The sequence below is a fragment of the Brevibacterium sp. Z349TD_9 genome, from assembly GCF_056173565.1.
Genome location: NZ_CM149680.1, coordinates 340,842 through 802,214, shown reverse-complemented (window position 1 = coordinate 802,214; position 461,373 = coordinate 340,842). Strand labels below are relative to the sequence as shown.

Genomic DNA, 461,373 nt, shown 5'->3' with positions numbered 1-461,373 from the left:
GAGCGATGTCCCTGAGGATGGGGAAGCAGATGATCGCCGCACCGATGAGGCCGATGATCACCGTGAGCTTCGAGATGATGAGGAGCACCATCGTCTCGGGAGCGAGCAGCACCGTCGAAACGGTCACGTCAGCGGGACCGGAGAGAGCAACCGCGCTGCCTCCGACGTCGATGGCTGCCGACGCATCATCGGCGAACTCGAACCGAATACCGATCTCGTTGGCGATCAGTCCCTTGACGAGAATGTAAGCCAAGTACACGCCGTAGACTCCGAGCACTCCGCTGATGACGGATTCCATTCCCGACCTCGACTTGCCTTCGCTCGACTTCGTCATCTCCACCGGCATTCCGTTCGTTTCACCCATCACTGGTCACACCTTCCATCTCGACGACCGGGACACTCCGTCTGGTCGCATTCGGGCTGCTCTTATCGATACTCGATATATCGATAAACAACATGCTTCACGATAATCGATAAGGTGTCAAGGGCGTCGAACCAGAATATTGCGAGGTGAGCCGCCGCTGCGGACGAGTTGCGGTCGAAGAACCGAGGCGAAATCGCGAAAATCGCGGATTCGCCTCGGTTCTTCGACCGCAAACAGGTTGGCAGGCGGGGTGGCGTCGCCTCAGAGTGTGGTGGCCGGGTGAGTGGAGACGCCTCAGGGAGCCGTCACGACCAACGGCCGCTGAGAGGCCTGCTCGGCCGCGGCGGGATCTGCTCAGTCGACTTCGCGGCGACCGGAGAACGCCCGGCCCAGCGTGACCTCGTCGGCGTACTCGAGGTCTCCGCCGACGGGCAGACCCGAAGCCAGCCGTGTCACCGTCACCCCGAGAGTGCTCAGCAGCCGCACGAGGTAGGTGGCGGTGGCCTCGCCTTCGAGGTTGGGGTCGGTGGCGATGACGATCTCGGTGACCTCGCCGTTCTGCAGGCGAGGCATGAGCTCCTTGATCCGCAGGTTGTCCGGGCCGACGCCGGCCATCGGATCGATCGCTCCCCCGAGCACGTGGTAGAGACCGCGGTATTCGCGAGTGCGCTCGATGGCGACGACGTCCTTGGGCTCCTCGACGACGCAGATCATCGTCCGATCACGGCGCGGGTCCTGACACACGGTGCACTCGGCCTCTTCCGAGACGTTGCCGCAGATCTCGCAGAAGCGCACACGCTTCTTGACGTTGCTCAGAGCCTGAGCCAACGCGTTCACATCACCGGAATCGGCTTGGAGGATGTGGAACGCGAGCCGCTGGGCCGACTTCGGCCCGATGCCCGGGAGCTTGCCGAACTCTTCGACGAGGTCCTGGAGGGCACCCTCATACACTGCGCTCATACGTCTCTTTCATCGATGATCTCTCCGCCGAGGACCTTGGCGATCACGGCCACGCCGACCTGCGGGGCGTCGGTGATGTCGAGGTCCGTCTCCGGATCATACTCGTCCTCGTCCCGACCGGAACCGGTGGGCTGAGCATCGACCGGTGCCGCCGCCGACGTGGGTGCAGGCGCATCGAACCCACCGCTGCCAGTGCCGGAGATGCCAGCCGAGTATCCGCCGGTGTCCATGCCGTGACGTTCGGCGATCGCAGCGAACCGGGACTTGAATGGCTTCGCGCCGTTCGCTCGGGCTGCGGGCGCGGTGGGTGAGCCACTCCCACTTCCCTGAGGATGAGCGTTCCCCTGCGCACCGTTCGCGATCCCTGCTCCCCCGGAATCGATGTCGGAATCCCCATAGGCGCCGAGGTAGTCCCCCTCGTCGTCCTCGGGCGGCGGGACGACGACGGCACCGACATCGACGGCACCGCTGCCGGCACTCGTCGAATCGGCGTCGTCACCGGCGGGAGCCGACTGCTGCGGCGCGTCGTGCCACACGGGTTCCTCCCACCGCGGCTGGACATACTCCATCGGCTCGTCGTCGGAGAAGTCACGTGACGACTGTCCGCCATAGGACTCCGATTCCCCACCACGGGCGGTCGAATCGAATGCCGGAGTCGGTTCCTGAGCAGGCGACGGTACGGAGGAGGCGGGGTTCGCACCGCCGCCAGAAGGGCCGAAGAAGTCCTCGTCCGAGAGGTCGGGAACGACGATGTCGTCGACCGGGGACGAAGGCTGCGATACCGATGGCTCTTCGCTGTGGGACGGAGCGTCAGTGCCTCCGAACGGCGACGCGCCCTGCTCGGGACGCGAGGCCGGTTGCGCGCTCGAAACGGGATCGGTCTCTGCATCCGCGGCGTTCACATCACCGGCGCCTGACGTATCGACGGGAAAGTCGGAGGATGCTGTCTCTGCCGGTGCGGCAGCGGCGTTGCTCGATTCGGCTCCGGCACCGCCCTGTCCGGCGCGAACTTCTGAGGGCTCATCACGGGCAGAGTCATCCGTCGATTCGGGGCGGGGGCCTGTTTCGCCCTCCTCGTCGTCGGCAGACCACGGGCCCTGCGGGGCGTCGCCGGTCTCCCAGAACTTTTCGCGATCGACCTGCGGCTTGTCGACCTCCCGGGTGCCGACGACCGCGGCGACCTCTTCGGGGCTGGGGCGACGGAACTCGGTTCCGGGTCCGCGGTTCTGATTCTGCTGCGGCGCAGGCGAGCCTGTTCCTCCCCCGGGCGCTCCGCCCGAGTTCCCACCGATGCGGCCGACGTCGCCGATGTCGATACGCGCGTCGATGCCGAGGACGTCGTTGATCGCCGTGGCGAGCTTCGCGGCATGATCGCGCTGTTGGAAGCCCTGCACGGAACCGGCGTTGTTGAAGCCGAGGTAGACGACGCCGTCGGAGAACGACTGTGGGATGGCATTGGCCGCGATGATCGCACGCGTCAGGCGACTGCGCTTCTCGACGGCTGCGAGGATGCTCGGCCAGGCGCGACGGATCGCTTCGATCTCTCCGCCGATGCCGCCGGCTCCGGCAGGCCCCGACTGCGATGCCGCCGCAGGCGACTCAGGTGCCTCGGAGTCCGCTCCGCCGGAACCACGGTGCGCGGAACCATCGTTCGGCGCAGCGCCTCCGGCTGGCGACGACGGATATCCGCCCGAGGGCGACGACGAACCGCTGCCTGCGGGCGACTGTGCACCACTTGACTCACCGGCGGAGTCGCGAGCGGGCTGCGTCGGCTGGTCGGTCGGGGCCTGCTCTCGGTTCGAGCGCTCGGGCTGCGCCGCCGGCTCGCGTGGCGACCGGTCATTCGGAACGAACCCTTCGCGAGCCGAACCCGGCTGATGAGCAGGCCTCTGCTCCTGCTGCTCGGTGCTACTGGACGCCTGATTTCCAGATTGCGGCGGACCGTCGTGCATCGCTCCCAGACCGGACTGGCTCGGCTGATCGTTCTGTTGCGAGTGAGCCGCTTGACCCGACTGCGATCGGCGGTCGTCAGACTGCGGCGGCTGACCACCAGATCGTTCCTGACCTGCTTGCGGCCTCTGCTGCGAGGGAGCTGCCTGACCAGGCTGCCCAGAAGACTGTCCATCGGCAGACGCTCCGCGACGCTGGCCGTCCTGCGGTGCGCGTGCTGTCTGAGCAGTGTGGTCGCGTTCGGTCTGAGCGGGGCGATTCTGCATCGGTGCAGGCTGCCGGTCAGCACCGTTTGCCGGTGAAGCCGACGCTGGTGCAGCCGGCGCCGGGGTGTCGTTGAGCAGCGACTCGGCGGCCGCCGCGGCTGCGGTGAGTTCGTCGAAGTCGTCGGGCGCAGGAGCAGACGACGGCCCACCGGGGCTCTGCCCCGGCGCACCGGCCCGACCGGTCGGGGCACCCGCCCCGACCGAAGGCGATTCGACCGAACCCGACCCGGCCGAAGTCGATCCGCTCTGAGGTCCGACACCCTGAGGTCCGTTGCCCCGAGGCCCAGCAGCCTCCTGAGGCGCTCCGCCCTGCGCCGCCGCACTCTGCGGAACGCCCTGCGCACCGCCCTGCCCCTCACCACCGGCCTGGGGCGGAACGTTCCCGCCCGAACCGGACGCGGACATGCCGATGCGCCGCTCCATCCGCTCGACGCGACTGAGCACGGCGTCGCGACTGCGAACCGAGGCGGGCAGGAGGATGCGGGCGGCGATGAGTTCGAGCTGCAGCCTCGGCGAGGTCGCCCCCGACATCTCGGTCAGTCCCTGGTTGAGGATGTCGGCGGCACGGGAGAGTTCGGCCTGACCGAAGCCGCGCGCCTGCAGGGTGAGGCGCTCGAGCCGATCCGGCGGCACCTCCGGAAGGAAGGCATGGGCTGCCTCGGGGGCGGCATGGATGACGATGAGGTCGCGCATCCGCTCAAGGAGGTCTTCGACGAACCGGCGCGGATCCTGACCCGACTCGATGACCCGCTCGATCGCCCGGTAGACACCGGCGCCGTCACCGGCGGAGAACGCGTCGACGATGTCGCTGAGCAGAGAATCCGGGGTGTAGCCGAGCAGCGCCACGGCCGTCGCATAGTCGACGCCGTTCGGACCGGAGCCTGCGATGAGCTGGTCGAGCACGGAGAGGGTGTCGCGCACTGACCCGCCGCCGGCACGCACGACGAGCGGGAGCACGCCCTTGTCGACCTGGACGTCCTCGCGTCGGCAGAGCTCCTCGAGGTAGTTCCCGAGCGCCTCGGGCGGCACGAGCCGAAACGGATAGTGGTGGGTGCGTGAGCGGATCGTCCCGATGACCTTCTCGGGTTCCGTCGTCGCGAAGATGAACTTGATGTGCGGCGGCGGCTCCTCGACGATCTTGAGCAGGGCGTTGAAGCCCTGCGAGGTGACCATGTGCGCCTCATCGAGGATGAACACCTTGTACCGGTCACGAGCGGGTGCGTAGATCGCGCGTTCGCGCAGATCACGGGCATCGTCGACGCCGTTGTGGCTGGCCGCGTCGATCTCGACGACGTCGAGCGAGCCGGGTCCGCCGTTGGCGAGGTCGCGGCAGCTCGGGCACTCGCCGCAGGGCACAGGTGTGGGCCCCTTCTCGCAGTTGAGGCACCGCGCGAGGATCCGCGCCGAGGTCGTCTTGCCGCAGCCGCGCGGCCCGGAGAACAGGTAGGCATGGTTGATGCGACCACGGTCGATCGCGGCCTTGAGCGGCTCGGTCACATGCTCCTGACCGATGACCTCGTCGAAGGTCTCTGGGCGGTATCGTCTGTACAGTGCGGTGGACACAGCCCTAGCCTAATGCCACCCCCTGACGCGACACAGAGACACTGCTCAGGCCGTTGAGACCGCGGACTCACTTCGGGCACGATAGTCGGTATGACGGACTCCACCTCCTCCGCCGAACCACCCGATCCGGTCCGCACCTTCCGCATCGGACACAAGGAGCGCGACGAAGCGATCGAACTCCTCCGGGAGGCCGTGGGCGACCGCCGGATCACCGTCGACGAACTCGACGAGCGGATGGAGGCCGTCCAGGCCGCGAAGTACCCCGTCGACCTCGATGCCGTCCTCTCCGACCTCACCCCCGACCTGCCGTCGGACCGCTACCGCCCCCGCGCCGAGGTGGCCCGCCGGCTCCCGCCCGCACGGTCCGCACACGGCTGGGACCCCGTCGACCCGCTCGTCATCAAGGCGACGTGGGACTCTGAGCACCGCCGCGGCCGATGGCAGGTCCCGCCCTACATCCGCTGCGAACCGTCGATGTCGACGATCGAACTCAACTTCCTCGAGGTCGACACCGACCTCACGACGATCGACATCGACGTCGTCGCCGGGGCCGGCACGCTCGTCATCGTCGTCCCCGACGAGTGGGCCGTCAACGTCGACGACCTCGCGAAGTCATGGGGTTCGGTGAAGTCAGCGGCGAACGCGCTCCCCGCCCCCGGCGCCCCGACCGTCGTCGTCAGCGGCTCGGTGGGCATGGGCAGCTTCCGCGCCCGCTTCGCCAACTACTTCGACCGTCGCCGGATGGCCCGCTGATGCCTCCCGGCCTCGATGCGGTCATCTTCCTCACGATCGCCATCATCATCGTCTTCGCGATCGGCTTCCTCCTCGTCCATCGGGTGATGACGAAGCCCGGTTCCCACATCGGCTCACGCCTGCCCAAGCCTGACCCGAATCGCGACGACCCCCGCCGAGGCGGCCCCTCCCCGGAACGGACCGACCCCTCCGCCCCAGGCTGGGACCCCACCGATCCTCGCTGGGACAAGGGCGACGAGGGACCGGACGACCACCTCGGCGACGGCAGGGACCGTTGACCTTATAGGGGCACTGACCTGGGAGAATATTTCCCGCACCCCTTGATTGCCGGGTCAGAGCGTGATGCACTCATCTCATGGCTGAGCTCAGCATCACCCGTCTGGCCCCCGACGATGCCTCACGACTGAGGCAGTGGCTGGCCGTCATGCGCGAGGGCTACACGGCCGGTCGCACCGGGGCATGGTGGGCGAGCGAGCCGGCGATGCTCACGCAGTTCGCCCACCCCCGCCACGACAAGACCGACATCGCCCTCCTCGCCCACCTCGGCGGGGAACCCATCGGCGGGGCCGAGATCAATCTCCTCACCGACTCCCCCGCCATCGTCGAACTCGCCGTCCTCCCGGCGCACCGTCGGTCCGGTCACGGCACAGCCCTCGCCGAGGCGGTCGAGGCGATCCTCCGCGACTCCCCCGCCACGCTCGTCCAGACCGAGACCTATACGCCCGAGGGGATCGCATTCGCCGAGTCCCGGGGACTGCACATCGGCAATGAGGAGCAGCGGATGCTCCTCGACCTGCCCGCCTACCTCGAGGCCGACGCGAACCGGTACAAGCAGCGGCAGCGACCGAAGCCGACCGTCGGCCCCGCCGACCCGACCGAGGTCCATCCGCGACCGGACTGGACGATCGTGTCCTGGATCGGGATGTGTCCCGAGGAGCTCGTCGAGTCATGGGCAAGGCTGCGCCGGCAGATGGACGAGGACGTGCCGCTCGGCGACCTCACGCGTTCGGACCACCACGCCGACGTCGCGGCGATCCGGACGTACGAGGAGAGGATGGCCGAACAGGGGTGGATCCTCGTCAGCTCGATGGCGCAGGTCGACGAACCGGGCACCGATGCCGGCGCAGACGACGTGGATCCCGCGACGCTCGCCGTCGGCTACACGGAGATCATGGTCTCCGCGCACGATCCCGACATCATCATCCAGGAGGACACCCTCGTCGACCGGTCCCATCGCGGCCTCGGCATCGGACGGGCCCTCAAGGTCGCGAACATGCGCCAGCTCCACGACGTCCCCGAGGCCGCCGGTGCCCGCTGGATCCAGACGTACACTTCGACCGACAATGCCGCGATGCTCGCCCTCAACGAGGACCTCGGCTTCCGAGTCGTCGACACGATGACGGCCCTCGAAGGCCCCGTTCTCGACTACACTGACCAGTGACCGCACCCGCATCGAAGCGAAGCAGGCTACCGTGTCCTCCAACGTCATCATCATGATCGTCGTCTTCGTCATCGTCGTGCTCGTGACGATCCTCATCATCCGGGCGCGTTCGGCGAAGGCGAAGCGGGAGCGCGAGACCCAGGCCGCGGCCGCCTCCACCCCACGCGACCCGTTCGCCTCCGACCAGAACACCGGCGGCGACCCGGCGGCGATCAAGGCCGGCGACCTCCTCGAGTTCGGCAACGAGAAGTACTTCGTCCGCGGGACCCTGCGGATCTCGGAGGGCGGCTACGACTGGGCCGAGCACTTCTTCCAGTCCGACGACTCCGCGACCCGCCTCTGGCTCACCGTCGAACACGACCCCGACCTCCAGGTCTCCCGGTGGCGCGACCGCCCCGACCTCGACATCGAACCGACGTCGAAGACGATCACGATCGACGGCACCGAGTACGAGATCGTCGAACACGGCACCGCCTCCTACCGTTCCGAGGGCACGACGGGGCTCAACGAGAAGGGTGGCCTCGACTACGTCGACTACGAAGCCCCCGACGGGAAGATGCTCGCCTTCGAGCGCTTCGACCACGGCCGGTGGGAAGTGAGCACAGGCGAGTCCGTCCCGGTGGGCTCCTTCACCATCTACTCGAGCAGCTGATGAGCCTCGCACCCCCACTTCCCATCACCGTCGACGTCCCCTTCGCCGACACGAGCTCCGAGCAGCTGCGCTTCTCCCTCGACCGCCCGCGCATCGCCGCGCTCGCCACCGAGATCGTCGACCTCGAACCGCTCGGCTGCCCCGGGCTGCGCCTCGAACTCCACGTCATCGGCTCCTCCCACCAGGTCGTCCTCGCCGGGTCAGAGGACCATCCCGCCGGGTCAGAGGACCATCTCATCGAGACCTTCGCCTGCCCTCCGACCGCGGACGGCCCCGCACCGCAGGTCGCGAACGACGGGACGCCCCACTGGGGCACCCGGCAGGTGACCCGCGGAGCGTGGGCGGGATTCACCTGCCATGGGTTCCGCGCCACCCGCACCACCGCTGCGGATGAGTTCCGCACCGCCGTCGCCGAGGCGCTCGACCGTGTCCGCGGCCACGACCGTCACCTCGTCGTCGGGTTCCCCGGCGACCCGGACGCCATCACCGCGCTCGCCCTTTCAGGCGCCGAGGCGGGCCACCTGAGCTGGCAGACGTGGCACGTCTACCCGCAGCAGACCGAGATCGTCCACACGACGACCGTGCTGACGAACGCACCCGACGTCCCGTCCGCCTCGGCGAGGGGCGTGCGATGACGAACAACCCGAACATCTCCACCGGCGGCGGCTCCTTCGACTTCGACGCCGAACACCGCCCCGGTGGCGGTCCGGGTGGTCCGGGAGGCCCGTTCGGCAATGGGCCGGGCGGCGGACCCGGCGGGGGCTCGGGGAGGAAGCCGCGCCGCTTCGGCTGCGGCGCGGTCATCGGGCTCGTCGTCGTCCTTCTCCTCGTCGCGATGCTCTTCCAGAGCTGCGGGGCGAACTCGGGCAGTGCGAACTGCGGGGACTACGACCTCGTCGACGGCCAGTACGTGGAGAACCCGAACCAAGGGGACTACGTGAGGAACGGCGACAGCTACGACTACGTCGGCTGCGATCCCTCACGCTCCAGCGGTGGCGGAGGATTCTTCTTCTTCCCGTTCTTCTTCGGCGGCGGGGGCGGAGGCACCGGCTCGAACTACGGCGACGGCTCCGGCTTCCGCGGCGGCGGCCCGGGATCGGGCAAATGACCAGTCAGAGACAGCGACGACAGCACCAGGAAAGGCAGCCATGATCCTCGACATGCTCCTCTACGAGACCGGGGTCGTCCTCGCGTATGCGGGCAGCGGCATCCTCCTCATGTTCGTCGGCTACTTCGTCGTCGATCTTCTCACCCCGGGCAAGCTCCACGTCATCCTCTGGGAGCAGAAGTCCCCGAATGCCGCAGTCCTCGTCGCCTCCGACCTCCTCGGCGTGGCGATCATCGTCATCGCAGCGATCCGGGCGAGTGCCGACGACCTCGGTGCGGGGATCGTGACGACGCTGCTCTTCGGCATCATCGGCATCATCCTCATGGCCGTGAGCTTCCTCCTCATCGATGCGCTCACCCCGGGCAAGCGCGGGGACATCGTCCACGCCTCCTCGCTCCACCCCGAGGTGTGGGTCAACGCGTCCGCGCACATCGGCATCGCCGGCATCATGGCCGCCGCGCTCCTGTGACCACAGCACCGCCTGCACCACCCGGCGGGACGCGACCGCGGTGAGCTCGCTCGCACCGGCACCCCTGACGCTTCCGCTCCAGCCCGGTCCCGCCCGCTTCTTCGTCCTCCTCGCCGTCTTCATCTGCGCGAGCTGCGGGATGGTCTACGAGCTCGCGCTTGTCGCCCTCGGGTCCTACCTGCTCGGCGACACGATCGTCCAGGCCTCGATCGTGCTCGCCGTCATGGTCTTCGCGATGGGCGTCGGCTCGCTCGCGACGAAGCGGCTCACCCGCTTCGCGGCACTCGCCTTCGCCCTCATCGAGGCGGCGCTGGGCATCATCGGCGGTCTCTCCGTCATCCTCCTCTACTTGGCGTTCGCCTTCGCCGACGTCTACACGGTTGCGATGATCGGCCTCGCCTTCGTCATCGGCGGCCTCATCGGCGCGGAGATCCCGCTGCTCATGGAGCTCGTCCAGCGCATCCGCGCCCAGCGCGCCTCGAGCGCGGTCGCCGACCTCTTTGCGGCCGACTACGTCGGCGGGCTCATCGGCGGACTCGCCTTCCCGTTCGTCCTCCTCCCGCTCTTCGGTCTCCCCCGCGGGGCCCTGGCCGTGGGCATCACGAACACCGTCGTCGGCATCCTCATCGTCCTCTGGCTCTTCCGCGCCGAACTCACCGCCCGGATGCGGGTGCTCCTCGCCGCCCTCCTCGTCCTCATCGTCGCAGGGCTGACCGTCGTGTGGGTCTTCACCGACGACATCGAGGTGACCACCCGCCAGCGCCTCTACCGCGACCCCATCGTCCTCTCCGAGCGCACCGACTATCAGGAGATCGTCCTCACCGAATCCCTCCGCACGGGCGATACGCGCCTCTACCTCAACGGGGACCTCCAGTTCGCCTCGGCCGACGAGTACCGCTACCACGAGTCCCTCGTCCATCCCCTGCTCAACGGGGGCCGGAGGAACGTCCTCGTCCTCGGCGGCGGGGACGGGCTCGCGGTGCGTGAGATCCTCAAGTACCCCGACGTCGAGTCGGTCACCCTCGTCGACCTCGATCCTCGGATCCTCGACCTCGCCCGGAACTCCGAGCGGTTCACCGCGTTCAACGAGGACTCACTCGACGATCCGCGGGTGACGACGATCGCCGCTGATGCCTTCACGTGGCTGCGGGAGGCCGAGCACCCGGCCTACGATGCGATCATCGCCGACCTGCCCGACCCCGACGACGTCGCCACCTCGAAGCTCTACAGCATCGAGTTCTACGGGCTCATCCGCCAGGTCATGGCTCCCGGCGCCCGCCTCGTCGTCCAGGCCGGCTCCCCGTACTTCGCCCCCGAGGCGTACTGGGGCATCGGTGAGGCCGTCGCCGAGGCGGGGCTGACGACGACGCCGTACCACGTCGACGTCCCGAGCTTCGGCGACTGGGGCTACTTCCTCGCCGCCGTTCCCGGGGATCCTGCGATCACCCGGACCGAGTCCGGGGGCCCGGTCGTCACCCTGGCGCCGGATGCGCCCGAGGGGCTGAGGTTCGCCACCGCCGAGGTGCTCGCCGCCTCGACGACGTTCCCACCCGATCGCGACCGCGCCTCCGTCGGTCGGGTCGAACCCTCGACCCTCCTCCACCCGCGCGTGCTCGATCAGGAGCGCGGAGCGTGGGTGGGGTACTGAGCCGAGACGTGCTGGGTGCGGTCAGGCGAGGGCGGCGACCATCGCGCCGATGACGCTGATCGAGAGACCGAGGAAGCCGCCGACGACGGCGATGCCGAGGAAGACGAGACCGAGGATGAAGCCCCACTTGCCCATCTCGTTGTCGGCGAAGCCGGCCTCCTTCGAGTTCCTCCGGGCCATGTAACCGGTGACGATGCCGATGGCCGGACCGACGAAGTTGAAGCCGATGAACGTCGAGAGGGTGGCGATGAGGGAGATGATGCCGAGCACCTTGCCCGGATCCTCGGTCGCCCGCTGCAGCGGGTAGGGCTGCTGCGGATCGGACTCGTACGGCGGGTAGGGCTGACGGTGGGACTGCGGAGCGTAGGGCTGCTGGTCCATGACGGTGCCTCTCTGCGGGTTCGTGCTGGTGACTTCAGCCTAGGAACCGGCAGAGCCGCGGGGAATGGACATAACCGCCCGCCTCGGTGGGGAAAACCCGACCTCACGGTCGCTCGGGGTCGGACTCAGCGGACGTCGACGAGGGCGTGGTCGCTCCGGCCCATGAGCCAGAGCAGGATCTCGACGGGCTCTCCTGTCACCGTCGTCGTCTCCCCGCGGCCGGCGGCGCGCCGACCGAAGCCCGGGCTGACGATCTCGATGCGGCCCTTGGACTTCGCCGCGTACGGCAGGAGGGCCATGCGGGCCTGCGCCCACACGGTCTCGTTGTCCTGCTGCGAGAGCCGCCTCGGGAACCATTCGATCTCGGCGCGGCGGATGTCCTCGTGGTGGACGAGGTATTCGACGGTGTTGAGCACCGAGCCCACGCCCGGCCACGCACCCGGGGTCCACCCCGGCGGGGAGGCGACGAGGCCGAGGAGTTCGACGTAGGGCATCCGGGCGTAGTCGCGTGCGGTGTCCTCGAGTCGTCCGGAGAAGGCGGGCAGCGCGATGCCGAGGGCTGCGACGGGTTCGCGTTCGCGGATGACGAGGTGGGTCGCGAGGTCACGGGTCGTCCACCCTTCGCAGAGGGTGGGGGCGTCCTCGCCGGCGGCGCGGGCGGCGGCGACGAGGCGCAGTCGTTCTGTGCGAGCAAGACTGGTCATAGGGGCAGTCTCTCAGTCTCGGCTTGGATTCCTCTGGACGCCCACGCGGTGACGAAGTCGGTGACCCGGGACGTCGACCGATAGTCGGCGAGTTCATCGCCCCTGGTGGGACCGTCGGTGACGATGACGACGGGCTTGTCCTCCTTCGCCGCCGCTCGGACGAACCGCAGCCCCGAGAGGACGGCAAGCGAGGTTCCGAGGACGACGAGCCCCGATGCGGTGTCGCAGATCTCCGCTGCGACCTCGACCCGGGCGGCGGGCACGGCGTCGCCGAAGTAGACGACGTCGGGTTTGAGCAGTCCCCCGCAGATCGGACAGTTCAGCACGCGGAAGTGCGCGGTCTCCTCGAGGTCGACGTCGCCGTCGGGGGCGGTCTCGACGTCGATCGGGTCGATGCCGGCGAGCGCGGCGAAGTCGGGGTTGAGCGCGGTGAGCTGCTCCTGGACCCAGTCGCGGTCGAAGAGATGGCCGCTCTTCAGGCACACCACCCGGTCGAGGCTGCCGTGAAGGTCGATGACGGGGCTCGAACTGCCGACCTCCTCGGCGGCGGCCTGGTGGAGGCCGTCGACGTTCTGCGTGATGATGCCGCCTACGCCGAGTCGAGCGAGCGCGAGATGTCCGGCGTTCGGCTCGGCCCAGCGCAACCGCGGCCACCCCACCCACGACCTGGCCCAGTAGCGGGCCCGCTGGTCGGGGTGGGAGAGGAAGTTCTGGATCGTCATCGGCCGCCGCGGATCGGCGTCGGGGCCCCGGTAGCCGGGGATGCCTGAGTCCGTGCTCATCCCCGCACCCGTGAGCACCGCCCAGTCGGAGGGTGAGTGCCCGGTGGTGAGCACGTCGATGATCTGCTCATCGGTGTGGCTCGCGATCGGCTTCGTGCGTCCGCGCAGCGGATCGACGATGACGGCCATGGTCTCCTCTGACTCCTCGCTCATGTCCTCCCCCATTCCAGTCAGGCTAGGCTGACCGCTATGGCCAGCGTACTGCTCGTTCATCACTCACCGTCACCGGCGACGGCCAGGATCGCCGAGGCGGCCGAGGCCGGACTCCGCCTGCCCGAACTCGGCGACATCGACGTCGTCGTCCGCCCCGCGCTCGAGGCGAGCGTCGACGACGTCCTCGCCGCCGATGCCTTCGTGCTCGGGACGACCGCGAACTTCGGCTACATCTCCGGAGCCCTCAAGCACTTCTTCGACACGACGTACGACGCCGTGCGCGAACCGACGGCGGGCCGTCCGTTCTCGTACTGGATCCACGGCGGCTACGACACGACCGGGGCGGAGCGGGCGATGAGTCAGATCACGACGGGCCTCGGCTGGTCACTCGTCTTCGACCCTCTCGTCCTCACCGGCGAGGTCACCGACGACGACCTCGAGACGGCGACGGAACTGGCCGCGACGGTGGCCGCATCGGCACTGTAGAGATTTCTTTGCGAAAGTACTTTCCATCATGGAAAGTAGTTGCTACGATGAAATCACTTCCACCCGGGAAGCAGGAGTCATCACCGCACCGAAGGAGTCGCCATGACCACGCCCACCCCGCAGCAGGCCACCGACCTTCTCGCCCAGATCGATTCGACGCAGAAACAGGCGCGCACCAGCGACGCCTGGCCGCTCGTCATCCTTCTCATCGTCCTCAGTGCCGCAGCCTCGATCGGGCTCTTCGCGATCGGCGTCATCGCCGATGAGACGCTGCAGCTGACCCTCCTCGCTGCGTGCGCGGCATGGATGATCCCGGCCTTCGTCGTCTACCTCACCTCAGCGTTGAGCTGGAGCAGGCGCTCGACGATGCTCCTCTTCACATGGCTGCCCGTCGTCGCAATCGCGTTCATCGTCGGCGTCGTCGCCGACACGCTCGCCCAGGGATCGTGGGTGACCTTCGCCGCCGCCGGCCTCATCTGGCTCGCCGCCCCCGTCTTCGCCCTCCTCGGGCTGCGCCGCTGAGGCGCCCGGAGATGAAGGAGCACACGATGAACCCGTACACCGAACCCGAAACCGACGATGCCGACGAGACGATCCCCCACCTCGGCGAGTCCCTGGCTCGGATCGACCCCGACCTCGGCAACCCGACCCGGCTCGGACTCGTCGCGAGCCTGAAGAACCGGGAGCGCGCGGAGTTCAAGCTGCTGCGCGATTCCCTCGGAGTCTCCGACTCCGTCCTCTCCCGGCACATCACCGCACTCGAGAAGGCGGGACTCGTCTCCGTCGCCAAGGGCTACGTCGGCAAACGACCCCGCACGTGGGTCTCGCTCACCGAGGACGGTGCCCGCCGCCTCGACGGACACGTCGAAGCCCTGCGGGAGCTCGCAGGGGGATGAGGACTCAGGCGCTGCGCTTCAGGCGCGCTTCGCGAAACGGCTCGGCCATCGACGGCCGGGCCGTTCGCGCATTCACGCCTCGGCACGGCGACGGACGATCTCGGTGATCCAGATGGGGGCGAACGGTGAGGTGCAGTTCGGCGGGGTCGGGTAGTCCCTGAGGACTCCGAGGCGTTCGCCGATCTCAAGGGCACGGTCGCGGAGGTCCGGGTTCTCGATCCCGATGGCGGCGAGGGTCGCATTCATCGCCCACTGGAGGCGTTCGGGGGCGTCCTTCATCTCCGCGTCGATGACGTCGAGGAGGCCGGGCAGGTCGAGGCCTTCGGGCTTCCGGTTGACCCGGTCCGAGGTGAGCGCCCACCCCGCCGAGGCAACGGTGGGATCGGGATCGTCCATCCACCGCTGTCGCAGGGTCTCGGCGTGCGGGGACTTCTTGACGATGTAGTTGACGAGCCAGTCCTGGACCTTGGGAGTCCGGGACTCGCGCAGCATCGCATCGAGTTGCTCGGCATCGTAGGACTTCGGCCGCATGATGAGCAGCGCGACGAGGCGGGCCGCCGAATCCCCGGTCGCCCACAGCTCGACGGCGAGGTCGTCGTTCTTCTTCAGCTCCTTGGCGATGCCCCGCAGCTTGGTGAGGTTGACACCGTGATCGTCGCCATGACGCTCGTTGATCTCCCGGGCCTTGGGGTCCTCGAGTGCGTCGAGCGAAGCTCGCACGCTCTCGACCGTCGCCTCGACCATGGTGCGCTCCTTCGTCGGCTGTGCGGCTGGTGTTCATGATGATAGTTCAGCCGCGAGCCCGGCCTGTGCGCCGTCAGCCTCCCCCACGGGAACGGCGCGGGCACGCGATGCCGATGACGGTGGGCACGAGCCCCCTCGCCCGTGGAGTCACTGCCGGACTCAGCCGGCACTGCCCTCCCACCCGTCACTGCCGGGCGCGGGCCCGAGGAACGGCCGGAGTTCGAGCCACTCGTTGATCGGCCTCCCCAGGTAGCCGGGGGCGGCGGAGAGTTCGGCGGCGAGCTCGAGCGCCCGGTCGTAGCTGCCGACGTCGATGACCATCCACCCGGCGATGAGGTCCTTCGTCTCAGGGAAGGGCCCGTCGGTGACCGGGGGCCTGCCGGCACCGTCGGCACGGACGAAGACGCCCTCGGGCGAGAGCGCCTGCGCGTCGACGAACTCACCGGTCTCCCGCAGGCGGTCGGCGAAGTCGTTCATGTACTGGACGTGGGCGTCGATCTCCTCAGGCGTCCACTTGTCCATCGGCACGAAGTCGATGTAGTCGGGGTGACCGCGGTAGTGCTTGAGCATGAGGTACTTGGCCATGGTTCTCTCCTTGTTCGGCGTCGCCGGGCACTGAGGTGTGCGGGCTGACATCACTGGGTCGGAGCTGGGATCGGCTTCTCGACATCGGCGGCGAGATTCCTCTCAGAATAGTCCCCGCCCCAGACATCGTCGCCGTGTTCGCGGGCAGGGCACGGAACAACTTCGGGGCCCGAGTCGTTGTCACCAGTGCCGGTCGGTGACCGCCACCGGATCTGCGCGAGAAGCGAGGAGTGCCCCATGACCACACGCGTCCAATTCGATCGCAACGGCGACATCGACGAACTCCGCACCGCCGAGGTCGAGGTTCCCGAGACCGGCCCGGGTCAGGTGAGGGTCCAGGTGCTCTACGCCGGCCTCAACCCCGTCGACCTCACGATCCTCTCCGGCGGCTTCGGCCCCGCCAAGGGCACCCGCGGGGTGGGCATGGACTTCTCCGGCATCGTCACCGAGGTGGGAGACGGGGTCGAGGACTTCTCCCCCGGCCAGCTCGTCTTTGGCGGCTACCCCAACCATTCGCAGGCCGAGACCATCGTCATCAAGGATCCGCAGAACCGTCTCGACCCGATCCCCCAGGGCCTGGGCGCCGACGTCGCCGGCGGCCTCTACATCGCCGGTCGCACCGCGATCGCCGGCATCCGTGCGATCGCGCCCGCCGCCGGGGAGACGGTCTTCGTCTCCGGCGCCTCGGGCGGAGTGGGCATCATCGCAGCCCAGCTCGCGCTCGGCCTCGGCGCCCGCGTCATCGGCACCGCAGGCCCGGACAACCTCGAACTCCTCCGGGCGCTCGGGATCGACGCGATCGACTACCGCGACGGACTTGAGGACCGACTGGCAGAGGCCGCCCCGAACGGCATCCAGGCCGCGTACTCGACGCGCGGTGAGGACGAGATCGAGATGCTGCTGCGCCTCGGCGTGCCGACCGATCGGATCAACTCGATCGCCGCAGGAGGAGAGGTCGCCGAGAGGTTCGGCGTCCACACCTCCGGTGAGGCCGCAGCAGGGCGCGGGGATCTCGCGTGGCTGGGCAAGGCCATCGCCTACGGTCACGTCTATGTGCCCATCGGCGGCGTCTTCGATCTCGCCGAGGTCCAGGCCGCCTACCGCTTCCTCCGTGAGGGCCACCCGGCCGGGAAGGTCCTGCTCAAGACGGAGCCGAAGCCGTTCACCGACTCCCAGCGGGAGTTCCTCGTCGGCTGAGCCGCGCGCCTCAGCACAGGATCGGGGCCCGTCCCTGCCGCACCCTCGTGCGGCCGGGGCGGGTCCCGAGCCGTCTGCGCGCATACCCGATGAGGGCGACGGCGATCGCCACCGGCCAGAGGAAGAACGGGACGTAGCAGGTGAGGAGGAAGGCCCGCTCACCGGCGGTCATCCCGACATCCGGGGTCCAGCCGGGCACCGTCCCCGTCCACGCGAGGACGAACGTGGCGAGCACCGACCCGATGAGGCCGAGCAGGACCGCGCTCCCGATGCCGCCGACGATGATCGGGACCAGGGGTGGGATCGTCCGCCCGCCGAGGCGGGGCACCCATCCGGGGACCACCTCTCCCCAGCGTCGGATGAGTCCGAAGCCGAGGACCGCGACGAGGACGGTGAGCACCTCGAGACCGAGGACATAGCCGATCCCCGCCGCCGACTCCCGCACCTCACCGCTGAGCCCGAACCCGACGTCGACGCCGGCGAGCATGAGGAGTCGCCAGAGCACGCTCGGCAGCGGCAGCAGGAGACTCCCCCACCCTGCGAGGAGTGCCCAGCGCTGGACCGGGACGGTGGATGCGGACGGTTTTAAATTTTTTGTTCTAAAACTCATGCTCTAAACTAGCTATGATGAGGTGTCATGGCAAGACCCTCACGCTTCTCCGACGACGACATCCTCGACGGCGCCGCTCGCGCGCTCGCCGACCACGGACCTCGCGCGACGATCGCCGACGTCGCCCGCGCCATCGGCGGGCCCACCGGCTCGATCTACCACCGCTTCGCCTCACGCGACGACGTCTTCGCGAGACTCTGGCTGCGCTCGATCGCCCACTTCCACGAGGGCCTGCTCGCCGCGTACGCCCTGCCCGATCCGCACGAGGCGGTGACCGCCTCGGCGAGGCACGTCTCCGCCTTCTGCCGCGACCACCCGTTGGAGGCCCGCTCGATGCTCCTTCACCGGGCATCCCGACTCGCCGCCGACGGGCCGGTCGGCGTGCGTGACGACGCCCTCCACATCAACGACGACATCGATGCGGCGATGGAGGAGCTGCTCGTCCGCCGCTTCCCGGACCCGACCCCGCACCGGCGGGAGCTGCTGTCGATGGGCACGCGGCTCGCCCCGTACGGCATCGTCCGCCCCTTCATCGGCACTGAGGTTCCCGCCTGGGTCGATGACGCGGTCGCCGCCTCGGCGGGGGCGATCGTCGCCCTCGGGGACGGGCCGGACGTCAGCTGAACTCCCCGTCGACGACGACACCCGGGAGGACTGGGAAGACTCCTCTCACCCACCGGACTCTTCCCCTGGGAGGGAATACCCGCGCACCCCGATGGCGTTCTATGATGACAACCGGTATTGCCGAAACCCAGCGAAGGAGAACGACCATGGCAGTCTCTGACAAGACGATCGCATTCCTCCTCACCCGCGGAGTCGAGCAGGTCGAACTGACCAGCCCCCGCGCCGCACTCGACGAGGCCGGCGCAAAGACAGTGCTCATCTCCCCGTCCGAGGGCACCCTCCAGGCGATGGAGGGCGACTGGGACCACGCCGAGGTCTTCGACGTCGACGTGCCGCTCGCCGAGGCGAACGCCGCTGACTACGATGCCCTCGTCCTGCCCGGCGGCACGATCAACGCCGACACCCTGCGCACCGATGACGACGCCGTGGCGTTCGTCAAGGCGTTCTTCGACGCCGACAAGCCCGTCGCCGCGATCTGCCACGCCCCGTGGATCCTCGCCGAGGCGGGAGTCGCGAAGGGCCGGAAGCTCACCTCGTTCGAGTCGACGAAGGTCGACCTCGAGAACGCGGGTGCCGACTGGACCGACGCCGAGGTGGTCGTCGACGGCAACCTCATCACCTCGCGCAACCCCGGGGATCTCGACGCCTTCAACCAGGCGATCAGCGAGAAGTTGAGCTGACCCCACACACCTGAGCGGACTCCCCGGACCCTGCCTGATAGCCCCGGTCCGGGGAGTTCGTCTGTTCGTCATCCGGCGTCTGCCCGGAGGAATTGACACCTCGGCATAGGATCATGCCATGCGTGCTTCTTCCCCCGGGCGCAATGCGTCCGGCCTCGTGTCCTGCCTGCTCATCGCCGTGCTCCTCATCTTCTTCGGTGTCGCCTCACCGGCAGAGGCGGCCTACCCGACGAAGGGCGGGATCGGCGCGACGCACCGCTCGCTCGGAGGGGACAAGGGACGGCTGGGACCGGCGACGGGCCCGGAGCGCTGCACGCTCAAGGACCGCGGCTGCTATCAGACCTTCCGGTCGGGCACGATCCACTGGACGAAGGCGACCGGGGCGCATGCCACCTGGGGTGCCATCCGCGCGGCCTGGCAGCGATCGGGCTGGGAGAACGGTCCGCTCGGGTACCCGACGAGCAACGAGTACAGGTCCGGCTCGCAGACCCGCCAGGACTTTCAGAACGGCCGGATCACGTGGACGAGCAGAGGCGGGGCGACAGTCGTCGTCAAGGAGGCGGCGCCGTCGTCGTTCACGCTCAAGGGCTCAGGGTTCGGCCACGGCGTCGGGATGAGCCAGTACGGCGCCCAGGGCATGGCCGCCCAGGGCAAGACCGCCACCCAGATCCTCGAGCACTACTACAACCCGGCGAAGGTCACCTCGACGACGACGAACGCGAACTCGGACATCACCGTCCAGCTGCTCGCCGGTGAGAGGTCCGTGACGCTCACCCCCGCCTCGGGCAGACTGCGGGTGCGGGTCGGGAAGACGACCGCGGAGTCGAGTGGGAAGATCACCGTCGAGCGCACCTCGGCGGGCAAAGTGCGGGCCAAGGTCGGGAAGAAGTCGTACGAGGGTTCATGGCTGACCGTTGAATGGCAGGGCACCCGCTACTGGTCAGGCTCGCAGAAGACGACGGTCGCCGTGTCGAAGGCGCAGAGCGGGTCGACGGGGACGTATCGGCACGGGAAGATCGAGATCCGGCAGCTGAAGAACGCGCTCAACGTCCTCGGCGTCATGCGCACGAACAGCGAGTACCTGCCCGGCGTCGCCGAGGTGCCCGCCTCGTGGAGGGCACCCGCCCTCGAGGCGCAGGCGATCGCCGCGCGCACGTACGCCTATCGGAATCTCGGACCGCTCAAGTCGGCGTGCGCGTGCAACGTCTACGACGAGGTCACCTCCCAGCACTTCAAGGGCTGGGGGCATGAGAACGCGAAGGACAGCGGACCGTGGCGCAATGCCGTCCGCGCCACCCAGTCCGGGTCCGGGTCGACCGTGAGGAACGCGAAGGTCGTCATGTACAAGGGCGCGCTCATCGATGCCGTGTACTCGTCGTCCTCGGGTGGGAAGACGAACTCCGCCGCCGAGGTGTGGGGCAGCGACGTCCCCTACCTCCGTTCGCGCGACGACGCGGCAGCGAAATCGAAGTCCGCGGGCAATCCCAATGCGTCGTGGACGGTGCGACCCTCGCAGGCAGCGATGGCGAAGGCCTTCGGACTCCCCGACATCGCCCGCGTCGACCTCAAGCGCTCCTCCTCCGGTCTCGTCACCTCGGCGAAGGCGACGTCGACGACAGGGAAGACGGCAACGCGCACGGGTGCGGAGCTGCGCAGTGCGCTCAAGCTCAAGTCGGCGTCGTTCACGATGGGGTGACGCGCGCGGCGTCGCTCCGAGCCGCAGCCGGAGCAACCGCTCGGTTTCGATCCGCACGCGCTGGTCCGATCCATAGCGTGCGGATCGAAACCGAGCGGTTGTCGTCTCGCGCGGACATCGCGTCGGCGATATCGTGGCGGCACGAAGAAGCCCCTCACCGAGGCACTACCGGTGAGGGGCTTCTTCGTGTGGCGGAGGATAGGGGATTCGAACCCCTGAGGGCGTTAACCCAACCCGCGTTCCAGGCGAGCGCCATAGGCCACTAGGCGAATCCTCCGCGGATCAGCTTATCGGAGTCGTCACCGCAATGCGAAATCGCGGCGGCGAAGTGTGAACCATCACACGACCCCCAGGTGAACGGCCCGCCCAGTCGCCGACAGCTCCCAGGTGAACGCCCTGCTCAGTCGCCGACCGCGTGCAGATGCCGCCCTCTCGCCGTTCCCCGCTCAGTCGCCGACGGCCCGCAGGTGACGCCCCGGAACTGCCGCCCGTTCAGCCGCCGCCCGTTCAGCCGCCGCCCGTTCAACCGCCTCGCGCGCGGCAGCCTCCCGCGCCGCCACCACCTCGGCGCGCCGCTTCTCGATGCTGCCGTCCTTGATCCACCCGTGCAGGGTCTCGAGCCGCGACCGCGTCACCGAGTCGACGGGCAGGTAGACCGAGAGGGTGAGCCGCTGGTTCTCCTGCGCGATGAGCGTCGTCATCGTGAGGTTGAGGGTGCCGACGTACGGGTTCTCGATGACCTTCGTCCGCCCCGGTCTGCGGCCGACATTGCCGGAGTCCCAGAGCGTGCGGAACTCCTCGAACCGGCCGAGGCGCTCGAGGAGCGGTCCCCACTCCGGGTCCTCGAGCGACTCGGCGTAGGCCGCGCGCATCTTCGCCACGAGGAGGCGCTTGTGCTCGTCGAGGGGCTGGAAGATCTCCGCCCATTCGGGGTTCTCGTACGCCTGGATCGCACAGTTGCGGTCGGCGGGGGCCACCTCGGCGAGGTCGGTGACGAGGTAGCGTTCGACGGGATTGAAGGCCCGGATCGTGTAGGTCGGGTCGGTGACCATCGCCGGCAGCGGCAGGAGCTCCTCGAGCATCGTCCGCAGCTGCTCCCCCACCTCCGAATCCCCAGGGTTCGTCACCCGATCCGGGTACCCGCCGAGGAGGAAGAGGTGCGCGCGCTCCTCGCGGTCGAGGAGCAGCGCCTCGGCGATCGCCTCGAGCACCGACTCGGAGGGATGGACCTCGCGCCCCTGCTCGAGCCACGTGTACCAACTCGTCCCGATGTTCGCGAGCACCGCGACCTCCTCGCGCCGCAGCCCGGGCACCCGCCGCCGCGGTCCCTTCGCCAGTCCGACGTCGCAGGGCCGCACGCGGTCGCGGCGCGACCGCAGGAACCGTCCCAGTTCGCTCGTCCTCTCCTGTGCCATGCTCCCCATTCTCCGCCCACTGCCCCGCCCGCATCCAGGTGGCGCGACCACCACCATGACCACGCCCTCCCACTCTGGTCACGGGCACCGAAGAATGGAAGCATGAGAATCACCCCTGGTGCCGCTGAGGCAGAATCGAGCGCTCCCGTCGACGACCACACCACCCCCGCCGAGGCGACCGACCGCGCGGTCCTCTGGCCGCTCCACGTCGGGGCGTTCCTCGCGACCTACATGTTCTCCGTGTCGAACATCGCGATCCCTGCGGTCAAGGAGGCGCTCGGTGCCGGGGACTCCGCCTCGGCGCTCGTCGTCGGCCTCTTCTCCGCAGCCTTCGCCTCCGGTCTCATCCTCTGCGGACGCATCGGCGACCGGTTCGGACGTCGGCGCCTCTTCACCCTCGGCACCGCCGCCCTCGTCGTCATCTCCCTCGCCGTCGGCCTCGCTCCGGGGACGGCCGAACTCCTCATCGCCCGCACCGTCCAGGGGTTCGCGGCGGCCGTGATGATGCCGCAGATCCTCGCGAGCATCCAGCACGCTCTCTTCGGTGCCGAGCGGCTCAAGGCGATCAGCCTCTTCGGTGCCTTCTCCGGCGTCGGCACCGTCAGCGGGCAGGTCATCGGCGGGGGCCTCATCTCCGCCTTCGGTCCGACGTGGGGCTGGCGTGCGGCGTTCCTCAGCTGCGCGGTCGTTGCTCTGGCCGCTTTCCTCGGCTCACTTCGGCTCACCGAATCCCGCACACCGTCACCGGCGCCGCTCGACCTCGGCGGGGCCGTACTGCTCGGCATCGGGATGGTCGGCCTCGTCATCGGACTCGCCCTCGGTCCCGTCACCGGATGGGTGCCGCTGCCGGCCACCCTCCTCGTCGTCTCCGCCGCAGCGCTGGCGGCGTTCGCCGTCTGGCAGTCCGTCGCCGAGGCGCGCGGCCGCGACCCGCTCATCCCGCCGCAGGTCGTCCGCGCCCCCGCGGCGTGGGTGGGGATGCTCATGTCGTTCGTCTTCTTCGGCGGGTTCGGCACGTTCCTCTTCAACTTCGCCCTGACCAGCCAGACCGGGCACGGCGATCCCGCGTTCGTCTCGGGGATGACGCTCGGCCTCTTCGCCGCGGCGTTCCTCGCCGTCTCCCTCCTCGTCCCCCGCATCGTCAGGCGCCTGAGCGGACCGGGCACGATGCTGCTCGGCACCGGCCTGCAGATCCTCGGCCTCCTCGGCGTCGCCGAGGTCGCCGACGCCGCCGGTCGGGAGTTCAACCTGTGGTTCCAGCTGCCGGCGCTCATCCTCGGCGCCGGTCAGGCCCTCCAGTTCGGGCCCCTCGTCGGGACCGTCGTCAGCGCCGTACCCGACCGGGTGGCGGGACTGAGCGGCGGACTCATCGCGACGATGCAGCAGGCGGGCATCGCCGTCGGCGTCGCCCTCCTCGGCGCACTCTTCCACGTCTTCACCGCCTGGTTCGGCTACGACGACGCCTTCGCACTCGCGAGCCTCACCCAGATCGTCCTCAGCCTCGTCTTCGGCGCCGGTGCCCTCGTGCTCCTGCGCGTCCAGCGGGCGGCGACGCCGGCCTGACCCGGGCCGGGCAGGTGCCTGAACTCGCCGAGGCGGCCCTCCCTGGGGAACGCGCCCGATGACCTCGCCGAGGCGGGACCCGGCGGCACCGCGCCCACCCGGGTCCCGCCTCGGCGAGGGTCAGGTGCCTATGCCCTGATCGCGTCGATGATGCGCACCCGCATCGCCACGAGCGCGGGAACGAGTCCGGCGAGCGCGCCGATGCCGATCGAGACGATCATGCCGACGATGACTGCGGTGAACGGGACCTGCGGGGCGGTCATGCCCTGGAACACGGTCTCCCCGACGATCGGGGCCTTGAGGACGAGGACCGCGATGAGCACCCCGATGCCGCCGGCCAGCGTCGTCGCGACGACGCTCTCCATCATCACGGAGAAGAAGATCCGCCTGCTCGTCGCACCGAAGGAGCGGCGGATGCCGATCTCCCTGATCCTCTGCTGGATCGTCACCATGGAGATGTTGACGAGCCCGAGCATGCCCATGAAGAGGATGAGGACGCTGATGAAGAGGAGGACGTTCTTCACCGGTCCCAGGGCATCCCCGATGTCGGAGGCCATATCCGAGCGCATCGTCTCGACGCCGACTCCCGGCAGCTGTCGTTTGAGATCGGTCTCGACCTGCTTGCTCAGCTGCTTCGCGACGTCGGGCGGCAGCCACATCTCGTAGTCGGTGGGGGCGGTGACGTCGGGCCCGAACTTCTGCTCCTGGCCGTTGAGGACATAGATCTCGCCCGCCTCGGCGTCGGGGTAGCCGCGCACCGAGCCGATGACCGTGGCCGTGCCCGTCTGATGACCGGGCAGCTCGACGGTCGCCGGCAGCGCCTCGGGATCGATCCCGTACTGCTCGAGGAACGTCGTGTCGGCGACGATGGGCGGGGAGAGGTTCTCCGCGTCGCCGGCGATGAACCAGCGGCCGGTCTCGACGGTGACGCGGTGCATCACGGCGAAGTCAGGATCGACGATGTTCGCCGAGGCGGTGACCGCACCCGAGGGGCTCTGCACCCGCGTCTCCGCGTACCCCCTCGCCGAGACGTAGTCGATGCCGAAGCGCTTCTGAGTCTCGGCGAGCGCCGTGGCGATCCTCTCGCTCTCCGCCGGCGTGGCCTGACCCGATGGGGTGAGCGTGTACGTGTACGTCGCCTCCCGACCGCTCTGCTTCTCGAAGTCGTCGGCGAGGCCCTTCTGCATCATGTCGCCGAAGCCGACGACGAGGGTGAGGCCGCAGACGGCGACGCCGACGCCGATGAGGGACATGAGCACCCGGACCTTGTGGACGCGCAGCTCCTGCCACGCCTCGACGATCGAGGCGGCGAATGCTGAGATCATCGTGAACCTCCCACCAGCGACTCCGCGGTCGCCCCCGCGGTGATTGGATGCAGCGCCCCGCGGTGGAGCGAGTACCGCCTGGTGGCCATGTTCGCGATGCTGAGGTCGTGGGTGATCGTCACGAGAGCGGCTCCTGACTCCCGGGTGATCCCGTCGAGGAGGGCCATGACGTGCTGTCCGGTCTCGACGTCGAGAGCGCCGGTGGGTTCGTCGGCGAGGACGATCTTCGGTGAACGCACGAGTGCTCGGGCGATCGCGACCCGCTGCTGTTCGCCGCCGGAGAGGCGGTTGGGCTTCGAGTCGAGACGGTCGCCGAGGCCGAGGCGATCGAGCATCTCCGAGGCGATCCGCCGCCGGTTCCGGAACTCCCTGCCGGTGCCGTACATGAGCGGTGCTTCGACGTTCTCGACCGCCGATCGGCCGGGCAGGAGGTTGAATTGCTGGAAGACGAAGCCGACGTCGCGTCCGCGGATCTTCGCCGCCCGGTTGCGGGGAATCGAGTGGACGGGCACCCCTTCGAACTCCATCTCCCCGCCGGTCGGGGCGTCGAGGAGGCCGAGGATGTTGAGCAGGGTCGACTTTCCGGTGCCGGAGCGGCCGACGATGCCGATGTGCTCTCCGGAGCTCGCGGTGAAGTTGATGTCGGCGAGGATCGTCAGGAGTCTCCCCTCGCCGATGGGCACGGTTCTCGCAACGTGGCGCAGGGCCAGCAGTGGCACCTCAGCCATCAGAAGTCGAACTCCTCGCCGGACATGTCACCCGACATGTCGCCCTCGTCCTGGGGTTCGGTGCCGGGGACGAACTCGGAGATCTCCTCCCCCTCCTCGAGCCCGGACTTCACCTCGACCATCGCCCCGTCGTTGAGGCCGATCTCGATCGCCCGCTCCGTGGGCTGTCCGTCGTCGCCGATGACCCACACGGTGCCTGTATCGGTGAGTCCGCGCACCGCGGTGACGGGGACGACGATGACGTCGGAGGCCTCCCCCGCCTCGACGGTCATCGTGAGATCGAGACCGTTGAAGACGGTCTGCTTCTCCGGGATCGCGCAGATGAGCTTGGGTCCGTCACCGGCCGTCGCCGAGGTGTCGGTGCCCGGGTCCTCGGCCGCCGGGTCGGACTCGCCGCCGCTGCCGTCGGCCTTCGGCGCCGGCTTGACCGCGGCCCCCTGGTCGAGGCGCAGCGCCGTGCAGTCGAAGGGCTCGGGTCCGTCGGTGATCGTGATCGACGCGGTCTCCGGCAGCTTCGGCACGCGGTAGAGGTCGACTGCAGGAATCGACGCCTGCGCGGTGAAGGAGTCCTTGAGCAGCTGCGTCACCTCGGTCTCGGCGGTGACCGTGTCGCCCTTGTCGACGGCGAAGTCGCCGACCGTGCCGTCGGCGGGAGCGACGACCGTGTGGTACTTCGGCTTCGGCGGGGCCGCGGGCGCCGCAGCTCCGTCGCCGGTTCCACCGTCCCCGGTTCCACCGTCCTCGGACGGTGCTGACGGTTCGCCCTCGCTTCTCACCTGGAAGAGCTCTGCACCTTCGAGCACCTCGGCGCCGGGTTCGACGAAGAAGTGGTTGACGGTGCCCTCCCGTCCCGCCTTGACCGCGGTCGGGCTGTCGACGGCGATCGCACCCTTGAGCTCGAGGGTGTTGGCGATCGACCCGCGTTCGGCGACGACCGAGGAACCGACCGGCTGACCGCTCGCCGAGGCGGCATCGAACCCGTCCTCCGGCGCCGGCTTGAACGCGATCCACGCGAGCATCGCCGCGATGACGACGAGGACGAGAAGAAACGCACTGGGCAGGATGACACGGCGGAAGATCTGCATGATTCCTTGGGGGTTTGGGGGAGCGGACACTCCACCCTATGCAGGGGGCCAGCACGATTCGGTCGCGTTCGCGTCACGAGGCCATAACACTGTGGTCTCGATCCGCAGGTGGGCGGCTTTCCCCACCGTCACAGCAGGGAGATCCCCTCGTCGTCGGCGGGGAGAACCCGACCACCTCGGCGGACCCCCGGTCCACACGGACGGAGCAGCCGCCGACCGCCTCGGCGAAAAAGATCCGGGAAGGTGTCGATCCGGCATACGCTTGTTCGACGCAGTGCATGAGAGGGTCCCGCCCGGGATCCTCCGACACCCCTGACACAGGAGTCATCATGAAGTACATGCTCATCATGCGCACCGTCGACCAGGCCGCCGTGGACGCGTTCGAAAAGGCCGACTTCAACGAGATCATCGCCGCCATGGGCGCCTACAACGAGCAGATGGTCAACGCCGGAGTCCTCGCCGATGGGGCCGGACTCACCGACGCCTCCGAGGGCGCGGTCGTCGACTTCGGCGAGGACGATCCCGCCGTCACCGACGGCCCCTACGGCGAGCTGCGGGAGCTGTTCAACGGCTTCTGGATCCTCGAGGTGCCCTCGCAGGAGGAGGCGATCGAATGGGCCAAGCGCGCTCCGCTCGGGGTCGGATCCCAGATCGAGATCCGTCGGGTGACCGGTCCCGAGGACTTCCCGCAGGACAACGAATGGATCCAGAAGGAGCAGGAATGGATCGCCGAGGGGAAGGTCGGCGGGACATCGTGACCTCAGGCGGTCCTGATTCCCCGGACCCCGCCGAGGCGGTGGCCCGGGTGATCGCGGCGACGTGGCGGATCGAGGGGGCGAAGATCGTCGCCTCCCTCACCCGCCACGTCGGCGATTTCGGGTTCGCCGAGGATCTTGCGCAGGAGGCGCTGTCCGAGGCCCTGGCAGCGTGGCCGGAGTCCGGGGTGCCGGCGAATCCCGCCGGATGGCTGATGATCGTGGCGAAGCGACGTGCGATCGACGCGTGGCGGCGGCGTGAGCGCTTCGATGAGCGCATCGCAGCACTCGGGCGCAGCCTCGAGGATGAGCAGGTCTCGGGTTCGGACGCACTGCCCTGGGATCCCGATGCCATCGACGACGACGTCCTCCGGCTCGTCTTCATCTCCTGTCATCCCGTCCTGCGCCGGGAGGCTCAGCTCGCGCTCACTCTCCGCGTCGTCGGGGGCCTGACCAGCGAGGAGATCGCCCGCGCCTTCCTCGTCCCGGTCTCTACGATCCAGCAGCGCATCGTCCGGGCGAAGAAAGCGCTCGCCGCGGCCGATGTCCCCTTCGCACTCCCACCCGCCGACGAGTGGCCGGCCCGACTCTCCGCCGTCCTCTCCGTCCTCTACCTCCTCTTCTCCGAAGGGCATGTCGCGACCGCGAGCCGGGACTGGATGCGACCGGAGCTCTCGATGGACGCGCTGCGGTTGACCCGCATCACCGCGGGCCTCCTCCCCTGCGAACCCGAGGTCCACGGACTCGTCGCCCTCATGGCGTTCACCGCGGCCCGCTTCCCCGCCAGGCTCGGGCCGGCACGCGAGCCGGTGCTCCTGGCCGATCAGGACCGGTCCCGGTGGGACCGGTCGCTCATCCGCCTCGGCGAGGCCTCCCTGTCGACGGCGCTGGGACTGCGCGAGCGGCGCGGATCCTACACGGTGCAAGCTCAGATCGCCGGCGTCCACTCCTCGGCCCGCCGCTTCGCCGACACCGACTGGGTGCGCATCGCCGCTCTCTACGCCGACCTCGAGGCGCTCGCGCCCTCGCCCGCTTCCACCTCGTCCCCAGCGTCCGCGGCGAGCTTCTCGCGAGGCTCGGCCGGGACGCCGAGGCGGTTGCGGAGTTCACACGGGCCGCGGAGCTGGCGACGAACGAGCGGGAGCGCGAGGTGCTGCGTGGGAAGGCCCGGCGGCTCGGTGGGGCAGATGCCGCAGTCGTCGATGCGCAGGGGTGAGCGCCGGCTCACCGCGCAGTCGTGAGCGACCTCGCACCCGCTCATTTTGTCCCCCGGCGTCGCTCTCGCCTAGACTGGTCGGTGGCTCCCCGTGCGGCGTCATCTTGTGAACTCCCCCAGGGCCGGAAGGCAGCAAGGGTAAGCGAGCTCTGGCGGGTGCACGGGGAGTCCTCTTTGCCCAGATCACGATTCGGCAACTCCCTCGCTGACTGATTCCCCAGGTCAGAGCCGATCCGCCGGCCGCATCCATGAGCGCGTGACAACATCCGTCATAGTTTCGAGATGTGGCTTTCCTAGCATTGTGCGTGCTCCCCGCTCCCGTCCTGCGAACGAGGTCCCCGATTTGTCACGTCTGAAAACCACCGGAGCAGTCGCCGCCGTCTCAGCACTGGCGCTGCTGGCCGCCTGCACTCCGACGAATTCCGATCCCGATGCCACCCGGAAGGACTCCGCCACCGCCGAGGCGTCTCCGGCCCCGACCTTCCGTGTCGGTGCCGTCGACGACACCGGAACGACTGAGGGGACCGCCGCCGAGGCGACCGGGAGTCCCAGCGCGACCGCAGACCCCAGCCAGGCACCGACCGGTGAGACCGTCGCGTCGGGATCGTCCGTCGACGTCAAGGCGGGCAAGCGGATCAGTCTGAGCGTCGAGGGCGCCACCCTCAAGGACGTGACGATCACCGACACTGACCACCCGCGCATCAGCGCCGATCCCGGAACGTTCTTCGACGAGGCGGGCACCGTCATCGAGGCCGAGGACCCCGTCGACGACGCGACGGTTTCCGCCCCCGACGGGTCTGCGTCGTGGGTCTCGGACTTCGACCTCGTCGCCTCGAGCACCTACGAGGTCACAGCCACCGCGACGACCCCGGACGGGAAGGACCACGACTTCACCGCCTCGGCGACGGTCGATGACTCCGACGGCGATCCGATGGCGGTGCGCACCGTCCTCTCCGACGACCAGACCGTGGGGGTCGCCGCCCCGATCATACTCAGCTTCGGGTCGACCGTGGAGAAGAAGTACCGCGACGACGTCGAGCACCGCCTCAGCGTCGATGTCACGGACATGGACGGGAAGAAGCGCGAGGTCGAGGGCTCGTGGGCGTGGCTGCCCGACGATCCGCAGTCGCGCCTGCACTTCCGCCCCAAGGAGTACTGGCCGGCGCATTCGAAGGTCTCCGTCGACGCGCCGCTGAAGAACGTGCCCACCGCGAAGGGGCGGGTCGGTGAGAACGACCTCACCCTCGACTTCGAGATCGGGCGGGAGCAGATCACCGAGGCGAGCGCGAAGTCCCACCGCATGGTCGTCACCCGCGACGGCAAGGAGGTCATGGACTTCCCGACCTCGCTCGGATCGGCGAAGGCACCGTCGTACAATGGCGTCCACGTCGTCATGTCGAAGCACTCGGACTACACGATGACCTCGGCCCGGTGGGGGTACACGACCCCGGTGAAGTGGGCCGTGCGCATCCACAACAACGGCGAGTTCGTCCATGCGGCACCGTGGTCGGCGGGTGTGCAGGGCTCGCAGAACGTCTCCCACGGCTGCATCAACCTCACGACGAAGCGCGCGAAGGAGTACTACGACTCCGCGATCTACGGCGACCCTGTCATCGTCAAGGACTCCTCGGTCGACCTCTCGACCGAGGACAGCGACATCTCGGACTGGGTCTACGACTGGGAGGACTGGAAGAAGATGAGCGCGCTGAGCTGATGACGACGCGACCGCACGACGACGGGGACTTCCGCGTCGAGTTCGCCGTCCGCTTCGGCACACTGTGGGCGATGTCGGGTGCCTCGGCGCTCGAAGGTCGCATCGCCGGCTACCTGCTCCTCGACTCCTCCGGCGGGGTGAGCGCCGCCGAGCTCTCAGACACGCTCGGCATCAGCACGGGCACGGTGTCGACGGCGACGAGGCGCCTCATCGACGCAGGCTTCGTCCGCCGGGTCCGACGGCCGGGTTCGCGGGCGGACGGATTCGTCATGGATGCCGACGTGTGGGCGGGTTTCCTCGAACGCGAGTACGCCTACCTCCGGGCTCAGCGCGAACTCGCCGCGGAAGCGCTCACGCACGTCGACCCGGGCACGGATGCCCATGCCCGGGTGACGAACATGCACGACTACATGTCGTGGCTCATCGACGACGTCGACCTCGCCGCCGCGTGGTCACGCCACAGGGAGCGCCTGCGCCGCAACCGGGAGTGAGCTCAGCCCTACCTGTCGAGCTTCTTTACGGCCTCGTCGATCATCGGGACGTAACGCTCGAGCGCCCAGGGCACTGTGAGCGGATTGATGATCGAGGACCCGGTGACGAACGGCTGGTCCTCGGGTGCGACGACGGCGCCGGCCTTGATCGCCGGAATGTTCGCGTAGACGCCCTGCGACTCGATCTCCTTCCGGTTCTTCTCGTCGGAGTAGAAGGTGAAGATGAGGTCGGAGTCGTTCAGCTTGTCGGCGTTCTCGAGGCCGATGAGCGCGGAGTCAGTGCCCGGGGCGTCGTACTCCTTGCGAAGATCCTCGATGACCGGGTCGGGCGTGAGGCCGAGCGCGGAGACCATCGCGACGCGCTGCTCCTGCGGGTAGAAGACGCCGAGCGTACCGGGTCCGGAGTTGTAGATGAAGGAGAAGGTGAGGTCCTTGTACTCCTCGCGCTTGGCGTCGTCGAGCTGCTTCTTCACGTCATCGACGAGCTTCTTCGACTCGTCCTCCTGACCGAGCGCCTTGCCGATCGTCGTGATCTGCTCGTCCCACTTGATCGTCCACGGCTGCTCAGGGTAGGCGACGGTCGGAGCGATCTGATCGAGCTGTTTGTACTGCTCGGGGGTGATGCCCGACCACGGCGCGAGGATGACGTCGGGAGCGAGTTCGGCGATCTTCTCGACGTCGAGTTCGGTATCGCCCTGGAACTGCTCGGGCAGCTCGTCGCCGCGTTCCTGGACCGCCTCGTAGATCCACGGCATGTAGCCCGTGTCGTCGCTGCCCCACGCGTACTCCTCCATCCCGACGGGGGTCTTGCCCAGGGCGATCGCCGTCTCCGTCGACCCCTGGCCGAGGGTGACGACGCGTTCGGGCTCCGATTCGATGACCGCCTTGCCGAGGGCGTGCTCGATCGTCACCGGGGTGAAGTCGCCGGAGCCCGAGGACTCCTCGGTCGGCGTATCCGGGCTGCAGGCGCTCGCGGTGAGTGCGAGCGCGATGATCGTGCCTGCGGCGATGGTGCGACGCACGAAGTTGAGCGACATCCCTGCCCTTTCGTCGGGGTGGCCGGAACTCGGCCGGAACTTTGACAAGGACAGCCTAACTTAACTTTTCAGAGGTTTTGAAATCTCGCCTCTGCTCACAGCGGAAAGGCTCGCTCCCCGTGCCCGCCCGCTCTAGGCTCACAGCATGAGAGCATCCCCGCCCCCGCCGCGGCTGTGGCGTCAGGCCCTGGGCCGCGTCGTCCGTGTGCGTCGGACCGAACTCGGCCTCACCCTCGCCGAGGTGTCCCGCCGTTCCGGAGTCTCGACCCAATACCTCTCGGAGATCGAACGCGGCCTCAAGGACCCGTCGTCGGAGGTCATCGAGGCGATCGCCGACGTCCTCGGTCTCGCCCTGCCCCAGGTCCTCGTCCTCGCCGCCGCCGACGCCGAACAGGGATCCCTGCAACTCGCGAGCCTGGGCGCCCTCGCGTCGGCGCCGGGCCCACACCTCCGCGGCCCCGCGCGGACGGCGGACTTCCGCCCGACCGGCCAGGCGATGCTCGCCCTCGCCGCCTGAGCGTCGCGCACGCCCGTCGTTGAGCGGTCCGGGCGAGCGCCGTCGTCAGACGATCTGATCGACGAGGCCGAACGCCTTCGCCGCCTCGGCGTCGAGGACGAGGTCCCGGTCGAGGTCGGCGTGGATCTGCTCGAGACTGCGCCCGGTGTCAGCAGCGAGCATCGCCTCGACCTCACGGCGCTGCCTGACGATTTCGTCGGCGGCGACGATGAGGTCGGGAATCGTCCCCCGCGCCCCCTCGGCGTGGGGTTGGCGCAGCACGACCCGCGCGTGGGCGAGCATCGACCGCTGTCCGGGCTCTCCCCCGGCAAGCAGCACCGCGGCATCCGCGACGGCCTGCCCCACGCACGTCGTGGCCACAGGCGATCCGACGTGGCGCATCGCATCGTAGACGGCCGTCATCGCGGTGAGCGAACCGCCCGGAGAGTTGATGTACATATGGATCGGCAGCTCGTGGCTCGACGAGTCGAGGTGGAGGAGCTGGGCGATGACCGTGTTCGCGACCCCGTCGTCGATCGGGACGCCGAGGTAGATGATCCGATTGCCGAGCAGATGCGAGTAGACGTCGACGATCCTCTCGCTCCCACCCGAGCGGTCGATGACGTGGGGAATCGTGTACTGGCTCATGACCGGACCCCCACCTTGCTCAGCCCGAACGGTCGCCCGGTCCCCATCGGGGCGAAGAGATCGGACGAGGAGTCCACGATGCGGTCGATGAGACCGTACCTCAGGGCCGCCTCGGCGGAGAACCACCGATCACGGAGGGAATCGGCGAAGATCCGGTCGTAGTCCTGGCCCGTCGCCTCGGCGATCCGCGTGAGGACGGAGTCGCGGACCGCACGGAGGTCGCTGCCCTGGAGCTCGATGTCGGCGGCCGCACCCCCGATCCCCGAGGATCCCTGGTGGAGGAGGATGCGGGCGTGGGGCAGGGCGAGCCGCTTCCCGGGGGTGCCGAGGGTGAGGACGAACTGCCCCGCCGAGGCGGCCCACCCGAACGCGACCGTGACGACATCGTTGGGCAGGGTCGCGATGACGTCGGTGATCGCGTGCATCATCGGCACCGAACCGCCCGGGGAGTTGATCCAGAGGAAGATGTCGGCGTCGGGGTCCTCGGCGGAGAGCAGGGTGAGGCGGGAGACGATCTCCATGCCGTTGTCGTCGCGGAGTTCGCCGTTGAAGACGACGGAGCGGTACGCGTAGAGCATCCGGTGGGATTCGGGGACGGTGGTCGCGGTGGGGCTCTCGTCATCGGTCCAGGCCGGCGGAGCAGTGTGTGTGGACATGTGCCCACCCTGGCACCGGGCGGACCCTGGCGGAATGCGTTTCTGCCGTGAGCGGCGCGGCACTGCTGTGAGCAGACGGCGCTGTTGTGAGGGGACGGCGCTGGAGACTGCGGAGGGCGCTGAGGCCAGCGGAGGGCGCGTGAGGCGAGGATGACGGAGTCTGTGCTGAACGGTGCGGGCAGGTCCCGGTGATAGCATCGAAGCCCAACGATGAGTGAGAGGCGGGTGCGATGCTGAGTCTGTGGATGGCGATCCAGCTCATCGTCGTCGTGCTCAGCGCCGACCTCGACGCGGTCCTCCCGCAGTCGCCGGCCCATCTCCTCGTCCTCGTCCTCCTCGGTGCCGCCCTCCTCTCTCCTGCTGCCGCATGGGTGAGCAGCGCCCTCGTCCGAGTCCTCTCCCTGGCCCCGCACGGGCCGTGGATGCGCCGCGAACCCGGCGAGGTCCGCGACGTCCTCCTCCCGGAGGCCCCGGGCACTCCCGGCACCGCCCTGGCCAGAGCGCCCTCGTCCGTCCTTCGCGCCCACGCCTGAACGACAACCCCCGACCTCTGCTCACGCACGCACTCTGCCGGCCGCTGATCGCGCCGCCAGTCGCTGACTTCGCATCGGAGCCGCTCGCTCGTGTGCGATCAGCCACGGCGAGACCGGCGAACGGGCTGACTGGCTCTCTCGGCTCGGCCCGTGCGGACATGTCGCTCCGTCGCTGACCGACTGCTGGCCGACCGCGTCTCTGCCTCCGGCAACGCCTCGCTGCCTAGGCCGGCTCCGCGGACGCACAGGTCCCGCCCTGCAGAACTCACTCGAGGATCTCCGGTCCACGACCGCAGCCGGGTCGGGGCTCGCCTCTCTCGAGGTCACTGCCCCGTCGTTCAGGTGAACTCCTCCACCCCACCACCTCGCGAAGGACCTCACCATGAACATCTACGACTTCCTGCCCATCCGCCTCCTCCTCGGCGGTGCCTATTGGCTCGTCACCACCCTGAGCGACCTGCTCGCACCGCTCGCCGGCGCAAACGGTGCCGCACTGGCGATCATCGTGCTCACGATCGCCGTCCGCTGCCTCCTCATCCCCGTCGGGCTCTCCCAGGTCAGGGCCGGCATCACCCGCCGGCGTCTGGCCCCGAAGATCGCCGAGCTCCAGACCAAGCACCGGAACAACCAGCAGGTGCTCCAGGAGAAGCTCATGGCGCTCTACCGGGAGGAGAACGCCTCCCCGTTCGCCGGGTGCCTGCCGGTGCTCGCACAGACGCCCGTCCTCATGGCCGTCTACGGCCTCTTCGTCCAGGCGACGATCGGCGGACAGGCCAACGAGCTGCTCGGCCACACGCTCTTCGGGATCCCGCTGAGCTCGAGCCTCGTCGGGCTCATCGGCTCGGGGTCGCTGACGTGGGTCTCGGGAACGCTGTTCGCGGTCCTCATCATCCTCATCGCCGTCATCGCCGGCCTCTCCCGGCACCTGCTCACCCCACCCATCCCCGAGACGGCGGCGACAGCCTCAGGGAGGGCCGCCTCGGCGGGCTCAGGACCCGGTCAGGGAACGATGCCCGATCTCACGCAGATGACGAGGATGCTCAGCTTCATGCCGTTCATCACCGCGGTCATCGCCGCCTTCGTGCCGCTCGCAGCGACCCTCTACCTCCTGACGACGACGGCGTGGACGCTCGGCGAACGATTGGTCATCAACCGCGCCCTCGGGGTCGATCACACCGGCGCGCCACGTGAACTGTAGTTGGTCCTGAGGTGACGGACATGAACTCGAATTGAACTCCCCGGTTCAGGTCCGGTCAACCGAGCGGACACTTCGCCTCTGTGTGGCGCCCCTATCGTGACGCCATGGTCAACAGACGCACACTCATCACCACCGCCGGCGTCGGCGCCCTCGGCGCATCGCTCGGCTTGGCAGCACCCGCCTCGGCGAAACCGGGAGGCAACGACAAGGGAAGGGGCCGCGGCCGGGGCCGCGACAAGGGCCAGGTGACGACCTTCAACGTCATCTCCGACATCCAGGGCGACCTCGGGGACTTCGGCGTCGCACTCGACGACATGGCCAAGATCAACCCGGGCAGCTCCGGCCTCGCGATCGCCGGCGACATCACCCCTCGCGGATACGACTTCGAGTACGCGAACGTGCGCAAGCGCATGGACAAGCACACGTCCCCCGGCACGGTGGCGTGGGCGATCGGCAACCACGAGTTCTACGTTCCCAAGTACAAGGATCCGAACACGCTGTCCCAGGACACGTGGCCCAACGACGTCGTCGAGGACTCGCTGTTCAAGTCGTTCTACAACTTCGCCGGCCGCAACTCGATCTACGAGGAGTTCAGCTTCGGCGGCATCCCTGTGCTCGCGATCGGCACCGAACGCTACATGCGGTACCACGACGAGAAGCTCTGGGACGAGGTCTGGATGAGCGACAAGCAGTTCTCGTGGCTCGAGGATCGCCTCGACTACTGGAACCGGCGGAACAAGCCGATCATGATCATCACCCACCACCCGCTGCCGAACACGGTCTCCGGGACGAGGAACAAGCTCTACCTCTCGAACTACCTGCAGTCCGATCGCCTCCTCGACCTGCTCGGGCCGTACAAGAACGTCTTCCTCTTCTCCGGACACACGCACTGGGACCTCGAGCTCTCCGACTGGTACACGCGACGCGTCGTCCCCTCCTCGGGCAACCTCTCCGGCTTCAATGTCTTCAACACCGGCGCGATCGAGACCGGCTACACCGACAACGGAACCGGCGGCGAGAAGAGCGTGCCCGGCGGGTTCAACCAGGGACTCCAGGTCGAGGTCTCGGATGACTCCGTGACGGTCCGCGCGCGTGACTTCAAGCGCAAGGCGTGGATGAAGGAGATCACGGTTCCGCTCGCCTGAGTCGGCGGGGTGCGGCCTCGGCGGGGTGCGGGCGCACGACATCGACGCGGTGGTCCGACATATACGCGGTCTGCTAACCGCGTATATGTCGGACCACCGCGTCAGTAATCTGCGTCGTGTCGGTTCACCGCGTTCGTGTCGGTTCACCGCGTCGGTGACGTACTCGCCGCGATCGCTCCCAGAGTGCGCTCCGCCGAGACAGCACTCGGTGCCCAGACAGCACAGTGCCCGGGTGGGAATCTGCTTCCCACCCGGGCACTGGCCGTGCAGTCACACACGATGCTCGAGGAACGCCGCTGGTCAGGCGCTCGCATGGCCGACCTCACACGCCTGACCTCGCGCACTCAGTCTCACACGCCTGACCGCACGCGGCCAGCCTCACGCAGCCGGCCTCGCGCACTCAGTCTCACACGCCTGACCGCACGCACTCAGTCTCACACGCCTGACCGCACGCGGCGGACCTCACACGCCTGACCTCGCGCGCTCAGCCTCACGCGCCTGACCGCACGCGGCCAGCCTCACGCAACCGACCTCACGCAGCGAGCGGCGCGCGCTCCTCTCGCGGGGCGACGACGAGCTCACCGTCGGAGACGGAGACCTCGACGGTGCCGCCCTCGGCGACGGCCTCGGTCACGAGGATGTCGGCGATCCGGTCGTCGAGCTCGCGCTGGATCACCCGGCGCAGCGGACGGGCGCCGAATTCGGGCTCGTAGCCCGCCTCGGCGAGGAAGTCCACGGCCTCCTCGGTGATCTCGAGCGCGATCCCCTGACGGGAGAGCCGCTCGATCGAGAGTTCGAGCTGGAGGCGGACGATCTCCCGCAGCTGCGTGCGGTCGAGCCGGGAGAACATCACGGTCTCGTCGATCCGGTTGAGGAACTCGGGACGCATGACCTCCTTGAGCCGGCCCTTGACCTTGGCGCGCAGATCCTTGTCCGTGACCGTCGCATCCGCCGACGTGAAGCCCAGCGGGGTGCTCTGGCCGATGAACTCGGACCCGAGGTTCGAGGTCATGATGATGACCGTGTTGCGGAAATCGACCGTCCGACCCTGACCGTCGGTGAGCCGACCGTCGTCGAGGACCTGGAGGAGCAGGTTGAACGCATCCGGGTGCGCCTTCTCGACCTCGTCGAGGAGGATGACCGAATACGGGCGCCTGCGAACCTGCTCAGTGAGCTGTCCGGCCTCGTCGTAGCCGACGTAGCCGGGAGGAGCACCGACGAGACGCGACACGGTGTGCCGTTCCCCGAACTCGCTCATGTCGAAGCGGATCATCGCCGCCTCGTCATCGAACAGGGTCGCAGCGAGGGCCTTCGCCAGCTCCGTCTTGCCCACGCCCGTCGGGCCGAGGAAGAGGAAGCTGCCGATCGGCCGCTGCGGGTCGCCCATGCCGGTCTGCGACCGGCGGATGGCCTTGGACACCGCGGTCACGGCGTCGTCCTGACCGACGACGCGCTCGTGGAGCATGCCCTCGAGTCCGGCGAGGCGGATCTTCGTCTCCTGCGTCATGGACGACGCGGGGATCCCGGTCGCTCGGGACACGACGGCAGCGATCTGCTCGGCATCGACGACCCGGTCGCCGCCTTCCTTCGCCGAGGCGGCCGCTGAGCCGAGGACGGCTTCGAGCTGATCCGTCAGGGCGGAGATCTCGTCACGGATCTCCCCGGCCCGCTCGTAGTGCTCGGCGGCTATCGCGGAGTTCTTCTCCGCTTCGAGCTCGCCGAGGCGTGCCCGCAGCGCCGAGGTGTCGACGACGGGTCCGCGCTTGAGCGAGAGCCGCGCTCCGGCCTGATCGATGAGGTCGATCGCCTTGTCCGGCAGGTACCGGTCGGTGATGTAGCGGTGCGAGAGTTCGACCGCTGCCCGGATCGCCTCGGCGTCGTAGGTGACGCCGTGGTGGTCGGCGTAGCGACCGGAGAGGCCGTCGAGGATCGTCACGGCGTCCTCGATGCTCGGCTCCCCGACCATGACCGGCTGGAACCGGCGGGCGAGTGCCGAGTCCTTCTCGATGGTCCGGAACTCCCGCAGCGTCGTCGCGCCGAGGAGGTGGAGATCTCCGCGGGCGAGCCTCGGCTTGAGGATGTTGCCGGCGTCCATCGAGTTCGATTCGCCGTTGCCGCCGGCGCCGACGAGCGTGTGGAGCTCGTCGACGAAGACGATCGTGTCGCCGTCGGCGGCGATCTCGTCGAGCGTGTTGGTCAGTCGTTCCTCGAAGTCACCGCGGTAGCGGGTGCCGGCGAGCATGCCGGGCATGTCGAGGGCGATGACGCGCTTGCCCTGCAGCTGCGCGGGAATCTCGCCGGACTCGATCGCCTGGGCGAGGCCTTCGGCGATCGCGGTCTTGCCGACACCGGCTTCGCCGATGAGAACGGGGTTGTTCTTCGTCCGGCGAGCGAGGATCTCGATGGTCTCCTCGATCTCGTCGCCGCGGCCGATGACCGGGTCGAGCCGACCCTCAGCGGCGAGCGCGGTGAGGTCGGTGCCGAACTTCTCGAGCATCGACTCCTCACCACCGGTCTCACCGGAGGCGTTCGCATTCTGCTTCGCCTCGGCGGCCTGAGCACCGGCCTGCAGCGTGGCCTGGGTGACCCCAGCCTGCGCGAGGATCCGCCCAGCGGGCATCTCCTGGTTGAGGACGAAGGCGAAGAACACGTGCTCGGGGTCGATGTAGGTCGATCCGAAAGCACGTGCCACCTGGTAGGCGTCGAGCAGTGCCTTCTGGGCAGCGCCCGTGAGCGTGGGCGCACCGTCGCCGGTGCGTGATTCGGCTGCCTCGGGCAGTCGTTCGTCGATCGCGGTCACGATCGCCTCGGGGTCGGCGCCCATCTGACGCAGCGACGCCGAGCCGTGCTCGGATTCGACCATGACGCGCAGCAGGTGCAGCGCGTCGACCTCTTCCTGGCCGCGACCGCGGGACAGGGCGGCGGCACCGTCGACGACCTCCCGGGTGCGCTTGGACAGCAGCCGGTTGATGTCGACGGAACGGCCTTGACGTGGGGTGTTCTGACCCTGCAGGTAGCGAGCGAGGAACTCGTCGAACGAGCCCTCGCCGCCGCTGGAAGGTCCGAAGAAGTTAGCCAAAGTGACCTCCTCTTGAAAGTTGAGTCAGGGTGACTCAGTTAAGTCCTTTGACCCAATCAACGAGAATCACTTCGGGGTTATTCCCCGCCCGAATCCGAGCGTGAGCGAGGTCTCCGCGGCCGCTGCGGCGCGGGCCCCTCACCGGTCGCGACGCGCCTGCCGGTCACGGGCGCGGGCGCTGCGCGGACCGACCGGACGGGTGCCGACGGCCTTCGCGAGGCCCAACGGCGGCGTGCCGACGTACATCGACTCGGCCCCGGCGACGGGGAACGTCTCATGCCAGACGCCGACGGCGTTCGGCGCCGAGCGGGCCCGCTTGTTGAACGCCGTCCAGGCCGGACGGTGCTCGGATTCGGGGGCGGCGGCGTAGCTGTAGATCTTCTCGAGCGAATCCCAGTACTGGACGAGCCAGGGCCCACGGGGATCGAACACGAGCCGGTAGCCGCGCATTCCCGAGTCCGGGTCCGCGGAGAGCTCGGCGAGCATCCGCGGCATGGCCGCGAAGACCGGTATCCACTGGTCGAAGCGCCACCATCGGCGGATCCGCATGCCGATGATGAAGACGACGAGCTCGCCGTCGTAGTCGCGGGTGAGCTTCTCCGGCCCGGGGACTGCTCGCCGCGAACTCCTCGGCGCGCCTGCGCCGGTCGGTGGATCAGTCGCCTCTGGTGTGTTCGCTGTCGTCGCCATCGCTCGCCCCTGCCATAATGGATATCTGCACTCTCCAATATTGGATACCTTGACTCTCCAATGTCAAGGGTCGGTCGACATTCGTCTCCGATGAACGAAACGAGGTCCGCATGCGCATCTCCGAGCTCTCGCGCCGCAGCGACGTGCCGGTGGCGACGATCAAGTACTACCTGCGTGAAGGTCTGCTGCCCGTCGGCGAGCGGACCTCGGCGACGCAGGCGGTCTACTCCCAGGCGCACGTCGACCGCCTCGAGCTCATCCGCGCGCTTCTCGGCCCGGCACGGCTCTCGATCGAGAAGGCGAAGCGCGTGCTCGGAGTCATCGACGATCCGCCGGAGACGTTCATCGGCGTCCTCGGCGCCGCACAGGAGGCGACCGCGCAGGAGCCCGCCGATGCCCCCGACGACGGCCCTGCCCTTGCGCTCATCGCTGAACTCGGATGGTCGGTGGATCCGGAGAGCGTCGAGGTCCGCCAGCTTGCGAGTGCTCTGCGCGCCGTCGAGGCCGGCGGCGTCGAGGTCCTCGACGGCGGGCTCGCTCGCTACGGTCGTACCATCCATGACCTCGCCGAGGCGGAGGTGGCGACCGTGCCCACCGACGAGATCGACGGGGCCGTCCGTCAGGCCGTGCTCGGCACTCTGCTCCTCGAACCCGTGCTGCTCGCCCTGCGCCGGCTGGCCCAGCAGGATGTTGCGACCCGGAGGTTCAGGGACGCAGATTCGAGCGCTGAGGGCTGAGGGCTGAGGGGAGCCTGTGCCCCTAACCTTCAGACGGCCAGCCATTGGGCTTGCAGCCTTGGAGTCCCTTCGTCTGCTGCTGCATGAGCGGGGCGGTCTTTCCCGTGCCCGGGCACGATGCGTGTCCGTGGCCGAGGGCGTGGCCGACCTCGTGGTTGATGAGGTACTGCCGGTACTGAGTGAGATCGTCGAACTCCTCGGTCGCACTCACCCAGCGCTTCGCATTGAGGATGACATTGGGCCCGTTGCGGCACGAGAGCTTGCCGAGGGTGCGCAGCGGCAGGCACATCTCGTCGACGGTGTTCGGGCTCGCGATGCTGATCATCGCATCCTGTCCCTTGTCGACGAGCTCGATCGAGACATCGTCGATGTCCTGCCACCCCCGCTCGTCCTGGAGCGTATCGATGATGAAGCCGGCCGCCTCGTCGACGTCGATCGGCAGGTTGTCCTCGACCCGCAGCGCGACCTGGAACGTCCGGCCGCCGTCGCGGTTGGGACCGACCTCCTCGGCGGGCCGCTTCCACTCTCCGCTGCCCTCCATCTCGATGTCGTCCTCGCTCACCGCCTCCTGCGTCGACCCGGTGGTCGGACCCGTGGTCGGCTCGGCCGGCTCGGTCACCGAGGGGGCGGCGATCGTCTCGACGGCCTGCGGCGTCCGCCGCGTCTCTGTCGGCTCAGCAGCCGGCGCGCACGCGCCGATACCGGCGAGGAGCGTGAGGACGGCGAGCGCCGAGGCGGCACGGACGGCGCGCGAACGGGGATGAGTCACAGGGCGAGTCTAACCGGGAGAGGGGCGCAGCCCTCAGAACTCGAGCCGACCGCCCGGTCCGCGGAGCACCGCCTGCAGCCCATACGCCTCACCGGCGACCACCGCGGCGTCACCGACTCCGAGGATCTCGAGAGCGCGCCGGGTCGCCTCGGCATCCGGTGAGGAGATCGAGAACGAAAGCAGCTCCACGGTCGGCAGGCCCGCCTCGGCGGGGTGCGCCGACTCTCCCCAGTCGATGAGGAACGGCTGCGTCCCCTCCGCCGGCAGGGGCGCCCGGGAGGTCAGTCGCCACTCGAGCAGCTCGCCGTCCGCGGTCTCACGCGACATGTCCCTCACCTCGCCGATGTCGACGCCCGCGGAGTTCGCCGCCGCAACCCTGTCCGGGAACTCCGGCGGGTGGATCGCCCATGTCTGCAGGGTCGGGGCTGTCGCCAGATGCGCATCGAGCGGCAGGGTCCCGTCGGCAGGGCGCTCCTGCCCAGGATCGGGGCCGAGGATCTCGAGGTACGTGCGCGCTCCCGCCTGCCATCCGGCCGGGGCGAGTCCGACGAGGAAGTTCGCCGTCCCGAACCCCGGATGCCGTCCCCCGGGCACCGGCCTCACTCCGGTCGCCCGCGCGAAGTCGGCGACCCCGGCAGCGAGGTCGGGAACGGTGACGACGAGGTGGTCAAGATGAGCAGGGATCACAGGATCCATTGTCCACCCGGCCCCTCGAGCCGCACATGGAGAGCGTCGACCTCACCCTCCTCGACCTCGATCCTCGCATCGAGGGCCGCGAGGACGGCGCGGACGGCTCCGGGGTCGGGGCTCGTCGCCCAGAACTGGTCGAGCGTGACCCGCGGCAGGTCCTGCTCGGCCGGGTGCGGTGAGCCCTTCCAATCGATAAGGAAGGGCTGGACTCCCCCGAGCGCGAGCGGAGTCCGCCGCGTCAGCCGCCAGTCGAGGACCTCACCTTCTGGGGTCCGCCGGCTCATGTCATAGACCCCGCCGAGGTCGACGGGCGGATCGTTCGAGACCGCAGCAGCCGCGACGAGGCCGTCGAAGTCATCCGGGTGGACCGCCCACCGCTGAACGACGGGTTCGGTGACCCCGGCGAGCCGGGTCTCGGCGAGAGCCGGATCCTGCTCCGGATCCGGGCCGAGGATCTCGAGATACCCCCGAGCCAGGGCGGAACCGCCCGCCTCGAAACCGAGCAGGGCGTTGGCCGTGCCGGCCTCCGGATGGGCACCTCCGAGCACGGGACGCACCCCGAGTACGACTTCGCATTGCTCAACAGATTCAGCGAGATTCGGGACGGCGATGACGACGTGGTCGAAGGCGCGCGGCAGCAGCATGTCTCAATATTAAGGCACGAGTTGACGCCGCGTATCCGGGTGCGGTTGACTCGTCCCATGCAGACGAACCCGCGGAGCGCCACATGTCGGACGATGATGTGCGCCCACATGGAATTGATGCCGACCGCCGATTGTTGAGCTAAACAGCTCCGATCCTTTCCGGCTCAGGCCTGCACCACCGCTCCACCGCTCTCGGGAACCTCTGCGCTCCCACCTGCTCGAAGGACCTCACAACCATGACCTTCACCTCCACGACGGAGCCCCGCTCCCCCGCCTCGGCGAGGGCGATGCGGACCCGCCGCAGCATCCTCGGCGTCGGCCTCGGACTCGGCACCTTCATCACGCTGAGCGCGTGCACACCCACGGACACCGACCCGCTCACCGACGGAGCGCCGGTGACCGGTGGGGTGCTCACGTACTTCGAGCCGCAGACATGGACGCTGCTCTACCCGCCGTCGGTGGGCTTCTACCCCAACGGCGGGATCATGAACAACATCTCCGCCCGCCTGCTCTGGCAGGACCCGACGACCCTCGAGCTCCATCCGTGGCTGGCCACCGAGTTGCCCGAGGTCAACGCCGACGCCACGCAGTACACGTTCACCCTGCGCGACGGCGTCACCTACTCCGACGGGTCGCCGCTGACACCGGCGAACGTCGCGAAGAACTTCGACCTCTTCGGCCGCGGCGACGAAGCCCGGACCCTGCCCGTGTCCGAGCAGATCTCGAACTACGAGCGCAGCGAGGTCCTCGACGACCGCCGCGTCCGCTTCCACTTCAGCGCCCCGTCCCCGGGCTTCGCGCAGGCGACGTCGACGATGAACGCGGGCCTCCTCGCCGATTCCACCCTCGACCTCGACGCCGAGGGCTTCGGACCCGGCGGAGCGACGAAGATCCACACCGCCGGCCCCTTCCGCATCACCGCGGAGACGATCGGCACAAAGCTCTCCGTCCGCGCCCGCGAGGACTACGACTGGGCGCCGCCGCACCTCAAGCACCAGGGCAGGCCCTACCTCGACGGCATCGACTACATGGTCAACAACGAGTACTCGGTGCGCATCGGCGCCGTCCTCTCCGGTCAGGCCGACGGGGTCCGCGACGTCCAGGCCCCGGACGAGACCCGCGTCGAAGAGCAGGGGCTGCGCCTCTATGCGAAGGCGACGAACGGGATCAACAACAGCATCAACTTCCGCTTCCGCACGGACCTCCTCTCCGACATCCGCGTGCGGCAGGCGCTCATCGCGGCGATCGACCGGCAGGAGATCGTCGACAAGCTCTTCACCCCGAACTACCCGCTGGCCACCGGCCTCCTCGCCAAGGGCGCGATGGGCTACAAGGATCAGTCGGGGTCGTGGACCTACGACCCCGCCGAGGCGGCCCGCCTCCTTGATGAGGCCGGATGGGTCCTCGGCGAGAACGGGTACCGGGTCATGGACGGGCAGGTGCTCGCGCTGACCGTGAACACGGCCCTGCCCCAACCGCGGTCGAACGAGGTCCAGACGCTCATCCAGCAGCAGCTGCGCCGCGTCGGTGTGCGCCTGTCGATCAACCCCGGCGACCAGGCGAAGCAGACGCTCGACGCCCTCGAACTCGATCGCATCCAGATCTACCACTCGATGGTCGCCCGCGCCGACTACGACAACCTCCGGTCGAACTACTCCTCGGTCAACCGCGACGTCTTCCTCAACGCCCCCGGCCGAGACGACACGCGCGACGACACCGTCGACCCCGAGATCGACCGCCTCCTCGAGAAGCTCGCCTCCGAACCGGAGACGACGAAGCGCCAGGCCGCCGCCGAGGCGGTTCAGGACTACCTCGTCGACCAGGCCTATGTCCTCCCGTTCTTCGAGGAGCCCCAGGTCTTCGCGTTCCGTCGCCGCGTCCACGGCTTCACCACCGAACCCGTTGGCCGTCCCGACTTCTACAGCACCTGGATTGCGAGCTGATGATGATCGACCTCCGCTATGTCCTCCTCCGACTCGGCCAAGCCGTGCTCGTCCTCCTCCTCGCCTTCACCGCGGCCTTCATCCTCCTCTCGGTCATCCCCGGCGACGGCGTCACGGCACGCTTCGCCGATCCCGCGCTCGGCCTCTCCGCCGACCAGGTCGCGGCGATCCGTGCCGAGACCGGGGCCGACGAGCCGCTGCTCGCCCGGTATCTCATCACGCTCGGAGGATTCCTCACCGGCGACTTCGGCTTCTCCGTCCAGACGGGGGCCGCGGTCTCGACGATCGTCGCCGCGGCCCTGCCGTCGACGATCGCCCTGGCCGTCTCCGGCTTCCTCACCGCGGTCGTCCTCGCCGTTCTCATCGCCGTCTTCGCGACCTACGGTCCGGCGACCGGCCCGCAGGCGTGGGTGCGCAGGGTCCTCGACTCCGTGCCGAGCCTCTTCATCTCCATCCCCGTGTTCTGGCTGGGGATCCTCCTCATCCAGGTCTTCTCCTTCCAGCTCGGCATCGTCTCCGTCGTCTCCCCCACCCCCGCCGAGGCGCTCGTCCTCCCCACGCTCACTGTGGCCGTCCCGCTCTCGGCCCCCATCGCGCAGGTCCTCATCCGCTCGATCACCGAGGTCAAAGCCGCAGGCTTCGTCAAGGTCACCGCCGCCAAGGGCGCGTCCGAGAGGTGGATCCTCATCCACACCGTCGCCCGCAACGCCCTGCTGCCGGGCCTGACGATCGTCGGCCTCGTCTTCGGCGAGCTCGTCGCCGGGGCCGTCGTCACCGAGACCGTGTTCGGCCGCAACGGCATCGGCCAGATCACCGCGCAGGCCGTGACGAACCGGGACAACCCGATCCTGCTCGCCGTCGTCGTTCTCGCCACGCTCGGCTACGTCGTCATCAACCTCGCCGTCGACCTCCTCTACCCCGTCATCGACGTCCGTCTGCGCGGGAAACCGGGAACCGCCTCGGCGAGGGCAGGACGCGGAAGCGGTCGAGGCGGCGCTCGTTCGAGCACCGCACGCAGCGCAGTCACCGCCACCGACCCCACGACGAAGGAGGCGCTGGCGGCGAGCGCGTCCAGCGTCGGCGTCACCCTCAACTGGGGTGAGCCCTCTGCCGTCGGTCCCGCTGACAGTGCCGGCCCCGCAGACAGTTCTGCCGCCGGCGGACCCGCCACCTCTGCCCAGGACGCGGCCGAGCCGGGCCGAGCCCTGAACGGAAAGAGGACCCCATGAGCTTCATCTCCAGCCTCACGCGCACAGCGCAGGGCACCGGACGCGTGCGCCCGAACTCCCGACGGACCCGCCCCGGCTCCGGGCGACTGCGCTCAAGTGCCGGTGCGCTCATCGGTCCGGCCACCGTCATCTCCGGCCTCGTCCTCCTCATCGCGGTCCTCTGGGCTCTGCTGCCCGGCCTGTTCACGCAGTACGACCCCAACGACGGCGGGACGACGCCGGCACTGCTCGCCCCGAGCCTCGAGCACTGGTTCGGCACCGACCAGACGGGACGCGACGTCTTCACCCGCGTCGTCTACGGCGCCTCCCAGTCCCTGCTTGCAGCGCTCATCGCGGTCGGGGTCGGTCTCATCGTCGGCACGACCATCGGACTCATCGCGGGCACCCGCCGCGGCTGGGTCGACGACGTCCTCATGCGCGCCGTCGACGTCCTCCTCTCGATCCCCGCGATCCTGCTCAGCCTCTCGATCGTCATCGTCCTCGGCTTCGGCACGATCAACGCGGCGATCGCGGTCGGCGTCACCGCAATCGCGCAGTTCGCCCGGCTCGCCCGATCCGAGGCCGTGCGGATCGATACGAGCGACTTCGTCGCCGCCGCGTACGGGTCCGGTGGCACGTACTGGTCCGTGCTCGTCCGGCACATCCTCCCGAACTCGATCTCGCCGGTGCTCACTCTCGCCGTCCTCCAGATCGGCTCGGCGATCCTTCAGATCTCCACGCTCGGATTCCTCGGCTACGGCACGCCGCCGCCGACCCCCGAGTGGGGCCTCATCATCGCCGAGGGCCGCAACTTCGTCGCCACCGCGTGGTGGCTGACGGTCCTGCCCGGCCTCGTCGTCATGGCGATCGTGCTCGCCACTCACCAGATCGGCAACACCCTGCGAAAGGCGACATCATGACCGACCTCCTCGCTCCCCCGACCGCGTCTCTGCTGTCCGTGCGCGGACTCACCGTCGACTACTCCCACCGCGGTGGGACCGGTGACCCTGCGGTCGATGGGCTCGACCTTACCGTCCGCCCCGGACACGTGACCGCGGTCGTCGGCGAATCCGGGTCGGGCAAGTCGACGACGGCGAACGCCGTCCTCGGTCTCCTCCCCGAATCCGCGCGGGTCACGGCCGGGAGCATCCACCTCGGCGAGGCGGCACTCGACTCCCTGTCACCCCGTGCCTGGCGCGATGTGCGGGGAGCCCAGATCGGCTACGTCCCCCAGGATCCCGGCAGCTCCCTCAACCCGCTGCAGACCGTGGGCCGGTCCGTCGCCGAGGCGCTGCGCATCCACCGGCGGTCCGATCGCCGCACCGCCCGCGCCGAGGTCCTCGACCTCCTCGAGCGCGTCGGCATCGACCGTCCTGAGCTGCGAGTCGACCAGTACCCGCGCGAACTCTCCGGCGGGATGCGGCAGCGCGTGCTCATCGCCGCAGGCATCGCGCTGCGGCCGCGGCTGCTCATCGCCGACGAACCGACCTCGGCGCTCGACGTCACCGTGCAGAAGCGCATCCTCGACCTCCTCGACGAACTGCGTGCGGAGACCGGCATGGGTGTCCTCCTCATCACCCACGACCTCGCGGTCGCCGGGGAACGGGCCGACGACGTCGTCGTCATGCAGTCGGGCAGGGTCGTCGAAGCAGGACCGGCCGAGGAGATCTTCTCCCGCCCGGCCACCGACTACACCTCGCGGCTGCTCGCCGACGCCCCAGCCCTGCAGGTCAGAGAGACGAAGGTGCGGACAGATGCGAGCGCCGAGGCGGCAGGTCAGGGCGCCGAGGCGGCTGCCGGGTTCGTCTCGGTCGAGGGCCTCACGCAAGTCTACGCGCGTACCGACGACCCTGCCACCGGAACCTCTGCCGCCGAACCCGCCCCGGTCATCGGCGTCGAGGACGTCTCCCTCACCGTCGCCCGCGGGACGACGCACGGCATCGTCGGCGAATCCGGGTCGGGGAAGACGACGACGGGCAAGGCACTCGCCGGCTTCCTCACCCCGCAGGCCGGGTCGGTGCGGATCGGCGAGATCGATGCGGCCCGCCTCGGCGAGGGAGGACAGCGGCGCCGGCGACTGCGCGAACTGCGGCGCACGGTCCAGCTCGTCCACCAGAACCCCTACTCCGCGCTCGATCCGAAGCAGTCGATCGGGGCGATCCTCACCGAGCCGCTGCGGAACTTCCGCATCGGCACCCGCGCCGACCGCGGGCAGCGGGTGGCGTCGATCCTCGAGAAGGTCGCCCTGCCGGGATCGTATGTGCAGCGGCGGCCGCGCGAGCTCTCGGGCGGGCAGCTGCAGCGGGTGGCGATCGCCCGCGCGCTCATCGCCGGACCCGAACTCGTCGTCTTCGACGAAGCGGTCTCCGCGCTCGACGTCACGGTCCAGGCGCAGATCCTTCGCCTCCTCGGCGAGCTCCAGGACGAACTCGGACTCACCTATGTCTTCATCTCCCACGATCTCGCCGTCGTTCGGCAGATCGCGGACACGGTGTCGGTGATGTCCGGGGGCCACCTCGTCGAGTCCGGGCGCACCGAGGACCTCTTCACCCGGCCGCAGACGGCGTACACGCGCACCCTCCTCGACGCGATCCCCCGCCCGCTCGCGCTCCAGGGAAGCCGCACCCCGGGCACCCCGAGTGCCCACGGTGCCTCCGGCCTCCCCGACACCTCCGCCCCTAATTCCGCCACCCCCTCCGACCCCACCGCCGCCGGCACCCTCGCCGCGGCAGAGAGCTGAGATCCACGATGACCGACACGATCACCACCCCCACGCCCACGACCGGCCCTCGGCTCGGGTTCTTCACCCGCCTCCTCGAGGACGCGCCCGCCGAGCAGCGGTACCGGTTCGCGCTCGAGCAGATCGAGACGGCCGAGCGGTTCGGCTTCGCCACGGCCTGGGTCGCCCAGCACCACTTCTCCGCGACCGAGGGCGGTCTGCCCTCGCCGCTCGTCTTCCTCTCCCACGCGGCGGCACGGACCTCGCGGATCCGGCTCGGCACCGCGATCATCACCCTGCCGATGGAGAACGGGGTGCGGGTGGCCGAGGACGCCGCCGTCGTCGATGCGCTCTCCGGCGGTCGCCTCGAGATCGGGCTCGGCTCGGGCGGGAACCCCAAGTCGTTCCCCGCCTTCGGGACGACCTTCGACGATCGGCGCACCGTCTTCGCCGACAATCTTGCGGCGCTGAGGACCCTGTTCGCAGGCGACGCGCTCGCCGCGGGGGATGTCCAGCCGGAGGGCTACCGCCTCTACCCGCAGGCGCCGGGGCTGGCTGATCGCCTGTGGCAGGCGACGTTCTCCGCGGTCGGGGCCGGTGCCGCGGGAACCGCTGGGGACGGGCTCATGCTCTCGCGCACCCAGCCGCGCCCGGCGGAGAACACCTCCGCGACCCTCGACGAGGTGCAGCTGCCGGTCATCGACACCTACCTGTCCGCGCTGCCCGGCGGTATCGAGCCGCGCATCCTCGCATCGCGCACCGCGGTCGTCGCCGACGCCGAGGATCTCCCCCGGCTGCGCGAACTCACCGAACCCGCCCTGCGCGCCGAGGCGAACCGCCTCGTCGGCTACGACACCTCCGGTCTCAGCCTCGACGAGCTGCTCATCGCGACCGACACGCACCTCGGCACGCCCGGGCAGGTCATCGAGCGCCTCGCCGCCGACCGGGTGCTGCCACGCGTGAGCGACGTGAGCTTCCAGGTCCACTCGGTGCCGGCGACGAACGAGCACACGCTGCGCTCGATCGAACTGCTGGCCACCGAGGTCGCTCCGGCGCTCGGGCTGCAGGTCGAGGGTGGTGCAGTCGCGGGTGCAAGGGTTGGCTCTGGCTCTGGCGCCGGCGGCGGCTCTGTCAGTCTCGGGGCTGCGGCGGCCGGATCGGCGCGCTGAGATGCCCGACATCATCAACCTCCTCGCCGGCCTCACCGAGGGCGACTCCCTCGACCGCCTCCGCGACCACCGCCCTCAGGCGAAGGAGAACGCGCAGCTGAGCTTCGAGGCACTCCTCGAACCCGAGGAGCCGGGCGACTTCTCCTACCGCGACCGCTACGTCATCGCCGCGTTCACCGCCGGGCTGCTCGGCTCGACCGCCGGCGAGGAGTTCTACCGGGACCTGCTGCGCGACGAGGACGAAGCTGCGTCGTGGGCGATCGCCGAACTCCTCGACGACACCGTCGTCGACCTCGACGCGACGAACCCCGTCCGCGGCCCGTACGGGAGCTACGGATCTGCGCGGCTGGCCGAGGAGAACGTCGACGGACCCTGGCTGAGCGTCGGTGCGAAGGCACGGGACACGCTCGGGCCGGTCACCTCGGCGGGGATCGAATTCGCCCACCTCCTCGTCCTCCATCCCCGCGATGCCGAGCCCGAGGACCTCGCCAAGCTGCTCGCCGCCGGCTGGGACGAGGACGGAATCGTCACGCTCGCCCAGCTGATCTCCTTTCTCAACTTCCAGATCCGGTTGAGCGTCGGGCTCGCCGCCCTCCTCCACGCCCCCGCCGCGGCCGAGGAGCAGATCCCCTCCCGCCCGCTCACCTCGGCGGATGGACGGGCCGGTGGGTCTTCCGGGGCAGGGTCCTCGGGGGCGGGATCCGGGTCGGGTGCCGATGGATCCGGAACCGGAGCGCGGTCGTCAGCCCTCGCCGAGGTGGGGGCCCGGGTGAACGCGTACCCCGACCTCACGCGGCCGGAGGTCTTCCAGCAGTCCGGGCTCGGCTGGGTGCCGTGGATCGCGCCCGTCGCCGAGGCGGACCTCACCGAGGCGCAGCGCGATGCCCTCATCGAGGCCGGGCGGGCGAAGAACCCGTACTTCCGCCTGCTCGCGCGGGATCCGGCGGCGCTGCGGGCGCGCACGCTCACCGACTTCGACATCTTCTTCAACGTCAGCGACGGCCTCGGCCGGGCGGAGCGCGAGCTCGCGGCAACGGCGGCCTCCAGGCTCAACGGGTGCCTGTTCTGCGCGTCGATCCACTCGGACCGGGCGAGCGAGGAGTCCGGCCGACGGGACCTCGTCCAGCAGATGTTGGATACGGGGACGGATGAGCCGTCCCACCTCGGCGATCCGGTGTGGGATGCCGTCGTCGACGCCTCGGTCGCTCTCAGCCTCACCCCGCCGGCATTCGGACCGGACCGGGTGGCGGCGCTGCGGGAGGCGGGACTGACCGATGCGGACATCATCGATGTCCTCGGTGGGGCGGCGTTCTTCAACTGGGCGAACCGGCTCATGCTCTCCCTGGGAGAGCCCGAGCTCATCGCATCGGGGAAGACGAGGTAGGCGCGGCGGGACTGCCGGATGCGGCGGTCCGGCACACTGTCCGACGCCTCCCCGTCCGACGCTTACCTACCCGACGCCGCTCACTATCCGACGTCCATGAGCGTCGAGCGGATGATGAAGCGGTTTCCCGTCGGGGATTCGACGCTGAAGCCCGCGCCGCGGCCGGGGACGACGTCGACGGTGAGGTGGGTGTGCTTCCAGTACTCGAACTGCTCGGCCGACATCCAGAAGTCGATCCCCGAGGTGGTGGTGCCGTCAGCGTCGGCATCGGGCAGGGGCAGGTCGAAGTGGCCGAGGAGGACATCGGCATCGGAGGTGAGGAAGTCGCCCTCGGGGAAGCACATCGGCGAGGAGCCGTCGCAGCAGCCGCCCGACTGATGGAACATCAGCTGACCGTGTTTGGCGACGAGGTCGCCGAGGAGGTCGACCGTGGCCTGCGTCATCGCCACCCGGGACTTCGTCTCCCCCTCGATCGTCGGTGACGATTCGAGTGCGGTCGGAGCGGTCTGGTCGGCTGGCTCGGCGTGCTCATCGGGTGCGCTGCGGCCAGCGGGCGTCGACTCTGCCGGGCTCCGGTCGGCGGGGATCCGGTCGTCACCGACCTTCGCGGTGTCGATCTGTTCGCTCATGACATGACCTCCATCGGTTGTCGCAGGAGCCGGTTCTCGCGGATCGCTGAGGCGGCGCGATCGCGCCGTTGTCCTCCACCTCCGCAACGACGGGGTCGATGTCGATCCACTCCGGCGTCGGTCGGAGTTCACCGCCGGCGGACGACCGCCGACTCACCTGCAGGCGACAAGCCGTCCGACGACCGACTCTGTCGTTCCAGCCTAGGCCGCGGCAGACAGGAGAACAAGAGTGGTCCACGGCGAGGTCGAACCGCTTCAAAACTCGCTCACCAGAGTGAATTCAGATGAATCTTAGTTCGAACGAGTTTCGAACTTTCTATTGACAGTATTCCCTCTGAGGTCTAGACTGAGAGCAACGATCCACACTGTTGTGGAGAAGGCAGGTGACCGGCAGTGACAGACCTCGCGAACCCCGCAGGACCCGGCTCGAGTGCTGCCGACGAGGAGCCTCCCGATCAGCCGAGCACGCCTCCTCGCCTCGTGGTCGACGCCGATTCCCCTTTCGCCGACGTCCTCGACGTCTACACGAGCAGCGATCATGCTCAGCTCGTCGCCCTCGAGACCACGGCCTCGCTCTTCCTCGCCGAAGTCATCGATCACCTGGGCCTCCTCAACCCCAATCCGGAATCCCCCTACCGGCACGCAACCCTCACCGAGACCGCGTCCCGATTCGCAGATGCCGCTAATAGGGAGAGCGAGTCCAATAGCGGTGACGGGGTTGCCACGACTCCCGCCGAGGCGGATGCGGAAAGCACGTCGGATCCATCCGCTGAGTCGACCGCGGACGGCGATGCCGCGCTCGTGGAAGCCCCCTCAGTCACCCCTGACGCGACGTCCGTACCCGGCTTCCCGAGGTTCCGGGAGACCCAGACCATCGACGGATGGGTCCACATGCACTCCCACACCGAGGAGATCGGCGAGTTCACCGCCATTCTCGGCACCACCACCGCAGGCACCTACGCACACATCAACGACGCGATGACTCTGGTCCACGGCCTGCCGAAGTTCCATGCTCGGTGCCTGGCAGGAGAGTTCACCATCGCCCACGTCCACGCCGCGACTCGGTTGTGCAAGAGCGTCCGGTTCTCCGACCTCCGCCACATCGACGACTACCTCGAGACCCGGCGCGCAGACATCACCATCGAGACGTTCAAGAAGTCGCTCGCGATGAGGGTCAGCGTCCTCGAACCCGCCGACGAGCGCACCCAACAGGCATTCGAGCGTCGCCGGGTCGACATCACCACCTACCCCGACGGCTCATCGTGTCTCACCCTCACCGGGCCATCGGCGGAGCTGCAGGCCTGCTTCCTCCGCATCGAAGCATTCGCGAAGGCGATCCGCAACGGCAACACGGCTGCGTTCGGCGACCAGATCCCCGACGGTGCCGTCATCGAGGACGACCGTGCGATCGCGGCACTGATGTTCGACATCTTCACCCGCACCTGCCCACAGGTCCGCATCCAGGTTCGCACCGAGGAGACCGACACCGGGGTGATCGGCACCAGCGAACTGCCGCTCGACCTCGAAGGCGTCCGCAACGTCGCCGATGTCGCCGAGCGGATCACCGCAGCCGCCGAGGCGGTCGGCATCTCTGCGGACCCCTCGGTGAGCGGCAACCGCAGGTCGCTTGCCGGAACCGGGGCATGCATCGCCGGAGACAGCGCCGACATCACTACCGGAGCCAGCACTGACGCTCTTGCCGGCCGTGGGGCTGACGCGGAGAACGCTTCGGGCTCCGAGGTCACCGATTCGGCCTTCGGTCCCATTGCCCGCACCGATCACGGCATCGGCCGTGACAGCACAGACGACCACCTCATCGGCACCGTCCGCAGGAAGGGCCGGCTGATCGACATCCTCCTCACCATGCCCACTGACGCCTACTGGCTGGCCGCGCAGGGCAAGATGATCACCACGGTGCCGTTCCTCACTCTCCTCGGCTACTCCGACCTGCCCGGCACCTTTCCCGACGGTTCGCCGATCCCTGCCGACACGGCGCGCAGGATCGCCAAGGAGTGCTCCACCTGGACTCGGATCCTCACCGACCCCGCAACAGGAACCCCCGTCGACGCCAACGCCACGACCTACTACATCCCAGCGAGGGTCCGACAGACACTGACCGCGAAATGGCAGGCATGCACGATGCCCGGCTGTCGAAGACGCGCCGAGGCCTCCGAAGTCGACCACATCATCCCCTTCGACCACGACAATCCCGCTCTGGGAGGTCTGACCGTGTTCGGCAACCTCCATCCGCTGTGCAAGAAGGACCATCAGAGCAAGACCGACGGCAACTACTCCGTGGCCATGAACGACAAAGGGATCATCGAGTACCGATTCCCCCACGGAATCCGGGCCTCGGTGGCGGCAGGGGACAACCCTGTCAACTTCGAGCACGCCAGACTCATGGAGAGCGGCGAGCTCACAGAGCGCGGCGAGCTCACGGAGAGCGGCTCATCGGACGAATACTTCGATCCGCGCTTCCCACCACCGCCACCGGAACCCGACCCCCAGCCCGGCGACGTCCGCACCGGTGAGGAGTGCCCAGGACCCGAAGGCAGCATCGGGACACCGGGGTGGGTGAAACGGACCGACTTCTTTCGCAGCTACAACGGAAAGAAGCGGACCGAAACCGAATGGGTCTGGGACAACGGCGATCCTCCGCCCTTCTGAGCCACAGCTCTGATCAGCCCCTTCTGATCTGCCCTACTGCCGGAACTCCGCGCCAATTCACTGACGCTGTCAGTTTCGGCGTCCCCCGACCAACGACTTCGCGCCGAACTTCTGCCGGTACCCGGTCGGGGTGAGACCAGTCTCGCGGAGGATGAGCCTGCGCAGCGTCGTGGGATCGTCGTACCCCACCGAGCGCGCGATCGACTCGAAGGTGTCGTCCGTCGTCGCCAGCGCATGATTCGCTCGCTCGACCCGCAGCTGTTGGACGTACTGCGTCACCGTCTTCCCCGTTGCGGCTTTGAACCGGCGCTGCAGAGTCCTCGGGTGCGTGGCCGTCACAGCGGCCAACCGGCCGAGCGTCATCGCCGACCCCAGCTCCCGATCGATCGTCTCCTCGGCGAGCAGGACGACCTCGTCCTGATGAGTCGTCGACGGAAGCGTCCCCATGTACGGCAGCTGATCCGTCCGCGGCGCATCGGCGAGCATGAACCGCGACGTCCGGATCATCATGCTCGGACCGAACATCGACTCGACGAGCGACAGCCCGAAGTCGAGCCACGCCATGATGCCGGCGGCCGTGATGACTTCTCCCTCGTCGACGACCATCCTCCGGGCATCGAGGCGCACCGCAGGAAACCTCTCGGTGAACTCCTCGGCGAACGCCCAGTGCGTCGTCGCCGACCGATGATCGAGCAGACCCGTCTCAGCCAGCACGAACACGCCCGCGCAAAGTCCGCAGAGCACTGCCCCGTCACCTCGGCGCGCAAGAGCCCAATCGCGGAGGGCATGGGCCGAATCCATCCCCTGCGGTGGCACGAGGCTCGGCGGGAACACGACGTGAGTCGGCGCATTCGGCCTCCCCGGGTGCGAGTCGAACACGCACTGCACCCCGTCCTCCGACCACTCCCAGTGGCTCACTCGCACAGTCTCGTCTCGGCCGAGCAGCGCCAACTGTTCGTTCGCGACGCGGAAGACATCGGTGAGTCCGTAGACCGCGGCGAGCTGGCACTCGCGGTACCGCACGATGGCGATCTCCGAACGAGGCTCCTCGGTGTTTCCCGCACCGTCCCCCGGACCGTCTCTCGGACCGTCCCCGAGGTCGCTCGCCTGCCGCCGATTGTCATCATCGCCCGGGTGCATGTCGTTTGTGACCATGGCGTCAGCTTAGGCGCACTCATAGCCTGGGGGAACAGGTCGGTTGTCAGAATCCTCCGACCTCGGCCCAGCCGCACTCGTTGAGGCGAGACCTCATCCGATGAAAAGGAGCACGTTCCCATGTCCGAGATCCCAGCCCCCATCACCCCGTTCCTCGAGCCCGAAGCCAAAGAGCTCGCCGAGGCGACCGCCCCGCATCCGCGCATCTACGAAGTCCCGCCGGAGGAAGGTCGCAAGATCCTCCTCGACCTCCAGAGCGGCGAGGGCGTCGAGCGTCCTGACGTCGACGAGGAATGGGTCGAGGTCGACGCCGGCGAATGGGGAACCGTGCGCACGCGCATCATCCGACCCAAGGGTGCCACCGGCGACCTGCCCGTCCTCTTCTACATCCACGGTGCCGGCTGGGTCTTCGGCGACGACAAGACCCATGACCGGCTCTTCCGCGAGCTCACGGTCGGGGCGAACGCCGTCGGCGTCTTCCCCGTCTACGACCGTGCTCCTGAGAAGAAGTACCCGACCCAGGTCGAGCAGAACTACGCCGTCGGCCAATGGGTGGCAGCGAACGGCGCCGATCACGGCATGGATACCTCACGCATCGCCGTCACCGGCGAATCCGTCGGCGGGGACATGTCGGCAGTGTTCGCGCTGATGAACAAGGACCGCGGCGGGCTCGACCTCAAGGCGCAGGCCCTGCTCTACCCGGTGACCAACGCCGACTTCGACACCCCCTCGTACATCCAGTTCGAGGACGGCTACTACCTCACCCGCGACGGCATGAAGTGGTTCTGGGACGCCTACACCACCGACGAGGCACAGCGGAAGGAGAAGTACGCCTCACCGCTGCAGGCCAGCCTCGAGGATCTCAAGGGACTGCCCGAAGCCCTCGTCATTACGGACGAGGCCGACGTCCTCCGCGACGAGGGCGAGCAGTACGCCAACAGGCTCCGCGAAGCCGGTGTCCCTGTGACGTCGCTGCGCGTGGCGGGCATGGTCCACGACTTCCTCCTCCTCGACAGTCTCCGCGACACGAAGGCGGCGAACCTCGCCCGCACAGTGGCCATCGACTTCCTCCACAACGCCCTCCACGAGGACAGCGCACCGTTCACGGAGTGAGGCGCGCCGTTCGCTGATTGAAGCGCACCCTTCGCAGAGGGAAGCGCACCGCTGGCTGAGCGGGAAGTCCCCTCGTCGGCCGACCCGCGCGGATCGTGACCAACTCACGGTCCGCGCGGGTCTCCGTGCATCACCTGCCGCGAACTGCCGCTCGACTGTCCTGTATGGGACCGTGTTCATCCCTGTATGGGCCCCGTGTTCATCCGACTCGGATGCTCAAGCACGCGCGCTAGGCTTGAGCGCATGAGCAGCGAGCTGAGCCCGACCCTCCGTGCCCTCCCCTATCTGCTGGGGATCACGGCCATGGTCTTCGTCGGGTTCCCCCTCGGTCGCGATGTCGACGTCATGATGAGAATCGTCATCGGCGCCCTCACCTACGCTGCGACGTTCTTCCTCAGCCGCTTCGTCATCGGACGCCTCGCCGACCGCAGCTCCGCGCGCGACAGCAACTCCGCGCGCAGACACGGCACGGACCACGGCGGTTCCGCCCGCGACAGCGGCACCGACGGCGACGACGAGGCCTGAGCACCACCTCGACGAGGCCTGAGACCCACCTCGGCGCAGCTGATTCCACAGGAGTCCGGCCGCTACTTCTTGTCCTGCGCGGGGATGATGACCTTGCGGATGATGATGAGGAACGAGGCGGCGACCGGCACGGCGACGACGGCGCCGAGGACCCCACCGAGCGTGCCGCCGGCGATCGCAGCGATGATGACGAGCGCACCGGGCACGGCGACGGCCGCGTTCATGATCCGCGGGCTGAGCAGGTACGCCTCGATCTGCATGTAGACGAGGTAGTAGATGCCCGCCGCGATGCCGAGGCCCGGGGAGACCATGAGGCACGATGCGGTGATGACGATCGCGCCGGAGATCGGACCGATGAGCGGGATGAGCGAGGCGAGGAAGGCGACGAACGCGAGCAGTGCCGGCAGCGGCGCCCCGATGATCGTGAGGAAGATCGCCGAGCACACGCCGTTGATGATGCCGAGCGACACCTGCCCGAGCACATAGCGCCCCACCGACCGCGTGATCTCCTCGGACACCGAGTCGACGGTGTCCCGTGAGCTCGCGGCGACGAGCGAGAGCATCGCCGACTTGATCGTCGGCAGCGTGACGGCGAAATAGATCGTGAGGATGACGACGATGATCACCCCGGTGATGAAGCTGAGGATCCCCGCCCCGATCGACACGACGCCGCCGCCGAGGGAGAGCACGTTCTTCGGATCGGAGACCCACGAGCTCACGCTCGCGAAGATCGAATCGAGGTCGACTGCTCCGGTGAAGCGCCGCTCGAGATCGGCGACCCACTCGGTCGTCTGCAGACGGGAGACGATCTGCGGCAGATCGGCGATGAACTGCTGGATCTGCGAGATGACGGCCGGCGCGATGAGCAGCACCACGCCGACGACGACGCCGATGAACGCGACGACGACGAGGATGACCGCCAGAGTCCGCGAGACCTTGCGCGCGACGAGCCACTGAATGATGGGATCGAGGCCGAGCGCGAGGAACAGCGCCAGGCCGATGTAGATGAGCACCGTCCCCACCGACTGCAGCGCCGTGATGAGCGCGATCGCGAGCCCGACCCCGAGGGTTCCGACGAACCCGACGCGGAAGGCATTGGTGACAGGGAAGGATGCGCTGCTCATGCGCCCCAGTCTAGCCAGCAACCATGCACCGGGCGGCCGCCACACGTTAGGATCGGAGGCGTCATGAGAGAAGATCGTGAGGAAAGTGGTACGTCGACGATGAGTTCCGAACCAACAGCCATCGATGTCTGGGAGGCACTCCTCGACCCACAAGGCGACTTCTCCCTCCCGGACTTCTCCGCGGTCACCCCTGACACCCTCAGCACCGCGGCCCGGGCCGCCACCGACTTCGCCCTCGCCGAGGTCGAGCACATCGTCACCGACGACGCCGACCCGACCTTCGTCACCACGACCGTCCGCTTCGAGTCCGCGACCGTGCCGATGGCCCGGCTCGCCGCCCTCGTCCGCACCATCGAATCGAACCACCTCACCCCTGAGCTCACCGATGCCGTCGCCGAGGTGTGGGTCCGGCTGTCCGCGACCCGCACCGAGATGCTGCTGGGCGTCGATCTCTTCCACCGCATCGAACAGGTCCCGGTCACCGACCTCAACCCCGAGGACAAGCGCCACCAGGAGCTCACGGTCGAGAACTTCGTCCGGGCCGGCGCCCGCCTCGGCGAAGAGGACCGTGCGCACATGGCGACGATCGAAGCCGAACTCACCGCGCTCTCGACCTCCTTCTCCCGGGCACTGGGAACGGACACCCGGGAGCTCGCGGTCCACCTCGGCGAGGCGGACGAGCTCAAGGGGCTGAGCGAGGACCAGATTGCGGCCGCAGCCACCCGCGCGGGCGAACGCGACGAATCCGGCTACCTGCTGGGACTGAACAACTTCACTCAGCAGCTCGTCCTCGGACCGCTCGAGAGCGCCGCGACGAGGGAGCACGTGCTGCGGAACTCGATGGCGCGCGGTGCACGCGGCGGGGACGGCGACACCCGGGCGCAGGTCTCGGACATCACTGCCCTGCGGGCCCTGCAGGCGAAGCTGCTCGGCTACCCGTCGTACTCCTCCTACGCGATCGACAACCAGACGGCGGGCGGCCCCGACGCGGCAGCCGACATCGTCTCCTCCCTCATCGCGCCCGCCAATGCGCAGCTGGCGGCCGAGCTCGACACCGTCCGCGACCGCTACGGCCTCGACGAGATCGCCCCGTCCGACGTCATGCACTACCTCGCGAAGTACCGGCAGGACGAGTTCGGCATCAACCCCGACGAGGTCGCGCAGTACTTCGAGTTCGACACTGTGCTCACGGACGGCGTCTTCTTCGCCGCCACGGGGCTCTATGGGATCACCTTCGCTCCCGCGGAGGGCGTCGTCGGCTGGCACGACGACGTCAGAGCCTACGAGGTCACCGACGTCGACGGTCGCACCCTCGGCCTCATCCTCATCGACCCCTATGCGCGGGACACGAAGCGGGGAGGCGCCTGGATGGACCAGCTCGTGCCCGCCTCCCGGCTGACCGGCGACCTCCCGGTCGTCACCCTCTCCCTCAACCTTGCCAAGCCCGGTCCCGGCCGGCCCACCCTGCTCTCCCCGACCGAGCTGACGACGCTCTTCCACGAGTTCGGCCACGTCCTCCACGGCCTCTTCGCGAACTCGACCTACCCCTCGACGGCGGGCACCTCGGTGCCCCGCGACTACGTCGAGTTCCCCTCCCAGTTCAACGAGATGTGGCGCTTCCACCCGCAGGTCCTCCCCCACTATGCGAAGCACGTCGAGACCGGCGAGCCGATGCCCGAGTCCATGGTCTCCTCCCTCATCGCCGGGGAGGACTTCGGGCAGGGCTTCTCGACGATCGAGTACCTCGCAGCCGCCATGCTCGACCTCTCGTGGCACTCGCTCGAGGCCGGAGAGCACATCACAGACGTCCTCTCCTTCGAATCCGAGGTGCTCGACGCCTCCGGCTTCTCCCCGCTCGTGCCCCCGCGCTACCGCACGACGTACTTCGGCCACATCTTCGCCTCCGGCTATGCGGCCGGCTACTACTCGTACCTCTACTCCGAGGTCATCGCCGCGTGGGTGAGCGAATGGTTCGAATCCCAGGGCGGGCTCAACCGTGAGGCCGGCGAGGCGTTCCGCGAGGCGATCCTCGCCCCCGGCTACTCCGTCGACCCGATGACGGCGATCGAGAAGTTCTTCGGCGTCCGTCCCGACGTCGCACCGCTGCTGCGCCGTCGCGGGCTCGCGGAGCCGGTGGAAGAGACCTCCCCCGAGACCGGTGACCCTACCCCCGCCCCGAAGCACCACGCGAACAACACCCGCATCGCCGAGATTCTCACCGACAACGGGATCGAGCCGCAGATCACGGTCTTCTCCGAGGCCACCCCGACGGCCGCCTCGGCGGCGGAGAAGGTCGGGGTCGACGTCGGCGCGATCGCCAACAGTCTCGTCTTCTCCGCCGGCGGGGACCCGGTGCTCATCATGACCTCGGGCGCCCACCGCGTCGACACGGACCACGTGGCCTCCCTCATCGGCGTCGACTCCCTCGACCGCGCGGACAAGGACCTCGTCCGGGCGGCGACCGGCCAGGTCATCGGCGGCGTCGCCCCGATCGGCCACCCCGCGCCGATCCCCACGTTCATCGACACAGCCCTCCGGGACTTCCCCGTCCTCTGGGCCGCAGCGGGCACCCCGCAGTCGATGATGCCGCTCACCTACGACCAGCTCGTCACGCTCACCGGGGGGAAGGAGATCGCCGTTGTCGCCGACGAGTCCTGAGACGCCCGACTCGGCAGACGCTCCCCCCTCTCACCGCTTGGCGGCCTTCGCGTCCTCGCGCGGTCGGTACTACGCGATCTTCCTCGCGGTCTTCTGCGCGGTGCTCATCATCTCGAACATCTCGGCGACGAAGGTCATCGGCTTCGGCCCCATCGTCACCGACGGCGGGGCGTTCCTCTTCCCCATCGCCTACATCCTCGGCGACGTCATCAGCGAGGTCTACGGCTTCAAGGCCGCACGCAAGGCTGTCATCACCGGCTTCGCCCTGCAGGTGCTCGCGACCCTCGTCTTCTGGCTCGTCCTCATCTCACCACCGGGCCCCGGATACGAGAACCAGGAGGCCTTCGCCGCCGTCCTCGGCTTCTACCCGCGCATCGTCCTGGCCTCACTGGCCGGCTACTTCGTCGGCCAGCTCCTCAACTCCTACGTCCTCGTGGCAGTGAAGAAGCGGATGGGCGAGTCGAAGCTGTGGGTGCGCCTGCTCACCTCGACGGGGGTCGGCGAGTTCGTCGACACGCTCCTCTTCTGCACGATCGCCTTCGCCGGCGTCATCCCCGGCTGGGACTTCGTCAACTACGTCGTCGTCGGCTTCGTCTACAAGGTCGGCGTCGAGGTCATCCTCCTGCCCGTCACGTACCGGGTGATCACGCTCGTCAAACGTCACGAACCGAGCTACGCCCAGGACTGAGCCGCACGGCTGGGCCTGACTCACGCGTAGTAGCGTCCGAGCACCTCGGTCTCGAGCTCGGAGAATCGACCGTCCTCCATCGCCTGCCGGATCTCGGCGACGAGGCTGACGACGAAGTGCTCGTTGTGGATCGTGCACAGCGTCGAGAAGAGCATCTCCTTGGCCTTGTAGAGGTGGCGCAGGTAGGCGCGCGAGTAGTTCTCGCACGTGTAGCAGTCGCACTCGGGGTCGAGGGGTCCGAAGTCGCGGCGGTACTTCGCCCCCGTGAGGTTGTACCGGCCGTCGCGGGTGTAGACCGCGGCATTGCGGGCGACACGGGACGGGGAGACGCAGTCGAAGGTGTCCGCGCCGGTCTTGATCGCCTCGAAGAGATCATCGGGTTCGGAGATGCCGAGGAGGTGACGCGGCTTGTCCTCGGGCAGCTCCTCGCACACCCAGCGGATGATCGTCCCGAGGTTCTCCTTCTCCAGGGCCCCACCGATGCCGTACCCATCGAAGTCCATAGCGCCGAGGTCGCGGGCGGCCTTGCGCCGCAGGTCCTCGTACTGCGCACCCTGGAGGACCCCGAAGAGCGCCTGATAGGGCCGGTGCGAACGCGCCTGAGTCAGCCGCTGGTGCTCCTCGATGCAGCGGATCGCCCACAGCCGGGTCCGTTCGAGCGAGGTCTCCTGGTAGCCGCGGGTGTTGACGAGCGTCGTCAGCTCGTCGAACGCGAACATGATGTCGGCCCCGAGCTCATGCTGGACCCGCATCGAGACCTCGGGCGTGAACCGGTGCATCGTCCCGTCGAGGTGCGATTTGAACGTCACCCCGTCGTCGTCGACGTTCGACAGCCGCTCCTTGCCCGCGGCGATGGCGTCGTCGTTCTGCTCGCCCGTGACCTCCATGGAGATGACCTTCTTGAACCCGGCGCCGAGACTCATCACCTGGAATCCGCCCGAATCCGTGAACGTCGGGCCGGGCCAGTTCATGAACCGCCCCAATCCCCCGGCCTCGTCGACGATGTCCGAGCCCGGCTGGAGGTAGAGGTGGTAGGCGTTGGCGAGGACAGCCTGCCCGCCGAGGGCGGCGACGTCCTCGGGCTTGACGGCCTTGACCGTGGCCTTCGTGCCGACCGGAATGAACGCAGGCGTGCGGATCTGCCCGTGCGGGGTGGAGATCACCCCGGTGCGTCCGCCCGTCTCGAGCCTGGTGCCGACCTCGAAGCCGAACTGCGAACGGTCGTTGATGGGCGGTGTCGCTGTCTCAGATGCTGCACGCGTGTCGATGTCGGTCACCCGCCAAGTTTAACTGGGTGGATGCGACCGAGACTCACCGCCGTGCTCGAGACCGCCGTGCGCTCCCGCCGTCCCCTCGTCACCGACGGAGGGCTGGGCACCGCGCTCGAGTCCCGCGGGATCGTCCTCGACCACGACCTGTGGTCGGCCGGTCTCCTCCGTGACGATCCCGACACCCTCGCCGAGGTGCACGCCGCCTTCGCGAGAGCCGGTGCCGACATCGTCACGACCGCGAGCTATCAGATAGGCCCGCGCGCTGGGCTCACGGACACTGGGCTCACGGACACTGCGGTGCGTCGACTGTGCGCCGACAGCGTCACCCTCGCCCGCGAGGCTGCCTCACGCGGCACCGCCGCTCCCGTCCTCATCGCCGGGTCGGTAGGCCCGTTCGGGGCCGTCCTCGGCGACGGGTCCGAGTACACCGGCGACTATGCGCTCACCGATGCCGAGTTCGCCGCCTTCCACCGTCCCCGCATCGAAGCCCTCGCCGAGGCGGGCGCCGACGTCATCGCGCTCGAGACCCAACCGAACCTGCCCGAGATCCGGGTCCTCGCCGACCTCGTCGAGGAGACCCGCGTCCCTGCGTGGCTGTCGGTGACCCTCGCCGACGGAGGACCCACTGGCGTCCCGCGACTTCCCGACGGCACCCCGCTCACGGCCCTCGCCGCGGTAGCAGCCGCCCATCCGACGGTCCGCGCGGTCGGCGTCAACTGCGTGCGGCCCGACCAGGTGTCTCCCGCGCTCGAGGCGCTGGCCGCGGTCACCGAGCTGCCCCTCATCGCCTATCCGAACTCGGGCGAGACCTACGATGCGGAGTCGATGACGTGGCAGGACCCGACCGCGGAGGCGGGCGAGCGCCTCGGCGCGTGGCCGGTCGCGGACTGGATCGCCCGCGGGGCCCGGATCGTCGGCGGCTGCTGCCGGACGACGCCCGCGGACATCGCAGAGCTCGTGCTCAGAGCATCTTCCCGGGGTTGAGGATCCCCAGCGGGTCGAGGGAGTCCTTGATCGCGGCCTGCATGCGCTGGGCACCGGCGTCGAGCTCGCGGCCAAGCCACTCTCGCTTGAGGTAGCCGACCCCGTGCTCGCCGGTGATCGTCCCGCCGAGGTCGAGGCCGAGCTGCATGATCTCCGCGAACGCCTCCTGGGCTTGGGCGACCATCGCCTCGTCGCGGGCGTCGAAGACGACGGAGGGATGCATGTTCCCGTCCCCCGCATGTCCCGCGGTGGCGACGACGACGTCGTGGCGATCGTCGATCTCCCGCAGCCGGGCGAAGAACTCGCCGAGGCGCGAGCGGGGCACGCAGACATCGTCGACGAGCTCTCCCCCACCGATGGTGTTCGCGTACCTCTCCATCGCCGGTGCCACGGCCCGCCGGGCGGCGACGAGCATGTCGCTGTCGTCGGGGTCGTCGGAGACGACGGTCTCGGTCGCCCCGTTGGCCTCAGCGATCGCCTCGAACCCGGCGAGGTCACGGGCCGCCTCGGCGGCGGGCTTGTCGGACTGGACGAGGAGGAGGGCACCGGCGTCGGCGGGCAGGCCGAAGTCGCCGTAGTCATTGATCATCGCCATCGTCGCAGCGTCGATGAATTCGAGCATCGACGGCTGGGCACCGGAGGCCATGAACTCCGCGACCGTGCGGCCCGCCGATTCGGTGTCCGGGAAGATCCCCACCCCGGTCAGCGGCGGCGGCAGGAGCGGGGTGAGTCCCAAGGTGATCGCGACGATGACCCCGAGCGTGCCCTCCGACCCGACGAGGAGAGCGGCGAGGTCGAGGCCGGCCACGCCCTTCGCCGTCGCGCGGCCGAGCTTCGTCACCGTGCCGTCGGCGAGGACGACGGTGAGTCCACGGACGTAGTCCTTCGTCACCCCGTACTTGACGCAGCACATGCCGCCGGCGTTCGTCGCGACGTTCCCGCCGATCGTCGAGATCGCCACCGACCCCGGATCGGGCGGGTAGGCGAGTCCTTCGGCGGCGAGGGCGGCCTTGAGGTCGGCATTGATGACGCCGGGCTCGACCCGGCAGATCTGGTCGACGGGATCGATCTCGACGATCGCGTCCATTCCGGCGAGGTTGAGCAGCAGGGCGCCGTCGACGGCGTTCGCCCCGCCCGAGAGCCCCGTCCGCGCCCCCTGTGTGACGACGGGGATGCGGTGGTCGGTGGCGAAGCGCATGACGGCGACGACATCATCGACGCTCCTGGCCCGGACGAGACCGAGCGCCCGCCCGGCCGGGCAGAAGAGCGCCCGGTCGGAGGCGAAGCCGTCGACGACGTCGCGGTCGGTCACGAGCGCACCGGGGCTGAGCTGCTCGGCGAGCACGCCGAGGCCGGCCGCCGCCTCCTCGACGCTCATCAGCGGGCGGCGAACTCTCTGGCCACCGCGCGCACGCGGTCAAGGGCCTCATCGGCGCCGATGCTCACCCGCACGCCGCCGGAGAGTCGGCGGATCGCCACGGCCTGGGCTGCGCACGCGTCTTCGAACGCGGCTGCGGCCTCGTCGTCGAGGGCGATCCACACATAGTTGCCCTGCGCATCAGGGACGTCGAAGCCGAGGTCGCGCAGGTCAGCGGCGAAGCGGTCACGGGTCGCTGCGACCTCCTTCGCCCGGACGAGCACCTCGCCGACCCGCGCGAGCGACTCCGAGGCGGCGGCCTGAGCGCCGGTCGTCACACTGAACGGGGCGACGACCTGACGCAGAGCGGTGGCGATCTCGGCATCGGCGACGCCGTAGCCGACGCGCAGTCCCGCGAGTCCGTGCGCCTTCGAGAACGTGCGGGCAAGGACGAGGTTGTCGTACTTCCGGAACGCGGCGAGACCGTCGACCGCCTCGGCGTCGGTGGCGAACTCCCAGTACGCCTCGTCGAGGGCGACGATGACCCCGGCGGGCACTTCGGCCATGAATCCGTCGAGCTCGGACGTGCGCACGGACGGACCCGTAGGGTTGTTCGGTGAGCAGAGGAGGACGAGGCGGGTCGTGTCGTCGATCTCGGCGAGCATCCCCGCGAAGTCGTGCCGGCCGTCGGGCAGCAGGGGCACCGCGCGCTTCTCCGCACCGCGGGCCGACGCGAGGATCGGGTACATCTCGAACGACGGCCACGGGTAGACGACGGAGGTCCCAGCCTCGAGGGTGATGTTCGTCAGGGCCGAGAGGATCTCCGAGGCGCCCGCCCCGGGCACGACCTCGCTCGGGTCGACGTCGAGGTAGGCGGCGATCTCGGCGACGAGCTTCGCCGACTTCGGATCAGGATAGGCGGCGGGCACCTGCGTCGCGGCGGCCACGGCTTCGGTGATGCCCGGCAGCGGGGCGAAGTGGTTCTCGTTCGACGACAGTTTGTACGGGGCCAGCCCCGGGGCATCCGACGGCGGTTTGCCGGGCTTATAGGGCGGGAACTGGGTCAGGGCATCGCGAAGGAGGAATCGTTTCGACATGCACATATCGTGACACAGGCAACGAATGCTCGGCACAGCGGCCGGCATTCGAGAGGGGTGCCCGTGCCCGCACATGGGAGGTGGCCCTGAGATCGCGGGATCGATCAGGGCCACCGGGGATGATGAGTCCGGGACTCGAGGGGACGCGTGTCGTGCCGAACGCGGAAGGGGACGTGGGTGGCGACCCCTTCACTCATCTAGACCGGAAACTGCGCCTGTTCGTTCGCGACTCCGGGAAGATTTTTCTCGATTCGGCAAACTCCCAGGTCAGCGGGTTGGCACAGATTGCCGACCACATCAGGAGATTCCGCATTGTGAGAGCACGACGGGTGTATCTAGAATGGGAGGTCAGTGCTTCCCCTGCGCACCCCACCGGCGAACGAGCGCGGCACCCTCCCCTCGCGCGGGTTCGACGGTCGAATTCCCCGCTTCCGACGATGACGAGTCCATGACCGAATCCCCCAGTCCCACCCCTGACGACGAGAGTCCCGTGGACGACGGCGGGACGGCGACCGATGCCGAGCTCGTCGCTCTCATCCGGGAGCACACCCCGGATTCGGCCAGCGGACGGCAGGCCTTCGCAGAGCTCTACGCCCGCCACCACGATCCCGCCCTCCACTACGCGATCCGCCTCACCGGCGACCGCCCGCGCGCCGAGGACGCCGTCGCCGAGGCGTTCGCGAAGATCTGGCGCGCGTGGGGCAATGGCGCGGGCCCCGAAGACGCATTCAAGTCCTACCTCATGACCGCCGTGCGCTCGGAGTCCTACCGCTGCACCGCGACGACGAGCGCGACGACCGCCGTCCTTCCCGAGGTCCTCGACGTCCTCGCCGGCAGCAGCTCGCGGGATCACGCGAACGAGATCGCCGAACGCGAGCACCTCGCCCGTGCGTTCTCCTCACTGCCGGAGACCTGGCAGACCGCGATCACGCTCATCGACATCGACGGCACCCCCACCGCCGAGGCGGCAGGGGCCCTCGGCCTCTCCCCGAACTCCTTCAACTCCCTGCTCCGCCGGGCTCGGGAAGGACTGCGCACCGCCTACCTCCAGGAGCTCGTCGAACCGGCCAGGCCCGCATGCGCGGCGTACTCCTCCGAACTCGCCCGCTACGTCCGCAAGCAGCTCGGCCGCCGACGGGGAGCATCGATCGAGACGCATCTGCGGCACTGCCAGTACTGCCGCCGGCAGACGCTGCTGCTCGGGCGCATCAACACGAAGCTCGGGGCGTGGCTGACCCCCGCCGTCCTCGCCGCCGCGCTCATCGAATCCGAGCAGTTCCCGGCTGTCCCGCCCGTCGCCGCCGCGAACGCCGGCGCAGAGCCGGCCGGAGCAGAGTCGGCCGGAGCAGAGCCGGCCGGCGCGCAGAACTCCGAGACCGTCTTCTTCAGTTCCCAGTCCGGCAGCGGCGCGGCAGGCTCGCCTTCGGGTCTTGCCCTCGGCCTCAAGATCGCCGCGGCCGCCCTCATCGCGACGGCGGCGATCGCCGCGACCGTGTGGGCACTCGACCCGAGCCCGAACGCTCCGGAGGTCGAGGGTCCCACCTCCTCGCCCGTGCAGCCGGAGACCGGCCTGGCCGACGACGACCCCGGCGAGGACCTGCGCTCTCCGGTCGCCCCTCCGGCGGCCGGCTCTCCCGATGCCGCTGTGCCCGCGGTCCCGGCGAACGAGGGACCACGGAACCCGGCCCCTGCTCCTCCGGCTCCCGGCGAGCCCGGCGGTCCGAACGCGGCGCCGCCGGCACCTCGCGATCCCGGCCCGAACAATCCTGGTCCGGGGGATCCCGGACCGGGGGATCCCGGCCCGGGACGGCCCGCGCCTCCGCCGCCGACCGATCCTCCGCCATCGGAACCACCGCCGACAAGTCCGCCACCGACAGAACCTCCACCGACGAGCCCTCCGCCGACAGAACCTCCACCGACGAGCCCTCCGCCGACGAGCCCGCCACCGACGGAGCCTCCTCCGACGGAACCTCCACCGACGAGCCCGCCGCCGACAGAACCTCCTCCGACGAGCCCTCCCACTCCGTCTCCGACGCCGACGGAGCCCGGTGACAACTGCCACGATGTCGGCTGGGGTTGGCACTGCCATTGATCGGGGTCCGTGCGGGCGCCAACGGCCCCGACTTCGGCCCGGACCCCGGCGGGGAGTAATGTGAAGGTCGATACTTCACACCTCTGACGAAGATTGCGAGCGGAAATGCCCTCAACGCAGGAAAAGGTCGACGTTGTCCTCATCGGCAGCGGCATCATGAGCGCCACCCTCGGCGCGATGCTGACCGAACTCCAGCCCGAATGGGATATCCGGGTCTACGAGAAGCTCGACTATGTCGCCAAGGAGAGCTCCGACCCGTGGAACAACGCCGGCACCGGTCACGCAGCTCTGTGCGAGCTCAACTACACCCCCGAGGATGCGAACGGCCACATCGACCTGAAGAAGGCCTCGCAGATCAACGAGCAGTTCCACCACTCGCGCCAGTACTGGTCGCACCTCGTCGACACCGGCGTCCTTCCGGAGCCGAAGAACTTCATCAACCAGGTCCCGCACATCAGCTACGGCCGCGGCGAGAAGGGTCGGGACTACATCAGGAACCGTCGTGAGCAGATGGTCCGCAACCCGCTCTTCGCCGAGATGGAGTACACCGACGATCCGGCCACGCAGGCCGAATGGCTGCCGCTGATGTTCGAGGGCCGCGGACCGGGCCAGGTCAACGGCATCTCCCGGACCCAGATCGGCACCGACGTCGACTTCGGTTCGCTCTCCCGCCAGCTCCTGCGCTACATGGCCGACAAGGGTGCGACGATCCGCACGAGCCACCAGGTCACCGACCTCGACCGCTCCTCCGACGGCTGGACCGTCACGGTCCGTGACCTGCTCTCCCGCGAGACGCACAAGGTGAGTGCGAAGTTCGTCTTCATCGGCGCCGGCGGCGGCGCCCTGCCGCTGCTCCAGAAGTCCGGGATCCCCGAAGGACGCGGCTACGGCGGCTTCCCCGTCTCCGGCATCTTCCTGCGCACCGCGAACCCCGAGCTCGTCTCCCGCCACCAGGCGAAGGTCTACGGCCAGGCCTCCTTCGGCGCACCCGCGATGTCCGTGCCCCACCTCGACACCCGCGTCGTCGACGGCAACGACTACCTCATGTTCGGCCCCTACGCCGGGTTCTCGCCGAAGTTCCTCAAGCGCGGTCGCTTCACCGACCTGCCGTTCTCCGTCCGCGGGAACAACCTGCCGACGATGCTCGGCGTCGCCAAGGACAACACGGACCTCGTCACCTACCTGCTCTCCGAACTCGCAGCCTCGAAGAAGGCCCGATTCGCGGCGATGAACGAATTCATCCCCGAGGTCGACCCTGCCGACTGGGAGTTCATCCAGGCCGGTCAGCGCGTCCAGGTGATGAAGCACGATGCCAAGCGCGGCGGCGTCCTCGGGTTCGGCACCGAACTCGTGTCCTCGGCCGACGGTTCGATCGCCGCCCTCCTCGGCGCCTCACCGGGTGCGTCGACCGCGGTGGCGATCATGCTCGGCCTGCTCAAGACCTGCTTCCCCCGTCAGTACGACGGATGGGAGCCCGCGCTCAAGGACATGGTCCCCTCGCTCGGGCGCAGCCTCGCCGACGACGAGACTCTGCTCACCGAGCTCTCCGAGTACACCGCCAGGACGCTGCAGCTCATCTGAGACCCTTCAGCTCATCTGAGGCGCTCCAGCTCCACACCTCAGCCGTCAGGTCCCGCTCTCAGAGCTCGACCTGGCGGTTGACGTCTTTGTAGAGGAGGTAGCGGAAGCGGCCGGGTCCGCCCGCGTAGCAGGCCTGCGGGCAGAAGGCGCGCATCGAGATGAAGTCGCCCTCCTGCACCTCGACCCAGTCGCCGTTGAGACGATAGACGGCCTTGCCCTCGAGGACGTAGAGGCCGTGCTCCATCTCGTGCGTCTCCGCGAACGGGATGACCGCGCCGGGTTCGAAGGTGACGATGTTGACGTGCATGTCGTAGGCGAGGTTCCCAGGATCCAACGGCCTCGTCGTCCGCCACCGGTTGTCGGTTCCCGGCATCGGGGACGGTCCGACATCGGCCTCGTTGCCGAAGGCCGCCTCGGGGATGAGCCCGGCCGCCGGCTGGAAGCGCTTGCGCACCCAGTGGAAGCGGGCCGCCTCGGCGCCGGTCGACTGCGCAGACCACGTCGATCCGGCCGGCAGGTACGCGAACCCGCCCGGGGTGAGCACATGGTCGGTGCCCTCATGGGTGACGGTGAGCTCACCGGCCATGACGAAGAGGAATCCCTCGACCTCGGGCTGCGGTTCGGGGGCCTGCGAGCCGCCGCCGGGCTGGACCTCGAGGATCGTCTGCGAAAACGTCACCGCTCCCCCTGCCACCGGCTTGCTCAGCACCCACGAGCGCGTGTCCGACCATTCGGGCAGCGCCGAGGTGACGATGTCGCGCAGCACCCCACGCGGGATGACCGTGTAGGCCTCGGTGACGATCGCCCTGTCGGTGAGCAGATCCGACTGCGGCGGGTGCCCACCGGTCGGAGCCCAATAGGTGTACGGGTCGGTGGTGATGCTCATGCGCGGGTCTCCTTCTCTGTGGCGATGCCGCCGGTGCGGGCGATCTGCTCGAGCACCTCGGCGGACATGTCGGTGCGTTCGGCGATGTCCTCGGGCGTGTGCGCCCCGCAGGACAGGCCCCGGCTGAGGTAGCGGGCGAGCGCCTTCGCCGTCGCCGGTTCGTCGAGGACGGCCGAGTCCTCCTGCCTGACGTAGCTGCGCAGCCGCTGCGCTGCGAGCTCGAGCCCCTCCCGGTAGAACCGGAAGGTCGAGAGGAACCGGGTCGGCAGCTGGTGCGGGTGCATGTCCCAGCCCTGGTAGATGCCGCGGCGCAGATGTCTGCGCACGAGGCGGGCGTGGAGGCTCCATGCCTGCTCGATCGCCGCCGGCTCCCCCACCGGGAGGATGTTCGTCGACCCGTCGGAGAGGTGGACGCCGGTGCCGGCGACGGCGACCATCATCTGATTCTTCGCGAAGTCCGCGACGGGATGCTCCATCGACTGGTAGGCGGCGGCCACGCCCATCGACGCCGAGTAGTCGTACGTGCCGTAGTGGAGCGAGGTGATGCGTCCCGCTCCGGCGTCGAGGACCCGGGCCACGGGCACGGTGCCGTCGGCGCCGAGGATGAGCTGCGGGGTCTCGACCTGGACTTCGAAGGTCAGTGCCCCGTCGTCGAGGCCGTGCTCCTCCTCGAGGTCGCGCAGCGCCGCGACCATGGCCGTGACCTGGTCGGCGGTGCTCACCTTCGGCAGGGTGAGGACGAGCCCCTCGGGCAGGGAGCCGTGGGCGGCGATGACGCCTGAGACGAAGAGGTCGAGGGTGCGCAGACCCCGTGCCCGGGTCGCAGCCTCGAGGCACTTGAACCGGATCCCGACGAACGCCGGCGCGGTGTCCTCGGCCATCCCGGCCACGACCGCACGGGCCGCCTCGCGCACCGCGGCGTCCTCGGCCTCGTCGCCCTGGTCGCCGAAGCCGTCCTCGAAGTCGTAGCGGAGATCCTCGATCGGCTCCGTCGTCAGCTTCCGCGTCACCGCCTCGGCGAGCAGCTCCGCCTCCCGGGCGACCTGGTGGAGGCTCGGCGGGGTGAGCCCCAGGGTCTCGTCGGCCTCCCTGCGGGCGGCGACGATGACGCGTTCGGCGAGCTGGACCATGCCACCGTTGTCCTCGGCGGCGGCGAGCGCCTGCTCACCCCACTGCCGGGGGACGGTCGGATCGGCCTGGTGACCTGGGACGTAGACCGTGTGGATGGGTTGGCGCACGTCCCGATCGCCCGGATAACGCGTGCTCAGCAGCTCGTCCGTGTCCGCGAGCAGAGCATCGATGTCATCGAGCGTTGATTGCTTCACTTCATCCTCTTCCGTTGCCGTGTGAGTGAGCTTGCCGGCTCCCCACCATTGTCACCCACATTCACCGCGAGACCGCGGCGACCGCCTCGGCGACCTTCTTCGCGACCTCGGGGTCGAAGACCGAGGGCACGACGTAGCCGGGATGGAGGTCCTCCTCCGGGATGCACGAGGCGATCGCGTCGGCGGCGGCGACCATGATCGACTCGTCGACGTCGGTGGCCTCGGCGTCGAGGAGACCGCGGAAGATCCCGGGGAACGCGAGGACGTTGTTGATCTGGTTCGGGTAGTCGCTGCGCCCGGTGGCGACGACGGCGGCGTGCTTGAGCGCCTCGGCGGGGTCGACCTCGGGATCGGGGTTGGCCATCGCGAAGACGAGCGCCCCGTCGTTCATCGCGGCGATGTCGTCACCGTTCAGCACGTTCGGAGCCGAGACACCGATGAAGACGTCGGCACCGCGGACCGCCTCCTTGAGGCTGCCCTCGAAGCCCTCGGGGTTCGTGTTCTCCTTCAGCCACACCTTGTGCTCGGTGTCGACGGTCGAGTTCGGTCCGATCGCCCCGTCCCGACCGCATGCGATGATCGTCTGCGCCCCGGCGACCTGGAGGAGACGGATGATCGCGTGCCCGGCAGCGCCGACCCCGGAGACGACGATGCGCACCTCGGCGATGTCCTTGCCGACGACCTTGAGGGCGTTCTTCAGCGCCGCGAGCGTGACGATGCCCGTGCCGTGCTGGTCGTCGTGGAAGACGGGGATGTCGAGTTCGGCGCGCAGGCGGCGTTCGATCTCGAAGCAGCGTGGGGCCGAGATGTCCTCGAGGTTGATCCCCCCGTAGGCCGGGGCGATGGCCTTGCAGATCGCGATGATCTCCTTGGCGTCCTTCGTGTCGAGGGCCACCGGCCACGCATCGACCCCCGCGAACTGCTTGAAGAGGACGGCCTTGCCCTCCATCACCGGCATCGCCGCTTCGGGCCCGATGTCGCCGAGGCCGAGGACCGCGGTCCCGTCCGTGACGACGGCGACGGTGTTGCGTTTGATCGTCAGGCGCCTCGCGTCGTCCTTGTTCGCAGCGATCGCCTTGCACACCCGAGCCACGCCGGGGGTGTAGGCACGGGAGAGGTCGTCGCGGTTGCGCAGCGGCACCTTCGGCGTCGATTCGAGCTTCCCGCCGAGGTGGAGGAGGAAGGTCCGATCGGAGACCTTCCGGACGTCGACGCCGGGCAGGGCGCTCAGCTCGGTCGAGACCTCCTCGGCGTGGGCGACGTCGCGGGTGTCGGCACTGACGTCGATGACGACGGTGTCCGGGGTGGATTCGACGACGTCGAGCGCGGTGATGCCGGCCCCGGTCGCCGCGGCCGCGGCCACGAGGTCCGAGGTCGACGACTGCCCGACGGCCGTGGCCACACGCAGGGTGATGGAGTATCCGGGGCTGGGAACAGCCATGATGTCATCCTCTCTGATGGAATCATTTCCGTATTACGGATGTTAGCTTCTGCATCATGGAAAATCTAGCGGGAGCGGGCGGTCAACGGAAACTTTCTTCCATTCCGCAGTAGACTGAGCGGAGGTGTCGCCCACTTCGAGGAAGAGGACTACGGATGACCACGAACGACTCAGCCACCCCCGCGATCCGCCAGACCAAGGGCGGGGTGCAGTCCGTCGAGCGCGCGTTCGGCCTCCTCGAGTGCATCGCGAACTCCTCCGGCTCGGCCACGCTCAGCCACATCGCCGCCGACGTCAACCTCCCCCTGCCGACGATCCACCGGCTGCTCTCGACCCTGCTCGGCCTCGGCGTCGTCCGTCAGCTGCCGGGCCGCGGCTACGCACTCGGGCCGGGACTCGTGCGCCTGGGCAATCTCGCCGGTGCGCAGCTCGGGGCGATCGCCCGACCCTACCTGCGCACGCTGGTCGAGGAGCTCGGCGAGTCCGCGAACGTCGCGACCCTCGACGGGGACATGGTCGTCTACGTCGATCAGGTCGCCTCCGAGCGGCAGATGCGGATGTTCACCGAGGTGGGACGCCGCACCCATATGCACGACACCGGTGTGGGCAAGGCGATCCTCGCCGAGCTCGACCCCGAGCAGGTCCGCCACATCGTCACCACCGCGGGCATGCCCACCCCGACCGAGCACAGCATCGGCACGATCGAGGAGCTCGAAGCCGAACTCGAGCGGATCCGTCAGCGCGGGTACTCGATCGACGAACAGGAGCAGGAGCTCGGGGTGCGCTGCTTCGCGATGTCCGTCCCCGATGCCCCGTCCCCGCTCGCGATCTCCGTCTCCGGGCCGATCAGCCGCGTCGACGAGGACTTCGCCGACCGCGCGATCCCCCTGCTCCGCTCGGCGGCCGAGCAGATCTCCCGCGACATGCGCCGCGGTTCCTGAGCCCCCTCAGGCATCCCCGCCCGCCGTGCCCGAGCTGCCCGAGTTGACGTCGTCGAGTCGGTACCTCCGGGCCGCCTCGGCGGGGGCCGCAGTCGGCACCTCGCCCCGGTCGGCGAGGAGCTGCAGGGCCCGGACGACCATCGAATGGGCGTCGATGCGGAAGTGACGCCGAGCCGCGGCCCGCGTGTCGGAGAAGCCGAACCCGTCGGCGCCGAGCGTCGCGAAGTCCTGGGAGAGGAAGGGCCGGATGAGATCCGGCTGCGTCGAGTCGAAGTCGCTGGTGGCGACGATCGGACCGGGTTCCCCGCCGAGGCGGCGACGGACGTAGGGCACCCGCGGTGCGGCCTCGACATCGGTCAGACGCGCGGCCTCGCACTCGAGACCGTCCCGGCGCAGCTCCGCCCACGAGGTCACCGACCACACGGCGGCATCGACGTCCCAGTCCTGGGCGAGCAGACCGCGGGCCTCGAGCGCCCACGGCACCGCGACCCCTGAGGCGAGGAGCTGCACGCGCGGACGCGACCCCGCCCCCGCCTCGGCGATCCGGTGGATGCCCCTGAGGATCCCCTCGACGTCGACGTCCTCGGGTTCGGCCGGCTGGACCATCGGCTCGTTGTAGACGGTGAGGTAGTACATGACGTTGCGCGCCGCCTCGCCGAGGTCGTGCTCGCCGTACATCCGGTGGAGGCCGTCGCGCATGATGTGGCCGATCTCGTAGCCGAAGGCGGGATCGTAGATCCGCACGGCCGGGTTCGTCGCCGCGAGCACGGGCGAGTGCCCGTCCGCGTGCTGGAGCCCCTCCCCGGTCAGGGTCGTCCGCCCCGCGGTCGCACCGATGATGAACCCTCGGGTCATCTGGTCGGCGGCCGCCCAGAACGCGTCGCCGGTGCGCTGGAAGCCGAACATCGAGTAGAAGACGTAGATGGGGATCATCGGCTGCCCGTGCGTCGAGTACGCGGTGCCGGCGGCGGTGAACCCGGCGGCCGCCCCTGCCTCGTTGATCCCGACGTGGAGGAGCTGACCGGAGCTCGCCTCCTTGTAGGAGAGGAAGAGCTCCCGGTCGACGGCGAGGTAGTTCTGCCCGTTGGGGTTGTAGATCTTCGCCGTCGGGAAGAACGCGTCGATGCCGAAGGTCCTCGCCTCGTCGGGGATGATCGGCACGATCCGCTCCCCCACCCCCTTCTCGCGCATGAGGTCCTTGAGCAGGCGGACGAAGGCCATCGTCGTCGCCGCCTTCTGCTGCCCTGATCCCTTCTTGGTCTGGGCGAAGGCCTTCTCGCTCACCGCGGGCAAGGTGATCGCACTGCGCTCGGTCCTCCGTTCGGGGACGAACCCGCCGAGGCGGCGGCGCCGCTCGATGAGGTATTCGATCGCCTCGTCGTCGGGTCCCGGATGATAGTAGGGCACCTGGTACGGGTCGGCATCGATGACGGCATCGGAGATCGGGATGTCCATCCGGTCACGGAAGGCCTTGATGTCATCGGCGGAGAACTTCTTCATCTGATGGGTCGCATTGCGCGACTCGAAGCTCGTCCCCAAGCCGTAGCCCTTGACGGTCTGGACGAGGACGACGGTGGGCCGATCGGGCTCCCGGACCGCCCGGTCGTAGGCGGCGAAGACCTTCTGGTAGTCGTGGCCGCCGCGCTTGAGGTTCCAGATGTCATCGTCGCTGAGGTGCTCGACGAGGCCCTTCGTCACCGGGGAGCGGCCGAAGAAGTTGTCGCGGATGAACCCACCGGACTCGGCCTTGAACGTCTGGTAGTCCCCGTCGAGGGTCTCGTTCATGATCCGCACGAGCTCACCGGTGCGGTCGGCGGCGAGCAGGGAGTCCCATTCGCGGCCCCAGAGGACCTTGATGACGTTCCAGCCGGCGCCGGTGAAGACCGCCTCGAGCTCCTGGACGATCTTGCCGTTGCCGCGCACGGGCCCGTCGAGGCGCTGGAGGTTGCAGTTGACGACGAACGTGAGGTTGTCGAGTCCCTCGTTCGCCGCGAGCTGGAGTGCGCCGCGCGATTCGGGTTCGTCCATCTCCCCGTCGCCGAGGAACGCCCACACCCGCTGCTCGGAGGTGTCGGCGATCCCGCGGTGGTGGAGGTAGCGGTTCATCTGCGCCTGGTAGATCGCGTTGATCGGCCCGAGCCCCATCGACACGGTCGGGAACTGCCAGAAGCCGGGCATGAGCCGCGGGTGCGGGTAGGAGCTCAGGCCGTTCGGCGCCCGGGAGGCCTCCTGGCGGAAGCCGTCGAGCTGCGCCTCGGTGAGCCTGCCCTCGAGGTAGGCGCGGGAGTACATGCCCGGGGAGGCATGGCCCTGGAAGAACACCTGGTCGCCGCCGCCGGGATGGTCCTGGCCGCGGAAGAAGTTGTTCAGCCCGATCTCGTAGAGTGTCGCCGCCCCGGCATAGGTCGAGATGTGCCCGCCGACGGAGATCTCCGGCCGCTGGGTCCGGTGGACGAGCATCGCGGCGTTCCAGCGCAGCCACTTCCGGTAGCGGCGCTCGAGGCGCTCATCCCCCGGATAGGCGGGCTCCTGGTCGGCCGGGATGGTGTTGACGTAGTCCGTCGTCGTCACCTTGGGCTGGGCGACGGAGTTCGTCGCCGCCCTCCGGCGCAGGGCCTCCATGATCTCACCGGCGCGCAGGGTGCCCTGGGTGCTCACGAGCCCCTCCCAGGACTCGAGCCACTCGTCGACCTCCTCGTCGGCGGTGGTTGCGGTGGTGCTGGTTGCGGTGGTGTGGTCGGGGCGGGAGGACAGTGCAGTCATCGGGGTTTGCCTCTCTGTCAGGGGTCGACGAAAAGTCGGGGTCAACGCGGTGCGGGGTCGACGAACGGACCCGCGGGAGGGTCTCCCGCGGGTCCGAGTCCGCTCTAGCGGGTCAGCAGAAGCCCCGGACGTTCGTCCAGGCGTCCTTCGACTCCTCGACGCCGTCGCGGGTGAAGGTCGCCTCGATGAGACCGTAGGGACGGTCGGCGACGATGAAGACCTCGTTCGGGTTCTCGAGCTCGAAGCGCTCGATGTCGTAGAGGAAGTGGTGCTTGTTCGGGCACGAGAAGCGGATCTCGTCGATCTCGTCGACCTGGTCGATGACCTTCTCGCCCATCTTGTACAGGGTCTGCTGCAGGGCCTTCGAGTAGTGGTCGGTGAAGGCGTCGAGGATGATCGCCTTGACCTTCTCGTACGTCGCCTCGAAGTCGAGGTCGGTCGTGTTGTAGACCCAGCGGGTGGCGATGTCGGTCGCCAGTATCCGGTCCTCGGTCTCCGGCAGCGTCGTGTACTTGTCCCGCGGGTAGCCGACGAATCCGGAGCCGGTGGTCTTGAGCACCGTGAGGTCGCGGAAGCCGGAGATGAGGGTGTCCTTGTCGCCGTCACGGGTGAGCAGCGCCGTGCGCACCTCGGGGGCGGCTCGGTAGAACGAGTGGTCGTGGTCGTTGATCCGGTCCCAGCCGAACTCCTCGGCCTCCCAGCGTCCGCCGCTCACCCAGTCGAAGCTTGAGGTGAAGTGGTCGGCGAGCCCGAGGAGGAACTGCTCCGGGGAGGTCACTCCGAGCTCTTTCGCCTTCGCGAAGATCGTGTTCTTCTGGGTGTCCGTGGCGACGACGTGCTCGTTGTCGCCCTCGGTGTGCGCGGTCTCGAAGTCGCCCCACAGCTGGGAGGTGACGTTGAGATCACGGATCTCGTGGCGGTCGGTGTCGCGGTAGACCCGCATGAGGCGGTTCTCCGCCTTGCCGTACTGGTTCGTCGTGAGTTTCACTGTGCTCATTGCCGTACTCCTCGTTGTGCCGTGATCGGCCCGGATATCGAAAACGAGGCTGCCGGGTCTCCGGCGAGCTTCGGCGGTTTGTTGAGGATGGAGATCCTGCAGGGGGCCTGCTTCCCCTGGTGTCTGTGGTCGCGCAGTGCTGTGGTGCCTCAGCTTCCCCGGTACGTGCTGTACGCGAACGGGCTGAGCAGCAGCGGGATGTGGTAGTGGGCTTCGCCCTCCTTGACGGTGAAGTCGATCGTCACCTGCGGGTGGAAGTGGTCCATGCCCTGGGCCTCGAAGTACTCTCCGGTGCCGAAGACGATTCGGTAGGTTCCCGGCTCGAGGCGCTCGGGTCCGAAGTCGCTGACCCGGCCGCTCGCGTCGGTGCGGGCGCTGACGATCTCGGTGTCCCCGTCGAAGAGGGTGACGGCGAGGTCCACGGCCGGAGTGCCTGCGGTCGAGTCGAGGGCGTGGGCGGTGATGAAGCTCATGCGAGGATCCCTGAGAGTCGGAGGACGGCGATCTCGATGAGCTGGTCGCCCACCTCGGCGAGTTCGTCCTCGGGCGTGTTGGTCATGCGGCGGTCGAGTTCGGCCAGGATCTCCTCCGGCGTGCGGCCGGCGGCGCGGATGAGGAAGACCCGGTCGAAGCGCTCCTCGTAGGCGGCGTTGCCGGCGCGCAGACGCTCCTCGACGGATCCGTCGAGGGCGCCGAGTCCGGCCTGTTCGCGGGAGGAGTGGGCCGCCTCGGCGGAATCGCCTGCGGCCTTCTCCCCGATCCGGGGATGATGGGCGAGCGCGGCGGAGATCTCCTCGGGCCGCAGCGGCGAGGCGACGGTGCGGGCACGCTCGAGCGCCGCCTCGACATCGGCGTAAGGGCGACCGGCGACGACGCCGGAGATCCAGCGCTCGACGTCGAGGCACGGGCGCACGACCTCGCGGGCCTCACCCTCCGGCAGCCGATCGAATTCGATCAGGTCCACATCGACCTCGTTTCGCATCTCGGAAGCACTCTTCCATTCGTTGCCTCGAGTGTGTCCCGGGTCTCACAGCGATGTCAAATCCATCCACCGTGACGATGAGAACCGCGGTAGCACCGGGAAAGTCATCGCTTTCGGAAATATTTTTCCGTATGATGAACGCAAGCGCGCCAGTGGTGTCGAGTGGAACCGTGAGGTTGAATGTGCTCATGAGCGAAGAAGCCCCCGTCATCGTCTGCGCGCCCGATTCCTTCAAGGGCTCAGCCGGTGCCCCCGCCGCGGCCGCGGCACTCGCCCGTGGAGCGGCCCAGGCCTTCCCCAGCGCGCGGATCACGCAGCTGCCCTTCGCCGACGGCGGTGAGGGCACGCTCGAAGCGCTGCTGGCCGTCTGGGGCACCCCGGCGCGGACCGTCGACGTCGTCGACGCGCTGGGGCGCCCAACGACCGCCCGCTACGGGCTCTCCGCCGACGGGAGGACCGCGGTCATCGAGGCGGCCCAGGCCAATGGTCTGCCCCAAGTCTCCGACGTGCCTCTCGAACCCGAGCGGGCGGGAACCTACGGCGTCGGCCTCATCGCCTCCCGCGTCCTCGAGGAGGGGGTCGACGAGATCCTCCTCTGCATCGGCGGCTCGGCGAGCACCGACGGCGGCGCCGGAATCGTCACCGCGCTCGGGGCCAGGTTCACCGATGCGGGGGGCGAACCCATCCCGCCCGGCGGCGGTGGTCTGGCGTCGCTGTCCGCCGTCGACGACTCCGGCCTCGACCCGCGTGCCCGCGCCGTGCGCTGGCGCATCGCCGTCGACGTCGACAACCCGCTCACCGGTCCCCGCGGCGCCGCTGCCGTGTTCGGTCCGCAGAAGGGCGCCGATGCCCCCGCCGTCGAGCGTCTCGATGCCGGTCTCACCCACGTCGCCGAGGTGCTCGCCGGGTCCACAGCCGAGGCCGAGTCGATGGCCGCGACCCCCGGATTCGGAGCCGCCGGCGGGATCCCGCTCGCGCTCACCGCCCTCCTCGGCGCCGAGGTCGTGCCCGGGTCGACGATGGTCGCCGAAGCGGTCGGGCTGTCTCAGTCCCTCGCCGACGCCGATCTCGTCCTCACCGGGGAGGGGTCGTTCGACTCGCAGTCGCTCGGGGGCAAGGTCGTCGCGGCCGTCCGCGATCATGCCCCCGCCTCGGCGAGCATCATCGTCGTCGCCGGACGGGTCGCACTCACTCCCGCCGAGTGCCGGGAGGCCGGCATCACCGCGGCGCTCTCGATCGCCCCGGGGCCGGCGGATCTCTCCGAACTCTCGGCGCAGGCTGAGGACCTCATCGAATCGACCGCCGCGCATGCATGCGCGCTCGTGGCGACCGGGCACCAGCAGGCAGGACACCAACCGAAAGGGCACTGATCATGGCGAACACACTCACCGTCGGGCAGCAGGCACCGGACTTCTCCCTCCAGGACGCCGACGGCCGGACCTATTCGAAGGAGGGTCTCGCAGGACAGCGGTTCATCCTCTACTTCTACCCGAAGGCCGCGACTCCGGGCTGCACGACGGAGGCGTGCGACTTCCGCGACAACCTCGCCTCCCTGACCGCCGGAGGCTTCGCCGTGCTCGGGGTCTCCCCCGACAGCCCCGAGGAGCTCCAGTCGTTCGCCGCGGACGAGTCGCTGACCTTCCCGCTGCTCTCCGACCCAGACAGCGCCGTCGCGAAGGCCTACGGCAGCTTCGGGGAGAAGACGATCGGCGACCGCACCATCGAGGGCACGCTGCGTTCGACCTTCGTCGTCGACGAGTCGGGCGCGCTCCAGCTCGCCGAGTACAACGTCTCCCCCGACGGCCATGTCCGTCGCCTCCGAGAGACCCTCGACGTCTGAGGCTCGACGCCTGAGGCTCGACGTCTGAGCCTGAGGGCACACGACGACGCGGCACCGCAGGATCTCTGCGGTGCCGCGTCGTCGTCGGGGCGCGGTCAGGCCGTGAGCAGGCGGCCGTGCGGGGCGTCGAAGTCGACGGGGGTGCCGGCGAGCAGGGTCTGCCTCACGGCCCCGCGCACGGTGCGCCGGTCGTAGGCGGTGATCTGGTTGCGGTGGTGGAGCTCGGTCGCCGACACCGTCCACTCCTCCTCGGGGGCGAAGAGCGCGAAGTCCGCGGAGTTGCCCACCGCGATCGACCCCTTGCCCTCGACGCGGGCGATCGCCGCGGGGGCGGCCGACATCCAGCGGACCACCTCGGCGAGCTCGATGCCCCGCCGCTGCGCCTCCGTCCACACGAGCGGGAGGCCGAGCTGGAGGGAGGAGATCCCGCCCCATGCCGCTCCGAAGTCACCGGACTCGAGGAGTTTGAGCTCCGCGGTCGAGGGCGAGTGGTCGGAGACGATGCAGTCGATCGTGCCGTCGATGAGCCCCTGCCACAGGGCCTCCCGGTTGGCCTCCTCGCGGATCGGCGGGCAGCACTTGTGCGTCGTCGCCCCGTCGGGGATCTCCTCGGCGGAGAAGACGAGGTAGTGGGGGCAGGTCTCGACGGTGAGCCGGACCCCCTCGGCCTTCGCCTCGGCGATCTGGGGCAGCGCATCGGCGGAGGAGAGGTGGAGGATGTGCGCGCGCCCGCCGGTGGCGCGTGCGGCGTCGATGACGCGTCCGATCGCGACGTTCTCGGCTTCGCGGGGGCGGGAGGCGAGGAAGTCGGCGAACCTCCGCCCCGAAGCGGTCGGGGCCTCGGCCATGACCGCGTGGTCCTCGGCGTGGACGATGAGGAGGCCGTCGAAGCCCGCGATCTCCGCGAGGTCGGTCTCCATCTCCACCGGGGTGAGCGGCGGGAACTCGTCGACCCCGGAGTCCTCGAGGAAGCACTTGAAGCCGAAGACCCCGGCCTCGTGGAGGGGGCGCAGCTCCCCGGTGTTCCCGGGGATCGCCCCGCCCCAGAAGCCGACATCGACGAAGGCCTTGGGTGCGGCGACGGCCCGCTTCGTCTCCAGGGCGTCGACATCGACCGTCGGGGGCAGGGAGTTGAGCGGCATGTCGAGGATCGTCGTCACGCCCCCGGCCGCCGCCGCCTTCGTCGCCGAGGCGAATCCCTCCCATTCGCTGCGTCCGGGATCGTTGACGTGGACGTGGGTGTCGACGAGGCCGGGCAGGAGCACCTGCGTGTCGTCGACGTCGAGGACCTGCGCCGAGGTGGTGCTCACCCGGTCCTCCCCCGTCGCGATCTCGACGATCCGTCCGTCGCGCACGGCCACCTCGGCGGCGACGATGCCCTCGGGCAGGACTGCGCGCTTCGCGCGGATGATGAGATCGACATTCATGCTTCCTCCTCGAATTCCTGAGCCTAGGGTCGGCCCCGCTCACGGGGCCATGGTATACCGGCGGTCGATCACTTCGCCGCTGCGAGTTCGCTCAGCGGGGTGAGCGCGGTGGGGGCGTCGGCCGGGGTCTGGGCGAGGACGTCGAACTCGTTGATGGCATCGAGGGCGAGCCCCATCGAGATGTTCGTGATCCTCTCGAGGATGATCTCGACGACGACGGGCACCTGGTGTTCGTCCATGAGCTCCTTGGCCACGCGCAGCCCTTCCCCGATGAGCTCGGGATCCTCGACGCGCAGCGCCTTGCAGCCGAGCCCCTGGGCGACGGCGACGTGGTCGACGCCGTAGCCGGCGGTCTCGCCCGTGGAGTTGATGTTGTCGAAGGCGAGCGAGACCTGATAGTCCATGTCGAAGCCGCGCTGGGACTGCCGGATGAGGCCGAGGTAGGAGTTGTTGACGACGACGTGGACGTAGGGGATCCGGTGCTGCGCACCGACGGCGAGCTCCTCGATCATGAACTGGAAGTCGTAGTCGCCCGAGAGCGCGACGACCGTCTGCCCGGGCTTGCCCTTCGCGACTCCCAGCGCCGCCGGCCCCGTCCATCCGAGCGGACCGGCCTGACCGGCGTTGATCCAGTGCCGGGGCCGGTAGACGTGGAGCATCTGCGCGCCGGCGATCTGGCTCAGCCCGATCGTCGAGACGTACGTGACGTCCTCGCCGAAGGCGGTGTTCATCTCCTGGTAGACCCGCTGCGGCTTGATCGGCTTCTCCGTGTAGTTCGTCTTCCGGTGCTCGGTCGACTTCCGCTGGGTGCACGAGCGCGCCCACTCCGTGAAGTCGGGCAGGCCACGACCGGCGGCCCGGCCGCGGGCGGCGTCGAGCAGCGCGTCGAGGGCGGCCCCGGCATCGGAGACGACGCCGTAGTCGGGGGCGAAGACGCGCCCGATCTGGGTCGGTTCGATGTCGATGTGGACGAACCTCCGCCCCTTCCGGTAGACGGAGAGGTCACCGGTGTGACGGTTGGCCCAGCGGTTGCCGATGCCGATGACGAGGTCGGACTCGAGGAACGACGCATTGCCGTAGCGCACGTGCGTCTGGATCCCGACCATGCCGGCGGCCAGCGGGTGGCTGTCGGGGATCGTGCCCCACCCCATGAGCGTCGGCGAGACGGGGATCGAGGTGAACTCGGCGAACTCGACGAGCCGCTCACTCGCATCGGCACCCAAGATCCCGCCGCCGGCGATGATGAGCGGGTGCTTCGCCTCGGCGATGAGGTCGAGGATCCGCTCCGCCTGCGCCGGGGTGGCCTGCGGCCGGTCGACGGGCAGCGGCTCGTAGGTGTCGATGTCGAAGTCGATCTCCGTCTGCTGGACGTCGATGGGCAGGTCGATGAGGACGGGCCCCGGACGCGCCGAGCGCATGAGCTGGAACGCCTTCTGGAAGACACCGGGCACCTGCCCCGCTTCGAGGACGGTCTTCGCCATCTTCGTCACGGGGGCGGCGATCGCCGCGATGTCGACGGCCTGGAAGTCCTCCTTGTCGAGGACGGCGACCGGCGCCTGCCCGGTGATGCAGAGGATCGGCTGCGAGTCCGCGGCAGCCGCATAGAGACCGGTGATCATGTCCGTGCCCGCCGGTCCCGAGGTGCCGAGGCAGACCCCGATGTTCCCTGCTGCCGCCCGCGTGAATCCGTCGGCCATGTGCGAGGCGCCCTCGACATGGCGGGCGAGCGTGTGGCGGATCCCGCCGTGGGCCCGCATCGCCGCATACAGCGGGTTGATCGCGGCTCCCGGCAGGCCGAAGGTCTCGGTCGCGCCTTCCTTCTCGAGGATGAGGACGATGGCGTCGACTGCGCGCATTCTCGTCATCACGCCGCTCCTTCCTGTGCGTCCGCGTCCTCGTCCTCCGCCGAGGCGGTCGTTCCCGAGAGCTGTTCGACGACGGTGAGGAGGCCGGAGTGGTCGAGTCCGCCGTTGCCCTGGGCGACGGTGGCGGCGACGAGCTGGGCGACGGCGGCGCCGAGCGGGATCGTCACCCCGGCCTCGCGGGCGGCGGCGGTGACGATGCCCATGTCCTTGTGGTGGAGCGCGAGCCGGAATCCGGGGGCGAATTCGCGGTCGAGCATCTTCTGCCCCTTCTGCTCGAGCACCTTGGAGCCGGCGAGTCCGCCGCCGAGGACTTCGAGCGCCGAGGCGGTGTCGACGCCGTAGGCCTCGAGGAAGACGACCGCCTCGGCGAGGAGTCCGATGTTGCCGGCGACGATGAGCTGATTCGCGGCCTTGACGGTCTGGCCGGCGCCCGAGGGGCCGACGTGGACGATCGTCTTCCCGACCGCCTCGAAGACCTCGGAGGCGGCCGCGAAGTCGGCCTCGTCACCGCCGACCATGATCGAGAGGACGCCGTCGACGGCGCCGGGCTCACCGCCGGAGACCGGGGCGTCGAGGGGCCTCAGTCCTGCCTCCTTCGCCTGCGCGGCGAGCTCCTTGGCGACGTCGGGCCGGATGGTCGAGAAGTCGATCCAGGTGGCTCCCGGCTTCGCGGCGGCGAGGATCCCGTCCAGCACGGCTTCGACGTCGGGCGAGTCGGGGACCATGGTGGCGATGACGTCGGCCCCGTCGACCGCCTCGGCGATCGTGGCTGCGGCCTGCCCGCCGGCGGCGGCGAGGTCCTCGGCCTTGGCGGGGGTGCGGTTGAAGCCGCGGACGGTGAAGCCGGCGTCGACGAGGTTCTTCGCCATGGGAAGTCCCATGATGCCGAGTCCGATGAAGGCGATGGTGGTCATGTTCTCTGTCCTTTGCAATGGGTCGGGGTGGTCAGCCGCCGAGGCGGTCGGTCAGTGGGCGAGCCACGCGAAGGCGGTCTCGCGGTCCTGCTTGTACTCGAGCGCGATCTGCCCGGAGTAGCCGAGGGCGAAGGAGCGGTCGATCCACTCCCTCAGCGGCAGCTGCCCGGTTCCCGGGGCTCCGCGGCCCTCGGCGTCGGCGATCTGGATGTGGCCGAAGTCCGCGGCCCCGGATTCGATCGCGGCGGCGACGTCGTCGCCGTTGACGGCCATGTGGAAGAAGTCGGCGAGGACGGCGATGTTCTCCGCCCCGCCGGCACGAACCGCCTCGACGACTGCGGCCGCATCGGCGGCGGTCTTGAGCGGATAGGCGTCTGCCCCGGAGACGGGTTCGACGAGGACGGTGCCGCCGATGCCGGCCACGGCACGGGCGGCGACGGCAAGGTTCTCCAGCGCCACGGCGTCCTGCTCCTCCGGGGTCGAGTCGTCGACGCGCAGCCCGTAGAGGGCGTTGAAGGCGCGGCACCCGGTGCGTTCGCCGATGCCGGCGACGATCTCCGCGTTCTTCGTGAAGTCGGCCTGCGAGCCGGGGATCGAGACCATGCCGCGGTCACCTGCGGCCATGTCCCCGGCCCAGAAGTTCAGGCCCTTGAGCTCGACGCCGGCGGATTCGAGGGAGGCGATGAACGCGTCGACCTCGGCGGGGCTCGGCGTCGGGTCGCCGTCGAAGGGCCACCAGAACTCGACCTTGGCAAAGCCTGCGTCCTTCGCGGCCTGCGCGCGTTCGAGAACGGGGAGTTCGGTGAGCAGGGTGGAGCAGTTGAGGATGTAGCTGTCTGCCTGAGTGAAGTCGAACGTCGACATCGGGTCTCCTTCGCGACTCTGCGATTTGCGGAAGTTTCCGTATTGTGGAAGTTCATTTCCGTTGGATGAAAACAGCATACGCATCGGCGGAGTGGGGAGTCAAGCCCCGCAGCCCTCCGGAGCTGACCACCCTGCTGGGGGTGGCCGAGCGCCCGGAGGGCTGCTGGCAGGCTAACCTCAGGCCTTGACGAAGCCTCAGCCTTTGACGAGGTCTCCGTCGACCCACACCCTCGTGAGGTCGGCGGGGGTGCCGAGAGCGAAGATCTTCGCGAGCGCATCCTCATCGGATTCGGCGTGGGCGAGGCCGACCTCGAGCGGCTGCCCGGCCGCGGGATCGACGAAGACGGCGTCGAAGCGCTTGCCCACGGACAGGTCGCCGACCGTCTCGTCGAGGCCGAGCGCCCCGGCTCCGGCCGAGGTCGCGAGGTGGAGGAGGTGGGTCGAGGTCAGCGGCACTCCGCCTGCGGGGTCGAGCTGCTGCATGAAGTACGCCTGCACGCCCTCCTTGAGCAGGGAGAACCCGGTGCCGGCCCCGACGTCGGAGCCGAGCGCCACCCGGACACCTGCGTCGAGGTGGCGCCGCAGCGGGAAGAAGCCGCTCGCGAGCGCCGAGTTCGACGTCGGGCAGTGCGCTGCCGCCGCCCCCGCCTCCCCCATGCGCCCCAGCTCCCGGTCGGCGGGGTGGACGTTGTGGGCGAGGATCGTCTGCCTCCCGAGCAGTCCCGCCCGGTCGTACGTGTCGAGGTAGTCGCGCGCTTCCGGGTGGATTGCTGCCACCCCGGCGATCTCGTCGCGGTTCTCGTTGAGGTGGGAGGTCACCCAGATCCCGGGATTGTCCGCGACGAGCTGCCCGCCCGCGGCGAGGAGTTCGGGTCCGGCGGAGAACGAGAACCGCGGGGTCACCGCGAAGCGCAGCCGCCCCTTCCCGTGCCAGCGCTCGATGAGCTCCTGGCTCTCGCGCACGGAGCGGTCGACGTCGGTGAGGAGGATGTCGGGGAGGTTCCGGTCGCTGGTGACCAGTCCCGTCGTGATCCGCAGCCCCACCTCGGCGGCCTGGGCGAAGAGGATGTCGACCGCGGAGGCGAAATGGGATCCGAAGACCATCGCCGAGGTGGTCCCGGCGCTCGTCAGTCCGGTGAGGAACTCCCCTGCCAGCGCCCGGGCGTAGGCGTCGTCGCCGAGCTTCGCCTCCTCGGGCAGGGCGCACTGGTCGAGCCAGTCGAGCAGGGGCCGGCCGAGGTGGCCGATCGCCCGGATCTGGGGGAAGTGGACGTGGGTGTCGACGAAGCCGGGCAGGAGGACGCCGGAGCGGAGGTCGACGACCTCGGCGTAGGGATGGCGCTCCCTGGCGGTGGAGAAGTCGGTGCGGGCGACGATGCGTCCGGAGTCGACGACGAGCGCGGTGTCGGACTCCGATCGCAGAGTGCCCCCGGCGAAGGGATCGGTGGGGGTGTCGAAGACGCGGGCACGGAAGATCTGCATGGTGGTGCTCCTCTCAGGAGGGTGGGAATGGGGTCAGCGCAGCCGGCTGAGGAGGTCCGCGGCGACGCTGAGCGCGATCGTCGCGGGCTGCTTCCCGGTCAGGGCGGGCAGACCGATGGGGCACGAGATCGTGTCGACGACCTCGGGGGCGTGGCCGTCGGCGATGAGGGCCTTGCGGAAGCGCTGCCATTTCGCGCTCGAGCCGATGAGCCCGATCGTGCCGAGGTCACCGCGGCTCAGCGCGGCCTGGCACAGGTGGAGGTCCTCGGCGTGGTCGTGGGTCATGATGAACACGTGCGAGCCCGGCGGCAGGGACGTGAGCACCTCTTCGCCGACGACGGCGAAGTGGCGGCTGAGCTCGGCCACCGGGGGCTCGAGCCGGTCGAGCTCGCCCAAGTGCTCGGGCCGCGAGTCGGTCACGTGGAGGTCGAGCTCGTGGCGGGCGAGGATCCGCGTGAGCTCGAGGCCGATGTTGCCGGCCCCGAAGATCGCGACCGTGGCGGGCACGGGCAACGGCTCGAGGAGGAGGGCGACCTCGCCTCCACAGCACTGCCGACCGTACTTCGCCGGTGCCTTGTCGTTGAGCCGCAGGGTGAGCATCTCCGGTTCGAAGGGGCGGTCGCCCGCATCGCCGGAGTCCCCGGTGAGCATCTCGCGGGCGCGGGTGACGGCGGTCATCTCGAGATTGCCCCCGCCGATGGTCCCATAGAGGTCATCGGCGGTGACGATCATCTTCGCTCCCGCCTCCCGCGGTGCGTGCCCGCGGACGGAGGCGAGGGTGATGAGGACCGCCGGCACCCGAGCGCTGCGGAGCTCGGCTGCTGCGTCCATCCAGGTCATGACGGCACAGGCTGCCGATCGGGGGTCGCATCACGGACGGCTTCGAGCGCCCAGAACACGGCCTCCGGGGTCGCCGGGGAGGCGAGTTCGACCGAGGTGCCTGCCGGTCCGAAGCCGGCGATCGCCTCCCGCAGAGCCTCGCGGACGGAGAAGGCGAGCATGAGCGGAGGTTCGCCGACGGCCTTCGAGCCGTAGACCGCCCCCTCCTCGTGGGCCTTGTCGAGGAGGGCGATGTTGAAGACCTCGGGCATCTCGGAGAAGCTCGGGAGCTTGTACGTGCTCGCCGCCTGAGTGGCGAGCCGACCGCGGCTCGGCTTGTCGCTCGTGTCCCAGCGCAGGTCCTCGAGCGTGAGCCATCCGGCGCCCTGGACGAAGCCGCCCTCGATCTGGCCGATGTCGATGAGCGGGGAGAGCGAGTCGCCGACGTCGTGGACGATGTCGACCCGGCGGAGCACATACGATCCGTCGAAGCGGTTGACCTCGACCTCGGAGGCGGCCGCCCCGTAGGCGAAGTACTTGAACGGCTCACCCCGCATCGTCGAGAGGTCCCAATGGAGTCCCTCCGTGCGGTAGAAGCCGGAGGCCGAGAGCTGGATCCGCTGGAAGTACGCGGTGTTGATGAGCTCTTCCCACGTGATCGTCTTCGGCGAGGACAGCGCGCTGACGATCCCGCGGCTGATCTCGACCTCGTGCGCCGGGGCCCCGAGGAGTCCTGCCGCGACCTGCCGGAGACGGCCGAGGATCTGCTCGCACGCATCCTTGACGGCCCCGCCGTTGAGGTCGGAGCCGGAGCTCGCCGCCGTCGCCGAGGTGTTGGGGACCTTGTCCGTGCGCGTGGGGGCGAGCCGCACGGTTGAGAGGGGAACCCCGAGCGTGGTCGCCGCGACCTGGAGCATCTTCATGTGCAGGCCCTGACCCATCTCGGTGCCGCCGTGGGTGACGAGGACCGAGCCGTCCTTGTAGACGAGGACGAGCGCGCCGCCCTGGTTGAAGGCGGTGAGGTTGAACGAGATCCCGAACTTCACCGGGGTGATCGCAATCCCCCGTTTGACGTGGTCGTGGGTGGCGTTGAACCGGGCGATCTCCGCTTCCCGCTCGGCCACCTCGGCGGAGGTGACGACCTCATCCCAGCAGGCCTCCATCCGGTCGGGATGGCGCACGGGCTGGTAGTAGGGGGTGTCCTGTCCGGCCTGGTAGAAGTTGCGGCGGCGCAGCTCACGGGCGCTCAGCCCCAGCTGCGGGGCGATGCGGCCGAGGATGTCCTCCATGACGAGCATCCCCTGCGGGCCGCCGAAGCCGCGGAACGCCGTCTGCGAGGTCTTGTGGCACTTCGCGACGCGGCCGTGGACGCGGATGTTGGGCACCCAGTACGCGTTGTCGATGTGGCACATCGCGCGGGTGAGCACGGGTTCGGAGAGGTCGAGGCTCCACCCGCCGTCGGCGGTGAGCGTGGCGTCGAGGGCGAGGATCCGCCCGTCCTCGGTCAGGCCGATCCGCCACGTCGAATGGAAGCCGTGGCGCTTTCCGGTCATCGTCATGTCCTGCGTGCGGCTCAGCCGCAGCCGGACGGGCCGACCGGTGAGCTTCGCGCCGAGGGCGGCGAGCGCTGCGTACCCGTGGGGCTGCATCTCCTTGCCGCCGAATCCTCCCCCCATCCGCAGGCACTGGACGGTGACCTCGTTGGCGGGGATCCCGAGGACGTGGGAGACGATGTCCTGGGTCTCCGTGGGGTGCTGGGTCGAGCACTGGATGAAGACCTGGCCGGACTCGTCGACGTGGGCGAGCGAGGCCTGGGTCTCGAGGTAGAAGTGCTCCTGCCCGGCGAATTCGAATTCGCCGGAGAAGACGTGCGCGGCGTCGGCGAAGGCGCCGTCGACGTCGCCCTTGTCGATGACCGGCTGGACCCCGTGGTAGCTGCCGGCGGCGATCGCATCGCGCACGGTGATGAGCGAGGGCAGCGGGGTGGCGTCGACGACGACCGCGGCGGCGCCGGCCTTCGCCGCCTCGAGGTCCTCGCCGAGGACCCAGGCGACCGGCTGGCCGAAGAACATCACCTCGTCGGTGGGCAGCATCGGTTCGTCGTGCTTGACGCCCTGGTCGTTGACCCCGGGAACGTCGGCTGCGGTGATGACGCGCACGACTCCGGGCACCGCGTACGCAGGCGCCGCGTCGACGCGGTCGAGGCTCGCGTGGGCGTGCTCGGACTGGACGGGGTAGGCGTGGAGGACGCCGGTGAGTCGCCCGACGAGGTCGTCGGTGTAGAGCGCGGCGCCGGTGACGTGACCGAAGGCGCTCTCGTGGTGGTGGGATTCGCCGACGACAGGGTCGGCGGGGCGCTGGGAGAGATGGCTCATCGTCCTGCCTCCGTTCGGATCATGCCGGGCCCGCTCGCGCCCAGCTGTTCGGCGAAGAAGCGCTCGAGTGAGGAGCGCAGCATCGCAGTGCGGTACCGGGAGCTCGCCCGGTGGTCGTCCATCGGGGTGCCTTCGGCGGCGAGGGTCTCGGCCGCGTCATGGACGGTCTCGAGCGTCCACGGCCTGCCTTCGATCGCCGCTTCCGTAGCGAGGGCGCGCAGCGGGGTCGCCGCGACGCCGCCGAGGCCGATGCGGGCTTTGTCCACGATGCCGTCGGAGACGTCGACGGCGTAGCCGATGGCGACCGACGAGATGTCGTCGAAGCGGCGCTTGGTGATCTTCTGGAACGAGGTGAGCGGGGAGAGCGGCAGCGGGATCCGGATCGCAGTGATGAGCTCGCCGGGCTCGCGCACGGTCTGCCGGTAGCCGGTGAAGTAGTCGGCCAGCGGCACGACCCGCTCCCCGCCCGCCGAGGTGAGCACGAGCTCGGCCTCGAGGGCGAGGAGGGCCGGCGGGGTGTCGCCGATCGGCGAGCCGGTGCCGAGGTTGCCGCCGATCGTCGCACCGTTGCGGATGAGGCGCGAGGCGAACTGCGGGAAGAGCTTGCCGAGCAGCGGGACGGATCCGGCGAGTTCGCGTTCGATCTCGCTCAGGGTGTTCGCCGCCCCGATCTCGACATGGGTCTCCGTCCAGCGGACGCCGCGGAGCTCGGGCAGCCGGTCGATCGCGAGCAGCGACTTCGCCCGGGCGCCCTTGATGTTGACCTCGACACCCCAGTCGGTGGCGCCGGCGACGACGAGGACGTCGGGTTCGAGGCTGAGGATCTCGACCGCCTCGGCGAGGCGGGTGGGACGACGATACCGTCCCAGCTCACCGGTGGGGGTGTCGGGTCGGTGGAGGTCCGTGGCCGCCGAGGCCGGCGCCGGGTCGCTGCGGCGCGCGGCCAGGGCATCATCGTCGGTGGGGTCGCCGAGGGCGTAGGCTGCGTCCCTGATCGGGCGGTAGCCGGTGCAGCGGCAGAGATTGCCGGAGAGGGCGTGGATGTCGAATCCGTTGGGACCGTGGTCGGAGTCGGTGGGGCGCTCGGGGCGGTAGTACTCCGCGGCCATCGAACAGATGAAGCCCGGGGTGCAGTAGCCGCACTGGGAGCCGCCGCGCACGGCCATCTCCTCCTGGACGGGGTGGACGTCGTCGACCGAGCCGAGGCCTTCGGCGGTGATGACCTCCTGGCCGTCGAGGGCCGCTGCCGGCAGCAGACACGCATTCACCGAGGTCCAGCGGGTGCCGTTCTCGCCATCGGGTCGGGCGATGAGGATGGCACAGGCTCCGCATTCGCCTTCCGCGCAGCCTTCCTTGGCTGCCGTGAGCCCCTGACCGCGGAGGAAGTCAAGGGCGTTGGTATGTGTGGGGCCGTCGAAGTCGTGATCGGTGCCGTTGACCGAGATCCGACAGCTCGAGCGTTCCGTGGTCGACGCGGACATCGCACTCACCTCCTGCGCCTCGTCGGTGAGGCGCACAGTGCATGGTTGGAACAGATGCCTTCGCTCTCCCGGACTTCTGGTTATCCATGCGAACAGCAGCGGAGAGCAGTGAGGGCGTCGGGGCACAGGCCACCGACGGACCGGCGTGCGTCAGTCGCCGTGGGCGATCTGCCCCTTCGTCCAAGCTGTCTGCTCCGTCACAATGCTCACCCTCCCAAGATAGCCGAAATGGGACCGCGAACGAAGTAGAGGACGAATCCGACGGAGACGACCCAGAGCAGCCAGTGGACGTGCTGTCCGCGACGGCTGAACGCGTGGATGAGCGCCCAGGAGATGAATCCGACGCCGATGCCGTTGACGATCGAGTAGGTCAGGGGCATCGTCACCATGGTGAGGAAGACCGGCAGCGAGGTGCGGAAGTCGCTCAAGTCGATCTCCCGGATCTGGGAGACCATCATCGCGCCGACGACGACGAGGGCTGCCGCGCCGGCCTCCATCGGGATGACCCCGATGAGCGGAGCGAAGAACATCGAGAGGAGGAAGAGGACGCCGGTCACGCACGCGGCGAGACCGGTGCGTGCACCCTCGGCGATGCCTGCGGCGGAATCGACGAAGACCGTGTTCGACGACGCCGAGGCGCCGCCGCCGGCGACCGCGCCGAGACCCTCGATGATGAAGGCGCCGCGGATGCGGGGGAACATGCCGTCCTTCGTCTGCAGGCCGGCACTGCGGGCGAGACCCGTCATCGTGCCCATCGCGTCGAAGAAGTTCGTGAACACGAGGGTGAAGACGAGCATCGTCGCGGCGAGGACTCCGATGCGCTCGAACGAGCCGAAGAGGTCGAAGGCGCCGATGAGGGAGAAGTCGGGCAGAGCGACGATCTGGCTCGGCAGCTGCGGAGCGCTGAGGTTCCAGCCCTGCGGGTCCGGGTTGACCGGGTCGCCGACGGTGCCGAGCTTCGCGAACGCCTGGATGATGATCGCGGCGATCGTCGCGACGATCATCCCGATGAGGATGCCGCCGGGGATCTTCCGGGCCACGAGCACACCGATGAGGATGAGCGCGCCGATGAAGACCACGGTCGGCAGGGAGGCGATCGATCCGTCCTGCCCGAGCTGGACGGGCGGACCGGCGGGCGTGCGGGTGACGAAGCCGGAGTTGACGAAGCCGATGAACGCGATGAAGAGGCCGATGCCCACCGTGATCGCGACCTTGAGGGCGTGGGGAACGGCATTGAAGATCGCCGTGCGGATGCCCGTGGCGCCGAGGACGACGATGATGACGCCGTTGATGATGACGAGCCCCATCGCCTCGGCCCAGGTGACCTCCTGGACGACGGAGACGGCGAGGAAGCTGTTCATCCCCAGGCCGGCGGCGAGCGCGAACGGGAGCCGGGCGACGACGCCGAAGAGGATCGTGATGAGACCCGCGACGAGGCCGGTGACGGCCGTGAGCTGCGCGAAGTCGAGCGTGCCGCCGGTGACGTCGGCGGAGCCGCCGAGGATGAGCGGGTTGAGCACGACGATGTAGGCCATCGCCACGAAGGCGACGATGCCGCCGCGGATCTCCTGGCGCACCGAGGATCCGCGCTGGGTTATCTCGAAGAATCTGTCCAGTGCACTGGGACTGCCGTGCTCGACGGGTGCCGTGTCCCGCCCTGAATCGTTGTCAGCCATTTTCATGGACCACCTCAAACTGTTCGATTTGGTCGGCCGCAACATCGTCGTCGCGGCCCTGCGCCTTGAACGTGCGCATTGAAACGAGACAGTCAGCGCACGGGAGGCCCCGCCAGGACTTCCACGATGCGGAAAACTATTTCTATTTCATTTGGACAGTCTCGCGTCACACCCAGGGGTGTGTCAATCGTCACAGGGCCGTGAGGGGAATCGAGACACAACTGACACCAGTGTAGTCTCCGGGTCGCCGTGACGACTCCGGACAGCAGAGAACCCCCTGGATGACCAGGGGGTTCATGTGGCGGTGGCGGTGGGATTTGAACCCACGGTACGGGGTTACCGTACACAACATTTCGAGTGTTGCACCTTCGGCCGCTCGGACACGCCACCGCCGACAACAATACAGTCGGTGCCGCAGGAGGGCCAAATCATCGCACCGTGAGAGCGGTCACCTCTGTCGGCACCTCACCCTCGGAGGGCGGTGAAGAACTCGCGCAGCAGCGCCGCACTCTCCTCCGCGCGCACGCCCGCGTAGACCTCAGGGTGGTGGAGAGCCGCACGGTCGCGCGGGATGTCCCAGATCGAGCCGACGGCTCCGGCCTTCTCGTCGAAGGCGCCGTAGACGAGGCGGGCGATGCGGGAGCCGACGAGTGCGCCCGCGCACATCACGCACGGTTCGAGGGTGACGACGAGGGTGCAGCCGTCGAGGCGCCAGCGTCCGGTCGCCTCGGCGGCGGCACGCAGGGCGATGAGCTCGGCATGGCCGAGCGGATCCTCGTCGACCTCGCGCCGGTTGTGGCCAGCGCCGATGACCCGGCCGTCCTCATCGACGACGACGGCGCCGACGGGGACGTCGTCATGTGCGGTCGCCCGGGCCGCCTCGGCGAGGGCAAGATCCATCCACTCGGGAAAGCGGTTCAGCGTGCGGCCTCGAGCTGATCGGCGAAGCCGACGGTCTCGCCGACGTGGGCGACGACGCGGGCCGGGTCCGACCGGTGCTGCTCGACCTGCTCGATGAGGTCGGCCGCCGGGAGCCCCCGGTCGGCGTAGATGTCGGCGTCCCCGCCCCATTCGGCGTCGCCGTCGAAGTCGAGCATCTCGATCTCGTCGTCGTTGTCGTCCTCGTCCTCGTCCTCGGAGGTCTGCGTCTCCTCGTCGAGGCCGAACTCCTCTTCCGGCTCGGCCTCGTAGGCGTCGGGGCGGGAGTCGAGGTAGTCGGCGAAGATCGCAGCGAAGGGACTGAGCTCGACGGCCCGGAGGTCGGAGAGGAAGACCTTGACCTCGTTGTCCCGGCACAGCCGCACGAGGCCGAACCACTCGTCCTCGTGCTCGATGACGGCGATCGCCTCACCGTCGTCGGAGCCTGCGGTGCGCATCATGTCGACCAGGCCGTCGAGGTCCGCGGCGTCACGGACGTCGACGTCGAGGGCGCGGAAGCCGTCGCTGGACTCGGCAAGGATCTCACTGAAGTAGGACATGTCTCCATTGTGGACTCTTCTCAGTCCTTTCACCACAGGATCCGCTCTTTCTCCGCCTGTGTTTCGACGTACCATTTCCTGTATGCGCCTACACGTAGCCGATCACCCGCTCATCGCCCACAAGCTCAGCGTCCTCCGTGACGAGAGCACCGATTCCGCGCGGTTCCGGCAGCTCACCGAGGAGCTCGTCATGCTTCTCGCCTACGAGGCCACGCGCTCGGTCGCCGTCGAGGACCGCGAGGTGTCCACCCCGGTCTCGACGTTCACCGGCACCCGCCTGGCCGAACCCCGTCCCGTCGTCGTCCCCATCCTCCGCGCGGGCCTCGGCATGCTCGACGGGATGCTGCGCATCCTCCCCACCGCCGAGGTGGGATTCCTCGGCATGGTCCGCGACGAGACGACGTTCGAACCCACCGCCTACGCCGACCGGCTGCCCGATGACCTCAGCGGTCGTCAGATCTTCGTCGTCGATCCGATGCTCGCCACCGGCGGCACCCTGGCCATGGCCATCGACTTCCTCCTGGCCCGCGGTGCCCGCGACGTCACTGCCGTCTGCCTCGTCTCCGCCCCCGAGGGCGTCAAGCGCATCGAACAGTCGTACGGGGAGTCGGCGCACGTCGAGATCTACACCGCGGCCCTCGACGAACGCCTCAACGAGCAGGGGTACATCGTCCCCGGGCTCGGCGACGCCGGGGACCGGATGTACGGCATCGTCGACTGAGAGCCTCGGCGTCATAGTTCGTCACACTCGTCTCAAAAACGGCGAATCCTTTGCAGGCGCGTCAGACTGTGACGAATAATGAAGACATGACCTCTGTGACGTATCAGCCACGAATGTGCGCGGCAGCCATGTGTATGCCCTGCGTTCGTCGTCGGTGATCGTCCTTCCGCTGTCCGACCGCGAACGAGTGTACGTCAGCCACGCAGCGGACCCCCACGACTCACTCAGAGGACAGCCATGCCGAATCCAGAGCCGAACTACGTCCACCCCCGCAGTGCCGTCGCCGTCCGGAGGGCAGGAGCCAGGTTGAGCGCCGTCGATCCGCAGAACCCTCCGCACACGTACGGACCCAGCGGTGTCGTCCCCTCCCCGAAGGCCGCCCGCGGGATCATCGTCTACATCGGCCTCGACGAATCGAAGGCCGCCGCCGACGGCACGAACCTCTCCGCGATCGCCGGTGAACTCCAGGCGTACGCGAAGGAGCTCGCCTCGCAGGCCGAGACGCAGGCCGTCATCGCCCTGGCCCCGGAGGGCCGCGGCAGCGACATCGATGCCGTCCGCGCCGTCGCCAACGGCTCGCCGGCCGCCAGCGGCACCCCCGCAGGCACCCACGGACCCGTGCGCTCCCGCATTCCCAACCGCATCCACCCGCCTGCGCTGCGCGACGACGCCGCTGCTGGCGGCTACGGCGCCCACCCGGGCGAAGCCTTCGGAGAGAAGGCGGCCGAGCGTCTGCGCATCGACATCCCCCGCCGGGAGGTGCGCATCGACGGCGACCTCGTCGACGTCACGACGAAGGAGTTCGACCTGCTCGCCACCCTCGTCTCGCACCCGGATGAGACCCTGCCGCGCGACGCCCTCATCGCCGCCGTGTGGTCGGGCTCGGAGGAACCGGACGAGCGCACCGTCGACGTCCACATCCGCCGGCTCCGGCGCCGCCTCGGCGAGCACTCCTCGGTCATCCGCACGATGAGGGGTGCCGGCTACCGGTACGACACGCACCCCGACGTCACCGTGTGGTCGGCGACCGCGCACCGGTGATCCGGGTCGCACCACCCACCCAGGAGGGGGTCAGACTTCGCGGTTATGCTCGTTGATCGATGAATCAGGCATATCCCCGAACCCGTTCCGCGCGGAGGTCCGCGAAGGGAGTCACCGCACTCGTCTTCGGCATCCTCTATGCCGCGTTCCTTCTCCTCCACCACCTCCTCCCCTCCCGAGCAGGCATCGCCCTGCTCGTCGAGAGCATCCTGCCGTGGACGGGCGTCATCGTCGGCCTCGTCGCCCTCATGGCGCTCTTCCGTTTCTCCGTGCTCTCGGTCATCGGCGTGCTCGTACCCTCCATCGTGTGGCTGACGATGTTCGGCACAGCACTCCTGCCGGGCAAGGACGCGGGCACGGCCGACCTCACGGTCGCCACCCAGAACGTCGGAGCCCGCCTGCCGCAGCCCACCGCCACGGCGAAGAACCTCATCGACGCAGAGCCCGACATCCTCACGATCCAGGAACTCGAGTCGCTCTCAGGCCAGATCATCCGCAAGGAGCTCGACTCGGCGTTCGAGAACTCACAGGTCGTCGGCACTGTCGGGGTGTGGTCGAAGTGGCCGATGTCCGCCCCCGAGGCGGTCGACCTCGGTCTGCCGTGGGAGCGGGCCTTCGCAACGACGGTGTCGACCGACCACGGCGATGTCCGCTTCTACGCCGTGCACATGCCCTCGGTCCGGCCCGGGCATGAGGCGATGCGCAATGCCGCCCTGCGCCGCCTCGCGACAATCGTCTCCGCCGACGAGGCCGAGCGGGTCATCGTCGCCGGCGACTTCAACACCGCGACGACGGACCGCAACTTCTCCGAACTCGTGCCCCCGCTCGAGGACTCCCGGGTCGAGGCCCACGGCGGCTTCGGCTTCACGTGGCCGTCGGTGTTCCCGGTGACCCGTCTCGACCACATCCTCTACCGCGGTTTCGATGCGACCTCGGACCGCGTGCTCGGACGGGGCACGAGCGACCACCGCGCCGTCATCGCCGGACTCGACCTCAGCTGACGAGCACACTCACTTCGTGCACTGGCCCGTCGGCTGCGGGGTGCTGCTGCTCGCTCCCGCCTGCAGCTCGTCGCGGATCTCGGCCCGGGTGAGCGCATAGCCGGTCTCCTCATCGGTGGCGGAGCGGGCGAAGACCATGCCGATGACGTTGCCGTCGGAGTCGAGGAGGGGTCCGCCCGAATTGCCCTCCCGGACGATTCCGCGCACCGAGTAGACCTCGCGGACGACGCTGGACTCGTCGTAGATGTCGAGCCCGCGGGCGTTGATCCTCTCGCGCACTCGCGACGGAGAGATCGTGTACGGACCGTTGGCGGGAAAGCCGACGACGACAGAGTCGTCACCGGGACCGGCCGGTGAGCCGAACTCGAGCGCGGGAGCATCGAGTTCGGGGACCCTGAGGACGGCGACATCGGCTTCGGGATCGAATTCGACCACCTCGGCGGAGTAGGGACGCCCCGTCCCTCCGACCTGGACGGCGAGGCTCGTCGACCCGGCGACGACGTGGGCGTTGGTGGCGACGAGGCCGTCGCTGTAGACGAACCCGGTGCCCTCGGATCCGGCGGCGCATCGGGTGGTCGTCGTCGTCACCTTGACGACGGACTCCTCGACGCTGCGGCCGACCTCGACCATACCGGAGTCGGGTTCGCCGACACCGCGGATCTCCTCGGTCTGGCCGGAGAAGACCTGTGGGAAGCCCGTGGCGCGCAGTGTCGAGGCGAGGTCGCCCAGCGCCACCTGCGAGGAGTACGGGATCGTCCGGTCGATCGCGGCGATGACCGCGGAGTCGGCGACCCACCGGTTGGGTTCGACGAGCGGGGAGGCACGGACGAATCCGGCGGCGAGCCAGAGGACGAGGACGTAGACGATGCCCGCGGTCACCGTCCCGCCGATCGAGTCGATGCCCTGCCCGAGCTCGGAGTCCATGGCCCGCCGGATCGCGATGCCGATGCCGTTGCCGGCGAACGCGAAGAGCACGCTGAGGACGAGCGGCATCGCCGCGAGCAGGGCGATGACCCCGGGGTTCTCCATCGCCTGGGTGCCCGCGGAGATGTTCTCGACCAGCGGGGAGGTCAGCCGCCCGGCGATCCAGCCGACGACGAAGCCGACGACCGTGCACAGGCCGATGATGAAGCCCTGCCGGAAGCCGAGGAAGAGCGCAGCGATACCGAGGAGGACGATGATGACGTCGACGATCACGCCGGCCTCGCCTCACCTCGGGAGGCTGAGAGCAGACGGTCACGGGCTCCGGCGAACTCACGCAGTTCGTAGTTCTCGATGGTGCGCTCCTTGGGTCCGCCGAGACCGGCGAGCAGACGCATCCGTGTCGTCGCCAGCTGCCCGGCGAGGCGGATCATCGTCCGCATCTCCTGCTTGCCCCCGGGGAAGGTCTTCGCCCAGCGTTTGCCCTGCTTGCGGCCCTTCCACGTTCCGAGCATGTCGACCTCGGCGTGGGAGAGCCACCCGGAGTTCGCGTAGTCGCCGAGCATGTTGCGGGTGTGCAAACGCTCGCTGCGGCGGAGGATGAGGCCGGCGACGACCCAGCAGGTGGTGAGGATGAAGCTGAGGACGATGAGGCCGATGATCTGCGCAATGGGGCTGATGAGCTGGAGACCCGTCATCGACCCGTTCCAGATCGCGTGGAGGCACATGCCGACGAAGAGTCCGGGCAACCACATGAGGATGACCGCCCACCACGGCCATTTGCGGGCGGCGAAGCCGATCGTCACCCCGGCCCAGGACGAGAACGCCGTGTGGAGCAGGGGTGAGCAGAGGCAGCGGAGCACGAAGGTCACCCACAGGCCGGAGGTGCTCTCTTCCCACGCGGCGCCGAGGTAGAGGACGTTCTCCGTGAACGCGAAGCCCGCCCCGATGAGCGCGCCGTAGACGAGGCCGTCGAGGGGCCCCTCGAAATGACGCCGGGCGAGGAGGACGATGACGACGAGGAGGGCGGTCTTCGTCGTCTCCTCGACGACGGGGGCTTCGACGACGGTCTTGAACACGTCGGGCACCGCGCCGACGCCGGCGAAGTAGAGGGCGACCTCCCCGACGAGGGAGACGAAGAGGGTGAGGACGACGGAGGCGACCGCTCCCCAAAGGAGGCAGAGGCCGAGGAGGAGCTTCGGTTGGGGCTTCCACCGATCGAGCCACAGCACGTAGGCGATAATCCCGATGAGGGGGATGGCCGAGAGTCCGATGAGCCCGAAGATCCTCGCACCGAAGCTGAAGCCGCCCCAGATCGCCATGACGAGGAGACCGAAGACGAGGGCGCAGACGGCGAGGATCGCGAGGACGAGGCGGACGACGTTGCCCGGCGATCCCGGCTCGGCCGGTTCCGGCGTGCGCCGCACGGCCCCTGTCCACGGAGTCTCGGCGACCCGGTGCTGCGGGGGCTGCATCTGTGCGCGCACCCGCATCTCCTGCGTCACCGTCGGCGCGAACCGCGGCTGCTCGTAGACGCGGGACTGCATCGGCTGGCCGGGATGGGACTGGTGGCCGGGACGGGTCATCTGCCCCGGCGGCGGGATGCGCAGGCCGAGGTCGGGACCCGGTCCGGGGGCCTGCCGCCGCATCGGCGGCGGGGCCGCGGTGCGCTGGGGGTTCTGCGGCCGCGGGCGGAAGCGGTCATCGCTGCGGCGGGGATCGACGACGGGGCCAGGATGCTGACCACCGTGATTCGGGCCCGGGCCGTGCGGAGGGCCTGCATGTTCCGACATACACCGTCCTTCTCGATCGGATGCAGGGCGTTGACTGCTCGTCCAGTCTACGGTTGATCGCTGACACCGGGCCGAGCGGTTCGTGTCTGTTCGGCAACAACCCGCCTGGCCATCCGTCTCCCACCCACTCGTGTCCCAGCGGGTGTGGATCCCCTTCCCGCGTTCGCGTCTCGTCGCCCTGCCGAATCCCCTCGTCCTCGCCGAGGCGGTCGGTCCGTCCCGCGCCGACCCCGGTGGTGTGCCGTCCCCCACTCGTCTCCCCAGCCGCTGCCACTCGTGCTCGTTCGCCTGTGGAGGCTCGATCCGCTGTCCACAGGCGCAGAATCGCCTCTGGCCACCGCGGCCCGTCGGGCGTGCAATCGTGCCATGAGCACTCACAGACCTCTCACATGTCCATCCGTCCTCCTCGTCGTCCTCACTCTCCTCCTCTCCTTGGGATCGTCCCCGGCAGCGGGGAGGTCGAACCTCGGTGAGGTCCCGCTCTCAGCGGCCTCCGGACTCTACGGTCCCGGCCTCTGGCATGAGGCCGCCGAGGGCAGGACCTGGTACGGCGCCTACCGCACGTTCGAGGACAGGTACGCCTACTGCATCGACGCCGGACGGCAGTCCCCGCAGCCGGCGAACTTCGACGGTGCGCAACCGCGCACGGTCACCTCGGCGCAGACCGCGTGGGCGCTGCACACGTACGGGACCTCGGATTCCGCCGACGTCCAGGCGGCACTGAGCACGATGGCGCGACTCGACGAACGGATCGACCACGACCATGCGGTGCCGCCGCAGGAGCCGGGTGAACTCGGCGCGGACTTCGCCGGGGCCGCACAGCAGTATGCGGCGATCACGGAGGAGGCGAAGAGGCTCGCCGGCCCGTACACGCTCGCCGTCTCCCTCGAACGCTCCCTCGACATGCCCGTCCTCGAACCCTACGGCAGCACCGAGGAGGATGCCGCGCCGTCGACGGCCGACGTCCCTCCGACCTCGGGCGCGGTCACCCTCACCGTCTCCCTGACCAGCGCCTCCGGAGCGTTCGTCCCCGACGTCCCCATCGAACTCACCATCAAGGGAGCCGAAGGTCCGACGAGAGTGACGAGCGGGACGGCAGAGATCACCGAGATGCTCAGGGCCACCGAGCCGGGGACAGTGAGCGTCACCGCCACGGCGACCGTGGCCCCGGAGACCGTGCGCCTCTACGAACCGACCTCCGGCACCCGCGTCCAACGCGTCATCACCGCCGACGAACCCGTGACCGTCACCGACGAGGCCTCACTCGACGTCGACTCACAGCCGCGCGTGACCACGGAGATCTCCGAGGAGCGCCCGCAGCCGGGAGACACCGTCACTGATGCGTTCACGGTCTCCGGTCTCATCGGCGATCACAGGGTCGATGTCGTCCACGAGCTGTGGACCACCTCGTCGAAGCCCGCGATCGGCACCCGCAATGACGATGCCGAAGTCATCGGCACCGTGACCTCGAAGGACATCGGCAACGGCACACACACCTCGGCGGGCATCCGGATCCCTGAGGATGTGCGCGGCTGGGTCTACTTCACGGAGACGATCGCCGCCGACGAGAAGACGTCGGAGTGGAAGGGCATCCACGGCCAGCCGAAGGAGACAGGATTCGTCCCATGGACGCCGACGGCTGACACCCGCGCCGAGATCGAGGGATCCCAGGTCACCGACGAAGTCGCCGTCACCGGCCTGCGTCCCGGCGCCGAGGCGAAGCTCACCGTCACCGCGTACCGCACCGACTCCGAACCCCAGCAGTCGACGGAAGCGTCGGGCACGGAGCTCGCCTCCCAGGACATCACCGTCGTCGCCGACCAGGAGGGCACGGCCACGGTGAGCACGGAGCCGATCGACATGCCCGTCGGGTGGGTGACGTTCGTGACGACGATCCACGCCGACGACGTCCATGAGGGGTGGACGAGCGACTGGGGCATCCCGTCGGAGACCGTCAGCCGTCCGCCGGCCGAGAAGCCGAGCACGCCTCCGGCGCCTCCGTCACCCGAACAGCCGTCGACCCCGCCGTCACCCGAGCAGCCGTCGACCCCGCCCGCACCGGAGCAGCCAAGTCCGCCGCCGGCACCCGAGCAACCGAGCACTTCCCCGCCGGTCGAACCCGTCGCCGAGGAGCCCGAGGCTCCGCGCGCCCCGGACGAACTGCCGCGGACGGGAGTCCAGGGGCACACGATGCTCATCGGGGTCGGCATCGTCCTCATCGGCCTCGGCGCCGCGATCCTCTTCGTCACCGGACGCCGGACCCGTGATGAGTGAGCCCGGCGACCACGGGTCATGGGCTCTCGATGATCGCCGCCGCCGCGCGGAAGAAGTCGAGCAGCCGTCGGGATAGAGCCTCGATGCGGGAGTCGAGGGCGGCGCGGGTCTCCCCGACCTCACCGTGGGCGCGCAGCGCGTCGAGGAACTCGCGCACCGCCGGGATCCGGTAGCCGGCCGCCCGCAGCTCCGCGGTGATCCTCGCATCCCGGATCGCAGCGGTCCGGTAGACCCGGGCGCTCGTGCCGCCGAGCGCGACCCGGTCTGGCGAGACGAGGCCCTCGTCCTCCCAGAACCGCAGGGTCGAGGCCGGGACGCCGAGGGCGTGCGTGAGCTGACTCATCGTCATCGACTCGGCGCCGTCGTCGGTCTCCGCATCGAGGCCGACCAGCATCTCCCGCACCGCGACCGCCCGGGTCCGCTCCGCGTCGAGACCGGCGGCGAATCCGCCGAGGACCGCTGCCGTGTCGGCAGGCGAGCGCTTCGGCCGCGAGATGAAGGTATCGAGGGCGGCCACGGGACCGATCGCCGAGGCGAGCCTCCGGTAGGCGACGAGTGCGCGGACATGGTCGTCGGTGAAGACACGGTAGCCGTTGGGTTGGCGCTCGGCGGCCGGTATCGCTCCGAGGGTCTCGAGCCTGCGCACCTGCTGCACCGAGCAGTCGGCCGCCCGTGCCGCCTCGGCCGTCGTCATGCCCACGAGCGCGATCCGACATAAGCACTTGAAGTGCACACTTGAAGCATGAGCATGAACGACATCCTAGACGCCGTCCGCCGCTTCGACGGGGTCCTCGAGCTCGCTCCGACTCCGGGCAGTGAGTATCCCGAGGTCGCGTGGGGCGATCACTTCCTCTACTTCGCCCCCGACGGCGAGGTCCCGCAGCGGGTCCAGCCCTACGCGACGATCATCACGAAGGACTACCCCGACGACACCCTGTCACGACTGAGCGAGACAGGGCGGTGGCGGGTGAACATCCATGTCGGGCGGCATCGCTTCGCCGACCTCCTCGGCGAGGAGCCCACCGCGCCGGGCGCCGAGACGGGCTGGGACTTCGCCGCCGCGGACACGCTCCTCCCCCATCCTCTCTACCGCACGCAGGGGTGGGTCGCGATCGTCGCACCGGGACCGAACACGATGGGGCTCGCGCTCGACCTCCTCGCCGCTGCGCACGCCGATGCCGCACGCCGGTGGCATCGGCGCTGACTCGACCTCAGACTCCCGAGGCCCACTCCTTCGCCCACGCCCGGGAGCCGTTGGCAAGGAGTCCGACGTCGGCGCCGACGAGGACGAAGGAGGCACCGGCGTCGAGGTACCTCCTCGCCTGGACGGGGTCGAAGGCGTTGACGCCGACGGGTTTGCCGGCGGCACGGACGGCGTCGAAGGTCTCGAGCACCGCCGCGGTCACCCGCTCGTGCGTCTGCTGACCGAGCAGTCCCATCGAGGCGGCGAGATCGGAGGGACCGACGAAGACCGCGTCGATGCCCTCGACGGAGGCGATCGCCTCGGCGTTCTCCACCGCCGTCACCGACTCGATCTGGACGGTGAGGGAGACAAGCTCGTCGGACCTCCCCAGGTAGTCGGGCACGGTGTTCCACCTCGATGCCCGGGCGAGGGCGGAGCCGACCCCGCGCACCCCGTGCGGCGGGTAGCGCACGGACCGGGCCGCCTCCTCGGCGTCGGCTGCGGTGTCGACCATGGGCACGAGGATGTTCTGCGCACCGAGGTCGAGGTGCTGCTTGATGAGCACGCGGTCGCACGCGGGCACCCGGACCACGGGGGTCGCCGGGTAGCCGTTCATGGCCTGGAGGAGACGGGTCGTCGTCTCCAGACCCAACGGCGAGTGCTCGGCGTCGAGGAGCACCCAGTCGAGACCGGATCCGGCGGCGATCTCCGCGGACACCGGCGAGCCGGAGCTCACCCACATCCCCGCGAGATGACCGCCGTCCTCGAGCTCGGCGAGGCGGTCGGCGAAGGTCGGGGGCAGGTCTAGGCGAAACGACATGTGATGACTCCCAGGTCTCCGTAGTCGGCGTGGACGGTGTCGCCCGGATGCACCCACATCGGGCGGGTGAACGAGCCGGCGAGCACGGTCTCGCCCGCCCGCAGGGTCTCCCCGTGGTCGGCGAGCTTGTTCGCCAACCACGCGATGCCCCGCCCGGGATGGTCGAGGACAGCGGCGGCGACGCCGGAGTCCTCGATCGTCTCGTTGCGGTAGAGCAGGGCTGCGACCCAGCGGAGGTCGACTGAGTCGACGGTCACGGGACGACCGCCGAGCACCATCGCGCCCAGGGCTGCATTGTCGGAGATCGTATCGACGATCGTCCGTCCCTCCATCTCGATCCGGGAGGAGAGGATCTCGAGGGCGGGCACGACGTACTCGGTGGCCCTGAGCACGTCGACGAGACCGACGCCGGGACCCGCGAGGTCCTCGCCGAGGACGAAGGCGAGCTCGACCTCGACGCGCACCCCCGAGTACTGCGAGTGGTCGATGACCGCCCCGGTCTCATAGACCTGGTCTGAGAAGATCGTCCCGTAGTCGGGTTCGGTGATGCCGGTTGCCTGCTGCATCGGCTTCGACGTCAGCCCGATCTTGTGACCGACGACGCGCCGTCCCTCGGCCTCGCCGCGGCGCCGCCATTCCGCCTGCACCGCGTACGAGTCCTCGACCGTCATGTCCGGGTGGGCGGCGGTGAGCAGCCCGATCTTCTCCCGTGACCTCTCGGCGGCGGCGAGATCGTCGGCGATGCCGGCGATGACCGTCTCATCGAGCATGGTGATCCTCCTTCTGGGCTCTTCCCCGCGGTCGGCTCAGAGCTGGTGGCCGAGCTTGAATTCCTCTTCGCCGTCATCGGCGCCCGAGTGGGCGGCGGTGTCGCTCTCGGCATCCTCGCGGCGGGTGTAGGAGAATCCGTCAGCGCCGATGGTCACCTCCATCTCGGAGTCGTCGGTGCGCTTCGTCAGCGGCACCGGGTTGCCCTCGAGGTCGAGGACGGTCGAGGCATCGGTGTACCACGAGGGCACAACCGGGTTGCCCCACCAGTCGCGGCGCTGGTTGTCGTGGACGTCCCAAGTCACCCGCGGATTGTCCGGGTCGCCGGTGTAGTAGTCCTGCGTGTAGATCTCGATGCGGTGGCCGTCGGGGTCGCGCAGGTAGAGGTAGAAGGCGTTGGAGACGCCGTGGCGGCCGGGTCCGCGCTCGATCATGTCGGAGAGGCGCAGCGCTCCGAGCTTGTCGCAGATCGCCAAGATGTTGTGCTTCTCATGCGTGGCGAACGCGACGTGGTGCATGCGCGGCCCGTCGCCGCCGGTCATCGCGGTGTCGTGGACGGTGGGCTTGCGCCGCATCCACGCTGCGTAGACGGTGCCCTCGTCGTCCTGGATGTCCTCGGTGACGCGGAAGCCGAGGTCCTCCATGTAGCCCACGGCCTTCGGGACGTCCGGGGTGACCTGGTTGAAGTGGTCGAGGCGGACGAGCGCACCGGGCGAGTAGAGGTCGTAGCGCCAGGCGAGGCGCTCGACGTGGTCGACGTCGTAGAAGAACTCGTACGGGAAGCCGAGCGGATCTTGCACGCGCACGGAGTCGCCGATGCCGCGGACGAAGCCCTCGGACCGCCGCTCAACGGGACATCCGAGCTCACGGTAGAACGCCTCGGCGGCATCGACGTCCTCGGGGGTGCGGACCCGGAACGAGAACGCGGCCACGGCGGCCTCCGGGCCCTTCCGGAGGACGAGGTTGTGGTGGATGAACTCCTCCATCGACCGGAGGTAGACGGTGTTCTCGTCCTCCCACGTGACCTGGAGGTCGAGGACGTCGACGTAGAAGTCCCGGGACTTCTGCAGGTCGGTGACGACGAGTTCCATGTACGCGCAGCGCACGACATCGGGCGCGGCGACGGTGGGGGTGGTGATCGATTCGGTCATGATGGTGTTCCTCTCACTGCTTCCCGAAGACGGGGTTGTGGACCTCGCCGAGGTTGATGTGCACGGCCTGCTGGTCCGTGTAGAAGTCGATCGAGCGGTATCCGCCCTCGTGGCCGAGACCCGAGGCCTTGACGCCGCCGAACGGGGTGCGCAGGTCTCGGACGTTGTTCGAGTTCAGCCACACCATTCCGGACTCGACGGCCTGCGAGAAGTTGTGCGCCCGCTTGAGATCTGAAGTCCAGATGTAGGCGGCGAGCCCGTACTTCGTGTCATTGGCCAGCGCGAGCGCCTCCTCGTCGGTGGAGAAGGGGGTGATCGCGACGACGGGTCCGAAGATCTCCTCCTGGAAGATCCGGGCGTCGGGCATGACGTCGGCGAAGACGGTGGGTTCGACGAAGTTGCCGGTCTCGAATCCCTCGGGTCGGCCGCCGCCGGCGACGAGGCGCGCCTCGCCCTTGCCGATCTCGACGTACGACATGACCTTCTCGTAGTGCTCGGGGTGGACGAGGGCTGCGACCTCGGTGGCGGGGTCCGAGGGCAGGCCGACCTTGACGCGCTTGGCCTGCGCGGCGTAGCGCTCGACGAACTCGTCATAGATCGACTCCTCGACGAGGATGCGCGAACCGGCGGTGCAGCGCTCCCCGTTGAGGGAGAAGACACCGAAGATCGTCGCGTTGATCGCTGCGTCGAGGTCGGCATCGGCGAAGACGACGGCCGGGGACTTGCCGCCGAGCTCCATCGAGAGGCCCTTGAGCCAGGGTGCGGCGTTGGCGAAGATCGTCTGTCCCGTCTTCGACTCACCGGTGAAGGAGATGAGCGGGACGTCGGGGTGCTTGACGAGAGAGTCCCCGGCGAAGCCCTCCTCCCCGAAGCCGTTGACCATGTTGAACACGCCGGTGGGCAGGCCCGCCTCTTCGAAGATGCCCGGCCACAGCGACGCCGAGAGCGGGGTGAACTCGGCGGGCTTGAGCACGACGGTGTTGCCGGTCGCGATCGCCGGGGCGAGCTTCCACGACTCGAGCATGAACGGGGTGTTCCACGGGGTGATGAGGCCGGCGACGCCGATCGGCTTGCGGTTGACGTAGTTGGCCTGCCGGCCGGGAACCTTGTAGGCGTCGTCGACCTGGGCGACGATGAGGTCGGCGAAGAAGCGGAAGTTCTCCGCCGCCCGACGCGCCTGGCCCTTGGCCTGGGTGATCGGCAGACCGGAATCGTACGACTCCATCTCGGCGAGCTCGTGCTCGCGGCTCTCGACGATGTCGGCGATCCTGTTGAGCACCCGAGCGCGCTCACGCGGGAGCATCGTCGGCCACGGCCCCTCCTCGAAGGCCTTCTTCGCTGCCGCCACGGCCCGGTCGATGTCGGCCTTCTTGCCGGAGGCGGCCTTGATGTAGGGCTCGTTGGTCACCGGGTTGATGACGTCGAACTCGTCGCCGTCGAGGGAGTCGACGAACTCCCCGCCGATGTAGTGGCGGATCTTCTCCGGCAGGTTCGCAGGTGCAGTGGTGGAATCGGTCATGACTTGTCCCTCTCTGGTGCGGTGGTGGCTTCCTGGTAGCTGTGCAGTGTGGCGGTGCGGTGGGCGCGGACGACCCGTTCGACCTCGTCCGCCGAGGCGGCCGCCCGGATGAGTGCGATGATCCGGGAGTGCTCGTCGACGGAGTCGCGTGCCCGTCCGGGCACGAACGCGAACGTCGAGTTCCGCAGGTGCGCGAGCCGATCCCATTCGAGGCCGACGAGCGTGCGCAACCGGTCGTTGGGGCAGCGGGCGAAGAGCGCGGCGTGGAACTCGTGGTTGAGGCGGGTGAATTCGACGGCGTCGAAGTCGGTGAGCAGTGCCCGCATCTGCTCGTTGAGGTCCTCCGCCGCGGCGAGGTCGGCCGCGGTGATGTGGGTCAGGGCCTGTGCGGTCGCCGCGCCTTCGAGCACGGCGACGGCCTCCATCGACTGGACGTAGGATCCGTGGTCGACCATCGCCACCCGGGCCCCGACGTTGCGTTCGAAGGTGACGAGTCCGTCGGCCTCGAGCCGGCGGATCGCCTCCCTGACGGGGACGACCGAGGTGTCGAGCTCAACGGCGATCTGGGAGAGCACAAGCTTGTCACCGGCGTCAAAGGTGTGATCGCCGATGCGCTCACGGATCCACTGGTACGCGTGCTCGGCCTTGCTCAGAGGCTGGCTCGGCGACACCGGCTGCGCACTCATCGCGCGGACTTCCATTCCTCGAACTTCGCCTTCCATTCGCCCTTGGGCGGGAAGAGCTCTTCGATCGGGTTGCCGGCGGCGACCTGCTCGGCGACCCAGCCGTCCTCGACCTCTTTGGCCAGGGCGGCGTCGACGACCTCCTCGGCGAGGTTCCGGGGGATGACGATGACGCCGTCGTCGTCGCCGACGATGACATCGCCGGGAAGGACGGTCGCGTTCCCGCAGGCCACGGCCACATCGGACTCCCACGGGACGTGCTTGCGGCCGAGCACCGCAGGGTTGCGGGAGGTCGCGAACACCGGGAGGATGCCGGCCACCTCGGCGGAGTCGCGGACTCCTCCGTCGGTGACGACCCCGGCGGCGCCGAGAGCCTTGGCCCGCAGCGCGAGGACGTCGCCGAGGGTGCCCGATCCGGACTCACCGCGGGCCTCGATGACGATGACCTCGCCCTCCCCCAGGCTGTCGAAGGCGCGCTTCTGCGCGTTGTAGCCGCCGCCGTGGGATGTGAAGAGGTCCTCACGGTTGGGCACGAAGCGCAGGGTCTTCGCGACGCCGACGATCCGGCTGCCCGGGGTCAGCGGGGCGACGCCCTCGATGACGACGTTGTTGAGCCCGCGGGCCCGCAGCTGGGCCGAGAGTCCCGCCGTCGGGGCCTCGGCGAGCTTCGCCCGCAGCTCTGCGGGGAGGGCTGCGCCGAGGGCGGCACTGTCCGTGCCGCCCTCGGCCGGCAGGCCGGCGGCCTCCGCCGAGCCCCACGCGTCGATGCGCAGGTCGTCGGTGACGGCAGGAGTGCTGCCGAGGTCGGCGTCGAAGTCGCCGGGGCCCTCGACGACCTCGGTGCGCAGGCGACCGGAGCTCAGCTCCTGCCCCGTCCTCGCCGAGGCGGTGCTCACCTCGACCTCGACGACGTCGCCGGGGACGACGACGCTCGAGCCCGACGGGGTGCCGGTGAGGATGACGTCACCGGGTTCGAGGGTGAAGTGCTGGCTGAGGTCGGCGATGATCCGGATGAGCGGGAAGATCAGCTGCTCGGGACCGGTGCCGTCGTCTTGGACGAGGGAGCCGTTGACCCAGGTGCGGATGCGCAGGGCCTCGGGGTCCACCTCGGCGGCGGGGATGAGTTCGGGGCCGAGGGGGGTGTAGCCGTCACGGCTCTTCGACCTCACGTTCGAGCCCTTGTCGGGGGCCTTGAGGTCATAGAGGCCGAAGTCGTTGGCCGCGGTGACGCCTGAGACGTGGTCCCATGCGGCCTCGGCGGGGATGCGGTGGGCAGGGGTGCCGATGACGACGGCGACCTCGCCTTCGAAGGCGAGCAGTTCGGTGCCGGCGGGACGGGAGATCGTCTCACCGCTGTCCGCGAGCGAGCTCGTCGCCTTGAGGAAGTACGAGGGAGCGGCGGGTCGGCGGCCGCGCTGGGCGGCACGGGACTCGTAGGCCACGTGGACGGCGATGATCTTGCCGGGCCGGGTGGGGACTGCTGCGTTCGTCATCGAAACCTCGTTCTCTCGTCCTTGACTTCTTGGATCGTATACGATGCAGAAGCGGTCGACAAGGGTTCGACCGAATTTTGTCGGAACGCACCCCCGCCTCGGCGTGATCGTATATGAACTGATACGATCTGGATCACAAGGTGCGCGCCGGATCACAGACGATCACCACGGCGCACAAAGGCGTGTGAGGAACCGGAGGCTGAAATGCACTTCCACCAGGACGGGTACGTGTCCGCGGACCCGCGGATCGAGGACGCAGCGGGCTACGGCATCGATCGACCTGAGTCCCTGCCCGACGTCGTCGACGTGCTCATCGTCGGCAGCGGTCCCGCCGGCATGGTCGCCGCCGCGCAGCTCGCGCAGTATCCCGACGTCAACACCCGCATCATCGAGAAGCGCGACGGCCGGCTCGTCATCGGTCAGGCCGACGGCATCCAGGCCCGATCGGTCGAGACGTTCCAGGCCTTCGGGTTCGCCGAGGAGATCATGCGCGAGGGCTACCACATCACCGAGATGGCGTTCTGGAACCCCGACCCGGACAATCCCGAGCACATCATCCGCACCGGCCGACCCAAGGACGACGAGACCGGGGTGAGCGAATTCCCCCACCTCATCGTCAACCAGGCCCGCGTCCTCGACTACTTCGCCCAGTTCGCCCGGCAGTCCCCGGCACGGATCGAACCCGACTACGGCATCGAGTTCGTCGACCTCACCGTCGAGGACCCGGCGACGGCGGCCGACCCGAAGCACCCGGTCTCCGTCATCGTGCGCTACACCGCGGGCGAACGCGCCGGTCAGCAGCGGACGATCCGCGCGGGCTTCGTCATCGGCAGCGACGGCGCCCGCTCGGGCGTGCGCTCGGCGATCGGGCGGACGATGTCCGGCGACCAGGCCAACCATGCGTGGGGCGTCATGGACGTGCTCGCGAACACCGACTTCCCCGACATCCGGACGAAGTGCGCGATCTCGTCGAAGCACGGCAACATCCTCCTCATCCCCCGTGAGGGCGGTCACCTCTTCCGCATGTACGTCGACCTCGGCGAGGTGCCTGCCGACGATGCCAGGAAGGTGCGCCAGACGAGCATCGAGGAGATCATCGCGAAGGCCAATGCGATCCTCACCCCGTACTCGCTCGACGTGAAGAACGTCGCGTGGCACAGCGTCTACGAGGTCGGCCACCGGCTCACCGACGCCTTCGACGACACCGACGACACCACCCCCGGCTCCCCCTGCCCGCGCGTCTTCATCACCGGCGACGCCTGCCACACGCACTCGGCGAAGGCCGGACAGGGCATGAACGTCTCGATGCAGGACGGGTTCAACATCGCGTGGAAGCTCGGGCAGGTCGCTTCGGGCCGCTCCTCGGAGGAGCTGCTGCGGACGTACTCGGCCGAGCGGCAGGTGACGGCGAAGAACCTCATCGACTTCGACAAGGAGTGGTCGACGCTCATGGCCACCCCGCAGGACGAGCTGCCGGACAAGGCGTACCTCGAGGAGTTCTACGTCAAGACCGCGGAGTTCCCCGCCGGCTTCATGACCGAGTACACGGAGTCGATGATCACGGCGACGACGGAGAACCAGGAGCTCGCGACCGGATTCCCCGTGGGCAAGCGGTTCAAGTCGGCCATGGTCAACCGCGTCTGCGACGCCTACCCCCTTCACCTCGGGCATGAGGCCAAGGCCGACGGACGCTGGCGGGTCTACGTCTTCGCCGATCGGGCGGCACCTGCACCGGCCGTGGAAGCCGCGGTCGGCGTCGACGAGGCGGCGGTGACGGGTGTGCCCGCACTGGCGGAGTGGTTCGAATCCGATCCGGCGTCGCCGCTCGTTGCGTACCGCCGCACGGGCGAGGACATCAACGCCCTCGTCGAACTCAACGTCATCTACCAGCAGCCGCACACGGAGTTCGACTTCACCGACGTGCCGCAGGTCTTCCGCCCCTACATCGGGAAGTTCGGTCTCGAGTACCTCGAGAAGATCTACGCCGCCCTGCCCGACGACGACATCTTCGAGACCCGTGGCATCAGCCGGGACGGCGCCGTCGTCATCGTCCGCCCCGACCAGTACGTCTCCGGTGTCTTCCCGCTCGATGCGCGCGAGGAGATCGGGAAGTTCTTCGCCGGGGTCTTCCTCCCCGAGGAGTGAGGCGCGGGTTTCCTGGGAGCGGCTGCACCCGCTTCCCGTGGAGTGCGGGCGAGCTGAGAGCTGACTGACGACCTGCGCCGAGGTATCGGAAAGTCAGCTTGCCTGTGGCAGGGTGAACGTATGGCTACGAATGAGAAGAGCATCACAGTCACACGGACCATCGACCACCCGACGAAGGAGATCTTCGACGTCCTCACCCTGCCCGACAACCACACGCAGTTCGACGGTTCGGGCATGGTGCAGTCGGCGGAGAAGTCCCAGCGCATCCAGGGTGTCGGTGACGTGTTCGTCATGAACATGTACGCCGAGGCGATGGGCGGCGACTACCAGATGCACAACCATGTCACCGCGTACGACGAGAACAAGATGGTCGGCTGGCAGCCGGCGCAGGCCGACGACCCGAAGGAGCCGGGCGGCTGGGAATGGCTGTACGAGCTCAACGCGGCCGGACCCGACTCCACCGAGGTGACGCTCACCTACGACTGGTCAAAGGTCGACGACCCGAAGCTGCTGCCGCTCTTCCCCGTCGTCAGCGAGGAGCAGCTCGACGAGTCGCTCAACAAGCTCGCGGCCGCCGTCTCCGATCGCTGACGTCGCGGCGGCCACCGTTGGTGGCTGACGCGGCCGTTCGACCGCCGCCGCCTCAGAACCGCGAGCCGGAGAAGCGCTCCGCGTGCCTGCGGTGGCGGCAGTGGCGGCTGCCGGCGAGCCCGAAGATGCCCCCGACGATGAGGGCGGCACTGCCGAGCGCCCAGAGTGCGGCGCCGTGAGCCGGGTAGCCGACCTCCATGCCGCCGATCCAGCGCCCCTGCTCGTCCTGGCCGTCCCACATGAAGAACGGCGGGTCCATGATCATCGCCACGAGGGCGACGAGGAGGACGAGGCCGACGATGACGGCGGCCGGGGACCAGAGAGTGAGCGATCGGGAGAGCCACGCGGTGACCGCGCAGACGAGGATCGCCGCCCACGGTAGGACGAAGGCGACGTCGAAGTTCTCGGGGCTGATCGGGTGCTCACCGAGTGAGGTGATGAGCAGGCGTGGACCCCTGTCGTTGCCGCTGTCGAGCACCGGGATCCAGATCATCGCGATCCACGCGGCCACCGTGATCAGCGGCAGCCACCGGGCGATCCAGCGTGCGCGCCTGCCCTGGGGGAGCAGCTGCGTGCCGATCGCGTCGGGACGGTCCACGGTGTTCATGACCATCATTCTTCGGCGCTGCCCGACCGGGCCGGTGACAGCGATGTTGCAGAACTGTCACCGGCTCGCGTCAGGCGCCCTCACCCGGCGGCGAGGATCCGTGTCCGCAGGAGCTCCTCGGCACCGGAAACACTGCCGGTCCGCTTGAGCAAGGCGGGAGCGGGTGCCGGACGAATCAATCCACCGGTCGGGGCGATGACCACTCGGAGACCCGGAGGGATGGGCACGGTCTCGGGGTCGCTCCGCTCGACTGCAGTGCTCAGGCGGTTCTCCGCGCGGGGCGGTGCTGACTCCTCCGCGCCTGGCGAGTTCACCACGGTCCCCCTCGGTCGCTCAACGCCGGACTCCGGATCATCGCCGAGCATCGGATCATCGCCGAGCATCGGATCGCGAGGGGGCGACGAGGCACCCGACGGCGGACTCCCCCGCGGGGGCAGGGTGCTCACCTCGAGCAGGCCTGATAGCTGCCGGCGCCAATCCGGTCCCGGCGGCGGTGCCACCTCATCGCCGGCCTGCACCGCCTCATCTCCGGCCCGAACCGGCGGGCGCGGGTACTTCATCCGCCTGACGAACGGTGGTGTCATCGAGGTGTACGAGCGGCCCGCCGGAGTCGTCACGGTCAGTTCCTCGGCACTCGCCTCATGCGACCACCCGGGATGTTCCTTCGCGAAGTTGCACGACGCACACAGTCCCGACCCGTTCTCCCACGAAGTCGCCCCTCCCTCGGCGAAGGGCCGAGCATGGTCGGCGTGCTTGATCGGCGCATCGCACCACGGGGTCCGGCACCGGTCGTCACGGAAGATCACCATCTCCCGCAGCCGTCCGGTGAAGGCCCGACCCCTCGCCTCGGTGCCGACGAGCTGACCCTCGGACACGGTCGTGAACATGCGCCGGATGAAGACCTCGGCCTCGTTCGCGGCGAGAAAGCTGCGCGCGGTCGCCGCCGGCAGCGGCCCGAAGCCGGGCATCCACGCGGGCACCATGCCGTCGGAGAACAGCGACTCGGCGTCGATGACGACATGGACCTCGGTCGGCACCGCGGCCGCGGACTCCTGGCCCGTGAGCCTTTCGACGAACGTGTCGGCCATGACCTGCGGCTGCCGACGCCCGCCCGCGTCACCGGCAGCGATGAGCGAATCGGCGGTCTCCTTGAGCCCCGTCCAGACGGCGACGGCCTCGGTCAGCGGAAGGATCGCGCTCACCCGTCCCATGCCGTCGGCGAGCGTCGTCAGCGTGACCCTCCGATGCTTCGCGGCCTCCCGCGCCTTCCGATCGGCATCCTCACCGTCGACCTGCATCGCCATCGCCCGCACCTCGGCGCGCAGACTCCGCGGACCCGACTGCCCCAGACTCTCCCGCATCCGCGTATCGACACGGCGGCGATCAGGCGAAGCGAGCGTCGCCGTCTCGTCGACCATGATCCGAGCCTTCTCCGCAGAGATCTCACCGCCGCTCAGCGCCTTGAAGGTCTCGGGCATCTCGGTGACGATCGCGCGGGCACCGGAGAGGAACTTCCGCCCCGACCCGGGTGAGACGCGTTTGGCCAGCCCCACCTCGTCGCCGGCACGCAGCGCCCACTCATGCACGGGCAGGCCGTTGAGCCTGTCCCGCTCGCGGCGCAGCTCTGCGAAGGCGACGGCCTCGGCGGATTGGGCGGCGACGATCGTCCCGGTCAGCTCTTCGAGCGCGGTGATCCGCGCGAGCGCCTCATCCTCGGTCCCAGCCGGCGCGGCACCGCGCAGGACTGCGCTCAGCCGGGCCACCTCGGCGAGGAGATCGGGAGCCTCCATCGGCTCCCGGACGGATTCGACGTCCACGTGATCACACTAGACGTCGCCACTGACACGAGAATCGCGCCGACTCTGACACGAGAACCGACCCCGCCGACGACCCCCTACGCCCCGGCCTGGATCCTCCGCATGATCATGTCCATCGCGACGATGTTGTGACCGCCCTCGGGGATGATGAGGTCGGCGTTGCGCTTCGAGGGCTCGACGTAGAGTTCGTGCATGGGCTTGACCGTGCCGAGGTACTGCTCCTCGACGGATTCGAGGGTGCGCCCCCGGTCGACGACATCGCGTTTGATCCGGCGCAGCAGGCGGACGTCGGCGTCGGTGTCGACGAAGAGCTTGATGTCGAGGAGGCTGCAGATGCGCGGTTCGGCGAAGATGAGGATGCCCTCGACGATGATCACCGGCGCGGGTTCGACGACGGTCGTCTCCGCCGCGCGGTTGTGGTCGGCGAAGTCTTAGATCGGGCTCTCGACGGCGATGCCTGAGCGCAGGGCTTCGAGGTGGTCGACGAAGAGGTCGTTGTCGAAGGCGTCGAGGTCGTCGTAGTTGACCTTCTCCCGCTCCGCGAAGGTGAGCTCGTCCTGCCGCTTGTAGTAGTTGTCGTGGTAGAGCACCGAGGACACGCCTGCGCATTTGGCCAGCAGCGCCTGCGTCAGCGTCGTCTTCCCGCTGCCGGTCCCCCCGGCCACGCCCACTGTCAGAATCTCCACGTTCGCACTTTCCCACTCGCCCACGGGTGCCGCCGCAGCCGCCGACGGCTGCGGACAATGATCTCCCCAAATCTACCCGATTCCCCGCTCGGCCCCGCCCTCGGATAGGGTGGAGGAAACCGCATCCGCACCTCAGTGCGTGATGCCCGCAGCTCGTCGAAGGAGGTGGTCGTCGATGGATTCCGACTCTCGATTGTGCACCGCCTCCCCCATTCACTGACGCCTGCGCTCCGGCACCGCCGCGCCCTGCCCTGCCGACATCGAACGGCCCAGGCGTCCTCCCGACGACTGCCTGGAGAATCATCATGGACGCCACCACCATCCGATCGCTGACCGACGACCGTGACCTCACGCGGCTGGCCGCCGCCGTGCGCGACCTCGGCGAGTCCGCGACGATCGACCTCATCGCCGAGCTCCCCGCCACCGAGGCGGCCGTCGTCTTCCGCCTCCTGCCCAAGCACGAGTCCGTCGACGTCTTCGACCGCCTCGACCGCGGCACCCGCTCCGATCTCATCGCGGCCCTCGGCACCGAGGAGCTCACCGCGATCTTCGCCGACCTCGATCCCGAGGACCAGTCCCGCCTCGTCGACGAACTCCCCGCCGGGGTCGCGACGAAGCTGCTCTCCGCGGTCTCCCGGTCCGACCTCGACGCCGTCATGGCCATCGCCGGCTACGACCGGAACTCGATCGCCCGCCGGATGTCCCCGACCGCCGTCGTCGCGTGGGATGCCGACACCGTCGCCGAGGTGGCCGCCCGCATCCGCGACACCGACGTCGATCTCGCCGACGTCCGCCTCGTCCCCGTCCTCGCCCCCGACCGGACCCTGCTCGGCACGCTCGATCCCCTCGAGCTGCTCCGCTGCCCGCCGGATGCTCCGGTCGCCGAGGTGATGGACCCGATCGAGGAGATCACCCACACGAGCGACGACCAGGAGACCGCGGCCCGCGCGGCCCTGACCGGCGGCATCACGGTCCTGCCCGTGTGCGACAGCGAGGACCGCCTCGTCGGGATCGTGCCCATCGACGACGCCGCCCGCATCATCGCCGAGGCCGACGAGGCCGACTTCGCGCTCTCCGGGGGCACCCAGCCGCTCTACCGCCGGTACCTGCCGACGCCGATCACCCACCTCGCCCGCAGCCGCATCGTCTGGCTGCTCGTCCTCGCGGTCTCCGCCGTCCTCACCGTCCATGTCCTCGAGATCTTCGAGTCGACCCTCGCCGAGGTGGTCGCCCTCGCCCTCTTCATCCCCCTGCTCACCGGGATCGGCGGGAACACGGGATCGCAGGCGGCGACGACGGTGACCCGGGCGCTGGCGATGGACGAGGTGGGGCTGCGCGACTGGTTCCGGGTCGCCGGCAAGGAGTTCTCCACCGGACTCCTCCTCGGTCTCCTCCTCGCGATTCCCGCGTTCGCGATCGCCTCGCCGCTCTACGGTCTCGAGATCGGTGCCATCATCGCACTCACCCTCATCGTCAACTGCCCCGTCGCCGCCTTCGTCGGCGGGTCGATCCCCATCGTCGCGAAGGCGTGCCGGGTCGATCCCGCGGTCGTCTCGACGCCGTTCATCTCGACGTTCTGCGATGCCAGCGGCCTGCTCGTCTACTTCACGATCGCGATCTCGATCATGGGGCTGTGAGGGCAGACTTCACCGCAGGCTGCGGGTGAGCTGGTCCCACAGCTCCTGATCGAAGCGGCGGCGGGCGAGCAGACCGGACATGTGGCGGACGGCGTTGTCGACCTTGCCGCGCCATACGTCGATCGCCGTCTCCGCATCCCCGCGGGACAGCGCCCGGTACATCCCTCGGTCGTCGCCGAGGATGCGGTCGGCCGCCGGTGAATAGTCGAGGCGGAGGACGGAGATGAAGAGGCGCAGGCGAAGGGTGAGCGATTCGAAGGCCCGCGCGCTCTGCCGCAGACCCGAGGCGCGGGCGAGCTCCTGCTGGTAGTGGAGGTCGGCGTCCTCGACGTCGATGCCGCTGCGGGTCGCCGCCGAGGCCTCCACCTGGCGCAGCGCGAGCTGGACGGGGACGAGGAACCGCTGCGGACGCAGAGCGAGCGAGCGCAGCACCACCTCGCCGACGGCCATGCGCGCGGCGTAGAGGTCGAGGACGTCAAGGGTCGTGATGAGCGGGATCCTCGCCCCGCCCCGGGTGCCGTCGAGGAGTCCGTCGTCGACCATCCGGCGCAGCGCCGCATCGACCGACGATCGGGGGACGTCCATGCGGCGGGAGAGCAGGCGCGGATTGATCCGGTCACCGGGCTGGTAGCCGGAGTCGATGATCTCCTCGCGCAGGGCGATCGCGAGATGCTCGGTGATCGACCTGGTCGAGCTCGGCAGCCACGACGAGATCTCCATTGAGTCAGAATTCGTGGAAGTTTTCGGGACGTCCGCCTGCCGCCCCGCCTGCCAGCTCACGCCCTCGAGACCGTGGCGGACGCGACCGGCGACGAGGTCGAGCAGCGACCCGGGGATGTCCTGGCAGTGCGCAAGGCCGGCCTTGAGCGCGGCGATGAAGTCCTCGGGCCCGTGGTGGAGGGAGAGGACATCGAAGGCGGGAAGACCCGCATCGGGGTCGGCGACGAGTTCGGCGGCCTCGCCGAGGGGATCGTAGACGACGAGGCGCAGCCGCACCGGGTCGATCCCCGCGACCCCGTCGAGGAGAATGCCCATCGCCGCCTCATCGGTCTGCCGGTGCTCGCTGCCGAAGCGCTGCGGCCAGCGGGTGACGCCGGCCGAGCGCAGGCCGGCGACGACCCCGGCGATGCGCCGCTGGATGCGCCGGGCCGGCACCGGCGAGGGATCGGCGCCACCGGCCCCGAGGCGGAATCCGACGACGATGAGCGGGAAGCCGCTCGCCGCGACGACGACCTCGTCGCCGCCGGCCCCGTCCTCGCGGATCGTGTGGAGGTCGCTCAGCGGCACCGTCATCTCCCGCACCGCGCGCGAGACGATGCTCTGACTCAGACCCGTCGCCTCGGCGATCGCCCGGGTCGAATAGTCCTTGCCCGAGATCCGCGCCCCGGCGGTCCCGACGAGGGCTTCGACGACCTGGGTCGCCGTGCTCTGGATCTGCGGGCGACCGCTGCGGGGACGGTCGGCCAGGTCCGAGCGACGGGCCCAGCGGCGCAGACTCGACTCGGACACCCCCGCCTCGGCGGCCGCCTCGGCGATCGACGTCGCAGCCGCACGGACGACCACACTGCGACGGAACTCCGGGGTGAACATTCCCTCATTCTACGCTCGCTCTCACGCCTTCTGACTCAAAGGTTTCGGCGGGCGGTCGCCGACCATTCACCCCCGGTTGGGCCCGGCGCATACTGAGGGGACAACGGCGGGGGCAGGCGGTCGACGACGACCACGTGGACTCCCGAACACCGGGGACAACCACTAGAAGTAAGGACGGATAGCAGGTGCTGCACACTGACACCGATCTCGAAGCGCTGACGACCCGCTCGGTCGACACGGTCCGCAAATGGCTGCGGGTCGCGACGAACAAGACGGCGGCGAAGAACCCCGCCGCGGAGCGCCTCTCGGCGGTCCTCTCCGATCCCAACGGGCTCGACTTCACCGTCGGCTTCGTCGACCGCGTCGTGCGCACCGATGACGTCCACGCCGCCGCCGACGCGCTGAACGAGGTCGGCAAGCTCGCGCCGGCGACGATGTCGGCTCTCGACCGTGCGCAGATCAAGGCCGGTGCAGCACTGGCGAAGGTGATGCCGCAGGTCGTGCCCGCCGCCCGCACCCGCCTGCGCCAGATGGTCGGGCACATGGTCGTCGACGCCCGCGACAAGCAGTTCGGCTCGACCGTCGCCAAGCTCACCGGCGAGGGCCACCGACTCAACATCAACCTCCTCGGCGAGGCGGTCCTCGGTGACGCGGAAGCCGACCACCACCTCGAGGAGACGCACCGTCTGCTCGCCCGCGACGACGTCGACTACGTCTCCGTCAAGGTCTCCTCGGTCGCCTCGCAGCTGTCGATGTGGGCCTTCGACGACACCGTCGAGTACGTCGTCAACCGCCTCCGCCCCCTCTACGCGCAGGCCGCGAAGGCCCCGACGGGCGCGAAGTTCGTCAACCTCGACATGGAGGAGTACCGCGACCTCGAGCTCACGCTCGCCGTGTTCACCCGCCTGCTCTCCGAACCGGAGTTCAAGGACCTCGAGGCCGGCATCGTCATCCAGGCCTACCAGCCCGACGCGCTCGGAGCGATCCAGCGCCTGAGCGAGTTCGCCAGCCAGCGGGTGGCCGCCGGGGGTGCGGGGATCAAGGTCCGCCTCGTCAAGGGCGCGAACCTCGCGATGGAGACCGTCCACGCCGAGGTCGCCGGCTGGCCGACGACGACGTGCGACTCGAAGCAGTCGACCGACGCCAACTACAAGCGCGTCCTCCACTGGCTCTTCACCCCCGAGCGGATGGAAGGCCTGCGCATCGGCGTGGCCGGGCACAACCTCTTCGACATCGCCTTCGCCCACCACCTCTCCGTCGAGCGCGACGTCACCTCCCGCGTCGAGTTCGAGATGCTCCAGGGCATGGCGACCGAGCAGGCCGCAGCCGTGACCGAGGACGTCGGCGACCTCCTCCTCTACGTCCCGGCCGTGCACCCGAAGGAGTTCGATGTCGCGATCTCCTACCTCGTGCGCCGCCTCGAGGAGAACTCCGCGACGGAGAACTTCATGTCCGGCATCTTCGAGCTCGCCAACGGCAACGAGATCTTCGACCGCGAAGCCGACCGCTTCCGCGCCTCGGTCGCCCAGCTCGAGGCCGAGCTCGCCGCCGACGGTGAGGCCGCTCCCGCGCCCAATCGCACGCAGGACCGTTCGGCCCCGCACGTTCCCGGTCCCGCCCAGGTCGTCTTCGCCAACGAACCCGACACCGATCCCTCCCTGCCGGCGAACCAGAAGTGGGTCAAGGAGATCATCGCCGAGGCGACCGCTCCCGGCTACCTCGAGACCCGCCCGCAGGCGCCGCGCATCGACACCACCGACGAACTCGATGCGATGATCGCCAAGGGCCGCGCCGCCGCCAAGGACTGGCGTGAGATGGGCGCTGCAGCCCGCGGGGAGATCCTCCACCGCGCCGCCGAGGTCTTCGCCGCCCGCCGCGGCGAGTTCATCGCCGTCGAGGCCGCTGAGGTCGGCAAGATGCCGTCACAGTCGGATCCGGAGATCTCCGAGGCCATCGACTTCATCCGCTACTACGCACTCCACGCACTCGAGCTCGAGAAGCTCGAGGGAGCGACGTTCCACCCGGACGAGATGGTCGTCGTCACCCCGCCGTGGAACTTCCCCATCGCGATCCCGACCGGCGGCACCGTCGCAGCGCTCGCCGCGGGTTCGGCCGTCATCCACAAGCCTTCGAAGCCGACGCCGTACTGCTCGGCGCTCATCGTCGAATGCCTGTGGGAGGCCGGTGTCCCCCGGGACGTCCTCCAGCTGTGCGCCCCGATCGAGCGGGAGCTCGGCCAGCACCTCGTCTCGCACCCGGATGTCGACCGCGTCATCCTCACCGGTGCCTCGGAGACCGCGTCGCTGTTCAAGTCGTTCCGTCCCGAACTCCACGTCAACGCGGAGACCTCGGGCAAGAACGCGCTCGTCGTCACCCCGGCCGCCGACCGCGACCTCGCGGTCGCCGACCTCGTCTACTCGGCGTTCGGCCATGCCGGACAGAAGTGCTCGGCCGCCTCTCTGGGCATCATGGTCGGGTCGACGTACGACTCGGAGCGCTACCGCAAGCAGCTCGTCGACGCCGCGTCCTCGATGGTCGTCGACTGGCCGGTCAACCTCTCGGCGACGATGGGCCCGCTGACCGAGGATCCCTCGGACAAGCTGCGCCGTGCGCTGACGACGCTCGAGCCCGGCGAGTCGTGGCTGCTCGAGCCCAAGCAGCTCGACGACACCGGTCGCCTGTGGAGCCCGGGCATCAAGGAGGGCGTCAAGCCGGGATCGTTCTTCCACCTCACCGAGGTGTTCGGTCCCGTGCTCGGCCTCATGCATGCGAAGGACCTCGACGAGGCGATCGAGTTCCAGAACGCCGTCGACTTCGGTCTCACCGGAGGCATCCACTCCCTCGACCCCGAGGAGGTCCGTGAGTGGATCGACCGCGTCGAGGTCGGCAACGCCTACATCAACCGCGGCATCACCGGAGCGATCGTCCAGCGCCAGTCCTTCGGCGGCTGGAAGCAGTCCTCGGTCGGGCTCGGTTCGAAGGCCGGCGGTCCGAACTACCTCATGCTCTTCGGCCACTACACCGACGATCCGGCGACCCTGCCGGGTTCGGTCGGCGGCGGGCAGAGCCTCGAGCGGGCCCAGGCCGATGACAAGCGCTGGTTCGAGGCCGAGTTCGGTGCGGCCAAGGACCACACGGGTCTGCGCTCGGAGGCGAACATCTTCCGCTACCGTCCGCGTCCCGTCACCCTGCGCGTAACCTCGGCCGCGACCGTCTTCGACTTCAAGCGCTCGCTCTCGGCAGCCGCGACCGTCGGGTCGACGGTGCAGCTGAGCGTCGCCGAGGACGTCTCGGCCGATGTGAAGATCGCCGTCACCGAGGCGGGGGTGCCCTCCCGCACCGAATCGGCCGGGGTCTTCGCGACGATGGTCGCCGACGGCAGGTACGACGACACCGTCGGTGCCCGCATCCGCGTGCTCGGCGACTTTGAGCCGGAGCTGCTCGCCGCTGCGGCGAAGCGTCCCGAGGTCGCCGTCATCGACGAGCCCGTCACCTCCTCGGGTCGGGTCGAGCTGCGCTACTACGTGCAGGAGCAGGCCGTGTCGATGACGCTGCACCGCTTCGGCAACCCGAGCCGTGACTTCCACGAGCTCGCCGCCGAACTCAAGGCGTGATCACCCGAGCCTGATCACCCCAGCGACCCAAAGGGCGCTCAGCCACCTTGCGAGAGGTGGCTGAGCGCCCTTCGGGTTGCCGCTAGAGTTACGCTGTGACTCTTCGACAGACCATTCCTCTCGGCGGTGCGATCTTCGACTGCGACGGCATCCTCGTCGACTCCGAGCAGCCGTGGATCGACCTCATGGCCGCCTACCTCGACCGCCTCGGTGCCGGTGGGGTTCCCGCGGAGTCGTTCCGGGGGTTGACCGGCGCCGAGGCGGCGGAGCAGCTGCGGCGCGTGAGCTCCGAAGTCGAGGCCGGCAGTGGGACTGCGCCGACGGCGGCCGAGGTCGACCGTGACTACACGGCCGCCCTCGCCGAGGTGTTCTCCCCCATGCCGGGGGCACCGGAACTCGACCGGGCGCTCTCGGGCACCGTCCCCATCGCTGTCGCGAGCAACGGCCGCGGCGACGATGTCCGCGGACTCCTCGACCGAGCGGGACTGCTCGGGTTCTTCGATGCGATCGTCACGATCGACGACGTCGAGCAGGGGAAGCCGGCACCCGACGTCTATCTCCGTGCGGCTGAGAAGTTGGGGCTCGCCGCCGCGACGGCGGTCGCCTTCGAGGACTCCCCCGTCGGATCACAGGCAGCCACCGCCGCCGGCTGCACGGTCATCGGCATCAACGCCGACCCGCAGATCCCCCTAGCCGCCGAGGTGCGGCTCTCCGACATGGGGAAGGTGCGATTCGACGCAGCGGAGAAAGCCGTGATCGTCGATCCGCAGGGCTGACAGCGCGGCTCCCCGCCCATGTCCTGACCTCCATGTAGGCTCGGTCACACTTCCAGCATTCAGTGGACTTCCCGAGTGTTCACATCGCGTTCACATGGTTGCCGTCGTCGCCTCCATGGGGCCCGATAGTGTGCAAGGGTTCCTGCCTCTGTGACTCCGTGTGCCATCGTGACCCGAAAGGCCTCCATGAAAGTCTCGACCACCCTCTCCTCCGCAGCTGTCCTCGGCCTCGTCGCCGGTATCGGTCTCGTCGCGCCGACCGGCCCGGCCGCAGCAGCCGTCAGCCCGCACATCAGCGAGATCGGCTACACCCTCGATGCCGACTTCATCGAGATCGCCGCTGATCCGGGCACCGATCTCTCCGGGTGGACGATCGGCTCGGTCACCCGTGGCGGCAGCGTCCAGGCCGCCGAGAACGCCGTCACGGTTCCCGACGGCACAACCGTCGGCGACTCCGGGGCGCTGGCGATCGAGGTGCCGATCACGAACTCCGTGAAGTCCGGTTCCGCCGCTGACGGCGAGTACGGCTCCTCGGCGTTCGCGATCGACGACTCGGGCAGCCTCATCGACTTCGACCAGATCGGCGGAGTCACAGGCGGCAGGGGTGTGACGGGGAAGTCAGGGACGTACACCCCGGATCCCGTCGTCGACCAGGAGGCCGAGCCGACTGGTGCCGTCGCGGCAGGCGGGCAGTCGATCCAATTCGTCGACGGCTCGTGGACCTCGGCTCCCCCGACCCCGAACGTGCTGCCCGACGGTAACGGCGGGGAGAACCCCGAGCCCAGGGAGATCACCCCGATCGCCGACATCCAGGGCACCGGCGCGGAGAGTCCGCTGCAGGGCCAGACGGTGAGGACCCGCGGCGTCGTCACCGCCGCCTACCCGAGCGGTGGGCTCGGCGGCTACTACGTGCAGACGCCCGGCACCGGGGGCGCCGAGGACGCGACCCCGGGGGCCTCCGACGGCATCTTCGTCTACTCCCCCGACACCGTGGGCGACATCAGCATCGGCGACCACCTCGAACTCACCGGCACCGTGTCCGAACGCTACGGCCAGACCCAGATGAGCGTCGCCGCCTCCGGTGCGACGACCCTCGACGAACCCGCCGAGGCGGTCAAGCCCGTCGAGGAGGCGTTCCCCACCGGCGATGCCGAGCGCGAGGCGCTTGAGGGCATGCTCCTCCAGCCGAGCGGTGAGCTCACCGTGACCGACAACTACAACACGAACACCTACGGCGAGGTCACGCTCGCCACCGGCGACGGGGTCCTGCGCCAGCCCACCGATGTCGCCCGTCCCGGCAGCGCCGAGGCGAAGGCCATCGAGGAGGAGAACCTCGCCCGCGAGGTTGTCCTCGACGACGGTGCGACGGTCGACTACCTCAAGAGCGACAAGGACGTCCCGCTGCCCTACCTCACCGAGGATGCTCCCGTCCGCGTCGGGGCGAGCGCGACGTTCACCTCGCCCGTCGTCCTCGGCTTCGACCACAGCAAGTGGCGGTTCCAGCCGTTGACGCGTCTGACCGGGGCCAACGCCGAGGCGGTCCAGCCGGCGACGTTCACGAACACCCGACAGGACACGCCTGAGGCGGTCGGCGGCCAGGTCAGTCTCGCGGCATTCAACGTCCTCAACTACTTCACGACGACCGGTGACCAGGTCCCCGGCTGCACGTTCTACGAGGACCGCGAGGGCAACCCGATCACGGTCCGCGGGGGCTGCGATGCCCGCGGTGCGGCGACCGCTGAGAGCCTCGAGCGCCAGGAGACGAAGATCGTCACCGCGATCAACACCCTCGACGCCTCCGTCGTCTCGCTCATGGAGATCGAGAACTCAGCGAGGTTCGGCGACGACCGCGACGCCGCGCTGAAGACGCTCGTCGACCGCCTCAACGAGGCGGCCGGGTCGGAGAAGTGGGCCTTCGTCCCCTCCCCGGAGAAGGTTCCCGCCGACGAGGACGTCATCCGCACTGCGCAGATCTATCAGCCCGCCGAGGTGGCCCCGCAGGGTGAGTCCGTCATCCTCGACGACCAAGACGCCTTCTCCAATGCGCGCGAACCGCTCGCCCAGGCCTACGCCCCGAAGGATGCCTCCGGCACCCCGGAGGCCGAGAAGACCTTCGTCACCGTGTCGAACCACTTCAAGTCGAAGGGCTCGGGCGAGGGCCCAGGCAACGAGGACACCGGTGACGGGCAGGGCTTCTCGAACGCCGACCGCGTCAAGCAGGCGAAATCGCTCGTCGACTTCGCCGGCGAACAGCAGAAAGCAGCGGACTCCGACTACGTCTACCTCCTCGGCGACTTCAACTCGTACACGCAGGAGGACCCGATGCAGGTCCTCTACGAGTCCGGGTACAAGGACGTCGGTTCGGAGATGACGGACAAGTCGACGTACGTCTTCAAGGGTCGGACGGGCAGCCTCGACCATATCCTCGCCCTCGACACCTCCGGGACCGCAGGCACCGGCAGCCAGGCGGACCTGCCGACGAGCGCGTTCGACGCGGTCACCGGAGCCGACATCTGGAGCATCAACTCCGTCGAACCGCTCGCCTTCGAGTACAGCCGCTTCAACTACAACATCAGCGACCTCTACGAGCCGAATCAGTTCCGCGCCTCTGACCACGATCCCGTTCTCGTCGGTCTCTTCGACGAGGACAGCAGCGGCGGAGGTGATGACGCCGACGGCGCCCAGGCGAACGCCACGGCGGACGACAACGGCGCGGAGAACGATGCCGAGGCCGACGGCTCGCAGGACAATGGGAACGCCGACGGCGGACAGGACGATTCCGACGGCGATCAGGGCAGTGCCGACTCCGACGGTTCGCAGAACGATGCTGACGAGGACGGCGGCAGGCAGGGCTCTTCAGCCGGCGCGAACTCCGGCAGCACCGCGAATGGGACCTCGGCGAATGGGACCTCCGCGAGCGATGCAGGCCGCGGCGGGAACCTCCCGCGGACCGGTTCCGAGCTCACCGCGCCGGTGTCGATCGCGGCGGGCCTCTTGCTCGTCGGAGCCGCAGCCGTGGCAATCGCTCGGCGTCGCAAGGCGAGTGCCGAGCACTGATCTCGCCGACGCGCTGATGCAGCCACAGCACTGACCCAGTCGCAGCCCCGAGCAGACTGTGAGCCCCGGACCGCTCGGTCCGGGGCTCACGCCTGTCTCGGCCCGTGTCATCTCCGAGCCACAGCCCACGACAGCAGCATTCTCAGTCCGGGACGGCGAGTCTCAGTCCGGGACAGCGACCTGTCCGCGCATGAGCACGCGCGCGGTGCGGAAGAGGGACGCCGCGGTGACCGACCCGGTGTTCTCATCGCGCACAGCGGCGGCCGTGACGACACCGGAGGGCGTGCCGATCCTCAGTTCGGGTCCTGCCGGAGGGCGTTCGGAGCGGGTGAGGATGAGATTGACGATCGTGTCGGGCACGAGGGCCGCGGCCGCCAGGCACATCGCTGCGGTGCCGGGAACGGCCCTGTGCGCCTGCCCCATCGAGATCACCCGGACGACGATGTCGGCGTCCTCCGCGGCGAGCGTCGTCTCGTCGAGGAGACGCGTCGGCGTCGGAGGGGTGACGACGGCGACCTTGGGCACGACCTGCGGAGCGGTCTCCCGGGTCTCGCTCAGCCCCATGCGCACGGCCGCGTTCCGCCGGAGGTCGTCGATGACGCGCATCGCAGGTCCGTCGGCGTCGATCCTCTCGGGCAGCTCGTCTCCGTTCAGGCCGACAGCCGCGGCGGGGACGATGACGAGCGGAAGCGTCGCATCGATGAGGGTGGCATCGAACATGATCCCATCGGCATCGATCGATTCGCTCGCCTTCCCGGTCGGCAGGAGCGCACCGGTCCTGCTGCCTGCAGGGTCAGGGTAGATGAGCTCGATCGGCGCGCCTGTGCCGCGTACTCCCGGGAGGGTGAAGTCGCCGTCGACGGCGGCCTGACCGCCCTCGACGGTGAGTCCGACGTCGACGAGCTTGCCCGTGTTCGTGTTGAAGAGGCGGAAGACGTGCCATCCGTCGCCGGCGTCGATGAGCCCGGCGAGCAGGCCGAAAGGGACGACTCCGGAGGAGAGGTTGCCGCAGTTGCCGGAGTAGTCGACGGTCGCCTCAGTGATCTCGACCTGCGCAAACGTGTAGTCGAGGTCGACGCCGGGACGCTCGGAGGCGGAGACGACCATGACCTTCGACAGGGACGAGATCCCGCCGCCCATGCCGTCGAGCTGACGGCCGAAGGCGTCCGGCGAGCCCATCACGGCCGTGAAGATCGCATCCCACGCGGAGCGGTCTCGGCCCGCGGAGGGATCATCTCCACCCGTGTCGTCCGCGAGCGGCGGGAGGTCGTCGGCGCGGAAGAACACGCCCTTGCTCGTCCCGCCGCGGACGAAGGCGGCGTCGATCCATCGCGTCATGAGGCCAGGGTATTCGAACGCCCCTCCCCTGCCGCGGGAGCGACTGACTTCGGCACGATCGCCATCGCGGCGAAGCCGAGGACGGCGACGACGGCGAAGAGGTAGAACCCCCACGGGTAGGCGATGCCCGCTGCCACCAGGGTGCCGGTGATGAAGGGCCCGGTGATCGCGCCGAGTCGACCGATCGCTGACGCCATGCCGAGTGCCGTGCCGCGCACGGTCGCCGGGTAGATCCCGGAGACGAACGCGTAGATGAGGACCTGCGCGGAGAAGACGAAGACTCCGGTGATGAAGACGATGAGGTTGAGCAGCACCTGGCTCGTCATCGGGATGCTCAGCACCGCGAGGAAGACCGCTGCGAGGACGAACCACAGGAGGACGATGCGCTTCGTGCCGTGTCTATCGGCGAGCCAGCCGGCGATGACGAGGCCGACGACGGCGCCGAGGTTGAGGACGAGGAGCATGACGAGGGAATCGGAGACCTCGTAGCCGGCATCGGCCATGATCTTCGGCAGCCACGTGTTGAGCCCGTAGACGAGGAGGAGGCCCATGAAGCTGCCGAGCCACACGCCGATCGTCACGAGGGCGAACCGGCCGGTGAACAGCGAGGCCATGCCCGGCTTCGGGACCGCCTCGGCGGGGGTCGACGCACCGGCACCGACAGCCGCCTTCGCGGCGAGGAACTCGCTCGACTCCGGCAGCTTCCACCACAGCAGCGGCACGAGGAGGAGCCCCGCGAGGCCGCCGGCGATGAAGAGCAGATGCCAGTTGTGGGAGTAGAAGACGGCGAGCAGGGAGATCGCGACGGCACCCGCGTGGTACCCGGTCATCGTCAGGGTCGTCGCCTTCCCCGTCCTGCCGGAGCGGTTGTGCTCGCTGATGTAGGCGAGGCAGCTCGGCATGACCGCGCCCAGAGCGAGCCCGGCGATGAACCGGAAGAGCGTGAAGAGGGCGACGTTCGGGGCGAACGCGACGAGGAGGGTGAACACGGAGAAGACGATCACGCAGACGATGATCGTCCAGCGCCTGCCCACCCGGTCGACGATCGGTCCGACGCCTGCGGCCCCGAGGCCGACGCCGACGAGGCTCATCGTCGCCGCGAGGGTCGCCCCCTCCGGGGTGAATCCGAGCGCGCCGGTGGCGAGCAGCTGGGGAATGACGGCGCCGAGGACGACGAGGTCGAAGCCCTCGAGGGCGACGGCGAGCCAGCACAGAACGGCGGGCCAGCGGGTCTCCCCGGCAGGGCGCAGGGAGGGAGCGGCGGGTGCGGACATCGGTGTCTCCGGTCGTGTGGTCGGGCCAGGCGGTGGCAGGGGTGAGGCGGGGCAGGGATCAGAACGGGTACGCAGCGATCTCCGGGCGCATCGTCACCCACTGGGTCTCGGTGAAGGCCTCGATGTTCGCCTGCGCCCCGCCGAAGCGGGATCCGTTGCCGGAGTCCTTCATCCCGCCGAAGGGGACGTTGGCCTCATCGGAGACGGTCTGCTCGTTGATGTGGACCTTGCCCGTGTCGACGAGGTCGGCGAGTTCGAGGGCCATCCCGACATCGCCGAGGATGCCGAGCGAGAGCCCGTATTCGCTCGCGTTGACGAGTTCGGCCGCCTCCTCGAGCGTCGAGAAGCGTCCGACCGGGGCGACCGGGCCGAAGATCTCCTGCGTCCACGCCGGGTTCGTCGGCGTGAGGTCGGCGAGCACGGTCGGCGGCACGAACGCGCCCTCCCCCGCCCCTCCCGCGGCCAGGCGTGCGCCGTCGGCCTGGGCTTTGTCGATGATGTCCCGAACCCGTCTCCGCTGCCCTTCGTCGATGATCGGCCCGAGCGCCACCTCCTCGGCGGCGGGGTTGCCGACCGGCAGGTTCCGGGCGCGCTCGGACAGGGCGCCGACGTAGTCGTCGTAGAGGCTGTCGTGGACGAGGTGACGGCCCGTCGTCATGCAGATCTGCCCCTGGTGCATCCAGGATCCGAAGGCCCCCGCCGAGGTGGCCGCCGCCAGATCGGCACCGGGCAGGACGATGAGCGCATTGTTCCCGCCGAGTTCGAGGTGGCAGCGCTTGAGGAGGCGACCGGCCGCCTCACCGACCTTCCGCCCCGCCGCGGTCGACCCGGTGAAGGAGATGACCGAGACCTCGGGGGCGTCGACGACGGCTTCGCCGACGTCCCGGCCTCCGGGCAGAACCTGGAGGAGCCCCTCAGGGAGTCCCGCCTCGGCGAAGATCCGGGCCAGGGTCACGCCACCGGAGACCGCGGTGCGCGGATCGGGTTTGAGGAGGACGGCGTTGCCGAGGGCGAGCGCAGGCGCGACCGAGCGGATGGAGAGGATGAGCGGGAAGTTGAACGGTGCGATGACCGAGACGACTCCGGCGGGCAGGCGCCTGGAGAACGACCAGCGCGGTTCGTTCGAGGGCAGCACCTCGCCCTTCGGGTGGCTGGGCAGGCTCGCCGATTCGTAGCAGATCTGCGCGGCCATCGTCGTCTCGAGGTCGGCCTTGGGCTGGATCGCCCCGGATTCGCGGACGATCCACTCGCCGATCTCCGCGGCGTGCTCGGCCCAGAGGTCACCGGCCCGGCGCAGCACCGCCGCCTTCTCCGCCGGGGTCGTCCTCGCCCACTGCTTCTGGGCGGAGGCGGCACGGGCGGCCGCCGCGTAGACGTCGTCGGCGCTCGCCGCACCGATCTCGGCCAGGGTCTGACCTGTCGCGGGTTCGACGACAGGGTAGGTCTCGCCTCCGCCTGGGCTCCACGCCCCGGTGAAGATCGATCCGTGCCAGTCGGTGCCGAGGAACGTGTCCGTGCTCATCGTGGTCTCCTCTTACTTCTTCTCGGGTCGGGTCTTCTCGGTGCTCACCTCGATGAGCGTGGGTCCGGACGCCTCACCCAGGAGTCGGGCGAGGTCAGAGCTGTCGTCGGCGTGGTGGGCGGTCATTCCGTAGCCGCGGGCGATCGAGACGAAGTCGACCTCGCCGAGGTCGAGTCCCGGTGCCTTGTCGACGCCGAGCATGCCTGCGAACCAGTCCAGTGCCGCGTACGAACGGTTGCGCAGCACCACGATGGTCAGCTCGATGCCCTCGTCGACGGCGGTGCGCAGGGCGGCGATCGAGTAGTGGGCCGATCCGTCGCCGATGATCGCGACGACCGGGCGATCGGGGTCGGCGAGCGCGATGCCCATGGAGGCGGGCAGACCCCAGCCGAGGCCTCCCGAGGCGGGGAAGAAGTAGGAGCCGGGCTCGCGCAGGTCCATCTGCGCCCAGAAGGCGGCGTTCGTCGATGTCGATTCGACGACGAACCGGGTGTCCTTCGGCAGCTCCTCCCGCAGGGTCGCGAAGACCTCCTCCGGGTGGAGGGTTCCCTCACTCGCCGAGGTGACCGGCGGGTCGATCTCGGCCGTCCACTCGCTCACGGTTTGGGGTGCGGGGGCGACCGCCTCGGCGAGGGCGCGGACGAGGGCCACGGGATCGGCGAGGACGGCGTCGCCGAACGGGGCGCGGGCCGCCGCGGCCGGGTCATCGCCGATCTGGATGAGCGTCGTCGACTCGGGCAGGTACTCGCCGGGCTGCCACTGGTGATAGCGGAAGACGGGGGCACCGATGACGAGCGCGAGGTCGTGGGCTCCGAGGATCTCCCCGATGCCGGCGATGGATGCTGGCAGGACCCCGCGGAAGAGCGGATGCTGGTTGGGGAAGGGCAGCCGGGGAAGGGAGGGCGCGGCCCAGACAGGAGTATCGAGCGCCTCGGCGAGTGCGATGGAGGACTCCCAGGCGCGGGGGTCGTCGACGTCGGGACCGAGGACGAGGACGGGGTCGTTCGCCTCGAGCAGACGGGAGTGCAGCTCGGCAACGGTCTGCGCATCGACGGTCTCACCTGCGGTGACGGTTCGGGAGAGCTGGTCGATGACGGCAGCGGGCACCTCGGCGTCCCAGTCGTCGTAGGGCACGGAGAGGTAGACGGGTCCGGCCTCAGCGGCGAAGACGGACTGGGAGAACGCGCGGGGCACATCGGCGGCCGAGAGCGGTTCGAGGGACTGGTGGACGAGCGGCGCGGCCAGGGCGGTGGCCCGGACATTGGCGAGCATGACCTCGGGGCCGACCATGTCCCGGACCTGCTGGCCGGCGGTGAGGACGAGCTTCGACCGGGAGATGGTCGCATTCGTCAGCGCACCGAGTCCGTTGCCGGTCCCGGATGCAGCGTGGAGGTTGACGAGGGTGGGTCGGTCGGTGATCTGCGAGTAGCCGTCGGCCATGGCGACGACGGAGCTCTCGCCGAGTCCGAGGACGTAGTGGGCCGGCAGGTCCTTGAGGAACGGCAGCTCGTTCGAACCGGGGTTGCCGAAGATCGTGGACATGCCGTGGAAGGCCATGAGTTCGTGGACTGCGTGTCGGACCGAGACCGTCGTCATCGACGCTGCTCTCCTTTGAGGCGGGACCAGGATGGCTGCGGTGCGCACCGCGGATCCGCGGTGCGCACCGCACTGCTTGCCACGATAGTGACGCGCACCACCGAGAGCGAGAAGTGTTTCATTCATTGGGAAGCGGACCGCTGCGCAGCTACGATGGCTGACATGGCGAACTCACCATCGGGCGATTCGATGATCGATCGGCTCGTCCGCGTCCTCAGCTCCTTCGATCCGGACCACCCGTCGCTGAGCACCGACGAGCTCTCGGCGCGGGCGCAGCTGCCGAAGTCGACGGCCTATCGCCTCATCAACGACATGATGCGCCACGACCTCCTGCAGCGGGATCCGTCGGGGAGGATCCGCATCGGGGTGGGGATGTGGGAGCTGTCGAACCGCGCCTCCGACGCCGTCGAGCTCGCCTCCCTGGCCCGCCCGCACATGACCAACCTCCACGATTTCGTCGGGGAGAACACGCAGCTGGGGATCCTCCGCGAACGCGAGGTCCTCTTCGTCGAACGGATGTCGAAGCCAAGCGCGGTCGTCCACCGCTCGCGCACCGCGGGACGTCTGCCCGCCCATGCCTCGTCGTGCGGTCTCGTCCTCCTCGCCCACGCTCCCCGTCACGTCCGTGAGGCGTACCTGCGCGGTCCGCTCTCGGCCTTCACCGAGCACACGACGACGGATCCGACGATCCTGCGCCGGATGCTCCAGACGATCAGGACCTACCATCGGGCCGAGCTCGTCGGACACATCGACGAGGGCACCACGGGGATCGCGGTGCCCGTCTTCGACGGCAGCGGGCTGACGATCGCCGGCCTCGGCGTCGTCGTCGACTCCGAGCGCAATGTCGGGATGCCTGCGATCATGCAGGCACTGCGGACCGCCTCGGCGGAGATCACGCAGGACCTCATCGCCCAGGGGACCCGGGCGGGCGAGTGAGCTCACGTGCGGGCGGCGTACCTCGCCCGGCGCTTCTCGGCCTCGACCTCACGGTTCTTCGGCGGGGCATTCGTCACGAGCGCATCGAGGAGGTGCTGGGTGGCGTAGGCGATCTCCTCGACGGCCGCATCGAAGGCCTCGGCGTTGGCCTGCGAGGGCTTCGTCGTCCCCGCGATCTTGCGCACGTACTGCAGGGCCGCGGCGTGGACCTCGTCCGAGGTGGCGGCGGGTTCGAAGTTGTGGAGGGTTCGGATGTTCCGGCACATGCCTCAACGGTACGCCGCACGGCCCTTGGGGCGGTAGGTTCTGCCGAAGCTGCGCGGATTCGCCTCGTCGATGTCGACGAGCTCCCAGTCGAGGCGCCGACCGCCGGGGACATCGAAGATCCGGACCCCGTCGCCGAGGAAGACGGGCACGGAGAAGTACTGGAGTTCGTCGATGAGGTCGGCCTCGAGCGCCTGCCGGGCGATGTCGGCGCTGATGATCTGAATGTCCCGCTCACCCGCGATGACCTGGGCACGCTCGACCGCCTCGGCGATGGAGCAGTCGAGGGGGATGACCGACGGGTCATCGGCGAGCTCCTCGGGCCGGTGGGTGAGGACGAACTCGGTGCCCGACCACGCGCCGCCGTAGGCCTCCGCGGTCATCTCGTCGCGGATCTCGGCCTGGGACTTGGCCGCGTCGTAGCCGCGGCGGCCGGAGATGATGACGGCGACCTGCGCGGCCATCGCCTCGGTGGTGCCGTCGACGAGCGGTTCGGCTGCCGAAAGCCACGACATGTCGTGGCCGGGTCCGGCGATGAACCCGTCGAGCGAGCACGAGAAGCCCCATGCCACTTTTCCCATCACTCCTCCTTGAGCTGACTCAATCACATCTGCGTCCCCACGGGAACCCCCGCACCGGCCGTCGTAGACTGACAGCGTCCTCGCACCCGGTGAGGAATGAGAACCCCAGGAGCGTCGATGGCCACCCCCGCAGACCCGTTCACCCCAGGCCAAGCCGAGCGGGTCCGGCGCCTGCGCACCGACTTCTCGCGCATGCTCATGCACCACCAGTTCGCGATCGATGAGATGCTCACGAAGGTCTCGATCCTCCGCGAGGAGTTCCTCCACCTCCACCGCTACAACCCCATCGAGCACATCAGCTCGCGGGTGAAGTCCCCGCGCAGCCTCATCGAGAAGATCACCCGGCGGGGTCTGCCGCTCGAGATCGACGCGATCACGGCGAACATCACCGACATCGCCGGCATCCGCATCACGTGCAGCTTCATCGCCGATACGTACCGCGTGCTCGAGACGCTCACCTCGCAGAACGACGTGCGGATCATCGAGATCAAGGACTACATCGCCCACCCCAAGCCGAACGGGTACAAGAGTCTGCACGCGATCCTCGAGATCCCCGTCTTCCTCTCGGCCGGTCCGGTGCCGATCGTCTGCGAGGTGCAGGTGCGCACGATCGCGATGGACTTCTGGGCGAGCCTCGAGCACAAGATCCACTACAAGTACCAAGGTGACGTGCCCGACCGCCTCGTCGAGGAGCTCACCAGGGCAGCGAACGCCGCCGGGGAACTCGACCGGGAGATGGAGCAGCTCCACGCCGAGGTCCACGACGTCGACAGTCCCGCGGAGGACGACGACTCCGACGGCGAACTCCTCCGCCTCCTCCTCAGACTCACCCGCGACGAGGGGTAAGCCCGCCGAGGCGGCGCTCAGTACCGGGCCGAGAACCCACCGTCGGCGCCGAACAGCTGACCGGAGACCCACCGCCCCTCGGGTGAGAGGAGGAAGGCGACGACGCCGGCGATGTCGCCTGGAGTGCCGAGGCGCCCGAGCGGCTGGTGCGGGCGCAGCGACGACCGCAGCTCCTCGTCCATCCACCCCGTGTCGATGGGACCGGGATTGACGACGTTCGCCGAGATCCCCTTGGGGCCGAGCTCGCGGGCCGCGGAGATGACGATGCGGTCGAGCGCGCCCTTCGACGCCCCGTAGGGGAGGTTGCCCGTGGTGTGGTCACTGGTGAAGGCGACGATCGCCCCGCCGTCATCGGAGACCTGACGGGCGAAGTCGGCGATGAGGAGGAGGCTCGCCCGCGCGTTGACGGCGAGGTGGGCGTCGAAGCTCTCGGCACTCGTGTCGAGGATTCCGGATTCGACGTCGTGGGCGTGGGAGAGGACGAGCGCGTCGATCGTGCCGTGCTCGGCCCTCACCGCCGCGATGAGCTCCTCGGGTCCGGTCGGAGTCGCGAGGTCGCACGCATAGTCGGCATTCTCGAGGTCGCTCGTGACGACGGTCCAGCCGTCGACGCGCAGCCGGGGCACGATGCCGGCGGCGATGCTGTTCTCCCGGGCGGCACCGGTGATGAGGGCAAGGGGCATGTCCTGAGCCTAGCGCCCCCTACTCCCGGTGGGCGACGATGTTGAGGACGTTGCCGTCGGGGGCGCGGACGAAGAAGCGGCGGACTCCCCATTCCTCGTCGGTGAGCGGGTGGACGATCTCATACCCGCGGTCGACCGCCTCGGCGAAGGCGGCGCCGACATCGTCGACCTTGACCGAGACGACGGCATCGACCGGGGACGTCGCATCCTTGGTCACGACCTGGAGGTGCGCGCCGGTCTCCGGGGAGGTGAACCGGGCGACCCAGCCGAGGTTGAACTCCTCCGTCGACAGTCCGAGGTAGTCGGCATAGAACTCCTTGGCACCGTCGATGTCGGGCACCGGCAGATCGGCGATGATGCTGTGGACCTTCATGACTCCCCCTCACCACTGGTCGTGGTCGAAGACCTGGCAGAACACGCTCGTCATCGTGTCGGAGAAGAGGACGAACTGGACTTCGGCGATCGAGTCCCAGCGCCCGCGGGCCCGGCCGTCGACGATGACGGAGGCCGCCGCCTCGGCGACGTCCCGGGGCGACCACCCGTAGACCCCGCCGCCGATCGCGGGGAACGCAATCGTGGTCGCCCCGAGCTCCTCGGCGAGGTTGAGGCTCGACTCGAAGCACGACTCGAGCACCTCGGGGTCGGCCTCCCCGGCATTGCGGTTGGGGCCGACCGTGTGGATGACCCAGCGCGCGGGGAGGTCGCCGGCCCCGGTCGCGACGGCCTGACCGGGAGGCAGTCCCCGCGGATGCGTCGTCCGCCGGATCTCGCGGGCCTCCTCGAGCAGGCTCGGCCCCGCAGCGCGGTGGATCGCCCCGTCGACGCCGCCTCCGCCGAGGAGGCTCGAGTTCGCCGCGTTGACGATCGCGTCGGCGTGGACCGTGGTGATGTCGCCTTCGAGTACCGTGATCCTCATACGGCGAGTCTAGTCAGGGGCTACGCCTTTTGGACGGTGATCGTCCACGAGGCGTCGCCGGTGCGGTCGAAGTGGGTGACCGGGTAGCCGTTCTCGGCTGCCCACTGCGGGATCGCCTCGGTGGCCTGGGTGCAGTCGAAGTTGATGACGAGTTCGTCGCCTGCGCTCAGCTGCCCGATCGCGTCCTTGGCCTCGACGAGAGGGAAGGGGCAGACGAGCCCGTTGGTCTCGAGGATCTGCTTCATGCTGTCCTGCTTTCCGCGGGCACCGGAGCTCCCGCTGTGCTTCGTGGACTGATGGTGGCCTTCGCAGCGATTCCTGCGCCGACGATCATGAAGAACGTCGCCACCCATCCCTGGTATTCGAACTGTGCGGTCGAGACCATCGCGTTGCCGACGGTGCATCCCCCGGCGATCGCCGCGCCGATGCCCATGCCGACTCCGCCGACGATGGCCTTGAGGAGCGTGTCCCGATCGGGCACGCGCACCCGGAACTCCCCGGAGGCCTTCGCCGCGATGAAGGAGCCGACGAGGATGCCGATGACGAGCATGACTCCCCAGTCGACGAGGGTGAGGTCGCCCGTCGCGAAGAACGCGACGAGATTCGCCGATGGAGTCGTGATGCCCAGCCCCGAGTTCTGTCCCGTCGCCGCCGACAGAGGCCACGCGACCGTGGCGATGATGCCGATGACGACCGCTGTCGCGAACGGATTCCAGCGCTTCTCGGTGAGCAGATGCGCCAGCCCCGTCTTCCGCGGAGGCAGAGTCGCCACCGGCGTTCCGAGCTTCCGATTGTGGCGGATCGTCAGCCACACCGCGATACCGGAGAGGACGACGGCGAACACCCACGGACTCAGACCGGTCGTCGCCGGCAGCGACCCGTCGGCGACCGTGATCGACCGCAGCCCGTCGGTCAGCCCGGCCGCAGGACCGGTCTTCATCACGGCGGCGGTGAGGGCGAAGAAGATGAGCGCCATCCAGCTGCCGACGAGGCCCTCACCGACCCGGTAGTAGGTCCCCGTCGCGCAGCCGCCGGCGAGGATCATCGAGAACCCGAAGATCAGCCCGCCGAGGATCGATGCGAGCCACGGGAAGGCCGTCGCCTCCGGGGCGATGATGCCGAGAGAGGTGAGCAGCGCGAGTCCGACCGCATGGACGGCGATGATGACGATGAGGGCGGAGAACCATCGCGTGTTCCCCGTCAAAGTGAGGTCGCGGAACGCGCCGGTGACGCAGAAGCGCCCTCGCTGGAGGACGAAACCGAGGAGCAGACCGACGACGAGTCCGGTGATGATCATGAGTGGTCCTTCTGTGGGAGGCCTCCCGGCACACACCGGGAGGCGGAGACTGTTGAGCATCGCCTCCGCACCGATCGTTCATACAGTCTGGTAACGAGATACGGATTCGATGGACAACGCCCTCCATTGTTGAGCAATCTGCACGACGACGTCAAGGATCTCTTTTCCGTTCAATGGGAACGCCCTCGCGGCAGCGGAGTGGCCCAGAGCACACTGGGATCACCCACACAGGCAAGGAGGCCACGGTGCCAGATCTCCACACCGACGTCGCGATCGTCGGCGCAGGACCCGCGGGGCTCATGCTCGCCCACCTGCTCCACGCCGCGGGCATCGACTCGGTCGTCATCGACAACCGCAGCCGTGACGACATCGCCGCCACCCATCGTGCCGGCATCCTCGAAGCCGCCTCGGTCCGGATGCTCGAGACTCCGGGCATCGACTCCCGTGTCCACTCCGCAGGCCATCGCCACGACGGCATCGACGTCCGCGTCGACGGGATCAGCCACCCTCTCGACTTCCCCTCCCTCGTCGGGGAGTCCGTGTGGCTCTACCCGCAGAACGAGGCCTTCGTCGACCTCGCCGCCGCCCGTGCCCGGACCGGCAGCCCGACCTTCTACTCGGTCACCGACACTCGCCTCGCCGACATCGACTCGACCTCCCCGTCCGTCCGCGCGGTCACCGAGGACGGTGAGCAGCTGAGCATCTCCGCCCGCTATGTCGTCGGCGCCGACGGCTCCCGCAGCCCGTCGCGCGCGTCGATCCCCGAGGCCTCGAGGCAACGCTTCTTCCACGAGTACCCGTTCGCCTGGTTCGGGATCCTCTGCCAGGCCCCGCCGAGCCACGAGGTCCTCATCTACTCCCGCTCGGACCGCGGCTTCGCGCTCATCTCCCAGCGTAGTGCCGACGTCCAGCGCATGTACTTCCAGGCCGACCCGGGAACGGATCCCGACGACTGGTCCGACGACCGCATCTGGACCGAACTCCAGGCCCGAGTCGCAGGCCCCGACGGGTTCGAACTCAAGACAGGACCGATCACGGACAAGGTCGTCCTCCCCTTCCGCTCGGCCGTCACCGAACCGATGCAGCACGGCTCCCTCTTCCTCGCCGGCGACAGCGCCCACACCGTGCCCCCGACCGGGGCGAAGGGACTCAACCTCGCCTTCGCCGACGTCGCCGTCCTCGCCCCCGCGCTGGTCGCGGCGCTGCGCGACTCCGACGCCGAGGCGCTCGCCCGGTACTCGACGACGGCGACGAAGCGGGTGTGGAAGGCGCAGAACTTCTCCTACCAGATGACGCGGATGCTCCACACCGACCCGACCGCGGATGCCTTCGAGACGAAGCGCAGCCTCGGCGAGCTCACCTCCCTGCTCGACTCCGAGCACGGCCGACGCTACCTCGCCGAGTGCTACACCGGATGGCCGCACGGCTGACCAGTTCCCTAAACCACGAGAGACCTGACCACGAGAGAAGAGAGGCCCGATCATGAGTGCGACGAGAGTCCCCGGTCCCGACGATGCCGCGGAGTCGCAGGCGACCCTGAGCGCCGAGATCGATGCGATCGGCACCGAATACCGTGACGCCGTTGCCGGCGGAGCCCCGGCCGAAACGCAGCCGCGACTCGACTACCTGCCCTACCGGTCATCCCTCCTGCGCCACCCGACGAAGGACCTGCGCCACGCCGACCCGGAGACGATCGAACTCCACTCCCCTGCCTTCGGCCACCGCGACATCGGCATCCTCGAATCCGACCTCACCGTCCAGCACGGCGGGGAGCCGATCGGCGAGCGCATCCGCGTAACCGGCAGGGTCCTCGACGGCGACGGCCGCCCCGTGGCCGGTCAGCTCGTCGAGATCTGGCAGGCGAACTCGGCGGGACGCTACATCCACAAGCGCGACCAGCATCCGGCACCGATCGACCCGAACTTCACCGGTGTCGGCCGCACGCTCACCGGCCCCGACGGGTCGTACTCGTTCCTCACGATCAAGCCGGGCCCCTACCCGTGGAAGAACCACCACAATGCGTGGCGGCCGGCCCACATCCACTTCTCGCTCTTCGGCTCGGAGTTCACGCAGCGGATGGTCACGCAGATGTACTTCCCGGGTGACCCGCTCTTCGCCCTCGATCCGATCTATCAGTCGATCACCGACGAGAAGGCCCGGCAGCGCCTCATCGCGACCTACGACCACGACCTCACCGAACACGAGTACCTCATGGGCTACCAGTGGGACATCGTGCTCACCGGGTCGAACCGCACCTGGATGGAAGAGGAAGACCATGACTGAGCAGACGCGCCTCACCCCCACCCCCGGCCAGACCGTCGGGCCCTTCTACGGCTACGCCCTGCCCTACCCCGGCGACCGAGAACTCGTCCCGCCGGGTTCCAGCCGGGCCGTGGAGCTCCACGGCGTCGTCTACGACGGGGCCGGAGACCCCGTGCCCGACGCGATCCTCGAGATCTGGCAGCCTGACGAGACCGGGACCGTCGTGCTCAGGACCGGGTCCCTGCGCCGCGACGAGTTCACCTTCACCGGCTTCGGCCGGTGTGCGGCCGAGCCCGAAGGACGCTTCAGCTTCTCGACCGTCGAACCCGGCCCCACCGAGGCGGGACGGGCCCGGTTCATCAGCGTCGTCGTCTTCGCCCGGGGCCTGCTCAACCGGCTCTTCACCCGCGTCTACCTCCCCGAGGACACCGAGGCGCACGCGACCGATCCGCTCCTCAGCTCACTGGAGTCTGCGGAGCGGCAGCGTCTCATCGCCGTCCGGGAGGCTGACGGATCCCTCCGTTTCGACATACGGTTGCAGGGTGAGGACGAGACCCCGTTCCTCCGCTTCCCCAGCCACGACGACTGAGGCAGCACCGAGCATCGACGAGGGAGACCGCATGAGCGACCCGGTGGCCCACACCCGCCTCCTCTTCGCCCCCGGCGACCTCCGGGGGGCTGAGAGCATCGACGACGCGGCACTCATCACGGCCATCGGCGACGTCGAGGCGGCATGGGTGAACGCGCAGTCGGCCGCCGGCCTCATCTCCGCCGACCAGCGGACCGAGGTGGTCGAGGCCATCGAGGCGAGCGCGTGGTCGCTGGCAGCCGATTCGGGCGCACTGGAAACCCTCGCCGCCGACGCCGAGGCCGGCGGCAACCCCGTCATCCCGTTCCTCACCGCAGTCCGCTCCCGCCTCGTCCCCGCGACCGGTCGCATCGTCCATCGGGGGCTGACGAGCCAGGACGTCATCGACTCCGCCCTCGGTGTCCTCGTCTCCCGAGCCGTCCGGCAGACGCAGGCCGCGCTCGAGGGGATCACCGCCCGCCTCGTCGCGCTCTCCGACACCTACGCCGAGACCCTCTGCCTCGCCCGGACGCTCACCCAGCCGGCCCTGCCGACGACCTTCGGGCTGCGGGTCGCGACATGGGCGGCCGAGATCGACGAAGTCAGGCGGCTGACGCCTGTCATCGACTACGTCCAGGTTGGAGGCGCGGCGGGGACCCGGGCGGCGATCCGGGAGTTCGCCGGGGAGCGCACCGAGGTCCTCCTCCGGGAGTTCCAGGTCCAGCTGCGCGGACCCGATGCTGCCCTGGCCGCGGTGCCGGTGCCGTGGCACACCGACCGGGTCCGCGTGCTGACGTGGGGGACCCACTTCACGCAGTGCGTGACCGTCGGCGCCTCGATCGCCCGCGACGTCCTCATCGGCACCCGCCCCGAGGTCGGGGAGCTGCGCCTGGCGGCGACCGGCGGATCCTCGGCGATGCCGCAGAAGACCAACCCCACCTCGGCGGTCCTCCTCCACCGCAACGGGATGCGCGTGCCCGGCGCGATGGCGACCCTGGTGACGACGGCCGCCGAGGCGGTCGAGGAGCGCTCCGACGGAGCCTGGCACGCCGAATGGCCGACACTGGCCGAGCTCATGACGCTCGCCCTGTCCTCGCTCACCCTCCTCGAGGAGACGGTGGCCGGGCTGAGCGCGGACGCGGCGCGGATGCGGACCAACCTCGACGCCGCAAGTCCCGGCATCTTCGCGGAGAAGGTGACGACCGTCTTCGGCGACCGCCTGTCGAAGGCCCAGGTCGCGGAGATCACCACCCCGGGTGGTGACCCGGAGCAGCGACTGCGAGACGCTCTCGCGCAGTCGTCCGGGTCGTCGGACGACCCGACCCCACCGGATGTCGAGGGATTCTTCGCCCCGGAGAACTGCCTCGGCGAGGCCGAGGACATCCGGCGGACGATCATCGCGGCGATCGCCGAGCGCGACCCCCGACCTGATCAGCACTGACCCGACCAGCTCTCACCCGACCAGCACTGACCTGACGAAAGCGACCACCGTGGAACTCACCGCCTCTGTCCTCACCGCCCCGACGACCCCCGCCGCCTCGGTGCTCGTCGTCCTCCCCTCCCTCGGCACCTCCGTGGGCGCGCTGTGGCAGACGGCGGCCGAGGAGTTCGCACGGCTCACCCCGGACACCGCCGTCGTCGGCATCGACCTGCCCGGCCACGGCCGCTCCCCCGCTCCCGACGTCCCCGCGGGGACCGTCCGCGCGGAGGTGCCGACGGTGACGATGACCGACCTCGCCGAGGCGGTGCTCGCAACCCTCGACCGCGTCCTGCCCGACGTCGCCGCCCCCGAGGCTCGCGTCTCGCTCGCCGGGGATTCGATCGGCGGGGCCCTCTCCCTCCAGCTCGCCCTCGACCACCCGACGCGCTTCGAGCGTGTCGCGGCGTTCTGCACCGGGGCGAAGATCGGCGAACGCGAGGGCTGGGAGGAGCGAGCGGAGACCGTCGCGATCTCGGGCACCCCGACCCAGGTCATCGGCTCGGCCGAGCGCTGGTTCGCTCCCGGGTTCATGGAGCGTGAGCCGGAGGCCTCGGCCGCACTCCTCCACTCCCTCCAGGACGCCGACCGGTTCTCCTACGCCGCCCTGTGCTTCACCCTCGCCGACTTCGACATCCGCGATTGGCTGGCGGAGATCGCTCTCCCCGTCCTCGCCGTCGCCGGATCCGAGGACAAGCCGACGCCGCCGCCGAAGCTCGCCGAGATCGCCTCGGGCGTGCGCGAGTCCCATCTCGAGGTCATCGAAGGCGCAGCCCACCTCGTGCCCATCGAGGCGCCCGCGCTCACCGCGACGCTGCTCGCCGACTTCCTCTCAGGCCGGTTCTCCGATGCGGCGTCGGTCGGCGGCGAGGCGGACGATGCGGCGGGACTGCCGACCGAGTCGGGCCCCCGCGATGCCGACCGAGACGAGGTGTGGGCCGCGGGCATGCGGGTGCGCCGCGAGGTCCTCTCCGACACCCGCGTCGACCGTGCGAACGCGGCGGTCACCGACTTCACCGCCGACTTCCAGGACCTCATCACCCGCTTCGCGTGGGGAGAGATCTGGACCCGGCCGGGACTCGACCGCCGGATGCGCTCGGCGATCACGCTCACCGCGATGGTCGCCGGCGGCCACGAGGCCGAGCTGAAGATGCACGTCAAAGCCGCCCTGCGCAACGGGCTCAGCCGTGACGAGATCAAGGAGGTCCTCCTCCAGTCGGCAATCTACTGCTCCGTGCCCGCTGCCAACACCGCCTTCGCCGTCGCCTCCGAGGCGCTGGCCGAAGTCGACGCCGAGGGACTCGACTGAGGACTCAGGCGGTCCGGTCGCCGGTGGCTGGGTCGCTGTCCTCGGCGACGTCCTTCTCATCGTTCGCCGCGACCTCCCGGTACTGGGTCGAGAGCATCCGGTAGGCGCGGGTGCCGAAGGCCGCGAGAGCGAGGAGGATCGAGATCACTCCCGACCACACGAAGACGAGCGCGATCCCGCGGACCTCTCCGGTTCCGAGCAGCCAGCCCCAGCGGTCCTCACCTGCGGGTGAGTCCATGTAGGGGATGATCCAGAACTCCGCGAGCGGGGCGATGAGGAATGCGGTGATCGGGGCTGCCGCGGCCTCGAAGGTCATTGCGAAGCCGAACACCCTCCCCTGCTGGCGGTAGGGCACGACCCGCTGGATGACGGTCTGTTCGGCGGCTTCGACGGCGGGCAGGACGATGAAGAACCCGAGCATGCCCAGCCCGTAGAGCAGCCACGCCTCCCGGATCGCGAAGACCGCTCCGAGGGCGCCGATGAGGCAGCAGAGCAGAAGCATGGTGCGGATCGGGTTGCGCCCGAGCCCGAACTTCGCGACCAGGGCGCCGCCGACCATGAAGCCCGTCGAGACGACCGCGAGCGCGATGCCCCAGGTCTGGACGGTGCCGAAGACCTCGATGCCGTAGGGGTCCATGAGCGCCATGTAGACGCCACCGACGAGGTTGTTCAGCGTCGTGAAGAGGACGAGAGCGAAGAGCCCAGGAGCGGCGAGAACCGCAGTCAGTCCGCCGCGGATGTCGATCCAGCCGGGCTGTCCCTCGGCGGGGACGATGACCGGTTCGGGGATCCGGAGGGTGAGCAGGTGGGCAAGCGAGAGCCCGATGCACACGACGGCGATGAGGATCGACCAGCCCATCCCGAGGTACCCGATCGCCAGCCCGCTGAACACCGAGGTGACGAGGAAGCCGAGACCCTGGACGGTGCCGACGAGGCCGTTCGCGTTGGCCCGCCTCGGCCCGGGCACGAGCAGGGACACGGTCGTCGACAGGGCGATGCCGCGCAGCTGTTCGACGACGGCGCCGGCGAGCATGACGAGGCTGAAGACCCAGAACCACGGCCCGGCCACGTCGAGGAGGACGGCGTCGGGCACGGAGAGGTAGATGAGCCCGGTGAGCGCGAAGAGGACGAGGGTGCCCGCGGTCGCGGTGACCATGACCCGGCGTTTGCGGAATCGGTCGACGACGGTGCCGAAGAACATCGAGAAGACGGCGACGAGGAGCATGTACGCCCCTCCGATGACGCCGGTGGCGAGCACCGAGCGGGTCTCGACATAGACCCAGAAGGTGAGCGCGAACCAGAGGAAGCTCGTCGTCACGTTCGCGATCGCCGTGTTGACGAGGACATGGAGGAACGTCCGCTGCCCGCCCGGCGGCGGTTCGGGGTCCGCGGCGTGCGGATCCGCGGCAACGCTCTCGCCCATGGCACACTCCTCTCGAGACTGCCTCGACTGCTGCGACCACCCTCAGCGTAGACCCGACCGCTGACACGGCAGCCCGGTGCACTGACACAGCGGCGCCTGTTCGACCGCTCACATTGTGACGACCGGGACTTCCCGCGCCGAGCCCTGGCCACTAGGCTGGTCCGGTTGCGGCGAGCGCCCCTGCCGCCCACGACCTCACCCGCACCCCAGTCCAGAGGACAGCCATGAGCGATGCCCCTGTGCCCCGCAGCACGTACAAGTTCGCCGTCTTCGCGCTCGCGATCGGCGCCTTCGGCATCGGCGTCACCGAGTTCGCGACGATGGGTCTGCTGCCGCACATCGCCGCGGAACTCGACATCACCGTCCCCGAGGCGGGACACGCCGTCTCGCTCTACGCCCTCGGCGTCGTCGTCGGGGCACCGCTCATCACGACGATCGCCGCCCACATGGACCGCAAGGTGCTCCTGCTCTGCCTCATGGGTCTCTTCGCTCTCGGCAACATCGCCTCGATGCTCGCGCCGAACCCAGCGACGTTCAACATCGCGCGTTTCGTCAGCGGCCTGCCCCACGGCGCCTATCTCGGCATCGGTGCGATCGTCGCCGCCTCTCTCGTGCCACTCAATCGACGTGGACGGGCGATGGCCCGCGTCATGCTCGGCCTGACGATCGCGAACATCGTCGGCGTCCCCGTCGCCGCGGCGCTCGGCAACGCCTTCGGCTGGCGCAGCGCCTACGCCCTCGTCGCCGCCCTCGGCGTGCTCACCGTCATCATGGTCGCCATCGCCGTGCCGAAGGTGAGGCTGAGCCAGGCGCCGTCTGCCCGCGGGGAGATGAAGGCCCTGGCGAGGCCGCAGATCATCCTCACCCTCGTCGCCGGATCTGTCGGCTTCGGCGGCATGTTCGCCGTCTACACCTACATCACCCCGACGATGACCGAGGTCGCCCACGTCCCCGGCACCGCGATCCCCTGGGTGCTCGCCGTCTACGGCCTCGGGATGACCGCGGGCTCCCTCATCGCCGGGCCACTCGTCGACAAGTCGATCGAGCGCTCCGGGGTCGCCGGCATGGTCCTCTCGGCGATCGTGCTCTCGATCTTCGGTGCGTTCACGCAGATCGCGGCGATCGCGATCGTCGCCCTCTTCTTCATCGGCATCGCCGGTTCGATGATCACCACTGCCCTGCAGATGCGACTGCTCCGCGACTCGACCGATGCCCCGAGCCTGGCGGCGGCGATGAACCATGCCGCGTTCAACCTCGCCAACGCCCTCGGCGCGTGGCTCGGCGGCATCGTCATCACCGCGGGCCTCGGCTACCGGGCGCCGGCCTGGGTGGGGGTCGGGCTCTGCCTCGCCGGACTCATCGTCCTCGGAATCGCGATCGCCCTCCGCCGAGGCGGCCCGCACACCTCCCACCGGACGAAGCTCGACGTCTGAGGCGGACCCGGACCCCCGCCTCGGCGAGGGAAGGACGAGCATCTCGGCGAGGGAAGGATTCTGACCCGAAATACTCGGACATCAGAACAATCTCACAGTCCGGGACATCTCATGTGCACTCCCTGAGACAGGCGTACTGTCAGTCCGTCCGACACGAGCACCACCGCCCGTGCCTTCCTCTCATCACCACCGCGGAGCACACGAGAACATGTCCACTGAAACACAGCCCGGCGCGGAGTCGGCAGCGGAGTCCGACCGGATCGCTGCGACCCGGAAGAACAACACCCGAGGCAAGGTCCTCTCGGCCTCGATGGTCGGCACGACGATCGAGTTCTTCGACTTCTACGCGTACGCGACCGCGTCGTCGCTCGTCTTCCCCGCCCTCTTCTTCCCCAATCAGACGTCGACGACGCAGATGCTCAGCTCGTTCGCGATCTTCGGCGTCGCCTTCGTCGCCCGCCCCGTCGGGTCGATCATCTTCGGCCACTTCGGCGACCGGGTGGGGCGGAAGAAGACGCTCATCGCATCCCTGCTCATCATGGGCATCGGCACGTTCCTCATCGGCCTCCTGCCCACGGCCTCGACGCCGGGCTGGGTCGTCCTCGCCCCGCTCTTCCTCGTCCTTCTGCGCTTCAGCCAGGGTGTCGGCCTCGGCGGCGAATGGTCGGGTGCAGCACTCCTCGCCACGGAGAACGCCCCTCCGGGCAAGCGCGCGATCTGGGGGACATTCCCGCAGCTCGGAGCCCCCGTCGGCTTCATCCTCGCGAACCTCCTCTTCGTCGGGCTGAGCACGTGGATCTCACCCGAGGCGTTCCTGTCGTGGGGTTGGCGCATCCCGTTCCTGCTCTCCGCCCTCCTCGTCGCCGTCGGCCTCTATGTCCGCCTCACCCTCATGGAGACCCCGGCGTTCCAGCTCGTCGAGGCGCGCCAGCAGATCTCGCGCGCCCCGATCGGCCGCGTCTTCACCGGCAGCTGGCTGCCGCTGCTGCTCGGCACGTTCATCATGCTCGCGACCTACGTCATCTTCTACTTCATGACCGCGTTCACGCTCACGTACGGCACCTCGCCCGCGACCGTGGGTCAGGCAGAGGCAGCCGCCGAGGCGGCCGGGAAGCCCTTCGATCCCGCGGGCTTCGTCGCGGGGCTGGGGTATGCGAAGAACGAGTTCCTCACCTATCTCATCATCGGCGTCGTGTTCTTCGGCATCTTCACCGTCGTCTCCGGTCCGCTCGCCGAGCGGCTCGGACGCCGGAAGATGCTCATGGGGGTCACCGTCCTCATCGCCGCCTACGGGTTGAGCGTGAATGCGCTCTTCAACGCCGGCACCGTCGGCGTCGTCGCCGCCCTCATCATCGGCTTCACCCTCATGGGCCTGACCTTCGGACCGATGGCCGCATACCTGCCCGAACTCTTCCCCGCCAACGTCCGCTACACGGGCTCGGCGGTGAGCTACAACATGGCCGGTGTCATCGGTGCCGGGCCCGCGCCGTTCGCGATGGTCGCCCTCTGGCAGGCCGAGGGCGGAACGATCCTCTGGTGCGGCCTCTACATCGTCGGTGCCGCGATCCTCACCCTCGTCGCGCTCTATTTTGCGAAGGAGACCGCGGACCTCGACATCGAGGCCGAACTGAGCTGAGCCGGGCTGGGACCCGGCAAGGATACGATTCGGCAACGACCACCTCGGCGAGGGCCGGGGAAACATGGGTGTGACACAGGACACGGTACGATTCTTCACAGATGCCGCCCAGGTTTGAGAGTCTGGGCGGCGCACACCCGCGTGACGCCGACGTCACGGATGATCTGGGAGGATCCATGAAACGACGCTTGACCATGGCCGCCGTGGCCGCCGGTGCCCTCTTCGCGCTCTCCGCCTGCGGCGGGGGCGGCTCGGGGTCGGATGCGGGGCCGACGGCTGAGGGCGGAGTCCCCGTCGTCAGCGAAGGACAGCTCACCGTCTGCTCCGACATCCCCTACGAACCGTTCGAGTTCGTCGAGAACGGGGAGAACGTCGGCTTCGACATCGACCTCGCGCAGGGCCTCGCCGACGACCTCGGTGTCGAGCTCAACGTCATCACCACGGCCTTCGAGGCCATCCAGTCCGGCTCCGCACTCGACACCTCACAGTGCGACATCGCGATCTCCGGCATGTCGATCACGGAGGACCGGAAGACGAAGATGGACTTCTCGGCCCCCTATCTCAAGGACAACCTCGGGCTCATGGCGACGAAGGAGTCCGGCATCAAGGGCATCGCCGACGTCAAGGGCAAGGAGGTCGGCGTCCAGCAGGCGACGACGGGTGAGACGTACGCGAAGGACAACGGCGCGACCCCCGTCCAGTTCGAGGACTCGGGACTGATGACCCAGGCGATCCAGACCGGGCAGGTCGACTCGGTCATCGGCAACATCTCGATCATCTCGACGGCGGTCGCCGCCGATGACAAGCTCGTCTTCGTCGAGGAGTTCGACACGGGAGAGGTCCTCGGGGCCGCCGTGAAGAAGGGCAACAAGCCGATGCTCGACGCGTTCGAGAACACGATGCAGCGCCTGTACGAGGACGGGTCCTACGATCAGTCGGTCGACAAGTGGTTCGGCGATGTCGCCGACGCGGCCCGGATTCCGGAAGCCGACCGCGGAGCCTCACAGGGCTGATGCACCCACCTGGGGTCCGACCGGCGATCGTTCGCCGCTCGGACCCCAGCCGTGTGCGGACCACCAGCGTCGCCCGACGCACCCGACCCGCCTTCGGCTCGAGCCCTGACCGATCTCAGGCCGAGCCCTGATCCTTGGAGACACCTTGGCTCTCAGCGTGCGCCAGCGCGAACGGACATCGCGCGGCATCCAATACGCCATCCTCATCATCGCCGTCCTCGCCGCGGCGTTCTTCGCCGACTGGCAGACGATCTACCTCAAATTCTTCAACCCCGAGGTCATCGCCGCGCAGTTCCCCGCGGTCATCACCACGGCACTGGTCAACACCCTCATCTACACCGCGCTCGGGTTCGTCCTCGCGCTCTCGCTCGGCATCCTGCTCGCGCTCATGAAGATCTCCTCGGTCGCCCCGTACCGGTGGATCGCGACAGCCTACATCGAGCTCTTCCGCGGCGTTCCCGCCCTCCTCGTCTTCCTCGCCTTCGGCTACGCGGTGCCCTACGCGTTCGGCATCCGCATGGACACGTACGTCACGGTCATGCTCGCGCTCGGCATCGTCGAGTCCGCCTACATCGCCGAGACGATCCGCGCCGGACTCCAGGCGGTGCCGAAAGGTCAGTACGAGGCCGCCCGATCACTGGGCATGTCGCATACGAGGGCGATGGTCACGATCGTCATCCCGCAGGCGTTCCGGATCATCCTGCCGCCGCTGACGAACGAGATCATCCTCATGACGAAGGACTCCTCGCTCATCTACATCCTCGGGCTCACCGCGTCGCAGTACGAACTGACGAAGTTCGGCCGGGAGGCGATCTCGAATCCCGAGGCGGGCCTCACCCCGCTCGTCGTCGCCGGCGTCTGCTACCTCGTCATCACCGTTCCGCTCGGGCTGCTGGCCAGACGGTTCGAATCCCGCACCGCGAAGATCAAGAAGTAGGTGGACATGTCGACCACATCGAATCCGGCAGAGAACATCCATGCCGAGGGCTGCACGATCACCGGCCTCCACAAGTCCTACGGCGACGTCGAGGTGCTCAAGGGCATCGACCTCGAGGTCGAGCCCGGACAGGTGGTCTGCCTCATCGGCCCCTCAGGGTCGGGCAAGTCGACGCTGCTGCGCTGCGTCAACCTCCTCGAACAGCCCAATGCGGGCACGATCACCGTCGCCGGCTACGACGCGACGGACCCCGACGTCGAGATCAACAGCCTCCGCCGCCACGTCGGCATGGTCTTCCAGGCGTTCAACCTCTTCCCCCACCTCACCGTTGTGGACAACTGCACGATCTCGCAGCGCCGAGTGCTGCGGCGCGGCAAGGCGGAGGCGGAGAAGGTGGCGCGTGAGAAGCTCACGCAGGTCGGTCTCGCCGAACTCGCCGACCGCTACCCCGACCAGCTCTCCGGCGGTCAGCAGCAGCGCGTCGCGATCGCCCGAGCGCTCGCAATGGACCCGAACCTCATGCTCTTCGACGAGCCCACCTCAGCGCTTGATCCGGAGACCGTGGGCGATGTCCTCCTCGTCATGCGCAGTCTCGCCGAGGCGGGGATGACGATGGTCGTCGTCACCCACGAGATGGAGTTCGCCCGGCAGGTCGCCGACCGCGTCGTCTTCATGGACGGCGGCGTCGTCGTCGAGGAGGGTCCCGCGCGCGAGGTCATCGGCAACCCCCAGCACGAGCGCACGAAGCACTTCCTCTCCCGGGTCCTCCACCCGGGGCAGCTCGAGTGAGACGTCGGAGTCGCCGAGCGGACCTGTTGCGGGCGAGGGGACCAGCCCGGAGCGGTCCCCTCGCCCCGACGCAGTCCGCTCAAGGGACGCTGTGACCACGTGGGAGGCCACGGAGCCGGGCGTCCTCGAGCTGCCGTCAGGTCGCCTGGTGCGCGGGCGCTCGCTCGCACACTCTGGTGACGTCGGAGGCTCAGGCGGCTCAGGGCCGGCGGACTTCGAGCTCATCCTGCTCGGCTCGCGCCGGGAGTTCGAGGCGAGGGCGAGTGGAGTGGTCGGCGGTACGGTGGCCGGAGGTCGAGCGTTGACGGAGCACCGCTGGGTGAGGTGGCCTGACTTCCGCCTGCCGCACGATTCTGGAAACGCCGCTGCCGCTTTCACCGAGGCGTGGACCCGGTCGCAGTCCGAGCGCGTCGGCGTCGCGTGCCTCGGCGGCCGCGGTCGGACAGGCACTGCGCTGGCATGCATCGCCATCCTCGACGGGGTCCCGCCTGCCGAGGCGGTCGCCTTCGTCCGTGAGCACTACGACCCCCGCGCGGTCGAGACGCCGTGGCAGCGCCGCTACATCGAGCGCTTCAGCCCCGAGAGCAGCGGCTGAGCATCGAGACCGCCAGTTAACGCCGAGACCGACGCTTAGAAGTGTCGGTCTCGGCGCTAAGTGGCGGTCTCGATGAGGCGAGCGCGTCGAGCTCGGCCTTGATCTGCCGGAACGGCTGGGCGCGGAAGAGGTCCCCCCACACGAGGTTGAACACGCGCAGCCCGGAGTTGAGCAGCTTCATGTGCCGTTCATGGTTCTTCGCACTCGCCTGATCAGGGCCGCCCTCGTTGAGGAAGTACTTGCCGAGTCCGTGGAACTCGACGGCGAGCGGCAAAGACTCGTGTCGGAAGTCGTTGCGGGCGATCCAGGAGCCGTTGGCATCGTACGAGCCGACCTGCGGAACCATGCCGGTGATCCCGAAGCGGTGGAACTTCACGGCGCACAATGCCTCACCTGCAGACTCGTACAAGGGACTCGCGAGCTCGACTGCCCTCCGTGCAACCGCGCAGCCACGCGTGCGCGGCCGGATCCCGTTCTGAAGGGAGCTCTTGTCGATTCTCCCTTCGCGCAGAGCCTGAGAGATCAGAGGCACCGATGTCTCCAGCGGATAGTCGTGAGCGATGTCGAGCAGCGTGCGTCGCATAGCCGTCACCGGCAGATCCCCGACACGGTCCTTCTCGTCATCCCGCAGTGTCCGCTGGTGGCAGATGCACCTGGTCGTGACCCGGTGGAAGTTGGGTCGAATGATCTCCATTGCGCTCGCTGCCGGGAAGGCGGGATCGAGCCCGTGGATGATGGCAGCGGAGATGTGCGAGAAGACGGCATCGGGAAGGAGCTCCCCTGCGTATGAGCGCACGAGGATCTTCAGCTGCTCAGTGTTGTCGCGGATGTCATCGAACTGCTGGGGATAGGGCCGGCCGGTCTCCACGTGGAGGTCATGGAGCACAGCGTGCTCATCATTCGCGCACTCCTCCCACAGCACGAAGTGGCCTCGTCTCACCTGTTTCGCACAGCAGTCCAGGAGTTCGCGCAGACGGGAGTCGGAGAACCCGAGATCCCGCAGTTCTTTCGAACTGAAGACCGTGACCATAAGTCATTAATGTACAGCAAACAACATCAAATGGTCCAGAGAGTGGCGGCACTTCATTTCTGTTGTCCGCCGAGCGGACTGCTCCGCGGCGAGGGGACGAGCTCTGGGCAGTCCCTTCGCCGCGCAGTGGTCCCCTCGGCACCAGCGGCACTCAGCGGTCGCGATACTCCGCGATGATCTGGTCCGAGGCCTTCTCGCTGACCATGTAGACGGCGCTGGCGATGAAGAAGCCCGGGGTGTCGGGGAACACGCTCGCATCGACGACGCGCAGACCCTCGACCCCGCGCACGCGCAGGTCTCCGTCGAGGACGGCCATCGGGTCATCGTCAGTGCCGATCTTCGCCGTTCCGCAGGCATGGTGGCCCCACGCCTCGCGCTTGACGAACTCGCGCAGCTCCTCGCGACTGGCGACTTCGGCACCGGGCACGAGTTCGCGCACAACCTTCGTGTTCTCGATGCTGCCGACGATCGTCCGCGCCATCTCGAGTCCGTCGACGACCCCGTCGAGGTCGCGCTCCCACCCGGGAGACCCCTCGTCGAAGTACCGCATGCGGATGTCGGGCACATCGCGCGGATCCGCCGAGCGCAGTCGCACAGAGCCCGCTCGGTCCCGCGTCCACCCCTTGAGGACGAGCATGCTCATCCGATCGTGGTGCGGCTTCGCATCGTAGGAGTGGTGCGGGTAGTACCCGTGGAAGTCCGCCGCGAGCGAGAAGATGATGACGTCGGCGTTGTCCCCGTCCCCGGCGCTCGTGTGCGCGACCATCGCCGCGAGCGACCCGTTCGTCGAGTACGGCCCGCCGCGATCGTCCTTCCACTCGCGCAGCAGATGGTCATCGGGCTCACCCGGCGCCGGCAGGTCGAGCGTCGAGTCGTCGAAGATCGGGAAGTCGGCATCGAGTTCGTTGACGACGGAGACCTCATACCGGTCGTGGAGATTCTCCCCCACCCCAGGCGCGTCGACGACGACGGGGATCCCGAACTCCTCAAGCTCCGCCGCCGGTCCGATGCCCGAGAGCTTGAGCAGCTGCGGGGTGTTGAAGGCCCCTGCCGCGACGATGACTTCGTTGCGGGCACGGACGGCCGACCGCCTCGGCGAGGGATCATCGGAGCGTCGCTCCGGCGGGGTCGCAGCGTAGAGTCCGGCCCCGGCCAGGTATTCGACGCCGATCGCACGGGTGCCGTCGAAGAGCACCCGGGTGGCGAGCGCATCCTCGATGATCGTCAGCCGATCCGGATGTGCGGCGCGTGCGGCGAGCAGGCGCTCCCGGCTGCCGTTGCGCCGGCCGCCGCCGGCGGCGACGGGGACGAAGGACATGCCCTGATAGCTCGGCGGGGTGTCGGCGGCGTTGATGTCGCGCGGCAGGGAGATGTCCTCGGGGATGCCGAAGAGCTGCCGACTCGTCGTCTCGGTGGCGTTGATGATGTCGAGGAAGCGGGGTTCCCGGCCGGCGATCGCGGGGTCCGCCCGTGTCGTCTGCAACCACCCGTCGCGCCCGTGGCGGGCCTTCGCGTCCCGGTCGGCCTCGCTGTCACCGGGCAGCGGCAGGGCGTCGACGCCCTGCCAGTCCTCGATGCGCTCGAAGATCTCCCGCATCGGGCCGTGCCCCCAGCTCTCATCGCCGGTGAGCTCCGCGAGTCCGTCCCAGTCCCGGGGCTGCGGGGCGATGTGGACCATCGCGCTCACCGCGGTGCTGCCGCCGAGCGTCGATCCGCGGGGATAGAGGATCCCGCCGAGGTCGTCGTCCCATTTCGAGTCCTCCCGCCCCCGGGTGGGATCGTCGTAGTGGGAGACGGCGAAGTTCCACACCATGTCGGGGTCTTCGCTCGCATAGGCCTGCATGACGGGGGTGTCGTAGTACCCGCACTCGTGGTTCCCGCCGGCCTCGAGGACGGCGACGGTGAACCCCTCCTCGGCGAGGTTGGCCGCGAGCGGACCGCCACCGGCCCCGAGCCGACGATGACGAAGTCGTACTCGGGTGCGTCCTCGACGGAGTCCCCTGAGCCTTGGACGGCCTCGGTCACTGGAGGTAGCCCTCGACTTCGCTCACGGGACGCTCCTTGGCGAGGTTGGGATCGCGTCCGGCGTCGCGCTCTCCCTGGCGCTGGCGCAGCAGGTCCCAGAGCTGGTCGAGCTCGCCCTCGAGCTGTGCGATGCGCTGGTGCTCGTGCTCCTCGGTGATCTCTCCCTGCCCGAGGCGGCGGCGCAGCTCGCGCTCCTCCTCGACGGCGGCGTTGATCTGCTCGTGGATCGATTTGTCGGTGGTCATGGGGAGTCCTCTCTCAGGGGTGGGCCTCAGCGGTGGATCTTGTCCATCCAGTCTGCCGGCACGCGGTCGGCGGGCCCGGGCACGGACTGGGATTCGGGGTGGGCCAGGGGCGGCGCGAGCTCCGGGCCCTCGAAGGCCTGCTCGGTGCGGAAGTCAAAGAACCACTCCTCCCCGGGCTCGTAGCTGCGGGTGACCGGGTGGCCGGTCTCCTTGACGTGCCTGCTCGCGTGCTGTGAGGGCGAGGTGTCACAGCAGCCGATGTGCCCACATGCCGCGCACCGGCGCAGGTGGACCCACCACCCGCCGGTCTCCTCGCACTCGACGCAGCCGGGCCCTGAGGGCGGGACTGAGGGATCGATGTCTCCGGGTTCGAGTCGGATGTCCATGCACCGAGTATGGCACAGGTCACACTGTCCGTAACCTATACGTCGGTGACCTCTGCCTCTCCGGCCACCTCGGCGAGGATGACGCGGTAGCCCAGGCGGGCGTCGTAGCCGTGGATCTCCCGGGTGTCGAGGGCGGACATGAAGTCGAGCACCTCGGCGGTGATGACCTGACCGGGCACGAGCACGGGGAACCCTGGCGGGTACGGGGTGACGAACCCGGCCGAGACCGGGGCCTCCCCGTTCTCGACGCGCCGCCGCAGTTCGTGCGGGAGGACGTACTCGACGGACTTCTGCCGCAGGCCCGCGTAGTAGGCCGACCGGAGATCCCCGTCGGGCAGCTGCGCCGCGGGGTCGTCGGCGGGCACCTCGGCGGCGTACTCGGGGGCGAAGGCGCTGAAGTCCGGCAGGGGCGGCATCACCGCGCTCGGCTCGGTCGAGGCGTCGGAGGGGCCGACCTTGTACGGGTCAGTGAACCGCTCGGCGAGCTTGACGAGGACCTCGATGAGGTAGGCGACGGCGGATCGGGAGGTGCCGATGTTCGTCATAAAGAGCACGGTGTTCCGGCTCGTCTTGTTCACCTGGATGCCGTAGCGGTCCATGAGGTACTCGTGCTTGAACGTGTCCCCGTCGACGCCGGTGCCGGTGATCTCGACGGTGATCCGGCTGGGGTCGACGACGAACTCGTCCGTCGTCCACGCGTTCCAGAACGTCGCGAGTCCATCCCGCAGCGGCATCGACCGGGTCGTCTCCCGGTACTCGGCGGGGATGAGGTCCTTGGCGGTGAGCACGCGGAACGTCTTCTTCAGCAGCGGGTGCCTGGCCACCGCCGAGGCGAGGCTGACAGCGAGGTCGAGCTGCTTCTGGACGAGCGCGAAGCCCTCCATCTCCACCTGCCGGCGGCCGAGGTCGAGGGAGGCGAGGATCTGGTAGTTCGGCGACGTCGAGGTGTGCGTCATGTACGCCTCGTGGAAGGCCTCCTCGGCGCCGGAGCCGAACTCCTGGTCGTAGACGTGGATCATCGAGCCCTGCCGCAGCGCGGTGAGCGTCTTGTGCGTCGACTGGGTCGCGTAGACGCGGATCGTCGCGTCCGGCGGAGCGAGCAGGGTCTCGTTCAGCCACACCTCGTCGGGGGCCGGCTCCCCGGTGACGGGATCGAACAGGCGCTTGCGCTGCTCCCGGTAGGCCGCATCGTGGGAGTTCGTCCGCAGGGTCTCGTCGAGGCGTTCGGCCGCGACCATCGCGGTGCGCTTGCGGGTGACGGGGTGGAAGCGGGCGAAGGCGAACCACGCTTCGTCCCAGAGGAAGACGAGGTCGGGCTTGATCGCGAGGCACTCGGCCATGACGCGCTCGGGGTCGTAGACGATGCCGTCGAACGTGCAGTTCGTCAGCGTGATCATCCGCACCTCGTCGAGGCGGCCGGCGGCCCGATAGTCGAGGAGGAGCTGCTTGATCCGGTGCAGGGGCACCGCGCCGTAGAACGCGAAGTCGTTGAGCGGGTACGCCTCGAGGTAGGCAGGGCGGGCGCCGGTGAGCATGAGCGCATGGTGGTGGGACTTGTGGCAGTTGCGGTCGACCATGACGATCTCGCCCGGGGCGACGACGGCCTGGTGGACGATCTTGTTCGCCGTCGACGTGCCGTTGGTGACGAAGTACGTCCGCTTCGCCCCGAACGCGCGGGCCGCCAGCGACTGTGCCTTCTTCAGGGTGCGCACGGGGGCGAGGAGCGAGTCGAGCTCACCGGAGGTCGCGCTCGTCTCGGCGAGCAGGAGGTTGAGGCCGTAGAAGTCGACGAAGTCGGAGATCCATTTCGACCCGACGACCGAACCGCCACGGGAGACGGGCAGAGCGTGGAAGACGCCGGCCGGCCGCCTCGCGTGCTCCTGGATGGCGGCGAAGAACGGGGTGTCGTAGAGGTGCTGGACACGGCGGAGCAGGGAGAGGTGGAGTTCGAACTGGTCCTCGCGCCGGAACACCCGGCGGAAGCGGTGGGTGAGCGCCCCGGCGAGGCTCTCGATGTGGGCTCCGGCCATGAGGTAGAGGTCGAGTTCGGGGCGCAGGCCCGCGAGCGTGTCGGCCAGCCGCAGCACCCGGCGAACCGAGTTGAGCGGGCTCATCGGACCCGTCGGCGACGAGGTCGTGCCCTCGTGGGCGAGCGCCACGGCGTTGCGGAGATCGCGGCTGAGCACTTCGCGGGTGCGGTCTGTGAAACCGGGGCGGATGACGCACGCGAGGAGGTTGGGGTTCGTCAGCGCGGCGACGACGGCGTCATCGGCGGTGGGGACGATGACGTAGTCGTAGATGAACTGGTCGGAGGCGCTGCGGAGCTTGAGCAGGTCGGCGTGGAGTTCGTCGCGCCCACCCTCGGTCGTCTCGTCGACGATGAGGACCTCGAAGCGGGGCCGCGGGTCCTGCCGGTCGCGGATCTCCGCACGCTCCTCCTCGGTGAGCTCCTCGTCGATCGTGTCCGGCACCGTCGTTCCCCGCAGCCGGTTGACCGCGCGGGTGATCATGTCATGGGCCTTGTCGAATTCGCCGTCGGAGAGGAGTTGGGCGATCTCCTCGACGTAGCGCTGACCGAACCCGCCCCAGTAGAGCTCGATCGTCTTCAGCGACCGCAGGGACCGCCAGACCTCACCGTCGGCGGCGATCATCGAGAAGTCTCCGCCGCTCATCACGAGGCGCTTGATCGCGTACTTGAGGTACTCCCATGCGTCCGAGCGCAGCCGCCACGTGCTCGCAGGCATCCCCGGGTCACGTTCGAGCCTGGCCTTCTCCGGCCGAGTGAGGAAGCCCTGGCGGGTCGACACCGGCTTGCCGCCCCTGTCCGAGGACAGGCCGGAGGCGAAGGGGGCGCCTCCCGGGAAATCGTCGGAATCGATGCCGGTCATGCTGGAGCCTCCTGGCTGGTGGTGCGCTGGTGCGGAATCCGTTGTGCTGACGATCATACGGCCTCCCCTCGAACGCGTGGACACCGCGGTGCCCACTTGAGACGAAAGAGTGATAAGCATGAATCATGGATGTCACCGAGTCACAGACCGCCGGCCATCTCATCGTCGAGGAGCTCGAGGCCCACGGAGTGAGGCGGGCGTATCTCGTGCCCGGGGAGTCGTACCTCGACGTCCTCGACGGCCTCCACGACTCCCCGATCGAGACCATCGTGTGCCGGCAGGAGAGCGGTGCCGGCTATATGGCAGTGGCCGAGGGGCGGATGACCGGGATCCCCGGCATCGCCATGGTCACCCGCGGGCCGGGGGCGGCGAACGTCATGGCCGCCGTCCACACCGCCTACCAGGATGCGACCCCGCTCGTCGTCTTCGTCGGCCTCATCCCCACCGCCGCGCGCGGGCGTGAGGCGTTCCAGGAGTTCGACCTTTCCGCGTGGTTCGGAACGACGGCGAAGAAGGTCCTCGTCCTCGACGATCCTGACAAGGCCGCCGAGGTGGTCGTCGATGCCCTCCACACCGCCGTGTCCGGCCGGCCGGGACCCGTGATCATCGGCCTGCCCGAGGAGGTGCTCACCGAGCGGACATCCGCGCCGGTGCTGGCCCCGCGGGCGCTCGGAGTCCCAGCCCCGGCCGACGGGGACCTCACCGAGCTGCGCGCCCGCATCGACCAGGCCGAACGTCCCGTGCTCGTCATCGGCGGCGAGGACTGGGACCCGGCCACCGCCGAGCGCATCGCCCAGTGGTCGCGCGACCGCGGGCTCGGCGTCATCGCCACGTTCCGCGCCTACGACGGCATCGACCACGATGCGCCGAACTTCCTCGGGATCCTCGGCTACGGTGCCGCTCCCGTGGCGAAGCGGGTGTTCGCCGAGGCCGACCTCCACATCTTCCTCGGCTGCGTGCGCACCGATGTCGCCACCGACGGGTTCACGATCGGCACGGATCAGCGCACGATCATCATCGGTCCCGATCCGGACGCGCACGGGCACTTCGGGCGTCTCGACGAGCACATCGTCACCTCGGTGAACCGGTTCGCCGAACGACTCTTCACCGAGGACGGGACCCCCGCGTACACGGTCTCCGCTGACGGCAGCATCGCCGAGGTGGCAGACGGTGGGACGAGAGGCGGGGCGGCCGACGACGCCGGCTCCGACGACACGACCCTGCCCTCCTGGATCCAGGAGGCCCGCGCTGAGCTGTTGGACTGGCGGGAGCCGAAGCCGGTCCCGGTCCCGGCAGGGGCGATCTCGGCGGGAGCCGCCTCGGCGAAGGAGCCGGGAGGGGCAAACGAGGTGGCCACGGCCGCCTCGGCGAAGGATTATGACCGCACCTTCGTCGACATGGACGAGGCGTTCACCCACGTCAGGGAGCTGCTGCCGGCGGACGCGATCATCACGTACGGGGCGGGGAACTTCTCCGGGTGGGCGACGCGGTTCCTGCCCACGCACGGATTCCCCTCGGCGCTGGGGCCGCGGAACGGGTCGATGGGCTTCGGTCTGCCGGCCGCGGTCGCCGCGGGACTTGTCGCCCCCGACCGGACGGTGTTCTGCATCGCCGGCGACGGGGACTTCCTCATGACCGGGCAGGAGCTCGCGACGGCCGTCCAGTACGGGGTCGATGTCACGATCGTCATCAACGACAACTCGGTCTACGGCACGATCCGCGGTCATCAGGACCGCGACTACCCGGGTCGGGCGACGGGAACGACGCTTGAGAACCCGGACTTCGCGGCGATGGCCACGGCGTTCGGGGGACTCGGGATCCGGGTCGAACGGACCGAGGACTTCCGGGAGGCCTTCGCCGCGGCACTGGCCCACCGGGGACCGGCCATCGTCCACTGCATCACCGACTCTGCGATCCGCGGGCCGAGACTCTGAACGCACACGCGAAAGGCACTCCGTGAGAATCGACGCGATCTTCACCGATCTCGACGCGCACACCCTCGACCCCGCCCGCCCCCGGGCGACGAAGATCGGCGTGAGCTCCGGGCGGATCATCGGCTTCGACGAGGAGCTCGACGGGATCAGCGCCGACCGCGTCGAGTCGCTCGGCGGGGCGATCGTGCTGCCCGGCTTCAACGACGTTCACTGCCACACGACGTGGTACGGCCTCACGCTCGCTTCGGTCGACGTCACGGCGATGCCGGGCGGGCTGCCCGACGTCTACGCGGCCCTTGAGAAGGCGGCCGCAGTCACCCCTGCCGGGGAGTGGATCGAGGCGACCGGCTTCGCCCACCGCGACTACGACGGACAGTACCCGGAACTGAGCCGCCTCGACGAGATCACCGGCGACCGACCCCTGTTCATGCGCCAGACCTCCGGGCACGCGGCGATCGTCAACACCGCGGCGATGAAGCTCGCCGGCATCCTCGATGCCGACTTCGCCGACCCCATCGGCGGGAAGGTCGTCCGCGACGCCGCCGGGCACCCGACGGGCCTTGTCGAGGAGACCGCGCAGGGACTCGTCCAGGACCTCATCCGCCCGTACTCGCTCGAGACGATCGTCGACGCCCTCGACCTCGCCACCGCGCAGTATGCGAGAGAGGGCATCACCTCGTTCGGGGAGTGCGGCATCGCCTACGGGTGGATCGGCCACTCCCCCATCGAGATCTCTGCGTACCTGCGCGCCCGCGAGGAGGGCAAACTGCGCGCCCGAGCCCAGCTCATGCCCCAGGCCGACGGCCTCCACCCGATCGCCGCGAACTCCGCCGACGGCTTCGGCATCGGCCTCGACGCGGGACTGCGCACCGGCCTCGGCGACGACATGATCAGCATCGGACCGGTGAAGTTCTTCATGGACGGGGCGATGTCCGGGGAGACCGCGGCGCTGCGGGAGAACTACGAGGGCCGTGACCATCCCGGCTACCTCCAGGCCGATGCCGAGGAGCTGCGGCAGCGCATCCTCGACACCTACGCCTCCGGATGGTCACTCGCCGTCCACGCGATCGGCGACGCCGCCGTCGATGCGGCGATCGCGTACATCGTCGAAGCCCAGACCCGCTTCGGCAGACGGGCCGTGCCCAACCGGATCGAGCATGCGGGCCTCGTCCACGACGAGCACCTTGAGACCCTGGCCTCCCACGGCATCGCCGTGACCCCGCAGGCCGCGTTCGCCGAAGCGATCGGGGATGGGATGAACCGCTCGCTCGGGCCCGAGCGTCGGAGGCTGCTCTACCGCGCGAAGTCCTTCGTCGACGCCGGGGTCCTGCTGCCGGGCAGCTCGGATCGACCGTGTGCCGACGGCACCGCCCTGCGCGGCATCGGCGCCTTCGTCACCCGCGCCACCCGGGAGGGCGACGTCATGGGCGCGGCCTCCGAGAGGCTCTCTCCCGCCGAGGCGATCGCCGCCTACACCTCGGTCGCCGCGATCGCCTCGGGGCAGGGAGCCGAGAAGGGGACCCTTTCACGTGGGAAGCTCGCCGACTTCGTCGCCCTCGATGCCCATCCCGCCGAGGTGGCGCCTGCCGACATCGCCGACATCCCCGTGCGCGCCACCGTCCTCGGCGGCGCATTCACCCACGACGCGAGGTAGCTGCCTCAGCGGGCGAAATCGAGGTCGGTGAGGACCTTGTCGAGGATCCCGAGGCCCTTCTCGAGGTCGTCCTCGCTGATGTTGATCGGCGGGACGACGTGGATGCGGTGGTAGTTGGTGAACGCGACGAGACCGTACTCCTTGAGAGACGCGAGCACCGAGGCGACCTCGGGCGAGCCTGCGCCGTAGGGGGCGAGCGGTTCCTTCGTCTCCTTGTCCCAGACGAGTTCGATCGCCCAGAACGCACCCGTGCCGCGGACCTCGCCGACGTGCTTCGAGGACTCGGCGATCTGGCGCAGGCGGGGTCCGATGATCTCCTCGCCGATGCGGGCCGCGTGCTCGACCATCCCCTCGTTCTCCATCGCATCGATCGTCGCGACCGCGGCGGCGCACGCGAGCGGATGACCGGAGTACGTCAGCCCTCCGGGGTAGGCCACCTCGGCGAAGGAGTCGTAGATGTCGTTGCTCATGATCACCCCACCCAGCGGCACATACCCGGAATTGACGCCCTTGGCGAAGGTGATGATGTCGGGGACGATGTCGAAGTGCTCGAAGGCGAACCACTTCCCGGTGCGGCCGAACCCGGCCATGACCTCGTCGGCGATGAGGACGATGCCGTGCTCGTCGGCGAGTGCGCGCACACCCTGCATGTATTCGGGGGTCGGGATCATGATGCCGGCGGTGCCGGGGATGGACTCGAGGACGATCGCCGCGATCGTCGAGGGGCCTTCGAGTTCGATCGTGCGCCGCAGGTGGCGCAGGGCGCGCTCGGTCTCCTCGGCCTCGGTGGTCGAGTCGAACTCGCTGCGGTAGAGGAAGGGACCGAAGAAGTGGACGACGCCGGAGTCGCCGAGGTCGTTCCTCCACCGCCGCGGATCCCCGGTGACGTTGATCGCCGTCTGGGTGCCGCCGTGGTAGGACCGGTAGCGGGAAAGGACCTTGTGCTTGCCGGTGTGGAGGCGGGCCATGCGGATCGCGTGCTCGTTCGCGTCGGCGCCGCCGTTGGTGAAGAAGACGTGGTCGAGGCCTGCCGGGGTGCGTTCGGTGATGAGGCGGGCGGCCTCGGAGCGGGCGGCGTTGACGTGGGCGGGGCTGATCGTGCAGATGAGGTCGGCCTGCTCCTTGATCGCGGCGACGACCTTCGGGTGCTGGTGACCGATGTTCGTGTTGACGAGCTGGGAGGAGAAGTCGAGCAGCGGCCGGCCCTCGCCGTCATAGATGTAGGAGCCCTCGGTCCGGGAGACGGTCATCGGGTCGAGCGTCCTCTGCGCTGACCACGAGTGGAAGACGTGGGCCCGGTCGAGATCGTAGGCACGGGCCGACTCGGCTCGGATCGCCTCGAGCTCCGCGTCGCTGAACTTCTCCATGTCGATGGCCTTTCGCCGTGGGGTTCGGTGCGGCGGCGCCGCCTACGGCCATGGTAGAGGAGGTCGGGACTGCGCAGGGCAGGTCAGGGCGTGCCGGTGGCATTTCGCTAGAGTGGGCCGCATGCCCTACCGGACGATCACCGACCGCGCCGAGGCCGAGATCGAGATCAAGCGCTCGAAGTTCTTAGGCCTCGTCGCCCCGGTCGCCGATGAGGCCGAGGCCCGCGAGGTCATCGCCGAGCAGCGCGCCCTCCACCCCAAGGCCCGTCACCACTGCACCGCGTTCGTCCTCGATCCCGACTCCCGCACCCAGCGGTTCAGCGACGACGGCGAACCGGCCGGGACCGCGGGCGCTCCGATCCTCGACGTCGTCCTCGGCCACGAGCTCACCTTTGTCGTCGCGGTCGTCACCAGGTACTTCGGCGGGACCCTGCTCGGTGCGGGGGACTCGTGCGCGCGTACGGTCAGGCCGCCTCGGCGGCGGTCGATCGCGCCCCCGTCGTGGTCAGACGGGAACTCGTCCCGGTGCGTGCCAGCGTCGACTATGCCCGGGCGAACGCCCTCGAACGAGCCGCCGAGGTGCGGGGATGGTCGGTGCGGGCCAGCTACGGCGCCGAGGTGGGGCTGACCGTCCTCGTCCCCGTCGCCGAGGTGGACCCGGCACTGGCGATGTTCGCCGACCTCACAGCAGGTCAGGCCCATCCGAACGTCGGTGACGTCGAATGGGCCTGAGGGTGCGCGTGCGCTGAGCCTGCCGGCGGATCGCTCAGTCGAGAGCGGCGATCTTCGCGACCTGCGCGTTCGTGAGCATGACGAGGTCCTCGGGTCGGATCTCGATCTCGAGTCCGCGGCGGCCGGCGGAGACGAAGACGGAGGCGTGCTCGAGGGCGGTGCGGTCGATGACGACGGGCACGGCGTGGCGCTGCCCGAACGGGGAGACCCCGCCGACGGGGTAGCCGGTGCGGCGCTCGGTCTCGGCGACGCCGGCGAGCTGGGCCTTCTTCGCTCCCCGCGCCGAGGCCAGCGCCTTGAGGTCGAGCTGTCCGGAGACGGGGACGAGGGCGGTGACGGGCGAGCCGTCGACCTGGATCATCAGGGTCTTGAACACCTGGTCGGATCCGACGCCGAGCTTGTCGGCGGCCTCCGAGCCGTAGCGTCGGGTGGCGGGATCGTGGTCGAAGCTGTGCAGGCTGTAGTCGATTCCTGCGAGATTGAGGACTCGGACGGCCGGGGTCGCCGCGCTTGCCGGTTTGGATGCAACTGTCATAGGGGGGATCGTGCCTCCTGCCCGTGGACCGAACGGGACACCCTCCAAGGCCCGGCGGCCCCGAGATGTCCCGCGTCGATACGGACGGAATGTTGTTCTCGATTGCTGTTTCCGTACCCGCCCACAATAGGCGAAGCGTCAAGTCCAATGCCAATCAATGGCGCGTCCGCGAACTCGCCGGTAGCCTGTTTCCCTCCTGTTCACGCGGGGAGATTGAGGTCAGGTGCCTTGTCACCCCCAACCGATTTCGTGGAGGCGGTCGTCGTCGATGCCGTAGAAGTGGGCGATCTCGTGGACGATCGTCACGACGATCTCCTCGCGGAGGTGGTCACGGTCCTCGGCGTAGGCGATGAGGTTGTTGCGGTAGAGGAAGATCGTGTCGGGCATCTCGAGGCCACGCTGCCCGCGCTCGCCGATCGGAGTGCCGTCGTAGAGGCCGAGCAGCGTCGGGCTCCCGTCCTCGGGCGCGTCCTCGACGAAGAGGGCGACGTTGTCGAGCTCGTCGGTGACCCCGGCAGGCAGGTCCTCGATCGCCTTGTCGAGGATCGCCTCGAATTCCTCCTCGCTCAGGTACTCCATGGCCCGATCCTATCGGGCACCCGTGACACGGGATCCTTCCCCGTTCACCTCGTCGTCATCCCCTCGCCGAGGTGGGGTGGGGCGGTCACGGATGCGCACGGCCGCCTCGGCGGGGTGGGCACCGCACGACCGCCTCGGCGGGGTCGGACGGGGCGGTGCGAGCGCCTCGGCGATGGGGTGAGAAGGAGGGGTCGAGGGCTCCTGCGGAAGCCGATTTCGGGGCCCGGAAATCTGTGACGGAGGACACCGGGATCTGTTTTGCATTCTCGGAAATGGTTGGGATAAGCTTAACGTCGTTGCCCACGGGGAATCCGAGAGCAAACTAGGCCCCCATCGTCTAGAGGCCTAGGACACCGCCCTTTCACGGCGGCGACACGGGTTCGAATCCCGTTGGGGGTACGGTGTAAGATCGAAAGGTCGCACACCACAACAGCAAGGCCCTGTGGCGCAGTTGGTTAGCGCGCCGCCCTGTCACGGCGGAGGTCGCGGGTTCGAGTCCCGTCAGGGTCGCGGAGCATAAGGCTCTTCTTCGGAAGAGCCTTTGTTTCTCTCGGCATGCATCACGTATGTCGGCGACCAGGCTCTGTAGCTCAGTTGGTAGAGCGTTCGACTGAAAATCGAAAGGTCACCGGATCGACGCCGGTCGGAGCCACCACAGAACGAGAACCCCGCGGATTCCGCGGGGTTCTTCGCATTCGCCGGCAGAACGTTCACGGGCATAATCAGGGCACTCCCCCGGTGGATCGATCACGCCCCCAGTGGAACGGTCACGCGCTGATCTGAGAGCCCGCACTCGCGATGAGCACGTCGGCGGACCGCTGGATATGGCATTCGAGCGCCTCCACAGCGCCGGCGACATCACGGGCGACCGAGAGCTCGGCGATCCGCCGATGCTCCTCGGGCACGTCGCGGGTCTCATCGGCGACGAGCTCGCGGGACCAATGGACGAAGAGTTCGGAGCGGGCACGCAGATCCGTCGCGACCTTCGCCAGGGTCTCACTCCGTCCACCGGCGAGGATGGCGGCATGAAACGCCCTGTGAGCGCGATCCCACTCCCCGGTGATGTGCCCGCCCTCGTCGGTGAAGCGCGTCTTCTCAAGCGTGTGATGGGCCGCCAGCACCAGGGACTCCCACGCCAGATCGCCGTCGGCGATCGACTCCCGCAGCGCGGCGGCTTCGATGATCCGGCGCGCACGCGTGAGATCTTCGAGCAGACCCGCAGTGAGCTCGGGAACCGAGAACCCTCGCTGGGGGCTGGCGCTGAGCAGTCCGTCCTGAGCCAGTCTCGTCATCGCCTCACGAAGCACGGACGGGCTGACGGAGAACCGGTCGGCGATCTCGCCGATGCGCAGCTTGGAGCCGGGCGTGAAGCATCCCCGCAGAAGCTCCGCCCGCAGACGGTCATACGCTTCGGCGGACAGAGTGCTTCCGACCCGAGATGCAGCCATGTCGCCAGTATAGACATATGCGTATTTCGACGAGACCCTGCCAAAATATCTTTTTTCTATTGCAATATAGTGATTCAGCTCATACCGTGGAGGTCACGCGGCGGTCCACTTCGTCGCTCCCGTCGGACCACCGTCGGTGCCACAGAAGCACCGGCGCCAGGATGCAAGGAGGCACCATGGCTGACATCGAAGTACCCGTGCTCATCATCGGAGGCGGAGGCGCAGGACTGTCCGCGTCGATGAACCTGTCGAAACTCGGAGTCGATCACCTCCTGGTGAGTTCACTCCCCTACACGTCGAAGCTGCCGAAGGCCCACGTGCTCAATCAGCGCACGATGGAGATCTTCGAGGAGCTCGGGGTGGCGCCGGCGATCGAGGAGCGCAGCACCCCAGCGGAGAACATGAAGAGCACTGGGTGGTACGCCGGTCTCGTCGGCGATCACGAATACTCCGGTCGTCGCCTCGGCCACCTCGAGGTCTGGGGAGGCGGCTACACCGACCCCGACTACATCGCGGCGAGTGCGAAGCGCACATGCAACCTTCCGCAGATCCGACTCGAGCCTCTGCTCCTCGACCACGCGCGCAGACTGCACCGACGTCCCGACGGCGTTCGGTTCAATCACGAGGTCACCGCTGTCGAGCTCCTCGACGAGGGAGTCCTCGCGACAGTGCTCGACAAGGACTCCGGCTCCGAATACACGGTGCGCGCCCGGTATGCGATCGCCGCGGACCGGGGCCGCACGGTGGGTCCGGCCCTCGGAGTCGGGATGACCGGACCGACGGACCTGATGATGATGGTCTCGGTCCACTTCTCCGCCGACCTCTCGGAATGGGCCCTCGACGACGATGTGCTCATCCGCTGGCTCGTCAACCCTGAGTTCGGGGGATCATGGTCCTCAGGAGTCCTCGTGGCCATGGGCCCGGAGCACTGGGGCACGAAGTCCGAGGAGTGGGTCGTCCACCTCGACTATGCGACCCATGATGCCGAGGCGCTCACGGACGACCAGGTCATCGCCCGCCTCTGCACGGTGCTCGGCGTCGATCGCTCGGCGCTCGAGATCCACAAGGTGTCACCGTGGATCATGGAAGGCGTCGTCGCGGAGAGGTTCCGCGCCGGGGACGTCTTCATCATCGGGGACGCAGCCCACCGGCACCCGCCGACCGGAGGCCTCGGACTCAACTCTGCGATCCACGACGGCTATAACCTCGCATGGAAGCTCGCTCTCGTGCTCGAGGGCAGAGCCGGCGATGCACTGCTCGACTCCTACGAAGCCGAACGCAAGCCGGTCGATCAGGACAACGTCAACGCTGCGGTCGCCTCGGCGATGAATCACTTCACGATCGACCGAGCCCTCAACCTCTCTCCGGAGGCCTCCGCGGCTGAGAACTGGGCGGAGCTCGAACCCATCTGGGACGACTCGAAGCCCAACGCCGCAGAGAAGCGCCACGCGCTCAACCGCGCGATCGGCACGCAGACCATGGAGTTCCGCCACCACAACGTCGAGTTCGGGTACCGCTACGATTCCACCGCAGTCGTATCGGACGGCTCTCCCGACTATGTGCCCATCGACGCGGTCCGACTCTACGAACCGTCGACGAAACCGGGTCATCCGCTCCCCCATGCCTTCGTCGAGAAGTCGAACGAGCGCTTCGCCCTCAGCAGTCTCGTCGACGGCGGACACTTCCTCGTCCTTGCCGGCGAAGACGGTCACGACTGGGTCGCCGCCGCCGAGCAGATCGCCGCTGACCGCGGCCTGCGGATCAGGGCTCATACCGTCGGGCTCGAAGGCAGCGACTACGTCGATGTGCGGATGGCATGGATGAAGAACCGCGGGATCAACTCGGAGGGCGTCGTCATCGTGCGCCCGGACCGCTACGTCGCCTACCGGTCGATCGATTCCGTGGCCGACGCCGCCGACGAGCTCAACCGCGTCTTCGATGCGATCCTCGCCTCACCGCAGTCGGCCGCGCAGAGCGGGTCGGCCGCGCAGAACACGTCGGCCGCGCGGAGCGGCGCTGCCGCTGCACCGAACCAGGCAGCCGCCGCATCGGAGCGGGCGACCGACGCGCCGGAGCGGGCGACGATCGAATCAGACCGGGCGGTGGTGTGAGTGGGCTGAGCGCCTGAACCAGCCTCACTGCCACCGACGGCGAGCCCCGCGGATCCTCGCGGGGCTCGCCGCATGCCGCGGGAATCATGCCGATGCTGACTCGCCGGGGTTCGCGGACGTGTGCTGCGCAGTGCCGCGATCTGCGCTGCACAATCCCGGACTTCGCTCAACGCTGTCCCGGACTTCGCGCAGTGGCGCTAGCATGCGCTCATGAACGCACCGATCGAGAAGGGCCCATGCAATGACCACTCCTGACGGCTCTGCCCCTGTCACAGATCGGTCTCTCGCCTTCGAGTGGCGCGGCGAGGTGACCAACGACGAGATCAACATCCTCCACGCCGAGGCGTTCGAGCACCGGGTCCTCGACGACGACTGGCTCACCCACCTCGAGGCGCTCAGCCTCGGCTGGGTGACGGCCCGCGACGCCGTCGGGCTCGTCGGCTTCGTCAATATCATCTGGGACGGCGGCGTCCACGCGTTCATCGAGGACACAGCGGTCGCCGTGCGCGCCCGTCGCCGAGGCATCGGACGCCGACTCATCGAGATCGCGCGCGAGCACTCGACCGCGGCCGGCTGCGAGTGGCTCCACGTCGACTTCGACGATCACCTCCGCGAGTTCTATTTCGACGCGTGCGGCTTCGCACCGACGAACGCGGGACTCATGCGGCTGCGCTGTTCGACGAGCCGGGCTCACACGGACGACAGCCCAGGCCGCGCGGACGACGGCCCGGGCAATCGCGGACGGCAGCCCAGCCAGCGCGGACGACGGCCCAGGCCGCAGCGGACAGTGGGAGTCAGCCCAGACAATCGCGGACGGGGGAAAGTCAGCCGAGCGACCGCGAACGGCAGCCCGGGCCGCTGCGAACGGCAACCCACACTGCCGATGGTTTGCCATCGCGCCGACCGCTGCGACCGGCGAGAGCACCCATGTGCACGTGCGGGGAACAGTGCGACAATGAGGTGAAACCGACCCGATTCAAGGAGCGATCATGAGCGAGAATCCCACCGACGACGCCGACTTCCTCACGCAGGACGACGAATTCGATGCGGAGGAGACGGAAGAGGACAACGCCGAGCCCACCGGCGTCGACCTCGACGGACTCGAAGAGACCGCGGACGCGGCCGAGGCCGACGCCGAGGATCCCGACTTCGAAGCCGACTCCGAAGAAGAGGACGAGCCCTACATCGAACCCGGCGCCGAAGGTCCCGAGGGCACCGGCATCGAAGGTGCCGACGATGCGCTCATCGACGATGCGGGTTGGGACGACGAACAGGACGCCCCCGCGCTCGACGGCGACCTCGACACCGACCCGATCACCGCCGCAGAGCAGGGCAATCGCGACGGCGACGAGATGGTCTCCTACGGCGACGACGACTCCGAGGTCGCCGAACTCAGCGGCGACGACCTCGACGTCGACGCCCTCGCTGACGACGGCGTCGAAGAGGTCGACGTCATCGACGGCATGCCCGAGACCATCGACAACGCCTACCAGGAGGACTGACCGCCTCCCCTGCGGCCGGTTCCACCGCCCTCTCCCCTCGCTCGCCGAGGTGGGAGGGCGTTCTCGTGCGCGCGTGCCGAGCGTACTCGTGCGCCCGTGCCGAGCGGTTCTGGCGTGGCCGAACGTCCGGCGTGCCCGATCGCAGCCCCCGATCGAGGCCCCGAACGCAGCCCTCGATCGCGGTCCCAAACGCAGCCCGATCTCACGAGAGTCAGCCTGCGATTTTCGATGAGCATAATGAGTTCAACCAAATTTTCGTTCGGATCAGTTTCGAAATATGTATTGACACGATTTGTGATGCGGTCTACACTAAGGGTAACGATCCACACTGACGTGGAAAGGCAGGTGAACGGCGATGAAGGATCCTTCGGACCCCCTAGGGGCCGGTTGCGGTGCCGCCGATGACGAGCCTCCCGATCCTCGCCGCCTCCGCATAGATCCTGACTCCCCTTATGCTGATGCGCTCTCCGTCTACAGCGCCTGCGATCGCGCGCAGCTGGCCGCGTGGGAGACGACCGCATCCCTCTTCCTCCACGATGTCATCGCTCACCTCGATCTCCTCAACCCCTCTCCGGAATCCCCGTACCGGCACGCATCGCTGACCGAGACCGCCCGCCGTCACGCCCGGGCACACGGCTCCGAGGCCGACTGGGTCTCCGAGGTCGATCCCGACCCGGCTCCTTCACCCGCTGCCGGGGATCCCGAAGCCGCCCCCACCTCGGCGTCTGATTTCACTGTCCCGGCACCCCTCCCTGGGTTTCCGAAGTTCCGGGAGACCCAGACCATCTACGGGTGGGTCCATTCCCTCTCCCATGCCGAGGACATCGCCGAGCTCTCGGCGATCCGCGGCTCGACGATCCCCGCGACCTACGCTCACGTCACTGCGGCGATGACCCTCGTTCACGGGCTGCCCAAGTTCTACGCTCGCTGCCTCGCCGGCGAGTTCACCATCGAGCATGCGATCGCCGCGACCCGCATGTGCCAGGACCTCCAGCTCCAGCGCCTCCCCGTCATCGACTGCTACCTCGAGGAGCGGCGAGCCGACATCACAGTCGAGACCTTCAGGAAGTCGCTGTCTCTCAAGGTCTCGATCGTCCAGCCCGAGGAAGAGCGCACCGAGGCGGCCCATGAGCGTCGTCGAGTCGGCATCACCACCTTCCCCGACGGCACCGCGTGCCTGACGCTCACCGGACCGTCAGCCGAACTTCAAGCGTGCTACCTGCGCATCGAGGCCTTCGCGAGAGCCATCCGCAACGGCAACACTGCGGCGTTCACCGACCAGATGCCCGCAGGAGCGATCATCGACGACGACCGCAGCATCGACGCCCTGATGTTCGACATCATCACCCGCACCATCCCGCAGGCTCGCATCCACATCCGCGCACACGACACCGACACCGGGCAGAACTCGAGCCGCGACATCCCTCTCGACCTGGAGAATGCCCGCACCGTCCATGACATCGCCGAGGCGATCGGCACTGCCGTCGGATCCGTCGGAATCGACCCCAGCAGCCTCGGCGGCGTCCATGTCGACGAAGGTGATCCCGTCGCCCCGACGGCCGGCAGTCTCAACGACGCACCGACAGCTGCTCCTGCCCAGGCAGCAGCCACCGATTCGTTCGGCAATGTCATTCCTGTCGACGACGCAGTACCCGTCGGCGGTGCGCCCGTAGTCGACTGCACTGGTCCCGACACGGAGAACCGGACGGTCGGAGGTGCTCGATCGACGGATGACGATGGACCGGATGGTTCCGTTCGCTCTCCGGACGCAAGGCAGGGGGAAATGACCCGGATCGAGGATTCCGATCCAGACGAACAGGGCCGATACGCGTTCTACCTGGGTCTGACGATGCCGACGACGCCGTTCTGGCTCGGCGGCCAGTCGAAGATGATCACCACGGTGCCCTTCATCTCGCTCGCCGGCCTCGCTGATCTGCCCGGCACGTTTTCCGACGGTTCGCCCATCCCGCCGGAGATGGCTCGGGCGATCGCCGGCCAATGTTCGACGTGGACGCGGATCCTCACCGATCCTGCGACCGGCACCCCGATCGATGCGAAGGCGATGTCCTATTACATTCCCGCTCAGGTGAGGCAGACGCTCGTCGCCCAATGGCAATGGTGCAGTGTGCCCGGATGCCGGCGTCGAGCAGAGACGTCGGAAGTCGACCACATCATCCCGTTCGACCACGATAATCCGGCCTCGGGAGGACTGACCGTCTTCGGCAACCTCCACCCGCTGTGCAAACTCCACCACCAGGCGAAGACCGACTGCAGATACGCGGTGCGCATGGACTGTCCCGGTGTGCTCGAATACCGGTTCGCCCACGGTGTGGAAGCGATCTTCTCTCCAGGGGACAACCCTGTCGACGTCGAGCAGGCCCGCCTCATGCAGGCCATCGTCACAGATCCGATCGACTCGGATGATGGGCAGGAACCGCCGCCGTCACCGGGCGACGAACGATTCGCCGATGAATGCCCGGAGCCCGCAGGCGGAGACGGAGCGGCCGGATGGGTCCCCGCGGAGGGCAACATCATCTACAAGAAGCCGCGGAAGAAGCGCTGGGTCTGGGATCCCGGCGGACCACCGCCGTTCTGATTCCCTTCCTCATGCGATCTGCGAAGTGATCTGCACACGTCCACGTGATCTGCACACGTCCATGTGATCCGCACGAGCAACCTAACCCGACCACGCCTCCCACAGACGGGCGTACCGACCACCCGACGCCACCAGGTCGGCATGCGTGCCCTCTTCGACGATGTGGCCATGTTCCATGACGAGAACCCGATCGGCCGTTTCGGCCTGGCTGAGACGATGAGCGACGACGAGGGCACCGCGGCCTTCAAGTGCAGCACTGGCCGACTGTTCGAGGACATGGGCTCCGGCGGACCCGGCCTCGGCAGTCGCTTCATCGAGGATCGCGAAATCAGGATCGGCGAGCACCAGCCTCGCCAGCGCCAACGACTGCTCCTGGACCGGGCTCAGCCGTGTCCCTCCGTCGCCGACCTCGGTCTCGAGCCCGTCGGGCAGCTCGAACGCCCACGTCGCACCGACTGCCCGCAGAGCCGAGGCGATCTCGTCCTCCCCGGCGCCGGGCACCGGCAGGGCGACATTGTCACGCACGGTTCCGGCGAAGGTGTGGACTTCCTGCGCGACCATCGCGATGTGCGAGCGCAGCACCGGTTCGGGAAGCGTGTCGAAGGAGACGCGGAATTCGGATGTCTCACCTGCGCCGGGATCGCCGCCCGACACGACGAGTTCGGCTCGGCCCCGCGTCGGCACCGACAAGCCGGCGGCGGTCCGCGCCAGCGTCGACTTCCCGGCTCCGGTCGTGCCGACGACGGCGACGACCTCACCGGGTTCGATGCGCAGGCTCACTCCTCTGACCACCTGATGGGCCGAGGCGGGATCCTTGTCATAGGTGAACCAGAGGTCCTCGAGCACGAGTGTCGGGCCGGGTCGGACCGAAGAGCCCGAGGAGACACTGAGGCCGTCCGCGCCACCGGCAGCACGATCGACCCCGGCCTCCCGCCTCGGCGAGGATTCGGCTTCGATGATGACACCGACCATCCGGGTCAGGGACGCACCGGCGGACTGCACCTGGTCGAAGAGGCCGACGAGCGCCCCGATCGGGTTGAACAGACGGTGGAAGACGAGCGCCGCCGTCGTCACCGCACCCGCGGTCGACTCCCCGAACCACACGAGCGCGAAACCGGCGATGAGGATGAGGGAAAGCACGACCGCCTCGGCGCGGTTGTTCCGACTGAACGCCCGGGTGAGGAAGCGGAACACGCCGATCGACAGGTCCCGCGCCTCACCGGAGGCCGCATCGATGCGGCGCAGCTCCCCCGCCTCGGCGCGAAAGGCACGCAGCGTCCCCGCTCCGGTCAACCCGCCGAGGAGGCGCCCGGCTCGCCTGCCGAACGCGGCCCTCTGCTCCCGGTAGATGGGCTCCGACCTGGGCAGATACCAGCGCAGCGTGAGCCAGTACATCGGCAGCGCGATGAGCCCGACGATCCCCAGCCGCCAGTCGATGGCGGCCATGCCGACGGCCGAGACGATGACGACGAGAAGCGATTCGACGATGATCGGCAGCACCAGCGCGGCGGCCTCGCTGATCATCCGGGAGTCGTCGGCGACTCGGGAGACGAGGTCGCCGGTGCCCGTCCGTTCGACCTTCTGCGCCTCGAGGGACAGCGCCGAATCGACGACCTCGGTGCGCAGCTCGGCGACGACGGGCATCGCGATCCGGGCGAGCGCCCATGCCCCGATCCACGTCCCCAACGCCATGACCACACCGGCGATCGCCACCGCGATCGCACTCTGCCACACCACCTCGGCGCCGGCACCGCGGGGAAGCTCGTCGACGAGGCGACCGATCGCCCACGGTCCGACGAGTCCGGCCGCCGCATTCGCGGTCCCGGCGACGACGAGGAGGACGATCAACCAGCCGCGGGCACGCAGCAGCGGACCCAGGCGGGCAAAGGCCTCGCGTCTCGTCGCGATCGGCAGGGTGGTCGGGGTCGCGGTCGCGCTCATCGGGTCACCGCCGTCCGGTAGGCGTCAACGTCGAGCAGATCCGCGTGCGCGCCCACGCGGACACGGCCGGAGGCCGGGACGAAGACGACGGTGTCGGCGGCGGCGAGGAAGGCCGGGGAGCTCGTGAACAGGAGTGTCGCGGTCGTCTCGGACGAGCGGCGCAGGCGGGTCAGTCCCGCACAGATGCGCGCCTCGGTGACGGCATCGACCGCGGTCGTCGGTTCGTCGAGGACGAGCAGCTGCGGCCCCGCGTGGAGCGCGCGGGCCAGAGCGATGCGCTGGCGCTGACCGCCCGAGAGGTTGCCGCCGAGCTCGAGGATCCGATGGTCGAGCCCGTCCTCGACGAGGTCGAGGAGTTCGTCGGTGCCCGAGGCGGTGAGCACCTCGACATCGACCTCAGCGGCGCGCTCACCGGGGAGCATGGTGATGTTCGAGCGGATCGTCCCCTCGAACAGGTCGACCGCGTGCGGGGCGACGACGATGTCCTCGGTCGTGCGCCCCCGCGCGTGGGTCACCAGCGCGGTCACCAACGCGGACGCGTGCGCGTGGTCCTCGACGACGAGGCACGTGAACGTAGCGACCGGCGCGTTGAACGCACACGTCCCCTTCTCTCCCACCGTCCAGTTCCGCACCGTCAGACCGGCCTCGCCGAGGTGGACCTCGGGTTCCGCGGGACGCTGTAGTCCTGCAGGGCGCTGTGGGTGTCGGGGACTCTGTGGGCCTGCAGGACGCTGGGGGTCCGCAGGACGCTGTACGTCTGCGGGACCCAGTTGGCCTGTGGGATGGGCCGGATCGTCGGTCGGTGTGGGGCCGGTCGCCTTGGTGGAGGTAACGGCGTTGGGGTCGCGGTCGGCCGGGTCGACGTGGGCGGGGTCGCGGTCGGCGGCAGCATCGCCGGCGCGGTCGACCTGGGCGGCACCGGCGTGGTCGATGTGGGCGGCACCGGCGCGATTCGGTGGGGTGCCGTTCTGGTCGACGTGTTCGATGTCGGTGAGGAAGCGGGAGATCCGGGCTGCGGCGCCGTGAGACTGGGCGAAAAGGCCGACGATGTCGGCGAGCGCGCGCATGGGCTCGGTGAGGAAGGCCGTCATGCCGAGGATGCCGATGAGCGCCCCTATGCTCAGCTGGCCGTCGATGAGGCGCAGCCCGGCGACGACGAGGACGATCGCGAGGACGACGGACATGACAAGCGCGCCGAGGCCGGCCAGGCGTCCGGTGCGCTCACCGGTGGCGACACCCGCCTCGGCGGCGGCATCCGAGGTGGCGCGGTAGCGTTCGGCGGCCCACCGTTCGCCGCCGAGGGCCTTGATGACGCGCAGCCCGCTCATGAGGTCGGCGGCCGAGCGGCCGGCCTGCGCGACGGCCTCGAGCTGGGCACTCGCCTTCGCCGAGACTGACCGGCCGGGCAGCGAGACGATGGCCAAGCCGATCGGGACGGCGATGAGGACGACGAGGCCGGTGACGGGATCGGCGACGAGGAGGAAGACGGCTGCCGTGATCATCCCGAGGACCGCGGCGATGCCGCGACCGAGTTGCGAGAACGACTGCGCGGCGGTGTCGGCGTCGGCCGACGCGATCGAGAGGACCTCCCCCGAGGCGCGGTCGGCGGGCAGGTTCGCCGAGGTGAGCGCCGCGTGGGTGATCTCGACCCGCAGCGCATGCGCCTCATGCTCGCGGGCGGCGTTGCACCACCGCGCGCCGAAGCGGTAGCCGTAGCTGAGGACGGTGAAGAGGAGCAGGAGACCGGCGATGGAGACGCTGAGCATCGGGATCGAGCGCGGGATGATCGCGACGTCGACGACGATGCCGATGGCCACCGGTACGAGCGCCTCGCACACCTGCCACAGCGACATCGCGATGACCCCGGGAACGAGGAGGCGGAGACGGCGGCGGGCCGCGCGTCGCAGGAGCGCCGCGCCGGAGGAGGGAGTCAGCGGCACATAGGTTACCCTAACATCTTCTGTTACACCGCCTCGGCGGGCGGCTCACCGGCGGCAGGCTCATCTGCAGACCGCAGCCATCGCGCGCTCCTACCAGCTGATGACGTGGGGGACGCTCACCTGCTTGAGGCCCTCGAGGCCGAACTCGAGGCCGTAGCCGGACTTCTTCACGCCGCCGAAGGGGACGCGGGGGTCGACCGCGCCGTGTTTGTTGATCCACGTCGAGCCCGCTTCGAGGCGTGACGCGACCTTCTTGCACTCCTCAAGGTCGGTCCCCCACACCGAGGAGCCGAGGCCGACTTCGAGCTCGTTCGCCCAGACGATCGCCTGGTTGAGATCGGAGTACCTCACGATCGGGAGCACCGGACCGAACTGCTCCTCGGCGACGAGCGCATTGTCGTTGTCGATGTCAGCCACGAGCGTCGTCGGGTAGAAGTACCCGGGCTGATCCTCATCCGGATCCCCGCCGAGGAGGATCGTCGCCCCGCCGTCCTTCGCCGCCTGGACGAGGCCAGCGACGATGTCGTACTGCTGCCGGTTCTGCAGAGGCCCGAGGACGTTCTCCTCCTCCAGCCCCACACCCATCGGCATCTGCCCGGCGACCTCGACGAGCGCCTCGCAGACCTGGTCGTAGAGCGAATCGGGGACATAGAGGCGCTTCATCGCCGCACACGTCTGACCGGTGTTGATGAAGGCACCCCAGAACAGGTCGGCGGCGATCGCCTTGGGGTCGGCGTCCTCGAGGACAATGCCCGCATCGTTGCCGCCGAGCTCGAGGGTGAGCCTGGCCAGATTGTCGGCCGCCGCACGCATGATCGACTGGCCCGTCGCCGTCGAGCCGGTGAACATCACCTTGTCGACGCCGTCGTGGTCGGTCAGCGCCGCACCCACCTTCCCGTCACCGGGGACGACGGTGAGCACATCGGCAGGGAGCACCTCGTTGACGACGGCGACGAGGGCCTGGACCGACAGCGGCGTGTACTCGGAGGGCTTGAGGACGACGGTGTTGCCCATCTTCAGCGACGGTGCGAACTGCCAGACGGAGATCATCATCGGCCAGTTCCACGGCCCCACCGCCCCGACGACGCCGACCGGTGCGTAGTGGAGCTCCGCATGGGTGCCGTCCTCGTCGACGAGGACCTCGGGCTCGAGGGCGAAGGCGGCGTTCGCGCGCAGCCACGCCGCGCACGCACCGACCTCGAAGCGGGCGTTCGGTCCGTTGAGCGGTTTGCCCTGCTCACGGGAGAGCAGCTCGGCCAGCGCCTCGGCAGACGCCTCGATGGCATCGGCCGCCTTGTTGAGGAGGTCGTTGCGCTCCTCGACGGGACGCGAGGCCCACGCCGGCTGCGCGGCGGCAGCGGCGAGAACAGCGGCGTCGATGTCGGCAGGACTGCCTTCACGGGTGCGGCCGACGACCGCGCCGGTCGCCGGATCGAAGATCTCCCGACCGGTCGGGTCGGTGACCGCGGCGAGCAGTCCGTCAAAGGTGGTGAGGTCAGCGGCCGCGCCGGAGGACTGGGAAGCGTCGGCCGGAGCAGTGGTCTCGTGGGTGGTCATGATTCTCCTTGATGTGGTGGCGGGTTGCCGCGGGTGACAGGTGGCGGGCTGCAGTGGCAGGCAGGTTGCGGTGGGAGGCGGGTTGTGGCGGCCGGCGGATTGCTGTGGGCGGCAAGTTGGGGTCAGGGGGTATGTCCTTCTCATCCCAGACTTCCACCGGAACCGATTCCTGCATAGAGGTGCGGGTCTCGGCGGCGCAGGGTGAGCGCCCACAGGGTGCCGGCGAGGCCGGGGACGAGGACGATCGCCGGCAGCAGCCACGAGAGCACGGTCGGCTCGCGCGCCCCGATGAGGACGTCGAAGTTGGCAACGATGGCGACGAAGAGGGCGAAGAGTCCGAGCGCGGCGATGCCGGGCGCGATGATCCGCGTCCACGTCGAGTACTCGTCCCTGCGGGTGCGGAGGAAGCCGATGACCGCGAGCGCCGTCAGTCCCATGAGGAGGACGAGTCCGAACGCCCCCATGTTCGTCAGCCACGTGAAGAGCGTGACGACGGGGAAGAGCGGATCCGTGCTCCCGATTCCGGCGATCGCGAAGACGAGGAGGACGACGAGGGCGAGTCCCGACTGCGTGAGCGAGCCGGCGACCGGCGCACCCGAGCGCCGCGAGGTACGGGCGAGGAAGGTCGGGAGCACCCGGTCCCGGCCGAGTGCGAAGAAGTACCGGGCGACGATGTTGTGGAAGGCGACGAGGGCCGCGAGCAGCGAGGTGAGGAAGAGGAGGTTCGCGAGGTCGACGAACCAGACCGGCGCATGGTCGGCGAGGAAGGCGAACATGAGGTCGGGACCGAGCTCCTGCGACTGCCCGATGACCTGAGAAGGCCCGACGCCGACGACCATCGCCCACGCCGAGAGCGCATAGAACCCGGCGATGAGGCTGACGGCGATGATCGTCGCCCGCCCCGCCGTCCGCGTCGGATCCTTGACCTCCTCGTTGTAGATCGCCCCCGATTCGAAGCCCATGAACGCCGCGATCGAGAAGGCGAGCGCCGCCCCGATCCCGGGAGCGAAGAGCTGATCGGGCAGCAGTCCGTCGGCGGTGACGCCCTCGGGGCTCTGGACGAGTCCGATGAGGTCGAAGACGATGACGACGAGGAACTCTGCGGTGACGATGGCCCCGAGGACCTTCGCGGAGAAGTCGACCCGGGCGATGCCCATGAGCCCGACGACCGCCCACGCGATGAGCGCGCACACCGCCCACGGCACCGTGAGCCCGAAGAGCGCATCGAGGATCGAGGAGAGGACGAAGCCGAACATCCCGACGATCCCGATCTGCATCGCGTTGTAGGCCACGAGCGCGGTGAGCGCGGCCCCGACGCCCGCCGGCTTCCCGAGCCCCTTCGCGATGTAGGCGAAGAACGCCCCCGCGTTGTGGACGTGCCTGCTCATCGCGGCATCCCCGATCGCGAAGAGGATGAGGACGACGCCGAGGACGAGGAACGACAGCGGGATCCCGAGCAGCCCCGTGACCGCGAAGTTGCTCGGCACTCCCCCGGCGACGACGGTCAGCGGCGCCGAGGCGGCGATGATCATGAAGACGAGGGAGGCGGTCCCGATCCGTCGCCCTTCCAGGCTCGCCGAGGTGGGGGTCGTTTCCGTACGCTGCCCCATATCTGCGCTCATGTGATCCCCCTGACAGACGACGATGTCCCAGCCAGGATGCCCCAGGCCCGTCCCCGGCGTCTTGGCTTTGGGAGCAGATCCCTTGACCGTGAGCGCAGGGCTCAGCCGACGACTCAGTGCGCCGCAGCCCCGCCGAGCGCGGTCCGCCGGTAGAGCGCGGGTGGTTCGCCGACGACCCGGCGGAAGAGGCGGGAGAAGTGCGCGGGATCGCTCAGGCCCCACCTGGCCCCGATCGCGGCGACCGGCACATGCGCGAGCAGGGGGTCGGCGAGGTCGGTGCGGCACCGTTCGATCCGGCGTCGGCGGATCTCGCCGGCCACACTCTGACCGCCCTCGAAGAGCTGGTGGAGAGCGCGGACCGACATGAAGTGCGCGGCCGCGATCGACCCCGGACTCAGCTGCGGATCGGCCAGGTGCGCGTCGATGTGGGCGATGACCTCAGCCCACAGTCGCGATCGCTCATCCGCTGCCTCGGCGCCGGTGTCGAGCTCATCGGCCATGACCGTCGTGAGCAGGTCGACGACATTGCCGGCCAACCGCACCCCGACCGACCGGGTCAGCGTCGGCAGCATCGCCCCGGCCCGGGCGATGACCCCGGTGACGACCTCGCCGAGGTCGTGGTCGGCTCCGATCGGGGTCGCCGTGAGCTGGGCGACGGTGTCGGCGGGGAGGGTGACCCGGGCCTGCGGGAACATCATGACGTAGGAGGAGAAGTCCGCGTCGAAGCTGAGCGTGTACGGCCGGGAGGTGTCGTAGATCGCGAGCGTGCCCGGCGCGAGCGCGACCTCGCGACCGTCCTGGATGAGGAGCCCGTGCCCGCTGAGCTGGAGGGACACCTTGTAGTAGTCACGGTCTCCGCGCCCGATGAGCTCCGGGGTGCGGAGCACCGCGTGCGGGTCGGCGGCGATGTGGGACATGACGACGGCATCGTAGTCGCGGGCGCTGATCCTGCCCGTGAAGCCGCCTCGACGCTGGGGTTCGGTCTCGAGCGGGACGAAGGAGTCCGAGACGAGGCTGCGCCACTCGTCGAAGTCCGCGGCCGTGCCGTCCAGAAGCATCATCGCTCTCCTCAGCTCATTCGCCGACGTCGGTGTCGGCGCTCATCCCAGTCTGCATCCGGGAGATGAGGTAGTCGAGCTGGGCCCGCATCCCGGTGAAGTCGAAGCCCTCCCCGCCGACGATCGCCGTCGTCTGCGCCCCGAGGAGGTAGGTGAGGAACGTGTCGGCTTCGGTCTCGACGATGACCGCGGCGCTGATCTGCCCGTCCGCCGCCGCCTCGGCCAGCCACCCGCGGATCCATCCGCGCCACCTCGCCATCGTCGCGCTCACCGCGCGGGCATGGTCGGGGTCCTGGGCCACCTCGGCGAGGAAGGAGAGGACGACGCGGGCCTCGTCATGGAGAGCCGGCGTCGTGGGCACGACCTCGGCGGCGAATCCGCGCAGGGCGGCCATCCCCCTCAGCCCCTCGGTCGCCAGCGCCACCCGGGCGTTCGTCGCCTCGTAGACGTCGACATAGGTCGCGGCGAGGAGATCGGCCTTCGACCCGAAGTAGGACTTGACGACGCCGTTGGCGAAGCCGGCCTCGGCGGCGATGTCGCGCATCGTCGTGCCCGAAAGCCCCTGCCGGACGATGATCCGCGTCGTCGCCTCGACGAGGTCGCGACGGCGCTGGGCATAGTCGACGATCTTGGGCATCTGTCCTCCGCGGTCTTGACTTTATTCTCTACGCATGTAGATTTTAGCGTGATCCGGCTCACGCCGACAACAGAAGCGAAGGTGCCTCATGTCCGCTCACACCCCATCCCCGACGACGGACGTCCGCGCGACCGCGGATGTCCGCACGACCCCGTTCTCCCTGGCCACCGAGGCTGAGATCACGACCGTCACCGAGGTGCTCCGCGACGCCGGCCTCTTCCCCGCCTCGGCGCGCATGGCCTACCTCGGCCTCCTCGATCCCGTCCGTGGCGAGCCCCGGACGACGACGAACGTCGACCGCCGCTTCCGCACCTTCGTCCTCGACAAGACCGCCGGCACCGCCCGGGACATCGTCGTCTCCGCCACCCATGGCACCGTCGAATCCGTCACCGAGGTGGACTCTTCGCTCGCCGGCGAGTTCCCCGTCATGGAGGAGGAGTTCGCCGTCGTCGAGGAGGTCCTCGCCGCCGATCCCGCCTGGCAGGAGGCGATCGCGAAGCGGGAGATCCCGCTCGACGAGGTCCGTGTCGCCCCGCTCTCGGCCGGGGTCTTCGAGTACCCAGAGGAGCAGGGCCGGCGGATCCTCCGCGGCCTCGCCTTCCACCAGCAGCACGCGAGCGACAGTGCGTGGGCACACCCGCTCGACGGCCTCGTCGCCTACGTCGACGTCACCCACCGCACCGTCGACCAAGTCATCGACCTAGGCGTCATGCCGGTGCCCGCCGAGCACGGCAACTACACCGACCCTGCGCTCACGGGCCCGCTGCGCACGAGCCAGAAGCCGATCGAGATCACCCAGCCCGAGGGCCCGAGCTTCACCGTCACCGACGGCAACCACATCGAGTGGGAGAAATGGTCCTTCGACGTCGGCTTCGACATGCGCGAGGGCCTCATCCTCCACAACATCGCCTTCGCCGACGGTGACGAGACGAGGATGATCCTCGACCGGGCGGCGATCGCGGAGATGGTCGTCCCCTACGGCGACCCCTCCCCCGTGCGGTCGTGGCAGAACTACTTCGACACCGGCGAGTACCTCGTCGGACAGTGGGCGAACTCGCTCGAACTCGGATGCGACTGCCTCGGCGACATCACCTACCTCTCCCCGTGGGTCGTCAACAACCTCGGCGAGCCCCGGCAGATCCGCAACGGCATCTGCATGCACGAGGAGGACGCGGGCGTCCTCACCAAGCACACCGACCTGTGGTCGGGGGTCGCCTACACCCGGCGCAACCGCCGCTTCGTCGTTTCGTTCTTCACGACGGTGGGCAACTACGACTACGGGTTCTACTGGTACCTCTACCTCGACGGGACGATCGAGTTCGAGGCGAAGGCGACAGGCATCGTTTTCACCTCGGCACTGCCTGAGGGGTCGAGCGACTTCGCCTCGGAGATCGCGCCCGGCCTCGGTGCCCCCTTCCACCAGCACCTCTTCGGCGCCCGGCTCGACTTCGCCCTCGACGGCGGCGGCTGCCGCGTCGAGGAGGAGGACGTCGTCAGACTTCCCTTCTCGGAGACGAACCCGCGCGGCAACGCTTTCACCCGCAGACGCACCCTGCTGCCCACCGAGCTCGCGGCCCAGCGCGACGCCGACCAGTCGGTCGCCCGGACCTGGGTGGTGTCGAACCCGGAGTCGATCAACCGCCTCGGCGAACCGGTGGCGTACAAACTCCACCCGACCGGACTGCCGACGATGCTCGCCGCGGAGGACTCCTCGGTGAACCGGCGGGCGACGTTCGCGTCGAAGGCGCTGTGGGTGAGCCAGTACGCCGTCGACGAGCGGTACCCGACCGGGGACTTCCCCAACCAGCACGCCGGCCACGGCGGTCTGCCGACGTGGACGCAGGCGGACCGCGACATCGACGGTGAGGACATCGTCGTCTGGCATACCTTCGGCCTCACGCACTTCCCGCGCATCGAGGACTGGCCGATCATGCCCGTCGACACCGTCGGATTCACGCTGCGGCCCGAGGGATTCTTCGACCGCTCGCCCGTCCTCGACGTTCCCGCGCCTGAGTCCGGAGGACACTGCTGTCAGGGGTGAGCGCTGTCTGGGGTGAGCACTCGCTAGGATGAGGCTCGACCGACCCGTTGCCTCACCGCGGAGGAGAAGCGTTGACCGACACGGACGGACGCCGCGGTTCGTCTGCGCGCATCATCGTCATCGCCCAGTGCTTCGGCACGTCGCTGTGGTTCAGCCCGAGCGGGGCGGCCGCGGGCCTTGCCGACTGGCTCGACGCCACCGCGGCGCAGTTCGGGTGGATCGTCGCCGCGACCCAGATCGGCTTCATCGTCGGCACCCTCGTGAGCGCGACGACCGGGCTCGCCGACCGCTTCCCGCCCGAGCGGATCTTCATCGTCTCGAGCCTGCTTGGGGCCGCGCTCAACCTCGCGTGGACGCTCTTCGCGCCGAACCTCGTGCTCGTGTGGCTCGCCCGGTTCGCCGTCGGAGTGTGTCTGGCCGGCGTCTACCCCATGGGCATGACAATGATCGTCAAGCGATCGCCTCAGCGCTCGGCGCAGGCGCTGAGCTGGCTCGTCGGGATGCTCGTGCTCGGCACGGCGATGCCGCAGCTGCTCGCGACCGTGGGCGCTGCGCTGCCGTGGCAGTCGATCATGTGGGGGTCGACGGGCCTCGCCGTCGTCGGGGCGGTGCTCATCGCGGCGATCGCCGGAACCGGAACCCCCGCCGAGGCGACGGCTGCGTCCCCATCATCGAGCCGGCCCGCACGGGGCGCGGGGGCGGGCTCGGCACTGCGCCGGCTCTTCGCCGACCGGAAGTACCGGGCGGCGGTGTTCGGCTACGTCGGGCACATGTGGGAGCTCTACGCCTTCTGGGCCGTCGTGCCCGTGCTGGCGCTGGGTGTTCTCGCGCGCAGCGCCGATGTCACCGGCATCGCGGCGGCGAGCTTCGCGGTCATCGCCGTCGGCACGCTCGGGTGCGTCCTCGGCGGAATGGCGAGCCGGCGCCTCGGCAGCGCCCGCGTCGCGGCCACCGCTCTCGCGGGGTCGGGCCTCATGTGCCTGCTCTTCCCTCTTCTGCCCGACGCACCGGTTCTCCTGCTCGTCGCCCTCGTCCTCTGGGGATTCTTCGTCGTCGCCGATTCCCCGCAGTTCTCCGAGCTCGCCTCACGGTTCGCCCCCGACGATCTCACCGGCACCGGGCTCACGGCGATGAATGCGATCGGCTTCGCCGTCAGCGTCGGAAGCATCGTCCTCCTCCAGAGCGTGCTCACAGCCCTCGGCCCGATGGCCCTGTGGCTCCTCCTGCCCGGGCCTGTGCTCGGTCTCCTCGCGATGCGTCCGCTGCTGGTGCGGCAGAGGTGAGCAGTCGAGCGGTCAGAGGGATACCCCGAAGACCAGGGGCACCAGGGTGTACATGACGACCATGATGAGCGCCAGTGAGATGAGGTTCAGCCACAGTCCGGCCCGCATCATCTGCTTGATCGTGATCTCGCCCGACCCGAATGCCACGGCGTTCGATGGCGTCGCAACAGGGAGCATGTAGGCAGAGCAGACTGCCAGGGTGACGGCGACCGTCATGAACAGCGGATCGATGCCCACACCAACAGCGACCGCACCGAAGATCGGGAGGAAGGCGGCTGCTGTGGCGGTGTTCGACGTGAGCTCCGTCAGCCCGAGACCCACGACGATGACGGCGACGATGATCAGCCACGGAGGAAGATCCGTGAGTCCGGAGACCTGCTCACCGACCCATTCGGAGAATCCTGTGGCAGTGAACATCGCCGACAGTGAGAGCCCACCACCGAAGAGAAGGAGAAGACCCCACGGCACCTCCTTCGAGTCCGACCAGTGCAGGAGTGCACCCCGGCGGGAAGATTCGCCGCGACGGCCGGCCGGAACAACGAAACAGGCGATCGCAGCTGCGACGGCGATCTGTGAGTCGTCGACAGAACCGAGGACGGCTGCATTCTCGGCGACCCACGGAATCTGCGCGATGAACGGCACGACGACCCAGAAGAAGATCGCGACGAGGAAGATCACAGCGACACGGCGTTCCGAGGTCGACATTCGGCCGAGCTTCGCCAACTCATTGCGAATGAGATCGTCCCCTCCGGGCAGCCGATCGACTTCCGGACGATAGACGATCTTGGTGAGCACCACCCACGCGATCACGAGCATGACCACAGCCCACGGAACATCGATGAGCATCCATGTGCCGAAGCCGATGTCGAATCCGTAGGCCTCGTTGAGGTACCCCTTCATCAGTGCCATCGGCGGCTGACCGATGAGCGTCGCCGTCGAGCCGATGGTCACGCCATAGGCGACGCCGAGCAGCAGCGAGGCGGCGAACCTGCGACCGGCCGCCTTCTCGTCGATCGATCGCACGAGGTTGAGGATCGAGACGGCGATCGGCACCATGATGACGGCAGTCGCCGTATTCGACACCCATGCGGAGACGAAGGCCGAGGCGATCATCAGGCCCAGTACGATCTGCGACGGTTTGGTTCCGACGACCCGGATGGTCAGCAGTGCGACGCGGAGGTGCAGACCCGACTTCTCTGTCGCCAAACCGAGAATCACGCCGCCGAGCACCAGGAAGATCACCGGGTCCGCGTACGGGGCAGCGACCTCCTTCATCTCCGCCATACCGAAGAGCGGGAACAGGACAAGGGGCAGCAGCGAGGTCACGGGAATGGGAGCAGCCTCCGTCATCCACCACAGCGCCATCCACAGCGCGCAGGCGGCAACCGCCCGTCCTTCGAACGACAGCGACTCGGGAAGCACAAGTGCGAGCAACAACCCGGCTGCCGGTCCCAGAGCGAGGAGCCACCATCGATGTGTCGGCGCGGCATCCGGTGAGTCAGGACTGTCGCCCGACACCGCCGTGCCGACCTCTGCCGATTCATGCGCCTTTGCGTCGGTCATGGTCTCTCCCTGGTCATTCTCTGCATCGATCCACCTCGCGCATGCGGGGTGATCCCAATCACTGTAGAGTCGGCTATCCAGATACAGAAGTACTCATTCTCGGGCTTTTCATACTTCAGACATATGAGTGAAGGTGACGATGCCACAGTGATCGAGGATCGACCCGAAAGCAGGTGTGACCGTGGAGCTCCGGCACCTTCGCTACTTCCTCGCTGTTGCCGAGGAGAAGCACTTCGGGCGAGCGGCAGAGCGCCTCCACATGGCTCAGCCTCCGCTCTCGAGCCAGATCAGACAGCTCGAGGCCGAGCTCGGCACCACCCTCTTCAATCGGACAACGCGCAGAGTGGAGCTCACCGAAGCGGGACTGCTTCTCGTCGACCGCGCACGCCAGATCCTCACCGACCTCGAGTCAGCTGAGTTCGACGTCGCTGAGGTCGGTCGCGGTGCGGCCGGAGTCCTTCGCATCGGCTTCTCCGGAACGGCCACCTACCGCCTCATGCCCGAGATCGTCAGGCGGGCAGAGATCGAGATGCCCAATGTCAGGTTGCAGATCTTCGGAGAGATGCTCACTCCGCAGATGGAGACTGCGCTCCTGGAGAATCGGATCGACATCGCCGTGCTGCGACCGCCTGTGCGGTCGGGAGAGATCGGACTCGACGAGTTCGAACAGACGCCGATCGTCGCGGTGCTGCCGTCGTGGCATCCGCTGGCAGTCGGAGCGAAATCGGGAGAACCGCTATTGGTCTCCGATCTGGCCGACTCCGGCCTCGTCAGCTACCCGCATGCCTCATCCGTGGCGTCGGTGGTGTGGGAACTGTGCCGCCAGGCCGGCTTCAGGCCGCGGATCCAGCAGACGGCCACTGAGACCTCGACGCTGATCGCCATGGTGAGCGCAGGCCTCGGTGTCGCTCTGATGCCCGGGCCGTCCGGACAGCCGCTGCACGGTCCGATCGTCATCAGGCCGCTTGCCGAAGAGATCACGATCGGGCTAGCCGTTGCATGGCGGACGCACACTGACAGCGACGACCGGGCGCCCAGTGCGCTGCAATCCGCTTTCATCCGGCTGACGAAAGCTGCTGCGCACGATCTGCGGCGAGAGCGGTGAGCGACTCCACCGCTGACGCGGACCGCTCAGCCAGAGAGGCTCCTACTTGAGCAGCCGGTCCATCCGGCGATCGCTCAGCCGCTTGCCGCCCGTCTGGCAGCCGGGGCAGTACTGGAGGGACTTGTCGGCGAAGGACACCTCGGCGATCGTCGTCCCGCACACCGGGCACGTCTCCCCCGTCCTCCCGTGGACGCGCAGGAGCTTCTTCTTCGCGGCCTTGACCTTCGCCGGCGGCAGGCCGACGAGCGCCTCCCGCGCTGAGGTGAGCACCGCGACCATCGCATCGTGGACGGCCGCAGCATCGACCTTCTCGGCGGTGGCGAAGGGTGAGACCTTCGCGGTGTGGAGGATCTCGTCGGAGAACGCATTGCCGATCCCGGAGATGATCGACTGGTCCTCGAGCACCGTCTTGATCCGCGACCGACTTCCCGCGAGCACCTCGGCGAACTCGTCGGCCGTCAGCTCGAGCGCATCGGGTCCGGCCTGCGCAATCGCCTCGACCTCGCTGAGGTCGCGGACGAGGGAGACCGACGCGTTCTTCTTCGTCCCCGCCTCGGTGAGGTCGAAACCGGCACCGGAGGCAAGGCCGACCCGCATCCCCAGCGGGCCCTTGCCCATCCGCACCGGCCCGGTCGGCACAGCATCGTGCCAGACCAGCCAGCCTGCACGGGCGAAGCGGCAGACGAGGAAAAGTCCCTCGAACTCGAGGATGAGGGCCTTGCCGACCCGCGTGACGCCGGTGATCTCGAGCCCGATGACCGCATCGAGCGGCGGGTCCGCGGTGCGCAGGAGCGCGAGCTCGGCGATGTCGACGTGCGCGATGAAGTCGCCGACCACACGGGGCCGGAGGAACTCGACGAGCGCTGAGACTTCGGGCAGTTCCGGCATACCCCCAGTATGGCCCGTGCTCAGCTGGGCGCAAGGAGTCCTGCCCGACGGATGAGCACCCAGATCCCAACGGCAGATCCTACGCAGACCGCTGCGACCGCGAAGGGTCCGACCTCGCCGAGGCGGCTGAGCGCAAGTCCCGCGACGACCGGCCCGAGTGCGGCACCGAGGTTGAGGGCGGCCGTCGCGAACGCTCCCCCGAGGTTCGGCGCGTGCCTCGCCTCGGAGACGATCCGGGCGATGAGAGTGCTGCCGAGAGCGAAGGAGAGGGCCCCGGCTACGGGGGTGAGCACCCAGAAGATCCCCACGCCGAGGTGGTCGCCCCCACCGCATGCCCCTAGGCCGGCCACTGCGACCCCCACCGTGAGCGACGCCCAGACGAGCACGAGACAGGGACCGAGCAGACCGACGATCCGAGCCCAGTGCCGATCGGCGTACCGGCCGGCGACGGTGACGCCGACGAAGGCACCGACGCCGAAGAGAGCGAGCAGGACGGGCACGGCGAGGGGCCGAAGACCGAGCCCCGCCTCGGCGATGACCGCGAGATACGTGAACGCACCGAATGTCGCCGCGTTGACGAGCACCGTCACCGCAATGACGCCGAGGACAGTGCGGGAGCGGAGGACGGCGAGTTCGGTGCGCAGCGGCGGCCGCTGTGCTCCACCGGTGCCGCCGCCTGCGCCCGTCGGCGCAGTGAGGCCGGCAAGGAGGGCCGGCACGCAGAGGACTGCGATGGCCCACAGCGCCGCTCGCCACCCGAAGTATGCACCGAGGACCGCTCCCGCCGGCACTCCGGCGATGAGGGCCAGGGTCGTCCCGGCGAGGACGACGCCGACGGCTCTCGCCTGGCGGTGCGGTTCGACGATGCGGACGATGAGGGCGAGCGCGACGGCGAGGAAGCCGGCGTTGGCGACGGCCGCGACGACGCGGGTGAGGAGCAGGAGCGGGAAGGAGTCGGTGAGCGCTCCGACGATGTGGGCTGCGACGAAGACGATGAGGAACGAGGTCAGTGCCGTCCGCGCGGAGAACCGGCGGGCGAGGATCGCCATGGCCGGGGCACCGAGGACCATGCCGAGCGCGAACGCCGTGGTGAGCAGTCCCGCCTCGGTGAGCGTGATGCCGAGGTCGGCGGCGATATCGGTGAGCAGCCCGGCGAGGACGAATTCGGAGGTGCCCTGCGCGAAGACGGCAAGGGCAAGGAAATAGAGCAGAGCAGGCATGAGCCGGCCTTTCGGATGAGCAGTGAATGGATTCTTCCGAAGGGCACTGCCGATGCCGGGCCTGTGTGCGGCTGAGACGTGCGCGCTGAGGTCTATCGGGCTATCGGCGTGCCGACAGCCCGGTCCTGGATGCTTCTGGTGTGCTCACGCTCTCAGGCTAACGATCCCGGCCGCGGACAGCAAAGCGTCGGGCGGTCACGGTGACCGCCCGACGCAGAGGTGAATGGTGCCGGGGTGGCTCAGCTGCGCGCCGGCTCAGCCCTGAGAGGTGGCGGCACTGCCGCCGGAGCCCGAGCTTCCCGAACCGGAGCCGCTGCCCGCACCACCGGAACCGGAGCCGGAGCCTGAACCGCCGGAGCCGCTCGATCAGCTTCCGCTCCCACCGGAACCGCTGCCGCTCGACCCCGAGCCGTCGGAGCTGCTGCCGGAGCCGGACGTGCCCGAATCGCTGCCGGAGGTGCTGCCCGACCCGTCCGAGGTGGTCGAGGAGTCCGAGCCCGAACCGCTCGATCCCGAGGTGTCCGAGGACGTCCCGCTCGTGTCGCTGCTCGAGTCCGTTCCCTGCTCGGTGCCCGTCTGGTCGCCCTGGGTGGTCGACGTCGAGCTCTGGTCGCTCTCACCGGTCGTCGACGAGCTGCTGTTGCTGCTGGTGTTGGCCTGCTCACCGTTCGCGCTGGAGTTCGACGAACCCGAACCGCCGTCGCTGCCGCCCTCGCGCGAAGTGTCGGATTCCTCGCCACCGGAGCCGCCCGTCACCGACTTCGAGATCTCTGAGGTGCCCGGAGAGATGTCGGCGTCGGTGAGGTTCTCGGCGATGACGACTCCGCCGAGGCCGATGCCGAAGGCCGCGACGCCGATTGCCACAGGGTAGAGGACGCGCTTGCGCTTGAGCTTCTGCCACCACGACTTCGGTTCGTCGTCGGTGTCTGTACCGGCCGCGGCCTCGGCGTCCGCTTCGGCCTCGTCGAGGTTGCCGAACGCGGTGTCGCTGCGATCGCCGTCGCCCACGGCTCCGTGGACGGCCGTCTCATCAGGGGAAGCGGCGTCTGCCGAAGTGTCCTTCGCCGTCGGCGAAGAGTTCGTGTGCGGGGTCGTTCCGTAGACGGCAGTGGCGTCGGGACCGGCGGCCGTGGCCGCACCGCCGAGGGCGGCTCCGCCTCCGGCGACGGGCAGGCCTGCGCCCTTCTTCACCGCGGGGGCGAGCTTTGCGCCGACCTCCTTGACCGCTTCTTTGCCCTTCTCAAGGCTCTTGCTGTAGAGGCTCACGGCGACCGCAGTGACGATGCTCGCGATGCCTGCGCCGATGACGGTGCCGGCGACGCCGAGCTGTCCACCGATGACCGATGACGTCGCTGCCGCACCGGCGCCGGCCAGCAGCTGGGTGGCCGACATCCCGTTCCCGGACTTCTCCTTCTTCTCGCCGTCCTGGTCCTCGCCGGTCTGAGCATCCTGTGCCACGGTGGGCGCGACAGCCGTGGACTCGGTATGCCCCGCAGCGGGCTGCGCTGCCGTCGGCTGGGCTGCCGCCGGCTGCGCTGCCGTGGGCTGGGCATCGTGACGAATGGGGTTGGGCGGCATGACCGGGGTCGTCGCCGGATGCGCCGCTGTCATCTCCTCGGTGATGAGCGGCAGCGTCTGTGACGGCTGGGTGCCGTGGGTCGGCTGGGCACCAGGGGTCGGCTGCGGCATCGATCCCGCGGCGCCGTTCGCGCCTGCGGGATCGGACGAGTTGTGCGGGTCTCTCTGTTGCGACGCCAAAGTACCTCCCAGAACGTGTGTCAGCTCCCAGTATTCTCCGTGGAAGTCCAGAGACCCTGACCGGGCCCACCCGAGCCTGGGAGCCTCCTGGACGCCCGGCCGACGACTACGCTGATGACCAGCAACGACGCCTCGATCTGTGACCGCCGGTACACCCGACTCGCACGTTTTCCTCAGGATTCGCTTCCGTGTGGGCGCGACCGGAGCCTCCCCCGCCTCAGCTCATCCCGATGACGCCGAGGCGGCCCGGCAGCTCCTCGGAACCGTCGAGTTCGAGGAGGGTGAACCGTCCCCATCCCTCGACCGGTTCGAGTGTGAGGACGAATCGTGGCCGCTCGGCGGGTGCGGGCAGCATCGTCAGGGCAGGGTGGTCGCCTTCGCGCTCGGTCATGAGGTTGATCGCGAAGCAGGACTCTCGCAGTTCGGTGAGAGCGACGTCGGCATCGCCGCTGAACCGCAGGGGACGCCCGGGGCCCGCCCGGTGGAGGGTGCCGTCGATCGACAGGACCACCTCGGCGGTGGGACAGAAGATCCGATCGAGTCCGGGCAGGGACGAGAACGGACCCGGACGATCGAGGCGGGCGATGCTCAGCCGCCACCGGCGACGATCCGGGGTGAGGCGCGCGGATTCGTCGAGTGAAACGAGTTCGGTCGTCTCACCTGCGCCATTGGCCCACGGTCTCGGTGCGATGTCGTCGAACGACGCGATGAGGTCCATGCTCGCCATCGTAGACGCGGGCGCCGTCACGGCTGGCCCGCGCCGCCTCAGTCGGCCGGCACCGCCTCAGCTGACGCAGAGGCAGAACGGATGGCCGGCGGGGTCGAGGAAGACGCGGAAGGTCTCCCCCGGCTGCACGGCGGCCTTGCCGGCACCGAGTTCGATGACCTGCGCCTCGGCGGCATCGAGGTCGTCGACCATGACGTCGATGCGCATCTGCTGCGGATGCTCCTGACTGGGCCAGCTCGGGGCGTGGTAGTCCTCGACCTGCTGGAAGCAGATGGGCGGCCAGGAGTCGGATGTGATCTCAGCCCACGTGCCGTCGTCGTCGACGCGGACCTGCCAGTCGAGGAGGTCGCCGTAGAAGCGGGCGAGCTCACCAGCATCCGGAGCGTCGAGAACGATCACGGGCTGCTTTGCGATAGCCATAGCCTGAGTCTACGCCGGTGGACGGACGCGGTGAACGGCTTCGGCCGGGAATCCCCGGACCCGTAGGATTGTTGAGCAATACGTCCAGCGTTCCGACACGACATCGAGAGGCCTTCCATGAGCACCCAGCAGCTGCCCGTCGCCGACAGGCCCGCGGTCTACATCATCCACGACAACCCGGAGTGGATCACCCCCTTCGCCGAGGCGCTCGAGTCCCAGGGCGTCGACTACGTCGAATGGCTGCTGCCCGGAGCGACGATCGACCTCGCCGCCGAGCCGCCCGAGGCCCTCTTCTGGTCCCGCCTCTCCGCGTCCTCGCACACGCGCACCGACCCGCATGTCAAGGACTTCGGCCGGGCGGTGCTCGCGTGGCTCGAGGCCGCCGGTCGGACGGTCATCAACGGTTCCGACGTCTACGAGCTCGAGGTCAGCAAGATCCGCCAGCACCGCGAACTCGCAGCCCACGGCTTCGACGTCCCCAGGACCGCCGCCGCGTTCGGGAGCACCGCGATCACCGAGGCGGCTGCGGACTTCGCTCCCCCGTTCATCACCAAGCACAACCAGGGCGGCAAGGGCCTGGGCGTGCGCCGGTTCGACTCTCACGCAGACCTCGAGCAGGCGATCGCCGACTTCGGACCCGGCGGCGCGGACGAGCCGATCGACGGCATCACCCTCATCCAGGAGTACCTGCAGCCGGCCGCACCGTTCATCACCCGCGCCGAGTTCATCGGCGGCCGGTTCCACTACGCCGTCAGGGTCGATGTCTCTGCCGGCTCGTTCGAACTCTGCCCCGCCGACGCGTGCGAGATCCCGACCGCTGGGACCGCCGGGGACCAGCACACCGCCTCGGCGCCGTTCAGCCAGTTCACCCGGCGCGAGGAGATCACCGCCGAGACCCCGCTCATCGGCCGACTCGAGGAACTGCTCCGCGAACTCGCCATCGACTTCGCCGGCGTCGAGTTCATCGAGACCAACGACGGCCGGCAGGTCGTCTACGACATCAACACGAACACGAACTACAACTCGGCCGTCGAGGAGGCCGAGCGTGCGGCCGGCCGGCAGCCGGCGACCGCACGGATCGCTGAGGAGCTGAGCCTCCGCCTCGGCGCGGTCGCGGGCATTCCCGTGCCCTGACCGGGCCTGATAGTCTCAGACCACCACAGGGGAGCGCCGGACACGGCGCTGAGAGTGCGTACGCAGACCCTTACACCTGATCCGGATCATGCCGGCGGAGGAAGTTGGAGGAGACGAATGATCACTGTGTCCCAGAACGGCGCCGTCGAGGCACTGCGTCGGTCAGCGGACGAGGACTGGAGTGCCGCGGTCGGCCACCGGTTCGTCGAGGAGCTCTTCGCGGGCACCGTGCCCGACGACGTCATGGCGACCTATCTCGTCCAGGACTATCAGTTCTTCGAGGACTTCCTCGCGATGCTCGGCACGTGCGTCGCCCACGCCGACCGGATCGAGGCGAAGCTCCGGTTCGCGCGTCAGCTGGGGTTCCTCGAAGCCGATGAGGACTCGTACTTCCTCCGTGCCTTCGCCGAGGTGGGGGTGACCGAGGACGACTACGCCGACCCCGTCCTCCTCGCTCCGACAGAAGGCTTCCGCGAGGTGATGCGGACGGCCGTCGCCTCGGCGTCGTACCCGGACCTCCTCGTCGTCCTCGTCATCGCCGAATGGCTCTACCTCGACTGGGGTGAGCAGGTGCGCGACATGCCCACCCGCGACGTCCACGTCGGCTGGATCGACCTCCACCGCGGCGAGGACTTCTCCGCGTGGGTGCAGTTCCTCGTCGACGAACTCGAACGCGTCTTTCCCCGGGGTGATGACGCCGAGTCGGTCACGACCCGAAAGCGGCTGACCGCGCTGTGGGGGCGGGCCGTCGGGCTCGAGCGCGCGTTCTTCGATGAGGCGTACCGGGCTCAGCGTTCGTAGACCTCGGCGGCCGCGGTGAAGAGCAGCGAGATCCCGACCGCGCCCGCGTCGGGGGTGCCGTGGCCGCGCCCGTCGACATAGCTCGCACGACCGCGCCTGGCCTGGAGTTCGGCCGTGGCCTGGGCGGCGTCGGCGGCCGTCTCGGCGGCCGAGGCGAATCCTCCGCTCAGCGCTGAGGCGGTCGGTTCGAGGACGTCGATGACCGTCCGGTCGCCGGGCTCGGCTCCGCCGACGCGGCGGATCGCCGCCGAGCCGGCCGCGGTCGCCTGCTCCCAGACGGTCCTCGGGTGCTCGTCGTCCCCAAGCTTCGCGTATCCGGCGTTGAGCTCCTGGAAGAGCAGGCCGAGCAGAGGCCCGCTCGTGCCGCCGACGCCGTTGAGGAAGGCACGTTCGGCGGCGGCGAATCCCGCCGCGTCGGCCTCCTCCATGAGTCGGGTCGCATGGCGGAGACCGCCGCGGAGGTTGTCGCCGAAGTCGCCGTCACCGGTGACCTGGTCGAGTCGCGTGAGGTGGCCGTGATGCTCTTCGGCGAGTTCGGCGAAGCGGATGACGACGGCGGTCTCGAGGTCGGTGCTGCGATCCTGTGCGCGGGTGCGCAGTGTGCCCGCGTCGGTCTCGTCTGCGCCACCCTGGTCGGTCCCGCGTTCGGCGATAGATGCGGTCGGTGTGCCGTCGGCGACGGGCGCGGGGAAGGCCGCAGTGCAGGTGGCGGTTTCCCACCAGTCCAACCACTGCGGCTGCATTCGGGTGAGCGTGATCGAGAAGCCGGTCATGTCGAGGGCGGTGACGTAGTCGCCGACGAGGGACGCCGCGACCTTCTCGCCCTTGGCTTCGAGGGCGCGGGTGACGCCGTCGAAGACGTTGAAGAGCTCGATCTGCGTGCTGGCGCCGAGTCCGTTGACGAAGACGAGGAGGTCGCCGTCGGCGGGGTCGCCGGCGACGGCGGCGTGGACCTCGTCGACCATCCTCGCCACGAGCGCGTCGAAGCTCTCGCGTTCGATCGAGGTCGCGGCACGTTCACCGTGGATGCCGACCCCGTACTCGAGCGTTCCCTCAGCCAAATCGAAGGCGGGCCTCCCTGTGTGGGAGTCGGTCTGGGCGCGGGCGGCGACGGCGAGGCTGCGGGAACGGTCGGCCACCTCGGCGCCGAGGTCGGCGAGCTCATCGAGGCCGAGTCCGGAGTCGGCAGCGGCACCGAGGATCTTCTCGACGACGACAGTCGCGCCGGTGCCGCGGCGGCCGGTCTCGGTCTCATCACTGTCGGTGGCAATGTCGTCGTCGACGATGACGGTGCGCGTCGAGATGCCCGCTGCCTGGAGGCGTTCGGCGGCGATCGCGAAGTTGATGACGTCGCCGGTGTAGTTCTTGACGATGTGGAGGACCCCATCGTCTCCGGCAACGGCGCGTGAGGCGGCGAAGATCTGCGCATTGTGCGGGGAGGCGAAGACCTCGCCCGGAACTGCCGCATCGAGCATCCCCTGCCCGACGAAGCCGACGTGCATGGGTTCGTGGCCCGATCCGCCGCCGGAGACGAGGCCGACTCGGCGTTCAGGGGTCCGGGTGCGGGAGCGGACGAAGAGCGGGTCCTCGGTGAGAGCCACGCGGTCCGAGTGGGCGCGGGCGAAGCCGCGCAGGGCACTGATGATCGGGGTGGGCGAGACGAAGAACGCGCTCATGGAGATCCTTTCGCAGGTCAGCGTCGTGTGCCGGTCCGGTGGGCAGTCGACGGCCACCGGCTGTGCGGACGGTGCCATGCTATACCTGCCCGGCGGAGTGGTAGGGTGGCTGTTCACCTGCCGACCGTCGGCGGATCCGCCCGGCTCGTGGCACTATTGACCGATGAACGATTCCCCCGTCGACCACGATTCCGAATGGATCCCGTTCGGGCTGTTCCGCCCCGACATCATCGAATCCGTGCCGCCGAAGTTCTTCCCCACCATGGTGTGGGGATACTTCGAGACGGAGGATGAGGACGGCGAGACAGGGTGGATCGAACGGACCACCGAGGGCGCGTCGTATGCGACGATCCTCTCGCAGATCGCCGGCTTCCTCGTCGAGACCGAGTCGGCGAACGCATGGGTCGACGACGACGTCGACGAGGAGACCGACGGCACGAGCGCCGGTGCCCCGGTCAACAGCACCCTGTCCGATCTCAGCGGCGACGTCCTCGTCGAGGAGGCCTCGGCGGCCTTGTCCCGGCTGAAGATCTACCCTCTGCCCGAGGGCCACGAACCCACCGGCCGCTACGTCGCCATCATCTGCGACGACGACCCGTTCGAATCCGGCAACGTCGAACTCCTCAACGAGGACGTCAGCAGCGAACTCATCGAGGGCCTGCTGCGTGTCGCGCAGATGCGCTTCGCCGAGACGCTCTCCTTCAGTCCCTTCGACGACGAGGTCGACGACGCCAGGGCGTCGGCAGGCGATGATCGCACCACCACGGCCGCGGCAGAGCCGACCGGCCCGGCGACCGAAGCGCCGCCGCCTCCCGTCACGACGTTCGGGGACCTCTTCGCCGGCTGGGCGTTCCTCCCCCTGCCCGCCGACGTCGATGTCAGCGCGGTCTGGTCGCTCATCCTCACCAGCGACGCCGACGACGTCATCCGGTGGTACACCCGACGCACACCGCTCCTCGACGAGAACCTGCTCACCGGCGTCCTCGCGAGAACGGCGTTCGAACTCGAACTCGGACTCATCGACAGCTTCGACGAAGACGACGAGGCCTCGCGGCTGACCCGCGAGACGCTTCCCGAGCTCAGCACCCTCGTCCCCGCCGACTCACCGACCGGCCCCCTCGACCCGCGGGTGGGAGCACTTGCCACTCGCGCCCTGCCCGAGGGGGAGACCCCGATCGTCGCGAACCTCTTCCTCTTCGGCACCGACCAACTGGGAACGAGCAGCGTCGTGAGCGTCAGGGAGCTGACGACGGACACGGTCGTCCTCGGCGACGCCGAGCTCGACGGCTTCGAAGAGCTCGGCCTCATCCGCTCGGCCCTGCGCGACATCCTCCACAACGGGATCGGCGAGTTCTGATCGCGATTCGCACCGCAGCGCGCAGCCCGCGGCACGCACTCTCAGCCCGCCTCGGGCGTCTGACCTAGACTGAAGCCATGAGCACCCAGCCTGATGTCGTCGTCGTCGGATCCGGCCCCAACGGTCTGGCGGCCGCCGTCACCATGGCTCGGGCGGGGCTTTCGGTCGAGGTCCTCGAAGCCCAGCCGACGATCGGCGGCGGTTCCCGCACCCTCGACCTCGGGCTGGCCCCGGGGATCGTCAACGACATCTGCTCGGCCGTCCACCCGCTCGCGATCGCCAGCCCCTTCTTCGTCGACTTCGACCTCCGGGCCCGCGGACTCGAGTTCACGACCCCGGAGATCTCCTACGCCCAGCCGCTCGACGGTCGGCCCGCCGCGCTGGCCTTCCACGATCTCGCGAAGACGGTCGAGCACCTCGGCGAGGCGGGACCGGAATGGGACCGGTTCTTCCGTCCCCTCCTCGAGCGCGTCGACGACACGATCTGGCTCTCCCTCGGCGATAAGCGGTCGCTGCCTCCAACCCTCCGCGATGCCTCCGGCATCGCCAACGTCGTGAAGTTCGGGATGCGGCTGCTCTCCCAGGCGAGCCCCGCGTGGAACATCCCGCTCTCCCACGAGACCACCCAGGCGCTGTTCACCGGCGTCGGCTCGCACGCGATCGGCCCCCTGCCGGGGATGGGCACGGCGGCGACGGCGACGATGCTCGCCACCATCGCCCACGCCGGCGGGTGGCCCTCCCCCGTCGGCGGTTCGCAGGCGATCACCGACGCCCTCGTCGCCGATCTCGAAGCCCACGGCGGTCGGGCGACGGCCGGGGTCCGCGTCGACCACGTCGCCGACATGCCCGCGGCCCGCGCCTACATCCTCGACACCTCGGCGGGCAATGCCGCGGACATCTTCTCCGGCCTCCTCCCCGCTCACGTCGAGCGCGCCCTGCGGACCTTCAAGCACGGCAACGCCGCGGCGAAGGTCGACTTCGTCCTCAACGGGCCCGTCCCGTGGGCGGATCCGGACGTCGCGCGCGCCGGCACCGTCCACCTCGGCGGGACCCGGGAGCAGATGGCCGCGGCCGAAGGCGACGTCGTCGCCGGACGGATGCCCGAGCACCCGGTCTGCCTCGTCTCCGACCCGACGGTCTTCGACCCCTCCCGCGAGGTCAACGGCCTGCGGCCGCTGTGGACGTACTGCCACGTCCCCTTCGACTGCCCGATCGACCCGACCGAGTACATCACCCGGCAACTCGAACGCTTCGCCCCCGGCTTCCGCGACACGATCGTCGACTACCGGTCGGTGCCGGCCTCGCAGATGTCCGAGCACAACCAGAACTACACAGGCGGCGACATCGCCACCGGCATCATCACCTTCTACCGGATGCTCGCCCGCCCGCGGACGAACTGGGACAACTACAGCCTCGGCGTGCCCGGCGCCTACCTCTGCTCGTCGGCGACCCCGCCCGCCCCCGGCGTCCACGGCATGAACGGCTGGTTCGCCGCCCAACGGGCGCTCAAGCACCGATTCGGCATCACCGAGGTCCCCAGCCTCGCCCCGCAGGACTGAAACCGGATCCTCGCCGAGGCGGTCGCCGTTCACCCGTCCGACACCGTCCAACCGTCCTCGACCCGAAACATCACATGACGCACCCAGACTTCCCGCACCAGCCGGCTCCGATGATGCACAGCAGTCGCGCGCCCGGCCCTCCCACTCCCGCGCCTCGGCGGGCCTTCGCCCCGGACCTCGCCCGCGGGCTCATGCTCTGCCTCATCGCGATCGCCAACGTCTCGGCGTACCTGTGGGGCACGAAGGCCGCGACGATGATGAGCGGGCACCCGCCGAGCGACTCCCCGCTCGATACGACGCTGTCCGTGCTCACGATCCTCTTCGTCGACGGCAGCATCTACCCGATGTTCGCGTTCCTCTTCGGTTACGGCATCGTCCAGTTCACCCGCAGCCGCACCGCCACCGGCGACGACCCGCGGACGATCACCTCGATGCTCGTGCGCCGCAGCCTCTGGCTCGTCATCTTCGGTTTCATCCACGCCGCGCTGCTCTTCGGCGGGGACATCCTCGGCGCCTACGGTCTGTGCGGACTCATCCTCGGCTATCTCATCCAGGCCGCCGGGGACCGAGCACTGAGGATCACCGTCTGGATCCTCGCCGGCATCCTTGCGCTCTTCGTCCTCGTCCAGGTCTTCTTCATCGTCGTCTCCCTCGTCCTCGCAGGCGACTCGGGCACCGGCACGGACATGACGCCCGAGGAGTCCGCGGCGTTCGGGGCGATCACCGACACCCTCCTCACCCAGGGCACAGGAGAGACGAACTACCTCACGTCGATCGGCGTCCGCCTCCTCGTGTGGGTGATGGCGACCGTGCTCGGCACCTTCTCCCTCATCGTGCCCCTGTGCATCATCCTCGGCGGCCTCGCCGCCCGGCACCGGTGGATCGAGTCCCGCAACCCGCTGGCACCCCGTCGTCCCCGCCTCGGCCTCGTCGCCGGCATCGGCATCCATCTCGGTGTGCTCGGCAGCGTCCCGCAGGCGCTGGCCTACCTCGGCTGGGTCGCCGAGGACTCCGGCCCCGTCCAGCTGCTCATGGTGCTCTCGACGGCCACCGGGGCGTGCGCGGGCATCGGGTACGCCGCCCTCTTCGGCCTCATCGGCCTGCGCCTCCAGGACCGCCCGCCGAGGCTGCTCCTCCCCATCGCCTACCTCGGCAAGCGTTCGCTGAGCTTCTACCTCTTCCAGTCCCTCGTCTTCGCACCGCTGCTCGCCGCGTGGGGCCTCGGGCTGGGTCGGACGTGGAACACGACCCCGGCGTCCTTCCTCGCCATCGGGGTGTGGGTCATCTCCGTCGCCCTGGCGACGTGGATGGAGTCGAGGAACTCCAAAGGCCCCGCCGAGGTGGTCCTCCGTCGCCTCACCTACGGCCGTTCGTGGCCGGGGTGAGCTGCCCACGCGCAGGTCTCGTCGTCCATGGCCCAGTCGACGACCTCGACGATGCCGGCGACAGCATCGGTGAGCCAGTACGTGGTGTCGGGGTTCCACCCGGCCATGAGGCTCGCGGTGCGGTCATCGGTGTCCCCGTAGCTCGGCCTGTCGCCGGCCTCGGGGAGCAGGCTGCCGTCGCCGACATCGACGACGGCACCCGCTGTGCGCACGTACCCGGCGAGGCTGACATAGACACCGTCGTAGTCCTCGGCCACCCGCGACCAATCCGGGATCACCCAGCGACCGCGACGTCCCGTCGCCTCGAACCAGACCTCCCGCCGTTGCGCAGTGACGTCGAGCGGATACTTCCGGCAGAGAACCGCCCACTGTTCCGGCCCGTTGACGATGAACACACCGAATGTGTCCCGCAGGCGCAGCCGACAGGCCCGCGCCCTTCTGAGCCCGAAATCGTCCTCGACGAGGCTGAGTCCGATCGGCTCTCCGCTCGGCCAGGTGCCGGTGGTCGTCACCAGCTCATGCGCGGGAGTCGACCACCATTCGCCGCTGGCCGCCATGCGTGGATCCTTCGCGAACTCCTGCCGGTACTCGCTCTCACTGGAGGCGACCTCTGCGGACCACGCCCGCAGCGCCGCCGCACCAGCACCTGACGGCGGTGCGCCTTCAGCTCCCGAAATCAATGCAGCAGGCTCCGCACTGAGGCGAGTCGGAATATCGCCGGTGTGATCTGAATCGTCCCAGGTCAGTTCCCAGAGGTCATCGAAATCGGGACCAGCCGACCATGAGTCGAGCAGGCCGCTGTCGATGATGACCTCGGCCCACGGGCGCAGGGCCTCGACCATCGCGGGGTCGGCCGCGATGACGTCTTCGGGATGAGGCGGTTGCCAATACATCGCACCCGCGATGACCTCGGCCATCGCACGCTCAAGTTCGGCCTGACTGGGAACGCGGGGACTCCGACGGCCCAACCCGATGGCTTCCGCAGCCGCATCGGCCACATATACCTCGGTGAGGTCGGCCCCGGATTCAGAGAGGAGAATTCCGGTCGCCCATTCCCTGTCGATCGTCTCGGCGGCGGTGAGGGCAACCCAGCCGAGAACGTCCGCCGGGTCGACCTCACTGTCGTCCACCGGCTCGACGTCACTGTCGTCCACCGGGTCGACCTCACTGTCGTCCACCGGCACCTCATCAGTCCCCGGGCCCACCTGCGAGGCAGCGACGACCGAGTGAAGCAGCGAGCGTCCCCGCGGGGAGGCGAGCAGATCGTCGACGGTGAGGCGAGCTGTGGACGCGGAGGCGGGGCGGGCGCCGGTTGGGGAGTCAGGCCCATCGCGATCGGCAGAGTTCTCGGACATGCTCACACCCTAGACGGTCCTCATCGGGCGTTTCCTCGGACTCGGCCATCGTCGAGGTGGGACCCCGTCGCCGTCCCCGCGGGGACGTCCTCCTCCCGCGTCAGCGCGGGGACGTCGGACACGGGGTTCGGTTCCCCGGCTGGCTCGGGCACATCCGGCACCGGCTCGGGCACCGCCTCGGCGAGGGCACCGGCGATCCGCGCCCCCTTCGCGGCCTTGAGTCCGGCACCGAGGACGCCGACGATGACGAGGCCGGCACCGCAGAGTTCGCCGAGGCTCACCGTCTCCCCGAAGACGAGCCACGCCGCGCTCATCCCGACGATCGGCACGAGCATGGAGAACGGGGCGACGACTCCGGCGGGGTTGCGCGCCATCAGCCATGACCACACGCCCGAGCCGATGACGGTGGCGATGACGACGGTGTAGATGAGCCCCGCGAGGCCGAGCAGACCCGTCGGGGTGGTCACGGTCGTCAGCGACTGCCCGATCCTGTCGGGTCCTTCGACGAGGAGGGCGACGATGAGCATCGGCACCGGCGGGACGACGGACATCCACATCGTCAGCTTCACCGGCTCGGTCGAATGCGCCTGCCGGTTGCAGATGTTGCCGATCGCCCAGCCGAAGGCGCCGGCAAGCGTGAGGAGGAAGGGGAGGAGGCTCGCCGAGGAGTCAAAGCGCTGCCAGCCGACGACTCCGAGCCCGGCCATCGCGACGAGGAGGAACGCCATCTGGGACGGACGGACCCGCTCGCGCAGGACCGTCATCCCGAGGAAGACCGTGAACGGCCCGGAAGCCTGGAGGACGAGTGAGGCGAGTCCCGCCGGCATGCCTGCGGCCATGCCCCAGTAGAGGAACGCGAACTGGAGGATCCCGAAGCCGAGCCCGTAGCCGAGGATCCAGCGGAACCTCACCTTCGGCATCGGCACGAAAAGGAGGGTGGGGATCGCGAGCAGGGCGAAGCGGAGTGCGACGAGGAAGAACGGCGGGAACTGCTCGAGCGAGAGGTCGATCGCGAGGAAGTTCAACCCCCACATCACGGCGACCGAGGCGGCGAGGAGACAGTGCTTGACGGACATACCTCCATCCTCGACGCCGCCACTGTTGAGCACAATCGCAAAGTTCTTCATCGACTGTGTAGCATGACTTCATGGTCCCCGAGCAGCGTGCCCTCGATCCGCGGCACCTCGAACTGCTCCGCGCCCTCGATGAGCACGGCAGCGTCACCGAGGTCGCCCGTCTCAGCCACCGCACGCCCTCGGCGGTCTCCCAGCAGCTCAGGCAGGCTGCCCGCGAACTCGGCCACGCTCTTGTCGAACCCGCCGGCCGCGGACTCAGGCTCACTGCCGCGGGCCGACTGCTCGCCGCGGGCGGGCGGGACGTGGCCCGCGCGATCGCCCGCGTGCAGGCGGACTGGGAGGGCCACCTCGGCGAACCGGTCGGGGAGATCACCCTGTCCGGACTGCCGAGCGCGCTCACCCACCTCCTGCCCGATGCGCTGCGTGAGCTCGCCGACACGCACCCGGGAATCGTCCTGCGCACCCACGACGTCGACCTCGCCGAACACGAGTTCGCAGGGCTGACGAGTGAGGTCGACATCGTCATCGCCCACAGCCTCGTCTCGGCCCGGCCGGCGGGCACCGAGGGACTCACCGTCGTCCCCCTGGCGAGGGAGCCGATCGACGTCGCCGTCGCCGACGCCCACCCGCTCGCCGGGCGCACGTCACTGCACCCGACCGATGTCGTCGACTGGCAGTGGGTGGGGGTTCCGATCGGCTACCCGTTCAACTCCGTTCTCACCTCGATCGAGCACGTCACCGGTCGCGACCTCGACGTCGTCCAACGGATCCGGGACAACCGCCTCATCGAGGCGATCGTCGCCTCCTCGGACCAGCTCGCGCTCCTCCCCCGATACACGACCCCGCGGAATGCCGGCATCACCCTCATCCCGCTCACCGGGGTCGCGACGAGGCGGTGGGTCGTCGCGGTCATGCGCCCGGACACCGCCGAGCGCGTCGCCGTCAGGCGCGTGCTCGACGCCCTGAAGCGAACCGACGAGGGACGAGCTTCTCCAGAGGCAGGAACGCCGCCCAGCAGATGACGGTGGGCAGGAAGTGGATGCCGAGAGCGAAGTACGTCATGAGGTGGAAGAGGCAGAAGAACGCGACGACGAAGTAGAGCCACTTGCCCTTGAGGAAGAGCGCGATCGGAGAGAGGAACTCGAAGGCGAGCGTCGCCCACTGCGCGGCGATGAGGAGGCCGGGCATCTCGAGGAACGGCTTCGACCACTCCGCGCCGCGGCGCATGAGCGCCCAGATGATCACCGCGCCGTTGGCCCAGTGCGTGATGTTGCCCGAGGCGATCCACTTCATGAGCACGGAGTAGAAGTACGTGAGGACGACGGCGATCTGGACGACCCGCAGCGCCCATCCCGCCTTCGCCGAGGTGGCTCCCCCGTCCCGGAACCGCGCGACGCCGACCGTGGGGAGGACGACGGAGGCGATGACGAGCGCCATGTGATCGTGGGCGACGTACCCGTAGCCCTGCGTGTAGAACATCCACAGCCCGAAGGTGACCGCGACCGCCCAGCCGCTGATGCGCTGAAGGATGCCGGCGGCGGCGAGGAGGGAGAAGACGATGATCGCGGCGAGCAGGAGCTGCGCGCCGAGCACGCTCACCGGAGGGATGCCGAGCACCCGGGCCAGCCACAGCGGCTGGTAGAGCTCGGGCGTCCAGCCGTGCGGGATGACGTCGGCGGAGATCGTGAGGACGTCGATGATGATGAAGAGGTAGATGACAACGCGGAAGACCGCGACCCGGGCGAGCGGGAGCTGCGGCATGAACCAGCGGAGGAACGCATTGCGGGTGTCCGGCGCTGTGCCGGGCGCTGCGGCGGGGGCCGGGCTCATCGCACCTCCCATTCCGCGAGGACCTTCGTCACCGGTTCGCCGACGCTGCGCCCGTTCTCGAGCTGCGTGGTCGTACGGCAGAGGATCATCCGCTCGGGTTCGGGCTGGCCGGGGTGGAGGCGGATGTAGGAGTCCGCGAGCGTCTGGAGCAGCTCGGGGTTCGCGATGACCCGCGGCAGCTGGGACTCGACGTCGCCGCGTTCGATGCCGACCGTGTCGATGTTGAACGCGAGCTTGGTCGGCTCGTCCTCGCCGGGGAACTGCGCGGCGATGCACGTCGAATTCACCTCACCGTTGAGATCCTTCGCCGTCGCGTACTGCGTGAGCGAGCCGAGCGGGAAGAAGTCGTTGGTATTGAGGAACTGCCCCGCCGTGAGGATGACGAGGGCGATCGCCGTCGCCCCGATGCGCCAGCCCATGCCGATCCTCGACATCGGCTTCGGGGACTTCCCAGTGCGGGCCTTCGCGGCCCCTGCCTTCGCCGAGGCGGCTGACGCGCCGGAGGCATCCGCGGTTCCGGGGGCGTCCGTCACTCCGGAGGCGTCCGTCGGGGGCTCGCCGGGCGGGGTGCTCGTGAGGAGTCGGCGCTTCTTCTCATCCATGTGCTGCGGGGTTCACCTTCTCATGCCGCGGTCGGTCCCTCAGTCCGGCACCTGGGCTGCGCGGACGGTGTTCTCAGACGATGCAGGGGCCCCACCTCGTCGATCTCGGAGACAATCGTAGCGTCCCGGGTCACGACCGACGCTCAGCGAGCGAGGCACCTGTGGCCGGAATCTCGCACTCTCGGCAGCCCTCCGGGCGCTGGGCAACCCGGCACCGGGTTGCTCAGCGCTCGCAGGGCTGCCGGGGACGGTCGGTCACGAACCGCGGGCGTAGAGGTTGAGCTGCTCCCACGCCGCCGCGTACTTCTGGAACGCGGCGGTCGCGGATTCGAGGTCGTCATTGCTCAGCGCCGTCACCCACGCGTCGACGAGCTCGGGACCCTCGTTGGGCCAGAGCACCTCGCTCATCCCGCCGAGGTCGAGTTCGAGGATCGAGTTCATGTCGAAGCTGTCGATCCACTGCGCGAGCACGCTCGTCTGCTCGACCATGTCGACGACCTTCGACTTCTCCGCAATGGTCTCCGACGCCCATTCCATACGCGCCGAGGCGGCGAGGATGTCGGTGCGGATGAGCACCCGCAGCCCCTCGTCGGTCTCCTCGGTGATCACCTGGTCCTCCCCGAGGGAAAAGAACAGCCACCACGCCGGGGGCACATCCCACGCCGAGACCCGAGCGAAGATCCGCGTGTCCTTGGTGTCCTGGAGCCACTCCGCACGCAGGCTCGCCGCGCGCCTGCGCGCGGACTTCGGAGCGATGATGTCAAGGGTCGCCTTCGACGTGTGCTCGGTGAGCGATTCGAGGGCCTCCCACCCGCGGATGTCCTCCTGCGCGGGCGAGAACCGATCCACTCCGTCCGGGGTCTGAGACGCGGGAAGGAAGATCGGTGTGTTCCGGAACGACTCGGCGACCGGGCTAGGAGGAAGCGAGATCAGGCGCTGATCCGCGTCATCGGCCACCTGCGCCTCGATGCGCGCACGGTTGTCCTCGACCTGCCTGTCTTGCAATTCGGAATGAACCACGATGGGTTCGAAGATCCGCAGGGAGACGAGATATTCGCGACTGTAGGACATGGGATCACCCTATCCAAGGTCGGTTCGCGAAATGGAACTTCCCACCGCGAACAGGTAGGATTTAAGCGCATAGCAGAGATCTAGTCCGGGGTTGCACACCCCACATGACGACGGAGGGGGTCACGCCAGTGGGTCGCGGCCGCGCAAAGGCAAAGCAGATCAAGGTAGCCCGGAAGCTCAAGTACTACAGCCCGGACACCGACCTGAATCGTCTCCAAGAAGAGCTTGGCTCCGACTCGCAGAAGTCCGGCGCCTCCGATCCCTACGACGATGAGCCTGACTACTCCGAGTACGCGGACAAGTACAACGTCGACGACGAAGACGACGACGACTACTCCGAGCGCCGGTCCTGATCGCAGACGCTGATCACACACGCTGAACTCAGACACTGAGAGAGGGGCGGAGACTTCGGTCTCCGCCCCTCTTCCGTGTGCGCAGCTCGCCGCGCGTGCGGCTGTGGCCCGCCGGCGGACGCCCGCCGGCTGCGGCCCGTCAGCGGAGGATCGCCGCTCCCCCGTCGACGCCCTTCGCGCCCTGGACGTAGTCGAGCTCTGTGGCCAGTGCCCCGTCGTCGGTGCGGACCTCGCCGAGGACCCACGACCCGGGGCTGGCGGCGAGCACCTCGTCGGCGGCCTCGGCGGCCGTGACGAGGACCATGCCGACACCGAGGTTCCAGGTCCTCTCGCGGTCGGCGCGCGGCACCCCGCCCAGGTCGCCGAGGACGGAGAAGACCGCGGGGATCTCCCACGAGTCGCGCGACATCGCGGCGACGAGTCCGGGCGGCAGCACCCGGGCGACGTTGGCCGAGAGTCCCCCGCCGGTGACGTGCGAGACGGCGTGGACGGCACCGGGCAGCGCGGTGAAGAGCGCGTTGAGCTCGCCCGTGTAGACATGGGTGGGAACGAGCAGCTCCTCGCCGAGGGTGCGCCCGAACTCGGGGACCTCACGGTCGAGCGTCCATCCCGCCTCGGCGATGATGTGCCGGACGAGCGAGTACCCGTTGGAGTGGATCCCTGAGGACGGCAGGGCGATGAGGACGTCTCCGGCGGTGACCTTGTCGGGCCCGAGGAGGTTCTCGGCATCGACGACACCGGTCGCAGCGCCCGCGACGTCGTACTCGTCGACGCCGAGGAGACCCGGGTGCTCCGCGGTCTCACCGCCGACGAGCGCGACATCGGCCTGCGCGCAGGCCTCGGCGATGCCGCGGACGATCGCGGCGATGCGTTCGGCGTGGACCTTCCCGCACGCGATGTAGTCGGTCATGAACAGCGGCTTCGCGCCGCACACGATGATGTCGTCGACGACCATGCCGACGAGGTCGAAGCCGATCGTGTCGTGGATGTCGAGCGCCTGGGCGATCGCGACCTTCGTGCCCACCCCATCGGTCGACGTCGCGAGCAGCGGACGCGTGTAGTCCTTGAGGACGGAGACGTCGAAGAGTCCCGCGAACCCGCCGACGCCGCCAACGACGCTGGCGTTGTGGGTGGCGGCGACCGCTGACTTCATCAGTTCGACGGCCCGGTCGCCGGCTTCGACGTCGACGCCGGCCGCGGCATAGGTCGTGGACTGCGGGGCAGCCTCCACAGCATTGTCGTCGTGGCTCAACTCAGCATCCTTTGTCGACGGGGGTGGTGTTGACGGGAATCGGGTACTCGCCGGAGAAGCAGGCGGTGCACAGCTGGTCGCGCTTCTGCCGTGTCGCCTCGATCATCCCGTCGAGGGAGATGTAGCCGAGCGAATCGGCGCCGAGCGAGGTGCAGATCTCCTCGACGCCCAGACCGTTGGCGATGAGCTCGGCACGGGTGGCGAAGTCGATGCCGTAGTAGCAGGGCCATTTGACCGGCGGGGAGGAGATGCGGATGTGGATCTCCTTGGCCCCGGCCTCCCGGAGCATGCGCACAAGCGCCCGCTGCGTGTTGCCGCGCACGATCGAGTCGTCGACGACAACGAGGCGCTTGCCCTCGATGTTCTCGCGGATCGGGTTGAGTTTGAGGCGGATGCCGAGTTCGCGCAGCGTCTGCGAAGGCTGGATGAACGTCCGTCCGACGTACGCGTTCTTCATCAGCCCCTGTCCGAACGGGATCCCGGACTCCTCGGCGTAGCCGACGGCGGCGGGAGTGCCCGACTCGGGGGTGGCGATGACGAGGTCGGCGTCGACCGGGTACTCCCGGGCGAGCCTGCGTCCCATCTCCGTGCGCGCGCCGTGGACGATCTGCCCGTCGAGGACGCTGTCGGGACGAGCGAGGTAGACGTACTCGAAGACGCAGCGGGCCTGCTTCTCCTCGGCGAAGCGGAACGAGCGCAGTCCGTCCTCGTCTATGGCGATGAGTTCACCGGGTTCGACGTCGCGCACGTGCGAGGCGCCGACGATGTCGAGGGCCGCGGTCTCCGAGGCGACGACCCACCCAGTGGAGAGGCGGCCGAGCGAGAGCGGTCGCACGCCCTGCGGGTCGCGGGCGGCGTAGAGCGTGTTCTCGTCCATGAAGACGAGCGAGAACGCGCCTTCGACCTGCGGCAGGAGTTTGAGCGCGGCGTCGGTGAGGTCCTCGCCCTGCTCGGTCGCGAAGAGCTCGGTGACGAGTGAGGTGTCGTTGGACGAGTCGCGGAAGGCCCGGGTGCGGGTGCGCTTCTTCGTCGCCTCGGCGACGACACGGTGCGCGTGGTCGCTGCGGGAGTCGGCGAGGGCCTCGAGCTCGTCGAAGTTCGTGAGGTTGCCGTTGTGGGCGAGCGCCACCGTGCCGAACGGGGTCGGTCCGAGCGTCGGCTGGGCGTTCTCGAACGACGGCGATCCCGTCGTCGAGTACCGGGTGTGCCCGACGGCGATGTGTCCCTGGAGGAGTTCGAGATCGCGCTCCTGGAACACCTGGGAGACGAGTCCCATGTCCCGGTAGATGAGGATCTGGCTGCCGTTCGAGGCGGCGATGCCCGCGGACTCCTGCCCGCGGTGCTGGAGGGCGTAGAGCCCGAAGTACGAAAGTTTGGCGACTTCCTCGCCCGGAGCCCAGACTCCGAACACTCCACAGGCGTCCTGTGGGCCGCGGTCCAGGGGGTCGATTTCGTGGGTCAGCTGCCCGTCTCCTCTTGCCACGTGAAGAATTGTCTCACACTGCCGGAGGGCCGCCGACCGCCGCCTCAGGCGCCGGAACCCGGCCGTTCGGAGCGTCCCAGGTCACCCCGGTCGCCGGTGTCGTCGGCAGGAGTCCCGGGGGCCGCCTCGGCGGGGGAATCCGGGGACTCACCGCCCGCCTCGGGGCCGGGTTCGGTCCCGGGATCGGGGACCGGCTCACCGCGCATCTCCGCGAGACGCCGGGCGGCGACGGCCTTGGGATCGTCGACCATGTCGATCTGCGCCTCAACCCGGAATTCGCGGGCCCTGCGCCGGCCGCGCCAGTCGAGGAGGAGCGCGACGAGGCCGCCGAGGAAGAGGCCGATGATGCCGAGGAAGACGACGAGGAGGCCCGCGCCCTTGGCCACGGTCGTCTCCGCGGGGATCTCACTGGGATCGACGACGAGCGTGAGCAGTCCGGCGACGAGGACGCCGAGGATCGCGCCCACGGCCATGAACGCGGCGTACTTGGGGCTGCGACGCACCGAGACGTCGATCTGGTCCTTCATGATCTCCTTGCGCGGGGGATGGCGTCGGCCGGGCCGACGAAGTCGCACACAGTCTAGTCCAGCGGCCCTGCCCCGATTCCCAGGCAATCCCATAGACTGAGGAGACGATACGCGAAGGCTCTCACAAGGGGTGGACATGTCAGAAACGATCATCGTCGGAATCGACGGCTCCGCCAACAGCCGCTGTGCGCTCAACTGGGCCATCGACCACGCCCAGCTCACCGGCGCGCAGATCCGCCTCATCGCCGCGTACACGGTCCCCGGAGTGAACATGAGCCGGGCCGACATCGTCTACCCGGCCGACTTCGACACCACCGTCAAGGACTCGACGAAGCAGCTCGCCGAGGCGGCCGCCGCCGTCGTCACCGAAGCCGGAGTCCCCGTGTCGACCCTCGTCTCCTCCGGAGACGCCTCCGGCGTCCTCATCGACGCATCGACGAACGCCGACCTCGCCGTCGTCGGCGCCCGCGGCCACGGCGGGTTCTCCGGTCGCCTGCTCGGCTCGGTGGCGCTCGCGATGCCCGCGCACGCGCACTGCCCGACCGTCGTCATCCCGACCACATGGCCCGAGCGCCCGCCGCACGATGAGCACAACCCCATCGAACCGCCCGTGCGCACCTCGCAGGAGGGTCCGACGGTCGACGCCTCGAAGGGCCCGGGCGCTCATCCCGAGTTCACGGGGCAGATCGTCGCCGGCCTCGACCCCTTCGACACCGACAGCCCGGTGCTGCGCGCCGGCGCCGAGCAGGCCCGCATCTACGGCAAGCCCCTCCACCTCGTCGGCGTCACCGCCGCCCACATCCTCTCCCCCGAGTGGCTGCCGAGCGAAGAGCACCTGACGAAGCTCTACGACGAGGCCGCAGCCGGGTTCGAACTCGCCTCCGCGACCCTGCGCGACGAGTTCCCCGACCTCGACGTCCGCTGGACGATCTGCGACGCCCCGGCCACGGAGGTCCTCGTCGCGGCGACCCAGACGGCCGACCAGATGGTCATCGGCTCGCGCGGGCGCAGCGGCTTCGCCGCGACACTCCTCGGGTCGACCTCGCAGGGTGTCCTCGCGCATGCGCTCTGCCCCGTCCGCGTCGTCCGCGTCCCCCGTCGGAAGAAGGCCGCCAAGAGCTGAGGCACAGCCGAAGGCTGACCCGCTCGTCGTCCGCTCATCGTCCGCTCAGCCGAGAGCGATGAGGCCGATGCCGGCGACGACGACGATCGCACCGATGAGCTTCGCGGCCACACCCCGCTCACCGAAGAACCACCACGCGAGCAGGGTGCCGACGATGATCGACGTCTCGCGCACCGGTGCGACGAGGGAGACCGGGGCGCGCTGCATCGCATAGAGGACGAGCAGGTAGGCGACCGGGGAGAGGACCGCGACCGTGATGAGCGCCCACCTGTGCTCGGTGACGATCGACCGGAGGTCCGCCCGCCTGCTCGCCCCACCGGGAAGCGTGACGATGCCCGCGCCCATGACCAGCGCCACGCATACCTCGGAGACGGCGAAGTAGAGCAGCGGGGAGCCGGTGATGTGGTTGACGGCGAAGTCGTCCCAGAGAGTGTAGGCGGCGATGAACGCCCCGATGAGACCGCCCCACGCGAGGCCCCGGACGACGCCGGCGGACCCCGCCCGCCCGGTGATCCCGCGCGGCTGACCGGTGGTCCGGCGCGGCTGGAGCGTGACGACGGCGATGCCGGCGAGGACGATGAGGGCCCCGGTGATCTCGAACCCGCTCGGCCTCTCCCCGAGGAAGGCGACGGCGACGATGATCGTGAGCACCGGCCCGAACCCCCGGGCGCTGGGGTAGACGACCCCGAGCGGTGCGTGGTCGTAGCCGGACTGCAGGGAGATCGAGTACCCGATGTGGAGAACAGCGGAGACGAGCGCTGCGATGATGAGCGCCCAGTCCAGCGGCTGCGCACCGGTGGCGACGAGCCAGATCGCGATCGGGGCGAGCAGGATCGCGGAGAGCCCGTGGTAGGCGAGGACGAACGCATAGCCCTTGCCGGCGACGGTCTTCGCCGCGAGGTTCCACACGGCGTGGGCGACCGCGGCGACGAGCACCAGGGTGAGGACCGCCGGAGTCACAGTCTGATGACGACCGTCTTCGTCTGCGTGTACTCGTCGAGGGCCTCGATCGACTTCTCGCGGCCGTACCCTGACTTCTTGAACCCGCCGAAGGGCAGTTCGACTCCCCCGCCGGCCCCGTAGGTGTTGACGAAGACCTGCCCGGCCTCCACCTCGGCGGCGATCCGGTGGGCACGGGAGAGCTCCCGGGTCCACAGGGCGGAGACGAGACCGTACTCGGTGCCGTTGGCCAGGTCCACGGCCTCCTCGTCGTCGGCGAAGGTCATCGCGACGACGACGGGGCCGAACACCTCCTGCTGGGCGATCGTCGACCCCGGGGTGACGCCGTCGACGAGGGTCGGGGCGATGAAGGCACCCCCGCCGAGGTCGTCGGCCAGTCCCTGCGGACGGGACCCACCGGTGACGATGCGGGCGTCGCCGATGTCGGTGAGGAAGCCCTCGACCCGGGCCTGCTGCCCCACCGAGATGAGCGGGCCGAGCATCGGGTCGTCGAGTCCGTGGCCGATCGTCACCTGCTCCATGGCCGCAGCGAGCTTCTCGATGACCTCGGCATGGACCTCGCGGGCGACGATGAGGCGGGCTCCGGCCGAACACGTCTGTCCGGCGTTCTGGATGATCGAGCGCACGAGCGAGGGGATCGCCGCATCGATATCGGCGTCGGCGAAGACGATGTTCGCCGACTTCCCGCCGAGTTCGAGGATCGTCGGCACGACCCTCTCGGCCGCGGCGTGGGCGATCTGCGCACCGACCTCCGTGGAGCCGACGAAGCCGAGGTGGGCGACGCCGTGATGCGCGGCCAGAGCCGCCCCCGCCTCGGCGCCGAGACCGGTGACGACGTTGAAGGCCCCTGCGGGGAACCCGACGGAGTGGAGGAGCTCGGCGAGGCGAACGGTCGACCGGGGCGTCTCATCGGCGGGTTTGGCGACCGCGCAGTTGCCAGTGGCCAGCGAAGTGGCCGCAGCCCGGCCGATGAGCTGGAGCGGGTAGTTCCACGCGACGATGTGCCCGGTCACCCCGTAGGGTTCGCGGCGCGTGTAGACGTGCATGTCCTCGGCCAGCGGGATCGTCGTGCCGTAGTACGCCTCGATGGTGTGCCCGTAGAACTCGAAGTAGCGGGCGCACACATCGACGTCGGCGTAGGCCTGGGTGAGCGGTTTGCCCGTGTCCTCGGATTCGATGCGCGCGAGTTCGTCGCGGTGGGTGCGGATCGCCTCGGCGGTGGTGACGAGGAGACGGGAGCGCTGCTCGGGGCTCGAGCGCTTCCACTCCCGCTGTGCCTTCGCCGCCGCCTTGACCGCCCGGTCGACCTCGTCCGCACCGCCCCGGGAGACGTCGCCGAGGTGGTCGCCGGTGGCAGGGTCGATGTTCGCGTATGTCGTCAGCGAGGGCACGTGTCGGCCGCCGATGAACGAGGTCGTCTTGGTGATCTGGGCGCTCATCGCGGTCCTTCGAGCTCGGCTGAGGTGAAGAGCGGAACGAAGTCGGAGAGGTCGGCGCGGGTGCCCGAGGCGTCGACGGTGCCGGCGGCGAGCGCCTCGGCGAAGTCAGTGCGTCCGGTGACGAGGTCGAGCCACACCTCGGCGGAGGTCTCGACGACATTGGGCGGGGTGCCGCGGGTGTGCCGGGGGCCGGGGATGCACTGGGTGACGCCGAAGGGCGGGACCCGGACCTCGACGCTGTTGCCCTCGGCGCGGGAGGCGAGCTCCTCGAGGGTGTAGCGCACCGCGGTCGCCAGTGTCGCCCGATCGCCCGGGGCTGCGTCGGCGTCTGCGTGGGCCACCCACATCTCGAGTGCGCGCCTGCCCTCGTCGGGGTCTATCCGTCGTCGAATCGCCATCTCAGCTCCCTCCTCCTGCTGCATCTTCGCTCACGCGCACGGTGCCGACGACCGCTGTCCGCCCCTCGGAATCCGTGCCTCCCGTGACGGGCTCGGTGATGAGACGGGCGACCTCGGCGAGTTCGTCGTCGCCGACCTCCGGCAGGGCACCCGCCCGCCGAAGCAGGGTGAGGGCGACGAGGCCGGTGGCTCGCGACGAGCCGTCGAGGCATTTGAGCGCAACGGCGTGACCGTCCCGGGTGGCCATGACGATGACGCCTTCGGCACCGCCCTTCGCGAAGACGCCGAGGCGCTCGATGACCGTCGTGTTCGGTCGCCCGTGCCCTTCGATCGCCCACGGCTGCGCGAACACCGCCTCGATGAGGGTGCGGGCGTGGTCGGCGAAGTCGGCGAGCCCGGGTGCCACGGATCCGGGTGTCGCAGATCCGGGCACAGCTGAACCGAGGCCGACGACGCGGCCGATCGCCCGGGCGAGACCGGTGAGACTGAGCGCGAACACGGGAGCCCCGCACCCGTCGGTGCCGACCGCGGGCGGCGTTTCCTCGGCGAAGGCGGCGACCACCTCGGCGACCCGGACCTGGACGGGATGGGCGGGATCGAGGTAGCTCGCGGTGTCCGCACCGACGGCGTGGGCGGCACGGAGGAAGGCTGCGTGTTTGCCGGAGCAGTTGAAGTGCACGGGCGAGATCGGGTCTCCCGCCTCGGCGAGGCTGCGCCGGTAGGCCCCGTCGGCGGGGTGGACGGAGGGGCACCGGAGGTCGTCGGCGCTCAGTCCCGCGGACTCAAGCATCGCGGTCACGGTCTCGACGTGCCCGGCCTCTGAGCGGTGGGAGGCGGTGGCGAGCGCCGCCGCGGTCCCGGTGAGGTCGGCGCCGAGCGACATCGCGGCGAGCGCCTGAAGCGGTTTGAGGCTCGAGCGGGTGAAGATCGGGGCAGTGGGCGACCCGAGGCTGAGCGCCGGGGACCCGTCAGGGTCGAGGACGACGGCGGAACCGAGGTGACGGGACTCGACGAATCCGCTGCGCTCGACGACGGCGAGCTCGACCGCCTCGGCGGGGGTGAAGGTGGAGAGGCTCACGCACTCAAGCGTACGACCTTATAGGCTGGTCGTGTGAAGGTTCTCGTCATCGGGTCGGGCTCCCGCGAACATGCCCTCGTCCTTGCTCTCAGCCGCGACCCCCAGGTCGACGCCGTCATCGCCGCCCCCGGGAATCCGGGGATCGCGGCGATCGCCCACACCGAGGCGCTCGACGCCTCCGACGCGCAGGCGGTGACCGCGCTCGCCGAACGCCTCGACGTCGACCTCGTCGTCGTCGGACCCGAGGCCCCGCTCGTCGCCGGGGTCGCCGACGCCCTGCGTGAGGCCTCGTTCCCGGTCTTCGGTCCGAGCGCCGAGGCCGCACACCTCGAAGGCTCGAAGGCGTTTGCCAAGGAGATCATGGAGGCGGCGGGGGTGCCGACCGCGCGCACCGTCGTCGCCTACACCACAGACGAGGCGGCCGCTGCGATCGACGACTTCGGCGCCCCGTACGTCGTCAAGGCCGACGGGCTCGCCGCGGGCAAGGGCGTCGTCGTCACCACCGACCGGCAGGCAGCCCTCGACCACGCGCACTCGTGCCTCGAGGTCTCCGACCGGGTCGTCATCGAGGACTACCTCGACGGACCCGAGGTCTCCCTCTTCGTCCTCTGCGACGGGTCCCGGACCGTGCCGCTCGCCCCCGCCCAGGACTTCAAGCGCATCGGCGACGGCGACTCGGGACCGAACACCGGCGGCATGGGCGCCTACTCGCCGCTGCCGTGGGCACCTGCGGGCATGGTCGAGGGCATCGTCAGCACCGTCGCCCAGCCCGTCGTCGACGAGATGGCCCGCCGCGGCACCCCGTTCACCGGTCTCCTCTACTGCGGGCTGGCCCTGACCTCGAAGGGCCTGCGCGTCGTCGAATTCAACGTCCGCTTCGGCGACCCCGAGACCCAGTCCGTCCTCGCCCGCCTGCGCACCCCGCTCGGGCAGCCGCTGCTCGCCGCCGCCGAGGGCCGCCTCGACGAGGTCGGCGAGCTCGACTGGGATCCGCGCACCGCGGTCACCGTCGTCATGGCCGCCGAAGGCTACCCGGAGAGCCCTCGCACGGGCGATGTCATCGCCGGACTCGAGGCCGCCGACGCCCGCGAGGACGTCTCCGTCCTCCACGCCGGCACCCGCACGTCCGAGGACGGCGCCGGCGACGTCCTCACCGCCGGGGGACGCGTCCTCTCGGTCGTCGCCCTCGGCGCCGACCTCGACGAGGCACGGGCCCGAGCGTACGCCGCCGTCGACGAGATCTCCTGGGACGGCGAGCAGCACCGCACGGACATCGCCGAGGCGGCCGCGGCCGGGACGATCGAAGTCGCCGACATCTATGCCGCCCCCGAGGCAGGAGCGGAGGCAGGCCCTGCCGGTTCGAGTGACACCGCTCCCACCGCAGCGCCCGGCTCTGATGCCCCGGTGCTCCCGGGCTGGACTCACGTGTACTCGGGCAAGGTCCGTGACCTCTACATCCCCGAGGACGCAGCAGACATCGCCTCGGCCGAGCGCCTGCTCATGGTCGCCTCGGACCGGATCTCCGCCTACGACTGGGTCCTCGACACCGAGATCCCCGACAAGGGCCGGGTGCTCACCGGGCTGAGCCTGTGGTGGTTCGATCAGCTGTCCGACATCATCGGCAACCACGTCATCAGCACCGACGTCCCCGCGGCCGTGCGCGGGCGCGGGCTCATCGTCCAGAACCTCACGATGATCCCCGTCGAGTGCGTCGCCCGCGGCTACCTCACCGGCTCCGGCCTGAGCGACTACCGGGAGACGGGTGCCGTGTGCGGCGTCGAGCTGCCCGCGGGTCTCACCGAGGCCGACAGGCTCGAGCCGCCGATCTTCACCCCGGCGACGAAGGCCGCACTGGGCGACCACGACGAGAACGTGTCCTTCGAGCAGGTCGCCGAGACCATCGGCGCCGACCAGGCCAAGCGGATCCGCGACCTCACCCTGAACATCTACTCCCGCGCCGAGGAGATCGCCCGGGAGCGCGGCATCGTGCTCGCCGACACGAAGTTCGAGTTCGGGACGCTGCCCGACGGGACGATCGTCCTCGCCGACGAGGTCCTCACTCCCGACTCCTCCCGCTTCTGGGACGCCGAGTCCTACGCGCCCGGCACCGTGCAGGCGAGCTTCGACAAGCAGTTCGTCCGCGACTGGCTGACGACCGAGTCCGGGTGGGACAGGTCCTCGGACACTCCCCCGCCGGCCCTGCCCGCCGAGGTGGTCGAGAAGACCCGCGCCCGCTACATCGAGGCGTTCGAGACGCTCACCGGCGAGTCCTTCCCCGCGTAATCCCGCGCCTCCAACACGAGTTGAGGACGCTGAGTGTCGGTTTCCGACTGAGGAATCGACACTCAGCGTCATCTGCTCGTCGGTGGGCGCCTCACCTCGTCACCACCTCGGCGGACCACTGTTTCAGCAGGTCATTCGCGCTTTCGGCAAGCGTTCTCCCGTCACTTCCGGTCTCATACGACGGATCTAGTGGAACTCATGAGCGAAATCCGTTACTGTGATCCGAAACAGTGACCCGCGCCACACCGCATCACCGGCGCAGGTCCACACGCACAAGGCGGGAACCGATATGCATGCACCACTGGAACGGCGAACAGCACGAGGGACGGGGAGCACCGTTCACCCTGACGAACCCCGCCACGGCAGCGACGACCGGTACGTATCGGCTCGCCACCGCTGACGGCGTCGACGAGGCCGTCGCTGCCGCGAAGGCGGCGTACCCGGCGTTCAAGGCGCTCACTCCGGGCGAGCGCGCCGACCTCCTCCTCGGCCTCGCCGACGAGCTCGAGGCGCGCAGCGAGGAGATCGCGGCCCTCGAGTCGGCGCAGACGGGCAAGACGATCCGTCTGGCCACCGAGTTCGACGTCCCCGGGTCGATCGACAACGCCCGGTTCTTCGCCGGCGCCGCCCGGCAGCTCACCGGCCTGTCGGCAGGCACGTACTGGGAGAAGTCGACGTCGATGATCCGTCGGGAGCCCCTCGGGGTGGTCGGTTCGATCGCCCCGTGGAACTACCCGCTGCAGATGGCGGCGTGGAAGATCCTCCCTGCCGTGGCCGCGGGCAACACGATCGTCCTCAAGACCTCGGAGATGACACCGGGGACCTCCCTCATCCTCGCCGAGGCGGCCACCGCAGCCGGATTCCCACCCGGAGTCATCAACGTCATCGCCGGTGACGGCCGGGACGCCGGCGAAGCGCTCGTCACCCATCCCGACGTCGTCATGACCTCATTCACCGGATCGACTCCCGTGGGCCGGCGGATCATGGATCTCGCCGCACGCAAGGGGGCCCGCGTCCACCTCGAACTCGGCGGCAAGGCCCCGCTCGTCGTCTTCGCCGACGCCGATATCGAAGCCGCAGCCCGCGGCGCCGTGGCCGGCTCGCTCATCAACTCCGGACAGGACTGCACCGCGGCGACCCGCGCGATCGTCGCCGCCGAACACTTCGAGGCCTTCACCGACCGTGTCGCCGAGCTCATGGCAGGCGTGCGCCTCGGCGACCCGGCCGAACCGGCCACCGACATGGGCTCGCTCATCTCGCTCACCCACCGCGACCGCGTCGCCGCGATGGTCGAGCGCGCCCGGGAGGCCGGGGCGACGATCCGCACCGGCGGGCAGATCCCCACCCGGGACCACCTCGGCGGGGATCTTCCCGGAGACCCCGAGTCGACGGCCTACTACGCTCCGACGCTCATCACCGGCATCGACACCGACGCCGAGGTGTGGCGGGACGAGATCTTCGGACCCGTCCTCGTCGCGGTCCCCTTCGACACCGACGACGAGGCGATCGCGCTCGCCAACGACACCCCGTACGGGCTCGCGGCGAGCGCCTGGACCCGGTCGACGAACCGGGCGCTGCGGGCCGCGGCGGACATCGAGGCCGGGTGCGTGTGGATCAACGAGCACATCCCGATCGTCTCCGACATGCCGCACGGCGGGTACAAGGCGTCCGGCTTCGGCAAGGACATGAGCCAGTACTCGTTCGACGAGTACACCCAGATCAAGCACGTCTTCATCGACCAGCATGAGGACCCGCACCACGCGTGGCAGGACACGATCTTCACGACGTGATGGACCGTCCCGGTCACCTCCGGGACACGATCGGATCACGGCTCCAGACAGCGACTGCCGCCGGGAGCGAACCCAGACCCAGAATGACAGCCAGTGCGCCCCTCTTGAGGAGACGCGCACCAGACGACAAGGAAGTCGGTGGACCCCAGTGACCCCTGACCCTTCAGCAGCACCCGCCGCTGCCACCCCCGCATACACACCTGCCGATCTCGACATCGTCGACGCCGTCGTCTTCGACGGCGGCGAGGTCATTCCTGCGACGTCCGTGAGCATCCGCGACGGCAGGATCGCCGCGCTCGGCGAGCTCGCGCCGGCGACCCCGGACACCCGCACCGTCGACGCCCGAGGCGGGCTGCTCACCCCCGGGTTCGTCGACGCCCACGTCCACACGACCTTCGGCGGCCTCGAATCGCTCGGCTGCGACCTCAGCGGGACCCACGGCGCGGACGAGGTGCGCGCGGTCGTCGCCGACCACCTCGCTGCGACTGCCGACCGCGGCGAGGCGAGCGCGAACTGGCTCGTCGGCGGCGGCTGGTCGATGGCCGACTTCGCAGGCGGCGTGCCGACCGCAGACCTCCTCGACGACCTCAGCGCCGACCGTCCGATCCTCCTGCTCAGCGCCGATCACCATTCGGCGTGGGTGAACAGTGCGGCGATGCGCCTGGCCGGTCTCGACGCGCGGACGCCGACCCCCGAGGGCGGGGTCATCGAGAAGGACACGGCCGGTGAGCCGATCGGCTGCCTCCACGAGTCCGCGATGGACCTCGTCTCCTCCCACCTCCCTCCCACCTCCGACGAGGACCTGCGCGCGGGACTGCTCGCCGGACAGTCCTACCTCGCCTCCTTCGGGGTCACCGCATGGATGGACGCGATCGTCGGCGACTACGGCGGGCACCGGTCGAACTTCGACAGCTATGTCCGAGCCGCAGAGTCCGGCGAGCTCACCGCCGAGGTCGTCGGGAGCCTGTGGTGGCCGCGCGACGTCGACGACGTCCCCGCCCAGGTCGCCGAGCTCACCACCCGCCGCCGCACGGACGGATCCTTCCGCACTACCTCGGTGAAATTCATGCTCGACGGCATCGTCGAATCCCGCACCGCGGCGATGAGCGAGGAGTACACGTGTGGCTGCGGAGGCTTCGGCACGAGCTACTTCACGAGAGAGCACCTCAACGAGGCGTTCGCCGCCCTCGACGCCGCCGGCTTCGACATCCACTGCCATGCGATCGGCGACGCCGCGGTGCGCGCGGCCCTCGACGCGTTCGCCGCCCTCGGCGCGGACCGCAGACCCGATGCCCGCCACCACATCGCCCACGTCCAGGTCGTCGACCCCGCCGACATCCCCCGCTTCGCCGACCTCGGGATCACCGCGAACCTCCAGGCCCTGTGGGCCAGCCGCGACGAACAGATGGTCGACCTCAACATCCCGTGCCTCGGCGAGCAGCGCACCGACTGGCAGTACCCGTTCCGCGGCTTCGCCGACTCCGGGACGCATCTGGCGATGGGCTCGGACTGGCCGGTGTCGACGCCGAACCCGTGGGACGCCATCCACGTCGCCGTCAACCGCTCGCACCCCGAGTCGAGCGACCCTGCTCCGCTTGTGCCTGCGCAGGCCATCGACGTCGCCACCGCGCTGCGCGCCTACACCGCCGGCTCCGCGCACCTGCTGCGCTCGGAGGCCAACGGCGGGATCCGCCTCGGCGAGAGAGCCAACCTCGCACTCGCCGACCGCAACCCCCTCGACCTCGACCCCGGCCGCATCTCCGAGACCCGGACTGCGCTGACGATCGCGGGCGGCATCGTCGTCCACGACACCACCTCTGAAGAAAGGCCATCATGACCGTCACGACTGAGGCCGCCACGGCCCACCCCGCCCCGGCCGGAACCGATCACCTCGAGATCCGCGGAGTGAAGAAGGTCTTCGGTGAGAACACCGCGATCGAGAGACTCGACCTCGGCGTCAGACAGGGCGAGTTCCTCTCCCTGCTCGGACCCTCGGGCTGCGGGAAGACGACGCTGCTGCGGATGATCGCCGGCTTCGAAGCGCCGACCGACGGGCAGATCCTGTTGGCCGGCCGCGACATCGTCTCCCTGCCCCCGCACAAGCGGCCGGTCAACACGGTGTTCCAGTCCTACCTGCTCTTCCCGCACATGAACATCGCCGACAACATCGCCTACGGCCTCAAGCAGTCGAAGACCCCGAAGGCCGAGATCGCCGACCGCGTCCGCGAAGTGCTCTCCCTCGTGCGGATGGAGGACTTCGCCGGCCGCAAACCCGAGCAGCTCTCCGGCGGCCAACAGCAGCGCATCGCCCTGGCCCGGGCACTCGTCAACCGGCCGCAGGTCCTCCTCCTCGACGAGCCGATGTCGGCCCTCGACCGGAAGCTGCGCGAGGAGATGCAGCTCGAGCTCAAACGCCTCCACGCGAAGCTCGACACGACGTTCGTCTTCGTCACCCACGACCAGGAGGAGGCGCTGGCGATGAGCGATCGCATCGTCGTCATGTACGACGGCGTCATCCAGCAGATCGGCTCCGGGGAGGAGATCTACGCGGACCCGGCCAACGGCTTCGTCGCCGGCTTCATCGGCAAGCAGAACTTCGTCCCCGCCGAGGTGATCGCCGCCGACGGCGACACCGTGCGGCTGCGGACGGCGAACACCGTGATGGAGACGGCCGTGACCGAGCTCCGCCCCGCCTCGGCGAGCACCGAGGCCCGCACCCTGACCGTGGGCGACCGGGTCCGTGCTGCCATCCGACCCGAACGGATGCGCGTGAGTCCGGCAGGCTCCCAGCCCCCGACCACGAACGGTGCCCGCGGCCGGGTGCTCTCGACGTCCTTCCTCGGCGATGTCGTCCAGTACATGGTCGTCGTCGGCGACAACGACGAGATCCTCGCCCGCGTGCCCGCCGCCGGTTCCCAGATCCTCGGTCCCGACGCCGAGGTGGACCTGAGCTGGGATGCCGACGCCGTCGCCGTCTACGGCACGGAAGGCGGTGAGTGAGGTGGCCGATGTGCACTTCCTCGCCCCACGGGCGGCGGCGAAGCGGCTGAGCCGGCGGGCCGTGCTCGCCGGGTTCGGCGTCGCCTCGCTCGGGGCGCTGAGCGCGTGCGGGAAGACGACGAAGATGGCGGCCTCTCCCCCGGTCGACGGCGAACTCGAGTCGAAGCTCAACCTCTACACGTGGGGTGACTACGACAACCCCGAGCTCATCGACGCGTTCAAGAAGAAGAACGACGTCCTCGTCCAGGTCGACAGCTACGGCTCGAACGAGGAGCTCGTCGCCAAGCTCTCGACCACGCGCGGGACCTCGGGCTATGACGTCGTCGTCCCCACCGGGTCGAACATCCCGCAGATGCTCAACCACAATCTTCTCCAGAAGCTCGACCTCGACCTCATCCCGAACTTCTCGAACATGGATCCGAACTTCACCGGTCAGTACTTCGACCCGAAGAACGAGTACACGATCTGCAAGGCCTGGGGCACCACCGGCTTCGTCTACGACACCTCGGCCATCGACCGGGAGCTCACCAGCTGGCAGGACTTCATCGACACCGCACAGAACGAGGCGGCGGGCACGACCTCGCTGCTCGAGGACCCGTGGGAGGTCACGGCGATCGCCCTGGCCACCCTCGGCTACAGCCTCAACACCGAGGACGAGAGGGAACTCGAGGAGGCCCGCGCCGTCGTCGTCGACCAGATCGCCCCGAACACGAAGGCCTACATCGGCAACGTCGCCACCGGGATGATCCAGGGCAGCTTCACGCTCCTCCAGGCGTTCAACGGCGACGCCCGGCAGGGCCTGTCGGAGGTGACGAACCCCGAGGACTGGAAGTTCGTCTTCCCGACCCCGACGGCAAACCTGTGGATGGACAACTGGGCGATCGCGACCGGGGCACCGCACCCGGACTCGGCGCACGCGTTCATCAACCAGATGATCTCGCCGGAGACCGCGGTCGCCCAGCTCGACTACATCGGCTACCCGATCGGGACGAAGGGCCTCGCCGAGCAGGCGAAGGCCGCCGATCTCAGCGAACAGGCACTGATCTTTCCCACGCAGGAGGTCCTCGACCGACTGGAGCCGAGCATTCAGACTCCGGCCGACCAGATCCGGACGACGATCCTCGCCGACGCCCAGGCAAGGAGCGGAGCATGAGCACACCCACCCAGCAGCCGACCACGGCAGCAGAGCGTCCCGACGAGAACGGCACCACCGCCTCGGCGCCGGCACCGCAGCGCAGGTCCGGCGGCCTGGCCACCCGGGTCTTCGGTGCGGCTGCGATGTCGTTCCCGACCTGGGCGTACGCGCTGTTCTTCTTCGTCATCCCCGTCGCCCTCGTCGTCTTCTACAGCTTCGGCTACAAACCCGACCAGTTCACGGCCGTGGCCACCGATCAGCTCTCCTTCGACCGCTACCCCGAAGCACTGTCTGCGAGCTTCATCGCGACGTTCTTCGCGACCCTGCGGATCTCACTGCTCGGCACGTTCCTCTGCCTCGTCATCGCCCTGCCGTTTGCGTACTGGCTAGCGATCAAGGTCGCCCCGGCGAGGCGCTCGCTCGCATTGGCGCTGGTCATGGTCCCGTTCTGGACGAACTTCCTCGTCCGCACCCTCGGCTGGCAGATCATGCTCTCCCCCGACGGGTTCCTCTCGCAGTGGATGCAGGGCATCGGGATCCTCGACGCCCCGCTCGACATCCTCTACACCCGTGCCGCGGTGCAGATCGGCGTCGTCTACAACTACCTGCCGCTGATGATCCTGCCGCTCTTCGTCGCCATCGACGCCTCCGGCAGCAGACTGCGGGAAGCCAGCTACGACCTCGGCGCGGGCAAGGTGACGACGTTCCTCCGGGTCACCCTGCCGATGGCGATGCCAGGCATCATCTCCGGCTGCCTGCTCGTCTTCATCCCGCTCAACGGCGACTACGTCACGGCCACCGTCCTCGGCGGGGCCAGCGGGTCGATGATCGGCCAGCTCATCGCCAACCAATTCAACGCCTCGCAGAACTGGGCGCTCGGGGCCGCCATGGCGCTCATCCTCATCGCAGCGACCCTCGCCGTCGTCGGCATCGGGTTCGCGCTGCTGTGGCTGGGCCAGAAGATCGCAGCGAAGCTGAACAGCGTTCCGCTCACCGACGGGAGGGCATGACATGTCGAAGAAGAACACCTTCGCCCGGAGGACGCCCACGGACATCGGACTCAACGTCTGGGGCATCCTCGTCTTCATCTACCTCTTCATCCCGATCGCCGTGATCATCGCCTACTCGTTCAACACCGGGCGGGTGCTCGCGGCCTTCCGCGGCTTCGGCCTCGACGCCTACATCACGGGGCTGAACAACGACATCATCATCTCCTCGGTCGTCACCAGCCTCCAGGCCGCCGTCGGTGCCGCGATCGTCTCGACGGTCTTCGGCACCCTCGGCGGAGTGGCGCTGGCCCGGGCGCCGAAGGGCGCGTGGTGGGCGCTCGGACTCACCGGCCTGCTCGCCCTCACCCTCGTCACCCCGGAGATCGTCGACGGCATCTCGTTCCTGCCGTGGTTCGTCACCCTCGGCGTCGACTGGGGCATCACCCCGATCAACAACGGCCTGGTGCGCCTCATCATCTCCCATGCGATGTTCTCGATGGCGATCGTCACCTTCATCGTCCGGGCCCGCCTGGCCGGCATCGACACCCAGCTCGAGGATGCCGCAGCCGACTTGGGCGCCACCCCGTGGCGGCGGTTCCGCGACATCACCCTGCCGATCGCAGCACCCGGCATCCTCGCCGGTGCGCTCATGTCGTTCACCGTCAGCCTCGACAACACGATCCTCTCGAGCTTCGTCCAGCAGCCCGGCTACACCCCGTGGCCGGTCTACATCTTCTCCGCCGTCCGCGTGGCCCTGCGCCCCGAGGTCGCGGCGATCTCAACGGTGATGTTCGTCCTCACCCTGGCAGCCCTGGCCTTCGTCGGCTTCGTGCTGCGCAGGGCCGGCAGCAACTCGACCGAGATCATCAAGACGATGGCAGGATGACGGTGGGGACCCCACTGACCCACCCAGCACCACCAGTGCCGCAAGGCAGAAAGCGAAGTGACATGGACGTCAAAGCCGCCCTGGCCGACGCCTCAACCGTTCCGTTCTGGCTCGACACCGATGAGCGCCCGGCACCCCTGCCGCCGCTGACCGGAGACACCGACGCCGACCTCGTCGTCGTCGGCGGCGGGTTCACCGGGCTGTGGACCGCGCTCCAGGCCAAGGAGCGCGACCCCGATCGGCGGGTCATCCTCCTCGAGGCCAACACCGTCGGGTGGGCGGCCTCGGGACGCAACGGCGGTTTCTGCGCCGCGAGCCTCACCCACGGCTACGACAACGGTGAGACCCACCTGCCGGCGGAGAACGATCGCCTCGCCGCGCTCGGCCGGGAGAACCTCGACGCGATCGAGGCCGCCGTGGCGAAGTACGGCATGGACTGCGAGTTCGAACGCACCGGCGAACTCGACGTCGCGACCGAAGACTACCAGGTCGCCGACCTCCGCGCAGGCCACGACCCCGATGCCGGATTCATCTTCTACTCGCAGCAGGAGCTCGCCGACATCGTCCGCTCCCCCACGTACAAAGGAGCGCTCTGGGACTCCCGCGAGGTCGCGATGCTCAACCCGGCGAAGCTGTGCTGGGAGCTGCTGCGCGTCATCCGGGAACTCGGCGTCGAGGTGTACGAGGGCACGAAGGTCACCGGGCTCCGCGATCGGAAGACGACGGTGACCGTGACCACCGAACCCGTCTCCGGTGACCGGACGAGCCTCGCCGGGCAGGCGTCGATCAGCGCCCACCGGGTGGCGCTCGCGACCAACGTCTTCCCCTCCCTACTCAAGCGCGCCCGTCTCCACACCGTGCCGGTCTACGACTATGCGCTCATGACGGAGCCGCTGAGCGATGAGCAGATGGCGGCGATCGGCTGGGAGGGGCGGCAGGGCATCGGCGACTGCGCGAATCGGTTCCACTACTACCGGCTCACCGCCGACAACCGGATCCTCTTCGGCGGGTGGGACGCCGTGTACCACTACGGCCGTCAGGTGTCGTGGAAGTACGACCAGAACCAGGCGACGTTCGAAACCCTCGCCCGGCACTTCTACGAGACGTTCCCGCAGCTCGAGGGGGTGCGTTTCACCCACAAGTGGGGCGGGGCGATCGACACGTGCTCGCGCTTCTTCGCGTTCTTCACCACCGCCTACGACCAGAAGGTGGCGATGGCGGCTGGCTTCACCGGCCTCGGCGTCGGCGCCTCGCGCTTCGCGGGCACCGTCATGCTCGATCTCCTCTCCGGGGAGGACACCGAGCTCACCCGGCTCGAGATGGTGCGGAAGCAGCCGCTGCCGTTCCCGCCCGAACCCGTTGCGTGGCTGGGGATCACGATGACGACCAAGGCGCTCATCAAGGCCGATGAGAACCAGGGACGCCGCGGCCCGCTGCTCAAGATCCTCGACGCCGTGGGCATGGGCTTCGACTCCTGAGGCCGACCACCTCCGCCCGCCCTGTCTCCCGGTGTCCGCACCGGGAGCCGGGGCGGCTATGTGCTCCCCGTGCTTGCTAGACTTGGGGCGAGCGCGGGAGGCGGCTCCCGACCACATTCTCAAAGGAGTCAAACACGCATGGCACGTGTCGTCGTTGAAGTGATGCCCAAGCCCGAGATCCTCGATCCGCAGGGCAAGGCGCTCGCCGGTGGCCTCACCCGACTCGGGTTCTCCGGCTTCGGAGAGGTCCGGCAGGGAAAGCGCTTCGAACTCGAGGTCGACGGCGAGGCCACCGATGAGGTTCTCGCGCAGGCTCGCGAAGCCGCTGAGACTCTGCTGTCGAACCCGGTCATCGAGAACGTCGTCGCCGTGCGCGTCGCCGAGGACGCCTGATGACAGCAACGACCGCTCCCGCCGCCGAGGCGGTTGCCGACTCCGGTGCGAGGATCGGCGTCGTCACGTTCCCCGGGACCCTGGACGACCGTGACGCCGCACGCGCCGTCACCCTGGCCGGCGCCTCGGCGGTCAATCTCTGGCACGCCGACACGAGCCTCGACGGGGTCGACGCGGTCATTCTGCCGGGCGGATTCTCCTACGGCGACTACCTGCGCGCCGGGGCGATCGCCCGGTTCGCCCCGATCATGGAGTCCGTCGTCAAAGCGGCTGAGTCGGGGATGCCCGTCCTCGGGATCTGCAACGGCTTCCAGGTGCTCTGCGAATCGCACCTGCTGCCGGGCGCCCTCATCCGCAACGACCACCAGCACTTCATCTGCCGCGATCAGGACCTCCTCGTCGAGAACGCGGACACTCCGTGGACAAGCGACTACGAGCAGGGTCAGACGATCCGGATCCCGCTGAAGAACGGTGAGGGCGGCTACGTCGCAACCCCGGAGGTCCTCGACGAGCTCGAAGCCACCGGTCGCGTCGTCTTCCGCTATCAGGGCGGCAACCCCAACGGATCGATGCGCGACATCGCCGGGATCACGAACGAGGCCGGGAACGTCGTCGGCCTCATGCCCCACCCTGAGCACGCCGTCGAGGCCGGTTTCGGCCCGGACGGCAGCGGTGTCGACGGCCAGGGGTTCTTCTCCTCCGCCGTGCGCACCCTCGTCTCGACCCGCTGAATCCGGAGATCGCTTCAGCCTGCCGAGCGCAGCGCTGATCTCTGCCGGCTGAGCACAGTGAACGGCCCTGGGGCTTCGACATCTCGTCGAGGCTCCGGGGCCGCTCTGCGTTCGCCGTCGGGCCGGGTGGGGTCACCGACCTGACGGGAGACCTGTCACTTCTCGAGCTGTCCGCGTCGGCGGGCGAAGAGGACTGCGCCTGCACCGGCGAGGATGAGGAGTGCACCTGCTCCGAGTCCGGTGAGTTCGGCACCCGTGCGGGGCATCGAACCGGAGTTGCCTCCGCCGCCTCCGCCGCCGTTGCCGTTGTCTCCTCCACCTCCGCCGCCAGAGGCGGTGACGACGAACTGTCCGGTGAGCGTCTCCTCACCGCACGTGGCCTCGACCTGGTACTTGCCGACGTAGGCTGAGGCATCGTTCGAGAGGCCGTAGGTCTGGACGGCTGCGCGTCCCACCTCGTTGGTCGGAGCAGTCCGATCGTAGAGGAGTTCTCCGGGCTCGAAGCCCCAGACCTGGAAGCGCACCTCACCGGCAGTGCAGTTGTTCATCGTCATGGTCACGCCTTTGTCGCGGTTGATGAAGTCGACGGCAGGCAGTCGCTCAGGATCGACCGAGAGGGTGAGGTCGATCGTGTCGCTGCCGTTCGGCGTCACCGTGAACGACCCTTCCTCATACTGGTCGCCACACGAGGCCATGACGAGGTATTCGCCGATGAAGCCGTAGCCGTCGTCGACCTCGGGCGGGGTGTAGTTGACTGCCGCAGCGGCGTCCTCACCGGCGACCTGGGTGGTCTCCCACACCGTGGTGTCGGGGTCGTACATGGTGCTGATGCGGAAGCTCACCTCGGAGTCGACGTTGCAGCCGGTCATCATCAGGTCCACGCCGCCCTTGAGGAAGTCGTTGAGCTGCTGTGATCCGGGGCTGATGTCGAGAGTCGACGTGTCTGCCGGAGGCTCAGTCTCCCCCTCGCCTTCGATGACGGTGGCGGATGCGGAGAGCGTCGCGCTCTCCTCACCCCGCTGCACGTCGACGGTGACCGTGACTGTGTCGCCGGGCGAGACGTCCTGGGTGGTGAAGAACGTCCCGGTGAAGGTGCCGTCCTCCTGGGCCGTCGCGTGGGTTCCGTCGCCGTCGCCCCAGGCGATGGTGTCACCGGCGAGGACTCCCTCGACGAAGAACCGGAGTCCCACGTCGGGGTTGGTGATGTCGCTGACGGTGACCTCGCCGGAATCGAGGAACAGCGCGGGATTGAGAGGTTCTGCCTCCGGGGATTCAGTGGGAGTGCCGTCGGTGTCGTCGGTGCCTTCGGTCTCGTCGGTGCCGTCGGTATCGGCTTCACCGGGGGTGGTGGGTCCGGTGGTGCCGTCGACACCGCCTTCTGCCTGTCCCTGCGTGTCGGCGGTGCCCGAGTCGGTGTCCGTTCCGTCGGCGGCGCCGGCGTCATCGGTGCCCTCCGAGGTGGACGTGCCGTCGGGCTCGTCGGTGGAGCCGTCGGCATCGGCAGCAGGGTCTGGGGATGGGTCCGTGGTGCTGCTCGCCTGTGCCACGATGTCCGGTGCCGTTGCAGCGGCAGGCATGGCACCCAGGGTGGTGACGGCGAGTGCGAGGGTGGTCGCGAGGATGAGCCGTTTCATGATCGTCCTTCCAACGGTGTCCGCTCGGCCGGCGGACCTGTTGCTGTGGGTGATCTGGACGGTACTCAGGTTGAGCACGACTGGGGAGTTTCGTTCATTGAATTCATGACGGATCTGTGATGCACATCACGGCCGACCGTTATCACATTGTCACCACATCTGTGGTCAAATCTGTGGACAAGATCGCCTGTCAGCTCCTGCCGCGCTCACCGTCGGCGCCGGCCGTGCGTCGATCGGTCCTGGTGAGACTGCCGCCTCGAGCCGCGTCGGGCACCGCGCTGGGCGATGCCGGTCGAGTGGGTCGGCGTCCGCCGAGGAGATGTCACGATGTTGCGATTGTGCGAAGTCGGCCGATCCATCGCCGAATATCGTTACCTGCGGACCGCCCGGGTTCTCCCGCCCCATAGGCAACCGAGCACTCCTTGCGCTGCGGCTGCGGCGACGCGTCGGCCCCGTCATCGACGGGACCGACGCTCGATGCTACTCCGGCTTCGATCGCTCGACCGCGGCGTCGGCGACTCCGGGGCTCTCGACCTCGTCGCCTTCTGTCGCTTCGGCCCGAGCCACCGTCGCGTCGGCCTCGTCCTCGGCGAGGGCCGCCGCATCGCCGCGGATGCCGGGCTCGGATTCCGCTTCGTCGAGGACCTCGGAGGTGAAGTGCTCCTCCGCGTCCTCACCGCGGAACTGGGTCATGTAGAGCCGGTGGTAGGCGCCGTCGGCGGCGAGCAGCTCCTCGTGAGTGCCCTGTTCGACGATCGCGCCGTTCTCCATGACGAGGATCGTGTCAGCATCGCGAATCGTCGAGAGGCGGTGAGCGATGACGAACGAGGTCCTGTCCGTGCGCAGCGCGGCCATCGCCTGCTGGACGAGGAGTTCGGTGCGCGTGTCGACCGACGAGGTGGCCTCATCGAGGATGAGCAGCGAGGGATCGGCGAGGAAGGCCCGTGCGATCGTGATGAGCTGACGCTCACCTGCTGACACGCTTCCCCCGTCGGAGTCGATGACCGTGTCATAGCCGTCGGGAAGCTGGCGGACGAAGCGGTCGACCATCGTCGCCTTCGCCGCCTCGACGACCTCCTCGTCCGTGGCATCGAGCCGCCCGTAGCGGATGTTGTCACGGATCGTTCCCTCGAACAGCCACGCATCCTGGAGGACCATGCCGACATGCGAGCGCAGATCGGCGCGGGTGAGGTCGCGGATGTCGACGCCGTCGAGGAAGATCGTCCCTCCGGTGAGTTCGTAGAACCGCATGACGAGGTTGACCAGGGTCGTCTTGCCGGCACCGGTGGGTCCGACGATCGCGATGGTGTGCCCGGGATCGGCGGTGAAGGAGACGTCCTCGATGAGCGGGCTGTCCTCGGCATAGCGGAAGCTCACGTGTGAGAAGTCGACCTGACCGGGAGTCCGCGGCGGCAGCTGCGCCCTCGCGTCGTCGGGTTCCTCCTCGTCGGCGTCGAGGAGCTCGAACGTCCGCTCCGCCGAGGCGACGCCGGACTGGAGCATGTTCGCCACCCCGGCCATCTCGGAGATGGGCTGCGAGAACTCCCGGGAGTACTGGATGAACGCCGTTGCGTCGCCGAGCGTCATCTGCCCCGAGGCCACGCGCAGACCGCCGGCGACGGCGATGAGGACGTAGCTGAGGTAGGAGACGAACTGCATCGAGGGCATGATCATCCCGGAGACGAACTGAGCACCCGACGAGGCACGGTAGAGCTCCTCGTTGCGGCGGTCGAACTCGTCGAGCATGACCTGGTCACGACCGAAGGCCCGGACGACGTCGAGTCCTGAGAAGGACTCCTCGACGTGGCCGTTGACCTCGCCGGTGTACTTCCACTGCGCTTTGAACCTCTTCTGCGCCTGGGTGCCGATGACCCCGGCGATGATCGCCGAGAGCGGAAGCGCGATGAGGGCGAGCAGCGCGAGCTGCCAGGACACGACGAACATCATCACGCCGATGCCGATGATCGTCAGCGCCGACTGGATGAGCTGGGAGAACGCCTGCTGCAGGGCCTGTTGGATGTTGTCGACGTCGTTCGTCACCCGCGACATCACGTCACCGCGCTGCCGCGTGTCGAAATACCGCAGCGGCAGACGGTTGATCTTGCGTTCGATGTCCTCACGCAGTCGGTAGATCACGCGCATGACGAGGGCGTTGAGGATGTAGCCCTGCGCCCACATGAGCATCGAGGCGACGAGGTACATGAGGAGGACGATGATGATGATCTGGCCGAGCGCGGTGAAGTCGATGCCCTGTCCCGGCACCACTCCGGCGGTGGCGAGCATGTCCGCGTAGTCGTCGCGGCCCTGCGCACGTGCGCCGGCGATGATGTCCTCGATGTTCGCTCCGGCGGGCAGCTGAGCGCCGATGACGCCGGAGTAGATGACGTCCATCGCCTTGCCGAGCACCTTGGGGGCGACGACGGTGAGGACGACCGAGCCGATGACAAGGAGGACGACCCTGACCAGGCCGGCCTTCTCACTGGCCATGAGCCCGAAGAGCCGTTTGACCGAGGGCCAGAAGTGCTTGGGCTTGCGGGCCGGGGTGCCCCCGAACATGTCTCCGTCGTCGCCGTGGGGAACGTAGTCGTCCTCGGCTTCGGCGGCCACGGCCGCACCGCTCGTCGCGGTGGGTTCGGCGTCGTGCGGGTCCTTCTTCGCCATGTCAGTTCACCCCTTCCGCGGTGAGCTGGGATTCGACGATCTCCTGGTAGGTCGCATTGGTCTCGAGGAGTTCGTCGTGGGTGCCGCGGCCGACGATCTTCCCATCGTCGAGGACGAGGATCTGGTCGGCGTCGCGGATCGTCGAGACCCGCTGGGCGACGACGACGACCGTCGACTCTCCCGTGGTGCGTCCGAGGGCTTCCCGCAAACGGGCATCGGTGGCGACGTCGAGGGCGGAGAACGAATCGTCGAAGACGTAGACGAGCGGCTTGGCAGCGAGCGCTCGGGCGATGCACAACCGCTGACGCTGACCGCCGGAGAAGTTCGTCCCGCCCTGGGAGACGCTCTCCTCGAGCCGGTCGGGCTTCTCGGCGACGAAGTCGGCGGCCTGTGCGGTCTCGAGCGCCTCCCACAGCTGCGCGTCGTCGGCGAACTCGCTGCCGAAGCGCAGGTTCGAGGCGATCGTGCCGGAGAACAGGTACGGCTTCTGCGGGACGAGGCCGACGAGCTGAGCGAGCTGCCGGCGGTTGAATGCACTCACGGGCACACCGTCGATGAGCACCTCGCCGGCCTGCGGGTCGATGAGCCGCGGGATGAGCCCGACGATCGTCGACTTGCCGGATCCGGTCGCCCCGATGATCGCCGTCGTCGTGCCCGGCTGGGCGGTGAAGGTGAGGTCCTCGAGGACCGGAACCTCGGCGCCGGGATAACCGAAGGTGACGTTGCGGAACTCGAGTTCGCCTCGGCGGGGCAGCTCCGCGACCCCGTCGGGGATGACCATCGACGATTTCGTGTCGAGGACTTCGCAGATGCGTTCGGCGCACACGACGGCACGCGGGATCATCATCACCATGAACACGCCCATCATCACGGCGACGAGGATCTGGAGGAGGTACTGGAGGAACGCGGTGAGCGACCCGACCTCCATGACACCCGCGTCGACGCGGTGCCCGCCGAACCAGAGGACGGCTGCGGTGGCGAGGTGGAGGATCATCATGATCGCAGGGAACATGAGGACGAAGAGGTTGCCGACCTTGACCGAGGTCTCGGTCAGGGCGCGGTTGGCGTCGGCGTACCGGTCGGCTTCGAACGGCTCGCGGACGAATGCGCGGATGACCCGGATGCCGCTGATCTGCTCCCGGAGGACTCCGTTGATGTCGTCGACCTGGTCCTGCATACGCCGGAACAGCGGCATGAGGAGGACGACGAGGATGCCGACGACGACGAAGAGGACGGGCACCGAGACCCAGACGAGCCACGAGAGCCCCGGGTCCTCACGGAAGGCCATGATGATGCCGCCGATGCACATGATCGGGGTCGAGACCATGAAGTTGAGCGTCATGAGGACCAGCATCTGCACCTGCTGGACGTCGTTGGTGTTGCGGGTGATGAGGGTGGCGCTGCCGAACCTCCCGACCTCGAGCGTCGAGAGTTCGTCGACGCGGCTGTAGATCGCACGGCGGATGTCGCGGCCGACTCCCATCGCCGACCGGGCCCCGAAGTAGATCGCGGTGACCGCGGTGATGACCTGGACGAGGCAGACGATGAGCATCGTCATGCCCGTCGACCAGATGAAGTCGGTGTCGCCCTCGGCCACACCTTCGTCGATGATCCGGGCGTTGAGGCTCGGCAGGTAGAGGGCGGCGATCGTCGACGCCAGCTGGAGGACGACGACGAAGACGATGAAGAGCCAGTAGGACTTCGCAAATTTCAGGGTCAGGCGCAAGAGGGCCACAGTGGACATCCTGGGGTTCGTGATTCGAGACTGAACAGTCGAGTGCTGAGAGCGCAACACATCATCTTACATCGATCCTCCTCCTTCGCATGATCCGGATCCGCCGAGCGCCGTGCCCTCAGGACACCAGACGGCACTGACACGAGCCGGGAATCCGCGTGCCTCCTCGCATTGTCGGTGCACCCCCGTACGCTTGAGGGCATGAGCACAACACTGCAGGACCTCGTCAACCGCGCCGTCTTCCTCTCGACGGAGACGCAGACGCATTTCGGCGGCCTCATCGCCGATGCCGCCTGGGAGGTCGACTTCACCGCGGATCCGCATCTCACGTTCACCGACGAGGACGGCGCAGCGCTGCGCACCCGACCGCATCTCCTCGGATCGGAGTCGACGTCCCAGGGGACATGGCTGTGGGGGTGGGAGAACATCAACGAGTTCCCCGAGGCCGTCGTCGGCCTCTCCCACGAGGTGCGGAAGTTCGGAGCCGCAGAGGATCTCAGCGAATTCGTCACCCCGGAACTCGACCTCGACGACGAGCTCGCTCTGCGTCTCACGCTCGCGGCGAAGGAGGCGACCGGCAAGTGGGCGCACTATCCGGCTGCGGCCGGTGCGGGGACGACGGTCTGGCTGCTCGTCGACGTGCCCGAGCTCGTGCTTCCCGAGCCCACGGTCAAGGCATCCGTGCGCGCCCTCATGCAGGGGCTGACCCAGACGACGGTCAACGACCATCGCGCCGCCCTCGCAGCGTACGTCGCCAAGCGCGGCATCCCCACCGCACCGCTGGCAGGTGGCGGCCTGCGACTGCTCTTCGCCGACGGCAGCGCCGACATCAGCTTCGACGAGATGCGACGGATCTCCAACTGCGAGGTCCACGCCCCCCTCGAGGGAGAAGCCGCGACGCAGTACTCGGAGATCACCGGAATCACGGTGGCGACCGAGGAGCCGACCCCGGCCGCCGCCTCGCCTGCGGAGACGCCGACTCCCGACCGCGCCGAGGCTCCGGTCGCTGCCGACTCCTCCCCCGAGGCCGACGAGGCAGCCGCTGCGGCGGGCACCACGGGTGAGGAATCGTCCGCAGGGACTTCGACTCCTGCACGTCCGGAGGAGCCTCGGTCCGACCGTGCCGAAGTGCCGGCTGCAGAGACCCCTGAGCGCTCCGATGTCCGACCCTCCCCCGCCGAGGCGGCCGCTGCCACGGCCGGAACCGACCGTGGCGCGGAGGCTGAGTCCGAACCCGCCGCTCGCGAGCGGGACACCGCCTCTGCCGAAGGCGAGGCCGCACCGGCCGACGAGGCCGCGCGCAGCGAGGAGCCCAAGGAGAAGAAGAAGGGGCTGTTCTCCCGCCTGTTCGGCCGCTGAGTGTCGCGAACCGTACGGCGCTGTCGGGGTCGGGGCGGCAAGGCGAACCCTGCCGTCTATGGGCACGATCAGCGGTTGATCGGTTCCCGGGGCGACCAGCTGAAGTCGCGGTCGAAGAGGTAGCGCCTCTCCGAATCGCTGACGAGCGTGAGGTCGAGGCCCTCGCCCGAGAGCCTCAGGTCTCCCGAGCCGGCTTTCACAAATGCGAGGCTGATCGTCGTCTCCACGTCTCGGATGAGGCCCTGATCGCCGTTGCGCTTCGGGTAGAGGGACAGCGTCACCGTACTGCCGTCCTCGAGCGAGTACATGCCGTCCTGGTAGGTCCCGTCCGTGTACCGGATGGCCGCCCTCGCCCGCCCTGCCACGGCGATCTGCCCGAACGCGACCTGACTGATCTCAGACCCCGCGAAGGTCCGCTGCCCGACGTCGGTCACGCGGTAGACCCCTGCGATCGCCGACGGCGCGTCGGGTTGGCCCCAGTTCGCGCGGAGCCCCAGGGCGAGGCCCGAACCGACGACAAGGACGAGGGCGAGCAGTGGACTTGCCCACCGCACAACGGCGCGGAAGCGACGGTTCTCGGTGATCGTGCCCTGCACCGGCGGTCCGGTCGGCAACCCGACGACGAACCGTCCGAGCCGCACGATGTTGGGAAGGAGCAGGATGAGCCCAACGAGGGCCATCAGCCCGGAGAGCTGCTTCACGGGCACGTCGAACGTGAGGTTGAGCAGGAAGACGACCGACATGTCGATAGCGGCGAGAAGCGCCCCCAGCCAGGCGGTGCGGCGGAAGAGGAGGAGCACGGCCGCTGCGACTTCGGCGAGGCCGGCGAGCAACTGCACCGTCGGCGAGAACGCCATGAATCGCCAGAGCAGGCCCATCGGGCTCATCTCACCGTATTGGACGAGCGCATCGGCGAAGTCCGCGTACCCCATCTGCATATGGAAGACCTTCGACCAGCCGTAGATGAGGAGGTAGCCGGCCAGCCAGAGCCGCAGCAGCCAGTGGCCGGCCCACAGGAGGCTGGTCACCACGGCTCGAGTGCGGGAACGGGACGGATGCGTTCCCTGGTCAGGTGCTGTGGAGACTACAGTGTCGTTGCGCATGTCTTCAGGTTAGAGTCGCCGAGGCGGCGCCTCCATGCGGATTTCACGTCAGTGAGGGACTGGAAAACCCCACCCGACGCGCATGGTCACTTTTGCCGGTGAATGAAAAAGTGGGGGCACCCCTTCGAAAAGGAGTGCCCCCACCAACAATTATTGCGGCAGTCACTTACTCTCCCACAACCACCAAGTTGCAGTACCATCAGCATGACATGGGCTTAGCTACCGGGATCGGAACGGTTAACCGGGCGTTTCCCCACCACTATCACCACCGCAAAACCATCAGACAACCACCACACACGAGAGTGTGTGTGGTAGTGGTCCAAGAACCGTACAGCGAACGCGAACACCATCGTGTCATCTCGTCAAAAAATCGTTAATGCTTTTCACGCACACACCAACCCTCTTGGGTTGTGTGAGTGATCGGCGTATTAGTACCAGTCAACTCCACACCTCACAGTGCTTCCATACCCGGCCTATCAACCCAGTGTTCTCCTGGGCACCTCTCCCCACAAAGGGATGGAAATCTCATCTCGGAGCAGGCTTCCCGCTTAGATGCTTTCAGCGGTTATCCTTCCCGAACGTAGCCAACCAGCCATGCACCTGGCGGTACAACTGGCACACCAGAGGTTCGTCCGTCCCGGTCCTCTCGTACTAAGGACAGCCCTCCACAAATTTCCTACGCACGCAGCGGATAGGGACCGAACTGTCTCACGACGTTCTAAACCCAGCTCGCGTACCGCTTTAATGGGCGAACAGCCCAACCCTTGGGACCGACTCCAGCCCCAGGATGCGACGAGCCGACATCGAGGTGCCAAACCATGCCGTCGATATGGACTCTTGGGCAAGATCAGCCTGTTATCCCCGAGGTACCTTTTATCCGTTGAGCGACCACGCTTCCACAAGCCATGGCCGGGTCACTAGTCCCAGCTTTCGCTCCTGCTCGACACGTCCGTCTCACAGTCAAGCTCCCTTGTGCACTTACACTCGACACCTGATTGCCAACCAGGCTGAGGGAACCTTTGGGCGCCTCCGTTACTCTTTAGGAGGCAACCGCCCCAGTTAAACTACCCATCAGGCACTGTCCCTGAACCCGATCAGGGTCCGAAGTTAAGGAATCCAGAATGGTCAGAGTGGTATTTCACTTGCCGACTCCACCCGATCTGGCGACCAGGCTTCAACATCTCCCACCTATCCTACACAAACCACACCGAAGCCCAATACCAAACTATAGTGAAGGTCTCGGGGTCTTTCCGTCCTGCTGCGCGTAACGAGCATCTTTACTCGTAATGCAATTTCGCCGAGTTCGTGGTTGAGACAGCAGAGAAGTCGTTACGCCATTCGTGCAGGTCGGAACTTACCCGACAAGGAATTTCGCTACCTTAGGATGGTTATAGTTACCACCGCCGTTTACTGGGGCTTAAATTCTCCGCTTCACCCCAAAGGGTTAACGGGTCCTCTTAACCTTCCAGCACCGGGCAGGCGTCAGTCCGTATACATCGACTTACATCTTCGCACGGACCTGTGTTTTTAATAAACAGTCGCTTCTCTCTGGCCTCTGCGACCACCACCAGCTCCCAACCGCAAGGGCTGTTCACCAGGATGGCCCCCCTTCTCCCGAAGTTACGGGGGCATTTTGCCGAGTTCCTTAACCACGATTCTCTCGATCACCTTAGTATTCTCTACCTGACCACCTGTGTCGGTTATAGGGTACGGGCAACACACACCCTCACGTCGATGCTTTTCTCGGCAGCAGAGGATCACCAGATCACCCCACCACTGTGGGGCGCCCATCAGCTCTCACACTTGTGTGGGGACGGATTTGCCTACCCCCACATGCTACGACCTTAGACCACGACTACCATCGCGTGGCCTGGCTACCTTTCTGCGTCACACCTCACGCTTACCGACTCCACACTCAGGTCCTCACCGGTCCACCCAAACCAAGTACCGAAGTACTCAGGGGTGAGCGATGAGTTAGTGTCATGTGTTTTGGTATTGTCGGTTGTGTGTCGGTACCAGAATATCAACTGGTTGTCCATCGACTACGCCTGTCGGCCTCGCCTTAGGTCCCGACTTACCCAGGGCGGATTAGCCTAGCCCTGGAACCCTTGGTCATCCGGTGGACGGGTTTCTCACCCGTCTTTCGCTACTCATGCCTGCATTCTCACTCGTGACGCCTCCACCACTCGTTCACACGGCGACTTCACTGGCGACACGACGCTCCCCTACCCAACACCACACCATTACAGTATCGTGATGCTGCCACAACTTCGGCGGTGTACTTAGCCCCGCTACATTATCGGCGCTCAATCACTTGACCAGTGAGCTATTACGCACTCTTTCAAGGGTGGCTGCTTCTAAGCCAACCTCCTGGTTGTCTTCGCAACTGAACATCCTTTCCCACTCAGCACACGCTTAGGGGCCTTAGTTGATGGTCTGGGCTGTTTCCCTCTCGACAATGAAGCTTATCCCCCACTGTCTCACTGCCACGCTGAACCTTACCGGCATTCGGAGTTTAGTTGACGTCAGTAACCCGGTGGGGCCCATCAGCCATCCAGTAGCTCTACCTCCGGCAAGAACCACGCAACGCTGCACCTAAATGCATTTCGGGGAGAACCAGCTATCACAGAGTTTGATTGGCCTTTCACCCCTAACCACAGGTCATCCCCTCCATTTTCAACTGAAGTGGGTGCGGGCCTCCACAACATCTTACTGCTGCTTCACCCTGCCCATGGCTAGATCACTCCGCTTCGGGTCTAGGACACGCGACTGGACCGCCCTATTCGGACTCGCTTTCGCTACGGCTACCCCACACGGGTTAACCTCGCCACGCACCGCTAACTCGCAGGCTCATTCTTCAAAAGGCACGCCATCACACCAACACGGGTGCTCTGACGGATTGTAAGCACATGGTTTCAGGTACTCTTTCACTCCCCTCCCGGGGTACTTTTCACCATTCCCTCACGGTACTGATCCGCTATCGGTCATCAGGAAGTATTTAGCCTTACCAGGTGGTCCTGGCAGATTCACACGGAATTCCACGAGTTCCGTGCTACTCGGGAGAGTGTGTAACACTGGGGCCACGCGTTTCGTCTACGGGACTCTCACCCACTCCGGTACTGTTTCCCACCAGCTTCGACTACACGTAAGCACTCATCAGCGTCTCGGTCATGCTGAACCGAACACACACACCCCACAACACCATGTACGCAACACCAGCACGCTTGACACGCACACGGTTTAGGCTCATCCAGTTTCGCTCGCCACTACTCCCGGAATCATTCTTATTTTCTCTTCCTACGGGTACTGAGATGTTTCACTTCCCCGCGTTCCCTCCACACACCCTATATATTCAGGTGCGGGTCACCGCACTCGCATGCGGCGGGGTTCCCCCATTCGGACATCCTCGGATCACAGCCCGTTTATCGGCTCCCCGAGGCTTATCGCAGATTTCCACGTCCTTCATCGGCTCCTGATGCCAAGGCATCCACCATGCGCTCTTACACACTCACACCCACCCCTAGAGGTTGGTATCAGTGTGCGCGAAAATATCACACTAAGATTTTTTGACTCAAAGAAAATCACACTACACACCAGCACAAAGGCTGGTGCTTGATGCTCGCGTCCACTATACGATTCTCAAACCACTACCAATCACCACCCCAGCCAGCACCAGCACTGCTGCTGCCTCTGGGTTGGGTCGGTGCCTGGTGAAACCACTTGTGGTTCCAGGACCCAACAGCGTGTCTGTTCTATCCGACCACCCACCCACCGTGCCCGGGGCATTGACCCCAGCCCGGCTGGTTGGGCGAGCGAAGTATGTGATGTTCCACCCTTGAGCAACCCACCCGAACCACACATGGGTTCTGTTGGTGGGCACCATACTGGTGTGCTCCTTAGAAAGGAGGTGATCCAGCCGCACCTTCCGGTACGGCTACCTTGTTACGACTTAGTCCCAATCACCAGTCCCACCTTAGACGGCCCCCTCCTTACGGTTAGGCCACCGGCTTCGGGTGTTACCGACTTTCGTGACTTGACGGGCGGTGTGTACAAGGCCCGGGAACGTATTCACCGCAGCGTTGCTGATCTGCGATTACTAGCGACTCCGACTTCACGTAGTCGAATTGCAGACTACGATCCGAACTGAGACTGGCTTTAAGGGATTCGCTTGCCCTCACGGGTTCGCCTCTCTCTGTACCAGCCATTGTAGCATGCGTGAAGCCCAAGACATAAAGGGCATGATGATTTGACGTCATCCCCACCTTCCTCCGAGTTGACCCCGGCAGTCTCCTATGAGTTCCCACCATCACGTGCTGGCAACATAGAACGAGGGTTGCGCTCGTTGCGGGACTTAACCCAACATCTCACGACACGAGCTGACGACAACCATGCACCACCTGTACACCAGCTTCAAAGAAGAGGACCTGTTTCCAGGACGGTCCGGTGTATGTCAAGCCTTGGTAAGGTTCTTCGCGTTGCATCGAATTAATCCGCATGCTCCGCCGCTTGTGCGGGCCCCCGTCAATTCCTTTGAGTTTTAGCCTTGCGACCGTACTCCCCAGGCGGGGCACTTAATGCGTTAGCTACGGCGCGGAGAACGTGGAATGCCCCCCACACCTAGTGCCCAACGTTTACGGCATGGACTACCAGGGTATCTAATCCTGTTCGCTCCCCATGCTTTCGCTCCTCAGTGTCAGTTACAGCCCAGAGTCCCGCCTTCGCCACCGGTGTTCCTCCTGATATCTGCGCATTTCACCGCTACACCAGGAATTCCAGACTCCCCTACTGCACTCTAGTCAGCCCGTACCCACTGCACGCGCAACGTTAAGCGTTGCGTTTCCACAGCAGACGTGACCAACCACCTACGAGCTCTTTACGCCCAATAATTCCGGACAACGCTCGTACCCTACGTATTACCGCGGCTGCTGGCACGTAGTTAGCCGGTACTTCTTCTGCAGGTACCGTCACTTGCGCTTCTTCCCTGCTGAAAGCGGTTTACAACCCGAAGGCCGTCATCCCGCACGCTGCGTCGCTGCATCAGGGTTTCCCCCATTGTGCAATATTCCCCACTGCTGCCTCCCGTAGGAGTCTGGGCCGTGTCTCAGTCCCAGTGTGGCCGGTCGCCCTCTCAGGCCGGCTACCCGTCGTCGTCTTGGTGAGCCATTACCTCACCAACAAACTGATAGGCCGCGAGCCCATCCCCAACCGAAAAAACTTTCCACCACCAGACATGCGTCCGACGGTCGTATCCGGTATTAGACCCAGTTTCCCGGGCTTATCCCGAAGTCAGGGGCAGGTTACTCACGTGTTACTCACCCGTTCGCCACTCATCCACCCGGTGCAAGCACCAGGCTTCAGCGTTCGACTTGCATGTGTTAAGCACGCAGCCAGCGTTCGTCCTGAGCCAGGATCAAACTCTCCATAAAAAACTTCTTACTTCAGTGATCCCGGCAAGACAGTCACCCATCCACGGGGGTGGACGGTGACCCCACCATGAACCGAAACAGTCCATGGATTTTGGTTGTCTTACCAGAAAAAATTTCTGGCATCACATTGTTCAAACAAACACGCTATTGGATTCTCAAACCACAAACACACACCCACACCACACACGAATATTCGCGTGCTCGCTGGGGGCATCCACAGGATTGCGTCCGCCCGATCCACACACCCGGACTGTCCTGGCCAAACTTGTGTTTGCGCTGGTGACACCCGGTGGAAACACCGCGTTGTTGTGGTGTTCCCGGTGAGGCGAACGAGATATAACTCTAGACCACCAGAACACCCCCACGCAACCCCGAAACCACACCAGGCAGGGTGACAACCACCACATGACCCACGCCACCCGAATCGGGCCGCGCCAGCCGCCTCGAATCGAGCACTGCAACCCAGGACCAGGACCATCAGCGAGCCGCGCGCTGAGACGCAGCGTTTCGCCAGAAGCCGGCACCCGAGAGTCCGATGCTCGCCACGCTACGGTGACCTCATGAGCGAGCCTGCCGCATCTCCCGTCCACTCCCCCACCGCCGTCATCGCCGGCGCCTCAGGATTCATCGGCCGCTCACTCATCGGCCCGCTCGAGGAGTGGGGCTACCGGGTGCGCACGATCGGTCGCGGTAGCTCTGCCGATACCGGATGGGATGACCCGGACGGCATCAGAGTCACAGTCGACGGCGCCGATCTCCTCATCAACCTCGCCGGCCGAAGCGTCGGATGCCGCTACACCGACCGTAATCGGCAAGAGATTCGGGATTCCCGCATCCTCACGACCCGGGCACTCCACGACGCGGTGAGCTCCGCCTCGGCGCCGCCGCGGCTGTGGATCAACGCGAGCACGGCGACGATCTACCGTCACGCGATCGACCGCCCGCAGACCGAATCGACCGGAGACATCGGGGAGGGATTCTCCGTCGACGTCGCCACCGGCTGGGAAGCGGAGTTCTTCCGCGGCAAACTGCCGCGCACTCGCCGCGTGGCCGCCCGGATGGCGATCGTCCTCGGTGATGGTGCGGCCCTGAGCATGCTCGCGACGGCCGCTCGCTTCGGCGCAGGCGGTCGCCAGCTCGAGGGACGGTGGTTCGGTCATCGGCGTTACCGTGGAATAGGACCGCACGCCTCCGGACCGACCGTGTGGCGGGGGCACGAGCCGACTCACGGCCGTCAGCGCTTCAGCTGGATCCACATCGACGACCTCGTCGCCGCGATACGCTTCATCGACACGCATCCGGAGATCTCGGGGCCGGTCAATCTCTCCAGCCCGGGAGTCTCGGACAACGCCGCACTCATGGCCGCCCTGCGCAGCGCGGTGCGGATGCCGATCGGGATCCCCGCGCCGAGGTGGCTCCTCGAGACCGGCATGGCGGTCCTCCGGCAGGAGTCGGAGCTCGTCCTCAAGAGCCGGTGGGTCCTGCCGGAGAGGCTCGAAGCCGCCGGCTTCGACTTCCGCTGGACCGACGTCAGCGCGGCGGTGAGGAGTCTCCTGCGCTGACGAAGAGGTGAGACGGTGGCGGAGTGAGGCGACACCCGAAGCGCGACGGTTGGTGTCCGGCATCGAGCGCCTGGGTCGTCCGCCCGCAGTCAGGCCTGCTCGTCTGCGCTCTCTGTCGCATTCGGCTCCGCTGACCGAGCACCCCATTCGGATGAGTCACTGCCGAGGATCTCGCCAAGCGTCACACGCACCTGCGCAACCGCCTCGGCGCCGATGCGCTCATCAAGCCACGCGTCGAAGCGGGTGATCACCGCCTCGGCGATCTCGACTCCCTCCCAACCGGATGCGGTCAGCCGCACGAGCCGTGCCCTGCCGTCGCTCGGGTCGGGCACGACCTCGACGTAGCCGAGCCTCTCGAGGTGACGGACCTGCTCCCCCATCGCCTGCTTCGTCATCTTCGTCCGCTTCGCGAGCTCCGACGCCCTCGTCCCCTCGGGATCGATGACGAGGAACAGCGGCGCGTGCGCGGACCGGATCCCCGCCAGTCCCGCATGAGCGAGGGCATCGTCGAGGCCGCCGAGGAGGTGCTGCGCCGTCGACGAGAGCAGGGAACCGAGCGGCAGCGGTCGCTCCCGCAGAGGATTGGTAAAGTCCTTGACCATTTCTCCCCAGCCTCCTATCCTGAAATCAGTCAACCACCTTACCATTCGGGCGGCGGCCGTGAGGGCGCGGGGAGTGCGTCAGGACGGGCATCGGAGCCACAGCAGGCGTCACAGGCCGAGACGTGGGGCGGGCAGCAATCACCATGACCACCGCCGCGGACCACGGCGGTTCAGGAGCACAGGAGTGAACATGGAGTACATGGACAGGTACCGCCTGGCAGGCGGTCTCATCTGGACGGCACTCGGCGTCATCGTCGCCGGCATCGGCGTGCTGCAGGGCGTGACGGTCGGTCCAATCGTCACGGCCCTCACCGCACTCACCGTCATCGCGGGCGTGGCAGCTCTGACCCGCAGTCGGTGGGCACGGTGGCTGACCGGCCGTCTCCTCGGCGCGGTCGTCGGGATCGAACTGCTGCTCTCGGTCGCCGATCGCTTCGGACTCCTCGGAGCGCCCGGCGCTCCCGGAGTCTCATGGGGATCGTGGCCGGAGTTCCTCGCCTATGTCGGGGTGCTGCTGCCGTGGGCGCCGAGTCCGCTCGCCGCCGTCGCCGGGGTGATCGCGACGGTCGCCGAGGCGGCACTCGGCACCCTGCTCATCGTCGGTCCGCTGTGGCGCTGGGTCGGCAAACTCGCGGCCGGCCTGCTCCTCTGCTTCCTCATCGCGATGCTGCCGACCGTCGGCTTCGCCGAGGTCGTCCGCTACGGTGTCGTCCTCCAGATCGGCGCCGTCCTCATCGTCTCGGCGCGCGGGTCCTGGCCGAGGCGGGATCACCGCGCCGAGGCGGACGCCTCCCAGCGCCGCCCGATCGACCGGAGCAGGGCCGGGTAGACGAAGAGCAGCCTCAAGGGCTTGATCGCCGTCATGTAGAACGCGCCGAGTCGGCCGTTGGGGCGGACGAGCACGGTCATCCGGCAGACATAGCGGCCGGCGTCGCCGGGCAGCCAGCCCAGGTGCATCGCCGTGTGGACGGTGCGGTTCGCCAGCTCGGCCGCGAACTCGTCCTCGGTCTCAAAGACCAGCGTGAAGGGGTCCACTCGGACGTCCGCGTCGGGTCGGAGGTCGTCGGGCAGCCGCTGCCGCAGAGACGGCACGCGTTCGTCGAGTCCGCCACCGACGTCGTCCCACCCGAGCAGCGCGCCGATCTTCCACCGGGCTGCCCAGAGGACGCGGACGACGGCCGGCGCCTCATCGGGGAACGCGCTGCCGAAGATTGCGTCGACGACCCGGGGCAGCTCGTCGCGGTCTCCGCGGATCGGCAGCTCCCAGACGTCTTCGACCGTGAAGTCGGGAGCGATCTCGTGCATGCGCCAGTGCCTGGAGGTGTAGGCGCTCCGGGGCAGTCTCATGGTCACCTCGATATATACGTAAGCGTATAGAAGCACGCTACCACGGTCTATGCGCTACCGTATAGATCTGAAGTGAGAGAGGTGACCATGGCCCATCCACGAACTCCCCGGCGCGCCTGGATCGACGAGGGCCTGCGGGCACTCGCCGTCGGCGGTCCGGAGGCGGTGAGAGTCGAGGCTCTCGCGCAGTCCCTCGGCGTCACCAAGGGCGGCTTCTACGGCTATTTCGCCGATCGGTCGGCGCTGCTGACGGAGATGCTCGACGTGTGGGAGCACGAGGTGACCGACCGCATCGTCGACCGGACCGAGCAGAGCGCCGGAGACGACCCTCGCGAGCGGCTGCGGCGTCTCGTCGACGTCGTCGACGAGGCAGACGACCGACCTGCCACCGGTGTCGACGTCGAGCTCGCGATCCGCCACTGGGGTCTCCGGGATCCGGATGTGGCACGCCGATTGCGCCGAGTCGATGAGAAGCACCTCGGTTACCTCCGGGAGCTCGTCGGCGAGATCTGCGCCGATCCAGTCGAGGTCGAGGCCCGGTGCGTGATCGCGATGTCGACCCGCCTCGGCGATCACCTCATGCCCGCGATCGCGGAGAGCCGCTCTGCCTACGCGGCCCGCGAGCACATCCTCGACCGACTCCTCGCCTGACGTCCGACGCCGGCTCCTCACGTGACGGCGACGATCGGGCGTTGTCGACCCTCGGTCGACGACGGGATTCAGCCGGCGGCCGCCTCGGCGAGGGCGGGATCCTCGGCACAGTCCGTGCACTCGGGCTGGAGCCCGGCAGCCGTGCACTCCGCGCACCGGAGGTACTGCTTCCGACATTCGAGGTTCGCGCAGTTGACGAATTCGGGAGTCCGCGTCCCGCACTCGACGCAGTGGCCGATCGACTCGGCACCCTCACCGAATTCGACGTGCATGCGCTTGTCGAAGACGTAGAGCGAACCGTCCCAGTAGCCGGTGTTGCCGAAGGTCTCGCCGTAGCGGACGATGCCGCCCTCGAGCTGATAGACCTCATCGAAGCCGCGGTTCTTCATGAGCACGGACAGCACCTCGCAGCGGATGCCGCCGGTGCAGTACGTGACCACGGGCTTGTCCTTGAGGTCGTCGTATTTGCCGGATTCGATCTCGGCGATGAAGTCGCGGGTGGTCTCGGTGTCGGGGACGATCGCATCGCGGAACTTCCCGATCTGCGCCTCCATCGCGTTGCGCCCGTCGAAGAAGACGACCTCATCGCCGCGTTCGTCGAGGAGCTTGTGCAGCGCTCCCGGCCCCAGGTGGACTCCCCCGCCCTGCACGCCGTCGGTCGTCACCGTGATCTCGTCCGTGGTGCCGAAGGTGACGAGTTCGGGGCGGACCTTCACACTCAGACGCGGGAAGTCATCGCCCTGTCCGTTCGACCATTTGATGTCGGCCTTCCGGAACGGTTCGTAGGACTTCGTCGCCCGCACGTAGGCCTTGACCTCGTCGATGTCACCGCCGAGAGTCGCGTTGATCCCATCCTTCGACACGATGACCCGCCCTTTGAGCCCGAGGCTCTGCGCGAGCGTGTGCTGCCACAGCCTGACCGCTTCAGGGTCGGGCAGTGGGGTGAAGACGTAGAAGAGCACGATCTTGGGAGTTGCCATGGCTCCCAGTCTAATTTGCGGACAGTTCGTCCGGCGAGGCGGAGCCCGATCGCCCTCGCCGAGGCGGTTGCCCCGTCCTCGCCGAGGCGGGCTGTCCCAGGGGCGAGGGCGCGCGGCGTTGCCCTGCCCGGATAAGATGGACGGCGAGCTCCGTGTCGTAGGAAAGGGCCACCCAGAGGACATGTCAGAAAACCTCATCTCCGCGAATTCCGAGTCTGCTCGCGCGGACGAGTCCCAGGAGGTCCCGGCGACCTCGAAGAAGGTCAGGGAGACGGTCGAGTTCGCCACCGCGAACCCCGACGTCGACCAGCCGTTCGCCGAACTCGGCCTCAAAGCCGACGAATACGCACGGATCAAGGAGATCCTCGGACGTCGCCCCACCTCGGCGGAGTTGGCGATGTACTCGGTCATGTGGTCCGAGCACTGCTCCTACAAGTCCTCCAAGGTCCACCTGTCGAAGTTCGGCGACTACGTCACCGACGAGATGAAGGAGCACCTCCTCGTCGGCATCGGCGAGAACGCCGGCGTCGTCGACATCGGCGACGGCTGGGCCGTGACCTTCAAGGTCGAGTCCCACAACCACCCGAGCTACGTCGAACCGCACCAGGGTGCTGCGACCGGCGTCGGCGGCATCGTCCGCGACATCATCTCGATGGGCGCCCGCCCCGTGGCTGTGATGGACCAGCTGCGCTTCGGCGCCATCGACCACCCCGACACCTCCCGCGTCGTCCACGGCGTCGTCTCCGGCATCAGCCAGTACGGCAACTCCCTCGGCCTGCCCAACATCGGTGGCGAGACGGTCTTCGACTCCGTCTATCAGGGCAACCCGCTCGTCAATGCGTTGGCCGTGGGCGTCATGCGCCATGAGGACATCCGGCTGGCGAACGCCTCGGGCAAGGGCAACAAGGTCGTCCTCTTCGGTGCCCGCACCGGCGGCGACGGCATCGGCGGGGCCTCGATCCTCGCCTCGGAGTCCTTCGACGACACGAAGCCCTCGAAGCGCCCGGCCGTCCAGGTCGGCGACCCCTTCGCGGAGAAGGTCCTCATCGAATGCTGTCTCGAGCTCTTCCGCGCCGGCGTCGTCGAGGGCATCCAGGACCTCGGTGCCGCGGGCATCAGCTGCGCGACCTCGGAACTCGCCTCGAACGGCGACGGCGGCATGCACATCGCCCTCGACGATGTCCTGCTGCGCGATGACACGCTCACGCCCGAGGAGATCCTCATGTCCGAGTCGCAGGAGCGGATGATGGCCGTCGTCCGCCCCGACCGCCTCGACGAGTTCATGGCCATCGTCGACAAGTGGGACGTCGAGACCTCCGTCCTCGGCGAGGTCACCGACACCGGCCGCCTCATCATCGAATGGCACGGCGACGTCATCGTCGACGTGCCCCCGCGGTCGGTCGCCCACGACGGTCCCGTCTACCAGCGTCCGATGACCGAACCGTCTTGGACCGCCGAGGTGGCCGCGAACTCCGTCGAGTCCGCAGGCCTTCCGCGACCGGAGACCGATGAGGAGCTCAAGGCGACGATGGTCGCGCTCGCGGGCTCGCCCAACCTCGCGTCGAAAGAGTGGATCACCACCCAGTACGACCGCTACGTCCAGGGCAACACCGCCCAGGCCTTCCCCGACGATGCCGGTGTCATCCGCGTCGATGAGGAGTCCGGTCTGGGCGTGGCGATCGCCACCGACGCCAACGGCCGCTACGGCTACCTCGACCCGGCCCGCGGCGCGCAGCTCGCCCTGGCCGAGGCGTACCGCAACGTCGCCACCGCCGGTGCCATCCCGCGGGCGGTCACCGACTGCCTCAACTTCGGTTCCCCCGAGGACCCGGAGATCATGTGGCAGTTCGCCGCCGCCGTCGAAGGCCTCGCCGAGGCGTGCCAGGACCTCGGCATCCCCGTCACCGGCGGCAATGTGTCCCTGTACAACCAGACCGGGGGCGTGGCCATCCACCCGACCCCGGTCGTCGGCGTGCTCGGCATCTTCGACGACGTCGCCCGCCGCACCCCGAGCGGCTGGAAGGAGCCGGGGCAGACGATCTACCTGCTCGGCACCACCGAGGCCGAGCTCGACGGGTCGGCGTGGGCCGACGTCACGGCCGGCCACCTCGGCGGGGTTCCTCCGAAGTACCGGCCGGAGACCGAGCGCGAACTCGCGGAGATCCTCATCAACTCCTCGCGCGACGGGATGGTCGATGCCGCCCACGATCTCTCCGAGGGCGGCCTCTCGCAGGCCCTCGTCGAGTCGTGCCTGCGCTACGGCACGGGGGCGCGGATCTGGCTCGACGAGCTGTGCGAGCGCGACGGCATCGACGTCTTCACCGCCCTGTTCTCCGAGTCGACGGCGCGGGCGATCGTCGCCGTCCCGCGCTCGGAGGAGGTCCGGTTCAAGGACATGTGCACCGCCAGGAACTTCCCATTCATCCGCATCGGCATGACCGACACCGGGGACGGTTCGCCTCAGCTCGAGGTCGTCGACCACTTCTCCGTCGGTCTCGACGAACTGCGCAACGCCCACGCGGAGACCCTGCCGAAGCACTTCGGCTGAGCCGTCCGGCCGGACCGTACAGCGCAGAGCCCCGCCTCTCGACATCTCACTGTCGGGATGCGGGGCTCTTGCGTTGGCGGGGCTCTGTCGTCAGCGTTGGCGGGGATGTGCCTTCGGCGGGGATGGTTCTCGTCAGCTGAGGGGTCGGGCGTCTGTCGCCGCGTTCGGCGCCACCGGCCTGCGCCTGGCCAGGAGCAGGATGCCGAGGCTGTAGTACGCCGCACCCAGGCAACCGAAGACCACCGGCCACAGTGGGGCGATGTCGAGCAGGGAGGCGATCGCGACGACCACCGTGGCCAACAGCAGTCCGACGACGACCCAGCGGTGCCACGGCTGTCTCGGAGGGGCATCGTCGCTTCCGCGAACGATGAGGGCGATCGGCAGGGCTGCCATCGCGGCCGCGAGGATGAGCGCCGGCAGGCTCACCCAGAAGACTCCGATGCCGATGACCGCGGCGCCGAGCACGCCGCAGATCAGTCCGACGATGCGGTCTCGTTTCGGGTTCACACGATCAGCTCCTTCGGGGTGTCTCGTCGCTCGCCGTGGTGCTCACTACGCTAACGGTGCAGCACGTCGCAGACAAGGCAACGTCGCTGGTGGGAGCGCACAGCCGTCGAATACACCGATGTCGTTCGCGCCGAGGTCGGCAGTCGAGGTACCGGTGTGGTTGACGAGTCCATCCCGTCTGTGTTCACCTCGAAGGACCGGACGAGGACGGTGACTGCGGTCCGACCGATGAGACTCTGAGCACCCCGAACACCCCGAGCGCTCCGATGACCCTGAGCACCCCGATCTCGCAGAAACGAGAAGGCATCATGGCACGCGACGACAACCCGCAATCAACAAAGCCGAGCGGGCACCCCAGGCGGACGATCAGGTTCTTCCCTGACTACTGTCGAACTGTCCTCTGGGAGAACGGATCGGCCAACTACGCGCTCTACCCCGAGGACCTCGGACTGTCGGAGGCGTTGAGCGCAGACATCGTTGCTTGGAACTCGTACTGGAACAGTCATTTCGACCCGTTCGACGGCTGGAAGTCCGAGGAGAGCCGCCGACGAAGCCAAGCTGAAGGCGACGCACTCGTCGAGCGCCTGCGGGACGAGATCGGCAGATTTGCCGACGTCGTTGACGACAGGTGGGCCTAAGACCTCGCCGCCGCGGTGGGGGTCGCCCCGTGTCAGTGCCGGGGGCGGTGCGGAGACTGCTGGTCTGAGGAGTTCGGCTGCTGACCTGCCGGGCCCGGTTGCTGGTCAGACGGTCTCGGCTTCCACCGTTGCGAGTCCCCTGCCTGGTCAGGTCGACGGTCCGCCTGTTGCCTCGAGTCATCGGGCGCCCGGTACGGATCAGGCCCAGCGTTCGGCTGGGGCCGACTCGCCGGTCCACTGAAACCGCCGCCAGACGACTGCTGACCGTACGGCGTCTGACCGCCGTCTGAGACGTGGCCATAGGGCTGCTGGCCGCCAGAGGACGCCTGACCGTACGGGTGGTGACTGTTCGAGTCCTGCCCGCGTCCTTGACCCAGAGGACCCTGGCCCGGCGCCCCGCCCGGATACGGAGCCAGCGCTGTGCTCGACGCGCTGCGGCGCGGCCGTCCTTCACCGAGCGTCGGCTGCGCGACGATGGGAGCCGCTCCGCCGCGGAGTCCCCCGAGGACGTGCAGGAGTCCCAGCGCCCCCAAGAAGAGGAGCAGCGCGATGATCGGAACGAGGACGCCGCCCACCCAGTACGGCAGCCCGGGCCGGTCGATCGTGGTGCTCGTCGCCGCCTGGAGCACCGCGTTGATCACCGGAATGATCACACCGCAACCGGCCGCAACGAGGAGCACCCACCAGCGCCGATTGCGCGCGATCGACCATCCGACAAGGCGGAGGGTGAGCGTGAAGGCGGAGAACACGGCGAAGACAACCGTGCTCACCCAGAACCCCGCATTGAACTGGTAGGAGATCTCAGCGACGAACGCCCCGAGGGCGGGCGGGACGGTCAGCGTGAGGATGATCGCGAAGACGTAGAGTCCACCGCCGATGAGCCGCCGCGCCCACGAAGTGTTCCGGACGAGCGCGAACGCCGCCGCACCGAGGAGCAGAGCGAGGATTCCCGTGAATACCGTGACGAGTGAGTGGAGGCGGCGCACCTCTTCGAAGTCGCCGCTCATGAGGATCGGTGCCAGCAGGACCGCCGGCAGGAAGCCGACGACCATCCCTGTCCAGAGGAGGAACCGCGCGAGCCACCCCGGCGTGTTCGGGGCGATCACCGCAGCAGACCGAGATCCCAGAGGACCCGACTGCCCCATCGCCGACGGGTACGGCGGCTGTCCGCCTGCCTGCCCCCACCCGGCGTCAGGACCGTCCTGGCGCAGATGGGCGGGCACACCCGCGTTCCGCGGCGGCACGTTCCCGGGGCCGGTCCACTGATTCGGCCGGTTCCACTGGTCGGCCCTGCCATGCGGGTAATGGTCGCTCATGCCCTCACTCTATGCGCTCGACCGGGGCGCGGAGGCGACTCCCTCGCCCCCTGCGACCGCAGATGACGACTCACACCCCTGAGCGGACACGCATGTGATTGCCTGAAAGGGCCCGCCGATGCGCTCCGCGCCGGCCGCCGCCCGGCGACCACCGCGGCGACCACCTCGGCGAACGACATCCGAACGAGAGAAGGAGTCCCTCCATGGCCACGATCCGCACCTCGCACGCCGGTTCCCTGCCCCGCACCCCCGAACTGCTCGAGGCGAACAGGGCCAAGCAGGCCCAGAACACCGCCCGCCTCGCCGGGGAGACCGTGACCGACGACGACACCGAACGCTACGACGAGCTGCTCACCGCGAGCGTCGTCGACCTCGTGGGGCGCCAGCGCGACCTGGGGATCTCGCTCCCCAACGACGGCGAGTACGGTCATGCGATGGCTGCCGACTTCGACTACGGCGCGTGGTGGCACTACTCGTTCGCCCGCACCGACGGCCTCGAACTCGACGACGTCGACAAGTGGGAGGCCCCGGCGAAGCGCTCCGAGCCCGGAGCGATCCGGCTGACGAGCTTCGGCGACCGCCGCGACCGCAACCTCTTCGCCGGTGTCTACGGAGATGAGAGTGCGGGCACCGACACCGGCACCCAGCCCCAGTTCCCCAAGGCCACAGGACCGATCAGCTACATCGGCCAGGCCCAGGTCGCCGCCGACATCGCGAACCTCAAAGCCGGTCTGTCGGCTGCCGGATACGACACTCGCGACGGCTACATCAATGCGCTCTCACCCGGCTCGGCGTCCCGCATCGCCAACGAGCACTACGCCACCGAGGAGGAGTTCATCTGGGCGTGGGCCGATGTCCTCCGGGAGGAGTACCTCGCCATCACCGAGGCGGGGCTGACCGTCCAGATCGACGACCCCTCGCTCGCGGAGAACTTCGACCAGATCAATCCCGAGCCGAGCTTCGACGACTATCGGGCCTTCACGCAGATCCGCATCGACGCCCTCAACCACGCCCTGCGCGGCATCGACCCCGCCCAGGTCCGGGTCCACACGTGCTGGGGCTCCTGGCACGGCCCGCATGTCACCGACCTGCCGTTCGCCGAGATCGTCGACCAGGTGCTCACGATCAACGCCGCCGGCATCACCTTCGAAGCCGCGAACGTCCGCCACGAGCACGAGTGGCGGATCTGGGAGGACACGACACTGCCCGAGGGCAAGTACCTCATCCCCGGCATCGTCTCGCATGCGACGAACGTCGTCGAGCATCCCGAGCTCGTCGCCGAACGCATCAGCCGCTTCGCGAAACTCGTCGGCCCCGACAACGTCGTCGCCTCGACCGACTGCGGCCTCGGCGGGCGCGTCCACCCGGAGATCGCCGTCGCGAAGCTCCAGGCGCTCACCGAAGGCGCGGCACTCGCCTCGGCGCGACTCTGACACCGATCGCCCGCACCGAGCCGGTCGCTCAGGCGCCCTTGCCGAGCTCCTCGACGAGGCAGTCGTCGAGCGTCGGATGGGCGAACTGGTACCCGGTCTCCTCGAGCTTGGTCGGCAGGACCTTCTGATCGGCCAGGGCGAGCTCCCTGGCACCGTCCCGACCGAGGACGAGTTCGGTGACGAACCCGGGCGTCGGGATCCGGGCGGGGCGGTGGAGGTGGGAGGCGAGCGCCTCGGCGAACTCCTTCTGTGTGATGAGCTCGGGGGCGACCGCATTGACCGGGCCGCGCACATAGTCGGTGAGCACGGCGTGGACGTACGAGCGGGCAAGATCGTCGAGGGAGACCCAGGCCAGACCCTGCTCTCCGCTGCCGAGCCGCCCGCCGGCTCCGGCGAGGTAGAGCGGGGCCTGCGCTCTGAGGAACCCGCCGAGCGTCGTCAGCGCGATGCCCGAGCGGATCGAGACCCACCGGATGCCGGCGTCCTCGACCCGGGAGGCGGCGGCCTCCCAGTCACGGCAGAGCTCGGCGAGGAACCCCTCCCCGAACGCTCCCGATTCGTCGACGGGCACCTCGGCATGGGCACCGTAGGCGCCGACCGCCGAGGCGCAGACGAAGACCTCGGGGCGCTTCGCCTCGGGCAGGGAGCACATCGTCTCGGCGAGCAGCGTCGTCGAGTCGATCCGCGAGGACCGGATCTCCTCCTTCGCCTTCTTCGTGAACCGGGTTGCGATCGACTTCCCGCCGAGGTGGACGACCGCATCCGCCCACGCGAGGTTCTGCGGATTGAGGATCCCGACCTCGGGATCCCAGTGCACCTCGTAGGGGAACTTCGGCGTCCCGCGCACGAGGAGGCGCACATAGTGCCCGGCGGTGGAGAAGAGAGCCGCGACCTGCCGCCCGACGAGTCCGCTGCCGCCGGCGATGAGGATGTGCTTGCCTTTGCCCTTGCCGATCCGCAGCAGCGGTGCGCTCATCCGTTCGAGGAACGCGAAGTCCATGAGCAGGCGCCGCTGACGGGCTTCGAACGTCGCCTCGATGTAGTGGGTGATGGAGCGGTCGATCGTCTCGAAGCCCTGCGGGGTCATCGAGAACTCGATCGTGTCGGTGATCTGTGAGCCCCCAGCCTCCGAGGTGAACTCATGAGTGTGCTTCCACTGGCTGAGCGGGCCCTTCATCAGCTCGTCGACGAAGGAGAACCGCGACGGCCCTTCGGAGTGGACGGCGGTGAAGGGGCGGCGGACAAGTCCGTAGCTGCCGGGCAGGCTCGCCTTGACCTCGGCGACCGAGCCGGGCGCGAGCGGAGGATAGCTCTCCTGGACGACCTCCTGGGCCCAATGCGGTGAGACGCGGGTGAGTGCTCCGGGCTGAGCGTGCCAGTCGAAGACGGTCTCTGCGGCGAGCGGGACTTCCGAGGTCCACTCGAACTTGGTCATGACATCCCTCCTGTCCTCCGATCTTCCCACCCCAACCTCAAAGTGTGATCCACAACTCGCCCAATGCCCGGTGAATTGGCAGACAACCGACCTTGACCGATCACCGTCGGCACCCATTGCGCAGATGTATGCATGACGCATATGATTCCCGGCATGGCAACGCCCCAGCACTCCGACCTCGAGACCGCGGTGAATGCGTGGCATGAGGCAGTGAACTCAGGAGACCTCGACCGGTGCGCCGAGGCGGTCGGCGATCCCGTCGTCGTCCTCGGTCCCAAGGGGGCGGGACCGATCAGTCCCGCGGACTTCGCCGGCTGGGTCGCACGCTCGGGCATCCGTCTGCGCCCCCGCTCCTGGCACCCGATCAGCGAACGCCTCATCGTCGTCGAGCAGGACGCGACCTGGCCGCAGACTCCGACGCCGACGCGCGTGGCCACGGTCTTCCGCGCCTCCGGCGATGTCGTCACCGCCGCCCTGCGGCTCCCGGATCTCCGGTCCGCACTCGAGCTCGCCTTCATCTGCAGGGAGATGGCGGCCACCGAGGAGCCGCCCACACCATGAGCGCCCCCGCCGCCCACCCGCTCTTCGCCTTCGTCCGCCGGTTCTCCCGCATGCCCATCACCGGCGAAGACGCCGTGGCCGAGAATGGTCGGCTCGTCCTCGTCGCCGAGGCGGTCGATGCCCTCGCACGGCAGGACATCGAGCCCACGGTCAACGCTGTCGCCGCTGAGATCGGGATCGACCAGTCCGGAGCGTCACGGCTCATCACGGCCGCCGCGGACGCCGGACTCGTCGCCACCGCCGCCTCGGCCCATGACGCGAGACGGCGGACCGTGCACCTCACGCCGACCGGGCAGCGGCTGCTCGTCGATGCCCGTCAGTGGCAGGGCGAGGTCGCCGACCGGCTCACCGCCGGCTGGTCCCGCAAGCGCCGGGAGGAGTTCTTCGCGGCGCTGAGCGAAGTCGTCGCCACGGCCGACGCCCTCGACCTCTGAATCGCGCCCAGCCGCCGGTCGCCGTGTGAACGCCGGGCCGCGCACTTCCGCTCCCCGCCCAGCCGCCTGCTCGCGCAGGTCCGGGATCTTCCCGAACCGGAACGCCGCCCAGAAGTCCCCGCGGACGTACCCGTTGTCGACCGTCGGTTCGAAGTCCCAGTGGCGGACGTGCCCGACCCGGAGGGCATCGGCGACGAGGTGACGGCTGCGCTGGGAGGCGAGCACATGGTCTTCGATGACCTCGAGGTCGCAGCGGGCCGCGATCGCCGTCCGCAGCTGCGCGACGGCCTCGGCATACTCCGGTGAATCCGCGCGATTGTGCAGCTCGTCCGGATCGTCCGCGAGGTCGAAGAGCAGGTCGGGATCGCCGGGGCAGACGGTGAGCTTGAGAGTCCCGCGCACGATCGTCACCTGCGGTCGGTACGTCCCCTCGGCGAAGTACTCGATGAGGATGTCCCTGTCCCCCGGCCCCTGCTCCCCTGCTGCCTCCCGACGAGCCGATTCGAGGAGGGAGAGCCCCGAGAGACCCCGATCGGCGTGGTGGGCGACCCCGCCGGTGCCGGTGTGCGCGATCTCGACGAGGGTGGGGGCGAGGTCGAGCAGGGAGACGGGGTCGGCGTACCGGCCGGGGAGGACCACCTCGGCGGGGCCTGCGACGATGAGCGGGACCCGGGACGACTGCTCGTACGGGGACATCTTGTACCAGAGCCCTTTCTCCCCGAGCATGTCGCCGTGATCGCTCGTGACGATGACGACGGTGTTCGCGTCAAGTCCGAGATCGCGCAGGCGCGCCATGATCGCCCCGACGTGGTCGTCGATGTAGGACACGGCGGCATAGTAGGCCCGCCGGGCACGGCGGACATCCTCGATGGCAGGCTCCCGTTCGTCGAGCCCGGACATCGTCCGCAGCCGGTGGCTGTGGGGATCGACGGCCGGGTCGGGAACCTCGGGGTGGGCGGGGTCGGGGATGGCCGTCTCGGCGAAGCGGTCCCAGTGCTCCCTGGGCGGTTCGTACGGGTCGTGGGGGTGGATGAACGAGGTGACCATGAGGAACGGCTGGTCCTCGCCGGCCGCCTGGTTCGCCCGCTTCCGGTCGCCCAGGTGGCGCAGGGTCCGGAAGATCACCTCGTCGTCGAAGTCCTGCTGGACGTTCGCCGTCGCCGCGCCCGCGGTGAAGACGGGGTCGGCCTCGTGGTACCACTGGAGCCTGTCGTGGAGCGGTCGCGTCCAGTCGGGGACCATGTCGAGGTCGGCCGGGTAGACGTCGGTCGTCAGCCGCTCCTCGAAGCCGTGGTGCTGGTCGGGGCCGATGAAGTGCATCCGCCCGATGAGGGCGGTGTGGTAGCCGAGCTTGCGCAGCCGGTGGGCGAACGTCGGCACCGAAGCGGCGAAGTCATCGCCGTTGTCGAGGCAGTCGATCTCCGAGGGCATGCGCCCGGTCATCATCGACGCCCGCGAGGGGGCGCACAGCGGAGTCGTGCAGTAGGCACGGTCGAAGACGGCACCGGATTCTGCGAGCTCGTCGATGTGCGGGGTCAGGGCCGCCTCGTTGCCGTAGGCGCCGAGAGCTTCGGCCGCCATCTGGTCGGCCTGGATGACGACGATGTTCGGGGGTTGCATATGCTGGTCACGTCCTTGCGAATGAGGGCGCGACCATCGTCGGGCGCGCCGTGAGCTACGTCGGTGAGGTGGGGAATGGAGTCATGCTGCGGTCCTTCGCGGACATCGCCGACCGAGTCCGACGGGCAGGCGTCGCCCCCACCCGAGGTGGGTGTTGTGGAAGAAGAATCCCCCGCCGAGGTGGCTGTGCCGAGCCGGGAACCGTCCCGCGACGAGGACGGCGTCATCGCCGCCCTCGCCGAGTACGCGTCCGCCGAGATGCGCATGGTCGGCCTCACCGGCGGGGTCTTCCGCATGGGCAGCGAGGATTCCCTCGCCTACCCGGAGGACGGTGAGGGGCCGGTCCGTGAGGTGGATATCGCTCCATTCGCGATCGCGGCGACGACGGTCACACGCGCCGAGTTCGCCGCGTTCGTCCTCGCCACCGGTCACCGCACCGGCGCCGAGGCGTACGGTGATTCGCTCGTCTTCGCCGGTCTCCTCGACGCCGAGGCCCTCGAAACCTCCCCGGCTGTGGCGGCGACCCCGTGGTGGCGGCAGGTCGCGGGTGCGTCGTGGCTGCACCCCGAGGGCCCGGGCCGCACTCTGGTCGGGCAGGGCACCGCCGCCGGCGGCGAGCACGGCAACGGCCAGGAGCGCGGTGCCGACGCGAGGCTGAGAGCGGACCATGCGTTCATCGTCGCACGCCCCGACCATCCCGTCACCCACGTGACGCGGTATGACGCCGAGGCCTATGCCGAGTGGGTGGGCGCCCGGCTGCCGACCGAGGCCGAATGGGAGTTCGCGGCCCGCGGCGGACTCGACCAGCAACCCTACCCGTGGGGGTCGATCCGGGAACCTGACGGTGTCCCGCGGATGAAGACCTTCGTCGGCGCCTTCCCCGACCACCCCACCGAACCGGTCGGCACCGTCGCTGTCGACGCGTACCCGCCGAACGGCTTCGGGCTGCACAACATGACCGGCAACGTCTGGGAGTGGACGAGCGGAAGCTTCGGTCCCGATGATGCGCGGGCGGTCATCCGCGGCGGCTCGCACCTCTGCCACGCCTCGTACTGCCGCCGTTACCGCACCTCAGCGCGCAGCGCGGTCACCCCGGAGACGTCACTCGGTCACACGGGATTTCGCCTCGCCGTCGACCTCTGAGGCCGACCGGGGCTCGGCGTCTGCGGACTCATCCGGCGCGGACTCAGCGTCCGAGGCGGAGTCGGGGGTCGCCTCGGCGGGGGCGGTGTCCTTCGTCTCCGGAGTCCAGCCGTCCTCCCACTCCCCGGTGCCGTAGTCGTAGCCGACGGGCTCGCCGTCCTCATCGGTGCGCTGGTACCAGTCGGTGTAGGCCTCGTCCTCGGAGACGATGTCGCCGTTCGCACCGTCGCCGGGTTCGGTCGGCACGACCTGGAGGGCGAAGTTGTCGCCGTAGGTCTCGGCGCCGGCGACGACGGCGTTGTCGACGGCGTTCTGCGCGTACCGGCGGCGCAGGGCCATCGGGTCGGTGCGCAGCTCCTTGACCCACGCGACGATGATGAAGAGCATGACGAGGGCGAAGGGGACGGCGGTGACGATGACGAGCTGCTGGAGACCCTCGAGTGCGCTCGCGTCGCCGAGGAGGAGCATGACGACGGCGATGCCCGACATCACGAGACCCCAGAAGACGACGACCCACTTCCGCGGTGACTGGTCGCCGCGGCTCGTGAGCATGCCCATGACGACGGACGCGGAGTCGGCCGAGGTGATGAAGAAGATCGCGAGGACGACGATCGCGACCGCCGGCAGCCAGCCGAGGAAGGGGAGGTTGTCGATGAGGGTGAAGAACACCTCGGGGGCGGCCATGGTGTCGGTGAAGCCCGCCGCGCCCTCCCGGTAGAGCCAGATCGACGTTCCGCCCATGATTCCGTAGGCGACGAAGAGGAGCGTCGAGGGGATGAAGATCGTGCCGAGGATGAACTGGCGGATCGAACGGCCACGGGAGATGCGGGCGATGAACGTGCCGACGAACGGCGACCACGAGATCCACCACGCCCAGTAGTAGACGGTCCACACGGACTGGAACTCCTGGGTCTCGGCACCCCACGACAGCGACCGGCCCATGAGGTCGAAGAACGACCCGAGGTACTCCATGAGCGCCGAGGGCAGGAGGTTGAGGAGGAAGAGGGTGGGGCCGAGGAAGAGGACGAGGCCGACGATGCCGATCGTGAGCACGATGTTGATCGAGGACAGGTAGCGGATGCCGCGGGAGACCCCGGAGACGGCGGAGATGATGAAGCCGATCGTGAGCACGCAGATGATGAGGACGAGCATCGTGTTCGTCATCGGGCCGATGCCGGAGACGATCGAGACCCCGGTGCCGATCTGCATCGCGGCGATCCCGAGGGCCGCGGCGGTGCCGAAGAGGGTCGCGACGATCGCGAAGATGTCGACGAGCTTGCCGGCGAAGCCCTCCGTCTGACGCTGGCCGAAGAGGGTGCGGAAAATCGAGGAGAGCAGCAGGGACCGGCCCCGCCGGTAGGCGGCGTAGGCGATCGCGCCGCCGACGAGGGCGTACATCGCCCACGCGTGGAAGCCCCAGTGGTAGTACGTCTGGGCCATCGCCCCGTGGAGGGCCTCGGTCGTCTCGGGGTCGTTCGTCAGCGGCGGCGGGGTGATGAAGTAGGTGAGCGGTTCGGAGGGTCCGAAGAAGAGGACGCCGATGCCGATGCCCGCGGCGAAGAGCATCGCCACCCATGCGAAGGTGCTGAACTCGGCCTTCTCCCCGTCCTTGCCCAGCGGGATCCGCCCGTACGGGGAGAACGCGAGGATGAGGAGGGAGACGAGGACGACGATGGCGACGAGGTTGAAGAACCAGCCGACGTTGAGCGTCGACCAGTCGAAGGCGGTCTTCGCCACCGAGGCGACGCTGCCGGGATCGGTGATGCCCCAGATGACGAACGCCACCGTCAGAGACCCGGCGATCGCGAAGATCACTGTGTCGAGGGAGTAGCGTCGCCGCTGCTCGTCGATGGCGATGCCGGGGACGAGGATCGGGTGGATGTCGTGCGGGTACTGGGCGTTCGGGCCCTCGGGAGCCGGGTCGGCTGCCTCGTTGGGGCGCTTGGGGCGGGCATAGTCAAGGGCGCCGAGGCGTTTGCCGGTGCCCTTGCCCACCCGTTTCGCATCGTTGCCCACGCGTTTCGCATCGGCCTTGAGCCGGTCGCGGGCTGCCCGGCGCGCGGTGGTGTGCTCGGGCGGGGTGCCGTTAACGGTGGTGGGCGGGGTGTCGCTTCCCGGGGTGTGCGGGGTGTCGTTCGCCGAGTCATCGGACATGACGAAGGGCCTTTCTCAGTCGTCGTTCTCTCGTGGTTCGTGCGCGTGTGGCCTGTGCGAGTTCGGTCTGCGCGCGGCCGCTCTCTGCGTGTGCGGTCTGTGCGCGTGTGGCCTGTGCGAGTTCGGTCTGCGCGCGTGTGGTCGGTGCGCGCGCCTTCACGGACCGGTCGACGGCGGCGACGAATACGGCTGTCCGGCGCACCGTGTCCGACCTGCGCGCCAAGTCCGCCGGGGGCACCTGCTCGGCCCGGCACACCTGGTCTGACGGAGGTCACGTGCGGGGTTCAGAACGTCCCGCCGCTCGGATCGACTGCCTTCGGGGTCGCCGGTTGACGACAGTGCGACTTGGCATCTCCGAAGCGGCTCATGGTCTGTGAGGCTAACAGCATCGCCGAGGCTTCTCAAAGGCGCGCTGACGCATTCGGTCGCATCCGGGGCTCGACCCCGCAAAAGAGACGGCCGGTCCGCGAGATCGCGGACCGGCCGTTCCAGTGCCCGGCTCCGGCGGGCAGCGCATGCAGCTGCGCCAGGTGTTCAGTCGGGCATCGTGCTCTGTCGGGCAGCCCTCAGTTGAGCAGCGCCCGGTCTCCGAGCGAGGCCCCCTTGAGCTTCGAGAACTCCCCGAGGAGGGTCTCGACGGTGAGGGTCTTCTTCGCCTCGGCGTCGGCTTCGTAGATGATGCGTCCCTCGTGCATCATGATCAGCCGGTTGCCCAGCGCGATCGCCTGCTCCATGTTGTGGGTGACCATGAGCGTGGTCAGCCCGTCGGCGGCGACGATCTTCTCCGTCAGCTCCGTCACCAGTGCTGCCCGCTGCGGGTCGAGGGCGGCCGTGTGCTCGTCGAGGAGGAGGATCCGCGGCTGGGTGAACCCGGCCATGAGCAGGCTCAGCGCCTGCCGCTGACCGCCCGAGAGCAGCCCGACCTTCGTCTTCAGCCGGTTCTCGAGTCCGAGTTCGAGCGTTTCGAGTTCCGCACGGAACTTCTTCCGCCTCGCCGAGGTGGTCCCCCGCCCCAGCCCGCGCCGACGTCCGCGCTTGAGGGCGAGCGAGAGGTTCTGTTCGATCGTCAGGTCCGGTGCGGTGCCGGCCATCGGGTCCTGGAACACCCGCCCGAGGTAGGCGGCACGATGGTACTCGCGCTTCTTCGACACCTCGGCGCCGTCGATGGTGATCGACCCGGAGTCGATGGGCAGGCGCCCGGAGATCGTGTTGAGCAGGGTCGACTTGCCGGCGCCGTTCGAGCCGATGACGGTGACGAAATCGGATTCGGAGAGGGTGAGCGAGAGCCCTTGGAGGGCTTTGCGCTCATTGACGGTGCCGGGGAAGAACGTCTTCGAGATCGTGTCGATGGTCAGCATCGCTCAGCCCTCCTTGACCGTCGAGGCAGTACCCGCCGTACCCTGGCCGGTGGCGGCCGGTGCCCCGTGGAGGGCGGCCGGATCATCAGTGGTGCCCGGCGGCAGCTTCGCCGGGGCCCGGTTGCCCCGGGAGCCGAACGACGGGATCCGTTTGAGGAAGCCCCACCTCGGCAGGAGAAGGGCGATGATGACGAGGAGCGCGGTGGTCAGCTTCATGTCATCGGTGTTCAGTCCCGCCCGCAGCGCGAGGAAGATGATGATCCGGTAGATGACGGATCCGAGGATCGCGCCGAGGCTGGACATGAAGATGTTCCGGTTGCCGAAGATCGCCTGCCCGAGGATGACCGAGGCGAGGCCGACGAGGATGAGGCCGATGCCCATGCTGATGTCGGCGAAGCCCTGGTACTGCGCGATGAGCGCCCCGCACAGGGCGACGAGCCCGTTGGACAGGGCGAGTGTGAGCATCGTCGTGTTGTCGGTGTTGACGCCGAGGCTGCGGATCATCTCGCGGTTGTTGCCGGTGGCCTGGATGGCCAATCCGAGATCGGTGGTGAGGAACCAGTCGACGAGGAACTTGAGCACGAGGACGAAGGCGATGAGGATCGCGATCGACACCCAGGTGCCCAGCCACATGTTCTCCCGCAGCGGGGTGAAGACGGTGTCCTCACGCAGCAGGGAGAGGTTCGCGGCCCCCATGATCCGCAGGTTGATCGACCACAGGCCGATCATCGTGAGGATGCCGGCGAGGAGACCGTCGATGCCGCCCTTGGTGTGGAGGAGGCCGGTGATGAAACCGGCGACGAGGCCCGCGCCGATTGCGGCGAGGGTGGCGAGGAACGGGTTGACCCCGGCGATGATGAGGGAGGCCGCGGTGGCCCCGCCGGTGGTGAAGCTTCCGTCGACGGTGAGGTCGGGGAAGTTGAGGACCTTGAAGGTGAGGTAGACGCCCAAGGCCATGGCTGCGTAGATGAGCCCGAGCTCCAGTGCTCCGTACATTGCTGTCCGATCGTGTCGTCAGGGGCGGGTGCCGGCAGGTGAACCGGGTCCGCCCCGAGTGGTGGTGCCGTGTCAGCCGGGGTTCCGGCACCGCCGCACGGCACGGCGGAAGACGCCGGCGGACCCGCGGAGACCTGGGGTCCCCGCGGGTCCGCCGCGGTCTCACTCGATGACTTTGTCGGCCTCGTCGACGAGCTTCTGCGGGATCTCGACACCCTGCTTCTTCGCCGCCGCCGGGTTGACGACGAGTTCGAGGGTGTCACTGGTCTCGACGGGAAGGTCGGCGGGCTTGGCCCCGTCCTGGAGGATCTTCAGCGCCATCTTCCCGGTCTGCTCACCGAGCTTCGTGTAGTCGATGCCGCGGGTGATCGCCGCACCCTGCTCGACCTGTCCGGCCTCCGAACCGACGAGCAGCGCCTGGTTCTTCTCCGCGGCCTGGACCATCGTCGTCACAGCGGAGACGACGTTGTTGTCGGTGGGCACGTAGTAGGCGTCGACCTTGCCGAGGGAGTCCACGGCCTGACCGAGCTCGCCCGAGTTCGCGATCGTCGCTTCCTTGATCTCGAGGCCCATGCCCTTCGCGGCCTCCTTCGCGAGGTCGACCTGGACCTGCGAGTTGACCTCACCGGAGCTGTAGACGATGCCGACGGTCTTCGCGTCCGGCTTGACCTCCTTGACCAGTCCGAGCTGGTCGGCAACCGGGTTGAGGTCGGAGGTGCCGGTGACGTTGCCGCCCGGGGCTTCGTTGGACTTGACGAGTCCGGCCTCGACGGGGTCGGTGACCGCGGTGAAGAGCACGGGCTTGTCGGTGATCGCCTGGGCCGCGGCCTGCGCGGCCGGAGTCGCGACGGCGAGGACGAGGTCGAGGTCGGAGCTCGCGAAGTTCTGCGCGATCGACGTCGCATTGGCCTGCTCGCCGTTGGCGTTCTTCTCGTCCCATTCGACCGTGACCCCGGCGTCCTCGAAGGACTTCTTGAACCCGGCGGTGGCCGCATCGAGAGCGGGGTGCTGCACGAGCTGGGAGATGCCGACCTTGTACGAGTCGCCTCCCTCTCCCCCACCGCTGTCGCCGCCGCCGGAGCAGGCGGACACGGCGACCATCGAACCGACGGCGACGATGGCGACGGCCAGTTGCTTGAGACGCATACTTCTCCCCTTTGAAAAAATCGGCCCGCGTCTGCGGACCGAAACGAACCCATGCGCATCCTCGCCCGTCACCGTCGACGGAGGTGATCTCCATCTGCGGCGGTGGGCGAGGCGTCAGACGTCCCATCCGGACCCTCCGGCTCAGCGATGAGCGCGGGCATCCGGTGCGGACGACTGCGATAGTACCAACTCTATTCGGCGCCCCGGACACCGGTGTCCCAAATCACGCTTTGGGGACGTTTCGACGACAGATCGTTACCTCGGCGGCCACACGTCCCCTCAGGGTGTGATGACGACGTCCGATCGTCCCAGCACGGAGAGCATCCACGCGAAGTCGAAGGCCGTCTCCTTCCACGCGTCGTAGCGTCCCGAGGCCCCACCGTGCCCGGCGGCCATCTCGGTGCGCAGCAGCGCATCGGCACCGACCTCGCGCAGCCGGGCCACCCATTTCGCGGGTTCGACGTAGAGGACCCGGGTGTCGTTGAGCGAGGTCACGGCGAGGATCTTCGGATGGTCCGCCTCGGCGACGTTCTCATACGGGGAGTACGAGCGCATGTACGCATAGATCTCCGGGTCGTGGAGGGGATCTCCCCACTCCTCCCATTCGATGACCGTCAGCGGCAGTTCGGGCATGAGGATCGAGGTGAGCGCGTCGACGAAGGGCACGTGGGCGCTCACTCCGGCGAAGAGCTCGGGTGCCATGTTGACGATCGCGCCCATGAGCAGTCCGCCGGCCGAGCCGCCGGTGGCGACGAGCCTCTCCGGCGTCGTCCACCCGGTGTCGATGAGGTGGCGGGCTGCGGCGATGAAGTCGGTGAACGTGTTCCTCTTCGCCGTCGTCTTGCCCTCGTCGTACCAGTGGCGGCCCATCTCACCGCCGCCGCGGACGTGGGCGATCGCGTAGACGACGCCGCGGTCGAGCAGGGAGAGGCGGGCGACGGAGAAGTACGGATCGACGCTGACCTCGTACGATCCGTAGCCGTAGAGGACAAGGGGCGCCGAGGCGGTCGGTCGTCCGTCGGCATCGACGTCGACGAGGTCGGTGCGGTAGACGAGCGAGACGGGAACCCGGGTGCCGCCCTCGGCAGTGGCCCACACGAGGGTCTCCCCGTAGGCGCCGAGGTCGACGGATCCGAGCACCGGCTGGCGTTTGAGGACGGTGTCCTCACCGGTGGCGATCTCGTGCTGGAAGACGACGGCCGGGGTCGACATCGAGGTGAAGGTCAGCCGGATGGAGGGCTGGTCGAACTCGGGGTTCGAGGCGAGGCCGAGGGTGCCGGTCTCCCGATCGAAGGGCAGCTCCTCGAGCGGACCGAACGGAGAGGATGCATCGCCGAACCCGGACGCCTGGCCGCCGGCCTCTGCCGTCGCGTCGTCGGACCCGGCCGGGCGGAGACGGACGATGCCGACTCGGGCGAAGCCGCCTCGGCGATAGCTGACGACGACGAAGTCGGCGAACGCGTCGACCTCCTCGATGCGCAGCCCGGAGACATCGGCGAGCACGCGGCGACCGGCCGCGGTCGGGTCCGCCCCGGTCCCGGCCGGGGCGTCGACGGCATCGGCGGGTTCAGCGGCCTCACCGGTGGGGTCGGCGGCGGGGACGTCGACGACGTCAAAGTCCGCGCGGTCCCGGTTGTGGGTGATGAGGAAGCGGTCGCTGCCGGCGATGATCGCGTGGTCGACGGAGTATTCGACGCCGTCGACGCGCGGCCACACGACCGCGGGCTCGGCTTCGAGGTCGCCGGCACGCAGGGTCCAGTAACCGGTCGTCGTCTTCGATCCGGTGACGATGAAGAGATAGTCACCGGACCGGGAGAAGCCGGCGCCGACGAAGAAGCGCTCGTCGGGTTCATGGAAGATGCAGACGTCAGCGTCGTTCGCCTCGGCGCCCCCGCCGGCCGCGGCAGCGCCGATCGCGTGTCGCCATACCTTCTCCGGTCGCCACGCCTCGTCGACGGTCGTGTAGAAGACGAAGCGGCCCGCCGGGTCGATCGAAGCGCCGGCGAAGGTGTTCTCGATCCGGTCCGGCAGATCCTCACCGGTCGTCAGGTCGCGGATGCGCAGGACGTAGCGTTCGTCGCCTGTGGTGTCGACGCCGTAGAGGAGGAAGCGGCCGTCGTCGGTGAGCGAGAACGTGCCGAGGGAGAAGAAGTCGGTGCCGTGGGCGGCCTCGTTCGAGTCGAAGACGACCTCTTCGCCGGGCAGCGGGTCCTCGCCGACCTCGGGCGGGGTCCAGTCGGTCTCGTCGGCCACGGGCACGCGGACGTGGATGCCGTAGTCGAGGCCGGCCTGCGTCCGGGTGAAGTACCAGTACCCGCCGCGGCGGCTGGGCACCGACATGTCGGTCTCCTTGATCCGCGTCCTGATCTCGGTGAAGATCGCCTCGCGCAGGGGTGCGAGCTCCGCGGCCTGCGCCTCCGTCCACGCGTTCTCCGCCTCGAGGTGGGCGATGACCTCGGGCGATTCCTTCTCCCGCATCCATTCGTAGTCGTCGACGAAGGTGTGGCCATGGTGGGTCCGCTCGTGCGGAACCTTCTTCGCCACCGGCGCCGAGGTGGGGGTGGGAGTCGAGTCCGAGGTGGAGCGGGATTCAGGTTCTGGGGTGTCGTGCGACTGGTCGGGAGACGTCATGACCCCACCTTAGCCACCGGGAGCAAGGACGGCCGTGGTCACCTGCGTCCAGACGGGTTCCGACGTCAGAGGCGATCCTCGACGCGAGAGACGAGACGTGGCAGTGATCGAGGCGTACGCTCGAAGGCATGGACGGCGAAGTCACTCTTGTCAGCGCGTGCCTCGCTGGGCAACCGTGCCGCTACGACGGTCGTGCCCGCCCCGATGAGGCCGTCATCGCCGACGTTCGGGCCGGGCGTGCGGTCCCCGCCTGTGCCGAACAGCTCGGCGGCATGTCGACACCGCGCCCGCCCGCTGAGATCGTCGACGGCGACGGCGACGACGTGCTCGACGGGACCGCCCGAGTGGAGACCATCGACGGAGAGGACGTCACCGCGGAGTTCGTCGCCGGCGCACAGGCCGTCGCCGACATCGCCGCCGAACACGGTGCGACCCATGCGGTCCTCCAGGCCCGCAGCCCCTCGTGCGGATGCGGAGTCGTCTACGACGGCACCCATTCAGGGGAGCTCGTCGACGGCGACGGCATCGTCGCTGCTCTGCTCAAACGTCGCGGACTGACGATCACCTCGGTGCGGGGACAGTCCCAGCGCTGACGCGGGCCCACCTTCCGTCGCACCCTCCCCGACACCAGGAGTGAGCAGAATGCGCAGAAGGCGCACAACGCGCGAAACGAGAACAATGCGCGCAAGCCCTCACGGTGACTCAGGCCACAATAGACTCGGTCGCACATGCAGTCGGCGCACAGACGCACCGACGCACATCTTCGATGGAGAAGAAGGGACCTGACGATGCAGTCATCCGGCGGCGCGAGCCCACCAGGGCGCCCCGACCCGAGCCCATCCACCACGGAATCCGGCGTCTCCCGGCGCATGTTCGGCAAGGTCGCCTACGGGGTCATCGCGGTCGCCGCGATCGGCACGGCGACGACCTATTCGATCCGGGCCGCCTCGGCGACCGGGGACCTCTCGAAGAACCTCACGCTCTTCGCCCCGGCCGGGGCCGGCGGCGGCTGGGACGGCTTCGCTCGCGAAACCCAGCAGGCGATGCGGCTGACGGGGGCGGCGAACAACGCCCAGGTCGTCAACATCCCCGGCGCGGGCGGCACGATCGGCCTAGGCAAGTTCTCGACGATGGACGGTCGGGCGGACACGATCCTGGCCACCGGCACCGCGATGGTCGGCGGCATCGCCCTCAACGACTCCCCCGTCGGCTTCTCCGACACGACGCTGCTCGCCCGCGTCGCCGAGGACTACGACGTCCTCATCGCCGCCGCCGACTCCCCGTACAACACCCTCGACGACGTGATGACGGCGTGGAAGAAGGACCCGGAAGGGTTCGTGTGGACGGGCGGATCGGCCGGTTCGGTCGACCATCTCACGATCGCGCAGCTCGCCCAGCTCGGCGGGATCGCGGGATCGGCGATCACCTACATCCCGAAGTCCGGCGGCGGCGAAGCCATCCAGACCTTGCTCGCCGGCACGACGGACTTCGCGTCGACCGGCTTCAACGAGGTCTCCGACCAGATCGACTCCGGCCGCGTCAAGGCCCTCGGGGTCGCGGCTCCCGAACGCATCAGTGGCTTCGAGGACATTCCGACGATGAGCGAACAGGGCTACGAGGTGACGCTGACGAACTGGCGCGGCTGGCTGGGTGCGCCGGGCATCACCGCGGAGGAGACGACGCAGCTCGTCGGCCTCCTCGAGACGACCCGCAACAGTGCCGAATGGAAGGATGCGCTGACCCGCAACCAGTGGTCGGACGTGTGGCTGACCGGTCAGGCGTTCGCGGACTTCATCGTCGAGGACACCAAGCGCATCGAGAGCCTGCTGAAGGAGCTGGGACTGTGAGCACGACGACCGAGAGATCCACGACCCGGACCAGCCACCTCGGCGCGGGCACCTGGTGGCACGGCCGCTCCGGCCTCCTCGTCCCCCTCATCCTCGCCGCGTTCTCGACGTACCTGCTCATCGGGCTGCTGACGATGGAGGTGCCCGAGGACGTCGACCCGCCCGGCCCCCAGTTCTTCCCGATGATCATCATGGTCGCCGGCTTCGTCATCGCCGTGCTGCTCGCGATCGCGATCATCCGCAACCCCGAACCCGTCGACGTCGATGAGGAGATCCCCGCCGAGGCGGCCGAGGCCAAGGCGTTCTCCACGCCGGTGACCTCGGCGGTCGCCGCTTCCCGGCTCTCCCCGCACGAGGAGGATGAGCCGCAGGCCGACAGGGAGGCCCTCGCCGAGGCGCGTGCCGCCGACGTCACGCACCGCACCCATTCGGACTTCCGGGCACTCGGCTGGGCGGTCGGCGGATTCGCGGCCTTCGCAGCGGTCCTCGAGTTCGCCGGCTGGATCCTCGCCGCGGCGCTGCTCTTCTGGTGTGTGGCGCGGGCGATGGGCTCGCGGAGACCGCTGTTCGACCTCACGGTCGCGCTGACGTTCTCCTCGCTCGTCTACATCGCCTTCGCGGTCCTGCTGGGACTCAACCTGCCTTCGGGCATCGTGGGAGGCGGCTTCTGATGGATGCTCTCGCCAACCTCATGGAGGGGTTCACCCACGCCCTGACCCCGATGAACCTGCTGTGGGTGCTCGTCGGCTGCTTCCTCGGAACCGCGGTCGGCGTGCTCCCGGGACTCGGGTCGTCGATGGCGGTGGCGCTGCTGCTGCCGATGACCTTCGCCCTCGACCCGACCGGGGCGTTCATCATGTTCGCCGGCGTCTACTTCGGCGGTCTGTTCGGGGATTCGACGATGGCGATCCTCATGAACACCCCGGGTCAGGCCTCGGCGATCGCCTCGACCTTCGAGGGTCACCGCATGGCCCGGGACGGCAGAGCCCCGCAGGCCCTGGCCACCGCGGCGATCGGCGCGTTCATCGGCGGCATCGTCTCGTGCTTCCTCGTCGTCTTCATCGCCCCGCTGCTCGCGGACCTGTCGACGAAGTTCGGGCCGGCCGAGTACTTCGCGCTCGCGCTCTTCGCGTTCGTCGCGACGTCCTCGGTCGTCGCCGACTCCGTGCTCAAGGGCCTCATGGCGCTCGTCCTCGGCATCGGGATCTCGGTCATCGGCATCGACTCGGTCTCCGGCACCGAGCGGTTCATCTTCGGTGTGCCGGAGCTCTTCGACGGCGTCTCCCTCGTCACGGTCACCGTCGGCATGCTCGCCCTCGGCGAGGTGTTCTTCATCGCCTCCCGCATCCGGCGGCAGGCCAGCGACAACACGATCAACGCCTCGGGGCGGCCGTTCCTCTCGCGCCGCGAGTTCACCGAGGCGCTGCCCGCGTGGCTGCGCGGCACGGCGATCGGGCTGCCCTTCGGTGTCATCCCCGTCGGCGGTGCCGATGTGCCGACGTTCATGGCCTACGGTCTCGAACGCAAGCTCGACTCCCGCCGGAAGGACCCGCAGTTCGGGAAGGGCGCGATCCGCGGTCTGGCCGCCCCCGAGGCGGCGGGCAGTGCGACGACGGGCATCTCGATGGGCGCCCTGTTCGCCCTCGGTCTGCCGGTCTCGGCGACGGCGGCGATCATGCTCGCGGCATTCCGCCAGTACGGTCTGCAGCCGGGACCGCTGCTCTTCGACCGCGCACCCGAGCTGGTGTGGGGTCTCATCGCGAGCTTCTTCGTCGCGATGATCGTCCTCCTCATCATCAACCTCCCGTTCGCGCCGCTGTGGGCGAAGCTGCTCCTCATCCCCGACCCGTACCTCTACGGTGGGATCGCGGTGTTCTGTGGGCTGGGCATCTATGCGACCTCGGCGTCGACGTTCGAGCTCTTCGTCCTCCTCGGCGTCGCGATCGTCAGCTTCGTGCTCAAACGCTACGGGGTCCCGCTCGCACCGCTGATGATCGGCATGGTGCTCGGACCGCTCGCGGAGACGAGCCTGCGCGACGCCCTGCTCTCGGCAGGCGGTGATCCGGCGGTGCTCGTGTCCTCGCCGATCACCATCGTCCTCTACATCATCCTCATCGTCGCCCTCCTCTACACCGGTATCGGCCGGGTGCTCGCCCGCCGGCGGCAGAAGGTGAGAACCGGCCAGGAGGCTCTCGCCGAGCGGTGAGCACGGGGTGCGCGTGCCGTGAGCGACAGCCCCGCGGTCACCCGACTGTGCAGCACTCCGCAACGAACGAAGCGCCGAGGTGGGGCAGGGAAGCCTGCACCACCTCGGCGCTTCGTGTGTGTGAGCGTCACCGCGGGGACATCGCTCAGGGGCGAGACCCCGGTGCGTGGCCGCCGGGTCGCCCTGACGGCTCAGTGCGCGGACACGGATTCCCGATCCACCGTGTCCGCCGTCGCCTCCCGGCCGGCGCCCTTGAGGCCGATGGCCGTGAGCACGGCGGCGGCGAGGACGACGATCGCGGCACCGCCGGCGGCCCACTGCACGCCGAGATCGAAGGCCCGGATGACCGTGTCGGTGAGCTCCGCGCCGAGGTGGCCGCCGAGCTCCCCGGCATGTTCGAGCGCGGATCCGAGGGTCTCGAACGCGGGATCCTTCGCCTCTTCACCGAGCGAGGCGGCGAGCTGCCTGCCGAAGACCATCGTCGTCAGCCCGCCGAGGACGGCGGTGCCCATGACGGAGCCGAACTCGTACGCGGTCTCGGAGATCGCCGAGGCGGCTCCGGCCTTGTCCGCAGGCACCGCGGTGAGGATGAGGTCGTTGGTGATCACCTCGGCGGTGCCGATTCCCGCACCGAGGACGATGAAGGAGATGACCATCCCGGCCACGCTCGGCTCCGGGGTGAAGGCGACGAAGCCGAGGCCCATCGCATTGAGGGCGAGCGCGGCGGGCACGACGATGCGCGGCTGGATCCGGGCGACGAGGGGAACGGCGAGGTAGCCGGCGGTGATCGACATGATGAGTCCGGGCACCAGCGCCAGCGCCGCGGTCACCGGGGAGAGTCCGAGGACGAGCTGGAGGACCTGCGTGCCGAAGTAGAGGAACCCGGCCAGGCCCATGAGGCTGAGCAGGTTCGCCGTCACCGCCGAGGTGAACACGGCATTCGCGAAGAGACGGACGTCGAGCATCGGGTTGTCCGCGGCGAGCTGGCGGCGGACGAACAGGGTGCCGGAGATGACCGAAACGAGAACGGCTGCGGCGAAGAGCCAGTCGAGGCCGTCCGACATGCCGTGCTTGATCGCGAAGACGAGCGGGGTGAGCGTGAGCATCGAGAGCACGATCGAGAGCGGGTCGATACGGCCCGGATTGGGGTCGCGCGACTCGGGCAGGAGGAGGAGTGCCGCAGGGATGAAGAGGGCGATGAGCGGGAGGTTGATGAAGAAGATCGAGCTCCAGTGGAAGTGCTCGAGCAGCACACCACCGACGACCGGGCCGAGCGCGGCGCCGCCGCCGAAGAGCGCGGCCCAGGTCGCGATCGCGATGCGGCGGTCGCGGGGGTCGAGGAAGATGTTGCGGATGAGCGAGAGCGTCGAGGGCATGAGCGTGGCCCCGAAGACGCCGAGGAGGGCGCGGGCGACGATGAGCATCTCCGCTGAGGTCGAGAATGCTGCGAGCAGGGACGCAAGCCCGAAGCCGGTGGCGCCGATGACGAGGAGGAGCCGGCGGCCGAAGCGGTCGCCGATGCTGCCCATGGCCACGAGGAGACCGGCGAGCATGAGGGCGTAGATGTCGACGATCCACAGCAGCTGGGTGCCGGTGGGATGGAGGCCCGTACTGATCGCCGGCAGGGCGAAGCCGAGGACCGTGTTGTCGATCGAGATGAGGAGGACAGGGATCATCAGCACAGCCAGGCCGAGCCATTCACGCCGGCCGGCGCGCACGTGTGGAGTCTGTGTGGTGAACATGCCTCTACTGTACCGTCTAGACGGTACAGTAGCAACAGCGGGTTGGTGCACTGAGGTGCAATGAGTCGGGTTTCACACTTGCCCGGGACGAACTCGGTTAGGCTCATGCCCATGACACGCAATTCCTCCGACACCAAGGAGAAGCTGCTCGACGCCTTCGACGCTCTGCTCGAGCAGCATGGGACCGCCGGGGCGACGCTCGACGCGGTCGCCGCCGAGGCGGGTGTCTCCAAGGGCGGACTGCTCTACCATTTCGGGTCGAAGGCGAAGCTCGTCGAGGGTAGCCTGGAGCGCCTGCGCCGCTATGTCGACGCCGACATCGAGCAGATGCGCGCGGCCGAGCTCGGTCCGCACGTGTACTACCTCGACACCGCCGCCGAGACGGGCACTCCCCTCGACCGCAGCCTCATCGCCGCGAGCCGCCTGGCCCAGGAGTACGACGAGGCACGCGAGGCCCTCGGCGAGACCCGCGTGCAGTGGTTCGATGCGCTCAACGACCACCTCGGCGACCCCGACCTCGCGATGACCATCCAGCTCATCGGCGACGGGATGTACCTCAACCAGAACTTCGGGCTCTTGGAGTCCGAGGCGCTCGGTCACGTCAAGAAGGTCCTCGCCCGCCTCGGCCTGTAGGGGCGCCGGGGCTGGCACTGGTTCCGGCGCTTGCCTCGCACCCTCGGCACGTGCCTGTAACTCACTTCCCGGCGCTTGACTGCACCCGCACTTCCGGCGCTCGCTCGTTTCCTGGACGCTGGGTGACGATTCCGGCGCGTGATTTCGCCACTCAGCGTCCAGAGAACGCGCGCCTCACCCCGGGAACCTCGTGTCCGCGCGCTCACCGCGGGAACCTCGTGCCCACGGGCTTGCCACAGCCCACTCATGTTCACCTCTTTGGGGACGACCAGCCGGCAACCACCGACCTCGTTGGCGGTCCCCCCCAGCGCCGGCTCGACTTTCCACGGGCCCAGCCCGGCGTCCACTCGGCGCCGGCGAGTTTCCCGGACTCCCAGTGTCGAGATCCGCACGCGAAATCGACACTCACCGTCCAGGGAACGCGCCCTCGACCATGCTGCTCGCGCCAGGACCTGTTTCGTCCGCTGCCGGCTGGCTGCTCGAAGTCCCACACGCATTCCACTCTCGTGCACTGCCTGTGCAGAACCGCGGGCACTCGCGCGCAGAGCCCCTGTGGACGCTCGACCGGTTTCCACAGGGACATTCGCCGCTCTTCCCTCGCAGCCTCGGCCGAGAGACCATCGTCGTCATGTTCCACGGAGGCGACCACACCGGCGAATGGGAGCTGCGCGATTGCCCGGAGCTCTTCACCAGCGCGACCGCACCGAAGCGGGGCATCACTCGGCACAGACTGTTCCACACCAGCGCCTACCCCACCATCGTCAAAGGCGTCAGAGCCGATGCATCCACGACTATCGCACGCCCGACCCCCGGTTGGGCCGACGAGGAATGGACGGACACGGCGCAGCGTCTGCGCGCGATCCTGCTGAAGTTTCCGCAGGTGGCGGCGGGACACGTGACCGCGGCGCGCCTCTACGGATGGCCACTGCCCTGGCACCAACCGCAGCTTCCGACCCACGTCTTCTCCGCCGATGGGAATGCGCGCATTCGAGTGCAGGGCATCCGCTTCCACCGCACGACGCTGTTCACCTCGCGCCTGTTCTTCGACCTGCCCGTCCTCGAACCTGCGGATGCCTTCATCTCACTCGGCGCGGATTTGGACGTCGACGACCTGGTCAGGGTCGGCGACGCCGCAGTCGGCAACTGGCATGGACCGCCACTCATCACACTCGAGAAGCTCACCGCCGCCGTGGTCGGAACCAGGAGAATCCGCTCGCGAGGACGCCTGCTCACCGCGCTCGACCTGGTCCGACCCACCGTGGACTCGCCGCGCGAGACCGATCTTCGCCTCTGGCTGCGTTCCGTCGGCCTGCCCGAACCGACCGTGCACCCGCAGATCTTCTGTGCGGAGCTCAGCCGTGTCGTCGAGCCCGACCTCGGCTACGAGCACGCGCGCCTCGCCCTGGAGTACGACGGCGACCACCACCGAACCTCCAAGGGCCAGTGGAACAGCGACATCGCGCGAGACGAAGCGATGCGTCAGGAAGGCTGGACGGTGCTCAGAGTGACCGGCCGCACCGACTACAGGCTCCTCGAAGCGAAGATCCGGCGCCACCTCGGACTCGTTCAGACTCCGCGGGACGGCACGCGACCGCCGGGAGACTGGACAAATGGACGCTGAGTGTCGATTCTGCTCACGAGAATCGACACTCAGCGTCCAGAAGGCCGGCCCAGCGCGGCGCGCAGCACCCCACGCCCCAGCGCGGCGCGCACCCCTGCGCAGCGGGAGTGCCGCACACCACCCCCTCACCCGAGGTGGTGGACCTCCTGCAGCCGGTAGACCGGCGTCGGGATCCCTTCGTAGCGGGCCTTGAGCTGGAGAGCGAGGTAGAGGGAGTAGTGCCGCGACTGGTGGAGGTTGCCGCCCTGGAACCACAGGTTCTCCTGCTGGGTGGGCTTCCACATGTTGCGCTGCTCGCCCTCCCACGGGCCGGGATCCTTCGTCGTGTCCGAGCCGAGACCCCAGCACTTGCCGACCCGGTCCGCGGTCTCCTCGTCGACGAGATCGGCGACCCAGCCGTTCATCGACCCGTAGCCGGTGGCATAGACGACGAGGTCGGCGGGCAGGACCGTGCCGTCCGAGAGCACCACCGCATCCTCGGTGAGGTGATCGACCTGACCCTTCGCGAGTCCCACCTTGCCGTCGGCGACGAGTTCGGCCGCACCGACGTCGATGTAGTAGCCCGATCCTCGGCGCAGGTACTTGAGGAAGAGTCCCGACCCGTCGTCACCGAAGTCAAGGTCGAATCCGGCAGCCTCCATCCGCCGGTAGAAGTCCGCGTCCCGGTCCTTCATCTGTTCGTAGAGCGGGATCTGGAACTCGTGCATGATCCGGTAAGGCAGGGACGCGAAGACGAGGTCGGCCTTCTCCGTCGTCATCCCGGCGGCGACCGCCCGCTCCGAGTAGAGGTCCCCGAGACCGATCTCCATGAGCGAATCGCTCTTGACGATGTGCGTGCTCGAACGCTGCACCATCGTCACCTCGGCGCCGTTCTCATAGAGTGCCCCGCAGATGTCGAACGCGGAGTTGTTGCTGCCGATGACGACGACCTTCTTCCCCGCGTAGGCATCGGGTCCCGGGTGCTGGGAGGAGTGCTGCTGCTCGCCGCGGAAGACCTCGCTGCCGGGGAAGGTCGGGATGTTCGGCTTCCCGGACATCCCCGTGGCCATGACCAGGTGCGCTGGCGTGAGGGTGCGGCGCTGCCCGTCCCGCTCGATCTCGACCGTCCACCGGCCTTCCGCCTCGTCATACCTCGCCGAGTTGGCTGTCGTCGACGACCAGTACGGGATCTCCATGACCCGGGTGTAGAACTCCAGCCAGTCCGCGATCTTGTCCTTCGGAGCAAAGACCGGCCAGTTGTCGGGGAACTTCAGGTACGGCAGGTGGTCGTACCAGACGGGGTCGTGCAGGCACAGCGACTTGTACCGCGACCGCCACTGGTCACCCGGCCGCTCCCACCGGTCGATGACCAGCGAGGGCACCCCGAGTTGGCGGAGGCGAGCGCCGAGGGCGATCCCGCCCTGGCCGCCGCCGACGACGAGGATGTAGGGGTCGGCGCTCTTGCCCCAGGCGGCGTCCTCTTCGGCGAGCTTCTCCGACCAGCTCTTCCGTTCGGCATCGACGCCGTGCTCGGCGCCCTTGACCCGGCGGGTGCCGCGGGGCTCTTCGTGTCCGGTGATCTCCTGCAGCGAGGTGAGCACGGTCCAGGCCTTGATGCCGTCTTCGTCGATGAGGCGGACGAGTCCTTTGCCGCGCCCCACCGAGGTGGTGAAGGTGAACCACGCTTCCGTCACTCCGTCGGCGGTTGCTGCCGGTTCATTGAGTTCGAATTTCGCCGGCGAGACACGATCGAGGTTGTGGGTGAGCAGGTCGGTGACCCCATCGGGGTTCTCCACGGTTTTGAGGTTCCAGGTGAAGGACACAAGGTCCCTCCAATAGCTGTCGGTGGCGAACAGACCGGCGGCGGCCGGAATATCCCGCCGGCTGAGCGCCGATTCGAAATCCTGCAGCCACCTCATAGCGATGTCGTCGGCGGTCAACTGGGGACGGTCGAGCGTCGTTGTCATGTCACTCCTCCTCATTGAGTTCAGTGACTCCAAACTAGGCCGGGCACTCCCGGTTCAAAAGAGTTGCACCGGATTGCATGGACCACGCTGTGCCGGGATTCTCACCAGAGCTTCGACCCCATGGTCAGGGGTGCGTTCCCGTCCTATACTCAAGGCATGCTTCAGCCGGATCTGGCGCATCTCGCCAGAGATCTGACACGCATTCACGATGCTGTGATCACCGGGGCGTCGCCGCCGGTGCAACCGCGCGCGCTGGTCAGGCGCTCGTGGGATCGGATGCTGCGCTTGGGGCTGGACCCGGATGGCGCGAATGCGCGGATCGTCGCCGATGGGGCCGAGCTGGAGACTCGGCGGAGGATGTCACGGCTGAGGCTGGTCGTCGATGAGATGCGCTCAGTGCTGTTGCGGGCTCCCGACGCCGCGCCGTTCATCCTCGTCGTCACGGATGCCGATGGAGTCATTCTGTGGAGAGATGGTGCGGCTTCCGCCAGACGGCAAGCCGATGAGCTCGGATTCGTCGAAGGAGCGCATTGGTCCGAAGCCAAGGTCGGTACGAACGCCATCGGCACGGCGCTGGCCGAGGAGGCACCCGTCCAGCTCTTCTCCGCCGAACATTTTGAGGCCTCTCAGCACCCTTGGTACTGCAGTGCCGTGCCCGTGCACGACCCGCATGACGGGACTCTCTTGGGAGTCGTCGACATCAGCGGTCCGGCGATGACTCTTCATCCTGCTGTGCAGTCGTTGGTGACTACGGCCGTACGTCTGGCCGAAGCCCGGCTGATGATCGCTCAGCAGGAGGCACTGAACACTCTGCGCGATCGGATGTCGGCCATGCTCGCCGGCACATCCGGTCCGGCCCTCGTCGTCGATGATGCCGGATGGGTGGCTTATCAGCAGGGAGTGCGCAGCCGCGACCGCATCGAGGTGCCGGCCGCTGACCGTTCGATCCTCATCCCCGGTGCCGGTCTGTGCCTGCCGGAGAAGATCACCGGTGGATGGCTGCTGCGGCCCACCGGCGACCGTCGCGCCTCGGTGACTCTGCGGACGAAGCAGGATCCACCCGTTCTCGATATCCATTCCGGCACCGAACCCCTGGTCGTTCCGCTCACGCCACGGCGGGCGCAGATTCTGGCGGCGGTCACCTCGGCGGGGTCTGCCGGTATCAGTGCCGCCGACCTCAGCCAGCGCCTCTACGGGGACGGCGACCATCTGGTCACCGTCCGCGCCGAGGTGTCTCGTCTGCGCCGCTCGGTTGGGGCGCTGCTCGCCACCCGACCGTACCGATGGGCCGATGGCGTCGACGCGCGGGTGGACTAGACCGGTCACGACGCCGCCGGGGAACAGAATCGGCTGAGAGACCGAGAAGCACGAAAGAGGCACTCCTGAGCGACGGCTAGTTTCCCACCGCGCCGAGCCACCAGGGACAGCGCATTCGCAACGTTCTTTCGGTGCTCGCCAACGCGGTCACGACGCCGATGCTTATCGGGCACTGCAGCCGCTTTTGTCTGCAACCCGTGAAGATTCGGTGAAGTAAAATCTGAGGCACACCCCTTGACTCCGAAGAACGGTTCACCAGAGTTGACTCTTTCCCAACAGGCTTACAGTGTCATCGAAGACATGATCATCAGTGGGTCGATTCCTGCCGGCAGCTACATCACCGAGCCCGAACTCGTGGAGAAGACCGGCTTGGGCAGGACACCCATCCGCGAGGCGTTGCAGCGCCTCGCACGCGAGCACATGGTGACCATCCGACCCCGCCGAGGCATCTACGTTCCCTCTCTGGAGTATGAGACCGAATTGCGTATCCTCGAAGTCCGCAGAGAGCTCGACGTCGTCGCCGTCCGCCTCGCCGCCAGACGAGCCTCAGATGACCAGCGCAGCAAGATGCGATCTCTGGCCGCGCAACTCGAGCAGATCGGATCCGACTTTCCGACTTACGCGGAGACCATCCGCGAAACTCATCAACTGCTGGCAGCCGCCACCAAGAACACCTACCTCATCGAATCTCTGCTTCCGCTGCAGAACCTCTCTCGACGCTACTGGATCTCCAACGTCGTCGATGTCGAGAAGGAGATCGCAGCCAGTTCCGGCTGCCATCTGCGCATGCTCAGAGGCGCGGCGGACATGGACGTTGACGCGGCAGAGAAAGCCGCCTACGATCTCAACGACTATCTGGTCGACTATGCAACGAGAGCGGCGCAGATGGCCTGACTCAGCTATCTGCGCCGCAACGGGTTCGCCTGCCGGCTCAGTCCGCTGACCCAGCCGGAGCCTTCCCGGTCAGGTCGGGTTTCCCGACAACCCCGCTTGTGCGTCCCCATCGGCACCCGGCACGCGCATCTCGAAGGTCTCGGTCACGACCGTGTAGTCGAAGTAGCCCATGCGCGCAATCGGCTTGGCCTTGAGGATGTCGATCTTGCCTTCCGCCGAGACATAGTCATCGTTGAGGTGGATGCGCTCGACCGAGGCGTAGACGATGTCGATCGAGCCCACCTTCGAGTTGCCGGGCAGCCGGTGGGTGGAGATGTACTTGCACTCGTACTGGAACGGGCTCTCTGCGATCATCGGCGTCGCTGACAGGTCGGCGGAGCGACGGGTGACTTCCATCTGGTCGAACTCGGATTCGTGCGCATCCATCACCTGGGCGCTGATGTTGACCTGTTCGCGCAGATCCCAGGTGGCCATGTTCCACACGAACCAGCCGGTCTCCTCGGCGTTGAGCACGGTGTCTTTGCGACGCCCATCGGGGTACTGGTTGGCCGCGAACATCACCATCGGCGGATCGAATGTGAGGTTCTGCCACTGGCTGTAGGGAGCGATGTTCTCGACTCCATCGGCGCTCACGCTCGAGAGCCAGCCGATGGGACGCGGCACCGTCAGCGCCTTGAACGGCGAATGTTCGAGGGGACGGTTCTTCGACGAAGGATCGTATTTCATCTGGATTTTCCTTTGTTGGGTTCGAAGTGGAAGAGATGGTGCCGGCACCGAAGGCCGGGGCGGCAGCCAGGCTCAGGCTGCGGCGGCCTTGACCCGGCGGCGCAGGTTTCCGGTCATGAGGTAGTAGAGCACGGCGGAGACGACGACGCCGAGGATCCAGGCGATCTCCGCGCCATTGAGCAGGTAGGCGATCGGTCCGACGTAGATTGCGCTGTTCATGAATGGGATCTGGACGATGACGCCCGCGAGGTAGGCGACGTAGGCGATCCAGTTGAACTTCCCGTAGATCCCATTCGGGTCGAACAGGCCCTTGATGTCGTACTTCTTATTGCGCACCAGGTAGAAGTCGACGAGGTTGACCGCCGACCACGGTGTCATGAAGTAGAGGAGGAAGAGCAGGAAGTTCTGGAACACAGTGAGGAAGTTCTCCGAGGCGGCCAGGGCGATGGCAAGCGCCACCGCGGTCACGCCGAGGATGAACAGCGTGCGCGTGTACGACTTCAGATGGTTCTGCTTGGTGAAGGCGGAGACGATCGTCGTGATCGACATGAACCCGCCGTAGGCGCTGAGCGTGTTCCCGGCAAGCTTGCCCAGGATGACCGCGAGGAGGACGATCACGCCGAACTTCCCTGCCAGGTCGGTGATGTAGCCGACCTCGCTGCCGCTGAACGCGTCACCGCCGAGGAACGCGGCGAAGGCGCCGACGGTCATCGCGAGGCTCGCACCGAGGACGCTGCCAAGGAACGTCCACCCGACGGTGGCGTTCTGCGAGGTAGTCTCGGGCAGGTAGCGGCTGTAATCGGCGATGTACGGGCCGAAGGTCAGCTGCCACGAGGCGGAGAGCGAGACGCCGAGGACGAACGGAGCCATCGCGAATCCGTTGCTCGCCGTGATGGACTCTCCCATATCGCCCGTGACCATGACGACGATGAGCCAGACGAAGACGATGGCGCTGAGGAATGCCGGCAGGTGCGAGAACCGGTGGATCCAGCGATAGCCGACGATGGCCGAGAGCGCACAGAAGACCGCGAAGAGGATCGCACCGATCTGCGGCGAGACGTGGAACAGCAGCCCGAGCGCCTGACCTCCAAGGACGAGCCCCGTGGCATAGAAGCCGATGTAGATGAAGAGTGCGAGGACCAGCGGCAGGATCGCACCATAGAAGCCGAACTGTGCCCGGCTCTGGATCATCTGCGGCACCCCAAGCTGCGGTCCCTGCGCCGAGTGCAGAGCGGTGATGTACCCGCCGAGGATGTTGCCGAGCAGGATCGCCGGGATCGACCACAGCGCCGAGTTCCCGAGAATCGTCATGAGCGCACCCGTGACGAGAGCGGTGATGGAGCTGTTCGCGGCGAACCACACGAAGAGCAGGGAGATCGGGCGTCCGTGACGTTCGGACGGCGGGATGTAGTCGATGGTTCGCTTCTCGACGAATTTAGGTTGAAGCTCGGGTGTAGCAGTCATCATGACCTCCATTGCACGGCTGCGTTAAGTGCAGTGTCGTGAAATATATCACCAATATATCTTTGGTCACAATACCGTCGGACCCTTTTCATTCGGCCGCGACGAGCAACGATCCGCGGAGTTCCGCGCGTCGTCGAGACAGGTAATCGCCCGCTCGGAACAGCGCCGAAACTGTGCTTGCCGACCGAGTCTGTGCTGAAAAGAGAGCCGTCACGTGTACCAGCATTGGGAGGTCGGAATGGCTGACGAGAAGATCGACGTCGAGATGCAGGACACAGGCGAGTTCCTGACCCGAATCCACACGGCGACGGGAACCGACGAGATCGTTCTGATGTTCGACGATGCCGAGAATCACTGTGCAGACTGTGAAGGGCGGGGCCGACATCGTCTGTCGGCCCCGCCCTCAGTGTTCAGTTCTGCTGAGACCTCAGTCCAGCAGGTCGTGTCGCACGATCGACTGTTCGCGATCGGGACCGACGCCGATGACCGACATCCGGCAGCCCGAGAGCTCCTCGAGTGCGAGCACGTACTTCTGCGCGTTCTCCGGCAGATCGTCGAAGGTCCGAGCCTTCGTGATGTCCTCGGTCCAGCCGTCGAAGTACTCGAAGATCGGCTTCGCATGGTGGAACTCGGTCTGCGACACCGGCATCTCGTCATGACGCTCGCCGTCGACTTCGTAGGCCACGCACACGGGGATCTTCTCGATGCCGGTGAGGACGTCGAGCTTCGTGAGCACGTAGTCGGTGAACCCGTTGACGCGGGAGGCGTAGCGGGCGATGACGGAGTCGTACCAGCCGCAGCGGCGCGGGCGTCCGGTGTTGACGCCGAACTCACCGCCGGCTTTCTGCAGGTATTCGCCCATCTCGTCGAAGAGCTCGGTCGGGAAGGGACCGGCGCCCACGCGCGTCGTGTAGGCCTTGACGATGCCGACGACGCGGTTGATGCGCGTGGGTCCGATGCCCGAGCCCACACACGACCCGCCGGCCGTCGGGTTCGAGGAGGTGACGAACGGGTAGGTGCCGTGGTCGACGTCGAGCATCGTCGCCTGGCCGCCCTCCATGACGACGACCTCACCGCGGTCGAGGGCGTCGTTGAGCATGAGCTCGGTCTCGGCAACGTAGGGCCGCAGACGTTCGACGTAGGGCAGGAAGTAGTCGACGACCTCGTCGACGCTCACGGCGCGACGGTTGTAGACCTTGACGAGGAGTTCGTTCTTCTGGTGCAGGGACCCTTCGATCTTCTGCCGCAGGATCGATTCGTCGAAGATGTCCTGGACGCGGATGCCCAGACGCCCGATCTTGTCCATGTACGCCGGGCCGATGCCGCGCCCGGTCGTGCCGATCGCCCGCTTGCCGAGGAAGCGCTCGGTCACCTTGTCCAGGGTCTGGTGGTAGGGGGCGACGAGGTGCGCGTTCGCCGAGATCCGCAGCTTCGAGGTGTCGGCTCCGCGGGATTCGAGGGCGTCGATCTCCTCGAACAGCGCTTCGAGGTTGACGACGACGCCGTTGCCGATGACCGGGGTGACGTTCGGGGAGAGGATGCCCGCGGGAAGGAGCTTGAGCTCGTACTTCTCACCGCCGACGACGACCGTGTGACCCGCGTTGTTCCCGCCGTTGGGCTTGACGACGTAGTCGACGCTGGTGCCGAGGATGTCGGTGGTCTTCCCTTTACCTTCGTCGCCCCACTGAGCGCCGACGACAACGATTGCTGGCATGAGTGTGTTCACCTCAGGAGAGAAAAGGGGATCTTTACCACCACAGTCTACGTGCTGGCCCCGACATGACCCCGCACCGGTAGCATTGGGGCTGACGAGGCTGCGGACGAAGGAGCTGATGGTCGATGACGACTCCCGACACTGCTGCCGAACGCGTCGTCCTCCTCGACGAGGCAGGTCGCAGCCGCGGTTCGATGCTCAAGGCCGAGGTCCACACCACCGACACCCCCTTGCATTCGGCGTTCTCCTGCTACCTCCTCGACGACGACGGACGCGTCCTCCTCACCCGGCGGGCGCTGACGAAGACGACATGGCCGGGGGTGTGGACGAACAGCTTCTGCGGGCATCCTGCCCCCGGTGAGAGCGTTGAGGATGCGATCATCCGCCGCGCATCCGCGGAGCTCGGCACCACCGTGACCGCTCTGCGCGTCATCGCCCCCGACTTCCGCTACCGTGCCGTCGATGCCAGCGGCATCGTCGAGAACGAGGTGTGCCCGGTCTACGTCGCCCGCATCGCCTCCCCGCTCGACCCCTCCCCCGCCGAGGTGGCCGAATGGCAATGGGCTCCGATCACTGAGGTCCGTACGGCGCTGCGTGCCGCCCCGTTCGTCTTCAGCCCGTGGATGGTCGACCAGTTCGCGGCCGGTGTCCTCGAGAGCCTGAGGACATGAGCCAGACCGACGTCGTGCACCCCGGCTCTGCCGCCGGCGTCCACCGGGTCCGCTCCTTCGCGGCGGCTCGCGCGATCCTCCGTGCCCGCCATGCGACCGCTCAGGCCGGCTTCACCGCGGAGCGGATCCCGCAGGGCTGGTTCCGGCACCGTCCCATCCTCATCTCCGACGGTCCCGCCCACGACTCCCAGCGGCGCGCCCTCGCCCGGTTCTTCGCCCCCGCCGTCATCGACGACCGCTACGCCGACGACATCGCGTCGGCCGCTCAGGCGATCGTCGATGAGGCCGTCGTCGCCGGCCGCTGTCGCCTCGACGACGCCGCTCTGCTCTACACCGTCGGCGTCACCGCACGCATCGTCGGCCTCACCGAGGCACCGGTGCCCGCATTGGCCTCCCGCCTCACGGCGTTCTTCCGTCAGCCCCCGGTCGACCTCGCCGCACCGAACTGGGGTCGGACCCGACGCCAATGGCTGCAGGCCGCCGTCAACGGTCTACTTCCGCTTGCCGCCTTCCACCTCGCCGACGTGCTGCCCGCCATCAGAGCGCACCGCCGCACCCCAAGCGACGACGTCATCTCCCACCTCATCGATGCAGGCTCGAGCACCGCCGACATCCTCGTCGAATGCGTCACCTACGGCACCGCGGGCATGGTGACGACGCGGGAGTTCATCTCCTTCGCCGCGTGGCGGCTGCTCACGGACGATCGGCTGCGCCGGGACTACCTCGGCGCAGCCCGGGATGTCCGGCTCGCTCTGCTCGAGGAGATCATCCGCGTCGAGCCCATCGTCGCTCACCTCTACCGGCGTGCGCGTGAGGACCTCACGATCGACGGCGACGGGCAGACCACGACGATCCGGACCGGTGACCTCGTCGACATCGACGTCGCCGCGGCCAATGTCGATCCGGAAGCCTTCGGTCCCGACGCCGAGGCGGTGTGCCCGGCCCGTGCCGAGCACCGCGGCGAGCGTGGGCGCCCCCGCACCGTGCTTCCGGCGGGGCTGAGCTTCAGCGACGGGGCGCACCGGTGCCCGGGTCAGCCCTTGGCGCTCATCGTCACCGACGCTCTCCTCCACCGCCTCCTCGCGTGCGAACCCACCCTCCTCACCACCCCTGTCATCGGCTACGAATCCGTCACCGCCGGCGCCCACCTGCGCGGTCTCGACCTCGGCTTCACCGTCCCGTCCCGTCCGCGGCGGCGCTGATGTTCGGCCACTGGGAGTATCTGGCGCTCATGGCAGCGTGCGTGCTCATCACGCTGCCACTCGAATTCGTCTTCTCCGCCCGCGTCTACCGCAGGTGGCGACTGCTCCTCGCCGCGCTGCTGCCCGTCGTCATCGTCTTCGCGGTCTGGGACCTCATCGCGATCGCCCGGGACCACTGGACGTACAGTCCGGAGTTCGTCACCGGAATCGAGTTCGGCGCCCTGCCGCTGGAGGAACTCGTCTTCTTCATCGTCATCCCCGTCTGCGCCCTGCTCAGCTATGAGGCCGTCGGCACGATGCTCGCCCGCGTCCGGCGCCGGCGGGCGAGCGCGGCCGAGCGGAGGAGGAACCGATGATCCCCGAATACACCGTCATGACGGTCGCCGGCATCGTCCTCGTCATCGTCCTCGAGGGGGTCGTGTTCCGCAGCGGCATCTTCCGCCGCGCCCAGTACTGGATCGCGCTGGCGATCTGCCTTGCGTTCCAGTGCCTCGTCGACGGCTGGCTGACGAAGCTCAGCGCCCCCATCGTCGTCTACAACCCCGACATGTTCTCCGGCATCCGCTTCCCCTTCGACATCCCGATCGAGGACTTCGGGTTCGGGTTCGCGATGATCACCGCGGTCCTCATGCTCTGGCAGTGGCACCTCAACCGGAGGGCCGGCACGGACTCCCCCGCCGAGGCGGACATCGGCTCCGGCACCGAGGCTGACACATGAACCGCACCGATCACGACCCCCGCCCCCGCGACCGGCATGCCGTCCTCTTGCCTGCCCCTCCCGGGAGGGCCCGCCCGCTGCGTCCGAAGCGTGTCACCGTCGTCGGCGGCGGCATCGCCGGACTCAACGCCGCCGCCGTGCTGGCCGAACGCGGGGTCGACGTCGTGCTCCTCGAATCCGGCCCCCGCCTCGGCGGGAGGGTGAGCGCGTGGCCGCTGGACGGACAGCGGACGATGAGCCGCGGATTCCACGCCTTCTTCCGGCAGTACTACAACCTCCGCGATCTCCTCCGGCGCACCGACCCCGATCTGTCCCGACTCCGCCCGATCGCCGACTATCCCCTGACCCGCCGAGGCGGTGCGACCGATTCGTTCGCCGGGATCCCCAGGACGCCGCCGTTCAACCTCGCCGGGTTCGTCCTCACGAGCCCGACCTTCCCGCTCTCGGCGCTCGCCGAGGTCGACATCGACGCGGCGATCGAGCTCATCGACGTCGACTTCCCGGCGTCGTTCTCCCGGTACGACGGCGAATCGGCGGCGGCCTTCCTCGATCGGCTGCGCTTCCCCGCCGAGGCCCGACACCTCGCGCTCGAGGTCTTCGCCCGGTCGTTCTTCGCCGATCCCGACGACTTCTCCGCCGGTGAACTCGTCGCGATGTTCCACACGTATTTCGCCGGCTCCTCCGAGGGACTCCTCTTCGACGTCCCCGTAGACGACTACGACACGGCGCTGTGGGCGCCGTTCGGTGAGTTCCTGAGCGCTCTCGGGGTGCGCATCGAGACCGGGCGCACGGCGACGGCGCTGCAACGGGGACCCACGACGTGGACGGTGACGACGGACCGCGGGGAGATCGACTCCGACGCCGTCGTCCTCGCCGCGGATCCGGCCTCGGCCCGCAGCCTCGTCTCCACACTGCGCCCGGACGCACCGTCGGAGGTCGAGTGGCTGAGCCGGGTCGCCGCGACCCGCAGCGCCCCACCGTTCGCCGTGCTCAGGCTGTGGTTCGACGGATCCGTCAACTCCGACCGGCCCGCGTTCCTCGGCACGAGCGGCTTCAATCTCCTCGACAACGTCTCCGTCGTCGATCGCTTCGAGGCCGGAGCCGCCCGGTGGACACGCGACCACGGCGGGTCCGTGGTCGAACTCCATGCCTACGCCCTGCCCGAGGCCGCACTTCCGCAGCCCGCGATGCCGCACGGCGGGGCGTCCTCGGACGCGTTGTCCCTGGGCCCGGGGACCGAAAAGGAGATCACCGACCGGCTGCTGGCCGACCTCCACACGGTCTGGCCGGAGACGTCGCGATTGGTCGCCTGTGAGTCGCAGCTGCTCATCCGCGACGACTGCGGACTCACGGACCCACGCCCATGGCACGAACGACCCGGCGTCGGAACCCCGCTGCCCGGACTCGTCCTCGCCGGGGATTGGGTGCGCTGCGATGCGCCCGTCGCTCTCATGGAGCGGGCGGCGACGACCGGGGCGCAGGCTGCGAACGCCCTGCTCGCCCGGTGGCGGGTCGCCGGAGCCGACCTCTGGTCCCCGCCGCCGCGCGGACTGCTCAGGCGCGGACTGCTCCGACGCGGACTGCTCGGGCGGATGCGACGGCACTGACGGGGCAGGCGGCGTGGGCAGGTGGCCCTAGACGTCGTCGCCGACCGGCAGCGGGCCGGGACTCGAGTCGCCGCGGATGTGTTTGAGCACCACCTCGGCGCTGATGAGGCACATCGGCACCCCGACCCCCGGTGCCGTCGTCGCCCCGGCGAAGTAGAGGCCGTCGACGGTGCGGGAGCGGTTCTGTGCCCGGAACATCGCACTCTGGCGCAGGGTGTGGGCGGGACCGAGCATGCCGCCGAGCCACGAATGGTAGTCACTGGCGAAGTCGGTCGGACCGATCGTGTGCCGGACGACGATGCGCTCGGCCAAGTCGGGGATGTCTGCCCAGGCCGCGATCTGGGCGATCGCCCGATCGGCGGTGCGTTCGATGAGCGGGTCACCGGTGCCGTCGGGACCGCCGGCTCCGAGCCCGGCATCGGCGGGGACGGGAACGAGCACGAAGAGGTTCTCGCATCCCGGCGGCGCCACGCTCGGATCCGTCGCGCTGGGGCGGCAGACGTAGAGCGATGCCGGGTGGGGCACTCCGGTGTGCGGCCCGAAGATCGCATCGAAGTTCTCCGACCAGTCCGGGGTGAAGAGGAGGGAGTGGTGCGGCAGGCGCGGAAGCCCGCCGGTGACGCCGAGGAGGACGAGGACCGCCCCGGGTCCGCTCGTCACCCGTGACCACCACGCGTCGGAATGGCCGCGCAGGGCCGGGTCAAGCAGCCGGGTCTCCGTGTGGTGGAGGTCGGCTGCGGAGACGACGATCTCTGCGGGGGTGCGACGCCGGCGACCGTCGGCATCGCTCCATCGCACCCCGGTGACGCGCGGTCGCCCGCCCTCCGGTGCCTGAGTCTCGATCTCCTCGACTTCCGCCGAGGTGCGGATGCGGGCGCCTGCACGTTCGGCGACACGGGTGAGCGCGTCGACGATCGTGCGGAATCCGCCCATCGGGTAGTCCACCCCGTCGTCAAGGTCGAGGGAGCTCATGAGGTGGTAGATCGCGGGTGCCCGACGCGGATCTGTGCCGAGGAAGACGGCGGGGTATTGGAGGATCTGGCGCAGACGCGGGTGAACGACGACCCGTTCGGCCCGTCGGGCGAGGCTCTCGGTCAGCAGCCGGGCCACGGTCGGCAGCGATCCGATGACCGATCGGTCGAGGACGGAGAGCGGCGAGGTGAAGGGGTTGTAGAGGAAGAGCCTCAGAGCCAGCGCCTTCGTGTGTGCGGCCGAGCGCAGATGCCGCTCCAGACGCCCGCCGGATCCGGCTTCGAACGAGTCGAAGACCTCGAGCACCCGGTCGAGTCCGCGGGGAATCGTCACCGGCGCCGCGTCGGCGGTGACGCTGCGGGCCGCAGCCGCCCGGGGGTCGGTGAACACGGTGTACGCGGGGTCGAGGGGTGCGAGGTCGAGTTCGGCGTCCGTGCTCGTGCCCATGAGGGCGAAGAAGTGGTCGTAGACCTCGGGGAGCAGATACCAGGATGGACCGGTGTCGAACCGGAACCCCTCCCTGTCGATTCTCCCGATGCGCCCGCCCACCTCGGCGTTCTGTTCGAAGACGTCGACGCGGTGGCCGTCACGGGCGAGCAGCGCCGCGCTCGCCAGGCCCGCAGCGCCGGCTCCGACGATGCACACCTGCGCCATCACGAACTCCGACCGCGGAGGGTGCCGAGCGTCGACCGTGCGAGGAGCCGCGCTTTGACGTGGGCGGGGATGCGGATCCGTTCGCGGTAGAGCCTTTCGACCGGGGAGGCGGCGATCTCGTCGATGAGGGCGCGGAAGAGGGCGGTGGCGGCGCCGGCGGCGAGTCGGGCGTCGTAGGGCAGCAGCGGGATCGCGGCCTGCGCGTCGGCGAGCTGGTCCCGGATGGCGCGGATCCAGTCGTCCCGGGCCCGTGCGCTCAGGCGCGGTTCCTCCGTGAGGTAGCTGCGGCCGAGGCGGTCATGGTCGTCGGCGAGGTCCCGGAGGAAGTTGATGTTCTGGAAGGCCGCTCCCAGGCGGCGGGCACCGCATTCGAGGACGGCGGACTCGGCGGGGCCGCGGGGGTTGTCGTGGAGGAAGACGCGCAGGCACATGAGGCCGACGACCTCGGCGGACCCGTAGACGTAGTCGGCGTGCTCGTCGGGGGCGAAGCAGCGCACCGGGGCCTCTGCGGTGTCCCCGGTCGGTCGGTGGACATCGAGGTCGGAGCGCATCGCGGTGAAGAAGGGGTCGATGAGATCCGAGCCGATCCCCGTGTGCCGGGCAGTCCGGGCGAACGCGTGGATGATGAGGTTGGCGCTCACCCCGCATGCGAGTGCCCGAAAGGTCTCCGTGACGAAGTCCTCGAACATCTCCTCCACCTCGGCCGGTCCCATCCCGGCGCCGGCCGGCATTCCGTCGACGATCTCATCGGCGACCCGCACGAGGGCGTAGATGTTGCGGACATGCGCACGGTGGGAGGGCCCCAGCAGCGCCGTCGCCGTGCCGAACGACGTCGAGTAGCCGTCGATGACGGTCTTCGCTGCGCGCTCTGCCGTCCGCGAGTAGGTCTCGAGCGGCGATCGCCCGCTCATCGCCGCCGCCTCTCGTTGCGCCGGGCGGCGCGTTCGATGTTGCGGGCCATGGCCGGGAAGATGAACCGGTGGAAGGGGGAGACGAACACCCAGTAGAGGCGACCGCGGATGCCGCGGGGGAAGAAGATCGCCCGCTGCCGGTACTCGCAGTCGGGTCCGAGCTGGCTGACGGTGAATTCGAGCCAGGCATCGCCGGAGACCTTCATCTCCGCGCGCAGGAGGAGCGTGTGGTCGGGGATGATCTCATCGACCCGCCACCAGTCGACGGGATCGCCGACCCGCAGGACATCGGGCAGACGGCGTCCCCGGTTGAGGCCGGCCCCGCCGACGATCTTGTCCCAGACGCCGCGGATCTTCCACGCCAGCGGCCACGAATACCAGCCGTTGCGTCCGCCGATGCCGACGATGACCGGCCAGATGTCGGAGACGCTGAGGTCCGGCAGCAGCCGTCGGCGGTCATCGACGAATGCCTTCTTGCCCGCCCACTGCGGGTCGTTGGGCAGCGGCTTCGCCGCCTGTTCGAGCTCTCCCGAATCGGCGTCCCAGTTCGTCGCGACCGCCCCCTCCGATTCCCGACGCAGGGCGAGCCGGACCGCCTGGTCGTAGCTGAGCAGTCCCGAACTCGGCGGTGGGATGACGGTGTCGATGTCGTCGTTGCGAGTGACCGCGTCCTCCTGGAGTGACTGGACGAGCGGGAGGGTGAGGGCGAACGGCAGCGGAGTGACCAAGCCGACCCAGATGCCCGAGAGCGTGGGGGCCGGCAGCGGGAGGGCGATGACGTGACGCGGGGGCAGACCGCGGATGCGCGCGAAGTCCTTCATCACCTCGGCGTAGGTGAGGACGTCTCCGGACCCGATGTCGAAGGCGCGGTTGACCGGTTCGGGGAGGTCGCAGGCAGCGACGAGGTAGTAGAGGACGTCGCGGACGGACAGGGGCTCGACCCGGTTGGCCACCCAGTCGGGGGCGGGCATCCACCGCAGGGCGTCGGCGAGGTGCCTGATCATCTCGAACGACGCCGACCCGGAGCCGATGATGATCCCGGCCTGGAAGACGATCGCCGGGGTGCTCGAGTTCAGGAAGATCTCCCCGACCTTCGCCCGCGAGCGCATGTGGGCGGACAACTTCGCCGTCTCAGGATGGAGGCCGCCGAGGTAGATGATCTGCCGGACTCCGGCGGCTGCTGTGGCCGTGACGAGCCGCGTCGCCTCCTGTGCCTCCCGCTGTTCGAAGTCGCGGCCGGAGCTCATCGAGTGGACGAGATAGCAGACGACGTCGATGCCCTCCATCGCCGTCCCGAGTCCGCTGCCGTCGTCGAGGTCGACGGTGTGGATGGTGACCTCGTCGGCCCACGGAACGGCGCTGAGCTTGTCCGGAGAGCGCACGCCCACGCTCACGGAGTGACCGGCCTGGAGGAGCCGGGGGACGAGGCGGCCGCCGATGTAGCCGGTGGCGCCGAGGACGAGCACCGACCGGGGACGGCGCGCGGACGGGATGGTCTCGGTGAGGTCGGTCGCTGCCATCGGGTCCTCGCTGACGGTGTGATGGGCCGCGCCTTTGCGGCTCGATGCGAACCTGCACGAGGGCCGTTGCGAAGCCTCTCATGCGAGAATATGGGAACAGACTACCCTGCCGCCAAGCTGCCGGCATCCGGTCGAGCCGATTCCAGGAGGAACCATGACCGAGACCCCGATCCCCCAGCCCGTCGCCGACTTCATCGACATCGTCAACGCCCACGACGACGCCGGCTTCCTCGCCGCCCTCTCCCCCGAGGCCACCGTCGACGACTGGGGCCGGACCTTCACCGGCCGCGACGAGATCAAGGCGTGGAGCGACACCGAGTTCATCGGCTCGAAGCCGACACTCACCCCCGAACGGGTCGACGTCGACGGCAACGCCGTGACCGTCATCGGCGACTGGCGATCGAACCATGCCAACGGCCGTTCGGCGTTCACGTTCATCACCTCGGGCCACGAGATCACCTCGATGACCATCCGCGAGGGCTGAGCCCGGCACCGCCTCGGCGCAGATGTGCCACAATGACAGTGACGCCTGCGCGTCACGGCGGTGGGGCTCGCCGTACCCAACCTCGGATCACCGACAACAGTCCCTACCTCGACCGGCGCAAGCATGCCCGAAAGGTAGGAGAGACCATGGGCACCGCCCCCGCGAATCCCCCTCGGCCCCGCATCGTCGTCGGCGTCGTCCCTGATCAGCCCGCCGAGGCGGAGCGCGCATGAGTCGGCCCGTGCACCTGCGAGCCTCCTTCCTCGGCCCCGCCCTCCTCGGCGGGACGCTCGGCACGGCCGCCCGCGAAGCGCTCAGCCTCACGATCCCCTCCCTCGGCGGGGTTCCCGTGGCGATCTTCGGGATCAACCTCCTCGGCGCGTTGCTCCTCGGCCTCCTCCTCGAGAGCCTCGCCCGTCTCGGCCCCGACGAGGGGTGGCGGCAGAGAGTCCGGATCCTGCTGGGCACCGGGTTCATGGGCGGGTTCACGACGTACAGCGCTCTCGCCGTCGACACGGCGGGCCTCCTCGGTGAGGGGCGAGTCGGCACCGGCATCGGCTACGGTCTGGCCACGGTCATCCTCGGCGGGATGGCGACGTGGGCGGGCATCGTCCTCGGCTCGCTCACCCGCCGGTCAGGCCAACCGCGGGTCGGTGTCGGACTGCCCATCGACCCCGACACCGCCGAGGTGGGTGACCGGCTGGGCGCCTCCCCCGAGGTGGGAAACCGACAGGACCGCGGTGCCTCCCCCGAGGCCAGAGCCCAGCAGGCTGACTTCCCCGAGTCGGAAGACAGCCTGGACCATAGTGAGGGAGGCCCGCGATGACCCCGCTTCTCTTCGCCGCGATCGCCGTGGCCGGCGGCCTCGGCGCGGTGGCCCGGATGGTCGTCGACGGGCTCATCAAGTCACGGATGGGCGGGGCGATTCCGTGGGGAACGATCGCGATCAACGTCTCCGGCTCGCTGCTCCTCGGCTTCGCCGCCGGACTCGCTGCCGGTCAGATGCTGCCCGAGGAGTGGTTCCTCATCGTCGGCACGGGATTCCTCGGCGGGTACACGACGTTCTCGACGGCGAGCTTTGAGACGGTCCGCCTCGTCCAGGAGCGCGCATGGGCGGCGAGCGCGATCAGTGCGCTCGGCACCCTCGTCATCGCGACCGGGGCAGCCGGAGTCGGACTGTGGCTGGGCGGAATGGTCTGAACCGCAACAGCCCCACGGAATTGTCGACAACCTCGGCGACAATTGTCGTCTTTCGACAACACACCTGTTGCTTAAATATCGCGGACGCCCACGGATCCACTCGCCCCCTGCCACTTGGATGGGAACTCTCTGACTCCCTTTGCCGAGTCGTCGGCGCGGTCCTAGAGTGAGGACAGAGGTGCCCGTGCGGCGGGTCGTCGCGCGGTGGTCACTCCTCTTCAACACCGATGTGAATGGAGAACTGATATGCCTACGCCTGAAGAACAAGTCGACCAGTGGTTCGATCCGAAGAAGCCCTCGACCACCGAGGTGGGGGCGAAGCGCGAATCGGACGCGCACTCGCTGAGCGTGGGACCCGACGGACCTCTCCTGCTCCATGATGTCGCGCTGGTCGAGAAGCTCGCCCGCTTCGACCGGGAGCGCGTGCCCGAGCGCAGCCCGCACGCGAAGGGCTCGGGTGCGTTCGGCGAGTTCGTCGTCACCGGCGACGTCTCGAAGTACACGAAGGCGGACTTCCTCCAGCCCGGGAAGACCACGCCGATGCTCGCCCGCTTCTCCACCGTCGCCGGTGAGCTCGGCTCCCCCGACTCGTGGCGCGACGTCCGCGGGTTCGCGCTGAAGTTCTACACCGAAGAGGGCAACTTCGACATGGTCGGCAACAACACGCCGGTCTTCTTCGTCCGCGACCCGATGAAGTTCCCCGACTTCATCCACTCGCAGAAGCGCCTGCCCGACTCCGGCCTGCGCAGCCCGAACATGCAGTGGGACTTCTGGTCACTCTCCCCCGAATCCGCCCACCAGGTCGCCTACCTCATGGGACCCCGCGGCCTGCCGAAGACCTGGCGGAACATGAACGGGTACTCCTCGCACACGTACATGTGGGTCAACGAGGACGGGGAGAAGTTCTGGGTCAAGTACCACTTCCTCACCGACCAGGGCGTGGAGAACATGTCGAACGAGGAAGCCGAGAAGCTCGCCGGTTCGGATGCCGACATCCACCGCCGTGATCTCTTCGAGGCGATCAAGAAGGGCGACTACCCGTCGTGGACGCTGCACGTCCAGATCATGCCCTTCGAGGACGCGAAGACCTACCGGTTCAACCCCTTCGACCTCACCAAGACCTGGTCGAAGAACGACTACCCGCGCATCGAGGTCGGTCGGTTCACCCTCAACCAGAACCCGATCAACCACTATGCGCAGATCGAGCAGGCCGCGTTCAGCCCGTCGAACACCGTGCCCGGCACGGGGGTCTCACCGGACAAGATGCTGCTCGGCCGCGTGTTCTCCTACCCCGACGCGCACCGCAACCGCATCGGCACGAACTTCAACCAGCTGCCGGTCAACGCGCCAGTGACGAAGACGAACAACTACGACAAGGAAGGCCACATGCAGTACCACCACACCGGTGCTGCTCCCGTGTACGCCCCGAACTCGTACGGCCGCGCCTTCCAGGACACGCAGGGCGTCGTCGACAACGGCTGGGAGTCCGACGGCGAACTCGTCCGCATGGCCTACACCCTGCACAAGGACGACGACGACTTCGGTCAGGCCCACACGCTCGTCCGTGAGGTCTACACCGATGCCGAGCGGGCCGAACTCGTCAACACCGTCGTCGACATGCTCAAGTCCGACCTCGAGGAACCGGTCCTGTCGAACGTGTTCGCGTACTGGAAGAGCATCGACGAGGAGGTCGGCCAGGCCATCGAGGACGGCTACCGCAAGGGCTGAGGCCCCCACGGTCGCCCGACCCATGGTCAGGTGAGCAGCCGGCCCACCGCCGGCGGCTGACCCCGGCCGGTTGGTGAGCCTCCGACAGACCCAAGCGCCCGAGTCCCGATCCGCCTCCCCCGGGAGCGGATCGGGACTCGGGCGTTTCATTGTCTGGAAATTTAGTTAACTTGGTGAAATACTATTGGCATGCAGGACTCCCCTGGGGCACCCGGCGCCCTCCGCATCGTCGTCCCCATCGTGCTCATCCTCGCCTGGCTCGCGGTCTTCGGCCTCGGCGGTGCGAGCTTCGGCGACATCAGCGAGGTCTCCTCGGACGAACGGTCGAGCTACCTTCCCGACAGCGCGGAATCGACCCGCGTGCAGAACGAGATCACGGAGTTCACCGGCTCCGACGCCGTCCCCGCGATCATCGTCGCCGAACGCCGTGACGGCCTCACCGAGGCGGATCTCTCCGGTCTCGCAGAACTCGCCGACACCGCCGAGGAGAGCGTCGCCGGGGCGTCAGCGTCTCCGCTGATCCCGTCCGAGGACGGACAGGCCGCGGAGATCATCGTCGCGGTCCCCTCCGACGCCGAGGTCGGCGGCGCCGTCACCGCCCTGGAAGCGCAGGCGCAGGAGATCCTGCCGAACGACCTCGGCGTGTGGGTGAGCGGACCCGCCGGGTTGTCGGCCGACCTCGAGGAGGCGTTCAGCGGCATCGACGGCATCCTCCTCCTCGTCGCCCTCGCCGTCGTCTTCGTCATCCTCGTCATCGTCTACCGTTCACCGCTGCTGCCGATCCTCGTCCTCCTCTCCTCGATGACCGCGCTCTGCGCCGCCGTCCTCATCAACGTCGCCCTCGCCCGGGCCGGCTTCGTCACCCTCAACGGCCAGGTGCAGGGGATCCTCTTCATCCTCGTCATCGGCGCCGCCACCGACTACTCCCTGCTCTTCATCGCCCGCTACCGGGAGGAGCTGCGCGACAATCGGTCGTCCTTCGCCGCAGGCCTGCGTGCCGTCCGGGGTGTGCTCGAACCGATCGCCGCCTCGGGCGGCACCGTCATCGCCGGTCTCCTCTGCCTGCTCTTGTCCGACCTCGGATCGAACTCCGCTCTCGGCCCGGTCGCCGCGATCGGCATCGTCTGCGCCATACTCACCTCGCTCACCTTCCTCCCGGCGCTGCTCGCCGTCACCGGTCGCGTCGCGTTCTGGCCCCGGGCTCCCCGGTTCGGCTCCGACCACCGGGTCCTCACCGGCGCCGAGGCGACAGGGCTCTGGGCCCGCATCGGCCGTACCGTCGCCGCCGGTCCCAAGCGGACGGCCGCCGGGGTCACCGTCGTCCTCGTCCTCGGCTGCGGGGGTCTTCTCGTTCTCGACGCCGAGGGCGTCCCGCAGAGCGAGTTCGTCCTCGGCGAGTCCCAGGCCCGCGACGGGCAGGTCGTCATCGACCGGCACTTCCCCGGCGGTTCGGGCTCGCCGGCGTATGTGCTCGCCCCGGAGTCCGATCGGCAGGAGGTCGCCGAGGCGATCGCCGGGACCCCCGGTGTCGACGAGCTCGCGCTCATCGCCCAGGACTCACCGGCCGGGACGGTTCCCGTCGATGCCTCAGGTGATGTCGCGAGCGCAGGCCCGGGCGAAGGTGTCCCCGGCGGTGCTCAGGTCCCGGCGGTCGAACCGACCGTCATCGACGGTGAGCTGATGTTCTCCGTCACGCTGGCCGACCCTGCCGATTCCCTTGCCGCCGAGCAGACCATCCGCGACCTCCGTGCCGAGCTGGCACCCTTTGATGCGGCAGTCGGCGGCACCACCGCCGTCGACCTCGACACCAATGAGACCTCGTCGGCGGACCGAACGGTGATCATCCCGATCGTCCTCGTCGTCATCACCATCATGCTCGCCCTGCTGTTGCGCTCCCTCGTCGCTCCGCTCGTCCTCCTCGCGACGACGGTGCTCAGCTTCGGCACGGCATTGGGGCTCAGTGCGCTCATCTTCCAGGTCATCGGTCAGCCGCAGTCGGATCCCTCGGTGCCGCTCTATGCGTTCGTCTTCCTCGTCGCTCTCGGCATCGACTACAACATCTTCCTCATGACCCGCGTGCGGGAGGAATCGTTCGCGCACGGCACGAGGGAAGGCACGCTGCGGGGTCTATCGGTGACCGGCGGGGTGATCACGAGCGCGGGCATCGTCCTCGCCGCGACCTTCGCCGCCCTTGTCGTCATCCCGATCCAGTTCCTCCTCCAGCTCGCGATCATCGTCGCCCTCGGCGTCCTCCTCGACGCGCTCGTCGTGCGCACTCTGCTCGTGCCGGCGCTGGCGATCTGGATCGGCGACCGACTGTGGTGGCCCTCGCGGCTGGCTCGGAGAACCCAGGAGCAGCCGGCAGAGACACCACCGCGGTCCCGCCGGGAGGCGACGAGGCTCCTCGCCGAGCACTGACGGTCCGTGCGATCTCAGTCGTCGACGGAGGAAGGGCCGTCCGCCTTGGTGGCGGCATCGGCCCAGTCCTCACCGCCCAGGGCGATCTCGTTGCGGGTGTCGCGGAGGAAGCGGATGACGACGTCGCGTTCGTCGCGGGTGAGCCTGGCCGCGGCGTGGAAGCGCTTGGCCTGTTGGCGTCCCACGGTCTCCATCGCCGAGGCGTAGGTCTCCGGGGTGATCGACACGGTCTGGGCGCGGCGGTCGCGGGGGTGCGGGGCGCGGGTGATGTGGCCGCCGCGTTCGAGGCGGTCGAGGAGCTTCGTCGTCGCCGCCGGTGAGATGGTCAGGTGGGCGGCGATCCCGCCGGGTGTGCCGAGGATGTCGCGATGACGGCAGACGATGAGGTAATGAAGCGCCTTCATGTCCGTGGCGCCGAGGCGCATATAGCGGCGGGAGGCCTCGGAGATCTCCTGCTCGGTGTCGCGGAGCTCGCCGAAGGCGGTCATGAGCTCCGTGATCTGCTCGACGTCGGCGGGGTCCATGCCGGAGCGGTCGACGAGGCTCTGCTGCGGGTCGCTGGCGTCGACGTCATAGACGGCCGATCTCTCGACGGCTTCGCTCGCCACGCCCTGCTCCCACTCTGCCTCGTCATTCCGGGGCCCATCGCACCCCGTGAGTCTCCCACCCATGCTACAGCGCGGGCCCGAGGCTCGACCTCCGCCGCCAGGAGCGCCCAAGTCTGCCCTCGCCCAACCGTCGGTTGCCTCCGCGAGGAGGATCCGGTTCGAAACCGGGCTGGTTTTCGCACCCGGTCCTCCTCGGTGGCGAGTCCTCACACTCGCCGCGTCGACCCACCGCAGCCTCTGGCTCCCCCACTCCTCGCTCCGTCGGCAGGTCAGAGTTCAGCGACGATGCCCCAACGGGCGAGTCGGGCCGCAAGCCAGTCGAAGCCGCCATCGTCACTGAGGTCGTCGAACGACTGCAGCAGGTCCCCCGGGCGGGCTCTCTCGAACACAGGGGCCGATCGCCCCGAGTCGAAGAAGACGAAGGCCAGCCCTGAGGGATCTCGCCGCGACACATAGCGGATTCCGTCGAAGCCCGCTCGCCAGGCGGTGCGCGCCCACGGAATCGTCTCCGCATATCGGTCCGACCCGGGAGATGTCAGTTCATCCGGCGGCAGGTTGAAAGTGTGCATGTCAGCGCCCGCCAGAGAGGCCACCCTGAGGTCCCGGCTCGCACGGACCTGTGCCAACACCCGACCGCGGAACAGCGCGCGTGGAAGGGCATCGGTGTCGTCAGGCGCGCGGTCGCGAAGCAGCATCTCCCAGAGCGCGACGTTCTCCGAGGGCGACGCATAGAGCGTCGGGACCGGCCTCGCGGGCACTGCATCGTCGAGGAAGAACGAGAACCGCGAAACTGGGAAGACATCGCCCTTCTGCGTCGCCCGGACTGCCAAGGACGTTCCCGGATTGAAGTCGTTCGGCGCACGGTTCGATGGTCCCGGCGAGTACACGCGCAGGAGAACGGTCCCTGCAGGAACCAGGTCCTCGGCGGGCTTGAAAGGGTCTGGCGGCGTCGCCACCGGTCGCGCCATCAGGCGTCCGCGAGGGCGGCCGCTGCCGTGGAGAGGAAGTCGGAGTCTCCCGCGCGCCGCGCCGGCAGGTCGCCTGAGAACCTCGGAGAGGGCGCGGCCGCCCAGATCGCGAAGTCTCGCCCCATTAATCCGAGCTCGTCGAGCACGGCAGCCATCGGAGCGACCCAATCACGGACGGCTCGGGTTTCGGGATCGATCTGGAAGGCGGGGTAGAGCGTCCTTCCTGCATGCTCGACGCGGATGAGGTTGCCGGATTTGGCGCGCTGAGCCGCCCAATTGCGACCGCGGCCGACATACTCAGCCATCTCACCCGCGCTGAGCAGACGCGTCTCGTCACTGCCCTCGAGCGCGGCCAGTCGTCGCTGGGATGCCGCCAAGCCCGCAGCGATGGCCGGGCTCGGCTGCGCGTCCGCGATGCTGCTCTGCAGTTCGCCCTCGAGCACCTCGAATCGCAGGAGGCGCAGATCGTCTTCGAGTTCGTCCAGACGGGTGATCGCAGCGTGGGGAGAGAGTCCTCTGAGCGAAGCGCGCAGAGATTCGACAGTGTCGTGGACCGGCTGTCCGCCCTCGGCGTCCGCCCACGACCCGAAAACTGCGCCCATCACCCACTCCAATCGTGCGTATCGTGCATTCCATTCTATTGCCTTAACTGCACGAATGGAACCGATCGAGCCACTGGGCGTCGCCGAGGCGGCGAGAAGCCAGCCCGGCAGGGCGACCAAGCACCCTTCCCGAGGAGGATCCGGTTCGAATCCCAGCCCGATCTCGCACTCGATCCTCCTCGGGGACGCGCCTCAGACCCGCCGCGCCTCGATGAGATTGCGGGTCGAGTGGGCGACGAACGGACCGTCGGAGGCGATGCGTTCATGGAGTTCGCGCAGGCGGTCCCGGTATCCCTCGACGGTGAAGCCGGGCACCCACCAGACGACCTTGCGCAGGAGGTAGACGACAGCGGCGACGTCGTGGATCTCGATGCGCAGGTCCACGGTCCGGAGGTCGACGACCTTGAGGCCCGCCGCCTCGGCGGCAGCGGCCTCGTCCTCGGGGTGCCGCGCCCGCCTGGCCTGAGGCTGGGGGCCGAGGAAGAACTCGATGAGTTCGAAGACACTCGCCGGACCGACGTGCTGGGCGAAGTACATCCCTCCCGGCCGGAGCACGCGAGCGATCTCCTCCCACCAGATCGTCGCCGGGTGTCGACTCGTCACGAGGTCGAAGGCGGCATCGGCGAAGGGCAGCGGGGGTTCGTCGGGATCGGCGACGACGACCACCCCGCGGGGATGGAGGAGGCTGGTGGCCCGTGCGATGTTCGGCGGCCACGATTCGGTGGCCACCGCCGTCGGCGGGAACCGAGCCGCCTCGGCGAGGACCTCTCCCCCACCGGTCTGGATGTCGAGCGACGCCGAGGCGGCAGCCAATCTCTCGGCCAGTTGCCGGGCGTAGCCCCACGGGGGCCGCTCCTCGGTGGCGCGGCCCTCGAGCCATGCGAAGTCCCAGCCGGTGACGTCGGCGTCGGCGCCGAGGGCGATGAGATCGTCGAAGGAAGTGCTCACCCCGCGACGATGGCGTCGATCGCGGCCGGGTCGGAGGAGCGGAGGAACTCCTCGATGCGCGCGGCTTCTTCGCTCTCCCCGATCCCCGCCGAGGCGCGGCCGAGGGCATAGAGCGCGCGGAGGAACCCGCGGTTGACCTCGTGCGACCACGGGATCGGACCGGCGCCGCGCCAGCCGGCGGCGCGCAGGGCGTCGAGCCCGCGGTGGTAGCCGACACGGGCATAGGCGTAGGAGTCGACGAGTCGTCCTTCGGCGTGGGCCTCATCGGCGAGCACCGCCCACGCGAGCGACGAGGCGGGGAGGTCGGCGACGATGTCGAGGGCCTCCTCACCGGCATCGAGGCGGCGCTTCGCCTCGACGTCGGGGTGGTCGTCGGGCAGGAACGTCGGCTGCGGGCCGAGCTGCCCGGCATCGAGGTTGCCGATGTGGGAGGGATTGCCGATGGGCTGCGTCATGGTCGTCTCCTGTTCGTTGGGCGAGCGGTGCGGATCCGCCGAGGCGGGTCCCCGGTCATCGTGTCACACTCAGTTCGTCTTCACGGTCGAGGGCAGGACCGCGTACGGGTTCGTCGCCAGCGCACCGATGACGCCCTGTGAGGCGAGCTCGTCGAGCTGCTTCTTGTCCGCGACTCCGGTCGCCCAGACCCCCAGACCCGAGTCCGTCCAGTCACCGGCATCGGCGGCGTCGACGGCGACCATCGTGTACCCCTGATCGGCGAGCTCCGTCTCCGCCGTGGCGGTCGGATCCCCGACGAACATCGCAGCGATCCCGGCATCGGCGGCGGCGCGGGCCACCTCGGCGTCGGCGGTGCGCACGATCGTCGAGGCCGCCATGTCCGCCTTCGCGATCGCGGCCAGGGCCGGTTCCGCGGTGGCCGTGTCGGGGATGAGCGGCACGACCACGGTGCTGCCGGCGACGGCGTCGAGCACCTGCTGCCACGTCATCGGCGTGCCCGGTTCGGTGCCTTCGCGCGGGGGTTTGATCGTCCTGTCCTCGAACTCATCGACGGTGAGCCCGCCGAGGCCGTCGGGCAGTCCCAGCGTCTCGGCGGCGGTCTCGGGGTCGGCGGCGACGACGGTGCCGTCGTCGAGGGTGGTCAGCGTCGGGGCCGGAAGGTAGCCGAACTTGACGTTCTCGGTGAAGGCGAGCTCCGAGTTCGGCGGGTAGACCTCCGAGCCGCCGTCGAGGGCGGCCACGGCCGGTGGGTTGAGGTCGTCGACGGTGAGCGTGTCCTTGTCGCCGAAGACGTTGACGAGGAGGACGATGATGAGGCCGACGACGACCACGGCACCGGCCCACAGGGGCGCGTTGAACTTCTTCGGCTCCGGCTGTTCGGGCATCGGGATGCGGTCCTCGCTCATCGGCTGCCGTCCTTCGTCGAACCGGCGCCGGTGACAAGGCCGCGGAGGAAGCCCGCCCCCCAGCACAGGTGCATCGTCGGGAGGATGAGGCCGAACCAGAACCGTTCGCGGCGTCCGCAGTCCTTCGCGGTTCCCGCGGCGGCGACGATGCCGGCGATATACGTGAGACTGGGGACGTGGACGAGTGAGGTGAAGCGCCGGACGGGCTTCGGCCACCGCTTCGTGCGCCCGGTCAGCTGGAGGAGGGCCTCGATGACGCTCGCGGACATGCCGAGGACGAGCAGCGGCGGCGCAAAGTACCGCAGCGAGTTCTTCGACCCGTACCGCCGGATGAGCTCGGCACGCCAGATGCCCGTCGCCCAGAACTGTCGGGCGATCTTCGACCAGGTGCCCCGCGGCCAGTACGTGACCTCCATGTCCGGGTTGAACCAGATCCGTCCCCCGGCCGAGCGGATGCGCAGGTTGAGCTCCCAGTCCTGTCCGCGTCGGATGTCCTCATCGAACCCGCCGAGGTGGTCGAACACCTCCCGGCGGTAGACGCCGAGGTACGCCGACTCCGACTCCCCCGCCTCGTCGCCGGAGTGGTAGGCGGGTCCGCCGAGTCCGATCGGGGACATGTATGCGCGGGCGACGGCCTTCTGGAAGGCCGACTTCCCGCGGGCGCGCATGAGCCCGCCGCAGTTGGCCGACTGCGTCTCCCGCAGGGTCTCGATGGCCTGGCGAGTGTAGTCGGGTTCGAGGCCCGAGTGGGCGTCGACGCGGATGACGATCGGGTGACGGGTGTGCCGGATCGCGCGGTTGAGTCCGATCGGAGTGGCGCCCTCGGGATTGTCGACGGTCTGGATGCGCGGATCGGCCTGCGCCATGCGGGCGATGATCGCGTCCGTGTCGTCGGTCGAGGGGCCGAGGGCGAGGACGACCTCCTTCTCGCCGTCGTAGTCCTGGGAGAGGACGGTCGTGATCGCCTGCCTGATGTGCTCGGCTTCGTTGAGCACGGGCATGATGTAGGAGACTCCGGGCTTCTCCGCCAGCGGGGGAAGCCCTTCGGGGGTGAGGGGGGTGAGAACGTTCGGCACGCTCTCAATCCTCCCATACCCCCACCTCGGCGGGCGTGCAGGAGGCCCTCAGCCTCGGGGAGGGTCTCACCGGTTCGCCGAGGCGGATGCCCAGCCGGTCAGTGCGGGCTGGAGGATCACTGAGAGCCGGATATGGGGGATGTCGGGGATGTAGGGTTCACCGAGCTGGAGACACGGCAGGCTCTCGTTGCAAGTTCAACGATCAATCTACTATGGGAACCCATGATTTCGGTCACGAATTCATAACTTTCACAAGATTCCCTGTGATTCGCCTGGCTGATTGCCCTCCGCTCACGGTACGGCTCCCCTGTGCGAACGCTGAGATCTCACGGGCAAGACCGCTTCCCACGCCACCGAATAGACTGCGAGAACCACGAAGCCGTTTCGGCGTGTCATACCAGGGCCTCGACCGTTCATCGACGTCAAGAACTCCTGCCGAGGGTCGCCTCTCACCCTCGCACCGCGGACATCAGACCTGGGCACAGACTCGGACGCCCGGCACCGCGCGCTCCCGACGCCGCACTCGAACGCCGGCGCGTCAAGACATCTTCCTGTTTTCGTTCCACAATTCGCGCCTCGATTGTTCAACAAAAAGCGGCCCCGGGAGTCCTCCCGGGGCCGCTGACCGTTTCCGGTCACTGATCAGTCATGTGCAGTCATCCCTCGATCACCCGCGCGCGACCGCCTCGACCGCGGCGGCGACTGCGGGGGCCACCCGCTCGTCGAGAGCTCCGGGGACGATGTAGTCCGGCGCGAGGTCGTCGCCGACGAGCGCTGCGATCGCACTGGCAGCGGCGAGCTTCATCTCCTCGGTGATGTACGTGGCGTCGGCGTCGAGCGCGCCGCGGAAGACTCCGGGGAACGCGAGGACGTTGTTGATCTGGTTGGGGAAGTCGCTGCGTCCGGTGGCGACGACCGTCGCGTACTGCGCGGCGACGTCGGGGGCGACCTCGGGATTGGGGTTCGACAGCGCGAAGATGATCGCGTCGTCGGCCATGTGGGCCAGCAGCTCGGGATCGACCGTGCCCGAGGACAGTCCGATGAACACGTCGGCTCCGTCGAGCGCAGTGCCCACTCCCCCGCTGATGCCGCGCGGGTTCGAGTTGTCGGAGATCGCCTGCTTCGTCGGGGTGAGGTCGTCACGCCCGGATTCGACGATGCCTTTCGAGTCGAGGACGACGATGTCGGAGACACCGGCCTCGTGGAGGATCTTCGTCACTGCGACGCCTGCGGCCCCCGAGCCGGAGATGACAACCTTGAGGTCGGAGATGTCCTTGCCGACGACCTTCGCTGCGTTCATCAGCGCCGCGAGGACGACGATGGCGGTGCCGTGCTGGTCATCGTGCATGACCGGAATGTCGAGGGCGGCCTTGACCCGGTCCTCGATCTCGAAGCAGCGGGGTGCGGAGATGTCCTCGAGGTTGATCGCCCCAAAGGTCGGGGAGATCCGCACAATCGTGTCGACGATCTCGTCGGCGTCGTTGGTGTCGATGACGATGGGGATCGCGTTGAGACCGGCGAAGCGCTTGAACAGCGTACACTTGCCCTCCATCACCGGCAGCGAGGCGGTCGCGCCGATGTCCCCGAGACCGAGCACCGCCGAGCCGTCGGAGATGACAGCGACGAGGCGGCCGGTCCACGTCAGGTCCTTCGCCCGCTCCGGTTCCTCGGCGATCGCAGTGCAGACCTTGGCGACGCCCGGGGTGTAGGCGATCGAGAGATCGCGCTGGGTCTCGAGCGGACGGGTGAGTTCGACGGCGAGCTTGCCGTGGTGGTGTCCTGCGAAGATCTCGTCTTCGGTGATGGCAGCTGCCGGAGTCTGTCCCTTGTCGCCAGCGGTCGGTGTCGTCATCGATGATCCTCATCGTCAGTGGGGACGGCCCGCCTCGGCGGCCGTCGTCGTGGTCTCAAATCGCAGGTCGGACCGGTGAGCCGGTCGGACGCTGGCACAGTCGCAGTCGCCGCAGGGTGGCCGGTGACGCCGCGCGCACCCTGCCGACCGGGGTGCGGGTCGGACGATCGCGCGCTCCACGACCGGCCCGCCTGAGGCGGGCCCGGACCTCCTGGGTCGGTCGTCGTGCCAGCATAACCCATGGATCGGACACGGAGGTGTCCCAGCTCACCCCGCCGAGGCGGCCGGTCCGCTCCGCCCGCACCCGTGCTCTCCGCGCGGCTGACGCCAACTCTCCGCGCGGCTCGCTCCAGGAAGTCCGGCCCGGACTCAGAGCGTGATACTCGACCCGTCGGGCAGGATCCGCCGGAGCATGTCGGCCATCGTCACCGCCCCGACGATGCGCTCGTCACGGGTGACGACGGCGAGCTGCTCGGCCTCGTCGCGCATGAGGGTGAGCGCCTCGTGGACCGGCAGTTCCGCGTCGAGGACGAGGCAGTCGCGGGTGAACTCCTCGATCCCGTGGTCGGCGGGCAGGAGGAGCACGTCGCGGACGTGGACGACCCCCGGTGCCTTCCCCGCGCGCTCGACGAGGATGCGCATGTGCCCGGACTCCGCCGCGAGGTCGCGCACCTGCCCGGCCGTCGCCGTCTCCGGCACCGAGGTCAGGGCACGCGTCCCGCCGGGCAGCAGGCTGCCCACGCTCATCCTCTGGAGTTCGAAGACGTGGGTGAGCTGGTCGCGGTAGGCGTCGTCGAGTTCGCCGGCGGCCGCCGAATGCTCGACGAGCTGCCGGATCGTATCGATGTCCTGCCCGCCGAGCGCCCGCGATTCCGCGGGTGTGTATCCGCTTGCGGCCACGAGCCTGTTGGCGACGCTGTTGACCCAGACGAGCAGAGGCCGCAGCAGCCACGCGAGGGCTCGGGCCGGCAGGGCGATGATCGTCGCCGCGAGCTCGGGGTGGGCGATGGCCCACGACTTCGGCGCCATCTCACCGATGACGAGGTGGAGGAACGTGACGAAGAGGAGGGAGAGGACGAAGGCGGCCGAGTCGGCGAGCCAGAACGGCGCGCCCACCGCGGTGAAGAGCGGAGCCAACCACGCGTCGACGGCAGGCTTCGTGATCGCACCGAGGGCGAAGGTGCAGATCGTGATGCCGAACTGGGCGACGGCGAGCATGATCGTCAGCTCATTCATTCCCCGCAGCGCCGCCCGCGCAGGCGCCGACGTCGACGCCTGCTCCTCGAGTCGGTGCCGGCGGGCGGCGAGCAGGGAGAACTCGATGATGACGAAGAACGCGCTGAGCACGATGAGTGCGATCGTGCCGACGATGACGAAGAGCGGTGCGTCGGTCATCGGTCCCTCCCTTCCTCAGCGGCGGACTCACCCGTGTCGCGGCCATCCGCAACAGGGTCGTCGGCGGCCGAATCGTCGGCGGCCGAGTCATCGGCGGTGGTCTCGATGAGCGTCACCCGCATCTGCCCGGGCACGTGCCGGTCGACGGTGAGCACTTCGACGTCGAGCTCGCGTTCGACGGGGTCGTCGGCGAGGAGGTCGGACGCCTCGGCGAGGACGGGCACGGTGACCCGGTCGCCCGCCTCGGGGAACCCGCCGCTCGTGGCGATGACGAGCCCCGCGAGGGTCTCGAAGTCGCCCTCGGGCAGGTCGTAGCCGACGATGCGGCGCACCTCGTCGAGCGGCATGCCTCCGTCGGCCATCCAGGTCCGCGGGGCCTCTTCGACCATCGCGGTGGGGCTCTCCTCGTCGTGTTCGTCGGTGATCTCGCCGACGAGCTCCTCGGCGACGTCCTCGGTCGTGAGGATGCCGGCGAGGTCGCCGTACTCGTCGATGACGCAGGCGAGCTGCGAATCGCCGCGGTTCATCTCCGCGAGCGCATCGGGCAGAGCCATGAGAGTGGGGACGACGACGGGCGGACGCATGATCGTCGTCACCGGAGCGTCCATCGGCTCACGCGTCCGCAGGAGGTCGACGAGTTCGACGACGCCGACCGGCGCCTCGGTCTCGTCGAGGACCGGGTAGCGGCTGTGCGCATGGGCCATGAGCTCGCGCAGCTTCCCGAGGGTGACCTCGTGGTCGACAGTGGCCACACGGGAGCCGGGGATCATCGCGTGTTCGACGTCGGCGTCGGGGAACTCGAGCACTCGGTCGATGAGGAGGGAGAGGTCTGCGGGCAGGTCGCCGGTCTGCCGGGACTCCTCGATGACGCGGCGGAGTTCGTCGGCGGACACGCTCGGGTCGACGTCGTGGACGGGTTCGACGCGCAGCAGCCTGAGGAAGAGGTTCGCGGCGACGTCGAAGATCGCGATGAGCCAGCCGAAGACGGCGAGGTAGATCTGCGTCGACCGGGCGAGGGCGAGCGCGAGGGTCTCGGGGGCGGCGATCGCAAGGTTCTTCGGGTAGAGCTCGCCGAAGACCATCTGCACGATCGTCGCGACGAGGAGCACGCCGACGGTCGTCACGGCGACGGTGACCGCCGGCGGGATGTCGAGTCCCCCGAGGAGCGCGCCGAGGGACTGGCCGATCATCGGTTCGGCGACGTAGCCGACGAGCAGACCGGTGACGGTGATGCCCAGCTGCGCGCCGGAGAGCATGAATGATGTGCGTTTGGTGACGGCGAGCGCCCGCTTGGCGGCGGGGTCCCCGGTCTCCGCGCGGGCTGCGAGCCGCGAGCGGTCGACGGACATGTACGCGAACTCCTGGGCGACGAAGTACCCGTTCGCGGCGATGATGATGAGGACGAGGACGCAGCCGATCGCCAACATCAGGAGTTCGGAGCCCATGGGGCGCTCACCCCCGCCCCGGCCGGCCGATCAGAGGCGCGACGATGCGCGCTCAGTTCACAGATCCAACAGTCGCCGGGGTCGTCGGACGACGACCCCATATCCGCGGTGGTTCCCACGTGCGGCTTCACTCCATTTCAGTTCTTGAAAAGTCAACTCTCCCCAGCGTACCAAGTTCCCCTGACGCGACAGGATTCTCACATCATCCTGCGTGGGACTTCTCAGCATCGATGTCGCCGAGGCGGCCGTCCGTCTCGTCGGCGAGCTCCCGCAGGTAGGTGCTGAATCCTCCGTGACAGCGACCGAGCATCCGCGCCGAGGTGACGACCCGGCAGTCGTCGGTCCGCCGGACGGTGCCCCCGACCGCGGTCACGGCGTGGACCATCGCAACGTCCTCGCCGAGGCGCAACGGCGGACATCCGCCGATCCGCACGAAGTGCGAGCCCCGGATCCCGAGGTTCGCTCCGAACACGTGGTTGTGTCCCTCGCCGAGGTGGTGCGCGGCGAACCATGCCTCGATGAGGTCGTCGTTGCCGACGTCGGCCCGGGGTTCGACGGTGCCGACGACACAGTCCGCGCCCTGTCCGGCATGGTCGAGGTGCGCGGTGATCCAGTTCTCGGGCACCCGGGTGTCCGCGTCGGTGAAGACGAGCCACGTGCGCTCGAGCACAGCCTCGTCGGCATCGACCGCGGCGATCGCATCGAGTGCCGCCTGTGCCCCGGCGTCGCGGGCGCGGCCGACGTTGCCGAAGGGCACGGTCATAGGAGTGACGACGGGGTGCCTGGCGGCGAAGCGCTCGATGAGGCCGGCGGTGCCGTCGGCGCATCTGTCGGCGACGGCGATGATCTGCACCGAGGACAGGGGGCTCGCGGCCTCGACGGCGGCGAAGAGCGCGGTGAGGCAGCCGAGGATCTCCGCTTCCTCGTTGTGGGCGGGCACGACGACGGCGACGTGGTCGATCATCACGCCTCCTCCCCTCCGACGCGCACCGTGCGGGAGACGTGGAGGACGTCGAGCCGGTAGTCGCCGACATCGTGGTGGAGACGAAGGGCATCCGGCCAGCGGCCGAGGCAGATGGCGTGGACCTGCGCGGCGTCGAGCGGCCAGTCCTCGATCTCCCCGGTCCAGTGGCAGAGGACGAGAATGAAGTCGTCGCGGGTCGACTCCGCGATCTGGTCGAGGGTCTGCTCGAGCTGCACGGGTGTGAGGTAGTAGCCGGTCTCGGCGAGGACAACGGCGTCGAAGCGGCCTGCCGGCCAATCGTCGGGCAGGGTGCCGTGGACGAAGTCGATGCCGTGCCCGGAATGCCGGCGACGCGCCTCGGCGAGCGCTGCGGAACTCGCGTCGACCGCGGTGACGTGGTCGGCGACCTCGGCGAGGGCACGGCTGAGCTCGCCGATCGAGCAGCCGATCTCGAGGATGTGGTCGAACCGTCCCTCCGGCAGGGCAGCGATGAGGGCGCGGCGTTTGGCGATCTCGTAGGCCGAGGTGCGCACCTCCCACGGGTCGGGTCGTTCGGTGTGCACGCGATCGAAGACCGCCTCGGCGGTGCGGGCATCGTTCGTCTCCCGCACCTGACCGGTTCCGGTGTGGTCGTCGGCAGATCCGAAGCGGGTGACGGCGAACGTGTCCCCGCCGCGGGCGAAGTGCGCGAGGAACTCTGCCGGGAGGATCGCCTCGTCTCCGGGCCGGTCCGACAGCGGTCGGATCTGCGAGGGATAGTGCGCCCACAGTCCCTGCCGGTCGAGGCCGGCGGGATCGGGGAGGAACGCCCACTCCCGCCACGCACGGTCGGTGGGGTCGGCCCAATGCCAGTACCAGATGGGGAACTCGAGCACCGTCGCCGACCGCCGCCGGCCGACCTCGAGGGCCGCCCGCCCGAGGGTCTCGTGGTCGCCGTGGCCGTCACGGCTGTACGGAGCGACGATCGTCACCGGGGCGGGCAGGGCGGAGACGGCGGCGTCCACCTCCGCGAGGATCTCCTCATACCGGGCCGGAAGCCCACCGTCGCCGAGGTCGAGGAACCGCGCCGTGATCGACCCTCCCAGCCCGGTGAGGGCGGAGTCGAACTCGGCAAGGCGGATCTCCCGCAGCTGCTCGGGGGTGTGCGTCGGGGACTGCGGGTGGGAGTTCTCCCCAGCCGTGCACAGAAGGACATCGACGTCGCGCCCCTCCGCACCGAGGCGGGTGAGCAGTCCCGGACAGCCGAGGGCCTCGTCGTCGGGGTGGGCGAGGAGGACGACGACGGACCCGCCCGGCAGGGTGTCCGGCGCGAACCGGGGCAGCTCGGCGACCCCGGCCTCCGCCCACGCGTCCTCCGGGGTCGTCTCGTCGAGGTGGGTGAAGGTCATCGTGGTGTCGCGTCGGCGACGATCGCCTCGCCGAGGGAGGCTTCGTCGCGGGGGCCGTGGTGCTGGCTGAGGTAGACGGTGAGGTCGGCGTCGGCCTTCGCGAACTCTCGGTCGCCGGTGAGCGCTGCGGGACCGGCGAGTTCGCGGCTGAGCTCCTGGATGCGCTGGCACGCGCGGTAGACGAGGTTGCGCACGCGCAGGGCCTGGGTCCACGAGTCGTCGTGGGAGTCGATGTCGCCGCTGCCGGCGAGCTGCGCGGCGTGGGCGAGGACCGTGCGGGCGGCCGTGATCTCCGTGTCGATCTGTCCCAGCGTCATCGCCCCCAGGGGTGAGGGCTGGGGCCTTCCGAAGTGGCGCTGGGCTGCGTTGCGGGCGAGCCCGAGCGCCCCGCCGAACCAGCACGCCGCGACGCGGATGCCGCCCCACGCGAACCCGGGCCGCTGCAGGTACCACTCAGGCGGTCCGACCGCGGTGGCACGCGCGCCGTCGAAGACGATGGGGCCGCTGGGGATCTCGGCGAGCCCGAGGGCCGGCCAGTCCGCCTCGGCGGGGTGGACCCCGGGCCCGGTGAGGTCGACGGCCACGGTCTGTCGGGCCTCGCCGAGGCGGACGGAGACGATGGCGTGGGTGAGCTCGGTCGCGAGCGAGCACCAGGCCTTCTCCCCGTGGAGGACGAGCGTGCCGTCGGCCGCCGGGGTCGCGGTGACGACTCTGCCGGGGATCTCGGCGGCGAAGACGCCCCATGAGGACTCCGGCCCCGGGGTGGGGTGTCCCGCCTCGGCGAGGATGCCGAGGGCGTCGATGTGGGGTTCGAGCATGCGGGCGACGGCGACATCAGCGGAGGCGATCGCGGTGAGCGCATCCCACTGCTTGAGCGCCGAGGAGGTGCCGGTGAGGTTCCAGAACCCCTGGAGTGCTGCGAGTCGCGTGGCCAGTGGCGCGGTGCTCGTGACGAGTTTGAGGAATTCGTCCTCATGGGGCGAATCGGTGCCCGGCCGGTACCAAGGCTTGGTGAGTTCGGTGAGGGCTCTGACGAGCGGTGTGTGCATGGGCGGGACTCATCCCTTCGATCGGTGGGGCGGTTCCGAAGTCGACAGTCGAGGACCCGTCAGGACCTGACCGTCATGATGTGAGGCCGGCGCCACCTGGCTGCCGTCGGCGGCCCGCGCCGACGTCGGCGCGGTGGTCCGTTCGGTGGGGGCGGCTCGGGTCACGAGTCCTTGGTCGTGCGGATGCGTTCGATGAGGTCGTCGAGGCCGTCATCGAACTCGCGGTCGGAGTGGTCTTCGGCGAGCATGTCCTGGAGGCGGTTGAGCGTCGGGTAGTTCCCGAGGCTCTCACTGCTCTCCCCGCCGTCGGCGTCGTCGTCGATCTCGGAGGCGATGTCGATGCCGAGCGCGGAGACCTCGAGGACGAGGTGACCGAGGAGGAAGCTCGTGAAGGCCTTGTAGGCGTCGACGACACGGTCGTCGGAGAAGCCGTAGTCCTGGAGCGTGGAGAGGAAGTAGTCGACCCAGCGCACGCTGCGCAGCGGCGGGCGCAGCCACGGCGCCTCCGGCGGTTGGGTGATCATGAGCGGGAACATCCGCGGATGGCTGAGCGCGAGGTCGCGCATTGCGTTCGCGACGAACCGCAGAAACGCCTCCCATGATGCGGGCTGCTCCTGCATCAGCTCGTCGTCGAAGAGATCGTCGATGAGCTCATCGACGGCCAGCGAGACGAGCTCTTCGCGTCCCGAGACATAGTTGTACAGGGCCATTGCCTCCACCTCGAGCGACATCCCCAGTCGGCGCATGGACAGCGATTGCACACCGAACTCATCGATGAAGGCAATCGCCGCCCGGACGATGTCCTCTTGGCGCAAGCGCTGACGGGCCATTACTACTCCTGGAATCACTGATCCCGGTCGGGGAGGCCGATGCCACCCCGACCGCGATCTGTCGCGAGGTCCTCGTTCGTGCCCGAACCGTCGGACCGGCGTCGGCGGCGGGCGCGTTCACTGCCCAGTTTAGTGCACTGAACGCGCCCGCCGAGATGACCTGCGACCAAGTGTTCACAGGTCAGCGACTCACGCGTTGGTCGCGCGCGAACGACCGGTGATCAGTCCCCAGATGAGGAGGACGATGATCGAACCGCCGATGGCGCACAGCCACGTCGAGAGCGAGAAGAACGCATTCATCTCAGCGCCGAAGATCAGCCCGCCGAGCCATCCACCGACCAGGGCGCCGATGACGCCGAGGATGAGGGTGGCGATCCAGCCGCCGCCCTGCCGACCGGGCAGGATGGCCTTGGCGATGGCACCGGCGATGAGGCCGAGAATGAGATAAGCGATGAAACCCATAAGTAACTTCCTTCAACTGCATAATGGGATCCGGTGGGCCTCTGAGTCCGCCGCGACCGTATCGGTCGCTCGTGCTCACAGGAGTCGCGGATCAGCGGCCTGGCCTTGGTTTCCAGGGCCAGGAGATCAGCGCGGAGACAAGCCGCCTCGCTACTTTCTTACACTGTAATCCCACTGGGATCCCAATGCCAACAAAAGCCATGAGACCGCCGCGAGAAGGCGATTCACCGGCAAGTCGACCAGGGTTCATTTTTTCGGCTTTACGACGTAAAGTAGAGGGCGGTATTCTCGTCGCGAACAGGCAGCGCCTCCCGGTGCGCCCGGCCCCGAGAATCGCGGCAGCCGTCCGGCCGTCGCTGAGAGATCATCGTGTCCACACAAGCACAGCGCCACAGGTTCCTTGTCGTCGCCAACCGGCTGCCCTGCCAGCGGGCCGCCGACGCCTGGCGGTCCTCTCCCGGCGGTCTCGTCTCCGCCCTCTCCCCCGTCGCCCAGCGCCACGGCGGCGCGTGGGTCGGCTGGTCCGGCGTCGCCGACGACGAGACCGAACCCGAGCAGCAGTCCGACATGGCGCTCATCCCCGTGCGGCTGAGCGCAGACGAGGTCGAATCCCATTACGAAGGGTTCGCCAACAGCACCGTCTGGCCGCTCTATCACGACCATGTCGTCGCCCCGCAGTTCAAGCGGTCATGGTGGGAGGCCCACCAGCGGGTCAACCGTCGCTTCGCCGAGGAGGTCGCCGCCTCGGCGGCACCCGATGCGCTCGTGTGGGTCCATGACTATCAGCTCCAGCTCGTTCCCGGACTCGTCCGCTCGATGCGCTCCGATGTGCGCCTCGGGTACTTCTCGCACATCCCGTTCCCGCCCGTCGAGCTCTTCGCGCAGCTGCCATGGCGGACCGAGGTGCTCTCGGGCATCCTCGGCGCCGACGTCATCGGCTTCCAACGGCAGGCCGACGTCGAGAACTTCATCGCCGCGTGCACCCGCATCCTCGGCGTCGACCCGCGCGAGGACGGCACCATCGTCGGCGCCTATCCGGTCTCCGTCGACTCCGAGCACATCGGCACGCTCGCGAAGAGCGCCGTGCGCGACGGGGCACCGTCCCGGATCCGGTCCGAGCTCGGCGATCCGGAGACCGTGCTCCTCGGCATCGACCGACTCGACCACACGAAGGGGATCCTCGAGCGGCTGCTCGCCGTCGAGGAGCTCTTCGACGACGGCACCCTCGACCCGGCGACGACACGGTTCGTCCAGATCGCCGTACCCTCACGTGAGGCGATCCCGGCCTACCGTCAGCTGCGCGCCGACGTCGAACGGACGGTGGGGCGAATCAACGGGAAGTTCGGCGGCCTCGGCGGGGCGAGCATCCACTACCTCCACCGCGAGTACCCGTTCGACGACGTCGTCAAGTGGTACCTCACCGCCGATGTCCTGCTCGCGACCTCGCTGCGCGACGGGATGAACCTCGTCGCCAAGGAGTATGTCGCCGCCCGGCGCGGCCGCGGCGGGGTGCTCGTCCTCTCGGAGTTCGCCGGTGCCGCCGATGAGCTCACCGAGGCCCTCATCGTCAACCCGCACGACCGCGATGCGCTCAAGGACGCGATCGCCGAGGCGGTGGCGACGGAGGCGGCGAGCGCGCACTCGCGCATCGAGGCGATGGCGACGACGGTGGCAGATCACAGTCTCTGCCGGTGGGCCACCCGGTTCCTCGACGACCTCGAGGCCGCGGTCCACGAGACCCCCGGAGCCCTGCCGAGGCTGAGCGCCCTGCAGTGAGGGGGCAGGCAGTGACGCGCCGACGGTGGCCTGCCGCCGCGGTCCTCTCCGCGCGCCCCTACGCCCAGCGGTACTCGTACTCGGGGCGGCCCGGGGTGCCGTGCCGGGGCTGCTTGACCGCCTGCCGGGTGGTCACGAGGTGTTCGAGGTAGCGACGGACCGTGACCCGGGAGAGGTCGAGCGCCCGCCCCACCTCGGTCGCCGACACCGGCGCCGGTGCCTCCCGCACCGCCGCCGAGACCGTCTCGAGCGTCTCCTCGATGAGCCCCTTGGGCAGGCGCCCCGGGGCGACCGACCTAAGGGCGCTGAGCGCGCTGTCGACCGATTCCTGCGTCGCGAGCTCGCCTCCCCCGCTCAGACCCCGCCGGAACGCTCGCTGGTTCTCGAGCTTCTCCCGGAACGCGGCGAACGCGAACGGTTTGATGAGGTACTGCGTGATCCCCACCGCGATCGCCGAGCGGATCACCGGCAGATGCCGCACCGCGGTGATCGCGATGATGTCGACCCCGGTGTTCCGACTCGTCATCCGCTTGGCCACCTCCAGCCCGTGGGCGTCGACGAGGTTCATGTCGAGGAGGACGAGGTCGACCGGCCTGCCCTCTGCGGTCAACGCGTCGAAGCGCTCGAGTGCCGCAGTCCCGCCGAGGCTGATCCCGGCCACCGTGAAGCCGGGGACCCGCCGGACGAAGTCCGCGTGGGCCTCTGCCGTCATCGGGTCGTCCTCGACGATGAGGACCCGCAGGTCGTTCTCCTCAGCGGCCATCGGTGCGCTCCCGCCCCTTCCCTGTCACTGTCTCTGTCTCCGTCGTCGTCTCATCCCCCTCGCCGAGGCGGTCGTTCCCTGCCGCCGGATCGTCGGCCCGTGTCACCGGCAGCGTCACCGTGACGATCGCCCCTCCGTCGGATTCGACCGTGAGCTGCCCGCCGAGGCGGGCGACCGCCTGCCGGACGAGCGCGAGGCCGAACCCTCGCCCGCCGGGGTGCGCGGCCTCGGCTTTGCCTGTGGCGCCGAGGCGGAGCATCGCGTCGATCTCCGTCTCGTCGATGCCGGCACCGGAGTCGGCGATGGTGATGATGAGCTCGCCGTCGGCGGCGACGAAGTCCGCCCACACGGGCCGTTCCGCCGAGTCCGCGGCGGCGTCGAGGGCGTTGTCGATGAGGTTGCCGGCGATCGTGACAAGATCGCGGGCGTCGAGGCTGCCCGGCGGCAGCTCCCCGGTCGCGGAGACGGTGAGTTCGATGCCGCGTTCGTGGGCCTGGGCGGCCTTGCCGACCATGAGCGCGGTGATGAAGGGTTCGTCGAGGGAGTCGACGAAGGTGTCGGTGAGCCGCTGGGACTCCTGTTCGTCGCGGACGGCGAAGTCGACCGCCTCGGCGCTGCGCCCGAGTTCGATGAGCGTCGAGACGGTGTGCATGCGATTGGCGTGCTCATGGGTCTGCGCGCGCAGCGCCTCGGAGAGGGTCCGCATCGTCTCGAGCTCACCGGTGAGTTCGGTGAGGTCCGTGCGGTCGCGCAGGGTGACGACGGTGCCGCTCGCCGCGGAAGCCTCCCCCTGCCGGGAAGCGCGATCGTGAGGCTGTGTGGCCCGCTTCTGGTTGAGGACGAGGACACGATCGGCGGTGAGGTGGGTTTCGTCGACGGCGACCCGACCGGAGTCGAGGAGGTCACGGATCGAGGTCGGCAGCGCCACCTCGGCGAGGGGAACCGGCTCATCGTCGGTGGGACGGGGAAGGTCGAGGAGGGCGGCGGCCTCATCGTTGTAGAGGACGAGCTGTCCGCGGTCGTCGACGAGGATGAGGCCCTCACGGAGTGAATGGAGCGCGGAGTCGTAGAACGCGAAGAGCCGTTTGAGCTCCTCGGGCCCGTAGCCGAGGGTGACACGGCGGAGGTAGCGGCTGAGGATCCACGCGCCGAGCCCGCCGAGGGCGATGGCGACGGCGGCGATGATGAGGATCTGCGGCAGCGCCGCGGCGTGGGTGAGCGAGATCGTCTCGAGGGTGACGCCGACGGCGACCATCGCGGTGACTCCACCGGTGTCGTCGACGATGGGGACGATCGCCCGCACCGAGGGACCGAGGGTGCCGACGTACTCCTCGGTCTCGGCCCGCCCGGTCAGGGCGGTGTCGATGCTGCCGATGTAGGGCCGGCCGATCTCGTCGGGATCCGGGTGGGTGTAGCGGGTGCGGTCGCGGTCCATGATCGTCACGAAGTCGACGTCGGCGGTGTCGACGACGGTCTGCGCGTACGGCTGGAGCCGGGCGGACGGGTCGGGGCCGGTCACCGCCTCGGCGACGAAGGGGTCGTTGGCCAGGGTCTCGGCGATGCTGAGGACCCGGTCCGCGGTCGCATCCCGCGCGGAGTCACGGGCGGTGAGGTAGCTGGTGACGCTGAGGACCGCGCACACGGCGACGATGAGGACGAGCTGGAGGACGAAGAGCCGCCGCGCCAAGGGCACCGACCGGCGCCCGGACGTGCGTGATGTCGCCATCGTCTCTCCTTCCCACCGAGACAAGCTTCGCACGCCCGCCCGGCCATGAACACTATGAACGCAACCGTGACAGGCGTCACGACCCTTGCCACTCTGGGTGAGCGAAAAACCCATCGATCACTCAATGAGGAGACAAGGCAATGCCGCCTGAGAACACGACCCCCGCGCCCACAGCGCAGACTCCTGCGAAGAAGCGGGACCGCACCCACTGGCTCTACATCATGGTCATCGTCGCCGTGGTCTCGGGAGCCGCGATCGGCCTCATCGCCCCGGAGGTCGGCATCGCGCTCAAGCCGCTGGGCACGGCGTTCATCGCGCTCATCAAGATGATCATCGCCCCGATCATCTTCTGCACGATCGTCCTCGGCGTCGGATCGGTCGCGAAGGCCGCGACCGTCGGCAAGGTCGGGGGTCTGGCGATGATCTACTTCCTCTGCATGGCCACCCTGGCGCTCATCATCGGCCTCGTCGTCGGCAACATCATCCACCCCGGCACCGGGCTTCAGCTCAAGCCGTACGAGGATGCCGCCGGCGGGGAGGAGAACGCGACCGTCGTCTTCCTCCTCGGCCTCATCCCCGGGGACATCCCGGTGCTGCCGACCCTCGTCCTCGCCCTCCTCGTCGGGTTCGCCCTGCAGTCGATGGGCCAGGCGGGCGAACCGGTGATCACCGGCATCCGCCACATCCAGGCCGTCGTCTTCAAGCTCATGATGATGATCATGTGGGCAGCCCCCGTTGGCGCCTTCGGTGCCATCGCCGCGGTCGTCGGCGCCACCGGGTGGGCGGCGATCGGGTCGATGGCCGTGCTCATGGGCGCCTTCTACCTCACGTGCGCGCTCTTCATCGTCATCGTCCTCGGCGGTCTGCTCAAGATCGTCACCGGACTCAACATCTTCCTCCTCATGAAGTACCTCGCCCGCGAGTACCTGCTCATCTTCTCGACCTCGTCGTCGGAGTCGGCGCTGCCGCGTTTGCTCGCGAAGATGGAGCATGCCGGGGTCTCGAAGCCGGTCGTCGGCATCACCGTGCCCACCGGGTACTCGTTCAACCTCGACGGCACTGCGATCTATCTGACGATGGCCGCGCTCTTCGTCTCGAGTGCGATGGGCATGCCGATGGATCTTGGGCAGCAGATCTCGCTCCTCGTCTTCATGATCATCGCCTCGAAGGGTGCGGCCGGTGTCACCGGTGCCGGGCTCGCGACCCTTGCCGCCGGTCTCCAGGCGCACCGGCCCGAGCTGCTTGACGGCATGGGCGTCATCGTCGGCATCGACAAGTTCATGTCCGAGGCCCGCGCGCTGACGAACTTCACCGGCAACGCCGTCGCCACCCTGCTCATCGGCCGGTGGACGAAGGAGCTCGATCTCAACCAGGCGCGGGCGGCGCTCGACGGGTCGAGTCCCTTCGACGAGCTCAGCCTCGACCCGGAGAACCACGGCGGCACCGTCGAGTCGCCCGAGGTGGAGGCACCGGAGTCCGGGTCACCGGCCACGCTGTCGCGGACGTGAGCGCGAGATGACGGCGGACTGAACAGTTGCCCATCCGACGGGGCGGAGGCGCGATTGCGCCTCCGCCCCGTCGTGTTCGCTCCCTTTGTCCTGCCGGTGGCGATAGAGTTTGAGGTGCGTCAGTGAGCCTCTCACCTCCCCTTCCACCTGGATCTCGTCCGTGGTCGGCGACTGAGGTGTGAGTCCGCACGGGGTCGATTGCCGTCGGCTTCCCGGGTCGGGTTCACCGACGCGGAGAATCGAGAGGCGCTGAGAGGGGAACGGCGATGGTCAAGCTCAAGACGGTGGCATCGGCCCTGGGGTCGCTCGGCGACATCAACAAGGCCCGGGCGGCGTTCGACGACTCCTCCCGCAAGCTCACCGACGAGCAGGCGTTCCCGCCCGCCGACATCCGCCCCTCGGCCAGTGGCGCACGGATGATCGCTCTGCGCGTCACCACCCCGGCTGGGTCCGGGTCGGCTCCGGTCGAACCCGGCGCGACGGCGGACTCGAGCGTCAACGACCTCTTCGCCCTCGTCCATGTGCCGGCGACCGGTGACACGGCAGGATTCCTCGCCCTCAACCCGTCCGTCGAGATCGAATCCGGGCGCAGCCTCGCCTCCCTCGTCGACGAGGGCGGGTGGCCGGTCTTCGTCGCCATCGCCGAGGAGGTCTTCGGGGTCCGCGTCGACCATGTCGTCGAGCTCTCCGCCGAGGCGCTCGGCAACGTCATCGACGTCATCGGTCCCGTCGCCGTCTACGGTCGGACCGCGTTCGTGGCTGGGGGTACGTCGTTCGTCGAAGGGACGAACGCCCTCGACGGCGCCGCCGCGGTGACGTTCGCGTCGGCGGCTGTCGTCGACGATGCCGGGCAGACGCGCACCCGCAATCAGCGGGCGCTACTGCGCGCCCTCGTCCAGGCGCTGCGGCAGGGCGGGCTGGCGAAGGATCCGGCGAAGCTCACCGCGGTGCTGGGCGCGGTGTCAGCCGGGGTCCGCACCGATCGTGGGCTGACGACGATCGAGTTGGGGAAGTTCGCCAATGTCATCCGGCAGATCCCGCAGGACGACGTCGTCGCCGTCACGGTGCCGGCGACCTCGGAGCGCCTCGAGGACGGCACGGTACGAGTGTCCTTCGACGCCGAGGCGCTACCGGCTCTCCGGCAGGCGCTCGGCGGGCATGACCTCAAGGAGTTCCTCCGCTACGTCGCGTCGCTCGGGTACTGAGGCGAAGCCGAGAGAGTGCGAGCCGCGTCAGTCCCTACTCATGATGAACACGGTCGCTGAACTCGCGGCGAGGTCGATGCGCAGGTCGTTGTCGTCCGTGGGGCTCGCTGTCGGGGTCGGCCCGCTGTAGGGAACACTGTCGGGCAGCGGGTTCGCGGGGATGACCTCGGTGGCGTTCGTCGCTTCGTTCGAGGGTCCGTAGATCTGGGAGGCCCGGTCGACGGAGAAGCCGTCGGGGATCTCGAGCGTGACAGGGTTGCCGCCGATGTCAGCGGCGTCGTTGGCGTTGATGACCGTCGTCACCAACGTCTTCCCGTCGTTCTTCGTCACGGTGTAGGCGCTCATGTTTCCGCCGCCGTCGATGCCCGTCTTCGTGAAGGTGCCGCCGATGCTCGGGACGAGGAGGCGCATCGCCGCGAAGTGCGGTCGGCCTTGGAGAGTGGACGACGCGGTGCCGTGGTCGGCGGGGTCGCAGACGAGCGACATCGGGGCACCGCCGTTGCAGGCGCCGAGCATCGAGTGCATGGCCAGGCGATCGACGCCGAGGGAGGCGGCGTAGAGGGTGAAGTCGGCGGCCCAGAGGGACATCGCGTTGGTCAGGGAGGTGTCGTTCGTGCCGCCGCAGCTCGTCGGGCCGGTCTCCTCGAGCCAGAGCGGGAGGCCGGCGGCGTCGGCCTTGGCCAGGCCGATCTCGAGGTTCTCCTTCGCCGCTGCCTTCGCGGACGGGGCAACGAGGTTCTCCGCCTGCGGGCCACGGCCGGGCACCTGCGTGGAGTCGCATTCGTAGAGTTGGTACCAGTGCTGCGCGATGGCGGTCGTGTTGTCGACATCAGCTCCGACGAAGGCGTCCATCCAGGCGCCGTCGTAGGCGTCGGGGCCGATGATGGGGGCGTCCGGGCGCTTCGCGTGGATGGCGTCGGCGTAGGCTTCGAGCTGCTTGACGTATTCGCCGCGGTTCCAGCCGTCCCCGCGGACGGCGCCGTTGGGCACGTCTGTGACGGTGTAGCCGTTGGGTTCGTTGCCGATCGCCAGTCCCACGAGGGAATCGCCGAGGATGTCGACGGCGTTGACCGCCATGTCGGCACCACGTTCGGGGTCGTAGGTGCCGAGCGGAATGCCGATCGTCACGGTCGAGCCGGTGGCGTCGACGAGCTTCTTGAGGTTCCTCAGGTTGTCAGGCGTGACCGCCACCTGCTCGGGCTTCGGCGGGGTCTCCCCTGTCGATGTCCAGAACGTCCGTCGGTCGAGTCCGTTGCCGCCGAATCGCAGCGCCGGGCTGCCGAGGGATCTGAGCAGATCGTCGAGGTTGGATGCCGCCGGGTCGAGTCGCGGATCGGCGAGGTCGGTCGCCTCGAACGAGATGCCGATATTCGATGCGCCGAAGTCCTCGCCCTCTGCGTCTTCGCTGATGGCGATCGTTCCGGCATCGCCGGGCGGTCCGGAACCGAGGTTCTGGGTAAACACCGTCGGTGTAGGACTGGGCGCCGTCTGAGACGAATCCGTTGCGGAGTCCCTCGTCGCCGGGTTGAACGAGCATCCCACGATCACCAGCGCTGACGCCAGCGCACCAACGACCTGCAGAGTTCGCTTCACGTTTCACCACCCCGGCAGACTCTTCGGCATCGACATCCGACAGCCTGCATGAGCCGTCGATCTCTATCGTAGGGGACGCACAGGACAGGTCGAAGCTGGTTCGTCACTTGCGGTCGGCGACGAGCTCGCGGATGCTTTCGACCAGTGACCGGTAGTCCTCATCGCGGTAGTGGAAGGGCTGAGGACCCCATTTGTGCTCTCGGCTGATCCGCACCTCACTGCTCGACCGAACGATTCCCCTGCCTAGCAGAGAATGCGCGGTTTCACGGTAGCGCACGAACTTCTCGTTGGCTTCGGCAGCGCGATCGGCGAACTCTTCGGCTTCAGTCGGTTTGATCTCGGAGAAGCGCCGCCACGCCTCCGCCACCGAAGCACCGGTGGACAGTCTGCGGCCGGCTTCTCGTGCTCCTCGACGCAACCGCCGGCCATGACGGCTGAGTACGCTCGCAACATCTCCCCGCGGGTGTGGCGACCCTTCGATCGCTGCGGCCCACTCAACGTCGACGAACACGGTCTTCTCGAGGAGACCTGCTCGACGAAGTTCAGCGACGAGGTACTCGAAGCCTTCTCTCCACGCTGAGAAATGCTCATCGGTACCGAATTCCACCAAGCGCGCGCCTTCACGTCGTGCGGCTCTCGCAGCCCCCGAGAGTTCCACCTCGATCGAGTTGGTCATGGACGAACCGTCCTCGTAGAGCCAATATCCACGCCGCTCGTCGACAAGATCGACGAGAACGACGTCAAGGTCGTCGGCAATCTCGATGATGCGGCGAGCGCCATTGCCTTCGAGGTCTCCGACGACCATCCGCTCCTGGAACGGTGATGTCAGGTCGCTCAGGTCGACACCGGCCGTTCCGTGGGGGTTCTGCAGACTCCTCACCGACTGCCGAGCGACGTACGCACGAACCGCCCCATCGGTCATGAACTCACACGTGTCGCGACTGACGCACGAGCCGAAGATCGCGATGTTCACCGCCGAGCGTCCTCTGTGGTGTGAGACCGACGTCGAGGCTCCGAAGAGTCGTCAATGCCTGTTGCCGGGGCATGTGGAGCTTCACCCGACGCCCGTCGTTTGCGCATCCGATCGGCGTACCGCTGATCCGCGATCAAGCGGACCTTGGAAGCGAGACGCTGACCCGTGAGGTCACCGGAAGCCGCCACCGACGATGCCCTGTCGTTGGGATCGGCCGCGCGGAGGATCACTCTCTTGTCACCTGGGTGGAGCCGCAGCGGCGGCGGTTCTTCGTTCCAGTGCTGTGAGCCGACCGCCTCGGTTGCCCGTTTGGGCAGGACAGGGAACGTCGCGGTCGAGGTGGGTGCAGTGATCTCCTCAGGCCACGCGTGAGGCTCAGCAGCCGCGAATTGGGGTATCGACTCTTCCTCGACCTCACGTCGTTCGTCTCGCCTTCTCACGTGACGCGCAGCAATACCCTTCTTCTTTGTCGGCCGCGCAGCATGGCGCGGTATCGGATTCCGAACCAGCTCCGGCTCGAGGACGTTGATCTCTTCCTGCCGCGCATTGCTCATCACGTCCGCAAGGAGTTTGTCGGCAATGTCCTCTTCACCCTTGGCGACGTTCCACGCCCACCAACGGTATTTCTCAGCGACCGCCTCAGCTGGACCGTCCATGAGAATCTCGCCCTTGTGCATCCACACGGCGCGGGTGCACAGTTCCTGGATCACCTTCGCTGCGTGGTTGACGAGCAGGACGGTACCCGCCTCGGCAAGGAGCTCGTCCATCGCCCGTTCGCTGCGCTCAGCGAATGTCGCGTCACCCGTCGAGAGCGCCTCGTCGATGAGCAGGATCTTCGGCCTGGCAGCAAGCGCGATCGCAAACCGCAGACGTGCCCCCATACCGGATGAATATGTGCCCATGGGACGATGGATCGCCGATCCCAATGCAGAAAGATCGACGACGTAGTCATAGGCATCTGAAGCTTCATCCGGGGTCAGACCCATCGCCAAGCAGCCGAGGCGGACATTCTCTCCTCCGGAGAGTGACGGCTGCAGAGCTGCGCTGACGCCGAGCAGGAGCGGCTGAAAGCGCACGAGGACCCGTCCTCGGTCCGGCTGCTCAACGCCAGCGATATTGCGCAGAAGCGTTGACTTGCCTGACCCGTTCGCCCCGACGATTCCGACCATCTCGCCTTCTCGAGCGACGAGATTGACTCCGCGCAGTGCACGCACAGTCGTCGTACCGTTGCGTCCCGAGATGGCATTCGCAACGCGCCTGATCCCTTTGGATCCCTTCGAAGGATCGTTAGTAGGCACGGTGTATCGTACCTGCACGTTCTCTGCCACGATATTCGGTTCGGACGCCGCCAGGTCGGGGGTGACTGCAGATTTAGAGTCGGCCATAGTTCTCCTCCCCTCGCCAGAAGAATAGGAATCCCACGATGAGAAGTCCGAGAGACCAGAGAATGGCGGATGCCCACATCCACGTCGGCGAAGCAACTCCGTAGAGCAGCGAGTCTCTGGCCAGAGTGAGGAACGAGTGCATTGGATTGACCTGCATAACAGCCAGAAGAGTTGGATGATCCGCAAGACGTTGTTCGATGGAGAAGAACACGCCAGAGCCATAGAGCCAGAATCGACTGATGATGGACATGAGATTCGAGGTGTCGGGAAACTTGTGCCCGACTCGTGCCAAGAAGCATGCCAGTCCGACATTGAACATCGTCTGGAGGACAACGATAGGGACAAGGAACAAGATGCGCCAAGTGAGCACTTCTGCAGGCGGGAGAACCGCGAGGACAACGGCCATCACTGCCAGGCTCGGAATGAAGTCGAGGAAGTTGCGCACGACGACCGAGATCGGCAAGGCTGCACGGGGAAACTGGAATCCTTTGATCATCGACGCACCACCCCGGATGGCGCCGGTGCCGCCAGTCATGGACTTGCCGGTGTAACCGAAGAAGAACACACCGATCACGAGATAGCCGATGAAGTTGTCGATACCTCGAGAGGACTGGAGGATGAATCCGAAGATGAACCAGAATGCGAGCACGGAGAGCAATGGATTGATGAAAAGCCAGGCATAACCGAGGATGTTCTTCCGAGTCGAACCACTGACCTTTGCACGGGATTCCGCGATGATGAAGAACCGTCGCTCCCACAGGCTCGACAGATAGCTTCGCAGACTTGTCCGTTTGCCGACAGGAACGAGGCCCTCACTGGACACCGAGGGAATCGACATCAGGCCAAGCGGGTTCATGGACTTACTCACTTCGGTTCCGCTCCCAACAGCTGGGCATAGACCTCACCATAACGTTGACCGATGTCCTTCCACCGCTTCGTTGACAACACATACTCTCGACCACTATTTCCGAAGCGCTCTCTTGCCGTCGCATCTAGCGCGAGCTCGGCGAGCACAGCGGCCAGGCACTGCGGGTTCTCCGGATCGGTCCACCGCCCAGCCTTGGCTGGTACCAATTCTCTCAGAGCGGGAAGGTCGGAGATGACCACCGGTCGCGCCAGACCCATCGCTTCGACAGGTTTGATTGGCGTGACGAGCCGACACACTGGTTCGTCCTTCCGTGGCACGACGATGGCATCGAGCGCAAGCTGGTACTCGATCGCGGCGGGCTGAGAGACTCGCCCCGTGAACACCGCACTGTCTCCGAGCGCTGCCGCTCGCTCGCGCAACTCGGGAAGTGCCACACCGTCCCCGGCGACGAGGAGCCGGAGATCGACTCCCTGACTCCGGGCGATCGCAACTGCATCGACGAGGTCGTCCAGACCTTCGTACCCGACGATTGACGCCGCGGTCCCTACCCAAATGCCGTCTCTGGGCAAGCCGAGTTCGGCTCTGACTTCCGCTGGGGACCGTGTGACGTCGGCATTGACCACGGCCTCTGACACCGAGTTGGGAATCAGGGTAATCGTATCTGCAGGGACCCCACTGTCGATGAGATGCTCCCGCATCGTCTCCCCCAGGGTGATGACGGCGTCGGCGGCTCGAGCGACCTCGATTTCCTTCTCCCGCATCATGGCGAAACGCTGGCTGGCTCGACGGGCCGCGCGCGCCGCGACTCCACCGCCGGCCGCGGCCCAGGTCTCCTCCAGCACTCCTCGGACTTCATAGACCCAAGGAATTCCGATCGCACGCGCTGCGGCACCGGTAGCCAGCCCGTTGACGTAATGCGTGGTGGTATGCAGAATATCGACTTCTCGCCGGGAGACTTGGTCGGATATCCAACTCACCTGCTCATTCAGGCGCGCCGTGGGTGTGCTGGTCGGCAGCAGCGGGACATAGCGGAGATAATCGACGCCGTCCACGGATTCGACAGGCGTCGGACTCAGCCTGCCGATAGTCATCGGGTAGGAAGGGCGGGTCGCGGCCATCACTGTATGGCCGGCATCCCGCAGGGTCTTGAGAATGAGGTGGCTGCGATAGGCGTAGCCCGAGCGCGTATGCGGAAGGGAGTTCGTCAGCACATGCAGAGACGCTGGGTGTGCCGAACCATGTTCGGTCGGCGCTCGGTCCCGCGATGGAACGCCGGAGACTTCTGGCCACCATCCGGGTTCAAGCGACCGCTTCTCAGCGACGAGACGCCGGCGCCTGCCGCCGTCGTCGAGTGCGGCGATGGCGTCATCGATGCGTCCATCGCTCCAGAGAACTCTCGAGCGCAGTGACGAACCGTTGGCGATTCTGTCGGCGATCCGCGCTGCCGATTCCAGTTGACCGAGGTTGAGCGCAATCTCACCGAGAAGACGCGAGGGCCGCGCTGCTTCGTACTTGCTGACCAGCTCGCGAGCGCAAGATTCCTTTCCGAGCAGCCATGCCGCTGCCGTTCGGCTCGCGGGGCTGGGGAGAGGCTTGAGGAGCCGACCGACCGTTCGCGATGCCGAGGAGGGAAGGCGCCTCGCGAGTTGCATGCCGAAGAAGACCCTGTCCTCACACACGTGTGCCGCTGTCGTGGCGATCACGTTGACCATCTGCCGACACAAGAAGAGCGGATTCACCGGCACACCTCCTCCAATAAGGCGTCGTAGGAACTGCCCATGACCTCCACCGAGGCATGGTCGACCGCCCACTGCCGCGCACGGAGACTCGGTTCGACGACTGAACTGGAGAAGAGCCTCATCGCCTCGGCGATCGAAGCGATGTCCCCTGGATGCGCCACGATTCCTGCACCGTTGATTGTGATGATCTCTGCAGCCTCCCCCGCGACGATGCCCAATACGGGCACACGTCGAACCATCAGCGAATACAGTTTCGACGGCACCGTGCGAGTGTGTGCGGGAACATCACCCAGACTGACGAGGCCGGCGTCCGCCCAGTCCCAATGCGACGCAAGTTCGGTGCCTGTCGATTGTGGGTAGAAGTCGACAGGCGCGGCGAGCTTCTCCGCCAATGCGACAAGGGCGGCTTTGTCCGCTCCGTCTCCGACGATTCGTAGGCAGACTCCCGGCACCAGCGCCGCGGCCCGGATGGCACAACCCAGGTCCTGTGACCGGCCGACTGTGCCGACGTAGAGTAGATTCACCCCGTCGCGGCTCTGCGACCGGACACCGGCGTCGAAATTCTCGGATTCGATCTCCGCGCGGCTCACCCCACTCCGCACCACAGTCGCGTTGATACCTCGATCGCGAAGACGGTGGGCAAAGCTCTCTGTGGTCACGACGACAGCCGCGGCGCGTTGCTGCGCCCTCGTGAAGAATCCGGGCAGAACAGAGTCCTCGAGCTTTCCGGTCAGACCCGTTGGGAGTAAGCGTCCCGTCGCATTCGTCACCAGAGACAATTCATGGATGAGGTCCGGCCACGCATCGCGCACCTCGGCGATATGGGGTACGTGAAGCAGTCGGGACACGACATCGCCGGCCAGCAGCGTCGGCAGCGCCGGTGTGGTCGAGATGATGACGTCGGGTCGCTGTGTCCCCCGCATGGAGCGTAGCGAGGTGCTGACCGCTGCCGCTGCCGCGACCGTCTGGTCGAGCATCTGCCGGGCCATCGACGCTCCACTGTGGAGATAGGGCACGCGGATGATGCGCTCACCGAATTCCCCCGTGTCCCAACTTCCACCCAGACGAGCCTCAACGCGGGTTCGCCGGTGCCCGACGCGTGATCCGAAGAACTCGTCGCGCCGAGTATACGGATAGTGAGGATGCGGGGCGGCGACGACGATCTCATGGCCGTTGGCAATGAGATGACTGACCAAGGTGCTCCACCGGCGCTGCGGCGCTCCGACTTCCGGCCAGTAGTAGTGCGAGAACAGGAGGATCCTCACGCCGCCACCGTCCGAGTCGGGTCGCGTCGTCGCAGCCACAGCGGAACGAAGGTGTAGAGCACGATCAGGCCGACCCAGAACACATGCGCCGGATAGGTCGAAGCAGTGTTCCCGGAGATGAGGGTCGGCACGGCGAGCACACATGCCACTACTGTGAGCGCGGCGTGAAACAGCGACACCGTCCCGTGGGACCAACCGGCCTGTTGGATCCGCTGATAGATGTGCTTGCGATGAGCGAGGAGGATGTTCTCGCCCTGGAACAGCCGCCACACAATCGTGGATCCGACATCGAAGAGAACGAACACGAGCGGTGCGACGACAACGACAATAGGAGTACCAGAGACGAAGAGCCACACGGCGAGAGCGAAGACTGCTGCCCCGATCCCGTAGCTTCCGGTATCTCCAAGGAACGCTCGTGCCCTCCCAATGTTGAAGGGTAAGAAGCCGCAGGCGGCTCCTGTCAGCGCCAGTGCGAGCAACATGACGTCGTCCTGCCCGGTCCATGAAGCGACGAAAGCGTACCAAGAGCCGGTGACGATCGCCCAGCCGGTGACGTAGCCGTTGAGTCCGTCGACGAAGTTCACCGCATTGACAAGGGTTACACCGATCGCCGCGAAGACGATCACCTGGGAGATTCCATGGTCCGAGACCAGCGTGATGCATCCACTGAAGATGAGCGCCAGCGCCACCTGGCCGATCAGACGTGCGACAGGTTGAAGCGAATCGAGATCGTCACTCATTCCGATCACCGAATAGCACCAGGTCAGGACGAGGAAACCGACGGACATGAGGATTCCGCCGAGCCCGAAGGCACCGTTCTCAAGTATGTTCCATACGGTGGCGACGATCGTCGCGATGGTGACACCGCAACCGATCGCGATTCCGCCGCCGCGCACTGTGACCTCGGTGTGTGACGACCGATGCGATGGCACATCAACGACGCCTGCGCGGCGGAGCAAAGGGAATACCGCCAATGCAGTGCCTATCGTCGTTGTTGCCGCGACGAAGTAGACAACAACGGGCAGCACAGTCATCTGCTCGCGTCCCCCACACCTGCGCCTTCGTCGGGAGTGACGTCTGCCTCGTCGGCAATGCGTGACCTCTGTGCCTCGAGGGTTCGAGTTGCCTGAGTTGAGAGCGCGCCGTCGTCCCTGAGATCAGAAACGTCGAGGACACTCTCGAGTTCGGAAGCCAGATCGTCGCGCCGATCATAGGCACTGGCGTCACGAGCGTGAGTGACCACGGCGCGCAGAGCGGAGATCTCAATCGGGACGATCTTCACCTGTGTGATCAACGGGTGCACCGGGCGGATGTCTTCCTCACCAAGCGACAGCAGAGACTCCGTGAGCTTCTCACCCGGGCGCAGACCCGTGTAGACGATCTGGGCATCCGAGCGGCCACTGAGCGCGATCACCCGACGAGCGAGGTCGTCGATCTTGATGGGTAAACCCATGTCGAGGACGAGAGTCTCACCCGGCTGACCGATCGCCGCGGCTTGGAGCACCAATTCGCAAGCTTCGTCTGCTGTCATGAAGTAGCGAGTGACCTCGGGATCGGTCACTGTCACCGGGTCACCTGCAGCGACCTGAGCAACGAACGTCTCGAGGACTGATCCCCGTGAGCCGAGAACGTTGCCGAATCGCACCGACATGTAGCGACGCCCCGATTCGGCTGCCACCGAGGCGATGGCGCGTTCGATCGAGAACTTCGTCCGGCCGAGTACCGACGTCGCGTTCACAGCCTTGTCTGTCGAGATGTGGACGAACGAATCGACATCATTGGCGAGGGAGGCGTTGAGCAGGTCCAGGCTCGCGCCGACATTCGTGCGGATGGCTTCCTCGGGGAACCGCTCGAGGAACGTGAGATGTTTCAGGGCTGCAGCATGGAAGATGATATCCGGCTTGACCTCAGCTATGAGAGCGTCGACGAATGCGGGGTCTCGAAGATCTCCCAGCACGAGGTCATCGCTGGTCAGCAGGGCCGATCCTTCGAGACCGAGCTGAGTCGCGTGTAGGCCGGACTCGTCACGGTCGGTCATCACAAGTCTTGCCGGGGTGAATCGTGCGACTTGTCGGCACAGTTGCGAACCGATCGAGCCGCCGGCTCCGGTGACGAGAACCACGCGGTTGCTGATCGCGGTCGAGATGTCGTCGATATTCGTTGAGATCGGTTTGCGTCCGATGAGGTCTTCGAGGCTGATGTCGCGGAAGTGTCTGGTGCGCAGATCCGAGACGGCGGGGACGTGTGATTCCTGACGACCGAGATCGGATTCGGAAATTGTCGGGAGGATCTTGATAGAGACGGGCCGACCGTCGAGGCTTGAGGCGATGCGGTGGAGCATTTCGGGGGGAAGATCGGCAATCGCGATGATGACAACCGTGGCGCCGGTCCTGTCGACCTGATTGGCCAGGTCGGAGATCGGTCCCAAAACGCGAATACCGTTGTAGCGCAGATGGCGTTTGTGGGGATCATCATCGAGCAGTCCAACGGCCGCGTACTCGTGGCTCCTGTCTTCTGCGATCATATCGAGAGCCCGCGTACCCTGCGTCCCCGCTCCGATGATGAGTGCAGGTTTGGAAGAACGGGATCCCGCCCGCAGTCGTTGCCGATAGTTTCGCCGGATCCATTTTTCCAAGCTCTTGACTACAAGCATCATTGCGCCCGCGGCAATGGGAACGCTGGTGGGAATCAGCAGTTGAGAGGCGAACGCGAATTCGGCCACCCACATCAGGCCGACGGCCAAAGCGACCGTGCCGGCCATTGCAGCGAATTGATCCGGGGAACCGGAATGGTAGCGTCCGCGATAAACAGCGAGCGGACCGCATACGAGGAATACGACGAGGGCGATACCCGCAGACACGAGCATCCCGGAGAGACTGAGCGACGTGAGGTGGAAGTCGAAGCGGAAGAGAACCATCGCACAGACGATGAGTGCGAAGACGAGGCCATCCGCCAAGGATCGAACAATGGCCAGAAGATCCTTGGCGAAACGGGTGCGTGAGGCTTCGGGTCCAGTCCTACTTCCCACATTCCTCATTTCACTCAGCGAGAACGCTCGGTTTCCTGCCAAATGCCCGCTTCGCCATGAGCGCTAGAGGGCACTGGCCAGCGCCGATCAACTCAACGATTGTACTATTGATCCAGACTTGGCAGATACACAGATCGCGTCTGAGGCGAAGTCGAAAGAGCTCAAACTCGGCGCTTCACCGTGAACATTGAGAAACGGCATCGTCGTGTCGTTCACAAAATCGCACTCGGCACGGAGAGTTCACCTCTAGTTCGCAAGAGCATCCATCAGCGATCGAAAACAGCTTGTCGGCTCAGAAGGGACATGAACATTGGTTGCGACGCGAATGCGCACAGTTAGGACTGCCCTGTGGCACCTCAGGCGCGGGGGAATCGGTCAGTTTAGGACCTGGCAACGGCGGCGTCGCATCTGGCAACCCGGCGTGGAACCTGCGCCTACGATCAGGGCAGCCAAGCTCGACTCCTTATCTCTTACCGAACTGTTTCCTGAGCAGCCACGGTCATCTCGGCGCCCTATCTTCGACGAAATCCGTGCCGGGGTAATCCTCGACGAGTTCTCGGCCGAAAGCTTCGGCTACGAATGGACCCTGGTTCCGCTCAGTCGTGCCGACTGGAACAGGCAGCTCGACGACCTTGACTTCGTGTTCATCGAATCTGCGTGGAACGGCAACGGGGGAGAATGGAAGTACCAACTCACCGGCGATTCCGGCCTCAAGCCTGACGTAATCGCACTTTTGGACGAATGCCGACGCAGGGAACTCACCACAGTGTTCTGGAACAAGGAAGATCCACCCCACTACGATGACTTTCTTCCTCTGGCGAAGCGTTGTGATGTCGTCTTCACGAGCGACGTTCGCCTGATACCGAAGTACCGCGTTGAGCTGGGACATGACAGGGTCGACGTCCTGCCCTTCGCCGCTCAACCAGCGATACATTCGCCGGCTCGGCCAGCTCGAGGCTTTGCGGCCCGCGACATCGCCTTCGCTGGAATGTACTTCGCCCACAAGTTCCCTGAGCGCAGGGCGCAGATGGACCTACTGCTGGGAGCCGCGGAAGCTGTCTCCAATCGGATGGATTTCGGCCTCGAGATCTTCTCAAGATTCCTCGGCGACGACGAACGTTATCAGTTCCCGGACGGACTCGCAGATCGGGTCGTAGGGTCTCTGCCCTATCGCAGTCTCCTCACTGCGTACAAGCATTACAAAGTGTTCCTCAACGTCAATTCGGTCGTGGATTCTCCCAGTATGTGTGCGCGCAGGATATTCGAAATCTCCGCGTCTGGAACTCCGGTCGTGACGACACCGAGCGCCGCGACAAAAAGGTTCTTCGAGCAAGATGAGGTACCTCAGCCCGAAACGAAGTCTGATGCGGAATGGACGCTCCGGGCCCTCGTCCGCAGCCAAGAGTTACGCAGTCGAATCGTGCACAAGGCACAACGTCGAATCTGGAACGAGCACACGTATAGCCACAGGGCAATGACCGTGATGAAATCGATCGGGGTGGATTTCGACGATCCGTTGCGGACCACCGTGTCAGCGGTTGTCTCGACCAACCGTCGGGAGCATCTTTCCCATGTCATTGAAACTCACGCGGCGCAAAGCTTCGCGGGCAAGCAGCTGATTTTGGTCGCGCACGGCATCGACGTCCCGAAGGATCTGTTCGCTCAGGCACGTGATCTCGGAATCGACCACTTCGAACTGGTGCGCGTGGATGCCACCGAGACACTCGGCACTTGTCTCAACCGAGGCATCCAAGCATCTGATGGCCAGACAATTGCAAAGATGGATGATGACGACCTCTACGGACGACACTATTTGTCGGATCAGCTGGCCGCATTGCGATATTCGGGAGCGGATCTAGTCGGCAAGCAGGCCCACTACCTACACCTGCGAAGTCGAAACATCGTCATGTGCCGGTTCCCGGAGCGCGAACATCGCTTCACCGACCTTGTCATGGGCCCGACGCTCGTCGGCGCGCGCGAACTATTCCGAAAGCATCAGTTCGAAGAACGCACGGTCGGCGAAGACACCGAGCTCCAGCAACGTCTCATTTCAGAAGGCGCGCGCATCTATTCTGCTGATCGATTCAACTTCGTTCAGGTGCGCGGTGACCATGGCCACACCTGGACTATCGACGACAATGAACTCCTTGCGAACAGCGACGTCCATTCTTTCGGGTTCAACCCCGACCACTACCTTTTCTGAACCCAACGTGGCAATTGGCTGCGTGCGGGCACACGTAACCCACCGGTGCTGTCGGGTGCCAGGCACGTGTGGTTTGGCCCGAAGAAAGATCGATTGAGACTTCCCCACACCGGAACCAAATCCAAGGTGTCCGCCACACTGCGAATAGAGCAAAGCCGAAGTCAACTGGCTTGGAAGAGTACATGACACGCGACAACCAGGCGAGTCGACGTGCACGTCCTTCGGATGAGCCTATTCACAATGCTAGTTGTGGCGGCGACCTGCATTCCTCAGCGCACGCGGACCGCGGTAGTGGTAAAAGCAATAGGCTCGGCAAACCTGGGACCGCGGATGTGGACCCGAAGACGGTGCGGACCGATCGCACCAGTGTACGCAATGCGGTGGACAGCGCCGAAGGCGTACGGCATCGCGTGCATTTGCTTCTTGCCGTGGAAGACCCGTACCGAGACCTCGGCGTCGACAGCGTCGGGCACTTCTAGGATGAATTCCTTTGAAACGCGGTCATAAACTGCGAAGTATCTCAGCGAAGTCCCTTCTCTGGCGTCGAGGACGTTTGCCAGAAAGCCCGAGAAGCTGTCTTCAACATCTGCACGCAGAAGATCGTCGAACTTGTGATGGACGCTCACCGACGAGCCGACTAGGCAAAGGATGCGGCCGACATCGTCAATCGAATCACTGGTGGAAACAACTTCGACGTCGCCGTATTGCCGATCCGACGCCAGCTCGGAAATGCGCTCCTCGACCCCGCCACCACGGGCGTCTCCTGGTGAGTATGGAAGGGCTGGGTCGAAAGCGATTAGCGGCACCTTAGTTTCCAAAGCTGCTAGTGCGCCAGGTCCGAAGCTTTGCCCAACTGTAGCGACACTCATTTGCACACCACGCTTAGTTTGCGAATGGATGAGGTCGGTGATTGCTTGTACGACCTCTTCGGGTGGCAGCCCTCCAGGGGTAGTGTCTTCGGCTCCAACTTCAGCACCGAGGCGCTTCGGTTCTGAGTTCTTTGGTTCAGTGGTCAGACCCACCATGTTGGTCATGTACACGACCGTGTGATCGGAGTTGGCAAGCGCGGCGACCAGGCGATGCCGATGAGCGTCGTCGGTATAATTGGTGATAATCAGTACGCCGTGTTTGCTCGATCCCAGCGAAGACCAGGTTTCCAACGCCTGTTCACCCACGTTGAGGATTTCAACCGGCTCGGGGGCGTCGTTGAAACTCCTTGGTTCGCCCTGAGTCCACACAAAGTCAGACAGCCTTACCTCCGTCGTCAATGTGAGATCCGCAGCGTGTATGTCCAAAAGGATGACGGGGGCGGGAATGCTTTGACCGAAGTCAGGAAAGTACCAACCTTGGATGCTCGGATCCTCACTGCCTTCGACGACCCGCAGCTTCAGAGCAGACTCAGCACGGAACTCGATTTCCATGACTTTCTCAGTTCCGTCGAACACCTCGGCGCCTGCGGTTCTCAGGTTCACGGTCAACCCGGGACCCATATGCCAGAAGAAGGTCAGGTCCTCGGAACCAACTTCCGAACGAATCGTGTCCGTGATCGTCAGAACCGAGTCCGCAGGCTCAGCCCCATGTCGCACATTGAGACTCCGACGCCAAATGCGACCGCGGAACCTGCACGTCGTGCCGATTACGTCGATCTCATCGTCCTCCGCGATTCGGACCTCAAGTGCGTTCATAGGGCGTTCGCCCTTGTCGCGTTGAATTTGCGGTTCGGTTCGGGGCAATCCAGTTCCGCCGATAACCAAAGAATTGTGGGCGGCAGAAGAATAAGCGTACTTCGTGAACGGGTCACGCCAGTTGTACCCGTAGGGGCCGGCCTCGCACAGCAGGTCCCGGCCTCCTGAACGCAGGTAGATGCTCAGCTCGTCGGAATGCTTATGGTAATCGGCGTTATAGGCACATACAAAGTGGACAAAAGTAGCGCCCGGGTCACCCCATGCAGAGCGGGTCATGGCATACCCCGACGTCGGGAATACTTTGGTACGTGTGTCTGGTCGCTTGCCACGGGCACCACCCGTCGCCGCGTACTCGAACTCCCCACCGGGAAAAGTCGATAGATTTGCGGCGGTATCCAGTCGACGGTGGTGAGTGTCCGAAACTGGGGGGTAGAATGCTTCCGGTGTCACACTGTGAACCGCGTATGCGACCGCGCCGGGCAGTAGGCGATCGTAGAGGTCTGCACCTGCAGATCCGGTGAGGACAAACAGATCCGAGAGTATCGGAAGGTAGCGTGCGACCATGACATGGTATGTGGGCGTGTTCTCCACGTGCACACCTTCCACGGTGAAGCACGTGGAAAAGTAGGCGTGCAGACGATCTGCGGCAAGTTCCCATGCGCGGTCGCCGAGCTCGTCATCGGCCGTCGAGACTAGAGACGACCATGCCAGCAGAGCAAGATCCTGGAACATTCCGTGGTTGTTGACGCCGCCGTAGAAGTCGGGCTCTACCAGGATCGCTGCCGTCTGACGGGCGAAATCAGTCAGACCAACACGTTGTTGGTCTGTCAAGGCAAAGCGGTCGAGCGCTCCAACGACTCCCAGTAGGCGCTGCGCCGTGGTCTCGTCGTGGAACGCCATCTCCGGGGCGGAATCACGCAACATGCCGAAATTTTCGTTCCACGCAAGTATCATGCCATGCATCAACTCTGACAGATCCGCAGCGTCTTTTTCGTCGAGGTTGGGAGCAGCACCGAGCCAGTCAGCGACGAATGTGAATCCGTGCGCGTGGCGTCCGCGAGACCGATTCGTCCCGTATTCCCACAACGCTTTGGGGTCGATCGGTGACGAGTCGACGGCACCGAGACGCACAGTTCGCTTGTGAATCGAGGTTCGTGTCCGTGCGAGGGTCCACGGGCCGTGATTGACCGGCAAGAGCCTTCGGACCGAATCAGCGACCGTGGGCGCGGTCCGATCATACACGCGGCGGCTCCCCGGGTCGCATCATAATTGCTGACTGGCCATCGCCGGCTTCTTTCCCGAGCAGGAGAGCGGTGAACTGTCGATAAACAACGTGTTCGTCAAAGGAAGCGACCACGTGTTTGAGGTCACATTTTCTCCGGTCGCGCTCTTCCAGGTTGAAGATTCCCGCAGCCATGGTCGCGACGTCTGGGTATAGAACCGAATCAGGGTAGATGAGGTCGGCACCATCCCATGCCAGCGAGACCGCGTCGGCCCCGCTGGCCGCGCCGTCCGCGAGAGTGAGGTGAAACGACTCAAAATCGCTGAGTGAGATTGCTGTGCCGATCCCGGTGTACCACTCAGCCATGTCAGGGCCGTGGGGGTCGAAACCGATAACCTCTTCATTCGCAGCTCCGTTGATACGGTCGATGCGGTCGAACTGCTCGCGGTAGAACTGCATCTCCTCGGGTCGCTTGTCCATCCACGAGTACTCTTCGGGGCGCTTACCTTTGATGCGCAGTCGGTACCGCGAATCATTCTCGCGCAGTGCTTCGACGAGGTCGACGGCCAGGTCAAGGCGCTTGCGTTGGGGCACGATGCCCACAAGGCCCAGGGTATGTGCCGCGGCCTCGGTCTTGGGCCTGGCGAGCGCATCGGTGCGGACGAAGTTGGGAACGACAAAGCTTCGGTCGGATGGGACCTCGTGCCCCTCGATAGCGGAGCGCCGGATCAACTCACCGACGAAGACGAAAGCATCGACTGTGTCCTTGTTTATTCTGCGCAGATAGGGCAGATCGATCTCCTGAAGATGAACGCGCACCACTAAGCGCTGAGAAGATGTGATGTGTTCGGAGTACCAAACAGCGTTCCCCAGCCCCCATTCACACCAGACGACATCGGCTTGTGCGAGAAGCGAACGGGACTTCTCCTCATCGTGGCCACTATGTCCAGCCCATTGGTCGATGAGCACCGTATGCCCCTGTTCCTCAAGGTCGGCAATATAGGGCGCGAGGAACTTGAGGTCGTGACCTGCGATGAGAACTACGGCGGGGCGAGCGCCCGCGTTGTCGATTGTGGGCGGAACTGTGCTCACCGGCTCATCAGCTGATGTCTCCATTTCCGGAGCAGCTGGAGGTAGCGCCGGGGGAACGATCAAAGACAGTGCGCCGACACCTGATGCGGAATGAGGTCGTGATTCTTCGTCCGGGGCCACCTCCACCCCTGTTTCTTTGACTGCTTTGTCTGCGCGAACGCTCATTGTGAATGCACCGATGACTCGGTCAGTCTTGTGAATCGGAAGCTGATCGGCAGGCGCGGCAAGCAGGCGAGAGTCGTCGCCAGGTTCGAACTCCCGGGCTGTGATCGTGGTGTCACCGCGGAACCGGTGGGCAATGAGGAGATCCTCAACGAAAGTGCGTGACGTGGGTTCGGTGAAATCGACGAGAGCCTCAGCGCGTGCGCCCTGCAACCACTCCTGCGCTTCCTCCAGAGTGATAACGGTTAGGTCAGTGAGCCGCTGTACGTCGGCCAGTTCCTCCTGAGGCACAGCTACAGCTGCGGGCTTTACAGACTGGGTGACCACAGCCGTCAGCTTCGACGACAGCTCCTCACCGCGAGCCCCGGCCACAGGTGTATTTTCAATCGCAGTGGCAGAAGAGCCGCAGTCCAATACCGCGATATACCGCGGATCGCAAAGCCCGTCGACTCCGACTCCGGCGGTGCGCAACATGATTGCCAACGCTGTCTCAGTAGAGTGCGCACGTGCGACGGCACGAAGTTGGAACCACGCTTCGTCGAAGCGCTCCTCAGGATCGGAGTTCCAGGCACGCAACAGCGCCCGGTGGAAATACGGGTCACGCGAGGAAGGAATTGCTCCACCAAACGTCTCGTCGACCCCGCGACCGGGGCCGCTGAGCACGACGCCGCCGCTCGCGGCAATCTCAACAACACGGCGGGAATACATTGTGGGGCTGTCAGTTACGGAATTGACGTTGAGGTTGACGAAATGTGAACGATAAGCGCTCAGCACTTCGGAGTAGGGCAAAGATCCGCGCACCTGCGGCGCGAACTCTTGAGGGAAGTGGTACGGCGAATCCGGCTTGCCATACTGACGGTCGTAGATCGTCAAGCCGTGCGGCACTGCCGCTCGCAACATCGCGACAAGTTCCTTGGAGCGAGCAGCATAGCGGTCCCCATAGTAAGTGCCTGCGTACATCGCCGTCGGCGCGCCCAGCGAAGCAGGCGTCTGCACCGGGTTATGCAGGGAGAGCTCGGCGTAGAACGGCAATGCCGAAGCGGTCCGCACAGTCGATTCACCCGCAGCAAGATAGTCACTCAGCAGAGACGCGTCTGTGGTGAACACGTGATCGAAATGCACTGCTGTGGGCAGGAAGCGGCGGATATGCACGGGGTCTTCTTTGTTCCAGAATATTCGGGGGATGCCCCTGTCCCCGGCACTCCGCAACAAGCGTTCGAGCGCCTCGAACTCTTCTTCACCGTAATGGCCAACGCCGCGGAACCATTCTCCATCGTTTCCTTCCCAAGCAGATTCGATGAAAACGGCGTCCAGATCTTGATCAAGAACCGCGAGAGGATCCTCGCGAGAAATGGGGACGACCTGAACTCGGTGGCTTAGGGTTTCAGTCGTAAACTCATCGGCGATGATGCCGAGCCGGATCTGTTCAAGTGGTTTTCGAGGCACTTCAGCGAGAGATGACGTCCAATACCGGTCTGCGCTTTCATATGCCGCGCGAATTTCGGAACTCAGTGCTGTCCACGTGCGCTCTCGAACTACCCAGAGTCGACCGGCGCGGGCCGCGGCGCGCGCAGTATCGGGATTCAGCAAAACCTCGATGAGCACGTTTGACAGCGCCGCGGGGTCGCCGGCGGGAAAGAGGAAGCCTCGACCACTCGCCGGTGGCGCAAGGTCCACTTGGGGACTGACATCGGAGAGCACCACGACCTTGCCTGCCGCGTACGACTCGAGTGGTTTGAGCGGGGAAACGAGCTCCGTCACACGGGTGGACAACCGTGGGCACGGCATTACATCCACTACGCTCATTAGCCGCGGAATATCTTCGTTAGGCACTCTGCCAACGAACGTCACATCGTCCTTGAGGTGCAGTTGCTCTGTCAGCGCGTGCAGTTCCTTTGCCGCTGGGCCCGAACCCGCTATGACCACCTGGACACGAATGTCCCGATCGCGGACCATCCGAACTGCCTCGAGGAGAATATCAAGACCCTCGTACGTGACAAGACTGCCCGCGAAACCGATCACTGGACAGTCCAGCGTAACTCCGATGCTCCGGGCAAAATCACGGTCTGGCGGAAGCGGAACGAACTCATCAGCATTGACTGCGTTAGGAGCTAATGTGATGCGCTCAGGGGCGACTCCGCGTGCTATCAGCTCATCACGCACCTGTGCGGTGATCGCAAGGACGTGATCGGCTTCAGTCGCTACAAGGTTCTCAAGTTCCACCTGCAGTGCGAAACGCTCACTGTGCTCCCAATCCTCCTTGGACGCGGCTTCTGTGAGCTCCCACAGGCCGCGGACTTCATACACGAAGGGGACACCGACGCGACGCGACGCGATGAGCGCGGCGAGCGCCTGTCGAAAGTTAGAGGCCGCATGAATGCGCTGCGGACGACGTATCTTCGCCTCACGCACATAGGCGTCGGCTGCTTTGAGGACGTACTCGTCGATGGGGTCACGATTAATATTCGCGCCCGGCAGATGAACGTATTCCACACCACCCAGTTCGGCCACGTCGCGCACGCTGTCCTTGGGAGCGGCACCGGGGTGAACGTCCCAAGGGTAACCAATACGAGAGACGACCGAAATGTCGACGCCCGCCTCGTGCAGAGCCTCGACCAGACCCCGCGTGCGGGTCGAGTAGCCATTGGAATCAAACACGGGGTCTGAGTGCACGCAGTACATCACGCGGCCGGATTCGACGCGATATGCGGCGTTATGGGATCGCGGGGGTATGCTGACCCTTCCTCGCCGCATCCGCGCCGCACCGCGGATTCGAGCCACCAACTCTTTCCCTTGTGCAGATAGATTCTCTGCAAGATCGTGGTGGGCCGCCAGCAGGCCCTCGCATTTGGATATATTGCCGCGTTGAAACCAAGTTCGGTTGAGCAACGCGCTCAGCACGTCCACAGCCGGCTCGTCCACAAGCCGTTCCTCAAGCTGCTCGTCGCTAAGTTCCCATAGTATTGTCGCGGGTCGCGGTTCTATAGACGAAGCGGCGTCCTTGCAGGAATCAACCGCCGTGCTCGGTTGGTTGCCAGCTTCTGATTCTGAACCTAAGACGATCTTTGCTTTGGATTGACTACCTGACCGTTTAACGGATTCGACGGCGGGTGCAGGCGAGCTTTGAGAAGCAGCCGCCTCCAATTGCTCTCCTGAACTCCGAGCACTCGGAGCTCGACGAAATGCATTCAATGACTGAGTGACTGCCCTACCAATTCGCATGCTACGCGAACCGCGGACCCGTTTCAGATCATCTTTGAGTCGACGGGTTTCTTTTCGATAGGCGTCTAGTGAACTTCGAGCAGTGGCCAACTTGCGCTCAATTTCAGCCTTTTCGCGGTTAAGCTCTTTCAGTCGATGCTCAAAATTGCGAGCTTCAGACTCGTGGCTCGTGTTTTGAGACTCGCGCTGAGTCAGGTCCAAATATTCTCGGAACAACTCATTCGGATTCGCGGCGAAGTATTTGAAGAGAAATTCCTGTTGTTGATTCGGTTGCCGCCGCTCGTCGTTATGCATCAATCATCCTCACGGAATCCGAAGTTCACCATCTACTGTCTTGTGTGCCGGCCCGGACTGTTTCCTAGTCTCAGCCCATTGCTCATCTGCGCGTTCCGTTCCGCTTCCGACGCAGGTATCAAAGTCGCGATCGCGCGGAATACGGTGCCCCAGTACGAGTTCTACATCAGGCCCCATTCTCTCATCCGTGACACCGCCCCTCCACTCCTGGCTGTCCTCCGCTACATCCAGGCAGAGACATTCACGCACGTTCATAGAGTACCGTGGGGATTCGGTAGCTATGACAGGTGACGTCCTGGTCGGCAGCTACACGAGTCGCGGAGGAGTTTCGTTGGAAAGCATGCCAATTCACGCACCCGAACGCGTCCCACATTTACGCGCACCGGTTGTCATCTGGGCAGACCACGACGTGAACGTCGACGGCGTGATTCGACTCGCAAATCGACTTCACGTTCGAATCCCGGAGATCGTTGGAGACGAAATTACAACCGCTACGTTGCGTGCCCGGAGCGAGAAGGCAGGCAGGACGGTCCTGGGAATCCATGGCTCCGGTGTGATCGATGGAACGTTTGTACGCTCCGCGGCGGACGCCCGCAAAGTCCTCGCACGTCATCAAAATACAGATCCGGACCGTTTGGGTTCCTCGATTCGGGGGGTACTGACGCTGTACCTGTGGAGCCCGAATCCGGCGCAAGTTGATATCGTCCCAGATCCGTGGGGTGGTTTTGTCTTTCACTTCCGCGATATTCACGTGCATGCGTTCTCGACGGACCTGAGAGCTCTCGTGGAAACCTTGCGCTCAATGGGGTATTGGGCTGACCCCGGGATGTAGGTCCAGTCGTTGTGTGAGTCGTCTTGATGCTCGCTGCTGCGGGCAGGAAGACTGGTCTCATCATGACGAACACGAGGAAGCGGCACACGCCTGAGCAGGTCGTGCGCAAGCTCGGACAGGCCGACCGGATGCTGGCCGATGGCGCGGACGTCGCGGCGGTGTGCCGCGAGCTGGGCGTGTCGGAACAGACGTACTACCGGTGGCGCAACCAGTACGGCGGGCTCAAGGCCGACGACGCCAAGCGCCTCAAGGAGCTCGAGAAGCAGAACGCCACCCTCAAGCGTCTGCTCGCTGAAGCAGAGCTGGAGAAGGCGGCGCTGAAGGAGCTGGCAGAGGGAAACTTCTAGGCCCGGGCAGGAGGCGCGCCGCTGTCGCTCACCTCATCGCGAAGATGCGGGTGAGCGAGCGGATGGCGTGCCGGCTGACCGGGCTATCCAGGTCCGCCTACCGGCGCACCCTCAAGGCCGATACCGTCGCCGACCCCGACGCCGCCTTGCGTGAATGGCTGCGCGGTTACGCGAAGAAGCACCCCCGCTGGGGCTACCGGCGCGCGTGCCACGACGCCCGCGGCGAGGGCTGGCAGGTCAACCACAAGAAGATCCAGCGGCTATGGCGCGAGGAAGGCCTACGCGTGCCCCAGCGACGTCGCCGTAAGCGCATCGGCTCCTCGACCACGGACGCCCCCAAGGCGTGCGCCCCGAACGTGGTGTGGGCCATCGACTTCCAGTTCGACGTCGACGAGGCCGGGCGTCCGATCAAAATCGCGTCGATCGTGGACGAGCACACCCGGGTCTGCCTCGGCGGCCTCGTGGAACGCTCCATCACCGCCGACCGTCTCACCGACCATCTCGACGACCTCGTTAAGCTGCACGGACCGCCCGCGGTCCTCAGAAGCGACAACGGGCCCGAGTTCATCAGCCAGGCGATCGCCGACTGGGCCGGCACCCGCACCGGCTTGTCGTACATCCCGCCCGGCTCGCCGTGGCTCAACGGCTACGTCGAGTCGTTCAACTCCCGCCTGCGCGACGAGTGCTTGAACATCAACAGCTTCTACTCACTGCTGCACGCCCAGGTCGTCATCGGCGACTGGAAGGTCGAGTACAACACCGTGCGACGCCACTCGGCGCTGGGCTACCTCACCCCGGCCGACTATGCTCGCCACTGCACCCACGAAATGGAACCCGACGACTCACACAGAGACCGGACCTAACAACGGGGGCGGCCCAGTATCGCCCTCGGCGCAGTCTCGACTTCGCGACTGAAGTTGCAGCGACGGGCAGCGGCGGCTTGAGTCCCAGCAGTTATGAGGACGTAGACGTTCTCGATTCATTCGAGCGGGTTAAGGTCACATCGGAGGGCATACAGATCTCCCGCTACTCGGTTGCGGACAAAGTGCTTACGCCATTCGAATCGTACGCCGAGGGCCTCGAGCAAGTGCGTACCGAGATCGAAGACAACATCCGTGCAGTTTCTGCGGCTAGTGAAGCCGGAGGCCCGGAGATAATTGCTCATCTCACCGGCGGACTCGACACTCGGATGATTCTTGCGGCATCGAAGTCATTGGGACTCGCTTCTAAGTTCACGTTCCTGTCGATGGGGCCGGAGACGATGGCCGACCGATGGGTCGCGGGGCGCCTTGCGGCTGAATTTGGGCTGACTATGACCGAATGGCGCGCGACACAGGTGCTCCGCAATCCTTCGACTATCGCTGAACAGGCACTGTGGCCAATGGAATTCTCGTCTGGCTTACTAACTGCTGGACCCCACGAACATATGGCTGGCGCCGATACCGTCGTGCTTTCCGGAGGCTTTGGAGGCAACTTCAAGGGGAACTATTCTAAGTCGCTGGATGATGCCTCAGCACCGGGCGATGTCAAGGCGTCGAAGCAACATGGGGCTCGCCGGCGAGCAGTCGAGCGAATGCCTCGGTGGGCGTGAGATAGCCCAGTCGGCGGCGGGGTCGATTGTTGATCTCCTCGGCGATGGTGGTGAGGTAGGGCTGGTGATCGGGGATCACCGTGCCCTTGGGCAGATACTCCCGGTAGAGCCGGTTCGTGTTCTCGTTGCTGGGCCTCTGCCAGGGCGAGTGGGGATCGGCGAAGTAGACCGGCATCGCCGTGGCCAGGGAGACCTTCGCGTGCTGGGCCATCTCGCTGCCCTGGTCCCACGCCAACGATGCCTTCATCATCTCGGGCAGGTCGTTGAAAAACTCGATGACCGCGTCAGCGGTTGGCTCGGCGTGTTTCGAGGGCAGGGCCAGCAGCCCGGTGAACCCGCTCATCCGCTCCACCAGCGTCGCCGCGCACGAGGTGCCGTTCTTCCCGATGATCAGGTCACCCTCCCAGTGCCCCGGCACCCGACGCTGGGCGGCGTCCTCACCTCGCTCCGCGATCGGGACCATACCTACGATTGGGCCACCGCGCGTCCGCCCGGTCGTACGTGGTCGGCGCTTGGTCCGCTTGGACTGCAGGAAGATGCCCTTGCGGGCGAGCTCACCCTTCGGGATTGCGTAGATGTACTGGTAGATAGCCTCACCGGAGACGGTTCGGCCGCGTGCGTCAGGAGAGTTCGCCATGCGTTCAACGGTCGGGTCTGTCGCCTCCAGACGCAACCGGCCCGCTATCTCGTTCGGCGTCCAGGACGCGGCCAGGTCGGCGTCCACCCTCGCCTGCAGCACCGGATCCCCCGCGACCTTCCGCTGCTGCGGGCGAGCTCGCCGACGCTGCGCTCTGACGTCTGCGGTCACGGCCTGGTAGCCGCGGGTCTTCGTCGAGTTCCGGTGAAGCTCCCGCGAGATCACCGACGGGCAACGCCCCAGGTGACGGGCGATCCTCCGCACCGACCAGCCCGCTTTCGAGGCCGCCGAGATCTCCGACCTGTCGCTGAACGACAACCCCACCCGCGCCATCTGCACACTCCACCGATCAGACCCCCGCCGACCGGGAGTGTTGCTTCGACGCTATGACACCACCCCGGTCACATTCGAAGAAACTGCCAGAATCGCTGAGCGAATCTGGGGAGGTCGCGCCTACTCCACCGATTCTGACATCGGTTTGTATTCGAGCGAAACTGTGAACCGGCGGATAAGCCGCTTCCACGAAATAAGGCTCGCCGCGGAGCAAATGGGCATGGACTCAGGAGCCGGCCTGGATTGGGCATTCATTAACGTGCGCAATCGGTACTTCGTCGTCCCGACCACCTTGGAGTGGAATACCTACGTACACCGATTCGACCCGTTGTACTGCCTTTCTGGCGCGCGTCTCGCGCTATCACTCTCCGTTAAGGAAAGAGCAGCGAATTGGGTGGTGTTTGACCTTCTCCGCGGATGGGACGAGCGATTGCTTAGCCTGCCGTTCGACACCCCGCGGATGAACAGCACTTACCAGGAGCTGCGCGGACCAGTGCCAAGTCTTGATTTTACGGACCTACAGAGACAACCGTCCTTCGACGGCCGCAAGTCCGACAAACCGCTCAACGGTCGTGTTGACCTGCTCCCGACAACGCCACAGGTCATCGAACTCGCAAACGCGATGAATGCCCCCCTGTGGCAGATCCGTGACCTAGAAGCGGTAAGGACCGCTCTTCGAGACGTCATTGACCGCACAGACAGCGCATTGGTCGACGCGATCTTCAACCGCCGTCGACTGAACACACTGCTCCGTGCCGACCTCAAGAATCGTGTCGCGGTAAGGCAAGTTCATCACCTGCACGCCACACTATTGTGGTTCGCAAACAACTGACGACATTATTCAGGACTTCCGACCGCTCAACCACATAGTTCTCCGCCCTGAACAGCTACTTTCACAGAGACTACCAGTAACGACGGAGAAGCCGCTCCCGAAACCCGATGGGTAGCAGGGCGGTCTGAACCACGTGTAACTTGCCGCCGCACATCCGCTAGGAGAGAAGTGCTAACATCAGCAAGCAGGCGCATTCGCACCTCTGTCTACTACTCAGCGCGGAACCGTCCACCATCCGCGCGGAACGAGGCCGTTTGCGCGCCCCTCGCTTCGGCGGTTAGCGGCAGCGAAATTGACGTACTGCGACTTTGAGAAGTGCTTTAAGTCCGAGTTCGCTTGACCTTGTCCTGTCATAACTGCTCTTGAAAGGAACCGCCACATGGTTGACTCCCTCACGTTCCGATTGCTCGAAACTGCGATACCCGTGAGGCCAGTCCTCAGGTTGGTTGAAGACATCCAATACAAGGATTACGTGCTCACTGTCACATTCGACGGGTCCAATCTCGGCCTCGCCAAAGGCAGTGCCCCAGCTGGCCTACACTGGTCGACAACGCTGGACTGCGCTTTTGTTTATCTGCCTGAGGCCAAAGCCTCGACAACTCTGCGCCTACCCGAATTTGTTCCACCAACCGGAGCACTGAGCGCAACGCTGTCAGTCGCTCCGTGGGCCGAAGTTGCACAACAGTCAGCTGCCCCGGTAAGCGAGATAGTTCTGGAAACCAGTGTTATTGATCGACCTGCCGTCATCGTCGGCGAGGAGGGGTAAGCCGTGAACGAATTGGACGTATCAGTAGTAATAGGATTTCGAGACTGGGGCGCAGATCGCATCCGGCGCTCAGCCAAGAGCATCATTCAATCCTTTGGAGCAATTCGTGGCGAAGTGATCATTTCTGACTACGGCAGTGCCAACCCTGCGCCTGCCCGGCAGGTCGCCGCAGATCTAGGAGCAGAATACGTTTACACACAAGGTGACGCCGTCTGGTCACGATCCCGAGCGCTAAATGCTGGGTTCGCCATCGCGCGAGGCGATCTCCTCATCTCGACAGATGCAGACATGCTCTTTTCACCAGGCTCTATGCAAAACATTGTGGAAACCGCCCGCGAAGCAGAGCACTGCGCATTGTTCCTCCAATGTAGAGACCTACCGGAAAGAATGGGAGACGACTTCTTCGCATCGCGGACAGAAATAGACTGGGACGAGCTTGAACGCGCTGGCCGTTTACGACCACGATGGGGCATGGGCGGAATGATGGCAATTCCTGCTGCTGGCTATCAGAAGATACGCGGCTTTGACGAACGCCTCCACACATACGGGGGTGAGGACCTCGACTTCGCGCAAAGAGCCCGACGCGCTGGTTACCGAACTGTCTGGGTTGACGAACCCGGGGTTCGAATGTATCACATGTGGCATCCGCCCACACTTCGCGCGGTTGAACTGACCGAGGCCGGTCGAGAAGCAGTGAACTTCAATAAAGATGTCGTTTATAACGACAAATCGTATACCAGAAACACCAAACATTGGCGGTTTCGACCAGACAACGCGGCTCCTTTGGTAAGCGTAGTGTTTGCAACCCGCGACCGGGCCGACCTCCTGGAAGAATCTATCCGTTCGGTACTTATTCAAACTGTCCAGGATTTCGAGATTGTCGTTATTGACGATGGCTCCTCGGACGACTCGACTGAACGCCTAGTGCACTCGTTTGATGATCCAAGAATCAGGTACTTCCGACAGGATCACCAGGGAATCTCCGTAGCCCGAAATTACGCGCTTGACGAAAGCACGGGTATCTACACAGCAGTTATGGACGACGACGATTTGATGCCGCCGCGACGCCTCGAGTGGCAACTTGAGGCAATCACGACAGGTTTCGTCGGCTCCGCGGGATCGTTTATCAACTTCGATGACACAACCGGCGAGAAAGAACTTATCGTCTCCAGAGTTCCAACACTTGCTCAGGCAGCAGAAAAAGGAGGAGCCCCAGGGCACGGCACCTGGATGATTCGCACAGACGTAATGCGAACCATCCGCTACGACGAAGCCATTAGCAGTGGAGTCGACAATAACTTCTTCCTCCGACTGCTTCGTTCCGGATACAAAATAAGCCACAGTGGTAAACCTATTCTGCTCCGGCGCCGGCACAACAGTCAGGTGACGGCGATTGATTCCTCAAATCAGAGTGACGCCGCAAAACAAGCCCTCCAGTATTTCCAATTCGGACTGAGCAACTGGCACAAGACTAAACTTGCTGAGGAAGCCAAGCTGAATGCGTACCCGCCTATTGGAGACCGGGAAACATACTCGCACTTGCTGGACGCATATCTCCCCGACCACCTAGTGGTTCGGAACGCGACTGTTCAGCTCGAAGAAGTTCCACACGAGCTTCCTCCATTCGACGGGCTTCCGCGGGTGAGGTCTGTTACCCGTGACGGTACTGTCTTGAAATCCCACCTCTCTGTCGAGGGTGCGACATACAAGGATATGGTCTTGTTAATGAAACTTGGCTTCGACCTAAAGGCTGAGGTGGTGGGGCATGAAGTTACCACCGACTCCGCACCCGACGCATGGGAACTCGAAGCTGTTAAGGACTATATGAACCATGCGCCTGAAGGGCAGGTTATCGAGGTTCATCGCATATCCAATCAGCAAACAGTTCCTAACAATTCGCAGCTTTACGTTATGGGAACCGGGTCCGAGCGCGATTCAATTGCGATAACGCACTCCGAAAATATCAACAGGAACTCGCAGAGCCAATGGCTCGTCATTGGGCGCACCGCAGAGGAGTATTTCGCGTGAGAATCACCTGGAAGGGCACCAACTATGGACAGGTCGGATTTCACACCGAACTGCAAGAATACGACGCCGTTCCACCAACGGACTCGTTGGTTATGGATCGCGCCCCCGCAACGGTCAATTTTGAGCGCGAAGCAATCGCGGCATATCTCGCATTCGGTCACTGGACTAGCGGCGATTTGCAATTGCCTCATCGCTTGGGTCCAAATACTGCAGCAGCGATTGAGGCTGATATGAAACACGTCGCGGTGCGCCCAGGCCCAATTGAATACTATCCAAAACCCCTTGAGGTGGGACTCCGCGATGTGCATGTTGGTTTCGATGCCACCCACGTCCGAAGCGACATCCCGTCACTGGCAGTTCTGCCATCCTCTGAATGGGCTGGGGGGCTCCGAGGGCTTTCCTCGATGACTGTTGCGTCAAATGCATTCGTATTCGATAAGGCCACGTCTTCCAGCGATTTTGAGGAAATACGTTCCAGATTGGCAGTGGCCGTGCTCTTCGCTGGGGACCTCTCCGCTGATAGGCTCATCATTAACGGCGAGAAGATCTCTCTGTCGGAACGTGAACGGCTCTCTGCCCTCTTGCTAGCAGTTAGGCTGGGAATTCTATTTGTTGAGTAATTCGACCAGGGCACTGATTGCTACGCCGATCGGTTCAGTTTCCGCTATATCTTCGATACGAAGCGGTTCCGGGCTAGCTCTATGCGCTCCTTCGCTAAAGCCACTTTGCATTTGGGCCAATGCGCAGGTCGGAAGCGTCACCGTCGTTGATTGAAATTTGTCCCTACGGCGCCGATGCACTTTTCGCTGATTTTCTGCGGGAAGATTTCAGCAGCTTTCGCACCGAATTCGCGAGCCATGAACTGACCGCGATATAATGCGTCAGTGTTGTTACTGTGAAACCAACGGGGTAACGTTCCGTTTCCAGCACGATGGCAATTGAGTTCCGCCTGTCACCCGGAATCAGTTTCCTCGGAGCGCCTCGAGAGGCAGCCGATTCGCTTTTAGAACCGACTCCTGTCCGAACGCACATTCATTGATCAAACGATGGACCGACGCCCGTTACATTCATTGTCTAGCAGCCGCCGGGGTCTTCACCTCGTAGAAGACCCCGGCCCTGACCATCGCGAACAGAACGCTGAGCCGGCAACGAGCCAGACACATCACCGCAGCATTATCCCGCTTACCCTCATCCCGTTTCCGCTCGTAGTACGCCTTCGACACCGAGTCACGACACGACGCCACCCACGCTGTGTGGAACGACGCGTTCTTCAACCTCTTGTTCGCAGCCCGCGACGGAAACTCATCACGAATCGATGCCCCCGACCGCCGCGTCACCGGAGCGATTCCGCCATACGCAGCCAAATGCGCAGCAGTCTTGATCGCGCTGAAATCACAGGCGGCCAGGAGGATCTGGGTTGCAGTCTTAACGGCGACTCCCGGTATCGACGTGAAGACCTGAAGAAGAGGGAGTGCATCAGCCAGTTCCTCCGCGTCAGTCTCGATCTCGGTCCTCTCAGCCTTCAGCGCCTTCATCCTGACTGCGTGGCGAGGCACCACCGACTCCGATGCCTGACTGCCCGGCACGGTCGCCGTCTGCTCAGCCAGAGCGTCAAAGATCGTATCGATCAAGGACGAGGGGTCCTTTCGGGTTTGGTTGCGTGCCCACCGTTTCACCCCTGACTTCCCTGCCGCACGCAACCCTGCCGGACCGCGATAACGCGCAAGCAAATCCAGCACGATGCTCCTGGCCAACATGGTGCCCTTGAAGACGCGTTCGAGCGCCGGGTGGATCTGGACCAACAAGGACCGCAGCCGGTTGATCGCTAGGGTGATGTCATGCGCGAGGTCCTCGTCGGTGTCGGCCAACAACTTGAGATTTGCCAGCACATCCGATTCCCGATCCACCGATCGCAGCGTGTGCGGCATCGTGCGCGCAGTGCCAGCGATGATGAACGCATCCCTGGCATCCGTCTTCGTCTGCTCCGGATACAAGTCGGCAGCCTTCCGCATCGCCAACCGCGGAATATAGGCGATATCGGCACCACAATCCCGGGCGACCGCGACGGGCAGAGCTGCGATCGTGTTGGGCTAATCAACGATGACGAGCGCACGACCGTGTTCGTGCTCCAGATTCGTCATCGCGTGCCGAAGTGCTACTTCATCCTGTGGGAGCTCGCGGTCGAAAACCCGCTCCCCTGCGGGGTTGAGCCCGCACCCGTGATGCATGGCTTTGCCGATCTCGAGGCCGAGCCATACGTCGTAATCGATGTTCATGACAGTTCTCCTCGACCATCCAACCCTGTGGCCGTTGGTTGCCATGACACCCGATGCTGGCCCCTCGTTACGACGAGTGTTGGGCCGAGCCCCCTATCAGCAGTCAACGCGTGTCCTGGATTCCTGGTGGCAACACCCCCGGATCATCAATGACAGGGCAAATCGGCCGTACCAGGACCAGCGTCCAGACCCCGTTCGGGGCGTACTAATGAATATAGGGACACCCCACTAGCGATCGTTGTCTGCAAGCGTCAATTTCAAGTTGACACTTCCTGGCTCGAAAGCCTGGAACATTAGCCACGCGAACTAAATGTCGATATGAAGTAGCGCGGATATTGGCTATTTGATGCCGAACAACTCCGGGTTTACGCCCTTTGTTGGGAGCCCATTCCGATGTAGGTATACCTCGAAGCGTTCGCGAATTTCAGGCAAACCCTTGAAAAAGTCGCCGTATAAAGAATGCCAATCGATGTCCAGATCATCTTCTGGGCGAAACTTCTCAATATCGATATTGGGCAAGTTCATGTAGTCCACGAGCTCCCGAGTTCTCGAGTCGTGGGTCAGCCAAAAGGCTGGAACTCCAGACAGGATCGAAGCCATGTTCACATGGAATCTGCTTCCATAGGTAAACGATACCGACTCTGCATTGAAGGCGAACCAATCAGACGGAGATCGGAACAACCTGTAATTTTTTCTGAAGAACTCAACTAGATATTCTTTTCTTTCACTCGAACCGTCGACATAACCGTTCAGGAAGTAGGGGATGTCAGCATCGGAGTTGCTTCCATTAACCGCGGTATGAAAACCGTGGTTAAACTTATTTACCGGCTCGACCAGAAATTGATCGCGATCGATCGCGCTCCAAAGCAGTCTTCTTTCGTGATGTTCATGAAACTTGGTGCCATTGAACGCGGGACGACCATCAACCGCGTCAAGATTGTCCCTGAGAGCCTTAATTCCCTCAGGCCGTGAGAATACGGATGGGCACCCAGTAACATACACATTTCGAACGCCGGCCTTCTTTCGAACAATCTCGGCCGTGATCTCACCCCTAACGCCAAGAAGCTCAGTTTTCTCCGAAATTTCCTGTACCAGTTTTATGGCCTCCGGGGCGAGTATTTGATCGTCTATCGAGTCGACTTGGCTTTGTCCACCTAGACCAAATGTGACAACAGGCTTTTCGATTTTCGCAAGCAGCGAGCTCATCCGTTCCAGATTGGGGAGGGATTCCTGGCCAAGCTTCAAAGTGTTCGCGAGAGTTAAGATCAAATGCGAGCATTCATTATTAACAAACTCTACAAAATTTTTATATCCACGAGAGTTGTAGCTGGCGAAGTCAGTTGCCAGAACCGCATTGTCGAGAATCACAAACGGCGCATTTCCGTGAATCATATTTCCGGCGTTTTCCGCTTTATTGATTGGGAACTCAACAGGCAAATCTCTGACGCATCCCATCACCCCAATGTTCACAGTATCATCCTTTCCGTTTACGCCTAATCAGCCCTGGACGCACTTTTCATTATCATTTCTTCATCAAACTTCGAGTAAACTAGTTGGAGTATGGCCCCACACCGCCGCAGTGAACAGCCTCATGTAATCGCCTCACGTGTGCTTCCACGTTTCAGCTTGAAGCAACTGACAATCAATTCTACCATTCGACGATTCGGCCGGATCCACCGACCGTTCAGGAACACAGAATAGATGGCCTTATACCGATTTTGTCCTCTCGAAATGCATTGGATCCTTCGAGACCATACTGGCGTCCCCAGATTTATTTGATCGGCACTTTTAGACACGCGACGATAGTGCGACTTCCGTGTTATTCCCGTCGAAGCGATTTCACGTTCGGCACCAAGCAATTGATTCGGCGCGCGTTCCCCTTATGTTATTCATTAATGTACCGCGTCTTGGTTCTGCCTTCAAGGAATTTAATCACAATTCGAACCGCGCGGTCGGCCGAAAAACCATCGCCGTATGGATTGGAGGCTTTTGACATCTTGCTATATGCGGTAGCGTCATCTAGTAAATTCGAGACTTCTTTGACGATTCTACTCGTGCTTGTGCCGACGAGTTTGACCGTGCCGGCCTCTACTGCCTCCGGGCGTTCGGTATTTTCGCGTAGCACCAATACTGGTTTGCCTAAACTAGGCGCTTCTTCCTGTATGCCCCCAGAATCCGTAAGCACAATATCTGAACGTGCAATCAGGTGCGAGAACTTACCATACTCAACTGGCTCGATAGTCAGGATATTTCCGATGTCTTCAACTTCTGGCGCAATTGTCGCCCTGACTTTAGGATTCTTATGTGCAGGCCAAATTATGAGCAGGTCAGGATACTTGATGGCCAGCTCCCTCATAGCACGTCCTATGTTGATCATATTATCACCGAGATTTTCTCGACGATGGGTCGTGACCAAGAGTAATCGCTGGTTTAGTTCTTCAGATTGACCGAACGACGAACTGTCGGGTGGTGTCTCTCTTCCGACTGCCCAATGTAGCGCGTCAATAACCGTATTGCCTATGACATATATGTTTTCGTCAGGAACACCGTCAGCAAGCAAATTGGCGCGGGAGACCTCTGTCGGCGCTAAGTGGATGCTGGCAATCTGCGACACGATCTTGCGGTTCGCCTCTTCCGGGAACGGCGAGGTGATGTCGCCGCTGCGTAGTCCCGCTTCGAGGTGGACGACAGGGATTTCGCGATTGAATGCAGCTATTGCGGCCGCCATAACTGTTGTGGTGTCACCCTGAACTAAAACGGCATCGGGTTGATGAGCGTCTAGGACTTCGTCGATCTTGCTGATCACGGTACCAGCGATCCCGTTGAGAGTCTGTCCATGGGCCATGAGATTGAGATCAACGTGCGGTGAGATGTCGAAGACATCGTTGACCTGGTCGAGCATTTCTCGGTGCTGGGCCGTAACGACGACTATTGGCGACAATGTCGGGTCGTTTTCGAGCGCCTTGATCACCGGCGCGACCTTTATTGCTTCTGGACGGGTTCCGTAGATGACCATCACTGTCGGCTCAGCAGCTTCTTGAATACTGCTCACTCAATCACCCCTGCTTCAGGACGCCTTCTCCTGCAAAGCGTCTCGCAGGTTCCATGAGGTTATGCGTCATTGGAGGGCGCGATAGCTACGGAGTCACGTCGGGATCGGCGAGATCACCTCCCGCACTCTGTCGGTGACAATATAACACTGTCGACGGCATTGACGTGGCTGCTCCGGTGCGTACTATAGATGGTTCCATGTACGGATGACCGGGTCATCCTATGCTATGCCGAGCGCTGCAATTGGTGTCATAAAGGCGTTGATATAGTGATACGTGTTTGTGGTCGTACCGATGCGCTCAGCTTGAGACGCTGTTCATTGGTCGATTCATTCAGTCACAGATCGTGCCCAGCGTACGACACAGAGAGCCGTGTCCACGCCGAGAAAGCTTGGAGTATCCCGCCTATGAATGCGCCCAGAATTGAAGAGCGCCCAACTGTCGCGGTCATCGGCCTCGGCTACATCGGCTTGCCGACAGCGGCAATCCTTGCCAGCACCGGTGCCGATGTCATCGGCGTCGATATCAACCCCGAGAACGTAGCGGTCATCAATAAGGGTGAGGTGCCTTTTGTCGAGCCGGACATGGCCACTACCGTGGCCGGTGTCGTCTCGCAGGGATTCCTCAGAGCGACTACCGAAACACCCCACGCTGACAACTACATCGTGGCAGTCCCAACACCGTTCACTACAGGGCACGAGCCCGATCTCTCCTACATCGAGACCGCCGGTAAGCAGATTGCGCCGTTGCTTACCGGCGTCGAGCTCATCATTCTCGAGTCCACTTCTCCTCCGGGGGCCACAGAGTTCCTTGCCAAGACAGTGCTCTCCGCTCGTCCGGACCTTACTTTGGAACCCGGAACCCCGAGATCTGTTTACTTCGCTCATTGCCCGGAACGGGTTCTTCCCGGCCGCATTATGATCGAGTTGCGAACGAATGATCGCATCGTCGGCACGCTCAATGGCGATGCCGGCGAAAGAGCTCGTGACCTCTATCGACTGTTCTGTGAAGGTGAATTCCTTATGACGGATGCGCGCACCGCTGAGCTGTCGAAGCTCGCGGAGAACGCTTACCGTGATGTCAATATTGCCTTCGCCAACGAGCTATCTATGATCGCCGACTCGCTCGATATCAACGCATGGGATCTCATCGATCTTGCCAATCATCATCCGCGTGTGAACATCTTGCAGCCTGGCCCTGGAGTTGGTGGTCATTGCATCGCCGTCGATCCGTGGTTCATCGTGGCAACTTCACCCAAGCATTCGGCGCTTATCAAGACTGCTCGTCAAGTCAATGATTCGAAGCCTCAATTCGTTATTGACAAGCTATTGGAACAGGCCAAACGGATCACCGGGGTCAAGATCGCAACCCTTGGACTCGCTTTCAAGCCGAACATCGACGATCTCCGAGAGAGCCCTGCGCGACAGATAGTCCATCAATTATCTGTGGAACTTCCTGATGCGACGATAATGGCAGTCGAACCAAACATAGACGACCTTCCGCCCGACCTCGCCACACGAGACAACGTCACACTTGGCGAACTAGGTCAATCGGTAGAAGAGGCCGATATCATACTCCTCCTTGTCGACCACGACGAGTTCGCGCGTCTCGACCGATCATTGATTGCCGAAAAGATCGTGCACGACACTCGAGGACTGTGGAACAAAGTGGCCGCCGACTGATCAACCAGAGGAATCCGTCGACCCGCGCGGATCAGTCCCGTCCAAATATGTCCCGAGAGTAGACTTTATCGACGACTGGGCTCAGTTCATCGGTAATCCGATTGGAGACGATCACATCACTTCGTCGATTGAACTCGTCGAAGTCCTTCACAACTTCCGAATGGTAGAACGATTCATCTGGGAGGTTGGGCTCATACACGATGACTTCGATACCCTTCGCTTTGATGCGTTTCATCACACCCTGCACGGAAGACGACCGGAAATTATCTGAACCTGACTTCATCGTCAATCTGTAAATGCCGACAGTGGTCGGGTCCTGACGAAGAATATCCTCAGCGATGAAGTCTTTTCTCGTCCTATTAGCGTCGACGACGGCAGCAATAAGGTCCTGCGGTACGTCCGTGTAATTGGCAAGCAGCTGCTTTGTATCCTTCGGGAGGCAGTAACCGCCGTAACCGAAGGATGGGTTGTTGTAGTGGCCACCGATCCGCGCGTCCAGACTGACTCCTTCGATAATCTGACGCGTATTGAGCCGATGAGTTGCTGCGTAGGTGTCGAGCTCATTGAAGTACGCAACCCGAAGCGCAAGATAGGTGTTGGCGAAGAGCTTGATCGCTTCCGCCTCCGTGGGATCTGTGAGGAGCACTGGGGGGTCATCATCGAGAGCACCCTGAACAAGAAGGTCGGCAAATTGTTGCCCTAGCCGGGACTGATCACCTACGACGATCCGGGAGGGATGCAGATTGTCGTGCAATGCCCGTCCTTCACGGAGAAACTCCGGAGAGAACAGGATCTGACGCGTTGCGTACTCTTCCTGCATGGACTGGGTGAAGCCGACAGGAACAGTCGATTTGACGACTATCGTTGCGTCCGGAGCGAGATCGCGAACTTGGTTGAGCACAGTTTCGACAGACGAGGTGTCGAACTTGCCGGATTCCGGGTCGTAGTCTGTCGGCGTAGCAACTATAACGAAGGCTGATCCGTTCAGGGCATCTGCCAGATCGGTCGAGGCTGTCAGTTGTATCGGCTGATCAGTGAGGTATCGCTGGATGTCCGCGTCCTCAATGGGAGAAATCCCGTTATTAATGGCATTCACCTTGTCCAGATCAATATCCACTGCGACAACTTCGTTGTGCTGGGCCAGAAGGACCGCATTTGAGAGGCCGACGTATCCGGTGCCGACGACAGTGATCTTCATAAAGCAGCCTCTCATGAGTGTCATGGAATGGGTTGACCAGGGTCAGGTTGAAGGTACGTTCAACGCACCGATTCTACTGGCACCGTCCGACTACTTGGGTATCGGTTGCGTGACGACACAACTAAATCCGCTACTACTTGTGAGTGAATACCTTCTTGGAGCCTATCGCGTGGTTCGCAGGCGGAACTTTGTGCCGCCTGCGAACCACGCGGAAACGTCGTGGATCGGTGGCGACACCCGCCGAAATGTAACGTACCCTTGGGCTGACCCCGGGATGTAGGTCCAGTCGTTGTGTGAGTCGTCTTGATGCTCGCTGCTGCGGGCAGGAAGACTGGTCTCATCATGACGAACACGAGGAAGCGGCACACGCCTGAGCAGGTCGTGCGCAAGCTCGGACAGGCCGACCGGATGCTGGCCGATGGCGCGGACGTCGCGGCGGTGTGCCGCGAGCTGGGCGTGTCGGAACAGACGTACTACCGGTGGCGCAACCAGTACGGCGGGCTCAAGGCCGACGACGCCAAGCGCCTCAAGGAGCTCGAGAAGCAGAACGCCACCCTCAAGCGTCTGCTCGCTGAAGCAGAGCTGGAGAAGGCGGCGCTGAAGGAGCTGGCAGAGGGAAACTTCTAGGCCCGGGCAGGAGGCGCGCCGCTGTCGCTCACCTCATCGCGAAGATGCGGGTGAGCGAGCGGATGGCGTGCCGGCTGACCGGGCTATCCAGGTCCGCCTACCGGCGCACCCTCAAGGCCGATACCGTCGCCGACCCCGACGCCGCCTTGCGTGAATGGCTGCGCGGTTACGCGAAGAAGCACCCCCGCTGGGGCTACCGGCGCGCGTGCCACGACGCCCGCGGCGAGGGCTGGCAGGTCAACCACAAGAAGATCCAGCGGCTATGGCGCGAGGAAGGCCTACGCGTGCCCCAGCGACGTCGCCGTAAGCGCATCGGCTCCTCGACCACGGACGCCCCCAAGGCGTGCGCCCCGAACGTGGTGTGGGCCATCGACTTCCAGTTCGACGTCGACGAGGCCGGGCGTCCGATCAAAATCGCGTCGATCGTGGACGAGCACACCCGGGTCTGCCTCGGCGGCCTCGTGGAACGCTCCATCACCGCCGACCGTCTCACCGACCATCTCGACGACCTCGTTAAGCTGCACGGACCGCCCGCGGTCCTCAGAAGCGACAACGGGCCCGAGTTCATCAGCCAGGCGATCGCCGACTGGGCCGGCACCCGCACCGGCTTGTCGTACATCCCGCCCGGCTCGCCGTGGCTCAACGGCTACGTCGAGTCGTTCAACTCCCGCCTGCGCGACGAGTGCTTGAACATCAACAGCTTCTACTCACTGCTGCACGCCCAGGTCGTCATCGGCGACTGGAAGGTCGAGTACAACACCGTGCGACGCCACTCGGCGCTGGGCTACCTCACCCCGGCCGACTATGCTCGCCACTGCACCCACGAAATGGAACCCGACGACTCACACAGAGACCGGACCTAACAACGGGGGCGGCCCACCCTCACAACCCTCAACTTGAGCGATGGGGCCAAATTGCGGTGTTCGAGTCTTGCTTGCCGTTACGAAGCACGCGGACATCGTCCTCCTCGTCGACCACACCGAGTTCGGAGGAATCGACCGTTCTATGCTCGCCCAGAAGATCGTCCACGACACCCGAGGCGTCTGGAACTGAGCCAACGCCAGCACCAAGAGGGGAGGACTTCTCGTCAATTGAGCGGTCCTGCTCTTGGCTTTTCAGTGCGTGTCAAGTTGATTCCGGGCCGCTTCGCGAAGATGACTCACAACGCGAAAGACTAGTTCCTGAACCTGTTCACGATTAAGGCCAGCGGTGTCGAGCGAGAGGATGGAAGCGAGTCTCCTCCCCCAGTCATAGCCGAATGGACCGGCGCCCGGGTAACGGTCCGAGTTTCCAATGAGCGCTGAGTGGTTTTCAAAGTCGAACGCATCGATGTCTGATTTGAAGCCGTCGAATCTCCCACCAGATAGAGACTCTGAGAGGTCGCCAAGGCCCTGAGATTTGAGCATCTGCTGGATCGTTGAACATCGCAGCGCTTCGCGGATTCCAACCGCCCGGTCGAACGCCGATCGTCGATCTTCCGAGAGGGGACGATCGTCGTTTCGGAGAACTTGGATGAAGGGGCGAAAACTCCACACCGACGACATCGAGCGTCGAGTCTCGCTTCTCAGATCCACTCCCAGCCACACTTCGTCTTCGCCTGTCTGCCCCGGATAGGGAGTCCAAGCAATAAGCATTGGACTGCCAGCCATGTCCCGATCTGGTTCGGCGCACGAACCATCGCCGAATTCCAGGGAAAGTCGCGCATTGAGGCCTATCGCTATTCGCTTCGAGGTGATGTCTGGCGAATAGTAGCCTTTGCGCGTTGCCGGCAACTCATCGGCTTCGACTGACCATGTATCCAAGATTGCCGTGATCCCAGAAGCAAGCCATCTTGCCTCTGGAGAATTCGAGCGTTCCCAAGCCCCGAAGACGTCGCGCAATCGCAGTGTGGTCCAATCCTCGTTTGCTTCGGACTCTTCGACGTCGAACGCACAATGGATGAGTTCTGGGCGCGGATCGAACTTGCTTGCCCATAGAGCGTACCGATCGAGCTGATCGCCGTGGATTGAGGAGGCGCCTTTGAGCTCGACAACGGCCGCAGGTGATCCAGAACTGTGTTCTTGAACCAAGAGATCAATACGGCCTCGTCCAGTGGCGTATTCGCGCACTCCGACATAAACACCATCCGGGTCCAGGTCGAGGGCCGACGAGACACTGCTCGGATCGAGTTCGATAAGAAGCGCCAAGAGATCGCTGGCTGAGCTCTCTTGTGCTAGGAGCCTGCTGAGCCCTTCGAAGTTGCCGCCAGTACTATCCATTGCCACTTCCCCTTCTCGCTCTGGCTCCAGGAGGCTTCGAGATGAGCGTCCCTTTGTGAACCAGATCGTACAGGGTTACACAACAGATGTAGAGGAGAGAAGGCTAGTCGGCGACATAAGGTGTCCGAAGCCCTACTTGTACGACTCGTACTCCTTGACGACGTCGTCGGTGGGACCGTCGGCTTTGAGGACGCCCTTCTCGATCCACAGCGTGCGGTTGCACGTGTCGCGAATCGAGCGCATCGAATGCGAGACGAGGAAGACCGTACCGGCGTTCTCGCGGATCTCGCGGATCCGCCCCTCACTCCGCTGCTGGAACTTCTTATCGCCCACGGCCAGAGCCTCATCGACGATGAGGATCTCGTGCTGCACCGCTGTCGCGATGGCGAACTTGAGACGCTGGGACATTCCCGACGAGTATGTGCGCATCGGCATGTCGATGAAGTCGCCGAGACCGGTGAAGTCGACGATGTCATCGAACTTCGCCTCGATCTGGGATCGAGTCATCCCGAGGGCCAGACCGCCGAGGATGATGTTGCGTCCGCCCGAGAGGTCGGGGATGAGCGCGGCACCGACGCCGAGGAGGTTCGGCCGCGCACTTGCGTACACGGCGCCCTGCGATGCCGGGGTCAGGCCGGTGATCGTGCGCATAAGCGTCGACTTGCCAGAGCCGTTGCTGCCGATGACGCCGATCGACTCGTTCGCGTACGCCACGAAGCTCACACCCTTGAGCGCATGGACCTCGCGCAGCCCGCGGGTCTTCTGCAACATGCCGCCGGCACCGCCGAGCTTGAGCTTCTTGCCCGTAGCCAGGGTCTTGTAGACGACGTGGACGTCATCGCAGACGACGACGGGCGAATGCGGTTCGTTCGTCTCGCCGGGGGTCGTGTTCTCACTCATCGCGACCGTACCTTTCCTCGGCCTGCCAGAAGAAGACGAAGCCGAAGGCGAAGATCACCGCGGCCCAGATGGCGAAGTACCCGAAGTATTCGTAGGGGATCTCGTAGCCGTTCATGAGGATGCCGCGAGAGATCGAGAGCACCTCGTTGAGCGGATGCCAGTCCGCCAGGGGCTGAAGATCGGGCCTGCCAAGGCGATCGATCATCTCGTTGAGGGAGAAGAACACACCCGAGGTGTAGAAGATCATCCGGGAGATGAATGGCGTGACCTGACTGAGATCCCTGAAATGGACGGTGATGCGAGCGAAGATGAACGCGACGCCCTGGCAGAAGATCCAGAAGAGGATGATGAGCGGGATGAAGAGCAGCCACTCCCACGAGGGCCTCGCCCCGTAGATGACCGCGACGATGATCATCAGCGCCATCGTCGGCATGAAGTTGAGCAGGTTCTGCATGACCGTCGCGATCGGCAGGACGATGCGCGGGAACGGCAGAGACTGGACGAGAGAGGCGTTCGAGATGATCGACTTCGCACCGCCGTTCATCGACGAGTTGAAGAACTCGAGCATGAAGACGCCGATGACGACGAAGGGCACGAAGTCCGGAGGCCGCACTCCCGCACCCTTGAGCAGCACACCGAAGATCGTGCCGTAGATGATCGCCGAGAACGTCGGCCGCAGCACGACCCAGAGCATGCCGAGCCGGTTGCGCTCATTCTCGGACTGAATCCGGTACCGGGACAGCGTCAGCGTGAAATCGCTGCGCTTCCACAGCTGCTTGATGTATTGGGGGAGAGACGGCCGCCCACCCACTCTGTCGAGTCCATGCTCGGCAGCAAGCTTGGCCATGTCCATGTAGGTAAAGATTCTCTCGTCGACAATGGGGGTTTGAACACAGGAAGTCTACGCGATGACCGCCTGCCGATCTCACAAGCGACTGTGAGCCTTGAAGTCGAATTCGGGATTCTCAAGCTGCGCGCGCGTCGGACGGTTGGACCCGGCGAGCACCCGTCGAGCCGCGGCCTGCATCGGCGGCCAGTTGAGCGTTTCGACGCCGACGAGCTCAGCTTCCGGCTCCGGTCCTGCGAAGTGGAAGACCTGGAACTTCGCCCCGCTGGGATCGCTGCGGACGATCGTGTCCGTGGCATCAGGACTGGTCAGACCGGCCGTGAAGACCTTCTCCGGGCCCTGGAAGCTCCAGTGCCACGGAACGTCGTCCCACGGCTCGACCCCCGCCGAGGCGGTCGTCCAGTCCCGTACGCCACTGTCGGCATCCTCGGCGAGGATCTGCTCGGCAAGGTACTTTCCGTGGCTCTCGGCCACCGGCTCGCACGCCCACGGATGGTTGAGCGGGAACCGGCCGCCGGTGATGTGGGCACAATCACCTGCCGCCCATACTCCCGGGTAGGCGGTGCGCAGGTGCGCGTCGACGTCCCATGCGAACGTCGGCGCCTCCCCCGACACCGTGCCCTCGGGATCGGCAGGATGCTCGTCGGTCGTCGGCAGGGACCCGTTGATGGGGATCCGCACCGGGCGGGCGCCGACGCTCGTGACGAAGAGATCGTGGACGCCCTGCGGGATCGCCGCGGCGTCGGTGTGTTCGGTGACGAAGCGGACGCCGGCCTCCTTGTGTTTGGCGAAGAGCGCCTGCCGCACCGGCGCCGAGAGCTGTCGGCGCAGCGGCTCGGTCCCGCGCAGGTAGACCGTCGCCTTGTGCCCGGCTGCGACCGCGGCACTGGCGACCTCGATCCCGAGGTACCCCGACCCGAGGACACCGACGTCGAGAGGGTCGCCCGCCTCGGCGACGAAACTGCGGATCCACTCCGCCTCGCCGAGGTTGTAGACCGGCAGCGCATCCGGGTATCCGGGGATCTCCGGCCGGTCGGCCTCCATTCCCGTTGCGAGGATGCAGTGCGTGAAGTCGAGGGTCTCCCCCGAGGCCAGGTGCACGGTTCCGGCGATCTCGGCCCCCGCCTCGGCGAGGGTGAGGGATACGGCCCGATGCCGGACAAAGGTGATGGCCTCATCGGATTCGAGGTGATATGGCAGGTGGTAGCGGGCGTCGTCGAAGAGGTGCTTCGACAGCGGCGGTCGCTCGTACGTGTCACCCGCCTCCGGGTCGACGAGGGTGACGGGCTGGCCCGCCTGGCTGAGTTCTCTGGCGGCGGTGGTCCCGGCCAAGCCGGCACCGATGATGACGATCTGCTTCCCCATAGCTCCATGCTAGACCGGGACCGCCCCATGTCAGACCGGGTGACGTGCCTGCCGGAGTGAGCGTCGTCACTGCCTGGTGAGTGGCTGGCTCGCTCAATCACAAGCGCACTTTTCGCGCTCGATCAGGCCTGATCGACGAAGGTCTGGATCATCGTCGGCGAGGCGTGGCCGCAGGTTGCCTTCCCCGGTGACGCGGAAGCGGTGAACGGTCTCGGTCGGTCCCGTTCTCTGCGGGTGCAGCAATTACCGATCAGCGCAAACGCGACTACGTGCGCTTCTTGCGGGGTGGTGGGTTGAGGACATTCTTGACGTCGCGCCAGACACGCTTCGCGTAGGTCGTCGAGGAGTGACGGTCGGACCTGCCGCCGTCATGCTCCTCGGCTCGCTCGCGTTCCTCTTGCTTGGCCAGTGCGTCGCGGACCATCTCGTCGAAGAGCACTTGGGCTCGCTCATTGCTCAGGCCCGGCACCGATTCGGGATCAATCCGGGGATCGGTCATCACGACTCCACTCACTTGCCCGGTCGAGATCTCAACCGGTGTCTATCAATTGTCGGTGTCGGCTCCGGATTTTTCAACGTCCATCTCGTCCTTCTTTTCCTGCTGTTCCTCCCTCCTTTCCTGTTCCTTTCCTGCTGCTCCTTCTCCAACTCCGCCAAGACCCTGGAGTGAACCTCGGCCGCCAACTCTTTGTTCTTCTGATCAAGGAACTTCGGCGGTGTTTCAGCAAACTGTTTGACGACCTCAAACGCAAACAGTCTCGACACGATGTCATCGTTTTGGTTGAGGTTCTCGAGAGCCCATTGCATGAACTCGCGGAAGTCGTTCCGAACAGCTTCACGCGCTCGCGTGCGATTGGTCTTGGCCAAGACCGCCACTGTCGTGAGCCCGACGATGCCGGCGGCCCACGCGCCGAAGGGGCCGGCATTCTCTCCGATCACCCGGAACGCGTTGTCGTGGTCGGTCACCACTTCGATGATCGCCCAGACGATGAGGCTTGCCACGAGGCCGATCACGGCCAGAATCACCAATGCGATGGCGACGACGACTATCACAATCAGCGATATGACAAACCACCCAGGGGAGTCCGAACTTTCCTGTTCGCCCTGCTCGTTCATCCGTCAATCGTCACACAGTTGCGCAGGCATCTGTAGTGTTTCTATTTCAATTATCGATTGGTCTTCCCCGGGCGTGGTCCGACGATCACAGACCGCTTTCCAGACATCTGCGTGAGCGCCGACCTTCGTCTCATCCCCGCGAGAGGCGAACGTCGTCCGCTCGAACCGCGTGGCAGGACGAACGAGGCGAGACCCACCTCAAACAAGCCGGAGAGCACTTTTCGACTGTTCCTCGCGTCGAAAAGTGCGCTCCGGCTCGACCGAGGGCGCTGCTACCGCTGGCGCGCGTCCGCCTCTCGGCCCGCCAGCTCCTCATTGTTCGCGCGGGCGACGGCGACGGCGGCCGGCGGGTTCTCCCCCGTCCACGCGTCGGCGCCGCGGATGCCGAGTTTGATCGGATCGAAGACCGGGTCGAGTCCCGCCTTCTTCTGCGCCGTGTAGTCGCGGAGCACCTTCGCGACGAGTGGGGCGAGGAAGACGAGGCAGACCATGTTGATCCAGCCGAGCGAACCGTAGCCGATGTCGCCGATGCCCCAGATGAGGTCCGCGGGAAGGATCGCCGAGAGGAACGCGATGACGACCATGAGGACCTGGAGGATGCGGGTGACGATCCGCAACGCTGTGCCCTTGAAGAGGTATGCGGCCGCCGAGGTGGAGATGTAGTTGAACGCGATGAGCGTCGTGAACGCGAAGAGGAAGAGGGCGAGGGCGACGAAGACCGAGTCGAGGGCGACCTGGGTATTCTCGGTGCCGGGTTCGATCCCCGGCATGTTCTCCACGAGGGTCCGTCCCGCCTCGGTGACGACGTTGTAGCTGTCGGTCATGAGGATCATGATTCCCGTCGCCGAGCACACGAGGACCGTGTCGACGTAGATCGAGAACGCCTGGACGATGCCCTGCTTGGCCGGGTGGGAGACCGAGGCCGCCGCCGAGGCGTAGGTGCCCTCACCGACGCCGGCGACGTTGGAGAACACGGCCCGGCGCACACCCCACGCCACGGCCGCGCCGACGATGCCGCCGAAGACCTCGTGGACGCCGAAGGCCGAGCTGAAGACGAGCGCGATGACCGCGGGCACCTTGTCGAGGTTGACGACGATGACGACGATCGCGAGCAGGATGTAGCCTGCGGCCATGAACGGCACCGCCTTGTCGGCGACCGCGGTGATCCGCTTCGTGCCGCCGATGACGATGATGCCGAAGACGACGGCGACGATGAGGCCGGTCACCCATTCGGGGGTGCCGAAGGCGACGTTGGCGCTGTTGGCGATGTTGTAGCTCTGCACGCCGGGGGCGAGGATCGCGTAGAGGATGACGGTGGCAGCGGCGGCGATGACGGCGAGCCACTTCTGTCCGAGGCCGCGCTCGATGTAGTAGGGGATGCCGCCGCGGAACTCGCCGTCGATGCGGCGTTTGAAGACCTGGGCGAGCGTCGACTCGGCGAACGCCGTCGCCCCGCCGAGGATGCCCATGACGATCATCCAGAACAGGGCGCCGGGTCCGGCCACGGCGATCGCCGTGGCAACACCGGCGATGTTGCCGACGCCGACACGGCTCGAGAGCGTCAGAGCGAGCGCCTGAAAGCTCGAGATCCCTCCCTCGTCGCCGGCGGAGCTCTCCTTGAGGATCTTCACGAGGTCGGGCAGCCGCCGGATCTGCACGGCCCCCGTCCAGATCGTGTAGAGCAGGCCGAGGCCGAGGGCCATATAGGCCATGGGATTCCAGATGCCGGTGTTGATCGTGCCGATGACGTCGAGCAGGTCGTCCATTGGTCGACTCCTTTGTGACATGGACTCAGTGACAGGGGCTGCGGAAACGGGACCGTGGAACGGGGAACCGGGGAACGTGACACGCACCACTCCGTGTGTGTACCATTGCACAGTAACATGTCACACCGCATTAAAGAAGATGCGATCGATCCAGAGGGAGAACCCATGTCGACCAAGCCCTGGCACGGTGTCATCGTCGCCACCGCCCTGCCGTTCACCGACGACTTCGCCGTCGACTACGACGCCTTCGCCGAGCACGTCGCGTGGCTCGCCGCCAATGGCTGCGACGGTGTCGCCCCCAACGGCTCGCTCGGTGAGTACCAGACACTCTCGGACGACGAACGCGCCCGCGTCATCACCACCGCGGTCGAGGCGAGCCCCTCAGGCTTCCACGTCATGGCCGGCACCGGCGCCTACGGTGCCCTCCAGTCCCAGCGGTGGGCGGAGCAGGCAGCGGAGGCCGGCGCCACCTCGGTGATGCAGCTGCCGCCGAACACCTACCGAGCCGATGCCGAGATCGTCAAGGACCACTACGCAAGGGTCGCCGCCGTCGGCCTGCCCGTCGTCGCCTACAACAACCCCATCGACACGAAGGTCGACCTCGTCCCCTCCCTCATCGCCGAGATCCACGCCGCCGGCCACGTCGTCGGCGTCAAGGAGTTCTCCGGCGACCCCCGCCGCATCTACGAGATCAAGGAGCTCGCCCCCACCCTCGACATCCTCATCGGCACCGACGACACCGTCCTCGAGGTCGGCCTCGCCGGCGCCGTCGGCTGGGTCTCGGGCTACCCGAACGCGATCCCCCGCGCGTGCATCGAGCTCTTCGAGCTGTGCACCTCCGGCGACGTCGCCGACCTCGTCCGCGCCCAGGAGATCTACCGCGACCTCCACTCGCTCCTGCGCTGGGACTCGAAGACCGAGTTCGTTCAGGCGATCAAACTCTCGATGGACGTCCTCGGCCTGCGCGGCGGACTCTGCCGTCCCCCGCGCCTGCCGCTGTCCCAGCCATTGGTCGAGCGCATCGTCGCCGACACCGAAACGGCCGCCGCGAAGGGGTACGCGTCCGAGACGCGAGCGACCGCCTCGGCGCTCTAGATATCATGCGAAGATCGGATCCCGGGACCTCCCGGGATCCGGTCACCCGAACCCCACCCCCTCACCGTCGAGGGGACCCCGGCCATCAACGAGGAGGCCGCCTTGCGCACATCCCGCGTCTTTCACGCCGTCGACTCGCACACCGAAGGCATGCCCACCCGCGTCATCACCGGCGGGGTCGGCGTGCTCCCGGGAGCGACGATGGCCGAGCGCCGCACATGGTTCATCACCCACCGCGACGAGCTGCGCACCCTGCTCATGACCGAACCCCGCGGGCACGCGTCGATGTCGGGGGCGATCCTCCAACCCCCGACCCGACCCGACGCGGACTGGGGTGTCCTCTACATCGAGGTCTCCGGATGCCTGCCGATGTGCGGACACGGGACCATCGGCGTCGCCACCGTCCTCGTCGAGACGGGAATGGTCGAGGTGAGCGAACCGGTGACGACGATCCGCCTCGACACCCCGGCAGGGCTCGTCCTCGCCGAGGTGGCCGTCACCGACGGTCACGCCGATGCCGTGACGATCACGAACGTCCCCTCCTTCTCCGACCGCCTCGGCGCCGAGGTGGAGGTGCCGGGCCTGGGGACCGTCACCTACGACCTCGCGTTCGGGGGCAATTTCTATGCGATCGTCGACACCGAGAGTCTCGGGATCGAGTTCCGGGAGGATCGGAGCAACAAGGACGAGCTGCTGGCGGCGGGGATGGCGATCATGGACGCGGTCAACGCGAGCGATCCGCCGGTCCACCCGGAGCGCGACGACATCAGCGGCCTCCACCACGTCTACCTCATGGCCCCGGGCTCGGATGCCCGGCGGTCCCGGCATGCGATGGCGATCTCCCCGGGCTGGTTCGACCGGTCCCCGTGCGGGACGGGCACGAGTGCGCGGATGGCGCAGCTCCACGCGCGCGGGCAGCTGCCGCTCGAGACCGACTTCGTCAACGAGTCCTACATCGGCTCCCGGTTCGTCGGCCGCCTCGTCTGGGAGACCACGGTGGGTGGCCGTCCGGCGGTCGTGCCCACGGTGACGGGACGGGCCTGGGTGACGGGCACCGCGCAGTACTTCCTCGATCCGTCCGATCCGTTCCCGGCGGGATTCCTCCTATGAGTATCCTCGTAGTCAGCCGACGAAAGGACTCTCCCGTGCCGGATCTCCCCCGCCTCGATCGCCCGAAGAACCTGCGCGAGACTGTGCTGGGCCGCCTGCGCACGGCGATCATCACCGGCGACCTCGCCGAGGGGGAGCTCGTCTCGGCGCCGGTGCTCGGCGAGCAGCTCGGGGTCTCGGCGACCCCGGTGCGCGAGGCGATGATGGACCTCTCTCGGGAGGGTCTTGTCGAGACCGTGAAGAACAAGGGCTTCCGGGTGACGACGATGACGGACAAGGACCTCGACGACCTCGCCGCGATCCGCCTCCTCATCGAACCGCCAGTCATGCACGCGGTCGCCGAGAACATCACCGAGGAGGCCTTCGCCGAGCTCACGGCACTCGCCGATGCGTGCGCCCGGGGTGCCGCCGAGGAGGACCTCGCCGAGTACCTCGCCCACGACCGCAGCTTCCACGCGCGCGTCCTCTCCTATGCCGACAACCCGCAGCTCACCGAACTCGCGACCTCCCTGCGCCTGCGTACCCGCCTCTACGGCATCGCCGCGCTCGCCCGCCAGGGCAGACTCGTCGCCTCCGCGCAGGAGCACCATGAGCTCATCCGTCTCCTCCGCGACCGTGACGGGGCCGGCGCCGAGGCGCTCATGCGCGCCCACATCGGCCATGCCCGCTCGATCTGGGCGACCGGCGGCGAGGCGGGCGACGCCGGCGATGCCGGCGGTGCAGGTGCCGGTGGTAGGAGCGCCGGCGGTGCGAGTGCGGGCAGTACGGGAGGTTCGGGCGGCCTGGGAGATGCACCGTGATGGGCCTCGGCGCATGAGGCGGCCGGACGGGACCAGCGACGTTCTCGTCATCGGCGCCGGCATCGTCGGCAGCGCGATCGCCTACTACGCCACCCGCGCGGGTCTGAGCGTCACCGTCGTCGACCGCGGTCTGCCCGCCTCGGGAACCTCGTCCCGCTGTGAGGGCAACCTCCTCGTCTCCGACAAGGAACTCGGACCCGAGCTCGCGCTCACCCAGTATTCGCTGAGCCTGTGGAAGGGCGAACTCGCCGAGTTCGCCGACCGCTGGGAGTTCGAGGCCAAGGGCGGGATCATCGTCGCCTCCCGCGAATCGAGCCTGGCCTCTCTCGACCGAGTGACCGCTGCCCAGCGGGCCTTCGGCGTCGAAGCGATCCCGCTCGACCCGAATCAGCTGCGCGAGCTCGAACCCCATATCACCGCCGAGGCGCTCGGGGCCGCGTTCTATCCCGATGACTCCCAGGTCCAGCCCATGCTCGCCGCCGGCCATCTCCTCGCCCTCGCCGAGGACCGCGGGGCGCGGCTCGTCACCGACTCCCCCGTCGTCGAGCTGCTGCGCGCCGGCGATCGGGTCACCGGGGTTCGAACGCCGACCGGGTCGTACTCCGCCGGGCACATCGTCAATGCCGCAGGGACGTGGGCGAGCGAGATCGCCGCGATGGCCGGGATCGAGCTCGCCGTCCTGCCGCGGCGCGGCTTCGTCCTCGTCACCGAACCCCTGCCGCCGATGATCGCCCACAAGGTCTACGCCGCCGAGTACATCGACAACGTCGGAAGCTCCGCCGACGACCTCCAGGCGAGTCCCGTCGTCGAGGGAACCCCGGCCGGGTCGATCCTCATCGGTTCGAGCCGGGAGCGCGTCGGCTTCGACGAACGGGTGAGCAGTGAGGCGCTCGGGGCGATCGCCCGGAACGCCGCCGCCCTCTTCCCTTTCCTCTCAGACACCCGCATCCTCCGTCACTACCACGGCTTCCGCCCGTACTGTCCCGATCATCTGCCGGTCATCGGACCCGATCCGCGGGCGCCGGGGCTCTGGCATGCGTGCGGTCATGAAGGTGCGGGCATCGGACTGTCGGTGGGCACGGGCAAGCTCCTTGCCCAGGCGATGGCAGGCGAGGACGCGGACCGCGACCTCACGCCGTTCGCCCCCGAACGGTTCGAGCAGTCGGGACTCCTCGACGGGCCGGCAGAAGTCACCGGGGATTCGGGGATCGTCGGGCCGGCGGGGGTCGAGGCGACAGTGCGAAATGCTGTCCCCACACGGAGGGAGGAGTCGGCATGAGCGATGAGGTCACCGCGTCCTTCGACGGATCCCCGCTGAGCGCGCCCGCGGGAGCGAGCGTCGCCGCCGCCCTCCTCGCTTCGGGACGCACGAGCTGGCGGACGACCCGGGCTGGTCGGCCGCGCGGACTCTTCTGCGGGATCGGCGTGTGCTTCGACTGCCTCGTCGACATCGACGGTCAGACCGGGCAGCGGGCGTGCATGATCCCGCTCGCCGAGGGCATGGACATCCGCAGTGCGGGCGGACACGCTCGTCGGGTGCGTCCGACACCCCGCGGTGGCGGTCGGCCTTCCCGCGCCGACGGCCCACCTCCCCGCGGTGACGATGGGACGACCGCCGACAATCGGGGCAGACGATGAGTCCCGCTCTCACGGCAGACATCGCCGTCATCGGAGCCGGGCCGGCCGGCCTCGCGGCAGCGAATGCCGCTGCCGCCGGCGGAGCGTCGACCATCCTCGTCGTCGATTCGGCCATCCAACCGGGAGGTCAGTTCTGGCGGCACCGCACCGAAGCCTCGGCGGGCGATGACGGGCACCTCCACCACGGGTGGGACGACTACCTCGCTCTGCGGGCGGCCTTCGATGCGAGCATCGCCACCGGCGTCATCGACTTCCGGCCCTCAACCTCGGTGTGGGCGGTGGCAGCGGGCGAGGACGGCTTCATCCTGCGGCTCGCCCCGAGCCACGGCCCCGGACAGTCTCCCGACCCGGTCGTCCGGGCGTCGCGCCTCATCATCGCCACCGGCGGTTACGACCGGCAGATCCCCATCCCCGGCTGGGACCTGCCCGGGGTCATAGCCGCCGGCGGTGTCCAGGGGTTCGCGAAGCAGAACGGCCTGCTGCCCGGCAGCCGCTTCGTCATCGCCGGGACAGGCCCGTTCCTCCTCCCCGTCGCCGACACCGTCGTCCGGCTCGGCGGCGAGGTCGCCGCCGTCCTCGAATCCTCCCGCCTCACCGGATGGCTTCCCCACGTGAGGTCGGCCGCCGGGGTGCCGGAGAAGGCGCTCGAGGGCGCCGGCTACGCGTGGACGTTCCTCCGCGAGCGCATCCCCTATCGGACCCAGACCGTGGTCACGGAGATCCTCGGCGACGACCGGGTCGAGGCCGTGCGCACGGCACGGATCGACCACCTCGGCGAGGTGGTGCCCGGCACTGAACGGATCCTCGACGACATCGACGCCGTCGGTCTGGGGTGGGGGTTCACCCCGCAGCTCGAGCTGCCGGTGTCCCTCGGGGCGGGCACACGGGTCGATGTCGACGGGTCGCTCGTCGCCATCGTCGACGAGGGTCAGCGGTCCTCGGTGCCCGGACTCCTCCTCGCCGGAGAGGTCACCGGGGTCGGAGGTGCCGTGCTCGCGGTCGCCGAGGGCAGGGTCGCCGGTGCCGTCGCCGCCGCTGAGGTCACCGGGCGGACGGCGCCGGGGCTGCGCGCCGAGCGGGCGACGATCGCCCGTCACCGGGCGTTCGCCGCAGCGATGCACCGGGCTCATCCGGTGCCTGCTGGGTGGGAGGACCGCCTCGGCGAGGAGACGATCGTCTGCCGGTGCGAGGAGGTCTCAGCGGGTGCGATCGTCCGTGCTCGCGACGGGCTGGCCGCCACCGATACCCGGTCGCAGAAGAACATGACGCGTGCCGGCATGGGCTGGTGCCAGGGCCGCGAGTGCGGATTCGCCGTGACGTGCCTGGCGGGTCGCGGCGGCGAGGCTCCAGCCGGTGCCGGCGATCCGGCGCGTGCCGAGGATGCAGCTGCCTCACTGGCGCAGACGATGAAACGGCCGGTCGCCCAGCCGGTGCCCCTGTCGACGTTCTTCGACCTGTGAAGCCGAAGACCCTCCTCGGTCAAGCCGGAGCGCACATATCGAGGCGAGGAACCGTCGAAAAGTGCGCTCCGGCTTGACCGAGGGCCGGACTCAGAGCTCCGTCGTCTGGCTTCCGCCTTCGGGACGCTGGCCGGTGACCTTGGCCTTGATCATCTGCGCAAGGCCCGCGACCTTCCCGCCCTTGAGCCCCCAGTGCTGAGCGGAGTCGGTGACGACGTGGAGGAGGCCGAGGTTCGGGTCCTCCTTGCCGCCCTCGAACCATGTGGCCGCATCGTCGTTCCAGAGGTAGTCGATCTTCGCCTGGCTGTCGACGAATTCGACCATGCCGGCCACCGAGAGCCAGTTCCCAGCCTCGGAGACGGCGATGTTGACGTGCGGGTTCTGCCGCAGGGCTCCGGCCTGATCGCCGTCGAGGCCGATGAAGAACCAGACGTCGGCATCGTCGGTGACCTGCTGCGGCACCATCGGGTGGGCGAGGAGCTTGCCGTCGGCGAGCGCTGTCGTGAGCATGACGTATTTGGCGTCACGGAGGATGCGCACGACGTCGCGCTGGTCGAGATCGTCGGTCGCGGACTCGTCCCGTCGGTGACGACGGTCAGTGGCGTCGCGCTGCGGACCGGTGGCGGCGTATCCGACGGTCGCGGACTCGTCGATCGCGGTGTGCGAGCCGTCCGGGTTGCGGTAGAGGGTGAAGCCCTCGGCGGTCGCGGTCTCCTGGGCGCGGACTTCGACGTTCTCCTCGGTGTAGCCGACCTTCGCACCCTCTTCGATGTCGGACGTGCCGCCGATCTTCTCAGTGGCGTGGTCGAGGCCGGCGGCGGCGTCGCGTGCCGTCTCTTCTCCGTTGGACTCATTCCTGTTGCGGCTCATGATGCTCCCCTTCGCAGACGGATTCCGTCCCTGAGTGCCTGCACTCGAGCGGTTGCCCGGCAGGCCACGGACGGTCATGCCGTCATTCTCACACGAGCGCGCCGAAAACAACAGTGGCCTTGTCTCAACTGGCGGCTCTCAGCCGGCGGCGGGCGCATCGCACTCGGCTGCGCGCGTTCGGCCACCTCGGCGAAACACTGCGACTGCGGAACCGCGGACCCACCGGGGACGGTCCGACCGCCTCGGCGAGGGGATGGGGCTGATGCGGCCGCCTGGGCACGGTCCTACACTGGGAGGCATGAGCGAACCATCTGTCACCGTGACCGAGATCCCCGACGGCGCCGCGATCATCGACGTGCGCGAGGACGACGAGTGGGAAGCCGGACACATCGAGGGCGCGATCCACGTTCCCCTCGGCGAACTGCCCGAACGCCTCGACGATCTGCCGCTCGACGATGACATGTACATCATCTGCCGCACCGGCGGACGGTCGCTGCGGGCGACGGCGTGGCTCAACCTCAACGGCTTCGACGCCTACAACGTCGAAGGCGGTATGGGCTCGTGGAACATCGACAACGGCAAGCCCATCGTCTCGGAGACCGGCCAGGAACCCTGGGTGAAGTGAAGCGGTCGCGGCACGACGCCGCGACCCTGGACGTGGGCTGACCACCGCCTGTGACCTGCCCTCATGCATGGGCGTCTGCGTCCACGATGCAAGAACTCGGGGGCCCTGACTGTGTCGACGCGGACGCATTTGGCAAGGTAGGCATATGACTACTCGTGCCGGCCAGCTCGCCCAGGACAGGGACCTCATCGACGTCCCCGCACTCCTCGACTCCTATTACGACCTCGTTCCGGACCCTTCGGTGCCGGGACAGGCCGTGAGCTTCGGGACCTCGGGGCACCGCGGCTCGAGCTTCAATCGGGCGTTCAACGAAGCCCACATCGCCGCGATCACCGCGGCCATCGTCGACTACCGCAAGGACCACGGCGTGCGCGGGCCGATCTTCCTCGGCCGCGACACCCATGCGCTGAGCGAACCGGCGTTCCTCACCGCCCTCGAGGTCCTCGCCGCCGCCGACGTCCCCGCCCTCATCGACGAACGCGATGGCTACACGCCGACCCCGGCGCTCTCGCACGCGATCCTCGGCTTCAATGCGGGCAAGTCGATCGGCGACGCCCAGGCCGACGGCATAATCATCACCCCCAGCCACAATCCCCCGGCCGACGGCGGCATCAAGTACAACCCGCCCCACGGTGGGCCCGCCGGCACCGAGGCGACGAAATGGATCGCCGACCGCGCCAACGCCTACCTCGAAGCCGGGTGGGAGAAGATCCCGCGCACGAGCTTCCAGCGTGCCTTCCATCTCGAGAACACCGAGAACTTCGACTTCATCTCCAACTACGTCGGCGACCTCTCCTCGGTCATCGACATGGACCTCATCCGCGACTCCGGGCTGAGGATCGGTGCGGACCCGCTCGGCGGGGCGAGCGTCGACTACTGGGCGGCCATCGCCGAGGACTTCGACCTCAACCTCACCGTCGTCCACCCCGAACTCGACCCCACCTGGTCGTTCATGACGCTGGACTGGGACGAGAACATCCGCATGGACTGCTCATCGCCGTTCGCGATGGCCGGGCTCATCGCCTCCCGGAACGACTACGACATCGCCACCGGCAACGACGCCGACGCCGACCGCCACGGCATCGTCACCCCCGACGCCGGGCTGATGAACCCCAACCACTACCTCGCGGCCGCCATCGACTACCTCCTGGAGAACCGTCCCGACTGGCCCGCCGAGGCGGCCATCGGCAAGACGCTCGTCACCTCCTCGATCGTCGACCGGGTCGTCGCCGCCCACGGGCGCCGCCTCTTCGAGGTCCCCGTCGGCTTCAAGTGGTTCGTCCCCGGCCTCCTCGACTCGACCCTGGCCTTCGGTGGTGAGGAATCCGCCGGTGCATCCTTCCTTCGCCGAGGCGGCAAGGTATGGTCGACGGACAAGGACGGCATCATCCTCGCCCTGCTGGCCTCCGAGATGACGGCGAAGACCGGGCAGACTCCGTCGCAGCGCTATGCGAAGCTCGCCGAGAAGTTCGGCACGAGTGCCTACGCCCGCCAGGACGCGCCGGCCAACCGCGAGCAGAAGGCCCGCCTCGGCGCCCTCGAACCCTCGCAGGTCACCGCATCGACGATCGGCGGGGAGGATGTCACCTCGGTGCTCACCTCGGCACCCGGCAACGACGCCCCGATCGGCGGGCTCAAGGTGACGACCGACAACGCCTGGTTCGCCGTGCGACCGTCGGGCACCGAGGACGTCTACAAGATCTACGCCGAGTCCCTGCGCGACGAGGACCACCTGCGCGCCGTCCAGCACGATGCCCGCAGCCTCGTCGACGGGGTGCTCGGCAAGCAGCCGCAGGGGTGAGGCTCGGACGCTAGGGCCTGCGGAATACTCTCGCCTGGTTCTCCGTTGACTCATTCAATCGTCAACTAGGAGGCAGTCATGCAGGCCAGGAATTCCCTTCGCTCGATCAAGAAGCAGCCGGGTTCGCAGGTCGTCCGTCGTCGCGGACGCACCTACGTCATCAACAAGCTCAACCCGCGCTTCAAGTCGCGCCAGGGCTGATCAGCTGAGACATGCAGAAGGGCGCCGGTTCCCATCTCGGGAACCGGCGCCCTTCTCGTGTGCGGTCGTCGGCGAGACGGCCCAGGACGTCCCCGCGGGGACGTCTCTCACTCTGCTGCCGCGTCGTAGGCGTCGCGGTTGGCAGCGATCTCGGCCGTGTGGGTGGCCGCCCATTCGGCAAGTGCGAGGACGGCGGGCACGAGGGACAGGCCCAACGGCGTCACCTGGTACTCGACGCGGGGAGGGATCTCCGCGAACATCTCCCGCTCGACGAGACCGTCGCGCTCGAGCTGACGCAGCGTCTGCGTGAGCATGCGCGACGAGATCCCCGGAGTCATCGACTTGAGCTCGGAGAACCTCCGCGGACCCTCCTGCAGCATGCCGATGAGCATCATCGACCACTTGTCGCCGACGCGGGCGAGGATCGATCGGAACACCTCCGGGTCGACGTTCGGACCCTCACAGATCGCCTCCATGCGCGGTTCGTCGACGCCTCCACGGGCATCGTTCCTCACTGATGGGTCAGTCATCGCCTTCCTCTCATCCCCTCGCATTGCCGGCCTCGCTGGGCACCCCGAGCTCGCCTCATTCGTCGAGGCGGGTCTCACCTGGCACGGACATCGCTCCTGGCCAGGTCAAATGGTTACCTCCGTGTGACTCGGTGACGTTGCTGTGCGTGCCACACCCTGCGGAATAATTACCGACGGTATCTAGGTTACCACTGGTAACTATTGACAGTACGAACCGTCCGAAAGGGGCACAATGCTCGTTCTCTCCATCATCACGTGGGTCCTCTCCGGCCTCCTCGCCGCACTCTTCCTCATGGCCGGCCTCGCCAAGGTGCGCAGCCCGCACAATTCGACGAAGCCGATGCCCACCCTCCTCGACTACACACCCGGTCAGGTCCGGTGGATCGGCATCGTCGAGATCCTCGGGGCGATCGGCATCATCCTGCCCGCACTTCTCGGCATCCTCCCCTGGCTCACTGTCGTCTCCGCGCTCGGACTCGCCCTCATCCAGTTCCTCGCGATCTTCGCCCACAGGAAGCACAATGAGCCGTTCGTGCCGAACATCGTCTTCCTGATCATCGCGCTCGCCGTCGCAGGTCTGCGCATAGCGGGGGTCTGATGACGATGAGGGAATCCACTGAAGTCGACCGGGCCTCGGTCGCTGACCCGACTCCCGAGCCGGCAACCCCGCGCTCGGGCACGGGGGTGATCTGGCTCCTCCTCGGCGCCGCCTTCGTCACCCTCCTCAACGAAACGGTCATGGGTGTCGCCATCCCGCACCTCGTCACCGACCTCGGCGTCACGCTCACCCTCGCCCAATGGACGACGACGGCGTTCATGCTCACCATGGCTGTCGTCATTCCGACGACGGGTTACCTGCTCAAGCGGCTGAGCACTCGACAGGTGTTCCTCTTGGCGATGAGCCTCTTCACCGCGGGTACACTACTCGGCGCACTCGCACCGGAGTTCTCCGTCCTCCTCGTCGCCCGCGTCATCCAGGCCTCGGGCACCGCGATGATGATGCCGCTGCTCATGACGACGATCATGACCCTCGTTCCCGCGCACGAACGCGGTCGGTTCATGGGTCGGATCACGATCGTCATGGCCGTCGCCCCGGCTCTCGGACCGACGCTGTCGGGATTCATCCTCAACGTGCTCAACTGGCACTTCCTGTTCTGGACGATTCTGCCCGTGGCGATCCTCATGATGATCATCGGGGCCCTGCGTCTGCGCAACATCGGCGAACAGAGCCACTCACCGCTGGACTGGGTCTCCCTGCCGCTGTCCGCCTTCGGCTTCGGTGGACTCGTCTACGGGTTCAGCACGCTCGGCAGTGCCGCTGCCGATTCCGCCCCTCAAGCGCTGATCGCCCTGGCCGTCGGTGTGCTCAGCCTGGGACTGTTCATTTGGCGGCAGATCGTCCTCCAGCGCGACGACCGGGCCCTGCTCGATCTGCGGGTGTTCCGGTCACGGACGTTCGCCCTGGCCATCGGCCTCGTCGTCGTCATGATGGCAGCGATGTTCGGTTCGATCATCCTCCTGCCGATCTACCTGCAGAGCGTCCTCGCCCTCGATTCGGTGACGACTGGGATGCTCCTGCTCCCCGGTGGCCTCGTCATGGGCTTGGCCGCGCCGATCGTCGGTCGCCTCTTCGACCGCTTCGGTCCGCGACCGCTCGTCATCCCCGGGGCGCTCATAGCCAGCGGCGTGCTCTGGTCACTCACCCAGCTGGACGAGAACTCACCGGCCTGGTTCGTCCTCCTCGGACACATGGGGCTCTCGATCGGCGTCGCCTTCATGATGACGCCGCTGCTCACCTCGGCGCTCGGATCGCTTACCCCGCAGCTCTACTCGCACGGGTCGGCGACGGTCGGTGCGATCCAGCAGGTCGCCGGGGCGATCGGCACGGCACTGTTCATCACCGTGCTCAGCATCGGCACCGTCGAGGCCGCCGGTTCGGGAGCGGCCCCGGTCGCCGCGCAGGCAGACGGGGTCTCGGTGGCGTTCCTCGCCGGCGCGGTACTCTCGCTCATCGCCGTCGTCGGCAGCTGGTTCGTCCGCAATCCGGCCCCGCTCGCCGCTCCAGCGTCGCCGTCCGCGAAATGAACCGGCCAGAGAGCTGAGCAGCGCAGAGCGCCCCGTCCCGGAGGAATCCGGGGCGGGGCGCTCTGCTGTGATCACCCGCCTCGGCGGGGTTCGCACGGTTCCGGACGACCGCCTCGGCGAGGGGCTGTCGGAACCGAAGCGATCAGAGGTGAGCTTCGGGCGCAGACTTGACGTACTCGTCGACGGTGTCGTTCTTGAACGCGTCCTGGAGCTTCTTCAGCTCGTCCTGGTCGACGTTGACGATCGACTGACCATCAGCCGAACGGCCGACGCCGGCGGTCGGGGACGTGAAGAACTCGATGTCGCCGGGGCGGACGTCGCGCATAGCGAACGCGGTCGAGGAGATGTACTGGGCGTTGAGACCGGAGTCGACGTACATGTACGGGGCGAACTCGGTGACCATCTCCTGGATCTTTGCCGGATTCGACAGGGTGTCGGCAGAGATGAGCTCATTGATGAGGCCCTTGATGAACGCCTGCTGATTGCGGGCGCGCTGGAAGTCGCCGTCCTTGAAGCTCTTGCGCTCGCGCACGAAGGTGAGCGCCTCGTCGCCGTTGAGGAGGTTCTCGCCCTTCTCGAACGTGTACCCGTTCTGGGTGAACGCCTGTTCGGAGTTGACCCGGACCCCGCCGAGGCTGTCGGTGAGTCCCTTGAAGCCCTCGAAGTCGATGATGGCGACGTGGTCGATGGGGGTGCCGATGAAGTCAGAGACCGTCTTCACGGCCAGGGGCAGTCCGCCGTAGGACAGTGCCGCGTTGATCTTCGCCTTGCCCTGGCCTTCGATGTCGACCCAGCTGTCGCGCGGGATCGACATGATCTGGACGTTCGACCCGTTCTGCGGAAGGTGCATGACGAGGATCGAGTCCGAGCGCAGGCCGCGCGAGGAGTTGACGTCGACGTCCTTCATCGGCTCGTCGGAGCCGAGGAGGAGGATGTTCGTTCCGCCCTCGGGGTTGGCATCGGGGCGCTGCGAACCGAAGACCTGCTCGTCGGTCAGCTGGTTGGCCTTGTCATCGAAGGTGCGTCCGACGTTCCACAGGTAGAGGCCGACGCCGAGGACGCCGAGGACGACGACGACGAGGACGCCGACGAGGACCTTGCGCCACACGCGCTTCTTCTTCCGTCGAGGTCGTCGGGATTCCTCACTGTCGTTGTCGTTGGTGAAGATGTCATCGAACGGGTTGTTGTCCGTCATCGGCGCTCCGGATCTGGGTTCGGGGCGGCGCAGGGGCCGGCAGAGGAGAGTGGGCAATCCCGCTCATTGTATAGGGGTCCGATGACGTCCCGATGACCCGCTCTGCCGATTCGCGTGGCCTGTCGAACCCCTGATGGCAGGGCTGCTTGCCGGGTCGGGAGCCGGTTGCGGCGGGGGCCGTCAGGCGGCCTGGAGGGACGGGTCGGCAAGGGGCGATGCCGGTCGGAGGACCACCTCGGCGAGGGGATGTCCACCTACGACGCCGGGCACGGATTCCGCACCGAGAGCAGAAGGATCCGACGGAAGAGGACGGAACGGCGACGGATCCCGGCGAGATCGCAGGGTGAGATGCCACTCAACCTGCGGGATCCGCGGTTGCGGGTCGCAAGGGCGGAGATAGACTCGTCTGATGTTCACAAACTATCGGGAAATTCTGTCGCTTCCCGGTGCTCTCAAGTTCTCCTTGGCAGGTCTTGTCGCACGGATGCCGATCGCCGTCCTCGGACTCGGGATCGTCCTCTTCATCCAAGGCGTCACCGGTTCGTACGGCCTGGCAGGCATCGTCGCCGCCGTGTACATGATCGTCCAAGCCCTTGCAGGTCCCGGGATCGCGCGCCTCGTCGACCGTCGCGGCCAGGCGAAGGTCATGGTGCCCATCGTCATCACGCACCTCATCGCGCTCACCCTCCTCATCGTCTCCGTCTACCTCGACTGGTGGGTCGGTCTCACCTTCGTCTTCGCCGGCATCGGCGGCGCCACTGTCGGCTCCGTCGGATCGCTCGTGCGGTCGCGCTGGTCGCACCTCGTGAACTCGCCGAACCAGCTGCAGACGGCGTTCTCCTGGGAATCCGTCGCCGACGAGCTGCTCTTCGTCTCCGGACCGGTGCTCGCCACGGTGCTCGCGACCGCCGTGTGGCCGCCCGCGGGCATCATCCTCTCGATGATCTCCGCCGGTGTGGGATCCGCGTTGCTCTACATCCAGAAGTCGACCGAGCCGCCTCCGATCGAACGATCCACCGAGGCGAAGGGCCACGTCTTCTCCAACCCGGGGATCTTCACGATCATCATCGTCAACGTCTTCCTCGGCGTGAACTTCGGCGCCATCGACGTCATCGCCGTCGCGTTCTCCGACGAGCAGGGCGTGAAGTCGCTCGCCGGCTTCCTCCTCAGTGCGTTCGCGCTCGGATCCCTCATCTCCGGTGCCATCTACGGGGCGAGGAACTGGAACTCCGCGACCCACCACCGTTTCGGGGTGACGGTCTCGCTGCTGGCGATCGGCACGTGCACGATGCTGCTCGCCCGCGACATGTTCACCTTCGGCCTCATCCTCTTCATCGTCGGCTTCACGATCGCGCCGAGCCTCGTCGGCGCGAACTCCGTCATCCAGCAGCTCGCCCCGCCGAGGCGGCTCACCGAGGCCTTCGCGTGGCTCGGCACCTCGCTCGGCTTCGGCGTCGCGTTCGGGTCGGCGATCGCCGGCAATCTCATCGACCACTACGGGGCGCACACCGCGATGCTTCTGCCCGCAGGCTGTGCGGTGCTCGGGGCGATCCTCGCGCTCTCGCTGCTCAAGCTGCTCAACCCGTCGCGGTCGAGCCACGAAGTCCGCATCGAGAAGGACCGCCGCAGGGCCCGCGTCGAGGAGTGAGGCCGCCGGGCGGGTTGGGAGACCGGCCTGGCGATTTGCTGGTCACTGCGCCGAGGTGGCGTGACAATCACTGGTCACGGCGCCGAGGTGGCGCGGCCGAAATCAGCCCAGCCACCTCGGTGGAGCGACCAGCAAGTCAAAGGGCACCTCGGTGGAGTGACCAGCAAATCGCTCCGGAACCTACGGGGTGAAGCGGTAGCCGATGCCCATCTGCGTGTGGAGGTACTGCGGGCGCGCCGGATCGGCCTCGAGCTTCGAGCGCAGCTGCGACATGTAGACGCGCAGATAGTTCCGCTCCTTGCCGAACTCCGGCCCCCACACCTCGGTGAGGAGGGTCCGCGCCTCGACGAGCGCGCCCTTGTGCTTGACGAAGACCTCGAGCATCTTCCACTCGATCGGCGTGAGATGGACCGGCGCGCACTCGACCTCGAGCAGGTGGGCGGCGAGGTCGATGACGACGCGCCCGTCCGCGGTCCGCACGACCCCGGACTCCCCCGTCCGGCCCGTCCGCCGCTCGATCGCCCGCAGCCTCGCGAGCACTTCGCCGAGAGAGAACGGCTTCGTCACATAGTCGTCCGCTCCGGCGTCGAGGGCGGCGATCTTCCCGTGCGAATCGTGCCGGGCCGAGACGACGACGATGGGCACCTCGCTCCACCGCCGCACCTGGGAGATGAGCTCGATACCGTCGACATCGGGCAGTCCGAGATCGAGGAGGATGACATCGACCTCCGACTCACTGAGCACTTCGTTCATCCGCCGTCCGCTGCCGGCGACGACGACATCGTGCCCCTTCGCCTGGAGGCCGATGCCCACAGCCGTGGCGATGTCGGCATCGTCTTCGACGATGAGCACCCGCTTCATCGGCGGCCCTCCCCTGCCTGCAGTCGGTCATCCTCGGTCGTCGTCGCCACGTCGTCGGCCGCTTTCTCGCCGACGTCTGCCCTCACGGAGTCATCGTCGCCCGCCGAGGCGGTTCCCGCGGCGGCGCCGATGAGTTCGTCGTCCTCGCCGCCGGGTTCGCCCACCGAGGCGGTTCCTGAGGTCCCGCCGAAGAGGTCGTCGGTCGCGGGGCCGGCGTCCGACCCGACCGGCGGCGTCATCGCACCCTTCCCGCAGCGCGGGAACGTGAGCACCGCGGTGAAGCCGCCGCCCGGCGTGTGCTCGGCGGCCAGGTCAATGCCCATCGCCCGGCACAGGCCGAGCGCGACGGCCATGCCGAGTCCCAGGCCCTTCGCGTTCGACTCATCGAGCCGGGTGAACGGAGTGAAGATCGTCTCGAGCGCATCATCGCTCACGCCCGGTCCGGAGTCGGCGACGCGGAGGTAAACGGCCTCGGCACCGGTCGAGGCATCGATCGTCAGCGGTGCCCCGTCGCCGTACTTGAGTGAGTTCTCGACGATGTTGACGAGCACCCGCTCGAGGAGCCCGAAGTCGACGTCGACCCACGCCTCGGGATCGATGTCGACGGTGATCTCGGGGCCGGACACGCCAGCGTCACCCCGGCCCGACACAGTACGCGAACTCGACCGGTCCGCGTTCCCGACCGACGCGGCCGCGCCACCAGCAGGCCCGACCACAGCCCCGTCGTTCTCCGCGCCCCCGACCGCACCCCGCCCGCCCGCGGTCACGGTGCGGACATTGTCGGCCCCCACCTCGGCGAGGGCGGAGGCAACGAGATCGGACACGGGGACCGGGGACGTCGAGATCGTCACCGCACCGGACTGGATCCGGCTCATGTCGAGGAGGTTGTCGATGAGCTTCTCGAGCCGCAGCGTGCCGTTCTCGATGGTCGTGAGCATGAGGCGCTCATCGGCGTCGGAGAGCTCGATCCCGTCGAGCATGAGCGTCGACGTCGCCGCCTTGATCGCCCCGAGCGGGGTCCGCAGATCGTGCGAGACCGCGGTGAGCAGGGCCGTGCGCACGGCGTTGCCGGCGCTGAGCTCGCGGGCCTGCGACCGGGTCGCGGCGAGCTCGGACTCCGTGAGCACCCGCAGCAGACGCCCCGCGTAGGCGTCGAGGATCCGCTGTTCGCCGGCGCTGAGCGGCTGGCCCTTGAGGAGGAGGGCGGTGTCGTCGTCAAGGTCGAAGGTCTCGGTCGCCTCGGCCCGCGTGGTCACCGGCTCCCCCGCCGAGGCGGTCACCGCCCACTCCCCTGCCTCGTCCTTGCTCAGCACGGCGACACCGTCGAGGACGAAGGTCGTGCGGATGCTCTCGACCATCGACTCGGGGCTGTCGCCTTCGGCGATCATCGACCGGGCGAGCTCGCTGAGCACCGACCCCTCGTGTTCGGCGGCCTGGGCCTGCCGGCTGCGGCGCGCAGCGAGGTCGACGACGGTGGCGACCGCGACGGCCACGGCGATGAAGATCGCGAGCGCGAGGATGTTCTCGAACTCGGCGATCGTGAATGATCCGACGGGATGGGTGAAGAACCAGTTGATGGGGGCGGTGCCGAGCACGGCTGTCATCAACGCCGGCCACAGCCCGCCGATGAGGGCGACGATGACGACGACGGTGATGTAGCTGAGGAAGTTGATGCTCAGCGACACCGCTCCCGGTCCGAGCGCGATGAAGAGGACGGTGAGTGCGAGTGGGGCGAGCGCGCCGATGACCCAGCCCAGTATCCGGCGCAGCTTCGAGATCGCACTGCCCGGCCGGGTCTCCCGGCGGGGCCGCCACACGCGCGCGGCCTGCGAGTGGGTGACCATGTGGACGTCGATGTCCGCGGCGGAGGCGATGACACGACTGGCCACCCCGGGGCTGAAGATCCGGCCGTACCAGGGGGTGCGGGAGACGCCGAGGACGATCTGGGAGGCGTTGACGGTGCGGGCGAACTCGACGAGCGCAGTGGCGACGTCGTCGCCGACGACGGTGTGCCACGTCGCATTGTTCGCCTCGGCGAGCTCGCGGGCGCGCATGAGGTCAGGGGCGGTGGCCGAGCGGGTGCCGTCGGGTTCGACGACATGGACGACGAGGAGTTCCCGGCCGGCCACCCGACCGGCGATGCGCAGGCCGCGGCGGATGAGGGTGATCGACTCGGCACCCCCGGTGACGGCGACGATGATCCGGTCGCGGGCGGCCCACGTGTCGCGGATGCCCTTGGCATCCCGGTACTCCTCGAGGCCTTCGTCGACCCGGTCGGCGAGCCAGAGGAGGGCGAGTTCGCGCAGGGCGGTGAGGTTGCCGAGCCGGAAGTAGTTCGACATCGCTGCATCGACCTTCGCCGCGGCGTAGATGTTGCCCTCGGACAGGCGAGCGCGCAGGGCGACCGGGGAGATGTCGACGAGCTCGACCTCGTCGGCGGTGCGGAGGAACGGGTCGGGGACGCGTTCGTGTTGGACGCGGCCGATGATCGAGCCGACGACGTCGCCCAAGGATTCGAGGTGCTGGATGTTGATCGTCGTGAACACGTCGATCCCGGCAGTGAGGATCGCCGCGACGTCCTCCCACCGCTTCTCCCGGTCCCCGGAGCCGGGGACGTTCGTGTGGGCGAGTTCGTCGATGACGACGAGCTCGGGCGCTCGGGTGAGCACCGCCTCGGCGTCGAGTTCCTCGAAGGTCCGCCCCTGGTAGGGCACCTGGGCGCGCGGCAGGGTCTCGAACCCCTGCGCGAGTGCCGCGGTGTGGGCGCGCCCGTGGTCCTCGACGATGCCGACGACGACGTCGCGACCGGCGCTCTTGGCCCCAGCGGCGGCTTCGAGCATCGCCACGGTCTTGCCGACTCCGGGTGCGTACCCGAGGAAGACCGTGAGCTTCCCCCGCCGAGGTGAGCCCATCAGTTCTCGGGATCCGCGACGTCGACGGCGGTGCCGGGGGTATTCTGCAGGTCGTTGTTGAGCGTGACGACGTTGACCCGGGGTTCGCCGATGAAGCCGAGGATCGGCTGCTTCGTGTTCCTCTCGACCATCGTTGTCACTTCCTCCCTGCTCAGTCCCGTCTCCCGGGCGACCCGATCGATCTGCAGTCGAGCATACTCAGGACTGATTTCCGGATCGAGACCCGACGCCGAGGCGGTCACCGCGTCTGCGGGAATCCTCGCCGGATCGACGTCCTCCCGCTCGGCGATCTCGGTGCGGCGGGCGGTGATCGCCGCGACGAGTTCGGGGTTGGTCGCGGCAAGGTTCGACGCGCCCGAGGCGAGCCCATCGTAGTCGCCGGCCGAGGGGCGCGGGTAGAACCAGTCGTCGCCGGTGACCGGCTGCGCCATGAGGGCGGAGCCGACGACCTTGCCGTCGGCGTTGCGGATCGTCGAGTCCTGGGTGGGCACGACCTGGGCGATGAAGACCATCGTCAGCGGGTAGGCGAGGCCGAGGAGGAGGGTGAAGACGAGGAGGGCTTTGAGCCCGGTGAGGGCCTGGCGGATGAGCATGGTCTGTCCTGTCTGAGTGAGGTGGGCGGAGGGCCGACGGGCACGGAGTGGGTGATGGCCCCGGGAGGGGCGCCGCGGCGGCGTGAGACCCGGCCGCCGCGGACGGGGGTGTGTCGGCCGGTCAGAGGAACGGGCTGATGACGAGGTCGATGAGCTTGATCCCGATGAAGGGGACGATGAGCCCGCCGAGTCCGAAGATGAGCAGGTTGCGCCGCAGCAGGCTCGCCGCGCTCGTCGTGGCGAACCGCACCCCGCGCAGGGCGACGGGGATGAGGGCGACGATGATGAGCGCGTTGAAGATCACCGCGGAGAGGATCGCCGACTCCGGGCTGTGCAGGCCCATGATGTTGAGCGCCCCGAGCCCGGGGAACGCGAGGAGGAACATCGCGGGCACGATCGCGAAGTACTTCGCGACGTCATTGGCGATCGAGAACGTCGTCAGCGCCCCTCGGGTGATGAGCAGCTGCTTGCCGATGGCGACGATGTCGATGAGCTTCGTCGGATCCGAATCGAGGTCGACGAGGTTGCCGGCCTCCTTCGCCGCCGAGGTGCCGGTGTTCATCGCGACCCCGACGTCGGCCTGCGCGAGCGCGGGCGCATCGTTCGTCCCGTCCCCCGTCATCGCGACCATCCGGCCCCCGGCCTGCTCAGACCTGATGAGAGCGAGCTTGTCCTCAGGGGTCGCCTCGGCGAGGTAGTCGTCGACCCCCGCCTCCCGGGCGATCGAACGGGCCGTGAGCTCGTTGTCGCCGGTGATCATCACCGTGCGGATGCCCATCTCCCGCAGCTGCGCGAAGCGATCGGCCATGCCCGGCTTGACGATGTCGCGGAGGTCGATGACCCCAAGCACCCGAGCGGAGGAGGCGTCGGCGGCATCCGCCGTCGAGGCGGTCGCCTCGGCGACGAGGAGGGCGGTGCCGCCGCCGGTGTTGATGCGCTCGACCTCTTCGCTCGCCTCGGCGGGGATGTCGGCACCCCGGTCGATCGACCAGGCGATGACCTCACGGGCCGCTCCCTTGACGATCGTGCGGGACCCGGCTCCGTTCTCACCGGGAAGGATGATGCCCGAGAGCCTCGTGGCGGCGGAGAACGGGATGAACTCGGCGTCGGGGAAGGCCTCGAGGCCGGCGGCGTCGATGCGGAAGTCGCCTTCGGCCAGGGCGACGACGGACCGGCCCTCCGGGGTCTCGTCGGCGAGTGAGGACAGGCGGGCCGCCTCGGCGATCTCCTCATCGGTCGTCCCACCGAGGGCGACGAAGTCGGTGGCCTGGCGGTCGCCCATCGTGATCGTCCCGGTCTTGTCGAGCAGGAGCGTCGAGACGTCGCCGGCGGCCTCGACGGCGCGCCCGGACTTCGCGAGGACGTTCGCGGCGACGAGCCGGTCCATGCCGGCGATGCCGATCGCCGAGAGCAGCGCGCCGATCGTCGTCGGGATGAGGCAGACGAGGAGGGCGATGAGGACGGTGAGGGACTGCGGGGCGCCGGAGAACGCCGCGATCGGGGCGAGCGTGGCGACGACGAGGATGAAGATGAGGGTGAGGACGGAGAGGAAGACGCCGAGGGCGACCTCGTTCGGGGTCTTCTGGCGGCTCGCGCCTTCGACCATCGCGATCATCTTGTCGAGGAAGGATTCGCCGGGGCTCGCGGTGATCGCGACCGTGATCTCGTCGGAGAGGACCTTCGTCCCTCCGGTCACGGCACACCGGTCGCCGCCGGCCTCGCGGATGACGGGGGCGGACTCACCGGTGATCGCCGATTCGTCGACGGTGGCTGCGCCCTCGATGACGTCGCCGTCGCCGGGGATGACCTCACCGGCGGTGACGAGGACGCGGTCCCCGGCGCGCAGCTGGGAGGCGGGGACGGTCTCCCGCTGCCCCTTGTCGAGGATCCGGGTCGCGTTCGCCGTCACCCGGGTCGCCCGCAACGAGTCGGCCTGCGCTTTGCCGCGGCCCTCGGCGAGCGCCTCGGCGGTGTTGGCGAAGACGCAGGTGAGGAACAGCCAGATGCTGATCGCCCACGTGAACGGGGTGGGGCCTGTGATCGCGAGGACGAGGGTGACGACCGCGCCGATCTCGACGAGGAACATCACCGGGTTGCGCCACGCGACCCTGGGGTCGAACTTCTTCAGCCCGAGGAGTACGGCCTGAGTGAGCGCCGGAACCGTGATCGAGTGGCCGGTGCTTGTCGGCCGGTCGGTGGGTTCGGGTCGGTGTCCTGTGCCGGACGGCGTCGTCGGGGTGTCCTCGACGAGGCGGGAGGGCGTCGGGCTGCTGGTGAGCTTGGAGGCCTTGGTGTCGGTGCGCATATCAGAGAAGTCCTTCGTTGATCGGGCCAAGGGCGAGGACGGGCAGGAACGTCAGGGCGCTGACGATGAGTCCGGTGCCGACGGTGACCCCGACGAACAGGGGTCGGTGAGTGGGCAGGGTGCCGGGGGTCGCCTCGGTGGAGGGTTGGGCGGCGAACGCACCGGCGAGCGCGAGGACCGCACAGATCGGACCGAACCGGCCGATGAGCATCGCGAGTCCCAGGGCAGTGTTGAAGAACGGGGTGTTCGCGTTGAGTCCCGCGAACGCGGATCCGTTGTTGTTCGCCGCCGAGGTGAACGCGTAGAGGATCTCGGACAGACCGTGGGGGCTGTCGGCATTGAGGATCGAGTCCGCGGCGTTCGGCCACATCGTCGCGACCGCGGTGCCGGTGAGCACGAGGGTCGGGGTGATGAGGATGACGGCGGAGGCGAGCGTGATCTCCGTGCGTCCGATCTTCTTGCCGAGGAACTCCGGTGTCCGGCCGACCATGAGGCCGCAGATGAAGACGGCGAGGACGGCGACGACGAGCATGCCGTAGAGGCCGGAGCCGACGCCGCCGGGGGCGATCTCGCCGAGCATCATGTTGAGCATGAGGACGCCGCCGCCGAGGCCGGAGTAGTTCGAGTGGAACGAGTCGACAGCACCCGTCGAGGTCAGGGTCGTCGAGACGGCGAAGAACGCGGAGGTGATGACGCCGAAGCGGGTCTCCCTGCCTTCCATCGCGGCCCCGGCCGCATCGGTGGCGGGGGTGGACAGTGTCGTCTCGGTGAGGATGACGGCGACGAGGGAGAGGACGAAGAACGAGGCCATCGCGCCCAGGATCGCCCATCCGTGCCTGCGGCTGCCGACCATGACGCCGAAGGTGCGCGGCAGGGCGGAGGGGATGAGGAGGATGAGGAAGATGTTGGCGAGGTTGATGAGCGGGCTCGGTGCCGAGAGCGGGTGGGCGGAGTTCGCGTTGAAGAAGCCGCCGCCGTTCGTGCCGAGGTGCTTGATGACCTCCTGGCTCGCGTTCGGTCCGCCCGGGATCGTCTGCGTCACCTGTGATCCGCCGGCCACGGTCTGGACGACCTGGTCCGGGGTGAGGTTCTCGATGACGCCGAAGCCGATGTAGATGAGGGCGAAGACCACCGAGACCGGCAGGAGGATGCGGAGGACGGTGCGGGTGAGGTCGACCCAGAAGTTGCCGATGAAGAGGGAGCGCTGCCGCATGAACCCGCGGATGAGGGCGACGGCGACGGCGATGCCGACGGCGGCGGAGACGAAGTTCTGCACGGCGAGGCCGGCCATCTGGACGAGGTAGCCCATCGTCGCCTCACCGGAGTACGACTGCCAGTTCGTGTTCGTGACGAACGAGACCGCCGTGTTGAACGCCTGATCGGCGGTGACGGCGGGCTTGCCGTTGGACAGGGGCAGGAACTCCTGGAGCCGCATGAGGCCGTAGAGGAGAAGGATCGAGACGAGGGAGAACCCGAGGACGGAGAGGAAGTAGGTCTTCCACCGCTGCTCGGATGAGGAGTCGACGCCGGTGAGACGGTAGAAGAGCCGCTCGGCCTTCGTGTCCTTCGTCGAGAGGAAGACGCCTGCCATGTAGTTGCCGAAGGGCACATGGACGGCGGCGAGGACGGCGAGGACGAGGAGGATCTGCGTGATGCCGGTGAACCAGGTCATGCGCGTGCCTCCCCGCTCGAATCGGGGGTGGTGGGGGTGCCGGGGGTGCTGCCGGTGGTTCCGGGCGTCGTGCCGGGGGTGCTGCTCGGGTCGGTGATGCGCGCGGTCGTCGCGCTCTCAGCGGTGACCTTCTCGAAGACCTTCGCCAGGGCGGCAAGCCCGGCGACTGTCGCGACGGCGAGCAGCAGGTAGAGGAGATCGGCGAAAGGAGCGTCCATACGGTGTGGCCTCGTTCTTCTCGTGCGGGTGGGTCAGTGCACGACGGCGCGGTGCGCCGCTGTGCGGTACTCCCCCATCACACACGTCTCCCGAGGTCACGGACCCGGATCCTAACGCGGTCTTAACACCTCCTAACGCACTTTTGACACCCCGCCGAGGCGGTCGCCCCCACAGCAGCCCATTCAGTGGTCACTCCCCCGAGGCGGTCGGATTCGGTGGTCACTCCCCCGAGGTCGGGGACGCGATGTCGGCCCGACCACCTCGGCGCGGTGACCAACGCGCGAGCGCGGGACCTCCGGGGTCCCGCGCTCGGCTCACGTGCTCACTTCACGCGTCCGCCTCACTCGACGAGTTTGCCCTCGACGCTGATCTCCCCGGAGTGCATGAGCGCTGCGACCTCGGGGTCGACGGCCGGGATCGTCTCGCGGACGACTCCGGTCGCAGGCGACCACACGAGGTTGACGGTGAGCTCAGGGTCGAGCTCGGGGTAGTCGCTGCGGTTGTGGCAGCCGCGGGTCTCCCGCCGCTCGAGCGCGGACTCAAGGGTCGCGCGGGCCGCGAGCACCGAGGATCTGAGGTCGAAGGCGTGCGCGAGATCGGAGTAGCCGGCGATGTCGGGGTGGATGCCGACGTCTGCCATCCGCGCTTCGATCGCCGCGAGCTTCTCGAGTCCCGCGAGCAGTCCGGCCTCGTCGCGGACGACGCCGGCGTGCTCGGTCATGAGGTTGCGGACCTCGCGCTGCAGGGCCCGGACGTTCTCCGCCCCATCGGAGGCGAGCAGGTCATCGATCTCGGCCCGCGCCTCGGCGAGGGACTCCTGCGAGCGCACCTGAGCCTCGAGCTCATCGGAGTAGGCGATCGCCGACTGTCCGACGATCCGGCCGAAGACGAGGAGTTCGATGAGGGAATTGCCGCCGAGGCGGTTGGCCCCGTGGAGGCCGGACGAGGCCTCGCCGATCGCCCACAGTCCCTCGACGTCGGTGCTGTGGTCGACGGGATCGACCCACACTCCGCCCATCGAATAGTGCGCGGTCGGAGCGATCTCGATCGGGTCCTTCGTGATGTCGAGCATCTGAGTCTCCATGAGCGTCTGGTAGACGCGCGGGAGCCGGGACATGATCGTCTCGCGCGGCAGGTGGGAGACGTCGAGCCAGACGCCGCCGTTCTCCGTGCCCCGGCCCTCGGCGATCTCCGTGTACGCGGCGAGCGCGACCCGGTCGCGGGTGGACAGTTCCATCCGCTCGGGATCGTAGCGCTCCATGAACCGCTCGCCGAGGGCGTTGCGGAGGATGCCGCCCTCACCGCGGGCGGCTTCGGAGACGAGCGTGCCCGCTGCGTTCTCGGGTTCGAGGATGCCCGAGGGGTGGAACTGGACGAGTTCGGCGTCGCGGAGCCGGCCGCCGGCTTCGACGGCGAGGCGGAAGGAATCGCCCGTGTTCTCATCGCGGCGTGAGGACGTGCGGCGCCAGATCCGGTTGTGACCGCCGGCGGCGAGGATGACGGCGTCGGCGTGGATGCGATAGCGGGTGCCGTCGACGAGGTCGAAGCCGTAGGCGCCGAAGATCCGGCCGTCGGCGGTGAGCAGCTTGGTGATGTAGACGGTGTCGAGGATCGGGATGTCGAGCTCGGCGGAGCGGTGGATGAGGGCGCGCTGGATCTCCAGGCCCGTGTAGTCGCCGGCGAAGGCGGTCCGCCGCCATGTGTGAGCGCCGAAGAAGCGCTGCGAAATCCGGCCGTCGTCCTCCTTCGCGAAGTCCATCCCGTAGCGCTCGAGGTCGGCGATGCCCTGCTCGGCACCCTGGGTGACGATCTCGACGGTGCGCGGGTTGGCGAGGTCGTAGGATTCCTTGATCGTGTCCGCGGCGTGCTGCTGCCACGAGTCCTCGGGGTCCATCGTCGCGAGAGCGGCGTTGATGCCGCCGGCGGCGAGGGAGGTGTGGGCGTCGTCCTTCGAACGCTTGCCCACGGCGATGACGTCGACGCCGGATTCGGCGACCTCGATGGCCGCCCGGAGACCGGAGCCGCCGGTGCCGATGACGAGGACGGAGGTCGAGAGAGCGTGTTCTCTGATGCGGGCGTTGCCCTGTGTTCTGCTCATGCCTTCCACGTTAGGATCGCCTACACGATACGTCCAATGCATTGTTCGACTCAACACGATAGCAATAGACTATTGCCATGAATCTCGAACAGCTCGCGAGCTTCGTCGAGGTCGCCGACACCGGGCACTTCACGAAGGCCGCCGCGACCCTCCATCTCGCGCAGCCCTCCCTGTCCCGGCAGATCTCGACCCTGGAGAAGGAGCTCGGGGCCGAGCTCTTCCATCGCGCCCGCGGCCACATCACCCTCACCGCGGCCGGTGAGGCGCTGCTGCCGACCGCGCGGAGGATGCTCGCCGACGCCGAGGCGATCCGCCTCGACATGGACGAACTCGCCGGTCTGCGGCAGGGTCGAGTCCGTCTCGGGGCGACTCCGACCCTGTGCGTGAGCCTCGTCGCCGAGGCGCTCAGCCGCTTCCACGCCGAGCATCCCGGAATCGAACTCGAGGTCATGGAGAAGGGCTCGCGCGAACTCGTCGAGGCCCTCGGTGCCGGGCAGCTCGACCTCGCGCTCATCACCCGGACCTTCGACCTCGGGGCGATCGCCCCGCGCCTGCACATGCAAGAGGTGCTGCGCGAAGACCTCGTCGTCATCGCCGCCGCCGACGCACCGGAGGCGGCCGACGCACCCGGAACCGCGGATACGGGCTCGGCATCCGCGCCGGCCCTCGGGGACACGATCACCCTCGCCGAGGTGGCCCGCCGCCCCCAGGTCGTCTTCCACCACGGCTACGACCTCCGGGAAGCCACCTCGGCGGCGTTCGAGGCGGCGGGACTCACCCCCGACGTCGTCGTCGCAGGGGTCGAGATGGATGCGGCGATCCGCTTCGTCGAACGCGGACTCGGGATCGCCATCGTCCCCGCGATGGTCCTCGTCGACCGGCCGCGGCTGCGCTCGGTCCGCCTCGTCGACCCCGGCCTCTCGCGCGCCGTCAGCCTCGCCCAGCGCGCGGACGTACGGCCGACCACGGCCGCCTCGGCGATGGAGAGGACGGTGCTGAGCACGGCCCGGGCACTCGCCTCGGCGGAGTCGGAGCTCTCCCGGTACGTACGGCTCGAGGGATAGGGCGACGGGGTCGGGTGAGCGGTCTCCACCCGGATCTCCACCCGCGGGTGGTTCGCGTCGGCTCGACCTCGACGAAGGATGGGGGCAGCGGATCGCACCCGGCGATCCCCCTCACTCTGGAGACCAACCGTGACTCTCGATGCCCCGTGGATCCCGATCGCCAACGTGCTGCTCGCCCTCGTCGTCCTCGCCCTCATCCTCTACCGTCAGCTCAGTTGGCGGCGCCTGTCCCGGATGGTGCGCGTCGCCGTCATCGTCATCGTCCTCGGCACGATGACCCTGCCCCTCCAGCTCGGAGACGCCGACCTCACCTGGGCATCGGCCGTGACCGCCATCGTCCTCATCGTCGCCGTCTCGCTCGCCGGCGGATGGGTGATGGGCCGGTTCGCGGAGGTCTCGACCGGCCCGGACGGTGAAGTCCGCATGCGCGGGGGATGGCTCGGTGTCGCCCTCTGGCTCGGCTTCATCGCCGTGCGCATCGGCATGGATCTCGGGCTGGCGGCCGTGATCTCCCCGGAGATGGCCACCGCCACCGGACTGCTCCTCATCTCGATCGGCCTCGCCCGGCTGACGAGCACCCGCATCGCCGCCCGGTGGGCCGCTCACCAACTGAGCGGCGGAGTCGATGCCGGGGCGCCGGTCCGCCGCGACCCTCCTCGCCCGTGAGCCGACCAAGGTCCGGACCGCATTCGCGTACGCCGTCTCGCCCGTTCGGTGGTGGGGTAGGATCGCGGCCATGAGGCCGGATCCGTCCCGCCGCACCGACGAACGCGGGAATCTGAGCAGTCGATGGCGACCCGCGGATGTCCTCACCCTCATCCTCGGCGTCGTCTTCGGCGGGTTCTTCACACTCTTCGCATGGGAGGTGTCCGTACCCGAACTGCGAGCAGTGGCGCTGGCGGCAGTGGCGCTCTGGGTCGCGGAGATGATGCTCGGGGCGACGACGAACGACTACCGCCGGGCCTCACCCGGACAGCACGCGGTGGGCACGGGGCTGCTCGTCGTCTCCCAGATCATCGCGTGCGCCCTCGCCTTCGCCCCGGGGTCGACGATGATCCCGCTCGCCGTCGCCGGCCTCGCCCGACTGGTCCGCCGCTCCGACCGCTCGGTCCTCGTCGTCACGCTCACCATCGTCGCCGATGCCTGCGCCCTTCTCGCAGCGGCGATCGCCGTCGGCGCCCCGACCGAACTCCTCATCATCTACCTGCTCGTCGGCGCCGGCGTGGGACTGCTCACCCGACTCCGGGCCGGCCGCCTCCTCGCCGAGACCCAGGAACGCGCGCTCCTCGAAGAGCAGCTGATCTCCCAGCGCGAGCGGGCGACGACCGCGGCGCTCGCCGAACGTGCCCGCATCGCCCGCGACCTCCACGACGTGCTCGCGCACTCCCTGGGGGCGCTGACGCTCCAGCTCGACGCGGCCGCCGCGCTCGCCCAGGCCCGCCGCTGGGAGGGACTCGACGCCCGCATCGACCGGGCGCGAGGGCTCGCCGCCGACGGTCTCGCCGAATCCCGCCGGGCGGTGGCAGCCCTGAGGGAGCAGCCGCGCCAGGACCTGCTCGACGGCGTCGCCGAGCTGCTGCGCGCTCATCGTGACAGCGGCGCCGACGTGCTCACGATCCTTCCGAACCGACCGCAGGCGGTGCTCGCCCGGCTCAGCCCGGAAGGGGTCGAGGCCCTGCTCCGCGCCGTCCAGGAGATGCTCACCAATGTCCGCCGCCATGCGCCCGGGCAGGCGGTGACCCTCGAGATGAGGTTCGCGGACGCCTCTCTCGATTCGGGCGCGGGCCACGGACCCGGCCCTGCCGGCGCCGAGGTGCCTCCCGTTCCCATCGTGCGCATCAGCGCCCGCAACCTCGTCGGGGACACTTCGGAGATGCGTGAGGCGATGTCACGCTCCTCCACTCCCGCGGCGGGAACAGGCACCGGCGGGTTCGGACTGCTCGGCATGCGCGAACGCTGCGAGGCTCTCGGCGGCGGCGCGGAGGGGCGCCTCGTCGGCGGGCGAACCTTCGTCGCCGAGGCATGGGTGCCGGTGGTGCCCCCGACCGATGCGGATCACTCCACGACCTCACCCGTCACACCATCGAGGGCCGACCGATGAGCATCACGGTGCTCGTCGCCGACGACCAGGCCCTCGTCCGCGACGGCATCGTCGTCGTCCTCTCCCTCACCGACGGCATCGAGGTCATCGGCGAAGCCCGCAACGGAACCGAGGCCATCGCCCTCGCCGCGGAACTCGAGCCGGACGTCGTCCTCATGGACCTGCGCATGCCCGGCCTCAGCGGGGCCGAGGCGACCGCACAGTTGACGCAGAGCCGTCCCGACATCCGAGTCCTCGTGCTCACAACCTTCGCCGACGACGCGAGCATCGACTCGGCGCTGCGGGCCGGTGCCGCAGGCTATCTGACGAAGGACGCCGGTCGTGAGGAGATGGTCGCCGCCATCCGTGCGACGGCCGTGGGCGGCACTCCGTTGGACACCCGCATCGCCGGACGGGTCGTCGCCGGCCTCCCGGAGGCGCGCCCGGCCTCGGTGCGCGACCGGTTCCCCGAGCTCACCGCGAGGGAGGCCGAGGTCCTCAACCTCATGGCCGAAGGCGCATCGAACCCCGAGATCGCCGAGCGCCTCTTCCTCGGCGTCTCGACTGTGAAGTCCCACATCAACGCCCTCTTCGCGAAGCTCGGGGTGAGCCGGCGACAGGACGCGATCGCCCTCGCCCACGGGGAGGATCGCCCGCCCGAGAGCTGATCGAGGTCGAGGCCCTGCGATGGAGTGTGCTCAGCCCTCTGCCGTCAGACGCCATCCGGAACGGGCATCGAAGGTGACGAGGCCGAGGTCGCGGAAGGCGTGCAGCCACCCCTCCATCGGCCATATCCTCCACCGGTCGAAGAAGATCCGCGCATTGGCGACGATGTCGGCGACGTGTTCGACGGGTGGGGAGCTCACCGGGTGGTACCGGTGGAAGGCGTGCGCGCCGCCGACCCAGCGCAGTCCCACCCCGGCCCTCCTGGCAGCGAACGCGAAGTCGGTGTCCTCGCCCCCGTATCCGGCGTAGGTCTCGTCGAATCCGCCGATCCGGGCGAAGACCTCGGGACGGCACGCGAACGACAGCGACCAGAAGAGGGCGAACGGATCGGGAGCGCCCGGTCCGTCTGCCGTCGCGTCCGGGTCGACGTCGACGACCTCGCCATCGTTCGGATCGGGTCGAGCGGGGTGAGGGTGTGGGATGACCGGCGCCGAGGCGGCCAGCCCTTCCGTCTCCTCCTCCGTGAGGTAGGTGACCGGCCCGAGGAGGAGCCGACGGGTCGCAGTGCCGTCGCGCCCGGCCGCAGCGCGCTCGACAGTCCCGGCAGCTTCCTCGTAGCGTTCGAGGAGGCGCTCTGCCGGCAGGCAGTCGGCGTCGAGGAAGACGAGCAGCGTGGCGCCGAGCTCGACTGCGGCGGCGGCTCCGGCGTTCCGTGCCGCTCCGAGTCTGACCTTCCCGCCCGTCGCGTCGGCGGCGGTGGTGTCGATCGTCGCCGGCAGCGCGCCTGCATGATCGGCGAGGACGGATTCCGCGGAGGCTCCGGGGGAGAGCAGGCACACGACATGGCGGAGACTGCCGTCGTCGATGCGGTCGGGGTGGAGGCGCCGGAGTTCCGCGTGCTGACTCCGGATCCGGTCGAAGCGGTCGGGTGAGGCGAGGCTGATGACCACGGTCCGCTCAGACGACATGGGTCAGACCTCCGGAACTCGCGCACACCCGATGGATGACGTCGGCGGCCCGGCCGGGTGCCCCCTCGGTCTGCCAGGCCTCCCATGGGAAGTCACACCGGGAGACGGCGTCGACCTCCGCGTCGAAAGGCTCCCCGATCTCGAGTCGGTCGCGCACGGGGAACCCGAGGGCCTGCAGGAGGAGGCCGTTGGCGACCTGCTCGTCGAAGGGCCTGGTCTGAGGGACGAAGATCGCGGGGCTGCGCGCGGCCATGATGTCAGCGATCGCACCGAGACCGGCATTGCTGAGCACGAGCGCCGAGGACCTCAGCGCGGCATGGACGTCAGAGGTCCACGACTGCACATCGAGTCCGATCGCGCTCCAGTCATGGCGACTCCTCTCCCGCAGCCGCTCGAACGTCGAGGCTCCGAGGCTCGTTCCGCCGCGCGATCCGAGGAGGAGGAAGCGTCGACCTTCACCCGCCTCGGCGCTGCCATCGGTCGGAGTGGTGCTGTCATCGGTCGGAGCGGTGCTGCCGCCGGCCGCTTCGGTGCTGTCGTCGGTGGGCGCGGATGCGGAGATCCCGCCGACGAACGTCGTCTTCGCCGCATGCCTGACCGTGTGCGGCAGAGCCCGGGCATAGACCGCGTCATCGGCGGCCTGCGGTGCCGGCAGGGGGACGAGGAGTGCGTCGGCGAGCGCGTAGGCCTGCCGGTGCGCGGCGTCGGTGCGCTCTCCAGCCTGCGCGATGACCGTCACCGGCACGCCGAGGAGACGGGAGAGGAGGACGACCTCAGCCGAGACGTCGACGACCATGCCCGAGAGACGCGGTGCCGCCTCGGCGATCCTGACCATCCTTCGCCGGTGACCGGGAGCGTTCGTCGGCACCCAATGGAGGTGCCCACCGGCGGTCGGGTCGGCGGGCTCCCCGTGCGGGGGCGTGTCCGCCTCGAGCTCGATCCACTCCACGTCACTCGTGCGCGAGCGCGGCAGCCGCTGCGGCCGGGGCAGGCTCGAGAAGACGACGACGTCGTCGTCGAGGTGGGGGACGACCGCGGTCATCCGCCGCAGATGCCCGTGCCCGTGGTGGTGGACGTACCAGCCGATCACCCGGCGCCTCCGGTCCGCGCCAGCCGGGAGGCGCCGAGGCGGGAGCCCTCGCGATCGGGCCCGACGGTTCCGAGGTCAGGGGTGCGCGCGGCCACGGCGGCGGTGAACCGGTCGAGGAGGACCTCGGCGCACGCCCCGACGCTGAACCGGGACACGGCGTGGTCTCGGATCCTCGCGCGAGCGGTGCCGACCGCGCCGGAACTGCTCGCGGTGAGCACACGGCGGGTCGCCTCGGCGAGGTCGTCGAGGACCTCGTCGTCGGCGCGGGCCGCGGGGACGAGGGTGACGCCGTCGACGTCGGAGTAGAGGTCGGCGAAGGCACCACGCTCGAGTGCGACGACGGGGGTGCCGCAGAACAGGGATTCGATGACGACCTGGCCGAACGGCTCGTTCCACATCGGGGTGACGACGGTGGCAGCGGAGGCGCCGACGACCTCGGCGGTCTCCCGCTGGCTGAGGCACCCGAGGTAGTCGACGAGTCCATGGGAGCGCGCGATCGCGGGGGCGACGTAGGCGTCGAAGTAGTCGGGGTCGCCGATCGGACCGATGATCCGCAGCGGCACCCCGATGCGGGTGGCGACGTCGACAGCGAGGTGCGGGTACTTCTCGGGCACGATCCGCCCGAACCAGCACAGGCCGGGACCGCCCGCGCCCAGCGGCCAGACGGTCGCGTCCGCACCGTTGGTGACGACGTCGGTGGCGACTCCGGCGTTCGCCCACGAGGACTGGGCGTACCGGGAGACGGTGAAGACCCGCTCCGCTCCGGCGGAGTCGATGACGTCGACGAGGTCCATCCGCGGCGGGGTGTGGAGGGTTGTGAACAGCGGCACCGGGATCTCGGCCGCTCGGGTGAGGGGGACGGTGCTCACGGCGTGGTTGTGGACGACGTCGAACCCTCGCCCTTCGACCGCGAGGTGGTCCATGACGGTGTGGAGGCACGCGGCCTGGTGAGCGGCGACCTCGTCGGGCAGGTGCGCATCCGATCGGGGAGCGCTCAGCGGCCATGGCAGCTCGGGGTAGACGAGGGCCGGCGGCGAGTTCTCGAGGAAGTCGGAGCCCTCCTTCGCTGCGAGGGTGACGTCGTGGCCGCGCCGCCGCAGCTCCCGCACGAGGTTCCACTCGTGCGTCTCGAGCCCGCCGCGCAGCGGTTCGCGCAACGGGTAGCGGTAGTCGGCGATGACGAGGATGCGCAGCGGCCGGTTCACCGGGCACCTGCCGTGTCAGCGGGTGAGGGCGTTGCCGGTGTCGTTGCAGTTGCCGCAGTGGCTGGCGGTGTCGCAGTTGGCGGCGTCACTGCCGGAGCCGCGGCTGGCGTCTTCGCCCGTCTCGCCGCGACCGACCGGTAGAGCCGTGTGTGCGCGTCACGGACCTCGGCGAGCAGGCGGAGTCCGTCCTCACGGGAGCGGGGTGGCAGCGGCGGCGCCTCGGCGATCGCGTGCAGGCCAGCGCGCAGCGAGTCGGCATCATGGAAGTCCACGCCGAGGTTCGTCCCGGGCCGCTGATCGGCGAGATGGCCGACCTCGGCGTAGAGGACCCGCGTGCCGAGGTCGTTGGCCAGATCGAGCAGCCCTGAGTGAGTTCCGTGCCGGTAGGGCAGGACGAGGACATCGAGACGGGCGAGCCAGTCCTCGAGTTCGCGATCCGACATCGACGCCCAGACCTCGACGTCGGCGGATTCGGACCGGTCGAGCAGGCGCTTGAGCTCGGCGACCTCGGATTCCCGACCGGCGCGCACGGTCGGTCGCCGGATCACGGTGAGCCGCCAGTCATCATTGCGGAGAGGATCGGTCCCGAGGGCCCGGGCGAGGGCGGCGATCGCCGCGAGATCAAGCGACGGGCGGGCATCCTTGAGGAGGATTCCGGCAGTGTACGGTCGCCGCGCGGTGAACGGTCGCCGTGCGGCGAACGGTTGCCGCGCCGCGACGGGCGCGCCGGGCGACGACGGACGGTTCGCGACGGGCGCGCCGGGCGGTTGAGTGCTCGCCACCACAGCCTCGGCGACGTCGGAGCCCAGCGGCGGGTGCGGCACAACGGACACCTCGCGTGACCACCGCCGGATGATCTCCGCACGTGCGCCCTCGGTGAGGGTGATGACACGGACGACATGCCGGAGGAGGACCTCGAGTCGGCGAGCGAAGTCGTCCTGGGCATGCTCGGGCAGCTGCGGATTCTCGAGGTCGTGGACCGTGAGGACGAGCGGCAGTCCGAGCCTGTCGAGGGCTGCGACGAATCGCTCGAGTGCGGACAGAGGAACGAGTTCGAAGCCGAAGTGAACGTGGACGAGATCGGCGTCCGCTGCCTGGTCCTCGTCCCACGCCTCGATGAGGAACTGTTCGACGACGGCGTCGGCACCGGAGGATCCGTCACCCGGCGCGGGCAGGATCTCGACCGCCGTCGGGTCCGTGATCGCGAGAACGTAGGGGTGATCGGCGGGAAGGGAGATCGCTCTGATCCTCTCCGCTGTCACCCTGTCACCTCCGTCGAATCGTCATGGTCGGAACGCTGAGAACGGCCGGTCCCGTCTCCTCGGCGCTCACAGTCTTCTCAGTGCTCAGGCCGTCGTCCCCGCATGCAGAAGCGGCAATGCACGTACTTGCGGCAGCGCACGGACGAGCAGCAACACACCCTGCCGATCGAACATTACCTTACGATGTAAACAAGTGATAGGGGCTATTTGATCGGATGCCGTCATCGCGGCCGGCTGACCTGTCGCGCCCTGGCGGCTAGACTGCGTGGCACAGGTCACCGCACCATCCGTTCGAATGGTTGCCCGCCCCGAGGAAGGACCCGACCATGACCGCAGGCCCCGATCGCCGCGACCTCCTCATCAGCGAGGACCTCATGCTCCTGCTCCTGCCCGAATCCGGGAAGATCCCCGAGATCACCCCCGGACTCGAGTCCGCACTCACCGGGGCACTCCTCGTCGACCTCGCCGAGGCGGGGTTCATCGACATCCTCCCCGGCTCCGACCCGGCCTCGCCGTTCGTCCGTCCCGCCGAGGTGCCGCGCCCGACCGATCCGATGTTCGTCAACGCGATCGCGCTCCTCGGGCAGAAGGAGCGACCGCTGTCGTCGGCGCTGCCGATCCTCCTCCCCCGCCTCGACGACGTCCTCCTCGTCCGGCTCGGCAACCACGGCGTTCTCCACCACCGCAGTTCCCGCTTCCTCGGACTCTTCCCCACCTCGTCGTGGCAGGTGCTCGACCCGGCACCCGAGGAACGGCTGCGCGCGGAGATCGGCGCCGTCCTCGACGGCGGTGAGTCGGTCGACGTCCGCACGGGCACGATCATCGCGCTCCTCCACGGCGCCGAGGCGGCCCGGCAGATCTCCCCGCCGCTGACCTGGGATGACAAGGTCGCCCAGCAGGTGGCGATGGCCGCATGGGCGAGCGCACCGATCCGGGAAATCCTCGAGGCGGCGACCGCCTCGGCGAAGCACACGACCGAGACCGCGAGCGCGACAAGCGACTCCGCGACCGGGGCACGGGTGGCCCGCGCCTCGACCTGGCCCGACACCTGAGCCTGGCCGCCAACCGCCAACGGCGAGCTCATCGAGCCACGCTCGCAACCCCCGATCAGCGCTCGCAACCCCCGATCCACGCGACACTCGAAATCCGCGCCGCGGGCGACGCGGATTTCCGGCCCCGCGTGGAACGAGAGAACCGGGATTCGCCGGAGCGTCGATATTCGAGCCCCGCGTGGATCGAGAGCCGAGCCCCACCGCCGACCGATCTCCACCCCACCACCCGTGAATGCGACCGGCCGCCACCCATGAATAGAGCAGGTCCCCGGACGCCTCCGTCCGGGGACCTGCTGTGCTGAGTCGAGGCTCAGCGCGGGATGCGACCCGCGGTGACGAGTCTCAGCTGTTCGTGCCGCCCTTGCCCTCGTCCTTGGTCCCGGGCAGGCCCTGGGCCTTGCGGCGCATGAGGAGGACGACGATGACGATGATGGCGAGCGCTCCGACGCCGAGGAGGATGATCATCGGCATCGACATGCCGGTGTCGCTGCCGGTCGATTCGCCGATCTGACCGCGCTCTTCGGTGTTCTTGCCGGGTTCGTCGACGACGGCTCCGCCGAGACCGGCCTTCGTGGACTGCTCGACCGAACCGCCGGCGCCCTCGGCGTCGCCGATGGTGAAGGCGAAGTCGCCGGAGATCGGGTGGCCGTCGGAGGAGACGACGCGCCACACCACGGTGTACGCGCCGGGCTTGAGGTTGTCGGGCAGCGCGACGGAGAGCGTCGTGCCTTCCGCGGTGAGCTCACCTGCGGAGACGTCGGTGCCGTCGACCTTGACCATGACCTCGGAGCCCACGGCCTGGATCTCGCCGGAGAACTTCATCTCGAGCCACTCCGGCTGCTTGTCGAGCTGTGCCCCGTTCTCGGGGTTCGTCGAGATCAGCTGATCATGGGCGCTGGCCGGTGCCGCCGCGACGACGCTGAGCGCGGCGACGATGAGGGCGGCGAACACGAGCCTGAGAGCGGACCACTGTGTTCGAGTCATTTGCGATTCTCCTTCAACGATTGTCACGGCAAGGGGACTTCGCCATCGGCGAGTCCCGCCCCCTCCAGTATCCCAGATCCCGACCTCACCGAGGGTGCGCTGCGACGGCGCGCAGGTGATCTGTGAGGCCGGTCACAGACCTCTCCATTGTCTCAAGGGTTTCTTCGAAATCGGTCAATCGGCCGCCGTACCACGGGTCGGGGACGTCGGGAGCGGGTGCGTCATCGTCTCCCCCGCCGAGGCGACCCCCGCTCCCGTACGGATCCGCCGTCCCGCCTCGGCGGGGGTCGGCCGACGCCTCGGGGTCGAACTCCCGCAGCATCCGCAGCTCCGGGCGCGCCTCGGCGGGAAGGTCGGCGATGAGTCGCTCGAGGGCGCGGTAGTGGCGGGCGGTCATCGCGACGGCGAGGTCCCGGTCGGCGAGCCATTCGGCGGTGATCTGCCGGGCGGCATGGTCGTCGGTGCGGTAGCCGGCAGCGGCGAGCACCCGCGCCTGCCGGGGGTCGATGGGGTTGCCCTCCTCCTCGTCGCTGATGCCGGCGGAGTCGACGACCGCCTCGGCGCCGATGGTCTCCAAGTGACGTTCGAGGACGCGTTCGGCGGTGACGGACCGGCAGATGTTGCCGGTGCACACGAACACGACGGACGGCAGAGCCATACTCTCACTCCTCACTCAGGGACAAGGCCACCGTCCACGATACTGTTGCACCATGACTTCTCACACCTCGACGTCACCGGTGAATCCCGAGTCCGCGGGAGCCTCTGCCGACATCGCTCCCCTCGAGTCGGTGCGCCCGCAGGACGACCTCTTCCGCCACATCAACGGGCGGTGGATCGACGCGTTCACGATCCCCGACGACCGCGCCGGCGACGGAGCCATGCGCGAGCTCTTCGACACCGCGGAGACGAAGGTGCGCTCGATCATCCGCTCCGTCGTCGACGACCCGCAGGAGGCCGGCGGCGAGGGTCAGAAGGTCGCCGACCTCTTCTCCTCGTTCATGGACCTCGAGCGGATCAACGAGCTCGGCATCACCCCGCTCGAGGCGACGTTCGCCGCCATCGACTCAGCCGAGTCGAAGACGGAGCTCGCGAACCTCCTCGGGCGGCTGGAGACCGAGGGCATCGGGGGGCTGCTCGGCGGGTACGTCACCGCCGACGCCAAGGACTCCGACATCTACGCCCTCTACCTCGTCCAGGCCGGAATCTCCCTGCCCGACGAGGACTACTACTTCAACGACGACTTCGCCGAGGTGCGTGAGAAGTTCCTCGCGCACGTGCAGAGGATGTCCGGATTCGCCGGCCTCGGTGAGGCTGCAGGGATCACCGACGCCGAGGTGGCCGCGAAGGTCATGGCGTTCGAGACCGCACTCGCCCGCCACCACTGGGACCGCGTGGCCACCCGTGATGCCGAGAAGACGTACAACAAGCACACGATCGCGCAGCTGCGCGAGCTCGGCCCCGGGTTCGACTTCGATGCGTGGTTCGCCGCGGTCGCCGCCGACATCGACGGCGAACTCGAGACCGTCGTCGTCGGCCAGCCCTCGTACGTTGCCGGCATGGCCCAGGTCTGGGAGGACACCGACCTCGAGACGCTCAAGGTGTGGCTGCGGTGGTCGGTGCTCACCTCGACGGCGTCCCTGCTCACCGACGACATCGTCGAAGAGGACTTCGACTTCAACTCCCGCACGCTCTCGGGCACTCCGGCGCTGCGGGACCGCTGGAAGCGCGGGGTCGGGCTCGTCGAGTCCCTCCTCGGCGAGGCGGTCGGCAAGCTCTACGTCGAGGCCGAGTTCCCGCCTGCCGCGAAGGACGCGATCGACCACCTCGTCGACATGCTCATCAAGGCGTACGAGAAGTCGATCACCGAACTCGACTGGATGAGTGAGGAGACGAAGCAGCGGGCGCTCGTCAAGCTCTCGAAGTTCACGCCGAAGGTCGGCTATCCGGTCAAGTGGCGCGAGTACCCGGCCGAGATGGCCGCCGACGACCTCGTCGGCAACGTCCGCCGCGCCGCCCGAGCCGAGCACGCCCGCCAGATCACGCGCATCGGCGGTGAGATCGACCGCACCGAGTGGCTGATGACCCCGCAGACGGTCAACGCCTACTACCACCCGGTGATGAACGAGATCGTCTTCCCCGCCGCGATCCTCCAGCCCCCGTTCTTCGACGCCGAGGGCTCGGTGGCGGCGAACTTCGGGGCGATCGGCGCGGTCATCGGCCACGAGATCGGACACGGCTTCGACGATCAGGGCTCGCGCTACGACGGCGACGGCAACCTCGTCGACTGGTGGACGGCCGAGGATCGGGAGCGCTTCGAGGAGCGCACGAAGGCCCTCATCGACCAGTACGACGCGCTCGTTCCCGCCGGTCTCGAGGCCGGTCAGCACGTCAACGGGGCGCTCACCGTGGGAGAGAACATCGGCGACCTCGGCGGACTGTCGATCGGGTGGAAGGCGCTCGAACTCGAACTCGGCCGCACCCCCACCGAAGCGGAGGCCGCGGAGTTCTTCGCCGCATGGGCGAAGGCGTGGCGGACGAAGATGCGCACCGAGGAGCGCGTCCGCAGGCTGAGCATCGACCCGCATTCGCCGGAGGAGTTCCGGTGCAACCAGGTCGTGAAGAACATGACGGCGTTCCACGACACCTTCGGCGTGAGCGAGTCCGATGCCATGTACCTCGCGCCCGAGGCCCGTGTGACGATCTGGTAGATCTCGTCCCGGCAGCCCTCCGGGCGCTGAGCAACCCTGCGCGGGTTTGCCGAGCGCCCGGAGGGATGCCGGAATCGGGGTCGCCGCGCCTCTAGCGGTGCCGGCGGACCATCGTGACGACGCGGAAGTCGAACTCCTCCCAGCTGCCGATCGGCGCCTTCGCCGCCAGCGCCGCCTCGAATTCGCCGATCTCGCGGTACGTCGATTCGAGCGGCAGCGTCATGTCCGCCTCCGCGTAGATGAGTCCGGTCGCGTCGGTGCCGACGACGTCGAGTCCCACCGAGGCCGGGTCGAGTTCGTTGTTCATGACGATCGGCACCCGACCGGGTGTCGTCGCGCGCGGTTCGGGGGTCGCCTCGGTGTGGCCCTGCTGGTCGCGCAGCTCCCGTTGGGCGGTGATGACGAACTCCGCGAACGCCCCGATCCCGATGACCGGCAGCCGTGAGGTGAGCGCATCGGTGGCGACCCTGACGAGCCGCGAGCGCGCCTTGCGCGTGAGCGGGGCGAGGTCGCCGCCGGACATCGCGACTCCGTCGAAGCCGACGAGCGACTGGTCGATCTCATCCTCGTTGGGGTTGAGGACGGTCATGTCGAGGCCGAACCGGGCGTACCACGGTCGGGTCGCCTCGGCGCTCGCCTCGTCCCACCAGCGGTAGAAGAGGAAGGGGACATTGATGCCGGCCTCCGAGTAGAAGAACGGGGGCCGCCGTTCTCCGGCGGTGACGGCGAAGGGCACGACGTTGCCCGGCACCGGGGCGGGGCACGTGGCGAACGCGGAGAACGCGAACGGGTAGTTCACCGCGCGGTTGAAGTCGACGACGAGCGATCCGTCGGCGTTGGGGATGCCCAGATCGAGCGTCCGCCACGCCGAGGTGGTCCTCCCGTTCGTGGCATCGTGGAAGTCGAGCTGGAGTCCGGTCGCCGGGCACCCGGAGGCGATGAGCGTGACCTCGCCGTCGGGGCCGGTGAACGTGACCTCGCCGACGACCGTCGTCGTCAGCTCGAGACCCTCCTGCGCGGTGGAGACCGGTTGTGCCTGCGGCTGCTCATAGGGGGTGAAGCGACCGAGGAAGACGAACTCACGGTTGGGGTCGTAGACGGGGACCTCGACGAATTTGCTCAGCAGCGGCGACTTCGCGTCGCGGATCCTCACACCGATCCGCCCACCGCGGTCGATGAGCTCGTAGAGCACGTGCCCGACGGTGAACCAGCCGAGCGAACCGCCCGTCGGCAGCTTCGCACTGAAACCGGTGTCGTCGACCCTGACCTGGGGCGAGTCGTCGGCGGGGGCCTCCCCGGCGGTAGCTCCGTCCTCGGCGTTAGCTCCGTCCTCGGCGGGGCGGGAGAGGAGGTCCAAGGTCTGTGCGGCGGGGCCGGCCTTCGTGCTCGGGTCGAGCGCGAGGCGCACCCAGCCGTCGTCGTCGACGGTGAAGGTTCCAGGGGCGTCGGGCCAGGTCGACTCCCCATCGAGCCAGTGCAGGCCGACGACGCTGAGCCAGCCGAAGGGTGTCGCCAACGACGAGTTCCGCGAGTCCCGCCAGGTGTTCCATTCGGCCACGAATTGGTTCACGTCGAAGTCCCCTCGCAATCTCATTCGTCGTCCCGGGTCTGCCGCTTCGGAGCTGTGATCAAAGCACCTGTGATCAAAGCTACCGCAAAGGATAGGCTGAGAAAATGAGCACTCCTCCCACCGACCAGACAGCAAACGCGCAGGTCGCAGCCGATCTCTCGGAATTCGTCTCTGCCTCTCCCAGTTCCTATCATGCCACCGCTGCCGCCGCCGACCGTCTCGGCGCCGCCGGCTTCCACCGGCTCGACGAACGCGACTCCTGGGCGCTCGAACCCGGCCGCGGATACTTCGTCGTCCGCGACGGTGCGATCATCGCGTGGATGACCCCGACAGAGACCACCTCGGTGATCCCGCCGTTCCGCGTCCTCGGGTCGCACACCGACTCCCCCGCCTTCAAGCTCAAGCCCGGTGAGGAGTTCGCGACCGCCGGGGTGCGCCAGGTCGGCGTCGAGATCTACGGCGGGCCGCTGCTCAACTCGTGGCTCGACCGGGAGCTCGCGTTCGCCGGGCGCCTCAGCCTCGCCGACGGCACCGTCGTTCTCGCGCGCACCGGGGCGATCGCGCGCATCCCGCAGCTGGCCATCCACCTCGACCGGCAGGTCAACGAGGGCCTCACCCTCGACAAGCAGCGGCACACGACCCCGATCGTCGGTCTCGCCGACCTCGCCGAGGCCGACGTCCTCGAGCTCCTCGCCGCCTCCGCCGAGGTGGATCCCGAGCTCATCGTCGGCCACGACGTCTACACGATCCCCGTCCAGGAGCCTGCGCTCTTCGGTGCCGCAGACGAGTTCTTCGCCTCGCCGAGGCTGGACAACCTCCTCTCCGTCCACGCCGGGGTCACCGCGATGGTCGGGCTCGACGCCGAGGCGCTCGACCACCTCGCCCTCTTCGCCGGGTTCGACCACGAGGAGATCGGGTCGAACTCTCGGTCCGGGGCGAGCGGACCGTTCCTCGCCGACGTCGCCGAGCGCATCGTCGCCTCCCTCTACCCCGACGCGACGCGCAGCGACCACCTCGCCGCGCTGGCCGGGTCGGTGTGCGTGTCCTCGGACGCCGGTCATGCCGTCCACCCGAACTATCAGGAGCGGCACGACCCGCAGGTGCGGCCCCGCCTCGGCGGCGGACCCCTGCTCAAGCACAATGCCCAGCAGCGGTATGCAACCGACGCCGTGGGCACCGCGGTGTGGGCGCAGGCGTGCGCTGCGGCCGGGGTCGAATACCAGGACTTCGTGTCGAACAACGCCGTGCCGTGCGGGTCGACGATCGGACCGCTGACGGCGACGCGGATGGGGATGACGACCGTCGACGTGGGACCGGCGCTCTATTCGATGCACTCGGCGCGGGAGATGTGCGCGATCAGCGACGTCGTCGCCCTCGGTGCCGCCGCCAAGGCCTTCTTCCAGGGAGCGTAGGGGCCGGCGCCGGCACTCCGCACGCCGATCCACGCGCAGCCGACACTTCCAGCCTCGATCCACGCGCAGCCGACACTTCCAGCCCCGATCCACGCGGGGCCCGAATTCCGCGTCGCCCCGGACTCGGAATTCCGGCTGCGCGTTGATCGAAAGCGACCGACTTCGCGGGAGCATCGATTTTCTCCCGCCGCGTTGATCGAGAGCGACCGGGTGCGCGTTAATCGAGGGCGATCGGCAGTCGCCGAACGGTCGACGGGACGCGCTGTTTTGTGGCGACGCGCACACTGTGATAGTCGTTGTGTGACCCCACGGGGGCCTCCGGCAGGAGGCTGAGATCGGGCTAGGGCCGCTCGAGACCGTTGAACCTGATCCGGTTGATACCGGCGGAGGAAGAGAGGATCGCAGATGACTGCGCCTACCCCTGACACACCCGAAAACACCACGCCCGCCGAGGACTTCCCCCTCGAGCAGTACCCCTCGCACTCCCTGGCCTGGCTCGAGGACAGCGAGCACGACATCCGCGTGCCGGTCACCCGCATCGACCTCGAGGACACGAACGGCCGCCCCAACGAGCCCGTCCACGTCTACCGCACCGTCGGCCCCGGCGCCGTTCCCGAACACGGGCTTCCGCCGCACCGCGCGCCCTGGATCGCCGACCGCGACGACACGGAGACCTACGAGGCGCGCGGACACCTCATCGAAGACGACGGCCGAGCCGCCGTCCGCCGCGGGGCGCCCTCTCAGCAGTGGCAGGGTCCGGAGCGGTCACCTCGGCGAGCGAAGAACGGACGCACCGTCACGCAGATGCACTACGCCAGGAAGGGCATCATCACTCCGGAGATGCGCTACGTCGCGATCCGCGAACAGTGCGACGTCGAACTCGTCCGCTCCGAGGTCGCCGCCGGCCGGGCGATCATCCCCTCGAACATCAACCATCCCGAGTCCGAACCGATGATCATCGGCAAGGCGTTCCTCGTCAAGATCAACGCGAACATCGGCAATTCCGCGGTGACGAGCTCGATCGCCGAGGAGGTGGAGAAGCTCCAGTGGGCCGCGAAGTGGGGTGCCGACACCCTCATGGACCTCTCGACGGGCAACGACATCCACACCACCCGCGAATGGATCATCCGCAACTCCCCGATCCCCATCGGCACCGTCCCCATCTACCAGGCACTTGAGAAGGTCGACGGCGACGCCGAGGCGCTCACCTGGGAGATCTACCGCGACACCGTCATCGAACAGTGCGAGCAGGGCGTCGACTACATGACCGTGCACGCGGGCGTGCTGCTCCGCTACGTCCCGCTCACCGCGGACCGGGTCACCGGCATGGTCTCTCGCGGGGGCTCGATCATGGCCGGCTGGTGCCTGGCCCACCACGAGGAGAACTTCCTCTACACCCACTTCGACGAGCTCTGCGAGATCTTCGCCCAGTACGACGTCGCCTTCTCCCTCGGCGACGGGCTGCGTCCCGGATCGATCGCCGACGCCAACGACGCCGCACAGTTCGCCGAACTCGACACCCTCGCCGAGCTGACGAAGCGCGCGTGGGCCCACGACGTCCAGGTCATGGTCGAAGGCCCCGGCCACATCCCGCTCCACCTCGTGCGGGAGAACGTCGAGAGGCAGCAGGAGCTCTGCGACGGCGCGCCCTTCTACACCTTGGGCCCGCTGGTCACGGACATCGCTCCCGGCTACGACCACATCACCTCGGCGATCGGGGCCACGGAGATCGCCCGCTACGGCACCGCGATGCTCTGCTACGTCACCCCGAAGGAGCACCTGGGCCTGCCCGACCTCGAGGACGTCAAGACGGGCGTGATCACGTACAAGATCGCCGCGCACGCCGCCGACGTCGCGAAGGGACATCCCGGGGCGAGCGCCCGTGACGATGCACTGTCGAAGGCGCGGTTCGAGTTCCGCTGGCGCGATCAGTTCGCCCTCGGCCTCGACCCGGAGACAGCGGAGGCATTCCACGACGAGACCCTGCCCGCCGAACCGGCGAAGACCGCGCACTTCTGCTCGATGTGCGGGCCGAAGTTCTGCTCGATGCGCATCTCCCAGGACATCCGCGACACCTACGGAAGCGCCGAGGCGCAGGCCGCGATCGCGGGCATGCAGGCCAAGAGCCGGGAGTTCCTCGAGCGCGGGGCCCAGGTGTACCTTCCCGAGCCGACGGTCGGCCCCCGCCGAGGCTGAGGCGCGGGGCGCGCTGGCAGCGTCGCTCCACGCGGGGCCGGGACCCGGGCCGCCGATCCACGCGGGGCCGGGACCCAGGCCGCCGATCCACGCGCAGCCGGAAATCCGAGTCGCCCCGGACGCGGATTTCGAGCGCCGCGTGGATCGAGCGCTGACCATCGTCGACGGACTCAGTCCCTCACTTCTGCAGCTCGTCGAGGGCCTTCTGCGAGCCGGGTGCGAGTGTGATCGGCTCCGGCGGCACCGCAGTGTCGAGTGTGATGTCCTTCGCGGCCGCATGGACCTTCTCGAGGTCGGCCTTCTTGTCATAGATGAGCTTCGTCAGCGCGCACTGCGTGCCCTCATCCATGTCGTTGCGGACCATGAGAACGTTCGGGGTGACGATCGTCTTCACCGTGCCCGCGCCCTTGTAGGTGTCGGCGGGGATCTCGGCCACCTCGTAGACGGGGTTGAGCTCCTTCATCTTGCTCTCGAGCCCGGAGATGTCGACGAACTCGACGTCCCCGCCGTTCGAGGTGAAGAGGTCGGTGACGCCTGCGGTGGGCAGACCGCCCGACCACACCATGCCGTCGATCGTCCCGTCTTTCATCCCGTCGACCGTCTTGGCGAGGTCGAGCCGCTGCTTCGTCACATCACCGTCGGCGAGGCCCGCGGATTCGATGAGGCGGTTGGCGATGACCTCGGTGCCGGACTTCGGTGACCCGGTCGAGATCGTCTTGCCCTTGAAGTCCTCGACGGACTTGATGTTCGCGTCCTTGCGGACGATGACGTGCGTGTAGTTGTCGTAGATGCGCGTGAGCGCCGAGATCTCCTCGGGCTTGTCGAAGTCGGCGTTGCCGGTGACGGCATCGGCTGCAGTGTCGGCGAGCGAGAACGCGATGTCGTAGTCGCCCTTCGCCAGCTGCTGGAGGTTCTGCACCGAGGCGCCCGTCTCGGCGGCGGTGGCCTTGAGCTCGGTGTTGTCGGAGATCAGCTGCGCGAGACCGCCGCCGAGGACGTAGTACACGCCCGTCGAGTTGCCGGTGGCGATCGTGATCTGGCCCGACGCCGCCGTGCAGCCGTCACCGCCTTCGGCGGCCGGGGTGTTCTCGCGCTTGCCGCCGCACGAACTCAGGGCCAGGACTGCGGCGATCGCGGCCGCGGTGACGGTGAACATCTTCGTTCTCTTCATGGGCTCTTCCCTTTCTTTGTGGGTGTCTCAGTGGAGGTCCGGTGACAGCGGCTTCAATGGACGATCGGGTGCCAGCGGTTGGCGCCAGCAGTTGGCGTCGGCGGTCGGGCGGCTGGGCCGTCCGGTCCCCGCACCGGGCTGGGAGGTCAGGTGCGAGGTCATGGGTGGGCCGCCTCGGCGGGGGTGGCCTGCGGACTCCGAGGACGACGTCGGAGGATGAGGTGGACGATGACGGCGAGGGCGAGGGCGGCGAAGCCGATGGTCATCGACAGCGGCTGGAGGTAGAGGAGCGCGCCGGCGGCGATGAAGCAGAGGACGCGTTCGGGCCAGCCGGCTCGGCGGATGATCCAGCCGCCGGCCCCGGCGGCGAGCGCGGCGACGGCGCACGCGGACACGGCACCGGTCCACAGGGCCCCGAGGAATCCGCCCTGCGCGACGAGGGAGGCGCCTTCGGGGGTGAAGGTGAAGGCGAGCGGGACGAGGAAGGCGGGGATCGCGTACTTGCACGCTTGCCACATCGTCGCGATGACCCGGCCCCCGGTGATGGCCGAGGAGGCGACGGCGGCGAGCGCGGTCGGCGGGGACACCTCGGAGAGGACGGCGTAGTAGAAGATGAACATCGCGGCCGCCGCCTCGGGGACGCCGAGGGTGATGAGGGCCGGACCGACGATGACCCAGCTGATGATGAACGAGGCGGTCACGGGTACCGCGAGACCGAGTACGGTCACGGCGATCGCGGCGAAGATGCACGTGAAGACGAGGACGGCGGTCGGATTCGTCGAGATCGCCTGCGCGCCCTTGACGAGGATGTCGGAGATGACCTGGCCGAGCCCGGTCTTCGTGATCGTCGAGACGATGATGCCGGCGGCCGCGCACACGCTCGTCACCGGCAGGACCGAGCGGATGCCCGTCGAGAGTGCGCCGAAGATGACGTCCCAGATCGCCCGGAGGATCGCGGCCGGCTGCCTGCGGTGGGTGAGGACGATCTCGATGATGCCGAAGCCGATGCCGACGAGCGTCGCGTAGACGACGGCTTTGAACGGGGCCATGCCGAGGGCGAGGAAGACGACGATGATGCCGAGCGAGATGAAGTGGTAGAAGCCCTTCTTGAGGATCGGCCACGAGCGCAGCCCCGGCGGCGGGCGGTAGTCGACGTCGATCTTGCGCGAGTCGATCTCGATGGCGAGGAAGATGCCCAAGTAGTAGAGCAGGGTCGGGACGACCGCCCAGAGGAGGACGAGGCCGTAGGAGACGTTGAGGAGCTCGGCGATGATGAAGGCCGCGGCGCCAAGGGTCGGCGGAGAGAGGATCGCGCCGATGCCCGAGGCCGCGAGCATGCCGCCGGCGTTCTCCTTCGGGTAGCCGGCCTTCTTGAGCACCGGCCACGTCACCGCGCCGAGCGAGACGGCCGTGGCTGTGCCCGACCCCGACACCGTGCCGAGGAGGAAGCCCGAGAGCGCGACCGTGCGTCCCGGCGCGGCCTTCGACTTCTTGAAGAGTGAGAATGAGAGGTCGATGAAGAAGTTCGCCGCGCCCGTCTTGTCGAGCACCGCGCCGTAGATCGTGAAGAGGACGATGTAGGTCGCGGCGACGTCGAGCGGGATGCCGTAGAAGCCCGACGCGTCGTTGTAGAGCGCGTTGATGATCTGGTCGAAGTTCTGTCCCGCGTGCGCGCCGGGCCAGCCGACGGGGATGTAGGCCCCGTAGTAGCTGTAGAGGAAGAAGACGACGCAGAAGATCGGGAGGATGAGGCCGGTCGTCCGCCGCGTCGCTTCGAGGATGAGGAGCAGGAGGATCCCGCCCATCGTCACGTCGAGGGTCGAGAGCGAGCCCTGCCGGTTGAGGAATTCGTTGAAGCCGCCGGAGAAGAACGGCAGCACCGGATAGGCGCAGGTGAGGAAGGTGACGACGACGAGGATCCAGTCGATGACCGAGGGATTGTCCGTGGAGCGCTGGGGCTTCGACGGGGGCTGGGTCTTGGCTTTCGATGTCCTCGCCGAGGTGGGGCTGCCCTGGGTCGGGTCCGCTGAGCCGGTTGCCGTGGACGGTCCCGTCGCCGAGGCGGCGACCTCCTCGGCGGCGTCCGCGACCCGCTCCCCCACCTCCTTCTTCCGGCCTAAGCCGGGCCGGTAGCAGATGAAGACGAGCGGGAGGACGAAGGCGAGGAACCACATGAGGTAGTACTGGTTGCCCTGCCTGAGCGGGAAGAACACCTGGTTGAGCACGTAGAGCGAGATGAGGAAGCAGACGATGGAGACACCGAGGTCGAGCCGGCGCGTGAGCGTGCGCTGCGGCAGCTCTTCGTCGTACTGCGCGATGAGTTCGTCGACGTTCGCTTGGGGAAGCGGACTCGTGGCGGTCCCGGACGGACGCTCGGACATCGGTGTCCTCTCGCTCTCTCTGGTGTCTGCGGTGCGGGGGCGGTCAGTGGTTTCGGATTCGGCGATGACGGTTGCGGTGGTGCTGGGTGGGCTGGTGCGGGAGGCTCGGGTGCGCGGGGCGATCGAGCGTCATTGCCCTCTGCCCTCACACGCGATTGTGAGCTGATTCACAATATACTCAGTCGCCCGCCGGCTCTCCGCACATCGACGCGAACCGGCCGCGGTTTGGCGAGATCGTTATCCGCAGTGCCGTTATTCGGGACTCCCGGTTGCGGGAGGACGCAGTGTTCCGAGGGGTGCGCGTGTGTAGTTTGGGACCATGACCGTCCCTCGGCGCGTGTTCGACGCGCACTTTCACATCATCGATCCCGCACACCCGCTCGTCGAGAACGACGGCTTCCTTCCGGACCCGTTCACCGTCGCCGACTATCGCGCCCGCGTCGCCCACCTCGGGGCAACCCCCGACCGCGAGCCACCGACGACCGAGAAGTCGGCCTTCACCATCGCCGGCGGTGCCGTCGTGTCCGGGTCGTTCCAGGCTTTCGATCAGGGCTACCTCGTCGAGGCTCTGCGCGCACTGGGTCCGACGTTCGTCGGGGTCACCCAGCTGCCGGCGGACACCCCTGATGCGCGGATCCTGGGGCTCGCCGAGTCGGGCGTGCGCGCCGTGCGGTTCAACGTCGCCCGCGGCGGCTCGGCTCAGCTCGACGACCTCGACCGCTTCGCCCGCCGGGTCCACGATCTCGCCGGGTGGCACACCGAGCTCTACATCGACGCCCGGACGATCGACTCCGAACTGGCCGGTCGCCTCGTCGCGCTGCCGGCGGTGAGCATCGACCATCTCGGCATGCACGCCGATGGCCTGGCGAGGCTGCTCCGCCTCGTCGAGGGCGGCGTCAAGGTCAAGGCCACCGGATTCGGTCGCGTCGAGCTCAACCCCGCCGAGGTGATCCGCCGCATCGTCGACACCGACCCGAGAGCGCTCATGGTCGGCACCGACCTGCCCTCGACGCGGGCCCGGCGCCCGTTCGCCGACGACGACCTCCGACTCATCGAGAGTGTGCTCACCCCTGCCGAGGCTGACGCCGTGTTCTGGGACAATGCCGCCGCCTTCTACCTCGGGGAGGTCGGGACGCGGGAGTGAACACCGAGGTGACAGGACATCAGCCGGGGCTGAACACCCGCCCTGAGAGGAACACCGGTGGGGCAACCGTTCGGCCAGGGAGCGTGCGGACCTCGGACTGGTGCGGCCTCCGACATCGCACGACCGCCGGGCCCCGACGCCGTCGATGACTCGACGATGACGGGGACCCGGCGGCCGCCTCGGCGAGGGAAGGCCCTACTGCGCAGCCCGGCGTTCGTACGCGACGCGGGCGAGGACGTAGCCGAGGATGCCGATGCCGGCCAACCACAGCAGTGCGATCCACCAGTCGGCGCCGATCGGGGTGCCCATGAGCAGGCCGCGGACGGTTTCGATGATGGGCGTGAACGGCTGCCAGTCGGCGAAGGCCTGGATCCACCCGGGCATCGTGTCGGTGGGCACGAATCCGGAGCCGATCATCGGCAGGAGCATGAAGATCATCGGGAGGTTGCTCGCGGATTCGACGGACTTCGCGGTGACGCCGAGGGCGACGGAGAGCCAGCCGAGGGCGAGGATGATCGCCGCGGCGAACCCGGCGAAACCGAGCCAGCCGACGACGTCGGCGTGGGGGCGGAAGCCGATGGCCACTCCGACGAGGATGACGAGGACGATGGCGACGCACTGCTGGAGGCCGTTGCCGATGACGTGGCCGGCCATGACGGCGCCGCGCGAGATCGACATCGACCGGAACCGGGTGACGATGCCCTCGTTCATGTCCTGGGAGACCGAGAGCGCGGTCAGCTGCATGCCGCCGGCGATCGTCAGCGCGATCATCCCCGGCATGATGTAGTCGAGATAGTCCCCGGCGTCGCCGCCGAGCCCGCGCCCGAGCGTCCCGCCGAAGACGAAGACGGCGAGGAGGAGGATCGCGACAGGGGCGACGACGAGGAAGATCCAGACGGGGTAGCGGGCGGCGTGGACGAACTGCCGTCTGACCATCGTCGCCGTGTCCGACCAGGCATGTCGAAGCGGGCGGGAGTGCGTCTGCGGGGCGGGGGTGGAAAGTGTCGTGGCCATCATCATCGGTCCTTCGGCTCGGTGGGTGCGGGGTCTTGTGTGGCGGGGGCGGTGGCGTGGCCGGTGCGGGCGAAGAAGACGTCGTCGAGGCTCGGCGTCTCGACCGTGATTCCGAGCGGTTCGATCCCCGCCGTTTCGAGGCCGGTGAGGATCTGCCGCAGGTGTCCGGCTCCCCCATCGCCGGCCACGGACAGGGACAGCGCCTCGGATCGTGCGCTCGCCTCAGGCCAGAGGCTGCGGGCCCGGTCGAAATCCGTTGCCGAGGCGAAGGCGAGGTCGACGTGCCCGCCGGGGATGAGCCGCTTGAGCCCGGCCGCGGTGTCGTTCGCGACGATGCGTCCGCCGTCGAGGACGGCGATCCTGTCGGCGAGCGCGTCGGCCTCGTCGAGGTACTGGGTGGTGAGGAAGATCGTCACCCCGGAGGCGACGAGCTCGGAGACGATGTCCCACATCGTGCGGCGACTGCGCGGGTCGAGACCGGTCGTCGGCTCGTCGAGGAAGACGAGTCGGGGTCGGGCGATGAGCGTCATCGCCAGATCAAGGCGCCTGCGCATGCCGCCGGAGTACGTCGACGCCCGCTTCGATGCGGCGTCGCCGAGGTCGAAGCGCTCGAGCATCTCGTCCACGCGCTGGCGCTGCTGCGACTTCGGCAGGTGGGCGAGGGCGGCGACGAGGGCGAGGTTCTCGCGACCGGTGAGGAGGCCGTCGATCGCAGAGAACTGCCCGGTCAGGCCGATGAGGGGCCTCACCTGCGAGCCTTGGTGGACGACGTCGAGGCCGAACACCTCGGCGCAACCGCCGTCAGGTCGCTGCAGGGTGGAGAGAATGTTCACCGTCGTCGTCTTGCCGGCGCCGTTGGGGCCGAGGAGGGCGAACACCTCCCCCGCGGCGACCTCGAGGTCGATGCCGTCGAGGACGCTCTTGTCCCCGTATGACTTCATCAGCCGTGTGGTGCTGATCGCGAGATCCGACATGGGATCCTCCTGGTTCCCGGCTCGATGAGCCGTCGATGGGTGGGTTGGGTGTCGATGGATGTGTGGGGTGTGGGTTGTGACGGGTGATGCGTGGTTTCTGGCCCTGTTTTCGGGCGCGTTCGACCGCGGTCGGCGGTCCGGTCCGGTTTTCGGGCGCGTTCGTCCACGACCGCTGGTCCGGCACGGTTTTCGGGTGCGCTCAGCCAGGGTCTGTGGGCTGTTCCGGTTGTCGGGCGCTGGTCCACGGCCCGTGGACTGTTCCGGTTTCAGGGCGCGCTCGACCAGGGCAGGTCGTTGCTTGATGGCCGAGCGTGGTGGTCAGCGCGCTGAGTCAGTGCACGGTCGCGCTGTGCTCACCACACTGAGTGAGCGCGGTGTCAGCTCACCGAGTCAGCGCACTGAGTCAGCGCGCGCGGTCGATGGCGATGTCGCCGAACTTCGTGTGCGCATGCACCTCCACGGGCTTCTCATCGCCGAGCGGGCCGGCGTCGGATTCGAGGTCGGTGCGCACGACACCCCGCTTCGAGTCGGCGTCGATCCACACCGGTGCTCCCGGTGCCACGGCGACGTCGATGCCGCCGAAGTTCGAGCCGAGCTCGAGACGGCCGCCGCGGGCACGGCTGACCCGCACGGTGCCGTGCCCCGAGGTCGCCGAGACGTCGCCGTCGACCTCGCCGAGGGCGATGCCGCCGGTCGCGGTGATGAGTTCGGCGGAACCGGCGAAGTCGTCGATGCGGATCGAACCGTGTCCCGACTTGATCCTGGTCTCGCCGCCCCCGATGCGACCGATCTCGGCCTCACCGCTGGAGAGCTGGAGATCGGCGCCGTCGGCCACCTCGGCGAGGGCGATGCTTCCGTGGCTGACCTTGGCACGGATCGACACCATGGTGTCACCTGTGACGTCACCGGCGGAGATCTTCAGTCGAACAGCGCCGAGGTGGCCCCGCAGCCGCACTGCCCCTGCAGAGATGGTCGCCTCGAGGTCGGTGCCGGCGGGCACCGCGAGCCGGACGTCGGCCGATCCGTTCGCGCCGAGGAGCAGCCGCTTCTCGCCGGTGACGGCGATGCCGTTCTCGGTCTCGGTGACGGTGATCCGTTCGGCGGCCTCGCGGTCGGCGCTGCGGTCAGGGTTGGAGGGTTCGATCGTCACGTCGATGTCGGCGCGGTCGCTCGCGGTGACGAGCAGTGCGGCCGCGGGAACGTCGATCGTCACGGCCTGGTGGACTGTGGCAGTGGTGTCGGTCATCGCATCCATCCTGAGATTCGGCTGGTTCGGGTCCGGGCGGAGCCGCTGGTGTCGAGGCCGGCGGCGATGGCTCGCACGAGCCAGGCATTGAGCGAGAGGCCTTCGGCCTTCGCCGCCTTCTCGGCGCGGGCTTTGATGGTGTCGGGCAGGCGCAGGGTCGTGCGGGAGGTGCTCGCCTCGTCGAGGTCGAGAGCCTCGCCGGCATCGTCGGACGGGGGCGGCTGACTCGCCGAGGCGGGTGCCGGCTCCGTCGCGTCGGGCAGCCCGTCGACGACGAAGTCGATGTCGCGGCCGCGGAGGCGGACGTCGATCGAGGCCGGTGCGATCGCCGTCGTCAGTTCGGCGCTGGCGTCGGTGAGGGCGTCGAGGATCGTCACCCGCGCGGCGGGTTCGAGGGCCGAAGCGAGACGACCGGCGACTTCGCGCGTGGTGTCATCGCCGGCCGCGGCAGCCGTCGCGAGCTGATTCTGCAGCTGTTCGACATGTCGTGTGATGTTCATGCCTCCATCATGACACCATTCTGGTGTCATATGCAAGAGTCAATGACACCAGATTTTTCCGACGGCTGAGCGAGCCCCACAGCGGCGCGTCGTCACGTAGCATTCACAGATGAGTCCTCAACGGTCCCCGCTCGCTGAGACGCTCCACGGTCTCGACGGCAGAAGCTACGGCAACTACAAGCAGATCACCGGGCAGTACCGGTTCGGACCGGTCACGCTCACCGTCGATCGGGTCCAGGTCGATCCCTTCGCCTCCCCCTCGAAGGTGCGGGTGCGCGTCGACCGCGCCGACGCCGGGTTCCCGGCCGACCTCACGACCGATCGCCTCGACCGGATCGGAGCCTCCGACTTCCTCCTGCGGGCCGGCAATGCCGTGCTGCGGAAGCAGCATGGGCGCGCGATCAACCTCGGCCATCCCGGCCAGGAGGTCCTCGAGCGGACGAACGTCATCATCGACGACGCCGGGTTCGAGGCACGTCTGCTCGTCAACCTGCCCGCCCGCGGGCGGCGCATCCTCGGGCATCAGGCCGCTGACACCGTCACCCGCGACGTCGTCGAACTCGCCCGGCAGATGTTCCTCTTCGCCAACGTCGACGGCGAGGCGCTGGCCGACCACGTGCAGCTGCTCCGCGATCAGACCGAGCTGCAGGGCCGCCTCGGCGAGGAGGATCTGCTCGGCTTCGTCGGCAACGGTGCGGTCCTCCCCCGCCGGTCGGGCGACTCGGATCGTCCGATGGACGCCGAGGTGGCCGTGCCCTTCCGCAGTCCCGAGAGCCTTGAGCGGACCTTCGACCTCAGCAGCGGGCGCAGCGTCACGGGCATGGCGATCCCCCGCGGTGTCACCGTCATCGTCGGCGGCGGCTACCACGGCAAGTCGACGATCCTGCGCGCGCTCGAACGCGGCGTCTACCCGCACGTGGCCGGCGACGGGCGCGAATGGGTCATCACCGAGCCGACCGCGACGGCGATCCGGGCCGAAGACGGCCGCGCGGTGACCGGTGACGACATCTCGCCGTTCATCAACAATCTCCCATCCGGTACTGACACGAGGTTCTTCTCGACGACGAACGCGAGCGGCTCGACCTCGCAGGCGGCCAACCTCGTCGAGGCCGTCGAGGCGTCTGCGCAGACGCTGCTCATCGACGAGGACACCTCCGCGACGAACTTCATGATCCGCGATGAGCGGATGCGTGCCCTCATTCCTTCGAACCGGGAGCCGATCACGCCGTTCGTCGAACGCGTCCGCCCGCTGCTCGCCGAGCGGGGCGTCTCGACGGTGCTCGTCGCCGGCGGATCGAGTGCGTTCTTCGAGGTCGCCGACCTCGTCATCGCGATGGACGCCTATGTGCCGAGCGATGTCACGGAGAAGGCGCATGAGCTCGTCGGGGTCGATGCCGCCGATCTCGTCGCCGACGCCGAGTCCGGTGACGACGTCTTCGGCGATCCGCCTGCCAGGATCCCCACCGCCGATGCGCTCAAACCGGCGGCGAAGACCAAGGGAGCGAAGGCGAAGGGCCTCGATCTCATCCAGTTCGGCAAGTCCTTCATCGATCTCGCCGCGGTCTCCCAGCTCGTCGATCCCGAGCAGACGAACGGCGTGGCCGAGGCCCTGGAGTACATGGCGAAGATCTTCGACGGTCGCACCTCGGTCGTCGAGGCGCTGGCGGAGATCGAGGAGATGCTCGACGCGCAGGGCATCGACGGGCTCACCGGCCATCGCAGGCATCCCGGGCACGTGGCGAGGCCGCGCCCGCAGGAGATGGCGGCCGCCCTCAACCGCTACCGGGGTCTGCGCCTGGTCGAGTGAGGGCGGAGTTGCTCACCCCACCCGCCGGCGACGGACTCGACCGGTATCACCAGCGCGTCCATCTGGAAACACTCGGGCATCACTGAGGAATACGACGAGGTCGGGGCGATTTGGGGCAGCATCGCTGCCTACCGGAAACCCGACCCAACCAAGAGCGACGCGATGATACACGCCGTGATCTGTTCGCCCAGCAGCGGTGTTCACGTCGGGATCCGCGTTCGCGGTCGTTCACTGAAACAGTGCGTCGCTGGCTTCCTCGCATACTCCGACCGACCCAGGACAGGCAACCTCCCCGCCCCAGCAATCAATGGTCGTTTCGAACATTTTCGTGGCATCGTTCTTGACGTCCGAAATCCTACCGACTGCATCGCAATATCGTTGCTCGATGCCGACGGCTTCCGACCCCAATTGCAGCTTCGATCGCGCAGCGCCGCTTTCGGGTGCACGTGACAGGCAGTTCAATCGCGGCGTCGGGGTGTTCTCAAATTGGTCACGCGACTCCAGAGATGAACGACACGTACACATAATTTCCTCTGCGAAGATCGGCGTGATAAATGCGTCCATAAATCTTGACCAAGCATCGCAGAGCTATCATTACCACCGCCGAGAATCAAACCGAAAATCTACCTCAGAAGCATGAAGACGAAACTCGTCATCCCCGCTATCGTGGCTCTCGCTGCTGTGCGCCTCACTTACTTCGTGGCGAGGAAGAAGTGCTCTACTACACATGCATATCAGTTGACAATAGTAGAAGTATCAATCAAAAGGATGAAATGAGTTTCCTCAAGAAACCTGCCAATGGCGTTGCGATTGCCGTAGTGGTCTCGGTCGCATCCGCAACGGCTGTGTCCGCAAGTGAACAACAGCCTCAAGTGTATGGAGGCTGGTCCGAAGAGAAGACAATCAAGGGCACGACCAATAAGCGGTCGCATGGATGGACGACGTGGAAGGGCGTGAAACACTATACGACTGCCCGTCTGGAACACTACTGGCCGAACAAGGGTGTCATTACAAGCTCGGGCAGGAAATACGGGACAGGAAAATCACAAGCGGTGACTAAGTGGGTTCCGTTCAATCCAAATGCCAAGAGCAACGGCTACGGCAAGGCTCGCACCTACTACGGTCGATGAGGTCCTACCAGTATCTGATTGTGGGACTGTTGTTCGTCGTCATGTCGGTGGCTCTCCTGGGGGTCCGGATCTATGACACCCGGCAGTCCGAAATCACCCGAGAGGGCAACCATCTGCTCACGCAGCACACGGTTGCCTTCTCGGGCACGGCCCAAGAGGCACGTACCCTCCTTGACGAATCCTTGGGGCACTATTCCATCTTCCGCGACCTCGACGATGGCGGAGCAATTCGCGCTGTCGACAGCGATCGCCTCGATCTTCTCGAGCTTCCTATCCACGAGGGGCGCAGCTTTCGCCGTGGTGAGCAGCACGTGGCACTGGTCGGCGATCAGGTGCCTGTGACACGCGAAAACGGGGTGTCCGTCTACGAACTCGACGGAGTCGGATACGAGGTGATCGGTCGACTGGGTCGAGATAGTCGCAGTCTCCTGGCCGATGACGTCATCGTCGCCGATCGCGACATCGTGGACTCTCCGGATCTTCAGAGTGGAGTCATTCTCGACGGGCCTGCAATGGAGGAACAGGCAGCAGCACTGCCGGCTGACAAGGTGACGAGGAGTGATGCCAGTGTCAATCGCCGAGCCAGGGTTGACCTCGTCTCGCCGGTCGTCGACTTCGTCGTTGTCGCTGTTGTGGGAATCTGCGCGGTGTTCACCGGGATCCTCGCCAGTCAGCTCTCGCGGCGGACCTTTCGGGTCGGTTTCCTGGTCGGGCGCAGCCCGCTGCGGATGTTCACGGTTGCTCTCATGGCACTCCTGTTGACCGCGGCCGTGGGAGCCGGACTCAGCCTCACCGCCGGACAGCACTTGTTCACTGAACTCCGAAGCAGCTCGGGAATCACTGTGGTTGCGCCCGTGGTCATTGCGGTTCTGGCGTTCACTGGCGGGTCGTCCATCGAATTACTGAGGATGCGGAAATGGAGATAGTTCGCGATCTCAGACAGAACTGGGTCTTCGTTGTGATGAAGATGATCATTCTCGGGCTCGTGCTGACTTTGATCTACCAAGTGGTGGCGTTCGCCGGAATCAGCAAGAGCGAGATCTCGCGAAGCTTCTCAAGCGATGCCGAAGTCGACATGTACGGGATCACCGATACTCTGGCCGACCCCGATGCGTTCTCCTCGTTCCGCGAATCAGGGGAACGGCTCGATACTGTCGCTCGTTTCTACAACGAGCTCAACGACAGCACCGAGATGCCGTTCCTCTCAGTGTTCGACCAGCCCGTTTCAATCCCTGACTTCCGCGGAGGACCCGAATTCGACGCCTCGCTCCAGGGTGGCTTGGACGCTGGCGGCGAGTATGTCGATGACGAGACCGGACAGCTCCTGACTGACGTCAGATCATTTCAGATGAATGAGCGGGCCTTCAACTTCTATTCACTCGAGGCGGTGGACGGTCCAGGAATCGACTGGTCGGAGGTCGACTATTCGGCGCGGACGATTCCCGTGATTCTCGGCGCGGACTACTCGGGGATCTACGCCGTCGGCGACGTCGTGGAGGCCAGCTACTACTTCGAGGATTTCTCACTCGTCGTCAGTGGTTTCCTTCCCCCCGATTCGTCGATCTACTTCCAGGGGGAACTCAATACGTTCCTCGATGATGCAGTCATCGTTCCATATCCGCCAGTGATGGAGCGGACGACCGAAGCAAGTCAGTACTTCTTCGGGATACTCGCATTCGCGATGATCGCCGGTGACCTTGCAGTCGACACCGAGGCCGATTCGGACGAGGTGCTGCGTCATCTTGGAGAGGTCTCCACGCGTGCAGGATTCGACGACTTCACCGTTCTCAACGCACCGACGTACCTTGTGCAGTTCCAGTTGACGAGGCAACTCATCCAGGACAACACGGCCCTGCTCACTGGTATCGCGGTGCTCCTGATGATCTGCGTGGGACTGTCGAACGGAATCATCGGCGCACACGTCGCCAGGCGACGTTGGCGCATCCAGAAGATCGAGCATCTGCTCGGCGTCAGCAGCCGCGTGACACTGACCCGGATCATCACGGTGACTGCGGTCGAATACGCATGTCTGCTGATCGCGTTCGCGCTTCTTCTTCTGTCCGTTCCGCAGATGAATCTCGCCGCGTTGGCACCGGTCGCGCTCATCGCGGTGGCCTGTCTCGTCATTGACAGTGCACTGCAGGCTCTGCTCCGCACAAACAACATACGCAGGCATCTTCTGGAAGGAGAGGAATCATGACCGTGGAACTGCTGTCAGTGGGCAAACGCATCAAAGAACCGAACGGGGAGACTCGAGTTCTCTTCGACGATCTCGACTTCCGTCTCGGCCGGACTCCGAGCGCCGTCGCGATCATGGGCAGAAGCGGCTCCGGCAAGACGTCGCTGCTGCGCATCATCGCGGGGCTCGACACGGGGTATACGGGAACATACACGTTCGAGGGTGAAACCGTCGACCGAGATGCGAGTCGTCTGTCGCGCCTTCGCTGGTCATCGATCGGCTATGTGACGCAGCGGTTCGATCTGCTCGACGATCGCAGTGCTCTGCGCAATGTGATGTTCGGCTGCCCGGACCGACGAACGGCGAAGGAACGATCTCAGGAGTGCCTCGAACGCCTGGGGATCGGCTCACTCGCACGCAACCGGGTCAAGCAGCTCTCCGGCGGCGAAGCTCAGCGAGTCGCCATTGCACGGGCCATGGTGAAACGGCCCAGAGTCATCCTTGCCGACGAGCCCACCGGCTCGCTGGACGCAGAATCCGAAGATCGCATCCTCGGGGTCTTCGAGATCGTGAAGAGCATGGGCACGAGCCTGATCATCGCCACCCACAGTGAACGGGTCGCCGAGCGCTGCGACAGGATTCTGCATCTGAGCGACCGCCGCCTGTGCGATTCGGCAGACAACACGTTGTGATCGACGCCAGCAGGCCGGTCTGAGTCACTTTTCGCCCGATCAGTCGGTTCTTGAACCGAGCGATCGGGCGAAAAGTGAATCACATGGAAGAGGGGCCTTCACAAAGGGTTTCAGCGACCGGGGAACGCCCTCTGCTGGGTGAGATCCCTGCGGCCACCGAGGCGACTGACCCTGGTTCCGAAACGATCCCCGATCTCATCCGTCCAGCAGCTTGGCCAGCTCCTCGGCCGTCCTCACCGGCAGCGAGCATTCCGTTCCCCGGCAGACGATCGCCGCGCCCTCGGGGACGGCGACCTCTTCCCCGTTGTCATCCGGCACCCCCGTCGAATCGGTGAGCACCGTGACCGCGGGATGCTTCGACGCGAGAGCGAGCAGGGCGTCGTCGCGACTGGCGACGCGGATCGGGGCGAGCGCCCGCTCGGCCTGCCAGAGCGCGTGCCCGCACCCGCGCGGTGCCCGCTGGGCAAGCGCCCGATAGACCCCGAGCAGGCGGTCGCGGATCTCGAGGATCGTCCCCGTCGTCAGAGGCGGGTGCCCGTCGGTCCGCGCGGTGCCCGCATCGTCTCGATCACCGTCGCCGAGGCGCCCCTCCGACCCAGCGCTGCCCTCGACTCCGAGTTCGCCGAGGAGGAGCATCGCCTCGGCGGCCGCTGCCCGTGCCGAGGGCAGGGCGTTGTCGACCGGGTCGGAGCCGCGGACGCCGATGAGGTCATCGGGGGCCGAGTCGACGACGGTGAGAGTGCCGTCCTCGTTCCGCGAGGTGAACCTCTCGAGCATGACCGCGGCCATCTCGGTCAGCCCCGCCGGCGAGAGCGCGCCATCGTCGAAGCTCACTTGCGGCCGCGCATGCTCGCCCGCGCCATCGGCCAGCCCGGCGTTGCGCAACTGGAGAACGGTGAGGCCGGCGACGAGCATCTGCGCCCAGTCGGCCAATCCCGCGGCACCCGGCCCGGGATCGTCGCCGGTGAAGCTGCGCCGGACGTCGAGGTCGCGAACGGCCGGAACTTCGACCTCGTCTGGGGCCGCGTCGATGTCTCCGACTCCGGTGACGAACCGATTGTGCATCTCCTCCCAGAAGAACGCAGCGGCACTCCCCCACACGGAGGCGCGTTGATCCGGGTGACGGTAGAGGGTCGCCTCGGAGAGGGCCGTGATGGCCAGGGCATTCCATTCGGTGATCGTCTTCTCATCCCGCGCCGGACGAGGCCGCTCATCGAGGATGTCCCGCAGCGCCAACCGCTGCCTCTCAGTGCCCTCGGTCGCCCACGGCGCGGGGTGATCGGCGTCGAAGGGCACATCGTCCATTCCGAGCCAGTCGACGATCCGCGGTGCCCCGATGACCTGACCCGGCAGCTCGGCGGCGGCCGGAGAATCGACGAGCTGGAGCACCCCGACACCGTCGACCGGTGCGAACTCCTCCGGCGTGACGACGTAGGCGGCCCCTTCCTCGAGCTTCCCGTCGGCCCCCAACGAGTCCGCGTCGAGGGCGGCGATGAAGCGGTCGCCGTCGGAGAGGTCGGCGATCATGAAGTCGGCAGTGTCGTCGATCTCGCGTTCGGCGAGGGCGAGCCACTTCGAGGCCGGGTCGAGGCTGCGTTCGACCTTGGCCCAGGCGACGGCGGCGCGCAGGTAGAGGGCGTTGTCGTAGAGCATCTTCTCGAAGTGGGGGACGAACCACTGCCGGTCGACGCTGTAGCGGGCGATGCCGCCGCGGATCTGGTCGCGCATGCCGCCGGCCGCGATGTGGGCGAACGTCGACCGGACCGCGATGAGGCAGTCGAGGACGAGCTCACCGGTGAGGTGCCCGTCCGCCCCGAGGACGTTCAGCCGTCCTGTCCGCTTCGCCTCGGCGACGGGGTCTCCGTCATCGGATCCTTCCCCCGCCGAGGTGGTCCCGCCCAAGCGGACGAAAGTGGAGAGGAGTTGGAGGAGGTTCATCGACGGCGGGAACTTCGGGGCACTGCCGAAGCCGCCCCATGCGGGGTCGTAGGAGTCGAGGAGCGTTGCGGCGGCCGCGTCGAGTTCGTCGGCGGAAAGGGACTCGGCGACCGCCTCGGCGGGGAGAGCATCGGTGACGGCGGTGGCCATCTCCGCAAGCCCCCGGTCCATGCGCTGGGACATCTCGGTCACCTCGGCGCGGCGGTCCGTCCAGGTCTGGGACACGGCGTCGAGGACCTGGGTGAAGGAGGGAAGGTTGCCGCGCGGGGTCGGCGGGAAGTACGTGCCGGCGTAGAAGGGGCTGCCGGTCGGGGTCGCGAAGATCGTCATCGGCCAGCCGCCCTGCCCGCGCATCGCCTGGAGGGCGTTCATGTAGTGGGCGTCGATGTCGGGCAGCTCCTCCCGGTCGATCTTGATCGGCAGGAAGCGGTCGTTGATGCGGGCGGCGACGTCGGGGTCCTCGAAGGATTCGTGGGCCATGACGTGGCACCAGTGGCACGTGGAGTAGCCGATGGAGATGAGGAGGGGGAGGTCGCGGTCGGCCGCCTCGGCGAGGGATTCCTTCGTCCACATCCGCCAGTCGACGGGGTTGTCGGCGTGCGCGCGGAGGTAGGGGCTCGTCGATGCTGCGAGTTCGTTGGCCATGTCTCCAGCGTCTCATCTCCGCGCGGGGACCGCGAGGGCGGCAACCGCACCTGTGCCCGTGATGAGACGGCGGGTGCCGCATTGCGGCGGACCGCGCCTCACCACTGGCAGTTATTCTACGCTGTGTAGAAGAACCCGGGACGGCAGTCGCATCCGGCGACGGCCGCCGGGCCAGAGCAGGAGGCAGCGCGATGAATGCAGACCCGACCATGGTCCTCGGTGTCAACGAGTGCTGGGATCGCCTGCGGAGCACGTCAATCGGATGCCTGGCCGTCATCGTCGGCGACGGCGCTGATCTCCACCCGGAGATCTTCCCCGTCAACTACGCCGTCGATCACGCCTCGGTCGTCTTCCGCTCCGGCGAGGGCACGAAGGTCGAGGCGATCCACGACCATCCGCAGGTCGCCTTCGAGGTCGACGGTTTCGACCCGGAGACCGGCACCGCGTGGAGCGTCGTCGTCAAGGGCACGGCGAAGCCGATCAACCGCACCGATGAGCTTCTCGACACGATCTCCCTCGACGTCACCCCGTGGCAGGGAGGCAGGAAGAACCGGTTCGTCCGCATCCACACCGGCGAGATCACCGGCCTGAGCTTCCCTGTGGCGGAGCCGGCGGAGTGGGACACCCCGCTGAGCGGAAAGCTTCGCGCCCCGCGGGAGTGAGCGGCGCCTACAGCTCTTCGACGACCTCGACGAGGACGTCGGGGACGTTGGTGATGATCCCGTCGGCACCGTACTCGATCGACTTCTCCATGTCGGTGACGGCGTCGACCGTCCACACGAGGCTCGACATGCCGAGCTCGTGGACGGTCGTCAGGTACTCGGCATCGGCGTCGATGTGCTCGGGATTGATCTGGTCGACCCACGCGGCGAATTCGCGCAGCTGCTCGAGCGTCGGGCGGCCGAGGAGACCGACGGGCACCTCGGGCGCGAGCTCGTGGAACTCGCGGACGAAGTCCCAGTCGGCGGACTGGACGACGAGGAGGCCGGCGGCAAGAGAGCGGTCGAGGTAGTCGGGCAGCTCATCGCAGGCACGGACGATTGCCTCGGCGATGCCGGGATAGAGGTTCGGGTGCTTGACCTCGAGGAGCAGACCGGTGCGGGTCGTGTGGACGAGGGCGAGCACCTCGGCGAGGGTGGGGACCTGCAGACCGACGAACGACTCGTCCTTCCAGCTGCCCGCGTCGAGTTCGGCAATCTCGGCCGCGGTCAGGGACTTCACTCTCGTGTCGGTGCGCTCGGGGTGGAGGGTGCGGATGTTCGTCGTCCGATCAAGGGTGACATCGTGGACGACGACGAGCTCGCCGTCGGCACTCAGGTGCACGTCGACCTCGATCATGTCCGCCCCCTGATCGATCCCGGCGACGAACGCCGGGATCGTGTTCTCAGGCCAGCCCGCGGACGCACCTCGATGTGCGATGACGAGCGGCGGCACCGGGGTGCGCACACCGCCCTTTGGCGGATGGGTGAGGACGGTGATGGGCATGGGGAGACTCCTTCGGGGATGATCGCCGAGGCGGTGCCGGTGGTGCCGTCATCGTGGTACCTCAAGGGCGATTGCGGATCAGCCTAGTCTCGGGAGGCGATGTGCGAGTGATGTTTGGGTTGCGCGCACGTGAATCCTGGATCGGAGCGAGCTGACTTCTGGGAGAATCGACGCTGGACGGATCTCGCGAACGGCCGCGTCAGCGTTTCGCGGTCTTCGACGTCGCCCCGGTCGCCCAGCTGACCTGATCGAACGTGACGCGGTAGGTCTTCTTGCCCTTCGACGTCACCTTGAGCGTCGCCTTTCCCTTCTTGGCGGAGACGGTCTTGATGGTCTTCCACTTGCTGCCGGACTTGACCTGGAACTTCACCTTCGGGTTGTAGTTGACCTTGCCGTAGTCCTCCGGGCTGTAGACCTTGGTCGTCGACGTCAGGGTCACCGTTTTCCCGCTGCGCTTGGTGGACAGCGACGCGTAGGCCTTGCCGCGGACATAGAAGCTGCCCTTGGTGTGGTCGGTACCGGCATAGTGATCGTAGTAGTCACCGCTGTAGTTTTCCGCTGTCACCTCCGAGGGCCCCAAGGTGTACTTCCCCAGACCGTCGCTGCTGGGGCAGACCATCCCACGGTCAACATCGTTCGGACGAAATGTAGATGCGAAGAACAGGTCGCCTGCGTACCCGTGCCGCCCAATGATTTCAGGCATGACTGTCCACGAGTCGGTTCCTGAGGACCGGTATTTGAGGTAGACGTTGAAATACTTGCAGTTCGAATCAGACACAACGAGGTTGTCTGCTGTCAGCTTGGTGACGTCGAACGAGACATTCGCGGCGTCCGCCGAGGCGGCGGGGGCGATGACGAGGGCAACGGCGGCGAGCGCGGACACGGCGGCGCGACGGATGAGTTTCACGGAGACTCCATCAAGGGGAACTGAACAGGGTGGGTGCCGGAGTAGGAGTCTCAGAGGTATGCGTCGGCAGGCTGCGTCACGATGTCTTCGGGTCGAATCCATCGAAGCGTACCACGCCTGAAGTGCACGGCCGTGATCTCAGTCACCGACCGCCTCGGCGGGGGGGCGCCCTGACCTCGGCACGGAAGGATCACCGCACCTTCCGAACGCTCCCCAGGTGCGGCTCGGCTCACAGCGGAGTGGCACAATGAGGTGAGGAAACTCTCAAGAACTCCTGACGAATTGGACCATCGCATGCAAACCCTCCAGGACCTCATCGCACTCGTCAATGACAGGCTCGGCTGGGTGCTCATCGTCGTCCTCATCGCCGTCGCCCTCTACCTGACCATCCGCACCGGCGTCGTCCAGCTGCGGATGCTGCCGGAGATGTTCCGCGTCATCGGCGAGAGCCCCGGGGAGAACAAGGACGGCACGAAGTCGATCTCCTCGTTCAAGGCCTTCTGGATCTCCGCGGCCTCGCGCGTGGGCACCGGCAACATCGCCGGCATCGCGCTCGCGATCTCGATCGGCGGTCCGGGCGCGATCTTCTGGATGTGGCTGATGGCGATCTTCGGCGCGGCCACCGCGTTCGTCGAATCGACTCTCGGTCAGCTCTACAAGGTCAAGGACAAGGACTCCTACCGCGGCGGTCCTGCCTACTACATGAGCGTCGGGCTCAAGCAGCCGTGGATGGGCGCGTTCTTCGCCGTCATCATCACCGTCACCTACGGCCTCGTGTTCAACTCGCTTCAGGCGAACTCGATCGTCGACGCCACCGCGACGAGCCTCAACGTCGACACCACGCAGAGCTTCTGGCTGCCGGTCGGCCTCGGCATCTTCCTCGCCCTCGTCACCGGCGCGGTCTTCCTCGGCGGCGTGCAGCGGATCTCAGCATGGTCCTCGGTCATCGTCCCGGTCATGGCCGGGGCCTACCTGCTGCTCGGCATCCTCGTCGTCGCGATGAACATCACCGAGGTCCCCGCGATGATCGCCCTCATCTTCGAGAACGCGTTCGGCATCCAGTCCGTCGTCGGCGGCGGCATCGGCATCGTCATCCTCCAGGGCATCCGCCGCGGCCTCTTCTCCAACGAGGCCGGCATGGGTTCGGTCCCCAACGCCGCAGCCACCTCGTCGGTGTCGCACCCGGCCAAGCAGGGTCTCGTGCAGAGCCTCGGCGTCTACTTCGACACCATCCTCGTCTGCTCGATCACCGCGTTCATCGTCCTCCTGTCCAACCCCGTCTATGACGAGGCCCAGGGTGCCTCCCTCACGCAGACCGCGCTGGCCTCGCAGCTGGGCACGTGGGCGGTGCACTTCCTCACCGTGGCGATCTTCCTCTTCGCGTTCTCCTCGATCCTCGGCAACTACTACTACGGCGAGGCGAACATCTCCTACCTGTTCAAGAAGAACGCGCGTCCGGCGATCATGACCTACCGTCTCATCGTCATGGCGGCCGTCTTCACCGGCTCCGTCATCGCCCTGCCTCTGGCCTGGTCGGCAGCCGACGTGTTCATGTCGATCATGGCGCTGACGAACCTCGTGGCCGTCTTCCTCCTCGGACGCATCGCGCTCAAGGTGCTCAAGAACTACACCGCTCAGCGCAAGCAGGGTCTCGAGCCGGTCTTCAACCGCGATGACCTGCCCGGTGTCACCGGCATCGACGCGTGGGACGGTTCGGACGAAGTGACGACCCGCGCGTACTGGGAGAAGAAGGACGCTGCGAAGGGCGCGAAAGGCGCGAAGGGCGCGCAGACCCGCTGAGAAGGCGCCGGCCGGTCGCGGGTGCGGGCCGGCGGCGCGCTGGCGTGCAGCCCGACGGCGCTGCAAACAGAAGTGACCAGTTTCCGCCGAGAAGGTCAGGTTGCGACCTGACCGATCCGGCGAAAACTGGTCACTTCTGCGCGTGAGGATTTCGGCAGAGAGCCCCCGAGCGCCTCAGAGTCCCTCAGCACCTCACACTGCGGCGGTCTCCTCGATGATGAGCGGGTAGACGCCGTTCTCGTCGTGGACCTCCCGGCCGGTGACCGGAGGGTTGAACACGCACGCCATGCGCAACTCGGTGTTGGCGACGACGGTGTGCTTCTCGTGCCCGTCGAGGAGATACATCGTTCCGTCCGAGAGCGGGTAGGTCTTGCCCGTCTCCTCGTCGGTGAGCGTCCCCTCGCCCTGCACGCAGTACACGGCTTCGATGTGGTTCTGGTAGTGGAACGTCGAGCGCGTGCCGGCGTAGATGACGGTGTCGTGGAAGGAGAAGCCGACGCCCTCCCGTCCGAGCACCATCCGGCGGCTGCGCCACGTCTCGGACTGGACGTCGCGGTCGGTGTCGTTGAGGTCGTCACGGTTGATCACGTACATGGAGAGTCCTTTCGAAGTGGTAAGTCTGCGGTCCTGCCCAGCGTTCTGGCCTCAGCCCATCGCCGAAGCATCCGGCCTTCAGCCCATCGCCGGAGCGTCCGGGCCTCAGGCCATCGCCGGCGCAGCCTCAGCTCCAGCCGGAGCGACCTTGAGCACCGAGGCTTCGAGGATGTCGAGCCCGGCGGTGAGGTCGGCCTCCGAGATCGTCAGCGGCGGCATGATCTTGACGACCTCGTCGCGCGGACCGGAGGTCTCGATGAGCAGACCGCCTGCAAAGGCATCGGCCGCGACCTGGCCGGCGACCTCGGGGTCGTCGAAGAGCAGACCGGCGAGCATGCCGCGCCCGCGGACCGTCGCCCCCTCGGCCTTCTCAGCGATCTGGTCGAGGCGCTGGTGGAGGTGGGCGATCGTGTCGGCGAGCCGATTCTGGAAGCCGTTGTCGGCCCAGAAGGTCTTCAGCGCCGCGGTCGCGGTGACGAAAGCGGGGTTGTTGCCGCGGAACGTCCCGTTGTGCTCACCGGGCTCCCAGGCGTCGAGCTCGGGGCGGAAGAGCGTGAGCGCCATCGGCAGGCCCGACCCGGAGATCGACTTCGACAGGCACACAATGTCGGGTTCGATGCCGGCGTCCTCGAAGCTGAAGAACGTTCCTGTGCGACCGCAGCCGGCCTGGACGTCGTCGACGATGAGGAGGATGTCGTGCTTCTTGCACAGCGCCGAGAGCTCCCGCAGCCACTCGGCCCTGGCAGCGCGAACGCCGCCCTCGCCCTGGACGGTCTCGACGATGATCGCCGCGGGCTTGTCGACACCAGAGCCGGAGTCCTCGAGCACCCGCTCGAGCCAGAGGAAGTCCGGGGTCTCCCCGTCGAGGTAGTCTTCGTAGGGGATCTTCGAACTGTTCGTCAGCGGGATGCCCGCACCCTCGCGCTTCATCGAGTTCCCGGTCACCGACAGCGACCCGAGCGTCATCCCGTGGAACGCGTTCGTGAATGAGAGCAGGTGCTGGCGCCCGGTGACCTTGCGGGCGAGCTTGAGCGCCGCCTCGACGGTGTTCGTCCCCGTCGGGCCGGGGAACATCACCGTGTAGTCGAGTCCCCGCGGCTTGAGGATGAGCTCTTCGAAGGTCTCGAGGAACTCCCGTTTGGCCGGAGTCTTCATGTCGAGCGAGTGGAGCACGGCCCCCGACTGCAGGTACTCGACGAGCGGGGTCATCACGGCCGGGTTGTTGTGCCCGTAGTTGAGCGCGCCGGCACCGGAGAAGAAGTCGAGGTACTCCTTGCCGTCCTCGTCCCACTGCTTGGGGCCCTGAGCGCGGGCGAAGGTCGCCGGCCACGAACGCGAGTATCCGCGCACCGCCGATTCGCGGGTCTCGAAGATGTCAGGGGTGGTCTCGGTCGTCGTATCAGTGCTGGTCGTCGTCATCGTGTGATTCCTTTCGACTGCTGATGCAGGCCGACGGGTCGCCGGTCGTCTGCGGGTGCGGGCGTCGGGCCCGGCAATGGTGCGTGGATGGTCGCCGAGGCGGTCGGAGCGTTCCGGACCACCGCCTCGGCGAGGTGTGCGCCACCCCTCCGCGGTCAGAGCGGGGCGATCTCATAGAGGTATTCGGTGTCGTGGCCGTCCGGATAGAGGTCCGGGGTGAAGAGCGGCCGCCGGTCGAAGCCGGCTCCGCGCTGCTCCGCGAAGGCCTGGAACAGGCGGTTCGAGGCCGCGTTGTCGTCGGTGATCGTCGTCTCCAGGCGCAGGGCCCCGGTCCGGTCGGCGAGTGCGTGGAGCATCGTCGAGGCCAGCCCGCGGCCGCGGAAGCGCTCGGAGACGGCGACCTGCCAGATCATCAGGGTGTCCGGTGACTCGGGTCGCGTGTACCCGGTGACGAACCCTGCGGGTTCGTTCTCGATCCACGCGATCGCCGAGGTGTCCGCGAAGTCCCGGCACCACAGCAGGTACGAGTACGAGGAGTTGAGATCGAGGACGGCCGAATCCTTCGCCAGCCGCCACAAATGCTGTCCGTCCTCCAGCGAGGGAGTCCGAACGTCGGTTTCCGTCTTCGGTTGAGCGAGTGCGTTTCTCACGCCCACCAACCTAACGAGATGACTTCCGGCGTCAATCTCGCCTCGGCGATTTCACCCCCGATTCGCCCCGGTGCGACCGGGAGCACCGCCGGGATCGCGCCGTGAGCGCAGCGGAGCTTCCCCAGAGCATCTCTGGGGATCGCCGGATCGAGTCGTCGAGGCCGCCTCGGCGGAAGTCTTCGTTATCGGTTCGTTACATTTATCGTGACGTGGAACTCGAGTTCCAGGCGCTGGGAGCGGCCAGCGGCGTCACCGAGGCGCCCTCCCGATCCCCCGGATGGGCCGCTCTCCTCAGGGGCGGCCCCTCCGAGGAGGATCCGGTGCGAAAAACGACCCCACATCGAACTCGATCCTCCTCGGGAGTTCCGCGCCGACTCCGGCGGTCGCTCGCGCGACGCCGCGGACCACCCGAACGTCGCCGACCGTCGACCGCGGCACAGCCTCCCGAGGAGGATCCGATGCGAAAATCGACCCGTTCTCGAACTCGATCCTCCTCCGGACAGTCGTCGAACTTGGCCGGACGGTCGTCGACGGCCGCGGACGGTCGCCGAGGTGCCCGCGCGGATCAGCACTCGACGACGTTGACGGCGAGTCCGCCGAGCGCTGTCTCCTTGTACTTCGAACTCATGTCCGCACCGGTCTGGCGCATCGTCTCGATGACCTCGTCGAGGCTGACCCGGTGCTGTCCGTCGCCCCAGAGCGCCATCCGGGAGGCGTTGATCGCCTTGCCCGCGGCGATCGCGTTGCGTTCGATGCAGGGGACCTGGACGAGCCCGGCGATCGGATCGCACGTGAGCCCGAGGTTGTGCTCCATCGCGATCTCGGCGGCGTTCTCGACCTGCTCGGGGGTGCCGCCCATGACGGCGGCCAGTCCTCCGGCGGCCATCGACGAGGCGGATCCGACCTCGCCCTGGCAGCCCACCTCGGCGCCGGAGATCGAAGCCCGCTCCTTGTAGAGGACGCCGATCGCGGCGGCGGTGAGGAGGAAGGTCATGATCGCCTCGTGCTTGGCGCCCTCACCCCCGTCGACGACGGAGTCGACGTAGTTGAGCGCGTAGTGGAGGACGGCAGGGATGATGCCGGCCGCACCGTTGGTCGGGGCGGTGACGACCCGGCCGCCCGAGGCGTTCTCCTCGTTGACGGCCATCGCGACGAGGTTGACCCACTCGAGGTAGTACCGCGGGTCCCGGTCGGGGTCCTCGGCCTTGAGCTTGAGGTACCAGTCGTGCGCGCGCCGGCGCACCTTGAGGCCCCCGGGCAGATGCCCGGAGCGGTCGAGCGAATTCGCCGCGCACTCCTCCATCACCGAGTAGATGTGGAGGAGCCCGTGACGGATCTCGTCTTCGTCGCGCATCGTCAGCTCGTTGCCGAGCATCACCTCTGCGACCGAGAGTTCGTTCTTCCGGCACTGCTCGAGGAGGTCGGCGGCGGAGTGGAACGGGTAGGGCAGCTCTTCGCTGGCGGCTTCGAGTTCGGCGTCGATGACCGCCTCGGCGACGGCGAACTCCTGGTCCTCGTCCGCGTTCGACGGGTCGTCGACCTCGTCGTCGAACCCTTCGTCGGCGTCCTCGGCGAGGGCGGCCTCGGTGGTCACGACCGCCTCGGCGGCCCTCTCCTTCTCGACGAACTCGGTCTCCGAGGTGACGAAGCCGCCGCCGACGGAGTAGTACGTCTCCTCGGCCAGGGGCTCCCCCGCCTCGTCGAAGGCGGTGAGGGTGAGCGCGTTCGTGTGCCGGGGAAGGACCGTGAGGGGGCGTTTGACCATGTCAGCCTCGGTGAAGGCGAGCTCGACGCCCTGGCCGGTGGCATCGCCGAGGATGATCTCGCCGGTCTCGGCCATCCGGGTGCGGCGGGCGGTGAGCTCGTTGCCCTCGACCGTGTCGGGACGGCATCCCTCGAGGCCGAGGAGGATCGCGTCGAAGGTCCCGTGACCGGCACCGGTGGCAGCCAGGGAACCGAAGACGTCGACGCGGATGCTCGCGACGGACTCGAGCTTCTCGCCGAGGAGGTCGAGGAAGCTCGCGGCCGCGCGCATCGGACCCACGGTGTGGGAGCTCGACGGGCCGATGCCGACGGTGAAGAGGTCGAAGACGCTCAGAGGCATGGTGTCCTTCCCTGGAACGGTCATGTGCGGGAACGACAAGGTCGGCCGCATCCGGACGCTTGCGGATATGACCGACCCTGTCGTTTTCGGTTCGCAGAACCCGATTCCGACGGCGCTGGGGCCGCCTGACACGGGTTCTGCACGGTGGGGTGGGCGCTGCGGCGTCCCACCCACCCTGCTGGTCTACAGCGAGTTGTTCTTCGCGTAGCTGTCGGCGTCCATGACGACACCGACCTCGTCGACGTTGACCTCGAAGAGCCAGCCCTCGCCGTAGGGATCGGAGTTGACGAGCCCGGGAGAGTCGAGGACCTTCTGGTTGATCGAGGTGACCTCCCCGCCGACGGGCGAGTAGAGGTCGGAGACCGACTTCGTCGACTCGACCTCGCCGCAGGTCTCGCCGGCCTTGACGCCGTCGCCGACGCTCGGCAGATCGAGGTAGACGACCTCGCCGAGGGCGTCGGCGGCGACGGCGGTGATGCCGATCTTCACGGTCTGTCCGGCGATCGTGTCGGGGCCCTGGTTGACCCATTCGTGCTCAGCGGAGTACGAGAAGTCCTTCGGAAGTGCAGGCAGATCAGCCATGATCTTCCCTTTCTGCTGTCGAACAGCGGTTGTGGCGAGCAGGTGTGACCAGTGTACGAGCCGCGCGGGCAAGTCTCATCGGTTCCGACAGGTCAGTTTTCCGAACGCCGGTAGAACGGCAGCTCGACCACGGTGAACTCGTGGGCCTTGCCGCGGATGTCGACTTCGACCTCGGTGCCCGGCACCGCCAGGCCACGGTCGAGATACGCGAGCGCGATGGGACGGCCGAGCGTCGGGGAGGGCTGTCCCGAGGTGACGACACCCACCTCGGCGCCGTCGGAGAGGATCACCGAACCCGACCGGGCAGCGCGACGTCCCGTCGCGGTGAGGCCGACGAGGATGCGCTCGGGTTCGGTCTCCCCGAGGGCGGCCAGCGCGTCCCGGGCGACGAACTCACCCTTGGTCTTGAACCCGATCATCCGGCCGAGGCCCGCGTCGTACGGGGTCGTCGAGAGGGTGAGCTCGTTGCCGTAGAGCGGCATGCCCGCCTCGAGGCGCAGCGAGTCCCTCGCCGCGAGACCGCAGGGCACGAGCCCGTGGTCGGCACCGGCGGTGACGAGTGTGTCCCACAGACGCTCGGCCCCGATGTTGGGCACGTAGAGTTCGAACCCGTCCTCACCGGTGTAGCCGGTGCGGGCGAGGATGAGGTCGATACCGGCGATCGTCAGCGGCATCCACGCGTAGTAGCCGAGCTGGTCGACGGCCTCGCCGACGGTGATCGTCCCGGAGGGATCCTCGTCGCTCGTCGTCGTCCGCGGCCCGAACTCCCCCTTGGCACCCTCGTCGAGGGCGGCGAGGATGATGGCCTGCGAGTGCGGTCCCTGCACCGCGATGAGCGCGGTGTCCCCGGACTCGTCGAACATGCGGACGTCGGCGCCGGGTTCGACCTCGGTGAGGAAGGTCTGCAGACGGTCCTGCAGGGCCTCGACGACGGCGGGCGTGTTCGAGGCGTTGGGGACGATGAGGAACTCCTCCTCGCCGAGGCGGTACGTGATGAGATCGTCGAGCAGATACCCCTGCTCGTTGACGATGACTCCGTACTTCGCCTTCCCGACCTTCATCGACGAGTACTTCGCGACGAGCGCGTAGTCGAGGAAGGCTGCGGCACCGGCACCGGTGATGCGGACCTCGCCCATGTGGGAGAGGTCGAAGATGCCGGCGGCCTCGCGCACGGCGCGGTGTTCGGCGAGTTCGGAGCCGTACTTGAGCGGCATGTCCCAGCCGCCGAAGTCGGTGAACGTCGCGCCGAGCTTCGCGTGGGTCTCGTGGAGCGGGGTCTCTTTGATCTCAGCGGTCATCAGGCGGCCTCGGTCTCGGTGGTCTCGGTGGTCTCGGTCATCTCGAAGGCCTCGGGCGGCGGGCACGAGCACACGAGGTTGCGGTCGCCGTAGGCGCCGTCGATGCGGCTCACCGGCGGGAAGTACTTCGACAGGGTGAGGCCGGGAACCGGGAAGACCGCGGTCTCGCGGGTGTACTTGCCGTCCCAGTCGTCCATGACGACGGTCGCCGGGTGCGGAGCGGCCTTGAGCGGGGACTCCTCGTAGCTGTAGTCGGTGCCGATCGCGTCGATCTCCGCGCGGATGCTGCGCATCGCCTCGATGAACCGGTCGAGTTCGGCCTTGTCCTCGGATTCGGTCGGTTCGACCATGAGAGTGCCGGGCACGGGGAAGGCGAGCGTCGGCGCATGGAAGCCGTAGTCGATGAGGCGCTTGGCGACGTCCTCGGCGGTCACCCCGGTCTTCGCCGTGATCTCACGGAGATCGAGGATCGTCTCGTGACCGACGAGCCCGTTCTCTCCCGAGTAGAGGACCGGGTAGTAGTCATTGAGCTTTTTCGCGATGTAGTTCGCACCGAGCAGGGCCGCCCGGGTCGCCTCGCGCAGTCCCTCGCCGCCCATGAGCTCGAGGTACGCGTAGCTGATCGGCAGGACCCCGGCAGAACCGTAGAGCGAGCCGGAGACCGGCAGGTCGACCGTCGACATGTCGCCGGAGACGAGGTCGGGGTTGACCGGGTTGCCGGGCAGGTGCGGGGCGAGGTGCTCGCGGACCGCGACCGGTCCGACGCCGGGGCCGCCGCCGCCGTGCGGGATGCAGAAGGTCTTGTGGAGGTTGAGGTGGGAGACATCGCCGCCGAAGTCGCCGGGCTTGGCGAGTCCCACGAGCGCGTTGAGGTTCGCCCCGTCGACGTAGACCTGACCGCCGGCGGCGTGGACCTTGTCGCAGACGATGCGGACATCGGACTCGAAGACTCCGTGCGTCGACGGGTAGGTGATCATGATCGCGGCGAGCCGATCACCGTGTTTGGCGATCTTCTCATCGAGGTCGTCGAGGTCGATCGAACCGTCGCCGTCGGTCGTCTTGACGACCTGGACGTCGAGGCCCGCGAGGACGGCGGAGGCGGCATTCGTCCCGTGCGCCGACTGCGGGATGAGGCAGACGGTGCGCTGCGGGTCGCCGTTCTCCCGGTGGTAGAGGCGGATCGCGAGCAGGCCCGCGAACTCGCCCTGCGAACCGGCGTTGGGCTGGAGCGAGACACGATCGTAGCCGGTCACCTCGACGAGGGAGTCCTCGAGGCGGCCGATGAGGGTGCGCCATCCCTGGGTCTGCTCGATGGGGGCGAAGGGGTGGATGGTCGCGAACTCGGGCCAGGTGATCGGCTCCATCTCGATGGCCGAGTTGAGCTTCATCGTGCACGAGCCCAGCGGGATCATCGTCCGGTCGAGTGCGAGGTCGCGGTCGGCCAGCGTGCGCAGGTAGCGCATCATCGACGTCTCGGAGCCGTGCGTGTTGAACACCGGGTGGGTGAGGAACTCGGTGTCGCGGTGGAGGTCGGAGGCGAACTGCGGTTCCGGCACCTGGTTGGGTCCGAAGGTCCCCGCCGAGGCGGCTGCGAAGTCGTCCTCGTCGATCCGGGCGATGATGCCGAGGGCTTCGAGGAGTCCGTTGGCGTCGGAGACGGTGTGGGATTCGCCGAAGGAGACGCCGATCGTCGTCTCGTCGATGACGCGGATGTTGTATCCGGCGGCCTCGGCGACGACGCGGGCCGCTTCGGCGTCGGCCACGCGCAGGGCGACGGTGTCGAAGAAGTCGTAACTGAGCACCTCGGCGCCGGGGGCCGTGTCAGCGGCAGCGGCGAACGCCTCAGCGAGGCGGTGGATGCGGGAGGCGATGCGGGTCAGTCCGATGGGGCCGTGGAAGACGGCGTACATCGAGGCGACGTTGGCGAGCAGGGCCTGGGCGGTGCAGATGTTGCTCGTCGCCTTCTGACGGCGGATGTGCTGCTCGCGGGTCTGGAGCGCCAGCCGGTAGCCGGGCTTGCCCTGAGCGTCCTTCGAGACGCCGACGAGGCGGCCGGGGAGCTGACGCTGCAGGGAGTCCTTGACCGCCATGAACGCCGCGTGGGGTCCGCCGAAGAACAGCGGCACGCCGAAGCGCTGAGCCGAGCCGACGGCGATGTCCGCACCCTGCGAGCCCGGATCCTTGAGCAGGGTGAGGGCGAGGAGGTCGGTGTCGAAGGTGACGAGGGCACCGCGCTCGTGGGCGCCCTCGACGGCTGCCGAGAGGTCGCGGATGACGCCGGTGGTGCCGGGCTGGGCGCAGACGATGCCGAAGATGTCCTCGCCGACGAGACCCTGCGAGAGGTCGGCGACGACGACGTCGAACTCGAGTGCCCGGGCGCGGACGTGGACGTTGGCGATGACCTGCGGATGGAGCTCGGAGTCGAGGACGACCGTCGAGCCCTTCTTCACGGACCGACGCATGAGGAGGACCGCCTCGGCGACGGCGGTGGCCTCATCGAGGAGGGAGGCGTTGGCGATGTCGAGGCCGGTGAGGTCCTGGACGACCTGCTGGAAGTTGAGCAGAGCCTCGAGGCGTCCCTGCGAGATCTCCGGCTGGTAGGGCGTGTACGCGGTGTACCAGGCGGGGTTCTCGACGAGGTTGCGGCGGATGACGGCGGGCGTGACGGTGTCGTAGTAGCCCTGGCCGATCATCTGCGTGCGCATGACGTTCTGGGAGGCGAGATTGCGGAGGTCGGCGAGCACCTCGGACTCGGACTTGCCGGTGGGCAGGTCGAGGCCGTCGATCTGGATGGTGGCCGGGACGGCGGCGGTCGAGAGCGCTTCGAGGGACTCGTAGCCGAGTTCGGCGAGCATCGCCTCGGTGTCGTCGGCACGGGGACCGATGTGGCGGTCGGAGAACGGCCGCGCCGTGTCCCCGGTGGCCTGCGTGGTGTGGGCGAGTGAACTGGTCATGGCCGTCCTTGATCGGTGTCGCGCCCACCTGTGGAGGACGCACTGAACAGTGAGGGTCCTCCCCGATCTGTCGGATCACGAGCTCGCTGCACGGGATGCTGCGAGGAAGCGGTCCTCCAGATATGCCTGCAATCGGTGGTACTGGGCCTGAGAGTTTCCCGGGGAGGGAATTGCACCTACGGCGCTGCACTGCGGTCCGGGTCACAGGCTCGGAGGGTGTCCGAGGAGCGATCGCGGAGACCGGGCAGCTCTCCCACGTCATGTCTTAACGGCGTATGAAATTGTCCGCATTCATTCTAGTGGCATGGCGCACTCGGCGACAACCGACGAGGTGGCGGGGGCGACCGCTGTCGGCAACCCTGCAGGCGCTCGGCAACCCTGTGCCGGGGTGCCGAGCGCCCGGAGGGTTGCTCGGGATTCACACCTCGGCGAGGTCCGCGCCCTTCGTCTCCGGCAGGAGCGCGCCGGCGGCGATCGTGCAGCCGCACAGGAGGATCACCCACCCGCTCGAGAGCCACGGCAGTCCGAGCGAATTGAACAGTCCGTTGAGGTAGGGCGCGGTCCCGCCGAAGACCGCGACGGAGATCGAGTAGGCGAAGCCGATGCCCTGCGTGCGGACGGTCGTCGGAAACGCCTCGGAGAGGACTGCCGAGAGCAGGGCTCCGGCCATCGCGACGACGAGGAGAGCGATCGACGAGGCGAGGAAGAGCGTCCACCCCACCGAGGTGATCATCCCCATGAGCGGATACTGGAGGACCGCCATGAGCACCCCGAATCCGATGAGGACGGGGCGCCGGCCGATCCGATCCGACACGGCTCCCCAGAACGGCAGCGAGACGAGTGCGATGACCTGCGCACCGACCGTCGCCCAGTAGGCGGCCTGCGGATCCATCCCGCGTTCGGTGATCGCCAGCGTCGAGGCGTACGACGACCATGTGTAGTGGGCGGCGGTGATGCCGGCGGTCATGAGGACGACGAGGACGATCGACCGGGCGACCCGGCGGCGGTCGAGGGCGGGAGGAAGCGCCGGGGTCGGGGCGGCGGTGTCGGCGGCCGCCTCGGCGAGGGTGGCGTCCTCTGCCGCGAAGACCTCGCTTTCGATCATGCCCCGCCGCATCCACAGCGCAACGAGGGCGAGGAGGGCACCGAGGGCGAACGGGATCCGCCAGGCCCAGTCGGTGACCGCGGTTTCGGGGAAGAGGTTCGTCACGGCACCGCCGACGGTGTAGGCGAGGACCGAACCGCCGAAGATCGCGACGAAGACGATGCTGCCCCAGAGGCCGCGGCGGTGGGCGGGGGCGATCTCGGCGATGTACGAGTTCGCCGTCGCCGACTCCCCGCCGTGGGCGAAGCCCTGGGCCACGCGGACGATGAGGAGGACGAACGACGCTGCTGCCCCGATCTGCGCGTACCCGGGCATGACCGCGATGAGGAAGGAGCCTGCGGCCATGATGAGCATCGTCGTGATGAGGACGAACTTGCGTCCCCTGCGGTCGGCGATGCGTCCGAAGACGATGCCGCCGAGAGGCCGCATGAGGAAGCCGACGGCGAAGACGCCGAGGGTCGCGAGCACCGCTGAGACCGGATCGTCGCTGTCGAACATCGCCGCGGCGATGAAGGGGGTGAAGACGGCGTATGCGCTCCACTCGTACCATTCGAGGATGTTGCCGACGGTGCTCGCGACGACCGATCGCCGCTTCTCGCGCAGGGTCACCATCGTCCCTGTCGTCTGTGCAGTCATGTCTGCCTTTCCCGTGCTGGGTGGTGGTGGGTAGCTGGGTTCGCTGTGACCGAGGGAGACGGCCCAGCGGGTGGTTCGGGTTCGGATTCGGGCACGAAATCGGGCCGGAATAGGGCGGAGTCGACCCCGGAATCGGGTCGGGATCGGGGGCGGAATCGGGATGAAATCGGGCGCACTCGAGGAGGGAACCTCGCCCCGGGGTCGTGTGGACGCGGGCGGGGGCGGTCACCCCTCAGAGGCGGGGCGTGATCAGGGTCGTCTGCGGCAGGACCGCTTACCTGAGAGTCGCCGCCACCTCCCCTGCGACGTCGAGGAGGGCCGGCACTCCCTGCTCGAGCGCCCCGGTGAAGTCCCCGGCTGCCGGCGCCTCCCCGGCGAGCCACCGGGTGTAGATCGCCTCGGAGAAGATCGCGGCCTTCCACAGCGCCAGCGCCTGGTACCAGGGCAGACTCGTCAGATCGAGTCCCGTCCGGTCCCGGTAGCGCGCGGTGAGCTCGGCACGATCGGGGAATCCGGGCCCGGAGGTCACCGGGGTGAGGTCCATGACCGTTCGCGGATGCCGCCCATCGGTGTAGGTCGCGAGGAAGTATCCGAGGTCGGCGAGCGGATCCCCGAGCGTCGACATCTCCCAGTCGAGGATCGCCGTGACCCGCACCGGCGCGGTCGGCGCGAGCATCGCGTTCCCCGCCCGATAGTCGCCGTGGACGACGGAATGACGCTGAGTCTCCGGCCGGTTGGCCTCCAGCCACTCGCCGAGGTGGCCGACCGCGGGCAGCGCACGCCGGGTGTTCTTCTCCCAGAGTGCGGAGAAGAGCGCGACCTGGCGTTCGAGGTAGCCCTCGGGGCGCCCGAGGGCGGCGACTTCGGGGACCGCGACGTCGACGTCGTGGAGGGAGGCGAGGCGGTCGATGAGCTCCTCCCCGAACGCCTGCCGCGCCTCGGCGGGGGCGAGGATCTCGGGCAAAGTGTCGGTGACGACGCTTCCGGGCACGAAGTCCATGAGGTAGAAGGGGACGCCGAGGACGGTCTCGTCCTCGCAGACGTCGATGATCCTCGGCACCGCGACTCCCTGGCCGCGCAGCACGGTCTGGATGCGTGCCTCCCGGACCATGTCGTGGGTCGACCGGGGAAGGGGCGGTCGGGGTCCGCGCCGGAGCACGACGTCGGCGCCGTCGCGGCGAATCCGGTAGGTGACGTTCGACTGGCCCTCACCGATCCGCTCCCAGTGGATGGGACCGGTGCCGATTCCGCGATCGTCGAGGTGGCGCGCGAGCGCGTCGAGGACGAGCAGCGGCGGGATGTCGAGGGCCGCGGCTTCGGCTGAGGTCTCGACGACGTCGACGAGCTGGGCGGTCATCGCGCGTCCTCCTCGGTTTCCGTTCGCGGGCCGGCGACGACGTCAAGGCGCGGGGCGCCGGCGGCGACCTCCTTGCGGCGTCGCGAGGACGCTCGGCGCGAGATCGCGAACTTGTGGGTCTCGGTCGATCCGTCGTAGATCCGGAAGGGCCGCACTTCGTTGAGGTACTGGATGAGCGGCAGCTCGTCGGAGATCCCGTCGCCGCCGGTGAGCTGGACGGCCCGATCGATGACACGATAAATGGCCTCCGAGCAGTGGACCTTCGCGATCGACGACAGCGAGTTCGCCTCGTGTTGGTCGCCGTCGAGGACGAGGGAGGTCTTCGCGATGATCGCATCAGAGGTCTCGATGTCGATGACCGAGGCGGCGATGAGCTCCTGGGCGAGTCCCTGTCGGGCGAGGACGTCGCCGAAGACGGAACGGTGCTCGGCCCGGTCGAGCGCGATGTCGAGTGCCCGCCTGGCCAGACCGAGCCAGCGCATGCAGTGCGTGAGGCGGGCGGGGGCGAGTCGCACCTGGGCGTAGGCGAACCCCTTGCCCGGTTCGCCGAGAACGGCGGACTCGGGCACGCGGACACCCTCGAAGCGGACATAGGGGTGACCGCCGGCGATCGTCGTGTCGACCGTGTGGATCGACCGTCCGACCTCGACGCCCGGGGCGCTGCGGTCGACAAGGAACATCGTCGCCTCCTGGCCGCGGCGCTTCCCGGCCCCAGCCGAACTCCCGTTGTCAGCGGGACTCCCGGCCGCCTCGGCGCCGGACTCCTCCGGATCACCGTCACCGGTGGCGGCCATGACGATGAAGAAGTCGCAGAGTTCGGCCCCGGAGATGAAGCGCTTGTCTCCGGTGATCACCCACTCATCGCCGTCGCGCACGGCGCGGGTCGACAGTGCCGCCGGATCGGATCCGGCACCGGGGTGGGGTTCGGTCATGGCGAAGCTCGACCGGACCTCGCCGGCGGCGAGCGGACGCAGGTACCGCTCCTTCTGGTCTGCGGTGCCGATGCGGGCGAGCATGTGCATATTGCCCTCGTCGGGAGCCATGCAGCCCAGCACCGCCGGTCCGATCGGCGAGTACCCCGCCTCCTGGAAGATCGGCGACCAGTGCTCGATGGGCACCCCGAGGCCGCCCCACTCCGTGGGCACGTGCGGGGCGAAGACGCCGGCGGTCTTCGCTCTGGCCTGCAGGTCGGCGAGGACCGCCTCGTCGAGTGTCGCTCCCGGCCTCGGCTCGGACGGGACGACGACCTCGCGGATGAAGGTCCGGGTCCGCTGGCGGACGTCCTCGACCTCGGTCGGCAGCGTGCTCATGCCGTGCCTCCTGCCGTGATGAGTCCCCCATCGGCGGTGAGGACCTGAGCGGTGATCCAGTCGGCGTCGGCCGAGGCGAGGTACGCGACAGCAGCCCCGATGTCCTCAGGGGTGCCGAGGCGGCCCACCGGGTAGGCCCGAGCGACCTCGTCCTCCCGGCCTTCGTAGAGAGCGGTCGCGAACTGCGTTTTGACGACAGCGGGCGCGACAGCGTTGACCCTGATGTCGGGTCCGAGTTCGACAGCGAGCGTGCGCGTGAGGTGCGAGACCGCGGCCTTCGAGACGCCGTAGAAGCCGATGCCCGGGCTCGGCACCTCCCCGGCGACCGAGGAGACTGAGACGATCCGGCCACGGTTCTCGCGGAAGTGCAGGCCGGCGTGTCCGACGGCGCCCTGCACCCACGCGAGCGTGCCGATGACGTTGACGTCGAGGATCTTCCGTGCGGCGTCGAGGTCGATGTCGATCGTCGGGCCGTAGACGGGGTTGATCCCGACGTTGGTGATGAGGACGTCGAGGCGGCCGAACCGCTCGGCGATGGTGTCGAAGACTTCGGCTCGGTGCGCGGGGTCATCGGACTTTCCGGCGATGCCGAGGGCGGTGCCTGCGGGGAAGGAGGCGACCGCCTCGGCGAGGGGGTCGGGTTTGCGTGCGGTGAGGACGACGCTCGCCCCCTCGGCGGCGAGGCGTTCGGCGATGCCGAGCCCGATGCCGCGGCTGGCTCCGGTGACGAGGGCGACCTGCCCCTCGAACCTGCGACCGGTGATGGGTGCACTCATGATGTCTCCTCTGTCGGGGCTGGGGCTGTCGGGGCTGAGGTGGGCGGGTTCGCGTCCGGTCGGTTTGCGTCCGGCGAGCCCGGTGAGCGCTGGTCCCGCAGCAGTCGCCGTTGGATCTTGCCGGTGTGGGTCTTCGGGAGGTCGGCGATGATGTGGACGATACGCGGGGACTTGTACGCGGCCAAGCGTTCGCGGGCGAAGGCGATGAGGTCCGGCGCGCTGACGGTCTGTCCGGCGCGGAGGGAGACGTAGGCGACGACGGTCTCGCCCCGGTAGTCGTCGGGCTGGCCGACGACGGCCGCCTCGAGCACGGCCGGGTGTTCGTAGAGCGCGTCCTCGACCTCGCGCGGCCAGACCTTGTACCCGGAGACGTTGATCTGGTCCTTGATCCGGTCGACGAGGTAGATCCATCCCGCGGAGTCCATGACCCCGACGTCGCCGGTGCGCAGCCAGCCGTCAACGAAGGCGCGCTCGTTCGCGTCGGGACGGCCGAGGTAACCGGGAGTGACCTGCGGGCCGCGGAGCTGGAGCTCCCCTGCGGTCCCGTCGGTGACGACCTCACCTGTGGCGATGTCGACGATGCGCGCGTCGAGTCCGGGGAATGGCACCCCGATCGCGAGCGTGTCGGTCGCCTGGTCGACCGGTGCGTCGATCCCCGCCGGCACGCCGATGACCGCCGAGGCCGTCTCCGTCATCCCGTAGATGTTGTGGACGTAGTGGCCGAAGCGGTCCCGGAACTTCGCGACCGTGGCCGGGGGCACCGGTGCGCCACCGGAGTAGAGGAGGCGGATGCTCCCGAAGTCCGCCGAGGTGGCCCCCGGGTGTTCGAGGAGGGCGTTGAAGACCGTGATCGACCCGATCGTCACGGTCACACCGTCCTCGCGGATTGCGGTGACGATCTTCTCCGCATCGGGGCGGCCGACGAAGTCGAGGACGATCGGATGGATGAGCGAGGTGGTCGCGCACGCGACGGCGCCGGTGATGTGGAAGAGCGGGGCGACGGCGAGCATGACGTCGCCCTCGCCCAGACCAAACCACTGTCCGCATGTCTGCGCGACGCTGAGCAGATTCCAATGCGTCGCCACCGATCCCTTCGCCGGTCCCGTCGTCCCCGAGGTGTAGGTGAGCAGCCCTGGGTCGTCGAGGCCGGGGAGCAGGTCGTCGCGGAGTTCGGCATCCCTCGCCGAGGTGGGACGACGAGTCCCGAGCACCTCGGCCCACCCGGTCGTGGGGATCTCGGTCCGGTGAGGCGTTCGGGCCGTCCCTGCCGACGGGGAGTCGGACGAGACGGCGTCGACCGCCTCGCCGCCGGGGCCTGCCGCCTCGCCGCCGGGGTCAGGGTCTGCAGCGGCGTACTCGTCGTCGGTCGTCGTGATGATCCACGACACCGAGCTCCCGGACAGGGACTGGGCGACCGCCTCGGCGTCGGAGGCATCGCAGATGAACCCGAGGGCACGGGAGTCGTCGATGAGGGCGCGGAGCTCGCGGCCGCGGTACATGGGGTTGAGGACGAGCGGGACGGCGCCGATCTTCCACGCCGCGAGGAGGGCGACGGCGAACTGGGGGACGTTCTGGAGGCAGATGCCCACGATCCCGCCCCGGTCGAGTTCGAGGAAGCCGGCGGCGAGCGCCTCGGCGTCGCGGTCGACTTCGCCCACGGTCAGGCGTCGGCCGCGGTAGAGGATCGCTGTGGCCTCCGGGTGTGCGGCGACGCGGTCGTGCCAGGCGTGGGCGACCGAGTCCCACGGCAGATCGGCCTGCGGATCGACCGTCTCGGGGTAGAGCGCCGTCCACACGGGTGCGGTTGCCGTCATCGGCCGGTGCGTCATCGGCTGGTCCGTCGTCATCGTTGTCCACTCCGTCGTCTCGGGCACCTCGGCACATCGCCTCTGCGCCCGACCGAGCGCTCGCTCGGTTTTCATGTAGCTTAGGTCACATCCTTGAGAGGCACAAGGGCACGACTGGTACTCGTCGTCGGGTTTGGCGCTCGTCGCGTGAGCCGCGGCTGCAGGCAGCGCTGACTTCTCGTCGGGCGCTCACACGGAACTCGGCTCCGGGATTTCGGACGGAACACGGCCTCAGCACACTAGATTGGTACCCGGGGCAGCGTTCGGGTCGGACTTCGGCGACTGCCCAAGCACGCCCGTCGGCGGAATCCCCCTGCCGGCACGAGACAAGGATGACGCCGTGGCACCGTGGAGAACGTACGACACTCCCCTCCTCCCCCCGCTGCTGCGGGCTGCTCTCGACTGCTTCGTCCGCGGCGGGTTCCACGGCACGTCGATCCGCCAGGTCGCCCAGGCGGCCGGACTCTCGGTTCCCGGCCTCTACCACCACTTCGCGTCGAAGCAGGCGATCCTCACCGAGATCGACCGGTTGGCAATGGCCGATCTCTGGGAGCGGAGCACCGCGGCGCTCGCAGACGGCCCGCAGGAACCTCTGCCCCGGTTCGACCGCCTCGTCGAGTGCCTCCTCCTCTTCCACGCGCACCAGGCCGACATCGCCTTCATCGCGTTCAGCGAGATCCGCAGCCTCCCGACCGAGGCACGCGACTCGCACATCGCGGCCAGGGACCGGCAGCAGATGCTTCTCGATGACTGCGTCGTCGCATGCGTCGACGCCGAGGTGTTCTCGACTCCGTACCCGCGGGACGCCGCGCGGGCGATCACGACGATCTGCACGGGAGTGGCCCAGTGGTATCGGCCCGATGGTGAGCTCGATCCCGAAGGCGTTGCGTCACGGTATGGCGAGATCTGCCGTCACGCCGCCGGACAGGGTGCCGGTTCTGCCGGCGGCGAGACGGGGCCGACATCGGATTCTGCCTCGAGGAGATCACGCCCGGCATCGAGGGGAACCCGATGAACCACCTCGAGCACGTCCGCGACATCGGGCCGGCCGAGCTGTTCCCGCTGGCCAGCGAAGCGATCCTCACATGGCAGCTGCAGGAGGGTGCCGGCGTCATCGCCCGCCCGCAGCGTCGGGTGCGGCCGGGAATGGTCGTCGACCTCTGGCTCAATCCGCGGTGGCCGGCTCCGCCGCTGCGGCAGCGCGGTGAGGACCTCGTCATCCCGGTCGGTTCGTGCATCGTCGTCGATGTCATCGACACCGACCGGCAGGCCGGCTTCGTCTACCGCACGCGGCCTGGGCATCTGGAGTCGGGCGTGCAGACGTTCCTCGTCTCCATCGACGATGACGATCGGCTCGTCGTCTCGATCACCTCCCGCTCGCTGCCGGGACATCCCCTGCTCAAGGCGGCCGCTCCCCTGTCCGTTGCGGCGCAGAAGATGATGGCCGCCCGCTACGCTGCCGGTCTCGAACGCCTGCTCGCGCAGCACGGGGACCAATGACGTCTCCTCCGGCAGAGTCAGGATGGTCTCCTGACGAGGCGGTGAATTCGGCATCACGCTTGCTCGGACGCCACCTCACTCTCAAGTCGGTCCTGTCCGGCGGACAGCATGCGACCACGGTTCGCGCCTCCGACGGCACGACCGACTTCATCGTCCGCAGCTTCCCCAACGGGGATGATGCGGCCCAGCGCGAGACCGGCGTCCTTTCCCGACTCTCCTCATTGGGTGAGTTCGTTCCGCGGCTCATCGCGGCCGACGCGTCGTTGGACCACCCGCTCGTGGTCACGACCGTCGTACCGGGAGGGGCTCCCGATCCAACACTGCCCACCGACACCATCGCCCGTGAGATGGCCGCTGCTCTGATTCGGATTCACGCACTGAGCGGTGAAGGACTACCCGCAGCTCCGGCCGCGCCGCCCACAGGGACCTCTCGCCTGGCACAACGCGCGCAGGACGAATGGAACTCCCTCGATCTCGAAGACCCGGTGCTTACCCATTTCGACTTCTGGTCGGGCAACGCGCTCTGGTCAGGGCGGCGACTCACCGGTGTCGTCGACTGGGCAGGTGCCCGACAGGGTCCTCGCGGCATCGATCTCGCGTGGTGCCGTCAGGATCTCGTGCTCCTCGGGTCCACCTCGGCACCGGAAGTCTTCCTCAACGAGTACGAACGAGGACTCGGTCGCACCGTCGGCGACATCCGACCTTGGGACGTCCAAGCCGCGGCCAGCGCGCACGAGCGCGTCGAGACCTGGCTGCCCAACTACCACGGGATAGGTCGCACCGATATGACCGAGCGCGACCTCCGCCATCGCCTCGATGCATGGAACGCAACCCTCTGAGAACCAGCGCATCCCTCGGAGCAGCCGTTCGGCACGCCAATACTCGTTAACGTATCCGCTCGATGTCGCGTCGATCTGGGCCGGACGCCTGCTTTTGAGTCACTTTCCGCCCGATCGGTCGGTTCATTCTCCGACTGGTCGGGCGGAATGCGACTCGTTTCGGCAGTCAGACGGGCTGCCTGCCCGAGCAACGAACAGGACATCGCCTCCCGCCACTACACCGAGTGCTTGATCTCGCCGCCGACGACCGTGAGGAACACCCGCGCGTCGCGGATCGCCTCGGCGTGGGCGAAGAGCGCCTCCTCGGACTCGTAGCCGAGCAGACCCTCCGGCCCGGCCTCCGCCTCGGCGTCGGTGAGCCCTTCGGCGGTGAACGGGTCGACGTCGACGACGATGAAGTCCGCGTCCATGCCCGGCGCCAGATACCCGCGTCGATCACCGAGACCGGCGGCCACCGAAGGGGCGTGCGTGTGCAGTCGCAGCGCCTCGACCGCCGAGAGCCGACGCCACGGCTGGAAGCTCGTGCTCGCATCCCCGGAGATGTCGGCCCTCGTCATCGCCGCGTAGATCGCCGCGAACGGGTTCGCATGCTCGACCGGCCCGTCCGAGCCGAAGATCACCTGCGCACCCGAGTGCACGAGATCCGGCCACGCGTAGGCGGCGAGCTGAGCGGACTCGTCGACGAGGTGGAGGAGATGGAGGTCGGAGATGCAGTGCCGCGGCTGCATCGAGGCGGTGACGTCGAGTTCGGCGAAGCGCGCAACGTCCTCGGGCTGGATGAACTGGGCGTGCTCGATGCGGTGGCGCAGACGCCGCCCGGTCTTCTCCTCGACGGCGAGAGTGATCGGCCGCAGCCGCTCGAAGACGTTGAGCACGTGGTGGTTGGCCTGGTCGCCGATCGCGTGGATCGCCACGGAGATACCCACCTCGGTCGCGATCCGCGCCTGCTCGAAGAGCTCGTCCTCGCTCATCTGTGCTATCCCGTAGTTGAGGTGGGACTCGGCAACCGGCAGCGCAGGGCCGCCGTCTTCGGTTCCGACCGACGCCTCGGCCGCGGCCTCGCGCACCTCGGCCCCGTGGACGCCGACGCCCGCCGGCTCCGGTTCGGGATAGGGCGAGGACATGTGGCTCGTGTGCGAGCCGAGCGCACCGTCGGCGAAGAGCTTGACCCCACCGCGTTGCAGCCAGTCGTCCCCGCCGCCGGTCACCCACCCGGTCTCGATCGCCCACGGCACCTCGGGCTGGCGGAGGAACTTCGTCACCCGCAGATCCTGCCGACCGGCCTCCCGCAGATCGTTCCACCCCAGCGTCGAGGCGATTCCGTCGAAGTCGTGGATGCCGGTGAGTCCGAGCGAGAGGAAGAGCCGCTGGGTCGCCTCGAGCCGTTCGGCCTGCTCCTCCCGCGTCGGTTCCGGGATGTAGCGCATGAGCAGATCCGCGGCATCCTCCCTGATCAGACCAGTGGCCACGCCGTCGGGTCCGCGGACGATCTCACCGCCGGACGGGTCAGGGGTGTCGTCGTCGATGCCGGCGATTACGAGCGCACTGCCGTTCGCCCACACCGTGTGCAGGTCGATCGACCACATCGCGACCGGGTGGTCGGGGACCTCGCGGTCGAGCAGCTGCCGGTCGGGGTAGCGCGGGTCGTCCCAGCGGTTGAGGTCCCAGCCGGCGCCGACGACCCAGCTGCCCACCGGCAGCGTCTGGGCACGTTCGCGGATGGCGGCGACCGCCTCGGCGAGGGAGCGGGAACCGGAGAGATCGAGGTTCGTCAGCGAATCCGCGTACGCGACCGAATGCATGTGGGCGTCGATGAGGCCGGGGAGGATGACCCGGCCCCCGCAGTCGATCTCCTCGACGGCGGCTCCCGGGATGACCGCGGTCGCCCCGACCCCGCCCGCCGAGGCGAGCGCCGCCGTCGATGACGTCTGCGCGGCGGCGATGTCGAGGAGGTCATCGCGGGTGCCTACGGCGACGATCGTCTCCCCGTCGACGAGGATCGCGTCGGGCGGGGTCGCGGAGGGGTCGTCGTCGGGCGCGAATGAACGCACGACGGCATGGGAGAACAGGCGCATTCGCCCAGTCTAAGGCGCGATTCCACCGCTCTGTCGACCCCGCCGCGAGCCGCGTTCCGACCGCCTCGCCGGCACGGTACCGAGGCCCGGTCCGACCGCACCACCGGCCCGACCCAGATACGCGTTCCGACCTCCCGGCCGACCCGTCAGTTGTGGTTGCAAACGATGACTCAGGACAATGGTGGCATGCCCGCTTCCCAGCACCCCTCCCCCGCAGATTCCCCTGGCCACGGCCTCCCCGTCCCCACCGGAGCCCGCGATGCCCGCCCGACCCGCCGAGTCATCGGCGTCGTCGAGATCCTCGTCATCGCCGGCCTCCTCTCGGTGTTCGGCTTCGCGTTCAACGCCATCGGCATCCTCCCGCTCCTCGCGCTCGGCATCACCGACACCCAGCCGTGGACCCTCCCCGACGGATCGGGTCGCGCCCTCGGCTACCTCGTCGCGATCGTCGCCACCGTCGGGATCATCGCGTTCTACCTGCGGCGGCGGCTCGGAGTCGGTTTGACGGCGATCGGGCTCACCCGCCCGCGCTGGGGATCCGCGGTCATCGGCCTGCTCGTCGGTGCGGCTGTGAGCGCCGGCGGCACAGCGATCGCCTGGAGCGGCGGATGGGTGCGCCCGGCCGAGCCGGCCACCCTCCCCTCCGGGATCGTCCTCGCCGTCGTCGCCGTGCTCTACCTCGTCACCTACATCGCCCAGGGCGCCGGCGAGGAGGTCGTCGCCCGCGGCCTGCTCCTGCGCGGGACCTCGTGGTGGATCGGACTCGGCCCCGCCGTCGTCCTCCAGGCGCTCTTCTTCCTCGCAATCCACGTCGGCAACCCCGGCTTCACCCCGCTCTACGGCGCCTTCGTCCTCTCCTATGCGATCTTCGCGGGCCTGCTCGTCGTCTGGCAGCGCCATCTGTGGGGTGCGATCGGCGTCCACGGCGGGTACAACGTCGTCTTCTTCGCCGTCGACCAGCGCGGGCTCGGCCTCCGCGATGTCGGCGACACCGCGAACCTCTCGTTTCCCGACATCGCCTCGACCCCGTTCTTCGCCCTCGGAGCGATCGTGCTCGGCATCCTCCTCTACCGTCACCGAGGCGGTGCCGGCCGCGCACGCGACTTCTACGAGGCGTAGAATTCAGGCATGGTCAACGCTCTCGGCTCCCAGGACTCCCGGCTCGCCGCCTCGGCGCGGCTCATCCTCCCGGCGGTGTGGCTCGGTCTCATCATCGGCATCTCGCTCATCGAGGCGCCGCTGAAGTTCCAGGCTCCGGGCATCACGATCCCGCTGGGACTGGGCATCGGCCGCCTCGTGTTCACGGCGATGAACTGGGTCGAGATCGTCATCGCCGTCATCCTCCTCTGGGCGATCCTCAAGGACGGAGTCGGACCGCTCTTCCGCGGTCTCACCAGCGGAATCATCGGCGTGCTCATCCTCAAGGTCGCATTCGTCCGACCCCTGCTCAACCAGCGCACGGACGCCGTGCTCGCCGGCATCGACGACGGCGGTTCGGCCATGCATCTCTTCTACATCGCCGCCGACGGGCTGCTCATCCTCGGCCTCATCGCCCTCATCGTCGTCGGAGCGCGCAAGTGGATCCGCGTCCCCGCCGAGGCGGCCGCCCCCGGTTCCATTGACCGCTGAGGGGCTCTTGGGCCGGGTCGCGGCGAGTTTGTGGTCGAAGAACCGAGGGAAAATCGCCGATTCGGCCTGAAACCCTCGGTTCTTCGACCACTAACGCGCGCGGGGGAACCCTCCAGCCACGAGCGCGGGCTGCGGTGAACTTCAGCAGCAGGAGAGCGGCAGCATCCCCAAGCAGCGGGCGGGCTGCAACGTTCTTCAGAAGCACTGCGGCGCTGGGGCGAGTTGTGGTCGCAGAACCGAGGGAAAATCGCCGATTCGGCCTGAAACCCTCGGTTTATTGACCACAAACGCGGGCGGCGCCAGCCATCACGGCGGTGGCGCCGCTCAGCAGCGGACGATCACCACCGCTCAGGCCACCATCTCTCAGTAGTAGACGGCGAGGCGGCCGCGGGGGCCGTCGACGACGTCGACGGGGGTGTCGAAGACCCGGGTGAGCACCTCGGCGGTCATGATCTCCTCGGGGGTGCCGAACTCGGCGACCTTCCCGTTCTTCACCGCGCAGATGTGGTCGGCGTAGTGGCCGGCGAAGTTGATGTCGTGGATGACGATGACGATCGTACGTCCCATCTCGGTCGCGGCCCGGCGCAGATGCTGCATCATCTGCACGGAGTGCTTCATGTCGAGGTTGTTGAGCGGCTCGTCGAGGAGGACGTAGTCGGTGTCCTGGGCGAGCACCATCGCGACGTAGGCACGCTGCCGCTGACCGCCGGAGAGCTCGTCGATGAACCGGTTCTCGAGCTCCCCGAGTTCGAGGAAGTCGATCGCCCGGGAGATGATCTCCTCATCGGCCGTGGTCAGCCGCCCCTTCGAGTACGGGAAGCGGCCGAAGCCGACGAGCTGCCGGATCGTCAGCCGGGTGATGAAGTGGTTCTCCTGGCGGAGGATGGAGACGATCTTCGCGAGGTCCTTCGACTTCGTCGAGGCGACATCGTATCCGGCGATCTCGATCGCCCCGGAATCGATGTCGAGCAGGCGCCCGATCATCGTCAGCAGCGTCGATTTGCCCGCCCCGTTGGGTCCGACGAGGGCGGTCACCCCGCCGGCGGGGATCGTCACGTCGACGGGACCGATCTGCACGGTCTCGCTGTAGTTCTTGGCCACGTCGCCGAGTGTGATCACAGTCGACCCTTCCGCATGATGACGAAGAGGAACACGCCTCCGCCGATGACTTCGATGATGATGGAGACCACGCCTTCGGCGTAGAAGATGTTCTTGAGGATGAAGTACGCTCCGCCGAGGATGACGAACCCGAGCAGGCCCGCCATCGGCAGCACGTACCGATGGTCGTAGGTGTCGGAGAACTGGTAGGAGAGCATCGCGACGAGGAAGCCGAGGAAGATCATCGGCCCGATCATCGACACCGACACCGCCATGAGGATCGAGACGAAGAAGAGGATTGTGATCGTCGCGGCCCTGTGATTGAGCCCGAGGTTGCCGGTCACGTCCTTGCCGAGCGCGAGCACGTTGAGCCGCGGCGCGGACAGGTAGATGGCCGCACATGCGATGAGGCAGAGGGGGATCGCCACCGGCAGGTAGGTCGCATCGGAGTTCGCGATCGATCCGAAGAGGCGCGCGGAGAGGACGTCGAACTCGCTCGGGGTGAGCGTGCGCTGCATGAACGTCGCCACCGCCCCGAGTCCGCCGCCGATGACGATGCCGACGAGAAGCATGACCTCGACGTTCGCGTACTTCCCCGAGAGCAGCCAGCCGTAGAGGGCGAGCGATAGCCCGATCATCGCGACCAGCTGCATCGTGAAGGGCAGCACCCCGCGCAGCTCGACGAGTGCGGTCACCCCGAAGAAGTACATCGTCGCCGTCTGGATCGCGACGTAGAGGGACTCGAAGCCCATGATCGAGGGCGTGATGATCCGGTTGTTCGTCACCGTCTGGAACGCGACCGTCGCGAACGCCTGGCACAGGGCGACGATGATGAGGACGACGAGGCTGCGTCCGCGCAGGCCCGCGATGAGCCAGAAGCCTTCGTCCGTGATCGGCAGCGGGTTGTCCCATGCGAGGAGTCCGAAGGCGATCCCGAGCGCGGCCGCCGCGAGCACGCCCATGATCGTCCAGTACCGTCGTCGGGCCGCAGCCGTCGTCAGTGCCCCCGAATGGCGTCCGGTCGTCCTCGCCGAGGCGGCTGCCGGGGTGGTCGCGGAAGTGCGCGGTTCCGCACCGCGGTCGTCGGTGTCCATGCTGCGCATGTCAGCTCCTCCTCCGCTGCCGCAGCAGCAGGACGATGAAGACGGCGGCCCCGACGATGCCGAGGATGAGGGAGACGGGGATCTCGAAGGGGGCGATGATGAGACGTCCGATGAGGTCGCAGACGGTGACGATCGCGATCCCGAGCAGGCACACCCACGGCAGGTTCGAGCGCAGGTCGTCGCCGCGCATCATCGAGACGATGTTGGGCACGATGAGCCCGAGGAAGGGGAGGTTGCCGACGACGACGGTGACGACGCCGGTGGCGATGGCCACGAGGACGGTGCCGATGAGGATGATCTGGTTGTACTTGAGTCCGACGCTCGTCGAGATCTCCTTGCCCAGGCCCGCGACGGTGAACCGGTCGGCGGTGATGAACACGGCGACGACGACGATCGCGACGATCCAGAGGACCTCGTACTGTCCGCGCAGGATCGAGGTGAAGCTGCCGGCGAACCAGATCCCGAGGCTCTGGAGCATGTCCGTGGACACGGCGATGAAGGTCGAGACCGCTCCGACGACGGCGCCGAGCATGATCCCGACGATGGGGACGATGAGCGAGGACTTCAGCGAGACGCGGCGGAGGAAGAGGAAGAAGACGAGGGTGCCGATGAAGGCGGCGAGGATCGCGCCGATCATCCGCTGCACGATCGTCGCCTCGGGGTAGATGATGACGGTGAGCATGAGCCCGAGGCCCGCCCATTCCGTCGTGCCCGTCGTCGTCGGCTCGACGAATCGGTTCTGCGTGAGCAGCTGCATGACAAGCCCGCACATCGCCATCGCCGCGCCGGCGAGGACGAGCGCGACCGTCCGCGGGACCCGGGTGATCTGGAACATCTCCGCCCCGTCGGCCGCGCCGAAGATGTCGTAGACCCCGGTGAGCAGGGAGGCGACGAGGAGGCCCGCCACCGCGAGGGTCGCGAGTCCCAGCTGCCAGCTGAAGAGCGGTCCCCGACTCGTCGCCGGGCGACCGGTCCTGCCGGTCCTGCCGGTGCCGTCCGTGTCCTGGGGCTCGTTCGTGTCCTCGCCGAGGCGGTCGTCCGCCGAGGCGGCCGTCCGGTCGTCCGTGGTCCCTGAGTTCGTCATGCTGCCGTTCCCGCTCGCACCGCGGCGGCGCGTGGGCGCCGCCGCGGTGGTTCCGGTGCGGGTCTCACCCGCACCCGGTTCTGCTTACTTCTGCGCTTCGAGCTTGTCGGCGAAGCCGTTGAAGAACTCGGTGTACGTCTGGATGCCCTCGTTGAGGTAGGTGTCCTCGGGGAAGTAGACGATCTTGTCGTTCTTCACCGCGGGAACGTCCTTGAGGGCTTCGGACTTCTCGAGCACCTCGGCGGCCGGAGCCGATCCCTTCTCCCGGCGGTCGGCGGTGAAGGAGGCATCGCGGTCCATGACGATCATGAGGTCGGGCTGGGACTCGGCGATCGCCTCGACGGAGATGTCGTCGCCCTTGTCGCCTTCGCTGCCGCCTTCGACCTCGAGGGCCGGATCGAGGTCGAGGATGTCGAAGACCGGTCCGACGGTGCGCCCGACCGACGGGGCGACGTAGCCGATGTCGCCGGCGGTGGTGATGACGCCCATCGCCTTGTCGCTGCCGTTGTAGGCGGCCTTGGCACGGTCGATCGAGGCGTCGAAGTCCTCGACGAGCTTCTTCGCCTCGTCCTGCTTGCCGAAGACCTCACCGAGGACGGTGGTCTGGCGACGCAGTTCCTCGTCGAAGGCTTCGCCGTCGCGCGGGTCGAGCTCGAGGACGACGGCCTCGGGGGCGAGCTTCTGCAGATCGTCGTGGAACTGGGCGAAGCGCTGCCCGTTGACGATGAGGTCGGGCTTGGCGGCGGCGACCTGCTCGAGGTCGGGCTCACGGTGGGTGCCGAGGTCGGGGATCGACTCGTCGCTCGTGTAGGAGAGTCCCTGCGGCATGAGGCCGCGGGCGCCCGCGCTCAGCTTGATGCCCCACGCGTCGAGTGTCTCGAAGGTGCGGTTGTCCGTGGCGACGACGGAGGTCGGAGGGGTCGTCACGGTCTGCGTGCCGTTGTTGTCCTCGACCTTGATCGTGCTCGAGGCGGCGGTGTCGGCCTGGGCTTCGGACTCCGCGGAGGAGCAGCCGGACAGGGCCAGGGCCAGGACACCGAGGGCGGCGCCGAGGCGGAGGCGGGTCGAGATCATCGTGTTCTACTTCCTTGAGGCGATCGGTACGCAGATGTGAGCCATCTGTGAGTTAGCTTAGCCTAATCTCTCAGAAATAGACGACGCCTGTCTTGCGTTATCCCTGTCACAGTTCCCGCGCCGAGGCTCTCGAACGAGTATCGGCGCAGGTCGACCGGGTCGGGCCCCGGCCTCAGATGGTGTCGATGAGGCGCGCGAGCTCTGCGGCCGAATCGGCCGCGGCCGTCGGACCGCCACTGCCCCCGCGGTGGACGAAGGCTCCGGCCTCCTCGGCGACGAGGGCGCCGCCGGCGTAGTCGTAGATGCCGAGCCCGCGTTCGGCGTAGCACGTGACTCGTCCCTCGGCGACCATGCAGAGATCGAGCGCGGCCGACCCGCAGCGGCGGATGTCGTCATAGCCGTCCATGAGAGCGGGCAGCTTGGCCAGCTGTCGGCCGCGGTTGTCACCGCGGTAGGCGAACCCGGTCGCGAGCAGCCGTCCCGAGAGACCGACGGGCGCCCCCGAGAGCCGAGTCGCGGACGTGGCCGCCGCGGGCACGCCGGCGGCGGGGGCATCGGCGGCGCTGAGATCCGGCTCCGGCATCCGGTCGAAGAGCCGACCCTCGACGCGGTAGGCACCCCGAGACCGTCCGGCCACCCATGTGGCTCCGAGCCCGGGAGAGGCGACGAGTCCGACTGCCCAGGCGTCGGTCGCTGTGTCGAGGACGCCGACGGAGAAGGCGAAGTGCTCGATGCCGCGGACGAAGTTGACGGTGCCGTCGATCGGGTCGACGTGCCATTCGAAGCGGCCCTCGCTCCCCGCCTCGGCGAGGGCACCGGCGACAGGATCGAACGCGGCGAGGCGGCGCAGCAGATCGCGGTCGAAGAACTCCACCGGGTCGATCGCCTCGGCGCCCTCCTCGCCGACCATGACGTCGCCGGGACGCACAGCGCTGAGGTACCCGCGCACGAGTGCTTCGATCTGCGCGTCGGCGAGGGTGACGAGGTCGTTCGGCGAGGTCTTCGTGTCGACGACCGACTCGTCGAGATCGGCACCGAGCGATGCCCGCCATGCCGTCATCCGCTCCCAGGCGATGACGGCCAAGTCAGCGGCGATGCGGACGAGAGGGTCCGCGGCGAGGTCGGCGGGCAGGTGCGTGGATGCGCTCATGCCGCCACTCTAACGCGCACGATCCGCGAGTCCGGTTCGCGTCCCAGCGAGGGTCCGGCCGATGCCCCGGCCGGGGTCGGGGCGAGGTTTCGGCATGGGCTCGGCTCCCACCCCGGCAGGGGTGCGGATTCCGCACAGGGCGGGCCCGCTGCGACCGCAGTGAAATGAGGGATCCCTGCCAGCGGGAAAAGACAAGACGACCAGCCGAATTGTTTATTGAAGAATTCGACAACTTACCGTGTAAACACCAGTCGAATTGTCCGATAAACCGGAATGGCTACAATTTGCCTTACCCTATAAAAATTCACGATCTCGGGGCACTACGCCCATCTCGCATCAACGCACACGGGGAGGCCGACGGCGGGTCGTCCCGCCGTCACCCTGCCCGACTGCGTCACTCGGCGGCTGCTGCCGGCGCTTCGGCGCCGACCGATTCGGGCTGCTTCCGAGCAGCGTCGCCCGATCCCTCGGAGCGCTGCACACGCCCGTGCCTGCGCACGATCTCCTGCACTGCCTGGGAGGAGGTGCCTGCGGCCTCGGCGATGGCACCGAAGGTGGCTCCCTCCTCGCGTGCGCGGAGGATGGACATGACGTAGTTCGTGTTGATCTTGGTTCGCTGCCGTGAAATTCTGCGCACAGCCGCAACCAGGGCTGTCTGATCCACTGTTAATTCGCGAGCGCGACGTGACATTGTTTCTTTCCTTGCCTGCACATGTGGCACACCGCCACAGGAAAATGTACTTCTATTAAATACCACGACGCCTATGTCACGCCAATTTTTCCCGAATACTGGAAGGTTCGGTCCTAATCTGAGTACGAGGTGTGCGAATTCCGCACATCGGCACAATATCCGACCGTGACAATGCCGATTGCGAAAAGGGCATTGCTCGTTCCGCACGGACTCGGGCGCCGCCGCCTCCGCACCGGTGGCACAATGCTCCCATGAGCGCTCCATCCTCCGCCTCGGCCGAGGCACTCGTCGCCGAGCTCTCCGCCGCCGGTGTCGGCGATGTCACCGGAGAAACCGCCGACCGCGCCGCCTACTCTTCGGATGCCTCCCTCTTCCGTCTCGTGCCCCAGGCTGTCGTCTTCCCCTGCGGCGAGGACGACGTCGCGGCTGCGCTCTCGGTCGCCCGCCGCCTCGGCGTGCCGATCACCTGTCGTGGTGCGGGGACGTCGATCGCAGGCAACGCGATCGGCACCGGGATCGTCCTCGACTTCTCTCGGCACATGAACACGGTGCTCGACCTCGACCCCGTCGAGCAGAGCGCGTGGGTCGAAGCCGGGTGCGTCCATGCGAGCCTGCAGGCACGAGCGCGGGAGCACGGTCTGCGCTTCGGTCCCGATCCGTCGACGCACACCCGGTGCACGATCGGAGGGATGATCGGCAACAACGCGTGCGGTCCGCGTGCGCTCGGCTACGGACGCACGGGGGAGAACATCCTCGCGCTGCGGATCATGCTCGTCGACGGCACGGTCGTCGACCTCGATGATGCGGATCCCCGGGAACTGTTCCCGCGCCTCCATGCACTCATCGGTGAGCACCTGGGCACGATCCGCACCCATCTCGGCACGTTCTCCCGTCAGGTCTCCGGCTACGGTCTCGAGGCGCTGCTGCCGGAGAACGGGTTTGACGTCCGTCGTGCCTTCGCCGGGTCCGAGGGCACGTGGGGCATCGTGCTCGCCGCGAAGATGCGGCTCGTACCCGAACCCGCCCATACGGCCGCGGTCGTCCTCGGGTATCCGGACATGGTCGCCGCCGCCCACGACGCTCCGCTGCTGCGCGATTTCCCCGTCGCGGCGTGCGAGGGTCTCGATTCGCGGATGCTCGACCGGGTCATCGCGGCCAAGGGCGGGAACGCCGTTCCCGCTCTGCCTGAGGGCGCCGGTTGGCTCGTCGTCGAACTCACCGGCGACGATGCCGAGATCCTCGCCGAGGAGGCGCACCGTCTCATCGATGAGTCCCGTGCTCTCGACTCCGCCGTCGTCGACGCGGAGACCGCAGCGGCGGTGTGGGCGATCCGCGCCGACGGTGCGGGGCTCGTCTCGCGCACCCCCGACGGGCGCGACGCCCACGCCGGGTGGGAGGATTCCGCGGTTCCGGTCGAGCACCTCGGCGACTATCTGCGGGATCTCATGGACCTCCTCGACGAGCACGGGCTGTGGGGGATCCCGTACGGGCACTTCGGGGACGGATGCCTGCACATGCGCGTCGACTTCCCCCTCGAGGAGCCCGACGGCCCGGCGGTGCTGCGGCGATTCCTCGTCGCGGCGACCGAGCTCGTCGCCGGCTACGGCGGGTCGGTCTCGGGAGAGCACGGTGACGGTCGCGCGCGCTCCGAGTTGCTGCCGCTGCTCTACCCGCCCGAGGTCATCGACCTCAACCGAACGGTCAAGGAGCTCTTCGATCCCCGCCACCTTCTCGGCCCCGGGGTCATCGTCGACCCCGACCCCCTCGACGCATCGATCCGGCTGACCGAGCTGCCCAGCCGCGATCGGCTGCCCGGTCCGCTCGCGATGGCGTATCCGGACGAGTCCGACGGGTTCGCCTCGGCCGTCCACCGGTGCACGGGGGTCGGCAAATGCCGCGCGGATTCCGCGGCGAACGGTGGGATCATGTGCCCATCGTTCCAGGCCACGAGGGATGAGCTGCACTCGACGAGGGGGCGCGCCCGGGTGCTCCAGGAGATGGTCTCCGGTGACCTGGTCACGACCGCATGGGACTCCCCTGCCGTCGCCGAGGCGCTCGACCTCTGTCTGTCCTGCAAGGCGTGCGGCAGCGAGTGCCCGACGGGCACGGACATGGCCACATACAAAGCCGAAGTCCTCCACCAGTCCTATCGGGGTCGGATGCGGCCGCCCTCGCACTATGCGCTCGGCTTCCTCCCGCAGCTGGCGAACGCTCTCACCCCGGTCGCGCACCTGGTCAACCGGGTCGCCCGGGTGCCGGGGGTCGGTGCGCTGGGAAAGCGGGTGGCGGGGATCGATCCCCGCCGGTCGATTCCGACGTTCGCGACGACGACGTTCCGGAGCTGGTGGCGGTCCCGCGCCGAGGCGGGTGCTGGGGCCTCCGACCGCCTCGGCGAGGTCATCCTCTTCGCGGATTCGTGGTCGAACCACTTCGCGCCGAGGATCCTTGCCGCCGCGGTCGCC

378 protein-coding genes, 5 tRNA genes, 3 rRNA genes, 1 other RNA gene, 5 pseudogenes and 3 riboswitches (2 of these 395 running past the window's edge) are annotated in these 461,373 nt (G+C 67.6%); of the genes and pseudogenes, 174 read left to right on the top strand and 218 right to left on the bottom strand.

Translation table 11 applies throughout. The annotated features are described in order from the left end of the window. The 3 genes from AC0VYB_RS03480 to AC0VYB_RS03470 all read right to left on the bottom strand — a co-directional run. A protein-coding gene (locus tag AC0VYB_RS03480) for a DUF2975 domain-containing protein (RefSeq protein WP_081591051.1) crosses the window boundary here: on the bottom strand, positions 1-364 show its 5' portion. The gene continues 266 nt to the left of window position 1, outside the view; only the first 364 of its 630 coding nucleotides appear in the window; it begins with the start codon at positions 362-364; its stop codon lies off the left edge, out of view. Between the two features lie 354 nt (positions 365-718). Next, entirely contained in the window at positions 719-1,315 is a 597-nt protein-coding gene (gene recR, locus AC0VYB_RS03475) for a recombination mediator RecR (protein ID WP_063250836.1), read from the bottom strand. Between the two features lie 5 nt (positions 1,316-1,320). Then, on the bottom strand, positions 1,321-5,103 hold the full coding sequence (locus AC0VYB_RS03470; RefSeq protein ID WP_259821127.1) for a DNA polymerase III subunit gamma and tau: 3,783 nt from the start codon (positions 5,101-5,103) through the stop codon (positions 1,321-1,323). A 90-nt stretch (positions 5,104-5,193) separates the two neighbouring features. Here AC0VYB_RS03470 and AC0VYB_RS03465 point away from each other — a divergent pair, with 90 nt between their 5' ends. From AC0VYB_RS03465 to AC0VYB_RS03430, 8 genes are all read left to right on the top strand, one after another. Continuing rightward, a complete protein-coding gene (locus tag AC0VYB_RS03465) occupies positions 5,194-5,856 on the top strand; it encodes a DUF1707 SHOCT-like domain-containing protein (RefSeq protein WP_119297054.1) in 663 nt (220 codons plus the stop codon). Then, a complete protein-coding gene (locus AC0VYB_RS03460) occupies positions 5,856-6,134 on the top strand; it encodes a hypothetical protein (protein WP_009380761.1) in 279 nt (92 codons plus the stop codon). Before AC0VYB_RS03465 ends, AC0VYB_RS03460 begins: the two co-directional genes overlap by 1 nt. 77 nt (positions 6,135-6,211) lie before the next feature. Continuing rightward, on the top strand, positions 6,212-7,297 hold the full coding sequence (locus AC0VYB_RS03455) for a GNAT family N-acetyltransferase (RefSeq protein ID WP_119297053.1): 1,086 nt from the start codon (positions 6,212-6,214) through the stop codon (positions 7,295-7,297). 31 nt (positions 7,298-7,328) lie between these two features. Continuing rightward, positions 7,329-7,949, top strand: coding sequence for a DUF4178 domain-containing protein (locus AC0VYB_RS03450; protein WP_119297052.1), 621 nt, complete (start codon positions 7,329-7,331; stop codon positions 7,947-7,949). Then, complete coding sequence (locus tag AC0VYB_RS03445) at positions 7,949-8,584, top strand: DUF2617 family protein (RefSeq protein WP_119297051.1); 636 nt, start codon at positions 7,949-7,951, stop codon at positions 8,582-8,584. The genes AC0VYB_RS03450 and AC0VYB_RS03445 overlap by 1 nt, the downstream gene beginning before the upstream one ends. Then, positions 8,581-9,057, top strand: coding sequence for a hypothetical protein (locus AC0VYB_RS03440; RefSeq protein ID WP_475385043.1), 477 nt, complete (start codon positions 8,581-8,583; stop codon positions 9,055-9,057). The genes AC0VYB_RS03445 and AC0VYB_RS03440 overlap by 4 nt, the downstream gene beginning before the upstream one ends. A gap of 40 nt (positions 9,058-9,097) precedes the next feature. Then, positions 9,098-9,526 carry a DUF350 domain-containing protein gene (locus tag AC0VYB_RS03435; protein WP_201671474.1) on the top strand — a complete coding sequence of 143 codons (429 nt, stop codon included), beginning with the start codon at positions 9,098-9,100 and terminating at the stop codon, positions 9,524-9,526. Between the two features lie 40 nt (positions 9,527-9,566). Continuing rightward, a complete protein-coding gene (locus AC0VYB_RS03430) occupies positions 9,567-11,174 on the top strand; it encodes a polyamine aminopropyltransferase (RefSeq protein ID WP_201671476.1) in 1,608 nt (535 codons plus the stop codon). Between the two features lie 21 nt (positions 11,175-11,195). On the opposite strand, the gene AC0VYB_RS03425 is transcribed toward AC0VYB_RS03430, so the two are convergent. The 3 genes from AC0VYB_RS03425 to AC0VYB_RS03415 form a co-directional block, all read right to left on the bottom strand. After that, on the bottom strand, positions 11,196-11,555 hold the full coding sequence (locus tag AC0VYB_RS03425) for a DUF4190 domain-containing protein (protein ID WP_063250790.1): 360 nt from the start codon (positions 11,553-11,555) through the stop codon (positions 11,196-11,198). A gap of 125 nt (positions 11,556-11,680) precedes the next feature. Further along, positions 11,681-12,259 carry a TIGR03085 family metal-binding protein gene (locus AC0VYB_RS03420; protein ID WP_475385042.1) on the bottom strand — a complete coding sequence of 193 codons (579 nt, stop codon included), beginning with the start codon at positions 12,257-12,259 and terminating at the stop codon, positions 11,681-11,683. Then, positions 12,256-13,194: a Sir2 family NAD-dependent protein deacetylase gene (locus AC0VYB_RS03415; protein ID WP_119297074.1), complete on the bottom strand. Its 939-nt coding sequence runs from the start codon at positions 13,192-13,194 to the stop codon at positions 12,256-12,258. Before AC0VYB_RS03415 ends, AC0VYB_RS03420 begins: the two co-directional genes overlap by 4 nt. Before the next feature lie 36 nt (positions 13,195-13,230). On the opposite strand from AC0VYB_RS03415, the gene AC0VYB_RS03410 reads away from it, so the two are divergent. From AC0VYB_RS03410 to AC0VYB_RS03400, 3 genes are all read left to right on the top strand, one after another. Further along, positions 13,231-13,680 carry a flavodoxin family protein gene (locus AC0VYB_RS03410; protein ID WP_063250787.1) on the top strand — a complete coding sequence of 150 codons (450 nt, stop codon included), beginning with the start codon at positions 13,231-13,233 and terminating at the stop codon, positions 13,678-13,680. A 102-nt stretch (positions 13,681-13,782) separates the two neighbouring features. Continuing rightward, positions 13,783-14,202 (top strand): hypothetical protein, encoded by a 420-nt coding sequence (locus tag AC0VYB_RS03405; protein ID WP_063250785.1) that lies wholly within the window; start codon positions 13,783-13,785, stop codon positions 14,200-14,202. A gap of 26 nt (positions 14,203-14,228) precedes the next feature. Next, on the top strand, positions 14,229-14,576 hold the full coding sequence (locus AC0VYB_RS03400) for a winged helix-turn-helix domain-containing protein (RefSeq protein WP_063250829.1): 348 nt from the start codon (positions 14,229-14,231) through the stop codon (positions 14,574-14,576). 72 nt (positions 14,577-14,648) lie between these two features. Here AC0VYB_RS03400 and AC0VYB_RS03395 read toward each other — a convergent pair whose 3' ends face one another. After that, positions 14,649-15,320, bottom strand: coding sequence for a DNA alkylation repair protein (locus AC0VYB_RS03395; protein ID WP_280559768.1), 672 nt, complete (start codon positions 15,318-15,320; stop codon positions 14,649-14,651). Between the two features lie 159 nt (positions 15,321-15,479). After that, positions 15,480-15,905: a YciI family protein gene (locus AC0VYB_RS03390; RefSeq protein ID WP_063249849.1), complete on the bottom strand. Its 426-nt coding sequence runs from the start codon at positions 15,903-15,905 to the stop codon at positions 15,480-15,482. A gap of 237 nt (positions 15,906-16,142) precedes the next feature. On the opposite strand from AC0VYB_RS03390, the gene AC0VYB_RS03385 reads away from it, so the two are divergent. Beyond that, a complete protein-coding gene (locus AC0VYB_RS03385; RefSeq protein WP_475385041.1) occupies positions 16,143-17,102 on the top strand; it encodes an NADP-dependent oxidoreductase in 960 nt (319 codons plus the stop codon). Between the two features lie 10 nt (positions 17,103-17,112). Here the strand turns inward: AC0VYB_RS03385 and AC0VYB_RS03380 are convergent, their stop codons facing one another. Continuing rightward, on the bottom strand, positions 17,113-17,607 hold the full coding sequence (locus AC0VYB_RS03380; protein ID WP_063249852.1) for a hypothetical protein: 495 nt from the start codon (positions 17,605-17,607) through the stop codon (positions 17,113-17,115). A 132-nt stretch (positions 17,608-17,739) separates the two neighbouring features. Here AC0VYB_RS03380 and AC0VYB_RS03375 point away from each other — a divergent pair, with 132 nt between their 5' ends. The 3 genes from AC0VYB_RS03375 to AC0VYB_RS03365 all read left to right on the top strand — a co-directional run bounded on the left by AC0VYB_RS03375 (position 17,740) and on the right by AC0VYB_RS03365 (position 20,712). Further along, positions 17,740-18,336, top strand: a complete 597-nt coding sequence (locus tag AC0VYB_RS03375) for a TetR/AcrR family transcriptional regulator (protein ID WP_063249853.1) — start codon at positions 17,740-17,742, stop codon at positions 18,334-18,336. Positions 18,337-18,482: 146 nt separating this feature from the next. Further along, complete coding sequence (locus tag AC0VYB_RS03370; protein ID WP_063249856.1) at positions 18,483-19,016, top strand: type 1 glutamine amidotransferase domain-containing protein; 534 nt, start codon at positions 18,483-18,485, stop codon at positions 19,014-19,016. Between the two features lie 118 nt (positions 19,017-19,134). Next, entirely contained in the window at positions 19,135-20,712 is a 1,578-nt protein-coding gene (locus AC0VYB_RS03365; RefSeq protein WP_144588406.1) for a SpoIID/LytB domain-containing protein, read from the top strand. A gap of 189 nt (positions 20,713-20,901) precedes the next feature. Here AC0VYB_RS03365 and AC0VYB_RS03360 read toward each other — a convergent pair. Both AC0VYB_RS03360 and AC0VYB_RS03355 read right to left on the bottom strand, forming a co-directional pair. Further along, positions 20,902-20,989 (bottom strand) — tRNA-Ser (locus AC0VYB_RS03360). A 169-nt stretch (positions 20,990-21,158) separates the two neighbouring features. Further along, complete coding sequence (locus AC0VYB_RS03355; protein WP_009378093.1) at positions 21,159-22,127, bottom strand: helix-turn-helix transcriptional regulator; 969 nt, start codon at positions 22,125-22,127, stop codon at positions 21,159-21,161. Positions 22,128-22,229: 102 nt separating this feature from the next. Between AC0VYB_RS03355 and AC0VYB_RS03350 the strand changes: the two genes are divergently transcribed. Then, the gene (locus AC0VYB_RS03350; protein WP_009378091.1) at positions 22,230-23,690 is read left to right on the top strand and encodes an MFS transporter; all 1,461 of its coding nucleotides are present in this window, start codon (positions 22,230-22,232) and stop codon (positions 23,688-23,690) included. 128 nt (positions 23,691-23,818) lie between these two features. Here AC0VYB_RS03350 and AC0VYB_RS03345 read toward each other — a convergent pair whose 3' ends face one another. From AC0VYB_RS03345 to AC0VYB_RS03335, 3 genes are read right to left on the bottom strand one after another with little or no spacing between them, the layout of a single operon-like run. After that, complete coding sequence (locus AC0VYB_RS03345) at positions 23,819-25,015, bottom strand: ABC transporter permease (RefSeq protein ID WP_009378089.1); 1,197 nt, start codon at positions 25,013-25,015, stop codon at positions 23,819-23,821. Further along, positions 25,012-25,743: an ABC transporter ATP-binding protein gene (locus tag AC0VYB_RS03340; RefSeq protein WP_119296518.1), complete on the bottom strand. Its 732-nt coding sequence runs from the start codon at positions 25,741-25,743 to the stop codon at positions 25,012-25,014. The genes AC0VYB_RS03345 and AC0VYB_RS03340 overlap by 4 nt, the downstream gene beginning before the upstream one ends. Then, the gene (locus AC0VYB_RS03335; protein ID WP_119296517.1) at positions 25,743-26,828 is read right to left on the bottom strand and encodes an efflux RND transporter periplasmic adaptor subunit; all 1,086 of its coding nucleotides are present in this window, start codon (positions 26,826-26,828) and stop codon (positions 25,743-25,745) included. The genes AC0VYB_RS03340 and AC0VYB_RS03335 overlap by 1 nt, the downstream gene beginning before the upstream one ends. 329 nt (positions 26,829-27,157) lie before the next feature. On the opposite strand from AC0VYB_RS03335, the gene AC0VYB_RS03330 reads away from it, so the two are divergent. From AC0VYB_RS03330 to AC0VYB_RS03310, 5 genes and pseudogenes are all read left to right on the top strand, one after another. Then, positions 27,158-27,586, top strand: a complete 429-nt coding sequence (locus tag AC0VYB_RS03330; RefSeq protein WP_009378078.1) for a YciI family protein — start codon at positions 27,158-27,160, stop codon at positions 27,584-27,586. Further along, positions 27,550-28,799, top strand: a pseudogene (locus AC0VYB_RS03325) (RNA polymerase sigma factor). Before AC0VYB_RS03330 ends, AC0VYB_RS03325 begins: the two are co-directional and overlap by 37 nt. A gap of 80 nt (positions 28,800-28,879) precedes the next feature. After that, an RNA gene (gene ffs, locus AC0VYB_RS03320) (signal recognition particle sRNA small type) lies at positions 28,880-28,975 on the top strand. A gap of 167 nt (positions 28,976-29,142) precedes the next feature. Further along, on the top strand, positions 29,143-30,513 hold the full coding sequence (locus AC0VYB_RS03315; protein WP_193338888.1) for an Ig-like domain-containing protein: 1,371 nt from the start codon (positions 29,143-29,145) through the stop codon (positions 30,511-30,513). Then, positions 30,513-31,004, top strand: coding sequence for a GbsR/MarR family transcriptional regulator (locus tag AC0VYB_RS03310; protein WP_193338887.1), 492 nt, complete (start codon positions 30,513-30,515; stop codon positions 31,002-31,004). Before AC0VYB_RS03315 ends, AC0VYB_RS03310 begins: the two co-directional genes overlap by 1 nt. A gap of 8 nt (positions 31,005-31,012) precedes the next feature. On the opposite strand, the gene AC0VYB_RS03305 is transcribed toward AC0VYB_RS03310, so the two are convergent. Then, positions 31,013-32,041 (bottom strand): iron-siderophore ABC transporter substrate-binding protein, encoded by a 1,029-nt coding sequence (locus tag AC0VYB_RS03305; RefSeq protein ID WP_095376068.1) that lies wholly within the window; start codon positions 32,039-32,041, stop codon positions 31,013-31,015. A 145-nt stretch (positions 32,042-32,186) separates the two neighbouring features. On the opposite strand from AC0VYB_RS03305, the gene AC0VYB_RS03300 reads away from it, so the two are divergent. Then, positions 32,187-32,558, top strand: coding sequence for a helix-turn-helix domain-containing protein (locus tag AC0VYB_RS03300; protein ID WP_201671508.1), 372 nt, complete (start codon positions 32,187-32,189; stop codon positions 32,556-32,558). Positions 32,559-32,603: 45 nt separating this feature from the next. On the opposite strand, the gene AC0VYB_RS03295 is transcribed toward AC0VYB_RS03300, so the two are convergent. Both AC0VYB_RS03295 and AC0VYB_RS03290 read right to left on the bottom strand, forming a co-directional pair. After that, positions 32,604-33,185, bottom strand: coding sequence for a ClpP family protease (locus tag AC0VYB_RS03295; RefSeq protein ID WP_144588396.1), 582 nt, complete (start codon positions 33,183-33,185; stop codon positions 32,604-32,606). Beyond that, positions 33,182-33,841: a ClpP family protease gene (locus tag AC0VYB_RS03290; RefSeq protein ID WP_144588394.1), complete on the bottom strand. Its 660-nt coding sequence runs from the start codon at positions 33,839-33,841 to the stop codon at positions 33,182-33,184. Before AC0VYB_RS03290 ends, AC0VYB_RS03295 begins: the two co-directional genes overlap by 4 nt. Before the next feature lie 230 nt (positions 33,842-34,071). Here AC0VYB_RS03290 and AC0VYB_RS03285 point away from each other — a divergent pair, with 230 nt between their 5' ends. The 3 genes from AC0VYB_RS03285 (at position 34,072) to AC0VYB_RS03275 (ending at position 36,717) form a co-directional block, all read left to right on the top strand. Beyond that, positions 34,072-34,374 (top strand): hypothetical protein, encoded by a 303-nt coding sequence (locus AC0VYB_RS03285; RefSeq protein WP_111459293.1) that lies wholly within the window; start codon positions 34,072-34,074, stop codon positions 34,372-34,374. 382 nt (positions 34,375-34,756) lie between these two features. Next, positions 34,757-35,572, top strand: a complete 816-nt coding sequence (locus AC0VYB_RS03280; protein WP_009378056.1) for a YidC/Oxa1 family membrane protein insertase — start codon at positions 34,757-34,759, stop codon at positions 35,570-35,572. A 104-nt stretch (positions 35,573-35,676) separates the two neighbouring features. Beyond that, positions 35,677-36,717: a metallophosphoesterase family protein gene (locus AC0VYB_RS03275; protein ID WP_063249886.1), complete on the top strand. Its 1,041-nt coding sequence runs from the start codon at positions 35,677-35,679 to the stop codon at positions 36,715-36,717. A gap of 532 nt (positions 36,718-37,249) precedes the next feature. Here AC0VYB_RS03275 and AC0VYB_RS03270 read toward each other — a convergent pair. Both AC0VYB_RS03270 and AC0VYB_RS03265 read right to left on the bottom strand, forming a co-directional pair. Continuing rightward, a complete protein-coding gene (locus AC0VYB_RS03270) occupies positions 37,250-39,796 on the bottom strand; it encodes an ATP-dependent Clp protease ATP-binding subunit (protein WP_278372394.1) in 2,547 nt (848 codons plus the stop codon). Between the two features lie 138 nt (positions 39,797-39,934). Next, on the bottom strand, positions 39,935-40,486 hold the full coding sequence (locus tag AC0VYB_RS03265; RefSeq protein ID WP_475385040.1) for a DUF4188 domain-containing protein: 552 nt from the start codon (positions 40,484-40,486) through the stop codon (positions 39,935-39,937). A 110-nt stretch (positions 40,487-40,596) separates the two neighbouring features. Here AC0VYB_RS03265 and AC0VYB_RS03260 point away from each other — a divergent pair, with 110 nt between their 5' ends. After that, complete coding sequence (locus AC0VYB_RS03260) at positions 40,597-41,223, top strand: MerR family transcriptional regulator (protein WP_144588390.1); 627 nt, start codon at positions 40,597-40,599, stop codon at positions 41,221-41,223. Positions 41,224-41,245: 22 nt separating this feature from the next. Here AC0VYB_RS03260 and AC0VYB_RS03255 read toward each other — a convergent pair whose 3' ends face one another. The 3 genes from AC0VYB_RS03255 to AC0VYB_RS03245 are packed head-to-tail and all read right to left on the bottom strand — an operon-like array spanning position 41,246 to position 43,326. Next, positions 41,246-41,992 (bottom strand): DUF3152 domain-containing protein, encoded by a 747-nt coding sequence (locus AC0VYB_RS03255; protein ID WP_144588388.1) that lies wholly within the window; start codon positions 41,990-41,992, stop codon positions 41,246-41,248. A gap of 33 nt (positions 41,993-42,025) precedes the next feature. Next, positions 42,026-42,679, bottom strand: a complete 654-nt coding sequence (locus AC0VYB_RS03250) for a VOC family protein (protein WP_236586899.1) — start codon at positions 42,677-42,679, stop codon at positions 42,026-42,028. After that, the gene (locus AC0VYB_RS03245) at positions 42,676-43,326 is read right to left on the bottom strand and encodes a VOC family protein (RefSeq protein ID WP_144588384.1); all 651 of its coding nucleotides are present in this window, start codon (positions 43,324-43,326) and stop codon (positions 42,676-42,678) included. The genes AC0VYB_RS03250 and AC0VYB_RS03245 overlap by 4 nt, the downstream gene beginning before the upstream one ends. A gap of 236 nt (positions 43,327-43,562) precedes the next feature. On the opposite strand from AC0VYB_RS03245, the gene AC0VYB_RS03240 reads away from it, so the two are divergent. From AC0VYB_RS03240 to AC0VYB_RS03215, 6 genes are read left to right on the top strand one after another with little or no spacing between them, the layout of a single operon-like run. Continuing rightward, the gene (locus tag AC0VYB_RS03240; protein ID WP_144588382.1) at positions 43,563-45,269 is read left to right on the top strand and encodes a TIGR04028 family ABC transporter substrate-binding protein; all 1,707 of its coding nucleotides are present in this window, start codon (positions 43,563-43,565) and stop codon (positions 45,267-45,269) included. After that, positions 45,269-46,498, top strand: a complete 1,230-nt coding sequence (locus AC0VYB_RS03235) for an ABC transporter permease (RefSeq protein ID WP_475385039.1) — start codon at positions 45,269-45,271, stop codon at positions 46,496-46,498. Before AC0VYB_RS03240 ends, AC0VYB_RS03235 begins: the two co-directional genes overlap by 1 nt. Beyond that, positions 46,495-47,397: an ABC transporter permease gene (locus AC0VYB_RS03230; RefSeq protein WP_475385038.1), complete on the top strand. Its 903-nt coding sequence runs from the start codon at positions 46,495-46,497 to the stop codon at positions 47,395-47,397. The genes AC0VYB_RS03235 and AC0VYB_RS03230 overlap by 4 nt, the downstream gene beginning before the upstream one ends. Then, complete coding sequence (locus tag AC0VYB_RS03225) at positions 47,394-49,217, top strand: dipeptide ABC transporter ATP-binding protein (protein ID WP_475385037.1); 1,824 nt, start codon at positions 47,394-47,396, stop codon at positions 49,215-49,217. The genes AC0VYB_RS03230 and AC0VYB_RS03225 overlap by 4 nt, the downstream gene beginning before the upstream one ends. A gap of 8 nt (positions 49,218-49,225) precedes the next feature. Continuing rightward, positions 49,226-50,365, top strand: a complete 1,140-nt coding sequence (locus AC0VYB_RS03220; protein WP_475385036.1) for a putative FMN-dependent luciferase-like monooxygenase — start codon at positions 49,226-49,228, stop codon at positions 50,363-50,365. Between the two features lies 1 nt (position 50,366). Next, positions 50,367-51,749, top strand: a complete 1,383-nt coding sequence (locus tag AC0VYB_RS03215; RefSeq protein ID WP_475385035.1) for an alkylhydroperoxidase domain protein — start codon at positions 50,367-50,369, stop codon at positions 51,747-51,749. An 83-nt stretch (positions 51,750-51,832) separates the two neighbouring features. On the opposite strand, the gene AC0VYB_RS03210 is transcribed toward AC0VYB_RS03215, so the two are convergent. Continuing rightward, positions 51,833-52,192 carry a DUF779 domain-containing protein gene (locus AC0VYB_RS03210; protein WP_240388915.1) on the bottom strand — a complete coding sequence of 120 codons (360 nt, stop codon included), beginning with the start codon at positions 52,190-52,192 and terminating at the stop codon, positions 51,833-51,835. 579 nt (positions 52,193-52,771) lie between these two features. On the opposite strand from AC0VYB_RS03210, the gene AC0VYB_RS03205 reads away from it, so the two are divergent. Continuing rightward, complete coding sequence (locus AC0VYB_RS03205) at positions 52,772-55,045, top strand: HNH endonuclease signature motif containing protein (protein ID WP_475385034.1); 2,274 nt, start codon at positions 52,772-52,774, stop codon at positions 55,043-55,045. A gap of 69 nt (positions 55,046-55,114) precedes the next feature. On the opposite strand, the gene AC0VYB_RS03200 is transcribed toward AC0VYB_RS03205, so the two are convergent. Next, positions 55,115-56,200, bottom strand: a complete 1,086-nt coding sequence (locus AC0VYB_RS03200) for a GlxA family transcriptional regulator (RefSeq protein WP_201671517.1) — start codon at positions 56,198-56,200, stop codon at positions 55,115-55,117. A gap of 120 nt (positions 56,201-56,320) precedes the next feature. On the opposite strand from AC0VYB_RS03200, the gene AC0VYB_RS03195 reads away from it, so the two are divergent. Continuing rightward, the gene (locus AC0VYB_RS03195) at positions 56,321-57,313 is read left to right on the top strand and encodes an alpha/beta hydrolase (RefSeq protein WP_009378037.1); all 993 of its coding nucleotides are present in this window, start codon (positions 56,321-56,323) and stop codon (positions 57,311-57,313) included. 243 nt (positions 57,314-57,556) lie between these two features. Continuing rightward, positions 57,557-57,838, top strand: a complete 282-nt coding sequence (locus AC0VYB_RS03190; protein ID WP_009378036.1) for a hypothetical protein — start codon at positions 57,557-57,559, stop codon at positions 57,836-57,838. A gap of 62 nt (positions 57,839-57,900) precedes the next feature. Here the strand turns inward: AC0VYB_RS03190 and AC0VYB_RS03185 are convergent, their stop codons facing one another. Beyond that, entirely contained in the window at positions 57,901-58,962 is a 1,062-nt protein-coding gene (locus AC0VYB_RS03185; protein ID WP_063249916.1) for an AI-2E family transporter, read from the bottom strand. 99 nt (positions 58,963-59,061) lie between these two features. On the opposite strand from AC0VYB_RS03185, the gene AC0VYB_RS03180 reads away from it, so the two are divergent. Both AC0VYB_RS03180 and AC0VYB_RS03175 read left to right on the top strand, forming a co-directional pair. Next, positions 59,062-61,620: a M3 family metallopeptidase gene (locus AC0VYB_RS03180; protein ID WP_201671528.1), complete on the top strand. Its 2,559-nt coding sequence runs from the start codon at positions 59,062-59,064 to the stop codon at positions 61,618-61,620. Next, complete coding sequence (locus tag AC0VYB_RS03175; RefSeq protein ID WP_009378033.1) at positions 61,601-62,308, top strand: queuosine precursor transporter; 708 nt, start codon at positions 61,601-61,603, stop codon at positions 62,306-62,308. The genes AC0VYB_RS03180 and AC0VYB_RS03175 overlap by 20 nt, the downstream gene beginning before the upstream one ends. Positions 62,309-62,328: 20 nt before the next feature. Here the strand turns inward: AC0VYB_RS03175 and tgt are convergent, their stop codons facing one another. Next, positions 62,329-63,585, bottom strand: coding sequence for a tRNA guanosine(34) transglycosylase Tgt (gene tgt / locus AC0VYB_RS03170; protein ID WP_197932324.1), 1,257 nt, complete (start codon positions 63,583-63,585; stop codon positions 62,329-62,331). A gap of 21 nt (positions 63,586-63,606) precedes the next feature. On the opposite strand from tgt, the gene mmuM reads away from it, so the two are divergent. Next, complete coding sequence (mmuM, locus tag AC0VYB_RS03165) at positions 63,607-64,563, top strand: homocysteine S-methyltransferase (RefSeq protein WP_119296512.1); 957 nt, start codon at positions 63,607-63,609, stop codon at positions 64,561-64,563. Here mmuM and AC0VYB_RS03160 read toward each other — a convergent pair. Both AC0VYB_RS03160 and AC0VYB_RS03155 read right to left on the bottom strand, forming a co-directional pair. Next, positions 64,541-65,941 carry an FAD-binding oxidoreductase gene (locus AC0VYB_RS03160; RefSeq protein WP_009378030.1) on the bottom strand — a complete coding sequence of 467 codons (1,401 nt, stop codon included), beginning with the start codon at positions 65,939-65,941 and terminating at the stop codon, positions 64,541-64,543. The two genes, mmuM and AC0VYB_RS03160, sit on opposite strands and share 23 nt — an antisense overlap. Beyond that, complete coding sequence (locus AC0VYB_RS03155) at positions 65,941-67,017, bottom strand: histidinol-phosphate transaminase (protein ID WP_009378025.1); 1,077 nt, start codon at positions 67,015-67,017, stop codon at positions 65,941-65,943. Before AC0VYB_RS03155 ends, AC0VYB_RS03160 begins: the two co-directional genes overlap by 1 nt. 448 nt (positions 67,018-67,465) lie before the next feature. Here AC0VYB_RS03155 and AC0VYB_RS03150 point away from each other — a divergent pair, with 448 nt between their 5' ends. Both AC0VYB_RS03150 and mqo read left to right on the top strand, forming a co-directional pair. Beyond that, the gene (locus tag AC0VYB_RS03150) at positions 67,466-69,109 is read left to right on the top strand and encodes an RNA polymerase sigma factor (protein ID WP_162909055.1); all 1,644 of its coding nucleotides are present in this window, start codon (positions 67,466-67,468) and stop codon (positions 69,107-69,109) included. 105 nt (positions 69,110-69,214) lie between these two features. Beyond that, entirely contained in the window at positions 69,215-70,690 is a 1,476-nt protein-coding gene (gene mqo, locus AC0VYB_RS03145) for a malate dehydrogenase (quinone) (RefSeq protein WP_009378021.1), read from the top strand. Positions 70,691-70,748: 58 nt separating this feature from the next. Here mqo and AC0VYB_RS03140 read toward each other — a convergent pair whose 3' ends face one another. From AC0VYB_RS03140 to AC0VYB_RS03130, 3 genes are all read right to left on the bottom strand, one after another. Beyond that, positions 70,749-71,576: a bifunctional allantoicase/(S)-ureidoglycine aminohydrolase gene (locus AC0VYB_RS03140; protein WP_259864441.1), complete on the bottom strand. Its 828-nt coding sequence runs from the start codon at positions 71,574-71,576 to the stop codon at positions 70,749-70,751. Then, complete coding sequence (locus AC0VYB_RS03135; protein WP_278372416.1) at positions 71,573-72,901, bottom strand: DUF6986 family protein; 1,329 nt, start codon at positions 72,899-72,901, stop codon at positions 71,573-71,575. Before AC0VYB_RS03135 ends, AC0VYB_RS03140 begins: the two co-directional genes overlap by 4 nt. Positions 72,902-72,962: 61 nt before the next feature. Beyond that, a complete protein-coding gene (locus AC0VYB_RS03130; RefSeq protein ID WP_063249923.1) occupies positions 72,963-74,342 on the bottom strand; it encodes an NAD-dependent malic enzyme in 1,380 nt (459 codons plus the stop codon). A 155-nt stretch (positions 74,343-74,497) separates the two neighbouring features. Between AC0VYB_RS03130 and AC0VYB_RS03125 the strand changes: the two genes are divergently transcribed. After that, positions 74,498-75,283, top strand: coding sequence for an IclR family transcriptional regulator (locus tag AC0VYB_RS03125; protein ID WP_009378011.1), 786 nt, complete (start codon positions 74,498-74,500; stop codon positions 75,281-75,283). A 6-nt stretch (positions 75,284-75,289) separates the two neighbouring features. On the opposite strand, the gene aceE is transcribed toward AC0VYB_RS03125, so the two are convergent. The 4 genes from aceE to uraD all read right to left on the bottom strand — a co-directional run bounded on the left by aceE (position 75,290) and on the right by uraD (position 80,007). Next, positions 75,290-78,046: a pyruvate dehydrogenase (acetyl-transferring), homodimeric type gene (aceE, locus tag AC0VYB_RS03120; protein ID WP_156491144.1), complete on the bottom strand. Its 2,757-nt coding sequence runs from the start codon at positions 78,044-78,046 to the stop codon at positions 75,290-75,292. A gap of 112 nt (positions 78,047-78,158) precedes the next feature. Beyond that, on the bottom strand, positions 78,159-79,043 hold the full coding sequence (pucL, locus tag AC0VYB_RS03115; RefSeq protein WP_009378007.1) for a factor-independent urate hydroxylase: 885 nt from the start codon (positions 79,041-79,043) through the stop codon (positions 78,159-78,161). A 149-nt stretch (positions 79,044-79,192) separates the two neighbouring features. After that, complete coding sequence (gene uraH, locus AC0VYB_RS03110; RefSeq protein ID WP_475385033.1) at positions 79,193-79,516, bottom strand: hydroxyisourate hydrolase; 324 nt, start codon at positions 79,514-79,516, stop codon at positions 79,193-79,195. Then, positions 79,513-80,007 carry a 2-oxo-4-hydroxy-4-carboxy-5-ureidoimidazoline decarboxylase gene (uraD, locus tag AC0VYB_RS03105; protein WP_063249984.1) on the bottom strand — a complete coding sequence of 165 codons (495 nt, stop codon included), beginning with the start codon at positions 80,005-80,007 and terminating at the stop codon, positions 79,513-79,515. The genes uraH and uraD overlap by 4 nt, the downstream gene beginning before the upstream one ends. A 206-nt stretch (positions 80,008-80,213) precedes the next feature. Between uraD and AC0VYB_RS03100 the strand changes: the two genes are divergently transcribed. Together AC0VYB_RS03100 and AC0VYB_RS03095 are read left to right on the top strand one after the other, a co-directional pair. Next, positions 80,214-81,395, top strand: a complete 1,182-nt coding sequence (locus AC0VYB_RS03100; RefSeq protein ID WP_193338390.1) for a glycerate kinase — start codon at positions 80,214-80,216, stop codon at positions 81,393-81,395. 2 nt (positions 81,396-81,397) lie between these two features. Continuing rightward, positions 81,398-81,865 carry a peroxiredoxin gene (locus AC0VYB_RS03095; protein ID WP_063249926.1) on the top strand — a complete coding sequence of 156 codons (468 nt, stop codon included), beginning with the start codon at positions 81,398-81,400 and terminating at the stop codon, positions 81,863-81,865. A 95-nt stretch (positions 81,866-81,960) separates the two neighbouring features. Here AC0VYB_RS03095 and allB read toward each other — a convergent pair whose 3' ends face one another. The 12 genes from allB to AC0VYB_RS03035 form a co-directional block, all read right to left on the bottom strand. Then, the gene (gene allB / locus AC0VYB_RS03090; RefSeq protein ID WP_063249927.1) at positions 81,961-83,292 is read right to left on the bottom strand and encodes an allantoinase AllB; all 1,332 of its coding nucleotides are present in this window, start codon (positions 83,290-83,292) and stop codon (positions 81,961-81,963) included. 68 nt (positions 83,293-83,360) lie between these two features. Beyond that, on the bottom strand, positions 83,361-85,157 hold the full coding sequence (gcl, locus tag AC0VYB_RS03085) for a glyoxylate carboligase (RefSeq protein ID WP_063249928.1): 1,797 nt from the start codon (positions 85,155-85,157) through the stop codon (positions 83,361-83,363). Then, entirely contained in the window at positions 85,157-86,071 is a 915-nt protein-coding gene (locus tag AC0VYB_RS03080) for a 2-hydroxy-3-oxopropionate reductase (protein WP_193338392.1), read from the bottom strand. Before AC0VYB_RS03080 ends, gcl begins: the two co-directional genes overlap by 1 nt. A gap of 51 nt (positions 86,072-86,122) precedes the next feature. Then, positions 86,123-86,935, bottom strand: coding sequence for a hydroxypyruvate isomerase family protein (locus AC0VYB_RS03075; RefSeq protein WP_063249930.1), 813 nt, complete (start codon positions 86,933-86,935; stop codon positions 86,123-86,125). Between the two features lie 195 nt (positions 86,936-87,130). Then, entirely contained in the window at positions 87,131-88,417 is a 1,287-nt protein-coding gene (gene guaD / locus AC0VYB_RS03070) for a guanine deaminase (protein WP_063249931.1), read from the bottom strand. Positions 88,418-88,450: 33 nt separating this feature from the next. Then, positions 88,451-89,257 (bottom strand): xanthine dehydrogenase accessory protein XdhC, encoded by an 807-nt coding sequence (xdhC, locus tag AC0VYB_RS03065; RefSeq protein WP_063249932.1) that lies wholly within the window; start codon positions 89,255-89,257, stop codon positions 88,451-88,453. Further along, positions 89,254-91,611 carry a xanthine dehydrogenase molybdopterin binding subunit gene (xdhB, locus tag AC0VYB_RS03060; protein WP_009377988.1) on the bottom strand — a complete coding sequence of 786 codons (2,358 nt, stop codon included), beginning with the start codon at positions 91,609-91,611 and terminating at the stop codon, positions 89,254-89,256. Before xdhB ends, xdhC begins: the two co-directional genes overlap by 4 nt. Continuing rightward, positions 91,608-93,092, bottom strand: coding sequence for a xanthine dehydrogenase small subunit (locus AC0VYB_RS03055; protein WP_063249985.1), 1,485 nt, complete (start codon positions 93,090-93,092; stop codon positions 91,608-91,610). Before AC0VYB_RS03055 ends, xdhB begins: the two co-directional genes overlap by 4 nt. A gap of 206 nt (positions 93,093-93,298) precedes the next feature. After that, positions 93,299-94,768: an NCS2 family permease gene (locus tag AC0VYB_RS03050; protein WP_193338393.1), complete on the bottom strand. Its 1,470-nt coding sequence runs from the start codon at positions 94,766-94,768 to the stop codon at positions 93,299-93,301. A gap of 299 nt (positions 94,769-95,067) precedes the next feature. Continuing rightward, a tRNA-Ser gene (locus AC0VYB_RS03045) sits at positions 95,068-95,158 on the bottom strand. Between the two features lie 75 nt (positions 95,159-95,233). Beyond that, the gene (locus AC0VYB_RS03040; RefSeq protein ID WP_063249934.1) at positions 95,234-95,668 is read right to left on the bottom strand and encodes a nucleoside deaminase; all 435 of its coding nucleotides are present in this window, start codon (positions 95,666-95,668) and stop codon (positions 95,234-95,236) included. Positions 95,669-95,685: 17 nt separating this feature from the next. Further along, positions 95,686-96,246, bottom strand: a complete 561-nt coding sequence (locus AC0VYB_RS03035) for a tRNA adenosine deaminase-associated protein (protein WP_101624146.1) — start codon at positions 96,244-96,246, stop codon at positions 95,686-95,688. Between the two features lie 82 nt (positions 96,247-96,328). Here AC0VYB_RS03035 and upp point away from each other — a divergent pair, with 82 nt between their 5' ends. The 3 genes from upp to AC0VYB_RS03020 all read left to right on the top strand — a co-directional run bounded on the left by upp (position 96,329) and on the right by AC0VYB_RS03020 (position 99,009). Then, positions 96,329-96,967: a uracil phosphoribosyltransferase gene (gene upp, locus AC0VYB_RS03030; protein WP_009377978.1), complete on the top strand. Its 639-nt coding sequence runs from the start codon at positions 96,329-96,331 to the stop codon at positions 96,965-96,967. Between the two features lie 237 nt (positions 96,968-97,204). Continuing rightward, complete coding sequence (locus tag AC0VYB_RS03025) at positions 97,205-98,008, top strand: winged helix-turn-helix transcriptional regulator (protein WP_009377977.1); 804 nt, start codon at positions 97,205-97,207, stop codon at positions 98,006-98,008. A gap of 59 nt (positions 98,009-98,067) precedes the next feature. Beyond that, positions 98,068-99,009: an endonuclease/exonuclease/phosphatase family protein gene (locus AC0VYB_RS03020; protein WP_009377976.1), complete on the top strand. Its 942-nt coding sequence runs from the start codon at positions 98,068-98,070 to the stop codon at positions 99,007-99,009. Positions 99,010-99,018: 9 nt separating this feature from the next. Here AC0VYB_RS03020 and AC0VYB_RS03015 read toward each other — a convergent pair whose 3' ends face one another. Next, positions 99,019-100,206: a MarP family serine protease gene (locus AC0VYB_RS03015; RefSeq protein WP_144588360.1), complete on the bottom strand. Its 1,188-nt coding sequence runs from the start codon at positions 100,204-100,206 to the stop codon at positions 99,019-99,021. Next, a complete protein-coding gene (locus AC0VYB_RS03010; RefSeq protein WP_475385032.1) occupies positions 100,203-101,723 on the bottom strand; it encodes a PrsW family intramembrane metalloprotease in 1,521 nt (506 codons plus the stop codon). Before AC0VYB_RS03010 ends, AC0VYB_RS03015 begins: the two co-directional genes overlap by 4 nt. 366 nt (positions 101,724-102,089) lie before the next feature. Here AC0VYB_RS03010 and AC0VYB_RS03005 point away from each other — a divergent pair, with 366 nt between their 5' ends. After that, positions 102,090-103,997: an LPXTG cell wall anchor domain-containing protein gene (locus tag AC0VYB_RS03005; RefSeq protein WP_475385031.1), complete on the top strand. Its 1,908-nt coding sequence runs from the start codon at positions 102,090-102,092 to the stop codon at positions 103,995-103,997. Positions 103,998-104,013: 16 nt separating this feature from the next. On the opposite strand, the gene AC0VYB_RS03000 is transcribed toward AC0VYB_RS03005, so the two are convergent. Further along, the gene (locus tag AC0VYB_RS03000) at positions 104,014-104,691 is read right to left on the bottom strand and encodes a MerR family transcriptional regulator (protein ID WP_475385256.1); all 678 of its coding nucleotides are present in this window, start codon (positions 104,689-104,691) and stop codon (positions 104,014-104,016) included. Positions 104,692-104,739: 48 nt separating this feature from the next. On the opposite strand from AC0VYB_RS03000, the gene AC0VYB_RS02995 reads away from it, so the two are divergent. Then, the gene (locus tag AC0VYB_RS02995; RefSeq protein ID WP_227007105.1) at positions 104,740-105,201 is read left to right on the top strand and encodes a DUF6194 family protein; all 462 of its coding nucleotides are present in this window, start codon (positions 104,740-104,742) and stop codon (positions 105,199-105,201) included. 7 nt (positions 105,202-105,208) lie between these two features. On the opposite strand, the gene AC0VYB_RS02990 is transcribed toward AC0VYB_RS02995, so the two are convergent. From AC0VYB_RS02990 to AC0VYB_RS02965, 6 genes are read right to left on the bottom strand one after another with little or no spacing between them, the layout of a single operon-like run. Continuing rightward, positions 105,209-106,000: an HpcH/HpaI aldolase family protein gene (locus AC0VYB_RS02990; protein WP_308443553.1), complete on the bottom strand. Its 792-nt coding sequence runs from the start codon at positions 105,998-106,000 to the stop codon at positions 105,209-105,211. Beyond that, positions 105,985-106,770 carry a fumarylacetoacetate hydrolase family protein gene (locus tag AC0VYB_RS02985; RefSeq protein ID WP_009377963.1) on the bottom strand — a complete coding sequence of 262 codons (786 nt, stop codon included), beginning with the start codon at positions 106,768-106,770 and terminating at the stop codon, positions 105,985-105,987. Before AC0VYB_RS02985 ends, AC0VYB_RS02990 begins: the two co-directional genes overlap by 16 nt. A 36-nt stretch (positions 106,771-106,806) precedes the next feature. Beyond that, positions 106,807-107,919, bottom strand: a complete 1,113-nt coding sequence (hpaD, locus tag AC0VYB_RS02980) for a 3,4-dihydroxyphenylacetate 2,3-dioxygenase (RefSeq protein ID WP_009377961.1) — start codon at positions 107,917-107,919, stop codon at positions 106,807-106,809. Positions 107,920-107,932: 13 nt separating this feature from the next. Next, a complete protein-coding gene (gene hpaE, locus AC0VYB_RS02975; protein ID WP_193338397.1) occupies positions 107,933-109,438 on the bottom strand; it encodes a 5-carboxymethyl-2-hydroxymuconate semialdehyde dehydrogenase in 1,506 nt (501 codons plus the stop codon). Then, positions 109,435-110,124: a GntR family transcriptional regulator gene (locus AC0VYB_RS02970; RefSeq protein ID WP_040341697.1), complete on the bottom strand. Its 690-nt coding sequence runs from the start codon at positions 110,122-110,124 to the stop codon at positions 109,435-109,437. The genes hpaE and AC0VYB_RS02970 overlap by 4 nt, the downstream gene beginning before the upstream one ends. Continuing rightward, positions 110,121-111,614: a fumarylacetoacetate hydrolase family protein gene (locus tag AC0VYB_RS02965; RefSeq protein ID WP_193338398.1), complete on the bottom strand. Its 1,494-nt coding sequence runs from the start codon at positions 111,612-111,614 to the stop codon at positions 110,121-110,123. Before AC0VYB_RS02965 ends, AC0VYB_RS02970 begins: the two co-directional genes overlap by 4 nt. 204 nt (positions 111,615-111,818) lie before the next feature. On the opposite strand from AC0VYB_RS02965, the gene AC0VYB_RS02960 reads away from it, so the two are divergent. Both AC0VYB_RS02960 and AC0VYB_RS02955 read left to right on the top strand, forming a co-directional pair. After that, positions 111,819-113,759 carry an FAD-binding monooxygenase gene (locus AC0VYB_RS02960; protein WP_131248413.1) on the top strand — a complete coding sequence of 647 codons (1,941 nt, stop codon included), beginning with the start codon at positions 111,819-111,821 and terminating at the stop codon, positions 113,757-113,759. A gap of 120 nt (positions 113,760-113,879) precedes the next feature. Beyond that, entirely contained in the window at positions 113,880-114,350 is a 471-nt protein-coding gene (locus AC0VYB_RS02955) for an SRPBCC family protein (RefSeq protein ID WP_063249942.1), read from the top strand. Between the two features lie 52 nt (positions 114,351-114,402). Here the strand turns inward: AC0VYB_RS02955 and AC0VYB_RS02950 are convergent, their stop codons facing one another. The 3 genes and pseudogenes from AC0VYB_RS02950 to udk all read right to left on the bottom strand — a co-directional run bounded on the left by AC0VYB_RS02950 (position 114,403) and on the right by udk (position 117,439). Continuing rightward, complete coding sequence (locus AC0VYB_RS02950) at positions 114,403-114,957, bottom strand: hypothetical protein (RefSeq protein WP_063249943.1); 555 nt, start codon at positions 114,955-114,957, stop codon at positions 114,403-114,405. 80 nt (positions 114,958-115,037) lie between these two features. Further along, the gene (locus AC0VYB_RS02945) at positions 115,038-116,774 is read right to left on the bottom strand and encodes an HNH endonuclease (RefSeq protein ID WP_278372430.1); all 1,737 of its coding nucleotides are present in this window, start codon (positions 116,772-116,774) and stop codon (positions 115,038-115,040) included. Between the two features lie 77 nt (positions 116,775-116,851). Then, positions 116,852-117,439 (bottom strand): annotated as a pseudogene (gene udk, locus AC0VYB_RS02940) (uridine kinase). A gap of 326 nt (positions 117,440-117,765) precedes the next feature. On the opposite strand from udk, the gene mgtE reads away from it, so the two are divergent. Next, positions 117,766-119,097: a magnesium transporter gene (mgtE, locus tag AC0VYB_RS02935; RefSeq protein ID WP_101624160.1), complete on the top strand. Its 1,332-nt coding sequence runs from the start codon at positions 117,766-117,768 to the stop codon at positions 119,095-119,097. Positions 119,098-119,106: 9 nt separating this feature from the next. Here the strand turns inward: mgtE and AC0VYB_RS02930 are convergent, their stop codons facing one another. Continuing rightward, positions 119,107-120,687 (bottom strand): FCD domain-containing protein, encoded by a 1,581-nt coding sequence (locus AC0VYB_RS02930; protein WP_101624161.1) that lies wholly within the window; start codon positions 120,685-120,687, stop codon positions 119,107-119,109. A 185-nt stretch (positions 120,688-120,872) separates the two neighbouring features. On the opposite strand from AC0VYB_RS02930, the gene AC0VYB_RS02925 reads away from it, so the two are divergent. From AC0VYB_RS02925 to AC0VYB_RS02915, 3 genes are all read left to right on the top strand, one after another. Further along, the gene (locus tag AC0VYB_RS02925; protein WP_475385030.1) at positions 120,873-124,301 is read left to right on the top strand and encodes a bifunctional proline dehydrogenase/L-glutamate gamma-semialdehyde dehydrogenase; all 3,429 of its coding nucleotides are present in this window, start codon (positions 120,873-120,875) and stop codon (positions 124,299-124,301) included. A gap of 95 nt (positions 124,302-124,396) precedes the next feature. After that, positions 124,397-125,077 carry an HAD family hydrolase gene (locus AC0VYB_RS02920; protein WP_101624163.1) on the top strand — a complete coding sequence of 227 codons (681 nt, stop codon included), beginning with the start codon at positions 124,397-124,399 and terminating at the stop codon, positions 125,075-125,077. Between the two features lie 186 nt (positions 125,078-125,263). Then, positions 125,264-128,134, top strand: coding sequence for an ExeM/NucH family extracellular endonuclease (locus AC0VYB_RS02915; protein WP_101624164.1), 2,871 nt, complete (start codon positions 125,264-125,266; stop codon positions 128,132-128,134). A 162-nt stretch (positions 128,135-128,296) separates the two neighbouring features. Here AC0VYB_RS02915 and AC0VYB_RS02910 read toward each other — a convergent pair whose 3' ends face one another. From AC0VYB_RS02910 to mdlC, 4 genes are read right to left on the bottom strand one after another with little or no spacing between them, the layout of a single operon-like run. After that, a complete protein-coding gene (locus AC0VYB_RS02910) occupies positions 128,297-129,472 on the bottom strand; it encodes a PrpF domain-containing protein (RefSeq protein WP_063249950.1) in 1,176 nt (391 codons plus the stop codon). Beyond that, entirely contained in the window at positions 129,469-130,746 is a 1,278-nt protein-coding gene (locus AC0VYB_RS02905) for an MFS transporter (protein WP_278372436.1), read from the bottom strand. Before AC0VYB_RS02905 ends, AC0VYB_RS02910 begins: the two co-directional genes overlap by 4 nt. A 58-nt stretch (positions 130,747-130,804) precedes the next feature. Beyond that, positions 130,805-132,268 carry a benzaldehyde dehydrogenase gene (locus AC0VYB_RS02900; RefSeq protein ID WP_063249952.1) on the bottom strand — a complete coding sequence of 488 codons (1,464 nt, stop codon included), beginning with the start codon at positions 132,266-132,268 and terminating at the stop codon, positions 130,805-130,807. A 12-nt stretch (positions 132,269-132,280) separates the two neighbouring features. Continuing rightward, positions 132,281-133,864 carry a benzoylformate decarboxylase gene (gene mdlC / locus AC0VYB_RS02895; protein ID WP_101624165.1) on the bottom strand — a complete coding sequence of 528 codons (1,584 nt, stop codon included), beginning with the start codon at positions 133,862-133,864 and terminating at the stop codon, positions 132,281-132,283. A gap of 162 nt (positions 133,865-134,026) precedes the next feature. Here mdlC and AC0VYB_RS02890 point away from each other — a divergent pair, with 162 nt between their 5' ends. Next, a complete protein-coding gene (locus tag AC0VYB_RS02890) occupies positions 134,027-134,800 on the top strand; it encodes an IclR family transcriptional regulator (protein ID WP_101624166.1) in 774 nt (257 codons plus the stop codon). A gap of 2 nt (positions 134,801-134,802) precedes the next feature. Here the strand turns inward: AC0VYB_RS02890 and AC0VYB_RS02885 are convergent, their stop codons facing one another. Together AC0VYB_RS02885 and AC0VYB_RS02880 are read right to left on the bottom strand one after the other, a co-directional pair. After that, positions 134,803-135,066 (bottom strand): DUF2277 domain-containing protein, encoded by a 264-nt coding sequence (locus AC0VYB_RS02885; protein ID WP_063249955.1) that lies wholly within the window; start codon positions 135,064-135,066, stop codon positions 134,803-134,805. Positions 135,067-135,069: 3 nt separating this feature from the next. Next, complete coding sequence (locus tag AC0VYB_RS02880) at positions 135,070-135,645, bottom strand: dihydrofolate reductase family protein (RefSeq protein ID WP_040341662.1); 576 nt, start codon at positions 135,643-135,645, stop codon at positions 135,070-135,072. Positions 135,646-135,762: 117 nt separating this feature from the next. Here AC0VYB_RS02880 and AC0VYB_RS02875 point away from each other — a divergent pair, with 117 nt between their 5' ends. Then, positions 135,763-136,491 (top strand): GTP pyrophosphokinase, encoded by a 729-nt coding sequence (locus AC0VYB_RS02875; RefSeq protein ID WP_101624167.1) that lies wholly within the window; start codon positions 135,763-135,765, stop codon positions 136,489-136,491. A 17-nt stretch (positions 136,492-136,508) separates the two neighbouring features. Here the strand turns inward: AC0VYB_RS02875 and AC0VYB_RS02870 are convergent, their stop codons facing one another. From AC0VYB_RS02870 to AC0VYB_RS02850, 5 genes are read right to left on the bottom strand one after another with little or no spacing between them, the layout of a single operon-like run. Further along, on the bottom strand, positions 136,509-137,174 hold the full coding sequence (locus AC0VYB_RS02870) for an SDR family oxidoreductase (RefSeq protein WP_101624168.1): 666 nt from the start codon (positions 137,172-137,174) through the stop codon (positions 136,509-136,511). A 19-nt stretch (positions 137,175-137,193) separates the two neighbouring features. Further along, the gene (locus AC0VYB_RS02865; protein WP_009377722.1) at positions 137,194-137,547 is read right to left on the bottom strand and encodes a VOC family protein; all 354 of its coding nucleotides are present in this window, start codon (positions 137,545-137,547) and stop codon (positions 137,194-137,196) included. Between the two features lie 9 nt (positions 137,548-137,556). Beyond that, entirely contained in the window at positions 137,557-138,090 is a 534-nt protein-coding gene (locus tag AC0VYB_RS02860) for an O-acetyl-ADP-ribose deacetylase (protein WP_009377720.1), read from the bottom strand. A gap of 20 nt (positions 138,091-138,110) precedes the next feature. After that, positions 138,111-138,335: a sulfurtransferase TusA family protein gene (locus AC0VYB_RS02855; protein ID WP_009377718.1), complete on the bottom strand. Its 225-nt coding sequence runs from the start codon at positions 138,333-138,335 to the stop codon at positions 138,111-138,113. Further along, positions 138,332-139,387, bottom strand: coding sequence for a YeeE/YedE family protein (locus AC0VYB_RS02850; protein ID WP_009377717.1), 1,056 nt, complete (start codon positions 139,385-139,387; stop codon positions 138,332-138,334). Before AC0VYB_RS02850 ends, AC0VYB_RS02855 begins: the two co-directional genes overlap by 4 nt. Before the next feature lie 245 nt (positions 139,388-139,632). Between AC0VYB_RS02850 and AC0VYB_RS02845 the strand changes: the two genes are divergently transcribed. Genes AC0VYB_RS02845 through pcaDC form a run of 5 tightly spaced genes read left to right on the top strand, consistent with a single transcriptional unit; the run spans position 139,633 to position 145,003 of the window. After that, entirely contained in the window at positions 139,633-140,817 is a 1,185-nt protein-coding gene (locus AC0VYB_RS02845; protein ID WP_009377715.1) for a 4-hydroxybenzoate 3-monooxygenase, read from the top strand. Between the two features lie 52 nt (positions 140,818-140,869). Then, complete coding sequence (gene pcaH / locus AC0VYB_RS02840) at positions 140,870-141,670, top strand: protocatechuate 3,4-dioxygenase subunit beta (protein WP_101624170.1); 801 nt, start codon at positions 140,870-140,872, stop codon at positions 141,668-141,670. Then, a complete protein-coding gene (gene pcaG / locus AC0VYB_RS02835) occupies positions 141,663-142,238 on the top strand; it encodes a protocatechuate 3,4-dioxygenase subunit alpha (RefSeq protein WP_101624171.1) in 576 nt (191 codons plus the stop codon). The genes pcaH and pcaG overlap by 8 nt, the downstream gene beginning before the upstream one ends. Positions 142,239-142,269: 31 nt before the next feature. Beyond that, positions 142,270-143,658 carry a lyase family protein gene (locus AC0VYB_RS02830; RefSeq protein WP_101624172.1) on the top strand — a complete coding sequence of 463 codons (1,389 nt, stop codon included), beginning with the start codon at positions 142,270-142,272 and terminating at the stop codon, positions 143,656-143,658. A 49-nt stretch (positions 143,659-143,707) separates the two neighbouring features. Beyond that, positions 143,708-145,003: a bifunctional 3-oxoadipate enol-lactonase/4-carboxymuconolactone decarboxylase PcaDC gene (gene pcaDC / locus AC0VYB_RS02825; RefSeq protein ID WP_101624173.1), complete on the top strand. Its 1,296-nt coding sequence runs from the start codon at positions 143,708-143,710 to the stop codon at positions 145,001-145,003. Between the two features lie 4 nt (positions 145,004-145,007). Here the strand turns inward: pcaDC and AC0VYB_RS02820 are convergent, their stop codons facing one another. Next, positions 145,008-146,426, bottom strand: coding sequence for an MFS transporter (locus AC0VYB_RS02820; protein WP_101624174.1), 1,419 nt, complete (start codon positions 146,424-146,426; stop codon positions 145,008-145,010). Between the two features lie 224 nt (positions 146,427-146,650). Here AC0VYB_RS02820 and AC0VYB_RS02815 point away from each other — a divergent pair, with 224 nt between their 5' ends. The 6 genes from AC0VYB_RS02815 to AC0VYB_RS02790 all read left to right on the top strand — a co-directional run bounded on the left by AC0VYB_RS02815 (position 146,651) and on the right by AC0VYB_RS02790 (position 152,829). Then, on the top strand, positions 146,651-147,859 hold the full coding sequence (locus tag AC0VYB_RS02815) for an MFS transporter (RefSeq protein ID WP_193338815.1): 1,209 nt from the start codon (positions 146,651-146,653) through the stop codon (positions 147,857-147,859). A gap of 208 nt (positions 147,860-148,067) precedes the next feature. Next, the gene (locus AC0VYB_RS02810) at positions 148,068-149,495 is read left to right on the top strand and encodes an MFS transporter (protein WP_009377701.1); all 1,428 of its coding nucleotides are present in this window, start codon (positions 148,068-148,070) and stop codon (positions 149,493-149,495) included. Between the two features lie 176 nt (positions 149,496-149,671). Next, entirely contained in the window at positions 149,672-150,508 is an 837-nt protein-coding gene (locus tag AC0VYB_RS02805; protein WP_095376138.1) for an ABC transporter substrate-binding protein, read from the top strand. A 145-nt stretch (positions 150,509-150,653) separates the two neighbouring features. Continuing rightward, positions 150,654-151,445 (top strand): amino acid ABC transporter permease, encoded by a 792-nt coding sequence (locus tag AC0VYB_RS02800; protein ID WP_095376139.1) that lies wholly within the window; start codon positions 150,654-150,656, stop codon positions 151,443-151,445. A 6-nt stretch (positions 151,446-151,451) separates the two neighbouring features. Continuing rightward, positions 151,452-152,234: an amino acid ABC transporter ATP-binding protein gene (locus AC0VYB_RS02795; RefSeq protein WP_063249988.1), complete on the top strand. Its 783-nt coding sequence runs from the start codon at positions 151,452-151,454 to the stop codon at positions 152,232-152,234. 91 nt (positions 152,235-152,325) lie between these two features. Further along, entirely contained in the window at positions 152,326-152,829 is a 504-nt protein-coding gene (locus tag AC0VYB_RS02790; RefSeq protein WP_063249971.1) for a protein-tyrosine phosphatase family protein, read from the top strand. Positions 152,830-152,845: 16 nt separating this feature from the next. Here the strand turns inward: AC0VYB_RS02790 and AC0VYB_RS02785 are convergent, their stop codons facing one another. From AC0VYB_RS02785 to AC0VYB_RS02765, 5 genes are all read right to left on the bottom strand, one after another. Beyond that, the gene (locus AC0VYB_RS02785) at positions 152,846-153,715 is read right to left on the bottom strand and encodes a hypothetical protein (protein ID WP_278372444.1); all 870 of its coding nucleotides are present in this window, start codon (positions 153,713-153,715) and stop codon (positions 152,846-152,848) included. Between the two features lie 295 nt (positions 153,716-154,010). Further along, positions 154,011-155,702 (bottom strand): GMC family oxidoreductase, encoded by a 1,692-nt coding sequence (locus tag AC0VYB_RS02780; protein WP_341456227.1) that lies wholly within the window; start codon positions 155,700-155,702, stop codon positions 154,011-154,013. Positions 155,703-155,880: 178 nt separating this feature from the next. After that, entirely contained in the window at positions 155,881-156,129 is a 249-nt protein-coding gene (locus AC0VYB_RS02775) for a DUF2630 family protein (RefSeq protein ID WP_009377690.1), read from the bottom strand. Positions 156,130-156,155: 26 nt separating this feature from the next. After that, positions 156,156-156,515 carry a UBP-type zinc finger domain-containing protein gene (locus AC0VYB_RS02770; RefSeq protein WP_063249973.1) on the bottom strand — a complete coding sequence of 120 codons (360 nt, stop codon included), beginning with the start codon at positions 156,513-156,515 and terminating at the stop codon, positions 156,156-156,158. A gap of 35 nt (positions 156,516-156,550) precedes the next feature. Continuing rightward, positions 156,551-159,403: an aminotransferase class I/II-fold pyridoxal phosphate-dependent enzyme gene (locus AC0VYB_RS02765; RefSeq protein ID WP_131248422.1), complete on the bottom strand. Its 2,853-nt coding sequence runs from the start codon at positions 159,401-159,403 to the stop codon at positions 156,551-156,553. Positions 159,404-159,528: 125 nt separating this feature from the next. Between AC0VYB_RS02765 and AC0VYB_RS02760 the strand changes: the two genes are divergently transcribed. Then, a complete protein-coding gene (locus tag AC0VYB_RS02760; protein WP_259788224.1) occupies positions 159,529-161,337 on the top strand; it encodes a thiamine pyrophosphate-dependent enzyme in 1,809 nt (602 codons plus the stop codon). Positions 161,338-161,359: 22 nt separating this feature from the next. Beyond that, positions 161,360-162,991 carry an amidohydrolase gene (locus tag AC0VYB_RS02755; protein ID WP_190247457.1) on the top strand — a complete coding sequence of 544 codons (1,632 nt, stop codon included), beginning with the start codon at positions 161,360-161,362 and terminating at the stop codon, positions 162,989-162,991. 5 nt (positions 162,992-162,996) lie between these two features. Here AC0VYB_RS02755 and AC0VYB_RS02750 read toward each other — a convergent pair whose 3' ends face one another. Beyond that, positions 162,997-164,358, bottom strand: coding sequence for an aspartate aminotransferase family protein (locus AC0VYB_RS02750; protein ID WP_063249977.1), 1,362 nt, complete (start codon positions 164,356-164,358; stop codon positions 162,997-162,999). Here AC0VYB_RS02750 and AC0VYB_RS02745 point away from each other — a divergent pair. Further along, positions 164,357-164,743 (top strand): annotated as a pseudogene (locus tag AC0VYB_RS02745) (IMPACT family protein); the annotation flags it as partial. The gene AC0VYB_RS02750 and the pseudogene AC0VYB_RS02745 overlap by 2 nt on opposite strands. Before the next feature lie 65 nt (positions 164,744-164,808). After that, positions 164,809-165,090, top strand: coding sequence for a DUF1949 domain-containing protein (locus AC0VYB_RS02740; RefSeq protein WP_475385029.1), 282 nt, complete (start codon positions 164,809-164,811; stop codon positions 165,088-165,090). Positions 165,091-165,124: 34 nt separating this feature from the next. On the opposite strand, the gene ybaK is transcribed toward AC0VYB_RS02740, so the two are convergent. Further along, entirely contained in the window at positions 165,125-165,625 is a 501-nt protein-coding gene (gene ybaK / locus AC0VYB_RS02735) for a Cys-tRNA(Pro) deacylase (RefSeq protein WP_009377682.1), read from the bottom strand. 231 nt (positions 165,626-165,856) lie between these two features. After that, the gene (locus AC0VYB_RS02730) at positions 165,857-166,204 is read right to left on the bottom strand and encodes a metallopeptidase family protein (protein WP_101624183.1); all 348 of its coding nucleotides are present in this window, start codon (positions 166,202-166,204) and stop codon (positions 165,857-165,859) included. A 326-nt stretch (positions 166,205-166,530) separates the two neighbouring features. On the opposite strand from AC0VYB_RS02730, the gene AC0VYB_RS02725 reads away from it, so the two are divergent. From AC0VYB_RS02725 to AC0VYB_RS02715, 3 genes are all read left to right on the top strand, one after another. Continuing rightward, positions 166,531-166,603 (top strand) — tRNA-Glu (locus AC0VYB_RS02725). A 37-nt stretch (positions 166,604-166,640) separates the two neighbouring features. After that, positions 166,641-166,714 (top strand) — tRNA-Asp (locus tag AC0VYB_RS02720). Between the two features lie 69 nt (positions 166,715-166,783). Then, positions 166,784-166,859 (top strand) — tRNA-Phe (locus AC0VYB_RS02715). Between the two features lie 112 nt (positions 166,860-166,971). On the opposite strand, the gene AC0VYB_RS02710 is transcribed toward AC0VYB_RS02715, so the two are convergent. Next, complete coding sequence (locus AC0VYB_RS02710; RefSeq protein ID WP_101624184.1) at positions 166,972-167,652, bottom strand: GntR family transcriptional regulator; 681 nt, start codon at positions 167,650-167,652, stop codon at positions 166,972-166,974. Between the two features lie 176 nt (positions 167,653-167,828). On the opposite strand from AC0VYB_RS02710, the gene AC0VYB_RS02705 reads away from it, so the two are divergent. From AC0VYB_RS02705 to AC0VYB_RS02690, 4 genes are all read left to right on the top strand, one after another. Next, positions 167,829-169,763 carry an FAD-dependent monooxygenase gene (locus tag AC0VYB_RS02705; RefSeq protein ID WP_009377678.1) on the top strand — a complete coding sequence of 645 codons (1,935 nt, stop codon included), beginning with the start codon at positions 167,829-167,831 and terminating at the stop codon, positions 169,761-169,763. A gap of 241 nt (positions 169,764-170,004) precedes the next feature. Then, the gene (locus AC0VYB_RS02700; protein ID WP_009377677.1) at positions 170,005-170,727 is read left to right on the top strand and encodes a GNAT family N-acetyltransferase; all 723 of its coding nucleotides are present in this window, start codon (positions 170,005-170,007) and stop codon (positions 170,725-170,727) included. A 25-nt stretch (positions 170,728-170,752) separates the two neighbouring features. Next, positions 170,753-171,265 (top strand): hypothetical protein, encoded by a 513-nt coding sequence (locus AC0VYB_RS02695; RefSeq protein WP_009377676.1) that lies wholly within the window; start codon positions 170,753-170,755, stop codon positions 171,263-171,265. 355 nt (positions 171,266-171,620) lie between these two features. After that, positions 171,621-173,861: an HNH endonuclease signature motif containing protein gene (locus AC0VYB_RS02690; RefSeq protein ID WP_009377674.1), complete on the top strand. Its 2,241-nt coding sequence runs from the start codon at positions 171,621-171,623 to the stop codon at positions 173,859-173,861. A gap of 81 nt (positions 173,862-173,942) precedes the next feature. Here the strand turns inward: AC0VYB_RS02690 and AC0VYB_RS02685 are convergent, their stop codons facing one another. From AC0VYB_RS02685 to AC0VYB_RS02660, 6 genes are all read right to left on the bottom strand, one after another. Then, positions 173,943-175,802, bottom strand: coding sequence for an ABC transporter ATP-binding protein (locus AC0VYB_RS02685; protein ID WP_009377673.1), 1,860 nt, complete (start codon positions 175,800-175,802; stop codon positions 173,943-173,945). Continuing rightward, positions 175,799-177,742: an ABC transporter transmembrane domain-containing protein gene (locus tag AC0VYB_RS02680; protein ID WP_009377672.1), complete on the bottom strand. Its 1,944-nt coding sequence runs from the start codon at positions 177,740-177,742 to the stop codon at positions 175,799-175,801. The genes AC0VYB_RS02685 and AC0VYB_RS02680 overlap by 4 nt, the downstream gene beginning before the upstream one ends. 90 nt (positions 177,743-177,832) lie before the next feature. Further along, positions 177,833-179,299: an aldehyde dehydrogenase family protein gene (locus AC0VYB_RS02675; protein WP_259821168.1), complete on the bottom strand. Its 1,467-nt coding sequence runs from the start codon at positions 179,297-179,299 to the stop codon at positions 177,833-177,835. Between the two features lie 140 nt (positions 179,300-179,439). Then, complete coding sequence (locus tag AC0VYB_RS02670) at positions 179,440-180,921, bottom strand: APC family permease (RefSeq protein ID WP_475385028.1); 1,482 nt, start codon at positions 180,919-180,921, stop codon at positions 179,440-179,442. Positions 180,922-181,034: 113 nt separating this feature from the next. Further along, positions 181,035-181,982: an AraC-like ligand-binding domain-containing protein gene (locus tag AC0VYB_RS02665; RefSeq protein ID WP_259788219.1), complete on the bottom strand. Its 948-nt coding sequence runs from the start codon at positions 181,980-181,982 to the stop codon at positions 181,035-181,037. Positions 181,983-181,995: 13 nt separating this feature from the next. Further along, positions 181,996-182,616, bottom strand: a complete 621-nt coding sequence (locus tag AC0VYB_RS02660) for a TetR/AcrR family transcriptional regulator (protein ID WP_095376158.1) — start codon at positions 182,614-182,616, stop codon at positions 181,996-181,998. Between the two features lie 88 nt (positions 182,617-182,704). Here AC0VYB_RS02660 and AC0VYB_RS02655 point away from each other — a divergent pair, with 88 nt between their 5' ends. Both AC0VYB_RS02655 and AC0VYB_RS02650 read left to right on the top strand, forming a co-directional pair. Beyond that, entirely contained in the window at positions 182,705-184,657 is a 1,953-nt protein-coding gene (locus tag AC0VYB_RS02655; RefSeq protein WP_167560164.1) for a primary-amine oxidase, read from the top strand. A gap of 71 nt (positions 184,658-184,728) precedes the next feature. Then, positions 184,729-185,940, top strand: a complete 1,212-nt coding sequence (locus tag AC0VYB_RS02650) for an MFS transporter (protein WP_167560166.1) — start codon at positions 184,729-184,731, stop codon at positions 185,938-185,940. A 12-nt stretch (positions 185,941-185,952) separates the two neighbouring features. On the opposite strand, the gene AC0VYB_RS02645 is transcribed toward AC0VYB_RS02650, so the two are convergent. Further along, positions 185,953-187,503, bottom strand: coding sequence for an SLC13 family permease (locus AC0VYB_RS02645; RefSeq protein WP_167560170.1), 1,551 nt, complete (start codon positions 187,501-187,503; stop codon positions 185,953-185,955). Positions 187,504-187,678: 175 nt separating this feature from the next. On the opposite strand from AC0VYB_RS02645, the gene AC0VYB_RS02640 reads away from it, so the two are divergent. Then, positions 187,679-188,608 (top strand): LysR substrate-binding domain-containing protein, encoded by a 930-nt coding sequence (locus tag AC0VYB_RS02640; protein WP_259801258.1) that lies wholly within the window; start codon positions 187,679-187,681, stop codon positions 188,606-188,608. Positions 188,609-188,650: 42 nt separating this feature from the next. On the opposite strand, the gene AC0VYB_RS02635 is transcribed toward AC0VYB_RS02640, so the two are convergent. From AC0VYB_RS02635 to AC0VYB_RS02615, 5 genes are all read right to left on the bottom strand, one after another. Further along, positions 188,651-189,496, bottom strand: a complete 846-nt coding sequence (locus tag AC0VYB_RS02635; RefSeq protein WP_131248427.1) for a DNA-formamidopyrimidine glycosylase family protein — start codon at positions 189,494-189,496, stop codon at positions 188,651-188,653. Positions 189,497-189,516: 20 nt separating this feature from the next. Next, positions 189,517-190,716, bottom strand: coding sequence for an MFS transporter (locus AC0VYB_RS02630; protein ID WP_119296482.1), 1,200 nt, complete (start codon positions 190,714-190,716; stop codon positions 189,517-189,519). Positions 190,717-191,082: 366 nt separating this feature from the next. Then, on the bottom strand, positions 191,083-192,474 hold the full coding sequence (locus tag AC0VYB_RS02625; RefSeq protein ID WP_280559080.1) for a hypothetical protein: 1,392 nt from the start codon (positions 192,472-192,474) through the stop codon (positions 191,083-191,085). A 217-nt stretch (positions 192,475-192,691) separates the two neighbouring features. Then, complete coding sequence (locus AC0VYB_RS02620; RefSeq protein WP_162909053.1) at positions 192,692-193,192, bottom strand: HutD family protein; 501 nt, start codon at positions 193,190-193,192, stop codon at positions 192,692-192,694. A gap of 66 nt (positions 193,193-193,258) precedes the next feature. Next, positions 193,259-193,621, bottom strand: a complete 363-nt coding sequence (locus AC0VYB_RS02615; RefSeq protein ID WP_475385027.1) for a VOC family protein — start codon at positions 193,619-193,621, stop codon at positions 193,259-193,261. A 117-nt stretch (positions 193,622-193,738) separates the two neighbouring features. Here AC0VYB_RS02615 and AC0VYB_RS02610 point away from each other — a divergent pair, with 117 nt between their 5' ends. Continuing rightward, a complete protein-coding gene (locus AC0VYB_RS02610) occupies positions 193,739-194,755 on the top strand; it encodes an ATP-grasp domain-containing protein (RefSeq protein ID WP_259823403.1) in 1,017 nt (338 codons plus the stop codon). 17 nt (positions 194,756-194,772) lie between these two features. Beyond that, positions 194,773-194,875, top strand: a riboswitch (TPP riboswitch). Continuing rightward, positions 194,873-195,556: a TenA family protein gene (locus AC0VYB_RS02605; RefSeq protein ID WP_119296479.1), complete on the top strand. Its 684-nt coding sequence runs from the start codon at positions 194,873-194,875 to the stop codon at positions 195,554-195,556. Its footprint overlaps the riboswitch before it by 3 nt. Here AC0VYB_RS02605 and AC0VYB_RS02600 read toward each other — a convergent pair. Then, complete coding sequence (locus AC0VYB_RS02600; RefSeq protein ID WP_063250322.1) at positions 195,544-197,232, bottom strand: dihydroxyacetone kinase subunit DhaK; 1,689 nt, start codon at positions 197,230-197,232, stop codon at positions 195,544-195,546. The genes AC0VYB_RS02605 and AC0VYB_RS02600 overlap by 13 nt on opposite strands. A gap of 163 nt (positions 197,233-197,395) precedes the next feature. Between AC0VYB_RS02600 and AC0VYB_RS02595 the strand changes: the two genes are divergently transcribed. The 3 genes from AC0VYB_RS02595 to AC0VYB_RS02585 all read left to right on the top strand — a co-directional run bounded on the left by AC0VYB_RS02595 (position 197,396) and on the right by AC0VYB_RS02585 (position 201,533). Further along, on the top strand, positions 197,396-198,589 hold the full coding sequence (locus AC0VYB_RS02595; RefSeq protein ID WP_063250320.1) for a hypothetical protein: 1,194 nt from the start codon (positions 197,396-197,398) through the stop codon (positions 198,587-198,589). A gap of 77 nt (positions 198,590-198,666) precedes the next feature. After that, positions 198,667-200,148, top strand: coding sequence for a phytoene desaturase family protein (locus AC0VYB_RS02590; protein ID WP_009377641.1), 1,482 nt, complete (start codon positions 198,667-198,669; stop codon positions 200,146-200,148). A 74-nt stretch (positions 200,149-200,222) separates the two neighbouring features. After that, entirely contained in the window at positions 200,223-201,533 is a 1,311-nt protein-coding gene (locus tag AC0VYB_RS02585; RefSeq protein WP_081590992.1) for a DUF418 domain-containing protein, read from the top strand. Here AC0VYB_RS02585 and AC0VYB_RS02580 read toward each other — a convergent pair. Further along, positions 201,509-202,888, bottom strand: coding sequence for a hypothetical protein (locus tag AC0VYB_RS02580; RefSeq protein ID WP_063250318.1), 1,380 nt, complete (start codon positions 202,886-202,888; stop codon positions 201,509-201,511). The genes AC0VYB_RS02585 and AC0VYB_RS02580 overlap by 25 nt on opposite strands. Positions 202,889-202,908: 20 nt before the next feature. Continuing rightward, entirely contained in the window at positions 202,909-203,964 is a 1,056-nt protein-coding gene (locus tag AC0VYB_RS02575) for an EamA family transporter (RefSeq protein WP_009377635.1), read from the bottom strand. Positions 203,965-204,035: 71 nt separating this feature from the next. Here AC0VYB_RS02575 and AC0VYB_RS02570 point away from each other — a divergent pair, with 71 nt between their 5' ends. After that, positions 204,036-204,986, top strand: coding sequence for a LysR family transcriptional regulator (locus AC0VYB_RS02570; protein ID WP_095376170.1), 951 nt, complete (start codon positions 204,036-204,038; stop codon positions 204,984-204,986). Here the strand turns inward: AC0VYB_RS02570 and AC0VYB_RS02565 are convergent. From AC0VYB_RS02565 to AC0VYB_RS02555, 3 genes are all read right to left on the bottom strand, one after another. Then, complete coding sequence (locus tag AC0VYB_RS02565) at positions 204,907-205,794, bottom strand: hypothetical protein (protein WP_227007003.1); 888 nt, start codon at positions 205,792-205,794, stop codon at positions 204,907-204,909. The genes AC0VYB_RS02570 and AC0VYB_RS02565 overlap by 80 nt on opposite strands. After that, positions 205,791-206,396 (bottom strand): hypothetical protein, encoded by a 606-nt coding sequence (locus tag AC0VYB_RS02560; RefSeq protein ID WP_101624195.1) that lies wholly within the window; start codon positions 206,394-206,396, stop codon positions 205,791-205,793. Before AC0VYB_RS02560 ends, AC0VYB_RS02565 begins: the two co-directional genes overlap by 4 nt. A gap of 255 nt (positions 206,397-206,651) precedes the next feature. Beyond that, positions 206,652-207,467 (bottom strand): DUF8083 family protein, encoded by an 816-nt coding sequence (locus tag AC0VYB_RS02555; RefSeq protein ID WP_009377628.1) that lies wholly within the window; start codon positions 207,465-207,467, stop codon positions 206,652-206,654. A gap of 128 nt (positions 207,468-207,595) precedes the next feature. Here AC0VYB_RS02555 and AC0VYB_RS02550 point away from each other — a divergent pair, with 128 nt between their 5' ends. Further along, positions 207,596-207,820, top strand: coding sequence for a DUF3073 domain-containing protein (locus tag AC0VYB_RS02550; protein ID WP_009377627.1), 225 nt, complete (start codon positions 207,596-207,598; stop codon positions 207,818-207,820). 139 nt (positions 207,821-207,959) lie between these two features. On the opposite strand, the gene purM is transcribed toward AC0VYB_RS02550, so the two are convergent. The 3 genes from purM to AC0VYB_RS02535 are packed head-to-tail and all read right to left on the bottom strand — an operon-like array spanning position 207,960 to position 211,082. Continuing rightward, complete coding sequence (purM, locus tag AC0VYB_RS02545; RefSeq protein ID WP_101624196.1) at positions 207,960-209,072, bottom strand: phosphoribosylformylglycinamidine cyclo-ligase; 1,113 nt, start codon at positions 209,070-209,072, stop codon at positions 207,960-207,962. A 1-nt stretch (position 209,073) separates the two neighbouring features. Continuing rightward, positions 209,074-210,555 (bottom strand): amidophosphoribosyltransferase, encoded by a 1,482-nt coding sequence (gene purF / locus AC0VYB_RS02540; RefSeq protein WP_040341654.1) that lies wholly within the window; start codon positions 210,553-210,555, stop codon positions 209,074-209,076. A 44-nt stretch (positions 210,556-210,599) separates the two neighbouring features. After that, a complete protein-coding gene (locus tag AC0VYB_RS02535; RefSeq protein ID WP_197932306.1) occupies positions 210,600-211,082 on the bottom strand; it encodes a hypothetical protein in 483 nt (160 codons plus the stop codon). A 136-nt stretch (positions 211,083-211,218) separates the two neighbouring features. Between AC0VYB_RS02535 and AC0VYB_RS02530 the strand changes: the two genes are divergently transcribed. Further along, positions 211,219-212,205: a universal stress protein gene (locus AC0VYB_RS02530; RefSeq protein WP_101624198.1), complete on the top strand. Its 987-nt coding sequence runs from the start codon at positions 211,219-211,221 to the stop codon at positions 212,203-212,205. 45 nt (positions 212,206-212,250) lie between these two features. On the opposite strand, the gene AC0VYB_RS02525 is transcribed toward AC0VYB_RS02530, so the two are convergent. From AC0VYB_RS02525 to AC0VYB_RS02510, 4 genes are read right to left on the bottom strand one after another with little or no spacing between them, the layout of a single operon-like run. Then, positions 212,251-213,165 (bottom strand): EamA family transporter, encoded by a 915-nt coding sequence (locus AC0VYB_RS02525; RefSeq protein WP_095376172.1) that lies wholly within the window; start codon positions 213,163-213,165, stop codon positions 212,251-212,253. Then, positions 213,162-214,604 carry an aldehyde dehydrogenase family protein gene (locus AC0VYB_RS02520; RefSeq protein WP_101624199.1) on the bottom strand — a complete coding sequence of 481 codons (1,443 nt, stop codon included), beginning with the start codon at positions 214,602-214,604 and terminating at the stop codon, positions 213,162-213,164. The genes AC0VYB_RS02525 and AC0VYB_RS02520 overlap by 4 nt, the downstream gene beginning before the upstream one ends. Then, complete coding sequence (locus AC0VYB_RS02515) at positions 214,601-215,002, bottom strand: sterol carrier family protein (protein ID WP_009377610.1); 402 nt, start codon at positions 215,000-215,002, stop codon at positions 214,601-214,603. The genes AC0VYB_RS02520 and AC0VYB_RS02515 overlap by 4 nt, the downstream gene beginning before the upstream one ends. A gap of 1 nt (position 215,003) precedes the next feature. Further along, positions 215,004-216,080, bottom strand: a complete 1,077-nt coding sequence (locus AC0VYB_RS02510) for an asparaginase (RefSeq protein WP_101624200.1) — start codon at positions 216,078-216,080, stop codon at positions 215,004-215,006. Between the two features lie 33 nt (positions 216,081-216,113). Here AC0VYB_RS02510 and purD point away from each other — a divergent pair, with 33 nt between their 5' ends. From purD to purQ, 10 genes are all read left to right on the top strand, one after another. Next, positions 216,114-218,363, top strand: a complete 2,250-nt coding sequence (gene purD / locus AC0VYB_RS02505) for a phosphoribosylamine--glycine ligase (protein ID WP_101624201.1) — start codon at positions 216,114-216,116, stop codon at positions 218,361-218,363. Positions 218,364-218,656: 293 nt separating this feature from the next. Beyond that, positions 218,657-220,153, top strand: coding sequence for an aminobutyraldehyde dehydrogenase (locus AC0VYB_RS02500; RefSeq protein WP_475385026.1), 1,497 nt, complete (start codon positions 218,657-218,659; stop codon positions 220,151-220,153). A 148-nt stretch (positions 220,154-220,301) separates the two neighbouring features. Further along, positions 220,302-221,990 (top strand): amidohydrolase, encoded by a 1,689-nt coding sequence (locus AC0VYB_RS02495; protein WP_101624203.1) that lies wholly within the window; start codon positions 220,302-220,304, stop codon positions 221,988-221,990. Beyond that, positions 221,987-223,153 (top strand): ABC transporter ATP-binding protein, encoded by a 1,167-nt coding sequence (locus AC0VYB_RS02490; RefSeq protein WP_009377603.1) that lies wholly within the window; start codon positions 221,987-221,989, stop codon positions 223,151-223,153. Before AC0VYB_RS02495 ends, AC0VYB_RS02490 begins: the two co-directional genes overlap by 4 nt. Next, positions 223,146-224,306, top strand: coding sequence for a polyamine ABC transporter substrate-binding protein (locus AC0VYB_RS02485; protein ID WP_009377602.1), 1,161 nt, complete (start codon positions 223,146-223,148; stop codon positions 224,304-224,306). The genes AC0VYB_RS02490 and AC0VYB_RS02485 overlap by 8 nt, the downstream gene beginning before the upstream one ends. Beyond that, positions 224,303-225,298, top strand: coding sequence for an ABC transporter permease (locus AC0VYB_RS02480; RefSeq protein WP_063250302.1), 996 nt, complete (start codon positions 224,303-224,305; stop codon positions 225,296-225,298). The genes AC0VYB_RS02485 and AC0VYB_RS02480 overlap by 4 nt, the downstream gene beginning before the upstream one ends. 1 nt (position 225,299) lies before the next feature. Further along, positions 225,300-226,163, top strand: a complete 864-nt coding sequence (locus AC0VYB_RS02475; RefSeq protein WP_009377599.1) for an ABC transporter permease — start codon at positions 225,300-225,302, stop codon at positions 226,161-226,163. A 62-nt stretch (positions 226,164-226,225) separates the two neighbouring features. Then, on the top strand, positions 226,226-227,641 hold the full coding sequence (locus tag AC0VYB_RS02470; protein ID WP_475385025.1) for an NAD(P)/FAD-dependent oxidoreductase: 1,416 nt from the start codon (positions 226,226-226,228) through the stop codon (positions 227,639-227,641). A gap of 138 nt (positions 227,642-227,779) precedes the next feature. Continuing rightward, complete coding sequence (purS, locus tag AC0VYB_RS02465; RefSeq protein ID WP_009377587.1) at positions 227,780-228,034, top strand: phosphoribosylformylglycinamidine synthase subunit PurS; 255 nt, start codon at positions 227,780-227,782, stop codon at positions 228,032-228,034. After that, positions 228,034-228,765, top strand: coding sequence for a phosphoribosylformylglycinamidine synthase subunit PurQ (gene purQ, locus AC0VYB_RS02460; RefSeq protein WP_009377585.1), 732 nt, complete (start codon positions 228,034-228,036; stop codon positions 228,763-228,765). The genes purS and purQ overlap by 1 nt, the downstream gene beginning before the upstream one ends. Before the next feature lie 155 nt (positions 228,766-228,920). On the opposite strand, the gene AC0VYB_RS02455 is transcribed toward purQ, so the two are convergent. The 3 genes from AC0VYB_RS02455 to AC0VYB_RS02445 all read right to left on the bottom strand — a co-directional run bounded on the left by AC0VYB_RS02455 (position 228,921) and on the right by AC0VYB_RS02445 (position 234,804). Then, a complete protein-coding gene (locus AC0VYB_RS02455) occupies positions 228,921-230,399 on the bottom strand; it encodes a hypothetical protein (RefSeq protein WP_156491173.1) in 1,479 nt (492 codons plus the stop codon). A 480-nt stretch (positions 230,400-230,879) separates the two neighbouring features. After that, a complete protein-coding gene (locus tag AC0VYB_RS02450; RefSeq protein WP_475385024.1) occupies positions 230,880-233,060 on the bottom strand; it encodes an ABC transporter ATP-binding protein in 2,181 nt (726 codons plus the stop codon). Position 233,061: 1 nt separating this feature from the next. Then, the gene (locus AC0VYB_RS02445) at positions 233,062-234,804 is read right to left on the bottom strand and encodes an ABC transporter ATP-binding protein (protein WP_227007002.1); all 1,743 of its coding nucleotides are present in this window, start codon (positions 234,802-234,804) and stop codon (positions 233,062-233,064) included. 192 nt (positions 234,805-234,996) lie between these two features. Between AC0VYB_RS02445 and AC0VYB_RS02440 the strand changes: the two genes are divergently transcribed. Continuing rightward, positions 234,997-236,154 (top strand): DUF6882 domain-containing protein, encoded by a 1,158-nt coding sequence (locus tag AC0VYB_RS02440; RefSeq protein ID WP_119296467.1) that lies wholly within the window; start codon positions 234,997-234,999, stop codon positions 236,152-236,154. Positions 236,155-236,222: 68 nt separating this feature from the next. Here the strand turns inward: AC0VYB_RS02440 and AC0VYB_RS02435 are convergent, their stop codons facing one another. From AC0VYB_RS02435 to AC0VYB_RS02420, 4 genes are all read right to left on the bottom strand, one after another. After that, positions 236,223-237,185 carry a DoxX family protein gene (locus tag AC0VYB_RS02435; protein ID WP_231882244.1) on the bottom strand — a complete coding sequence of 321 codons (963 nt, stop codon included), beginning with the start codon at positions 237,183-237,185 and terminating at the stop codon, positions 236,223-236,225. Positions 237,186-237,410: 225 nt separating this feature from the next. Continuing rightward, positions 237,411-237,530 (bottom strand): 5S ribosomal RNA (rrf, locus tag AC0VYB_RS02430). A gap of 135 nt (positions 237,531-237,665) precedes the next feature. Next, positions 237,666-240,771 (bottom strand): 23S ribosomal RNA (locus tag AC0VYB_RS02425). Between the two features lie 386 nt (positions 240,772-241,157). Then, a 16S ribosomal RNA gene (locus AC0VYB_RS02420) occupies positions 241,158-242,683 on the bottom strand. The 16S, 23S and 5S rRNA genes sit together here, the layout of an rRNA operon. Before the next feature lie 560 nt (positions 242,684-243,243). Between AC0VYB_RS02420 and AC0VYB_RS02415 the strand changes: the two genes are divergently transcribed. Beyond that, positions 243,244-244,245 carry an epimerase gene (locus tag AC0VYB_RS02415; protein ID WP_475385023.1) on the top strand — a complete coding sequence of 334 codons (1,002 nt, stop codon included), beginning with the start codon at positions 243,244-243,246 and terminating at the stop codon, positions 244,243-244,245. An 89-nt stretch (positions 244,246-244,334) separates the two neighbouring features. Here AC0VYB_RS02415 and AC0VYB_RS02410 read toward each other — a convergent pair whose 3' ends face one another. After that, a complete protein-coding gene (locus AC0VYB_RS02410; protein ID WP_009380229.1) occupies positions 244,335-244,847 on the bottom strand; it encodes a MarR family winged helix-turn-helix transcriptional regulator in 513 nt (170 codons plus the stop codon). 190 nt (positions 244,848-245,037) lie between these two features. Here AC0VYB_RS02410 and AC0VYB_RS02405 point away from each other — a divergent pair, with 190 nt between their 5' ends. Next, the gene (locus AC0VYB_RS02405) at positions 245,038-245,676 is read left to right on the top strand and encodes a hypothetical protein (RefSeq protein ID WP_009380230.1); all 639 of its coding nucleotides are present in this window, start codon (positions 245,038-245,040) and stop codon (positions 245,674-245,676) included. Here the strand turns inward: AC0VYB_RS02405 and AC0VYB_RS02400 are convergent. Then, positions 245,616-246,194 carry a DUF2867 domain-containing protein gene (locus AC0VYB_RS02400; protein ID WP_009380232.1) on the bottom strand — a complete coding sequence of 193 codons (579 nt, stop codon included), beginning with the start codon at positions 246,192-246,194 and terminating at the stop codon, positions 245,616-245,618. The genes AC0VYB_RS02405 and AC0VYB_RS02400 overlap by 61 nt on opposite strands. Positions 246,195-246,281: 87 nt before the next feature. On the opposite strand from AC0VYB_RS02400, the gene AC0VYB_RS02395 reads away from it, so the two are divergent. Further along, positions 246,282-246,845, top strand: coding sequence for a TetR/AcrR family transcriptional regulator (locus AC0VYB_RS02395; protein WP_009380234.1), 564 nt, complete (start codon positions 246,282-246,284; stop codon positions 246,843-246,845). Between the two features lie 68 nt (positions 246,846-246,913). Here the strand turns inward: AC0VYB_RS02395 and trhO are convergent, their stop codons facing one another. After that, positions 246,914-247,825, bottom strand: coding sequence for an oxygen-dependent tRNA uridine(34) hydroxylase TrhO (gene trhO / locus AC0VYB_RS02390; protein ID WP_009380236.1), 912 nt, complete (start codon positions 247,823-247,825; stop codon positions 246,914-246,916). Between the two features lie 181 nt (positions 247,826-248,006). On the opposite strand from trhO, the gene purL reads away from it, so the two are divergent. After that, complete coding sequence (purL, locus tag AC0VYB_RS02385; RefSeq protein ID WP_009380238.1) at positions 248,007-250,373, top strand: phosphoribosylformylglycinamidine synthase subunit PurL; 2,367 nt, start codon at positions 248,007-248,009, stop codon at positions 250,371-250,373. 132 nt (positions 250,374-250,505) lie between these two features. Here the strand turns inward: purL and AC0VYB_RS02380 are convergent, their stop codons facing one another. Next, a complete protein-coding gene (locus AC0VYB_RS02380) occupies positions 250,506-250,880 on the bottom strand; it encodes a hypothetical protein (RefSeq protein ID WP_009380240.1) in 375 nt (124 codons plus the stop codon). Between the two features lie 308 nt (positions 250,881-251,188). On the opposite strand from AC0VYB_RS02380, the gene AC0VYB_RS02375 reads away from it, so the two are divergent. Then, positions 251,189-251,518 (top strand): hypothetical protein, encoded by a 330-nt coding sequence (locus AC0VYB_RS02375; RefSeq protein ID WP_009380242.1) that lies wholly within the window; start codon positions 251,189-251,191, stop codon positions 251,516-251,518. Positions 251,519-251,550: 32 nt separating this feature from the next. On the opposite strand, the gene AC0VYB_RS02370 is transcribed toward AC0VYB_RS02375, so the two are convergent. After that, the gene (locus tag AC0VYB_RS02370) at positions 251,551-252,834 is read right to left on the bottom strand and encodes a hypothetical protein (RefSeq protein WP_146001427.1); all 1,284 of its coding nucleotides are present in this window, start codon (positions 252,832-252,834) and stop codon (positions 251,551-251,553) included. Positions 252,835-253,037: 203 nt separating this feature from the next. Here AC0VYB_RS02370 and AC0VYB_RS02365 point away from each other — a divergent pair, with 203 nt between their 5' ends. Beyond that, positions 253,038-254,267 (top strand): cobalamin-independent methionine synthase II family protein, encoded by a 1,230-nt coding sequence (locus AC0VYB_RS02365; RefSeq protein WP_009380246.1) that lies wholly within the window; start codon positions 253,038-253,040, stop codon positions 254,265-254,267. A 28-nt stretch (positions 254,268-254,295) separates the two neighbouring features. Here the strand turns inward: AC0VYB_RS02365 and AC0VYB_RS02360 are convergent, their stop codons facing one another. Beyond that, positions 254,296-255,702 (bottom strand): TIGR01777 family oxidoreductase, encoded by a 1,407-nt coding sequence (locus tag AC0VYB_RS02360; protein ID WP_009380247.1) that lies wholly within the window; start codon positions 255,700-255,702, stop codon positions 254,296-254,298. A 153-nt stretch (positions 255,703-255,855) separates the two neighbouring features. Here AC0VYB_RS02360 and AC0VYB_RS02355 point away from each other — a divergent pair, with 153 nt between their 5' ends. Together AC0VYB_RS02355 and AC0VYB_RS02350 are read left to right on the top strand one after the other, a co-directional pair. Further along, positions 255,856-256,263, top strand: coding sequence for a hypothetical protein (locus AC0VYB_RS02355; protein WP_009380249.1), 408 nt, complete (start codon positions 255,856-255,858; stop codon positions 256,261-256,263). Further along, positions 256,260-256,469 (top strand): annotated as a pseudogene (locus tag AC0VYB_RS02350) (hypothetical protein); the annotation flags it as partial. The gene AC0VYB_RS02355 and the pseudogene AC0VYB_RS02350, both read left to right, overlap by 4 nt. Here the strand turns inward: AC0VYB_RS02350 and betC are convergent. Beyond that, on the bottom strand, positions 256,458-258,317 hold the full coding sequence (gene betC, locus AC0VYB_RS02345) for a choline-sulfatase (protein ID WP_167560114.1): 1,860 nt from the start codon (positions 258,315-258,317) through the stop codon (positions 256,458-256,460). The pseudogene AC0VYB_RS02350 and the gene betC sit on opposite strands and share 12 nt — an antisense overlap. A gap of 156 nt (positions 258,318-258,473) precedes the next feature. On the opposite strand from betC, the gene AC0VYB_RS02340 reads away from it, so the two are divergent. Further along, positions 258,474-259,460, top strand: coding sequence for an SUMF1/EgtB/PvdO family nonheme iron enzyme (locus AC0VYB_RS02340; protein ID WP_009380255.1), 987 nt, complete (start codon positions 258,474-258,476; stop codon positions 259,458-259,460). On the opposite strand, the gene AC0VYB_RS02335 is transcribed toward AC0VYB_RS02340, so the two are convergent. From AC0VYB_RS02335 to AC0VYB_RS02315, 5 genes are all read right to left on the bottom strand, one after another. Then, the gene (locus AC0VYB_RS02335; RefSeq protein ID WP_475385022.1) at positions 259,419-261,614 is read right to left on the bottom strand and encodes a BCCT family transporter; all 2,196 of its coding nucleotides are present in this window, start codon (positions 261,612-261,614) and stop codon (positions 259,419-259,421) included. The genes AC0VYB_RS02340 and AC0VYB_RS02335 overlap by 42 nt on opposite strands. A 566-nt stretch (positions 261,615-262,180) precedes the next feature. Next, a complete protein-coding gene (locus AC0VYB_RS02330) occupies positions 262,181-262,972 on the bottom strand; it encodes an ABC transporter ATP-binding protein (RefSeq protein ID WP_342039077.1) in 792 nt (263 codons plus the stop codon). A 3-nt stretch (positions 262,973-262,975) separates the two neighbouring features. Next, positions 262,976-263,968, bottom strand: coding sequence for an ABC transporter permease (locus AC0VYB_RS02325; protein WP_342039078.1), 993 nt, complete (start codon positions 263,966-263,968; stop codon positions 262,976-262,978). Positions 263,969-264,130: 162 nt separating this feature from the next. Then, positions 264,131-265,114 carry an ABC transporter substrate-binding protein gene (locus AC0VYB_RS02320; protein ID WP_339393948.1) on the bottom strand — a complete coding sequence of 328 codons (984 nt, stop codon included), beginning with the start codon at positions 265,112-265,114 and terminating at the stop codon, positions 264,131-264,133. Positions 265,115-265,393: 279 nt separating this feature from the next. After that, positions 265,394-267,745, bottom strand: a complete 2,352-nt coding sequence (locus AC0VYB_RS02315) for a S9 family peptidase (RefSeq protein WP_453984872.1) — start codon at positions 267,743-267,745, stop codon at positions 265,394-265,396. A gap of 128 nt (positions 267,746-267,873) precedes the next feature. Here AC0VYB_RS02315 and AC0VYB_RS02310 point away from each other — a divergent pair, with 128 nt between their 5' ends. The 4 genes from AC0VYB_RS02310 to AC0VYB_RS02295 all read left to right on the top strand — a co-directional run bounded on the left by AC0VYB_RS02310 (position 267,874) and on the right by AC0VYB_RS02295 (position 271,798). Next, complete coding sequence (locus tag AC0VYB_RS02310) at positions 267,874-268,338, top strand: 2-thiouracil desulfurase family protein (RefSeq protein WP_475385021.1); 465 nt, start codon at positions 267,874-267,876, stop codon at positions 268,336-268,338. A gap of 195 nt (positions 268,339-268,533) precedes the next feature. Next, a complete protein-coding gene (locus tag AC0VYB_RS02305; RefSeq protein ID WP_475385020.1) occupies positions 268,534-269,592 on the top strand; it encodes a tripartite tricarboxylate transporter substrate binding protein in 1,059 nt (352 codons plus the stop codon). Further along, positions 269,589-270,263, top strand: a complete 675-nt coding sequence (locus tag AC0VYB_RS02300; RefSeq protein WP_475385019.1) for a tripartite tricarboxylate transporter TctB family protein — start codon at positions 269,589-269,591, stop codon at positions 270,261-270,263. The genes AC0VYB_RS02305 and AC0VYB_RS02300 overlap by 4 nt, the downstream gene beginning before the upstream one ends. Further along, complete coding sequence (locus AC0VYB_RS02295) at positions 270,263-271,798, top strand: tripartite tricarboxylate transporter permease (RefSeq protein ID WP_475385018.1); 1,536 nt, start codon at positions 270,263-270,265, stop codon at positions 271,796-271,798. Before AC0VYB_RS02300 ends, AC0VYB_RS02295 begins: the two co-directional genes overlap by 1 nt. A 191-nt stretch (positions 271,799-271,989) precedes the next feature. On the opposite strand, the gene AC0VYB_RS02290 is transcribed toward AC0VYB_RS02295, so the two are convergent. Next, positions 271,990-273,540 carry an MFS transporter gene (locus AC0VYB_RS02290; RefSeq protein ID WP_475385017.1) on the bottom strand — a complete coding sequence of 517 codons (1,551 nt, stop codon included), beginning with the start codon at positions 273,538-273,540 and terminating at the stop codon, positions 271,990-271,992. 111 nt (positions 273,541-273,651) lie between these two features. On the opposite strand from AC0VYB_RS02290, the gene AC0VYB_RS02285 reads away from it, so the two are divergent. After that, complete coding sequence (locus tag AC0VYB_RS02285) at positions 273,652-274,173, top strand: TetR/AcrR family transcriptional regulator (protein ID WP_475385016.1); 522 nt, start codon at positions 273,652-273,654, stop codon at positions 274,171-274,173. A 628-nt stretch (positions 274,174-274,801) separates the two neighbouring features. Continuing rightward, positions 274,802-275,794, top strand: a complete 993-nt coding sequence (locus tag AC0VYB_RS02280) for an endonuclease domain-containing protein (RefSeq protein WP_475385015.1) — start codon at positions 274,802-274,804, stop codon at positions 275,792-275,794. A gap of 125 nt (positions 275,795-275,919) precedes the next feature. Here the strand turns inward: AC0VYB_RS02280 and AC0VYB_RS02275 are convergent, their stop codons facing one another. Next, on the bottom strand, positions 275,920-277,740 hold the full coding sequence (locus AC0VYB_RS02275) for an NAD(P)/FAD-dependent oxidoreductase (RefSeq protein ID WP_475385014.1): 1,821 nt from the start codon (positions 277,738-277,740) through the stop codon (positions 275,920-275,922). Positions 277,741-277,896: 156 nt separating this feature from the next. Here AC0VYB_RS02275 and AC0VYB_RS02270 point away from each other — a divergent pair, with 156 nt between their 5' ends. Both AC0VYB_RS02270 and AC0VYB_RS02265 read left to right on the top strand, forming a co-directional pair. After that, entirely contained in the window at positions 277,897-279,057 is a 1,161-nt protein-coding gene (locus AC0VYB_RS02270) for a GAF domain-containing protein (RefSeq protein WP_475385013.1), read from the top strand. A 234-nt stretch (positions 279,058-279,291) separates the two neighbouring features. Further along, positions 279,292-279,951 carry a GntR family transcriptional regulator gene (locus AC0VYB_RS02265; protein WP_475385012.1) on the top strand — a complete coding sequence of 220 codons (660 nt, stop codon included), beginning with the start codon at positions 279,292-279,294 and terminating at the stop codon, positions 279,949-279,951. A gap of 69 nt (positions 279,952-280,020) precedes the next feature. On the opposite strand, the gene AC0VYB_RS02260 is transcribed toward AC0VYB_RS02265, so the two are convergent. From AC0VYB_RS02260 to AC0VYB_RS02245, 4 genes are all read right to left on the bottom strand, one after another. Next, positions 280,021-280,677: a flavin reductase family protein gene (locus AC0VYB_RS02260; protein ID WP_475385011.1), complete on the bottom strand. Its 657-nt coding sequence runs from the start codon at positions 280,675-280,677 to the stop codon at positions 280,021-280,023. Between the two features lie 72 nt (positions 280,678-280,749). Beyond that, complete coding sequence (locus AC0VYB_RS02255; protein WP_063248954.1) at positions 280,750-282,141, bottom strand: purine-cytosine permease family protein; 1,392 nt, start codon at positions 282,139-282,141, stop codon at positions 280,750-280,752. Positions 282,142-282,229: 88 nt separating this feature from the next. Then, positions 282,230-282,496 carry a hypothetical protein gene (locus AC0VYB_RS02250; RefSeq protein ID WP_475385010.1) on the bottom strand — a complete coding sequence of 89 codons (267 nt, stop codon included), beginning with the start codon at positions 282,494-282,496 and terminating at the stop codon, positions 282,230-282,232. Between the two features lie 72 nt (positions 282,497-282,568). After that, positions 282,569-283,855: an adenylosuccinate synthase gene (locus tag AC0VYB_RS02245; RefSeq protein ID WP_475385009.1), complete on the bottom strand. Its 1,287-nt coding sequence runs from the start codon at positions 283,853-283,855 to the stop codon at positions 282,569-282,571. 125 nt (positions 283,856-283,980) lie between these two features. Between AC0VYB_RS02245 and idi the strand changes: the two genes are divergently transcribed. Genes idi through AC0VYB_RS02220 form a run of 5 tightly spaced genes read left to right on the top strand, consistent with a single transcriptional unit; the run spans position 283,981 to position 288,053 of the window. After that, positions 283,981-284,526, top strand: a complete 546-nt coding sequence (gene idi, locus AC0VYB_RS02240) for an isopentenyl-diphosphate Delta-isomerase (RefSeq protein ID WP_475385008.1) — start codon at positions 283,981-283,983, stop codon at positions 284,524-284,526. Beyond that, positions 284,523-285,728 (top strand): cytochrome P450, encoded by a 1,206-nt coding sequence (locus tag AC0VYB_RS02235; protein ID WP_475385007.1) that lies wholly within the window; start codon positions 284,523-284,525, stop codon positions 285,726-285,728. Before idi ends, AC0VYB_RS02235 begins: the two co-directional genes overlap by 4 nt. Further along, entirely contained in the window at positions 285,728-286,084 is a 357-nt protein-coding gene (locus AC0VYB_RS02230) for a lycopene cyclase domain-containing protein (protein ID WP_475385006.1), read from the top strand. Before AC0VYB_RS02235 ends, AC0VYB_RS02230 begins: the two co-directional genes overlap by 1 nt. Further along, complete coding sequence (locus tag AC0VYB_RS02225) at positions 286,081-286,446, top strand: lycopene cyclase domain-containing protein (protein ID WP_475385005.1); 366 nt, start codon at positions 286,081-286,083, stop codon at positions 286,444-286,446. Before AC0VYB_RS02230 ends, AC0VYB_RS02225 begins: the two co-directional genes overlap by 4 nt. Continuing rightward, positions 286,443-288,053, top strand: a complete 1,611-nt coding sequence (locus AC0VYB_RS02220) for an FAD-dependent oxidoreductase (RefSeq protein WP_475385004.1) — start codon at positions 286,443-286,445, stop codon at positions 288,051-288,053. The genes AC0VYB_RS02225 and AC0VYB_RS02220 overlap by 4 nt, the downstream gene beginning before the upstream one ends. A gap of 27 nt (positions 288,054-288,080) precedes the next feature. Here the strand turns inward: AC0VYB_RS02220 and crtI are convergent, their stop codons facing one another. The 3 genes from crtI to AC0VYB_RS02205 are packed head-to-tail and all read right to left on the bottom strand — an operon-like array spanning position 288,081 to position 292,110. Next, positions 288,081-289,679 carry a phytoene desaturase family protein gene (crtI, locus tag AC0VYB_RS02215; protein ID WP_475385003.1) on the bottom strand — a complete coding sequence of 533 codons (1,599 nt, stop codon included), beginning with the start codon at positions 289,677-289,679 and terminating at the stop codon, positions 288,081-288,083. After that, positions 289,679-290,590 (bottom strand): phytoene/squalene synthase family protein, encoded by a 912-nt coding sequence (locus AC0VYB_RS02210; RefSeq protein WP_475385002.1) that lies wholly within the window; start codon positions 290,588-290,590, stop codon positions 289,679-289,681. The genes crtI and AC0VYB_RS02210 overlap by 1 nt, the downstream gene beginning before the upstream one ends. After that, positions 290,587-292,110: an SDR family oxidoreductase gene (locus tag AC0VYB_RS02205; protein WP_475385001.1), complete on the bottom strand. Its 1,524-nt coding sequence runs from the start codon at positions 292,108-292,110 to the stop codon at positions 290,587-290,589. The genes AC0VYB_RS02210 and AC0VYB_RS02205 overlap by 4 nt, the downstream gene beginning before the upstream one ends. Positions 292,111-292,264: 154 nt before the next feature. Between AC0VYB_RS02205 and AC0VYB_RS02200 the strand changes: the two genes are divergently transcribed. From AC0VYB_RS02200 to AC0VYB_RS02180, 5 genes are all read left to right on the top strand, one after another. Beyond that, on the top strand, positions 292,265-292,594 hold the full coding sequence (locus AC0VYB_RS02200) for a nuclear transport factor 2 family protein (RefSeq protein WP_475385000.1): 330 nt from the start codon (positions 292,265-292,267) through the stop codon (positions 292,592-292,594). A 229-nt stretch (positions 292,595-292,823) separates the two neighbouring features. Then, positions 292,824-293,420, top strand: coding sequence for a fluoride efflux transporter FluC (locus AC0VYB_RS02195; protein ID WP_475384999.1), 597 nt, complete (start codon positions 292,824-292,826; stop codon positions 293,418-293,420). Continuing rightward, a complete protein-coding gene (gene crcB / locus AC0VYB_RS02190; protein ID WP_475384998.1) occupies positions 293,417-293,794 on the top strand; it encodes a fluoride efflux transporter CrcB in 378 nt (125 codons plus the stop codon). Before AC0VYB_RS02195 ends, crcB begins: the two co-directional genes overlap by 4 nt. Positions 293,795-294,040: 246 nt before the next feature. Further along, positions 294,041-295,522, top strand: a complete 1,482-nt coding sequence (locus tag AC0VYB_RS02185) for a catalase (RefSeq protein ID WP_453984896.1) — start codon at positions 294,041-294,043, stop codon at positions 295,520-295,522. Between the two features lie 189 nt (positions 295,523-295,711). Next, positions 295,712-297,940, top strand: a complete 2,229-nt coding sequence (locus tag AC0VYB_RS02180) for an MMPL family transporter (protein WP_475384997.1) — start codon at positions 295,712-295,714, stop codon at positions 297,938-297,940. 14 nt (positions 297,941-297,954) lie between these two features. Here the strand turns inward: AC0VYB_RS02180 and AC0VYB_RS02175 are convergent, their stop codons facing one another. The 15 genes from AC0VYB_RS02175 to AC0VYB_RS02105 form a co-directional block, all read right to left on the bottom strand. Beyond that, positions 297,955-298,548, bottom strand: coding sequence for a MarR family winged helix-turn-helix transcriptional regulator (locus AC0VYB_RS02175; RefSeq protein WP_475384996.1), 594 nt, complete (start codon positions 298,546-298,548; stop codon positions 297,955-297,957). A 269-nt stretch (positions 298,549-298,817) separates the two neighbouring features. After that, positions 298,818-299,516, bottom strand: coding sequence for an RES family NAD+ phosphorylase (locus tag AC0VYB_RS02170; RefSeq protein ID WP_095375058.1), 699 nt, complete (start codon positions 299,514-299,516; stop codon positions 298,818-298,820). After that, positions 299,516-300,118 (bottom strand): hypothetical protein, encoded by a 603-nt coding sequence (locus AC0VYB_RS02165; protein WP_095375059.1) that lies wholly within the window; start codon positions 300,116-300,118, stop codon positions 299,516-299,518. The genes AC0VYB_RS02170 and AC0VYB_RS02165 overlap by 1 nt, the downstream gene beginning before the upstream one ends. 192 nt (positions 300,119-300,310) lie before the next feature. Continuing rightward, positions 300,311-301,066: a class I SAM-dependent methyltransferase gene (locus AC0VYB_RS02160; protein ID WP_095375060.1), complete on the bottom strand. Its 756-nt coding sequence runs from the start codon at positions 301,064-301,066 to the stop codon at positions 300,311-300,313. Further along, on the bottom strand, positions 301,063-301,521 hold the full coding sequence (locus AC0VYB_RS02155) for a DUF3151 domain-containing protein (protein WP_095375061.1): 459 nt from the start codon (positions 301,519-301,521) through the stop codon (positions 301,063-301,065). The genes AC0VYB_RS02160 and AC0VYB_RS02155 overlap by 4 nt, the downstream gene beginning before the upstream one ends. 69 nt (positions 301,522-301,590) lie before the next feature. Continuing rightward, positions 301,591-302,427, bottom strand: a complete 837-nt coding sequence (locus tag AC0VYB_RS02150) for a hypothetical protein (RefSeq protein WP_095375062.1) — start codon at positions 302,425-302,427, stop codon at positions 301,591-301,593. Next, positions 302,424-303,503 carry a glycosyltransferase family 2 protein gene (locus AC0VYB_RS02145; protein WP_095375063.1) on the bottom strand — a complete coding sequence of 360 codons (1,080 nt, stop codon included), beginning with the start codon at positions 303,501-303,503 and terminating at the stop codon, positions 302,424-302,426. The genes AC0VYB_RS02150 and AC0VYB_RS02145 overlap by 4 nt, the downstream gene beginning before the upstream one ends. A 667-nt stretch (positions 303,504-304,170) precedes the next feature. Continuing rightward, positions 304,171-305,355 (bottom strand): NAD(P)-dependent malic enzyme, encoded by a 1,185-nt coding sequence (locus tag AC0VYB_RS02140; protein WP_259801630.1) that lies wholly within the window; start codon positions 305,353-305,355, stop codon positions 304,171-304,173. Between the two features lie 369 nt (positions 305,356-305,724). Next, a complete protein-coding gene (locus tag AC0VYB_RS02135) occupies positions 305,725-306,750 on the bottom strand; it encodes a CNNM domain-containing protein (RefSeq protein ID WP_101624432.1) in 1,026 nt (341 codons plus the stop codon). Beyond that, positions 306,747-308,195 carry a hemolysin family protein gene (locus AC0VYB_RS02130; protein ID WP_475384995.1) on the bottom strand — a complete coding sequence of 483 codons (1,449 nt, stop codon included), beginning with the start codon at positions 308,193-308,195 and terminating at the stop codon, positions 306,747-306,749. Before AC0VYB_RS02130 ends, AC0VYB_RS02135 begins: the two co-directional genes overlap by 4 nt. A gap of 202 nt (positions 308,196-308,397) precedes the next feature. Further along, the gene (locus tag AC0VYB_RS02125) at positions 308,398-309,159 is read right to left on the bottom strand and encodes a glycosyltransferase family 2 protein (protein WP_475384994.1); all 762 of its coding nucleotides are present in this window, start codon (positions 309,157-309,159) and stop codon (positions 308,398-308,400) included. Then, the gene (locus tag AC0VYB_RS02120) at positions 309,159-310,547 is read right to left on the bottom strand and encodes a PIG-L family deacetylase (protein ID WP_475384993.1); all 1,389 of its coding nucleotides are present in this window, start codon (positions 310,545-310,547) and stop codon (positions 309,159-309,161) included. The genes AC0VYB_RS02125 and AC0VYB_RS02120 overlap by 1 nt, the downstream gene beginning before the upstream one ends. Then, the gene (locus AC0VYB_RS02115) at positions 310,544-311,596 is read right to left on the bottom strand and encodes an acyl-CoA dehydrogenase family protein (RefSeq protein ID WP_101624430.1); all 1,053 of its coding nucleotides are present in this window, start codon (positions 311,594-311,596) and stop codon (positions 310,544-310,546) included. The genes AC0VYB_RS02120 and AC0VYB_RS02115 overlap by 4 nt, the downstream gene beginning before the upstream one ends. A 161-nt stretch (positions 311,597-311,757) precedes the next feature. Next, positions 311,758-312,426, bottom strand: coding sequence for a TetR/AcrR family transcriptional regulator (locus AC0VYB_RS02110; protein ID WP_063249994.1), 669 nt, complete (start codon positions 312,424-312,426; stop codon positions 311,758-311,760). Positions 312,427-312,615: 189 nt separating this feature from the next. After that, positions 312,616-312,888 carry a GlsB/YeaQ/YmgE family stress response membrane protein gene (locus AC0VYB_RS02105; RefSeq protein ID WP_009380367.1) on the bottom strand — a complete coding sequence of 91 codons (273 nt, stop codon included), beginning with the start codon at positions 312,886-312,888 and terminating at the stop codon, positions 312,616-312,618. Positions 312,889-313,257: 369 nt separating this feature from the next. Between AC0VYB_RS02105 and AC0VYB_RS02100 the strand changes: the two genes are divergently transcribed. After that, positions 313,258-314,664: an alpha,alpha-trehalose-phosphate synthase (UDP-forming) gene (locus tag AC0VYB_RS02100; RefSeq protein ID WP_475384992.1), complete on the top strand. Its 1,407-nt coding sequence runs from the start codon at positions 313,258-313,260 to the stop codon at positions 314,662-314,664. Positions 314,665-314,722: 58 nt separating this feature from the next. On the opposite strand, the gene AC0VYB_RS02095 is transcribed toward AC0VYB_RS02100, so the two are convergent. Together AC0VYB_RS02095 and AC0VYB_RS02090 are read right to left on the bottom strand one after the other, a co-directional pair. Then, the gene (locus tag AC0VYB_RS02095; protein WP_259788330.1) at positions 314,723-315,427 is read right to left on the bottom strand and encodes a response regulator; all 705 of its coding nucleotides are present in this window, start codon (positions 315,425-315,427) and stop codon (positions 314,723-314,725) included. Next, positions 315,417-317,153 carry an ATP-binding protein gene (locus tag AC0VYB_RS02090; RefSeq protein ID WP_475384991.1) on the bottom strand — a complete coding sequence of 579 codons (1,737 nt, stop codon included), beginning with the start codon at positions 317,151-317,153 and terminating at the stop codon, positions 315,417-315,419. Before AC0VYB_RS02090 ends, AC0VYB_RS02095 begins: the two co-directional genes overlap by 11 nt. Positions 317,154-317,293: 140 nt before the next feature. Between AC0VYB_RS02090 and AC0VYB_RS02085 the strand changes: the two genes are divergently transcribed. Both AC0VYB_RS02085 and AC0VYB_RS02080 read left to right on the top strand, forming a co-directional pair. After that, entirely contained in the window at positions 317,294-318,661 is a 1,368-nt protein-coding gene (locus tag AC0VYB_RS02085; RefSeq protein WP_475384990.1) for a cation:dicarboxylate symporter family transporter, read from the top strand. Between the two features lie 266 nt (positions 318,662-318,927). After that, entirely contained in the window at positions 318,928-319,866 is a 939-nt protein-coding gene (locus AC0VYB_RS02080) for an LCP family protein (protein WP_475384989.1), read from the top strand. Positions 319,867-319,893: 27 nt separating this feature from the next. Here AC0VYB_RS02080 and AC0VYB_RS02075 read toward each other — a convergent pair whose 3' ends face one another. The 8 genes from AC0VYB_RS02075 to AC0VYB_RS02040 form a co-directional block, all read right to left on the bottom strand. Next, positions 319,894-321,330, bottom strand: a complete 1,437-nt coding sequence (locus AC0VYB_RS02075) for a hypothetical protein (RefSeq protein ID WP_475384988.1) — start codon at positions 321,328-321,330, stop codon at positions 319,894-319,896. A gap of 232 nt (positions 321,331-321,562) precedes the next feature. Next, entirely contained in the window at positions 321,563-322,432 is an 870-nt protein-coding gene (locus tag AC0VYB_RS02070; protein WP_475384987.1) for a DUF6270 domain-containing protein, read from the bottom strand. Further along, positions 322,429-323,817, bottom strand: a complete 1,389-nt coding sequence (locus AC0VYB_RS02065; protein WP_475384986.1) for an ABC transporter ATP-binding protein — start codon at positions 323,815-323,817, stop codon at positions 322,429-322,431. Before AC0VYB_RS02065 ends, AC0VYB_RS02070 begins: the two co-directional genes overlap by 4 nt. Beyond that, complete coding sequence (locus tag AC0VYB_RS02060) at positions 323,804-324,673, bottom strand: ABC transporter permease (protein ID WP_475384985.1); 870 nt, start codon at positions 324,671-324,673, stop codon at positions 323,804-323,806. The genes AC0VYB_RS02065 and AC0VYB_RS02060 overlap by 14 nt, the downstream gene beginning before the upstream one ends. A gap of 8 nt (positions 324,674-324,681) precedes the next feature. Next, entirely contained in the window at positions 324,682-326,424 is a 1,743-nt protein-coding gene (locus AC0VYB_RS02055) for a glycosyltransferase family 4 protein (protein ID WP_475384984.1), read from the bottom strand. Next, a complete protein-coding gene (locus AC0VYB_RS02050) occupies positions 326,421-327,689 on the bottom strand; it encodes a glycosyltransferase family 4 protein (protein ID WP_475384983.1) in 1,269 nt (422 codons plus the stop codon). The genes AC0VYB_RS02055 and AC0VYB_RS02050 overlap by 4 nt, the downstream gene beginning before the upstream one ends. After that, entirely contained in the window at positions 327,686-328,723 is a 1,038-nt protein-coding gene (locus AC0VYB_RS02045; protein ID WP_475384982.1) for an MraY family glycosyltransferase, read from the bottom strand. Before AC0VYB_RS02045 ends, AC0VYB_RS02050 begins: the two co-directional genes overlap by 4 nt. Beyond that, positions 328,720-330,606 (bottom strand): polysaccharide biosynthesis protein, encoded by a 1,887-nt coding sequence (locus AC0VYB_RS02040; RefSeq protein ID WP_475384981.1) that lies wholly within the window; start codon positions 330,604-330,606, stop codon positions 328,720-328,722. Before AC0VYB_RS02040 ends, AC0VYB_RS02045 begins: the two co-directional genes overlap by 4 nt. A gap of 532 nt (positions 330,607-331,138) precedes the next feature. On the opposite strand from AC0VYB_RS02040, the gene AC0VYB_RS02035 reads away from it, so the two are divergent. Then, complete coding sequence (locus AC0VYB_RS02035) at positions 331,139-332,920, top strand: glycosyltransferase family protein (protein WP_475384980.1); 1,782 nt, start codon at positions 331,139-331,141, stop codon at positions 332,918-332,920. A gap of 269 nt (positions 332,921-333,189) precedes the next feature. On the opposite strand, the gene AC0VYB_RS02030 is transcribed toward AC0VYB_RS02035, so the two are convergent. Together AC0VYB_RS02030 and AC0VYB_RS02025 are read right to left on the bottom strand one after the other, a co-directional pair. Beyond that, complete coding sequence (locus tag AC0VYB_RS02030) at positions 333,190-335,736, bottom strand: heparinase II/III family protein (RefSeq protein WP_475384979.1); 2,547 nt, start codon at positions 335,734-335,736, stop codon at positions 333,190-333,192. Between the two features lie 103 nt (positions 335,737-335,839). Then, positions 335,840-340,597: a glycosyltransferase gene (locus tag AC0VYB_RS02025; protein WP_475384978.1), complete on the bottom strand. Its 4,758-nt coding sequence runs from the start codon at positions 340,595-340,597 to the stop codon at positions 335,840-335,842. Positions 340,598-340,937: 340 nt separating this feature from the next. Here AC0VYB_RS02025 and AC0VYB_RS02020 point away from each other — a divergent pair, with 340 nt between their 5' ends. Together AC0VYB_RS02020 and AC0VYB_RS02015 are read left to right on the top strand one after the other, a co-directional pair. Continuing rightward, complete coding sequence (locus tag AC0VYB_RS02020) at positions 340,938-341,429, top strand: hypothetical protein (RefSeq protein WP_475384977.1); 492 nt, start codon at positions 340,938-340,940, stop codon at positions 341,427-341,429. A 62-nt stretch (positions 341,430-341,491) separates the two neighbouring features. After that, positions 341,492-342,639, top strand: a protein-coding gene (locus AC0VYB_RS02015; protein WP_100227560.1) for an IS3 family transposase whose coding sequence is annotated in 2 segments (ribosomal slippage) — positions 341,492-341,762 and positions 341,762-342,639 — 1,149 coding nt in all. Because the reading frame shifts where the segments join, the coding sequence is not laid out codon by codon here. 663 nt (positions 342,640-343,302) lie between these two features. On the opposite strand, the gene AC0VYB_RS02010 is transcribed toward AC0VYB_RS02015, so the two are convergent. Then, positions 343,303-344,337, bottom strand: coding sequence for an IS30 family transposase (locus AC0VYB_RS02010; RefSeq protein ID WP_009381402.1), 1,035 nt, complete (start codon positions 344,335-344,337; stop codon positions 343,303-343,305). A 220-nt stretch (positions 344,338-344,557) separates the two neighbouring features. On the opposite strand from AC0VYB_RS02010, the gene AC0VYB_RS02005 reads away from it, so the two are divergent. The 4 genes from AC0VYB_RS02005 (at position 344,558) to AC0VYB_RS01990 (ending at position 348,583) form a co-directional block, all read left to right on the top strand. Then, positions 344,558-345,169 (top strand): hypothetical protein, encoded by a 612-nt coding sequence (locus AC0VYB_RS02005; RefSeq protein WP_475384976.1) that lies wholly within the window; start codon positions 344,558-344,560, stop codon positions 345,167-345,169. Between the two features lie 379 nt (positions 345,170-345,548). Beyond that, a complete protein-coding gene (locus AC0VYB_RS02000; protein WP_475384975.1) occupies positions 345,549-345,935 on the top strand; it encodes a hypothetical protein in 387 nt (128 codons plus the stop codon). Positions 345,936-345,938: 3 nt separating this feature from the next. Then, positions 345,939-347,963 carry a glycosyltransferase gene (locus tag AC0VYB_RS01995; protein WP_475384974.1) on the top strand — a complete coding sequence of 675 codons (2,025 nt, stop codon included), beginning with the start codon at positions 345,939-345,941 and terminating at the stop codon, positions 347,961-347,963. Then, positions 347,960-348,583, top strand: coding sequence for a hypothetical protein (locus tag AC0VYB_RS01990; RefSeq protein ID WP_475384973.1), 624 nt, complete (start codon positions 347,960-347,962; stop codon positions 348,581-348,583). The genes AC0VYB_RS01995 and AC0VYB_RS01990 overlap by 4 nt, the downstream gene beginning before the upstream one ends. A gap of 447 nt (positions 348,584-349,030) precedes the next feature. On the opposite strand, the pseudogene AC0VYB_RS01985 reads toward AC0VYB_RS01990, so the two are convergent. From AC0VYB_RS01985 to wecB, 3 genes and pseudogenes are all read right to left on the bottom strand, one after another. After that, positions 349,031-350,239, bottom strand: a pseudogene (locus AC0VYB_RS01985) (IS110 family RNA-guided transposase). Between the two features lie 339 nt (positions 350,240-350,578). Next, a complete protein-coding gene (locus AC0VYB_RS01980; protein WP_475384972.1) occupies positions 350,579-351,709 on the bottom strand; it encodes a polysaccharide pyruvyl transferase family protein in 1,131 nt (376 codons plus the stop codon). 415 nt (positions 351,710-352,124) lie between these two features. Further along, entirely contained in the window at positions 352,125-353,291 is a 1,167-nt protein-coding gene (gene wecB, locus AC0VYB_RS01975; protein ID WP_475384971.1) for a non-hydrolyzing UDP-N-acetylglucosamine 2-epimerase, read from the bottom strand. Positions 353,292-353,696: 405 nt separating this feature from the next. Between wecB and wecC the strand changes: the two genes are divergently transcribed. After that, a complete protein-coding gene (gene wecC / locus AC0VYB_RS01970) occupies positions 353,697-354,971 on the top strand; it encodes a UDP-N-acetyl-D-mannosamine dehydrogenase (protein ID WP_475384970.1) in 1,275 nt (424 codons plus the stop codon). A gap of 31 nt (positions 354,972-355,002) precedes the next feature. On the opposite strand, the gene AC0VYB_RS01965 is transcribed toward wecC, so the two are convergent. Next, positions 355,003-356,169 (bottom strand): nucleotide sugar dehydrogenase, encoded by a 1,167-nt coding sequence (locus tag AC0VYB_RS01965; RefSeq protein WP_475384969.1) that lies wholly within the window; start codon positions 356,167-356,169, stop codon positions 355,003-355,005. Between the two features lie 342 nt (positions 356,170-356,511). Here AC0VYB_RS01965 and AC0VYB_RS01960 point away from each other — a divergent pair. Together AC0VYB_RS01960 and AC0VYB_RS01955 are read left to right on the top strand one after the other, a co-directional pair. Then, positions 356,512-357,659, top strand: a protein-coding gene (locus AC0VYB_RS01960) for an IS3 family transposase (RefSeq protein WP_100227560.1) whose coding sequence is annotated in 2 segments (ribosomal slippage) — positions 356,512-356,782 and positions 356,782-357,659 — 1,149 coding nt in all. Because the reading frame shifts where the segments join, the coding sequence is not laid out codon by codon here. A 67-nt stretch (positions 357,660-357,726) separates the two neighbouring features. Then, on the top strand, positions 357,727-357,849 hold the full coding sequence (locus AC0VYB_RS01955; protein ID WP_475384968.1) for a hypothetical protein: 123 nt from the start codon (positions 357,727-357,729) through the stop codon (positions 357,847-357,849). 62 nt (positions 357,850-357,911) lie between these two features. On the opposite strand, the gene AC0VYB_RS01950 is transcribed toward AC0VYB_RS01955, so the two are convergent. The 7 genes from AC0VYB_RS01950 to AC0VYB_RS01920 form a co-directional block, all read right to left on the bottom strand. Then, a complete protein-coding gene (locus tag AC0VYB_RS01950; protein WP_475384967.1) occupies positions 357,912-359,054 on the bottom strand; it encodes a PDDEXK-like family protein in 1,143 nt (380 codons plus the stop codon). A 132-nt stretch (positions 359,055-359,186) separates the two neighbouring features. Beyond that, positions 359,187-359,954: an ABC transporter ATP-binding protein gene (locus AC0VYB_RS01945; RefSeq protein WP_063250420.1), complete on the bottom strand. Its 768-nt coding sequence runs from the start codon at positions 359,952-359,954 to the stop codon at positions 359,187-359,189. Further along, on the bottom strand, positions 359,947-360,807 hold the full coding sequence (locus AC0VYB_RS01940; RefSeq protein WP_144589210.1) for an ABC transporter permease: 861 nt from the start codon (positions 360,805-360,807) through the stop codon (positions 359,947-359,949). The genes AC0VYB_RS01945 and AC0VYB_RS01940 overlap by 8 nt, the downstream gene beginning before the upstream one ends. Positions 360,808-360,879: 72 nt before the next feature. Then, positions 360,880-362,166: an FAD-dependent oxidoreductase gene (locus AC0VYB_RS01935; protein ID WP_475384966.1), complete on the bottom strand. Its 1,287-nt coding sequence runs from the start codon at positions 362,164-362,166 to the stop codon at positions 360,880-360,882. A gap of 265 nt (positions 362,167-362,431) precedes the next feature. Beyond that, complete coding sequence (locus tag AC0VYB_RS01930; RefSeq protein WP_475384965.1) at positions 362,432-362,665, bottom strand: hypothetical protein; 234 nt, start codon at positions 362,663-362,665, stop codon at positions 362,432-362,434. 11 nt (positions 362,666-362,676) lie between these two features. Then, a complete protein-coding gene (locus AC0VYB_RS01925) occupies positions 362,677-363,282 on the bottom strand; it encodes a hypothetical protein (RefSeq protein WP_475384964.1) in 606 nt (201 codons plus the stop codon). 272 nt (positions 363,283-363,554) lie between these two features. Further along, complete coding sequence (locus AC0VYB_RS01920; RefSeq protein ID WP_475384963.1) at positions 363,555-365,048, bottom strand: alanine/glycine:cation symporter family protein; 1,494 nt, start codon at positions 365,046-365,048, stop codon at positions 363,555-363,557. Positions 365,049-365,213: 165 nt separating this feature from the next. Between AC0VYB_RS01920 and AC0VYB_RS01915 the strand changes: the two genes are divergently transcribed. The 6 genes from AC0VYB_RS01915 (at position 365,214) to AC0VYB_RS01890 (ending at position 371,151) form a co-directional block, all read left to right on the top strand. After that, positions 365,214-366,143 (top strand): dihydrodipicolinate synthase family protein, encoded by a 930-nt coding sequence (locus AC0VYB_RS01915; protein WP_475384962.1) that lies wholly within the window; start codon positions 365,214-365,216, stop codon positions 366,141-366,143. Between the two features lie 102 nt (positions 366,144-366,245). Next, positions 366,246-367,253 carry a proline racemase family protein gene (locus tag AC0VYB_RS01910; protein WP_475384961.1) on the top strand — a complete coding sequence of 336 codons (1,008 nt, stop codon included), beginning with the start codon at positions 366,246-366,248 and terminating at the stop codon, positions 367,251-367,253. 35 nt (positions 367,254-367,288) lie between these two features. Then, entirely contained in the window at positions 367,289-368,053 is a 765-nt protein-coding gene (locus tag AC0VYB_RS01905) for a GntR family transcriptional regulator (protein ID WP_101624406.1), read from the top strand. Between the two features lie 13 nt (positions 368,054-368,066). Continuing rightward, the gene (locus AC0VYB_RS01900) at positions 368,067-369,332 is read left to right on the top strand and encodes an NAD(P)/FAD-dependent oxidoreductase (protein ID WP_475384960.1); all 1,266 of its coding nucleotides are present in this window, start codon (positions 368,067-368,069) and stop codon (positions 369,330-369,332) included. Then, positions 369,329-369,691 (top strand): (2Fe-2S)-binding protein, encoded by a 363-nt coding sequence (locus AC0VYB_RS01895; RefSeq protein WP_140955333.1) that lies wholly within the window; start codon positions 369,329-369,331, stop codon positions 369,689-369,691. The genes AC0VYB_RS01900 and AC0VYB_RS01895 overlap by 4 nt, the downstream gene beginning before the upstream one ends. After that, positions 369,688-371,151, top strand: coding sequence for an FAD/NAD(P)-dependent oxidoreductase (locus tag AC0VYB_RS01890; protein WP_475384959.1), 1,464 nt, complete (start codon positions 369,688-369,690; stop codon positions 371,149-371,151). Before AC0VYB_RS01895 ends, AC0VYB_RS01890 begins: the two co-directional genes overlap by 4 nt. 90 nt (positions 371,152-371,241) lie before the next feature. Here the strand turns inward: AC0VYB_RS01890 and AC0VYB_RS01885 are convergent, their stop codons facing one another. Continuing rightward, complete coding sequence (locus tag AC0VYB_RS01885) at positions 371,242-372,021, bottom strand: pyridoxamine 5'-phosphate oxidase family protein (RefSeq protein WP_475384958.1); 780 nt, start codon at positions 372,019-372,021, stop codon at positions 371,242-371,244. Between the two features lie 298 nt (positions 372,022-372,319). Here AC0VYB_RS01885 and AC0VYB_RS01880 point away from each other — a divergent pair, with 298 nt between their 5' ends. From AC0VYB_RS01880 to ykgO, 3 genes are all read left to right on the top strand, one after another. Next, on the top strand, positions 372,320-372,646 hold the full coding sequence (locus AC0VYB_RS01880; protein ID WP_009377292.1) for a rhodanese-like domain-containing protein: 327 nt from the start codon (positions 372,320-372,322) through the stop codon (positions 372,644-372,646). Positions 372,647-372,791: 145 nt separating this feature from the next. Beyond that, positions 372,792-374,447 carry a phosphoglucomutase (alpha-D-glucose-1,6-bisphosphate-dependent) gene (gene pgm, locus AC0VYB_RS01875; protein WP_101624401.1) on the top strand — a complete coding sequence of 552 codons (1,656 nt, stop codon included), beginning with the start codon at positions 372,792-372,794 and terminating at the stop codon, positions 374,445-374,447. Between the two features lie 78 nt (positions 374,448-374,525). Further along, positions 374,526-374,648 (top strand): type B 50S ribosomal protein L36, encoded by a 123-nt coding sequence (gene ykgO / locus AC0VYB_RS01870; RefSeq protein ID WP_009377295.1) that lies wholly within the window; start codon positions 374,526-374,528, stop codon positions 374,646-374,648. Between the two features lie 107 nt (positions 374,649-374,755). Here ykgO and AC0VYB_RS01865 read toward each other — a convergent pair whose 3' ends face one another. Continuing rightward, positions 374,756-375,178, bottom strand: coding sequence for a winged helix-turn-helix transcriptional regulator (locus tag AC0VYB_RS01865; protein WP_223289975.1), 423 nt, complete (start codon positions 375,176-375,178; stop codon positions 374,756-374,758). A gap of 232 nt (positions 375,179-375,410) precedes the next feature. Here AC0VYB_RS01865 and AC0VYB_RS01860 point away from each other — a divergent pair, with 232 nt between their 5' ends. Together AC0VYB_RS01860 and AC0VYB_RS01855 are read left to right on the top strand one after the other, a co-directional pair. Further along, positions 375,411-375,776 (top strand): DoxX family protein, encoded by a 366-nt coding sequence (locus AC0VYB_RS01860; RefSeq protein WP_475384957.1) that lies wholly within the window; start codon positions 375,411-375,413, stop codon positions 375,774-375,776. Continuing rightward, on the top strand, positions 375,776-377,263 hold the full coding sequence (locus AC0VYB_RS01855) for an MDR family MFS transporter (protein ID WP_475384956.1): 1,488 nt from the start codon (positions 375,776-375,778) through the stop codon (positions 377,261-377,263). The genes AC0VYB_RS01860 and AC0VYB_RS01855 overlap by 1 nt, the downstream gene beginning before the upstream one ends. A gap of 142 nt (positions 377,264-377,405) precedes the next feature. Here the strand turns inward: AC0VYB_RS01855 and AC0VYB_RS01850 are convergent, their stop codons facing one another. Continuing rightward, entirely contained in the window at positions 377,406-378,458 is a 1,053-nt protein-coding gene (locus tag AC0VYB_RS01850) for an LCP family protein (RefSeq protein WP_475384955.1), read from the bottom strand. Positions 378,459-378,867: 409 nt separating this feature from the next. Between AC0VYB_RS01850 and AC0VYB_RS01845 the strand changes: the two genes are divergently transcribed. Beyond that, entirely contained in the window at positions 378,868-380,106 is a 1,239-nt protein-coding gene (locus AC0VYB_RS01845; protein ID WP_101624399.1) for an MFS transporter, read from the top strand. Positions 380,107-380,286: 180 nt separating this feature from the next. Here the strand turns inward: AC0VYB_RS01845 and AC0VYB_RS01840 are convergent, their stop codons facing one another. From AC0VYB_RS01840 to AC0VYB_RS01810, 7 genes are all read right to left on the bottom strand, one after another. Continuing rightward, positions 380,287-380,967 (bottom strand): response regulator, encoded by a 681-nt coding sequence (locus tag AC0VYB_RS01840; RefSeq protein ID WP_475384954.1) that lies wholly within the window; start codon positions 380,965-380,967, stop codon positions 380,287-380,289. After that, positions 380,964-383,879: a DUF4118 domain-containing protein gene (locus tag AC0VYB_RS01835; protein WP_475384953.1), complete on the bottom strand. Its 2,916-nt coding sequence runs from the start codon at positions 383,877-383,879 to the stop codon at positions 380,964-380,966. Before AC0VYB_RS01835 ends, AC0VYB_RS01840 begins: the two co-directional genes overlap by 4 nt. Then, positions 383,879-384,472, bottom strand: coding sequence for a potassium-transporting ATPase subunit KdpC (gene kdpC / locus AC0VYB_RS01830; RefSeq protein WP_448803999.1), 594 nt, complete (start codon positions 384,470-384,472; stop codon positions 383,879-383,881). The genes AC0VYB_RS01835 and kdpC overlap by 1 nt, the downstream gene beginning before the upstream one ends. Before the next feature lie 121 nt (positions 384,473-384,593). Continuing rightward, the gene (gene kdpB, locus AC0VYB_RS01825; RefSeq protein WP_475384952.1) at positions 384,594-386,777 is read right to left on the bottom strand and encodes a potassium-transporting ATPase subunit KdpB; all 2,184 of its coding nucleotides are present in this window, start codon (positions 386,775-386,777) and stop codon (positions 384,594-384,596) included. A 1-nt stretch (position 386,778) separates the two neighbouring features. Then, complete coding sequence (gene kdpA, locus AC0VYB_RS01820; protein WP_475384951.1) at positions 386,779-388,449, bottom strand: potassium-transporting ATPase subunit KdpA; 1,671 nt, start codon at positions 388,447-388,449, stop codon at positions 386,779-386,781. Then, a complete protein-coding gene (locus AC0VYB_RS01815; protein ID WP_009377323.1) occupies positions 388,446-388,667 on the bottom strand; it encodes a hypothetical protein in 222 nt (73 codons plus the stop codon). The genes kdpA and AC0VYB_RS01815 overlap by 4 nt, the downstream gene beginning before the upstream one ends. A gap of 341 nt (positions 388,668-389,008) precedes the next feature. Then, the gene (locus AC0VYB_RS01810; protein WP_063250407.1) at positions 389,009-390,766 is read right to left on the bottom strand and encodes an FAD-binding protein; all 1,758 of its coding nucleotides are present in this window, start codon (positions 390,764-390,766) and stop codon (positions 389,009-389,011) included. A 77-nt stretch (positions 390,767-390,843) separates the two neighbouring features. On the opposite strand from AC0VYB_RS01810, the gene AC0VYB_RS01805 reads away from it, so the two are divergent. The 4 genes from AC0VYB_RS01805 (at position 390,844) to AC0VYB_RS01790 (ending at position 394,578) form a co-directional block, all read left to right on the top strand. Further along, the gene (locus AC0VYB_RS01805) at positions 390,844-391,830 is read left to right on the top strand and encodes a LysR family transcriptional regulator (protein ID WP_063250406.1); all 987 of its coding nucleotides are present in this window, start codon (positions 390,844-390,846) and stop codon (positions 391,828-391,830) included. Between the two features lie 129 nt (positions 391,831-391,959). After that, entirely contained in the window at positions 391,960-392,496 is a 537-nt protein-coding gene (locus AC0VYB_RS01800; RefSeq protein ID WP_063250405.1) for a hypothetical protein, read from the top strand. A 70-nt stretch (positions 392,497-392,566) separates the two neighbouring features. Next, positions 392,567-393,931 carry a sensor histidine kinase gene (locus AC0VYB_RS01795; protein ID WP_162909100.1) on the top strand — a complete coding sequence of 455 codons (1,365 nt, stop codon included), beginning with the start codon at positions 392,567-392,569 and terminating at the stop codon, positions 393,929-393,931. Further along, entirely contained in the window at positions 393,928-394,578 is a 651-nt protein-coding gene (locus AC0VYB_RS01790) for a response regulator (RefSeq protein WP_063250403.1), read from the top strand. Before AC0VYB_RS01795 ends, AC0VYB_RS01790 begins: the two co-directional genes overlap by 4 nt. A gap of 30 nt (positions 394,579-394,608) precedes the next feature. On the opposite strand, the gene AC0VYB_RS01785 is transcribed toward AC0VYB_RS01790, so the two are convergent. From AC0VYB_RS01785 to AC0VYB_RS01770, 4 genes are read right to left on the bottom strand one after another with little or no spacing between them, the layout of a single operon-like run. Then, positions 394,609-395,544 carry a galactosyltransferase-related protein gene (locus AC0VYB_RS01785; protein WP_095375105.1) on the bottom strand — a complete coding sequence of 312 codons (936 nt, stop codon included), beginning with the start codon at positions 395,542-395,544 and terminating at the stop codon, positions 394,609-394,611. Then, positions 395,534-396,634, bottom strand: coding sequence for a glycosyltransferase (locus AC0VYB_RS01780; RefSeq protein ID WP_063250401.1), 1,101 nt, complete (start codon positions 396,632-396,634; stop codon positions 395,534-395,536). Before AC0VYB_RS01780 ends, AC0VYB_RS01785 begins: the two co-directional genes overlap by 11 nt. Continuing rightward, positions 396,631-397,839 (bottom strand): glycosyltransferase, encoded by a 1,209-nt coding sequence (locus AC0VYB_RS01775; protein ID WP_063250400.1) that lies wholly within the window; start codon positions 397,837-397,839, stop codon positions 396,631-396,633. The genes AC0VYB_RS01780 and AC0VYB_RS01775 overlap by 4 nt, the downstream gene beginning before the upstream one ends. Beyond that, entirely contained in the window at positions 397,836-399,101 is a 1,266-nt protein-coding gene (locus AC0VYB_RS01770) for a glycosyltransferase (protein ID WP_475384950.1), read from the bottom strand. Before AC0VYB_RS01770 ends, AC0VYB_RS01775 begins: the two co-directional genes overlap by 4 nt. Before the next feature lie 326 nt (positions 399,102-399,427). Here AC0VYB_RS01770 and AC0VYB_RS01765 point away from each other — a divergent pair, with 326 nt between their 5' ends. Then, a complete protein-coding gene (locus AC0VYB_RS01765) occupies positions 399,428-400,153 on the top strand; it encodes a GOLPH3/VPS74 family protein (RefSeq protein WP_475384949.1) in 726 nt (241 codons plus the stop codon). Between the two features lie 342 nt (positions 400,154-400,495). Here the strand turns inward: AC0VYB_RS01765 and AC0VYB_RS01760 are convergent, their stop codons facing one another. Together AC0VYB_RS01760 and AC0VYB_RS01755 are read right to left on the bottom strand one after the other, a co-directional pair. Continuing rightward, on the bottom strand, positions 400,496-401,137 hold the full coding sequence (locus AC0VYB_RS01760) for a copper resistance CopC family protein (protein ID WP_009377337.1): 642 nt from the start codon (positions 401,135-401,137) through the stop codon (positions 400,496-400,498). An 85-nt stretch (positions 401,138-401,222) separates the two neighbouring features. Next, a complete protein-coding gene (locus AC0VYB_RS01755) occupies positions 401,223-401,795 on the bottom strand; it encodes a low molecular weight protein-tyrosine-phosphatase (RefSeq protein WP_101624393.1) in 573 nt (190 codons plus the stop codon). A 52-nt stretch (positions 401,796-401,847) separates the two neighbouring features. Here AC0VYB_RS01755 and AC0VYB_RS01750 point away from each other — a divergent pair, with 52 nt between their 5' ends. After that, positions 401,848-403,845: a M13 family metallopeptidase gene (locus AC0VYB_RS01750; protein WP_180960628.1), complete on the top strand. Its 1,998-nt coding sequence runs from the start codon at positions 401,848-401,850 to the stop codon at positions 403,843-403,845. Between the two features lie 91 nt (positions 403,846-403,936). On the opposite strand, the gene AC0VYB_RS01745 is transcribed toward AC0VYB_RS01750, so the two are convergent. Then, a complete protein-coding gene (locus AC0VYB_RS01745; RefSeq protein WP_232252550.1) occupies positions 403,937-405,415 on the bottom strand; it encodes a DUF1684 domain-containing protein in 1,479 nt (492 codons plus the stop codon). Between the two features lie 104 nt (positions 405,416-405,519). Here AC0VYB_RS01745 and AC0VYB_RS01740 point away from each other — a divergent pair, with 104 nt between their 5' ends. Continuing rightward, complete coding sequence (locus AC0VYB_RS01740; protein ID WP_119296874.1) at positions 405,520-406,827, top strand: M18 family aminopeptidase; 1,308 nt, start codon at positions 405,520-405,522, stop codon at positions 406,825-406,827. 298 nt (positions 406,828-407,125) lie between these two features. Continuing rightward, a riboswitch (TPP riboswitch) is annotated at positions 407,126-407,236 on the top strand. Then, entirely contained in the window at positions 407,233-409,023 is a 1,791-nt protein-coding gene (gene thiC, locus AC0VYB_RS01735) for a phosphomethylpyrimidine synthase ThiC (RefSeq protein ID WP_119296875.1), read from the top strand. (Overlaps the previous riboswitch by 4 nt.) A 178-nt stretch (positions 409,024-409,201) precedes the next feature. Here the strand turns inward: thiC and AC0VYB_RS01730 are convergent, their stop codons facing one another. Beyond that, a complete protein-coding gene (locus AC0VYB_RS01730; protein WP_009377359.1) occupies positions 409,202-410,194 on the bottom strand; it encodes a TAXI family TRAP transporter solute-binding subunit in 993 nt (330 codons plus the stop codon). Positions 410,195-410,352: 158 nt separating this feature from the next. Further along, on the bottom strand, positions 410,353-412,575 hold the full coding sequence (locus AC0VYB_RS01725; protein ID WP_082834971.1) for a TRAP transporter permease: 2,223 nt from the start codon (positions 412,573-412,575) through the stop codon (positions 410,353-410,355). A gap of 319 nt (positions 412,576-412,894) precedes the next feature. Here AC0VYB_RS01725 and AC0VYB_RS01720 point away from each other — a divergent pair, with 319 nt between their 5' ends. Beyond that, the gene (locus AC0VYB_RS01720) at positions 412,895-413,719 is read left to right on the top strand and encodes an amidohydrolase family protein (RefSeq protein WP_131248594.1); all 825 of its coding nucleotides are present in this window, start codon (positions 412,895-412,897) and stop codon (positions 413,717-413,719) included. Positions 413,720-413,914: 195 nt separating this feature from the next. Here the strand turns inward: AC0VYB_RS01720 and AC0VYB_RS01715 are convergent, their stop codons facing one another. The 4 genes from AC0VYB_RS01715 to AC0VYB_RS01700 all read right to left on the bottom strand — a co-directional run bounded on the left by AC0VYB_RS01715 (position 413,915) and on the right by AC0VYB_RS01700 (position 417,453). Next, a complete protein-coding gene (locus tag AC0VYB_RS01715; protein WP_259800831.1) occupies positions 413,915-414,733 on the bottom strand; it encodes an ABC transporter permease in 819 nt (272 codons plus the stop codon). A gap of 2 nt (positions 414,734-414,735) precedes the next feature. Continuing rightward, positions 414,736-415,707 carry an ATP-binding cassette domain-containing protein gene (locus AC0VYB_RS01710; RefSeq protein WP_475384948.1) on the bottom strand — a complete coding sequence of 324 codons (972 nt, stop codon included), beginning with the start codon at positions 415,705-415,707 and terminating at the stop codon, positions 414,736-414,738. Positions 415,708-416,110: 403 nt separating this feature from the next. Then, positions 416,111-416,953: a DUF4097 family beta strand repeat-containing protein gene (locus AC0VYB_RS01705; RefSeq protein ID WP_280559032.1), complete on the bottom strand. Its 843-nt coding sequence runs from the start codon at positions 416,951-416,953 to the stop codon at positions 416,111-416,113. Continuing rightward, the gene (locus AC0VYB_RS01700) at positions 416,950-417,453 is read right to left on the bottom strand and encodes a toxin-antitoxin system HicB family antitoxin (protein ID WP_162909103.1); all 504 of its coding nucleotides are present in this window, start codon (positions 417,451-417,453) and stop codon (positions 416,950-416,952) included. Before AC0VYB_RS01700 ends, AC0VYB_RS01705 begins: the two co-directional genes overlap by 4 nt. Before the next feature lie 109 nt (positions 417,454-417,562). Between AC0VYB_RS01700 and AC0VYB_RS01695 the strand changes: the two genes are divergently transcribed. The 5 genes from AC0VYB_RS01695 (at position 417,563) to AC0VYB_RS01675 (ending at position 423,261) form a co-directional block, all read left to right on the top strand. Continuing rightward, entirely contained in the window at positions 417,563-419,260 is a 1,698-nt protein-coding gene (locus AC0VYB_RS01695; protein ID WP_119296881.1) for an ABC-ATPase domain-containing protein, read from the top strand. Between the two features lie 773 nt (positions 419,261-420,033). Then, a complete protein-coding gene (locus AC0VYB_RS01690) occupies positions 420,034-420,390 on the top strand; it encodes a hypothetical protein (protein WP_280559031.1) in 357 nt (118 codons plus the stop codon). Continuing rightward, entirely contained in the window at positions 420,387-421,316 is a 930-nt protein-coding gene (locus AC0VYB_RS01685; RefSeq protein WP_475384947.1) for a hypothetical protein, read from the top strand. Before AC0VYB_RS01690 ends, AC0VYB_RS01685 begins: the two co-directional genes overlap by 4 nt. Next, positions 421,307-422,590 (top strand): hypothetical protein, encoded by a 1,284-nt coding sequence (locus tag AC0VYB_RS01680; RefSeq protein ID WP_119296883.1) that lies wholly within the window; start codon positions 421,307-421,309, stop codon positions 422,588-422,590. The genes AC0VYB_RS01685 and AC0VYB_RS01680 overlap by 10 nt, the downstream gene beginning before the upstream one ends. Then, entirely contained in the window at positions 422,587-423,261 is a 675-nt protein-coding gene (locus tag AC0VYB_RS01675) for an ABC transporter ATP-binding protein (protein WP_119296884.1), read from the top strand. The genes AC0VYB_RS01680 and AC0VYB_RS01675 overlap by 4 nt, the downstream gene beginning before the upstream one ends. 195 nt (positions 423,262-423,456) lie before the next feature. Here the strand turns inward: AC0VYB_RS01675 and AC0VYB_RS01670 are convergent, their stop codons facing one another. Then, positions 423,457-425,844, bottom strand: coding sequence for a thioredoxin domain-containing protein (locus AC0VYB_RS01670; protein WP_475384946.1), 2,388 nt, complete (start codon positions 425,842-425,844; stop codon positions 423,457-423,459). 191 nt (positions 425,845-426,035) lie between these two features. On the opposite strand from AC0VYB_RS01670, the gene AC0VYB_RS01665 reads away from it, so the two are divergent. Continuing rightward, positions 426,036-426,506 carry a pyridoxamine 5'-phosphate oxidase family protein gene (locus AC0VYB_RS01665; RefSeq protein ID WP_063250458.1) on the top strand — a complete coding sequence of 157 codons (471 nt, stop codon included), beginning with the start codon at positions 426,036-426,038 and terminating at the stop codon, positions 426,504-426,506. 7 nt (positions 426,507-426,513) lie between these two features. On the opposite strand, the gene AC0VYB_RS01660 is transcribed toward AC0VYB_RS01665, so the two are convergent. After that, complete coding sequence (locus tag AC0VYB_RS01660; RefSeq protein ID WP_009377386.1) at positions 426,514-427,329, bottom strand: glycerophosphodiester phosphodiesterase; 816 nt, start codon at positions 427,327-427,329, stop codon at positions 426,514-426,516. A gap of 199 nt (positions 427,330-427,528) precedes the next feature. Beyond that, positions 427,529-428,236 carry a hypothetical protein gene (locus AC0VYB_RS01655; protein ID WP_009377388.1) on the bottom strand — a complete coding sequence of 236 codons (708 nt, stop codon included), beginning with the start codon at positions 428,234-428,236 and terminating at the stop codon, positions 427,529-427,531. A 294-nt stretch (positions 428,237-428,530) separates the two neighbouring features. Between AC0VYB_RS01655 and AC0VYB_RS01650 the strand changes: the two genes are divergently transcribed. Continuing rightward, entirely contained in the window at positions 428,531-430,036 is a 1,506-nt protein-coding gene (locus tag AC0VYB_RS01650; protein WP_009377390.1) for an alanine/glycine:cation symporter family protein, read from the top strand. Between the two features lie 192 nt (positions 430,037-430,228). Here the strand turns inward: AC0VYB_RS01650 and AC0VYB_RS01645 are convergent, their stop codons facing one another. The 12 genes from AC0VYB_RS01645 to AC0VYB_RS01590 form a co-directional block, all read right to left on the bottom strand. Then, positions 430,229-430,630, bottom strand: a complete 402-nt coding sequence (locus AC0VYB_RS01645) for an ectoine synthase (RefSeq protein WP_009377392.1) — start codon at positions 430,628-430,630, stop codon at positions 430,229-430,231. A gap of 105 nt (positions 430,631-430,735) precedes the next feature. Next, complete coding sequence (ectB, locus tag AC0VYB_RS01640) at positions 430,736-432,049, bottom strand: diaminobutyrate--2-oxoglutarate transaminase (protein WP_009377394.1); 1,314 nt, start codon at positions 432,047-432,049, stop codon at positions 430,736-430,738. A gap of 155 nt (positions 432,050-432,204) precedes the next feature. After that, positions 432,205-432,699 carry a diaminobutyrate acetyltransferase gene (ectA, locus tag AC0VYB_RS01635; protein WP_176472393.1) on the bottom strand — a complete coding sequence of 165 codons (495 nt, stop codon included), beginning with the start codon at positions 432,697-432,699 and terminating at the stop codon, positions 432,205-432,207. Positions 432,700-433,264: 565 nt separating this feature from the next. Next, entirely contained in the window at positions 433,265-434,803 is a 1,539-nt protein-coding gene (locus AC0VYB_RS01630; protein ID WP_278373326.1) for an L-serine ammonia-lyase, read from the bottom strand. Positions 434,804-434,986: 183 nt separating this feature from the next. Then, positions 434,987-435,385, bottom strand: coding sequence for a glycine cleavage system protein GcvH (gene gcvH / locus AC0VYB_RS01625; protein WP_009377400.1), 399 nt, complete (start codon positions 435,383-435,385; stop codon positions 434,987-434,989). A gap of 92 nt (positions 435,386-435,477) precedes the next feature. Further along, a complete protein-coding gene (gcvT, locus tag AC0VYB_RS01620; RefSeq protein WP_278373325.1) occupies positions 435,478-436,683 on the bottom strand; it encodes a glycine cleavage system aminomethyltransferase GcvT in 1,206 nt (401 codons plus the stop codon). After that, the gene (gene gcvP / locus AC0VYB_RS01615; RefSeq protein ID WP_009377409.1) at positions 436,683-439,637 is read right to left on the bottom strand and encodes an aminomethyl-transferring glycine dehydrogenase; all 2,955 of its coding nucleotides are present in this window, start codon (positions 439,635-439,637) and stop codon (positions 436,683-436,685) included. The genes gcvT and gcvP overlap by 1 nt, the downstream gene beginning before the upstream one ends. Positions 439,638-439,763: 126 nt before the next feature. Continuing rightward, positions 439,764-439,903: riboswitch (glycine riboswitch) on the bottom strand. A gap of 152 nt (positions 439,904-440,055) precedes the next feature. Beyond that, the gene (locus AC0VYB_RS01610; protein ID WP_278373323.1) at positions 440,056-441,378 is read right to left on the bottom strand and encodes an MFS transporter; all 1,323 of its coding nucleotides are present in this window, start codon (positions 441,376-441,378) and stop codon (positions 440,056-440,058) included. A 274-nt stretch (positions 441,379-441,652) separates the two neighbouring features. Next, positions 441,653-442,735: a phosphotransferase family protein gene (locus tag AC0VYB_RS01605; RefSeq protein WP_475384945.1), complete on the bottom strand. Its 1,083-nt coding sequence runs from the start codon at positions 442,733-442,735 to the stop codon at positions 441,653-441,655. Continuing rightward, entirely contained in the window at positions 442,732-444,045 is a 1,314-nt protein-coding gene (locus AC0VYB_RS01600; protein WP_280559029.1) for an acyl-CoA dehydrogenase family protein, read from the bottom strand. Before AC0VYB_RS01600 ends, AC0VYB_RS01605 begins: the two co-directional genes overlap by 4 nt. Further along, complete coding sequence (locus tag AC0VYB_RS01595) at positions 444,042-444,821, bottom strand: SDR family oxidoreductase (protein WP_259801706.1); 780 nt, start codon at positions 444,819-444,821, stop codon at positions 444,042-444,044. Before AC0VYB_RS01595 ends, AC0VYB_RS01600 begins: the two co-directional genes overlap by 4 nt. After that, positions 444,818-446,743 carry a class I adenylate-forming enzyme family protein gene (locus AC0VYB_RS01590; protein WP_313419738.1) on the bottom strand — a complete coding sequence of 642 codons (1,926 nt, stop codon included), beginning with the start codon at positions 446,741-446,743 and terminating at the stop codon, positions 444,818-444,820. The genes AC0VYB_RS01595 and AC0VYB_RS01590 overlap by 4 nt, the downstream gene beginning before the upstream one ends. 265 nt (positions 446,744-447,008) lie before the next feature. On the opposite strand from AC0VYB_RS01590, the gene AC0VYB_RS01585 reads away from it, so the two are divergent. The 3 genes from AC0VYB_RS01585 to AC0VYB_RS01575 are packed head-to-tail and all read left to right on the top strand — an operon-like array spanning position 447,009 to position 449,007. Next, positions 447,009-447,683: a TetR/AcrR family transcriptional regulator gene (locus tag AC0VYB_RS01585; RefSeq protein WP_280559026.1), complete on the top strand. Its 675-nt coding sequence runs from the start codon at positions 447,009-447,011 to the stop codon at positions 447,681-447,683. Then, positions 447,680-448,168, top strand: a complete 489-nt coding sequence (locus AC0VYB_RS01580) for a DUF1990 family protein (RefSeq protein WP_167560706.1) — start codon at positions 447,680-447,682, stop codon at positions 448,166-448,168. Before AC0VYB_RS01585 ends, AC0VYB_RS01580 begins: the two co-directional genes overlap by 4 nt. A gap of 41 nt (positions 448,169-448,209) precedes the next feature. Further along, positions 448,210-449,007, top strand: a complete 798-nt coding sequence (locus AC0VYB_RS01575; protein WP_232254163.1) for a phosphotransferase family protein — start codon at positions 448,210-448,212, stop codon at positions 449,005-449,007. A gap of 215 nt (positions 449,008-449,222) precedes the next feature. On the opposite strand, the gene AC0VYB_RS01570 is transcribed toward AC0VYB_RS01575, so the two are convergent. After that, entirely contained in the window at positions 449,223-451,082 is a 1,860-nt protein-coding gene (locus AC0VYB_RS01570; RefSeq protein ID WP_063250448.1) for an amidohydrolase, read from the bottom strand. 186 nt (positions 451,083-451,268) lie between these two features. On the opposite strand from AC0VYB_RS01570, the gene AC0VYB_RS01565 reads away from it, so the two are divergent. Both AC0VYB_RS01565 and AC0VYB_RS01560 read left to right on the top strand, forming a co-directional pair. Continuing rightward, the gene (locus AC0VYB_RS01565) at positions 451,269-452,201 is read left to right on the top strand and encodes a CPBP family intramembrane glutamic endopeptidase (RefSeq protein ID WP_063250447.1); all 933 of its coding nucleotides are present in this window, start codon (positions 451,269-451,271) and stop codon (positions 452,199-452,201) included. A gap of 9 nt (positions 452,202-452,210) precedes the next feature. Beyond that, the gene (locus AC0VYB_RS01560; RefSeq protein WP_063250446.1) at positions 452,211-452,711 is read left to right on the top strand and encodes a hypothetical protein; all 501 of its coding nucleotides are present in this window, start codon (positions 452,211-452,213) and stop codon (positions 452,709-452,711) included. Positions 452,712-453,074: 363 nt separating this feature from the next. On the opposite strand, the gene AC0VYB_RS01555 is transcribed toward AC0VYB_RS01560, so the two are convergent. The 6 genes from AC0VYB_RS01555 to AC0VYB_RS01530 all read right to left on the bottom strand — a co-directional run bounded on the left by AC0VYB_RS01555 (position 453,075) and on the right by AC0VYB_RS01530 (position 458,809). Next, a complete protein-coding gene (locus AC0VYB_RS01555) occupies positions 453,075-453,830 on the bottom strand; it encodes an iron ABC transporter ATP-binding protein (RefSeq protein ID WP_063250445.1) in 756 nt (251 codons plus the stop codon). Further along, the gene (locus tag AC0VYB_RS01550) at positions 453,827-454,912 is read right to left on the bottom strand and encodes an iron chelate uptake ABC transporter family permease subunit (RefSeq protein WP_186372612.1); all 1,086 of its coding nucleotides are present in this window, start codon (positions 454,910-454,912) and stop codon (positions 453,827-453,829) included. The genes AC0VYB_RS01555 and AC0VYB_RS01550 overlap by 4 nt, the downstream gene beginning before the upstream one ends. Before the next feature lies 1 nt (position 454,913). Then, positions 454,914-455,996: an ABC transporter permease gene (locus tag AC0VYB_RS01545; protein ID WP_197464196.1), complete on the bottom strand. Its 1,083-nt coding sequence runs from the start codon at positions 455,994-455,996 to the stop codon at positions 454,914-454,916. An 84-nt stretch (positions 455,997-456,080) separates the two neighbouring features. Further along, complete coding sequence (locus AC0VYB_RS01540) at positions 456,081-457,070, bottom strand: siderophore ABC transporter substrate-binding protein (RefSeq protein ID WP_063250444.1); 990 nt, start codon at positions 457,068-457,070, stop codon at positions 456,081-456,083. A gap of 172 nt (positions 457,071-457,242) precedes the next feature. Beyond that, positions 457,243-458,220: an inositol monophosphatase family protein gene (locus AC0VYB_RS01535; RefSeq protein ID WP_063250443.1), complete on the bottom strand. Its 978-nt coding sequence runs from the start codon at positions 458,218-458,220 to the stop codon at positions 457,243-457,245. Positions 458,221-458,614: 394 nt separating this feature from the next. Beyond that, positions 458,615-458,809, bottom strand: a complete 195-nt coding sequence (locus AC0VYB_RS01530; RefSeq protein WP_009377453.1) for a hypothetical protein — start codon at positions 458,807-458,809, stop codon at positions 458,615-458,617. A 353-nt stretch (positions 458,810-459,162) separates the two neighbouring features. Between AC0VYB_RS01530 and AC0VYB_RS01525 the strand changes: the two genes are divergently transcribed. Next, positions 459,163-461,373, top strand: partial view of an FAD-binding and (Fe-S)-binding domain-containing protein gene (locus AC0VYB_RS01525; RefSeq protein ID WP_475384944.1) — the 5' portion only. 684 nt of this gene lie beyond the right edge of the window; only the first 2,211 of its 2,895 coding nucleotides appear in the window; its start codon is at positions 459,163-459,165; its stop codon lies off the right edge, out of view.

Coding starts and splice junctions, on each gene's coding strand:
- AC0VYB_RS03465 (WP_119297054.1), top strand. CDS start 5,194: ATGACGGACTCCACCTCCTCCGCCGAACCACCCGATCCGGTCCGCACC.
- AC0VYB_RS03460 (WP_009380761.1), top strand. CDS start 5,856: ATGCCTCCCGGCCTCGATGCGGTCATCTTCCTCACGATCGCCATCATC.
- AC0VYB_RS03455 (WP_119297053.1), top strand. CDS start 6,212: ATGGCTGAGCTCAGCATCACCCGTCTGGCCCCCGACGATGCCTCACGA.
- AC0VYB_RS03445 (WP_119297051.1), top strand. CDS start 7,949: ATGAGCCTCGCACCCCCACTTCCCATCACCGTCGACGTCCCCTTCGCC.
- AC0VYB_RS03440 (WP_475385043.1), top strand. CDS start 8,581: ATGACGAACAACCCGAACATCTCCACCGGCGGCGGCTCCTTCGACTTC.
- AC0VYB_RS03435 (WP_201671474.1), top strand. CDS start 9,098: ATGATCCTCGACATGCTCCTCTACGAGACCGGGGTCGTCCTCGCGTAT.
- AC0VYB_RS03425 (WP_063250790.1), bottom strand. CDS start 11,555: ATGGACCAGCAGCCCTACGCTCCGCAGTCCCACCGTCAGCCCTACCCG.
- AC0VYB_RS03420 (WP_475385042.1), bottom strand. CDS start 12,259: ATGACCAGTCTTGCTCGCACAGAACGACTGCGCCTCGTCGCCGCCGCC.
- AC0VYB_RS03415 (WP_119297074.1), bottom strand. CDS start 13,194: ATGAGCGAGGAGTCAGAGGAGACCATGGCCGTCATCGTCGATCCGCTG.
- AC0VYB_RS03410 (WP_063250787.1), top strand. CDS start 13,231: ATGGCCAGCGTACTGCTCGTTCATCACTCACCGTCACCGGCGACGGCC.
- AC0VYB_RS03405 (WP_063250785.1), top strand. CDS start 13,783: ATGACCACGCCCACCCCGCAGCAGGCCACCGACCTTCTCGCCCAGATC.
- AC0VYB_RS03400 (WP_063250829.1), top strand. CDS start 14,229: ATGAACCCGTACACCGAACCCGAAACCGACGATGCCGACGAGACGATC.
- AC0VYB_RS03395 (WP_280559768.1), bottom strand. CDS start 15,320: ATGGTCGAGGCGACGGTCGAGAGCGTGCGAGCTTCGCTCGACGCACTC.
- AC0VYB_RS03390 (WP_063249849.1), bottom strand. CDS start 15,905: ATGGCCAAGTACCTCATGCTCAAGCACTACCGCGGTCACCCCGACTAC.
- AC0VYB_RS03385 (WP_475385041.1), top strand. CDS start 16,143: ATGACCACACGCGTCCAATTCGATCGCAACGGCGACATCGACGAACTC.
- AC0VYB_RS03375 (WP_063249853.1), top strand. CDS start 17,740: ATGGCAAGACCCTCACGCTTCTCCGACGACGACATCCTCGACGGCGCC.
- AC0VYB_RS03370 (WP_063249856.1), top strand. CDS start 18,483: ATGGCAGTCTCTGACAAGACGATCGCATTCCTCCTCACCCGCGGAGTC.
- AC0VYB_RS03365 (WP_144588406.1), top strand. CDS start 19,135: ATGCGTGCTTCTTCCCCCGGGCGCAATGCGTCCGGCCTCGTGTCCTGC.
- AC0VYB_RS03355 (WP_009378093.1), bottom strand. CDS start 22,127: ATGGCACAGGAGAGGACGAGCGAACTGGGACGGTTCCTGCGGTCGCGC.
- AC0VYB_RS03350 (WP_009378091.1), top strand. CDS start 22,230: ATGAGAATCACCCCTGGTGCCGCTGAGGCAGAATCGAGCGCTCCCGTC.
- AC0VYB_RS03345 (WP_009378089.1), bottom strand. CDS start 25,015: ATGATCTCAGCATTCGCCGCCTCGATCGTCGAGGCGTGGCAGGAGCTG.
- AC0VYB_RS03340 (WP_119296518.1), bottom strand. CDS start 25,743: ATGGCTGAGGTGCCACTGCTGGCCCTGCGCCACGTTGCGAGAACCGTG.
- AC0VYB_RS03335 (WP_119296517.1), bottom strand. CDS start 26,828: ATGCAGATCTTCCGCCGTGTCATCCTGCCCAGTGCGTTTCTTCTCGTC.
- AC0VYB_RS03330 (WP_009378078.1), top strand. CDS start 27,158: ATGAAGTACATGCTCATCATGCGCACCGTCGACCAGGCCGCCGTGGAC.
- AC0VYB_RS03310 (WP_193338887.1), top strand. CDS start 30,513: ATGACGACGCGACCGCACGACGACGGGGACTTCCGCGTCGAGTTCGCC.
- AC0VYB_RS03305 (WP_095376068.1), bottom strand. CDS start 32,041: ATGTCGCTCAACTTCGTGCGTCGCACCATCGCCGCAGGCACGATCATC.
- AC0VYB_RS03300 (WP_201671508.1), top strand. CDS start 32,187: ATGAGAGCATCCCCGCCCCCGCCGCGGCTGTGGCGTCAGGCCCTGGGC.
- AC0VYB_RS03295 (WP_144588396.1), bottom strand. CDS start 33,185: ATGAGCCAGTACACGATTCCCCACGTCATCGACCGCTCGGGTGGGAGC.
- AC0VYB_RS03290 (WP_144588394.1), bottom strand. CDS start 33,841: ATGTCCACACACACTGCTCCGCCGGCCTGGACCGATGACGAGAGCCCC.
- AC0VYB_RS03285 (WP_111459293.1), top strand. CDS start 34,072: ATGCTGAGTCTGTGGATGGCGATCCAGCTCATCGTCGTCGTGCTCAGC.
- AC0VYB_RS03280 (WP_009378056.1), top strand. CDS start 34,757: ATGAACATCTACGACTTCCTGCCCATCCGCCTCCTCCTCGGCGGTGCC.
- AC0VYB_RS03275 (WP_063249886.1), top strand. CDS start 35,677: ATGGTCAACAGACGCACACTCATCACCACCGCCGGCGTCGGCGCCCTC.
- AC0VYB_RS03265 (WP_475385040.1), bottom strand. CDS start 40,486: ATGGCGACGACAGCGAACACACCAGAGGCGACTGATCCACCGACCGGC.
- AC0VYB_RS03260 (WP_144588390.1), top strand. CDS start 40,597: ATGCGCATCTCCGAGCTCTCGCGCCGCAGCGACGTGCCGGTGGCGACG.
- AC0VYB_RS03245 (WP_144588384.1), bottom strand. CDS start 43,326: ATGCTGCTGCCGCGCGCCTTCGACCACGTCGTCATCGCCGTCCCGAAT.
- AC0VYB_RS03240 (WP_144588382.1), top strand. CDS start 43,563: ATGACCTTCACCTCCACGACGGAGCCCCGCTCCCCCGCCTCGGCGAGG.
- AC0VYB_RS03235 (WP_475385039.1), top strand. CDS start 45,269: ATGATGATCGACCTCCGCTATGTCCTCCTCCGACTCGGCCAAGCCGTG.
- AC0VYB_RS03230 (WP_475385038.1), top strand. CDS start 46,495: ATGAGCTTCATCTCCAGCCTCACGCGCACAGCGCAGGGCACCGGACGC.
- AC0VYB_RS03225 (WP_475385037.1), top strand. CDS start 47,394: ATGACCGACCTCCTCGCTCCCCCGACCGCGTCTCTGCTGTCCGTGCGC.
- AC0VYB_RS03220 (WP_475385036.1), top strand. CDS start 49,226: ATGACCGACACGATCACCACCCCCACGCCCACGACCGGCCCTCGGCTC.
- AC0VYB_RS03215 (WP_475385035.1), top strand. CDS start 50,367: ATGCCCGACATCATCAACCTCCTCGCCGGCCTCACCGAGGGCGACTCC.
- AC0VYB_RS03210 (WP_240388915.1), bottom strand. CDS start 52,192: ATGACGCAGGCCACGGTCGACCTCCTCGGCGACCTCGTCGCCAAACAC.
- AC0VYB_RS03200 (WP_201671517.1), bottom strand. CDS start 56,200: ATGGTCACAAACGACATGCACCCGGGCGATGATGACAATCGGCGGCAG.
- AC0VYB_RS03195 (WP_009378037.1), top strand. CDS start 56,321: ATGTCCGAGATCCCAGCCCCCATCACCCCGTTCCTCGAGCCCGAAGCC.
- AC0VYB_RS03190 (WP_009378036.1), top strand. CDS start 57,557: ATGAGCAGCGAGCTGAGCCCGACCCTCCGTGCCCTCCCCTATCTGCTG.
- AC0VYB_RS03185 (WP_063249916.1), bottom strand. CDS start 58,962: ATGAGCAGCGCATCCTTCCCTGTCACCAATGCCTTCCGCGTCGGGTTC.
- AC0VYB_RS03180 (WP_201671528.1), top strand. CDS start 59,062: ATGAGTTCCGAACCAACAGCCATCGATGTCTGGGAGGCACTCCTCGAC.
- mmuM (WP_119296512.1), top strand. CDS start 63,607: ATGCGACCGAGACTCACCGCCGTGCTCGAGACCGCCGTGCGCTCCCGC.
- AC0VYB_RS03160 (WP_009378030.1), bottom strand. CDS start 65,941: ATGAGCGTCGAGGAGGCGGCGGCCGGCCTCGGCGTGCTCGCCGAGCAG.
- AC0VYB_RS03155 (WP_009378025.1), bottom strand. CDS start 67,017: ATGTCGAAACGATTCCTCCTTCGCGATGCCCTGACCCAGTTCCCGCCC.
- AC0VYB_RS03150 (WP_162909055.1), top strand. CDS start 67,466: ATGACCGAATCCCCCAGTCCCACCCCTGACGACGAGAGTCCCGTGGAC.
- mqo (WP_009378021.1), top strand. CDS start 69,215: ATGCCCTCAACGCAGGAAAAGGTCGACGTTGTCCTCATCGGCAGCGGC.
- AC0VYB_RS03140 (WP_259864441.1), bottom strand. CDS start 71,576: ATGAGCATCACCACCGACCCGTACACCTATTGGGCTCCGACCGGTGGG.
- AC0VYB_RS03130 (WP_063249923.1), bottom strand. CDS start 74,342: ATGGCTGTTCCCAGCCCCGGATACTCCATCACCCTGCGTGTGGCCACG.
- AC0VYB_RS03125 (WP_009378011.1), top strand. CDS start 74,498: ATGACCACGAACGACTCAGCCACCCCCGCGATCCGCCAGACCAAGGGC.
- aceE (WP_156491144.1), bottom strand. CDS start 78,046: ATGACTGCACTGTCCTCCCGCCCCGACCACACCACCGCAACCAGCACC.
- pucL (WP_009378007.1), bottom strand. CDS start 79,043: ATGAGCACAGTGAAACTCACGACGAACCAGTACGGCAAGGCGGAGAAC.
- uraH (WP_475385033.1), bottom strand. CDS start 79,516: ATGAGCTTCATCACCGCCCACGCCCTCGACTCGACCGCAGGCACTCCG.
- AC0VYB_RS03100 (WP_193338390.1), top strand. CDS start 80,214: ATGAGCGAAGAAGCCCCCGTCATCGTCTGCGCGCCCGATTCCTTCAAG.
- AC0VYB_RS03095 (WP_063249926.1), top strand. CDS start 81,398: ATGGCGAACACACTCACCGTCGGGCAGCAGGCACCGGACTTCTCCCTC.
- allB (WP_063249927.1), bottom strand. CDS start 83,292: ATGAATGTCGATCTCATCATCCGCGCGAAGCGCGCAGTCCTGCCCGAG.
- gcl (WP_063249928.1), bottom strand. CDS start 85,157: ATGACGAGAATGCGCGCAGTCGACGCCATCGTCCTCATCCTCGAGAAG.
- AC0VYB_RS03080 (WP_193338392.1), bottom strand. CDS start 86,071: ATGACCACCATCGCCTTCATCGGACTCGGCATCATGGGACTTCCCATG.
- AC0VYB_RS03075 (WP_063249930.1), bottom strand. CDS start 86,935: ATGTCGACGTTCGACTTCACTCAGGCAGACAGCTACATCCTCAACTGC.
- guaD (WP_063249931.1), bottom strand. CDS start 88,417: ATGCAGATCTTCCGTGCCCGCGTCTTCGACACCCCCACCGATCCCTTC.
- xdhC (WP_063249932.1), bottom strand. CDS start 89,257: ATGACCTGGATGGACGCAGCAGCCGAGCTCCGCAGCGCTCGGGTGCCG.
- xdhB (WP_009377988.1), bottom strand. CDS start 91,611: ATGAGCCATCTCTCCCAGCGCCCCGCCGACCCTGTCGTCGGCGAATCC.
- AC0VYB_RS03055 (WP_063249985.1), bottom strand. CDS start 93,092: ATGTCCGCGTCGACCACGGAACGCTCGAGCTGTCGGATCTCGGTCAAC.
- AC0VYB_RS03050 (WP_193338393.1), bottom strand. CDS start 94,768: ATGGCTGACAACGATTCAGGGCGGGACACGGCACCCGTCGAGCACGGC.
- AC0VYB_RS03040 (WP_063249934.1), bottom strand. CDS start 95,668: ATGGATCTTGCCCTCGCCGAGGCGGCCCGGGCGACCGCACATGACGAC.
- AC0VYB_RS03035 (WP_101624146.1), bottom strand. CDS start 96,246: ATGTCCTACTTCAGTGAGATCCTTGCCGAGTCCAGCGACGGCTTCCGC.
- upp (WP_009377978.1), top strand. CDS start 96,329: ATGCGCCTACACGTAGCCGATCACCCGCTCATCGCCCACAAGCTCAGC.
- AC0VYB_RS03025 (WP_009377977.1), top strand. CDS start 97,205: ATGCCGAATCCAGAGCCGAACTACGTCCACCCCCGCAGTGCCGTCGCC.
- AC0VYB_RS03020 (WP_009377976.1), top strand. CDS start 98,068: ATGAATCAGGCATATCCCCGAACCCGTTCCGCGCGGAGGTCCGCGAAG.
- AC0VYB_RS03010 (WP_475385032.1), bottom strand. CDS start 101,723: ATGTCGGAACATGCAGGCCCTCCGCACGGCCCGGGCCCGAATCACGGT.
- AC0VYB_RS03005 (WP_475385031.1), top strand. CDS start 102,090: ATGAGCACTCACAGACCTCTCACATGTCCATCCGTCCTCCTCGTCGTC.
- AC0VYB_RS03000 (WP_475385256.1), bottom strand. CDS start 104,691: ATGACGACGGCCGAGGCGGCACGGGCGGCCGACTGCTCGGTGCAGCAG.
- AC0VYB_RS02995 (WP_227007105.1), top strand. CDS start 104,740: ATGAGCATGAACGACATCCTAGACGCCGTCCGCCGCTTCGACGGGGTC.
- AC0VYB_RS02990 (WP_308443553.1), bottom strand. CDS start 106,000: ATGTCGTTTCGCCTAGACCTGCCCCCGACCTTCGCCGACCGCCTCGCC.
- AC0VYB_RS02985 (WP_009377963.1), bottom strand. CDS start 106,770: ATGCTCGATGAGACGGTCATCGCCGGCATCGCCGACGATCTCGCCGCC.
- hpaD (WP_009377961.1), bottom strand. CDS start 107,919: ATGACCGAATCGATCACCACCCCCACCGTCGCCGCGCCCGATGTCGTG.
- hpaE (WP_193338397.1), bottom strand. CDS start 109,438: ATGACCGATTCCACCACTGCACCTGCGAACCTGCCGGAGAAGATCCGC.
- AC0VYB_RS02970 (WP_040341697.1), bottom strand. CDS start 110,124: ATGAGTGCGCAGCCGGTGTCGCCGAGCCAGCCTCTGAGCAAGGCCGAG.
- AC0VYB_RS02965 (WP_193338398.1), bottom strand. CDS start 111,614: ATGACGAACGCAGCAGTCCCCACCCGGCCCGGCAAGATCATCGCCGTC.
- AC0VYB_RS02960 (WP_131248413.1), top strand. CDS start 111,819: ATGCACTTCCACCAGGACGGGTACGTGTCCGCGGACCCGCGGATCGAG.
- AC0VYB_RS02955 (WP_063249942.1), top strand. CDS start 113,880: ATGGCTACGAATGAGAAGAGCATCACAGTCACACGGACCATCGACCAC.
- AC0VYB_RS02950 (WP_063249943.1), bottom strand. CDS start 114,957: ATGAACACCGTGGACCGTCCCGACGCGATCGGCACGCAGCTGCTCCCC.
- mgtE (WP_101624160.1), top strand. CDS start 117,766: ATGGACGCCACCACCATCCGATCGCTGACCGACGACCGTGACCTCACG.
- AC0VYB_RS02930 (WP_101624161.1), bottom strand. CDS start 120,687: ATGTTCACCCCGGAGTTCCGTCGCAGTGTGGTCGTCCGTGCGGCTGCG.
- AC0VYB_RS02915 (WP_101624164.1), top strand. CDS start 125,264: ATGAAAGTCTCGACCACCCTCTCCTCCGCAGCTGTCCTCGGCCTCGTC.
- AC0VYB_RS02910 (WP_063249950.1), bottom strand. CDS start 129,472: ATGACGCGATGGATCGACGCCGCCTTCGTCCGCGGCGGGACGAGCAAG.
- AC0VYB_RS02905 (WP_278372436.1), bottom strand. CDS start 130,746: ATGTCCGCACCCGCCGCTCCCTCCCTGCGCCCTGCCGGGGAGACCCGC.
- AC0VYB_RS02900 (WP_063249952.1), bottom strand. CDS start 132,268: ATGAGCACGGACACGTTCCTCGGCACCGACTGGCACGGATCGATCTTC.
- mdlC (WP_101624165.1), bottom strand. CDS start 133,864: ATGACGACGGTCTCGGTCCGACACGCAGTCCACGAACTCATGGCCTTC.
- AC0VYB_RS02890 (WP_101624166.1), top strand. CDS start 134,027: ATGGCGAACTCACCATCGGGCGATTCGATGATCGATCGGCTCGTCCGC.
- AC0VYB_RS02885 (WP_063249955.1), bottom strand. CDS start 135,066: ATGTGCCGGAACATCCGAACCCTCCACAACTTCGAACCCGCCGCCACC.
- AC0VYB_RS02880 (WP_040341662.1), bottom strand. CDS start 135,645: ATGGGAAAAGTGGCATGGGGCTTCTCGTGCTCGCTCGACGGGTTCATC.
- AC0VYB_RS02875 (WP_101624167.1), top strand. CDS start 135,763: ATGGCCACCCCCGCAGACCCGTTCACCCCAGGCCAAGCCGAGCGGGTC.
- AC0VYB_RS02870 (WP_101624168.1), bottom strand. CDS start 137,174: ATGCCCCTTGCCCTCATCACCGGTGCCGCCCGGGAGAACAGCATCGCC.
- AC0VYB_RS02865 (WP_009377722.1), bottom strand. CDS start 137,547: ATGAAGGTCCACAGCATCATCGCCGATCTGCCGGTGCCCGACATCGAC.
- AC0VYB_RS02860 (WP_009377720.1), bottom strand. CDS start 138,090: ATGAGGATCACGGTACTCGAAGGCGACATCACCACGGTCCACGCCGAC.
- AC0VYB_RS02855 (WP_009377718.1), bottom strand. CDS start 138,335: ATGAAGCAGATCCTCGAGACCAACGGGCTCGTCTGCCCCTTCCCTCTC.
- AC0VYB_RS02850 (WP_009377717.1), bottom strand. CDS start 139,387: ATGATCATCACCGGACTCGTCGTCGGTCTGCTCCTCGGTTTCGTCCTC.
- pcaH (WP_101624170.1), top strand. CDS start 140,870: ATGAGTGCGACGAGAGTCCCCGGTCCCGACGATGCCGCGGAGTCGCAG.
- pcaG (WP_101624171.1), top strand. CDS start 141,663: ATGACTGAGCAGACGCGCCTCACCCCCACCCCCGGCCAGACCGTCGGG.
- AC0VYB_RS02830 (WP_101624172.1), top strand. CDS start 142,270: ATGAGCGACCCGGTGGCCCACACCCGCCTCCTCTTCGCCCCCGGCGAC.
- AC0VYB_RS02820 (WP_101624174.1), bottom strand. CDS start 146,426: ATGGGCGAGAGCGTTGCCGCGGATCCGCACGCCGCGGACCCCGAACCG.
- AC0VYB_RS02815 (WP_193338815.1), top strand. CDS start 146,651: ATGAGCGATGCCCCTGTGCCCCGCAGCACGTACAAGTTCGCCGTCTTC.
- AC0VYB_RS02810 (WP_009377701.1), top strand. CDS start 148,068: ATGTCCACTGAAACACAGCCCGGCGCGGAGTCGGCAGCGGAGTCCGAC.
- AC0VYB_RS02805 (WP_095376138.1), top strand. CDS start 149,672: ATGAAACGACGCTTGACCATGGCCGCCGTGGCCGCCGGTGCCCTCTTC.
- AC0VYB_RS02795 (WP_063249988.1), top strand. CDS start 151,452: ATGTCGACCACATCGAATCCGGCAGAGAACATCCATGCCGAGGGCTGC.
- AC0VYB_RS02780 (WP_341456227.1), bottom strand. CDS start 155,702: ATGCAGGCCTATGCGAGCGAAGACCCCGACATGGTGTGGAACTTCGCC.
- AC0VYB_RS02775 (WP_009377690.1), bottom strand. CDS start 156,129: ATGACCACCGACAAATCGATCCACGAGCAGATCAACGCCGCCGTCGAG.
- AC0VYB_RS02770 (WP_063249973.1), bottom strand. CDS start 156,515: ATGGACATCCGACTCGAACCCGGAGACATCGATCCCTCAGTCCCGCCC.
- AC0VYB_RS02765 (WP_131248422.1), bottom strand. CDS start 159,403: ATGACCGGCATCGATTCCGACGATTTCCCGGGAGGCGCCCCCTTCGCC.
- AC0VYB_RS02760 (WP_259788224.1), top strand. CDS start 159,529: ATGGATGTCACCGAGTCACAGACCGCCGGCCATCTCATCGTCGAGGAG.
- AC0VYB_RS02750 (WP_063249977.1), bottom strand. CDS start 164,358: ATGGAGAAGTTCAGCGACGCGGAGCTCGAGGCGATCCGAGCCGAGTCG.
- ybaK (WP_009377682.1), bottom strand. CDS start 165,625: ATGACAGTTGCATCCAAACCGGCAAGCGCGGCGACCCCGGCCGTCCGA.
- AC0VYB_RS02730 (WP_101624183.1), bottom strand. CDS start 166,204: ATGGAGTACCTGAGCGAGGAGGAATTCGAGGCGATCCTCGACAAGGCG.
- AC0VYB_RS02710 (WP_101624184.1), bottom strand. CDS start 167,652: ATGGCTGCATCTCGGGTCGGAAGCACTCTGTCCGCCGAAGCGTATGAC.
- AC0VYB_RS02705 (WP_009377678.1), top strand. CDS start 167,829: ATGGCTGACATCGAAGTACCCGTGCTCATCATCGGAGGCGGAGGCGCA.
- AC0VYB_RS02700 (WP_009377677.1), top strand. CDS start 170,005: ATGACCACTCCTGACGGCTCTGCCCCTGTCACAGATCGGTCTCTCGCC.
- AC0VYB_RS02695 (WP_009377676.1), top strand. CDS start 170,753: ATGAGCGAGAATCCCACCGACGACGCCGACTTCCTCACGCAGGACGAC.
- AC0VYB_RS02690 (WP_009377674.1), top strand. CDS start 171,621: ATGAAGGATCCTTCGGACCCCCTAGGGGCCGGTTGCGGTGCCGCCGAT.
- AC0VYB_RS02685 (WP_009377673.1), bottom strand. CDS start 175,802: ATGAGCGCGACCGCGACCCCGACCACCCTGCCGATCGCGACGAGACGC.
- AC0VYB_RS02675 (WP_259821168.1), bottom strand. CDS start 179,299: ATGACCACCCACGAGACCACTGCTCCGGCCGACGCTTCCCAGTCCTCC.
- AC0VYB_RS02670 (WP_475385028.1), bottom strand. CDS start 180,921: ATGAGCGCAGATATGGGGCAGCGTACGGAAACGACCCCCACCTCGGCG.
- AC0VYB_RS02665 (WP_259788219.1), bottom strand. CDS start 181,982: ATGATGCTTCTGGACGGCACGGCCGCGGACTTCGACGAGTGGCGCAGC.
- AC0VYB_RS02660 (WP_095376158.1), bottom strand. CDS start 182,616: ATGCCCAAGATCGTCGACTATGCCCAGCGCCGTCGCGACCTCGTCGAG.
- AC0VYB_RS02655 (WP_167560164.1), top strand. CDS start 182,705: ATGTCCGCTCACACCCCATCCCCGACGACGGACGTCCGCGCGACCGCG.
- AC0VYB_RS02645 (WP_167560170.1), bottom strand. CDS start 187,503: ATGACCGACGCAAAGGCGCATGAATCGGCAGAGGTCGGCACGGCGGTG.
- AC0VYB_RS02635 (WP_131248427.1), bottom strand. CDS start 189,496: ATGCCGGAACTGCCCGAAGTCTCAGCGCTCGTCGAGTTCCTCCGGCCC.
- AC0VYB_RS02630 (WP_119296482.1), bottom strand. CDS start 190,716: ATGCCTGCTCTGCTCTATTTCCTTGCCCTTGCCGTCTTCGCGCAGGGC.
- AC0VYB_RS02620 (WP_162909053.1), bottom strand. CDS start 193,192: ATGGACCTCATCGCGTCGTTCGACGACATCGCACCGAGACCGTGGGCC.
- AC0VYB_RS02615 (WP_475385027.1), bottom strand. CDS start 193,621: ATGGCTATCGCAAAGCAGCCCGTGATCGTTCTCGACGCTCCGGATGCT.
- AC0VYB_RS02610 (WP_259823403.1), top strand. CDS start 193,739: ATGAGCACCCAGCAGCTGCCCGTCGCCGACAGGCCCGCGGTCTACATC.
- AC0VYB_RS02605 (WP_119296479.1), top strand. CDS start 194,873: ATGATCACTGTGTCCCAGAACGGCGCCGTCGAGGCACTGCGTCGGTCA.
- AC0VYB_RS02600 (WP_063250322.1), bottom strand. CDS start 197,232: ATGAGCGCGTTCTTCGTCTCGCCCACCCCGATCATCAGTGCCCTGCGC.
- AC0VYB_RS02595 (WP_063250320.1), top strand. CDS start 197,396: ATGAACGATTCCCCCGTCGACCACGATTCCGAATGGATCCCGTTCGGG.
- AC0VYB_RS02590 (WP_009377641.1), top strand. CDS start 198,667: ATGAGCACCCAGCCTGATGTCGTCGTCGTCGGATCCGGCCCCAACGGT.
- AC0VYB_RS02585 (WP_081590992.1), top strand. CDS start 200,223: ATGACGCACCCAGACTTCCCGCACCAGCCGGCTCCGATGATGCACAGC.
- AC0VYB_RS02580 (WP_063250318.1), bottom strand. CDS start 202,888: ATGTCCGAGAACTCTGCCGATCGCGATGGGCCTGACTCCCCAACCGGC.
- AC0VYB_RS02575 (WP_009377635.1), bottom strand. CDS start 203,964: ATGTCCGTCAAGCACTGTCTCCTCGCCGCCTCGGTCGCCGTGATGTGG.
- AC0VYB_RS02570 (WP_095376170.1), top strand. CDS start 204,036: ATGGTCCCCGAGCAGCGTGCCCTCGATCCGCGGCACCTCGAACTGCTC.
- AC0VYB_RS02565 (WP_227007003.1), bottom strand. CDS start 205,794: ATGAGCCCGGCCCCCGCCGCAGCGCCCGGCACAGCGCCGGACACCCGC.
- AC0VYB_RS02560 (WP_101624195.1), bottom strand. CDS start 206,396: ATGGATGAGAAGAAGCGCCGACTCCTCACGAGCACCCCGCCCGGCGAG.
- AC0VYB_RS02555 (WP_009377628.1), bottom strand. CDS start 207,467: ATGTCCTACAGTCGCGAATATCTCGTCTCCCTGCGGATCTTCGAACCC.
- AC0VYB_RS02535 (WP_197932306.1), bottom strand. CDS start 211,082: ATGAAGGACCAGATCGACGTCTCGGTGCGTCGCAGCCCCAAGTACGCC.
- AC0VYB_RS02530 (WP_101624198.1), top strand. CDS start 211,219: ATGTCAGAAACGATCATCGTCGGAATCGACGGCTCCGCCAACAGCCGC.
- AC0VYB_RS02520 (WP_101624199.1), bottom strand. CDS start 214,604: ATGAGCGCCCAGATCACCAAGACGACCTCGTTCATCGGCGGCCGACAC.
- AC0VYB_RS02515 (WP_009377610.1), bottom strand. CDS start 215,002: ATGGCGATTCGACGACGGATAGACCCCGACGAGGGCAGGCGCGCACTC.
- AC0VYB_RS02500 (WP_475385026.1), top strand. CDS start 218,657: ATGCACCACTGGAACGGCGAACAGCACGAGGGACGGGGAGCACCGTTC.
- AC0VYB_RS02490 (WP_009377603.1), top strand. CDS start 221,987: ATGACCGTCACGACTGAGGCCGCCACGGCCCACCCCGCCCCGGCCGGA.
- AC0VYB_RS02480 (WP_063250302.1), top strand. CDS start 224,303: ATGAGCACACCCACCCAGCAGCCGACCACGGCAGCAGAGCGTCCCGAC.
- AC0VYB_RS02475 (WP_009377599.1), top strand. CDS start 225,300: ATGTCGAAGAAGAACACCTTCGCCCGGAGGACGCCCACGGACATCGGA.
- AC0VYB_RS02470 (WP_475385025.1), top strand. CDS start 226,226: ATGGACGTCAAAGCCGCCCTGGCCGACGCCTCAACCGTTCCGTTCTGG.
- purS (WP_009377587.1), top strand. CDS start 227,780: ATGGCACGTGTCGTCGTTGAAGTGATGCCCAAGCCCGAGATCCTCGAT.
- purQ (WP_009377585.1), top strand. CDS start 228,034: ATGACAGCAACGACCGCTCCCGCCGCCGAGGCGGTTGCCGACTCCGGT.
- AC0VYB_RS02455 (WP_156491173.1), bottom strand. CDS start 230,399: ATGAAACGGCTCATCCTCGCGACCACCCTCGCACTCGCCGTCACCACC.
- AC0VYB_RS02450 (WP_475385024.1), bottom strand. CDS start 233,060: ATGGCGAAGAAGGACCCGCACGACGCCGAACCCACCGCGACGAGCGGT.
- AC0VYB_RS02445 (WP_227007002.1), bottom strand. CDS start 234,804: ATGTCCACTGTGGCCCTCTTGCGCCTGACCCTGAAATTTGCGAAGTCC.
- AC0VYB_RS02440 (WP_119296467.1), top strand. CDS start 234,997: ATGAGCACAACACTGCAGGACCTCGTCAACCGCGCCGTCTTCCTCTCG.
- AC0VYB_RS02415 (WP_475385023.1), top strand. CDS start 243,244: ATGAGCGAGCCTGCCGCATCTCCCGTCCACTCCCCCACCGCCGTCATC.
- AC0VYB_RS02410 (WP_009380229.1), bottom strand. CDS start 244,847: ATGGTCAAGGACTTTACCAATCCTCTGCGGGAGCGACCGCTGCCGCTC.
- AC0VYB_RS02405 (WP_009380230.1), top strand. CDS start 245,038: ATGGAGTACATGGACAGGTACCGCCTGGCAGGCGGTCTCATCTGGACG.
- AC0VYB_RS02400 (WP_009380232.1), bottom strand. CDS start 246,194: ATGAGACTGCCCCGGAGCGCCTACACCTCCAGGCACTGGCGCATGCAC.
- AC0VYB_RS02395 (WP_009380234.1), top strand. CDS start 246,282: ATGGCCCATCCACGAACTCCCCGGCGCGCCTGGATCGACGAGGGCCTG.
- trhO (WP_009380236.1), bottom strand. CDS start 247,825: ATGGCAACTCCCAAGATCGTGCTCTTCTACGTCTTCACCCCACTGCCC.
- purL (WP_009380238.1), top strand. CDS start 248,007: ATGTCAGAAAACCTCATCTCCGCGAATTCCGAGTCTGCTCGCGCGGAC.
- AC0VYB_RS02375 (WP_009380242.1), top strand. CDS start 251,189: ATGGCACGCGACGACAACCCGCAATCAACAAAGCCGAGCGGGCACCCC.
- AC0VYB_RS02370 (WP_146001427.1), bottom strand. CDS start 252,834: ATGAGCGACCATTACCCGCATGGCAGGGCCGACCAGTGGAACCGGCCG.
- AC0VYB_RS02365 (WP_009380246.1), top strand. CDS start 253,038: ATGGCCACGATCCGCACCTCGCACGCCGGTTCCCTGCCCCGCACCCCC.
- AC0VYB_RS02360 (WP_009380247.1), bottom strand. CDS start 255,702: ATGACCAAGTTCGAGTGGACCTCGGAAGTCCCGCTCGCCGCAGAGACC.
- AC0VYB_RS02355 (WP_009380249.1), top strand. CDS start 255,856: ATGGCAACGCCCCAGCACTCCGACCTCGAGACCGCGGTGAATGCGTGG.
- betC (WP_167560114.1), bottom strand. CDS start 258,317: ATGCAACCCCCGAACATCGTCGTCATCCAGGCCGACCAGATGGCGGCC.
- AC0VYB_RS02335 (WP_475385022.1), bottom strand. CDS start 261,614: ATGTCCGATGACTCGGCGAACGACACCCCGCACACCCCGGGAAGCGAC.
- AC0VYB_RS02330 (WP_342039077.1), bottom strand. CDS start 262,972: ATGCTGACCATCGACACGATCTCGAAGACGTTCTTCCCCGGCACCGTC.
- AC0VYB_RS02325 (WP_342039078.1), bottom strand. CDS start 263,968: ATGTACGGAGCACTGGAGCTCGGGCTCATCTACGCAGCCATGGCCTTG.
- AC0VYB_RS02320 (WP_339393948.1), bottom strand. CDS start 265,114: ATGCGTCTCAAGCAACTGGCCGTCGCCATCGTCGCCGTCGGTTCGATG.
- AC0VYB_RS02315 (WP_453984872.1), bottom strand. CDS start 267,745: ATGACGTCTCCCGACCAGTCGCACGACACCCCAGAACCTGAATCCCGC.
- AC0VYB_RS02310 (WP_475385021.1), top strand. CDS start 267,874: ATGGACGGCGAAGTCACTCTTGTCAGCGCGTGCCTCGCTGGGCAACCG.
- AC0VYB_RS02305 (WP_475385020.1), top strand. CDS start 268,534: ATGCAGTCATCCGGCGGCGCGAGCCCACCAGGGCGCCCCGACCCGAGC.
- AC0VYB_RS02295 (WP_475385018.1), top strand. CDS start 270,263: ATGGATGCTCTCGCCAACCTCATGGAGGGGTTCACCCACGCCCTGACC.
- AC0VYB_RS02290 (WP_475385017.1), bottom strand. CDS start 273,540: ATGTTCACCACACAGACTCCACACGTGCGCGCCGGCCGGCGTGAATGG.
- AC0VYB_RS02285 (WP_475385016.1), top strand. CDS start 273,652: ATGACACGCAATTCCTCCGACACCAAGGAGAAGCTGCTCGACGCCTTC.
- AC0VYB_RS02280 (WP_475385015.1), top strand. CDS start 274,802: ATGTTCCACGGAGGCGACCACACCGGCGAATGGGAGCTGCGCGATTGC.
- AC0VYB_RS02275 (WP_475385014.1), bottom strand. CDS start 277,740: ATGACAACGACGCTCGACCGTCCCCAGTTGACCGCCGACGACATCGCT.
- AC0VYB_RS02270 (WP_475385013.1), top strand. CDS start 277,897: ATGCTTCAGCCGGATCTGGCGCATCTCGCCAGAGATCTGACACGCATT.
- AC0VYB_RS02260 (WP_475385011.1), bottom strand. CDS start 280,677: ATGAAATACGATCCTTCGTCGAAGAACCGTCCCCTCGAACATTCGCCG.
- AC0VYB_RS02255 (WP_063248954.1), bottom strand. CDS start 282,141: ATGACTGCTACACCCGAGCTTCAACCTAAATTCGTCGAGAAGCGAACC.
- AC0VYB_RS02245 (WP_475385009.1), bottom strand. CDS start 283,855: ATGCCAGCAATCGTTGTCGTCGGCGCTCAGTGGGGCGACGAAGGTAAA.
- idi (WP_475385008.1), top strand. CDS start 283,981: ATGACGACTCCCGACACTGCTGCCGAACGCGTCGTCCTCCTCGACGAG.
- AC0VYB_RS02235 (WP_475385007.1), top strand. CDS start 284,523: ATGAGCCAGACCGACGTCGTGCACCCCGGCTCTGCCGCCGGCGTCCAC.
- AC0VYB_RS02230 (WP_475385006.1), top strand. CDS start 285,728: ATGTTCGGCCACTGGGAGTATCTGGCGCTCATGGCAGCGTGCGTGCTC.
- AC0VYB_RS02225 (WP_475385005.1), top strand. CDS start 286,081: ATGATCCCCGAATACACCGTCATGACGGTCGCCGGCATCGTCCTCGTC.
- AC0VYB_RS02220 (WP_475385004.1), top strand. CDS start 286,443: ATGAACCGCACCGATCACGACCCCCGCCCCCGCGACCGGCATGCCGTC.
- crtI (WP_475385003.1), bottom strand. CDS start 289,679: ATGGCGCAGGTGTGCATCGTCGGAGCCGGCGCTGCGGGCCTGGCGAGC.
- AC0VYB_RS02210 (WP_475385002.1), bottom strand. CDS start 290,590: ATGAGCGGGCGATCGCCGCTCGAGACCTACTCGCGGACGGCAGAGCGC.
- AC0VYB_RS02205 (WP_475385001.1), bottom strand. CDS start 292,110: ATGGCAGCGACCGACCTCACCGAGACCATCCCGTCCGCGCGCCGTCCC.
- AC0VYB_RS02200 (WP_475385000.1), top strand. CDS start 292,265: ATGACCGAGACCCCGATCCCCCAGCCCGTCGCCGACTTCATCGACATC.
- AC0VYB_RS02195 (WP_475384999.1), top strand. CDS start 292,824: ATGAGTCGGCCCGTGCACCTGCGAGCCTCCTTCCTCGGCCCCGCCCTC.
- crcB (WP_475384998.1), top strand. CDS start 293,417: ATGACCCCGCTTCTCTTCGCCGCGATCGCCGTGGCCGGCGGCCTCGGC.
- AC0VYB_RS02185 (WP_453984896.1), top strand. CDS start 294,041: ATGCCTACGCCTGAAGAACAAGTCGACCAGTGGTTCGATCCGAAGAAG.
- AC0VYB_RS02180 (WP_475384997.1), top strand. CDS start 295,712: ATGCAGGACTCCCCTGGGGCACCCGGCGCCCTCCGCATCGTCGTCCCC.
- AC0VYB_RS02170 (WP_095375058.1), bottom strand. CDS start 299,516: ATGGCGCGACCGGTGGCGACGCCGCCAGACCCTTTCAAGCCCGCCGAG.
- AC0VYB_RS02165 (WP_095375059.1), bottom strand. CDS start 300,118: ATGGGCGCAGTTTTCGGGTCGTGGGCGGACGCCGAGGGCGGACAGCCG.
- AC0VYB_RS02155 (WP_095375061.1), bottom strand. CDS start 301,521: ATGACGCAGCCCATCGGCAATCCCTCCCACATCGGCAACCTCGATGCC.
- AC0VYB_RS02150 (WP_095375062.1), bottom strand. CDS start 302,427: ATGAGCGAGGACCGCATCCCGATGCCCGAACAGCCGGAGCCGAAGAAG.
- AC0VYB_RS02140 (WP_259801630.1), bottom strand. CDS start 305,355: ATGACGACACCGACCGCTGGCGACAAGGGACAGACTCCGGCAGCTGCC.
- AC0VYB_RS02135 (WP_101624432.1), bottom strand. CDS start 306,750: ATGACCGACGCACCGCTCTTCGTCATCGTCGGCACGATCGCACTCATC.
- AC0VYB_RS02130 (WP_475384995.1), bottom strand. CDS start 308,195: ATGGGCTCCGAACTCCTGATGTTGGCGATCGGCTGCGTCCTCGTCCTC.
- AC0VYB_RS02125 (WP_475384994.1), bottom strand. CDS start 309,159: ATGATCGACCACGTCGCCGTCGTCGTGCCCGCCCACAACGAGGAAGCG.
- AC0VYB_RS02120 (WP_475384993.1), bottom strand. CDS start 310,547: ATGACCTTCACCCACCTCGACGAGACGACCCCGGAGGACGCGTGGGCG.
- AC0VYB_RS02115 (WP_101624430.1), bottom strand. CDS start 311,596: ATGCACACACCGCTCGTCAGAGCCCTCACCGAACTCACCAAGCCTTGG.
- AC0VYB_RS02110 (WP_063249994.1), bottom strand. CDS start 312,426: ATGGCCCGTCAGCGCTTGCGCCAAGAGGACATCGTCCGGGCGGCGATT.
- AC0VYB_RS02105 (WP_009380367.1), bottom strand. CDS start 312,888: ATGGGTTTCATCGCTTATCTCATTCTCGGCCTCATCGCCGGTGCCATC.
- AC0VYB_RS02095 (WP_259788330.1), bottom strand. CDS start 315,427: ATGGCCGCTGAGGAGAACGACCTGCGGGTCCTCATCGTCGAGGACGAC.
- AC0VYB_RS02090 (WP_475384991.1), bottom strand. CDS start 317,153: ATGGCGACATCACGCACGTCCGGGCGCCGGTCGGTGCCCTTGGCGCGG.
- AC0VYB_RS02085 (WP_475384990.1), top strand. CDS start 317,294: ATGCCGCCTGAGAACACGACCCCCGCGCCCACAGCGCAGACTCCTGCG.
- AC0VYB_RS02080 (WP_475384989.1), top strand. CDS start 318,928: ATGGTCAAGCTCAAGACGGTGGCATCGGCCCTGGGGTCGCTCGGCGAC.
- AC0VYB_RS02065 (WP_475384986.1), bottom strand. CDS start 323,817: ATGGCCGACTCTAAATCTGCAGTCACCCCCGACCTGGCGGCGTCCGAA.
- AC0VYB_RS02060 (WP_475384985.1), bottom strand. CDS start 324,673: ATGAACCCGCTTGGCCTGATGTCGATTCCCTCGGTGTCCAGTGAGGGC.
- AC0VYB_RS02045 (WP_475384982.1), bottom strand. CDS start 328,723: ATGACTGTGCTGCCCGTTGTTGTCTACTTCGTCGCGGCAACAACGACG.
- AC0VYB_RS02040 (WP_475384981.1), bottom strand. CDS start 330,606: ATGGTTCTCTTCCGCTTCGACTTCCACCTCACGTCGCTCAGTCTCTCC.
- AC0VYB_RS02025 (WP_475384978.1), bottom strand. CDS start 340,597: ATGCATAACGACGAGCGGCGGCAACCGAATCAACAACAGGAATTTCTC.
- AC0VYB_RS02020 (WP_475384977.1), top strand. CDS start 340,938: ATGCCAATTCACGCACCCGAACGCGTCCCACATTTACGCGCACCGGTT.
- AC0VYB_RS02010 (WP_009381402.1), bottom strand. CDS start 344,337: ATGGCGCGGGTGGGGTTGTCGTTCAGCGACAGGTCGGAGATCTCGGCG.
- AC0VYB_RS02005 (WP_475384976.1), top strand. CDS start 344,558: ATGGACTCAGGAGCCGGCCTGGATTGGGCATTCATTAACGTGCGCAAT.
- AC0VYB_RS02000 (WP_475384975.1), top strand. CDS start 345,549: ATGGTTGACTCCCTCACGTTCCGATTGCTCGAAACTGCGATACCCGTG.
- wecC (WP_475384970.1), top strand. CDS start 353,697: ATGAATGCGCCCAGAATTGAAGAGCGCCCAACTGTCGCGGTCATCGGC.
- AC0VYB_RS01965 (WP_475384969.1), bottom strand. CDS start 356,169: ATGAAGATCACTGTCGTCGGCACCGGATACGTCGGCCTCTCAAATGCG.
- AC0VYB_RS01950 (WP_475384967.1), bottom strand. CDS start 359,054: ATGGATAGTACTGGCGGCAACTTCGAAGGGCTCAGCAGGCTCCTAGCA.
- AC0VYB_RS01945 (WP_063250420.1), bottom strand. CDS start 359,954: ATGAGTGAGAACACGACCCCCGGCGAGACGAACGAACCGCATTCGCCC.
- AC0VYB_RS01940 (WP_144589210.1), bottom strand. CDS start 360,807: ATGGACATGGCCAAGCTTGCTGCCGAGCATGGACTCGACAGAGTGGGT.
- AC0VYB_RS01935 (WP_475384966.1), bottom strand. CDS start 362,166: ATGGGGAAGCAGATCGTCATCATCGGTGCCGGCTTGGCCGGGACCACC.
- AC0VYB_RS01930 (WP_475384965.1), bottom strand. CDS start 362,665: ATGACCGATCCCCGGATTGATCCCGAATCGGTGCCGGGCCTGAGCAAT.
- AC0VYB_RS01925 (WP_475384964.1), bottom strand. CDS start 363,282: ATGAACGAGCAGGGCGAACAGGAAAGTTCGGACTCCCCTGGGTGGTTT.
- AC0VYB_RS01920 (WP_475384963.1), bottom strand. CDS start 365,048: ATGGACGACCTGCTCGACGTCATCGGCACGATCAACACCGGCATCTGG.
- AC0VYB_RS01915 (WP_475384962.1), top strand. CDS start 365,214: ATGTCGACCAAGCCCTGGCACGGTGTCATCGTCGCCACCGCCCTGCCG.
- AC0VYB_RS01900 (WP_475384960.1), top strand. CDS start 368,067: ATGAGGCGGCCGGACGGGACCAGCGACGTTCTCGTCATCGGCGCCGGC.
- AC0VYB_RS01895 (WP_140955333.1), top strand. CDS start 369,329: ATGAGCGATGAGGTCACCGCGTCCTTCGACGGATCCCCGCTGAGCGCG.
- AC0VYB_RS01890 (WP_475384959.1), top strand. CDS start 369,688: ATGAGTCCCGCTCTCACGGCAGACATCGCCGTCATCGGAGCCGGGCCG.
- AC0VYB_RS01885 (WP_475384958.1), bottom strand. CDS start 372,021: ATGAGCCGCAACAGGAATGAGTCCAACGGAGAAGAGACGGCACGCGAC.
- AC0VYB_RS01880 (WP_009377292.1), top strand. CDS start 372,320: ATGAGCGAACCATCTGTCACCGTGACCGAGATCCCCGACGGCGCCGCG.
- pgm (WP_101624401.1), top strand. CDS start 372,792: ATGACTACTCGTGCCGGCCAGCTCGCCCAGGACAGGGACCTCATCGAC.
- ykgO (WP_009377295.1), top strand. CDS start 374,526: ATGCAGGCCAGGAATTCCCTTCGCTCGATCAAGAAGCAGCCGGGTTCG.
- AC0VYB_RS01865 (WP_223289975.1), bottom strand. CDS start 375,178: ATGACTGACCCATCAGTGAGGAACGATGCCCGTGGAGGCGTCGACGAA.
- AC0VYB_RS01860 (WP_475384957.1), top strand. CDS start 375,411: ATGCTCGTTCTCTCCATCATCACGTGGGTCCTCTCCGGCCTCCTCGCC.
- AC0VYB_RS01855 (WP_475384956.1), top strand. CDS start 375,776: ATGACGATGAGGGAATCCACTGAAGTCGACCGGGCCTCGGTCGCTGAC.
- AC0VYB_RS01850 (WP_475384955.1), bottom strand. CDS start 378,458: ATGACGGACAACAACCCGTTCGATGACATCTTCACCAACGACAACGAC.
- AC0VYB_RS01845 (WP_101624399.1), top strand. CDS start 378,868: ATGTTCACAAACTATCGGGAAATTCTGTCGCTTCCCGGTGCTCTCAAG.
- AC0VYB_RS01840 (WP_475384954.1), bottom strand. CDS start 380,967: ATGAAGCGGGTGCTCATCGTCGAAGACGATGCCGACATCGCCACGGCT.
- AC0VYB_RS01835 (WP_475384953.1), bottom strand. CDS start 383,879: ATGGGCTCACCTCGGCGGGGGAAGCTCACGGTCTTCCTCGGGTACGCA.
- kdpC (WP_448803999.1), bottom strand. CDS start 384,472: ATGCTCATCCGCCAGGCCCTCACCGGGCTCAAAGCCCTCCTCGTCTTC.
- kdpB (WP_475384952.1), bottom strand. CDS start 386,777: ATGCGCACCGACACCAAGGCCTCCAAGCTCACCAGCAGCCCGACGCCC.
- kdpA (WP_475384951.1), bottom strand. CDS start 388,449: ATGACCTGGTTCACCGGCATCACGCAGATCCTCCTCGTCCTCGCCGTC.
- AC0VYB_RS01815 (WP_009377323.1), bottom strand. CDS start 388,667: ATGGACGCTCCTTTCGCCGATCTCCTCTACCTGCTGCTCGCCGTCGCG.
- AC0VYB_RS01810 (WP_063250407.1), bottom strand. CDS start 390,766: ATGAGCAGAACACAGGGCAACGCCCGCATCAGAGAACACGCTCTCTCG.
- AC0VYB_RS01805 (WP_063250406.1), top strand. CDS start 390,844: ATGAATCTCGAACAGCTCGCGAGCTTCGTCGAGGTCGCCGACACCGGG.
- AC0VYB_RS01795 (WP_162909100.1), top strand. CDS start 392,567: ATGAGGCCGGATCCGTCCCGCCGCACCGACGAACGCGGGAATCTGAGC.
- AC0VYB_RS01790 (WP_063250403.1), top strand. CDS start 393,928: ATGAGCATCACGGTGCTCGTCGCCGACGACCAGGCCCTCGTCCGCGAC.
- AC0VYB_RS01785 (WP_095375105.1), bottom strand. CDS start 395,544: ATGTCGTCTGAGCGGACCGTGGTCATCAGCCTCGCCTCACCCGACCGC.
- AC0VYB_RS01765 (WP_475384949.1), top strand. CDS start 399,428: ATGACCGCAGGCCCCGATCGCCGCGACCTCCTCATCAGCGAGGACCTC.
- AC0VYB_RS01760 (WP_009377337.1), bottom strand. CDS start 401,137: ATGACTCGAACACAGTGGTCCGCTCTCAGGCTCGTGTTCGCCGCCCTC.
- AC0VYB_RS01755 (WP_101624393.1), bottom strand. CDS start 401,795: ATGGCTCTGCCGTCCGTCGTGTTCGTGTGCACCGGCAACATCTGCCGG.
- AC0VYB_RS01750 (WP_180960628.1), top strand. CDS start 401,848: ATGACTTCTCACACCTCGACGTCACCGGTGAATCCCGAGTCCGCGGGA.
- AC0VYB_RS01740 (WP_119296874.1), top strand. CDS start 405,520: ATGAGCACTCCTCCCACCGACCAGACAGCAAACGCGCAGGTCGCAGCC.
- thiC (WP_119296875.1), top strand. CDS start 407,233: ATGACTGCGCCTACCCCTGACACACCCGAAAACACCACGCCCGCCGAG.
- AC0VYB_RS01730 (WP_009377359.1), bottom strand. CDS start 410,194: ATGAAGAGAACGAAGATGTTCACCGTCACCGCGGCCGCGATCGCCGCA.
- AC0VYB_RS01725 (WP_082834971.1), bottom strand. CDS start 412,575: ATGTCCGAGCGTCCGTCCGGGACCGCCACGAGTCCGCTTCCCCAAGCG.
- AC0VYB_RS01720 (WP_131248594.1), top strand. CDS start 412,895: ATGACCGTCCCTCGGCGCGTGTTCGACGCGCACTTTCACATCATCGAT.
- AC0VYB_RS01715 (WP_259800831.1), bottom strand. CDS start 414,733: ATGGCCACGACACTTTCCACCCCCGCCCCGCAGACGCACTCCCGCCCG.
- AC0VYB_RS01710 (WP_475384948.1), bottom strand. CDS start 415,707: ATGTCGGATCTCGCGATCAGCACCACACGGCTGATGAAGTCATACGGG.
- AC0VYB_RS01705 (WP_280559032.1), bottom strand. CDS start 416,953: ATGACCGACACCACTGCCACAGTCCACCAGGCCGTGACGATCGACGTT.
- AC0VYB_RS01700 (WP_162909103.1), bottom strand. CDS start 417,453: ATGAACATCACACGACATGTCGAACAGCTGCAGAATCAGCTCGCGACG.
- AC0VYB_RS01695 (WP_119296881.1), top strand. CDS start 417,563: ATGAGTCCTCAACGGTCCCCGCTCGCTGAGACGCTCCACGGTCTCGAC.
- AC0VYB_RS01690 (WP_280559031.1), top strand. CDS start 420,034: ATGAGTTTCCTCAAGAAACCTGCCAATGGCGTTGCGATTGCCGTAGTG.
- AC0VYB_RS01685 (WP_475384947.1), top strand. CDS start 420,387: ATGAGGTCCTACCAGTATCTGATTGTGGGACTGTTGTTCGTCGTCATG.
- AC0VYB_RS01680 (WP_119296883.1), top strand. CDS start 421,307: ATGGAGATAGTTCGCGATCTCAGACAGAACTGGGTCTTCGTTGTGATG.
- AC0VYB_RS01675 (WP_119296884.1), top strand. CDS start 422,587: ATGACCGTGGAACTGCTGTCAGTGGGCAAACGCATCAAAGAACCGAAC.
- AC0VYB_RS01670 (WP_475384946.1), bottom strand. CDS start 425,844: ATGGCCAACGAACTCGCAGCATCGACGAGCCCCTACCTCCGCGCGCAC.
- AC0VYB_RS01665 (WP_063250458.1), top strand. CDS start 426,036: ATGAATGCAGACCCGACCATGGTCCTCGGTGTCAACGAGTGCTGGGAT.
- AC0VYB_RS01660 (WP_009377386.1), bottom strand. CDS start 427,329: ATGCCCATCACCGTCCTCACCCATCCGCCAAAGGGCGGTGTGCGCACC.
- AC0VYB_RS01650 (WP_009377390.1), top strand. CDS start 428,531: ATGCAAACCCTCCAGGACCTCATCGCACTCGTCAATGACAGGCTCGGC.
- AC0VYB_RS01645 (WP_009377392.1), bottom strand. CDS start 430,630: ATGTACGTGATCAACCGTGACGACCTCAACGACACCGACCGCGACGTC.
- ectB (WP_009377394.1), bottom strand. CDS start 432,049: ATGACGACGACCAGCACTGATACGACGACCGAGACCACCCCTGACATC.
- AC0VYB_RS01630 (WP_278373326.1), bottom strand. CDS start 434,803: ATGCCTCTGAGCGTCTTCGACCTCTTCACCGTCGGCATCGGCCCGTCG.
- gcvH (WP_009377400.1), bottom strand. CDS start 435,385: ATGGCTGATCTGCCTGCACTTCCGAAGGACTTCTCGTACTCCGCTGAG.
- gcvT (WP_278373325.1), bottom strand. CDS start 436,683: ATGACCGCTGAGATCAAAGAGACCCCGCTCCACGAGACCCACGCGAAG.
- gcvP (WP_009377409.1), bottom strand. CDS start 439,637: ATGACCAGTTCACTCGCCCACACCACGCAGGCCACCGGGGACACGGCG.
- AC0VYB_RS01610 (WP_278373323.1), bottom strand. CDS start 441,378: ATGACTGCACAGACGACAGGGACGATGGTGACCCTGCGCGAGAAGCGG.
- AC0VYB_RS01605 (WP_475384945.1), bottom strand. CDS start 442,735: ATGACCGCCCAGCTCGTCGACGTCGTCGAGACCTCAGCCGAAGCCGCG.
- AC0VYB_RS01600 (WP_280559029.1), bottom strand. CDS start 444,045: ATGAGCACGCTGCCGACCGAGGTCGAGGACGTCCGCCAGCGGACCCGG.
- AC0VYB_RS01595 (WP_259801706.1), bottom strand. CDS start 444,821: ATGAGTGCACCCATCACCGGTCGCAGGTTCGAGGGGCAGGTCGCCCTC.
- AC0VYB_RS01590 (WP_313419738.1), bottom strand. CDS start 446,743: ATGAAAACCGAGCGAGCGCTCGGTCGGGCGCAGAGGCGATGTGCCGAG.
- AC0VYB_RS01580 (WP_167560706.1), top strand. CDS start 447,680: ATGAACCACCTCGAGCACGTCCGCGACATCGGGCCGGCCGAGCTGTTC.
- AC0VYB_RS01570 (WP_063250448.1), bottom strand. CDS start 451,082: ATGCGCCTGTTCTCCCATGCCGTCGTGCGTTCATTCGCGCCCGACGAC.
- AC0VYB_RS01565 (WP_063250447.1), top strand. CDS start 451,269: ATGCCCGCTTCCCAGCACCCCTCCCCCGCAGATTCCCCTGGCCACGGC.
- AC0VYB_RS01560 (WP_063250446.1), top strand. CDS start 452,211: ATGGTCAACGCTCTCGGCTCCCAGGACTCCCGGCTCGCCGCCTCGGCG.
- AC0VYB_RS01550 (WP_186372612.1), bottom strand. CDS start 454,912: ATGCGCAGCATGGACACCGACGACCGCGGTGCGGAACCGCGCACTTCC.
- AC0VYB_RS01545 (WP_197464196.1), bottom strand. CDS start 455,996: ATGACGAACTCAGGGACCACGGACGACCGGACGGCCGCCTCGGCGGAC.
- AC0VYB_RS01540 (WP_063250444.1), bottom strand. CDS start 457,070: ATGATCTCGACCCGCCTCCGCCTCGGCGCCGCCCTCGGTGTCCTGGCC.
- AC0VYB_RS01535 (WP_063250443.1), bottom strand. CDS start 458,220: ATGAGCGCATCCACGCACCTGCCCGCCGACCTCGCCGCGGACCCTCTC.
- AC0VYB_RS01530 (WP_009377453.1), bottom strand. CDS start 458,809: ATGTCCATCCTCCGCGCACGCGAGGAGGGAGCCACCTTCGGTGCCATC.